Origin of the sequence: Corynebacterium marinum DSM 44953 (genome assembly GCF_000835165.1) — a bacterium.
Taxonomy (GTDB): domain Bacteria; phylum Actinomycetota; class Actinomycetes; order Mycobacteriales; family Mycobacteriaceae; genus Corynebacterium; species Corynebacterium marinum.
Map to the genome: position 1 here is coordinate 1,417,854 of NZ_CP007790.1, position 460,233 is coordinate 1,878,086.

Sequence of the window (460,233 nt, forward strand, 5' to 3'; positions counted from 1 at the left end):
GGTGCGCTCTCGGTCTTGGCGCGGTTGCCTTCGGCCATGTGCGGCAGAAGACGGGCCTTGGCTTCCGGGGAGCGGACGACGACGACGCGCAGCGGCTGGGCGTTCATCGCGGTCGGCGCCCACTTGACCAGGTCGAAGATCGCGTTGATCTGCTCGTCGGTCACCGGCTCGTCGGTGAAGGTGTTGGCGGTGCGAGCCTCGCGGAACAGGATGTCCTGCGCCTGGGTGTCGATGACCAGCGGGTTCTTGTTCTCAGTATCAGTCACATCAAGAAGAACAGGTATTGATGCCACTTTATTCCCCTCCCGGGAGTGATTCTGCTCATGAAACGTAGCCGAGCCGTTCCCGCTCTGCGGCGATGATCATTTCCGCGAGCTGTCCCTCGGTGACGTCGACAGCGTCGTGCACCGCCGCGCTTTCCGACGGCCGCGCGTACGCGTCGAAGAGCTGCGCCTTGCCCGCGAGCATCTCGAGCATGCGCTCGTCGACGGTGTCGTCGCCGATGAGGCGGTGGACCATGACGCTCGAGGTCTGCCCCATCCGATGGGCGCGGGCGATAGCCTGCGCCTCGATGGAGGGCTTGACCTGGGGCTCGACCAGAATCACCACCGACGCGGACTGGATGTTCAGGCCGGTCCCCGCGGCGGTGATCTGGGCGAGGAGGACGGACCCGCCGGGGGCGGAGCCGAGGGCGTCGATGAGCGACTGCCGGGTGGCCGGGGGCACGGCGCCGGACAGGCGCCCGACGACGCGGTGGCCCAGGTCGGCCTCGAGGACGTCCAGGACGTCGAGGAAGTAGGTGAAGATGATCACGCGGCGCCCGGCCTCCTCGGCCTCCCCGACGATCTCCCGGATGCGTTCGAGCTTGGCGGGCACAGCGTCGGGCGTGGTCATGGCGGCGCGGCGCATGGCCATGAAGCTGCCCCGACGGACGGTGTCCGCGTAGTGCGCCTCGTCAGCCGGGGTGAGGTCGATCCAGTCGAGCTGCTCGAGCTTCTCGGGGAGTTCGTCGAGCACGTCCGTCTGGTTGCGGCGCAGGTACGCCGGGGCGATCCGGACCCTGAAGTCGGCGGCGGACATGCTCGACATTCCGGCGCTGACCAGGTCGGGAGCCACGAAGCTGACCAGCGTGGCGAACTCGTCCACACGGTTCTCCAGCGGGGTGCCGGTGAGGAGGAGGGCGTGGGAGGCGGCGTCGATGAGTTCCCGGACCGCGCGGGTGCGGGCGGCGGCCGGATTCTTGACCATGTGCGCCTCGTCGACCACCACCAGGTCGGGTGCGGGGAGGCTGGTCGTGCGGGCCCCGTCGTAGGTGATGGCGCAGATGCCGCCGGTGTCGGCCCACGCCGCGACGGCCTCCTCCCGCCCGGCGCCGTGGGCCCGGTAGACGGGGAGATCGGTGAAGCGGCGGGATTCACGCACCCAGTTCGTGATCACCGAGGCGGGGCACACCACGAGGGTGCGGCGCTGACCCTGCGCGGCCAGGTGCGCGGCCACGGCGAGCGCCTGGACGGTCTTGCCCAGGCCCATGTCGTCGCCGAGGACGACCTTCTCCTGCACGAGGGTGAAGCGCGCCCCGAAGGACTGGTAGCCGCGCAACTGCAGGTCGGTGAGGTGGGTCCGGTCGAGGCGCAGCGAGCGGATGCGTTCCAGGACGTCGGCGGCGAGGTCGTCGCCGCCCTCGAACTCGAGGTCGAGCAGCGTGGCCAGCAACGCCTGGTAGTGGGCCGGGCGGGCCAGGTAGTCTGCCCAGGTCTCCTCCCCCACCCTGACGGGGTCGGCCGGCTCCAGGATCTCCCGGTGCGCGTCGGCCCAGGCGATGTCGTCGCTGAACTGCTCCCAGCCGGCCGCGTCCGGGGTGAGAGCCGCATCCCAGAGGCCGCCGCCCGCCGGCACGCGCCCGGCGTAGTCGAGGATCCGGCGGCGGCGGGCCCGCTGGGCCTCGTCCAGGTTGTTGATCTGGTCGAAGTGCGCCAGCACCCGGACGAGCCCGGCGGCCGCGGTGGTGGGGGTGTCACCGATGCCGGTGGTGTGGGTGACCACGGCCTCCCGGCGCAGCGTCTCGGCGGCGGCCTTGAGCCGGCGGGCGGTCTGCCCGCCGATCCCGTGCACCTGGGTGAGCCTGCCCAGTGGAGCCTCCAGGACGTCGGCGACGGTGTTCACCCCGACGCTCTCCAGGCCGGTGAAGCGCAGCCGCTCGTTGGTGGCGGTCCGCAGCGCGTCGACGGGCAATTGGCGCAGCAGGATCCCGGCGCGCTCGGCGGTCAGCGAAGACAGGAGGTGTTCCGCCCGGCCGCGCAGGGCGGGTTCGGAGTTCGGGTCCTGGGCCAGCGCCCGCGCCCGCGCCAGAACGCTGGCCTGGCGGGCCGCGTCATACTGCGTGAAAATCAGGGCAGGATGTCCCACGGCTCGGCCGAAGGCCTCCCGCGCCGCGGCCGTGAGGTGTCCCGGAGTGCCGTGCGAGCCGGGGTGCAGCTGCACTCCCCTTCCCTGGTGCCGGGCGGCCTCCTCCACCGCCGCCAGGTGTCCGCCGACCTCCCGGTCGAGCGCGCCGAAGGCCGGGTCCGCCAGGCGGGCCTGCAGTTCCTGGGCCGCCCGGCGGGAATCCTCGAGGCCGGCGCCGCCGAAGAGCCGGCCGAAAAAGCCCGGCGCGGCGCCTTTCGCCTTCTCGCGCAGCGATGCGAGCACCGCGGCGGCGGCGATCTGGCTGCGGAACCGTTCGCGGGTTCCGGGCAGCCGGTCCAGCTCGGCCAGGGCGTAGAGCTGTTCCGGCCAGGCGACCGCGCCGGGCGGGATGAGCCAGCCGCCGGACCCGGGAAGCTCGACGGTGGCGCGGATCCCGGGGAGGGGGACGGCGGCGTCGAGAAGCAGGGATGCGCGGCGGGCACGGTCGAGGACGCCGTCCGCCTCGCTGAGCAGTGCGGTGAGCGTCTCGCGGTTGAACTCGGCCATGCCCGTCATTGTCCCACTACCCTGGCGGTCATGAGCGAGCAGACACCCGCCAACCGCGCGATCCCCTTCCTGGCGGCCTTCAACGACATCGAGAACTATCTCCGGGAGCTGTTGGACGCGAAGAGGTCCGATAACTTCCGGTGGATGGTCGACCTCGCGGTGCGCAAGCATCTGCTGTCGGACGAGCACGCGGTGGAACTCAAGGAGTTCGCCGAGCTGCGCAACGCGATCACCCACGGTCTGTACACGGAGGACATGCGCCCCATCGCGGAGCCGCTGCCGGAGACGGTGGCGGCGATCGAGCGCATCCGGGATCTGCTGCGCCACCCGCCGACGGCCCTCGGGGTGCTCGGGCAGCACGAGGTGCACACCTTCTCGCCGGCGGACGACATCCGCGACGCGCTGCGCATCATCCGCCGCACGAAGATCTCGCAGTTCCCCATCTACGAGGGCGGCCGCTGTGTCGGACTGCTCACCACCAACACGATCGCCCGGTGGGTGGCGGCGGATCTGGACGACAACGACCATCTCGACGCCCGTTCCATCGCCGAGGTCCTCGACTGGGCGGAGGAGAACGACCGGGCGGTGTTCCTGCCGAAGGACGCGCTGGCGCAGGAGGTGCTCGACGCCCTGACCACCCCGCGGAAGGACGGGTCCCTGCCGCGTGCGGGCATTCTCACCGAGCACGGGCACAAGGATCAACGGCCTATCCGGGTGATCGGCGGTTCCGACATCGCGCAGCTTCTCGACGCCGTGGGGAACTGACTCCTTGACTCGTTGTTGACATGTCACCTACAGTGGTGGCATTAACTGACACCCACAGGAGCAACCACCATGCAGTTCGGCATCTTCACCATCGGTGACGTCACCACCGACCCGACCACCGGCACCACCCCCACCGAGGGCGAGCGCATACACGCCATGACCCGGATGGCGCTCAAGGCTGAGGAGGTGGGCCTGGACGTCTTCGCCACCGGCGAGCACCACAACCCGCCCTTCGTCCCCTCCTCCCCCACCACCCACCTGGCCTACATCGCGGCGCAGACCGAGAAGCTCCAGTTCTCCACCGCGACCACGCTCATCACCACCAACGACCCGGTCAAGATCGCCGAGGACTACGCCTTCCTCCAGCACCTCTCCGGCGGGCGCATCGACCTCATGATGGGCCGCGGCAACACCGGCCCGGTCTACCCGTGGTTCGGCAAGGACATCCGTCAGGGGATCCCGCTGGCCATCGAGAACTACCACCTCCTGCGCCGCCTGTGGCGCGAGCCGGTGGTCAACTGGCAGGGCCAGTTCCGCACCCCGCTGCAGGGCTACACCTCCACGCCTGCCCCGCTGGACGGCGTCCCGCCCTTCGTCTGGCACGGCTCCATCCGCTCCGTCCAGATCGCCGAGCAGGCCGCCTTCTACGGCGACGGCTTCTTCCACAACAACATCTTCTGGAACAAGGAGCACACCGCGAAGATGGTGGACATCTACCGCCGCCGCTTCGAGTCCTACGGCCACGGCCAGGCGGACCAGGCCATCGTCGGCCTCGGCGGCCAGGTCTTCATCGGCGAGACCGAGGAGGCCGCCAAGAAGACCTTCCGCCCCTATTTCGACAACGCCCCCGTCTACGGCCACGGACCCTCCATGGAGGAGTTCACCGACATGACCCCGCTGACGGTGGGCACCGTCGAGCAGGTCGTCGAGCGCACCATGGAGTTCGCCGACTGGGTCGGCGACTACCAGCGCCAGCTCTTCCTCATCGACCACGCCGGCCTGCCCCTGGACATGGTCCTCGAGCAGATCGAGATCCTGGGCACCCAGGTCGTGCCGGAGGTTCGCCGCCGCATGGAGGCGCGCCGCCCCGAGCACGTCCCCTCCGACCCGCCGACCCACGCCTCGCTGAAGGCCAACCCGGACTCCCCGCACTTCAAGGTCCGTCCGGTGGAGGAGAAGGTCTAGATGCGCACCCTCACCGTCATCACCGCCGGCCTGTCCAACCCCTCGACCACCCGGCAGGTCGCCGACCAGATCGCCGCGGCGGTGACAGCCGCCGTCACCGCCCGCGGGGAATCCCTCGACGTCCACGTCGTGGAGCTGCGCGAACTGGTCAACGACCTCGGCCGGTCCCTGACCACCGGTGTGTCCTCCCCCGCACTGGACGAGGTGAAGGAGAAGATCTCCGCCTCCGACGGCCTCGTCGCCGTCACCCCGGTGTTCAAGGCCAGCTATTCGGGGCTGTTCAAGACCTTCTTCGACGTGCTCGACCAGGACGCCCTCAACGGGATGCCCACCATCATCGCGGCCACCGCGGGCACCGCCCGGCATTCCCTCGTCCTCGACCACGCCCTACGCCCGCTGCTGTCCTACCTGCGGGCCGTGGTCGTCCCCACCGGGGTCTTCGCCGCGACCGGGGACTTCGGTTCCGAGGAGGGCGCCAGCATGGAGACCCGCGCCGCCCGCGCAGCCGGGGAGCTCGCCGACCTGATGGTGGCGTCCTCCGGGAGCGTCGGAGGCCTCGGCGGCGTCACCGCCGAGGGCCAGGGCACCCGGCGCCGCACCGGCGTCGACCCGGCTGAGCACCTCACCCCCTTCGCGGACCTGCTCAAGGGGCATGACGGCGAGTAGCTGACGGCGCTACGCTGGCGCCATGAGCGTCAGTGTCCTCGACATGTTCAGCATCGGCATCGGCCCCTCGTCCTCCCACACGGTGGGACCCATGCGGGCCGCGGCCGCCTTCGTCCGCGACCTGGGCAACCTCCCGGAACACGTGGACATCACCCTCCGCGGCTCGCTGGCCTCCACCGGCCGCGGGCACGGCACAGACCGCGCCGTGCTCCTCGGCCTGGTGGGCTGGGAGCCGACGACGGTGCCCGCCGACGTCGACTCCGTGCCGGAACTCGGGGTACGGATCCCCGACGAAGGGTCGGTCACCGGCCCGGCCGGCACCGTCTCCTACCGGATCACCTGGGATCCCGCCCCCGCCCCGGAACACCCAAACTGCCTCGTCTTCAGCGCCGACGGTCACACCAGTGAGTACTTCTCCGTCGGCGGCGGATTCATCCGCACCCGGGCGGACCTCGACACCCCGGCCGGAGGGGGCGGGCCGGAGGTTCCGCTGCCCTTCAGCACCGCAACCGAACTCCTGGCGCACTGCGCCCGGGAGAACCTCACCTTCGCGGAGGTCACCGCAGCCAACGAGGCCGCCCTCCATGGCGGTGCAGCGCAGGTCGACGCCGTCTGGGACGCCATGCGCGCCTGCGTCACCGCCGGAATCGCCACCACCGGGCTGCTGCCCGGCGGGCTGGGCGTCGTCCGTCGCGCGCCCGGACTCTACGCGCAACTGACGGATCCCGACTCCGGGCCCAGGAAAGGCCGCGACGGGCTGACCGCCATGGACTGGGTCAGCCTCTACGCCCTGGCGGTCAACGAGGAGAACGCCGCCGGCCGACGGGTGGTCACCGCGCCGACGAACGGCGCCGCAGGAATCGTGCCCGCCGTCATGCACTACGCCCGCGACTACCTCGCCGACTTCACCCGCCAGCAGGCCCGGGAGTTCCTCCTCACCGCCGGCGCGGTGGGCATCATCATCAAAGAGAACGCCTCCATCTCGGGTGCGGAGGTCGGCTGCCAGGGGGAGGTCGGCTCCGCGTCCGCCATGGCCGCCGCCGGGCTCTGCGCTGCGATCGGCGGCACTCCCGACCAGGTGGAGAACGCCGCGGAGATCGCCCTCGAACACAACCTCGGGCTCACCTGCGACCCGGTGGGCGGCCTGGTGCAGATCCCCTGCATCGAGCGCAACGCCATCGGCGCCGTCAAGGCCATCAACGCCGCCCGGCTCGCGCGGCTGGGCAGCGGCCTGCACCGGGTCACCCTGGACGAGGTGGTGCAGACCATGGCCGAGACCGGCCGCGACATGATGACCAAGTACAAGGAGACCTCCACCGGCGGGCTGGCGGTCAACCTCGGACTGCCGGTCAGCATCCCCGAGTGCTAGCTACCATGAGCCCATGCACCTCGAGCCGGAGTTCCTCTCCCCCACGACGCTCATCGACGCCGACCACCCGGACATCATCGCCCTCGCCGCCGCGCTGGCGGGAGACACCCCGGCCGAAACCGTGCGCGCCATCTTCGTCCACGTCCGCGACCGGATCACCCACCCGGCGGACACCGGCGGGACCCTCCTCGCCGCCTCCGCCTCCGAGACCCTGAAGGCCCGGGAAGGGGTGTGCTACGCGCAGGCGCACCTGCTGGTGGCGCTCTACCGCGCCGCCGGCATCCCGGCCGCGCTGCGCTACCAGCAGGTGGAGACCGCCACCGGCGGCCTTGTACTCCACGGCGTCGCCATCGTGTGGGCACCGGATATCTCCGAGACCGGCGGCTTCCTGCTCGTCGACCCCCGCTACCCGGAGAACCATCCCCGCCACAGCGGGGACTTCTGGCGGACGCGCGCCCTGCAGCCGCCCTTCGAGCGCAACCTGCCGATGATCCACACCGACGTCGCGCCCGGGGTGGCGAAGGCGCTGCGGCAGGCCGCAGACGCCCAGGAACTGCTGCGCACGGGCCTGCCCGGCGCGGTCAGCTGAAGCCTCCCCCGCCTTCAGGGTCTACCGGGCGCCGAGGTGCGCGACCACGTCAGCCAGCGCCACATCCTCCTGGGTGTGGGCCGCCAGGTCCTTGACCGCGACGGTGCCTGCCGCCAGCTCGTTCTCGCCGAGCACCAGGGCGAAGCGTGCGTGCGCGCGGTCGGCGCCCTTCATCGCGCCCTTGAGGCCGCGGTCTCCGTAGGACATGTCGGCCGAGATGCCGGCGGTGCGCAGGTCGTTGATCAACAGCGCCATGGCCCTCTTGGCCTCGGAGCCGAGTGCGACGCCGTAGACGTCGACGCGGCGGTCCACGCCCTCCAGCGTCACGCCCTCCGCCTCCAGGGCGAGGATGGTGCGGTCGACCCCCAGGCCGTAGCCGATACCGGAGAGGTCCTGGCCACCGAGCTGGGACATCAGGCCGTCGTAGCGGCCGCCGCCGCCGATGCCGGACTGCGCACCCAGGCCGTCGTGGACGAACTCGAAACAGGTCTTGGTGTAGTAGTCCAGGCCGCGGACCATGCGGGGGTTGATGGCGTAGGGGACGGACATGTCGTCGAGCAGCCCGGTGACGGTCTCGAAGTGCGCCCGCGCCTCCGGGGAGAGGTGGTCGAGCATGAGCGGCGCATCGGCGGTCATCTCCTTGACCTCGGGGCGCTTGTCGTCGAGGACGCGCAACGGGTTGATCTCCGCCCGGTGGCGGGTCTCCTCGTCCAAGGGAAGCTGGAACAGGAACTCCTGCAGCTTCTGGCGGTACGCGGGCCGGCAGGTGTCGTCGCCGAGGCTGGTCAGCTCGAGGCGGAAGCCCGTCAGGCCGAGCGCACGGAAGGAACGGTCGGCCAGTGCGACGATCTCGGCGTCCAGCGCCGGGTCGTCGACGCCGATGGCCTCCACGCCGACCTGCTGGAGCTGGCGGTAGCGGCCGGCCTGGGGGCGCTCGTAGCGGAAGAAGGGGCCGGCGTAGTTGAGCTTGACCGGCAGCTGCCCCCGGTCGAGGTTGTGCTCGATGACGGCGCGCATGACGCCGGCGGTGCCCTCCGGACGCAGGGTGACGGATCGGTCGCCGCGGTCGGCGAAGGTGTACATCTCCTTGCTCACCACATCGGTGGACTCACCGACGCCGCGGGCGAAGAGCGTGGTGTCCTCGAAGATGGGCAGCTCGATGTGCTGGAAGCCTGCCAGATGAGCCTGATGGATGAAGGTGTCCCGGACCTTGAGGAACACCGGGGACACCGGCGGGACGTAGTCCGGGACGCCCTTGGGCGCGGACAGGGCGGCAAACTTGGCGGGCTTCTTGTCAGTCACGGCTACCAACAGTACTCACATACCCAGCTGCAGCAGGAACGGGTTGGTCGCACGCTCCGCCCGCATGGAGGTGCCCGCCCCGTGGCCGGGGAAGAGCTGGAGGGAATCATCAAGCTCCCACACTGGACCACGGAGGGTGGCGTCCATCTGGGCGGGGTCGGAGCCGGCGAAATCCGTGCGCCCGATCGAGCCCTGGAAGATGACGTCGCCGGTGAAGGCGAACTGCTCGTGCACCAGCAGACAGCTGCCCGGGGAATGGCCCGGCGCGTGCCTGACCTTCAGTTCGACCCCGGCGAGGGTGAGGTCCTGCCCGTCGTGGAGATCCCGGAGGTCGCGGACGGGGGTCATGTGCGCGGCGTCGAAAAGCACCTGCGAGCGCTGGGAGATGCCGTCCCCGCCGGCCAGCATGAACGCATCCTCCGGGTGGATGTGCACCGGGACGTCGTACTGCGCGGCCAGGGAGCCTGCGTCCCTGGTGTGGTCGATATGGCCGTGGGTGAGCACGACGGCGACGAGGCTGGCGGACGTCTCCGCCAGCGCCTTCTCGACCTGCCGGTGCGAGTGCATGCCGGGGTCCACGACGAACGCCTCCCCCTCGTGGGCGAGGACGTAGGTGTTCGTGTTGTAGGGGCCGGCGGCGAATCCGTGGAGCTGCATGACGGGCAGTCTAGCTGCTCGCCCGGTGATACTCGTGGACGGTGTAACCGACCTCCGCGGAGGCGGGTCCGCCGGGTGCACCTGCCAGCTGGACATAGGGCAGGTGGCAGTCGTCGATGAGCATCCAGCCCTCCGCCCGGCCTGACTCGTCGCCGGAACGGGTGAGCGCGCCGGTGCTGTCGCGCAGCTGCGCGGCGAGCACGTCACCCTCCGTGCCGCGGAAGGAGATCACGTACGCGCCCTCGCCGCAGCCGGGCTGGCCGGCCGGGAACCAGTTCCCCTCCGGCCCGAGGATGATCTGCGGGCGGCTGCCCCGCCAGAGGGTCGACTCCCCCTCCCAGGTGCGGAACAGCTCGAACTGCGCGGAACCCCGGGACCACGCGTCGGGCGCCGGGGAGAGTTCCGGCCCCGAGCCGGCCTGGACACTGTTCATCGGTGCCGCCGCCAGAGCCGTGTTCACGGGGTCCGTCTTCTCCGCCACCGGGGAGGGGGTCGCCGCCGCCGCGTGGGCCGCCTGGGCCGTTCCGGCTGCCCCGCCGGGGCGCACCCCGAAAGTGTGCGGCGAGTCCGCGTCCCGCACCCCGAGGGTCGCCGCCGCGTACAGCCCGCCGGCGGAGGCCGCGATGACGGCGGCAAGTGCGAAGGGGGTGGACCGCAGGAAGCGGGGCATGAACTCTCCTGGTGGAACGTAGGGGCGGAAGACCCGTACATCATGGCAGACCGGGGGCAGACGGCGGAAAGCCCCGGCTACCGTCGAGGGGAGCCGGGGCGCTGAGGTGGAGGGGTTTAGTGCAGGGCGTTGACGGCGGCGTCGTAATCCGGCTCGGTGGTGATCTCGTCGACGAGCTGGGTGTAGATGACCTTGCCGTCCTCGTCCGCGACGATGACGGCGCGGGCCAGCAGGCCCTTGAGCGGGGAGCCCTCGAGGGTCAGGCCGTAGTCCTCGCCGAAAGTGGAGCGGAAGACCGAGCCAGCGGTGACGTTCTCGATGCCCTCTGCCGAGCAGAAGCGGTCGTGGGCGAAGGGCAGGTCGTGGGAGACACCGAGGACCACGGTGTTGTCCAGGGCGGTTGCGCGCTCGTTGAACTCGCGGACCGAGGCCGCGCAGACGCCGGTGTCCAGCGACGGGAAGATGTTGAGGACGACGCGCTTGCCCGCGAAATCCGCCGGGGTGATCTCGGCCAGGTCGGTGCCGACGATGGTGAAGTCCGGCAGCTGCTCGCCGACGGCGGGAAGATCCCCGGAGGTGGTGGTGGGTTCGTTCTTGAAGGTTACGTTTGCCATGCCCCCAGGGTAGAGATGTTCACCACACCGTGCCAGGGACAAGGGGCGCACACTAGACTGACGGACCGACATACCCGCCGACGACAGGAAGAGCCTACGGTGACCGACAACAGGAAACGTGGCGAGGAATCCCTCGCCAAGCTTGAGCGCGAACTGAAATCCCGCGACCGCGCCGAGAAGTCCCGCCCGGTGAAGATCGCGGCGGCGGCCGCCGCCGCCATCCTGCTGATTGTCGGCGGAATCTGGTTCCTCGCCTCCCGCGACAGCGGCGAGGAGATCACCGCCTCCGACGAGACCACCACCAGCGCGGAGGCTCCCACCGTCGAGCCGCTGGCCATGACGCGTGCGACCGCGCTGCCCGACACCGTCACCTGTGAATACCCGGAGGCGGGCGAGGCCTCGCGCGAGATCTCCACCCCGCCCACCGACGACGTGTCCGCCACCGGCACCGTCAACGTCACCCTCAACACCGGCCAGGGCCCCATCGGCATGGAGCTCGACCGCACCGTCGCCCCCTGCACCGTCAACGCCGTCGAGCACTTCGCCGACGAAGGCTTCTACGACGACACCGTCTGCCACCGCCTGACCACCTCCGGCATCTTCGTCCTGCAGTGCGGCGACCCGTCCGGCACTGGCGCCGGCGGCCCCGGCTTCCAGTTCGCCAACGAGTACCCCACCGACGAGCTCACCGAGCCCTCCGCCACCCCGGTGATCTACCCGCGCGGTTCCATCGCCATGGCGAACGCCGGCGCTGACACCAACGGCTCGCAGTTCTTCCTCAACTACCAGGATTCCCCGCTCGCCCCGGACTACACCTACTTCGGCCAGATCTCCGAGGAGGGCCTGGCCACCCTCGACCAGATCGCGGCGACCGGGGTCGAGGGCGGCGCCGCCGACGGCGCCCCGGCCGAGGAGGTCCGCATCGAGACCGCCACCGTCGGCTAACTGCTTGTCGACGCCTCCCCAGCGCCCCGGCCCGCCCCAGGCCGGGGCGCTGCCGTTTGTGTCACAAATCAGTTGCACGCTTGCCGCGGACGTTATATGGTGACTGCAGTTCACCGCCCCTCTCTGTCGAAGAACAGGTACCCCCATGAAGCTCTTCTCGCGCAAGGCCATCGCCGCCGTCGCCACCACCGTCGCTCTGACCACCGCAGGCCTGTCCGCCCCGGCCTTCGCTGAGGATCTCGACGCAGGCCAGGACAAGTCCAGCGTCTCCACCATCTTCGATGGCTCCTCCGACATCTCGGCGGGCGACGACAGCGATGAGGACCTTGAAGAAGGCGAGGAGAGCTCCTCCAAGGACCCGAACCAGATCAAGTCCTGGATCGGCGTCTTCACCGCCGTCGTCGGCGCCCTGTCCGCCGCCTTCGTCTTCGTGCAGCGTCTCACCGCCTAAGAACCACCGGCACGCGCCGAGGTGAACGGGCCGCCATCCCCACGACGGGGTTGGCGGCCCGTTCCGCGTTCAGGCCCGCTTCAGTCCCCGGAGAACCTCGGGGTCGAGCGGCTGGCCGGTCCGGATCACCGACATGGTCCCGGTCGGCTCCAGGATCATGGCCTGCACCTGGCTCAGCGAACCCAGCCCGGACCTGCGCAACGAGGAGTACACGTCGGTCCGGCTGATGTGAGCCGAACGCATCGCGCCGGGGAGCATCTCCCCGTCGAGCACCACCAGGACGGGTTGTCTGCTCAGCCCCCTCCCCCACCCCGTGAAGCGGCGCAGCGTGCCGAACGCCGCCTCGAGGATCATGAGCGTGGCCAGTCCGACGAGCCCCGCCGCCAGGGTCGGCGGGTGCCCCAGGATCACGCGCCCCCCGACCGCCCCGAACATGAGCACCACAACCGCATCCGATGCGGTCAACGACATGAGCACCCGGGTGCCGAATACTTTCGCCAGCACCATGAACCCGAGGTAGATTCCCGCCGCCGCCGCGATGATGACCGGGATGCGCCACGGCTCGATGAGCAGTTCCTCCAGGAAACGTTCCACGCCACCCCACCTTAGTCAGCGCAGGCGAAAGGCCGGGCACCGCTGGCTGCGGCGCCCGGCCCCGGACGGCTGGTTCAGTTGAGAGCGGTTAGAAGGAGCTGCCCACAGATTCCGGGAGAAAGGTGGAGGAGCCGAAGAGGCCGGATTCGGCCGGTTCCGTCGCCTGCTTCGCCGGGACAGCTACACGGGTGCCTGCGTCGGTGCTGATCACGAAGCCCTCGCCGGTGTAGTCCGCCGGGACGGTGATCTCGACGGTGGCGGTGCCGTGCGTGCCCAGACCGGCCGGGATGGCGGATAAGGTGTTGTCGATGTCGGCGGTGACGATCGTGTCGCCGATCGCGACGGTCACAGTCTCGGCCATCGGCTCTCCTGCGTTGGAGTAGTTCAGGGAAGCCAGCTCCAGGGTGACGGTTTCGCCCGGGGCGATGTCGCCGTTGACGGTCACCGCGACGTCCGCCTGATCTGCGCGCGGAGCGACCGACTCGTTGGTCTTCAGGTAGTCGATGAGCGACTGGACGTCCATGTAGCCGACCTTGAGAATTCCGCGCACATCGGCGGGATCGATGAGCTCGTCGCCGCCCTCGAGGAGGAAGGTGGAGGCGGCGATGCGGTAGTCCGCGGAGGGGTCGATCGGTTCACCATTGAGGTGGGCGCCGATGATGCGGTTGCCCTGCTCCGCAGAAGGATCATAGGAGTAGGTGAAACCGTCGGAGAAGCCGAGTGCCAGACGCGGGCGCTCACCCCCGCTCTTCCACTGCTTCTCCAGGGTGTCGAGGATCGCCTGGCCGCTCATGGTGGCGACGGAAACCTCGTTGCCGAAGGGCTGGACGGTGTAGACGTCCGCGTAGGAGACATTCCCGGCCGGCAGGTCCGCCCGGACACCGCCCGCGTTCATGAAACCGATGTCCACGGGCTCACCCAGCAGGTCCGTAAGGGAGGCGCGCTGCGCCTCGGCGATGAGGTGGTTGAGGGTGGACTCGACGCCGCGGTTGGAACCGGGGGCGGCACCGTCGTTGCTGCCCCGGTAGAAGGAGTGGCCGATCTCGGCGACGATCTCCTCGCCGACCGCATCCGCCTGGGCCTGAGCGGTCTCGACGATGCCGGCGACGGTGGCGTCGGGGACGACACCCATGCCGGCCGCACGGTCGTAGCCGTACTGCTCGATGGTGACGGACTCGACCTCGCCGGTCACCTTGTTGAAGGTGAAGTCCACGTCGGTGAGGAGCTTGCCGTACTCGAGGGACTGCGCGAAGGGTACGGAGGCGTCAGCGTCCGTGTATGTCACGTGGGAGTCGCCGCCGAAGAGGAAGTCGACGTAGTCGGCGTCGAAGCCGTCGGCGTAGACGGCGGCGTCCTCGTGGAAGAGGGAGATGACCACGTCGGCCGTGCCGGATTCCTTCAGTTCCCGCGCCACCTGGTTGGTCTCGGCGACCGGGTCGCGGAACTCCAGGCCCACGATGCCGGCCGGGGAGACCTTGCTGGCGGTGGAGGTGGCGACGGTGCCCACGAACGCGATCTTCACACCGTTGCGCTCCTCGATGCGGTACGGCTCGAGCAGACGGGTGCCGTCGGCCCGGTAGACGTTGGCGCCCAGGATCGGGAACTGGGAGTCCTCGACGATACGGTCCAGCAGGTCGTCCTGGCCCTGGTCGAACTCGTGGTTGCCCACGGCGGAGGCGTCGACGCCGGCGGCGTTGAGGAAGTCGGTGGTGTACATGTCATTGGTGATCGCGGAGATGAAGGCCGAGCCGCCGACGTTGTCACCGGAGGTGGTGAAGATGTTCTCCTCACCGTTGATCTCGTCGTTGAGGCCGGTCAGCAGGGCTGCGCCCATCTCCTTGTTGTAGGAGTCCGCCGCGAGGCGGCCGTGGAAGTCGGTGATGTTGGACACGGAGAACTCCACCACGTCCTGGGCGGTGGCGACCGGGGCAAGGCCCAGTGCGAGTGCGGTGGTGGCCGTGGCCGCGATGAGGCGGCCCATGCGGCGGAGGGAAGTCACGTGGAATCTCCTGGAGTAACTAATGAGGGAAACTGAACAGAAGTAGGTATAACCTCCTGCCCCCCTTATCGCAGCATGAGATTTCGCTGTGAACTGCGCTTTCACCTGAGACCCGTCAAGAGTTCACCCCGGCGCTACCTGCGCAGGTATTACTTTTCACTTTGGCCACCGCACGGCAACGGAAAACCACCCCCGCACGTGTGAGCTCTGGTGGGGGTGGTGTGAAAGGAGTGAATACCGTCAGGCGGTGACGCGGTAGACGTCGAAGACTCCCTCGGTGTTGCGCAGCGTGGTGATCAGCTGTCCCAGCTGCTTGGTGTCGGACACCGAGAACGTCATGCGGATCATCGCGATATGGTCGTCGGAGGACTGCGAACTCATCGACATCACCGACAGCTTCTGCTCGCTGAACACGCGGGTGATCTCGAACAGCAGCCCCTGGCGGTCGAGCGCCTCGACCTGGAGCGTCGCGGCGAAGGCCCCGCCGGGGACGCCGCCTTCGGTCCACGCCACATGGACCATCCGCTCCGGCTCCTGCTGCAGCTTCTCCGTGTTCGTGCAGTCCGCGCGGTGGACCGAGACTCCCCCGCCGCGGGTGACGAAACCGAAGATCTCATCCCCCGGCACCGGCTGGCAGCACTTGGCCATCTTCGCCATGACGTCGGGGCTGCCCTCGACGAGCACTCCTGTGCCCGACTCCGAATCCGCGGCGCGGGCCCGGGAGCTGATGATCTCCGAGAACGGGGTGCGCGCGGCGAGGGCGTCGACGGCATCGTCCTGGTCCCCGAAGATCGCCATGAGCTGGTTCGCCACATGCTGCGCGGAAACGTGGCCCGCACCGATCGCGGTGTAGAGGGCGTCGACGTCCGGGTAGTGCAGCTGGGTCGCCACCGCCTTCATGGACTGCGCGGTGAACAGACGGTGCATGGGCAGGCCGCCGCGCTGGACCTCGGCTGCGAGTGCGTCGCGGCCGGCATCGAGGTGTTCTTCGCGCATCTCCTTGGCGAACCACTGGCGGATCTTCGCCTTCGCCCGCGGAGAGACGACGAAATCCTGCCAGTCCCGGGAGGGGCCGGCGTTCTGGTCCTTCGAGGTGAAGATCTCGACCCGGTCGCCGGACTTCAGGGGCGACTCGAGGGCGACCAGTTTGCCGTTGACTTTGGCGCCGATGCAGCGGTGGCCGACTTCCGTGTGCACGGCGTAGGCGAAGTCCACCGGGGTGGACTCGGCCGGCAGGTTGACCACGTCGCCTTTGGGGGTGAACGCGAAGATCTGCTTGGCGGTGAGGTCGTAGCGCAGGGAGTCGAGGAACTCGTTGGGGTCCGCGGCCTCCTTCTGCCAGTCCAGCAGCTGACGCATCCACGCCATCTGGTCGACCTCGTCGCGGTCGCCCTTGTGGGAACCCTTGGTCTCCTTGTAGCGCCAGTGCGCGGCGACGCCGAACTCGGCGTTGAAGTGCATCTCGTGGGTGCGCACCTGCACCTCCAGCGGCCGGCCCTGCAACGCCATCACCGTGGTGTGCAGCGACTGGTAGACGCCGAAGCGCGGGGAGGAGATGTAGTCCTTGAATCTGCCCGGCAGCGCCGAGAACAGCGAGTGGACGACACCGATGGCCGCGTAGCAGTTGTTGATGTTGTCCACCAGGATGCGGATGCCCACGAGGTCGAAGATCTCGTCGAAGTCGCGGCCCCGCACGATCATCTTCTGGTAGATCGACCAGTAGTGCTTCGGCCGCCCCATCACCTCGGCCTCGATGTTGTTCTCCCGCAGCGCCGAGGTCACCTGCTCGATGATCTCCTTCAGGGCCCGGTCGCGGGAAGGCGCCCGGTCCGCGACGAGACGCACGATCTCGTCGTATTTCTTCGGGTACAGAATGGCGAAGGAGAGGTCCTCCAGCTCCCACTTCACGCTCGCCATGCCCAGGCGGTGCGCCAGCGGGGCGATGACCTCGAGTGTCTGCCTGGCCTTCTTCGCCTGTTTCTCCGGGGGCAGGAAACGCATCGTGCGCATGTTGTGGAGGCGGTCGGCGACCTTGATCACCAGGACCCGGGGGTCCTCCGCCATAGCGACGATCATCTTGCGGATGGTCTCCGCCTCGGCGGCCGCACCGAGGGCCACCTTGTCGAGCTTGGTCACCCCGTCGACGAGCCTCGCGACCTCGGCCCCGAACTCCTCGGTGAGCTGGTCCAGGGAGTAGTCGGTGTCCTCCACCGTATCGTGCAGGAGCGCTGCGACGAGGGTGGTGGTGTCCATGCCGATCTCCGCGGCGATGGTGGCCACCGCCAACGGGTGGGTGATGTAGGGGTCGCCGGACTTGCGGATGACCCCCTCGTGCAGACGCTCGGCGGTCTCGTAGGCGCGGGAGAGCACCTCGGCGTCGGCACGCGGGTGGAACTGGCGGTGGATGGACAGCAACGGGTCGAGCACCGGGTTCGCCTTCGCCCGGGTTCCGGTCAGGCTCCGCGCCAGTCGGGCCGACATGCTGCGCACGCCGACGTTGGAACGCGGGCGGGAACGGTCGGTCATTCGTTGATCACCACCAGCGGAAGATCACGGAGGCGGTCGCGGCCGCCGAGTTCCGGGACCTCGAGCACGACGACGTTGCCGACGACCTCGCCGCCGGCATGCTCGATGAGTCCGCGGGCGGCGATGAGGGTTCCGCCGGTCGCGAGCACGTCGTCGACGAGCACGACCTTGACGCCGTGCACGTCCTGCCCGTCCTCCGGGATCTCCAGCGCGGCGGTGCCGTACTCGAGGGCGTACTCCTCGGTGATCACCGGGGGCGGCAGCTTGCCGCGCTTGCGGATCGCCAGGATACCCAGGCCCAGGTTGTAGGCCACGGCCGAACCGAGGAGGAAACCGCGGGCGTCGAGGCCGCCGATCATCTCGGCGCCGAGGGCGCGGCAGGCGTCGGACAGCTCGTCGACGACGATCTGGAACGCATCCGCGTCGGCGAGGACGGGGGTGAGGTCCTCGAACAGGACGCCCTCCTCCGGCCAGTCCTGCACGTAACGGATCTTGTCGGCGAGCGCCTCGCGGGCGCTGTCGTACGTGCCGGTTCGCTTCGGCGTCTTGTTAAGCACCGTTGTCCTCGCTTAGCCATCGGTCCATGTTCCAGCCGATTCCGGCCAGTCCCGTATATGTCACTACGTTACCTACTGTGCGGTCGATCACGAACCAGCGGGGTTGTGCTGCGAGCGGAATGCCCGGCACCTCGCGCCAGAGCTGCTCCTCCGCCTCGCGGAGCTGGTTGACGTCGATGGCGCGCGGCGACGACGCCCCGAACTCCGCCAACGGATCCACCGCCATGAGCACAGCGTCCAGCGCCCCTTCCCGGATCACCGTCTCGCCCCACTGGCCGGTGGTGACCTTGGTCAGGTCCGCCAGGCCGGCGGATTCGCCGGCGGCGTCGACGACTGTGATGCCCGCCTGGGAGCAGGTCTCGGCGATCGCCGCCACCATGGCCGCCTTCCGCTCGTCCGGGCCGAGGTAGCCCACGCGCACCGTCGAACCTGACAGCGCCTGCGCCCGGCCCAGGTCGACGGGGATTTCCCGGTCGCTCACGTCGGCCAACTGAAGCGCCGACGGATCGTTGTGCGGCAGGGTGTGCAGCGCCACCGGGGGCACCTCCACGCCGCTGACGCGCGACGACGCCGCCGCCACCGCGTTCTGGTCCACGCATCCGGCGAAGGCCCGCCGGGCCTCGGCGGTGGCGAACACTCCCGCGTCCCCCAGCATGAGTGTCTCGGTGAGGTCGCCGACCTCGTCGTCGACAGCGAGGGTGTTGGCCGGATCCTCCCGGTCCACCCAGGTCGGCCGCCCGCTGCGGACGTCGGCGACACGGAGGGCGCCGGCCTCCACCAGCCCCTGCGGGTCGGTCCCCCTGGGCCACACGACGATCGTGTCCAGGTTCGGGGCGTCCCCGTAGTAGTGGTCGTTGGGCCGCAGCACCACCTCCCCGTCGGGGCCGACCCGGTCGATGACGAAGGGACCGGAGGTGACCTGCAGTGCGGGATCGAAACTGTCCAGGTTGAAACCGTCGCGCCAGATCGGGCCCACCTCCGTCAGCGTCGCCAGGTCGTCGGCCTGCAGCGCGGCGTGGAGCTCCTCCAGGCTCAGCCCCGCCTTCGCGGCGATGGCGTGCGCCGGCAGCGTCGAACCGGGGCCGAAGAGGTGGCGCCAGCGGCCGCCGCTGTCTTCGTCGAAGACGACGGTGAAGCGCTTCTGGCCGGGTTCGCAGTCCAGTCGCAGGACCTCATCCATCTGCGGGAGGTGGGATCCGAAGATCCCCTCGTGCACGCCGGCCTTGTAGGACAGGAGGAAATCGGTGCAGGTGACGGGTGCACCGTCGGAGTACTGGGCTTCCTCGGTGAGGGTGTAGATGACCTGCCGGTTCGCCCCGGGCAGCACCTGGGTGCGCACAAGATCGGTGTTCGGGATCATCTGCCCGGAGGGCCCGGGCACGAAGACGGCCGGGTAGAGCCTGCCCGACAGGGCCTCCGTGTTGGAGGACGCCCCCACCTCGCTGCCGGCGTTCGTGGTCAGCAGGGCGGTGTCGACGAGGTATCCGAAGTAGTCAGTGGACTCCGCCCCGTCTGCCCCGTCGCCGCCGGCTCCCCCGCCGGAGCCCGGCGAGCAGGCCGCCAGGGTGACAGCAGTGAGTGCCGCCACCACCGCGGTGGCCGCGCGCCGCCCGCCGAAACGATGTTGTGCCACGTCAAACCTGCTTTCCGGCGCCGGCAGCCCCATGGATGGTGATGGGGCCATTATAGGCTCCGCCAGTACCAGGGAGGAATTACCTCCGGTCGGGCCGCCAGCTGGCACCCGCTCCCGGCGTCTCCGGCCGGGGCTCCGCCGGCGCAGCGACCACGCGCCTGGCGGGTGCGGCCGGGGTGCGCGCGGTGTCGGCGGGCTCAGCGTCGTCGGTGCGTCCGGCCCGGTAGTCGGCGACCTCCTGGTTGTGGCGCCTGGTGTCCTTGCGGCGGTTGACCAGGCTCACCAGGATCGGGGTGGCCAGGAAGATGGAGGAGAAGATGCCCTCGATGACGCCGATGAGCTGGATCAGCGCCAGGTCCTTGAGGGTGCCCACGCCCATCAGCCAGACGGCGACGACCATGAGCGCGATGATCGGCAGCGCCGAGATGACCGACGTGGAGATGGAGCGCATGACGGTCTGGTTGACCGCCAGGTTCGCCTCCTCCGAGTACGTCGCCCGCCGCGAGCCGAGGTAGCCGGCGGTGTTCTCGCGGACCTTGTCGAAGACGATGACCGTGTCGTAGATGGAGAAGGAGAGCACCGTCAGCAGGCCGATCACGGAGGCCGGGGACACCTCCAGGCCGAATAGCGCGTAGATGCCGGCGATGATGATGCCGTCGACAAGCAGGGCGATCATCGCCGCTGCGGCCATCTCCCTCTCCAGCCGGAAGGCGATGTAGAGGAACGCCAGGGCGAGGAACACACCCATCGCGATGAGCATCCGCTGGGTGATCGTGGAGCCCCACGACTCGGAGACCGTGGAGTCGCCGACGGCATCCGGTGAGGGGGTGCCGGTGGCGTCCAGCGGCTGGTGCTCCTCGAAGATCGCGGCCCGGGCGGTGTCGATCTGCTCGGTGGTCAGCCGCTCGGAGTTGATCTCCAGGATGCGGGACTCGCCGGCGCCGACGATCTGGACGATCTCCGGGGTGACTCCGGTCGCGTCGATGAAGGTCTCCTCGACCTCTTCCACGACCAGCTCCGCGGCCGGCATGTTCATCTTGGTGCCGCCCTCGAAGTCGATGCTGAGGTCGAACCCGCGGATGCCGATGGCCCCGATGGAGATGACCAGCAGAACGGCGGTGATCCAGTACCAGAGGCGGGAGCGGCCGATGAAATCGACGCCGCCCTCACCGGTGAACAGGCGGCTGGCAGTACTCATCGAGCTCATCTACTTCTCCTCCGTGCTTGCGGTGGCTGCTTCTCGACGCTCGCCGGCTTCGGCGCCGTCGGGGGTCTCGCGAGCCTCAGTCCGGCTGGTCTTCGCGGCGCGCTTCGACTCCGCCAGCTCGAAGACCTTGCCCATGCCGTTGACGGCCGGCTTGGCGAAGAAGGGCTTGCGGGCCGCGAGCAACATGAGCGGCGCGGTGACCAGGAACGTGACCAGCAGGTCGAACACGGTGGTCAGACCCAGGGTGAAGGCGAAGCCCTTGACCTCGCCGACGGCGAGGAGGTAGATCACCACGGCGCCGATGAGAGTGACCATGTTGCCGGTGACGATCGTTCGTTTGGCGCGGTCCCAACCGTGCTGGGCCGCCGAGCGGAAGGTCCGGCCGTCCCTCACCTCGTCCTTGACACGTTCGTAGAACACGACGAACGAGTCCGCGGTGGTGCCGATACCGATGATCAGGCCGGCCACGCCGGACAGGTCCAGCGAGTAGCCGATCCAGCGGCCGAGCAGGATCAGGGTGCCGTACACCAGCAGGCCCGCGGTGAACAGCGTGATCAGCGAAATGAAGCCGAAGAGGCGGTAGTACGCGAAGACGAAGACCGCCACGAGGAGCATGCCCACGCCGCCGGCGATGAGGCCGGCCTGCAGCGATGCGGCGCCGAGGGACGCGGGGACGGACTGGGCGGTTCCGCCCGGCTCGCCGTCCTCGCCCGCGAAGGACAGGGGCAGCGCGCCGTAGCGCAGGTTGTTCGCCAGCTCCTGCGCCTCCTCCTGGGTGAACTGGCCCGTGATGGAGGTGGCGGAGCCGAAGGGCGTGGCCGACTGGATCACCGGCGCGGAGATGACCTGCGAGTCGAGCGTGATCGCGATCTGCTGCTGCAGGTACTGGGACGTCAGGTTGGCCCAGGTCTGGGACCCGGAGTTCGCCCCGTCCGTCTTGAAGGCGAAGTTGATCTCCATCTGGCCGGTCTGCGCGTTGAAGCCGCCGGTGATGGGACGTTCCGTGTCGATCTCGTTGCCCGTCAACCGCGGGCCTTCCTCGTCCGCCACGCCTGCCAGTAGCGGCGCTGGGTCAAGCAGGTAGACCTGACCGGTGCTCGGCTCACAGGCAACCAGGGGCAGCGCCGGGTCGTCGGTTCCGGAGAGCGGATCGATGGCGGCGTCGCAACGCAGCAGCGAGCTGGCGGCGGCCTGGACCGTCGGGTCGGTGGACTGGCGGTCCGCGCCCAGCATTTCGGTGATCTCCTGGCGGCGCTCGGTCGACTCGATCGAGTTGGCCGGCTCCGGCAGCGGCTCGGCGGTGATCTCCGGCGTCTCAACCGGTTCCGTGCCTTCCGGCTGGTTCTGGTTCACCGCGTCGATGACCGTGGTCACCGAGCCCTGGGCCTGCTCCGCGGTGATGACGCCGAACTCGACCCAGCGGTTCGCCATGTCACCCAGTTCCTCCGGCAGAGCGGCGAGGTCCGGGTTCGCGGGCGTGGCGACGGGCCGGAACAACAACTGGGAGGTCTGGCCGACCGCCCGAGCCTGCGAGGTGTCCTCGCCCGGCACGGTGATGACCAGCGTATTGCCGTCCGTCACCACACTCGCGCCACTGACGCCCATGCCGTTGACGCGGTTCTCCAGGATCACGCGGGCCTGGGCCAGCTGATCCGGGGTCGGTTCCTCACCCTGGGGCACCAGCGTGACGCGGGTGCCGCCCTGGAGGTCGATGCCTAGCTTGGGGCTGGTCTGACCGTCCCCGGTGAAGAAAACCAGGGCGTAGACCGTGGCGAGGATGAGGACGAATAGCGCCAGCGCGCGCTTCGGCCAGGTCCGTTGGGACCCTGACCGTTCACGTCGGGATGGGACGGACAATGAGGTGGCTCCTCCGGATACGAGAGCGTCACCGGACATCCGGCGACGACTGCCGCCGCGGCCCCGAGCGGGAGCGTCGCGGCGGCCAACGGTCTGATACCGCACCACCACCCTTGAGGGGCGGCCGGTGCACAACCGACCATGCTACGTCATCGGGGGCGGCGCTTCAGCACGGAGCGGGGAAAGCCTCATCACAGTTCGAAGCCACCCTCCCGGGCGGTGTGCCCGCCTGGTGGGTGGCTGTGGGAGGTGCGCCGGCCGCGGAGCCTAGCGGTTTTCCGGATGCCCGCCGTCGGTGGGCCGGTTCTCCGGGTGCTCCGGGAAGTCACGCGGCTCGGGCTCGGCCGGGTGCTGCGTGTTCTCCGGGCGCTGGAGACCAGGGGTCTGAGAGGAGGCGTCGTAGGTGGAGTCGTAACCGGCGGCGGAGGCCGCGCCGCCCTGCGGCCGCAGCACGGCGATGCGGTCCATGACGACGACCGTGCCCGGGGCGATCTCGATGTCGAGCTCGGTGTCGCGCGCGCCGACGATGGTGCCGTGGATGCCGGCGACGGTGACAACGCGGTCGCCGGCATTCAGGGCGGCCTGCATGCTCTGCAGCTCGGCCTGGCGCCTGCGCTGGGTGCGCATCATGAAGAAGGAGGGAAGGATGAATACGGCCGCAATGAGAAGTAGCAGAAGAAGGTCCATGGTGGGCCAGTCTGCCAGATCGTTTCCTGCCGGCACCACCCGGAAGTGCTAGAACATGCCTATGGTGCCCTCCGGGGGTTCCAGCCCGAGGTGCCGCCAGGCCGAGGCGGTGGCCACCCGGCCCCGTCCGGTCCTCGCAATCAGTCCGGCGCGCACCAGGTAGGGTTCGCACACCTCCTCGACGGTGCCGGGCTCCTCCCCCACCGCGACCGCCAGTGTGTTGACGCCCACGGGGCCGCCGCCGTGCCCGCGCACCAGCGCGGAGAGCACCGCCCGGTCGAGCCGGTCGAGGCCCAGTTCATCGACGTCGAAGACCTCCAGGGCCCCCTGCGCGGCGGCGAGGTCGATGTGCCCGTCGCCGTTGACCTCCGCAAAGTCCCGCACCCGCCGAAGGAGACGGTTGGCGATGCGGGGTGTCCCCCGCGAGCGGGAGGCGATCTCGACGGCGGCGTCCGGGTCAGTCGCCACGTCCAGGATCCGGGCGGCGCGGGTGACCACGCGGGTCAGGTCCTCGACGTCGTAGAACTCCATCTGCGCCGTGAAGCCGAAACGGTCCCGCAGCGGCCCGGTGAGCATACCGGACCGGGTGGTCGCGCCGACCAGCGTGAAGGTGGGCAACTCCAGCGGGATGGACGTCGCTCCCGGCCCCTTGCCCACGATGATGTCGATGCGGAAATCCTCCATGGCCATGTAGAGGAGTTCTTCCGCGGGGCGGGCGATGCGGTGGATCTCGTCGATGAACAGGACGTCGCCCTCCATGAGGTTCGACAGCATCGCCGCCAGATCGCCCGCGCGTTCCAGCGCCGGGCCGGAGGTCATGCGCAGGTTGGTGTTGAGCTCCTGCGCGATGATCATGGCCATGGTCGTCTTACCTAGGCCCGGGGGGCCGCTGAGCAGGACGTGGTCCGGGGTGACCCCGCGGTTCCGTGCGCCGGCGAGCACGAGGGAGAGCTGCTCCCGGACCTTGTGCTGGCCGATGAACTCGTCGAGGCTGCGGGGGCGCAGCGTGGTCTCGGCGTCCTGCTCTCCGTCCTGGAGGTGCATGTCGACGTCGCGGTCCTCCGGCAGGGCGAACTCCGTGCGCTCCATGTCGCTCACGGCCTACCTACTTCCTGCCCAGCTGGGTGAGGGCTCTGCGCAACGCCGCGGAGGTGTCCAACGCAGGTTCCTCGGCCAGCACGCCCTCGACCACCGGCTGCGCGACCCGGTCGCTGAAGCCCAGCCCGATGAGGGCGTCGACGACCTGCTCCGCGACGGCCTCGGCGACGGTGGGCAGCGTCGGCGCCGCCGTTCCCGCGGGTTCCGCAGGTACGAAGGTGGCCACCTTGTCCTTGAGTTCGAGGATGAGCCGCTCCGCCATCCGCTTCCCCACGCCCGGGATGCGCTGCAGTGCCTTCGCGTCCTCGCCCGCGATGGCCTGGGAGAGTTCGCCCGCGTTGAGCACGGACAGGGCGGCCACCGCCAGGCGGGGGCCCAGCCCCGAGACGGACTGCAGGAGGTGGAACATGGCGCGGTCCTCGTCGGAGCTGAAGCCGTGCAGGATGTGCGCGTCTTCGCGCACCGTGAGGCTGGTGAGGATCATCGCATCCTCGCCGCGCCGCAGGGTGGCCAGCGTCGTGGGGGTGGCTTCCACGCGGTAGCCCACGCCGGCGCACTCGATGACAGCGTGGTCCAGGCCGATGCCGATGACGGTACCGCGCAGGGAGGCGATCATTTCTTGGTTCCTTCGGAGTTGAGCAGGGCGGCGGTGCGGGCCAGCAGCGGTGCGCGCCAGCAGTGGCACACCGCCAACGCGAGGGCGTCCGCGGCGTCGGCCGGCTGGGGTGGTTCGGCGAGCCCCAGGATCCGGGTGATCATGGCGGTCATCTGCTTCTTGTCCGCCCGACCATTGCCCGAGACCGCCTTCTTGACCTCGGAGGGGGTGTACATGTGCACCGGGATCCCGCGCTGCGCGGCCGCCAGGACGAGCACCCCGGAGGCGTGGGCGGTGTGGATGACCGTGGAGACGTTCCCGCGTTCAAACACCCGCTCGACGGCGACGACGTCCGGGCGGTAGTCGTCCATCCACTGGTTGACCCCGGTGGACAGGCGCAGCAGCCGTTCGGGCAGCTCCGCCGTCGCCGGGGTGCGGACGATTCCGACGGAGATCGGGATCACCGCCCGGCCGTGGCCCGCCTCGACCACGGACAGGCCGCAGCGGGTCAGTCCGGGGTCAATCCCCATCACCCGCAGTCCCTTGAGATTCACTCCGCTGCCCGTGCCTTCCTGTGCGCCTTCACCCCCAACTTATAGCACACATGTCCGAAAGTGGGGATCAGGCGTCGAGCGCGGCGATGACCTCGTCGGACAGGTCCATGTTGGAATAGACGTTCTGCACGTCGTCGGAGTCCTCGAGCGCGTCGATGAGCCGGATCATCTTCTTCGCTCCCTCGACGTCGAGGGGCACCTCCACTGAGGCTCGGAAGTCCTGGTCGGAGTCGTCGACCTCGATGCCGGCCTCCTCCAGCGCCTCCTTCACCGCCGGGAGATCGGTAGGGGCGCAGACGACCTCGAATTTCTCGCCCAGGTCGTTGACCTCCTCCGCGCCGGCGTCGAGGACAGCCATGAGGACGTCGTCCTCGGTGAGCTCGCCCTTGTCGACCAGGACGATGCCGGTGCGGGTGAACATGTACGCGACGGAGCCGGACTCGCCCAGGTTGCCGCCGTTCTTCGACATCGCGGTGCGCACCTCGGAGGCTGCGCGGTTGCGGTTGTCGGTGAGGCACTCGATGAGGACGGCCACACCGTTGGGGCCGTAACCCTCGTAGGTGATGTTCTCCCAGTTCGAGCCGCCCTCCTCCTCGCCGGCGCCGCGCTTGCGGGCGCGCTCGATGTTGTCGCCGGGGACGGAGGCCTTCTTGGCCTTCTTGATCATGTCGTCGAGCGTGGGGTTGCCTGCCGGGTCGCCGCCGCCCATGCGGGCCGCGACCTCGATGTTCTTGATCGCCTTGGCCCATTCCTTGCTGCGCTTGGCGTCGTTCGCAGCCTTCTTGTGCTTGGTGGTTGCCCACTTCGAGTGGCCTGCCATCGGTTCCCTTTCGTCCTGCCCCGCCTGGTCTCCTGCGCGCTCAACCCCGTCCTCGGAAAGTCGGGGGAGCGGGCTACGCAGAGCCGGCGGGGACGTCGGCTGGATTGACCCGCCCGATTATACGCAGGTCATCCATTCATCCCGTTATTTCGCACCGTCCGTTTTCCGGGGGACGGATTGCGCCCCCTCCCGCAGGGTGCGCGTGAGCCCCTCCTGGGTGACCACAGCCACGAGATTTCCCGCCCGGTCGAAAATGCGGCCGTGGGTCAGCGCGCGCCCTCCCGAGGCCGACGGCGAGATCTGGTCGTAGAGCAGCCAGTCGTCGGCGCGGAACGGCCGCAGGAACCACATCGCGTGGTCGAGGCTGGCCATCTGCACGCGATGATCCGGATGCGGCACCAGCGACGAATGCAGAAGCGTCATGTCGGACATGTAGGCCAGGGTGCAGATGTGAAAGGTCTCGTCGTCGGGGAGCGGACGCCGGGAGCGGAACCAGACGACCTGCTGGCTGGGACTGTATTTGTTGTGCTCGTAGCTCTCGGGCGGGACGACGTGGATATCCCAGTCCCCCCACTCCTCCAGCAGGTTGCGGGAGGACCTGGGCATGGTGGAGGGGTCGTCGGTCAGGGTCTCCGGCATCGGCACGTCCCGCATGCGGTCGGAATGCTCCGGGCCGACGTCGTCGCGGCGGTGGAAGCTGGCCTGCATGGAGAAGATCGTCTCCCCGTCCTGGACGGCGCGCACCTGACGGGAGGAGAAGCTGCGCCCGTCGCGGAGCCGGTCGACGAGAAAGACCGTCGGGTCCGCGGACTTGCCCGGCGCCACAAAATAGCCGTGGAGGGAGTGGACCGTCTTGTCTCCGTCGACGGTCTCGGTCGCCGCGACGAGCGCCTGCGCCGCCACCTGGCCGCCGAACGTGCGGGTGAGCTCCGACTCCACCGCCGGGCCGCGGTAGATGTCGTTGTCGATGCGTTCGAGCCCGAGAATGTACTCGATATCTCTCATGTGTCCCCTTCTCAGCCTTTGATTGACTGTGACTTTACCCAGGGCGTCCGGGTCACCAGGTCGGTTGACCCCAGTTTCCTTTCCCGGGGGCCCGTCGACTCTTTTCTTCCCGGCCTCTCCCGGTAGCATCAGCCCACATGACCACGACGACCCGAACCACCGGCCACAGACTGTCCCCCAAGGCATTCCACCGTTTTGCCGCCCTCACGGAGATGGTGACCTGGTCCCTGCTCATCCTCGGCATGATCCTCAAGTACTCGGGCGTCACCGAGGCGCTCACCCCGATCGCCGGCGGCATACACGGCTTCGGCTTCCTCACGTTCCTGGCCATCACCGCCCTGCTGTGGATCAACAACCGCTGGTCCCCCGCCCAGGGCATCGTCGGACTGGCTGTGTCCGTCGTCCCCTTCGCGGCGTGGCCCTTCACCCTGTGGGCGGACCGTAAGGGGCTGCTCGACGGCGGCTGGCGTTTCAGCGGGGCGGAGGAGCGGCCCGACACCGTGCCGGAGAAGGTGCTGGCGCAGTTCGTGCGGCGCCCGGCCCGCTCCATCGCGGTGCTGCTCGTCGTCATCGCGGCCGTCTTCACGGTCCTGCTGCTCGTCGGCCAGCCCTACGACCCGGACGCCATCGCCGACCGCGTCAACTAGAAAAGCTCCGGGGCCGGGCCGGTAACCCGGTCTTTTCCACCCGGGCGCGATAGGATCGCCGGGTGCGAAGACTCTCCTCAGTGCCTCTGGTGTGGCTCGGCTGGATCCTGGCTCGCCTGGCGCTCACCGGCCTCATCCTGGTGCAACCGCACCCGCTGGGCGACGTGCATTACTACCACCGGGGCCTGTTCGGTGACGATCCCTCGGCTATGACCGAGTACCCGGACGCCGGCGTCTGGCCGGTCCGGCTGCTGGGACTGGTCACCGGCCCCGACGTGACGGGCTTCCTCATCGGCTTCGCCGTGATGATGGCGCTTGTCGACGCCGCCTTCCTCGCCCTCCTCCTCACCCTCGGCCGCGAACGCCGCTTCCGCGCCGCGTGGTTCTGGGTGGTGTTCGGCACGGCGGCCGGGCAGGTGTTCTGGCTTCGCCTGGACCTGTTCCCCGGCGTGCTGGTGGGCGGGTACGCCGCCCTGCTGTTCATCCGCCCGGCCTGGGCATCGGCGGTTCTCGCCCTGGCGACCGCCGTGAAACTGTGGCCGGGGGTGCTCGCCGCCGGCCTGGTCGGCGCGGTGCGGCGGTCGGACACGTGGGTGCGGCTGCTCGTCTTCTTCGGCACGCTGGCCGCCCTGGTGGGCGTCACATGGGCGACCTCGGGCCTGGACCGGCTCCTCAGCCCGTTGACGTACCAGGGCGACCGGGGCATCCAGATCGAGTCGCTGGCTGCCACACCGTTCCTCGTCAGCGAATTCCGGGAGCCGGGCCGGTACTGGACCGGTTACGCCGCCTCGAAGAGCTTCGAGATCGCCGGCCCAGGAACCGCCGCGGCATCCACGGTCGTGGACGTCGCGATGGGCGCCGTCCTGTTGCTCGCCGTCGCGTGGGCGGTGCGGAATCTGATGGCAGGCCGGTGGAGCCCCTCCCCCACGCTGGCGTTTTCGCTGCTGCTGGTGCTGCTGCTGATCGCGACCAACAAGGTGTTCTCCCCGCAGTACATCGTGTGGGTGGGCCCGATCCTGGCGGTGGCCCTCTACGCCACGCGTTCCCGTCTGGTGCCCGTGATGGCGCTGCTGACAGTGCTCGCCGCGGGCCTGGGAACCTGGATCTACCCCTTCAACTACGACCCGTTATGGCTGGGCCCGGCGGAGGCCGGCACCGAGATCACCGTTCTGGCGGTACGAAACGTGATCGTCGTGCTGCTCACGTTGCTGGCTGCGGCGTGGCTGGTGCAGGAGAGCCGGCGGACGTACGGTCCCCGCTGACCGTGCAGGATCCGTCGGCGCACCCGTCCATCTTCGAGCGCCACTTCCACACGACGGAGGCGAGCAGCAGCACGAGCGACAGGGCGGCGACGTAGGGCTGGGCGGGCGCCCACAGGCCCATCGCGCCGGAGGTGCCGAGCATCAGCAGCACCAGCTTGTTGCACACCGGGCACGCCACGGCGAACCAGGCGGCGAACACGCCCGCGCTCATCAGCCCGCTGCGTTCCGGCCTATCCTGTGCCGTGCCGCGGCCGATGCTGAACCAGGCGCCGGTGAGCAGGGCAGTCGCCCCGAGAACCGGGTATTCCCACCACCGCACGGGCACCTCGCGCCCGAATACCGGGGTCGGGATGATGTCGGTGGGGATGCCGATGAACAGCACGGTGAGTGCTGCCGCGAGGAGCCCGTAGAGGGGAAGGATGGTCCGGCCGCGCCAGATGAGCATGCGCCCCATGATGCCAATACCCCGCCCGGTATGCAAGGGTCAGGAGTAGTAGGCGAAGAACTCCGGCAACGGCGCAGTGCCGCCCAGCCGCAGCAACCGGACCATGGGCCGCAGCCGGAGGTCCCGCGTGTCGGCCACCGCGTCATTGTAGAAGCGGTGTGCCAGCTGGACGCGCACCTCGGCGTCCACGAGCTGGGCCGGCAGGTCGTCGCCCAACGGGACCAGGGCGTCGGAGAGGTCGCGCTCTCGGGCGGCGCGGTCCTCGAAACCGCCCTGCACCAGCGGCTCCGCCTCCGCAGCCGAGGCGAGGGAGTGGGTCCCGGGCAGCAGCGCCGCGATCACCGCCGCGCGCCGGTCCAGGGCCGCCTGCAGCGCCGCCAGCGCCGCGTCCGTGCGGATGTGCAGCCGGTTGAGCCGCTGGGCGGTGTAGAACCCCCACAAGGTCACGGCGGTGACGGCGACCGCCAGCAGAATCCACCAGACCATCACTCCACCCCCACCACGGTGCCGTCGGCGACGGTCTCGTAGACGGTGAGCACGTCGTGGGCGACGGTGTCCCAGTCGAAGCGCCGGGCACGCCGCTCCCCGGCGGCAACCAGCCGGGCGCGGGCGGCGGGGTCGTCGACCAGCAGGCGGAGTTTATCGGCCAGGTCGACGGCGTTGCCCATCTCGAAGAGCAGCCCGGCGTCGTCGACCACCGCGGCGAAGGCCTCGAGGTCGCTGGCGACGACCGCGCATCCCGCGGCCATCGCCTCCACGAGGACGATCCCGAAACTCTCTCCCCCGGTGTTGGGTGCGACGTAGATGTCGGCCCGCCCGAGGATCTCGATCTTCTCCGCGTCGCTGACCCGGCCGACGAAATCCACGCCCGGCACCTGGCGCGCCCGCCCACCGCCGATGACGGTCACGCGGACCTCCCGGTCGAGGAACTCGAGCGCGCGGAGCAGGATGTCCAGCCCCTTGCGCGACTCGTCCAGCCGGCCGAGGAAGACGATCTCCACCGGCCCCTCCGAAGGCCGGCGGGCGGCGGCGAAACTGGCGGTGTCCACCCCGTTGGGGATGAGCACCGGGTCCCCGCCCAGCTGTTCCACCTGCCAGCGGCGGGCCATCTCGGACACGGCGATGCCGCCCCGGATCTTCTCCAGCGCGGGACGCAGCAGCGGCCGCGCGAGCAGCAGCAGGAACGACCCCGCGGAGGAGGCGTGGTACGTGGCCACGATCGGCCCCGTGGCCATCCACAGCGCCGCCAGGGAGTAGCTGGGGGAATTGGGCTCGTGGATGTGGAGGACGTCGAACCGCCCGCCGGTGATGAACTCGCGGACCTTCGCCCGCACCACCGGGCCGAACGTCAGACGGGCGACGGAACCGTTGTAGCGGACGGGTACGCTGCGCCCGCCGCGGGTGACGTAATCGGGCAGCTCCGCCTTGTCCGAGGCCGGACCCAGCACCTCCACATGGTGGCCCTGGGAGATGAGCACCTCCGCCAGGTCGAGGATGTGCGCCTGCACCCCGCCGGGCTGGTCGAAGGAGTACGGGCAGACGATACCGACGCGCACTAGACCCCGCCCCGCTTCTTCGCGTCCGCCGGCCACAGCGGCTGCAGCATGTGCCAGTCCGCCGGGTGCTCCGCGATGTTCACTGCGAACCGGTCGGCCACGCGCTGCACCGATTTTTCGGGCGTGTCCGCCTCGATCTCCTCCGACACGGACATTCCCCACCCGTCCCCGGTGAACCAGCAGTGCGCCACATGCAGGGCGGCGCCGGTGTCCAGGGCCAGGCGGGCCGCCCCCGCGGGCATGGTGGTCCGCTCGCCGAAGAAGTCGACCTCCACTCCCCTGCGCCGGAGGTCGCGCTCACCCAGCAGGGCCACGATTCCCCCCTCCTGCAGCACCTCGCGCAGACGCGGGTACGGGGGCGTGCCGCCCGCATGGGCCAGCACCTCGAACCCCAGGGATTCCCGGTAGTCGACGAAGGCGTCGTAGAGCACCTCCGGCTTCAGCCGCTCGGCGACGGTGGTGATTGCGCCGTAGCGGCGCACCACGAACATCCCCGCCATGTCCCAGTTCCCCGAGTGCGGCAGGGTGAGGACCACTCCCCGGCCCGAGCTGTGGGAAGCGTCCAGATGCTCGAGTCCGACGAAACCACGCGTCAGCCGGGCGTCCAGGTCGAGGTCGTCCTTGATGGCGGGCAGGCGGAACGCCTCCCGCCAGTACCGGGCGTACGAACGCACCGAATCACGCACCAGTTCAGCGGTGACGTTTTCCGCCCCCACCACCCGGGTGAGGTTCCGGCGCAGCATCTCCATCCCGCGGCCGTGGCCGGAGGCGTAGTCCGCGCCGAGGTTGAACAGCGGCTCCGCGAGCTGATCCGGAAGATGGCGGACCAGTTTCCAGCCCGCCAGGTAGCCCAGGGCCGCCGGGTCGAGATCGCGTAGGTTCATCGCGCGTTGGCCCCCATCGGATCCGAATCCCGGGTGCCGGGCGGCGGGGCGATGCGGTCCTCCGCCTGCCGGTCGCGCGACGCCGTGTACAGGCGCTGGAGCACGGTGTACACCGACCCGGCAGCCAGCGCCCAGATCGCCACGTCGATGGCGTAGGGCACACCCAGGCCCTGCAGCCCGAGGCCCGTCAGGCCGAGGATCAGGCGCTCCGGCCGCTCGACCAGGCCGCCGACGATGCGGAAGCCGCTGGCCTCGCCGCGCGCCTTGACGTAGCTGATCACCTGGGAGGCCACCAGCACCACGAAGGAGGCGACGATGAGCGAGGGGTGCGGCTGGTAACTGAAGATCAGCCACCAGGTGATCGCGGCGAAGAGGGCGCCGTCCGTGATCCGGTCGCAGGTGGCGTCGAGAGTGGCGCCGAACTTGGTCCCCCCGCCGCGCAGGCGGGCCATCGTGCCGTCGACCATGTCGAAGGCGGTGAAGACTGCGGAGGCCACCGCCGCCCACACCAGGTGGCCGGCCGGGATGAGCAGCACAGCGATACCCATGGTCACCACAGTGCCGATGACCGTGACCATGTTCGGGGTCAGGCCGATACGCAGCAGGCCGCGGGCCACAGGCTCCACGACGATCGATGCCGGCCTACGGCCGCGGGTACTAAGCACGGGCGACCTCCACCCATGCGTCCGCGAGGAGTACGCGGGTGTCGCGGAGCAGCTGCGGCAGCACCTTCGTCCCGTCGAGGATGGTGAGGAAGTTGGCGTCGCCCGGCCAGCGGGGAACGACATGCATGTGCAGGTGATTGCCCACCGAGCCGCCCGACGCCTTGCCCAGGTTGAATCCGACGTTGATGCCCTCCGGCCGGGAGACCTTCTTCAGCACCTTCACGGCCGTGGTGACGAAGCTCATCAGCTCCGTCCTCTCCTCCGCCGTGAGGTCCTCCAGCTCGGCGACCTGACGGTACGGGATCACCATGAGGTGGCCCGCGTTGTAGGGGTACAGGTTGAGGATCGCGTAGACCAGCTCTCCCCGGGCGACGATCAGCGCGTCCTCATCAGACATCTTCGGCGCCTCGACGAAGGGTTCGTGCGGCTGGCCCGAACCCTGCGGCGGGCGCTTCTTGATGTAACCCATCCGGTACGGCGCCCACAGCCGGGTCAACCCGTCCGGCTCGCCGACACCGGTGTCGGTCCAGGTCTGCCCGGCGGACTCCCCGGCAGTCTCCTCAGCGGCGGGCTGCAAGAGCATCCTCGCTCGGCTGGTCGTTGATGCGGTCGCGCACCCAGGCGTCGATGAGGTCGACCGCCTCGGCCACCGGAACCCCGTTGACCTGAGTGCCGTCGAGGAAGCGGAAGCTCACGGCGCCGGCCTCCACGTCGCGGGCGCCGGCCAGCAGCATGAAGGGGACCTTGCCGGTGGTGTGGTTGCGGATCTTCTTCTGCATGCGGTCGTCGGAGGTGTCCACGTCCGCGCGGATGCCCTTCTTGCGCAGCTGCGCGGCGACGGCCTCCAGGTGCGGGGCGAAGTCGTCCGCGACCGGGATGCCCATCACCTGGTGGGGTGCCAGCCAGGCGGGGAATGCGCCGGCGTAGTGCTCGAGCAGCACCCCGAAGAAGCGCTCGATGGAGCCGAAGAGCGCGCGGTGGATCATGATCGGGCGTTGCTTCGAACCGTCCGGGGACGTGTACTCCAACTCGAAACGATCCGGCAGGTTGAAGTCCAGCTGCACGGTGGACATCTGCCAGGTGCGGCCGATGGCGTCCTTGGCCTGCACGGAGATCTTCGGGCCGTAGAAAGCCGCGCCCTCCGGGTCCGGGACCAGGTCGAGCCCGGAGTTGGTGGCCACCCGCTGCAGGATTGCGGTGGACCGCTCCCAGATGTCGTCGTCGCCGACGTACTTCTTCGGGTCCTTGGTGGACAGCTCGAGGTAGAAGTCGTCCAGGCCGTAGTCCTTGAGGAGGGAAACGATGAACTCCAGCACGCTGGTCAGCTCTTCCTCGAGCTGGTCCTCGGTGCAGTAGATGTGGGCGTCGTCCTGGGTGAAGCCGCGGGCGCGGGTCAGGCCGTGGACCACGCCGGACTTCTCGTAGCGGTAGACGGTGCCGAACTCGAACAGCCGCAGCGGCAGCTCGCGGTAGGAGCGGCCCCGGGAGTCGAAAATGAGGTTGTGCATGGGGCAGTTCATCGGCTTGAGGTAGTAGTCCTGGCCGGGCTTGGTCTCCTTGCCCTCGTCGTCGTACTCGGCGTCGAGCTGCAGAGGCGGGAACATACCCTCCTTGTAGAAGCTCAGGTGGCCGGACTTCTCGAAGAGGTCGCCCTTGGTCACGTGCGGGGACGTCACGAAAGAGTAACCGGCCTCGATGTGGCGGCGGCGCGAGTGCTCCTCCATCTCCATGCGCACGACCGCGCCGTTGGGGTGGAACACCGGCAGTCCAGAGCCGATCTCGTCCGGGAAGGAGAACAGGTCCAGCTCGTTGCCCAGGCGCCGGTGGTCGCGCTTCTCGGCCTCGGCGAGCATGGTCTGGTACTCCTCGAGCTTCTCCTTGGACTCCCAGGCGGTGCCGTAGATGCGCTGCAGGCCCGCGTTGGCCTGGTCGCCGCGCCAGTAGGCGGCGGAGGAACGGGTCAGGGTGAAGGCGGGGACGTACCGGGTCGTCGGGATGTGCGGGCCGCGGCACAGGTCGGACCACTCGACCTCGCCGGAGCGGGGGTTGACGTTGTCGTAGGCCGTCAGGTCGCCGGCGCCGACCTCGGTGGCCTCGTCGGAGTTCGGGTCGACGTTGCCCTTGTCCTGGACCAGCTCCAACTTGAAGGGCTCGTTCTTGAGCTCCTCGGCGGCCGCCTCGGCGGATTCGTAGACGCGGCGCTCGAAGCGCTGGCCGGACTTGATGATCTTCTTCATCCGCGATTCGAGCTTCTTCAGGTCCTCGGGGGTGAAGGGTTCCGCGACCTGGAAGTCGTAGTAGAAGCCGTTGTCGATCGCCGGGCCGATGCCCAGCTTCGTGCCCGGGAACTCGGCCTGGACGGCCTGTGCGAGGACGTGGGCGCAGGAGTGGCGGATGACCGCGCGGCCGGCCTCGGAACTGGCCGGAACGGGAGTGAACTCGGCGTCCGCCTCCGGGGTGTGGGACAGGTCGCGCAGGTTGCCCTCGGCGTCCTCGACCGCGACGACGGCGTCCGGGCCCTTGTTCGGCAGTTCGAGGTCCCGCATCGCGGTGCCTACGGCCGTGCCGGCCGGAACCTTGAACGAGGGGAAAGCGGGTGCGGTGATGTTCACCATGGGCGTGCTGCGCTCCTTAACTTGCGCTCACGCAGACAGCGGCATACCTGGCCGCTGCCTGCACAACATGACGGGCACGGCTGCGCATGGCGCAGTCGCTGCGCAACATACTACCCCGCGGGCGGGCGCCTTCCGGGAGTGACGTGGGGGTCAGGCGCCCGGGTTCAGGCGTCCTCGAGAAGCGACTGGGCCCAGAAGGCGTCCCGTCCGCGGCCGTCGGCGCTGGTTCCCGGCGGGACCCAGTACACCGCGGAACCGATGTGGGTGATCCACTCGTTGAGACGGTCTGCCTCGTCGAGGCGTCGCTGCACCGGGTCGTACTGCCGCACCGGGTCCTTCTGGAACGCCAGGAACACCAGGCCGGAGTTGGACAGCTGCTCCGAGCCGGGCTCCGGGGCGATGTCATAGTTGTAGGGCCGGCGGAGGAACTTCTGCTCCGGATGATCGTCGGGGGCCTTCGCGCGGAACATGTGGCTCTGCCGGTCGATGACGGGCAAGCCGTATTTGTCGGTGGCTTCGTAGTCCGGCGTGTCGAATTCCTTCTCGCCGGTCAAGGGTGCGCCGTTGTCCAGGCGGCGTCCCATGGACTCCTCACGGGATTTGCGGTCGAGCATCTCCCAGGTGTCCATGTTCATGTTGATGCGGCGCAGCACCATCGAGGTCGAGCCCTGCATCCAGGCTGGGCCGTCGTCTTTGATCCACACCTGTTCGTCGAAGGCCTCTCCTTCCCGCGGGTTGACGGTGCCGTCGACCTGGCCGAAGAGGTTGCGCGGTGTCTCGCTCTCCGCGCGGGCGCCGTCCGCGTTGAGGAAGCCCTGCTGCATCCACTGGACGCGCGCGTAGTCCGCGCCCGAACGCACCAGGTGGCGCGTCGCGTGCGAGAGCATGAGCGGGTCGTCGCTGCACACCTGGAGGACCAGGTCGGTCTGCCCCCACTTCGGGTCCAGCTGGTCGAGGTTGTACTCGGGCAACGGCTTAAGCCAGTCCGGGCGCTGCCCCTCAAGACCCGCGGCGTCGAAGACACTGGGCCCGAATCCGCAGGTGACGGTCAGGTTCGCGGGAGCCGCCACGAGCTCCGGCTCCAGGCTGCCCAACGGAACTTCGCCGGTGCACAACCGCCGGGAGTCCTCGGTCCAGGACCGCATCAGGCGGGTGACTCCGGCGCGGTCGACGCCGTCGGACAGGGTGAACCCGATGAGGTTGAGGTTCGCCTGCGCGGGAGTGGCGATACCCGCCTGGTGTTCCCCGTCGAAAGCCACGATCGCATCCTGCAGCCGCGTCTCGACGCCCGCCTGCCCGCCGTCGCTACCCTGCGCCATGCCGTTCGGCGGCGGCTCCGCCGCGCGGGCGCAACCGGCGAGGGCGGCTCCGCCGGCGGTGACGGACAACCCGGTGAGGAAACCACGACGGGACAACGGGGACATGACGGTCATCTACTTCCTGGGTGCTGGTGCGGGAGCTGGCGGGCGTCGGGGGCTAGTTCTGCTCTTCAGTCTCCATGCCGGACTGGTTCTGCTCCTGCTCCTGCATGCCGGACTGGTGGCCCATGAGGCCGCCGTCCTGGCTGTAGTCCTCGTCGCCCGGGTTCATGGTGCGGACCGGCAGATCCTCGACGTCGAAGGTGGAGCCGTCGGAAAGCTCGACGGTGATGTCGACGACGTCGCCGGCCGGGATCTCCTCCATGTAATCCATGATCATCATGTGGTCCCCGCCCGGGGCGAGCTCGTAGGTCTCACCGGCCGGGATGACGAAACCGCCCGGCTTCATCTGCATGACGCCGTCCACGACCTCGTGGAGCTCATAAGCGGCGCCCTCGAAGTCGGACTCGAAACCGACGACGTTGATCTCTTCGTCCGTGCTGTTGGTGAAGGTGCCGAAGATGCCGGTCATCTCCTTGTCGGTGCCCTTTGCGCGGACGACACCCTCGGTGAAGGTGACGCCCTCGGCGGCTGCCTGTGCGGTGGTGGTCCCGGCGCTCTCGACCGCGGTGGTGGCGGTCGTGGTGGCTTCGGTGCCGCCCTCATCGGAGGTGCAGCCGGCCAGCGCGAGCGCGGAGACGGCGAGAACGGACAGTGCGATACGGCCTCGGGTGAACATCGTTTACTCCTGTGTGGTGTTTCGGCCCCGGGCGATCATCATCGCGATGACGCCGAGGACGGCCAGTATGCCCACGCCCGCCAGGACCCAGGTGATGGGCCCCTCCGGCAGTCCCGTCGCCTCCGGCTGCTGGTCGGCGGAGACTTCGGTCTCCCCTTCCTGCTCTGCCGGAGCGGCAGCCCCACCGTTGTCGTCGGCCACCGAGAAGGTGGTCATGCCGCGGGTGGAGTGTCCGTCCGACGACGTGATCTGGAAGCCGAGGCGGTAGTCGCCGGCCCCCGGATCCACGTCCGCCGGGACGTCCAGGCTCACCAGGCGGCCGTCGACGAGAGGCTCGCCGGAGAAGAGGACCTCTTCGGAGGCGGCGTCGGAGACGGCGAAGGTGTTGAAGTCCTCCATCACATAGCCGGAGAATTCCAGCTCGATCCGGTCGGGGAACTCCTGGAGGACCTCCTTGTCGGCGGGGTTGCCGCCGATCACCAGGTCATGTGCCAGCGCCGCCGGAGCAGACAGAACCAGGCCGGCTGTCACGGCTGCGGCAGCGGTCAGGGTCTGGAGCGGACGGGAACGGAACATGAACACTGCGGAGATCCACCTTCGATGGAGAAAGAACTGCGGGACTGTGTGGGCATACGATACCCGCTCGGTGCGGGCATCATAAGAATTGTCGGAACGCGGACCCACTTAGTTCCCGGTGTATCCCCTGCTGGGACCCCTTTTATTCAGTTGACGCAACCGCAATTGACGCAATCAGGGCCGCAGCCTGGGACAATCGCGCCGTCTCCCCGGGCCTGTGAAATAGGACACCGTCGACAGCCCCGGGGTCCGGAGGTCACCGGCCCGCCGCGAACTCCTCGATCGCCTTGACGTGCCCCGCCACGATGACCAGATCCCCGGGCTGCAGGACGTCCTCCGCCTCCGCCCGCCGGAACTGCCCGTCGCGCGGGCGCACGGCGAGGACCTCGACAGCCCCGCCACGGCGGCCGTTGACCTCCCCCACCGCGTGCTGGAGCGCGCGGACCGGCGGGGCGATCTTCGCCACCGCGAAGCCCCGCTCGAACTCGAGGTAGTCCTGCAGCTGGCCGCCCATCAGGTGCGCCACCCTCCGCCCGGTGTCGGCCTCCGGCCGGATGACGTGGTGCACGCCGATCTGGCCGAGGATCTTCGCGTGGGCGAGGTTGTCGGCCTTGGCCCACACCGAAGGCACCCCCATCTCCACGACCGCCGAGGCGGTCAACAGCGAGGCCTCGATGTGCCGGCCGATGGCGATGACCACGCGGGTGGCTTCGCCCACGCCCAGTTGGCGCAGAACCTCGGGACTGGTGGTGTCGGCGGTGACGACGTGGTCGAAGGTTCCCGCCACTTCCTGGACGATCCGCGGATCGGAATCCACCCCGAGGACCTCGATGCCGCTCGCAATCAGTTCCTCGCCGAGGGCGCGGCCGAACCTGCCCAGGCCGAGGATGTAGACGGGTCCGCGGGGAGTGGCAGAACCGGAGGCGGGGCCGCGGTTGAACATGTCAGCCAATGAAGGGCCTTTCTTCGGGGTAGTCGAACAGGCGGCCGCGGGTGCGCGCCGCCAGGGCGGTGGCCAGTGCGAGCGGTCCGACACGGCCCGCGAACATGAGGACAACGAGCAGCAGCTGGGCCGCGGCGGGCAGGTCGGCGGTGATCCCGGTGGACAGGCCCACCGTGGCGAAAGCGCTGACGACCTCGAAAGCCACCTGGTCCGTGGTGAAGGCGGGCGCGATGAAGAGTATCGCCATGGTCGAGCCTGCGACCAGTGTCACGGAGGCGGAGACGATGACCAGCGCCTGCCGCACGACGCCGCCGCCGACGGTGCGCCCGTGCGCCGCGACGGAGCTGTCCCCGCGGGTCTCGGCCACCACCGCGGCAACCAGAACCGCCGCAGTGGTGATCTTCACCCCGCCGGCCGTGCCGCCGGAACCACCGCCGATGAACATCAGCAGATCGGTGCCCAGCAGGGTCGACGGGTGGAAATCTGCGTAGTCCAGCGCGTTGAAGCCCGCGGTGCGGGGACTGACGCCCGCGAAGAAGGCGTTGAGCAGGCGCACTCCCGTGCCGGGGGCGGACCCGGCCCCCGCCGCTTCGCCGGCCTGTGCCAGTGCTCCGTTCCATTCGCCCAGCCCGACCAGCGCGGTGCCCGCCAACCCCAGGACCACCGTGCCGGTGAAGGTGAAGCGCGCGGTCAGACTCCACCTGGGGCGCGGCCGGCCACTGGCCGCGGACCGGGTCCGGCGGACGGCTTCCAGCAGAACGGGGAAGCCGATCCCTCCGAAGATCAGAGCCACGGCCAGCGGCAGCAGGATCCATGCGTCGAGAGCGAAGGCCATGACGTTGTCTGTGTAGAGGGCGAAGCCGGCGTTGTTGAACCCCGACACCGCATGGAATATCCCCTCCCACGCCGCCCTGCCCCAGGAATGGCCGTAGGCGGCGCGGAACCGCAGTGCCAGCGCCAGGGCGACCACGGCCTCGACAATGAAGCTGAAGGCCACCGTCGCGCGGATCACCCAGGCCACGTCGCCGAGATGAAGGCCCCGGCCCTCGGCGGTGGCGCCGAGGCGCCTGCGCAGACCCAGCCGCCCCGCGAGCAGGAGCCCGAGGAGGGAGGCCAGCGTCATGAACCCCAGACCGCCGACCTGAATCAGCAGCAGGATGGTCACCTGCCCCGCCGTCGACCAGTGCGTGGCGGTGTCCACGGTGATCAGGCCGGTGAGGCTGACGGCGGACGTGGCGGTGAAGAGGGCGTCGAGAAGCGGGGTGGGGCGCCCGTCGACGCCGGCCCAGGAGGAGGCCAGGACGGCCGTGCCCACGGCGATGACCAGCAGAAATCCCAGCGCCACCGCAACGGTGGGCCTCATATGCGGCAGCTGCGGGTGCCGGGCGATCCTCACCCCGGGGATCCTCTACCTCCACCCGAAACGCGGACACCCCCTCACGGCCGGAATTCCGGCGGAGGGGGTGTCTTTTCTGTGGTCCTAGCTGGGGACGAACTTTAAACTCTATTTGCCCTGCTAGGGGCTTGTTTTTCCTGTTCCACTTCCGCCGCGTGCCATGGTTCGTGCCACTTGGCCTAGCGGGGGTAGTCTCCATGCCACACTCCGCACATCAACTTCCTAGGGCGTTGCCCGGTGAATCTCGGAGAACGGCTGAACCTCTTCGCCGGGGATAGTGATCGATAGCCATCGTTCCTCACTACCCTTTCTTCCCGCATGATAAATGGCAAACCCCTTATCGTGCAGACAATCGAGCTGATCCGTGTCCTCATCGCTCAATTCTTCCCCCAAAAGGATGAACTTCGTGCCACCCAGGGTCCAACGATCGGAATAGGTCCACCAGCGAGTCGGGTCGCCATCCAGCGCCTCCTCGACTCTGCGGGAGACCTCATGGTCATTTCCAGCCAGCAGCGACTCCTTAAGGGAGCCAAAAAGTGCGCGAGCTTCTTCCTCTGTGATTTGTTTTCTTGCTTCGGGAGTCATGACAAAAAGCATAATAGACCAAGCTGTCTATGTCAAGGTTTTCTAGACCCCGATATCCTCCAAACCATGACTTCACCCCACGACTACCTCCGCTTTTTAGACGGTTCCGGCCTATCCGTCCATGACCGCTTCACAGCGACCCTCAGGTCCGAACTCGACCGTCTCCCGCTCCCGCAGCAGTTCGACCGACAGGCCCTCGCGGACGAGATGGCCCACGCCGCTCTCGACGTGTTCGTGAACAGCGACGACCACGGTCTCGTGGTGGGCACCCCCTGGTAGTGCCCCCGGAAACTGTTTCAGGTGCGAAGGTGCCAGTGAATTCCTATGCTTCTTGCAGATTCACCCTCCTTCGTTGATTGGATTGCCCATGTCCACCCCCTCTCCCACCGGCGCTAACGCACGCGGCTGCGTTAAGCCTCTCGCGATCGTCGGCGGTTCCCTCTTGCTCATTTTCGGCCTCGCTTCATCCTGCGGCTCCGACGACGGGGAAGCAGGTGTCGCCTCCACCGTGACCGTCACCGAGTCGGCCTCGACGGTCACCAAGACCACTACCGCGACCGAGACTGTGACCACCACCGCCGAACCTGCGGAAACGACCACCGAAGAAGTGGCACCGGAGGCCGCGCCGGAACCTGAACCGGCACCCGATACGGTCATGCGCGGTTTCGCCGGGGCGGGCGCTGGTGCTGGAATTGGCGCTGACGTGGACGCTCCTCCGCCCGCTCCGGCTCCGGCTCCGGCTCCGGCTCCGGCGGCAACTTACTACGCAAACTGCGCCGCAGTTCGTGCTGCGGGTGCGGCACCGCTCTACGCCGGGTCTCCCGGATATAGCGGGAAGTTGGACCGCGACGGGGACGGCGTGGCCTGCGAGAACTAGTTTTTGAAAAACGGCTCTCTCAGAAGCGTTGAACAAGGGCAGGTGACACCGGAGTGCCCGTCAGGCCTGAGAGGCTGTCTCCGTGGCGCACGGCGCGTTCTCGCCCCGCGTCAAGCTTTGAAAACCTTTGCGAAGCCCAGCCGCACAGATCGTCAGAAAGGGCAGCTCCCGGCTCTTGACAACGTTAACAAGCACCCCCACCGGGGGTTATGAATCTTTTACTATGTTTTGCACAGCTTTCTCAACGTAATACCGTTGCAGACGAAAGTTATCCCGCCACTGCCCGCCCCCCGCATAGGCGGGCAACGGCCCCCGTCAGGAGATCAACATGTCTACACCCCAGCAGCCCCAGGGCGACCCGAACCAGCAGCCCCAGGAACGTATTGTCTACGTTGAGAAAAAGAAGAAGGGCGGGTGCATGAAGTGGGGCGCGATCATCCTCGGCGCGATCATCGTCATCGGCATTCTCGTCTCCGTCTTCGGCGGCGGCGACGACTCCAGCACTGACAACCAGAGCGGCGGCTCCGGTGAAACTCAGACTGGCAATGAGACCGCACAGGTTGAGGAAGGTACCGATCTCGCACTGGGTCAGGCGTACACCACTCGCGACGGTATGGACATCGTTGTCAACAACTTCAGCGTGATGTCCGGTGCGCTTGGCCAGAACTCTTGCGCTGACGTCACCTACACCAACAACGGTGACGAGCAGACCAGCTTCCAGGGCTACTGGGACTGGAAGGTTCAGAACCCGGCCGGTGTTATCACTGACCCGACCTTCACCGGGGACAACAACCTCTCCAGCGGTGACCTGGCCCCCGGTGGCACCGTCTCCGGCTCCGTGTGCTTCGACAGCGTCGAGCCGGGCGAGTACCGCCTTGTCTTCGAGCCGACCCTGAGCTTCAGCAGCGACACCGCTACCTGGGTTGCGAACATCTAGACCCTCGTAGCTAGGCGAGACCAGCCCCGGCACAACCGAGACTCACAATCTCTACCGTGCCGGGGCTTTCCCCTGCTATCACCGCAGACTTCCCGCCGTAGAGACCGGAAAACGGCCTCAACTTCTATGTTGTTACTTGCATACATAGCGTTTTCCCCAACTATCGCACGCCATAATGTGCAGCACACGGGAGGGGCGCTCTCTTCAGGCCCCCGGGGGTGTCCCCCTCCCCCCCCTCTCACGAGCCCGATACACCCACCACACGCCACCGCGCGCCACGCTGAGCGCCTCCCAGCCGAACAACAACACCGGCCTAGTTACGCTCCCTCAACGCCTCACAGGGCCACGTTTTACAGAACCGCAGCAACCGCGAGAGCCAAAACCACGAGAGTCGGGCCAGGGCCACGAGACCGCTCCCACACCGATACTGACAGGTCGACCACCACCTATAGTACGAGGTCAGACTCACGAGTTAAGATCCAAGCATGACTGAAATCAACTACAGACACGAGACCATTGCCACAGAAGCATGTGACGCAGACTTCCGCCTCAAAGGCGCAGGTGTATACGCACCTGACAAGGTCCCCACCACGTTCACGTGGACCACGGTCGGCACAGCTCCGGCTGACCAGCAAGTCACCTACGGCGTTACGCACGGCGGCAAGGACCTGCTCGTGAGGGTCACCGGATCTACCGTTGAGCAGGTTTCCTACTTCGACGGTGAACGTAACCGCTACGTCGATCCCCGTTGTGAGATCAGTGAAAATCAGATCTCCGTAGGCATCCCGGTTGAAGTTTCCTCCATCTTCGAGTCCAAATGGATCGCTGACCTCCACGTCGATGGCGAGAAGGTTAATCGCTGTGAGTACCCTCTGGCCTACAAGATTCCCGCGACCTGGCAGCAGTGAGCCACGGCCACCACAGAGGGGGTCCGGCCTCTCCTCGCGGGTATTTTATCTTTTTCTATATATAGATCTTCTATATATAGAAAAGTAGCCAAGGTAGCCAAGTAGCCACTTTGTCTAAAGTGCCAGGTCAGAGGGTGTTTTTAGACCTACTTTGGCCGGAAACAGCAAAAACGGCAGGTAGCCACTCCGATAACCGCAGGTCAGAAAGGGTTTCTGTCTCGACTCTCTCAAAAAAGAGGTAGCCACTTTTTCAGGGGTGAAAACGCTGTTACCTGCATAAACGCAAAAAAGTGGCTACCTTGGCTACATCGGCTCCCCTTTTTTCGGGGAGGTAGCCAAGTAGCCACTTCACATAACCGCAGGTCAGAGGGAAATCGTGCTCAACGGAGTGGCTACCTACTTTTCCCGCGACCTGGGGAAATGCAAAAGTGGCTACCTCGGGTCGAAAACAGGTAGCCACTTTTCTCCGGGGTGGTTTATTACTCTCCGGAGGTCTGCAACGAGACCGTAAACCCACCCGGCCCGGGACTCTTCGGAGTCCGTCCGGTGGGGTACAGACCGTAGCCGGTGGCGGACGTGGAGACAGAGTTCAGCACGCCTTGCTTCAGAAGTTCATCGACAATCTTCTGGGCGGTGCGCTTGCTTCCAATCTCGCCATTGGAGACCTCACGGAGAAGATCGCCAATACGGTTCTTGGACGGCCAGTACTTCGCTTGCTCGCGGAAGTTTGCCACGTCCTTCGGGTCGAACTCTCCGCCTCTTTGCTGGGCGATAGTTTGCGCGTGCTTGATGATGGCCGGGCGGAGACGGCTCCACCACAGCCGGGCGTTCTTCTCATCAGCGGTCTCTCTCGTTGCAGCGGAGGCGGGCTGATCCACGGAGAGCTTGAACGGGTTGACCAACTTCAACTCGACCTCTTGAGGTGCTAGGCGACCGGACACGCTCAACTTGAACTGCTGGGCGGTCCAGTTAGTGTGAATGTTCATCTTGTCCGGGTCCGTGAACTCCAGCCGCCAGATCCCGTCCACCTCGTCGATAAGGGAGGAGTCACCCTTAGGGCCTCGATCCATGCCGTCCGGCTTGTTAGAGGCGTGCATGATCGTAAAGACGTGCTTCAGACCGGCCTCAACGGAGATCTCGCGCAACCACTCGACCGTTTGCCCCATCTCCCGCCACGGGTCCAGCCCGAGAGCCTGAGCGACAGGCTGGAGACCGTCCAGGAACAGCACCTCGTAGCCCTTGGACTTCAGCCATGCCGCATAAGCCACCCTCCATCGGCGGCTGTTGAGAGCGAACTTCCGTCTCTTGCCCGCGTAGAAATTGAAATCGGCATCGTTCAGACCCTCGATCTGCTCACCGCGCTCTCTGATCTTGTCGTGGTCCAGCTCCAGGTCTGCCACATGGACCCGGTACGGGCGGGCGGTGGAGTACTCCCCGAACAAGGGGGAACCGTTGGCCAAAGCAGCGGCAACGTTATGGATGAACCGGGACTTACCCACCTTGCCGCCTGCATACAGCATCGAAACGTCACCCTCACGCATGAGTCGCTCAATCAACCACGGCTCCTCGGAGGGCTGGGAGTTGGCGATCTCCTCGCCGGTCATCAGAAGGGAATCGAAGTCAAAAATATCTTCGTCTTGCGCCTGCTCCACCTTGCGGTAGGTGTCCTCAATCCGCTTGCGTCGGGCGTAGGAAAGGAACTCGTCAAGGTCTTCCGGGAGGAGACCTTCCCTGATCGCCTCTCTCTGCTCCGCCGTGAACAACTCTTCGCGCTTGGCGCTCTCTTCGGAGTCGTCCTCTGAGGCGGGAGTCTCTGTGTTCCCAACAGCGATCTCCTCTCCGATCAACTTTTCCCGGTAGGCCGCAGCCTGCTTCGCGAGAAGATCTCCGAAATCCGGGATGGCGTAGTCATCGGGGAACGGTTCCGCGCCGAACCTCTCGCGCCAATTAATGTCCTGCTTCAAGTCAGAGGCGATCTCTGCCTTGACGATGGCGACAGCGGACGTGACCGCCCCGGCGTAGTCATCCGAGACCGCCCGGCGCTCTGAGACCTCGTAGTCCTCTCGGCAGTCGCGGATCTCCTTCAGGTCCGCCATGAGACCGGCATGGCCGTTATGGACAGCGTTCGAGATGAGAGACATGACGGTAGAGACCATGGTGTCGTATCGGTGCACGTTGTCAGGCAGCACGGTCTGACTCTCGCCTCCGAACACGCGGGACTCCAGCCAGGCCAGAGAGGCGTTAAGGCTCTCCGGATCTCCCTTGACCCGGTTACCCTGCCGTGCACTCCGGGCGAATGCGGAGGCGATCTCCGGGGCCAGGACCGGCCAGTCTTCCACTGCCGGGGCCTCGGTCTCCTCGGTACCTCGATAGAACTTGTACATCTCGTCCTCGACCACAGAGCCAGCGGCGACGGCGTAGCGGTGGTGGTGCTGCAGCAGGTCAACGTCCTCACACGCCTTACCTCCGAACTTCACGTCTTCCCAGCCCGGGGGGAGCTTGAAGAAAAAGTGACCGGCCAGGGAGTCGGGGCCACGGCGGGACTGTCGCACAAAGGCGTTGACCCACTCGTCGCGGTCAATTACGAGTCCGTCAGCCTCCAGAAGGGCCTCGAAATAGGTCCACCCCTGCTTGTTGCCGTAGTGGTCAAAGTCGATCCCCATATGACCCTTAGGAATACGAAAACCGATGTTGTCGCCTTCGGTAAGGCCCTCCAGCCCTTCTAGGACTTCTTCTCTCGATCTTTCCGGCACATCACGGCCTGTGGTGCCTGTGGGCGGCGGACCCTTCTCTCCTCGTGGGAGACGAATTACCTCGACAATTCCCTTGGAGAAAAGATCTTCGACATAATCCCTAATCCCCTTGATATCCTGCTCAGATATGGTATAATCATTCATAGTGATTGCTTCTCCTTCTCGGTTGTTTGCGGTCATGGTGCTGTTCTTTCTGCCTGTGGTGGGGCAATTAGTAGTTGAGTGAGACCTCTGGAGTAGTGACCAGGGGTCTTTTTCTCTGCCTGTGTGCCGCTCTCGCGGCCTTACAGGGCTTTAATGGGTACTAGGTCGTTCGGGGGAATTCAGGGGTTTAGAAGCGATCGAATTCCAATTCCAGCCGGAACTTCTTGAAATCGAGAAATGAGTTCCAAGCGAGAAGCGCCGCGACGATGGCCAGGGCCAGGATGGAAATCATCAGTACCTTATTCCCGTGTTCTCGTTGAGGTCGCGCAGTGCGTCCGCAATTCGTGCCGTCGCGGTGACCTCGATAATGCGCAGGGCCCCAGCATCCGCTTTGTTGGCCTCCAGGAGCTAGCGGGAGAGGCCGGACCCTTTGGAGAACTTCCCGGTCTTGTCCCGGTCTTTGTCCCTGTCGTCCTCTCGGAGGTAACGGCCCAGCCCTTCGGGTGTCCTCACTGGTCGATCTCCAAACTTCGCGGGGCGGTGAAGGTCACCCGGTGCGGGTCTGCTCCCACCTTGGCCTCGGTGGAGACGGTCCAGCCGTTCGCTCGGACTCGACCGGCGACCGCTCGCGCTTCCCTCAGAGCGCCGGTAGAACACCCGCCAGAGACATCGAACACCAGGGAACGGCCTTCCTCGCGGCCTTCTCCCGTCCAGAAGGTGTTACGGCTCCCGCTGGCCTGACCCAGGGCCTCAGCCAAGCTCCGGGGCGTGGCCTTCTCCAACGGGGCGGTAGCGGTGAACGCCTCCACCCCTCGTGGTCCGGTCACTTCACCGACATCCCAGCCCGCAGCTCGGAGGCGGGAGAGATCCTCGATCACCGGCTTATTGAAGTACGGGTTACGGCTGGCTTCAAACCGGATTGTGCGTCCGTCGTTGGTCACGGTGGCTGTATCCCAGTTCGCACGCGGGGCGACAAGAAGAAATTCCGCTCGCTCAATCACGGACGCACCCGCCTTGAGAGGCTCCCTCTTCGGTGCCGGGGGCGTGATCCGCCACGCGGGGGCCATGTACTCGGTATGCCACCCTCGATCCCGCAGACGGCGGCGGTTGTCGTTGAAGACCTCGCGGTCGGTAAAGGTCTCAGCCTTCGTCGGGTCGATGAGAATAGCACCGTCCTGCTCGGTGGCGGTCTCCCACACCTTCGCCGGTCTGATGCTCTGTGCCTTAGCCTGGATCCGCCGATGGTCTTTCGGTGATCGGTTGATTTCGGCTGCGGGCACCACCAAGATTTTCGGGCAGGAATGATCCCCAGATCACGTCGTCGTCTGGTTGTTCCACGAATTGGTAGGTCGGCTCGGGCCGGAGGGTTTCGGCTCAGGTGGTCAGGAAGAAACAACAGCCGGTGGCGAGTGACCGTGCTCGAACAGCTTCCGCCACTGCGGCTCCCATTTCCAGCCCTGCGGTAGGTGCAGGACCAACCGTCGTGCCCTACGAGCAATGCGGGCCGCCACCATGACGATCCGACGCCGGATCGTCGCAGTCGTAGCCCTGGCCAGTGCCCCGGCCGCGATGGTCCCGGCAGCCCTGGTGAGGTTGAAGGCCATGACCGCCACCACCAACCACGCCGCGTTCGCGGTGAACACACCTGAAGGCATATGCGCCAGCGCACTGTTCTTCAGATCGGCGTTGACCTGCTCGATGACCGCATGCTGCCGGTGGGTCTTGTCCGCGGCCACGGTACCCAGCAGGTCTGGGTCGGCGGTGGTGAATACCGCGTGGAAGCGGTGCAGATCAAACAGGCCCGGCTGATCGATATTCTTCTTGTTCAACTCCGGGATCCGGCGCACCACCAGCCGACCGGGAACCTGATCAGCTGCCTTCTTCGACGCAAACGCGATGAAGGGGACTTCCGCGACTTCCGCTGAGGAGATCCAGGTCTGGGTGTCCTCATCAAAGAGCGCGTCGGTGTACTCAATTGTTTCCCAGGACGTGTCCGGGATCGTGGCAATCGCGTTCTGGATGTTGGGCGTCATCCGCGCGGTGATGGACACATCCGCACCGGCGGTGAGTGCTGCGTGGATGCTGGGCCGGCCGTAGAAAGCGGAGTCCGCGCGTACGAGGATTTTCTGCTGGGCCATGGCGGGTAGGCGTCGGGTGGTGGTGATGGCATCGGCAATCAACCGGCCTGCCCCACGCGCCGAACCACAGGACCCTCGGCGCAGGCGCTGGGCTACGACCACCGGGGCAGACTCTGTCGTGGTGACCGTCGCCAGCAGAGCATTGAGCCCACGGACACCGGAGTAGCCGAAGCCGGCGCCTTGTTTCTGGTGGCCGTGGACTTCGATGATGGTGTCGTCGACATCGACGAAGACATACCCGCTGGTGGCAGCTGGGGGTGCGGGTACCAGGCCCGGTGACTGGTCAGCCAGGTTGATCAGGAAGCGGGAGGCCACGGCATCCAACTGGCGCACGTGCCCGAAGGTGAAGGCCCGGAGGAAGGATCCCAGGGTCGACGGCGCGTAGATCCGGGTAAAGAGTCGGTTCATGCCGCCGTGGCGCAACAGGTCCATGTCGTCAATCGAGTCGGCACCGGCGACCATGCCTGCGACCAGTGAGGAGATCTTCGCCCCGGCGTTGGCACCCTTGTCGCCTGCGATACTCATCCTGTGCTGTGCCAGGGTCGACAGGCCAGCAGTGTCGGCCAGGCGCATGGCTGGGACCAAGCCGGCGGCCGACACGAGGTTGGGGTCATCGAATGAAATAGAGAGTGCCGCGGGAGTGTGAGATAGTTGCACCTGAGAGATGCCCTCCTGGATGGGGAATATAGACCTTCGACAAGTCGTATTATCCCAGTTCAGAAGGGTATTTCTCTTTTTCCCACGCCGCTACCCCAAAATCACATCGGTGGATCCAGGCTTAGCGGTTTCGATAAGGTTGCTCACTGGTGTTCCTCCTCGTTGAGCCATGCTTCTACGTCCTCGATGCGGTATCTGACCAGCTTGGAGTTCAGCTTGATCCACTTCGGACCGCCTCCGTCCGGAGTTCTTCTCCACTTCGCAACCGTGGCGGGTGCCACGCCTAGCAGCGTCGCGAGTTCGCGGGTTGTGTACATATCAGTACCCCTTCATTCATTATGTGTGCCTATAACTCTTTTGATACTATCATAAGTTCTTGTGGGGCGTTTTGAGTGATTACTTGGTCGCGCTACCCATGGGATAGGTGGCCGCCTCGACTTCGGACAGCTTCAGCCGGATGGCGGCTCTCGGCCCACGGCCTAGACGGCGTGCCGGGATCTCGGCGCGGGCGACCATTCTTCGCAACGTCTTTTCACTGACAGAGAAGTGCTCAGCCGCCACGGAGAGGGACACGTACGGTTCAGGGGAAATAGAAAAAGCCTCAGACAAGATAGTCGTCTCCTAAAGACGACCGTGTCTGAGGCGGTCTAGTTCGGCATAACAATGCGACCAGATGAGTTAGTGAGGGCTATTATAGACCAAGGTGTCTAGTTCTGTCAAGACGGGGGCGCGATCGTCCGCACGTCTTCCTGCCTGAGAGTAACCCGGCCTTGAGGGCGATCATTGACCGGGAGTAAGCCCTTGAGGTGCCTACAGGCTACGTACAGAGGTTCATCGTAGGGGTCTGTGGTGGCGCTCCATTCTCCCTCGATCCGGTGCGAGAACACGACACCCCACCCTGGCACCTTGGAGACGTAACCGAGTAGGCACCCGCGCCAGCACCGGTAGGTTGTAAAGGCCGTGCCCTTGATAACGTCGAAATCTACTGAGTCCGTCACAGCCTGACTCCCCTTCCTAGTTGCTCCATGACCTCGTCGGTGCGTCCGGCACGGACCTGTGCGTAGACCTCCAGCACGGTTGTCAGATCCTTGTCTCCGATGATCTCCCCTACCACCTGAGGCTCTACGCCTTGCTCCAGAAGTGCTGTGGTGATGTAGCGCCGTCCGGCGTGAGCGTGCACCCGCTTCTCCACCCCGGCACGCTCACGCATGCCGTTGAGGACAGAGCGGTACGACGTGTCCATAACCGGCTTACCCGTCCTCGTGGTCGTCGCCAGATCCTCAGGTTTCGGTCCGGTGAAGGCCTTCAGGTGCTCGCACACGTCCGCATGGAAGGCACGGAACACAGGGACCGTCCGCACACCCGCGCCGGTCTTCGGGGACCCCATAGAGACCATCTCGCCGTCGATCCTCTGAACGTTGTCCTCAACGCGGACGGAGATCCTCAGATCCACCGGGCCCATTCCTCCACCAGCGGGTGCCACGCGCTCCACGATGACGTTCTTCCGCTTCAACGCCAGCGCCTCACCTAACCGGAGACCATGAAACAACGTCAGGGCGGTGATGAGTCGGTAGCGGTCCGGAGACTCCCGGTACAGCGCGGTCAGCTCCTCGATGTCTAGAAGGTCTCGCTGAAGAATCGGTTTCGGTTTCCGCCTCGCGGCCTTGATGACAATCGGGTTAGCCGGTATCCGCTCCTCGTCGACGAGATAAGCGAAAGCGGAACGCATGTGCTGATAGGCCTTGCTGTTCATCTCTCCACTGTCAGGCCAATGTTCCTCGACGGAGGTCCACCACAACCGGGCCTGAGTGGCCGTCACGTCCGCTACGGGGAGAGAAGCGAACTCTCGTATCGACTTGGGGAGTTCGTCGCCTGTAACGCGCCTCTCGATCCGTTCCCGGTACTTCGCCATCGTGGACGGCTTGAGGCCTTCACGTTCTTTCCTATCCAGCCAGTCCGCCAGCCAGACCTTCACCGTGAGCGAGTCTCGCTCCTCTTCGGCCTTCGCTTCCGCCAGGCGTTGAGCTGGAGAGGTCCACGCTCCGAGGTAGATCAACCGTTGCTCCCCCTCCAGCCAGCCGTAGGCCTCTCCCTTGAGGTGGAAGGTTGCCGGGGCCTTATGGGCAAGACCGTCCGGGCCTGTATATCGGGCCTGAAACTTCCCGGACGGTAGCGTTCTCACGTTTCCGAACTTCGCCATGTCGTGCCTTCCGTGCCAGCATTCGTGCCATTTTGATGGCATAAATTGGGGTCTCGTGTCCTTTTGTGTCCAACCTTGATTTTATGGAAACGGCTCTTGACATGCGAAAAGGCCGCTCATCGGGGGTGATGAACGGCCTTAATGTGGTCCTAGCTGGGTTCGAACCAGCGACCTTTCCGGTGTGAACGGAACGCTCTTCCACTGAGCCATAGGACCTTGTGTGCGCTTAAGAACTTTACACACAGGTGCGCGGATGGGCCTAATCCGCAGTTCAGCGCGCAGATCGCCCGGAAACGGCCCCCGCGGAGGGGGCAGAATGACAGCGGCGTAATTCCGGGGCGGCGCCTGCCCGCGCCCCTTCCGCCGATTCTCGCCCCCACCTGGCGATTTGTCATCCGGCGACCGTTGAGGATAATGTTTTGACACGCACCACAGCGACGGCGGCAAGCCGGTAGCCGTGTGCATGCGGATGTAGCGCAGTTGGTAGCGCATCACCTTGCCAAGGTGAGGGTCGCGAGTTCGAGTCTCGTCATCCGCTCTCATTTCACCGGGCCAATCGGTAAGAAATGAACCCGCGCGTTTAGCTCAGCGGGAGAGCGCTTCCCTGACACGGAAGAGGTCACTGGTTCAATCCCAGTATCGCGCACTGAGGGTCAATCCCTCTGTTATTGCGGATGTAGCGCAGTTGGTAGCGCATCACCTTGCCAAGGTGAGGGTCGCGAGTTCGAGTCTCGTCATCCGCTCTGGTACCTTGATGTTTAAGGTTCCTTGAGGCGGTAACGCCACGGTGGAATGGCCGAGTGGTGAGGCAACGGTCTGCAAAACCGTGCACACGGGTTCGATTCCCGTTTCCACCTCGCAGTTCAAGCGCGTTTAGCTCAGCGGGAGAGCGCTTCCCTGACACGGAAGAGGTCACTGGTTCAATCCCAGTATCGCGCACTAAGGTTCTCTGAGAACCTGTTAGCGGATGTAGCGCAGTTGGTAGCGCATCACCTTGCCAAGGTGAGGGTCGCGAGTTCGAGTCTCGTCATCCGCTCCACTTCACGGGGCCGGTCTTGTACCGGCCCCGTTTTCGTTATGGTTGGACCATGCTGACTGACATCATCGGCCCGACCCTCCCGCCGGGCGAACCGGAACTCCGGGCCGTCGCCATCTCCTCCCTCACGGGTTCCCTCACCCTCGACGGCCGGTCGGGCGGTTTGGGAAACGAACTCGACCGCAAGCTGCTCCTCGCTCTGCGGGACTGGGCTGATGTCGTCCTCGTCGGCGCCCGCACCGTGATCGCGGAGAACTACGCCGGTACCCGCGCCTCGCGCCTGGCGATCGTCTCCCGCAGCCTGCAGTTCCGCGGCCACGACCCGGGCGACGCCCTCATCCTCACACCGCGCAGTTCGCTCGCCGACGCCCCCGCGCACCTCTCCCCCGCCCAGCTCGTCCCCGCCGACAGCCCGCAGGAGATGGTCCGGGCCCTCCACGACCGCGGGCTCACCCGTATCGTCTGCGAGGGCGGGCCCGGCGTGTTCACCATGATGTTCGGCGCCGACCTCGTCGATGTCCTGCACCTGACGGTCGCGCCGCTGATCTCCGCGCCCGTCGACAAGCATCTGGTCGACGACGCCAACCGGTGGCTGACCCTGGAGCACCACTCCGCCACCGACGACGGCACGCTGTTCCTCCGCTACCGCCGGGAGGAAACAGAGCTGAGGTAGGGTGATCGGCGTGACTTCGCCGACGACCCGACTCGAGAACCTGTGGGTCGCCCGCACCCCGCTGACAGATCCGGCCACGACACCGGGGAAGCTCCGGCGGACCCCGTTCGACCGGGTCGGGCGGGCCGTGGCCTGGCCGCTGACGGTCGTGCTCGCGCTGCACCGGGTGTTCGTGCTGGCGCTCAACGGTTCCGTGACCGATGACTTCACCACCGTGCACAGCGCCGTGCGCCGCTCCCTCGACGGGGTGCCGGTCTACAACGAGATCTACCACCACGTGGACCCCCACTACCTGTACAACCCCGGCGCCACCCTGCTGCTGACTCCGCTGGGCTGGCTGACGGACATCGACGCCGCCCGCACCGCCTTCATCGTCGTCAACGCGGCGGCCGTCATCGCCGCGCTCGCGCTGCTGACCCGGATGTTCGGCTATTCCCTGCGCAGCCTGGTGTGGCCGGCGGCGATCGCCGCCGCCTTCCTCACCGAGGCAGTCCGCAACACGTTGATCTTCTCCAACATCAACGGCCTCCTGCTGCTGGCGCTGGTCGGCTTCCTCTCCCTCCTGCTCAGCGGGAAGGGTTGGTGGGCGGGACTCGTCATCGGCGTGGCGATCCTGATCAAGCCGCAGTTCGCCCCCCTGCTGTTTCTGCCGGCCGTGAAGCTGGACTGGCGCACGGTGTTCGGCGGGGTGGCCGTCCCCGTCGCCTTCAACCTGGCGGCCTGGCCCCTGGTCCCGGGGGCGTCCGACTATCTCAGCCGACTGGTCCCCTACCTCGGCGACGTGCGCGACTACGCCAACTCCTCTCTCGCCGGCGCCGCCGTCTACTTCAGCATGCCGCCGCTGCTGGAGAACGCCCTGTGGCTGATGTTCGCCGCCGTCGTGGGCGTGGGCGTCATCGTTCTCCTGCGCTGGCGTTACACCGACCCCCTCCTGTGGGCCGCCACGACCTCCGGCCTCTTGCTGGCCGGCGTGTTCTTCCTGTCCTCCCTGGGGCAGATGTACTACTCGATGATGCTCTTCCCCATGATGTTCACCGTCCTGCAGCGCACCAGCGTGTTCCACACCTGGCCCGCGTGGCTGGCGGCGTATCTCTTCCTCACGCCGGATTCCTTCCACTCCGTCGAGCAGGTCGACCTCTCCCGCTGGATGGGAATCTTCCATCCGACGATCGGCTGGGGCATGCTGCTCGTCGTCGCCGCCACGTGCGCGGTGGTCTGGTGGCGGCAGGAATCGCTAGACTCGCGTCATGACCGACTTCAAACTGATCAGCGACACCGAATGGCAGCAGCGCCTCACTCCTGAGGAGTTCCACGTCCTGCGCCGGGCCGGCACCGAGCCGCCGGGCGTCGGCGAGTACACCGACACCACCACCGAAGGCGTCTACTCCTGCCGGGCGTGCGGCGCGGAGCTGTTCCGGTCCACCGAGAAATTCGACGCCCACTGCGGCTGGCCCTCCTTCTTCTCCCCCCTGGCCGCCGACCGCGTCATCGAACGCCGCGACACCTCCCACGGCATGGTCCGCATCGAGGTGGTCTGCGCCAACTGCGAATCGCACCTGGGCCACGTCTTCGAGGGCGAGGGGTACGGCACACCCACCGACCTGCGCTACTGCATCAACTCCATCTCGATGACCTTCGAGCCGGCGGAGCCCGGTAAACAGTAGAAAACGCCCGCCTGACCCCCGGGCGGGATTCAGGCGGGCGTCGACAAGCGGACTACGGGAGAATCTTGACGATCTCCCCGATGTCCGCCACCCTGCGGCCCGAGAAGAACGGGGTCTCCTCGCGCACGTGCAGGCGGGCGTCGGTGTAGCGCATCTTGTGCATGAGATCGACGATGCGGTGCAGCTCCGGCGCCTCGAACGCCAGCATCCACTCGTAGTCGCCCAGGGCGAAAGCAGGCACCGTGTTGGCGCGCACGTCCGGGAAATCACGGGCCGCCTGGCCGTGCTCCGCGAGGATGCGGCGGCGCTCCTTCGGATCGAGCAGGTACCACTCGAAGGAGCGGACGAACGGGTACACCGTGATCCATGCCTCGGCCTCCTCGCCCATGATGAACGACGGCAGGTGCGAGCGGTTGAACTCGGCCGGACGGTGCAGGCCGGTACCGAACCACGTGGCCTCCAGCACCTGGCCGAACACCGTGGTGCGCCGGAACGCCTGGTAGGCGGCCTGCAGGTCCTCGAACTGCTCGGCGTGCCACCAGATCATCAGGTCGGCCTCGGCGTTGATGCCGGAGACGTCGTAGATACCGCGAACCACCACGGTGCCTTCCTCCGCCAGGCCGGTGAAGAAGGCCTGAGCCTCGGCGATGACCTGCTCGCGTTCGTTGCCCAGCGCCCCCGGGATGGCGCGGAAGGTGACGAACTGGGTGTAGCGCTGCATGCTGTTGAGCTCGTCAAAGTTCAGTTTGCTCACGAAAACCTCTTTCCTGGACTCGCCGTGCGAAACGGCCGTGTCATCCATCATAAGTTGGAAAGGCCCGGGGGAGGCAACCCACGGCGCGCCTCCCCCGCCGGAACGGCCCGCATGGTTTATTGGAGGCGTGTTCACCCCAGACGCCACCTCCTCCCCGACGCCGCTGAACCGCGCGAGTGACACCGGAAACGGCAACAGCACACCGCCCGCGTTCACCCGGGCCGTCGAGTCGATGCACGCGGCCCGGCTACGCCCCGAGATCACCCTCGGCACGATCCGCCCGCCCCAGCGTCTGGCACCCTTCAGCCACGCCATCGGCCTCGAGGTGGAACGCTCCATCGACGAACAGGCAGCCGAGGGCGACGCCTTCGGCCGACTGATACTCCTGCACGACCCCGGCGCCGAGGAAGCCTGGGAGGGCGCCATGCGCCTGGTCGCCTACATCCAGGCCGACATGGACCACGAGGTCGCCGCCGACCCGCTGCTCCCCGACGTCGCCTGGCAGTGGCTCACCGAGGCCCTCGGCGGCGCCGGCGCAGACCACACCAACCTCGGCGGCACGGTCACCGCCACCTCCTCCGTCCGTTTCGGGGAGATCGGCGGACCGCCGCGCGCCCACCAGCTGGAGATGCGCGCCTCCTGGACCGCGTCCGCACTCGACCTCGCCCCGCACGTCCTCGCCTTCTCCCGCGTCCTGGCCAACGTGGCGGGCCTCCCGCCGGAGGGCATCACCCGCCTGGGTTAGGCTGGACTGCTATGGCGCACGATCTCACCACCCCCCGCGACGGGATCCCCCGGGTCCTGGCCACGCCCGCCTCCTTCCGCGAGGCAGCGTCCGCGCTGTCCGCAGGTCAGGGCCCGCTGGCCATCGACACCGAACGCGCCTCCGGTTTCCGTTACGACGACCGCGCCTTCCTCGTCCAGGTCCGCCGCCGCGGCGTCGGCACCTTCCTGCTGGATCCGGAGGGCCACCGCACGGAGTTCACCGCCGCACTGGCGCCCGTCCTCAACGGCCGCGACTGGATCCTCCACGCCGCTTCCTCGGACCTGCCCTCCCTGGCCTGGCTCGGCCTCTACCCCGGTTCGCTCTTCGACACCGAACTCGCCGGCCGCCTCGCCGGCCTGGACCACGTCAACCTCGCCGCCATGACCGAACTGCTTCTCGACGTCCGCCTCGCCAAAGGCCACGGCGCCGAAGACTGGTCCCAGCGCCCCCTGCCCGAGAACTGGCTCGCCTACGCCGCCCTCGACGTCGAGCTTCTCCTGGAACTCGGCGACACGATGGCAGAAATCCTCGACCACCAGGGAAAACTCGACTGGGCATCGGAGGAGTTCGAGCACGTCCGCACCACACACGCGGACATCACCGGCCCCGCCGAAGCCACCTGGCGTTCGGTCCGCGGGGTTTCCTCGCTCACCCGGCCCGAACAGCTCGCTGTCGCCCGCGAACTGTGGATGATCCGCGAGTCCATGGCCGTCGAGGAGGACCGCGCGGTCTCCCGCATCCTGCCCAACAAGGTGCTCGTCGAAATCGCCCGCGTGCTTCCGCGCACCACCCGCGACCTGGCACGGGTGAAGGGATTCCGCCGCGGAGACGCCCGCTTCTGGGGGGAGGTCATCCAGCGGGCCCTCGACTCCGACCCCCGCACGTGGCCCGCCCGGGAACGCCCACCCCGGGGCCTGCCGTCGCGCCAGACCTGGGCCAGCGATTACCCCGAATCGTGGGAACGGTTCTCCACCGCCCGCACGCTTCTGGACGATCTATCCGCCGACCTGGCCATCCCCGCCGAGAACATCCTCAAGCCGGCGACCCTGCGGTCCGTCGCCTGGGGCGCCACCGTCGCTCGCGAGATCCGCACTCCCCTCGATCTTCCCGACGTCCTCCGCGGCCACCAGGCCCGCAACTGGCAGATCGAACTGACCGCCCCGGTACTCACGGACACGCTGTTCTAGGCGCCCTGATCGGGGCGCCCTGACCGGGGAGCCCTGACCGGGGAGCCCTGACCGGGGAGGAGTTCAAGGGGAGGAGTTGACCCCTGGTTTCGACCCCGCGACCAGTCCTTTCCTCCCCTTGAACTCCTCCCCGGCGGGGGCACGATCCCGGCCCGTCGTCAAACCCTGCTGCCCCCGGCTGTGGATGAACGCCGGTTGTCCACAGATTCGGGAAGTCCCTCCCGTCGGGGGATGCCGGACCCACCTCCGTCACGCATGCTGAAGCCATGCAGAACTGGGGGAAGAACTTAGGACTCATCGAACTACGCAGGACACTGATCACCGACACCGCCACCGCGCAGCAGCTGACGGATGGCCGCCTCATCCTACTCACGGACGAGGTCGCCATCCCGCGCGACACATACCGCACCCTCGAACCCTGGAAACGCGCGGCGGCGCGAGCTTTCGCAGTGGGCCTGACCTGCGATAAGGCCGTGTTATCGGGGCAGTCGGCCGCCCGTCTCACGGGACTGGAAACCCTCGACATCGAGGACCGAACCGAACTCCAGCTACCGGGCGCCAACAAACCCCACGGGCCGGGCACCTGGCACGCCAACGTCCGCTACCGGAGCACTCAGCTGCCGGAGGGCCAGATCGAGGAGCACCACGGGATCAGAGTGACCAGCCTCGTCAGGACGCTTTTCGACGTCCCCCGTTTCCACGGGCTCCGGGCCGGGATCGTCACGATAGATTCGGCACGCCGGCAGAACCCCTGGTTGACCCGGCCGACACTGAGCCGGAAGCTGGCCGCCTATCCCCCGTTCCCGGGTGTACGGGCGGTCCGGCAGGCCATCAGCATGTCCGTCGGGAACTCAGGCAGCGCCCAGGAGACCATCGCCCGACTGGTCCTGCTGGAGGCCGATCTTCCCCAGATCACGTCCATCGAGTACCAGGTCGAGATCATCTACGACAACGGCCGGAGATCCTTCTTCGTTGACATTCTCCTCAACGGGTGGCTGATCATCGAGATCGACGGCGCGAACAAATACACCGGCTTCTACGGGAAGAAGACCGACAAGGTGCTGTTGGAGGAACGCGCCCGGGAGAACATCCTCAAAAATGAGGGCAGGCAGGTCCTGCGTTTCAGTGCGCCGGACCTGAAGCAGGACCCGGACGGCGACTGCGTCATGCTCCGCGCGGTGGCCGACACGCTGGACAACTACGTCGACCGGCTCGTCGCTCTGGCTCAGCCGAGGTAGCCGCGCCGCGACCCGCCCACGCCGACCCGCCCACCCCTCGAAGTCGAGTCCAGGGAGAGGAGTTCAGTACTGCTCTCGACCCCGTGACCGGCCCTCTCCCCTCCCTGATCTCCTCCAGGCGGGGAATGGCAACCGGGGGACGGCAGCCGGGGGGGGAAGCTACCCCTCGGCCCCGTCGACCACGTCATCGACCATCAGGCCGTCCAGCCAGCCGGTGATCGAGGAGACGACGCCGTCGGGGTCCAGCCCGACCTCGGTAAGGAGCTCGGCGCGGGTGGCGTGCCCGGGGAAAACGGAGGGGAATCCCAGCCGGCGGAGCGGAGTGTCCACTTCCGCGGCGGAGAGCGCCTCGGCGATGAGTGAACCGACGCCGCCGCGGATCACGCCGTCCTCGAGGACGACGACGAGGTCGTGGTCGTCGGCCAACCCGATGAGGGAGGCCTGGACCGGGGTGATCCAGCGGGGGTCGACGACCGTGATGTTGAGGCCGTGCTCCTCGAGCCGAGGGGTGGCGGAGAGCGCGAGGGAGGCGAAGGATCCGACGGCGATGATGAGGACGTCGAGAAGCGAGGAGTCGGTGTCGGAGTAGTGGAGGATGTCGACACCGTCCTCCAGGCGCATGAGTTCCTGGTGCTCCTGGGGCAGCGCACCCTTGGGGTAGCGGACGACGGTGGGGCCGTCGGAGACGTCGAGGGCCTCGCGGAAGAGTTCGCTCAGCTGGGCGCCGTCGCGGGGGGCGGCTATGCGGATGCCGGGGACGATGCTGGTCAGCGCCATGTCCCAGACGCCGTTGTGGCTGGCGCCGTCGGGGCCGGTGACGCCGGAGCGGTCGAGGACGAGAGTGACGGGCAGGTTCAGGAGGGCGACGTCCATGAGCAGCTGGTCGAAGGCCCGGTTGAGGAACGTGGAGTAGATCGCCACGACGGGATGCATCCCGGCGAGCGCCAGGCCGGCGGCCGAGGTGACGGCGTGCTGCTCGGCGATGCCTACGTCGAAGAAGCGGGCCGGGTACTGGTCGGCGAAGGCCGCCAGGCCGGTGGGTCCCGCCATGGCGGCGGTGATGGCGACGATGTCGTCGCGATCCTCCGCGGCGGCGAGGACCTCAGAGGTGAACACGCTGGTCCAGTCCGGCTTGGACTTGGACAGGGCGAGGCCGGTGACCGGGTCGATGATGCCGGTGGCGTGCATCTGGTCGGCGACGTCGTTGACCGCGGGGGCGTAACCGTGGCCCTTCTCGGTGACGGCGTGGACGATGATGGGGCCGTCGTAGTTCTTCGCGTACGCCAACGCGTGGAGCAGGGACTTCACGTCGTGGCCCTTGACGGGGCCGACGTATTTCATGCCCAGCTCGGCGAACATCTCGGTGGGGATGAGCTGGGATTTCACCCCTTCCTTGACGGCCGCGAGGGCCTCGAAGGCGCGCTCGCCGACCCAGCCCATGGACTTGAGGGTCTTCTTGCCGTGCTCCATGATCTCGTCGTAGGAGCGTTCCATGCGCAGGCGGGCGAGGTTGTCGGCGAAGCCGCCGATGGTCGGCGAGTAGGAGCGGCCGTTGTCGTTGACCACGACGACGACGTTGCGGTCCTTACCGGAGGCGATGTTGTTCAGCGCTTCCCAGCACATGCCGCCGGTGAGCGCTCCGTCGCCGACCACCGCGATGACGTTGCGGTCCTTGCGCCCGGTGAGCTGGAACCCCTTGGCCAGCCCGTCGGCGTAGGAGAGGGAGGCCGAGGCGTGGGAGGATTCGGTCCAGTCGTGCTCGGATTCGCCGCGGGCGGTGTAACCGGAGATCCCGTCCTTCTGGCGCAGGGTGTCGAACTTGCCGCCCCGGCCGGTGAGGATCTTGTGGACGTAGCTCTGGTGGGAGGTGTCGAAGATGATCGGGTCCTCGGGCGAATCGAAGATCTTGTGCAGCGCGATCGTCAGCTCGACGACCCCGAGGTTCGGCCCGAGGTGGCCGCCCGTGGCGGAGACCTTCTGCACGAGGAGCTGGCGGATCTCTTCCGCGAGTTCCTCGAGCTGCTCCACGGAGAGTGCTTTCAGATCGGCCGGTGACGCGAGTCCACTGAGAGTTCCCATCGTTTTCTGCGCGTCTCCTTCAACCTTGCCCCGAACATTTTCGCTCATCCTACCTGCCTCCCGCCGAACCTCCCGCACAACCACGTTACTTCCGCGTGAGTTCCGCGACGACCTCGAAGTGGTGGGTGCCGGGGAATGCGTTGATCACGGCCAACCGCGCAATGCGGTACCCGTTTTCACCCCAGGCGGCGACGTCGCGGGAGAAGGTGGCCGGGTCGCAGCCGACGTGGATGATCCGTTCCGGCTGCTTCTTCGCGACGCCGGCGACCACGTCGTCGCCCGCACCGGTCCGCGGGGGATCCAGCACGACCACCCGCGGGGTGGGCAGGGTCTCCACGGTCTTCTCCACCATCGCGTTGTGGATTTCCAGGCCGTAGGGCTCCAGCGTGTCCTGGGTGAGTTCGGCCGCCGCCGGCGAGTAGTCGACGGAGTGGATGGTGGCGCCTTCGCCGAGGGAGTCCGCAAGCGCCGGGACGAAGAGGCCGACGCCGCCGTAGAGGTCCCAGCCGACCGTGTTGTCGGAGTCGCCCAGGTCGCTCAACCAGCGGCGGATCACCCCGGTGTAGGCGTCGGGGGCCTGGGTGTGCGCCTGCCAGAAGGCCGTCGCCGGGAAGCGGAAGGTGTGGCCGTCGGCCCGTTCGGTGACGGTGCCGGAGCCCTCGAGGACGTCGGTGACCTTCTCCACGCGGCGGCCGCGCGGTGCCTTGCGGGTCTCCACCACGTGGCGGACGCCCTCGGAATCGAGCACGGCGACGACCTCCGCGCCCGGGGTGAAGGCGCGGGCGTTCTCACCCACGAGCCCGTCGAGGAGGCCCGGCACCACCTGGGTGCAGGGGATGTGGACCACGTCGTGGGAGGCGCGGGCCCGGAAGCCTGCGCGACCCTCCTTGTCGACGCCCAGCCGCACCCGCGTGCGCCATCCGCGCGCGGGCTCGAGGTTGATCAGCTCGGGGGCGGGCAGGTCGATCGCCCGGCCCAGGCGGGTGAGCTGGCCGACGAGGATGTCCGCCTTGAGGTCGACCTCCTGCGCGGGGTCCAGGTCGCCGAAGTCGCAGCAGCCGGCCCCAGCGGCGGCCGCCGGGCAGGACTGCTCGACGCGGAGCGGCCCCGGCGTCGATACGCTGTCGAGTTCGGCGCGGGCGAAGCGTTTCTTCACCTGGGTGATGGTGGCGTCGACGACGTCACCGGGGTATGCGCCACGGACGAAGACAACGCGGCCGTCGAGCTCGGCGATCCCCTCGCCGCCGTGGGCCATCCGGGTGATGGTCAGTTCCCGGGTCTGGCCCCGTTCGAGTTCGGTCACGTTGAAAACTCCTTGATTTCGGCTGACTTGATGACACGGCTGGCGCGCTGGACCACGAAGAACGTGAAGAGAGTGACGATACCCGCCGACGACCGGCCCACAATAATCCCGGGTCGCGGCGTCCGCCCTACTTGTCGGTGGTGTCGGTCCCCGAACCGTCCGCGAGGTCGCGCAGGGCCTGGGAGGTGTCCTCGATGGACTGCTCATCCTCCGGCGACGGGGCCGGCTGCGGCTGCTGCGCCTGCTGTTCCTGGGCTCGGCGCGCGTCCTGCGCGCGCTGCTCCATGGCCTGCTGGACCTGGGCCACCAGCTGCTGCGGCAGCACGACCGGCAGCGAGTTGCCGGCGAGCACCGGGTCCTGGCCGCGGTAGACGAAGGTGCGGGCGGTGATCTCGCGGGCGAGGTCGCGCAGGTCCTCGGCCTTGTCGTGCGGGGCGGTGGTGGTCATCCGGAGCATCCAGCGGGGGCCCTCCACGCCGATCACGCGGATGATGCCGTGCTCGCCCTGCCCGACGATCTCCGCCCCCCACGGGCCCTGTTCGACGTCGGCGGTCAGGCCGTCGCCGATCATCCCCTGGGTGATCTGCTCGGTCGACTCGGCCCACTGGCCTGCCGAGCTCGGGGCCGCGAAGGCGACCGGGGTGATACGGCCGAACTTAGTGACGATGTGGACCATCTTCGGGCCTTGCTCCCCCATCTCCACCTGCACCTGGGAGGCGCGGGGCAGGGCGATCTTCATGGAGCCCAGGTCGAGCACGCCCTGGGAGAAGTCCGAGAAGTCGAAGTCGGCGATATCGACGGTGTCTCCGTCGAAGGGGCCGGTGTCGCCGTGCACGGGGTCGTGGTGGGGGGTGTCGAATTCGACGGGCACCTCCGGCGGTGCGTCACTGTAGGTTGACTCGGATTCAGCGGAGGCGGGCGACGCCTCCGCCGGCTGATCGTCGTTCTTCTTGCCGAATGGCCACAGTGCCATGCCCTGATCGTCTCCTTCAATCGCTTTTCGGCCCACTGTACCGGCGCTCAGGAGACGCCGGTGGAACCATGTCCGCCCGCACCCCGGACGGTGTCGTCGAGCTCCTCGACCTCCTCGAAGTCCACCAGCTCCACTTTCTGGATCACCAGCTGGGCGATGCGCATCCCGCGGGTGATCTCGATCGGCGCCGCGGGATCGAGGTTGATGAGGCACACCTTGATCTCCCCCCGGTAGTCCGCGTCCACGGTGCCGGGCGCGTTGACGATGCTCAGCCCCTGCTTCACGGCCAGGCCCGACCGGGGGTGGATGAGCCCGACCGTGCCCAGCGGCAGGGCCAGGGCCACGCCGGTGCCGACGAGCCTGCGCTCCCCCGGGGCCAACGTCAGATCCTCCGTGGAGTAGAGGTCGGCGCCCGCGTCGCCGCGGTGGGCGCGGGCGGGCAGCGGCAGGTCCTGGTCCAGGCGCTTGATACGCACCGGGCTGAATTCACTCAAGTAGGTCACGTCTACCCAATCTACCCATGCGATAGAGTGTTCAATCGTGAGTGACACCGGTTCCGCTGATTCCGCCTCTTCCCCCCGCACGATCTACCGCGAGCGGCAGTGGGTGCCGCTGTACTGGTGGTTCCTGGCCGCGTTCCTCGTGGCGCTGACCTCCCTGCAGCTCTACCTCAACCGCAACATCTGGTGGTTCATCATCCCGGCGGTGGTGCTCTCCGCCGTCACCGCGTGGATTCTCCTGAGCTGGTCCTCCACGGTGCTCGCCGTCGAGGAAGACCCGGACGGCACCCGCTGGCTGTCGGTGAAGTCAGCCAATCTGCCGCATGATGTGGTGTCGAGATCCCTGGCGGTGCCCTCCACCGCAAAGCGCAACGCGATGGGCAGGCAGCTGGATCCGGCGGCGTTCGTGGTGTCGCACGGCTGGATCCCGGAGATGGTGATGCTGGTGCTCGACGACCCGGAGGACCCCACCCCCTACTGGCTGGTGAGCACGCGCAATCCCGAGGCGCTGCTCGAGGCTTTCCTGCCGGAGCAGGCCGGCACGGCGTTGTCGCACTACCGGTAGGTCGCGGACCGCAGAATCGAAAGAAGCCTGGCCGGCAACGTCACTGTTGTCGTCCAGGCTTGTGTTCTTTTCTGCGCCTCAGGCGCAGTCCAGGCACACTTCCGAACCGTCGGCCTCGATGTGGGAACGGCGGTTGAGCCGCTGCACCAGGAAGCAGATGGAGCAGGTGAACTCGTCGGCCTGCTTGGGCACGACGGTGACGTTGAGCTCCTCGCCGGAGAGATCGACCGCCGGGAGTTCGAAGGGCTCGACGATCTCGCCGTCGTCGTCGATGCCGGGGTTCTGGCCCTCGGTGGCCTTGAGTCCCTCGAGGGAATCCGTCTCCAGCTCGTCCTCTACCCGGCGGCGCGGTGCGTCGTAATCGGTGGCCATTGCTCGTACGTCCTTAACAAGTCGATCGGCCCTGCGGGAAGGGACGATGTGCGTGGTGTCAGGCGCATATTAAGCCACAATTGCGTCGCTGTCATACTCCCAGGTCAGAGCGGGGTTACCTAGCGTTTCAACGGGCGCAACCCGTCGACGGACTCCATCAGCTGCGCCCATCCCGCCGCGAGGGGTCCGGCGGCGACGGAGACGGCCTCGCCCGCGGAACCGGGCGTCGACAAGCGGGGGGTGTGCACCACGGCGCCGGACTCGCGGGCGATGAGCGATCCCGCGGCGAAGTCCCAGCAGTGGAGGCCGTGCTCGTAGAAGGCGTCGACGGTGCCCTCCGCGACGCGGCAGAAATCGAGGGCGGCGGCCCCCATGCGGCGGATGTCGCGGACCCGGGGCAGCAGACGGGTGAGCAGCTCGGCCTGCTGGGCGCGCCAGTGCGAGGAGTAGGAGAACCCCGTCGCCACCAGCGCCAACGCCGGATCGTCGGCCGCCGTACACCGCAGCGTGCGCACCCGGCCGTCGACCTCGACGGTGGCGCCGTGCCCGAGCGCCGCCGAATACACCGCCCCGCGCGGCACGTTGACCACCGCGCCGGCGAGGACCTCCCCGTCGACGGCCGCGCCGATGGACACCGCGTACTCGGGTAGCCCGTAGAGGAAGTTCACCGTCCCGTCGATGGGGTCGACCACCCAGGACACTCCGCTTTCCGACGCCCGTTCGCTCCCCTCCTCCCCGATGATCCCGTCCGCGGGCCGCAGCGCGGAGAGCCGGTCGGCGATGAAATCCTCGGCGAGGGTGTCCACGATCGTCACGGGGTCCTCCGCCGAGGACTTGGTGGTGGCGAACTGGCGGAGGTCGCCGTGCCCGGAAAGCTCGGCCCGTTTGGCCAGGATGCGTTCCGCGGCGGCGGTGGCGACGTCGATCGCGATGGAACGGAGCTCGACAGGATCATGTGCAGTCATGGGCCCCATTGTGCCTGCTGTTTGTATGCTGGGCGTCATGACCAACATCGGCTTCGGCATCGACATCGGCGGCTCCGGGATCAAGGGCGCCCGCGTGAACATGGACGACGGCGAGTTCGTCGGCGACCGGATCAAGATCAAGACCCCCCAGCCTTCGACCCCGGAGGCCGTCGCCGGGACCGTGGCGGAGATCCTGCGCACGTCGGAATGGACGGGCCCGGTGGGCATCACCCTGCCCTCCGTGATCCGCGGCCAGGTGGCGCAGACCGCCGCCAACATCGACGCCGGCTGGATCGGCACCGACGTCCACGAACTCTTCGACCGCCACCTCGGGGGCAGGGAAATCAGCGTCCTCAACGACGCGGACGCCGCCGGCATCGCCGAGGTGGCCTTCGGGGACCCGCGCGCCCGCAAGGGCTCCGCGCTCTTCCTCACCTTCGGAACAGGCATCGGCTCCGCGCTGCTGATGGACGGCCGCTTGTTCCCCAACACCGAAATCGGGCACCTCAAGGTCGGCAAGCAGGAGGCGGAGGAGCAGGCATCCTCCGCGGCGAAGGACCGGGACGAACTCAGCTACAAGAAGTGGGCCAAGCGGGTGTCCAAGGTGCTCAACGAATACGAGCGCCTGCTCAACCCGGGGGTGATCATCGTGGGCGGCGGAATCTCCCGCGACCACGAACGATGGGTGCCGCTGCTCGACGTCGGCACCCCGGTGTTCCCCGCCCGTCTCCGCAACCGCGCCGGCATCGTCGGAGCGGCCATGGCAGTGGCGTCCCACCTCGCCCCGTAGAGGCTCTTACCCGGGCATGTGTGAACCGTCCAGGTTCAATTGATCTATACTGGGCGGTCGATCGTGATGACAGTGACCTTCACTGCGTCACTAGTGTGGGTCCCGGGGCAGTTCCCCCATCTCCACATGGACTAGTAGGCAAGTCGAAAGGGCGTACGTGGCAGCCACCGATTCTTCAGGCAATGCAGCGACTGACAACACCGAGACGACCGCTGCGTCGGCCGCCGACACTCCGGTGAAGAAGGCCGCCAAGAAGGTGGCCAAGAAGACCGCCCGCAAGGTAGTCAAGAAGACCGCCCGCAAGGCGGTGAAAAAGACCACCACCACGGTGGCGAAGAAGGCCGCCAAGAAGACCGCGCGTAAGGCGACGAAGGTCGCCCCCGAGTCTGAGGCCGGAGCCGATGTGCTCACGGCCCAGGTCGAGGAGGACGAGGTCGAGCCCGAGGAGGTCGACTTCGACGAGGTCGCCATCGACGAGGAGGAACTCGGCGCGGAGGCAATCGCCGTGGACGACGAGGACGAGGAGGAGGAAGAGACGGTCGCGGAGGACGAAGGCGCCTCCGTCTGGGACGAGGATGAATCCGCCGCCCTGCGCCAGGCGCGCAAGGACGCGGAGCTCACCGCCTCCGCCGACTCCGTCCGCGCCTACCTCAAGCAGATCGGCAAGGTCGCCCTGCTCAACGCGGAGCAGGAGGTCTCCCTGGCCAAGCGCATCGAGGCGGGCCTCTACGCCCAGCACCGCCTGGAGCAGATGGAGGGCGCCATCGCGGCCGGCGACAAGGACGCGAAGCTGACGCCCGCCGTCAAGCGCGACCTCCGGGCCATCGCCCGCGACGGCCGCAAGGCCAAGAACCACCTGCTGGAGGCCAACCTCCGCCTCGTGGTCTCCCTGGCCAAGCGTTACACCGGCCGCGGCATGGCCTTCCTGGACCTTATCCAGGAGGGCAACCTGGGCCTGATCCGCGCCGTGGAGAAGTTCGACTACTCCAAGGGCTACAAATTCTCCACCTACGCGACCTGGTGGATCCGTCAGGCCATCACCCGCGCCATGGCCGACCAGGCCCGCACCATCCGCATCCCGGTGCACATGGTGGAGGTCATCAACAAGCTGGGCCGCATTCAGCGCGAGCTCCTCCAGGACCTCGGGCGCGAGCCCACCCCGCTGGAGCTGGCCAAGGAGATGGACATCACCGAGGAGAAGGTCCTCGAGATTCAGCAGTACGCCCGCGAGCCGATCTCCCTCGACCAGACCATCGGCGATGAGGGCGACTCCCAGCTGGGTGACTTCATTGAGGATTCCGAGGCCGTCGTCGCCGTCGACGCCGTCTCCTTCACCCTCCTCCAGGACCAGCTGCAGGATGTCCTGCAGACCCTCTCCGAGCGTGAGGCCGGCGTCGTCCGACTGCGTTTCGGCCTGACCGACGGCATGCCGCGCACGCTCGACGAGATCGGCCAGGTCTACGGCGTGACCCGCGAACGCATCCGCCAGATCGAGTCCAAAACGATGTCCAAGCTGCGCCACCCGTCGCGCTCGCAGGTGCTGCGCGACTACCTGGACTAGTCCCCGCTTCTCGACACCCCCTCCGGCCCGGCTCCCTCCCCAGGGATCCGGGCCGTTCGGCGTCGGGAAGCGCAGCGGATACGGCTCAGGCGGGCAGCTGCTTCGGCTGGTACCGCACGGGCAACCCTTCCCGCCCGTAGGACAGTCGGCGGTGCGCCCACTCGACCGGCCCCGGCCACCCGAGCAGGTCCCACACCGACGCCCAGGCCAGCGTGAGCAGCCAGACCCCGAAGGCGACGCCCATCTGCCCCAGGATCCCGGCGTTCGGACCGAGATGCAGGGTGAAGGGTTGGGTAATCAGAATGAAGAGCACCGACTGCAGGATGTAACCGCTCATGGAACGCCGGCCCAACGCCACGAAGGGACGGACGAACGGGCTCAGCGACTCCTCGGTGCCCCGGAAGACAAGCGCGATGAAGGCCAGGATGCCGGGCCCGGTGAGCATGCCGACACCGGAGTTGAAGACGCTGAGCGGGAGTTCCCACTCAGGGGGGAGCACGCCGAGGGCCGCTAGTCCCCACGGGAGGCCGACCAGGAGGATCACGGCCCCGGCTACCGCGACCCAGGCGCGCAGGAGGGTGAGGTGGGACGCGGTGTCGACAAGCACACCCCGGCGGGCCCACACGAACCCGATGATCATCAGGGGCAGCAGCGAGAACGCCGTCACAGGCAGGTTGGCGAGGGTGATGCCGAGAAACAGGCCGTTGTCCGCGACATACCCGAGGTAGGACTCGGCGCCGCCGATGCCGATGAGGCTCCCGTCGCCGGCCGTGAACTCCGGGAAGTAGAGCGAGAGGACGGCCATCGCCGTGGCGAAGACGATGGAGAGGCCGAGCAGAATCCAGGCGATGACCATGAGGGTGCGGTCGCGCAACGAGATCATCGCGATGAGGATCAGCGCGGTCACCGCGTACTGCAGGATGATGTCGCCGAAGAAGAGCAACACCAGGTGCAGGACGCCGACCACGGCCAGCAGCAGGTAGCGGCGCCACAGCAGAAGACGCGCCTGCTTCAGCGGGAAGCCGCGCCGCCAGAGGCTCATCGTGATGAGGCCGACGCCGAAACCGAGGAGCGTGGTGAACATCGGCAAGCCCCGCACGTGGACGAACATGGCGTGGAAGAGCACCGCCAGGTTCTCCAGCCAGGAGCCGGGGCTGCGGACGCCGCCGAAGTCGACGGCGTAGTCGGCGTTCAGCGCGAAAGCCCAGGCGGTGGGGAGGTTCGCCAGGGCAATGCCCAGCAGCGCCACTCCCCTTGCGACGTCGGGAGCGATGTAGCGGGTGGTCTGGGGCCGGTAGTCGTGTCTCGGGAGTGCCACCGCCATCAATTGGTCATCTCGTTGAGGGCGTCCTCGACACAGATCCGCTGCGCATCCGGGTCGGTGATGTTCATGCATTCGCCGATGCCGCTCTCGGACACCAGCACGGAGACGACGACCCAGAAGACGATCGACAGGATGACGCCGACCGCGGCCAGGATCAGGCCTGTGACGGACATGGCCGTGCGGCGGCCAGCGGCGCCGAGCCGCCGGCCGCGGACGATGGCGACGACCGCGACGATGATGCCGATGGCGCCGGGGATGAACGCGAAACCCGAGAGGAAGATGCTCACGCCCATGATGAGGGCGAGAATGCCCAGGCCCAGGGCCCAGGGGGCGACGCGGTTGCGTTCCTCGGCCATGGCCCACGTGGAGTCGGCGCCCGCGTAGCCGGTCGTCCCGGTGTAGGCGTGGGGGGTGGCGTCGCGGGAGTCGTAGGAGCCGTAGGACGGCGTCTGACCGGCCGCCGGTTCCGGGGAACTCGCGGGGTACCGGTAGGCGCCGTAATCGGGCTCTTGCGGATCATTCGGGGTGGTCATGGCGATTCGCCTTTCAGTGCCGGGGAACTGTTTCCCCAACACTAACCGCCCTGCCCCCGGTTGCCCGGCCATTGGCGGGAATCAGGGGACCCCCCGCCCGCTCCAGCTACCAGCGGCGCAGGTAGGCGATGCGGTCGCGGAGTTCCTCCGCGCTGCACAGGGCAGTGGGCGGGCCGCCGCAGGCGTTGCGCGCCTCGGTGTGGATCGCTCCGTGGGGGCGGCCCGTCCGGCCGGCGGTGATGGAGACGATTGCGTTGAGTTCCTTGCGCAGCTGCGGGATCTCGTTGCTGGCCACCCGATCGGCCGCGGCGCGGTTGCCGGCGGTGTGGCGCGCCTTTTCGTTGGCGGCCTCAATCTCGCGGCGCCGCTCCTCTGCCGCGTCCCGGGCGTCCAGCTGCTCCGCCTGGCGCTGGCGCAGGAGGGCCTTCATCTGGTCCGCGTCGAGGAGCCCCGGCAGGCCGAGGTAGTCGGCTTCCTCGTCGGATCCCGCGAAAGTGGAAGTGCCGTAGGTGGAACCGTCGTAGATCAGCGAATCGAGTTCGGCGTCCGCGCCGAGCGATTCGTAGGCGGGTTCCTCCTCCTTCTCGTTCTCTTCGCGGTTGGCTTCCGCCAGCGCCTCGTCGTCCCAGCCCTCCTTGGGGCGGTCGGGTTTGCCCAGAACGTGGTCGCGCGAGGTTTCCAGCTTCTCTGCCAGTTCCAGCAGGACCGGTACGGAGGGCAGGAACACCGAGGCGGTCTCGCCGGGCATGCGGGAGCGCACGAAACGGCCGATCGCCTGGGCGAAGAACAGCGGTGTGGAGGCCGAGGTGGCGTACACGCCGACGGCCAGTCGCGGGACGTCCACGCCCTCGGAGACCATGCGGACGGCGACCATCCATTCGTCGGTCGAGGCCGAGAACTCCTCGATGCGCGCGGAGGAGCCGGGCTCATCGGACAGGATGACGGCGACGGGCGTGGCGGACAGCTGCTCGAGGATCCGCGCGTAGGCGCGGGCCGTCTTGGTGTCGGTGGCGATGACCAGGCCACCGGCGTCGGGCATGTTCTTGCGCAGCTGCTGCAGGCGGGTGTGAGCGGCCTGCAGGACCGCCGGGATCCAGTCGCCGCGGGGGTCGAGGGCTGTCTTCCAGGCCCGTGCCGTCTGCTCCGCGTTGAGTGGTTCGCCGAGCCGGGCCGCGTACTCCTCGCCGGCAGAGGTCCGCCAGCGGGCCTCGCCGGAATAGGCGAGGAATACGACGGGGCGCACGACGCCGTCGGCCAGCGCGTCGGAGTAGCCGTAGGTGTGGTCGGCGCGGGAGACCAGGTGCCCCTCGCCGTCCTCCTCGTAACGCACGAACGGGATCTGGGAGTCGTCCGAGCGGAAGGGCGTGCCGGTCAGCGACAGGCGGTGCTCGGCGTCGGTGTACGCCTCCCGGATGCCGTCGCCCCAGCTCTTGGCGTCGCCGCCGTGGTGGATCTCGTCGAGGACCACCAGTGAACGCTTCGCCGTGGTCACCGCGTGATGCTTGTAGGGGTGCATGGACACCTGCGCGTAGGTGACCACCACACCGTCATAGGCGGGGTTGACCACGGAAGCGTTGCTGAAGTGCGGGTCGAGCGCCAGCCCCACCTGCGCGGCCGCCTGGGACCACTGGTTCTTCAGGTGCTCGGTCGGTACGACCACGATGATGCGGTCCACCACGCGCGACGCCTTCAACTCGGTGGCCACGCGCAGCGCGAAGGTGGTCTTGCCGGCGCCCGGGGTCGCGACCGCCAGGAAATCCTTGGGTTTGTGGAGCAGGAACTTAGTCAGCGCCGACCGCTGCCAGGCGCGGAGCTGCCCCTTGCCTCCCGCGCTCACTTGCGACGCAGGCCCTTGTAGATCCGCTCGCAGTCGGGGCAGACCGGCGACCCCGGCTTGGCCTGCTTGGTCACCGGGAAGGTTTCGCCGCACAGGGCGACCACCATGTTGCCGCTCACTGCGGACTCCACGATCCGGTTCTTCTTGACGTAATGGAAGAACTTCGGGGTGCCGTCGTCGAGTTCTGTGTCTTCCCTGATGTCGGTGCGTTCAATGGTCTTGGTACTGGTTCTCACCTGACCCATCATGCCCCACCCCGACCGAAAAAGGCACACAGGGCTATCTTGATCTGTATGGATCAGGATCCTTTCGACACCGTCGACGACCCCAGCGCCGACGCCGGCGACGGTGACGCGTCACGGGCCGGCCGGAGGTTCCGGCTCCGCCGCCGCGCGGAGCTGATCACCGACGCCCGCCGCTCCCCCGCCGAGGACCTTCGCCGCCGCGAGCGCATCTACGCGTGGCTGCAGGCCGCCCGCCTGCCGGCGCTCCTCCTCAGCGCGGGCAGCTACCTGTGGCTGGGCGACTGGTTCCTGTCCGGGCTGTTGTTCATCATCTCCATCCCGCTGCCGTGGATCGCGGTGGTCATCGCCAACGGCAAGGGCGAGGTCCGGGACAAGCGGACGCGCAACGTGTACAAACCGCAGGCGGCCAGGGAGTACAACGCGCACCTCGCCGCGGAGGCGGCCCGGCGCGCGCAGCTCGGACAGGCGGAACATCCGGAACTCCCTCCCGCCGACCCCTCCCATCCGGCCGCGGACGAACACGAGATCATCGACCACACCGACGAGCCCGACCTCCCCGACGAAACCCATAAGGACGACAAGTGACCCGCTCCCCCCTGACTCTCCTCGCCCCGGAGCTGACCGCGTTCTTCGATGCCGCCGGTTTCACCGCCGGCGGTATTGCCGGGCACCTGGGTCCCGACCACACCGAGGCGATGCACCGCGGCGAACCCGCGGCGGTGCGTTACGCGACTGACGACGGTTCGACCCTCTCCCGGCTCATCCGGGTGTTCATTCTCCGCGACGCCCTCCCCGCGACCGAACTCGCCGACCTGGTGGGCGCCTCCCTGGCGACGCGGCTGCTGGATTCGGGGGCGGCCGCGGCCGACCGGAACGGGACGGTGCGGATGGTGCTCGACGTCCGCCCGCACATCATCGTGGGGGCGGACAGGTGGGTGTTCTCCGACGCCGACGCCTCGATGACCCGGCACGTCCCCGGCCCCGACCACGTCCTCGGGGTGGGTGCGGCCAGTCTGTCGCTGCTGCAGTCCACCCCGGTGACCCCGGTGGGCAGCGTGCTGGATCTGGGGACGGGGTCCGGCGTCCAGGCGCTGGGCCAGTTCGGTCTCGCCGAGTCGATCACCGCCACCGACGTCCATCCCCGGGCGCTGGATCTGGCAGAGGCCACCTTCGCCGGCGCCGGCGCACCGGTGGAGCTGCTCGAGGGTCCGTGGTTCGAGCCCGTCGCCGGCCGCACTTTCGACCGGATCGTGGCCAACCCGCCGTTCGTGGTGGGGCTGCCGGAGGTGGGCCATGTCTACCGCGACTCGGGTCTCAACCTCGACGGCGCCTCGGAGCTGGTGATTTCCCGGGCCCCCGCGCATCTCGCGCCGGGCGGCACCGCGCACCTGCTCGCCGCGTGGGTGCACACCCCGGAACAGTCCTGGGCTCAACGGGTGGCCTCCTGGCTACCGGACCGGGGCGTGGCGGCATGGGTCATCGAGCGCGACGTCGCCGATCCCGCCCATTATGTGGGCACCTGGCTGAAGGACGAGTCGATCGATCCCCGTTCCCCGGAGGGCGATGCCCGCACCGGGGCGTGGCTGGAACACTTCGCGGAGCACGGGGTCAGCGGCATCGGCTTCGGCTTCGTGGCCATCCGCAACATCGGCGACGAGCCCTCCGACGTCCTGGCCGAATCCATGCCCCAGTCCTTCACCGACCCCCTGGGCCCGGAGGTCGAGGAGTATTTCACCCGCACCGCGTGGCTGCGCGGCCGCGGGGCGCAGGAGCTTGCCGACGCCACCTTCCTCACCCGCCCCGGCCTCGCCCGGGAGACGATCGCGGTGGCGGACAAGGAGGCCGGAGTCGGGTTCGCCCCCGCCGCGCTGCGCCTGACGCGCACCGACGGGCCGCGCTGGTCCCACGACGTCGACGAGCACCTGGCCGCCATCGTCGCCGGCCTGCACCCCCAGGGGCTCTCCTTCGGGGAGACGGTCGGGCTCTACGCCCTGGCCAACGGTCTGGACGAGGAGGAACTGGTGCGGGCGGCGGTGCCGGCGCTGGTGGACCTCGTCCGGCACGGTCTGGTGCTGCCGGCGGAACTGGCGGAGGCCGCGGAATGAGGGCGGTGCTCACCCGGGTGAGTTCGGCGTCGGTCACGGTGGACGGGGAGACCGTCGGCGCCATCGACTGCCCCGGCACCGGCGGCCTGCTGGCGCTGGTCGGCGTCGGCCGGGAGGACGAGCCCGGGGCGTGGGAGACGATGGTCCGCAAGATCGCGGAGCTGAGGATCCTCGACGGGGAGCTGGGGGTGGCGGAGGCTGGCGCGCCCGTTCTGCTGGTCAGCCAGTTCACCCTCCACGGGCGCACCGCCAAAGGGCGGCGCCCCAGCTGGTCGGACGCCGCGCCGGGCGAGGTGGCGGAGCCGACGATCAGGAAGATCGCGGCGGGCCTGCGCGAGCGGGGAATACCCGTCGAGGAAGGCGTGTTCGGAGCGATGATGCAGGTCACGTCCGTGAACGAGGGCCCCTTCACGGTCATTGTGGAATGTTAGCGGCGTGGCGGGAACAAAACCGGTCGGTGAGGCGTTGAACACATAAGACTGGCGATAATAGGAGGCCTCCTAATGACCAACCCTTCCCCCCAGGAATCTGACGTTGAGACCACTGACCGTGGTAGCCGTCGTGGGCAGACCAACGACAACCCGTCCGCGGACCTGGTCCGTGTTTATCTGAACGGTATCGGCCGGACCGCACTGCTGAGCGCCGAGGAAGAGGTGGATCTCGCCCAGCGGATCGAGGTGGGGCTGTACGCCACTTACCTGCTGGACCATTCTGAAAAGCCGCTGACCCGCGCGCTAAAGCGCGACCTGAAGGTGCTGGCCAAGGACGGCAACAAGGCCCGCGCCCACCTGCTGGAGGCGAACCTGCGGTTGGTCGTCTCGCTGGCGAAGCGTTACACCGGCCGCGGTATGCCGCTGCTCGACCTCATCCAGGAGGGCAACCTCGGTCTCATCCGGGCGATGGAGAAGTTCGACTACTCCAAGGGTTTCAAGTTCTCCACCTACGCCACCTGGTGGATCCGGCAGGCCATCACCCGGGGCATGGCGGACCAGTCCCGCACCATCCGCCTGCCCGTCCACCTGGTGGAGCAGGTGAACAAGCTCTCGCGCATCAAGCGGGAGATGTACCAGCACCTGGGCCGCGAGGCGACGAACGAGGAGCTGGCGGAGGAATCCGGCATCGACGAGTCGCGGATTGAGATGCTGCTGCGCCAGTCCCGCGACCCGGTGAGCCTGGACATGCCTGTCGGCGCCGACGAGGAGGCCCCCCTGGGGGACTTCATCGAGGACGCCGAGGCGACCGACGCCGAGTCGGCGGTCGTGGCCACCATGCGCCACTCCGACATCCGCGAAGTCCTGGGCACCCTCGAGGAGCGTGAGCAGGACGTGATCCGTCTCCGCTACGGCCTGGACGACGGGGTGCCGCGCACCCTGGACCAGATCGGCCGCCGTTTCGGTCTGTCGCGCGAGCGCGTGCGTCAGATCGAGCGCGAGGTGATGAGCAAGCTACGCGACGGCCACCGGGCTGAGCGTCTGCGCGAGTACGCCATGTGATGTTCCCGCCGGCCCCGTCCGACGGTCCAGCCCTGCCGCCCTCCCCGTACTCCGGGGAGGGCGGGTTTCTTGGGGTAGGCTTCTACCCATTGCCGGGACATACTGCAGAAAGGTTCTCCTGACGTGAAGGACTTGGTCGATACCACAGAGATGTATCTGCGGACCATCTATGAACTCGAGGAAGAGGGCATCGTTCCCCTCCGGGCCCGCATCGCGGAGCGGCTCGAGCAGTCGGGTCCCACCGTCAGCCAGACCGTCGCCCGGATGGAGCGCGACAACCTCGTCGTCCTCCGCCCGGACCGGAGCCTGGAGATGACCCCGGAGGGCCGCGAGCTGGCCACTGCGGTCATGCGCAAGCACCGCCTGGCCGAGCGTCTGCTCACCGACATCCTGGGGCTCGACATCCACCAGGTGCACGACGAGGCCTGCCGCTGGGAGCATGTGATGAGCGAGGCCGTCGAGCAGCGTCTCGTGGCCGTGCTCGAGGACGCCTCCCGCTCCCCCTTCGGCAACCCCATCCCGGGTCTGGCGGACCTCGGCGTGGCCGCCTCCGCCCCTGCCCCGCACGGCGTGCGGGCGGTGGATCTGCCCGCGGACCACCCCGTGGAGGCGAGGATCCTTCAGATCAACGAGATTCTGCAGGTGGACGAGCCGCAGTTCGCCGCGCTGTACGAGGCCGGCATCACCGTCGGGGCCACCGTCACCGTCACCCACCGGCACGGCACCGTGACCATCAGCTCCGGCGGCGCCGAGGTGGAGCTCCACCCTGACCTGGCCCACGCGGTCCGCGTGGAGAAGGTGTAACTGCAGATGAAACTCCTGGTCACCGGCGGAGCCGGTTATGTGGGCAGCGTGTGTTCGCAGGTGCTCGTCGAAGCCGGCCATGAGGTCGTGATCGTCGACAACTTCTCCACCGGCAACCGGGCTGCCGTTCCCGAAGGAGCCCGCCTCGTGGAGGGGGATGTCCGCGACGTGGCGGACGGTGTCCTCGCCGAGGGCGGGTTCGACGGAGTCATCCACTTCGCCGCCCGTTCGCTCGTGGGCGAGTCCATGGTCAGGCCCGAGGACTACTGGCAGCACAACGTGGTGACCACGCTGGTGCTGCTCGACGCCATGCGCGCCCACAATGTCGCCAACCTGGTGTTCTCCTCCACCGCGGCCACCTACGGCGAGCCGGAGCAGGTCCCCATCACCGAGGACATGCCCACCGCGCCGACCAACCCTTACGGGGCGACGAAGCTGGCCATCGACCACGCGATCACCTCATACGCCCGGGCCCACGGTCTGGGTGCCACGAGCCTGCGCTACTTCAATGTCGCGGGCGCATACGGGGACATCGGCGAGAACCGTGAGGTGGAGACCCACCTCATCCCGCTGGTCCTGCAGGTGGCGCTGGGCCACCGCGAGAAGATCTCCATGTTCGGCGACGACTGGCCCACCCCGGACGGCACCCCGGTGCGCGATTACATCCACATCCGCGACCTGGCCGACGCCCACGTCCTCGCCCTGGAGAGCAACCGGCCGGGCACCCACCGGATCTACAACCTGGGCTCCGGCGACGGCTACTCGGTCAAGCAGGTGATCGAGATGTGCCGGAAGGTCACCGGCCACCCGATCCCCGCGGAGGTGACGCCGCGCCGTGACGGAGACCCGGCCGTGCTCATCGCTTCATCAGAGAAGATCGGCGCGGAGCTCGGCTGGGACCCCGCCCGGACGGACCTGGAGACCATCGTCACCGACGCCTGGGCCTTCACCAGCCGTCTGGGCGACCGGGCCTGGTCCGCCCGGCGCTGATTCAGGCGGCCTCCAGCCCCACGCCGTCAGTGACGCCGTGTGCGGCGCGCACCAGGCGTGAGCCCTCGCGGACCGCCTCCAGGAGGGTGTCGAAGGCGCCGGCCCGACAGGCGTCGAAAAGCAGGGCGGACAACGAATGCCCGGGATCCTCGAGCAGGACCGCGGACAGTGCGGGCATAGCCCGCATGGAGAGCGTGAGTTCCAGCGCGCAGAGGGCGTAGAGCGCGAGCGCGTTGGAGCGGATGAACCCGTCGAAGGTCCGCGCCGCGGCGAGCAGGAGGCCGGCAGCGGGGGCCGGCTGGCGGAGGACCTCCTCGATGAGGATGTCGCGGAGGGTCGCGTTGCCGAGCATGGCGCCGACGGTGAGCAGTGGTTCCTCGTCCGCCATGAGGTCGGCGACGCTGAGGTCCTGCTCGTCGATCTCGGTGAGCAGAAGTCCGATGTCGGCGACCGCCCCCGCGAAGCTGCCCCAGATCCGGTCCTCGCCGCGATCCAGGGCGCGCAGCAGTTCCCGGGAGTGGCGGTGGGCGAAGTCGCTGAGCTGGTCGCATTCCTCCGGCGTGAAGGAGGGGTTGAAGCGGGCGAACTGTTCGAAGGTCTCCTCCCGGTTGAGATCCGGCAGCATGCCGTTGGCCAGGAGCGCGGACATGGCCTGCGACTGTGCGACAGGGGCGACGACGTCGTCGAGCCATTCTTCCGACCAGGCTTCTTCGCCGGGCCGGGGTGCCGGGCCGAAGGCGAGCTGGACCGGTTCGCCGGTGAGGATCTCCCGGGTCACCCAGCAGGCGTGGATCGGTATGACGGAGGTCCGGACCAGTGCGAACAGTGTGTCGAGGACGTCCTCGACCTCCTCCTCGCCGCGGCGTGTGACCACGAAGGCGAAGACCAGTTCCTCGCCGGACTGTTCGAGGGCTCGGGCGACGTCGGGGAGGTGGCGCAGGTCGTCGATGTCCAGCCGGATGACGGGACCGAGCCGGAAGCGGTGGCCCGCGCCGGTAGCGTCGAAAGCGGCGAAGATGACCGAATCGTGGGGGTAGAAGCCGAGGATGCCCGGCAGGTTGGCGGCGAGTTGTCCTGGTGAGCTGAGCGCTGTCATGCCTCCGACACTCCCCCACGCCCGGCCCCGGCGCGAGGGACCGCCCGTCCGCCGCGCCCGCACCTGTGGATGGCGGGTGGTTGTCCACACCCCGGGAAGCGCGCCGTGGCGGTGCGCTGGCAGATGGGGCAGGATGGTGCGGTTAGACTGGGGGGACGTTTTTCGCCTCCGCGGCGGCCCCCGGGCTGATGCCCGGGATTAATGTCGCGGGGGTCAGCGTTGCACTGGGTAATACCCCGAATCTGTGAAGATCAGCGAAGGAGGATGATGGGTATGCAGGACAATGAGCGCCGCATGTACGACTTGGAATACCCGGCCCCGGAGGTGGGTGCGGATCCAGCCGGCGGGCCTACTCTCATCGTCGCGCTGCAGGGTTACGCGGACGCCGGCCACGCCGTCGAATCCAGCGCCGACCATCTGCTGGCCGCGTTGGACTCCCGGCCGGTGGCGTCCTTCAACAACGATGAACTGATCGACTACCGTTCCCGCCGCCCCGCGGTGACCATGGACAACCACCGCATCACCGGCATGGAGAGCCTCAACCTGGGCATCCGGGTGGTGCGCGACACCGAGGGGCGTTCCTTCCTGCTGCTCTCCGGCCCGGAGCCGGACCTGCGGTGGGAGGCGTTCACCGAGGCGGTGGCCGATCTGGCGGACAAGTTCGGCGTGGAGAACACCATCTGCCTCTACTCCGCCCCGATGGCCGTGCCGCACACCCGCCCGCTGGTGGTCTCCGCGCACAGCAACACCCCGGCACTGGTGAACTCCATGTTCACCTACGACTCCAAGGTGGTGCTGCCGGGTTCCGCGTCGATGATGATCGAGCGCGCCCTGCACAAGCGCGGCCGCAACGTGGCCGGTTTCACCGCGCACGTCCCGCACTACCTCGCCGCCTCCCCGTACCCGGCCGCCACTCACGAGCTTCTCGACGCCGTCGCGAGGGCCGCCGGACTCGCCCTCCCGCTCCGCGCGATCGAGAACGACATGTCGCGCGTCGCCGGCCAGCTGGCGGAGCAGGTCGACGATTCCTCGGAAATCCAGCAGGTGGTGCACCTCCTGGAGAACCAGTACGACGAGGAGCTGGAGCGCTACCGCTCCACGCACCCGAAGGCGATGCTGCCCGGTGAGCACGAGATGCCCACGGGAGAGGAGATCGGCGAAGAATTCGAGCGTTTCCTCGCCGCCCTGGACTCCACCGAGGCTGCCAACTCCTCTGAGGACGTCGGTGGCCCGAAGGAGCTGCCGGAGGAGGCCGATCCGGAGGACGTCTACCCCGAGGACCTCGGGCCGGACGATTCCGATCCGGAGGACGTCTACCCCGAGGACCTCGGGCCGGATGACGACGAGGACCTCGACGACGACCGGTAGGGGCAGACTAGGGTTGGTTGGGTGAACCTCGCCCAGATGCTCCCCGACCTGACCGATGTCCCCGAGTCCCTCCTGGACGAGTCGATCTTCGACTCCTTCCTCGCCTGGACCCGCACCCGCGGCATTGAGTTGTACCCGGCGCAGGAGGAGGCGGCCCTGGGCATCCTCACCGGGGACAACGTCATCCTGGCCACCCCGACGGGCTCGGGCAAGTCCATGGTGGCCAACGCGGCGCACTTCATCGCCATGGCCCGCGGGCAGCGTTCCTTCTACACCGCCCCGATCAAGGCGCTGGTGAGTGAGAAATTCTTCGCCCTGTGCGAGATCTTCGGCCCCGAGAACGTGGGCATGATGACCGGTGACGCCACCGTCAACGGCAAGGCACCCATCATCGCGGCCACCGCGGAGATCGTGGCCAACATCGCGCTGCGCGACGGTGCCTCGGCCAGGATCGACCAGGTGGTCATGGACGAGTTCCACTACTACTCCGACCCGGAGCGCGGCTGGGCCTGGCAGGTGCCGCTGCTGGAGCTGCCGAAGGCGCAGTTCCTGCTCATGTCCGCCACCCTGGGCGACACCACCTTCCTGCAGGAGGACCTGACCTCCCGCACTGGCCGCGGCACCAGCCTCGTCGCCGGCTCGGAGCGCCCGGTGCCGCTGGACTTCTCCTACGTCTACACCCCCGTCCACGAGACCATCGAGGAGCTGCTCGAGGGCGGCAAGGCCCCGATCTACGTGGTGCACTTCTCCCAGCGGGAGGCCACCGAGCGGGCCCAGGCCCTGACCAGCCTGAAGATCATCGACGACGACACCAAAGCCCGGATCGCCGCCGAGATCGGCTCGTTCCGCTTCACCACCACCTACGGCACGCAACTGTCCCGGCTGCTGCGCCGGGGCATCGGCGTCCACCACGCGGGTATGCTGCCCAAGTACCGCCGCCTGGTCGAACGGCTCTCCCAGACCGGCCTTCTCAAGGTCATCTGCGGCACCGACACCCTGGGTGTGGGCATCAACGTGCCCATCCGCACCGTTCTCATGACCGGGTTGGCGAAGTACGACGGTACCCGCCAGCGCATCCTCAAGTCCCGCGAGTTCCACCAGATCGCCGGGCGGGCGGGCCGCGCGGGCTACGACACCGAGGGCACCGTCGTGGTCGAGGCCCCCGAGCACGAGATCGAGAACTGGCGCCTGCGCGAACGCGCCGGCACCGACCCGAAGAAGCTGAAGAAGCTGCGCCTGAAGGCCGCGCGCGAGGGCGACGTCACCTGGTCGGAGAAGACCTATGAAAGGTTGACCACCGCCGACCCCGAAGCGATGAGCTCCCAGTTCCGCATGACCAACTCCATGCTGCTCAACGTCATCGCCCGCCCGGGCAACGGTTACGACCACCTCAAGCATCTGCTGCGCACCAACCACGACACCCGCGCCAAGCAGAACCGCGACATCCTGCACACCCTGGAACTGTTCAAGGGCCTGCTCAACGCCGGCATCGTGGTCAAGGCCGACGGCCCGGATGGCAGGGACGGCGAGGGCCGCCCCTACCACCTGACCGAGGACCTGCAGCGCGACTTCGCCCTCAACCAGCCGCTCTCCCCCTTCGCCCTGGCCGCGCTCACGCTGCTGGACAAGGAATCCGAGACCTACACCCTCGACGTCATCTCCACGTTCGAGGCGATTCTCGACGACCCCCGCCCCCTCCTCCAGGCCCAGCAGAAGCAGGCCCGCGGAGAGGAGATCGCGGCACTGAAGGCCGAGGGCGTGGACTACACCGAGCGCATGGCCATCGTCGAGGACATCACCTGGCCCAAGCCGCTGGAGGAAAGCCTCGAGGAGGCCTACGACACCTTCGCCGAGGGCCACCCCTGGGCCAAGGAATTCGAGCTCTCCCCGAAATCCGTCATCCGCGACATGATCGAGCACGCGATGACCTTCTCCGACCTCATCGCCACCTACGGGCTGGCCCGCTCGGAGGGTGTGGTGCTGCGCTACCTCACCGACGCGTGGCGCACCCTGCGCCAGTCAGTCCCCCTGGAGGCGCTCAACGACGAGCTCGAGGACGTCATCGAGTGGCTCGGCGAGCTCATCCGCCAGGTCGACAGCTCGCTTATCGACGAGTGGGCCCAGATGGGCGACGAGGACGCCCCCATCTCCAAGGAGGCCCTGGAGCGCGAACTCGCCTTCGGACTGGAGGACCCGACGGCGCTCACCTCGAACAGGCGCGCCTTCACCATCATGGTGCGCAACCTCATGTTCCGCTTAGTGGAGCTCTTCGCCTGGGAGAAGGAGGATCGGCTGTCCGCACTCACCGAGTATCTCGAGCGCGCCGACAAACCCGACTGGGGAGCCGAGCTGGACGCCTACTTCGACGAGTACGCCGACCTGGACACGGGGACGGACGCCCGCAGCGGCGAATATTTCACCCTCACCCAGGAGGGCCGGGAGTGGAGCGCCCGGCAGATCATCAAGGACCCCGAGGGGGACAACGCCTTCCAGCTGCTCGCGGTGGTGGATCTCGGCGCCTCCGACGAGGCCGGCGAGGTCAGGCTGAAGTCGCTGGAGATGGTCCGGCGCTAGGCTCCTCCCCGCCGGGGGAGGCCGGGCTCCCCGCTTTCCCAAACCGTTATGACAATTCCTCCCCAATTGCCCCAAAACTCACTCTTTTGACCGTAGCGTGGGAAACATAACTTCATGACATTGTTTCCTCGATCCATCCAGGAGAGTGCCACATGAACACCCGTCTGATGAAGTCCATGGCGGTCGCAGCCAGCGCCGGACTATTCCTCGCAGCCTGCACCGACACCGACGACACGGCCGCCGACGACCCGGGCACCGTGACCACCACTGCCGAGACGCCTGGTGCGTCGCCGGTGGAAACCACCATCACCACCGCGGACACCCAGGACCAGATCGAAGGAGAGGATCCGGTCTTCCGGGTCATTGACGCAGTGATGGCGGAGTACCCCGACGCCATCATCGTCGACATTGACCGTGAAGATGACGCGGACAGCTACGAAATCGACGTGGTCGAGGGCGAGGACCTCATCGAGCTGCAGGTCGACTTCGACGGCACCCTCCGCGAGGATGACCGCGAGGGCGACGGCGAGATGGTCGTCCGCGCGCAGGACGCCACCGTCACCGCCGAAGACGCCATCAACCAGGCTCTTGAGCTGCATCCGGAGGGTCTTCTGGATGAGGCCGAGCTCAGCGATGAGGACGGCACCCTGCAGTGGAGCATGTCGCTTGACGACGCCGACCGCAACGACCTCGCGGACGTGGACGTCGCCGCCACCTAAGGCTCCGGCCACCGACCGCCCTCAACCCCGCCAGGAACCGTGGCGGGGTTTCCTCATGCCGGCACTCCGGGAACAATTGATCACGTCCAGGACTTTTCTATAAGACTCATTAATTTGGGCTACTTATAGTCTTTTTGGTCATCTCATCATCAACCAAGGTAGGGAGGGGAGGCATCATGACATCCACCGCCGGACTGGTCGCAGTCCTGTTACTGGCCATCCTCCTCATCGTCTTTCTCATCGTCAGGCTCAAGTTCCACGGTTCCATCGCCCTCACCATCGCGGCCCTGGCGGTCGCCCTGGTCACCCAGGTTCCCCTGGGTGACGTCGTCGCCGTCATCGAGGGCGACGTCGGCGGCACGCTCGGCTTCCTCGTCCTGGTCATCGGCTTCGGCGCGGTGCTGGGCAAGATACTCGAAGTCTCCGGCGGCGCCGAACGCCTGGCTACCTCGATGCTGGAGGTCTTCGGCGCCAGGCGCGCGCCGGTGGCGATGTCATTCCTGGGCCTGATCGCCGGCATCCCCGTCTTCGTCGAGGTCGGCTTCGTGCTGCTCGTCCCGCTGGTGTTCGTCGTGGCCAGGGCCGCGGGTCTCTCCCGGGTCGCCGTCGGCCTGCCGTTGGCGATCTCGCTGATGACCGTCCACTGCATCCTCCCGCCCCACCCCGCCGCCACCGCCATCGCCGGGACCCTGGGGGCGGACATCGGCATGGTGATCATCATGGGCCTGATCGTCGGCCACCGGCGGGGTGTCCACCCGCACCGCCACGCGCGCCGTCGAAAAGCAGGATACGAAGGTGCTGCCGGGCTTCGGCATCACGCTGCTGACCATCCTCCTTCCACTGCTGATCATGGTGGCCAAGACCATCGCCCACCTGCTCGTCGACCCGGAGTCCACCGCGGGCGAGGTCATCGGATTCATCGGCAACCCCACCGGCGCCGGCGGCGGATTCAACGCGGTGCTCACCGCGTCCGGCGTGGCCCCCGGGCTCGCCGACGCACTCTCCGTCCTCCCCGTCAGCCCCATCATCCTGGCGTGGCGGATCGCGATCATCCTGCACTTCGCTGTCGGCTCCTCCACCGTCGCCATGATCTCGGCCGCGGGCATCGTCCTGCCGATGATGGCCGCCTCCGGCGTGTCCCCGGAGATCACGGCCCTGGCCATCGGCGCCGGCGCCATCGGCCTCACCCAGGTCACCGACTCCCTGTTCTGGATGTACCAGTCCTACATGAAGATCTCGGTCCAGCAGTCCATCAGGACGCCCTCCGTCGGCACCACCATCGCCTCCGTGGTCGCCCTCGGCATGGTGCTCCTGCTCTCCCTGTTCTTCTGACCCGCCCCCTGAAAGGATCGTGCGCATGACCGTCCACAAAGCCCCCGACACCGCCGCCCTCACCGAGCAGTTCCCCCTGATCAAGGACCTGCAGGCCCTGAAGGAACTGTCCTGGTTCAACCCGGCCGCCACCGCCACCATCGCCACCGACGGCCTGGCCAGGGTAGGGCTGACCGACGCCGCCATCCAGGACGCCGCCGACCGCCTCAAGCGCTTCGCACCGTACCTCGCCGAGGTGTTCCCGGACGCCGCCCGGACCTACGGCATCCTCGAATCCCCGCTCGTCGGCGTACCTGTCCTCCAGGCCACGCTGAACCAGCCGGGCCAGCTGTGGGCCAAGCTCGATTCCCACCTGCCGATCTCCGGGTCCATCAAGGCCCGCGGCGGCATCTACGAGGTACTCGCGCACGCCGAGAAGATCGCGATCGAGGCCGGCCTGATCACGATCGACAGCGACTACCGCGAGCTCAATTCCGACCAGGCCCGCGAGCTGTTCTCGCAGTACAAGGTGGCCGTCGGCTCCACCGGCAACCTGGGCCTGTCCATCGGCATCATGAGTGCCACCCTCGGCTTCCAGGCCAGCGTCCACATGTCCGCCGATGCCCGCCAGTGGAAGAAGGACAAGCTGCGTGAGCACGGCGTCAACGTCGTGGAGTACGACTCCGACTACTCCGTCGCCGTGGCTCAGGGACGCGCGGAAGCGGAGGGCGACCCGACGACCCACTTCGTCGACGACGAGAACTCCGTCACCCTCTTCCTCGGCTACGCAGTTGCCGGCGCCCGCTTCGCCGGCCAGCTGACCACCTACGACATCCGCCCCACCGTCGAGCGCCCCCTGTTCGTCTACCTGCCCTGCGGTGTCGGCGGCGGCCCGGGCGGCGTGGCCTTCGGGCTGAAGGCGGCGCTGGGCGACGCGGTGCGCTGCATCTTCGCCGAGCCCACCCACTCGCCCGCCATGCTCCTCGGCGTGCACACGGGACTGCACGACCGGGTCAGCGTGCAGGACTTCGGCATCGACAACCTCACCGCCGCCGACGGCCTCGCCGTGGGCCGGCCCTCCGGGTTCGTGGGTTCGCGGATGGAGCTGCTTCTCGACGGCTTCTTCACCATCGACGACGACAACCTCTACCGCCTGATCAGCCTGCTCGACGAGACAGAGGACCTGCGGATCGAGCCCTCCGCCGCAGCCGGCCTGACCGGCCCCGCGCGCGTGGCGCAGGACCCGGAGTACCTGGGGTCCCTGGACCTGGATGCGGATTCGCTTGCCGAGTGCACCCACGTCGCCTGGATCACCGGCGGCTCCATGGTGCCGGAAGCCGAGATGGCCACCTACCTGGCGAAGGGTAAGTCGCTGCGCTGATTTCCGGACTTGGGGGCAGGATCGATCGCACACCCCGTCGCACCTCGCCGCGGCTCTGGCATGCTCCCGGCAGCCGCTCCCCCTACAACCCCGCCACGATCTCCCGCATGATGTCGGCCGTCTCCGTCGGGGTGGTGCCCACTCGCACGCCGGCGGCCTCCAGGGCCTGTTTCTTGGCCTGGGCGGTGCCGACGGAACCGGTGACGATGGCGCCCGCGTGCCCCATGGTCTTTCCCTCGGGGGCGGTGAAGCCGGCGACGTAACCGACGACCGGTTTGGACACGTTCTCCCGGATGAACTCAGCGGCGCGTTCCTCGGCGTCGCCGCCGATCTCGCCGATCATGATGATCGCCTTCGTGTCGGGGTCGGCCTCGAAGGCGGTGAGTGCGTCAATGTAGGCGGTGCCGATGATGGGGTCGCCGCCGATGCCGAGTGCGGTGGAGATGCCGACGTCGGCAAGCTCGAACATCATCTGGTAAGTCAGGGTGCCGGACTTGGAGATCAGCCCGACCGGGCCGGGGCCGGTGATGTTGGCGGGGATGATGCCCGCCAGCGAGACGCCGGGCGTGATGATGCCGGGGCAGTTGGGGCCGATGATGCGCGTGCCGCCGACCTTCCTGGCGTGCGCGAGCGCCTCGGCGGAGTCCCGGACCGGGGTGCCCTCGGTGATGACCACGGCGAGGGGGATCTGTGCGTCGATGGCCTCGAACATTGCGTCCCGGACAAAGCGGGCGGGCACGAAGATCACCGAGACGTTGGCGCCGGTTTCCGCCATGCCCTCTGCCACGGTGCCGAAGACGGGCAGTTCGGTGCCGTGCAGGGTGATCGTCTGCCCGGCCTTGCGCGGGTTCGTGCCGCCGACCACGTCAGCACCCGCGGCGAGCATGCGGGCGGTGTGCTCCCGACCCTCGTTGCCGGTGATGCCCTGAACAATGATCCGGGAGTTCCCGTCGAGAAAAATCGACATGGTTTCGTCCTGCGCTTTCTAATCGACGGCCGCGGCCAGTTCGGCCGCCTTGTCGGCGGCCTCGTCCATGTTCCACACGCCGGTCACGAGCGGGTGGTCGTACTCGGCGAGGATGCGGCGCCCCTCGTCGACGTTGTTGCCGTCGAGTCGCACGACCAGGGGCTTGGTGGCGGTGTCGCCGAGCTCCTCGAGCGCCCCGATGATGCCCCGGGCGACGTCGTCGCAGGCCGTGATGCCCCCGAAGACGTTGACGAAGACGCTTTTCACCTGTTCGTCCCCTAGAACGATTTCCAGGCTGTCGGTCATGGTCTCCGCGGAGGCGCCGCCACCGATGTCGAGGAAGTTGGCCGGCTTCTGACCACCGTGGCGCCTGCCGGCGGCGGCGACCACGTCGAGGGTGGACATCACCAGGCCGGCGCCGTTGCCGATGACTCCGATGGAACCCTCGAGGGTGACGTACTTGAGGTGTTTCTCCCTGGCCTTCTGCTCCAGCGGGTCCAGGTGGCCGGCGGCCGCCGAGAGCGCCGCACGGTTGCCGTGGCGGAAGGCCGCGTTGTCGTCGAGGGTGATCTTGGCGTCGAGCGCGATGATCTCCCCTGCCTCGGTGAGCACGAGGGGGTTGACCTCCACGAGCGTGGCGTCCTCCTCGCGGTAGACCTCGTAGAGCTTCTGCAGGACGGGGATCACCTTCTCCCCCACTTCGGCGGGGAAACCGGCGGCCTCCACAATTCGGCGGGCCGTCGCCTCGTCGACGCCGGTGAGCGGATCGACTTCGACGCGGGCGAGCGCCTCCGGCCGATCCGCCGCCAGCCGCTCGATGTCCACCCCGCCCTCGGTCGAGCACATCGCCAGGTAGGAGCGGTTCGCGCGGTCGAGCAGGAGGGAGAAGTAGTACTCCTGGGCGATGTCCGCCCCCTGCGCGACCATCACCTTCTCCACGGTGTGGCCCTTGATGTCCATGCCGAGGATCTCCTCGGCGGCGGCCCGGGCCTCCTCCGGGGTCGCGGCGATCCGGATACCGCCGGCCTTGCCGCGGCCGCCGGTCTTCACCTGCGCCTTGACCACGGTCACTCCGCCGATGCGGGCGGCCGCCTCCCGGGCCCCCTCCGGGGTGTGGGCCACGATGCCCGCCAGCACCGGGACGCTGTGGGCGGCGAACATGTCGCGCGCCTGGTATTCGAAGAGGTCCACGTCGTATCCCCATCCCCGGCCCGGGTGGGCCACGTTCGGTTGTTCGGGCACTGGCTACTGCCCAACACGCTACCAGCGCCCGGGCGCCGCAAGCCCGGACCGCCCGGTGTCCGGGCAGCACAAAACGCCGCCACCCGCAAGGGGTGGCGGCGTCTGCGGCGCTGGGATCAGCGGACGTCGATAAGCGGGAAGCTTAGCGGGCGGCCTCGACCTGCACGGTCTGGGCGACGGCCTCGACGACTGCGGCGACCTTGACGGCCTCCCAGACCTGTTCCTTGGTCAGACCGGCTTCACGCACGGTGTTCGAGTGCGCGACCAGGCAGTTCTCGCAGCCGTTGATGGCGGAGACCGCGGTGGACCACAGCTCGAAGTCGACCTTCTCCACGCCCGGCTTGGAGATGATGTTCATCCGCAGGCCGAACTTGACCTGGGTGTAGTCATCGCCGAGAAAATGCTTGGCGCGGTAGGCGACGTTGTTCATCGCCATGACGGTCGCGGCACCGAGGGCTGCCTCGAAGGCTTCGTCGGAGAGGTGCTCCTTGGCCTCCTCGGCGATCTCGGAGAACACGGTGTCGTTCTTGGTGGCGGCGGCGGAGGCGAGAAGGGTGCCCCACAGCTGCTGCTCGGTGAGCTCGGTCGAACGGGTCAGGGAGCCCAGGTTGAGCTTCTGATCTTTCGCGTACTCCGGAAGGGAACTCTTCAGGTTATCGATCGACATGTTTACTTCAGCGACTCCTGGACGACGTCCATCTTGTCGATGTTCTTGGTCGGGTCGTTGGCCTGCCAGTTGCAGGCGCAGACCTCTTCGGACTGCAGGGCGTCGAGGACACGCAGGACCTCGTCGACGTTGCGGCCGACAGCGTCCGGGGTGACGGAGACGAACTGGATGATGCCGTCCGGGTCGATGATGAAGGTCGCGCGGTCGGCGACACCGTCGGCGTTCTCCACGCCGAGCTCACGGATGAGCTCGTGCTTGATGTCGGTGAACATCGGGAACGGGACGTCCTTCAGCTCCGGGTGGGTCGCACGCCAGTTGAAGTGGGAGAACTCGTTGTCGGTGCTGCCGCCGAGAACCTGGGTGTCGCGGTCCTGGAACTCCTCGTCGAGCTTGCCGAAAGCGGCGATCTCGGTCGGGCAGACGAAAGTGAAGTCCTTCGGGTAGAAGAAGACGATCTTCCACTTGCCGGGGTACTTGTCCAGGGAAACGGTCTCGAAGTAGTCCTCCGGCTGCTGGGCGTTAGCCTCGTGCAGGTCGCCGCCCTTGAGGGCAGTGAGCTGGAACTCGGGGAACTTCTCTCCGACGGTCATGATTGCCATGCGAATATCTCCTCTGAAAAAGATTGTGTGACGGCGGTCACGGAATGATCCTACGATTGGACCGTTCCGAAGCCACGTACCATTATGCACGGTTATTCCGGTGCCGTCAATAAATAATCTTATGGAGTTATTGTAGAGTCATAGGCATGAACAATAAGGAGTACCGTCCCACCCTCTCCCAGCTGCGGACCTTCGTCACCATCGCCGAGAACAAACACTTCGGCACCGCCGCCACCAAGCTGGGCATCTCCCAGCCCTCCCTCTCCCAGGCGCTCGTCGCCCTGGAGCAGGGCCTGGGCATCCAGCTCATCGAGCGGTCGACCCGCCGGGTCATCGTCACTCCGGCCGGCGAGGAACTCCTCCCCTACGCCAAGGCCACCCTCGACGCGGCCGACGCGTTCCTGGCCCACTCCCGCGGCACGCACGGCACCCTCATCGGCCCGCTGACCATCGGCATCATCCCGACAATCGCCCCCTACCTCCTCCCCTCGCTGCTCACCTCCATCAACGAGCACTACCCGCAGCTCGAACCCCACATCGTCGAAGACCAGACCCGCCACCTCGTGCAGATGCTCCGCGACGGGCAGATCGACCTGGCCGTCATGGCCCTGCCCTCCGAAGCCACAGGCGTCGCCGAGGTGCCGCTCTACTCCGAGGACTTCGCCGTGGTCGTCCCCACGGGCCACCCCCTCGCCGGCCGCACCGATCTGGGCCTGTCCGACCTCGACCAGCTGGACCTCCTGCTTCTCGACGACGGCCACTGCCTCCACGACCAGATCGTCGACCTGTGCCGGAAGGCCGACCTCAACCCCACCGAGGCGACCAACTCCGTGACCCGCGCATCTTCGCTGACAACGATCATGCAGCTGGTGGCCGGCGGCCTGGGCGCCACCCTCGTCCCCGTCTCCGCGGTGGGCACCGAGTGCAACCGCCCCGGGCTGGCGATGGCCAACTTCCGCACGGACGTCACCGCAGAGCGCAGCATCGGTCTCGTCTACCGCACCTCCAGCTCCCGCGCCGAGGAATTCAAGATCCTCGGCACACTGGTCACCGCCGCTTTCCACACCTCCGTCGCCGAGCCCGCGACGGTGTAGGCGACGTTTCTAACGCACCGGCTCCGGCAGGAGGCCGCCGGCGGCCTGGCGGTACAACATCGCCTGGGCCAGCAGGAGGACGGGACCCAGGACGATCAGCGCCAGTCCCAGGGTGAGGACCGCTGCGAAACCGACGACGACGCCGGCCACCAGGTTGAAGGCGAGCAGTCGACCGTAGTTGCGCAGACCTGCACGGAAGCCCGCGACGATGCCGCCGCTGAATGTCGCCTTACGGTCGATCACGAACCACACCATGAACGTTGTCAGCGGCGCGACGAGCACCGCGACCACCAGCAGCACGGCGAGGCCGGCGAACACGGCGCCCAGCGCCGCCAGCGCCTCGTCGGTGGAAGCCAGCTGATTCTCCGCGACCGGGTTGCCGGCCAGGAACAGCGGCATCGCGATGATGGCGAAAACCACGCTCGACACGACCTGCAGGACGACAGTCAACGCGAAAGCGGGCCCGAAGTTGACGTTGTCGGTGAAATCGCCGAACCCGATCTTCTTCCGGTCCACCTGCCGCAGGGCGCCGTGGTAGACGAACACCATCAGGGCGGATGTGAGCAGCGCCATCAGCACCTGCGCGACCTGGTAGCCGAAACCGCCCTGGACTCCGCCGCCGCTCAGGCCACCGAACGCCAGGTCCACCAACGCGGAGGTGCCCATGACCACGACACCCACCGCCACGGCGCCGAGGATCCACAGCACCCAGTTCCGGATCACCGTGCCGAAGGCCCAGCTCACGGCCTCCATCGGCTGGACCTTGCCGGTCCCCCGCGCCTGACCGTAGGCCGGCTGCTCGGCGTAGCCGTACCCGGCGTAGTAGTCCGGGTTGCCAGGGCTGCCGGGGTTGCCGGAGCCGCCGTAGCCCGGGGTGTCCTCCGGGTGCGGGGTCGAGGGGTAGGCGGGATAAGAGGGCTGAGAGGGGTCCTGCGGGCGCTCGGACGACCGGTCCTCGGAGGGGTCATGGGGGGTGGACATGTGTCTGCCTTCCTGGAAACTTACGGTCTGGTACGCGACCAACGATAGGCCACCGGCGATGAGCCGGTAGGATTCAGCGTCAGCCATGAGTACCTCTTCTGATGCCCCGGTCACCCGCGACGCCCTCTTCGAGCGCCTCGCGCACGTCTCGCTCACCGACGAACGCTCCATCCGCCGCCGCCTGCACAAGGCCCGCACCCCGCAGGCGTTGGCGGCGATCGCCGCGGACGTGGAACGGGCCGCCGAGAAGGTGTCGTTGATCGACGCCGGCGTCCCCCCGATCGATTACCCGGAATCGCTGCCGGTCTCGGCCCGGCGCGAGGACATCGCGGAGGCGATCAGGGACAACCAGGTCGTCATCATCGCCGGCGAGACGGGTTCGGGCAAGACCACTCAGATCCCCAAAATCTGCCTGGACCTGGGCCGTGGCCGCCGCGGACTGATCGGCCACACCCAGCCGCGCCGTCTGGCCGCGCGCACCGTCGCCGAGCGCATCGCCGAGGAGATCGGGCAGGAGATCGGCGAGACCGTCGGCTACGCGATCCGTTTCGACGACCGCGTCTCCTCCACCTCCGCCGTCAAGCTCATGACCGACGGCATCCTCCTCGCGGAGATGCAGCGCGACAGCTTCCTCAACAAGTACGACACGCTCATCATCGACGAGGCCCACGAGCGCTCCCTCAACATCGACTTCCTGCTGGGTTACCTGCGCCGCCTGCTGCCCAAGCGCCCGGACCTGAAGGTGATCATCACCTCCGCGACGATCGACCCGGAGCGCTTCGCGGAGCATTTCGCCGCCGCCGACGGCACACCAGCCCCCATCATCGAAGTCTCGGGGCGCACTTTTCCCGTGGAGATCCGCTACCGGCCGATGGAGTTCGAACGCGACGGCAAGGTCGTCGACCAGGATCCCCTCGACGCGCTGTGCGAGGCCTGCGAGGAACTCATGCTCGAGGGACCCGGCGACATCCTGTGCTTCTTCCCCGGCGAGCGCGACATCCGCGACGCCATGGAGGCCATCGAGGGCAGGAAGTGGAAGGGCGTGGAGGTCACGCCGCTGTTCGGCCGCCTGTCCAACCAGGAGCAGCACCGGGTGTTCCAGCCGCACTCCGGCCGGCGCATCGTCCTGTCCACCAACATCGCGGAAACCTCCCTGACGGTCCCCGGCATCCGCTACGTCGTGGACACCGGCACAGCCCGCATCTCGCGCTACTCCACGCGCAACAAGGTCCAGCGGCTGCCCATCGAGCCGGTCTCGCAGGCCAGCGCCAACCAGCGCTCCGGGCGCTGCGGCCGCGTGGCCGACGGCATCGCCATCCGCCTCTACTCTGAGGAGGACTTCGCCTCCCGGCCCGAGTTCACCGACCCGGAGATCCTGCGCACCAACCTCGCCAGCGTCATCCTGCAGATGACGATGATGCGCCTCGGCGACATCGCCGAGTTCCCTTTCGTCCAGAAACCCGAGAACCGCGCCATCCGCGACGGCCTGCTGCTCCTGCACGAACTCGGCGCGTTGACGGACGAGGAACGCAACGGCGAGCCGGTGCTCACCCAGACCGGCCGCGACATCGCGCGCCTGCCCGTCGACCCCCGTATGGCCCGCATGCTCGTGGAGGCCAACCGCCTCGGCGAACTCGACGCGGTCCTGGTCATCGTCTCCGCCATGACCATCCAGGACGTCCGTGAACGCCCCATGGAGCAGCAGGCCCAGGCCGACCAGAAGCACGCCCGTTTCAAGGACGCGAACAGCGATTTCCTCAGCTTCCTCAAGCTGTGGGACTACATCAACCAGTCCCGGGACGACCTCACCGGCAACGCCTTCCGGCGCCGAATGAAGGACGAGTACCTCCACTACATGCGTATCCGCGAGTGGTACGACCTCGTCCGCCAGCTGCGCGAGGTCACCCGCCAGCTCGGCTGGTCCGCGCGCCACGACGTCGCCGGCGACCGCAGCCCCGACGCGATCCACCAGTCCCTGCTCGCCGGCCTGCTCTCCCACATCGGCTCCCGCGACGGAAACAGCCGGGAGTTCAAGGGCGCCCGCGGCACCCGATTCATGATCTTCCCCGGCTCCTCCCTGGCCAAGAAGCCGCCGGAGTTCCTCATGGCCGGCGAGCTCGTGGAGACCTCCCGGCTGTGGGCACGCGACGTCGCGAAGATCGAACCCGCCTGGGTGGAGAAGCTCGCCGGTCCGCTACTGCGGCACCAGCACTCCGAACCCAGCTGGTCCCGCAAGCGGGCCTCCGGCATCGCCCACGAAAAGTCCACCCTCTACGGCGTCACCATCGTCGCCGACCGGGTGGTCCCCTACCACCGTGTCGATCCCGAGGCCGCCCGGGACATGTTCATCCGGCACGCCCTCATCGAGGGCGACTGGACCACCCACCACACCTTCTTCCATTCCAATGTGGAGAAGCTCGAGGCCGCCGCCGAGATCGAGGAGAAGGCCCGCCGCCGCGGCATCATCGTCGACGAGGACACCCTCTTCGACTTCTACGACTCCCGCCTCCCCGCCACCATCACGACCGGCCGGCACTTCGACACCTGGTGGAAGAAGGAGCGGCAGGCCAACCCGGAGCTCCTCGACTTCGACCCCGATTCCCTCCTGGGCGCCGACGCCGGAGAGATCACCGAGGAAGCCTTCCCCGACAAGTGGCGCAAAGGCAGCATCGACTACGACCTGGAGTACCGCTTCGAGCCCGGCCACCCGCAGGACGGCGTGACCATCCTCGTCCCCATTCCCCTGCTGGCGGGAATGGACCGCGAAGGATTCGACTGGCTGGTGCCGGGGCTCCGCGAGGAACTGCTCACCGAGCTGATCCGCACCCTGCCCAAGGAATTGCGCAAAACCGTCGTGCCCGCCCCGGATTACGCTGCGCGGGCCCTGCCCCGGCTCATCCCCTACGAGGGGCCGTTGGTCGAGCAGTTCGCCGGAGTGCTGCGTTCTCTCGGCGGGCGGCAGATCACGGCCGAGGATTTCCGGTCCGCCGCCCTGCCCGCACACCTGAAGATGACCTTCGGGGCAGTCGACCGGCGCGGCAAGGTCGTCGACGCTGACAAGGACCTCGGCGCGCTCATCCAGCGCAACGCCGGCTCGATCAGGTCATCCGTGAGCAAGGCCTCGCGCACCAGCGAGGCCAAGGCCGTACCCAAGTGGACTCCCGAGAATCTGGGCACCGTCGCCGAGGAGGTGCAGACGGTGGTCGACGGCCACGAGGTCACCGCCTACCCCGCGCTCGTAGCCGCCCCCGGCGGCGTGGAGATCCGCGTGTACCCGACCAAGGCCGCCGCGGAGGCCTCCATGATGACCGCGACGCTGACCCTGCTGCTGCGCGAGATCTCCGTCAACGCCAACCAGATGACCAAGGGGCTGCCCCTGCAGCAGCGCGTGGCGGTGGACAACTACCCCCACGGCGGTGCGGCCGGTTTGGTCGAGGACGCGCGTGTCGCCGCTATCCGCGACCTCATGATCCAGCACGGCGGACCGGTGCGCTCCCCGGAGCAGTTCGAGGAGCTGAAGAAGACGGTGGCTCCCGAGGTGGCGGGCGCCGTCCGGCGCACCGTGGTCACTATCGCGCCGGCGCTCATCGAGTACCAGTCCGTCGCCGAAGAATTGTCCCGCTGGAGCGGCGCCGCCATCGACGACATGAAGGCTCAGCTGGAATTTCTCCTGCCGAGGAACGCCATCACTCTGCACGGCGCCGCCCAGCTGCGTCACCTCCCCCGCTACCTGCAGGCCGTGCGCATCCGTCTCGACGAGATGGCGCAGGACCCAGGCAAGGACGCCGACCGGCAGGACGAGGTCGAGGAGGCGCAGTCTTACCTCGCGCTGCGGCTGGCCCGGCTGCCCAAGGGCAGGGAGAAGACGCGCGAGGCCAAGGACATCCGGTGGATGATCGAGGAGCTGCGGGTCAGTCTGTTCGCCCAGCGTCTGGGAACTGCGCGGCCCATCTCGTTACGCCGGATCCAGAAGGCCGTGGACAAACTGCGCTGATCCGGACTCAGCCTCCGAGCGGCTCGAAGGAGTCCGCCGCCGCCTCTTCCTCCCGCGCGCGGCGGCGCATGAGACGGATCTCCGACTCGAAGTCCTCGGCGGATTCGAAGGACTTGTACACGGAGGCGAAACGCAGGTAGGCGACCTCGTCGAGGGCGCGCAGAGGTTCGAGAATGGCCAGCCCTATGTCGTTGGCGTTCACCTGCGAGCTGCCCTGGGCGCGCACCCGCTCCTCCACCTCCTGTGCCAGCCGTTTGAGGGCGTCATCCGAGACGTCGCGGCCCTGGCACGCCCGGCGGACACCCAGGACGACCTTGTCCCGGCTGAACGGTTCCGTCACTCCGTTGCGTTTGATCACCAGCAGGACCGCCTTCTCGATCGTGGTGAATCGTCCCTGGCAGCTGGTGCACTCGCGTCGGCGGCGGATGGCGGCTCCGGCGTCGATGATGCGGGAGTCGATGACACGGGAGTGGTCGTGATGACAGAACGGGCAGTACACGGCGTGTCTTCAGAGCCTTTCAGGAGAAAACCGGGGGAACGGACTGTGGCACCGATCCTACTCCCCGGGAGGCGCGGTTCTAACGCGCCTGCTGCACCGTCCAGGAACCGCTGTCCGCGGGATAGCCTGGCGATCCCGGCGCCGGCTCATCCCCGGCGCCGAGCAGCGAGGCACTCACCACCGCCAGGCCCAGCAGCGCACCGAGCAGGTAGGTGAGTCCGGTTTCCTGCCAGTGGCGCCCCTGGGCCCGCGCGACATGCTCCCACTGACCCTCATTTTCCTCCCGACCCTGCGTTCTATCGACGCGCCGCAGGGTTCGAATGCCGCGGACGGAAGCGGCGGGCTCGTGAAATCCGGAAGGCTCCCACACGGCGGCCGCGCGGACCGGACCCTGAAGGGAAGTTGAGGGGCTTTCACCTGGGCGGGAGCGGTGGAGGAACGCGGTCACGGCGGGGTCCTTTCGTTGCTGAATGAGAGGATATCGGGGCCAGGCGACACTTTCGAACAGAGGCACCGTTCAAGTGTTCGAACTAGCCGATGTGTTCGATTAAAGCACCCGTTCGAAATTTTGTCCACAGATCAGCCGCAGCAGTCGAACATCCGTACCAGATCGTGGTAGACATGTAACAGGTGAACGGCACCATGCCGGTCCGCCATTCGAACAACGGCGACCGCACGGCTCCACGAAACCGGCGAACCGAACCGATGAAGCAGAACCGCCCCCTCCCCCAGCGCACCAGGAACGAGTAGGACCATGACCCGCAAGAGCACATCCGCCAACCTGACCCCTTCCGGCAAGCCGGATCCCGCCACCCTCTCCGACCGCCAGCGGCGGATCCTCGAGGTCATCCGGGATGCCGTGGTGCTGCGGGGGTATCCGCCGAGCATCCGGGAGATCGGTGACGCGGCCGGCCTCCAGTCCACCTCCTCGGTGGCCTACCAGCTCAACCAGCTGGAGAAGAAGGGCTTCCTCCGCCGGGACCCGAACAAGCCGCGCGCCGTCGACGTGCGGAATCTCGGTTCGACGGACACCGCCAAGAAGCCTGGTCGCCGCGTGGCCGTGAAGAGCGCGTCCGCCCCGGAGGATGCAGGAGCCGCGAACTTCATCCCGGTCCTGGGCCGCATCGCCGCGGGTTCGCCGATCCTCGCCGAGCAGGAGGTGGAGGACTACTACCCGCTGCCCGCGGACCTGGTTGGCGACGGGGAGCTGTTCATGCTGCAGGTCGTCGGCGAGTCGATGAAGGATGCCGGCATCCTCGACGGCGACTGGGTCGTCGTCCGCTCCCAGCCGGTCGCGGAGAAGGGCGAGTTCGTCGCCGCGCTCATCGACGGGGAGGCCACCGCGAAGGAGTTCCACAAGGATTCCACCGGTGTCTGGCTGCTGCCCCACAATGAGGATTTCGCACCGATCCCCGGCGACAAGGCCGAGATCATGGGCAAGATCGTCTCCGTGTTCCGGAAGCTCTAGCGCGGGCTTTCCCCGCCGAGGCAGACAATCGGCGGGCGGGAAATCAACATCATCCCACGGGAACGGACCTGCCCACGGCCCACCTCGCCGGGTCCCGTCCCGCCGGCGACGTAGTTTTATCCCCCGTTTGCGCAGGATAACCGCCAACCTCTCCCCCGCCGCCCATTAATTTGGAACAATGGCGGAAACAGACATTCATTTTGTCCGATTCCGTCCTGTGAGGCACCAGAGGAGAACTCATGTACGCAGAGGAGCGTCGCCGGCAGATCGCCTCCCTCACCGCGGTCGAGGGGCGGGTCAACGTCACCGAGCTTGCCAACCGTTTCAAGGTCACCGCAGAGACCATCCGCCGGGATCTCGCCGTGCTGGACAGGGAGGGAGTCGTCCACCGGGTCCACGGCGGCGCCGTTGCGAGCCAGACCTTCCAGACCACCGAGTTCTCGCTCGACGCCCGTTTCCGGTCGGCCCCCACCGCCAAGTCGGCCATCGCGCGCGCGGCGCTGCGCTACCTTCCGGAACCCCGCGGCGGCCTCTTCCTCGATTCAGGTTCCACCATCGGCACGCTGGCGGAGCTCATCGCGGAGCAACCCAACGCCTCCCAGTGGTCCATCGTGACCAACAGCCTGCCGATCGCCCTCAACCTGACCAACAAGGGGCTGAGGGAGGTGCAGCTTCTCGGCGGGTCGGTCCGCGCGATCACGCAGGCGGTCGTGGGCGACACCGCGCTGCGGACCCTGGCGCTCATGCGGGCGGACGTCGCTTTCATCGGCACCAACGCGCTCACCCTCGATCACGGCCTGTCCACGGCCGACGCCCAGGAAGCGGCCATCAAGTCGACGATGGTGACCAACGCCCACAACGTGGTCGTCCTCTGCGACTCCTCCAAGCTGGGCACCGACTACCTGGTGAGCTTCGCCAGCCTCAGCGACATCGACGTGATCATCACCGACTCCGCGGCGCCCGAGTCCTTCCTGGCGGCGCTGCGGGAGCGCGAGATCGAGGTCGTCATCGCCGACGAGTGACCCCGCGCACGCACGTCCAGCGCTCTACCCCAGGAGCATCTCCCGGGCGAGTTCGCGCGCCGTGTCCGCACCCGAGGTGTCCAGGACCGCAGCGGCGACCTCCCGGCAGGTGGCCAGGTCCACGGTGGCCAGCTGCGCGCCGACGCCGGCGACGGCGGTCGAGGCGGCCGACAGCGAGGTGACACCCAGACCGGTGAGCACACAGGCGAGCAGCGGGTCCGCGGCGGCCTCGCCGCAGACGCCGACAGGGGTGGCGGTGAGCTCCCCGACGCGGCATGTCTCCTTCACCAGGCGAAGCACCGCGGGCTGCCACGGATCGGTCAGGTAGGCCAGCTGCGGGGAGAGGCGGTCGGCGGCCATCGTGTACTGGGTGAGGTCGTTGGTGCCGATGGAGACGAAGTCGAGGTGCGGCATGAGCCGGTCGGACATGAGGGCGGCGGCCGGGACCTCGATCATGGCGCCTGCCGTCAGGCCGCGTTCGCGGCAGAGTCCGGCGAAGTACTCGGCCTCCGACTCGGTGGCGACCATTGGCGCCATGACCCAGGTCGGAGCGTCCTCGCCGCGCCCCTCGGCTGCCAGCGCGACGGCGTCGAGTTGGCGGAGGAGCAACCCCTCGTTGTCGCGCGCCATGCGCAGGCCGCGCACACCGAGGGCGGGGTTCTCCTCCTCCGCCAGGGTGGCGTAGGCGATCGGCTTGTCCGAACCCGCGTCGAGGGTGCGGATGACCACCTTGGAGTCGGGGAAGGCGTCGAAGACCTTGCGGTAGACCGCCGCCTGCTCCTCGACCGTGGGTTCCGTGGAGGTGGACAGGAAACTCATCTCGGTGCGGTACAGGCCGATACCTTCGGCCTGGGTGCCTGCCGCGACGCGGGCGGCGTTGCCGTCTGCGACGTTGGCCAGCAACTGGACGCGGTGGCCGTCGCTCGTGCGGGCCGGGCCGCGCCACTGGGCGATGACCGCCGCACGCTCCCGGAACTGGGCGACCGCGGTGCGGGACGATTCCTCGTCGGCGTTACGCGTGACGGTTCCCAGGGCCCCGTCGACGAGCACGGGTTCCCCGGCCACGATGTCGCGCAACGCGGGGCCGGCGGCGACGATGCAGGGCAGGTTGAGCTGGCGGGCGATGATCGCCGTGTGGCTCGTGGGTCCGCCGAGTTCGGTGACCATGGCGACCACGTGGGCGGGGTCGAGGGTGGCGGTGTCCGCGGGCGAGAGGTCGTCGGCGAAGAGGACGCCCTCGCCCGCGATGTCGGGCAGACCGGGCTCCGGTTCGCCGCGGAGTTCGGCGATGACGCGGTCCCGGATGTCTTTGAGGTCCGTGGTGCGTTCGGCCATGACCCCGCCGGCGGCCTCGAACATGTCGACGAACTTCTGGGTGGCGGCCACGGCGGCGTATTCAGCCGGGTGACCTTCGGCGACGTTCTTTTTCACGGTGCGGCGCCAACCCCGGTCATTGACCATGCCAACGGTGGCGGTGAGCACCTCGGCGGCGACGCCCTCGACCGTCTCCGCCCGTTGCGCCAGGCGCCCCGCGACGGTGTCCGCCGCAGCGGTGAAACGCTCGAACTGCTGGTCCCTGGCGTCTTCGGCGACCGGCGTGCCGATCTCCGGCAGTGCCGGCCGCGGCCGGACCCACACCGCGGGGGCGTAGGCGACGCCGGCGACCACCCCGGTGCCTTTGATGGATGTTGTGCCGGAGGCGTGGTGGACTTCGCCCATGGTGTGTGTCTCCCGTCTCATACGGAGAAGAATGTGTGACCTCCAGAACACCATAAAATCCACCATTTAGCAACGAACCGGACATGCCCGTCCCTTGACAATCGGACATATTCGGGCAATACTTACGTCACAACCTCACATCAGATGTGACCCACTTCATTTTCGCAGTGCGCCGGCCACGGGGGTCCAGAGCCCTCCGCCACCGGGGTACCGCGCGGCGGCAGGCACCTCCCCTGCCCCGCCTCCACAGCCAACATTTCCCGACCGGACAGGGAGCCGACAGTGATACTCACCTTGACACCGAACCCCAGCATCGACGCCACCATGCAGCTGGACTCGGAACTGCGCCGCGGGCATGTCCAACGTCCCAGCTCCGTCACCCAGGTCGCCGGCGGCAAAGGCGTCAACGTGGCGCACGCGATGCTGCTGGCCGACAAACCCGCGCTGGCGGTCTTCCCGGCGGACAGCAACGACCCCTTTGTGGCACTGACCCGGCAGACCGGGATCCCCTTCCACGCGGTCCCGGTCGCCGAGGGCATCCGGATCAATGCGACGATCGCCGAACCCGACGGCACGACCACCAAGATCAACGGCCCCGGAGCCACCGTCGACGACGCGGCCCGCCGGGCCATCGAGGAGACGGTCGTCCGGCTGGCGGCGAACTCCTCGTGGCTGGTGATGGCCGGGTCTCTGCCGCCGGGCGTGCCCGTCGACTGGTACACGCAACTCATCGCCGCGGTGCGGGACGCCCACCCGCGGCTGCCCGTCGCGGTGGACACCTCCGATGAACCGGTGCGCTCTCTCGGGCGCGGCCTGGAGACCGCCGCCCCGACCCTCATCAAACCCAACGGACTGGAGCTCGGCCAGCTGACCGGCCGCGACGGCGAGGCGTGGGAGGAGGCCGCCGCGGGCGGCGACTTCTCCGGGGTGGTCGCCGCGGCGCGGCTCATCGTCGACCGCGGCGTCCGCGAGGTCCTGGTCACCCTGGGTGCCGCCGGGGCCGCGCTGGTCACCGGGCAGGGCGTCTGGTTCGCCACGCCGCCGCCGGTCGAGGTCCTGTCCACGGTCGGGGCGGGCGACAGCTCGCTGGCCGGCTATCTCATCGCGCGGGCCGAGGGCGGCGGTCCCGCCGACTGCCTCGCCCGCGCCGTCGCCTACGGCACCGCCGCCACCGGCCTTCCCGGCACCACCATCCCTTCCCCCGCACAGCTCGATCTCGCCCGCACGCACGTGCGCGCCCTCTAAGACTCCGAGGTAAACATGCCCATCATCACCACCGAGCTGGTCCGCCTGGACGCGGACCTCGGGTCCACCACCACCGACGTGATCACCGCGCTCGCCGGCCTCGTCCACGGCGCCGGCCGCGCCAGCTCCGCCTCCCTGCTTGCCGACGCCGCCCTCGCCCGCGAGGCCCAGAACCCCACCGGGGTGCCGGGCCGCGTCGCCATCCCCCACTGCCGCTCCGAGGCCGTCACCGAGCCGACCCTGGCGTTCGCGCGCCTGTCCCGGCCGGTGAACTTCGGTGGCCCGGACGGGGATTCCGACCTGGTGTTCCTCATCGCCGCCCCCGAGGGCGGCGGCAAGACGCACCTGAAAATCCTGTCCAAGCTCGCCCGCGCGCTCGTGCGCGGCGACTTCATCGACCGGCTCCGCTCCGCCGCCACCGCCGACGACATCGTCGCCGCGGTGACGGACGTGGTGGGCGAGGCGGGCGTCGAGAAGCAGGCGGATCAGCCGGCCGCCGCGCCGGCCGCTGCCCCCGGCGAGAACGTCACGCGCATCGTCGCGGTGACCGCCTGCCCGACCGGCATCGCCCACACCTACATGGCCGCCGACGCACTGACTCTCAACGCGCAGGGGCGCGAGGACGTCGAGCTGGTCGTCGAGACGCAGGGCTCATCCTCCACCAGGGCCGTGGACCCGGATATCATCGCGGCCGCCGACGCCGTCATCTTCGCCACCGACGTCGGCGTGCGAGACCGGGAACGCTTCGCCGGGAAACCCGTCGTGGAGTCCCCCGTCAAGCGTGCCATCAACGAGCCCGCGAAGATGATCGACGAGGCCGTCGCCGCGGCCGGCAACCCCGCCGCCCGGCGCGTGGCTGCCGGGGCGGCCGCGTCCTCCGCCGAAACCGCCGCCGGGGACGGTCAGCCGGGCTGGGCGCGCCGCATCCAGCAGGCTGTGATGACCGGCGTGTCCTACATGATCCCCTTCGTCGCGGCCGGCGGCCTCCTCCTGGCCCTCGGCTTCCTCGTCGGCGGCTACGACATGGCCAACGGCTGGCAGGCCATCGCACTCCAGCACTCCCTGACCAACCTCCCCGGCAACGAGGTGCTCGTCGACGGTTCCGCCGTCACCTTCGACCGCTCCGGCCTCGCCCTCTATCTCGGCGCGGTGCTCTTCGCCACGGGTCAGATGGCGATGAGCTTCATCGTCGCGGCGCTGTCCGGGTACACCGCCTTCGCCCTGGCCGGCCGACCCGGCATCGCCCCCGGCTTCGTCGGCGGAGCGATCTCCGTCCTCATCGGCGCCGGTTTCATCGGCGGCCTGATCACCGGCATCCTCGCCGGTCTCGTCGCCCTGTGGATCGGCAACTGGAAGGTCCCGCGGATCCTTGCCTCGCTCATGCCCGTGGTCATCATTCCGCTGCTGACCTCCCTCGTCGTCGGCCTGACCATGTTCCTCCTGCTCGGCCGCCCCCTCGAGGGCATCATGACCGGGCTGACCGACTGGCTGTCCTCCCTGTCCGGCTCCTCCGCGGTCGTGCTCGGCATCATCCTCGGCCTCATGATGTGCTTCGACCTCGGCGGACCGGTGAACAAGGCGGCCTACCTCTTCGCCACCGCCGGCCTGTCCACCGGCGACGAGGCCTCCATGCAGATCATGGCCACCGTCATGGCTGCCGGCATGGTCCCGCCGATCGCGATGTCCCTGGCCACCTTCGCCCGGCAGAAGCTGTTCACCCCCGCGGAACAGGAGAACGGCAAGTCGGCCTGGCTGCTCGGCCTGTCCTTCATCTCCGAGGGTGCGATCCCGTTTGCGGCGGCCGACCCGCTCCGCGTCATCCCGTCCATGATGGCCGGAGGCGCCGTCACCGGTGCGGTCTCCATGGGCCTGGGCGTCGGCTCCCGCGCTCCCCACGGCGGCGTGTTCGTCCTCTTCGCCATCGACCCCTGGTGGGGTTTCCTCCTGGCGATCGTCGCGGGCACCGCCGTCTCCGCCCTCACCGTCGTGGCCCTCAAGCAGTTCTGGCCCAACAAGGCCACCCAAGCCATGGCAGCCGCCACAGTCAATGCCTAAGCTGGCGTTGATCACCCCCTCACGAAAGGACCACATCCCATGGCCTCCAAGACCGTCACCGTCGGCTCCGCAGTCGGCCTCCACGCCCGCCCCGCCGCCGTCGTCGCCGACGCCGCCGCAGAGTACGACGACGAGATCCTCCTCACCCTCGTCGGCGACGAGGACGGCGAGGAGGCTGACGCCGCGTCCTCCCTCATGATCATGGCCCTCGGCGCCGAGAAGGGTGACCAGGTCACCGTCACCTCGGATAACGCCGATGCCGTGGAGAAGATCGCCGCGCTCATCGAAACCGATCTCGACGCCTAGCCCCCGCGCACGAGGACGCCTCCCCGCCTGATGGCTGGGAGGCGTCGGTGATTCACGGGGCGTCCCGGTCTCAGCGGTAGGCGGTGACGATCGCGTCGCCGCGCGCGGCGGCCTCGGCGAAGAACGCCTGCACCGGCGCCAGGTCGTGGGAGTAGGTGATCTCCCCGACGGCGGCGAGCGCCTCGGCGATCATCCGGACCTGCACGGGCGCGAGAGCGTAGCGGGAGGGCCGGTACTGCCACATCTCCCCGCCCGTCAGGGCCGCTCCGGCAGGGCTGTGGGAGAGGTCCTCGTTGAGGATGTACCACTCGTCGCTCAGGCGCAGGGCGGGGAATCCGCCTTCGTCGAGGAGCCTCTCGACGATCCCCACCCTCTCCGGGGTCACCGTGAGGCGGAGGTAGTCGTCCTGGGGGACAGCGAGAAATTCTGGTGCAGGCATACTCTTCGTTTTACCACCGTCGGCCGACATCTACGCGAGCGTGACGTAGAGGTCGGTGATCATGTCGGCCGGATCCGCCTCCGGAGTGGGCATGGTGACGTACTCCTCCCAGAACACCGGACCGGTCTGGAGCCCCAGCTGCCGGACGTTTTCGGTGTGCTCCTGCCAGGTGGCGCCCAGCTGGTCGTAGGGGCCGCGGTGGCGGGCAACCGCCACCCGGGACTCGGGGATCCGGTGGACCAGGTCGGGGAACGCCGCTTCCACCGCCGCGGCGTGCTCCTCCGCCACGGGGAATCCGGCGGCGAGGTCGACGACGTCGGTGAGCGGGGAGAAGTAGTAGGCGCGCGGCGGGCCGGCGGGCTGCGCTCCGGCGGACTGGACCGCCTCGAAAGCGCGGGTGAAGGCCCGGTCGAAGTACTCCTGCAGCCGGTTGACGGGGACGGTCTCTCGGCTGGCCACGATGATGTGCGCGGGTGAGGTGGTGATCGGGTCGCGGGTCATGCCCCTCATCCTAGAACTTCGCGTGCTTTCCTTCCCCGACTGAGGTGTAGAGCTTCTTGAGGACCGGGTAGGCGATGAGGATGCCGGCTGAACCCCAGGCGATGCCCTCGAGCTGCACCCCGAAGATCGTGAGCGTGAGGTTGCCCACGCCCGCGATCAGCGCCACCGCAGCCGCGGTGAGGTTGACGGGGTTGTTGAAGTTGACGTTGTTGTCCTGCCAGATGCGCACGCCGAGCATGCCGATGAGGCCGTAGAGGACGATCGTCGCCCCGCCGAGCACGCCCGAGGGGATGGTGAAGATCAGCGCGCCGAACTTCGGGATGAACGCCAGGGACACGGCAGTCAGCGCCGCGACCCAGTAGGCGGCGGTCGAGTACACCTTGGTCGCGGCCATCACGCCGATGTTCTCCGCGTAGGTGGTGGTGCCCGAACCGCCGAAGGAACCGGCCAGGGTGGTGGCCAGGCCGTCCGCGACCAGGGCGTCGCCGGCCAGGTCGTCGAGGTCGCGGCCGGTCATCTCGCCGACCGCCTTGACGTGGCCCACGTTCTCGGCGACGAGCACGATGATCACCGGCAGGGTCACCAGGATGGCCGAGAGCTGGAACTCCGGCGCGTGGAACTCCGGCACCCCGACCCAGGCGGCCGTGGCGATGGTGTCCCCGGAGCCCTCCGCGAGGTTGCCGGTGACGGCGGCGAACACCCAGCCGACGACCACGCCGATGAGGATGCCCAGGCGGGCGACCATGCCGCGGCCCGCCACGGTGGCCAGCACGATGGCGACCAGCGTCACCGTGGCCACCAGGGGCTGGGACTGGAAGTTACTCGTGGCCACGGGGGCCAGGTTCAGGCCGATCAACGCGACGATCGCGCCGGTGACGGCGGGCGGCATGACCGCGTCCAGCACCCGCCGCCCCGCGGCCCGGACGATGAAGCCCACCGCCACGAGGACCAGGCCCGCGACCAGGACGCCGCCGAGCTGCGCGCCCATGCCGTACTGCTGGCTGGCTGTGAGCGGGGCGATGAAGGCGAAGGAGGAGCCCAGGTAGCTGGGCAGCCGGTTGCGGGTGATCAGCAGGAACAGCATCGTGCCGATGCCGGAGAACAGGAGTGTGGTGTTCACCGGGAACCCGGTGAGAGTGGGGACCAGGAGCGTGGCGCCGAACATGGCCACCACGTGCTGCATCCCGATGCCGATGGTGCGCGGCCAGCTCAGCCGCTCGTCAGGGGCGACGACGGCCCCGGGACGGATCTTTCTGCCGTCGCCGTGGACGTTCCAGCCGAACGTGCCGCGGGACTTAACGGAGGTCTTGGTTATCACGGCTCAACAGTAGCCCCGGGGCCGAGGAACTCGCTCAGGAGGCGTCGGGTACCGTCCCCGCGTCCGGATCCACCGCGAATTCCGCGAGTTCCGCCGCCAGCGACATGGGCAGGCGGACGTCGATACGCGTGCCGTGCTCGGTGTACTCCTCGGAACGGACGGTGCCGTACTCGTGGAGGCGGGAGATGACGTCGCCGCGGGTGAAGGGGACCAGCAGGACCAGGTGCGCGTCGAGGGAATTGAGGAACAGTTCGATCCGCGCCTGAAGTTCGGCGATTCCCTCCCCGGTCTTCGCGGACACGTAGACCGCGTCCTCCACGGCGTGCCGCAGCTCGGCCAGGACCAGCGGATCGGCCTGGTCGATCTTGTTCACCACGATCATCTCCGGCGGGGCCTGCTCGCCGGTCTCCTTGACGATGCTGTAGATGACCTTGTTCACCGCCTCGATCTGCTTGAGGGGGAACGGGTCGGAGCCGTCGACGACGTGCAGCACCAGATCCGCCCCGAGGACCTCCTCCAGCGTCGACTTGAAGGCCTCCACCAGCTGGGTCGGCAGATGCCGGACGAAACCGACGGTGTCCGTGAAGACCACGGCGCGGCCGTCGGCGAGCTCCGCGCGGCGGGTCGTGGGATCCAGGGTGGCGAACAGCGCGTTCTCCACCAGCACGCCCGCACCGGTCAACGCGTTGATCAGCGAGGATTTTCCGGCGTTGGTGTAACCGGCGATGGCGATCTGCGGGATCGTCGAGGACCGGCGCCGCTGGCGCTTGATCTCGCGCGCGGTCTTCATGCCGGAGAGCTCCCGGCGCAACTTGGACATGTCGGTGCGCAGGCGGCGGCGGTCGGCCTCGATGCGTGTCTCGCCCGGCCCGCGCAGACCGACGCCGCCGTTGGAGCCGGCCCGGCCGCCGGCCTGGCGCGAGAGGTTGCCGCCCCAGCCGCGCACCCGGGTGTAGAGGTACTCCATCTGCGCCAGCGAGACCTGTGCCTTGCCCTCCTTCGACTTCGCGTGCTGCGCGAAGATGTCGAGGATGAGCATGGTCCGGTCGATGACCTTGGTGTTCAGCGCCGTCTCCAGGGCGACGAGCTGCCCCGGAGAGAGCTCGCCGTCGCAGACGACGGTGTCGGCGCCGGTGGCGGCGATGATGTCCTTGAGCTCCTGGACCTTGCCGGAGCCGATGTAGGTGCCCGGGTCCGGTTTGTCCCGGCGCTGGTAGAGGGTCTCCAGGACTTCGGCGCCGGCGGTTTCCGCCAGGGCCGCGAGCTCGGCCATGTTGGCGTCGACCTCGGCGGAGGTGCCCTCCGTCCACACGCCGACGAGGATCACCTGCTCCAGGCGGAGCTTGCGGTACTCGACCTCGGTGATGTCCTCGGTGTCGGTGGACCTGATCTCGGTGTCGCTCGCTCCGCGGCGGAGCCGGTTGCGCTCGGCCAGATCCAGCTCACCGGTGGTCGGGGCGAGCAGGCCGGACAGATCCGTTCCCGGATCCTCCGGGGTTGCGGGCTGCGGCTCGTTGTCGCGGAAGGCGCGGGCCAGCAGGTCATCATTTTCATTAGTCATTAATGGTCATTGTTCCACGTCCGGCCCGGAGTTAACAGTGCCTACCGACGCCACGGGCCGCAGGAGAGTGCGGGCACGAATTCCCTGCCTCTGGAAGGCCTCCGGCGCCGGAGTTCTCACCGCACCACCGAAGGGTTAGACTGGTCAACCATGAGCACCGACCTGAAGAGCATCGGCCTGGGATTCGACCGTTGGCAGGACGCCGTGGAAGCGGCCATCGCCACCAACCAGCTGGTCGTCGCCGGCGAGATCCGGGGCGGACAACTGATCCAGTACACGGACGCCTCGGGCGCCCAGATCAACATCCTCGCCGTGGAGCCTTTCGCCACCTTCGCCGGCTTCGAGTCGATCACCCAGACTTTCGCGCACGTGAGCATGGTCAACGACGTCCTCGCCTTCTGCGAGATCGTCGACCCCAACGGCACCGTGCTGACCTCCGTGACCTGCAATCTCGCGCAGGGCCCCCTGCTGGTGGACAAGCCCACCCAGACGTGGCAGCAGGTCGGCGTGACCGCGCTCGCCCTCGACGCGCAGACCTACGAGTCCCCCGAGGCCTACGAGGCCGCCACCGGCGAGGTCCTCGGCCTGCTGGTCTCCGAGGGTGCGCAGCTGGTCGCCGCAGGCTCCGGCGCCTCCGCCCCCGACGCCTCCGCCACCTTCTCCGCCCGCGTCCTGGAGGCGGAGTACCGCAACAACCAGCTCACGGGCCAGCGTTTCATCCACGCCACCGTCGACGGCGCGTTCCCCTTCGACGTCTGCCTCGCCGACGCCCCGGAACTGCCGCAGAAGAACTCCGTCATCGCGGGCACCGCGATGCTCACCGCCTCCGTGCTCTCCCCCATGTCCGACGGCGGTTGCGGCGGTTGCGGCGGAAGCTGCGGCTGCGGCGGACACTGAGATAGCGCCATGCCGGACAGGATGATTCCCTCGGAATCCAACCGACGCCTGCTGATCATTCTCGTCCTCATCATCAGCACGCTGGTCATTCTGTCCGCCCTCCGGCTGCAGGGGCTGCTGCTCATCCTGCCGATCGCGGCCCTCGCGGTGCTGGTGGTGGGCAAACGCCCCGACACCTCGGAGACCACGGCGCTGCGTTCCTCCATCACCCTGTCCGCGGAGGACATCCAGGACGTCATCGACGAATTCGACGCTTTCTCCACGTCCCCCGCCGCGGAGCATATGGCGGACCGGACTCTCTCGCGCCCTGCCTTGCTCGACCCCGACTGCGCCGACCCCGACGTCTCGGCCTTCCGCCACGAATACGCCACGGCCCGGCGCTTCCTCGGCCGGCTCGACGCCCGGCTGGCCAAGAACAACCTCGACGTCCCGCAACTGGAGTCGCTGCTCCACGTCACCGACGCCCGCGCGCTGGCCATCCGGGAGGCCTGGCTGGCGGCCCGGCAAGCCGCCCAGCGGCTGGGGCCCGACTACTAGCGCCCTGCCGAGACCACGGCCGTGCACTGATGCCAGGATCCGCGGAAGTGTCGCCGGGAAAAACGTAGGCTCGTGATCACACCGCCCCCGCGCCGAGGAGACTGAAGATGTCTGATCTGATCACGCTTGCCCGTCAATTTGCCGGTGCCCATGAATCGGGCCGCGTTCTCGTGCTACCCACCGTGTGGGACACCTGGAGCGCAGCCGTTGCCGTAGAAGCTGGTTCTGAGGGCCTGACCGTCGGCAGCCACCCCGTCGCCGATTCCATCGGCAGCTCCGACGGCGAGAACATGCGCTTCGAGGACTACCTGGTTTCCGTCCGGCGCATCACCGGCTCGGTCGACGTGCCGGTGAGCGCGGACGTGGAATCCGGTTACGGCCTTGCCCCGGCAGAGTTGATTGAGAAACTGCTCGAGGCCGGTGCCGTCGGCGCCAACATCGAGGACGTGGTCCATTCGGAAGGAAAGCGCGTCCGGGAGAGCCAGGAGCACGCCGACTATATTGCCGCCGCCCGCGCCGCCGCGGACTCGGCGGGCGTGGACTTCGTGATCAACGGCCGCACCGACGCCATGAAGCTCGGCACCGGGGTGTTCGCGGATCCGGTGGCCGAGGCAGTGTCGCGCATCAGGCTGATGGAGGCTGCAGGCGCCCGCGCAGTGTATCCGGTCGGCTTGACCACCGCGGATCAGGTGACCCGCATGGTTGAGGCTGTGTCAGTCCCGGTGAATGTGACTGCCCATCCCGTCGACGGGCATGGCGCGGGCGACCTCGCCGCGCTCACGGAGCTCGGTGCGCGGCGGGTGACCTTCGGGCCGCTGTGGCAGAAATGGCTCGGCGAACAGTCCGCGGCGCCGCTGGCGGCCTGGCTGCGCAACTGACCGCACTCCTCTGTCAGGCAGAGCCGGACCCGGGGCCGGACAGGGCCCGGAGGTCGATCTCGCCTGTGGCGACGATCCTCGAGGGGCCGGTCAGGGTGGACCCGCCGTCCCACACCTGGACCACTACGTCGCCCCCCGGCACGTGGACTGTCACTGTGCCCTCCGCCAGGCCCGCGTCGGCCAGCGCGGCGCGGGCGGCGGCGACGGTGCCGGTGCCGCAGGAGCGCGTTTCCCCCACCCCGCGCTCGTGGACGCGCATGTGCACGCCTCCGTCGCGGAGCGGGGTGACGATCTCGACGTTCACCCCGGCCGGGAAGAAGTCCCGGTCGAACTCAGGGTCCGCGAGCTCCAGCCCGGCGAGCCCGGCGACGTCCAGCCCGGGCAGCACGCACGCCAGGTGCGGGTTGCCCAGGTCGACGCCCAGTCCGGCCACCTGCATCGCACCGAGGCGGGCGGTGGACACGCCGGTCACCTCGGCCGGGCCCATGTCGACGGTCACCCTGGCCTCAGTGGCGGTGTAGTCCCCGACGGTCACCCGACGCTCCCCCGCCCGGGTACCCACCACAAAGTCGTCGGTGTCGACGAGCCCTCGGGAGCGCAGCCAGTGGGCGAAGACCCGCACGCCGTTGCCGCACATCTCCGCGATCGAGCCGTCGGCGTTGCGGTAGTCCATGAACCAGCGTCCGTCGCGCCGGTCGACGCGCAGCACCCCGTCCGCGCCGATTCCCGCCCGCCGGTCGCACAGCGCCCGGACCTGGGCGGGGGTGGGGTCGAAGGGGCCGGGCAGGATGAGGAAGTCGTTTTCGGTGCCGTGCCCCTTGGCGAATGCGATGGTGTTCACCCGAGGTAGTCTAGCGCCTCCGCGGCCGTGCCCGCCGAGGCGTCGAGCCAGGTGATGCGGGGATCACGGTTGAACCAGGACCGCTGCCGGCGCACGTAGCGGCGGGTGCCGGTGATTGTGCGCTCCACCGCCTCATCCCAGGTCAGATCGCCCGTCCGGGCGGCCAGGACCTGGGCGTACCCGATCGCCCGTCCGGCCGTGGAGTCGGCGACGAGACCGTTCTCGGCGACGAGGCGGTCGACCTCCTCGATCAGCCCGCGGTCGAACATCTGGCGGGTGCGCAGCTCGATGCGCGGGTTGAGCCAGGCAGCGTCGGTGCGCAGCCCCAGGATGCGGGTTCCCCACCGCGGGGGTGCGTTCTTCGGCGGCTGGGAGGCCTGGAATGGTCTGCCCGTCAGTTCGATGACCTCGAGCGCTCGGACGGTGCGGCGCGGATCCTTGTCCTCGATGACCCCGGCCGCCCTCGCGTCGACGGTGGCCAGCTCCGCATGGAGCGCATCCACTCCGATCTCCGCCAGCCGCTCCTCCCACCGTGCGCGGACGGCCGGATCAGTGGGCGGGAACTGCCAGTCGTCGACCAGCGCCTGGACGTAGAGCATCGACCCGCCGACGAGGATGGGCACCAGTCCGCGGGACATGATGTCCTCCACGTCCGCGACGGCATCGGCCTGGTAGCGGGCCACCGACGCCGTCTCCGTGACGTCGAGGACGTCGAGCTGGTGGTGCGGGATGCCCTCCCGTTCCTCGACGGCCAGTTTGGCGGTGCCGATGTCCATTCCCCGGTAGAGCTGCATGGAGTCGACGTTGACCACCTCCCCGCCCAGTTCGTGCGCCAGCCGCAGCCCGAGGGCGGATTTGCCGGAGGCGGTCGGCCCCACCACCGCGACGGGACGTATCAGATCTCCCATGCCGCGACGTACCTTCCGACTCCGTGGGAGGTGTCCGCCTCGACGAGCTCCGCCCGCAGCGGCGTCAGCGCCGCGAGCTCGAACCAGAGCTCCGGTTCTAGGACGCCGCCCTCCGACAGGAAGCCGCCGTCCTCCACCGGCCGGCCGGCCAGCACCGAACGGCACCACCGGTCGGCCTCCTGGGCACGGTCCAGCAGAGTCAGGGGCGCGCGCGGGGTCAACCCGGCGCTGCCGTCGACGGCCACCAGCGTCAGCGACGCCGGGTCCGGCACCCCCAGGGACCCCCGGACGTCCGCCACCCGTGCGGCCCGCTCCCCCAGGACGTGGCGCTGCACGAGCTCCGGCAGGAACCGCCCCTCGCCGACGTCCACCTGCGGGGCGCCCCACGCCCGGAACGACCCGGGCACTCCCGTCTCCCAGCGGGGGGAACGCGAACCGACCAGGTGGATGGGGAGGGTGCCGGCGGCGTCGACAAGCGAGCGGATTCCGGCGACGAGGCTCCGGCCGGCGGCGTCGGCGGGGGCCAGCGCCTGAACCAGCGCCGGGCCGGCGGGCATCACTACTAGGTTGGGACTCACCCGGGTCATCCTACTGAGTCCTGCTGACGTTCCCGAACCGTGCGCTGTATGTTTGTTGGAGCACTATCGGCAGCCGTGTCGCGCGGCGTGAGGACCAAGTAAAGGATCCCGACATGACAAACTCCCCGACGCCTTCCCCGACGCCCGGCCCGAAACCCGGTGCACGCCCGGGACCGAAGCCGGGGCCCCTCCCCGGCGCCGGATCCCGCCCCACCCCCTCGCCGCGTCCGGCAGCCGCCGTCGTCCGCCCGGTGAAGAACGACCCCGCCAAGTGGGGCCGCGTCGACGCCGACGGCACCGCCTACGTCAAGACCGCCGACGGGGAGCGGGAGATCGGGTCCTGGCAGGCGGGCACCCCCGAGGAGGGGCTGGCCCACTACGGCACCCGCTTCGAGGACCTGGCCACCGAGGTCGAGCTCCTGGAGGCCCGGCTCACCGCGCACCCCGACAGCGCGAACACCATCAAGGAGACCGCCGCGCAGCTGCGCGCCACCCTGCCGACGGCCGCGGTCATCGGCGACCTCGACGCACTGGACAAGCGGCTGGCCACCATCATGGAGCACTCCGAGGCGGCCGGCGAGCAGGCCCGGGAGGACCGGGCGCGGCGCCGGGAGGAGTCCATCGCGCGGAAGGAGGCGTTGGCGGGTGAGGCCGAGGAGCTCGCGGAGACCTCCACCGACTGGAAGACCGCCGGCGACCGCATGCGCGACATCCTCGAGGAATGGAAGACCATCCGGGGCATCGACCGCAAGACAGACGACACCCTGTGGAAGCGCTACTCCCGCGCCCGCGACTCCTTCAACCGCCGCCGGGGCTCCCACTTCGCCGAGCTCGACCGTGGCCGTATCGCCGCCCGCCGCGCCAAGGAGGCCCTGGTGGAACGGGCGGAGGCGCTGAAGAACTCCACCGACTGGAACGAGACCGCCCGGGCCTTCCGCGACCTGATGAAGGAGTGGAAGGCGGCCGGCCGCGCCCCGCGGGAGGTCGACGACTCGCTGTGGGATGCCTTCCGCGGCGCCCAGGACCACTTCTTCAACGCCCGCAACTCGGTCACCGCCGAGCGGGACAAGGAGTTCGAGGCCAACGCCACGGCCAAGGACGAGCTGCTCGCCGAGTACGACTCCCAGATCGACCCTGCCAAGGGGATCGACACCGCCCGCGCCAAGCTGCGCGAGCTGCAGGAGAAGTGGGAGCAGATCGGCTTCGTCCCGCGCGGCCAGGTCCGCGAGTACGAGGACAAGATCGGTGCCGTGGAGAAGCGCGTCTCCGACGCCGAGGAGTCCCAGTGGCGCCGGACCGACCCGGAGGCGCAGGCCCGCGCCAACCAGTTCCTGGTCAAGGTCGAGGAGTTCACCGCCCAGGCGGAGGCCGCCGAGGCCAAGGGCAACGCCACGAAGGCGGCGAAGCTGCGCGAGCAGGCCGCGCAGTGGCAGGAATGGGCGGACACCGCGGCCAAGGCCGTCGAGGACCTGTAGTTGCGTTTCCTCCCGCTCGATCGGCCGGTTCCGGGAACGGAACCGGCCGATGCCGTTGTCAACCTGGTGTTCCTTGCCAACCTCGCCGCGCAGGAGACCACCGGCGACACCGCCTCCTCCACCTCCGTCGAACGCGTCGTGCACCGTCTGCGCGGCTCCGCCGAGTACGACACGCTCGCCTACGCGCTGGAGACGGATCCGGACGAGGACTACGCCGGTTACCTCCTGGTGAGCACTCCCCTGCTCGAGGACACCCACGTGGCGGAAGCGGAGGTCGTCCTCGACGCGGAGTTTCTCCCCCTCCCCGGCGAACCCCTCTCCCCCGAGGCCCGCGACGTGCTGGGGTTGCTCTACACGGAGGCCGAGGCCGTCGCCGCCCGCCTGGGCAGGTCGGTGGTGCAGACCTGGCTGCTGCACCCCGCGGAGGAAGTCCCCGGCAGCGGCGGCTGGGCTGAGTTGCTGCGCGGGCGCGGCTATGAACTCGGCCTCACGGAGATCCAAGGGGTCGTGCCCGCCGGGGTACCGGCGCCGGCGTGGGAGCCCCCGCTGCGCGTCGACGTGGTCCGCGACCTCGCCTTCCCCGCCCCGCTTATCGACGGCGTCCTCGCCCTCTACCGGCAGGCCTCCGTCGACGTGCCCACCGGCGGGCTGGACGCCGGCGCGGTCGACTGGACGCGGGAGCGCCTGGCGTCGGCGGCCCGCCGGGTGGCCGACACCAACCGGGAGATGGTGAGCGTGGTGGTCTCCGACGCGGAGGGCGTGGTCGGGATCAGCGAGATCACCCGCTTCCCCGGCTCGGAACCGGGGGTCGCCGAGCAGGGCATCACCCTCGTCGCGGGGCGCGCCCGCGGGCGCGGACTCGGCCTGAACCTCAAGCGGGAGGCGCTGCGCCGGGCGGCGGCGGCCCTGCCCGGAGTGAGCCGCGTCTACACCTCCAACGCCACCGGCAACCCCTGGATGATCGAGATCAACCGGCAGCTGGGGTGGCGCGTGGTCAGCGGCGGTTCCGGCTGGCAGCTCAGGCTCCGGCCCCTGAGCCCCTAGTCCTTCTTCGGCTGATGCCGCTCGGAGGCGCGGGCCCGTCGGTCGTCGACGAGCAGCGGGTTGGTTTCGGCCGAGAGGTTGACGTCCTGCTGCAGACGGCCGACCTCGTCGAGGTTGTCCGACTCCGCGCGGGCCTGGGCGATCTCCGCCTGCTCGGGACTGCGGCGCAGGACCACGAAGGCGTAGCCGAAGAAAGCCAGCGCCACCGCCAGGAGCGACAGCCAGAAACCGATGTTGATGTCGACGCCGTCGCCCGCGTTGCCGCGGGTCTGGCGCAGCCAGAGGGCGAAGACGGAGTACGCCAGGCCGACGGTGCTGAACATCCAGGCGAGGGAGGCGAGCGCGGTGCGGCGGGTGATGAGCGTCGCCGTGGTCAACACGCCCACGCCCACGAAGACGAGGGTGGCGTAGATGTACTCGGTGATTTTGATGCCGGCTTCGCGGGCCGGCTCGAGCTGGAGCAGGACCTCGTAGCCGCGGACGTCCCCTGCCTGGGGGAGAAACAGGGACACCAGGTAGATCACGAGCGCCGCGACGAAGAGCCAGAGCTGCCGGCCCAGGACCAGACGGGTGGCGGCGCGCTTCTCCCGGACGGCGAGGTCGGTGCTGGTGGGTTCACTCACTGTGGTGTTCTTCTCCTTGACGGTGCGGGGCAACGGCCCCCCACATTACCCCTGCCCCGGGCGGGGTCAGCAGCCGCAGGCGTCGGCCGGCGTCTGCGGCTGTGCTGGCGCCCCTACGGAGGGCAGCCCCAGGCCGACGCCGATGGGTTCGGTCGTGGGCACCTTACCGGCCGCCGTCATGTCGCCGGCGCGGGTGCGGCGGTGGGAGGTGACGGGGGCGTCGGCAAGCAGGAAGTACGGGGCGGAACCGGTGACGGTGGTGGTGACCACGTCGCCGGGGCGGATCTCGCCGTCGAGCGCGCCCTCCGGACGGAAGTGCACGAGGCGGCCGTCGCGGGCGCGGCCGGTCTTGCGGCCGGTCTTCTTGCGTCCCTCCGCCTGGACGAGCAGCTCGACCCCGGTGCCGACCAGCGCGGCGTTGTCCTCGGCCGAGATGCGCTCCTGCAGCGCGATGAGGCGCTCGAAGCGCTCCTGGACGACCTCCTTGGGCACCTGGTTGTCGTACTCCGCGGCGGGCGTGCCGGGGCGCGGCGAGTACTGGAAGGTGTAGGCGGAGGTGAAGCGGGCCTTCTCCACCACGTCGAGGGTGTCCTGGAAGTCCTCTTCGGTCTCCCCGGGGAAGCCGACGATGAGGTCGGTGGTGATGGACGCGTGCGGGATCTTCGTGCGGACCTCGTCGAGGATGGCGAGGAACTTCTTCGAGCGGTAGGAACGGCGCATCTCCTTGAGCACCTTGTCCGAGCCGGACTGCAGCGGCATGTGCAGCTGCGGGCAGACGGCGGGGGTCTCCGCCATGGCGTCGATCACGTCGGAGGTGAATTCGGCCGGGTGCGGGGAGGTGAAACGCAGGCGCTCGAGCCCCTCGATCCCACCGCAGGCGCGCAGCAGCTTGGAGAAGGCCGAGCGGTCGCGCTCGACCTCCGGATCCGCGAAGTTCACGCCGTAGGCGTTGACGTTCTGACCCAGCAGGGTCACCTCGGTCACGCCCTGCTCGACGAGCGCCTGCACCTCGGCGAGGACGTCGCCCGGGCGGCGGTCGATCTCCTTGCCGCGCAGGCTGGGGACGATGCAGAAGGTGCACGTGTTGTTGCAGCCCACCGACACCGACACCCAGCCGGCGTAGGCGGACTCCCGCTTGGCGGGCAGGACGGACGGGAAGGCTTCGAGGGCCTCGACGATCTCCACCTGGGCGGCCTCGTTGTGGCGGGAGCGCTCCAGCAGGGCCGGCAGGGAACCGATGTTGTGGGTGCCGAAGACCACGTCCACCCACGGGGCCCGGGACACCACGGTGTCGCGGTCCTTCTGCGCCAGGCAGCCGCCGACGGCGATCTGCATACCCGGGCGCCGGCCCTTGGTCGCCTTGAGGTTTCCGAGGGTGCCGTAGAGCTTCTCGTCGGCGTTCTCGCGCACCGCGCAGGTGTTGAAGACGACGAGGTCGGCCTCCTCCCCCTGGGGCGCGGACGCGTAGCCGGCCTCCTCGAGGAGGCCGGAGAGGCGTTCCGAATCGTGCACGTTCATCTGGCAGCCGAAGGTGCGGACCTCGTAGGTCTTCGCGGGTGCGGTCACGGGGGTCTCCACGGGGGTGTTCACGGGTCGTCATTGTAGCTTTGCCCTGCATGGTGGCCCAACTCCCGACGTCGGGCCCCGCCCCGCCACGTTCACATTCCGCGTGAAGTTTTGCCTAGCAAACTTTGCGTCGTGGCAGAAATGTGACTGAAAGACGCACCTCTCCATCAGGGCTGTGCCTAAGATCATCCTATGACCCAGACCACACCCGCGTCGGATCGCGCCTCAGGGAACGCGCCCATGATCCGGATGACGGACGTGCAGAAGTACTTCGACGACTTCCAGGCGCTCAAGGACATCAACCTTGAGGTGCCCCGGGGCCAGGTCGTCGTGGTCCTCGGCCCCTCCGGATCCGGTAAGTCGACACTGTGCCGAACCATCAACCGCCTCGAGACCATCGAACAGGGCACCATCGAGATCGACGGAGTCCTCCTCCCCGAAGAGGGCCGCGACCTCGCCAAACTCCGCGCCGACGTCGGGATGGTGTTCCAGTCCTTCAACCTCTTCCCCCACCTGACCATCCGGGACAACGTCACCCTCGGCCCTGTGAAGGTGCGGAAGTTGAAGAAGGCCGAGGCCGAGAAGCGGGCCATGGACCTGCTGGAACGGGTGGGCATCGCCAACCAGGCCGAGAAATACCCGGCCCAGCTGTCCGGCGGACAGCAGCAGCGCGTGGCCATCGCGCGCGCGTTGGCGATGAGTCCGAAGATCATGCTCTTCGACGAGCCCACGTCCGCCCTGGACCCCGAGATGGTCAACGAGGTCCTGGACGTCATGACCACCCTGGCCAAGGAAGGCATGACGATGGTCGTGGTCACCCACGAGATGGGTTTCGCCCGGAAGGCCGCCGACCGGGTCCTGTTCATGGCCGACGGCGCAATCGTCGAGGACTCCACCCCCGGAGACTTCTTCACCAACCCGAGAACGGACCGCGCCAAGGACTTCCTCGGCAAGATCCTCTCCCACTGACACCGCAACCCCGTAAGGAAACGACACATCATGAAGCGCAACATTCTCCGCCTTTCCGCCCTCGCCTCCACCACCGTCCTCGCCGGTGTGACTCTCGCCGCCTGCGGCGACTCCTCCGGCGGCGACGGCATGCTCGCCGCCATCGAGGCCGGCGAGGTGACCGTGGGCACCAAGTACGACCAGCCGGGCCTGGGCCTGCGCAACCCGGACGGCTCGATGTCCGGCCTCGACGTGGACATCGCCGAGTACGTGGTCAACCACATCGCCGAGGAGAACGGCTGGGAGCAGCCCACCATCTCCTGGCGCGAGACCCCTTCGGCCCAGCGCGAGACCCTCATCCAGAACGGCGAGGTCGACCTCATCGCCGCGACCTACTCCATCAACCAGGGCCGCTCCGAGTCGGTCAATTTCGGCGGCCCCTACCTGGTCACCCACCAGGCGCTCCTCGTTCGGGAGGATGAGACCGAGATCTCCGACCTGGAGAGCCTGGACGGCAAGATCCTCTGCTCCGTCACCGGCTCCACCCCGGCCCAGAAGGTCAAGGAGGCGCTGCCCAGCGTCCAGCTCCAGGAGTACGACACCTACTCCTCCTGCGTCGAGGCGCTGCGCCAGGGCAACATCGACGCGATGACCACCGACGCCACCATCCTCCTCGGCTACTCCGCCCAGGCCCCGGGCCAGTTCAAGGTCCTCGAGATGGAGCGGGACGGCGAGCCCTTCACCAACGAGTACTACGGCGTCGGCCTGGCCAAGGATGACGCCGAGGGCACCGACGCCATCAACGCCGCGCTGGACGAGCTGCACGATTCGGGCGAGTTCGACACCCTCGTGCAGCAGAACCTCGGCGGTGACGAGGCAGTGTCCCCGGGCACCCCGGGCGACCTGTCCTTCCTCGACAACTAACCGCCTGACAGGGAGAGACCCCCATGAGCACATTATGGGCCGACCTGGGGCCCCGGCTGTGGCCCGCCTTCTGGTTGACCATCCAGCTGACGATCTACTCCGCCATCGGCTCGATGATCCTCGGCACCATCCTCACCGCCATGAGGGTCTCCCCGGTCGGGATCCTGCGGGGCATCGCCACGTTCTACATCAACACGGTGCGCAACACACCGCTGACCCTCATCATCATCTTCTGCTCCTTCGGCCTGTACCAGAACCTGGGTCTGGAACTCGCCGACCGTTCGTCGTCGACCTTCCTGGTGGACAACAACTTCCGCCTCGCCGTGCTCGGCTTCGTGGTGTACACCTCGGCGTTCGTGTCCGAGTCCCTGCGCTCGGGCATCAACACCGTGCACTTCGGCCAGGCGGAGGCCGCCCGCTCCCTGGGCCTGACCTTCAGCCAGACCTTCGGCAGCATCATCTTCCCGCAGGCCGTGCGCGCCGCCATCGTCCCGCTCGGCAACACCCTCATCGCCCTGACGAAGAACACCACCATCGCCTCCGCGATCGGTGTCGCCGAAGCTTCCCTGCTCATGAAGTCCACCATCGAGATCCACGCCAACATGCTGTTCGTCGTGTTCGGCATCTTCGCCCTCGGCTTCATGATCCTGACCCTGCCCACCGGCCTGGCCCTCGGCCGGCTGTCCAACCAGATGGCGGTGAGGAAATAATGGCCGTACGCGCGACAGTGCTCTACGACGCCCCCGGTCCCCGCGGGCGACGCATCAACTCCCTCCTCACCATCCTCGCCGCGGCGGTCACCCTGCTGGCCGTCGGCTGGATCGGGTGGACCCTGAACAACAACGGCCAGCTCACCGCCGCGAAGTGGACCCCGTTCCTCGATTCGCAGACCTGGCAGACCTACATTCTGCCTGGCCTGTGGGGCACCCTGCGCTCGGCCTTCGTGTCCATCATCCTGGCGATGGTCCTCGGTGTCCTGCTGGGGTTGGGCCGCCTGTCCGAGCTGGCGTGGCTGCGCTGGATCTGCGCCGTCATCGTCGAGTTCTTCCGCGCCATCCCGGTGCTGCTGCTGATGATCTTCGCCTACCAGCTCTTCGCGGTGTACAACATGGTCCCCCCGCGGCAGCTCGCCTTCGCGGCGGTGGTCTTCGGCCTCACCATGTACAACGGTTCAGTCGTCGCGGAGATCCTGCGCTCGGGCATCAAGTCGCTGCCGAAGGGACAGACCGAGGCGGCCCGCGCGCTCGGGCTCTCCCACCAGCAGACCATGCGGACGATCCTCCTGCCCCAGGCGATCGCCGCGATGCTCCCGGCACTCATCGCCCAGATGGTCATCGCGCTGAAGGATTCTGCACTCGGCTACCAGATCGGTTACGTCGAGGTCGTCCGCTCCGGCATCCAGTCCGCGTCCGTCAACCAGAACTTCCTGGCGTCGCTGACCGTGGTCGCGATGATCATGATCCTCATCAACTGGGCGCTGACGTCCCTGGCGCAGCGCGTCGAACGCCAGCTGCGTGCCGGACGGGCCCGCCGCAACATCCTGGCCAAGGTCCCCGAGATGCCGGACCAGGGCCTGGAGACCAAGGACAACGTCAACGTCGACTGGCACGACCCGGATTACGTCGAGATCAAGAACCCCGGGCAGTAGGGCCCCGGACAGCACTGGACCGCCGCACCCCTCGGGTGCGGCGGTCCTCCCCTGCCGCGGGTTGCTCCGGGGTTTTATCCGTCCAGCTCCGCCAGGCGGCCGTCGAGGGCCTCGCGGGCGATCCGCAGACTCATGCCCTGCTGGAAACCGCGGCGCGCCAGCACCCCGACAATGCGGCGCAGCGCTTTGTCGGTTTCCGCCCGGTCGGCCGGCACCTCCCGGATTCCCCTTGCCTTCTTCTCCGCCAGGGCCCGGGCGGTGGCCTCCTCGTCGGCGGCGCCGATCTGCCCGAGCGCGCCGGCCCTCGTGGCGTCGTCGACACCCTTGTCGCGAAGTTCCCGGTCCAGCACCCGGGCGGATTTGCCGCGGCGCGCGTGACGCTGCCGGACCCATTCGTGGGCGAAGTCGGCGTCGTTGACGAGGTTGACGGCAGCCAGATCGTCGAGCACGTCGTCGACAACCACCGGTTCGAATTCCGCGTCGATGAGGCGGCCACGGAGTTCGTGCCGCGAACGTGCCCGGGCGTCGAGCAGCCCGAGCGCGCGCTTGCGGACGGCAGCCTTAGCTTCCTCCGCCTCCCGGTCCAGCTGCCCCGGGGTGAACTCGGCGATCGCCTGCTTCAGCTGGGCGATCTTCTGGTCCTGGCTACGCATGCTGTCCTCCTACTCGGCGGCGCCTGCCACGAGCCCGGTCTCCGCCCCGGCCTTTTCTCCGTCTGCGTCCTCGTCGTCGTCGAAGTCGACGTCGACGTTGGGGAGCATGTCGACCGGATCATCGCTGAGGGTGTCGTCCACGGCCGCGGCCTCCGGGCCGATGCCGAGCTTGAGGAAGATCTTCCGCTCGATCTCGTCCGCCAGCTCCGGCGTCTCCTTGAGCAGCAGGCGGGCCTTCTCCTTGCCCTGACCGAGCTGGTCCCCCTCGTAGGTGAACCAGGAGCCCGACTTCTTCACGATGCCGTTCTCCACACCCATGTCGATGATGGAGGACTCGCGCGAAATGCCCTCGCCGTACATGATGTCGAACTCGGCGATCTTGAACGGCGGGGACACCTTGTTCTTGACCACCTTGACGCGGGTGCGGTTACCGATGGCGTCCTGGCCGTCCTTCAAGGTCTGGATGCGGCGCACGTCCAGGCGGATGGAGGCGTAGAACTTGAGGGCCTTGCCGCCGGTCGTGGTCTCCGGGGAGCCGAACATGACGCCGATCTTCTCGCGCAGCTGGTTGATGAAGATCGCGGTGGTGCCGGAGGTGTGCAGCGCGCCGGTCATCTTGCGCAGGGCCTGGCTCATGAGGCGGGCCTGCAGGCCGACGTGGCTGTCACCCATCTCGCCCTCGATCTCCGCCTTCGGGGTCAGCGCCGCGACGGAGTCGATGACGAGGATGTCGATGGCGCCGGAACGCACCAGCATGTCGGCGATCTCCAGCGCCTGCTCGCCGGTGTCCGGCTGGGAGACCAGCAGGTTGTCGGTGTCCACGCCGAGCTTCTTGGCGTAGTCGGGGTCCAGCGCGTGCTCTGCGTCAATGAACGCGGCGATACCGCCGGCCTTCTGCGCCTGGGCGATGGCGTGCAGCGCGACGGTGGTCTTGCCGGAGGATTCCGGGCCGTAGATTTCGACCACCCGGCCGCGCGGGAAACCGCCGATGCCCAGGGCTACGTCAATCGCCGTGTTACCGGAGGAGATGACCTGGATCGGCGGCCGGTTCTCGTCGCCGAGGCGCATGACTGCGCCCTTGCCGTAGTCCTTCTCGATCATCGCCAGCGCGGCGTCGAGCGCCTTCTGCCGGTCGTCGCCCTTAGCGGAGGTGGCCTTCTTCTTGGTTGCCATGGTGGTGTTTCCTTCTGTCGGGTGGTCGTCGGTGACGTCGGTGGGTTGCTCGTGTGTGAAAGTGTCCACACCCTCTTGGACTCCGGCAGCCCGCGTCAGGTTCCCGGAACCGGGAGGGTCAACCTCCCGCGCAATTTCTGGCCCCACAGTATCCACAGGCCGGGACACAATGTTCGTCGAGTTCGAACATACACGCACATCTGTTCGAAGGCAACGTCAGTGCTCGCCCATGTCGCGCCCGAGTCGGCGCCCCTCCGGAACATCGAAGTCGTCGCACAGTTCCAACCAGACCTGGCGCAGGTCAGCCCCATCGTCGAGAAGCTCCCCGGGCGTGCGCCCACTGGAGGCCAGGACGTGGGAATGGACGAGAAACCGAGCCTGGGGCCGCCCGAACTCGTCCTCGAGGAGCTGATGGAATTCCGTCAGTCGCATGCCAGCATGATACCGGCAGAGTTGTCCACAGCACTCCCCCACCCCTGACTGAACGCCGTTCAATGATAACGTGATCCACTATGACAACCACCGCGTCCCGCACCTCGCGGTCCTCGATCCAGGACCTGGCCTACATCGCCGTATTCGCCGCGCTGATCATCGTGCTGGCCTTCGTCTCCATCCCGGTCGGCGCGGCCGGCGTGCCCGTCGTCCTCCAGAACGCGGCCATCGTCCTCGCCGGCCTCGTTCTCGGCGGCCGCCGCGGTTTCCTCGCCGCCGCGCTCTTCCTGTTCCTCGGCCTCATCGGACTGCCCGTGCTGGCCGGCGGCCGCACCACCCTCGCGGCCCTGGCCGGACCCACCGTCGGCTACCTCGTCGGCTACCTCGTCTCCGCCGGCGCCGCCGGGCTGATCGCCTACCGCGCGCCGGCCCGCAACAGGCGGGTGCAGGCAGTGTGGTTCAGCGCCGCCGCCGCCGTCGGCCTGGCGCTCCAGTACCTCTGCGGCGCCCTCGGCCTCGTCTGGCGCGCCGGCCTGAGTCTCGCCGAGGCGGTCGTCGCACAGGGCGCCTTCCTCATCCCGGACGCCGCCAAGTTCGCCGTCATGGTCGTCATCGCCCTCGGCATCCACGCCGCGTTCCCGGACCTGCTCTCCCGGCGGAAATAATGCCCGCCGTCACCTTCGACGACGTCTCCGTCCTCTTCGACGGGGACAGCTCGCCCACCCTGGACCGGATCAACCTCGAACTGACGGAGCACCGCATCGGCATCATCGGTTCCAACGGTTCCGGCAAATCCACCCTCGCCCGCCTCATCAACGGCCTGGGTTCCGCCACCTCCGGGCGGGTGCGCGTGGACGGGCGCGACGTGGACAAGCACGGCCGCGAGATCCGCAGACGTGTCGGCTTCGTCTTCTCCGACGCCGAGAACCAGATCGTCATGCCCCAGGTGCGCGACGACGTCGCCTTCTCGCTGCGCCGCCTGAAACTTCCCCGCCTCGAACGGGACGCGCGTATCGACGCCGCCCTCGACCGCTTCGGTCTCACCGGCCTCGCCGACGCCTCCCCCCACACCCTGTCCGGCGGCCAGAAGCAGCTGCTGGCGCTCGCCGCGGTCCTGGTCATGGAACCCGCGCTGATCATCGCCGACGAGCCGACCACACTGCTTGACCTGCGCAACCGCGCCCGCATCGCCCGCGAATTCGCCCGCCTGGAGCAGCAGCTCATCGTGGTCACCCACGACCTGGAGATCCTCGAGGGTTTCGACCGGGTGATCTGCCTCGACAACGGCCGCGTTGTCGCCGACGGGGCGCCCCGCGAGGTGTGCGAGCGCTACCGCGCCCTGATGCTGGCATGAGGAACATCCCGCTCGGCGTCTATCTTCCCGGCCGCACCCTCATCCACCGCGCCCCCGCGGGCGGTAAGTTCCTGGCGCTCCTCGCCTTCATCCTGGCGTCCACCGTCCTCGTGGACACCCCCCTCGCCGCCGCCGGATGGCTGGGCGCGGTGGCGGCGGGTTACGCGGCCGCGCGCGTGCCGCTGCGGACCGCCGTCGGACAGACCGCCCCGGTACTGCCCGTCCTCCTGGTGCTCGGCGCCTTCCAGTGGTGGCAGCGCGGCCTCGACTTCGCGTTGACCACGGTCATCGTGCTGCTGGCTTCGGTGGCCGCCGCGGCGCTGCTCACTCTGACCACCACGATCTCCGAACTCATGGGGGCCATCGAGAAGGGGTTGTCCCCCTTCGGACGTTTCGGGTTGCCCGTGGAGACCATCTCCCTGGCGGTCTCGCTGACCATCCGACTCATCCCCCTCCAGCTGGCGACGGTCACCGAGGTGCTGGCGGCCCGGAAGGCCAGGGGCGCGGGATTCTCCGTCACGGCCTTCGGCACACCCGTCCTCATCCGCTCCATCCGCCGCGCCCGACTCCTGGCCGAGGCCCTCATCGCCCGTGGCGTGGCGGACTGACCCTGGTTCCACGGGCCGCGGCGGTTCATCCGAGCGGAACGGCCGGAAGGTCGGCCGCAACCGAGGCCACCACCGCCTGGCCGGACGTGAAACGCGGGGATCCCAGCTCCCGGGCGAACAGGAGCCCGGCACGGGTGTCCTCCGTGGCTGCGCCGAGCCGGTCCTGCGGCGCCAGCCGCAACCCGCGCGCGGGCCGGAGCTGGTAGAGCGTGGAATGGCCGAAGAACTCCACGTGGACCACCTCCGCGTCGAAGGAGAGCCGGGCAGCTGGTCCGACCGCGGGCGCGGCGGGCGTGAGGGTGATCTGCTCGGGGCGCAGCACCCGGCCGTCCTCGAGGATTGCGCAGGTCCCCAGGAAATTCGCCACCCAGGCATGGGTCGGATGCGCGTACAACTCCGCGGGGCTGCCCGACTGCGCCACCTCCCCCGCGCGGAGGACGGCGACGAGGTCCGCCATCGACAGCGCCTCGTCCTGGTCATGGGTCACGATCACCGCCGCGGTGCCTGCCTCCCGCAGGATCGCGGCCACATCCCGGCGCAGGCGTGTGCGCAGCGCCGCGTCGAGGGCGGCGAAGGGTTCGTCGAGGAGCACGAGGTCCGGGGCGGGCGCCAACGCGCGGGCCAGGGCCACACGCTGGGCCTGGCCGCCGGAGACCTGGGAGGACCTGCGGTCCGCCAGCGCCGTGACGTCGACCAGCTCCATCAACTCCGCCACCCGTGCGCGGCGCCGGGCGGCGGGGACGTGCCTGATGCCGAACGCGATGTTGTCCGCGATGGTCAGATGCGGGAACAGCGCCGCCTCCTGCGGGACCAGCCCCACCCGGCGCTTCTCCGGCGCGAGGGCGGTGACCTCCCGCCCGGCCAGACTGACGGTCCCGGACGTCGCCGGCAGGAGTCCCGCGATCACCCGCAGCAACGTTGTCTTCCCGCAGCCGCTCGGACCGAGCACCGCCAGGAGTTCTCCGTCGGGCAGGTCGAGGGAGATCTCGCGGAGCACCGGCGTCGACCGGCGGCCGTACGTCGCGCTGAGGCCGCGGACGGAGAGGTCGGGGGTCATCGGGGTTGTCCTTCCGGGGAACGCGCCAGGGCGAGGGCGGGAATGGTCGCCGCGGCGATGAGCAGTAGGGCGTACGGGGCCGCCGCGCCGTATGCCTGGATGTCGGTGAGCTGCCACAGGCGGGTGGCCAGGGTGTCGGTGCCGATGGGACGCATCATCAGGGTGGCGGGAAGCTCCTTCATGATGGTCACCGCCACGATGAGGGCGCCGGCGGTGATGCCCGGCCAGGCGATCTTCGCGGTCACCTCGGCCCACACCTGGCGGGGGCTGCGCCCGAGCGTGCGCGCGACGTCCTCGTAGGAGGTGGGAACCTGGGCGATGGCCGAGCGGGCCGATCCCATTGCCTTGGGCACGAACATGATTCCGTAGGCGATGACCAGCAGAGTCGTGGTCTGGTACAGGCCCGGGGCGAAGGCCAGGGCAAAGTAGACCATGGACAGGCCGATGACGATGCCCGGCAGCCCGTGGCCCAGGAACGTGACGGTCTCCAGGCTGCCGACGACGCGGCCGCGGTGCCGGGCGGCGAGGATGCTGATGGGCAGCGCCATCACGGTGGCGATGAACGCCCCGCCGAAACCCAGGGCGAGGGTGGCCCCCGCGGCACGGAACATCCGCGCCCATTCGACCTCGTTCTCCGCGACGCTGAGTCCGAGGCGCAGGAGGAAGGCCGTCAGCGGCACCATCACCGCGGCGATGAAGACGGCGGCCAGGGCGGCGCTGACGGCGGCGCGTGCCCAGCCGGGCAGCACGATCGGCGCATTGGCGTCGTCCCCGGTCCGCGTGGTGACGACGGGCCGGCGCACGATCCGCTCGCCGACCACGGCGACGAGCGCCATGGCCACCAGAATCACCGAGAGCACCACTGCCAGCGAGCGGTTGAAGCTCCCCGAGAAGGCCTGCTGCACCGCGGTGGTGAGCGTGGAGTAGCGCATGATCGCCACCACGCCGAATTCCGCGATGGAGTAGAGGGCGACCAGCAGGGCCCCCGCCCCGGCGGCCGGGGCGATCTGCGGCAGCGTCATCGTGGCGAAACTACGGACCGGCCCGTATCCGAGCGTGCGTGCCACGTGCTCGTAGGAGCGGTCTGCCCGGCGGAACGCCGCCGCGGCGGGGAGGGTGACGTAGGGGGTGGTGGCCAGCACCAGAACGAGCCACGACCCGGTGAATCCGCGCAGCGGCGTGAGGTCCACCCAGGCGATTCCCGCGACGTAGGAGGGCACGGCCAGGGGCAGGGTGGCCGCCAGCCACCACAGCTTCTCTCCCCCGAGGCGCAGCCGCGTGATGGCGAAGGCGGTGGACACCCCGAGGACCAGCGCGCTGGCGGTCACCGCCAGGGTGAGTTTGAGGGTGTTGAGCACCTGGATCCAGGTGCCGGGCCGTGAGAAGGCCCGCGCGACGGCCTCCGGCGGGGCGTCGACAAGCTCCCTGAGCAGGAAGGCGAGCGGAGTGGCCACCGCAGCGGCGGCGAGCAGCGCCGGAAACACCACTGCGGGTGAGGGCTGTCGCACGGGCGGGTCCTTCTGGTTTCGGAGCGAAGAGCGGGGCCGGGCCGCAGACGTGGAGGCCCCGCGTCGGGTCTAGTTGACCGTCAGACCGACCTCGTCGATGAGCGCGGCCGTCTCATCGACGCTCGACAGGTCCGACAGGTCGAAGTCCGGGTTGGCGTCGGCGTCGAACGCCGGCACGCCCTCCGGACCTTCTGCGCCCTTGAGGAGAGGATACTCGTACGTCTCCCCGGCGAAGTACGCCTGCCCCTCCTCGGAGAGCAGGAACCGGATGAACTCGAGCGCCTGCGGGTCCTGGGCGTCCTGCTTCAGCATGCCGGCCCCGGTGACGTTGACCAGTGCCGCGAGGTCCCCCGGCTGGCCGAACTTGAGCTGTGCGCGCATGTTCTCCGGACCCACCTCAGCGGCGGACTGGTACCAGTAGTAGTGGTTGATCAGGCCCAGGTCGACTTCGCCGGAGTTGACCGCCTGGAGGATGTCGCCGTTCTTCTGGTAGGTCTTGACGCCGTTGTCCTTGAGCTTCTGCAGGAAATCGCGGGCGGCGTCCTCCCCCTCGGACACCCGGATCGCGGTGACGAAGGACAGGAAGGAGGCGTTGCCCGGGGCGATCGCGATCTCGCCGGCCCACTTCGGGTCGACCATCTCCGCCAGAGTGTCGGGGGCTTCCTCCCCGGTGACCTCTTCCCCGTCGTAGGCGACGACGCGCGCACGGCCGGTGAGGCCGACCCAGTGGCCGTCGTCGGAGTTGAACGCGGACGGCACCTGGTCGAGGACGTCGCCGGGCAGCTCGACGAGCATGCCTTCCTCCGCCACCAGGCCCAGAGCGCCCGCCTCCTGGGAGAGGAAGACCTCCGCCGGGGTGTTGTCCCCCTCGGTGAGCAGCAGCTGGGCCTGTTCGGAGGTGCTGCCGTAGCGCACCTCGGTCGTGATGCCGGTGGTGTCCTCGAACTTCTCGATCAGCGGCGCGATGAGGCTTTCGTCGCGGCCGGAGTAGATCACCAGGGTGTCGTCGGACGCGGCGCCGTTCGTGGTCGAGGCCTCCTCCGAGGTGTCGTCCGTGCAGGCGGTGAGACCGGCGACGACGCCCGCCGAGGCGACAGCGGCCAGGGCCATCCGGGTGAAAGAGCGCATGTGTTGATCCTCCGTGGGGGTGCGGGTCCGCCGCGGGAGGCGGCGGCGTGGAGGCCGGGTGGCCCCCTTAACAAAACAAGGCAAGGTTAGCCTTATCTGACTATTAAGGTCAATGCTTTCCATCATCGTCCCCCAACGAAAAATTCCCGGACCGTAGCGGGCTACGGTCCGGGACAACCCGGGCGGGAACATCCGCCCGCGGTGGAGGGTGAGGCTACTCGCCGCGCAGCTCCCGCATGCGCTGCGCCACCGCGTCATCGGTGACGTTGCCGGCGCCGCCCGCGCCGCCTTCAAGGGCCTTGTCGGCCGCCGGGGAAGCCAGCTCGTGGCTGCCCTGCATCTCGGCGCGGATCTGCTCCAGGCGGGAGTGGCCGGCCATCTGGATGCCGGCGTGCTGCACCTCCGCCATGCGGCCTTCGACGGAGTTCTGCGCCAGCTCGGCCTGGCCGAGGGCGTTGGAGTAACGGCGCTCGATCTTCTCGCGCACCTGATCCAGGTTCGGGGTGGATCCCGCGGTGATCGAGTTCATCGACTGCAGGGACTCGGAGACCTTCTCCTGCATCTTGGCCTGCTCCAGCTGGGAGAGCAGCTTGGTGCGCTCGGCGACCTTCTGCTGCAGTGCCATGGAGTTGCGCTCGACCGCCTGCTTGGCCTGGGCGGCCTGCTGCAGAGCCTGATCGTGCAACTGCTTCGTGTCCTCCACGGACTGCTCCGCGGTGACCAGCTGGGCGGCGAAGGCCTCGGCGGCGTTCTCGTACTCGAGGGCCTTCTTCTCGTCGCCCTCCGAGCGCGCCTTGTCGGCGAGCTGGAGTGCCTGGCGGGTGTTGGCCTGGAGCTTCTCGATCTCACCGAGACGGCGGTTCAGCTGCATCTCCAGCTGACGCTGGTTGCCGATGACCGCGGCCGCCTGCTGGGACAGCTCCTGGTGCTGACGCTGCGCATCCTCGATGGCCTGCTGAATCTGCACCTTCGGATCGGCGTTCTCCTCGATCTTCGAGTCGAACAGCGCCATGAGGTACTTCCATGCCTTTACGAAGGGGTTAGCCATGTCGGATCGGGCCTTCCTAGTTTTTGTTCAACGTTAACGTCACCATGGTAGCCGACAGGGCCGGGTCCCGTCGGCCGCCGTTAAGCGTGGAGGGATTCCGTCGCGAGTTCCTCCGCCACGGACTGCAGCGCCATGGAACCGGCGGCTTCGATGAGGACATCCGCCACGGAGGTGCCCAGCGCATGGCATACCGAGGCCAGCAGTTCGGAGGAGACCTCCTTGCGGCCTCGTTCCAGCTCGGAGAGGTAGCCCGGGGAGACCCGGGCGGATTCTGCCAGTTCGCGCAGAGTGATGCCCTGGTCCGCCCGGAACGAGCGGAGGGCAGCACCGAGTGCCTCCCGGAGCAGAAGTTCAGGTGCACGGCGGGTGGAAAGGATCGGGGTATCTATGACAGCGGTAGTAACCATTACTCCTTCTAACGACCCGGCAGCGCGGTTTGTTCCACCCTGGTTAACAACCCGTTCAACGCCTCTTCGACCGCGGCCTCGCGAATGTCTCGCCGGGTTCCCCTGAGATTCAGCTTCCGCGTCTCGACGCCGCCCTCCCCCGCGTAACCGATCCAGACCTCGCCGACCGGGTGCCCGTCCTGTTGTTCCGGTCCGGCCACGCCGGTCAGGGACACACCCCAGTCGGCGAGGCACACCTCCCGGGCGCCTTCCGCCATTTCGGCCGCCACCTCCGCGGACACCGGGCCGTGGGTCCGCAGCGCGTGGGCGGAGACACCTGCCAGCAGCCCCTTGAGGTCCGTGGCGTAGGTGATCAGGCCGCCACGCAGCACGTGGGAGGCGCCGGGAGTGTCGGCGAGGGTGGCGGCGGCGAGGCCCGCGGTCAGCGACTCGCAGAAGGCGACGGTGAGGCCGCGGCGCCGCAGCGCCTCGACCAGGTTCACGCCTGCCTCCGGGAATCAATGAGGTACTGCACACCCGTCCACACGGTCACCGCCACGGCGGTGAGCATCACCAGGTAATTGGGCAGATCCATCCACGCCGGCAGCGGTATAAGGTACAGGCCCACGGCCACGGCCTGCAGCGTCGTCTTGACCTTGCCGCCCTTGGAGGCCGGCACCACCAGGCCGCGGCGCAGCATGTACATCCGCCAGATGGTGATCCCGAACTCGCGCACCAGGATCACCACGGTGATCCACACCGGCAGCTCGCCGATGAGGTTCAGTCCAACCAGCGCGGCGGTCATGAGCGCCTTGTCCGCGATGGGGTCGGCGATCTTGCCGAAGTCGGTCACCAGGTTGCGCGCCCGGGCGATGTCGCCGTCGAGCTTGTCGGTGATCATCAGGGCGACGAACACCCCGAACGCCCACCACATGTGTCCGCCGAGCAGCAGCCAGAGGAACAGGGGTATGACCAGGATGCGCAGACTCGTCAACACGTTGGGGAGGTTGAAGTTGCTGGGCTTCGCGGGCGTCGGTGCAGTCACGCCCCACACCCTACCCCTCCGGGACGGGAGTAGAATTTCTCAGTATGAAATACTTTGCCGTCCACTACCAGTACGCCGACGAGTCACCCGAGATCGTCGCCCTGCGCCCCGTGCACCGTGAGTGGCTGGCCGCCCTCGGCGCAGCGGACCAGCTCGTCGGCTCGGGCCCCTACACCGACGGGCAGGGAGGTGCGCTGATCATCATCCGCCTCCCGGAGACCGCCACCGTCAGCGACGCGGAGGAGCTCATGGACGAGGACCCTTTCTCCCGGGAGAAGGCCCTCGAAGGCCGCAGCATCCGGGAATGGAACCCCGTCCTGAACGTGTTCCGCTCCCCGGATGAGGACTTGAACTAGCTAGTCCCGTTTCCTGTCGGGCCCGCTCCACTTCGTGGAGCCCCCGCGTGCCTCCGCCGGACCGTCGGGCAGCTCCGCATTGTCGGCGGCGAACTTCTCCTCCTCCGACAGCTCGTGGTACTCCTGCCCGGTGCTGACCCGGGTGTCGACGGCGCCCTGCGCCTTGTCGTAGTAGTTGCGCCAGATCGACGCCAGGACCGTGACCACGAGGATTCCCACGATCACCACCAGCGAACCTTCTGTCGGGATCTCCGGCACCGTCACGTTCTCGCCGGCGTTGATGAAGGGCAGGTTGTTCTCGTGCAGGGCGTGGAGCAGCAGCTTCACGCCGATGAACGCCAGGATGAGGCCCAGGCCGTAAGGCAGGTACACCAGACGGTCGAGCAGGCCGTCCAGGAGGAAGTACATCTGGCGCAGTCCCATGAGGGAGAACGCGTTGGTGGTGAACACCAGGTAGGACTCCGTGGTGATGCCGTAGATGGCCGGGATGGAGTCGAACGCGAACATCACGTCCACCAGGCCGATCGCCACCAGCGCCACGAACAGCGGGGTCAGCGCGAACTTGCCGTGGAAGCGGGTGGTCAGCTTGTCGCCGTCATACCCCGGGGTGACGTGCACGACCTTGCGCAGCCACTTGATCACCTTCATCTCGTTCGGGTCCGTCTCCGGGGCGTCGGTGATCTCGTCCCACAGCAGCTTGACCGCCGTCCACAGGAGGAAGATCGCGAAGAGGTAGAAGACGTCCGACCAGGCGGAGATGATGGCCGCGCCCAGGAGGATGAAGATCAGTCGGAAGACCAGCGCCAGCACGATGCCGATGAGCAGCACCTTCTGCTGGTATTTGCGCGGGATCTTGAAGGCGCCCATGATGAGCGCGAAGACGAAGAGGTTGTCCACGCTCAGCGCCTTCTCCGTCACGTAGCCGGTGAAGTACTCGACGCCGTGCTGGTGGTCCCACATGACGTACACGAAGACGCCGAACAGGAGCGCGAGGCCGACGTAGAACGTCGTCCACAGCGCGGATTCCCTGATGGTGGGTTCGTGCGGGGTGCGCACGTGGCTGTAGAAATCAAAGATGAAGAATCCGAGGATCATCACGATGGTGGCGATCCAGATCCACAAAGGAACGGTCAAGGTCCCTGCCTCCGGTCTGTTCTGGGTAAATGAATGACCGGAGGTCTCCCCCGCCCGCAGTGTGTGCGGGCCGGCACATCCGGGCCCGAAGGCCGTGCTGACGGTGTGTGCCGATTATGGGGTACTCCCCTCCATGACAGGTGAGACTATACACGCCCCGCCCGGCCGGCAGAACCACTCGACGCCTGCCCCGGATTCAGCCGGTCAGAACGCCCCCGAGGACGGGTTGTAGGTCGCCTGGACGACCCGGGTGTCGTTCTCCCCGGCCTCCTCAGGGACGTCCTGCTCTTCCCAGCCAGCCTCCTTGGGGGCGTCGGCAGGGTCGGCGCCCTTGATCATCCAGAGGATGGTGTCGAGCTCGTCCGGCTTGACCAGGACGTCGCGGGCCTTGGACCCCTCGGAGGGGCCCACGACCCCGCGGGTCTCCATGAGGTCCATGAGACGGCCGGCCTTGGCGAAGCCGATGCGCAGCTTGCGCTGCAGCATCGAGGTCGAACCGAGCTGGGAGGTGACCACGAGCTCGACGGCCTCGAGGAGGTCGTCCATGTCCTTGCCGATGTCGTCGTCGATCTCCTTCTTCGCGTCGGAGACCTTGTCGTCGGTCACGCCCTCGGTGTAGTTCGGCTGGGCCTGGAGCTTGGCGGCCTCCACGACGGCGGAGACCTCTTCATCGGTGACGAAGGCGCCCTGCAGGCGCTGGGGTTTGCCGGCGCCCTGGGGGATGAACAGGGCGTCGCCCATGCCGATGAGCTTCTCCGCGCCCGACTGGTCGAGGATCACCCGGGAGTCGGTGAGTGAGGAGGTGGCGAAGGCCAGCCGGGACGGGACGTTGGTCTTGATCAGGCCGGTGACCACGTCGACCGAGGGGCGCTGGGTGGCCAGGACGAGGTGGATGCCGGCGGCGCGCGCCTTCTGGGTGATCCGGACGATGGACTCCTCGATCTCCTTCGGCGCGGTCATCATGAGGTCGGCGAGCTCGTCGACGACGCAGATGATGAACGGGTACGGGCGGTACTCCCGCTGCGAGCCCGCCGGAGCGGTGACCTCGCCGGACCTGACCTTGCGGTTGTAGTCCTTGATGTGGCGCACGCGCGCGGACTTCATGTCCATGTAGCGCTGCTCCATCTCCTCCACGAGCCACTGCAACGCGGCCGCGGCCTTCTTCGGCTGGGTGATGATGGGGGTGATCAGGTGCGGGATGCCCTCATAGGGGGTCAGCTCGACCATCTTCGGGTCGACCAGGATGAGGCGGACCTCTTCCGGGGTGGCGCGCGTGAGCAGAGAGACGAGCAGGGAGTTGATGAACGCGGACTTGCCGGAGCCGGTGGAGCCGGCGACGAGCAGGTGCGGCATCTTCTGCACGGAGTGGGAGACGAAGTCGCCCTCGATGTCCTTGCCCAGGCCGATGAGCATGGAGTCGTGGTTTCCGCGGGTGGCGGGCGCGTTGAGGACGTCGGCCAGCCGGACCATCTCGCGGTCGAGGTTGGGCACCTCGATGCCGACCAGGGACTTGCCCGGGATCGGGGTGAGCAGGCGGATGTTGTCCGTCGCCACGGCGTACGCCAGGTTGGACTGGAGGTTGGTGATCTTCGAGACCTTCACTCCCGGCCCCAGCTCCACCTCGTAGCGGGTGACGGTCGGGCCGCGGGAGAAGCCGGTGACGGTGGCGTCCACGTTGAACTCGCCGAAGACGTCGGTGATCGCCTCGATCATCCGGTCGTTGGCCTCGGTGCGGGTCTTGGGCCGGTCACCGTCGATGAGCAGGTCAGTGCTCGGCAGCCGGTAGTCCGTGCTGGTCTCCGGCTGGCGCGGCGCCGGGGCCGGATCGTCGGCCAGCTCGGATTTCGGGGTGGCCGCGGGGACGGCGGCGGCGTCGATGCCCGAACGCGCGACGATGGCCTGCCGGATGGCCTCGCGCGACTGCGCGACAGCGTCCCCTGCGTCTTCCCCGGCAGCCGCCGCGTCGGGCTGAACGGCCGGGAATTCGTCGGTGTCCGGGGCGCCGCGCTTGACGGGGGTGTCGAAGAGCGTGTGCTGGGTGTCGTGCTCGAACTCGTCGGCGTGGTCGGGTTCCGCCGGGTAATTGTCCAGCGGCGTGCTTCTCGACGCCCGCGGGAGCTCCCGCTTCCTCGGCGCCGGCCGCACCGCCGGGCGGGGCGCCCGCTGGCGGCCCTCCGCGAGATCCTCGATGTCGTCGTGGACGTGGCCGTAGAGGTCGTCGCCGTCGTCGTCCACGGTGTGGTCGCCGGGCCGGCGGATGTCCCCGATCAGTTCACGGGCGTAATCGAAGGCCTGCCGGGTGGTGATGCCGGTGACCTTGAGCGCGCCGTAGACGATGATGAGGATGAGCAGCGGAATTGCTACGTAGGAGCTGAATCCTGCGGCGAGCGTGCCGCCGGTCCACGCCCCCAGGGCGCCGCCGGCCGTTCCGCGGCCCGCCCAGTCGGCCGGGTTGCCGGCGAGAACGTGGACGAGGCCGAGCATCGACACGACGATGAGCGCAGTGCCTGCGGCGATGCGCGGCCGGTCGCCCGGGGCGTTGCTCACGCCCAGCATGAGGGCGATGGCCAGGCCCACGAGAGCCACGGGGAGGATGAGCGCTCCGGCGCCGATGACCAGGTGCGCGGCGTGGGAGATCGCGGCGCCCACCGGACCCGCGATGTCCAGCCACACTGATGCGCCGAGCACGGCGGCCAGGCCGATGAGCGCCAGTGCGACTCCGTCCATGTCCGCGCCGGGGCGGGCTTCGTCGTCGGTGCGTGCGTCCTTGTCGATGATGACGGTCTTCTCCGGCTCCTTGTTCTTGGTGTCGTGGTCGGGGTTGCTTCTGCCCGCTCCCCGGGTGAGGTTGCCCATCCCTCGGGCGGTGGCTCCGAAGATGGAACTGATCCCGTCGCTGACGGCGCGGAAAGCGCTGCCGGTCCTCTCCTCGGAGGTTTCGGCGGCGCGGAACGCGGACGTCGGCGCGGCCGAAGCCTTCGGGCTCCGGGACCGGGACGTGCCCGCGGGCCGGGTGCGGTCAGCCTTCCGCCCCCCGTGAGGGGAGCGCTTGGTGGAGCGTGGCGCCGAGCTTCGTACAGACATGGCTCCCACTGTAGTAGTTCAGGCCACACTATTCACATCAGCCACACCGGACACGGGCAGGATACCTGCCTCAGTAAGCTCAAGGTTACAGACTTGACCTTACGGCGTCATCGGGATTTCCCTCCATGGTCAGCTCGACGACGTCCCGGCCGAACACCCACAGGAGCAGCTCCCCCACGTCGCCGGTGACGCTGAGTACGCCCTCCCCGTCGAGGCTGACCCCCCGCTTGTCGGCGGCGACGATCCGTGGGAAACCCGTGGGGTGGAGGATCACGGGAACCGTGCTGTTTTTGAGGAACCTGGGGGCGGAAGACGAGAGCGCCCGGTAGAGCTGCTCCTCCACCGCCCGGCTGAGATCACGGGGGCGGGCGACCCCGTCGCCGCGCCGGACGTCCTCGTGGTGGATGAAGTGTTCCGCCGTGTTCATGAGCGGATCGATGTACCTCACCGGGTTGAACCTGCCCGGGCCCGCCGCCCAGTCGCGGACCAGCTCCGGGTAATCCCGCTCCCCCGCCTTCGCGCTGGCCTTCGCCAGCTGGCCGGCCAACGGCGGCGCGAACATTCCGGCGGCCGCCAACGGGTTGTGCTCCCGGAGGTAGAGATGCACCGCCATGTCGCGGGTGTCCCACCCCTCGCAGAGGGTGGGCGCATCGGGGCCGAGCTGGATGAGCAGATCGGCGAGGCGGGCGCGTTCAGCTGAGGAAAAAGACATGCACCCCAGCATAATGAATGCCGGGGTGCACGGTAGATCAGGAACTACAGCGACGGACGCGCGGAGACCTTGACCTGGTCGTCGTCGATGGCCTGGTCCATGTCGGAGCTCATCGGCACGACGGTCGGCAGGATCACCGGCTCGCGGCGCCACTTCTGCTCGACGAAGCGGGCGACGCGGCGGCGCAGCTGCTGCACCATCCGGTAGGGGTTGTTCTCCCCCTCGGCCGCGAGGTCGTTCATCACGTTCTCTGCCAGCTCGCGGACCTCCGGCATCATCGCCTTGGCGTCATCGGAGAAGCCGCGGGTCTCCACCGTCGGGGACTCCATGAGACGCCCGGTGCGGTTGTCGATGACGGCGGTGATGGAGATCAGGCCGCCGGAGGCCAGGCTGGTGCGGTCGGCGAGGATGTCCGCGTCGACGTCGCCCATGGTGGTGCCGTCGACGTAGAGGTTGCCCACCGGGATCTGCCCGACGACCTTGGCACGGCCGTCGACCAGGTCGACCACGACGCCGTTCTGCGCCAGCACAACGTTGTTCCGGTCGACGCCGGTGGAGATGGCCAGTTCCTTGTTGGCGCGCAGGTGGCGCCACTCGCCGTGCACCGGCATGGCGTTCTTCGGACGGGCCGCGTTGTAGAGGAACAGCAGCTCCCCGGCGTAACCATGGCCGGAGGTGTGCACCTTGGCGTCGGCGCCGGTGACGACGGTCGCGCCGATCTGGGAGAGCATGTTGATGACGCCGTAGATCGCTTCCTCGTTGCCCGGGATGAGGGAGGAGGAGAGGATGATCATGTCGCCCTCGCGGACGGTGATCTGGCGGTGCTCGCGGCGGGCCATGCGGGACAGGGCCGCCATCGGCTCGCCCTGGGTGCCCGTGGTGATGAGCAGGACCTTGTGCGGTGCCAGCTTCGAGGCGTCGTCCATCGACACGATGGTGCCGCGGGGGGCCTTGAGGTAGCCCATCTTCTCGGCGATCTCCATGTTGCGGATCATCGATCGGCCGTTGAACGCGACCTTGCGGCCGTTGGCCACCGCCGCGTCGATGGCGGCCTGCACCCGGTAGACGTTGGAGGCGAAGGAAGCGAAGATCACGCGCTGGTTGGCCTCGCCGATCAGGCGCTTGAGGGTCGGGATGATCTCCGACTCGGACGCCGAGACACCGGGGGTGGTGGCGTTGGTGGAGTCGCAGAGCATCAGGTCGACGCCCTCGTCGCCGAAGCGGGACAGGGCCGGCAGGTCGGTGGGGCGGCCGCTCGGCGGACGCTGGTCGAGCTTGATGTCGCCGGTGTGGATGACCAGGCCGGCGCCGGTCTTGATGGCCAGGCCGAGGCAGTCCGGGATGGAGTGGTCGACGTTCCAGAAGCGGATGTTGAACGGGCCGCGGTTCTCGTCGGACTTGTCGTTGACCTCGATCATCTTGGGGCGCAGGCGGTGTTCCTTGCACTTGGCCGCGATGAGCGCGAGGGTGAAGCGGGAAGCCAGGATCGGGATGTCCGCGCGCAGCTTGAGCAGCCACGGGATGGCGCCGATGTGGTCCTCGTGCGCGTGGGTGACCACGAGAGCGTCGATGCGGTCGAGGTGGTCCTCGATCGGGCCGAAGTCCGGCAGGATCAGGTCGACGCCCGGCTCGCCCGAGGAGGGGAAGAGCACGCCGCAGTCGACGATGAGCAGACGGTTGTTGTACTCGAAGACCGTCATGTTGCGGCCGATCTCGGAGATGCCGCCGAGAGCGTAGATGCGCAGGCCGTTGTTGGGCGCCTTCGGCGGGGCCGGCAGGCGCTTGGTCAGGTCGGCGCCCTGCATGGACTTGACCACGTTACGACGGCCGCGGCCGCCTTCCTGGCCGCCCTGACCCTGGCCGCCCTGGTTCTGACGGCCCTGGCCGCCACGGCCCCGGCCGTTTCCGCCCCGGGAGCGGCCGGAGCTGCGGTTGGTGGTGGGGGCGTCTTCTGCGGCCTTCTCGGCGGCAGGTGCCTGGGACCCCTTCGTCTCCGGTGTCGGAGCCTGGAAGACCGGCGATTCAGTCGAGCTGTCGGTCTCCGGCGGACCCGCCTTGCGGGTGACCTTGCGGGGACGATTTCGGGATTCAGTCATATTTAAAGGACTCCAGCCTTTTCCATGTCACGGCGGAGGCCCTCGATCTCCTGCTCGTCGGGAGCGACGACAGGCAGACGCGGGTCCCCCACCTCAATGCCCTGCAGTCGCAGAGCAGCTTTGGCCATGCTGGCACCACCCAGGCGGGCCTGGGCGGCGATCAGCGGTGAAAGAACGGTGGCGTTGATTTCCCGCGCACGGGCGAGGTCGCCTTCCTCGAAACTTGTGTACAGCTCACGCAAGGCGCGCGGTGCGGCGTGGCCGACCACGGAGATGAACCCCGAGGCGCCGATCGACAACCACGGGATGTTCAGCGGATCATCGCCCGAGTAGTAGGCGAGACCGGTCTCGTGCATGAGCAGTGCAGACTCCGCCATGTTACCCTTCGCGTCCTTAACCGCAAGAATATTCGGGATCTCCGCGAGTCGGCGGAGGGTTTCCGGTGCGATAGGGATGGAGGAACGCGGCGGAATGTCGTAGAGACAGATCGGGAGGTCGGTGGCTTCCGCGACAACCGAGAAGTGCTGGAAAAGCCCTTCCTGGCTGGGCTTAGAGTAGTACGGGGTGACCACGAGGAGCGCGTCTGCGCCGGCCTCGGCGGATGCCCGCGCAAGCTCGACAGAGGCCGCGGTGTTGTTGGTGCCGGCACCCGCGATGATCTTCGCGCGGTCGCCCACCTCCTCCTTCACGGCCCTGATCAGGGCTATCTTCTCTTCCGTGGTCGTCGTCGGGGACTCACCGGTGGTGCCCGCGAGCACCAGGGAGTCGAGTCCGTTGTCGACGAGGTGCGCGGCGAGACGACGGCCGGTCTCCGTATCGAGGGCGCCGTCGCGGTCGAAGGGGGTGACCATGGCGACACAGACGGTTCCGAAGTGCTCGGCCCCGTTCTTCACTGCCAAACCTGTACTCATGGTGGTCAAGGTTACCTGCTTACCTTTCCTCTGGGGGAATCTCTAGAATTCTGTGGCGTAGGGGCTGACGGCCATTTCGGTGCCGTCGGAGAGCCGGGAGATCTGGAAGTCCGCGAACAGCACCGGGGACTGCTCCACCAGCAGCCGCAGGCAGGCGACCGCGAGGGCGCGGATCTCCACGTCGGCGTGCTCGGTGGCGCGTGCCCCGATGAAGTGCCGCCAGGCGCGGTAGTTGCCGGTGACGACGATGCGGGATTCGGTGGCGTTGGGCAGCACGCTGCGCGCGGCCTGGCGGGCCTGTTTCTTGCGCAGCAGCGCGTTGGGCTCGTCGGAGAGCCTTTCCTCGAGGGCGTCGAGAAGCTCCTGGTAGACGAAGCGTGATTCGTCGACCGCCCGCAACATCAGCTCGGACAGCTGCGGGTCGTCGGCGATGAGCTTGGGCAGCACCACCTCGGCCTCGTTGGTGTGGACGAAACGCTGGGAGAGCTGGGAGAAGCTGAAGTGCCGATGGCGGACCAGCTCATGGGTGGCGGAGCGGGAGATGCCGCGGATGTAGAGCGTCGCGGTGGCGTGCTCGAGAAGCGCGGTGTGCCCGACCTCCATGATGTGGCGGAGGTAGGCGTCGTTCGCCGCGGTGCGCGGGTTGGGCTTGCCGAAGGATTCGTAGCAGGCGCGGCCCGCGAACTCGACGAGCGCCTCCGCGTCGGTGGCGGTGGCGTCGGCGGCCCAGTCCACCCCGGGGGGCGGGGTGAAGCGGGTGGCCGCGATCAGCTGGACCTGGAGCTCGACAGGTTTCGCCACGGTACTCAGACCCCGAGGTAGCCGTCGAGTCCCACGGTCAGGCCGTCGTGGCCGGCCACCTCGCGCACGCCGAGGAGCACGCCGGGCACGAAGGAGGTGCGGTCGTAGGAGTCCTGGCGGATGGTCAGGGTCTGCCCCTGGGAGCCGAAGATGATGTCCTCGTGCGCGACCATGCCGGTCATGCGGATGCCGTGGACGCGGACGCCGTCGACGTCAGCGCCGCGGGCGCCCTCGAGGGTCTGATCGGTGGCGTCCGGGATGGGGCCCAGGCCTGCCTCCCGGCGTGCCTGGGCGATGCCCTGCGCGGTGTGGATGGCGGTGCCGGACGGCGCGTCCAGCTTGTGGGGGTGGTGGTACTCGACGACCTCGGCGGAGTCGAAGAACTTCGCCGCCTGCTTGGCGAAGGCCATGGCCAGAACGGCGGACACGGCGAAGTTGGGGGCGATGAGCACATTGCCCGCACCTTCCGCGGCGCACCACTGGCGGACCTGCGCGAGGCGCTCCTCGTCGAAGCCGGTGGTGCCCACCACGGCGTTGATGCCGTTGGCGACACAGAACTCCAGGTTGCCCATCACCACGCCCGGGGTGGTGAAGTCAACGACGACCTCCGCTCCGGCGTCGACGAGCGTCTGCAGGTCGTCGCCCTGATCGACCTGGGCCACCAGCTCGAGGTCGTCCGCGGCGTTGACGCCGTCGCACACCGCCGATCCGACACGCCCCTGAGCGCCGAGCACTCCCACCTTGATGGCCATGGTTCCTCCTGTGTTGTCCGCTGCCGTTGTCCGGTGTACCAGTCTAGGCCCACGCCCCCGGAGAAACCCCACGGCACTCCCGCCGGGCCGCCGCAAATCTCGACGAGGCAACGTTTCGGCCATAACCGGTGACAGGTTCCGGTTATGACACCTACCCTGAAGGCATGACCGCTTATCGACGCCCCCTCGTCCCCGCCGTCCTGACCGCCGCGGCACTGCTGCTCGTCGCCTGCGGCGACGGCGCCGGCTCCGGCGGCTCGGGCGGTTCCGGCACGACGGGAGGCGACCCCGCACCCGGGCGGACCACCGTGACGTCCACCGCGGTTTCCACTGCCTCCCCCTCCCCCGCCTCGGCCACGGACCGCCCGCTGGGCAGCCCGGACCTGGCGCCGAAGATTCAGGAGCGGTGGTCCGAGAACCCCGTCCTGGTCTCCGGGATCCGGACGGGACGCCACGAGGGTTTCGACCGCGTGGTCTTCGACCTGACCGAGGGGGACGATCCGGGCTGGCGCATCGACTACGTCGACGAACCCATGCAGCAGGCCTCCGGCCTCCCCGTCGAGGTGGCGGGCGATGCCTACCTGCACGTGATGATCACCAACACCACCTACCCCTTCGAACTCGGGATCGAGGATCCCCTTCCGCCCGGCAACTTCCCCGGTGCAGGCGTGGTCGAGGAAATCGCGTACACCAGCGTCTTCGAGGGTTACTCCGAGGTCTATCTCGGCGTGACGGAGGAACTGCCCTATTCGGTGTCCGTGCTGCAGGACCCGAAACGGCTGGTCATCGACGTCAAGCACAACTGATTCCCCCCCCTCACCTGCCGGCGGGCGGGCAACGGCGGACGCCCCGGCCGCCACGTGGAAGAACGTGGCGGCCGGGGCGTCGTGAAGCGGGTGTCTAGCCCTCGACCGGGGTGAGGGAGATCTTGCCGCGGTTGTCGATGTCGGCGATCTCGACCTGGATCTTGTCGCCGACGTTGATCACGTCCTCGACCTTCTCGACGCGCTGGTCGCCGCCGAGGTTGGAGATGTGGATCAGGCCGTCACGGCCCGGGGTCAGGGAGACGAACGCGCCGAACGCGACGGTCTTGACCACGGTGCCCAGGAACCGCTCGCCGACCTTGGGCAGCTGCGGGTTCGCCAGGGAGTTGATCTTCTCCAGGGCGGCGTCTACGGACTCGCCGGAGGTGGCGGAGACGTGGACGGTGCCGTCGTCCTCGATGGAGACCTGTGCGCCGGTCTCCTCCGTGATGGCGTTGATCGTCTTGCCCTTCGGGCCGATGAGCTCGCCGATCTTGGAGACGGGGATCTTCACGCTGGTGATCTTCGGCGCGAGCGCGGACATCTCGTCCGGGCTGTCGATGACCTCGGCCATCGTCTTGAGGATCTCGGTGCGGGCCTCCTTGGCCTGCTCGAGGGCGTCGGTGAGCACCTGCGACGGGATGCCGTCGAGCTTGGTGTCCAGCTGCAGGGCGGTGATGAACTGGGAGGTGCCGGCGACCTTGAAGTCCATGTCGCCGAAAGCGTCCTCCGCGCCCAGGATGTCGGTGAGGGCGACGTACTTGGTCTCGCCGTCGACCTCGTCGGAGACCAGGCCCATGGCGATGCCCGCGACCGGGGCGCGCAGCGGCACGCCCGCGTTGTACATCGACAGGGTTGCCGCACACACGGAGCCCATGGAGGTGGAGCCGTTGGAGCCCAGCGCCTCCGACACCTGGCGGATCGCGTACGGGAAATCCTCGCGGGAGGGGATCACCGGCAGGAGCGCACGCTCTGCGAGCGCGCCGTGTCCGATCTCGCGGCGCTTCGGGGAACCGACGCGGCCCGTCTCGCCGGTGGAGTACGGCGGGAAGTTGTAGTGGTGGATGTAGCGCTTGGAGGTCTCCGGGGACAGCGAGTCGATCTGCTGCTCCATCTTGAGCATGTCCAGGGTGGTCACGCCGAGGATCTGGGTCTCACCGCGCTCGAAGAGGGAGGAACCGTGCGCGCGCGGGATCAGCTCGACCTCGACGCCGAGGTCGCGGATGTCGGCGACGCCGCGGCCGTCGATACGGAAGCCCTCGGTGAGGATCTTGGTGCGCACGATCTGCTTCATCAGCGCGTTGAAGGCGGCACGGATCTGCTTGGAGGCGTCGTCGGTGTTGAACGTGCCGAGCAGGGACTGCTCGATCTCGACCATGTAGTCGTTGGTCGCGTCCTCGCGCTCCTGCTTGCCCTTGACGGACATCAGGTCGGCGAGCTTGCGGCCCGCCTTCTTCTCCACGGCCGAGTAGACCTCGTCGGAGTAGGCCGGGAACAGCGGGAACTCGCGGCGCTCCTTGGCTGCGCGCTCGGCCAGGCCGGCCTGCGCCTTGCACAGCAGGGCGATGAACGGCTTGGCCGCCTCGAGTCCCTCGGACACGGTGGACTCGGTCGGGGCCGGGGAGCCGTCCTTGATGCGCTCGAGAGTGTTCTCACCGGCGGCCGCCTCGACCATCATGATCGCGACGTCTTCGCCCTTGTTGCGGCCCTTCTTGCGGTCCACGATGCGGCCGGCGACGACCATCTCGAAGACGCTCTTGTCGCGCTGCTCGTGCGTCGGGAAAGCGACCCACTGGCCCTTCGGGTGCTTGTCGTCGGCGACCAGCGCCATGCGGACGCCGCCGACGGCGCCGGACACCGGCAGGCCGGAGAGCTGGGTGGCGGCGGAGGCGCCGTTGATGGCGACGACGTCGTAGTAGTCCTCGGGATTCTGGGAGAGGACGGTGATGACGACCTGGACCTCGTTGCGCAGCCCCTTGACGAAGGTCGGGCGCAGCGGGCGGTCGATCAGGCGGCAGGCGAGGATCGCGTCGGTCGACGGGCGGCCCTCGCGGCGGAAGAAGGAACCGGGGATGCGGCCGGCGGCGTACATCCGCTCCTCGACGTCCACCGTCAGCGGGAAGAAGTCGAGGCCTTCACGCGGCTGGTTGGACGCAGTGACCGTCGCCAGCAGCATGTTGTCGTCATCCAGGAAAGTGGTGACGGATCCGCCGGCCTGGCGTGCCAGCTGGCCGGTCTCGAATCGGATGGTGCGGGTACCGAAGTCCCCGTTGTCGATGGTGACGGCTGCCTCGGTGGTGCCGAAATCCTCGTCCACGTGAAATGCCACGGGATTGTTCATGTATCTCCTCGAAAAAAATGTTTGGCGATCGTCGATGCCGCCAGAAAGCGCTGTCTTTGATACAACGAAGGTCTATTCTACCAGGCATGGTCATGCTGGTCATATGGTGCTTGATCACACTGGTGCTCCGCACCCTCCGCCGGGGCGGGGCCGCAGCTCCGCGACTCAGGGACCCAGCTCCGCGCTGACCTCGGGGGAGAAATCGGCCGGATCCGGCCGGGAGGTCCACTCGATGCCGGATCCCTGAACTCGGCCAGGAAGGCGCAGACGACAAAACCCGCCCTGCCGTAACGGCGGGGCGGGTGATGGAGACGTCTGGAAGAACCAGTTAGCGGCGCAGGCCCAGGCGGGCGATCAGGTCGCGGTAACGGGTGATGTTCTCGGCGGCCAGGTACTTCAGCAGCGCGCGACGGCGACCGACCATCAGCAGCAGGCCACGACGGGAGTGGTGGTCGTGCTTGTGGAACTTCAGGTGCTCGGTCAGGGTGTTGATGCGGTTGGTCAGCATTGCGACCTGGGCCTCCGGGGAGCCGGTGTCGGTCTCGTGGAGACCGTACTCGCCGAGGATGGCCTTCTTCTGCTCAGTGGTCAGAGCCATGATGATTCTCAATTCCTTGTTTCAGTCCACATGAAATGTCACCGCGCGAGCGGTGGGCGCAACTGCTGTGGACCGCAGATGCTTCAAAGCCTTGTGGGATCTTACCGGTCTGGCGGACAGTCGACCAAATCCCGCAGCGCTGCCGGAGTCCCCTGCGCCAGGAAGCGTTCGACATCTACGGCCGCGGCGACGCGTGCGGTCTGAAGATCGCAGGCTGGCGGCAGTGTCGTCATTATCCACTTCCCGAACGAATCGAGAAAGCACGGCTGCATTTTCGCTGAGGGCTCATCTACGGCCTCCAGGAAATGTGCTTTCACTCAAACAGCTCACACACTTTCGCCATGAATCTGCTCGATGATTTGTCCCCTTCCTGAATTTCTTTCCCCATCCCCACCCGGCATGTCACCTTGCCGTATCCCCGTTCGAATTAGAGCTCCGCAACCAGGCGCCGTGTCCGACTTCCATGCTTCAATGCCGCTACAAGCAAGTATTTGAATCTGGGAGTTGTTTAGCGCCGTGCCAATCACGATCACCAAAGAGTTTGAGTCCGCCCTCGAGTCGATCCGCTCGGGGAAACACATATTGATCACGGGTAAGGCAGGTACCGGAAAATCAACTCTGCTGCGGACCTACCTCGAATCGCTCAACGATGAGAATGTGCTTGTCACCGCACCGACCGGCGTTGCTGCCCTCAACATCGACGGGTTCACCATCCATCGGTCGTTCGGGTTCCGCCCCGGCATGTACCCCGATGACCTCAAACCAGGTGGTTCGTGGCGACCGGGCAGTCGAGTCACCAGCGTGCTCAAAGCTGTGGATGTGCTCGTGATCGATGAAATCTCCATGGTCCGTGCCGACCTCTTCGACATGATCGACATCGCTCTCCGTCGGATTCGACAGAGCGATGAGCTCTTCGGCGGCGTTCAGCTGGTTCTGGTCGGCGACCTGCTGCAGCTGCCGCCGGTGGTCACGAACCACGAGGCGGAACTATTCAGTTCCCTGTGGGACACACCGTACTTCTTCTCTGCTCACTGTTTCGGAAATCTCGCACTGACCAACATCAACCTGACCACGGTATGGAGGCAAACCGATGAAGAGTTCATCGAAGTGCTGAACCAGGTCCGCGAAGGAAGCGTCGGAGATTCCGCCCTTGCTGTTCTGAACGACCGGGTGGATCCCCATTTCCGCGTGCCGAGTGACTGGGTGACGCTCGCCTCCCACCGTCGCACCGTGGAGAAGATCAATCATGAACGATTGAATGAATTGGAGTCTCCTCGATTCGTCTCCGTCGCTGAGCACGAAGGCCAGACCGACAACAACTCGTTCAGCGGTTCAGAAGAACTGCACTACGCAGTCGGCGCCCGGGTGATGACCATCATCAATGACCAGGGCGGACTCTTCGTCAACGGCAGCTTCGGAACTCTGGTAGCGGCATCCGCTGACACCCTCAGCGTTCGATTGGATCACAACGGCAAGACCGTTGAGCTGGGCAGATACACGTGGGAAATCAAAAGGCCTTCGATGGAATCAGGGGTCCTCTCCAGCGATGTCGTCGGCACCATCACGCAGTTTCCCGTGATCCTCGCGTGGGCGATCACCATCCACAAGTCCCAGGGCAAGACGATCCCGAAGCTCTTCATCAATCTCGTCGGCGGCACCGCCACCGACGGACAGTTTTACGTCGCTCTGTCTCGAGGGGTCGACCTGGCCCACCTGAGGTTCAGTGCGCCGGTGGAGCACCGGCACATCCGCGCCAACAACAGTCTCGTGCGCATGATCCGCCGTGAGGTCAGCCCGCTTACCTCCGCCTCCCGGCTGGTCTTCCTCTCCTTCGACGGAGTCAACTTCGGCATCAGCGACCACGTCGCCCGGGTGCACGCGATCATCCTGGAGGACGGTCAGGAAGTCGCGAGCTTCGGGTCCTGGATCAACCCGATGTCGGACCTCGGTGAATTCGGACGGGTCAACGATGTTCCCTCCGGCGGTCTCGCCATGGCGCCGTCGCTGGGGGATTTCTGGCCGCTCCTTCGCCGGCAGGCAGCGGGAGGAATCATCATCGGCGATCAATTGCCAATGGTTGAGCGTGCCGTTCGCCACCAGGAGAAAGGAATGGACCTGGCGCTCGGCACCGGATACGACATCGCCGAGTTCGGCGTCGCACCCGTCGGCGACGACGTCGTCTCACGCTGCCGCAGCATGGTCGACGCTTATGTGCGCGATCCCTTCGCCGTAACCCACGGGCAAGTCGTTCCGAGTGCTCCGCTGGATACGGAGGGGGCGGTTTTCATCCCGGGATGGGCTGCGGGCAGCCCAATGCACCTGGACCCCGCACGCGCCACAGACTCAGACAACGCCTGGGCGGCATTCTCCGGCGGCATCACGGGATCATTGGTTCCAGCTGAGTTGGAGGAGACAGCAGAGTTATTGTCCGCTTGGGCGATCTCCCGCGGATTCTGGAACGACGAGCAGTATGAGGAGGTCCAGGAGCGGGCTCGCCGTGCAGGGATCGATGGCGTGGATATCAACCAACCCGCCGAAGACACACAAAACACCTCCGATCTGCTCACCCCGGGAACAAGGGTGGTGTTCACCGGCCGGAACGAACTTTTGGGAGGACCCGCTGACGACGAGCGGCTGACCCAAATCTGCCGCGACCGGCAGCTCGAGTACAAGTCTTCGGTGTCTAAGACACGGTGCGATGTCCTCGTGGCCGGAGACCCGGCGTCCATGTCACGCAAGGCGCAGAATGCCCGGGAGTTCGGGAAGCCGATCATCTCTCAGGCTGACTTCGAGCATTGGTACGAGAACGGCCCGTTCACTACCTCTGTGACGGAAACACAGGCCACCCCGGTCGCGGAGAGTGCCCAACCGATCGAGGTTGCCGCCGTTTCCTCGGCGGCGACATCCCTCAACAAACCGGAACGGGAGGACACCCAACCCGCCCATGAATGGGTCAGTCCGTGGGAGTTCTTCCGGGAAGGGTCCCGTGTGGCCTTCCGTGGTTCCACGATCATCGAAGGGAAACTGTATCCCCACGGTTCCGCGCTTCAGTCGCTCTGCGACTCTCTCGGGCTGGACTACAAACAGGCGGTGACCAAGACCCGCTCGGATGTTCTGGTCACCGACGATCCGAATGCGAGCGACGGCAAGATGAGTCTGGCCCTCCGGTATGGAAAGCCCCTCATGACCCAGACTGACTTCAGCGCCTGGGTTACCGAGCAGTTGGCGAACAGCTCCGAGAACGATCTTTCCGGCCCCGCAATTCACGGCGAGTCGGTGGATGATGCAGAGATCGCAGACGACGAGAGCTTTCCGGTCGCGACTCTTGCGGAACCCGTCGTCGAACACGCGACCCCGGATGAGCCTGTGGCCTCCCCGCCGACATCGACGTCCGTCACGCACGGGGACGTCCCCGAGGCAGATCCCACTCCCCATGAGCTCATGGCCCGTGCCCTCGAGCAACAGCTGCAGGCCACGCAGCATTACGCGAACACCTCCCCCGCTGGCCCACTTATCCCGACGCCCAGCACCCCGGCTGCGTCAGTACCAGAGAACAAAGCGGCTGTCCGGTTCAAGAAATGGGGCATCGCCACCTTCATCGTCTTCGCGGTGAGCAACGTCCTCGGGATCGCCGGTCTGGCCTCGGTCGGGATCGCGGGCGTCATGGCGTCCTTCTTCATGGCGATCGCCGTGGTCGTGTTCGGTGTCCAGGCCCTGGTTCAGAAGTCGAAGAACTCGAAGCTGGATAATTCCGGTGAGTGAGACGAGTTCTCGACGGCCCGCTGATCTGCCGCCCCGGACTGGACCGTTTCATCGCAGACATGCTCCAGCGTGAACGCGCGCTGCTCTACGTGGCCGCCTCCCCCGCCCGCGACGCCCTGATGATCACCCTCAGCGGCGAGCCCTCGGAGCTGCTGCCGGCTCAGTGAGCCGGCGTCTGCTCCGCCAGCGTGGTCAGTCGCCCCATGAACTCCCCCAGGAAGCGCTCGACATCGACGGCCGCGGCGACCCTGGTGGTCTTCACCGGATCGTTCAGGCGGGTCTCGTCGGCGATGGTGCGGCCGCGGGTCTCGCCGCCCACGTCGACCTTCATGTTGATGTCCAGGCAGGTGATCAGGCCGGGGTCGGCGGCGACGGCGACCGCGAGCGGGTCGTGCAGGCCGCAGCCGCCCAGGTGCGGCGAGGTGGTCTCGTAGGCCCGGATGTAATACTCGGCGGCGTCGGCCAGGAAGGTTCCGCCCCGGGTGCCCAGCTTGCGCCAGACGGCGGTCTCCCGGGTGGTCAGCAGGGTCTGCAGAGTGACGTCGAGGCCGACCATGGTGACATCCCGGGCGCGGCGGAAGAGCACGTCGGTGGCCTCGGGGTCCTGGTGGACGTTGGCTTCAGCCCAGGGCCGGACGTTGCCGGGCACCGTCAGGGCGCCGCCCATCATGACGATGCTCGCCCGCTCGGCGAAGGTGTCGTCGGCCTCGACCGCCGCGGCGATGGTCGTGGACGGCCCGGTGGGGACGATGACGAGGTCCTCGCCGTGGGTGCGCACGGCGTCGATGAGAAAGTCCACCGCGCCGCCCTCGGCGGGGGCCGCCGTGGGTGCGGGCAGCTGCGCCCCGCCGACGCCGTCGGCGCCGTGGATGAACTCGGAGACCTCGAGTACCTCGAAGGAGTCGCGCCCGCGGGCGTGCGGCAGGCCGGCGACGACGGGGACGTCCGGGCGGCCGAAGAGCTCCAGAATGGCCAGGGCGTTGCGCACCCCGGTGTCCACGGTCACGTTGCCGTAGGTGCCGGTGACGCCGATGAGCTCGAGTTCCGGGGAGCCGAGGGCGTAGGCCAGGGCGAGGGCGTCGTCGATGCCCGTGTCCAGGTCGAGGATGATCTTCCGTGCCACCGCGCTACTCCGGCTGTTCCGCTCCGGTGATGCCGAGGATCTCGCGCGTCTTCTCCACGTCCGCGGTGATGGCTGCGGTGAGTTCCTCGACCGAGTTGTACTTGACCATGTCGCGGATGTGCCCGACGAAGGAGACGTCCGCGGTGTGGCCGTAAAGGTCCGCCTCGCGGTCCAGCAGGAAAGATTCGACGCTGCGCGGCTCGTCCCCGAAGGTCGGGTTGGTGCCCACGGAGATCGCCGCCGGGTAGGCCACGTCGCGTTCCATGTTCCCGTCGATGGGGCGGTCGTCGCGGATGGTGAACCAGCCGGCGTAGACCCCGTCGGCGGGCAGGGCCACCGATTCCGGGAAGTACTGGTTGGCGGTGGGGAAACCCAGCTCGCGGCCGCCGCGGCCGGCGCCGTGGACGATCTCGCCGGTGACGAGGAAGTCCCGGCCCAGGGCCCAGGCCGCGCTGCGCACGTCGCCCTGCCCGAGGTACTCCCGGATCTGGGAGGAGCAGATCCGGGTGTCCTCGTCGTAGAGCAGGTCGACGATGTTGATGTCCACGCCGTACTTGGCGCCCAGCTCGCGCATGGTGTCGGCGGTGCCGGCGGCGTGGGCGCCGAAGGTGAAGTTCTCCCCCACCACCACGGTCCGGGCCTTGAGCCCGTCGCGCAGCAGCACGGTGAAGTAATCCTCCGGCGACAGGCCCGCCAGCTCGTGCCGGAAATCCAGGACCAGCACGCCGTTGACGCCGAGTTCCATGGCGTGGCGCATCCGCTGCTCGACCGGGATGAGCAGCACCGGGGTGCGCTCGGGGGCGAACACCGAGAGCGGGTGCGGGTCGAAGGTGACCATCACGCATGGCAGCCCCTGCGCCCGCGCGGACCGGACCGCCTCCTCGATGAGCGCGCGGTGCCCGCGGTGAACGCCGTCAAAGACCCCGATGGTGACCACCGATGCCTCGAGGTCTGCGGGGATGTCCTCAACTCCGTGCCAAACAATCACCGCTACAGACTACGGCATAGACTTCCGGTATGACTGATCCCCTGGCCGGTTCCGGACTCGTCGTCGTCGACAAGCCCGCGGGCATGACCTCGCATGATGTGGTCTCCCGCCTGCGGCGATACTTCTCCACCCGGCGGGTCGGCCACGCCGGCACCCTCGACCCCATGGCCACCGGCGTTCTCGTCGTCGGCATCGAACGCGGCACGAAGTTCCTCGCGCACATGGTCGCGGCCACGAAGTCCTACGACGGCACCATCCGGCTCGGCGCGTCCACCACCACCGACGACGCCGAGGGGGAGGTGACGGGCGGGGCGGACGCGGCGTCGATAAGCGAGGAGCAGGTGCTGGCCGGCATCGCCGCGCTGACCGGGGAGATCATGCAGCGCCCCGCCTCGGTCAGCGCCATCAAGATCGGCGGCAAGCGCGCCCACGAGCGGGTGCGTGACGGCGAGGACATCGAGATCCCCGCCCGGCCGGTGACCGTGACGCGTTTCGACGCCCTCGCCTTCCGCCGCGAGGGCGCGTTCCTCGACATCGACGTGAGCGTCGACTGCTCCTCGGGCACCTACATCCGCTCCCTGGCCCGCGACCTCGGCGAGGCCCTCGGCGTCGGCGGCCACCTCACAGCGCTGCGCCGCACCGCGGTCGGGTCCTTCCTGCTCTCCGACGCGCAGACCCTCGCGCAGCTGGAGGAGCAGCCGCAGCTCTCGCTCTCCCTGGATGAGGCGCTCACCCGGAACTTCCCGGTCCTCGCCGTCACCGACGAGGAAGCCGCCGCCCTGGCCATGGGCAAGTGGCTCGAACCCCGCGGCCTGGCCGGCGTGCACGCGGCCGTGGCTCCCGACGGGCGCGCCATCGCCCTGATCAAGGAGAAGGGCCAGCGGCTGGCCACCGTCTTCGTGGCGCGGCCCTCGACGCTCTAGCTGCGCGACCGGGGGCCCGCCGGGTAGGGGCTATTCGCAGTTGATGCCGTCGTTGTCCCCGTCGCCGTACCAGTGGTACTCGGGGTCGATCCCCGCGACGTAGGGTCCGTACCCCGCGGCCTTCGCCTTCCGGCAGCTGCTGAACTGCGGATCCGTCCCCTCCGGCTGCGCCGCCGGGGCGGGAGCCGGGGCGGGAGCGGGAGCCGGGGCCGGGGCCGGGGCGACGGCCGCCGGCTCGACCGCCGGGTCAGCGAGCGGTTCCGGTGCCGGAGCCGTCGCTGTGGGCTCGACGGCGGGGCTGGTCCGGCCTTCGGGGAGAACCTGCCCGGGGCAGGCGTCCAGCACACGTGCCATGGCGTCGCGTTCCGCTGCGGTGACCCACAGGTCGTAGTTGGCCTTGACCGCGATCTGCCGGGCGACGTAGTCGCAGCGGAAGGAACGGTTGGCGGGTAGCCAGGTGGCGGCGTCGCCGGCGCCCTTCTGCATGTTGGCGGGACCGTCGACGGCCAGCAGGTTCAGCGGGTCGTTGGCAAATTGACGGCGCACCTCCGCGTCGAGCTGCTGGGCGCCCTTCTGCCACGCGTCCGCCAGCGCGACGACGTGGTCGATATGGACTGCCTCGGAGGTGCCCTGCCCGCGGAGGAAGGCGATGTCGGTGGCGGTGTAGGGGTCGTTGAGCACCCCGGTGAGCACCACGCAGTCGTTGGTGCCGGGCCGGAAGGTGACGGAGGTCAGGTCGCGGGCGAGCATGTCGTTGCGGGTGTCGCAGCCGTTGTGGTCGGTGTCGGCCCACGCAGGGCCGAACTGCTCGCGGTCGTAGCCCGTCATGGGGGCGCGCCCCTTGACCTCCAGGGACGCCAGCGCGGCCGCCGCGGTCCCGGCCGCCGCACCCGGCTCCCCGATCTCCTCCGGCGCCTTCGCAGACGTCGTCTCCGACTCCGCCGGGGTGCTCTCCCCCGGGGCAGCGGAGTCCGATGTCGCGGCGGCGGTCGAAACCGTCGCTTCCGGCGACCCGGACCCGGCCGTCCCGCCGTCCGGCGCCGAACATCCGGCGGCCGCCAGCCCGAGTACCAGGGCCGCCCCGGTCAGTGTGAGCCAACGCCGCAACGCCATGATGATTCCCTCCGGACGGTGATGAATGAACGTCCGGAGAGTATGCCACGGGCGTGCCGCACCTCCGGGCAGCGGGGGTCACCGCCACCCCGGTTCCGGCTAGGTCACCGCGGTCGCGGCGATGACATAACCGTCGCGCACCATCCACCGGCCGGAGATGAACGGCACCGGGGTGGGCCGGGTCAGGAGGTAGGAGATGAAGGAGCCGTCGGAACGGATGTCTATCTCCGCCTCCTCGAAACCGAGCCAGCGGTGCGTCATCGGGAACCACGCCTTATAGGTGGCCTCCTTGGCGCAGAAGAGCAGGCGGTCGGCGCACTCGATGCCCTCGGAACGTAGGCGTTCGAGCTGGGGCATCTCCCCCGGGCGGGCGATGGAGCTGATGACCTCCCGGGGCAGCGCCTCCGCCGGTTCGGCGTCCAGCCCCATGGAGCGGACGTGCTTCTTCGGGGCGACGACGGCGGCGCGGAATCCCTCGGTGTGGGTCATGGAACCGGTGACGGAGTCCGGCCACAGGGGCATGCCCCGTTCGCCGCGGAGGATCGGTTCGTAGTCGCAGTGGCCGAGGTCTCGCAGCGCCTGGTGCGCGCACCAGCGGGCGTCGCCGAACTCGGCCTTGCGCACGTCGACCGAGTGCGACACCAGCGCCTGCTCGAGGGGATGCAGGCCGTGGTAGTTCTGCAGGTCGGGGTGGTTACGGTCGGTGATGACGTAGCAGAAGCGGGCGGCGTCGGGGAAGAGGAACTGCTCAAGCATCGTGACCACCCCGCACCGTGCGGACCCGGTAGGGCCAGGGGTTGAGGTGGCCGTGGCGTTCCCATTCGCGGGGGTAGCCCAGGGACACCTCCACGTGCGGGACGCCCGCGACGACGGTCTCCCCGGGCATGTGCAGGTGCCCGTAGATGACCACCTCCGCGTTGTAGCGCTCTGCCCAGGTCCGGGTGTGCCGGGTGCCGCACCACAGGGCGATCTCCGGGTGGCGCAGGGTCAGCGTCGGCTCCTGCACGAGCGGCCAGTGGTTGACCAGGATGGTGGGGCCCTCGATGAGGGAGAGCCGTTTGATGGAGTAGGCCAGCCGGTCCCAGCACCAGGCGCGGACGTCGACGAAGGGGGCGATGGCGAACTCGTCGGTCATCATGATCTGCCGGTCGTGGGCGGCCTGGACCGCCTCCTCGACGGTCATGCCCGGTGCGCGGAAGGAGTAGTCGTAGAGGGTGAACAGCGGCACGATGGTGAGGCCGTCGAACACCGGGTACGGGTCCTCGGGGGTGAGGACGTCGATCTCCCGGCACCCGTCGACGAGTTCGGTGTACTTGTCTCTGCCCTGGTAGCGGTCCGTGGATCGCGAGAACAGCTCGTGGTTGCCGGGCACCCAGATGACCTTGGCGAAGCGTCCCCGCAGCTGCCGGAGGATGCGCAGCACCAGGTCGGTGCGTTCCGCCACGTCACCGGCGACGATGAGCCAGTCCGAGGGGTCCGCGGGCTGGATCTCTTCGATCCGGATGACGTTGGCCTTGACGGCGCCGTGCAGGTCGCTGACGGCCCACAACGTTGTGTTCATCGACGCACCTCCTTATCTCCCCGTGTCTACCACAGCCCACGCCATGGACCGGAAGCGCCAGACCACCGCGATGAGCCGGATGACGATGAACGCCAGCAGTCCCAGCCAGATGCCGGTCAGGCCGCCGCCGACGGCGTAGGCGATCCACACGCCCGGCAGGAAACCGAGGACGACGGACGCGATGGTGATCGTGCGGAGGAAGGCCGCGTCACCGGCCCCCAGCAGCACCCCGTCGAGCGCGAAGACGACGCCGCCGAGGACGATCATGACGATCATCAGCCACCACGGCCCCGCGATGGTTTCGAGGACGGTGGCGTCGCCGGTGAACAACCGCGGGATCACTCCGGCGCCGGCCGCGAACACCGCGCCGAGCGCCCCGGCGAAGAGCAGGGAGTACACGGTCACCCGCTGCCCCACCTGCTTCGCGACGTCCACCGTCCCACGCCCCAGCGCCGCCCCCGTCAGCGCCTGCGCCGCGATGGCGAGGGAATCGAGCACGAGCGTGATGAAGTTCCACAGCTGCAGCATGATCTGGTGGGCCGCCAGCGAGGACGTGCCGAACCTGGCGGCCACCGCCGCCGCCGACACGAAGGCCACCTGGAAGGACAGGGACCGCAGGATCAGGTCCCGGCCCATGACCAGCTGCCGCCGTATGACCGACCAGTCCGGCCGCCACCTGCCCCGGTGTTCCCGGGCCAGGGCGACGAGGAAGCACAGGGCGGTGACGGCCACGCCCGCCACGTTGGCCATCGCGGAGCCCGGGAGCCCGAACTCGCCGACCAGGACGGGGATGAGGATTGCCCCGGGGATGACCCCGGCGAGGGTGAACCAGAGCGGGCGCCGGGTGTCCTGCACACCGCGCAGCCAGCCGTTGCCGGCCATGACCACCAGCGTCAGCGGGATGGCGAAGGCCGCGATGTGCAGCCACTCCTCCGCCGCCGCGGCCGTGGCCGCGTCACCGGAGAGCCACAGCCCGATGCGCCCGGCGAAGAGCCAGATCAACGAGGCGATGACCAGCCCCACCCCGAGCCCCACCCAGGTGGCCTGCACGCCTTCTGCGACGGCGTCCCCGCGCCGCCCCGAACCGTAGAGCCGGGAGGCGCGGGCGGTGGTGCCGTAGGACAGGAAGGTCAGCTGCGTGGTCACCGTGGACTGCACCGTGGTGCCGATGGCCAGCGCCGCGAGTTCGAAGGCGCCGAGGCGGCCGATGACGGCGGTGTCGAGAAGCAGATACAGCGGGGTCGCGGCGAGGACGCCGAGGGCGGGCAGCGCCAGTGCGAAGATCTGCCTGGCGGAGACCGTCACGACGCCCGCAGCTCCCCCAGCAATTCCTCGAGGACCTCGTCGATGGTGCCGTGGGCGGTGTAGCCGGCGGCCGGGATGTGCCCGCCGCCGCCCAGGGCGACGGCCAGCAGGGAGACGTTCATCTGGTTGGAACGCAACGAGACGTGCCAGATCCCGGGCATCGACTCCTTGAACACCGCGCCCAGGTTCGTGCCCTCCAGGGAACGCACGAAGTCCACCAGGCCCTCGACCGCGGGCAGCGAACCCGTCCGGACGAGATCGTGGTCGGCGACGATCACCGCCAGGCGGTGTTCACCGGCCTCGTGCACCCGCACGCTCGACAGGGCGCGGCCCATCATCCGCAGATCCACCACGGTGCCGGAATCGAGCAGGTCGACGGCGATGGACCGGACGTCCAGGCCCGTCTCCATGAGGCGGGCGGCGAAGGTGTGCATCTGCGGGGTGCCCCACCGGAAACTGCCGGTGTCGGTGAGCAGGCCCGCATACAGGGCATGCGCGATCGGCTTATCCAGCGTGACGTCCAGCAGCTCGAAGAGCCGTCCGAGGACCGTGGTCGTGGATTCGGCCCCGGCGTCGATCAGGTCCACGTGTCCGTAACCGGGGTTGGAGGAATGATGGTCGATGACCACGGTGTCACCGGGGCGCTCCGCGATCGCCGCGGCGAGCGTACCCGTGCGGTCGAGTGAACCGCAGTCGACGGTGATGATGAGGTCGACGTCGGGCAGCGAATCGCTGAGCAGGATCTCCTCCGCACCGGGGATGGTGCGCAGGTTGTCCGCGAAGGGGAAGGACTGCCCGATGAGCCCCACCGCCTGCTTGCCCAGCTGGCGCAGTGCGCCGACAGTGGCGCACACGGAGCCGATGGCGTCCGCGTCAGCGCGCACGTGGCCGACGACGGCCACGCTCCGCGCAGCCTCGACGGCGGCGGCCGCTTCGGCGTAGGGGGGCACTACTGATCGCCCTCCGTCTTGTACGGGTTGGGGTCGCCGGCCGGTTTCGCGTTCTCCTTCAGCTTCGCCAGCTCGGCGTCGCGCGCCCGGGCGCGGGCGAGCAGCCCCTCCATGTGCGCGGAGGCCTCCGGGACGGTGTCCACCTCGAAGGAGAGGGTCGGAGTGAAACGGACGCCCAGCTGGTCGCCCACGATCTTGCGCAGCTGGCCCCGGGCGCGGTGGAGCGCCTCCGCGGCGGCGTCGTAGTCGGGGGCCTCGTCGAGGGAGCGGCCGCGGACGGTGTAGAACACCTTCGCGTCGTGGAGGTCGCCGGTGACCCGGGTGTCGGTGACGGTGACCAGCTCCAGGCGGCGATCTTTGACCTCGCGCTCAATCGCAGAGGCCACGATGGTCTGGATGCGCTTGGCCATGCGGGCGGCGCGGGCGTTGTCTGCCATGTCTGGCGTCTCCTTGATAGTCGAACTCAGAACTTCCACAGATTCTACCCCGTGCGCCCGCCGGCCCTCGCCCCTCCCCGGCTCCGGGGTCCGTCACCGGATTTTCAGGGCCGGCAGCGGCCAGGCGCGCCGCGGCATGCGTTCCTGCTCGAAAGGGTAACCGAGGGACACGTCGAAGTGCGGGACGCCGTCCACCCTGATCTCCTCCGGCATGTGCAGGTGCCCGTGGATCACCCCGACGGCGTCGTGTTCCACGGGCAGGTCGCGGGTGGCGGCCGTCCCGCACCACAGGGCCATCTCCTGCTTCGCCAGGCGCAGCGTCGGTTCGACGACCAGCGGCCAGTGGTTGACCAGCAGCGTCGGCCCCTCGATCGACGACAACCGTTCCCGGGAGTAGGCCACCCGCTCGGCGCACCAGGCCGGGATGTCCACGTAGGGGGCAATGAACAGCTCGTCGTCGAGCATGGCGCGCGCGTTCCTGGCCCCCTCCAGCGCCTCGGGCACGCTCAGGCCCGGCGGGCGGAAGGAGTAGTCGTACAAAGTGAACAGCGGTGCGACCGTGACGTCCCCAAACACCGGGTAATCATCCTCGGGCGTATCGACGCCCACCTCACGCAGCAGCTCCACCAGGCGCAGGTAGCGTTCACGCCCCTTGAAGCGGTCGGCGCCGCGGGAAAAAAGTTCATGGTTGCCCGGCGTCCAGATGACGCGGGCAAAACGCCGCCGGAGACGGGCGAGGGTGTCGACGACTACGTCGATACGCTCGGCCACGTCTCCGGCGACGATGAGCCAGTCCCCCGGATCCGCCGGCCGCAGGCGCTCAGTGCGCTCGCGGTTGGCGGGCCAGGTGACGTGCAGGTCCGAAACGGACCACAGTGTGCGCGGCATGCTAGTCGCGCGGGACCTCGACCTGCTCGAAGACCTGGATCTTGTCGCCGACCGCGATGTCCGGGTAGGACAGCACGAGACCGCACTCGTAGCCTGCGGTGACCTCGGTGACGTCGTCCTTCTCGCGTCGCAGGGACTCGATCTTGACGTTGTTCGCGATGACGTTGCCGTCCCGGACCAGGCGGGCGGATGCGTTGCGGCGCACCTTGCCGCTCTCGACCATGCAACCTGCGATGAGGCCGATGGCCGAGGCCTTGAACAGCGCGCGGATCTCCGCGACACCGACCTCGCGCTCCTCGTAGACCGGCTTGAGCATGCCCTTGAGGGCAGCCTCCACCTCTTCGATGGCCCTGTAGATGACGGTGTAGTAGCGGATGTCCACACCTTCGGTGTTGGCCTCTTCGGTGGCCTTGCCCTCAGCGCGGACGTTGAAGGCGATGATCACCGCGTTGGAGGCGTTGGCCAGCGAGACGTTCGTCTGCGTGACCGCACCGACGCCGCGGTCGATGATGTTGAGCTCGACCTCGTCGTTCATCTCGATCTTGAGCAGGGACTCTTCCAGCGCCTCCACGGAGCCGGCGTTGTCGCCCTTGAGGATGAGGTTGAGGACCGAAGTCTCCTTGAGCACCGCATCCAGATCCTCGAGGGAGACGCGCTTGCGGCCGCGTGCCTGGGCAGCGGAACGCTTGCGGGCGTCACGCTGCGCCGCGATCTGGCGTGCGACACGGTCGTCCTCGACGACGAGCAGGTTGTCGCCGGCGCCGGGGACGCCGTTGAGGCCCTGCATCTGGACCGGACGGGACGGACCCGCCTCTTCCACGTCGTGGCCGTGCTCGTCGATCATGCGACGGACGCGGCCGTAGGTGCCGCCCACGACGATGGAGTCGCCGACGCGCAGCGTACCGCGCTGGACCAGGACGGTGGCCACGGGACCGCGGCCGCGGTCCAGGTTCGCCTCGATGGCGACACCCTGGGCGTACATGTCCGGGTTGGCGCGCAGATCCAGGGAGGCGTCCGCGGTGAGGACGACAGCCTCGAGCAGCTCGTCGATGTTCGTGCCCTGCTTGGCGGAGATGTCGACGAACATGGTGTCGCCGCCGTACTCCTCCGGAACCAGGCCGTACTCGGTGAGCTGGCCGCGGATCTTCTCCGGGGAGGCGTCCGGCTTATCGATCTTGTTCACCGCCACGACGACCGGCACACCGGCCGCCTTCGCGTGGTTGATGGCCTCCACCGTCTGCGGCATGACGCCGTCGTCGGCGGCGACCACGAGGATCGCGATATCCGTGGACTTCGCACCACGGGCACGCATGGCGGTGAACGCCTCGTGGCCCGGGGTATCCAGGAACGTGATGGGACGCTCGCGGCCGTCGACGACGCGACGGATCTGGTAGGCACCGATGCCCTGGGTGATGCCGCCGGCCTCGCCGGCACCGACATCAGCCTTACGGATGGTGTCCAGCAGTCGCGTCTTACCGTGGTCGACGTGACCCATGACGGTCACGACCGGCGGACGCTTCGCGAGGTCTTCCTCGCCGCCTTCGTCCTCGCCGAACTGCAGGTCGAAGGACTCGAGCAGCTCACGGTCCTCATCCTCCGGAGAGACGACCTGGACGACGTAGTTGATCTCCGCACCCAGCAGCTGCAGGGTCTCCTCAGACACCGAAGCGGTCGCGGTGACCATCTCGCCGAGGTTGAACAGAGCCTGCACCAGTGCGGCCGGATCAGCGTTGATCTTGTCGGCGAAGTCCGACAGGGAAGCTCCGCGGCGCAGACGGATGGACTGGCCGCGGCCGTCGGGCAGGCGGATGCCGCCGACGACGTTCGGGGCCTGCATCGCCTCATACTCGGAACGCTTCTGCCGCTTCGACTTGCGCCCACGGCGCGGTGCGCCGCCCGGACGTCCGAAAGCACCGGCAGTGCTGCCGCGACGGGGTCCGCCGCCACGGAAACCGCCGCCGCCACCGCCACCGGGGCCGCCCGTACGGCCGCCGGGGCCGCCCTGGCCGCCACGGCCACGACCTGCGCCGGCCGCCTTCTGCGGCATCTGACCCGGGGTCGGAGCCTGCGAGGTCGGCATCATTCCCGGCGACGGACGGCGTCCGCCGCCCTGTGCCGGACGATCGCTGCCCGGACGCGGTGCGCCCTGGCCACCCTGGCCGCCGGGGCGCGGTGCGCCCTGACCGCCACGGCCACCGGGAGCTCCGGCGCCGCCGGGACGCGGTGCGCCCTGGCCGCGGCCGCCGCCCGGACGCGGTGCCGGACGGTCACCGCCGCCCGAAGAGAACGGGTTGTTGGCGACACGCGGGCGGCCGCCCGGACGCGGCATCGGCCGCGGCATGGCGGAACCCGGCTTGGGTGCGCCGCCCGGCTTGGGTGCGGGCTTGGCTGCGGGGCCCGGCTTCGGGCCGGGCTTGCCTGCCGCTGCGGCCGGCGTGGGTGCGTCAGCCTCGGGCTTCGGGGCTGCCGCCGGCGTCGGGGCAGGCTTAGCGGCTGCCGCCGGCGTCGGGGCAGGGGTCGGCTTCGCCGCTGCGGCCGGGGTCGGGGCAGGGGCGGGCTTAGCGGCTGCGGCCGGCGTCGGCTTCGCTGCTGCGGCCGGAGCCGGGGTCGGCTTCGCGGCCGGCGCCGGCTTGGGGCCGGGCTTGGTTGCGGCACCGGGCTTCGGTGCGCCACCGGGCTTGGGGCCGGGTTTGCCTGCGGCACCCGGCTTGGCGGACGCCGCTCCCGGCTTCGGGGCGGTGTCCTTCTCGTAGACGTCGAGCATCTTCCGGACCACCGGGGGTTCGACGGTGGAAGATGCGGTCTTGACGAACTCGCCCTGCTCCTTGAGCGTGGCGAGCAGTTCCTTGCTGGTTACGCCGAGCTGCTTTGCAAGCTCGTGAACGCGTAGCTTTCCGGGCACTTTACTCCTCTTGTTGTTGCCAGAGATCGAGTATCAAGCCCCGGAAAGGGAACTCGACCTCTAGGCGATGTATGTGACGTTCATCGCTGATGCTTCATCGTGGTGTGCTCATCAGTGTTCGGTCTTCCTTACAGTGTCGGTTCCGGCAGCTTGCGCCGTGAGGTACGTGCGTACGTGACCTGTGTCCAGGTTTTTCCCGGACTTCCGGAACGCCCGCCCAAAGGCGTGACGTTGTTCCGCCAGCTCGAGTGCCGCGAGATCAGGAGTGATCCAGGCTCCCCTTCCGGGAAGTCTGCGGGACGGGTCCGCCAGTAGGCGGGACTCGTCCCTGCTATCGACGACCACCCGGAGCAGGTCCGTGTCGGACTTGCGCTCGCGGGTGGCGATGCAGGTCCGAATGCGCATTTCACGGGTCCGCGTCATTCGTCTCCTACATAAATCCTGTTCATCAACGGCACATGGGCCATCCAACAGTTTACGCTATTTTCACCTGAAATTGAACTTCAGCGGGAAACCGCCCTAGTTGACGTCCGAATGGATGTCGATCTTCCAGCCCGTGAGCCGCGCTGCGAGGCGGGCGTTCTGCCCCTCCCGGCCGATGGCGAGGGAGAGCTGGTAGTCCGGCACGGTGACACGCGCGGTCTGCGCCTCAGGATCCGTGATCTCCACGCGGATGACCTTGGACGGGGCCAGGGCGTTGCCCACGTAGGTGGCCGGGTCCTCGGAGTAGTCGATGATGTCGATCTTCTCCCCGCCGAGCTCGTTCATGATGTTGGTCACCCGCTGGCCGCGGGGGCCGATGCAGGCGCCCTTGGCGTTGAGCCCCTTGATCCTGCCGGCGACGGCCACCTTGGAACGGTGGCCGGCCTCCCGGGCGATGCCGAGGATCTCGACGGAACCGTCCGCGACCTCGGGGATCTCCAGCTCGAAGAGCCCGCGGACGAGCTCCGGGTGGGTGCGCGAGAGATTGATCTGCACGCTGCGCGGACCCTTGTTCACGCCGACGATGAAGGCCTTGACCCGATCGCCGTGCTTGAGCTCCTCGCCCGGGATCTGCTCGGCGGGCAGCAGGATGCCGTCCTGGGGGTCGGTCTCGGTGCCCAGCTGGACGATGACCATGCCCCGCGAGTTGGCGGCTTCGTCCTTCTGCACCACGCCGGAGACGACGCGGCCCTCGAACGCCTGGTACTCGTCGAAGAGCCGGACGTTCTCCGCCTCACGGAGGCGTTTGACGATGGCCTCGCGGACGGCCTGGGCGCTCAACCGGACGAAGTTGTCGGGGGTGTCGTCGTACTCGGAGGAGACTGCCCCGTCCTCGTCGAGCTCGGAGACGATGATGGCGACAGAGCCGTTCACCCGGTCGATGTCCACCCGGGCGCGGGAGTCGCCCTCCTCGCCGCGGTAGTCGCGGTAGGCGTGGAGGAGCGCGCCGCCGATCGTCTGGAGCATGTCATCCACCGGGATGGACTTCTCCTTCTCGATGTTGTGCAGCGCAGCCATGTCGATATTCACTTGTTTTCCTCCTGCCAGGCGACGGCCTGGTCATAGTCGAGTCCCGTCAGCTCGGTTTCCGCCGCCGGGGGGTTTGAGAACTCAATTTCTACCACCGCCGGAGTATTTTCCGAAAATTCCAGGACCCGCACCTCACAGTCCTTCTTCACGGTGCGCACCAGGACCACGGAGGTCTCCTCCGGGGAGACAGGTCCGACCCGCCACACCGACTTCTGCCCGTCCTCCGTGAGTTCCACGAGGTGGTTGCGGTTGCGGCGCCAGTGACGCGGCAGCGTCAACGGGGCGTCGACGCCCGGGGTGGACACCTCGAGGGTGTAGCCGGCGCCGAGGTTGACCTCGCCGCGTTCCTCGGCGGCGTCGAGAAGCGCGGAGACTTCCTGGGAGACCTTCTCCAGCAGGTCCAGATCCGGGCGGGAATCCGAGTCCACCCGGATGCCCACCACCGACTTGCGTCCGGCGCGCGTCACCTTGACGCCCTCGATGTCGAGGCCGAACCCTTCGGTGACGGGAGTGATCAGGGTGACTAGTTCTTCTTCGCCGGGGAATGCCATGGCCACCAGCCTATCGCGGGTAGGGTGTCGGCTGTGAACCGTCGACTCGCCCTGCTCCTGACCGTGCCGCTGCTGACCTCCTGCACTGTCGAGGACGTGGCCGCCACCTTCGGGCCCCGGCCCGACGCGCAGGTCGCCGCCCTGGCGGACCGGGCGGCCAGCGACGCCGCCGCGCTCAGCGGCGAGGAGGCCGAACTGCGTGCGCGCCACGCCGGGGAACTCGGCGACGAGATTGCCCGGCTCTGCGGCACCCACGCCGACGGCACCGTGCCCGAGTCCTGCGCCTTCGAACCCGAGGTGACCGCCCTGCCGCAGGTGAGCATCGACGACTCCCTCGCGCTCACGCTCGGAGCCGACCTCCCCGCCGAATCCCACGCGCTGGCGGTCCGCCAGGCGGTGGACATGGCGGCCGTCTCCCCCGCGGACCTGCCGGCGCGCCTCGACCCCTCCCCCGACTCCGGTGCCGCCGACGCCGCGCGCGAGCTGCTCGCCCGCGAGTACGCGACGGCCTGGGGCCTCGGGGTGGCGCGGGCCCGGCTGGACCCAGCGCGGCAAGAGGCCGTCGACGAACTCCTCGACGCCCACGAGTCCCGCATCCGCATCCTCCGCGAGGTCCTCGAGCCCTTCGGCGAGGTTCCCGTCGCCGAGCCCGGATACGAGCTCGAGGGACTCGACGAGCCCGTCGACGCGGCCACCGCGGAGGATTTCGTCACCCGCGTGGAGGAGAGCCTCGCCGGGGCCTGGCTGGCCGCCGCCGCCGAGGCCGCCCCGGGCGCGTGGCAGGAGTTCGCGGTGCGCGGCACCGCCGAGGTCGAAACCGCTCTGGGCTCGTACTCGGCAGGGTGATCTTTCAGTAACGTTTGAGGGGTGAAAACCTCCACTGCGCGGGCCTTCCGCTGGCTCGCCCTCCTCCTGCTGATCCTGGGGATCGGCGCCATGTCCTTCGGGGCCGCGACGGCCCCGGCCTCCCCCACCGCGACCGCCCCCGAGAACGTCGACTCCACCCGCGTGGCGGAGATCCTCGAGCAGCGCCCCGACGACGACGACGGCGGTGCCGCGATCGTCCTGTTCACCGGCGACGGCCCGCTCGACCCGGGTGCGCTCGGGGCCAAGGCCGCCGAGTTGGGCGGGCCGTTGATCCCCAACGAGGATCTGTCGGCGGCGCTCGTCCCGGTGACGGTGGAGTCCGAGGGCCTCAGCGACAACGCCGACCGGGTGGCCCAGCTGCGTTCCGACGCCGCCGCGGGCCTCCCCGCCGGAGTCACCGCCCAGGTCACCGGCCCCGCCGCCATCCAGGCGGACCTGGCCGGCGTGTTCGAGGGTGCCAACTTCCTGCTGCTGGCGGTCACCGGTGCGATTGTCGCGGTGCTGCTCATCATCACCTACCGCTCCCCCGTCCTGTGGCTAATCCCGCTCCTGGTCATCGGCGTCGCCGACCGGCTCGCCGCGATCTCTTTCACCTGGGTCCTCGACGCCCTCGGCGCCTCCTGGAACGAATCCACCTCCGGCATCCTCTCCGTGCTCGTCTTCGGCGCAGGCACCAACTACGCCCTGCTGCTGATTTCCCGCTACCGGGACGAACTGCACAGGTACGAGGACCGCTTCGAGGCCATGTCGGCCGCCTGGGGGCCGACGGTGCGCACCGTGTTCGCCTCTGCGTTCACCGTGATCCTGGGTGTGGCCTGCCTCCTGCTCTCCGCCGTGCCCACCACCCGCGGCCTCGGCCTGGCCTCCATGGTCGGCATCGCCGTGGCCTTCATCTTCGCCGTCTTCGTCCTGCCCGGCATCCTGCTCCTGTTCGGCCGGTGGATCTTCTGGCCGAAGATCCCGCGCCTGGACGAGGAACCCGACCACCGGTTCTGGGACCGCATCGGCGGGCTGGTGCGCTCCCGCCCGGCCCCCGTCGCCGCAGTGTCTCTGGTCCTGCTGGGCGCCGCGAGCCTCGGTGCCCTGCAGATCAGCACCGGCCTGAGCCAGGCGGAACAGTTCATCGAGACCCCCGAGTCCATCTCCGCGGCCGCGGTTCTGGAGGAGAAGTTCCCCGACCAGCAGGCCACCCCCGCGATCGTGGCCACCCGGCAGGCGCAGGACGTCACCGCCGCGCTGGAATCCGCCGGGGCGACGGTCCGGCCGCAGGATCCGGCCGGGGACTGGGAGATCCTCCAGGTCGCCGGACCCGACACCGAAGAGCTGCGGAGCACCCTCGAGGGCACCGACGCACTGGTGGGCGGCCAGGACGCGCAGCTCTACGACGCGGAAGCCTCCGCCGCCGCGGACCGCACGCTGATCTTCCCCGTGATCCTGCTGGTGCTGCTCATCGCCCTGATGGTGCTGCTGCGCTCCGTCGTCGCGCCGGTGCTCATGACCGCCACGGTGCTGCTGACCAACGTCGCCGCGCTGGGCCTGGGCTGGTGGGTGTCCACCGGCCTGCTCGGCTTCGAGCGTTTCGACGCCTCGACGCCCCTCTACGCCTACGTCTTCCTGGTGGCTCTGGGCATCGACTACTCCATTTTCCTGATCACCCGCGCCAAGGAGGAGGCGAAGACCCACGGCACGAAGGAGGGCGTACTGCGCTCGCTGTCTGCCACGGGCGGCGTGATCACCTCCGCGGGCATCCTGCTGGCGGCGGTCTTCGCCGCCCTGGGCGTCCTGCCGCTGGTGGTGCTGGCGCAGGTGGGCATAGTCATCTTCATCGGCGTGCTGCTGGACACTCTCGTCGTGCGCACGCTGCTCATCCCGGCGCTGGTGCAGCTGCTGGGCGAGAAGTTCTGGTGGCCGGGCGGGGTGAAGCGGGAGGCGGTCGACGTCAGATAAGGCGACGCATCGTCATATCTGACACTGCGCGTCCCTCCGGGCAGGTCATATAAGAAGACGTCGACACGTTTTCGTCAGATTGGACGGCGCACCGTCTTTTCTGGCGCGCCCACCGCGGAAAAAAGAACCCTCGGACACCCTGCACACGGCGGGGAATCGAGGGTTCTCGTCGTGGCGGCCGGGGTCTAACCGCGCACGAGCTCCACGACCTCGGCCACGGCCTCGTCGGCGGCGACCTCGAGGGTGTCGCCGCCGCGGATGCGCAGTTCCACCTTGCCGTCGGCAAAGGAACGGCCGAGGACCACGGCGAACGGCATGCCCAGGAGTTCCGCGTCCTTGAACTTGACGCCGGGGCTGACTTTCGGACGGTCGTCGAAAAGCACCTCGACGCCGGCGGCGTCCAGCGCGGCGGCGAGCTGCTCGCCCGCCTCGAGGGCGGCCTGGTCCTTGTTCGCGACGACCACGTGGACCTGGTACGGAGAGACCTCGACGGGCCAGTTGAGCCCCTTGTCGTCATGGCGCTGCTCGGCGATCACCGCCATGAGGCGGGAGACGCCGATGCCGTAGGAACCCATGGTCGGGATGGCGCGCTTGCCGTTGACGTCGAGGATCTGGACGTCGAAGGCGGTGGTGTACTTGCGGCCGAGCTGGAAGATGTGCCCGATCTCGATGCCGCGCTCCAGGGTGAGGGTGCCCTGCCCCTCCGGTGCCGGGTCGCCCTCGCGGATCTCGGCGGCCTCGATGAAGCCGTCCACCTCGAAGTCGCGGCCGGCGACGAGGCCGACGACATGGCGGTTTTTCGCATCGGCGCCCGTGATCCAGGCGGTGCCGGTGGCCACGCGCGGGTCGGCGAGGACGCGGACACCGTTGGCGGCCAGGCCGCGCGGCCCGACATAACCCTTGACCAGGAAAGGGTTCTTCTTGAAGTCCGCCTCCTCCGCCATGGTGACCTCCGCGGGCTCGAGGGATGCCTCGAGGCGCTTCATGTCCACCTCGCGGTCACCCGGGACGAGCACGCCGAGCAGCTCGGGATCCTCTGCGCCGGGCTCGGTGACCTTGACCACCACGCACTTGAGGGTGTCGGCGGCGGTGACCTCGCGGTCGTCGACACGCACGCCGGCCGAGTTGGCCCAGTCGACGAGGGTGGTGATGGTCTCGGCGTCCGGGGTGTCGTGCTCGACGGCCTCGGGCTGGCCCTCGATCGGGCGGGGCTCGACCGGCTGGGTGACCACGGCCTCGACGTTCGCGGCGTAGTCGCCTCCGGTGGCGCGCACGAAGGTGTCCTCGCCGTTCCGGCTGACGGCGAGGAACTCCTCGGAGGCGGAGCCGCCCATGGCACCGGAGGTGGCCTTGCAGATGGCGTAGGAGACGCCCAAGCGGTCGAAGATGCGCTGGTAGGCGCCGCGGTGCGCCTGGTAGGAGGCCTCGAGGCCCTCATCGTCCATGTCGAAGGAGTAGGAGTCCTTCATCACGAACTCACGGCCGCGCAGGATGCCGGCGCGGGGGCGCTCCTCGTCGCGGTACTTGGTCTGGATCTGGTACAGCGTGACCGGGAAATCCTTGTACGAGGAATACAGGTCCTTCACCGTCGAGGTGAACATCTCCTCGTGCGTGGGGCCCAGGAGCATGTCGTTGTCCTTGCGGTCCTTCAGCCGGAACAGGTGCTCGCCGTACTCGGTCCACCGGCCTGTGGTCTCGTAGGGCTCGCGCGGCAGCAGCGCCGGGAAGAGGAGCTCCTGGCCGCCGATCGCGTTGATCTCCTCGCGCACGACGTCCTCGATCTTGCGCAGGGTCCGCAGTCCCAGCGGCAGCCACGAGTAGACGCCCGGGGCGGCGCGGCGGATGTAGCCGGCGCGGACGAGAAGCTTGTGGCTGGGGACCTCCGCGTCAGCGGGGTCTTCGCGCAGCGTGCGCAGGAAAAGCGTGGACAGGCGTGTGATCATGAGCAGTCACATTACCCGGTACTCTCCAAAGCATGATGATCGTGCTCCCGCCTTCCGAAACCAAGGCCCCCGGCGGCGACGGCCCCGCGCTTGACCTGGGGGAACTCTCCTTTCCCGGACTCACTTCCGTGCGGGAGAAATTGGCGGCCGACCTGGCGGCGCTGCCGGCGGACGAGGCGCTCGGCGTGCTGGGGATCTCGGAGAAGCTGCGCGCCGAGGCAGAAGCCAACCGCGAGCTGTTCGCGGCGCCGACGATGCCCGCCATCCGCCGCTACACCGGCGTGCTTTTCGACGCCCTCGACGCCCCCTCCCTCCCCGACTCCGCGTTGTCCCGCCTCGCCGTCGGTTCCGCCCTGTTCGGTGTCGTCCGGGCGCTGGACCCGATCCCCCGCTACCGGCTCTCGGGCGGCACGAAGCTGCCCGCCGCCGACGGCTCGGCACCGACGATGAAGGCCCGGTGGGGAACATCGGTGACGGAGGCGTTGTCGTCTGTGGACGGACTGATCGTGGACCTGCGTTCCGGCGCCTACCAGCAGCTGGGCAGGGTCGCCTCGGCGGTGACCGTGCGGGTGGAGTCCGTGCGGCCCGACGGTTCCCGGAAGGTGGTCAGCCACTTCAACAAGCAGTACAAGGGGCACCTGGCCCGGGTGCTGGCGCTCTCGCCGGTGGCCGCGGAGGATGCGGCGGGGGTGGCGGCGATCGCCACGGACGCCGGGCTGACCGTGGAGCAGGATTCGGGGACCGCGCTGACGCTGGTGGTGTGAGCGACAGAAATTATCAATTTATCAACGTCCGCGGCGAGGTAGGCCGTCGGGCATGAGCAGACGTGACCCGTTCCGCCCCACCTTCGGCGCCTCGCCGTACTTCTGGGCCGGTCGGACGCTGATCCTCGACCGCTTCACAGACGCCGTCGAGGACAACCCCGGCAACCCGAACCGCAGTCTCATCACCGACGGGGCCCGCGGCATCGGCAAAACGGTCCTGCTTACCGAGCTCGAGAACATCGCCACCCTGGTGGACTCGACGATCCCGACCCGCATCCGTGAGCTCTCCCCGCCGGCCACCCGCACCATCACGGCCGTCACCGTCGGCGGCCTGGGTCGCGTGGACACCGAACTTCTCGACGTCCCCTCCCCCACCCCCACCCTCAACTCCCGGCTCCGCGAGCTGCTGGGCCTCCTGCGCGGCACGGGTGTGCTCATCACCGTCGACGAGGTCCAGGACGCCGACCCGGAGGCGCTGAGCCAGCTGGCCACCACCTACCAGGACCTCATCCGCGACGACCGGCAGGTCGCCCTGGTCATGGCCGGGCTCACCCACGGCATCAACCGCCTGCTGGACCTGCCCGGCACCACGTTCCTGCGCCGGGCACGCCGTTTCGAGCTCGGCCCCCTCACGGACGCCGACGCCCTGGCCACCCTCACCACCACCGCAGCGGACTCCGGCCGACCTTTCGACGACTCCTCCGCCCGTTCGGCAGTGCAGCTCGCCCGGGGCTACCCCTACCTGGTGCAGCTGGTGGGCTACCTGGCGTGGGACCACACCGAGGACGCGATCACGCAGGATGACGTCGCCGCCATCGCCGAAGAGGCGATCGAGACCATGGGCGCCCAGGTCCACGCCCCCTCACTCAAGGGAGTTCCCTCCGCCCAGCTCGCCTACCTGCGCGCCATGGCCGATCTGACGGAACCCGGCCGGAACACCGTCTCCTCGACCGAGGTCGCCGAGGCGGTAGGCAAGAAACCGAACCAGGCGACCGACACCCGCGGAAAACTGATGGACCGTGGCCTCATCGAGGCGCCCGCCTGGGGTCGGGTCTCCTTCACTCTCCCCTACATCGCCGAGCACGTGCGCTCACAGGGGCGTCGGACGCGGATCAGTTAGACGGAGCGCCGTCATTCCCGCCCCAGCACCCGGGCCCCACCCCATACGCCGGCCGCCGCGATGACGGCGGTGACGAGCATGACCACGGTCATGGCCACCGGCTGGGACATGCCCGCCGCGGCCGCCAGCCCCACCAGCGGGGAGAGCAGTCCGGCCATGATGAACTGGCCCGAGCCCATGAATGCCGAGGCGGAGCCGGTGACCTTGCCTGCCCGGGAGATCGCGAGCGCGGAGTTGTTGGCGAAGTTCACGCCCATCGACGCGACGACGACGAAGAGTCCGGCGAGGATGAACCACCGGGAGGCGTCGAGAAGCGCCGCGACGACCAGGTAGACCACTGCCGCCAGCAGCACCGCGTTGCCGATCTTGGCCAGCGGCAGAGGGCCGACCCGGCGGACCAGCCGCGCGTTGGTCAGTGCCACGAGGAACATGCCGGTGGTGTTCACGGCGAAGATGACGGAGAACTGCACCGGGGTGAAGCCGTAGTACTCCTGGAGGATGAAGGGCGAGGCGGAGACGTAGGCGAACATCGTGGAGAAGCTGAAGATGAAGCCGAGGGTGAAGCCGACGTAGGCGCGGTCGCGCAGGAGGCCGCCCATCGCCGCGAGCAGGGGGCGCAGGCCGCCGGTGGAGCGGTTCCCAGCGGGCAGGGTCTCCGGGATGAAGCGCCACACGGCCGCCGCCATGAGGAGGTTGAGGCCGGCCAGGACCCAGAACACGCCGCGCCAGCCGACGCCGTCGACGATGAGGCCGCCGAGGACGGGACCGATGACCGGGGCCAGTCCGCCGAGCAGCATGAGCAGGGAGAAGACGCGGGCCAGCTCGGGCCCCTTGGCCAGGTCGCCGGCGACGGCGCGGGCGAGCACGACGGCGGTGCCGCCGGCCAGTCCCATGACGAAGCGGGAGGCGAACAGTATCCAGGCGTGGGTGGCCAGAGCGCTGGCGGCGGTGGCGAGGACGAGCAGCACGACACCGGCGAGGAAGAGGCCGCGGCGGCCGCGGGCGTCGGAGAGCGGGCCGGTGACCAGCTGGCCGATGGCCATACCGGCGAGGAAGAAGGTGAGGGTGAGCTGCGCGCCGGCCTGGCTGAGGTCGAGATCGCGGCCGAGTGCGGGCAGGCCCGAGAGGTACATGTTGATCGAGAGCGGCTCGACGGCCGAGACCAGTGCGAGGACCCCGAGAATGATGGGCGGGATCACCGCTTTCGGGCCGGACGCCACAGCCGGCCGGGTGGTGTTGGTCATGGACTTCTCCGCTTCTTGAAAACGATTATTGATTATGCGTCAACAACCATAGCAACATATACCCCAGGGGGTACATCCGAGCGGCTCAGAGGCCGGCGACCTGTCCGATGACGTAGACCGCGGGAGCGCCGATGCCGTGCTCCACCATGATCGCGCCCAACGTCCCCAGGGTGCAGCGCACCGCGCGCTGGGCGTCGGTCGTGCCCTCCTGGATGACCGCCGCCGGCGTATCGGCGGGCAGGACCTCCAGCAGCTCGGCCGCGATGACGGGCGCGTTCTTCACGCCCATGATCACACAGATCGTGCCCCCGGACTCGGCGACCGCCCGCCAGTTGACCAGGGAATTGCGGTGCCCCGGCGGGAGATGCCCAGACACGACGGTGAAGGAGTGGACCATCCCCCGCTGGGTGACCGGAATCCCCGCGGCCGCCGGCACGGACACCGCCGACGTCACGCCCGGCACGACCTCGCACGGGATGCCGTGCTCGCGGCAGACGGTCAGCTCCTCGAAACCGCGGCCGAAGACATAGGGGTCGCCGCCCTTGAGCCGCACCACGTTCCGCCCGGCCGACGCGTGGGAGACGATGAGCTCGTTGGTCTTCTCCTGCGCGACCTGCCGGCCGTAGGGCAACTTGGACACGTCGATGATCTCCTTCGACGCGGTGTCGCAGAGCTGGCCCAGCTCATGCGCCGGACCGAGGTGGTCGGTGAGGATCACGTCGGCGCGCTCGAGGGCGCGCTGCCCCCGGATGGTCATGAGGTCCCAGGCGCCCGGACCTCCGCCGACGAGGGTGACGGAACCGGTGGCGGGAGATGCTGCAGTCATGGCAGATAAGTGTAGGGGGCTGACTCCCAGGGTCCACGTCACTAACCTGGAGGCATGAGCGCACCGCACCTGGACCACCGCTTCGCCGACGCATTTCCCGAGCTTGTCCACGCCGCCCGCGGAGAACCCCAGCCCGATCCGCGTCTGATCCTGCTGAATGAAACCCTCGCCCGGGAGCTCGGACTCGACCCGGGGTGGCTGCGCAGCCCCGAGGGCGTGACCTTCCTCCTGGGCCGGGGAGGCGGCCGGACCGTGGCCATGGGCTACGCCGGGCACCAGTTCGGGCAGCTCTCGCCCCGCCTCGGCGACGGCCGTGCGCTGCTGCTCGGCGAGCTCACCGACACGGCGGGCCGGGTCCGCGATCTCCACACGAAGGGCACCGGCCCCACCGCCTTCTCCCGGGGCGGCGACGGCCGCGGCGCACTGGGACCCATGCTCCGCGAGTACCTCGTCTCCGAGGCGATGCACGCGCTGGGCGTGCCCACCACCCGCGCCCTCGCCGTGGTGTCCACCGGCCGGAAGATTCAGCGCGGCGGCGTGGTCCCCGGCGCGGCGCTCGTGCGCACGGCCGCCAGCCACCTGCGTATCGGCACCGTCCAGTACGCGCGCCTCATCGGCGACGAGGACCTCGTCGACCGGCTGTGCACCTATGCCCGGGAACGCCACCACCCCGCCCTGGACACCCACGAGGCGTTCTTCCGCGCGGTGATGCACGCGCAGGCGGAGACCATCGCGAAGTGGATGCGGCTCGGATTCATCCACGGGGTGATGAACACCGACAACACCACCCTGTCCGGCGAGACCATCGACTACGGCCCCTGCGCCTTCCTCGACCGCTTCGACCCTGCGACGTTCTTCAGCTCCATCGACACCCACGGCCGCTACGCCTTCCGCAACCAGCCCGCCATCCTCGGCTGGAACCTCGCCCGCCTCGCCGAGGCGATGGTCCCGCTTTTCGACGCCGACGAGAACGCGGCCGTCGAGAAGGCGCAGGCCGCCATGGACGACTTCCCCGGGGTGTGGGAGAAGGCGCAGGAACGCGAGCTGGCCCGCGCGTTGGGGACTTCCGACGCCGACCTCGGCCGCCGCTGGCTGGAACTCCTCGAGGAACGCGCCCCGGACCTGACTTCCACCCACCGCCTGCTCGCCGACTCCCCCACCGCGCTGGCCGAGGTCGTCGGCCGGGAATGGGTCGCAGACTGGCAGGCCCTGTCCCCGGACACCGCCGCCCTGGACCGCCTCCATCCGCGGTACATCCCGCGCAACCACCTGCTCCAGGCCGCGCTCACCGACGCCGAGGCCGGCGACCTGGTGCCCTACCTGCAGTTGCTGGCCGCGGTCACCGATCCATACACGGACCACGGCCCCGAGCTGCGGAGACCTGCCCCGGAGGGTTTCGACGAGATGTTCCGCACCTTCTGCGGCACCTAGCAGGTCACAGTTCGTCGACGACGATCTTCTTCATCCCCATGAACCTGCCGTAGGCGCCGGGCCGTTCCAGGAGTTCGCCGAGGTTGTCGGGGACGATCTGCCAGCTGACCCCGTAGCGGTCGACCAGCCAGCCGCACTGCTCGGCCTCCGGCACCGCCGACAGCGCCTCCCAGACCCGGTCGATCTCCGCCTGGCCGCGGGCCCGGAACATGAGGGAGATCCCGGGCGAGAACGTGAAGGACTGCGCCACGGCCGAATCCATGGCGGAGAGCCACTCACCACGGATCTGGAAGTCCGAGAAGATCACCGACTCCGCGGTCACCGGCCCCTGAGCCTCGTCGTAGTGGACCCGGCTGCCCAGCTCCGCGTCCGGGAACACCGACAGGTAGAAGTCGACCGCCTCCCGCGCCATGTTCTGCGCGGGGCCGCAGAACATGAGGTCCGGGATGACGAACGGCCGGGGTTCACCCTCCGGGTTGGTGAGCATGAGCTGCCAGCTCACTCCGTAGCGGTCCATCAACCAGCCGTAGTGCGGGCTGAAGGGGTAGCCCCCCAACTCCATGAGCACGGTCCCGCCGTCGACGAGCCGCTCCCAGCAGCGGGTGAGATCCCCCCGGGCGTCAGCGCGTTCGGAGGGGTCGAAGTTGAGGAAGAAGCTGATGGCGGGGGTGGGCGCGAATTCGTCGCCCGCGTTGATCAGCGCCATGCGGTAGCCGGAGACATCGAGTTCCACCGCCAGCGTGCGTCCGGCGAACTCCCGCTGGAAATCCAGGAGCCCCTCGGCCGGGTAGGTCTGCCGGTCCACGACCGCGGTGTCGGGCAGCGCGGAAACGTAGAAATCCGCGGCGTCGTCGGCGACGCGGTCGATCCAGATGTGCGGGATGATCGTGGGCATGCGTTCCTCTTTCCGTGACGCAGCGTCAGTGACAGACCTCACATTACGCCCCGCCCGGCGCAAGATCCACGGATTTTCCACGGTCCGCACCGCTCCCGGCAATACACTGGTGGACACGGCTACCGTGCGTCAACCGCCAGCTGCAGGAGACACAATGAGTGACACCGCCATCACCATGGTCAACCTGTCCAAGACCTTCGGATCGACCCGGGCCCTGGACGACTTCAACATCTCGGTGCCGGCCGGAGAGGTCCGCGGATTCCTCGGCCCCAACGGTTCCGGCAAATCCACCGCCATCCGGGTGCTGCTCGGCGTCCTCCGCGCCACCGCGGGCTCGGCGCAGGTTCTGGGAATGGACCCGTGGCGGGATTCGGTGGAACTGCATCACCGCCTCGCCTACGTCGGCGGTGACACCAGCCTGTGGCCGAACCTCACCGGCGGAGAGGCCATCGACCTGCTCACCCGCCACCAGAGCTCCGACGCCCTGCGCCGGCGCCGGGACGACCTCATCGAACGCTTCGAACTCGACCCGCGGAAGAAGTCCCGGACCTACTCCAAGGGAAACCGGCAGAAGGTCGCGCTCATCGCCGCGCTCTCCCTCGACGTCGATCTCTACCTGCTCGACGAACCGACCGCCGGCCTCGACCCGTTGATGGAGTCGCTGTTCACCGAGGAGATCAGGGCGCGCCGGGACGAGGGCCGGACCGTGCTGCTGTCGAGCCACATCCTCGGCGAGGTGGAGAAGTTGTGCGATTCCGTCACGATCATCCGGGCCGGCCGGGACGTCGAGCACGGGACGATGTCCGAGCTGCGCCACCTCACCCGTTCGGCGGTCGCCGGCACCGTCGCCGCCGACGCCCAGGGTCTGGCGTCCGTCCCGGGGGTCCACGATCTCGCGGTGGACGGGGGAAAGTTCCGCTTCCAGGTGGAGGACCACAACCTCGACGACGTCCTGCGCGTGCTGCCCGACATGGGGGTGCAGAACCTGACGATCACTCCCCCGTCCCTGGAGGATCTCTTCCTCCGCCACTACGGCACCGGTGAGGGGGCGCGGCGATGACCACGCAGTTCACCGGAACAGGCCGCCTCCTGCGCCTGTACCTGCGCCTGGACCGGTTCCGGCTGCCCGTCTGGGTCCTGTCGATGTTCGTCGTGGTGTGGGCCAGTGTGGACGCGCTGCAGACGAGCTTCTCCGACCCCCTGAGCCTGCAGGCCCGGGGGGTCCTCGGCGCCAACCCGGCGGCGGTGATGATGTCCGGGCCCGTGTTCGGGCTCGACAATTACACGATGGGGCTGATGGTCGCCAGCGAGCTCTCCCTATGGACGCTCATCGTCGCCGCGGTCATGGGTGTGCTCTTCATGGTCCGGCACACCCGAACCGACGAGGAGACCGGCCGGCTCGAGATGCTCCGCGCCCTGCCGGTCGGGCGCATGGCGGCACCGACGGCGTCGATGATCCTCGTCGCGCTGGCCACCCTCGCGATGGGTGCCGCCGTCTCTGCCGGGCTACTGATAACGGGCATGCGGGTCGCCGATTCGCTGGCCTTCGGGCTCGCCACGGCGCTGACCGGCATGGTCTTCGGCGCCGCCGCGGCTGTGGCGGCGCAGTTGAGCGACAACGCACGCGCGGCCTCCGGGCTGGGGATCGCCGCCATCGTCGTGGCCTTCCTCATACGAGCCGCCGGTGACGTCATCGACTACCAGGGGTCCTGGCTCTCCTGGTTCTCCCCGCTGGCCTGGGCCCAGCAGACCCGCCTCTACGCCGACCTGCGCTGGTGGCCGCTGGCGCTGTCCGCCGTCACCGTCATTGTGCTGGTCACCCTGGCCTTCTGGCTGGTGGGGCGCCGGGACCTCGGGGCGGGTCTGGGGCACGGCCGCCCGGGCCCCGGACGGGCGTCGTCACGCCTGCTCTCCCCCGCTGGACTGGCCTGGCGGCTGGAGAACCCGACGTTCCTCATCTGGGCGGTGGGCCTGTTCGCCTTCGCCGTGGTCTTCGGCACCCTGGCCGACGAACTGGAGGGCGTGGTGGACGTCATGCCGGCGATCGACGACTGGGTCAGTCTCGACCTGACGGATCTGACCAGTTCCTTCGGCGCCATGCTCCTGTCCTACCTCAGTCTCGGCCCCGCGCTTCTCCTGGTCTCCGCGTTCCTCCACCTGCGCGCGGAGGAACGCGGGGGTCGACTGACATCCATGCTCATCGGCGGCAGCTCCCGGTCGAGTTTCCTGGCGGTCTGGTTCGCCGTCGTGGCGGCGCAGGCGATTGCCGTGCTGATCCTCCTCGGCTTCGGGCTCGGAATCGGGATCGCCGTCGGCTCAGGGGACACCAGGTGGATCGGCGACATGACGGCGGCGTCGTTCGCCTACCTGCCCGCGGTCCTGCTCTACGGCACGCTGGCGGTGCTGGTGTTCGGACTGTTTCCCAGGCTCACCGCACTCACCTGGTTCTATCTGGCGTGGAGCATTCTCGTCCTCTTCCTGGGCGAGCTGCTCCGACTCCCCGACTGGGCGCGCAGCACCACGCCGGTCTGGCACACACCCGCCGTGCCCGGGACGGAGGTGGATCCCCTCCCCCTGATTCTCATGACGATCCTCGCCGTGAGCTTCCTGGTGATCGGCCTGGTCGGTTTCCGCAGCCGCGACATCGCCGAGGGCTGAGAGCAGAAAACGCCCCCTCCGCCGGAAAGCGGAAGGGGCGCACCCCGGAAATGATGCTAGCGGGCCAGCTTCAGGGTCTTCTGGGAGTAATCCCACAGCTCGTCGAACATCTTCTTGTCGTCGCCCAGCTTGACGCCGTAGGACGGGATCATCTCGTAGATCTTCGGACCCCACTCGATCATCCGCTCACCGAAGCAACGCTCCAGCAGCTCCAGCATGGCGGCCGGGGCGATGGAGGCTCCCGGGGAGGCGCCGAGCAGACCGGCGATGGAACCGTCGCTGCCGTTGATCAGGGTGGTGCCGAACTCCAGGGAGCCGAAGCGCGGGGCGGCGGTCGGCTTGATCACCTGGACGCGCTGACCGGCGACGACAGTCTCCCAGTCCTCGGCCTTGGCGGAGGGGACGTAGTCGCGCAGGTCGACGAGACGCTTCTCGAAGTCCTTCGCCACCTCGGAGATCAGGTACTTGGTCAGTGCGAACTCCTGCACCGCGACACCCAGGTAGGAGGGGATGTTGTCCGGGCGGATCGACTTGAACAGGTCGAGGTAGGAACCCTCCTTGAGGAACTTGGGGGTCCAACCGCCGTAGGGGCCGAACAGCAGGCCCTTCTCGCCGTCGATGACCCGGGTGTCCAGGTGCGGAACGGACATCGGCGGGGCGCCGACCTTCGCCTTGCCGTAGACCTTGGCGGAGTGCTTCTCGATGAGCTCCGGGTTGGTGGAGCGCAGCCACATGCCGGAGACCGGGAAGCCGGCGTAGCCGTTGACCTCGGGGACGCCCGCCTTGCGCAGCAGGTCGAGGGCGTAGCCGCCGGCACCGACGAAGACGAACTTGGCCCGGATCACGGAGGTGTCGCCGGTGTGGACGTTCTTGACGGTGACCTTCCAGTGCTTGCCGTCCTTCTTGAGGTTCTTGACCTCGTGGCCGTAGCGGATCTCCGTGCCGGAGGCCTCCGCCGCGGTCAGGAACTGCCTTGTCAGCGCACCGAAGTTGACGTCGGTGCCCAGGTCTGTGCCCGCGTAGGCGACCTTCTCCGCGTCGAAGTCGCGGCCCTCGGCCATGACGGGCAGACGCTCGGCGAACTTGGCGTCGTCGTCGACGAACTCCATGCCCGGGAAGAGGATGTTGTCCTTCAGCGCCTCGTGGCGGCGGCGCAGGTAGTCGACCTGGTCGTGGCCCTGGGCGAAGGCGAGGTGCGGGACCGGCTGGACCCAGTCGCCCGGGTCGGCGAGCACGCCGTTGTCGACCTGGTGGGACCAGAACTGGCGTGAGACCTGGAACTTCTCGTTGATGTCGATCGCCTTGGAGACGTCGATGCGGCCGTTCTTCTCCGGGGTGTAGTTCAGCTCGCAGAGAGCGGAGTGTCCGGTTCCGGCGTTGTTCCACGGGGAAGTGGACTCCTGGGCGGGTCCGTCGAGGCGCTCGAAGATCATCTGGGACCAGCTCGGCTCCAGCTCGCGGATCATGGCGCCCAGCGTGGCGCTCATGACACCCGCGCCGACGAGGGCGACATCGACCTCGTCAGCGATCACGGCAGCGTTCTTCTTGTCAGTGGACACCTTGAATTACCTCATTCATCGTCGAAGGTTGTGGCCCTCGCCGGGTGGCGGCACTCTTCCCGGCGGGCAGGACAATCGGGGGTACGGCCTATCCGGCCTCGGCTCCGTCCTCGGCAGGATTCCGCTCCCCATGTCCGGTACCCAGATACCTTACGCCCTAGGTTTGTGGCGGGTGGGTAGAAGGTGGGCATTTAGTGAACTTCCCAACACCTCAACGTCCCCCCGGCCGGTGCCCCCGAACCCGACCTAGAGTGGTGGGCATGACAGTTGCTGACATCTCCGGCTGGCACGAGGACGTTCTCGGCCCCGACTTCCAGGCCTGCGACATCAATCTGGGCCCCGACCCCGAGGGGGAGGGTGACGTCGTCGCCACCCTGGTGCGGTTCGGGGATCCGGCGGCGTCGACACGCGCCGTCCTGTGGGTGCACGGGATGACGGACTACTTCTTCCACGAGCACGTGGCCCGCGCGATGGACGAGGCGGGTTACGCGTTCTACGCCCTTGACCTGCGCAAGTGCGGCCGGTCCTGCCGGGAGGGGCAGCGCTGGCACTACAGCGGGGACTTCCGGCACTACTTCCCCGAGTTGACGGCCGCGCTGGACATCATCACGGCCGGGCACCCCGACGTCACCCCGATCGCCCACTCCACGGCCGGGATGATCGTGCCGTTGTGGGCCGCGCATCTGGCGCGCAACGACTCAGCCCGGCATGCGAAACTGGGCGGCATCATCCTCAACTCGCCGTGGCTGGACATGATGTACCCGCGGGCGGCGGTCGCGCTGGGCCGGCCGGTGGTCGGGGTGCTCGGCCGGCTGATGCCCGGCCTGGAGGTGCCCGGCGGCAACCTGGGCTCCTACGGGATGTCGATCCACCGGGACCACCACGGCGAGTGGGACTTCGACGTGAACTTCAAGCCGGTGCGGGGCCACCGGAAGTACCTGGGCTGGCTGCGGGAGGTGCTGCGCGCCCAGGCCCGGATTCAACGGGGCAAGGTCGACGTGGGCGTCCCGGTGCTCACGGTGTGCTCGGCGGAGTCCCGGCTGGGCAAGCCGTACTCGGCGGAGTCCGCCGGAGTGGACACCGTGCTGGATGTCGCGCAGATCCAGCGGTGGGCCCCGCTGCTCGGCAGGGACGTGACGGTGCACCCCGTCGAGGGGGCGATGCACGACGTGTTCCTGTCGCAGACCGGGCCGCGGGAGGAGGCGCTGGCTACGGCGCTGCGGTGGTTGGGGCGCAGGTAGACTCGGGCGTCCGACCATCCCCCGTTGATTCAAGGAGCTCCTCCCCCATGACTGCTGACCTGAAGGTCGACAAGCACTATGACCTCATCATCATCGGCACCGGTTCGGGCAACTCGATTCCCGGGCCGGAGTTCGACGACCTCTCGATCGCCATCGTGGAGAAGGGCACCTTCGGCGGCACCTGCCTGAACGTGGGCTGCATCCCGACGAAGATGTTCGTCCACGCCGCCGACACCGCGCTGGCCGCCCGGGAGTCCGGCAAGCTGGGGCTGAGCTCGCAGGTGTACCACATCGACTGGCCCGGAATCGTCTCCCGCGTGTTCGACGAGCGCATCGACCTCATCGCGGAGGGCGGCGAGGCCTACCGCCGCGGCCCGGAGACCCCGAACATCGACGTCTACGACCGGCACGCCCGCTTCGTCGGCGAGCGCACGCTGCGCACCGGCCAGGGCGAGGAGGAGATGACCATCTCCGGCGACCGTGTCATCATCGCCGCCGGTTCCCGCCCCATGGTCCCCGAGTCCATCGCCGAATCCGGCGTGCACTTCCACACCAACGACGACATCATGCGCCTGCCGCAGCAGCCCCAGTCGATCATCATCGTCGGCGGCGGTTTCATCGCCATGGAGTTCGCGCACGTCTTCGACGCGCTCGGCACCAAGGTCCACATCGTCAGCCGTTCCGGCCTCCTGCGGCGTCTCGACGCCGACCTCGGCTCCCGCATCAACGAACTCGCCGCGAAACGTTACGACGTCCGCGTCGGCCGCACCGTCGCCGACGCCGTCCAGGACAGCCGCGGCATCACCGTCACCCTCGACGACGGCGGCACCGTCACCGCTGACGTCATGCTCGTCGCCACCGGCCGCACCCGGAACGGCGACCAGTTGGACCTGGACCTCGGCGGAGTGGAGATGACCGACGACGGCCGCGTCAGCGTCGACGAGTACGGCCGTTCCACCTCCGCCGAGGGCGTGTGGGCGCTGGGCGACGTGTCCTCGCCCTACATGCTCAAGCACGTGGCCAACGCCGAGATGCGGGCCGTCCGCCACAACCTGCTCCACCCGGACGACCTGCAGAAGATGCCGCACGAGAACGTGCCCTCCGCTGTGTTCACCAACCCGCAGATCGCCACCGTCGGCTTCACCGAGCGGGAGGCCCGCCGGGCCGGGCACAACATCTCGGTGAAGATCCAGAAGTACGGCGACGTCGCCTACGGCTGGGCGCTGGAGGACACCACCGGCATCGCCAAGCTCATCGCCGACAAGGACACGGGCAAACTGCTCGGCGCCCACTTCCTCGGCCCTCAGGCCTCCACCCTCGTCCAGCAGATGATCACGGTCATGGCCTTCGACCTCGACGTCCGCGAGGTGGCCACCAAGCAGTACTGGATCCACCCGGCGCTGCCCGAGGTGACGGAGAACGCGCTGCTGGGCCTGGAGTTCTAGCCCCTCCGCCTCTCCCCCGCCCGGCGCCGGCGGAGCTTAGTCCTCGTCGGGCAGGGTGAGGATCTCGTTGCCGTCCTCGGTGATCACGATGGTGTGCTCGAACTGGGCGGTGAATCTGCCGTCGGTGTTCTGCACGGTCCAGTCGTCGTCCCAGATGGTGTAGTCGAGGCTGCCGAGGTTGATCATCGGTTCGATGGTCAGCGTCATACCCGGCTCCAGGATGTCGCGGTAGGTGGTGGAGTCGTAGTGGAGCACCACCAGGCCGTTGTGGAAGGTGGGGCCCACGCCGTGGCCGGTGAAGTCGCGGACGACGTTGTAACCGAAGCGGTTGGCGTAGGACTCGATGACCCGGCCGATGACGTTGATCTCGCGGCCCGGCTTCGCCGCCCTGATGCCGCGCATCAGAGCCTCGTGGGTGCGCTCGACGAGCAGGCGGTGCTCCTCGGAGACGTCGCCGACCAGGAAGGTCGCGTTGGTGTCGCCGTGCACGCCGTTCTTGAAGGCGGTGACGTCGACGTTGACGATGTCGCCGTCCTGCATGACGGTGGTGTCGGGGATGCCGTGGCACACGATCTCGTTGAGCGAGGTGCAGGAGGACTTGGTGTAGCCCCGGTAGCCCAGGGTGGAGGGGTAGGCGCCGTGGTCAACCATGTACTCGTGGGCGATGCGGTCGAGTTCGTCGGTGGTCACGCCCGGGGCGACGGCCTTGCCCACCTCCTTGAGCGCGTTGGCGGCGATCTTCGACGCCTCGCGCATCGCCTCGATCACCTCGGGGGGCTGGATGAACGCCTCGCCGATGTTCTCCCGGACCTCGTCCTTCCACACGTACTCGGGGCGCTCGATGTGGTCCGGGACGGTGCGGATGGGAGTGGGTTTACCGGGGACAAGAAGGGAACGATTCGACATGCCTGACATGGTAGTCCTTCAGGCGGCGGGCTCCGGAACCGCACCGGGCACGCGGGAGGCGCGCATCTGGTCCAGCGTGACGAACATGTGGTCGGTGATGGCGGTCGCGGCCTCGGAACCCCCGCCGAGGACCACCAGGGTGGCGAACGCGATGTCGTCGTCGCGGAAACCCGCGAACCACGCGTGGGAACCCTCGTTGATCTCCGCTTCGCCGGTCTTGCCGTAGAGCTCGCCGGAGGCCTGCATGCCCCGGGCGGTGCCGGAGGTGACCACGGAGCGCATCATCTGCCGGATCTGATCCACGGTCGCGGGGTCCGGGGCGGGGACCTCTTCGCTGACGGTGGTGGCGTGGCCCTCGATGAGCACGGGGACGGGAGTTTCGCCGCGGGCGGCGGTAGCGGCGACGAGCGCCAGCCCAAACGGGCTGGCCAGGTCGAGGCCCTGGCCGTAGCCGGCCTCGGTGCGGTCGAGCGGGGTCTCGCCCTCGGGGACGGTGCCGGTGACGGTGTGCAGCCCCGGGATCTGGAAGTCGACGCCCAGGCCGAACTGCTTGGCGGTGTCGGCGAGCTCCCCCGGCGCCAGGTTGGTGGAGATGTCCGCGAAGGTGGTGTTGCACGAGGAGGCGAAGGCGCGTTCCAGGGGGACGTTGCCCAGGGAGAACTGGTTGTAGTTGTTGACGATGCGGCCGTAGATGTTCATCGACCCCGGGCAGGGCACGATCGAGCCGGTGTCCAGGCCCTGCTCCTCCAGTCCGGCGGCGGCGGTGATGATCTTGAACACCGAACCGGGCGGATAGAGGCCGGACAGCGCGACGTCGCCTTTCTCGTCGGCGGCCTTCGTCTGCGCGACGGCGAGCACCTGGCCGGTGGAGGGGCGGACCGCCACGATCATCGCCTGTGACTCCGGCCGGAGGTCCACCGCCTGCTGGGCGGCCTGCTGGATGTCGTGGTCCAGCCCGATGCGGATGGCCGGGGCGGGCTGAGCCGGATGGTACTCCACGTCGTCGATGGGGGCGCCGTGCTCGTTGACCGCCGTGACCCGCCAGCCGTTGGCGCCGTCGATGTCCTCGGCGACGATGGTGGACACGCGCGCCATGATGTCCGGCGCAAAGGAGGGGTCCATGTTCACCATGGCGGCCTCGTCGTTGACGATGACCCCGGGCACGTCGGCGAGCTCCCCGGCCACGACGGGACCCTCGAGATGGTTGATCATGGCGACGGAGTAGACGCCGGAGGCGCGGTCGAGCTGCTCGGCGAGGGCGGCGGCGTCGATACGCGCGACTGTCTCATCCCGGCCGTGGGCGGCGTTGACTGCCGCGGCGATGTCGGCGGCCACGGGGCGCACGTCCCCGACCTCGTCGGTGTCGACGAGGATGCGCCACATGGTGCCGGGCTGGAGGATCTCCACCCCGTCCGAGCTGACCACGCTCGCCCGGTCCGCGGTCACCGGGTGCAGTTCCAGGTGCTGGTTGGAACCCAGGCGCGGGTGGAGCAGCGTGGGCTGCCAGCGGACGGTCCAGTCCTCGTCCGTCTTGGTCAGCGTGAGGGCGGTCTCGTAGGAGAGGGTGCGCTCGCGCGGCAGCCGCCAGTCGAGCGTGTAGTGCGCGGTGGCGACGTTGCCGTTCTCCCGCACGTCGACCTCCCCGAGCCTGGCGTCGAGGGACTCCGCCTGCAGGCCGTCCCAGGTGGCGTCTATGACGGGCTGGGCGGCGGCGGGGACGTCGATGAGCGACGCGATCGTCGACGCGTCGCGCGTCGCCAGGGCCTCGAGGAAGTCCTCGGCCGCGGGCGAGGCGTCCACCGGCTTCGGGGTGCAGGAGGCGAGCGTGAAAACGGCGGCCAGCGCCGTCAACGCGCCCGCCAGAGCTCTTGCGGTCCCGGTCATGCAGGCAGGTTAACAGGGCGTCCGCTTATCGACGCCCAGGCGCGCCCGCCGCCCTCCGCCGGGGACCGGGGGTCTAGTGGGTGACCTTGATTTCCGCCTTCGTGCCCTCAATCTCCTCGAGTCCCTGCTCCTCGGCGAGGCGCAGGGCCTCCTCGATGAGGGTCTCGACGATCTTGGACTCGGGCACGGTCTTGATCACCTCGCCCTTGACGAAGATCTGGCCCTTACCGTTGCCGGAGGCGACGCCGATGTCAGCGTCGCGGGCCTCGCCCGGACCGTTGACGACGCAGCCCATGACGGCCACGCGCAGCGGGAACTCCATCCCCTCCAGGCCGGCGGTGACCTCCTCGGCGAGTTTGTACACGTCGACCTGCGCGCGGCCGCAGGACGGGCAGGACACGATCTCGAGCTTGCGGGGACGCAGGTTGAGCGACTGCAGGATCTGATCGCCGACCTTGATCTCCTCGACCGGGTCGGCCGACAGGGACACGCGGATGGTGTCGCCGATGCCCTGGGACAGGAGCGCGCCGAAGGCGACGGAGGACTTGATGGTGCCCTGGAACATGGGGCCCGCCTCGGTCACGCCGAGGTGCAGGGGGTAGTCGCTCTGCTCGGCGAGCTGGCGGTAGGCCTCGACCATGATGACCGGGTCGGAGTGCTTGACGGAGATCTTGATGTCGCCGAAGCCGTACTCCTCGAAGAGCCCGGCCTCCCACAGCGCGGACTCGACGAGGGCCTCGGGGGTGGCCTTGCCGTACTTGTCCATGATGCGCTTGTCCAGGGAACCGCCGTTGACGCCGATGCGGATCGGGATGCCCGCGTCCCCGGCCGCCTTGGCGACTTCCTTGACGCGGCCGTCGAACTCCTTGATGTTGCCGGGGTTGACGCGCACGGCGGCGCAACCGGCGTCGATGGCGGCGAAGATGTACTTCGGCTGGAAGTGGATGTCCGCGATGACGGGGATCGGGGACTTCTTGGCGATGATCGGCAGCGCCTCCGCGTCGATCGTCTTCGGGCAGGCGACGCGCACGATGTCGCAGCCCGACGCGGTCAGCTGCGCGATCTGCTGGAGGGTGGCGTTGATGTCGTGGGTCCTGGTGGTGGTCATCGACTGTACCGAGATCGGGTGGTCCGATCCGACGCCGACGTTGCCGACCATCAGCTGGCGGGTTTTCCGGCGCGGCGCCAGGATGGGCGGCGGGGTGGCCGGTATTCCAAGTCCGATGGAGGTCGACACGTCAGTAATTCTCCTCAGGCGATCGTGTAAAAGGGATGACACTACTCTAGCCGAACAATCTGACGGGATTCACCACGTCAGCGACGATGACCACGAGCCCGATCGTCAGCAGGGTGGCCGCCATGGCGTAGGTCAGCGGCAGGAGCTTCTCGTAGTTCGCGGGCCCCGCGGGGGCGAGGCCGCGCAGGCGGCGGAAGAAGTCGCGGACCTTTTCCCAGAGCACCACCGCGATGTGGCCGCCGTCCAGCGGCGGGAGGGGGACGAGGTTGAACAGGGCGAGGAAGAAGTTCAGCGACGCCAGCATCATCCAGAACACGTTCCACAGCGAACGTTCCACCAGTTCGCCGCCCACCCGGGAGGCGCCGACGACGCTCATCGGCCCCTCGACGTCGCGTTCCGCGCCGAAGATGGCGGCCACGACCCCCGGGATCTTGGTGGGGAAGGCCGCCAGGCCCTCCACCGTGCCCTGGAGGAGCTGCCCGGTGAAGGCGAAGGTGGCGGGCACCGCCTGCAGGGGGCCGTAGGTCTTCACCGCGTCGGGGATCGGCGCGCTGCTCAGGCCCACGGCGCCGGCCTCGTAGGGCGCGCCCTGCGGGTCCAGGCGGGTCACCGACTCGACCTGCACGGCGAGATCCAGGATGCGGCCGCCACGGTCGACGGTGAGCACGACGTCCTCGCCCGGGCGGGTGAGCACAGTGTCGCGGACCTGGCGGAAGTCCGCCATCTCATCCCCGTCGATCGCGAGGATGCGGTCCCCGACCAGGACGCCGGCCTCACCGGCCGGACCGGTGCCGGTGCACTCCGCCAGGGTCTGCGCATCGATCTGGTCGGAGACGCAGACGACCTCGCCGACCGTCGGGGTAACGTCCGGATTCGGGTTGGGCAGGCCGCTGCTCACCGCCACGCAGTAGAGGATGATGACGCCCACCAGGACGTTGGTGATCACGCCGCTGGAGAGGACGATGACCCGCTGCCACCACGGCTTGTTCACCATGGCGTGCGGAGCCTCCTCCGCGGTCACCGGATCCTGCGCGGTCATGCCCGCGATGTCGCAGAACCCGCCGAAGGGCAGGGCGGCCAGGCCGTAGGTGGTGTGCCCCCGCCGGACCGACCACACGGTCGGCCCGAAGCCGATGAAATAGCGGCGGACCCGCATGCCGAAGGCGCGGGCGGTGAACATGTGGCCCGCCTCGTGCAGCGCGATGGTCACCGCGATGCCGAGGGCGAACAGGGCCACGCCGAGCAGGTAGGCGCCCACTGATCTCCTCTAGAGCTTGTCGACGATCGCGTTCGCCCGCATCCGGGCCTCCCTCTCGACCGTCAGGATGTCGTCGACGCTAGACGGTACACCAGCGAACTGGCCCGCCCCCGAGACAACCTCGGCGACGACGTCGACGATCTGCGGGAACCTGATCCTCCCCTGCAGGAAGGCCGCCGCGGCTTCCTCGTTGGCGGCGTTGTACACCGCCGGGAAGGTGCCGCGCCGCGTGGCGACGTCCCGGGCGAGCTGGACCGCGGGGAAGGCGGCGTCGTCGAGCGGTTCGAAACGCCAGTCGTGGGCGCGGGTGAAATCGAGGGCGGGCTGCGCCGCCGGGACCCGGTGCGGCCAGTGCATGGCCAGGGCGATCGGCAGCTTCATCGACGGCGGCGAGGCCTGCGCGATGGTCGCCCCGTCGGTGAAGGTGACCATGGAGTGGATGATGGACTGGGGATGGACGGTGACGTCGATGCGTTCGGCCGGGATGCCGAACAGCAGGGTCGCCTCGATGAGCTCCAGCCCCTTGTTGATCAGCGTCGCCGAGTTGAGGGTGTTCATCTGCCCCATCGACCAGGTCGGGTGCGCGGCGGCCTGTTCCGGCGTGGCGTCCCACATCTGCCCGCGGTTGCGCCCGCGGAAGGGGCCGCCGCTGGCGGTCAGGACCAGCCGGTCCACCTCGCGTTCCGTGCCGGACCGCAGGCACTGGGCCATCGCGGAATGCTCGGAGTCCACCGGGACGATCTGCCCCGGGGCGGCGGCCGCCATGACCAGGTCGCCGCCCGCGACCAGGGACTCCTTGTTCGCGAGCGCCAGGATTGCTCCGAGTTCGATCGTGGCCAGCGTGGCGGCCAGCCCGAGGGAACCCACCAGCGCGTTGAGCACGGTGTCGGCCTCGACCTCGCGGACCAGCCGCTCCGCGGCGTCCGGGCCGGCGATGACCGCGCCGCCCAGCTCCCGGCCCACGGTGTACGCGGCCTGCTCATCGGCCACGGCCACCCTGCCCGGGGCCAGGCCCAGCTGCCGCGCCTGGGCGACGACGAGGTCCGGGGACGAGCCGCCGGCCGCGATTCCGACCACCTCGAAGAGGTCGGGGTTGTCCAGCACCACCTCGATGGCCTGAGTACCGATCGATCCTGTCGAACCGAGAAGGAGAATACGCCGGGGGGAAACGGAGGAGTCAGTCACGGACCCATTCTGTCACCCGGCGTTTCGCGGGGGTATTCGGTCGCGACGGGGGCGGGGATGTGCAAAGATGTGAGCAAGTAAAAGACGCTGCAACGTGCTCTGCGCCCGACCACGGGTGTGGCGCGTTCATGAGAAGGAGAAGAACGTGGCTGCTTCCCACGAGATCGTGCCTGAGGTTCACAACGGAACCTCCACCCTTGACGTGCCGTCCGCCGCACACGGCTGGAGCGAGCTGTCCCGCACGACCGTCCAGGTCTCGGGCTGGGTGTCTGTGCTGATCCTGCTGGGTCTGAACTTCGGCAACCACGAGGGTCAGGTCGAGACCATCTGGCTGCTCGTCCTCGCCGCGCTGGTCGCTATCGGCCTGGTCATCCACCTGTTCGAGCCGAAGCTCAACCAGGTCCGCACCCTGTCCGCCCGCAACCAGCCGGTCGGCCACAAGGAGCCGGAGTGGGCCTACGACCAGAAGACCCTGTCCGGCGCGTACTCCGGCCTCAGCGACTCGCAGCTGCGCTCCATGAACATTGACCCGGCCCGCGTGCAGCACCTGCGCGAGCTGGACGCCAAGCACGCGAAGCACTCCAAGCACTAGCGGCTACCGGCCGAGAAACCGCCCTCCCCCCTCGGGGAGGGCGGTTTTTGCGTCCCCCGCGGCCTCAGTTCACCCAGTGGTGGACGCGGGCGTAGATCTCCGGCATCCGCTCTTCCGCCCGCCGGGCACTCAGGCGCAGGCCGAGCCAGTAGAGGGCACCGGGGATGGCCAGGGACACCGCCAACCCGAGCAGCATCAGCCCGGTGCGGTCGGTGGCGTAGCCGAAGGCGAGGAGCGCGCCACCCGGGGCGGAGGGGATCCAGCCCAGCAGGAGGGACGCGAAGGCCGCCACGAAGGCCGCGCCGGAGAAGCCCGCCTTGTCGGACCAGGGGCTGGTCCCCGGCCGGGAGGTGGGGAAAGGGTTGTACGCGGTCAGAACCAGCGCCAGCGCCGCGACGGAGACGACCACGCCGACGGATCCGGCGGCGACGAGCAGCGCGGCGCCGCGGTTGTCGGCGAGGAGGACGGCGGCGGCGTCGAAAAGCACCAGCAGCACGATCATGGGGGTCAGCGAGGCGAGGTGCCGGGCGACGAGAACCGTGCGGGCGGGCACCCCGGAGACGATGTGCAACCAGAGCGGCGGCCCGTCGTAGCCGAAGTCGTTGACGGCCAGTGAGCCGGAGATCAGCGCGAGGACGACCATGCCCACCAGCAGCACGGAATCATCGACCAGGATTCCCTGGGCCAGCAGGACCACCGCGATCACCGGGTACGTGACCAGGCTGCCCAGCATCCGCGGGTCGCGGCGGAAATACCGGACCGCCCGGGAGTAGATCACAGCGGCCGGGGTGTACGGGAGGCCGCGCAGCAGCACGGCGGCTTCCGCGGCTTCCGCACCGCTCCCCTTCTCCCCCGCCGGGTCCCGCCGGACGGCGTCCAACGGGGCGGCCAGACGCCGGGCCACGGTGCCCAGCCACCACCGGGCGCCCAGGACGAGCGTCGCCGCGGCGATACCCGCGTGGGCGAGGGCGCGGAGGTAGTCGGCGTCGATGAACGCGGCCACCATCGCGGGGGCCGCGCCGACAGGAGTCCAGCCGAGGATCCGGCCGATTCGGTCCAGCGGGATATTCTCCACACCGTAGGACATGAGCAGGTTGAAGCCGAAGATCATCACCATCACCAGCACGCCGCTGATCACCGCGCTGCGTTCGGAGGACACCCGGCCAGAGCCGGAACTCACGCCGAGCGCCACCTCCCCCAGCAACAGGGTCAGCGCCAACGCCGCCGCCATGACGGGCACGGTCAGCGCGGCGGCCGCGGGCTGGCCGGCGTCGACGAGGAGGACGACCGTGAACACCGTGGTCAACGCAGTAGCCGTCACGGCCGTGACCCCGCGGCTGGTGAGCAGCGTCGACCAGGCCATCGCCGGCAGCAGCTGCCGGGCGGTCAGCGGCAGGGAGGCGAAGTCGCCGGCGCGCAGCAACGCCTCGCCGGAGGGGATGACCACGGACACCGCCAGGTAGGACAGGGTGCCGATCCCCACCACCGCGACGATCCCCCACCACCGGTCGGCCGGCTCGAGCAGCCACACCGTCGCCGCGAGGCTGACCATGCCGAGGATGGTGTACAGCCCGATGAGGGCGATCATGGTCCAGGCGGCGGAGTTGCCCTTCATCGTCCGGACCCAGAGCGTGCGCTGCAGCCGGAGAAGCAGCCGGGTGGTCTCACTCATGGCCGGCCTCCCTGCGCAACCAGCCGAACGCGCCCTCCGCGAGTTCTCCCCCGCCGACGAAACCGACGAACGTGTCCACCAGCGACTCCCCCTGGCGCACCTCGTCGACGTGGCCCGCGGTGAGCACGCGCCCCTGGTCGATGATGGCGACGTGGTCGCACAGCCCCTCCACCAGCTCCATGACGTGCGAGGAGAGCACCACTGTGCCGCCGCGGGCGGCGAAGTCCCGCAGGATGTGCTGGATGAGCCGGCCGGACACCGGATCGACCGCCTCGAGCGGCTCATCCAGGATGAGGATCTCGGGGTTGTGCAGCAACGCGCCCGCCAGCAGGATCTTCTTGGTCATGCCCGCCGAATAGTCGACGATGTACTTGGCTCCGGCGTCGGCGAGGCCGAGGGCGTCGAGAAGCTCCGTCGACCGGGCAGCCACGTCGGCGGGCTCGAGGCCGCGCAAACCGCCGAGATAGGAGAGGTACTCCCGCCCCGAGAGGCGGTCGAAGACGGGTACCCCGTCGACGAGGAGGCCCATCGCGCGTTTGGCGGCCAGCGGATCGGCCCACACGTCGTGGCCCGCGATCCAGGCGCGCCCCTCGGTGGGCCGGGCCAGACCGGCCGCCACCGTGATCATGGTGGTTTTTCCCGCGCCGTTCGGGCCGACCACGCCGTAGATCGATCCGCGCGGGATGTCGAGGGACAGCTTGTCGATGGCCCGTTGCTCCCCGAAGACCTTCGTCAGGTCGCGGACGGCGAGGGCCTGGGTCTCCGGATCGGGAACCAGCGGCGGCAGATGGGGAACATTCATGTTCCCCAAGCTACCGGGGATGCGCCGTGCTACCTCTCCTCGGCGGCGAGCTGGCCGCAGGCGGCGGCGATCTCCTGGCCGCGGGTGTCGCGCACCGTGCAGGGCACGCCCTGGGCGATGACGCGGCGGACGAAGGACTCCTGGCGGTCCTTCGGGGAGGCGTCCCACTTCGAACCCGGGGTGGGGTTGAGCGGGATGAGGTTGACGTGCACCTTGGGGCCGAGCGCCTTGTGCAGCTTCTTGCCCAGCAGGTCGGCGCGCCAGTCCTGGTCGTTGATGTCCCGGATCAGCGCGTACTCGATGGAGACGCGTCGGCCGGACTTCTCCGCGTAGTAGCTCGCCGCGTCGAGCACCTCCTGCACCGAGAACCGGTTGTTGATGGGCACCAGGGTGTCGCGCAGCTCATCATCCGGGGTGTGCAGGGAGACGGCCAGGCGAACGCTCATGTTCTCGTCCGCCAGCTTCCGGATCGCCGGGGCGAGGCCGACCGTGGACACGGTGACGTTGCGCTGCGAGATGCCGAAGCCCTGCGGGGAGGGCTGGGTGATCTGCCGGACGGCGGAGACGACCCGCTTGTAGTTGGCCAACGGCTCGCCCATGCCCATGAACACGATGTTGCTCAGGCGGGAGCCCTCAGACTCCATCTCCGCGGCAGCGGCGCGCACCTGGTCGACGATCTCCGAGGCGGAGAGGTTGCGGTCCAGCCCGGCCTGGCCGGTGGCGCAGAACGGGCAGGCCATGCCGCAGCCGGCCTGGGAGGAGATGCACAGGGTCGCCCGGTCCGGGTAACGCATGAGCACGGACTCGAGCAGGGTGCCGTCGTTGAGGCGCCACAGCGACTTGGTGGTGTCTCCGTTGTCGGTCCGGATGCTGCGCACCGGGGACAGCAGCGTGGGGAAGAGTTCCTTCGCCACCGTCTCTCGGGCGTCCGCAGGCAGGTCGGTCATGGTGGAGGGGTCGGCTTCGAAGCGCCCGTAGTAGTGGCGGGCGATCTGGTCGGCGCGGAATTTCGGCAGGCCGAGCGCGGTGATGCGCTCGACGCGTTCCTCGGGGGTGAGGTCCGCGAAGTGGGTGGGCGGCATGCCCTTCTTCGGGGCGGAGAACTGGAGGGTCACAGGTTCGGCCATAATGATCACCATCCTTGCATGTCGGGGGTGGTATCACCCAATCGATCACCCATGCGCCCGCCCGGCACGTGGCGGACCTCGCACCTACAGCGTTGAATAGTGGTATGACACGTTCTAATGCCCCGCACGGGGAAGACCCCGTCTACGACACCGACCCCTCGGTCCGCAACGAACCGCCGACCGCCCACCTCGATGAGAACCGCGACATCTACGCCGAAGAAGGCGGGACCGCCAACCTCCCGGCGACCGTGGCAGAACCGGAGCACGATGCCGGACAGCGGACTAAAGCGGAGAAACCGAAGGTCCGCGGTTCCGTGGCCGGCGGCACCTGGGCCGCGCTGATCATCGGCGCGCTGCTGCTCATCGGCCTGCTCGTGTTCATCCTGCAGAACCAGCAGCAGGTGCAGCTCAACCTGTTCGCCTGGACCTTCCAGTTCCCGATCGGCGTCGGCTTCCTCTTCGCCGCCATCACCGGCGCGCTGATCATGGCGCTGGTCGGCGCCGTCCGGATGCTGGAGCTGCGCCGGCAGGTGAAGAAGACCCGGAAGCGCTAGCCCCCCAGGAGGCTCAGGACCAGCCAGGTCACCATCGCGGACGGCAGCATGCCGTCCAGCCGGTCCATGAGACCGCCGTGCGCCGGCAGAATGGTCGACATGTCCTTGATGCCCAGCTCCCGTTTGAACTGGGACTCCACCAGGTCCCCGAGGGTCGCGCAGATGACCAGGCCGACCCCCATGACCGCACCCACCCACCACTCGTGCTGCAACAGCATCGACACCGTCAGCGCGCCGGTGACGGAACCGCCGACGACGGAACCCGCGAAGCCCTCCCAGGACTTCTTCGGGCTCACCGCCGGGGCCATGGGGTGGGACCCGAACATCACCCCGGCGATGAAGCCGCCGGTGTCGGACGCGACCACGCACAACATGAACGTGATGATGTAGAGACCGCCGGGCACACCGTCGGAGGAGATGAGGGAGAGCATCGCCGCGAATGAAGCGAACATCGGGATCCACGTGAGGACGAAGATCGCCATCGACGTGTCGCGCAGGTAGTTCTGGGGCGGCGTCGTGCGGCCGTGGTAGAAGAGCCGGCCGAACATCACCACCAGCACCGCCGTGACGTACGCGGCCACCAGCCCTCTCGTGTCGAAGGGCCAGGACATCCACACCATGAGCTGTCCGAGCACAATCATCGGGACCAGCGGGATCTGGTAGGTGTGCTCCCGCAGCCGGGAGACGACTTCCCAGGTGGCCACCCCCACCGCCGCAGCCACCAGCGGGTACCAGCCCGCCGGGCCTATCCACACCGCCAGCAGCACCAGTGCCCCGAGGAAGGCGCCGACGGCGATGGCCACCGGGAGGTTCCGGCCGGGGTTGTTCTTCGGTTTCGGCAGATGGCCCGCCGGAGCTAGGCGTCGTGCTTCGCTCACCTGGAGCCTCCTGGGATGGGGTGGAAAAGGGGGACGTCGAGAAGCGCGGGTGGTCTAGACCTCCAGCAGCTCCGCTTCCTTGCGGGTGACCAGCTCGTCGACCTGGGAGACGTAGCCCTGGGTGATCTTATCCAGCTCCTTCTCCGCGGTCTGGACCTCGTCCTCGCCGGCGTCGCCGTCCTTCTGCAGCTTCTTCAGCTGTTCCATGCCCTTACGGCGGATGTTGCGGATGGCGATCTTGCCGTCCTCGCCCTTGCCCTTGGCCACCTTGACCATGTCGCGGCGACGCTCCTCGGTCAGCTGCGGGATGGTCACGCGCAGCACGTGGCCGTCGTTGGTCGGGTTGACGCCCAGGTCCGAGTTGCGGATGGCGTTCTCGATGTCGTTCATCACGTTCATCTCGTAGGGCCTGATGATGAGCATCCGCGGCTCCGGCACCGAAATGGTCGCCATCTGGGTGATCGGGGTGGGCACGCCGTAGTAGTCGGCGACGACACCGTTGAACATGGCCGGGTTGGCGCGTCCCGTGCGGATCGTGGTCAGGTCCTCGCGGGTGTGCTCAACCGAGTTGGACATGCGCTCCTCGGACTCGAGGAGGATCTCGTCGATCATGGGGCGTTTCCTTTTCTGTCGTGTGTGCTCTGTGACGCGTGCGGGGATTGTGCGCAGGGCTGATCCTGGATCAATCTACCAGGGCGGGGACGGTCTCCCCGGGATCTGACCGGGGAGTTGGCCCGCGCCGTGGCCCTAGGACTTGACCAACGTGCCGATCTGCTCGCCGGCGACCGCACGCGCGATGTTGCCTTCGGTGAGCAGGTTGAACACCAGGATCGGCATGTCGTTGTCCATGCAGAGGGAGAAGGCGGTCGCGTCGGCGACCTTCAGGCCCTTCTCGATGACCTCGCGCGGGGTGATCTCCCCGTACAGCTCGGCCTCGGGGTTGGTGCGGGGGTCGTCGGAGTACACGCCGTCGACTCCCTTGGCCAGGAACAGCACGTCGCAGCCGATCTCCAGGGCACGCTGGGCGGCGGTGGTGTCGGTGGAGAAGTAGGGCATGCCCATGCCGGCGCCGAAGATGACCACGCGGCCCTTCTCCAGGTGGCGGACGGCGCGCAGCGGAAGGTACGGCTCCGCGACCTGCGCCATGTTGATGGCGGTCTGGACGCGGCAGTCGATGCCCTCCTGCTGGAGGAAGTCCTGGAGCGCCAGGCAGTTCATCACCGTGCCGAGCATGCCCATGTAGTCGGAGCGCGCCCGGTCCATGCCGCGCTGCTGAAGCTCGGCGCCGCGGAAGAAGTTGCCGCCGCCGATGACCACGGCGATCTCTGCGCCCGTGCGGGCGACCTCCGCGATCTGGCGGGCCACGTTCTCGACCACATCCGGGTCGATGCCGACGTTGCCTCCGCCGAACATCTCACCCCCCAGCTTCAACATGACCCGCTTGTAGCTGGCTCTCTTCGGGGTGGCGCTCTCAGCAGTGGTCACCGTGGGTTCTCCTTATGAATGGGCGAGGGGCGGTGGAATCGGGTCCATCCTATCCCGTAGTCGCGCCCGCCCGGTATTCACCGGCAATCACCGCTAACCACCGGTGCAGCGCAGAATGCGGAAACCGCCGTGCTCCCCCTGAGCGGGGAAACACGGCGGCGCCGGGTGAAGCGGGAGGCAGTGTCAGGCCGCTTAGGCCTGGCCGACCTCGAAGCGGCGGAAGCCGGTCAGGGTGACGCCTGCGTCATCCATGATCTGCTTGACGTTCTTCTTGGAGTCGGCGACAGAAGCCTGCTCCAGGAGGACGACGTCCTTGTAGAAGCCGTTGAGGCGGCCCTCGACGATCTTCGGGATGGCCTGCTCCGGCTTGCCCTCCTCGCGGGTGATCTGCTCGGCGATGGAGCGCTCCTTCTCCACGACCTCGGCCGGAACGTCCTCGCGGGTGAGGTAGCCGGCCTTGAGGGCGGCAACCTGCATCGCGGCGTTCTTGGCGGCGGCCTCGGCCTCTGCACCTTCGCCGGTGTAGGCGACGAGCACACCGACTGCCGGGGGCAGGTCGGCGGAACGCTGGTGCAGGTAGACAGCGACCTTGTCGCCGTCGATGGTGGCGACGCGGCGCAGCTCGAGCTTCTCGCCGATCTTGGCGGACAGCTCCTGGATCACGTCGCCGGCCGGCTTGCCGTCGACGTCTGCGGCGGCGAGCTCCTCCGGGGTGTTGGCCTTGGCTGCGGCTGCGGCCTCGGCGATCTTCGCGGCGATCTCCTTGAACTCGGCGTTCTTGGCCACGAAGTCGGTCTCGGAGTTGATCTCCACCATGGTGTTGCCGGAGACGGCGATCAGGCCCTCAGAGGCGCTGCGCTCGGCGCGCTTGCCGACGTCCTTGGCGCCCTGGACGCGCAGGATCTCGATGGCCTTGTCGAAGTCGCCGGTGGATTCCTCCAGCGCCTTCTTGCAGTCCATCATGCCGGAGCCGGTGATCTCGCGGAGCTTCTTGACGTCTGCAGCAGTGTAGTTCGCCATAGTCTGGGCGATCCTCCTCATATCGGAACGGTATTCGTTCACAGAGCGTAGTCGATGGGAAAGGCCCCCGCCGCGTGCACGACCGGCGGGGGCCTCAGTTTCAAGGCCTTGGCCTCGGGTTAGTTCTCGGTGCCCTCGGCGGCCGGAGCCTCGGTGGCCTCAGCGGTCTCGGCGGCCGGAGCCTCGGTAGCCTCGGGGACCTCAGCGGTCTCGGCGGCCGGAGCCTCGACAGCTTCAGCGGAGGTGGCCTCGGCGGCCTTCTCTGCGTCGGCGACTGCCTTCTCCTCGGTGTCGCCGGCGGCTTCCTTGGAAGCGGCCAGAGCGCGCTCCTCGCGGGCCTTCTTGCCCTCTTCCACAGCGGTGGAGATGACGCGGGACAGGAGGGCGGTGGAGCGGATGGCGTCGTCGTTGCCCGGCACCGGCCAGTCGACGACGTCCGGGTCACAGTTGGTGTCCAGGATGGCGACGACGGGGATGTTGAGCTTGTGAGCCTCGCTGACCGCGATGTGCTCCTTGTTGGTGTCGATGATCCAGAGAGCGGACGGGACACGGGTCATCTCGGCGATGCCGCCCAGGACGCGCTCCAGCTTGACCCGCTCGCGGGTCAGCATGAGGATTTCCTTCTTGTTGCGACCCTCGTAGCCGTCCTCGGCGGCGTCCATGGCCTGGAGCTCCTTGAGGCGGTGCAGACGCTTGGAGACAGTCTGGAAGTTGGTGAGCATGCCGCCGAGCCAACGGTGGTTGACGTAGGGCATACCGACGCGGTCGGCTTCAGTCTGCACGGCCTCCTGGGCCTGCTTCTTGGTGCCGACGAACATGATGGTGCCGCCGTGGGCGACGGTCTGCTTGACGAACTCGAACGCTGCGTCGATGTAGGTCAGGGTCTGCTGCAGGTCGATGATGTAGATACCGTTGCGGTCGGTGAAGATGAAACGACGCATCTTCGGGTTCCAACGACGGGTCTGGTGGCCGAAGTGGACACCGGCATCGAGAAGCTCGCGCATGGTTACAACTGCCATGTCACGCTCACTTTCATATAGTTTCGGTTTTTCATGTGCTGACGTGCAGGTTTTGATCCTGCACCCTAGCGACGTGGCCACGCCGACACCCGGATACCCGGGACCAGGTCGACGTCGGTTTTCCCCGCCGCGCGTAGTCAGTGGACCCATGCGGGCACACTGCTGTCGCCAATATTAGCCCCCTTCGGCTCCCCCGCCAAAACGAAACCCCGTCGTTGTCCACAGCCGGGCCTCACCCGCCACACCATCCACAGGCCCGTGCTGCCCGACGCCCGCGGCTCCCCCTGCCCCGCCTAGCATCTGCAGGCATGCGGCGGCTTCTCCTCGTCCTGACCTCCCTGCTCCTGACGGTGACACCGGCCGCCGGGGCCTACGTCTCACCGTCCACCGGAACCCCGGCGGCGACCGGGGTGCTGCGCGCCTTCGACAAACCCCGGCACAACTGGCTGCCCGGGCACCGCGGGGTGGACCTGGAACTGGGGATCGGTTCCCCGGTGCTCGCCGCCGAAGACGGCACAGTCGCCTTCGCCGGCGTCGTCGCGGGCACCCCCACCGTCTCCATCGACCACGCGGATGGCGTCCGGACCACCTATCAACCGGTCCACGCGCGGGTCTCGCGCGGCGACGAGGTGTCGGGGGGCGACGTCGTCGGCATCCTCGGCCACCCGGTCGACGGCTGGCCGGGACTGCACTGGGGAGCCCGGGCAGGCCCCGACGACTACCTCAATCCGCTCTCGCTCCTCGACTCCCCGACCATCCGCCTCAAACCCAATCCCTGACCCCGTTCAGGCCCGGGGATGCGCCCGCCCGTAGACCTCTTTGAGCCGCTCTGCGGAGACGTGCGTGTAGATCTGCGTCGTCTGCAGCGAGGAGTGGCCGAGCATCTCCTGGACCACACGCAGATCCGCCCCGCCCTCGAGGAGATGAGTCGCCGCGGTGTGCCGCAGCCCGTGCGGGCTGACCCGCTGCCCGGTTACCTGGCCGGCCTTCTCCACGACCCGGCGCACCTGCCGGGGGTCGATCCGCCCGCCGCGCACGCCGACGAACAGTGCCGGGGTGTCCCCCGCGAGCTCCGGCCGGCCGTTCCGGAGCCACTGCTCCACGGCGTCGGCCGCCGCCCGGCCGAAGGGGACGACGCGCTCCTTGTCGCCCTTGCCGAGGACGCGGACGGTACGGCGAGTCATGTCCAGGTCCTTGACATCCATGCCGGAGAGCTCAGCGACGCGCACCCCGGTCGCATAGAGCAGCTCCAGCATCGCTGAGTCCCGGAGGAACTCGGTCTCATCCCGGGAGGAGGCGTTGCCGACGAACTCCCCCGCCTGCCCGGCGGTGAGGACATCCGGGAGCGGCCGGTTCACTTTCGGCGACACCAACCTGGCCGCCACGTCCGTGTCGATGTGCCCCTGCTTCAGCGCCCAGCCGGAGAAGGCCCGCACGGAGGCGGTACGGCGGGCCAGCGTCGCCCGGGACTTCCCCTCCGATACGGCCAGCGCGAGCCAGGCGCGCAGGGCCGTCAGGGTGAACTGCCGGAAGGTGGGCACGTGCACGGCCAGGTCGAGCAGGTCGGAGCGGTAGCCGCGGACGGTGGCCGCGGAGCGCCCCAGCACGAGACGGGAATGCTCGGCGAAGTCCTCCACCGCCTCCCCCAGCTGGGACTGTTGTGCACTCATGGTGCCCGAGTCTAACCCTGTCTATCCCTGCGCCACCTCCACCCGCGACCAGGCGGCGCCTTCCCGGCTGATGATGCCGCGGCGCGTCAGGTCCATGAGCAGGTGGACGGTGAGCGGAACCGGCAGGCCGGCGGACGCGGAGATCTCCTGCGCGCTGGATCCGCCCGGCGGGCACGCGTCGAAGACGCGGAGCTCGTTGCGGGTCAGGGACTGGACCGGGGTCGCGGCGTAGGCCAGCTCGTACTGTTCGGCGACGTCCAGGGCGCCGACGGCCCCCAGCAGCGCGCGGATGTCGTCGGCGCCGGTGACCAGTTGGGCGCGGCCGTCCTTGATGCGTTCGTGGCAGCCCAGCGAACCTGCCGAGGTGACCGGCCCCGGCACCGCCATGGTCACCCTCCCGAGCCCTTCCGCCCAGCTCAGGGTGTTCAGCGCCCCGGAGCGCCAGGCGGCCTCGACGATGACTGTCCCCGCTGTCAGGGCCGCGACGAGCCGGTTGCGGGTGAGGAAGCGGTGGCGCTGCGGGGGCATTCCGGGCGGGTATTCGCTGACCACGCAGCCCCGCGCGGCGATCCGGTCCAGAAGGGCGGCGTTCCTGGCCGGGTAGGTCCGGTCGATGCCGCAGGCCGCCACCGCGACGGTGAGTCCCCCGGCGGCGAGCGCCGCTTCGTGGGCGACCGTGTCGATGCCGAGCGCGCCCCCGGACACGATCGCCCACCGGTGGGTGGCCAGCCCCGTGGCGATCTGGCGGGTGGCCTCGTGCCCGTAGCGGGTGGCGGCCCGGGTGCCCACCACGGCGACCGACTGCGCCACCGCTTCGTTCAGGGGTGTGCCCCGCACCCACAGGGCGTGGGGAGGAACGGCGTCCGCCTGGTAGCTGCGGACGTGCTCGCTGCGGCCTGCGGCGGCGAACCCGAAGGCCACGTCGAATTCCGCCCGGGGCCACTCGCGGGATTCGGGGGTGATCAGGCGGGCGCCGGCGTCGGCGGCCTCCGCCAGGTCCTGCCCGGCCCGGTCCCAGCTGCGGCGGGCCTCGGTCTGGGGGCCGAGGTCGCCGAGCCAGCTGGCGCGGACGCGGACGCCGCGGGCGATCTCATCGGCGTCACGGCCGGCGTCGAGAAGCAGCTGGAGCGGCCTGCTGGGGCCTTCGACGACGCGGTTGAGATAAGCCCAGGATTCCTGGCTCATACGCCCTCCCGCAGTTCCAGTGCGCGTGCGACGTGCCCGAGGTCGGGGCTGGCGTCGCCGTCGAGGTCGGCGAGCGTCCAGGCGAGTTTGAGGCAACGGTCGACACCTCGTTGGGTGAGGTCGCCGTCGGAGAGCAGTGCGCCGAGCATCGCCATGCCGGATTCATCGGCGGGGTGGTGACGGCGCAGCCGGTGCGGATCCATCATCGCGTTGGTCATCCCCCACCGCGCCTGCGCGCGTCCGCGGGCGTCGGCCACGCGTCCGGCGATCCGGCTCGTCGGCTCGGCGTCCCCGGCGCTGAGGACCGCGCCCGTGGCAGAGGTGGCGGCGACGATGTCGATGCGGTCGCGCAACGGACCGGAGAGGTTGCCCAGATAGGTGGAACGCTCCCTGGACCGGCACCGGCAGCGGGCGGGGTCCTCCGCCGCGCACCGGCAGGGGTTCGCGGCGAGGATGAGCTGGAACCGGGCGGGGAAGATGACCTCCCGGCGCGACCGGATCAACCGGACGTGGCCGTCCTCGAGGGGCGTGCGCAGACCGTCGAGGACGGCGGCGGGTATTTCGGAGACTTCGTCGAGGAAGAGCACCCCGTGGTGGGCGAGGCTCACCGCCCCCGGCCGGGGCACACCGGAACCGCCGCCGAGGAGGGCCGCCCGGGTGATGGAGTGGTGTGGGTCGATGAACGGTGCCTGCGCAATGACCTCCCCGCGGCCGGCGACGGAATGCACGGCGGTGGCCTCCAGTGATTCGGCAGGGGTCAACGGGGGAAGGATGCCGGGGAGGCGGGCGGCGATCATGGATTTTCCGGATCCGGGCGGCCCGAGCAGGAGCATGTGGTGTCCCCCGGCGGCGGCGACTTCCGCGGCGAGCCTGGCCGCCGGTTGGCCGGCGAGGTCGGCGAAATCCGGGACGGCGCGACGTGGGACGGGCGGGGACCCAGCCGCCGTGGGCAGGTCCTCGTTGCCGGTGGCCCAGTTCCAGGTCTGCGCCAACGTGGCCGCGGTGTGGACGGCCAGCCCTTCGACGAGCGTGGCCTCGTCCGCGTTGCCGGGCGGGATGACCGCGCGGGCGAATCCGTTCCGGCGGGCCGCCAGCAGCGCGGGCAGCACCCCCGCCACCGGGCGGACGGTGCCGTCGAGGCCGAGCTCGCCGACCAGCACGGTCCCGGCGAGGCGTTCCCGCGCCTCCGGGACGCCGGCGGCGAGCACGGCGAGGGCGGTGGGGAGATCGAAGTGCGAACCCGACTTGCGGAGCGAGGCCGGCGACATGGACACGACGATCTTCGTCTTCGGCCAGCTCAGGCGGGAATTCGCCGCGGCCGTGCGGATGCGGTCGCGGGACTCGCTGACGGCGGCGTCGCCCAGGCCCACCATATGGATCCCGGGCAGGCCCGGCCCCACGTTCGCCTCGACAGTGACGATCCGGCCGGCGACCCCCTCCAGGGCGACGGTCTGGGTCCTACCTAGCGCCATGCTCGACCCCCTCGTAGACGTCCATGTCGAATCCGCGCCCGGCGGCGGTGAACACGACGACGTCGAAACGCACGGGCGCCGCGGGCCTCCCCTCCAGCCAGCGGGCGGCGGCCCGGCGCAGACGGGCGGCGGCCCGGCGCAGACGGGCGAGCTTGCGGCCGGTCACCGCCTCCGCTCCCCCGTAACCGGGGCCGGAGCGGGTCTTCACCTCGACGAAGACGATCGTGCCGTCCTCCTCGCGGGCGATGAGGTCGAGCTCGCCGACGGGATAGGAGACGTTGCGGCCGAGAATCTCCGCCCCGCGCCGGCGGTAGAATCCGGCGGCGCGCTCCTCCCCCAGCTGCGCCAGCCGGGTGCGTCGACGGTGCATGGATGTGGTCATGTGGTTCCCCCTGATCGGATGACGGTGTCTTCCCCCTCACCATCACCGCCGGGCCACGTCCGCGCCAGCACCGGGAACTCCGGACGGCCGCGGACTGTGGACAACCAGGGTTATCCACAGACGCGGCCGCGTCTCACTTGACAGGGCCGGAGAACTACTCCGGCAGAATGAGGTCCGGCTTGTCCAGCTCCTCGATGTTGACGTCCTTGTACGTGATCACCCGGACGTAGCGCACGAAACGGGCGGAGCGGTACATGTCCCACACCCAGGCGTCCGACATCCGGACCTCGTAGTAGACGTCCCGGCCCTCGGTGTGCGGAATCAGCTCCACGGCGTTGGCCAGGTAGAAGCGTCGTTCGGTCTCCACCACGTAGGAGAACTGGCTGACCACGTCCCGGTACTCGCGGTAGAGGGAGAGTTCGACCTCCGCCTCGTAGTTGTCGAGTTCCTCAGCGCTCACAATCTGCCTCCTGCATGTTCAGCCATTCGCCGTGGGCCTTCACGACGTTGGCGTAAGTGTATCGGTGCTCCGGCGTGGCGCCGTGCTGGCGCACCGCAGCCATATGCACCTTCGTGGAGTACCCCTTGTGCGAGGCCAGTCCGTAACCGGGGAAGCGCCCGTCCATCTCCACCATGAACCGGTCCCGGGTGACCTTCGCCAGGACGCTGGCGGCTGCGATGCACCGCATGGCGGCGTCCCCGCCGACGACCGGCAGATGCGGGACGACCAGGCCGGGGATGCGCCAGGCGTCGGTGAGGACGTAGCCGGGGCGCACGTCGAGCGCGGCCACGGCCCTGCGCATCCCGGAGATGTTCGCGGGCTGGATACCGCGGGCGTCGATGTAGGCGGCGGAGACGGTGACCACGGACCAGGAAACGGCGGCGGCGATGATCAGCGGATAGAGCCGCTCGCGGAGGGCGGGGCTCAGCTTCTTGGAGTCGGTCAGCCGTTCCAGGCCCGGGATCTCCCCGTCGGGCAGGACGCACGCCGCCACCGTCATCGGGCCGCAGCAGGCTCCCCGCCCGGCCTCGTCGACGCCCGCCACCGGTCCCAGACCGTGGACGGCGAGCAGTTCCTCGGGTCGCACTACTGCTGGATCGCCGGGTCCTCGACGCCGCCGACACGGTTGAACGGGAAGATGATGAACTGGACCTTGCCGCGGATGTTCTCCCCGGGGATAGTGCCCTGGAACTCGTCGCCGATGTGCGCGCGGGAGTCGGCGGAGTTGGTGCGGTTGTCGCCCATCATGAAGTAGTTGCCCTCGGGCACGGTGAGCGGGCCGAAGTAGGGTCCGCCGCACTCCTCCGAACCGGTTTCCGGGTCGACCGGGTAGGCCACCGGCTGCAGGGTGTAGGACTGGTCGATCGGGGCGCCGTCCACCATCACCGCCGGATCCTCGGCCTGGCAGGAAACCGTCTGCCCGCCGGTGGCGACGACACGCTTGACCAGGTCGTTCTCGTCCGGGGCGACCAGGCCGACGTAGGAGCCCAGGTTCTGCAGGGTGCGGACGACGTCGTTCTCCGAACGCTGCGACACAAACCCCTGGTTCCACGAATCAGTGCCCTTGAACACCACCACGTCCCCGGCCTCGGGTTCCCCGAAACGGTAGCCGATCTTGTCCACGAAGATCCGGTCGCCGGTGCATCCGGCGCAGCCGTGCAGGGTGGGCTCCATCGACTGCGAGGGGATCATGTAGACGCGGCCGACGAAGGTCTGGAGAAGGAAGATCGCCAGCAGCGTCAGCGCGATGACCACCGGAATCTCGATGTACCAGGGCGCCGTCTTCTTCTCCGTGTCACTCACGGTTCCAGAGCATAGCAGCCGCAGGAGGTCCTAGACTTGGACACCATGATCCCCTCAACCACGCCGCCTTTCCGGACGTTGCTCGCCATGCTCGCCAACCACAAGGGAATCCTCACGGTAGCGGTGATCATGTCCCTCGTGGGTTCCGGCCTGGGGCTGGCGCAGCCGATGGTGATCAACCAGATCATCTCCACCATCGGCGAAGGGCCCGTCTCCCCCCTCGTCTGGCTGCTCGTGGGGCTTCTGCTCGTCTCCTCCGTCCTGTCCGCGTCACGCTCCTACCTGCTGACCCGCACCGCGGAAACCGCCGTCCTGTCCACCCGCCACAGGCTCATCTCCCGGCTTCTGCGCCTGCCCGTCCCGGAGTACGACCGGCACCGCACCGGCGATCTGGTCACCCGGCTCGGCTCCGACACCACGCTCGTCCGCGCCGCCTTCACCGGCGGGCTCGTCGACGCCATCGGCGGCGTCGCCACCATGGCCGGCGCGATTGTCCTCATGGCCTTGATCGATGTCTTCATGCTCGGCATCGTCCTCGGAGTCGTCGCTGTCACCCTGTTCGCCGTGGTGAGCACCTCCGCTCTCATCCAGCGCTACACGAAGAAGGCGCAGGAGGCGGTCGGCGACCTGGGCGCAGGAATGGACCGCGCGCTGGTCGCCGTCCGCACCATCCGCGCGGCCGGCGCTCAGGACCAGGTCGAGCTCTCCCTGCGCGCCGACGCTGACGCCGCCTGGTTCCAGGGGGTCCGGATCGCGCGCGTCGCCGCCCTCATCTTCCCGGCCGCCGGGCTGGCGATGCAGGGCAGCTTCCTGGCGGTGCTCGGCATCGGCGGTGCCCGAGTCGCCGCAGGAACCATCTCGGTGGCCGACCTGGTCACGTTCGTCCTGTACCTGTTCATGGTCTCCATGCCGCTGGGATCGATCTTCGGCGCGGTGACCACGATCCGGCAGGCCATGGGCGCCATCGAACGCATCGGGCAGATCTTCGACATCGAACCCGAGTCGACCGGGGGCAGCCCGGCCGCCCCCTCGCACTCCATCACCTTCGACAACGTCTCCTTCGTCTATGCCGGCAGGGACGGCGAGGAATCCGAGGAGAACGAGCCGCATCCGGTGCTCATTGACGTCTCCGTGGACATCCGCCCCGGAGAAAAAACCGCGATCGTCGGGCCCTCCGGCGCCGGCAAATCCACCATGCTGGCGTTGATCGAACGCTTCTACGACCCCACCGCGGGGCGCGTCCTCCTCGGCGACCAGGACACGGCGGAGCTGACGCGTTCCTCCGTCCGCGAGATCGTGGGCTACGTCGAGCAGGAGGCTGCCGTCCTGGCCGGCACCGTCCGCGAGAACCTGACCCTGGGCGCCCCCGGCACCACGGACGACCGCTGCTGGTGGGCCCTCGACCAGGTCAACCTGCGGGAGAGGATGGAGGAGGCCGGAGGGCTGGACACCGTCCTGGGCGACCGCGGCATGACTTTGTCCGGTGGCCAGCGGCAGCGGCTCGCCCTCGCCCGCATGCTGCTCATGGAGACCCCCATCCTGCTGCTCGACGAACCCACCTCCGCCGTCGACTCCCAGAACGAGCAGCTCATCCTCGACGCCATCGACGCCTCGGCGGAGGGCCGGACTCTGGTCGTCGTCGCCCACCGCCTCTCGACGGTCACCGACGCCGACCAGATCATCGTGCTGGACAACGGCCGTATCGAGGCAACCGGCACCCATTCGGAGCTCCTGCAGCTCAGCCCCCTCTACCGGAATCTGGCGTCCCGGCAGCTGCTGGCTTAGGTGCCCGCCTCGCGACGCCGTGGTCTGCCGGTCGTGCTGCTTCTGGGCGGAACAGCTCGGCCCAGTCCTGTGGGCCGGAGATCCCGGAGACACGGACATTATCCCGCACGTGCACTGGCCGTGCACGGCCGATGCTTGCCCGGCCCCAGGTCAGTCACAGGCCTCAGCGAACTCCACCCCGGAACCTTCTCCCCCGGGGTCCGGCCAGCAGGGCGTCGGCAAGCATCATGCGGGACGACCCCGCACATGGGAGAACCCCGCCACCCCGGCACAGAGCCGGGACGACGGGGTCACAGAAGCGCAGGGTGTTAGCGCTTCTCCTTGATGCGGGCAGCCTTGCCCCGCAGCTCGCGCAGGTAGTAGAGCTTGGCGCGACGGACGTCACCGCGACGGAGAACCTCGAGCTTGTCGATGTTCGGGGAGTGGACCGGGAAGGTGCGCTCCACGCCGATGCCGAAGGAAACCTTACGGACGGTGAAGGTCTCGCGGATGCCGGAGCCCTGGCGACGGATGACGACGCCCTTGAAGATCTGGATACGCTCGTTGGAACCCTCGATGACCTTGACGTGGACATCGACGGTGTCGCCCGGGCGGAAGGCCGGGACATCTTCGCGCAGCTGCGCGGCATCAACCTTGTCGAGAATGTTCATGCAACATTTTCCTTTTCTTGTTCTGGACAGAGGACCCTGGCGGCTTCTCCCCTGTTGAGGCGCTCGACCGGTTCGTATCCGATACAGACAACCTGGACATTCTCCCACACCCGCCAGGCCGCCGCAAAATCCGCGCCCCGCGCATCCGGCCGCCCACCCGGATCACCTAGACTGGCCCCGACCCCACGGGCGCCCGAGGCATCGGGCTGAGATCGCGCTGGAGCCTGCGCGAGGACCGGATGAACCTGTCTGGTTAGCACCAGCGTAGGAAGAGAGGCCGAACATGCGTCCCACCCCTGATCTCCGCTGTTACCTGGTCACCGGCGCCGGCTCCCGAGAGCACGTCGTCGACGTCGCCCGCCGCGCCGTCGCCGGCGGCTCCCGCATCGTGCAGGTGCGCAGCAAGCCGATCTCCGCGCGGGACCTCTACGCGCTGACCGAGGAGATCGCCCTGGCAGTGGGAGACACCGCCCACGTGCTCGTCGACGACCGCGTCGACGTCGCCCTCGCCCTGCGCCGCCGCAGCCTGCCCGTCCACGGCGTGCACGTCGGCCAGGACGACCTGGACGTCCGCGACGTGCGCGTCCTGCTCGGCGAGGACGCGATCATCGGCCTGACCACCGGCACCCGCGCCCTGGTCGAGGCCGCCAACGAGTTCGCCGGCGTCATCGACTACGTCGGCGCCGGGCCCTTCCGCCCCACCCCGACTAAGAACTCCGGGCGCGAACCGCTCGGAGTCGAGGGTTCCCGGGAGCTGGTGGAGCTCTCGGAGGTGCCGGTCGTGGCCATCGGCGACGTCACCGCCGACGACGCGCAGGTCCTGGCCGGCACCGGCGTGGCCGGGTTGGCCGTCGTCCGCGGGCTGATGGACGCGGCCGATCCGGGCGCCTACGCCCGGCGGTTGCTCGACGGTTTCGAGGCAGGCCGCCGATGAGCGGCGTCACCGTCGTCGGCGGCGGGCTCATCGGCCTGGCCACGGCCCTGCGCCTGGCCGACCGGGGCCACGCGGTCACCCTCATGGACCCCTCCCCCGCTTCCGGGGCCACCCACCACGCCGGCGGCATGCTCGCGCCGGTGGCCGAGGTCGTCTACCGGCAGGAGGCCCTGTTCCCGCTCATGCTCCGCTCGGCGGAGCTGTACCCGGGGTTGATCGCGGTCGTCGAGAAGCACACCGGCCTGCCCACCGGCTACCGCACCGACGGCACCCTCGTGGTGGCCGCGGACCGGGCGGACTCGGCGCACCTGGGCGAACTCTCGGACTACCAGTCGACCCACGGCATGGAGGTCGAGCGCCTGCCCCTCCGGCAGGCCCGGAAGCTCGAGCCGGCGCTGAGCCCGCAGCTGGCGGGCGCGGTGCACATCCCCGGCGACCACCAGGTCAACCCGCGGATGTTCGCCGCCGCGATGCTCGACGCGCTGAACAACCTCGGCGTCGCCGTCGTCCGGGAGAAGGCCGCGCAGCTGCCGCGGGACGGGCAGGTGGTCCTGGCCAACGGTCTGGGCGCCGCCGCGCTCCACGACGGTCTGCGGCTGCGCCCCGTCTACGGCGACATCCTGCGACTGGGGGTCCCCGACCACCTCGCGCCGCTGCTGACCCGGGTGGTGCGCGGCTTCGTGGCGGACCGCCCCGTCTACCTCATCCCGCGCACCGACGGCACCCTGGCCGTCGGCGCCACCTCCCGGGAGGACGACCGCCCCGTGCCGCGCACCGGCGCCGTCCACGACCTGCTGCGCGACGCGATCCGCCTCGTCCCCGGCGTCGAGGAATGCGACTTCCTCGAGGCCACCACCGGCGCCCGCCCCGGAACCCCGGACGATCTTCCGTACCTTGGGAGGGTGAGCGGGAACCTCATCATCTCGACCGGGTATTTCCGCCACGGGATCCTGCTCACCGCGCTGGCCGCGGACGTGACGCTCGCTCTCGTGGAGGGCGACGATCCCGGCATCGACCTCTCAGCCTGCGCCCCCCACCGACACCAGGAGTTCTGATGAACCTCACCGTGAACGACCAGCCCGTCAGCACCGACACCACCACGCTCGCCGGACTGCTGGAGGAGACCCTCGGCAGCCTTCCGGACGCCGGAGTCGCGGTCGCCGTCGACGGCGACGTCGTGCCGCGCTCCCACTGGGAGCGCGAACTCACCGAAGGCCTCACCATCGACATTCTCACCGCAGTCCAGGGGGGCTGAGACATGCTCACCATCGCCGACCGCTCCTTCGATTCCCGCCTCATCATGGGCACCGGCGGCGCCACCTCGATGGCCATGCTGGAGGAGTCGCTGCTGGCCTCCGGCACCGAACTGACGACCGTGGCCATGCGCCGCCACGCCGCCCGCACCGACGGCGGCGAGTCCGTCTTCGACATGCTGCAGCGCCTGGGCATCGAGCCGCTGCCCAACACCGCCGGCTGCCGCACCGCCCGCGACGCCGTCCTCACCGCCGAACTCGCACGCGAGGCGCTGGGCACCAACTGGGTGAAGGTCGAGGTCATCGCCGACGAGCACACCCTGCTCCCCGATGTCGTCGAGCTCATCGACGCCTGCGAGCTCCTCGTCGCCGAAGGCTTCGTGGTGCTGGCCTACACCTCGGACGACCCGGTGGTGGCCAAGCGCCTCGAGGACGTCGGTTGCGCGGCCGTCATGCCGCTGGGTTCGCCCATCGGCACCGGGCTGGGCATCCTCAACCCGCACAACATCGAGCTGATCTGCTCCCGCGCCACCGTGCCCGTGCTTCTCGACGCCGGCGTGGGCACCGCCTCCGACGCCGCCCTGGCCATGGAGCTGGGCTGCGACGGTGTCCTGTTGGCCTCGGCCGTCAACCGCTGCCAGGACCCGGTGGCGATGGCCCGCGCGATGCGCTCCGCCGTGGACGCCGGCCACCTCGCCCGCTCCGCCGGGAGGATACCGAAGCGCGAGCACGCCGTCGCGTCCTCCACCTTCGACGGGCTGGCCTCCTGGTCGGACCAGGTGCTGTAGATGTCCCTGCCCGAGAGCGAACTCCGCCGCACCGCCCGTCAGCTGGCCCTCCCCGGTTGGGGCGTGGAGCAGCAGGAACGCCTGTACGACGCCCACGTCCTGGTCATCGGCGCCGGTGGCCTGGGCTGCCCCGCAATGCAGTCCCTGGCCTCCGCCGGCGTCGGCCGCATCACCGTCATCGACGACGACACCGTCGACATCACCAACATCCACCGCCAGATCCTCTTCGGCGCCTCCGACGTCGGCCGCCCCAAGGTGGAGGTAGCCGCGCAGCGCCTGCGCGAGCTGCAGCCCGACATCACCGTCACCGCGCTGCAGGAGCGCCTGACCAAGGCGAACGCGGTGGCGCTGGTCGGTTCGGCGGACCTGGTCCTCGACGGTTCGGACTCCTTCACCACCAAGTACCTCGTGGCCGACGCCGCCGAGATCGCCGGCACCCCCCTGGTCTGGGGCACCGTGCTGCGCTTCCGTGGCGACGTCTGCCTCTTCGCCGGCGGGGTCGGCCTGCGCGACCTTTTCCCGGTTCAGCCCACCGGCGACTCAATCCCCGACTGCGCCACCGCCGGCGTCCTCGGCGCCACCACCGCCACCATCGGCGCGCTCATGGCCACCGAGGCCATCAAGCACCTCGCAGGCCTGCCCACCCGGCCCGGCCGGATGCTCAGCTACGACGCGCTGAGCGCCGGCACCCGCAGCTTCACCGTCGCCGAGGATCCGGCGCGCCCCCGGGTGACGCAGCTGCAGGAGTCCTACGGCGACGAGGCCTGCTCCGCCGGCGCCTCCCCGCAGTTGCTTCTCGACGACGTCCGCGCCGGCCGCGCCGTCCTCCTGGACATCCGCGAGCCCCACGAGAAGCTGCTCAACGATGCGCTGGCGGACCTCAACCCCGTGCGGCTGCCGCTCTCGGACATCTTCGGCCCCGGCAACATCACCCGGGCGCTGGGCGACGCGCGGCGGGTGGTCGTCCACTGTGCTTCAGGTGTGCGCAGCGCCGAATTCTGCCGGAAGTACGCCGGCCTGGGTTATGAATTCATCGACCTGCCCGGCGGGATCAACGGCCTGCGCTGAATCTTCCTAGCGGCCCATCCCGGCGCGCTTGAGTGCGTCGGCCATCGAGCCCCCGGCCGGGCGCTGCTCCTGACGCGGCTGGCGGGGCTTGCGCTGCCCGCCCCCACCGCCTCCCCGCTGCGGCTTCTTCGCGGGCTGGCCGGGTTCGTCGTCGAGGCGCAGCGATAGGCCGATGCGCTGGCGTTCGACGTCGACCTCCATGACCTTCACCGTGACCACCTGGCCGGAGCGGACGACCTCGCGCGGGTCCGAGACGAATTTCTCGCTCATCGCGGAGACGTGGACCAGGCCGTCCTGGTGGACGCCGACGTCGACGAAGGCGCCGAACGCCGCGACGTTGGTGACGGTGCCCTCGAGGATCATGCCGGGCGTCAGGTGGGAGATCTTCTCCACGCCCTCCTTGAAGGTCGCGGTCCGGAATTCGGGGCGGGGGTCGCGGCCGGGCTTGTCCAGCTCGGCGATGATGTCGGTGACGGTGGGGACGCCAAAAGTCTCGTCGGCGAAATCGGCGGGCCGCAGTCCCGAGAGCACCCGGGTGTTGCCGATCAGTTCGGACACCTGCAACCCGGTGGTCTCGGCAATGCGTGCGACGACAGGGTAGGCCTCGGGGTGCACGGCGGAGGAGTCGAGCGGGTCGGTGCCGCCCCGGATGCGCAGGAAGCCGGCGCACTGTTCATAGGCCTTCGGGCCCAGGCGCGGCACCTTGAGCAGGGCCCGGCGACTGGGGAAGGCGCCGTGCTCGTCGCGGTGGGCGACGATGTTCTTCGCCAGGGTGCCGGTGACGCCGGCGACGCGCTTGAGCAGCGGGACGGAGGCGGTGTTGAGGTCCACGCCGACGGCGTTCACTGCGGATTCGACGACGCCGTCGAGGGTGCGGGCCAGGGCGGTCTGGTTGACATCGTGCTGGTACTGGCCGACGCCGATGGCCTTGGGGTCGATCTTGACCAACTCGGCCAGCGGGTCCTGGAGGCGGCGGGCGATGGAGACCGCGCCGCGCAGGGAGACGTCCATGCCGGGGAACTCGGCGGCGGCGAGTTCGCTGGCGGAGTAGACGGAGGCACCCGATTCGGAGACGACGACCGGGGTGGGCCGCTTTCCGCCGGCGTTTGTGATCAGGTCGGCGATCTCGCCTGCGAGCTTCTCGGTCTCCCGTGAGGCGGTGCCGTTGCCGACGGCCAGCAGGTCCACCCCGTGGGTGGCGCACAGGCCGGCGAGTTCCTGGCGGGCGGCCTCCCAGCGGTTCTGCGGCTGGTGCGGGTGGACGACGGTGGTGGCCAGCACCTTGCCGGTGGAGTCGACGACCGCGCACTTCACGCCGTTGCGGAAGCCCGGGTCCAGGCCCAGGGTGGCGCGCTGGCCGGCGGGTGCGGCGAGCAGGACGTCGCGGAGGTTGGTGGCGAAGACGTCGAGGGCTCCTTCCTCGGCGGTCTCCTTCAGGCGCATGCGCACGTCCAGGCCGGAGGAGACGGCGAGTTTGGTGCGCCAGCCGAAGCGGACGGCGTCGGCCAGCCAGCGGGAGTCCGACACGGGCAGCTGGAAACGCTCGGCGATCATTCCCTCGTAGACGGCGTCGTCCCCGGGGTCGAGGGTGAGGTGGAGGATGCCCTCGGATTCGCCGCGCAGGAGCGCGAGGATGCGGTGGGAGGGAAGCCGGGTGAAGGGTTCGGAGAAGTCGAAGTAGTCCTTGAACTTCGCGCCCTCGGACTCCTTGCCCTCGATGACGCCGGCGGCCACCCGGCCGGTGCGGTACATCTGCTCGCGGACCTGGCCGACCAGGTCTGCGTCGAGGGCGAAGCGGTCGATGAGGATGGCGCGGGCGCCCTCGAGCGCCTTCTTCCCGTCCTCGAAACCCTCGGTGAGGTACGCGGCGGCGAGTTCCTCGGGCGAGGCCGAGGGGGCGTCGACAAGCGCGTCGGTGAGGGGCTCCAGGCCGGCCTCGCGGGCGATGTCCGCCTTCGTGCGGCGGCGCTTCTTGAAGGGCAGGTAGAGGTCCTCGAGGCGGGCCTTGGTCTCCGTGCCGAGGATCAGCGCGCGCAGGTCCCCGGTGAGCTTGCCCTGTTCCTCGATGGAGGCGAGCACCGCATCCTTGCGCTCCTCAAGTTCGCGCAGGTAGGTGGCGCGTTCCTCGATGGTGCGCAACTGGGTGTCGTCGAGCCCGCCGGTGGCTTCCTTGCGGTAGCGGGCGATGAACGGGACGGTGTTGCCTTCGGCGAGCAGGGTGAGGACGGCGCGGATCTGGTCCTCGCGCACCCCGAGTTCACGGGCGATGGTGGAGACGATCATTCGGGAGAGTCTACGTCTTCGCCTTCGACTGCCGCCACGCGCGGAAGAACATCAGGGCGATCAGTCCGAGGGTGATCCACAGGATGTAGCGGTTGACCACGTCCACCACGTCGAGGACCTGGTCGCCGAACCGGTACCCCAGCCACATCATGAGGCCGTTGACCGCCAGGATGCTCGCCACGTTGACCGCCAGCATCACCGGGAACCGGATCTTCAGCAGGCCGGCGACCGCGTTGACCACCGTGTTGGGTACCGGGCCGGGCAGGTAGCCGGCCGGCACGAGCGCCAGGGTCCAGCCCAGGAGCCGCGGCGACTCCGATTCCACCGCGCGGGTGAAGATCCGGTGCGCCCGCGGCATGAACTTCAGGGACATGTCGATGAACTCCGTGCCCCACTTGCGGCCCATGGCCCAGTAGACGGGCATGAACTTCACCGCGCCGATCACCGAGCACAGCAGGTACACGAGCCAGTGCCCGTTGCCCACGGAGGCGTTGGCCCCCGAGACGACCGCGCTGGTGTAACCGCCGACCATCAGCGTGTAGGCCAGCGGATGCAGCATCAGCCAGGCGCGCAGCGGGATGAGCACGAGGGACCACAGGCCCATCGCGATGAGTGCGCCGAAGAGTATCTTGTCGGTCCGGTCGGGTTCCGCGAGGAACTTCGGCAGCTCCGGTTCTTCCTTCTTGTTCTCCTGCGGGGTCACGGGTGCTGCCACGCGCAGGATGCGCTGATTCCCGGCTCGGTCGGGCCCTCCATGCTGGTGCCGTACCAGTAGGTGTTCGCGGGGAGCTTGCCGACGACCGCCTGCGTCGCCGCCCGCAGATCCAGCTCGCTGCTGCCGTTGATGACGATCCTGTGCAGCGCCTCCACCACCGGCTGATGCCCCTCCTGCCGGGAGAACTGGGTGACCAGCATGTTGTCGGGTTCGCAGGTCAGGTCCACGATCTCGCCGTGGACGGAGTCTGCGTGGTAGCCGGCCTCCGCCAGTGCGGCGGGCAGCCCGGCGGCCACCCGGTCCCAGTCGGCGGGCCGGATGAGCAGGTTGAGGTCGGTGGAGATGACACGTGGCATGGCACCACGGTACTACTCCCGACCGAGGACCTTCCGGTCGGCGGCGTCGAGGACGGCCGTGTCGAGCAGCTCGGGTCGCACAGCCTGCGTGCGCAGCAGCGCCTGGTCGCGCCGCCACCGGTCCACCTTCGCGTGGTTGCCGGAGAACAGCACCTCGGGGACGTCGAGTCCGCGCCAGGAGCGCGGCTTGGTGTAGCTCGGGCCCTCCAGCAGCCCGTCGGAGAAGCTGTCCTCCTCGTGGCTGCGGCGGTTGCCCAGCACCCCGGGGATGAGGCGGACGATGGCCTCGGCGATCACCAGCACGGCGACCTCCCCGCCGATGAGGACGTAGTCGCCGATGGAGACCTCGCGCACCCGGTAGCGGTTGGCGGCGTCTGCCACCACCCGCTGGTCGATGCCCTCGTAGCGTCCGCACGCGAAGACGATGTGCTCCTCCTTCGCCCACTCCTGCGCGTCGGCCTGGGTGAAGGGTGTTCCGGCCGGGGTGGGCACGAGAAGCAGCGGGAGATCCGGATCCTCGCCGGACTCCGCCGCCCCGCCGTCGACGCCCGCCAGATCGTCGTGGCGAGGCTTGTCCACGTGCGGCAGCGAGGTGGTCAGTTCCTGGCCCGGGGCGGTGCCGGCGGCGACGTCGTCGAGCGCGGGCCCCCAGACCTCCGGCTTCATCACCATGCCGGGGCCGCCGCCGTAGGGGGTGTCGTCGACGGACTTGTGCACGTCCGTGGCCCAGCCGCGCAGGTCGTGGACACCGACGGACAGGATGCCCTGCTCGATGGCCTTGCCCAGCAGCGCGTGGCGCAGGGGTTCGAGGTACTCGGGGAAGATGGTGACCACATCCAGGCGCAGGTGTCTCACAGCTCGAGCAGCCCTTCCGGCGGGGTGATGACGATGGCCCCGTTGTCCAGGTCCACGATGGGGACGAGGGCGTGGACGAAGGGGACGGCGGTCTCCCCGCCGGCGTCGAGAGTGATCTCCAGGAGGCGGTGGACCGGGCCGCGGATGACCGAGGAGACCTCGCCGATGTCCTCCGGTTCCGGCAGCGCGCCCTCGTAGGCGCGGGCGGTGGCCTCCTCCTCGGAGACCGCCCCGACGTTGAGGACGCGCAGCCCGATGAGCTCGTGGTCGTAGTAGGCGTCGTCCTCCTCGTCGACGACGGGCTCGGCGAAGAAACGCACGCCGCGCAGGGAATCCGCCTCGGTGCGGCCCGGGATCTCCTCGAAGGTGATCAGCAGCCGCCCCTGGTGGGGGCGCATCGTCTTCACCGTCAGGCTCAGCTTCTTGCCGGTCTGCCTGCCCTCCAGGACGGTGCCGGCCGCGAAGCGCCCCTCGGGGTCGTCGGTGGTGGCGTCGACGACGACTTCGCCGCGCACGCCGTGGGGCTTGATCACGCGCCCGATCTGAACTCGGTCCTGGGTGTTCTCATTCACGCCCATCATGCTAGTCGGTACGCTCGGGGCCATGAACGACCGCTCCGGGGCCATGACCGTCCTACCTCTCACCGACGCCGCCCCTGTCCCCGACCCTTCCCGCCCGCGGCCGGCGGTCGCCCGTCTGCTGCAGGGCGACGGGGCCAACGTGATCACCTTCACCTTCGCCCCGGGCCAGGACCTGCCCGACCACCGTTCCGCGCACCCCATCACGGTGCAGTGCGTCGAGGGGGCGCTCGACTTCACCTGCGGGGACGAGACGGTGCGGCTGACCCCCGGCGTGGTGGTGCACCTGCGGGAGAAGGTCACCCACCGCGTCGACTGCCCGGCGGACGCCCCGGAAAAGAATGTTCTGCTGCTGACCATGCTGACGGGAGAAAGACATGCCTGATACCCCGCACATCAACCCTGCGGGCGCGCCGATCGCCACGACGGTGCTCATGCCCGGCGACCCGCTGCGGGCGAAATTCATCGCGGAGACTTACCTCGACGACGTCGTCCAGTTCAACGCGGTGCGCAACATGCTCGGCTTCACCGGGACCTGGCAGGGCCACGAGGTCTCGGTGATGGGTTCCGGCATGGGCATCCCGTCGATCTCCCTGTACGCCCACGAGCTGATCCACGTCTTCGGGGCGGAGAAGCTGGTGCGGGTGGGGTCCTGCGGCGCGCTGCAGCCGGAGCTGGACCTCTACGAGATCATCGTCGCCCAGGGCGCGTGCACCGATTCGCGTTTCCTCTCCCAGTACAACCTGCCGGGGACCTTTGCGCCGATCGCCTCGTGGAAGCTGCTCAAGGCCTTCACCGACGAGGCCGCCGCGCGGGACGTGGCCGTCCACGTGGGCAACATCCTCTCCTCGGACGTCTTCTACAACGCCGACGATACCGCGGGCGCGCGCTGGGCCGGCATGGGCGTGCTCGGCGTGGAGATGGAGTCCGCGGGCCTCTACGCCGTGGCCGCCGACGCGGGGGTCGACGCCCTGGGGGTGTTCACCGTCTCCGACAACATCGTCACCGGCCGGGCCACCTCCGCCGCGGAACGCGAGACCGCTTTCACGCAGATGATGGAGCTGGCCCTGCCGTTGGCACGTATCTGAGCAGGCGACCGAGCCGCTCCTCGGCCTCCTTCCGGGTCGGGGCTACCGCCTCCAGGTAGCACTTGAGCTTCGGCTCGGTGCCGGACGGCCGCACAATGACGCGGTCCCCCTCCGGCGTGCGGAGGATGCGCCCGGGTGTGCCCGGCAGCTCCGTGAAACCCTCCAGCTGCGCCAACGCCGCGGCCGGATCCGCCGTGCGGAAGGAGACCTGCCGGGTCAGGTAGTGGCCGAAGCGTTCACCGAGTTGCCCGAGGAGATCGAGCAGGTCGACCCGGGACGCCAGCTCCGCCACCCGCAGGCAGGCGGTGATCCCGTCCTTGTCGCCGACGAATTCGGGGTCGGTGCAGTAGCCGAGGGCCTCCTCGTAGCCGTAGATCAGGCCCGGGACCCGGGCAATCCACTTGAAACCCGTCAGGGTCGTCTCAAAGCCCAGTCCGTGGTGCGCGGCGATCCTGCCCAGCAGGCGGGAGGAGACGATCGAGCAGGCCAGCACGCCGCCCTCCGCCCGCGAGGCGATGTCCCAGCCCAGCAGCGCGCCCACCTCGTCGCCGGTCAGCTGCCGCCACCCACCGGCGTCGGGGACGGCCACCGCGCAGCGGTCGGCGTCCGGGTCCAGCGCCAGGATGAGCCCGGCACCGACCCTGTCCGCCGTGGCGCAGGCCAGGTCGAGTGTTCCGGGTTCCTCCGGGTTGGGAAAGTCCACGGTGGGGAAATCCGGGTCCGGGTCATGCTGCTCGGCCACCGGGGTGACCCGGTCGAAGCCGGCCCGCCGCAAGGCCTCGAGCAGGACTCCGCCGCCCACCCCGTGCAAGGCGGTGACGACGACGTGCGGCGGGGAGGAGGGGGCGTCGACAAGCGGGACCGCCCGGGCGAGATAGTCCTCGAGCACGTCGACCTCCCGGATGCGCCCGGTGGAGCGCGGCACCTCGTCGGCCCAGCCGGCGGCGTCGATCGCGGCGGCTATCTCCGCGTCCGCCGGCGGGATGATCTGGGTACCGGTGCGGTCGTAGACCTTGTATCCGTTGTCGGCCGCCGGGTTGTGGGAGGCGGTGACCATGACGCCGGCGTCGGCCTGCAGGTGCCGCACCGCGAAGGCGGTGACCGGGGTGGGCAGCTGCGGCGGGAGCAGGAGAACCTCCACGCCGGCGGCGGAGAGCACCTCGGCGGTGACCTGGCGGAACATCGCTGAACCGTGGCGCGCGTCGCAGCCGACCACGACGCGGGTGCCGGGCCCCAGCCAGGCGGCCAGACCGGCGGTGGTGCGGGTGACGGTGGCGGCGTTCATCGCCGTCTGCCCTCCCCCAACCGGCCCGCGCAGCCCGGCGGTGCCGAAGGACAGGGGCCCGGCGAAGCGTTCGGCCAGTTTCGGCGAACGTTCAGCGATCCAGCGCAGCACCTCCGCGCGGGTCACCGGGTCCGGGTCGTGCGCGGCCCACTCCGCGGGGTTCATTCCAACCCGGCGAGCACCGCCGCCGAGGCGGAGCAGCCCAGGCGGGTCGCGCCGGCCCCGATCATCGCCAGCGCGGTCGCGGTGTCGCGGATGCCGCCGGAGGCCTTGATGCCCAGGCGGCCGCCGACGGCTGCGTGCATGACCTCCACGGCGTGCACCGTGGCGCCGCCGGCCGGGTGGAAACCGGTGGAGGTCTTGACGAAGTCCGCCCCCGCCCGTTCGGCGGCCCGGCAGCAGCGGGTGATCTGCTCGTCGGAGAGCACCGCCGTCTCCAGGATGACTTTGAGCACAGCGTGCGGGACGGCGTCGCGCACCGCGCGGATGTCGGATTCCACCGCCTCGAACTCGTGCTCCAGGGCGAAGGAGAGGTTGATCACCATGTCCACCTCGTCCGCCCCGGTGCTCACGGCCAGCGCGGCCTCGGCCGCCTTGATGTGGCTGTGGTGGGCACCGGAGGGGAAACCGCACACGGTGGCCACCTTCAGGCCCGCCGGGGCTGCGACCGGCAGCCTGGACGGGGAAACGCACACCGAGTACACCCCGAGCCCGGCGGCCTCCCCGATGAGCTCCGCCACGTCGGCGGGCGTGGCCTCCGGTGTGAGCAGGGTGTGGTCGATGTACTGGGCGAGCCGTGCGCGCGTGAGAGTCATACCCTCCAGTTCTAGCCGATTCTGTCTAGAGTCGGAGACCCCGCCCCAAGGAGACCCGATGCTTCTCGACGCCGCCCGCACCGCCGCCGCCCACGCCTACGCCCCCTACAGCGGTTTTCAGGTCGGCGCGGCACTGCGCACCACCACCGGCGAGGTGTTCACCGGCTGCAACGTGGAGAACGCCTCCTTCGGGGAGACCATCTGCGCCGAGCGCAATGCCGTGACCACCATGGTCGCCGCCGGCCACCGGGAGATCGACACCATCGCGGTGACCGGGTCGACGGACCCGTGCTGGCCGTGCGGCGCCTGCCGCCAGGTGCTCGCCGAGTTCGGGTGCCGGCGCGTCGTCGTGGCGGGGCCGGACGGCGCCGTCGAGGTGGATTTCGCCGACCTGCTCCCCCACTCTTTCGCCCTGAAAACGGCGAAAACCCCGCCCGATGGGCGGGGTTGAGCACTCGAGTGAATTACTCGGCAGCTTCCTCGGAAGCCTCCTCAGCGGGAGCCTCCTCGGCGGCCTTGGCCTCGGCGGCAGCCTTGTCAGCGGCCTCCTTCTCGGCGGCGGCCTTCTCAGCAGCAGCCTTGGCCTCGGCCTCTTCCTTGGCCTTGCGCTTCTTCTCGGTGACGGCCTCGACGGACGGGCCCTCGTTGGCCTCGGCCAGAGCCTGGTTGAACAGGTCGATCTTGGACGGCTTCTCCTCGGCCACGCGCAGGGTGCCCTCGGCGCCCTCGATGCCCTTGTACTTCTGCCAGTCGCCGGTCACCTTGAGCAGTGCCAGGACGGACTCGGTCGGCTGGGCGCCGACTCCCAGCCAGTACTGTGCGCGCTCGGAGTTGATCTTGATGATGGACGGGTCCTGCTTCGGCTCGTAGATGCCGATGTTCTCGATGACCTTGCCGTCGCGGCGGGTGCGTGCGTCAGCGATGACGACGCGGTAGTGCGGGGTACGGATCTTGCCGAGACGCTGCAGCTTGATCTTGACAGCCATGGTGGCTCCTTTAAGTCACTGGGTAGTACAGACATCCGTCAGGGATTCGACGGACCGGTTCAACCCTTGGGTTTCACCTGCGTGTGACATTGCCGGCCGACCGTGGTCGGTGACGGTGCTACGCAGGAACGCCCAAAACTATACGGGCTGGCCGGCTCTTTCCGGAAATCGCCGAGCATCGGGAACGTAGGAGCAGGTCGGATCGGAGGCCAGCGGGTCGCCCGTGACGGCGTACGCCGTGGACCGGGAACCGCCACAGACCGCGGCGAACTCGCAGACCGAGCACTTCCCCTTCCACGTCGACGGGTCCCGCAGGGAGCGGAACACCGGGGAGTCCGAATAGATCTCCGGCAGGGGCGAGTCCTTGACGTTGCCGCAGCGCAACGGCAGGAAACCGTTCGGGTAGACGTCCCCCAGGTGGTCGATGAACACGAAACCGCTGCCCGCGTTGACCGCCATCGGCGGGCGGGGCTGGCGGGGGTTGGCCGGACGGTCCCCGAGCAGCAGGGCGGTTTCTGAGGTGAGGTAGCGGTACAGCTCCCCGCCCTCGTAGGCCTGCCCCTGCGCCCGCTGCAGCACCACGCGGCGGTACTGGGGTGCCTCGGTGGTCTTGACGGCCACCCGGTCGGACACGTCGTGGAGCCAGTGGAGGACGTCCTCGCGTTCGTCCGCGCTCAACGCGCCCAGCCCGGCGCCGCGGCCGGTGGGCACGAGGAAGAAGACGCTCCACAGCCTCGCCCCCAGGTCGATGACGCGGGCCAGCATGGCCGGGGCCTCACGGACGTTGCCGGCGGTCAGCGTCGAGTTGATCTGCAGGCGGAAACCGACGTCCGTGACCACCTGCGCCATCCTGACCGTCTGGTCGAAGGTGCCGGCGAAGCCGCGGAAGTGGTCGTGGGTGGCGGCTTCCGCACCGTCCAGGGAGAGCGACAGCGCCGAACCGCCCGCGGCGCGCATGTCCTCGAGCTTTTCGCGGGTCAGGCGCGGCGTCACCGAGGGGGACAGGGAGATGTTGAGCCCGAGATCCGTGCCGTAGCGGGTGAGTTCCGCCAGGTCGCCGCGCTCGAAGGGGTCTCCCCCGGTGAGCACCACCAGGGGCCGCGGGTGCTCGTAGCTGGCCAGCGAGTCCAGGAGCGCGAAGCCCTCCCCGGTGCTCAACTGGCCGGGCGCCGGCTCATGCTGGGCGTCGGCCCGGCAGTGCCGGCAGATCAGCTGGCAGGCGCGGGTGACCTCCCAGATGGCGATGAACGGCTTGACGTTGAGGTCGTGGCGGACCTGGCGGACCATGGGGCTGCGAGTCATACCCCCCAGATTAAACCCGGAAGGTCCCGTAACAAAGAACGGGCTATTTCTTGCCGCCCTTACCGAAGTCCAGATTGTCCAGGTCGATGTTCTCCATGCCCTTGGGCAGATTCGGCATCCCCGGGAGGTTGGGCATGCCCCCGGCGGCGCCCAGCTGCTGCTGCAGCTGCGCCATGTCCGGCATCCCCGGCGGCATTCCCGGCATTCCGCCCGGCATCTGACGCATCGGCTTACGCTTGCCGCCCTTGCCCTTGCGCCCCTTGGGCTTCTTCTTGGTGGCCGAGCGCTGCAGACCGCCGCCCGGCATTCCCATCTGGCCGGCCATCTTGCCCATCATCTTCTTGGCCTCGAAGAAACGCTCGACGAGCTGGTTGACGTCGGTGACGGTGACGCCGGAACCGGCCGCGATGCGCTTGCGGCGCGACGCGTTGAGGATCTTGGGGTCGTTGCGCTCGGACGGGGTCATGCCGCGGATGATGGCCTGGACGCGGTCGAGCTGCTTCTCGTCGACCATGTCCGCCATGTCGTTCATCTGCTTGCCGCCGGGCAGCATCTTGAGGATGTTGCCGAGCGGGCCCATCCGGCGGATCATGAGCATCTGGTCGAGGAAGTCCTCGAGCGTGAGCTCGCCGGAGGTCATCTTGGCGGCGGTCTCCTCCGCCTTCTGGTGGTCGAGGACCTGTTCGGCCTGCTCGATGAGGCTGAGTACGTCGCCCATGCCGAGGATGCGGCTGGCCATGCGCTCAGGGTGGAAGACGTCGAAGTCCTCGAGCTTCTCGCCGGTGGAGGCGAACATGATGGGCTTGCCGGTGACCTCGCGGATCGACAGCGCGGCGCCGCCGCGGGCATCGCCGTCGAGCTTGGTCAGGACGACACCCGTGAAGTCGACGCCGTCGCGGAAGGCCTCCGCGGTGTTGACCGCATCCTGGCCGATCATGGCGTCGATGACGAAGAGGACCTCGTCGGGGTTGACGGCGTCGCGGATGTTGCGCGCCTGCGTCATCAGCGTCTCGTCGATGCCGAGGCGGCCGGCGGTGTCGACGATGACCACGTCGTGCTGGGTGCGCCTGGCCTCCTCGATGCCGGCCTGCGCCACGGCGACCGGATCGCCGTGGGAGGTGCCCATCTCGTGGGAGTGGGAGTCGAGGGAGGTTCCCGGGTCGGGGGCGAAGGTGGGGACGCCGGCGCGCTCGCCGACGATCTGCAGCTGCTGGACCGCGCCCGGGCGCTGCAGGTCGCAGGCGACCAGCATCGGCGTGTGGCCCTGCTTGGTCAGGTGCTTGGCCAGCTTGCCCGCCAGGGTGGTTTTGCCAGCGCCCTGGAGACCGGCGAGCATGATGACGGTCGGCGGGGTCTTCGCCAGCTGGAGGCGGCGGGTCTCGCCGCCGAGGATCTGGACGAGCTCCTCGTTGACGATCTTGACCACCTGCTGGGCAGGGTTCAGCGCCTCCGAGACCTCGGCGCCGGCGGCGCGTTCCTTGATCCGTTTGATGAACCCCCGGACGACCGGCAGGGAGACATCGGCCTCGAGGAGGGCGAGCCGGATTTCCCTGGCCGTGGCGCTGATGTCGGCCTCGGTCAGCTTGCCTTTCCCGCGCAGCCCGGTGAGGGCACCGGTGAGACGGTCTGAAAGAGACTCAAACACTAGGACACTCTCCCTGCTATCGACGTTTTAACTCCCCCATGCTAGCCCGTCCCGAGGACACGGGTCACATCCCCGCCCACCTTCCGCCGGTCGACCGGCCCGGTGAAGGCCGCCTGGGCGATCATCGTGGCGCCCGGGGTGGTCACCGACAACCAGCTGACGGGCGGCAGGACCGCGATGAGCGCGCCCAATGCCCCGATACGGTCGACGGTCCGCACCTCGAGCACCTGTCCCCGCCAGGTGGTCAAGGTCGGCGCGGGCGGGATAAGGGGAAGCTCCGTGTGGACACCGGATTTGAAAGCCTGGACGAAGGCCGGCTCATCGGCCGCCTCGGCGAGGGTCTGGACGGTGGGCCGGGCGTCGAACTCCGCGTGGAGTTCTTCCGCCACCGCGATCCGGGCGGCCGTGATCTTCCAGGCCTTCGCGGCGATGAGGGCGAGCACCGGTTGCGGGTCGGTGCCCCGCCAGGACACAGTCACGGTGTCCTCCTCCGGGTTGGCGCGCAGACCGATCCCGGCGGGCGCGTGCACGAGGGGGCGGAGCGGAGCCGCCAGGACCAGGGCCCGGCGCGCCCGACCGACCAGGGTGCGCAGCCCCGCCTCGAGCCGGGCGTTCCACACACCGGGGCCGGTGGCCCGGGCATCCGCCTCGGTGAGGACCTCGAGCAGGTCGAGGGTGTCGCGGTCGTAGTGGACGGCGTCGAGGAGCAGGTCGAGGGTGTCGTCGGCGACGGGGTCGAAACGCGAGGCCAGCCGCGCGATGGTGGTGTGCTCGGCCACGAGCGTCTGCACCCGTGAGCGGTCCGGCAGGTTGAGGTCCAGGCGGCGGGCCATGCGGGCGACATACTCGGCGCCGACCTGCTCGTGTGGGCGCCCCTTCCCCTTGCCGATGTCGTGGAACAGTGCGCCCAGCAGCAGGAGGTCCGGGCGGGCGACGGACACTCCCACGGCCGCGCAGTTGGCGACGGTGACCAGGCTGTGCTGGTCGATGGTGTGGATGTGGGTGCGCTCCCTCGGCATGCGGCCGCGGATGCGCTCCCACTCGGGGACCAGCCGGACCCAGAGGCCGTGCCGGTCGAGTTCGTTGACCACCTCCGCGGTGTGCAGCGGCGAGGAGAGCAGCGCGAAAAAGTCCTCGGCGGCCGCCGCGGTGAGGATCTCCGGGAGCTCGGGCAGCTCTCCGAGCCGCTGCCAGGTGTGCGGGGAGACGGGGAGACCCGTGCGGGCGGCGGCCGCGGCCACGCGCAGCAGCAGCGCCGGGTCGCTGAGGTCCGGGCGGCGGGAGAGGGTGATCTCCCCGTCGTGGTCCACCACGTCGACGTCGAGGGGGCGGCGCTGGCCGCGGGTACGGGGGACGAGCGCGGCGCGGGCGGTGGCGAGGGCGGCGGTGACGGCGGCGTCGATACGCCGGGCGGCGTCGGCCAGGCGGGCGGAGAGCTCGTGGCGGTCGGTCAGGCCCAGTTCCGTGGCGATGTCCTCGGCGAATTCGGGGTCCAGCACGTCGCGGCGCCGTCGGGCGTGGGTGTGCAGCAGGGTGCGGACGTCGAGCAGCAGGGCACGTTCCTCGGTGAGCGGGGGCTCGTCGCAGAGGTTGGCCAGCGCGAGGGCGCGGATGAGGTCCAGATCGCGGAGGCCGCCGCGGCCGTTCTTCAGGTCCGGGTGCGTCATCGCGACCACCGAGCCGAAACGCCGCCACCGGGCGATCGCGGTGTCGGCGAGGGCGTTGAAGTTGCGGTGGATCTCGGTGCGCCACCGGGTGAGCACGGCGGCGCGGGTGCGGGCCGTGAGTTCGGCGTCGCCTGCCAGGTGCGACATCTCGAGCAGCGCGAGCGCGGCGGTCGAGTCTGCGCTGATCATGTCGACGCACTCGGTCAGGGTCCGCACTGCGTGGTCCACCCGGAAGGCGGAGTCCCAGACGGGGTACCAGAAGTCCGTGAGCTCGGGCTCCACCCCCTCCGGGTGGAGCAGGAGGAGGTCGAGGTCGGAGTGCGGGGTCATGTCGCCCCGCGCGAGTGAGCCGGTGGCCGCCAGCGCGCACCCTTCCGGCACCGTCAGACCGGCCAGCAGCTCGCGGGTCCGGGCGACGGCGCCGGAACGCAGGGTGGAGGGGTCAGAGGGCGGCGTCGTCACGGTCGCCGGTGCGGACTCGGACGACGTGCTCGACCGGGGTGACCCAGACTTTCCCGTCGCCCATCTTGCCGGTGTAGGCGGAGCGGGTGACGGCGTCGATGACGTCGGAGAGCTGCTCGTCCGCGACGAGGATCTCGATCTTGACCTTGGGCACGAAGTCGGTGGCGTACTCCGCGCCGCGGTAGACCTCGCTGTGGCCGCGCTGCTGGCCGTAACCCTGCGCCTCGGTGACGGTCATGCCGCCGACGTCCATGGATTCGAGCGCTTCGCGGATGTCGTTGAGGGTGAAGGGTTTGACAACTGCGGTCACGAGTTTCATCGGTTACTCCTCATTTCTGCGGGCTGCTCGGCCTGGACAGGCCTCGTCTGATTCTGGACCGATCCTACCCGGGCGGTCACGGCGCGCTGCTCACCGCCGGCCTCGTCGTAGGCGGTCTCGCGGTGCTCATGGATGTCGATTCCCTCGAACTCGGATTCCGGCTCGATGCGCCAGCCCAGGGTGAACTTGAGCGCCAGTCCCAGGACGGCGGTGATGAGGCCCGCGTACACCATCGCGAACAGGGCGATGACGACCTGGACGACCAGCAGCCGGAGGGTCTGCCCGCCGCCGGCGAAGAAAGCGAGCCCGATGGTGCCCCACAGGCCGGCGACGAGGTGGACGCCCACGACGTCGAGGGAGTCGTCGTAGCCGAAGCGGTACTTCAGCCCCACGCCGAGGCAGGCGAGGACACCGCCGACGGCGCCGAGCGCCAACGAGGTGACGGGGGTCAGTGCGCCGGCCGCCGGGGTGATGGAGACCAGCCCGGCCACCACGCCGGAGGCGGCGCCGAGGGAGGTCGGCCGGCCGTCGCGGAGCTTCTCGACGCCCACCCAGCCCAGCATCGCAGCCGCCGTCGCGGCGGTCGTGTTCAACCAGGCCAGACCCGCCAGACCGTCGGCAGCGAAGGCGGAGCCGCCGTTGAAGCCGAACCAGCCGAACCACAGCAGCGCCGCGCCGAGCATGACGAAGGGCAGGTTGTGCGGCCGCTGCGGGGTGGTGAGGAAGTCGAAGCGCTTGCCCACCATCATTGCGAGCACCAGGGCCGCCGTGCCCGCGGAGATGTGGACGACGGTGCCGCCCGCGAAGTCGATGGGTGCCACGGCGGCTTCCCCGTCGGTGGTGCCGAACATCCACGCGGCGAGGCCGTTCTCCGCGTGGGAGAGCAGTCCCCCGCCCCACACCATGTGGGCGAGCGGGAAGTAGACGAAGGTGGACCACAGCCCGGCGAACAGCAGCCAGGTGCCGAATTTCACGCGGCCGGCCAGCGCGCCGGAGATGATGGCGGTGGAGATGACCGCGAAGGTGAGTTGGAACGAGACGTCGATGACGTTGGCGTAGCCGCCCGCCCCCGCGAGGTAGTCGCCCGCGGAGTCGACCACCGAGTTGCGCAGGCCGAAGAACTCGGTGGGGTCGGCGAAGATCCCGCCGATGGACCTGCTCCCGTAGGACATCGACCAGCCCCAGAGGATGTAGACCACCGTCACAACTCCGAGCGTGCCGAAGGACATCATCATCATGTTGAGCGCGCTCCGGCGGCCCGACATTCCGCCGTAGAAGAGCGCGAGCGCCGGCGTCATGAGCAGGACCAGCGAAGCCGAGATGAGCATCCACCCCGCGTTGCCCGAGGCCGCCGCGGTTTCGTATGCGTTCATGGATTCCCGCCTTTCATTACCTGTTGCCCGACAGGTTATCGGGCACGTGAGTAACTATAGACTGACCGAAACCGTTTCGATAGTACGACAGGTAACTTTTTCGGGCGGTTGCCCCCGACGATTCACCCCGGAAAAACGACATCACCCAACCCCGCCTGCATGAGCAGACCTGGTTGGGTGATGCCCCGATTCACGGGTTCGGAATCCCTAGCCGAGCAGCGCGTCCACGAAGCCCTCCACCTCGAAAGGGGCGAGATCGTCCGCGCCCTCGCCCAGTCCCACGAGCTTGACCGGCACACCCAGCTCCTCCTGCACCTGGAAGACGATGCCGCCCTTGGCGGTGCCGTCCAGCTTGGTCAGAGCGATGCCGGTGATGTCCACGACCTCGCGGAACACCCGCGCCTGGGTCAGACCGTTCTGCCCGACGGTGGCGTCGAGAACCAGGATGACCTCATCCACCGCGGTCTTCTTCTCCACGACCCGCTTCACCTTGCCCAGCTGATCCATGAGGCCGGTGGCGGTGTGCAGACGGCCGGCGGTGTCGATGAGCACGACGTCCGCCTGCTCCTCCACGCCCCGCGCGACGGCGTCGAAAGCCACCGAGGCCGGATCCGCCCCCTCCGCTCCGCGCACGGTCGCGGCACCCACTCGACGACCCCAGGTCTCCAGCTGGTCGGCAGCCGCCGCACGGAACGTGTCGGCCGCGCCCAGCAGCACCTTGTGCCCCATGGAGACGAGCACGCGCGCCAGCTTGCCCGTCGTCGTGGTCTTGCCGGTGCCGTTGACACCGACGACCAGGATCACGGCGGGCTTGCCTTCGAAGGGCATCGCCCGGATGGAGCGGTCCATCTCCGGGTGGCAGGACTCGATGAGGGCCTCCCGCAGCAGTACGCGCGCCTCGTCCTCGCTGGCCACACCCCGTGCGGCGATCTTCTCCCGCAGCGAATCGACCACGTTCATCGTCACCTTGGTGCCGAGGTCGGCCATGAGGAGGGTGTCCTCGATCTCCTCCCAGGCGTCCTCATCCAGGTCGCCCGCCGAGAGAATTCCCAGCACGCCCTGGCCGATCGCGTTCTGGGAGCGCGAGAGTCGACCGCGCAGACGACCGATACGGCCGGCGGCCGGATCGATGTCGTCCGTCGGCGCCGGGGCGGGAGCCGGCGTGGTGTCCGGGACCGGCGTGGTCTCCAGCGCCTCGACGGCCGAGTCGACGGTGACCTGCGCGACCTCCGCAGCCTCTTCCGCCTCCTCGACGACCTCGACCTCTTCGACAGTCTCCGGCTCAACCGGGGTCACAGTCTCCGGGGTTTCAGGTTCATCGCTGTCACCGGAGGCCGCAGCTGCACCGGCAATGACCGCTCCCCCGGCACCGCCGGTGACCGCAGCGCCCGCACCCGCGAGCCGGTCCGTCTCGTGCACGGGGTCCTGCTCGTCCTCATGGTGGGACTCGTAGGTGACGTAAGCCTCTTCTCCCGCAGGCTCCCCGGTCACCACCTGCTGCGAAGTCTCCGGGTGGACAGCGTCATAGGTGATGTAGGCGCCCGGGTCCTTCTCCTCCACCGGGGAGTCAACGGGGGCTTCCGCCTTGGGCTCTTCTACCTTCGGGGCCTCTACCTTCGTGGGCTCTTCCACCTTCGGCGTCTGAACCTTCGGGGCTTCTACCTTCGGAGTCTCCGCCTTGGGCTCTTCCACCTTCGGCGTCTCTGCCTTCGGCGTCTCTGCCTTAAAGGTCTCCACCTTCGGAGTCTCCACCTTCGGTGCCTGAGCCTCCGGGGCCTCTACCTTCGGAGCCTCGGGCGGGGTCGACGCTGCCGCCGCTTCCGCACCGAGCACCTGGCCCGGCCGGAGGACCGGTTCCTTCTTCTCGGCAGGGGCCGCCGGAGCGAAGTTGAAACCACCCTTGGCCTGGTAATCGCCGGATTTCTCCTGCTGGGTCAGCTCCTTCTGTTCCTTCTTCTCGAAGCTGACGGTTTTCGCCTTCTTGCGCTGGTTTCCGACGACGACGACAACGATCAACGTCAGAACCAGAATGACGACGATTGCGAGAATGATCCACATGGTCATGTTCATATTGTCCATAGTGGCAGGAAACGCGCCGTTTCTCACTCTGAGTCGCCGTGAAAGTGCAGGAAAGATCAGGAAATGGCTCAGGCCCCCCGCTGCGTCGCCAGGACCATCGCCTCGGCGGAGACGAGATCGCCGCTCACGAGGTCGGGGACGATGTCGGCCATCCGGCTCCATCCGCGTGAGGCGGCCTCCAGGGTCTTCGACTTACCCATCAGCCCGTGCGCGTGCATTCTCGCGGCCAGGGCGAAGACCAGGGACACCACCGGCGCCAACGCCCAGGCGTTCGCCCGCTCGTCGGTGTTGACTCCGTCGAGCTTGTCGAAGCGGACGCGGGCGTTGGAGTACAGCGCCCGGTTGGCGCTGCGAAGACCACGCAGCAGACTGACGGCGGGCTTGATCAGGTCCTCGGAAGTGAGGAGATCGATGAGTTCCTCGCGACGGCGGAAGGTCTCGAAGACGGCGAGGAGCCGGGCATTATCGTCGGACAGTGCACCGGGGACGAGCTCGGCGCTGGAGAAGAAGTGCGCCAGCAGCGCCTCCTGCTGGGCTGCGTCCATCTTGGCGATGAGCACCGTCGACTGGTCGATGCAGGCCGAGTCCAGGGAGGAGTCGTGGCCGGTGTCGAGGGTGTTGAGGATTCCGCGGCCCGCGACGTCGGCGAGCCTGTTGCGCAGCTCCCGCTGTGCCACGCGGTCGGACTCTTCGGTGGCCGCGATCTCGGCGAGCAGTTCGAGGGCGCCGAGCCAGGCGGCCCGGTGGCCGGTGTCCCGGCCCGGCTCACCCGGACCGGAGGCGACGGTGGCCAGCCCGGAGGCGATGACCCGCCCCGGCTGGAGGCCCGCCGGGACGAGGGAGTCCGCGAGCGCTGCGATGGCGGCGCTCGGCGCGGACGCGAAGGTGGCGCTGACGGCCGACCGGCTGCGGGGGTCGTCGGTCTCGGCGAGCAGCTCCCACAGGATCGGCATGATCTCCGGGTCGGTGGGCGCCTCTTCCCGCTCCCCGGCCAGGAACGCCGACAACGACTCCAGTCCGTTGTTCTGGGCGGTGTAGTAACCGGGCTGCTCGGCAGTCAGCGCGCGCTCACCCGGGTACTGCGGGGCACGCAGGGTGGTGAAGGGGTCGACGGAATGGAGGATGACGGCGAGGGGGCCGGCGTCGATGAGAGACTCCGGCAACGGCGTCGACTTCTCGACCTCCGGCAGGGTCACCGCCGGTGCCCAGGGAGCGGTCAGCGGCCAGACCCAGGCGCCGAGGCTCCGCTGCGCCAGGTCCTCGAAGACCAGCGCGCCGTCCTGGACGGTCACACCCGCACAGTGCGGGGTGGACAGCTCGGCGAGGGTGACGGAGGTGCGCTCGTCGGCACGCGAGTCGACCCACTCGAGCTCGACGCGGCCGGAGGGCAGCGTCGCGGCGGAGGTGGCCAGCGCGCGGAAGGGCGCGGAATAGGTCAACGGGTCCGTCTGCTTCAACGGAACGGTGCGCACCGGGGTGCCGTGGTTGTTGAGGACGCGGACCTGCGGCCGGCCCATCTCGCCGCCGACGCGGACACGCAGCTCGCCGGCGGGGTCCAGATCGCGCGGCGTGCAGATCAGGCGGGTGGTGCGCCACATCGTGCCCTCGCGGACGGGCAGTTCGAAGGCCATGCGCGGCGGGACGAAACGCAGCGGCAGACGGTCCCCCTCGTCCGTCTCGACGGCGAAATCAGCCCCCGCGGAATGAGCGTCGACGGTGACGCGGCGCGGGTCGACCGCGAAGGGCTTGTCTCCGTGGTTGATGTAGAGCTGCGCGTCGCTGAGGCCGGAGACGGCGGGGATGCGCACGGAACGGTCGTTGTCGATGATCGTACGGGCGACCATGCCCTCGACGATGGTGTAGCGGTGGCGGAAGGACTCGCCGCGCGGGCCGCGCACGCGCACGAGATACTCGCCCACCCAGGGGGAGTCGTAGTCCTCGGGGTCGAAGATGGCGAACTGGCCGCCCCCAGCCTGGATCTCGAGCGGCTCCGGCGGGGCGATCTCGTCGCCGGCGGCGCCGGGGCGGGCGTAGGCGGAGATGGAAAGCTGCCAGGTTTCGTCGCGGCCCGAGGGGGTTGGCGGGAAGTCGGCGATGAGCTCACCCGGATAGACCGGCAGCCCCGACAGCGACCGCACGTCCTCCAGCGGCTCGGAGGGGTGCAGGAAAGTGACCCGCTGACGCGGGTCCACGCTGCGCAGGCGTGAGGTCTGGGAGTCCCGGGTCACCTGGAGGCTGGCGGCCTCGGTGAGGTCGAGGCGGCGGGCGATCCACGAGGTCCAGCCCTCCACCTCCAGTTCCTCGAGAACGGGGAGTTCCTGGCCGGCGGCGGTGTCGGTGATGGTCGCGTCGGCGGGGACGAGCACCCACACCTCGCGGTGGTGCAGGGTGGAGACCGCGGTGAGGTTCTGGCCGTTGGCGGCGAAGATGAGGACCGGGTCTGCGGTCTCGACGACCGGGGTCGTCCAGGTGATTCCGTTGGAGACGTCCTGGACGGTGGCCTCCCTGATCTGCCGCTCGACGGTGATGTCGAGCGCCTCCGACCAGGTCGGTTCACCCCACGGGCGGCCGGTGCGGAAGATCCGGGTGGTTCCCTCGACGTTGACCCGCCAGGAGACCTCGCCCAGTTCGTCGCGCACGCGCTGCTGGGGCAGGCGCAGGCAGACCTTGGCGCGGCGGGCGTCGAAAATCAGGCGCGGGCGCAGCTCGCGGGTGGCCACACCGACGGCGGAGGCGCGGTCCAGCATCCCCACGGGCCGTTCCCGAAGCTCGGCTATGACGGGCTCGGCGACCAGGGCCGGCAGGGAGTCCGGCAGCACGCGGTCGGGCCAGGAGGTGGGGTGCTCGAGCGCGAAGGCGCGCAGTTCGTTGATGCCGTCGAGGAGGGCGGCGAACCGGCCGGGGGCGAGCTCGGCGACGGCCGCGGTGATGTCGAGCGTCTCGTCCTCCATGTCGGGCCAGGCCCAGGAGCCGTCGAGAAGCAGCGCGGCGACGTCCCCGCCCCCGGTGCGGTCGAGGAGCTCCAGCAGCGTGCCCACCTCCGCCCAGGGCAGGCCGGCATGGACTGCCAGCAGATCGACCGCGGGCGCGTCGAGGACGGTCAGTCCCACCCGCCCGAGGAGAACCGGGACCTGCCCCTCGAGGAGCTCGGCCCACTCCGCCCGGGCCTCCAGGCCGAGGCCGACGAGGTGATCGGTGAAGAAGCGGGCGGGGTCGGTGTTCACAGAGGCGTGCGAGACCAGCGTGGCCGTGGCCAACGCCGGCGTGATCTCCAGCAGGTCGGGCAGTTCGGCGCCGGCGGAAATCTGCCGGGCCAGGAAGGTGCCGTAGAAACGGTCGATCGATTCAAGTTCATCGGCGGTGAGAGCGGTGTCGGTGAACCACTCCGCACCGGACAGGCGGCCGGCTATGTCGAGCTCGGTCTGGGAGGCCCAGAGCAGCAGAGAATCCTGGAGATCGGCGAATGGCGTGCTCATCTGGTGGTGGTGTCCCCTGTACAAGTGGTGGCTGGTGAAGGGATCATCCTACCCGGCGGGCTGCATGCGCTGGGAGATGACTCGGGTGACCCCGTCGCCACGCATGGTCACGCCGTAGAGGACGTTGGCCACATCCATCGTCGGCTTCTGGTGCGTGATGACGATGAGCTGCGAGTCCTTCCGGAGTTCCTGGAACAACGCGATGAGGCGGCGCAGGTTGACGTCGTCGAGGGCCGCCTCGACCTCGTCCATGACATAGAAGGGGCTGGGCCGCGCCTTGAAGATGGCCACGAGCATCGCCAGCGCCGTCAGGGACTTCTCGCCGCCCGAGAGCAGCGACAGCCGCTTGACCCGTTTCCCGGGCGGACGCGCCTCGACCTCGATGCCGGTCAGCAGCATGTCGTCGGGTTCGGTGAGCACCAGTCTGCCCTCGCCGCCCGGAAACAGGGTGGCGAACACCGCCGGGAACTGCTCCTCGACATCGAGCCAGGCGTCGGTGAACAGCTGGAGGATCCGGGCGTCGACCTCCTCGATGACACCGGTGAGGTCCTTGCGCGCCTGGACGACGTCGTCGAGCTGGGTGGACAGGAACTCGTAACGCTCCTCCAACGCCCGGAACTCCTCCAGTGCCAGCGGGTTGACCTTGCCCAGGGCGCGGAGGTCCTTCTCCGCCCGGGCTAGCCGCTGCTCCTCCGCCGCGCGGTCGAAATCCCCGCCGGGGGTGTACTCCGCCAGGAGGTCGGAGACGGCCAGGCCGAGCTGCTCGACGATCTTGGCCTCGGCCTCGTCGATACGCACCCGCGCCTGGGTTCGCGCTATGTCGCCGGCATGGGCGTTGTCGGTGAGCCGATTCAGCTGGACGCGGGTGGCGTTGACCCGGTCCTTCGCGCGCGCCAGGCGCGAGCCGACCTCGGCGCGGCGCCGGACCAGCCCGTCGCGCTCGAGTGCCGCCCGCTCCGTGGCGCCGGCCACGCGGGCCGCCACGTCCAGCGCCCCCTTCTCCACCGCCGCGGCCACCTCGGCCGAGTGCCGGCGCCTCCTCATCGCCTCATCGTGGCTGGCCTTCGCCCGGCGTTCGTGGGCAGCCTGGCGGCGCAGCGCCACACTCCGCCCGGAGGCCTGCTCCGCACGCTCCTCGGCGGTGCGCAACGCGAGGATCGCCTCCAGCTCCATCGCCTTGACCTGGGCGAGCGCGGTGGACGCCTCGTCGCGGGCGAGGGTGGAGGGTTCCTCGGTCGCCTGGTCGTCCTCGACGCGGGCGAGCCGGTCACGGGCCTCGTTGAGCTGCCCTCGGAGGCCGGCCAGGCGGGCGTCGGCGACGGTGGCCCGCTCCGCGGCGCGCTGGTGCTCACTCTTGTTCGCCTCGTACTGCCTGTTCAGCCGCGCGAGGTCGCGTTCCCAGGCGGCGAGGGACTGGTCGTGGTCGCGCAGGGCGGCCTTCTTCGCGGCGGCGTCGACACGCGCCTCGTCTGCGGCGATCCGGGCGCCCTCGAGGGTGCCGGAGAGTTCGTCGAGGACGACGCGGGCCTCAGCCAGCTCCGTCTCCGCCGCGGCGATCTGCGTGCCGACCTCCACCGGCGACACCACCCCGGAACCTGCCTGAACCCACCGCTCGCCGTAGAGCACGCCCTCCGGGGTGACCGCGCGCAGGCGGGGATCGGCCTCCACCGTGGCACGGGCGACGGCCGGATCGGCGGCCAGCACGACGTCGGCCAGCAGCCGGTTGAGCGGCACCCGGACGCGTTCGTCGGCGTCGATGTGGTCGAGCAGCCAGCCCGCCCCGGATGGCAGATCAGCGTTGAGCCGCCACGGCTCACCACCCTCGGATTCGTCGAAGACGACGGTGCGGGAGGCCCGGCAGAGCTTCTCGACGACCCCCTCGTCCACCGCCCCCACCAGCGCATCAGCGTGCGCCCCGAGCGCCGCCGACACCGCCCGGCCCTGCTCTGTGCGCAGGAGCCCCGCGAGGGTCGGCCAACCCAGATCCACGTCGGCGACCGGCACGTTCTGGCGCAGGGTGTCGATCCTCGACTGCAGCGAATACACCGCCCGCTCCCGTTCCCGCTGCCGGTCCCGCAACTGGTCGAGCCGCTTTTCCGCCGCGCCGGCTTCGCTGGCCGCCCGGACGTGGGCGTCGTCGAGCGGGCCGCGCTCCCCCGCCAGCGCCCGGATCTTCTCCGCAGCGGCCTCCGCGTCCCGCCGCGCCGAGGTCGTGCGTGCCAGAGTCTCGGCGAGGGTCTCCGTCTGCCTGGCGATCTCTTCCTCCGCGGCCGTGACCTGACCCGCCAGGGACTCCTCCGCGGCGATCAACCGCACCACCCCTTCCCGACGGTCCGCGAGGGCACGCACCTGCGCCATGTGCTCGGCCTCAGCTTCCCGGCGCGCCTCCTCCCGCTCGAAGACCTCGTCGCGGATCGACTCCAGGCGTTCCCGGGCGATCTCCACGGTCTCGTTGAGTCCGGCGTACTCGGCCTCCGCCTCCTCCGCACGCCGTTCCAGCGCATCCGGATCCTGCCCCGTGTAGGCCACGACGTGGGCGTTGGCGGCGCGCTCCGCCGCAATCCGGGAGGTCGCGGAGACCCGTTCCGCCAGAGTCGAGAGCGTGAACCACAGCTGCTGCGCCGCCTCCGCCTGCGGGGCGAGCTCCTCGACCTGGGACTCCAGGGCGAGCTGTTCAGCAGCCGCCTCCTCCAGTGCCCCGGTGACCTCGTCTACCTGTTCCGCCAACAGCCGGGCGCGCCGGTCTGCGTCGTCGAACTCCAGGCGGAGCCGGTGCACCCGGTCGCCGGCGAGGCGGAGCCGGGCGTCCCGGAGCGTCGCCTGGACGGTGGCGGCCCGCTGTGCCGCCTCCGCCTGCCTGGCCAGCGGTTTCAGCTGCCTGCCCAGTTCCTGTGTCAGGTCGTTCAGGCGGTCGAGGTTGGCCTGCATCCCGACGAGTTTGCGCTGGGCCTTTTCTTTCCGGCGCCGGTGCTTGAGCACACCCGCCGCCTCCTCGATGAAGGCGCGGCGCTCCTCCGGGCGTGCCTCCAGAATCTGCGCGAGCCGCCCCTGCCCGACGATGACGTGCATCTCCCGCCCGATGCCGGAGTCCGACAGCAGCTCCTGGATGTCCATGAGCCGGGCCTTCGCTCCGTTGATCTCGTATTCGCTGGCGCCGTCGCGGAACATCCGGCGGGTGATGGAGACCTCGCTGTAGTCGATGGGCAGGGCGCCGTCGGAGTTGTCGATCGTGAGGGTCACCTCGGCGCGGCCGAGCGGCTTGCGGTCGCCCGCGCCGGCGAAGATGACGTCCTGCATCTTCCCGCCGCGCAGGGTCTTGGCGCCCTGTTCGCCCATCACCCAGGCGAGAGCGTCCACGACGTTGGATTTTCCCGAACCGTTCGGGCCGACGACGGCGCAGATACCCGGTTCAAATTTGAGGGTCGTCGCAGAAGCGAAGGACTTGAATCCCTTGAGCGTCAGCGATTTCAGGTGCACGGAAAAAAGGGTAGCACCGGGGGAAACATGTTCCTGGTAGGGCTTGCGGGGGTCGAAGGAGTGTTCTAGAGTGGGGTTCGAACATACAAACGATGTGGGGGATGCATCTTGTCGACAATGATGTCGGTCGTGGAGAGGGAACTGGAGGAACTCCTCCGGCCCACCGCCTTCTATGCGGTGTGTTCGCCGGAGGATCCGGTCGCCATCCGCGGCGCCCGCATCCGCCGCGCCGACCATGAGATGTGGCAGGCCATCCTTCCCGGCGAGGACGACGATCTGGCCATCACCGTCGCCAGTCTGCGCAAGTCGACCGGGCACAACGACAACTACATCGAGGGCGCCATCCACGCCCACCGGCGGCTGCACGAACTGCCCCTCCTCCGGCGGCTCCAGGAGCGGTTGTTCCACCTTGATCTTCCCCGTATGAAGGCGATCGACCGGGCGCTGTGCAAGCTCGAGGCAGCCAACCACGAGCACATGCGCGTCGTCGACGAGGAGATCACGGCGTACCTCACCCCGCGCAGGGCGAACCAGAACCTCCCCTCCCCGTCCGCCATCCGCTCCAGACTCAACGCCATCATCCTGACCCTCGACACTTCGGTCTCCGGCGACGACTCCCCGGCGGCCGGAACCACCGACCATTACCGGCTGAGCATTGACGGCGACCGGGGTTACCTGGAGTTGGAGACCGATGCGGTCACGGCCCAGGAGATAGACCTGCACGTCCGGGCCCACGCCTCCGCCGCGGGCATGTCTCTGGCGGAGGCTCTGGCCGACCTCGTCCGCGGCAACGGCCGCACCAAGGTCACCCTCAACGTCTACCGGGCAGCCGATGTACCGGACGCTCCCGGCTACATCCCCGGCGTGGGCTGGACAAGCAGCCGGGTGGCCGGGGAAATGGCCGCCCGGGCCACCTCCATCCAGGACATGGACGAGATCTACGGGAAGGTCTCCAGCGCCTACCGGACCCCGGACGACATCCGGGCTGTCGTCATCGGACTCGACGGAGTGTGCGGGTTCCCCAGCTGCCGGCGCCCCGGCCACCACTGCCAGATGGACCACCGGATCAACCATGAGGACGGCGGCCCCACCACGGCCTCAAACCTGGTGGCCCTGTGCCAGTACCACCACAACCTGAAGACCGACGGCCGGGTGTGGTACATCGTGGACTCCGACACGCGGGACATCGTCTGGCTTTTCGACGACGGCCGCTACGTGATCGAAGAACCTTCCGGCCCCCTCTCCCCGCGGGCGCGCAACTGGGTGCAGACCGTCGGACAGCGGCAGGACAAGCGGCGGGCCCGGATCCGGAAGCAGTCCCAGGAGCGGAAAGCAACGTCGGACCCACCCCAGCGGGACGAGGATCCACCGCCTTTCTAGAAGGTGCGGAAGCCGTGTTCCCCCAGAGGCGCCGCCCACGCCTGGGTAACCTCATCGACCCCGCCCGGCCCGGACCACAATCGACGCAGCAACTCGCCGACCGCCTCATCTGCCCCTTCCGCAATGACCTTGACGCGCCCGTCGGGAAGATTTGCGGCGGAACCCACCAACCCCAGTTCCACCGCCTGCTGACGGGTCCACCACCGGAAGCCCACGCCCTGGACGTTACCGTCGACGTGTGCGGTTAACCTGATCACTTCACGTGGTCCTTCAGGCTGCGGCGGGTGACCGGGTCCGAACCGTCCCAGACCTCCACGTTCTTGATCTCCGGCAGCATGTCGCGGTGGAAGACCGGGTCGTGGCCCGCAGTGCGCTGCTCGCCGTAGTTGCGCAGCAGCTTGATGGCCACACCTGCCAGCGGCACGATGGCGATGAGGTTGATGATGACCATGGTGGCCGCGAAGGTGTCGCCCATCGCCCAGACCAGGGGCAGGGAGCCGACGGCACCGAAGAAGACGAAGCCGATGACGGTTACCCGGAAGACGTTGAGCCACATCCTGGACTTCGTCAGGTACTGGATGTTGGCCTGTGCCAGGTAGTAGTTGCCCAGGATGGAGGAGAACGCCAGGAAGAAGAGGATGAAGGTGACGAAGTGGGTGCCCCAGGATCCGACCACGTTGGCGAGCGCCTCCTGCGTCAGCGACGCACCCTGGACTGTCTCCCCGTAGGCGGGGTCGCTGCCCAGCAGGATGATGAAGGCGGTGATCGAGCAGATCACGAGGGTGTCGAAGTAGACGCCCAGGGTCTGGACCAGGCCCTGCTTGACGGGGTGGGAAACCGTTGCGGTGGCGGCGGCGTTGGGGGCGGAACCCTGGCCTGCCTCGTTGGAGAACAGGCCTCGGCGCATACCGTTCATGAAAGCCGCACCCACCGCGGCGCCCGCGATCTCACGCAGGCCGAGCGCGTGCCCGACAATGTCCGCGATGATTCCCGGAACCTCTCCGATGCGCATGACGATGACGATGAGCGCCACGACGATGTAGGCGACGGCCATGAACGGCACGATGATCTGGGTGACATTGGCGATGCGGTAGACGCCACCGAAGATGACCACTGCGGTCAATGCGGCCAGGACGCCGCCGACGACCATCTTGAAGCTCATGTCTTCACGCCCCAGCGAACCGCCGATCACCTCGACGATGGAGTTGGTCTGGATCGAGTTGTAGACGAAGCCGTAGGTAATGGAGATCGCCACGGCAAAAATGAGCGCGAGCCATTTCGCGTTCATTCCGCGGGTCATGTAGTAGGCCGGGCCGCCGTGGTAATGGCCGGTGGAGTCCCGGCTCTTCCACAGCTGCGCCAGGGTGGACTCGATGAAGGCGGTTGCGCCGCCGATGATGGCGATCATCCACATCCAGAACACCGCGCCGGGGCCGCCGAGGGTGATGGCCACCGCCACGCCGGCGATGTTGCCGGTGCCCACGCGGGAGGCGGCGGAGATGGTGAAGGCCTTGAAGGCGGAGATGCCGCCGTATTCCTTGTCTTCGTCGTGGCCGATGCCGCGGGGCTTCTCGACGACCGCGCGGAACATGTCGGGGATCATCCGGAGCTGCACCACGACGGTGCGGAAGCCGAAGTAGAAGCCCGCGGCGATGAGCAGCCAGGGGACGACGGTCCAGAGGTTGTCGTTGATCGTCCCGGTGACGAATGTCTCGATGGATTCCATAGGACTGAACCTACTATGTGCCCCGGGTCACAATCTACTTAGAGTTTCTGACACGCCGGGCAGTAGTGGGTGGAGCGGTTCTGGAAGGACACCCGCCTGATCGGGGTCCCGCACCGGCGGCAGGGCCTGCCCTCCTGGCCGTAGGCGTTGAGGGAGCGGGAGAAGTATCCGGAGGCGCCGTTGACGTTGACGTAGAGGGCGTCGAAACTGGTGCCGCCGGCGTCGAGGGCGCGGCGCATGACGTCGGCGGCGGCGTCGAGAAGCGAGACGACGTCGCGCTGCCGCAGGCTCGAGGCCCGCCTGGTGGGGAGGATGCCCGCCTGCCACAGCGCTTCATCGGCGTAGATGTTGCCGATGCCGCTGACCACCGTCTGGTCCAGCAGGACGGTCTTGACGGCCGACTTCTTCGCCCGGATCCGCCGGGCCGTCGCAGCGACGTCGAAATCCGCTTCCAGGGGATCAAGTGCCACGTGCGCGACAGGTGCCGGGATGCCGCCGACGAGCGGGGTGTGCAGCCACCGGCCGAAGGTTCGCTGGTCGACGAAGGCCACTTCCCTCCCGCTGACCTCGGCGCGGATGCGCAGGTGGGGGGACGTGCAGGTGCCGGGCTCGCCGATGAGCACCTGGCCGCTCATGCCCAGGTGGATGAACAGGGCCGAATCGCCCAGGTCGCACCACAGGTACTTGCCTCGGCGGCGGATATCCAGGATCGTGGCGCCGACGAGCAACGCGTCCAGAGGCGCGTCCTGCCCGCGGTTGGCCCGGGGGTGCAGCACCTCAACCTGTTCGAAGACTCCGCCGATGAGATGGTCCGCCATCCCCCGGCGGACGACCTCAACTTCGGGGAGTTCCGGCACGGGGGTTCTCCCGGAGGGCCAGGAACGCCACCCGGGCGGAGGCCTGTTCGGCGAACTTCTTGCTGGGGCCGGCGCCGGTGCCGAGCACGATGCCGTTGACCGTGACGGTGGCGGAGAAGGTCAGGTCGTGCTCGGGGCCGGTGGACGTCGCGTCGTACACCGGCATGGGGTACTTGAGCTCGGCGGCGCGTTCCTGCAGGTTGGTCTTCCAGTCCCGGTGGATGTTGCTTGCCGACGCCGCGTCGATCTTCTCCTCGAACAACCGGAGGACGACGTCGCGGGCGGTTTCGAAACCGAGCTGCAGGTAGATCGCGCCGAGGAGCGCCTCGGTGGTGTCGGCGAGGATGGAGTCCTTGTCCCGCCCGCCGGTGACGAGCTCACCTTTCCCCAGCAGGATGTGGGGGCCGAGGTTGATCTCCCGCGCGATGTCGGCGAGCCCGTAGCGGGAGACGATGGAGGCGCGCATCTTCGAGATGTCCGACTCCGGGCGGGAAGGGTACTGGGAGTAGAGCCTGGTAGCGACGGAGAGACCGAGGACGGCGTCGCCGAGGAACTCCAGGCGCTCGTTGTTCGGCAGGGTGCCGTTCTCGTTGGCGAAGCTGCGGTGCGTCAGCGCGAGGCGGAGGTAGTCGTCCTCAATGCGGACGCCAAGGGCGTCGAAAAGCGGGGTGTGGTCGACCGCCCGGAAGGCGGTCTCGAGAGACTCCTCCCCGCTCGGCCGCGGGCGCTTGCGGGTCACAGGAACTTCTCCAGGTCGCCCCACCTCGGGTCGACCGCCTTGAACTCGCCGGACACGCCGTCCGGGGCGGGGGTTTCAGAGTCGTCGCACCCGTTCTCGCAGGTCGGGTTGAAAGGCAGCGCGAGGACGGCTTCGTCGATGACCGCCTGGAGGATGTCGACCTGGTCGCCGACGATCTCCGGCAGGTCGTCGGCCTCATCGCCTTCTTCGCCGGTGACGAAGTCCGGGGAGCCGGAGAACACCTGGGTGACGTGCAGCTCCAGGTCCGGGTGGAGTTCCCGGAGGCAGCGGACGCACTGCCCGGTGAGGCGGCCGCGGATGTCGGCGTCGACGAGCACTCCCCCGCCCAACTGGCTGAGGGTGGCGTCGACGGTGATCTCCTCGCCTTCCGCGAGGCCGATCATCTCGGGACCGATCCGGATGGGGCTGGGACCGGTCTGGGTGCGCTGGGCGAACTGGTTGAGTCCGGCGATGTTGAACACGAAGGGAGAAGTCATAGCCTCTGAAGCTTACTCACTCCGGCGCCGGGACACACCAGCGCCTCGGCGCAGGGCCTGGCGGTCGCGGGTGACGGTGCGGAGGACGCCCGTGAGGGTCTCCTCGAAATCGGCGAGCTTGCCCTCGACGAACTCGTCGCACTCGGTGCGCAGGCGGGCGGAATCGGCGGTGGCGGAATCGACGATGCGGTGTGCCTCTTCGTTGGCGCGGCGCACGATCTCCGCGTCGGAGACGAGGCGCTCCTGTTCGGCGATGCCCTCGTCGACGCTGCGGCGGTAGGAGGTGTTGCCGTCCTCGATGAGGCGGTCGGCCTCCGCCTGGGCGCGGGTGACGGTGTCCTCCGCCTCGCGACGCGCCGAGGACACCATGTGGTCGGCGTCGTCCTCGGCCTTGGCGACCAGGTCCGTGGCGTGGCGGCGGGCGTCGGCGACGATGTTGTCGGCGTCCTCCTGCGCGCGGCCGACGATGTCGCCGGCCTGGGCCTCTGCATCGGCGACCATGCCGCGCGCGCGCTCCTCGGCGCCCCGCAGGATCTCCGCCTCCTTGTCCAGCACATCCTGCGCGTCGTCGATCTCCACGGGCAGGGCGTTGCGGAGATCGTCGAGGAGCGCGAGCATGTCGTTGCGCGGGACCATGCAGTTGGAGGTCATGGGCACGCCGTACGCCTGCTCCACGGTCTGGTTGAGTTCGTCGAGGGCCTCAAATACGCGGTACATGCCGCCAATCGTAGACGACCTAGATGACGCCTTGGGCGAGCATCGCGTCAGCGGTCTTCTTGAATCCGGCGATGTTGGACCCGACCACGTAATCTCCCTCGCGGCCGTACTCCTTCGCCGTGTTGGACATGGTGCGGAAGATCTTGGACATGATCTTGTGCAGCCGCTGGTCGGTGTACTCGAAGGACCAGGAGTCGCGGGACGCGTTCTGCTGCATCTCCAGGGCGGAGGTGGCGACGCCGCCGGCGTTGGCGGCCTTGCCCGGGGCGAAGTGGATGCCGTTCTCGCGGAAGACCTCGATGGCCTCCGGGGTGGAGGGCATGTTGGCGCCCTCGGCGACGAAGCGGACGCCGTTGGCCGCCAGAGCGCGGGCGTGATCGCCGTTGAGCTCGTTCTGGGTGGCGCACGGGAGGGCGACGTCGGCCGCGAGGTCCCAGATGGAACCGTCCTCGTGGAAGGTAGCTCCGGTGCTCTCCTCCACGTAGGCGGTGACGCGCTCACGGCGCTTGTCCTTGACGTCCTTGAGCAGTTCGACATCGACGCCGTCCGGGGTGGAGACCCAGCCGGAGGAGTCGGAGAAACCGACGACGGTCGCGCCGAGCTCCTGCGCCTTCTCGATGGCGTAGATGGCGACGTTGCCGGAACCGGAGACGATGACCTTCGCGCCTGACATGGAGGCACCGTGGGCCTTCATCATCTCCTCGGTGAGGTAGACGCAGCCGTAGCCGGTGGCCTCGGTGCGTACCAGGGAACCGCCCCAGGTCAGGCCCTTGCCGGTGAGGACACCGGACTCGTGCTGGCCGGCGAGGCGCCGGTACTGGCCGAAGAGGAAGCCGATCTCCCGGGCGCCGACGCCGATGTCGCCGGCGGGGACGTCCTTGTACTCGCCGATGTGCTTGTGCAGCTCGGTCATGAAGGACTGGCAGAAGCGCATGATCTCGAGCTCGGACTTGCCCTTGGGGTCGAAGTCGGAGCCGCCCTTGCCGCCGCCGATGGGCAGGCCGGTCAGGGAGTTCTTGAAGATCTGCTCGAAGCCGAGGAACTTGATGATGCCCAGGTTGACCGAGGGGTGGAAACGCAGGCCGCCCTTGTACGGGCCGAGAGCGGAGTTGAACTGGACCCGGAAACCGCGGTTGACCTGTACCACCCCGTTGTCGTCGATCCACGGCACGCGGAAGATGAGCTGGCGCTCGGGCTCGCACAGGCGCTGGATGAGACCGTAGTCAGCGTAATGAGGGTCCTTCTCCAGGACGATCTTCAGCGAGGCGAGAACTTCTGCAACTGCCTGGTGGAACTCAGGCTCTCCTGCGTTACGCTTGAGAAGCATGTTGTAGTAGGAGGAGACCTGCTCGTCGATTGACATACGAGTCCTTTCCGGCCCGCAGTAGCGGGCAGCCCGGGGGTGGGTTTTCTAACGGTTAACAGTTTTCACGTGCGACGTCTCCCACGCAAGTTTCCGGCACGTTGAATGCGTCACTCACCCTACCCCTAGACTGGTGTGCCATGGTCCACATCATCATCGCCCCCGACTCCTTCAAGGGCACCGCAACCGCAGAACAGGCCGCGCGTTCTCTCGGGGAGGGCGTCCGCTCCGTCATCCGGGACGCCGACATCACCCTCGCCCCCATGGCTGACGGGGGTGAGGGCACGGCCGCCACCTTCGCCGGCGAGACGGTCACCCTGCCCACCACCGACGCCGCGGGCCGCCTGACGGAGGCGTCCTACGTCCTCGACGGCGCCACCGCCTACATCGATCTCGCCGCGGCTTCCGGGCTTCCGGCCGTGGCGGACGCGCCGGTGCCCTTGACCGGCGACACCTACGGCACCGGTGTGCTCATCGCCGACGCCCAGACCCGCGGCGCCACCCGGATCGTCCTCTGCCTCGGCGGTTCGGCGACCTCCGACGCCGGCACGGGCATCCTCGTCGCGCTCGGCGCCACCCCCGTGGACGCTGCCGGCTACTCCCTGCCCAAGGGCGGCGGTTCCCTCGGCAAGCTGGCGGACATCGACACCGCCCAGCTCAACATCCCCGCGGCGGCCGTCGAATGGGTGCTGCTCACCGACGTTCGGGCCACCGTCCCCGAGGCGGCGACTGTCTTCGCCCCGCAGAAGGGTGCCTCCGCCGAGGACGTCGCACTCCTCGAGGCCGCCCTCACCCACGCCGCCGACACCCTCGGCGTCGATCCCCTGACCCCCGGTTTCGGCGCGGCCGGGGCGGTCCCGGTGGGCATCCACTGGCTGTCGACCATGCTGCACGGCACCGACTCGCACGTCCACGTCCTGCCCGGCGCGCCGCTGGTCGCGGACGCGCTGGGGTTGACGGAGGCGGTCCCGGGGGCGAATCTGGTCATCACCGGCGAGGGCGCCTTCGACGCGCAGTCGTTGACCGGCAAGGTCGTCGGCACCGTCGCCGACCTGGTCGGGGGCACGGACGCCACGCTCGCGATCGCGGCGGGGCGTTTCGACGTCGATCCGGGCGAGGACGTCATCGCGGTCGAGCTGGGGGCGCCGGGGGACGTCGAGAAGCAGCTTTTCGACGCCGGCGCGGCAATCGCGGCCGACTACCTGCGGATCTCCACGGCCCAGGGGTAGATCGCGTCCACCTCGTGGTCCTGCTCCATCTCCAGCGCGACGGCGTTGGTGGGCAGGTGCGCCTGGGGGGTGAGGAAGCGGGAGAGCACCATCGCCAGCTGGTTGACGGAACCGGTGGCCCCCTCCACGGCGATGAGGTAGCGGTGGACCTGGGCGTGGTGGAGGTCGTCGCGGTCCTCGCGCAGCCCGTCCTCGATGCCCTCGTGGAGCTTCGGGGCGTGGTCGTGGGTGACGGAACCGCCGGCGAGCTTCCCGGCGTCGACGAGCTTCCCGATGGCTCCCTCGAACACCCCCTGCAGCTGGAGTGCGGGAGCGTCGGGGACGAGGACATCAAACTGGATCGCAGGCATGGGGAAAGCCTAGCCAATAACCTGGTGGGTATGAGTCTTCCCCCCAACGCCCACCGCGACCCGATCACCGTCATGGCCGACGGGACCATCAAGCAGGTGAACCCTTTCTCGGGGACGGAGGTGTGGACCGTCCCGGGCCGGGGGAACCGCCCCCTGGCCTCCCCCGCCGTCGACCCCGCACCGCTGGGCCCCCACGACCGGGAGCACCGTTGCGCCTTCTGCGCCGGCAGCCCGCTGGCCACCCCGCCGGAGAAGGCCCGCATGGTCCGCCAGGACGGGGAATGGCGGATCCTCGACGGCCTCCTCCCCAACCAGCTGACGGAGACCTCCGCCGAGTTCCGCCGCGTGCCCAACCTCTTCGAGATCATCTCCTACGACTACTGGGCGAAGAACTACGGCTTCCAGATGGACCCGCCGACCGCGGCGCGGATGGCCGGCTATCTGGCGGACCCGGCAGGGCGCGGGCACGTCCTGGACATCGTCCGCACCCGGCTGAGCGCCGGCGGCCGGGACGCCGACCTGCCGGAAGAGGAGCTGCTGGAGTACGCCCCCGCCTATTTCGCCGGGGGCCACGACGTGATCGTCGCCCGCCGCCACTTCACCGACGAGGCCACCCACACCAACCAGCTGGCCTCCTCCGGCATGCTCACCCCCGAGGAGCATTTCGCCTTCACGCTGTTCACCATCGACGGCATCGACGACCTCTACCAGCGCAACCGCTACGCCCCCTACGTCGTCGCCTTCCAGAACTGGCTCGCGCCGGCCGGCGCCTCCTTCGAGCACCTGCACAAGCAGCTGGTGGCCATCGATTCCCGTTCCGTCCAGGCCGAGCTGGAGATCTCCCGGCTGCGGCTGAACCCGAACATGTACAACGAGTGGGGTGTGGACTACGCCGGGTACCGCAACCTCATCATCGCGGAGAACGAGCACGCCGTGGTGCACGCCGGGTTCGGGCACCGCTACCCCACCCTGACCATCTACTCCCGCTCCCCCACCCCGGAGCCGTGGCTGCAGTCCAACGCCGAGATCCGCGGCATGAGCGACCTCATCCACGCCTGCCACGCCGCCACCGGGGCGGAGGTGGCGGTCAACGAGGAATGGCACCACCGGCCGGTCGACCTGGACATGCCCATGCCGTGGCGGGTGAACATCAAGTGGCGCGTGTCCACCCTCGCGGGTTTCGAGGGGGGCACGAAGATCTTCGTCAACACCCTGTCCCCCGACAACATCCGCGACCGCGTCGTCTCCGCCATGTACCGCCTCCGCGACGAGGGCCGCATCGCCCCGGACATCCGCATCGCCACCGAGTGCGACGCCCGCCGCAACACGCTCCTCTACAACCCGCTGCTGCAGTAACGTGGCAGGCGACATGACACACATCGCCCGCCTCCTCTCCCGCCACTCCGCCGACCTGACCTGGCAGCGCGCCTTCTACGAGGACCTGCACGAACATCCCGAACTGTCCGGCCACGAGCACGAGACGGCGGAGAAGATCGCGCGGAAGCTGGCGGACTTCGACTGCGAGGTCATCCCCGGCATCGGCGGCTACGGCATCGTCGCCGTCTTCCGCAACGGCGACGGCCCGGCAGCCCTGTTCCGCGCGGATTTCGACGCCCTGCCAGTACGGGAGGAGACGGGGGTGCCCTTCGCCTCCCCGACCGGCGTCATGCACGCCTGCGGCCACGACATGCACACCACGGCCCTGCTCGGCGCGTGCGCGCTTCTCGACGCCCACCGCGACGCCTGGTCCGGCACCTTCCTGGCGCTGTTCCAGCCGGCCGAGGAAACCGGCGCCGGCGCCGGCGCCATGGTCGCCGACGGCCTGGTCGCCCGCGTGCCCCGCCCGGACGTCTGCCTGGGCCAGCATGTCATGCCCGGCCGGGCGGGCGAGGTGCAGACCATGCCCGGGCCGCAGTTCGCGGCCTGCGACTCCATCCGCATCACCATCCCGGGGCGCAGCGCCCACGGCTCGATGCCCCACAAGGCCATCGACCCGACGTACGCCGCCGCCATGGTCGTCGTCCGCCTCCAGGGCATCGTGGGCCGGGAGGTCAACCCCGACGATTTCGCCGTGGTGTCGGTGGGAACCCTGCGCTCCGGTTCGACGAACAACATCATCCCGGGTTCCGCCGAGCTGGTCCTCAACTGCCGTTTCTATGACGCGGACGTCCAGCGCCGCGTCTACGCCGCCATCCGCCGCGTGGTCGAGGCCGAGTGCGCGGCCTCCGGAATCCTGGAGCCGCCGACCTTCGAGTTCTTCGGCCGCGGGGAGCTCATCGACAACGACCCCGGAGTGTTCCGGGCCGTCCGCCCCGTCTTCGACTCCGTCTTCGGCGGGGCGTCGGTCGACGCGGCGCGCACCACCGTCTCGGAGGACTTCGCCACGATCCCGCGGGCCTTCGGCGTTCCCTACCTGTACTGGGTCGTCGGCTGCACCCCGCGGGAGCTGTGGGACCGGGCCGTCGCCGAGAACCGGGTGGACGAGGACGTGCCCGTCAACCACATGGGCACCTTCCTCCCCGAATACGGCCCCACCGTCGACGCCGCCACCCGTGCGGCCGCGGCGTCGGTGCTCACCTACCTTCACCGTTGAGGGGCGGATGGGCAGGCATGCCTATATGCTGAACAAATGGGTCCGCCGTTACGTGGACCCGCTTTGCCGCGAGTGAAGACACCACCACCCCAGGAGCAATCCCCATGAGTGACACCCTGCCCGCACTGAACACCACCGTCGCAGGCCACGTTCGCGCCGCCTCCGGTGCCACCCCGGAGAGCGCCACGGACTACAAGTTCTGGTTCGGGCTCTCCCGCAGTGTGATGGAGCAGATCGCCGACAAGTGGGAGGAAACCACCGAAACCTACGCGGGCGTGCGTCAGCAGCACTACTTCTCCGCCGAGTTCCTGATGGGCCGGGCGCTGCTCAACAACCTCACCAACCTCGGGCTGGTCGAGGAGGCGGAGACCGCCGTGCAGGCGCTGGGCCACGAACTCGGCGACGTCCTCGACTCGGAGAATGACGCCGCCCTGGGCAACGGAGGACTGGGCCGCCTGGCCGCCTGTTTCCTCGATTCCTCGGCCACGCAGGACCTGCCGGTCACCGGCTACGGCATCCTCTACCGCTACGGCCTGTTCAAGCAGATCTTCGACAACGGTTTCCAGACCGAGCAGCCGGACGCCTGGAAGGAGAACGGCTACCCGTTCTACATCCGCCGGGAGGAGCAGCCGCGCATCGTCCAGTTCGACGACATGACTGTGCGCGCGGTGCCCTACGACATGCCGATCACCGGTTACGGCACCGACAACGTCGGCACCCTGCGCCTGTGGAAGGCCGAGCCGATGGAGGAGTTCGACTACGACGCCTTCAACTCGCAGCGCTTCACCGACGCCATCGTCGAGCGCGAGCGCGTCATGGACCTGTGCCGCGTGCTGTACCCGAACGACACCACCTACGGCGGCAAAGTGCTGCGCGTGCGTCAGCAGTACTTCTTCGTCTCCGCGTCGCTGCAGGCGATGATCCAGTCCCACCTCGAGCACCACGGCGACCTGTCGACCTTCGCCCAGTTCAACTCCATCCAGCTCAACGACACCCACCCGGTGCTGGCCATCCCGGAGCTCATGCGCCTGCTGCTCGACGAGCACGACATGACCTGGGAGCAGGCCTGGGGCATCGTCACCCGCACCTTCGCCTACACGAACCACACCGTCCTGGTCGAGGCCCTCGAGCAGTGGAACGTCTCCATCTTCCAGCAGCTCTTCGGCCGCGTGTGGGAGCTCGTCCTCGAGATCGACCGGCGCTTCCGTGTGGAACTGCGCGAGCTGGGCCTCGAAGAGGACCACATCGCCCGCATGGCCCCGGTCCAGGACGGCAACGTCCACATGGCGTGGATCGCCTGCTACGCCGCCTACTCCATCAACGGCGTCGCGGCGCTGCACACCGAGATCATCAAGCGCGACACCCTCAGCGACTGGCACGGCATCTGGCCGGAGAAGTTCAACAACAAGACCAACGGCGTCACGCCGCGCCGCTGGCTGAAGATGTGCAACCCGCGCCTGTCGGACCTGCTCACCCGCCTCGTCGGCTCCGACGCCTGGGTCACCGACATGGACCTGCTGAAGGATATCGCGCACTACGCCGACGACAAGAAGGTGATGAAGGAGCTGCTGGCGATCAAGGACGCCAACAAGGCCGACTTCGCCGAGTGGATCATGGACCGCCAGGGCATCGAGATCGACCCGACCTCGATCTTCGACACCCAGATCAAGCGCCTGCACGAGTACAAGCGCCAGCTGCTCAACGCGCTGTACATCCTGGACCTGTACCTGCGCATCAAGGAGGACGGCCTGAAGGACGTCCCGAAGCGGACCTTCATCTTCGGCGCGAAGGCCGCCCCCGGTTACGTCCGGGCGAAGGCCATCATCAAGCTGATCAACGAGATCGCCGAGAAGGTCAACAACGACCCGGACGTCAACGACCGCCTCCGCGTCGTGTTCGTGGAGAACTACAACGTCTCCCCCGCCGAGCACATCATCCCGGCGACCGACGTCTCCGAGCAGATCTCCACCGCCGGCAAGGAGGCCTCCGGCACCGGCAACATGAAGTTCATGATGAACGGCGCCCTGACCCTGGGCACCATGGACGGCGCAAACGTCGAGATCCACGAGGCCGTGGGCGACGAGAACGCCTACATCTTCGGCGCCCGGGAAGAGGAGCTGCCGGACCTGCGCGCCACCTACAACCCGTGGCACGTCTACGAATCCGTCCCGGGTCTCAAGCGCACGCTGGACGCCCTCGTCGACGGCCACCTCGACGACCACGGGACCGGCCTGTTCCACGACCTGCGTTCCTCGCTTCTCGACGGCGGCGGCTGGGAGACCCCGGACATCTACTACGTCCTGGGCGACTTCGCCGACTACCGCGAGACCCGCGACCGGATGGCCGAGGACTTCTACGCCGACCGTCAGCACTGGGCGCGCATGTGCTGGGCCAACATCTGCGCATCGGGGCGTTTCTCCTCCGACCGCACCATCAACGACTACGCGCGTGAGGTGTGGAAGCTGGAGCCGACCCCGGTGACCCGCTAGGAAATACCCGCCGGGAAATAAGCGAAGCGGCGGAGAGGATGTTCCTCTCCGCCGCTTCCGGCTTTTCCGGCGCGCCTACTTCGGCGGCCGGTTGGTGTCCTCACCCAGCAGGTGGACGTGGATCATGTTGGTGTTGCCGGAGACCCCGGGCGGGGAACCGGCGACGACGACCATCATGTCGTCGCGGTGGTACTCGTCCATGGCCAGCAGGGCCTTGTCCAGCACCGCGAGCATGTCGTCCGTGGAGCTGACCTTCGGGCTGAGGAAGGTCTCCGCGCCCCAGGTCAGCGCGAGCTGGGAGCGGACCTCCTGCTTCGGAGTGAACACGAGCAGCGGCAGGTGCGAGTGCAGCCGGGCCACGCGGCGGGCGGTGTCGCCGGAGGTGGTGAAGCAGACCAGGGCGCGGGCGTTGAGGCGCTCGGCGATGTCGCGGGCGGAGTAGGAGATGACGCCGCGCTTGGTGCGCGGGACGTGGCTGAGCGGGGGCACGCGGCCGTCGGTCTCCGCCTGGATGACGATGCGCGCCATGGTGCGCACGACGTTGTGCGGGTCCACGCCGATGGAGGTCTCGCCGGAGAGCATGACGGCGTCGGCGCCGTCGAGGACGGCGTTGGCGACGTCGGAGGCCTCCGCGCGGGTGGGACGGGAGTTCTCGATCATGGAGTCGAGCATCTGGGTCGCCACGATCACCGGCTTGGCGTTCTCGCGGGCGATCTGGATGGCGCGCTTCTGCACCAGTGGGACCTGCTCCAGCGGCACCTCGACGCCGAGGTCGCCGCGGGCGACCATGATGGCGTCGAAGGCCAGCACGATGGGCTCCAGGGCGTCGACGGCCTCGGGCTTCTCCAGCTTGGCGATCACCGGCACCCGGTGGCCGACACGGTCCATGATCTCGTGGACAAGGTCGATGTCGGCGGGCGAACGGACGAAGGACAAGGCGATGAGGTCGACGCCGAGGCGGAGCGCGAACTCCAGGTCCCGGATGTCCTTCTCCGACAGCGCGGGCACGGAGATGTCCATGCCCGGCAGGGAGACACCCTTGTTGTTGGATACGGGACCACCCTCGGTGACCTCACACACCACGTCGTTGTCCTCGACCCGGAGGACCACGAGGCCGACCTTGCCGTCGTCGACGAGCAGACGGTCGCCCGGCTTGGCGTCCTGCGCCAGGTTCTTGTAGGTGGTGGACACCCGGTCGTGGGTGCCCTCCACGTCGTCGACGGTGATGCGGATGACCTCGCCGTTCTCCCAGACGGTGGCGCCGTCGAGGAATCGGCCCAGGCGGATCTTGGGGCCCTGGAGGTCGGCCAGGATGCCGACCGCGCGGCCGGTCTCATCGGTGGCCTCCCGGACCCACCGGTAATTCTGCTCGTGATCGGCGTGGTCGCCGTGGGAGAAATTCAGGCGGGCGACGTCCATGCCATCCTCCACCAGGCGCTGGATCGCGTCCTTGCTGGCGACGGCGGGACCGAGGGTGCAAACAATCTTGGTTCGTCTAGTCACGGCTACCAACCTACTCTGTTTCAGCAGGATCAACCCGCCGGCGCTTCTGCAGCCAGAAGAACACCGCCACAGCGGCGAGGAAGACGACCGCGGAAACCCAGGTGTTCACCCGCTGGCCGAGGATCATGGTGGCGGCGTCGTCGCGCATGAGCTCGATCCAGAAGCGGCCCAGGGTGTAACCGGCGACGTACAGGGCGAAGATCGAGCCCCGGGCCAGCCGGAACCGGCGGTCGACGAGCAGCAGCAGCGCGAGGATCAGCAGGTTCCACAGCAGTTCGTAGAGGAACGTAGGGTGCACCGAGGTGATGACCTCGCCGGTGGAACGGCCGGTGAGCGGGGCGAACTCGCCGTTTTCGTCGACCCGGTAGAAGATGTCCAGGGCCCACGGGAGGTCGGTGGGGCGGCCGTAGATCTCCTGGTTGAACCAGTTGCCCAGCCGGCCGATCGCCTGGCCGAGGATGATGCCGGGGGCGACGGCGTCGGCGAAGGGCGCCAACGGGACCTTCCGGTAGCGGAACAGCGCCCACACGGCGAGGGCGCCCAGCGCGACGGCGCCCCAGATGCCGAGCCCGCCGTTGGTGATCTTCAGGGCGTCGACGGGGTTGCAGGTGTCGCAGAAGTACTTGTCGGCGTCGGTGATGACGTGATAGATACGGCCGCCGATGATGCCCGCGGGGATCGCCACGATCGCCGCGTCCCACACCATGTCCGCGTTGCCGCCCCGGGCGACGTAGCGGCGGTGGGTCAGCCACAGGGCGAGGACGATGCCGACCATGATGGAGACGGCGTACGCGCGGATCGGGAGGGGGCCGAGGTACCAGACGCCCTGTGGCGGGGACGGAATATTGGCGAGGATGGTGGTCTGCACCCTGACAGTCTGCCAGACGGGTCAGCGCGACGGGCAGGACGGGTGCTGGCCCGTGGCGACCAGCGTGCGGGTCAACCGGCCGGGGTCCTCCGCGCTCATGAGTTCCTCGCCGACCACGACGGCGTCGGCGCCCGCCGCGGCGTAGGAGAGCAGGTCCCGGGGGGAATGGACCCCCGACATCGCGATACGCACGGTCGACTCGGGCAGGCCCGGGGAGATCTCGGCGAAGCGCCCCTTGTCGACGCCGCCGCCCACCATCGGCCGCGCGTTCACCGCCACCACGCGCGCACCGGCGGCCATGGCGCGGTCGGCTTCCGCGGGGGTGCGCACCTCGAGCACGGCGGTCATGTGGAGGGATTCGATGCGGTCGAGCAGGGAGACGAGGCGGTTCTGGTCGAGCAGCTCCACCTGCAGGGGGACGAGGTCGGCGCCGTAGCAGCGGGCCTCGTGGATCTGGTACGGGTCGATGATGATGTCCCGGCAGAACATCGGCAGGTCGACCGCGTCGCGCGCGATCTTCATGTCGGTGAGCGATCCGTGGTAGCGCAGCTGCTCGGTCTGGCAGGCGATGAGGTGCGCGCCGCCCTGCTCGAACTCGCGGGCCAGGCGGGCGATGGGCATGAAGTCGCCGTCCTCGATGAAGGTCCGGCCCGGCATCGCGCGCTTGATTTCGGCGATGACCCCGCAACCGCTGCGCAGCAGCGCGCCGAAGCCGTCACGGGCGGGTGCGGTGTCGCGGGAGCGCGCCTTGATCTCCTGGAAGGGCACCACTGCCTCGCGGGCCGAGACTCCCGCCAGAACCTCGGAGACCAACCGGTCCAGAGCGCTCATCGGCCCCTCCCATCGAGATTCTTGGTAGCAGAGACAATCTGTGTCAACAGGCTATCCCGTGAATCTGCTCACCACGAAATCAGGGTCGCCGGGTGTCCGTCGGGTCGATGTCCGCGTCCAGCGCGTCCCACATGACGCGGCCGGAATCCGGCTCCGCCTCGAGGTCGCGTGAGATCTTCGCTGCGCGGTCCTGTTTCCGCTCGTAGCGGTTCAGTTTGGCCGAGTCGGTGCCGGGTTTCATCGCCAGCAGGACACCGCCGAACAGGGCGACGGCCGCACCGAACATAGCCAGGGCGGGGCCGGCGGAAGTGACGTCCAGGTTCGCGATCTCCGCCCACGCGGCGATCTTCGCCTCCTCGCCGGTGGACAGGAGCTGATGCGCGCGCTGCGGATCCGGTTCGCCCGCGAGGAGGCCGAGCGGAGCCCAGCTGACCCCGATGCCCGCCAGCGCCGAGATGACGCCGACCATGCGGCGGCCGACCCGCCGCAGGGCGAAACCGGCGATCGAACCCGCCAGCAGCAGCATCGCCACGGCGGTCTGCTCCGTGGACCACAGCCCGCCGATGATGACGTTGGTGGCGTCGCCGGACTTGTCGTCGAAGGTGTCCACCGTGATCCAGGCCATCCGGGAGGCGGCCCACAGCACGGCGGCGCTGACGGCGAGGAGGAGCGCCGCGATCCGGGAGGTCCTCATGACAGCAGGTCGTCCGCGAAGAAGCACGTCCGGTTGCCGGTGTGGCAGGCCGCGCCGGTCTGCTTCACCGTCACCAGGAGGGTGTCGCCGTCGCAGTCGAGCCGCACGCCGGTCACCTCCTGGGTGTGCCCGGAGGTCAGGCCCTTGATCCAGTACTCGTCGCGCGAGCGGGAGTAGTAGGTGCCCTGCCGGGTGGCCAGCGTGTGTGCCAGGGCGTGGGTGTCCATCCACGCCATCATGAGGACCTCGCCCGTTTCGTCCGCCTGGACGATCGCGGGGATCAGCCCCCGGTCGTTGAACTTGAGGCGGGCGGCGATGCCCGCGTCGAGCTCGTGGTCGGCCGGGTTGCCGCTCATCGGCGCACCTCGTGGCCCGCCGCCTCCAGCGCGTCCTTGACCTCGGAGATGGTCACCTCGCGGAAGTGGAAGATGGTGGCGGCCAGCACGGCGTCGGCGCCCGCGTCGACGGCGGGCGGGAAGTGCTCGGCCCTGCCCGCGCCGCCGGAGGCGATGATGGGCACGTTGACGGCCTCGCGGACCAGGCGGAGCAGCTCGAGGTCGAAGCCGTCCCGCGTGCCGTCGCCGTCCATGGAGTTGAGCAGGATCTCGCCCACGCCCAGCTCCTCACCGCGGCGGGCCCACTCGACGGCGTCCAGGCCGGCGGACTTCGTGCCGCCGTGGGTGGTCACCTCGAAGCCGGAGGGCTGGTCGGCGGCGCGGCGGGCGTCGACGGACAGGACGATGCACTGGGAGCCGAACTGGTCGGCCAGCTCGCGCAGCAGCTCGGGGCGGGCGATGGCGGAGGTGTTCACCGAGACCTTGTCCGCACCGGCGCGCAGCAGCTGGTCGACGTCCTCGACGCTGCGGATGCCGCCGCCGACGGTGAGGGGGATGAACACCTGCTCGGCGGTCCGGCGGACCACCTCCAGCATCGTGCCGCGGCCGTCCTTCGAGGCGGAGACGTCGAGGAAGGTGAGCTCGTCGGCGCCCTCCTCGTTGTAGCGCGCGGCGAGTTCGACGGGGTCGCCGGCGTCGCGGAGGTTCTCGAAGTTGACGCCCTTGACCACGCGACCGTTGTCGACGTCGAGGCAGGGGATGACGCGGACGGCCAGAGCCATGGATCCGCCTTTCCAGTTAGTGGGAATTGAGAATGTTGTCCATCGTACTCATGATGGCCCCGTGGGCCCGTGCGGTCCCCGCCACCACTCCGAGGGAGCCGGGGGCCCAGTCGTTGCCCTCGATGTCGGTGACCACTCCCCCGGCCGCGCGCACCAGCATGACGCCCGCGGCGTTGTCCCACACGTGGGGCGAGAAGCTCACCGCCCCGCCGAATATCCCCTGCGCGGTGAAGGCCAGGTCCACGCCGACGGAACCGGTGATCCGGGGGCGCAGGTACGTCTCGCTCAGTTCCGCGAGCAGCCCCTGGCGCAGGAGCGAGGGAAACTTGGAGCGCACCTGGGAGGCCACGGAGGAGAACCCGACCTGCGCGACCAGCTGGTCCGCCTCGGTGAGCGGGGTGACCGGCCGGCCGTTGCACATGACGGGCGAGCCTTCGAAGGCGGTGAGCCGGCGGTGCAGCAGCGGCATGCTCGTGACGGCGGCGACCGGCTGGTCGTCGACGACCAGGCTGATGAGGATCGCGCACATGGGGTTGCCCGCGGCGTAGTTGGCGGTCCCGTCGATGGGGTCGACGACCCACACCGCGTCATGGTTGTAGACGCCGCCGGCCTCCTCCCCCAGCACCGGGATGCCGGTGAACTGGGTGAGCATCTGGCGCAGGTGTGCCTCGATGGCCAGGTCCACCTCGGTGGCGAAGTCGCCGGGCTGCTTCAGCTGGGCAGGGTCGGAGCCGACCCCGGCCATGAACATCGTCTCGGCGTCGTCGCAGACGGCCTCGGCGACGGCCAGCAGCTCGCGGGCGTCCACGGCTACTGCTTCTCGACGGCCGCGAGCGCCTCGCGCAGCGTGAAACGGCCCTCGTACAGGGCCTTGCCGATGATGGCGGAGTCGATGCCCTCGTCCGCGTGGCGCGAGAGCTCGACGACGTCGTCGAGGACGGAGATGCCGCCGGAGGCGACGATCTTCGCGTCGGTGGCGGCGGCGACATCGCGCAGCAGCGCGACGTTCGGGCCGGCGAGGGTGCCGTCCTTGGAGACGTCGGTGACCACGAAGCGGGAGCAGCCCGCGGCGTCGAGACGCTCGAGGACCTCCCACAGGTCACCGCCGTCGGACACCCAGCCGTTGCCGCGGGTGCGCCACTCGCCGTCGATCTCGCGGACCGCGATGTCGACGGCGACCTTGTCCCCGTACTCCTTGAGCACCCCGGCGATCCACTCGGGCTTCTCCAGCGCGGCGGTGCCGATGTTGACGCGGGTGGCGCCGGTGGCCAGGGCGCGCTCGAGGGAGGCGTCGTCCCGGATGCCGCCGGTCAACTCCACCTTGATGTCCAGCTGGCGGGTGATCTCCGCCATGAGCTCGTGGTTGGAGCCGCGGTTGAAGGCGGCGTCGAGGTCGACGAAGTGCAGCCACTCCGCCCCCTGGGCCTGCCATTCGAGGGCCGCCTCCAGCGGGGAGCCGTAGGACTTCTCGGTGCCGGCCTCGCCCTGGTCGAGTCGGACTGCCTGGCCGTCGACGACGTCGACGGCGGGAAGGAGGGTGAAATCGCTCATGTGTCGAATCCTATCCGGAGTCAGAGGGTGGACAGCCAGTTGGTCAGCAGCTGGGCCCCGGCGTCGGCCGACTTCTCCGGGTGGAACTGCGTGGCCCACAGGGGTCCGTTCTCCACGGCGGCGACGAACCGGTCGCTCTCGTGCTCCGCCCACGCCACCGACGGCGGGGTGGTCAGGTCGTCGGTCTCCAGGGTCCAGTCGCGGACGCCGTAGGTGTGGACGAAGTAGAAACGCGTGTCGGCGTCGAGCCCGGCGAACATCTGCGAGTCGGCGGCGCGTTCCACGGTGTTCCATCCCATGTGCGGCAGGATCCTCGCGTGGAGGCGCTCAACCGTGCCCGGCCACTCCCCCGCTCCGCGGGTGTGCACGCCGTGCTCGTTGCCCTCCTCGAAGAGGATCTGCATGCCCACGCAGATACCCAGGACGGGGCGTCCGCCCGCGAGGCGCTGGCCGATGATCCGGGGCCCGTGGACGGCGTTGAGTCCGGCCATGCAGGCGGCGAAGGCGCCGACGCCGGGGACGAGCAGGCCGTCGGCGTCGACGGCGATCTTCGGGTCACTGGTGACGGTGACATCGGCCCCGACACGTTCGAGGGCCCGCTGGGCCGATCGGAGGTTGCCGGAGCCGTAGTCGAGGAGGGCGACGCTTTTAGACATGGTTGGAAGTGTAATCCAACCGCGTGCGCTCACCCATTGCGGCGCCGTTTCCGGCCCAGCGGGAGCTGGCGCAGACGGGCGCGGGTGTTGTCGAGCTCGGTGATGCGGTGCGCGCCGACGACCCGGTCGGCGATGGTCGCCAGGATGCCGAGGGACACGACGACGGCGCCGACCGCGTAGGCCCCGGAGTACGCGGCCTGCGCCGCCACCGCCCCCAGGAGGAAGGAACCCAGCCCCGTGCCGGCGTCGTAGGAGATGTTCCACACCGCCGAGGCCTCGGATACCCGGGACCGGGGCAGGCGGAAGAACATACTCAGCAGGGCCTCGTTCTGCACGATGCCGAAGCCGCCGCCGAAGAGCACGCCCGCCAGCACCAGCCACCACACCGGCCAGCCGTTGGCGATCACCAGCGCCATGAGCGCCACGCCGGCGAAGCCCATCACCTGGCCGGGGATCATCGTCGCGCCGGGGCGCCCGTTGCGGTCGGCGATGACGCCCGAGCCGTAGCGCATGACCATCGCGGCGCCGCCTGTGATCGAGAGCATGAAACCGCCGATGACGGCGCCGGTGACCGGGTCCAGTTCCTGCACGGCCGCCGGCAGGAAGGAGGACACCGCGCCGAAGCTCATGGACAGGCTGGTGACGGCCAGGGCGGGGACGAGGACCAGTTTCCAGGCGGGTGCGCTGGTCGCCTTCTCCTCCGGGGAGGGCCTGGTGGGGGGCTGCGCCTTGATCCGGGGGATGCGCAGGCACATCACGGCCGCGACCAGCGCGACGGCGGCGGCCGCGGCGTAGACCGCCGGGTAGCCCGCCCGGTCCGCCAGGAACAGGCCCAGCGGCAGGCAGATCATCTGGGAGACCCCGATGAACACGCCCAGCATGCCCGAGGCCTTGCCCAGGAAACGGGAGGGCACCAGCTCCGCGATCAACGCGGATTCCGCGACGGTCAAAGCGCCGAAACCGATGCCGCGCAGGGCGGAGAAGAGCAGCAGGTTCCAGACCTCCAGCCCCAGGAGGTGCCCCAGTGCGGGCACTCCGAGCATGAAGGCCGACGCCACCATCACGGGGTTGTAGCCGAGGCGCCGGAGGGCCGTCGGGGTGAAGATCTGGGTGGCGACGGTGGCGGCCATGAAGATGCCGGTGGAGGCGCCCGCGAGGGCGGGGCCGTGCCCAGCGTCGAGCGCCGCGAGCGGGATGACGGGCAGGAGCAGGGACCAGGACCCGAACGCGGCGAAGACCGCCACGAGGGTCGGCACGAACCCCGGGGCCTTCCACATGCTGTCGAGTTGCTCGATCTCCGCCCGCGAAAGACCCGTCTGCACCACTTAGTTCATCGCTCCTATCAACCAGAAGACGGCGCCCGCGACCGCGACGGCGGCGCAGAGTGCCAGGAAAATTGCCAGGGGCCTGCTGCCCGCCTGGTACGCGGACCAGGTGCCGCCCACGAGGAGGCCGGCGACGATGAACAACAGGTAGACCAGCCAGGGGCTGGAGCCCTGGCCTGCCTGGGCCACTGTATCAATGTCGGGCATGGGTTACAGGGCCCCCTTGGTCGACGGCACGCCGCGCACCCGGGGATCGAGCTCGACGGCCTCGCGCAGGGCGCGGGCGACGGCCTTGTACTCGGCCTCGGTGATGTGGTGCGGGTCGCGGCCGTAGTGGCAGATCACGTGCAGGGTGATGCGGGCGTTGAGCGCGAGGGTCTCGAAGAAGTGCTCGTTGATCACCGTGGCGTAGTGGCCGCCGATGACGGCGCTGATCATCTGGTCCGGCTCGCCGCGCATGACGAAATAGGGGCGGCCGGAGATGTCGACGACCGACTCCACGAGGGTTTCGTCCATCGGCAGCTGGCGGGAACCGAAGCGGCGGATGCCCTTCTTGTCGCCGACGGCGTCGAGCAGTGCCTGCCCCATGACGATAGCGGTGTCTTCGACGGTGTGGTGGGCGTCGATCTCGATGTCACCCTTGGCGTGCACGGTCAGGTCGAAGGAGCCGTGGACGCCGAAGGCGGTGAGCATGTGGTCGAAGAACGGCAGCCCGGTGGAAACGTCCACCCGGCCGGTGCCGTCGAGGTTGATCTCGACGGTGATGTCGGACTCGGAGGTGGTGCGGGTGGCGCGGCCGATGCGGTCGGTCATTTACTTCTCCTTGATGACGGCGGCTGCGGCGGCGAGGAACGCGTCGTTCTCCGCGGGCAGTCCGATGGTGGTGCGCAGGTGGCCGGCGACGCCGACGTCCCGGATGAGGATGCCGCGGTCGAGGAAGGCCTGCCACGCGGCGTGCTGGTCGGCGAAGGGGCCGAAGAAGACGAAGTTGGATTCGCTCGGCACGACCTCGTACCCCAGTTTCCCGAGGCGCGCGACGACGCGCACGCGCTCCTGCGAGAGCTTCTCGACGGTCGCGAGGGTGTCCCCGCGGTGCCGCAGTGCGACGGTGGCCGCAGCCTGGCTGAGGACGGACAGGTGGTAAGGAAGTCGGACGAGCATGACCGCCTCGACGAAGGCCGGGTCGGCGACGAAGTAGCCCAGACGGCCGCCTGCGAAGTCGAAGGCCTTGGACATCGTGCGGGAGACCACCAGCTTCGCCGGGTACTCGGCGAGCAGTGTCGTCGCGGACGGGGACGGTGAGAACTCCCCGTAGGCCTCGTCGACGATGACGATGCCGGGGGCGGCGTCGATGATCAGGCGCAGCGCTTCAATGGAGGTGACGTCGCCGGTCGGGTTGTTCGGGGTGGTGACGAAAACGATGTCCGGGCGGTGCTCGGCGATCGCGGCCAGCGCGGCGTCGATGTCGATGCGGAAGTCCGCGCTGCGCGGGCAGTCGATGAACTCGGTCTGCGTGCCGGCCGCCAGGATGGGGTGCATCGAGTAGGAGGGCTGGAATCCCAGGACCTTCCGCCCCGGGCCGCCGAAGGCCTGGAGCAGCTGCTGGAGAGTCTCGTTGGATCCGTTCGCGGCCCACAGGTTGTCCACGGTGACGGCCACACCGGTCTGCTCGCTGACGTAGTCGGCCAGGGCCCCGCGCAGCTCGACGGCGTCCCGGTCGGGGTAGCGGTTGAGCCCGGAGGCCACTTCGGCCACGGTCTCCACGAGGTCGTCGATGAGCGCCTGCGACGGCGGGTAGGGGTTCTCGTTGGTGTTCAGGCACACCGGCACGGTGAGTTGCGGCGCGCCGTAGGGGGACTGGCCGCGCAGCTCCTCCCGGAGGGGAAGCTGGTCGAGGGTGATGCGGGACACGGCTACTTCTCCTCCCCCATGACCTCGAAGCGGGCGCGGATGGATTCGCCGTGCGCCGGCAGGTCCTCCGCGTCGGCCAGCGCGATGATGTGCGGGCCGATCTCCTTGAGTGCGGTCCGGTCGTACTCGATGAGGTTGACCTCGCGCAGGAAAGTGTGGGTGGACAGGCCGGAGGAGAACCGGGCGGTGCCCGACGTCGGCAGCACGTGGTTGGAGCCGGCGGCGTAGTCGCCCAGCGGGACCGGCGAGTACGCCCCGACGAAGATGGCGCCGGCGTTGCGGATCTGTTCGGCCACCGCGCGGGCGTTGTCCGTGTGGATCTCCAGGTGCTCGGCGGCGTAGGCATCCGCGACGGCGATGCCCTGCGCCAGGTCGTCGACCAGCACGATGCCGGACTGCTGGCCCTTCAGGGCGCCGGCGACGCGGTCGGCGTTGCGGGTGACGGTGTAGCGGGCCTCGATCTCGGCGTCGACCTGCTCCGCCAGTTCGGCGGAGGCGGTGATGAGCACGGAGGCCGCGAGGTCGTCGTGCTCGGCCTGGGAGATGAGGTCGTAGGCCAGGTAGACCGGATCAGCGGAATCGTCAGCGAGGATCGCGATCTCCGAAGGTCCGGCCTCCGCATCGATGCCCACGACGCCCTGCACCAGCCGCTTGGCGGCCGTGACGAAGATGTTGCCCGGGCCGGTGACGATGTCCACCGGGGCCAGGTCCGCGTCGTCGTCGCCGTAGGCGAGCAGCGCCACGGCCTGGGCGCCGCCCACCGCCCAGATCTCGTCGACGCCCAGCAGCCGGCAGGCGGCCAGAATCGTGGGGTGCGGCCAGCCGCCGTGGTCGGCCTGCGGCGGGGAGGCCACGACCAGCGAGGAGCAGCCCGCCTCCTGCGCCGGCACCACGTTCATGATCACGCTGGAGGGATAGACGGCCTTGCCGCCCGGCACGTACAGGCCGACGCGCTCGATCGGCAGGTGCACCTCGGTGACCGTCGCACCCTCGGCGAGGGTGGTGGTGTGGGAGTCCGGCTTCTGCTCGGCATGGACCCTGCGCACCCGGGAGATGGCCTCCTCCAGCGCGGTGACGACCTCCGCGTCGAGATTGGCCAGGGCCGCCTCCACGACCTCCGCCGGCACCTTCACCGATGCGGGGACGACGCCGTCGAACTTCTCGCCGTACTCGAGCGCGGCCCGGGCGCCGCGCCCGCGCACCGCCTCCACGATCGGGGCGACGGTGGGCAGGACCGCGTTGACGTCGGTGCCGCCGCGCGGCAGGGCGCGGCGCAGTTCACTGGTGGAAGGGGTACGACCGCGCAGGTCAATGACATTGAGCATCGGGAAAGTTCTCCTCGAACAGCCTGGAAGAGGTCGGCAGGGACAGGACGGTATTGCCTTATTGTAGGTCGCCCGGCCCGCTACACTGGGCACGCCCCTGTTTCCAGGCTCATCCCATGGAGGTGTCAGACCGATGGTCTCCCTGACCGAGGTGTACGTCGCCGCCGAAAAGTTCGACTTCCACTGCTACGTGGGGGCCGACCGGCTGATTTTCCCGTGGCACGACCACCTGGTCACCGCCTACCTGGATGAACGCAACCCCCCTGCCCTGGTGTTCGACACGGACCTGCGCAGCACCCTCGGGATGGAGCATACGGCGGCGCTCGCCCGCACCATCACCTCCTGGAACCGCGAAAGGCTCGGACCCACCGTCTCGCTGCGGGTGGGCGACGACGGAGAGGTGGGGCTGCACGCCCGGTCCAGCATGCTCACCGGCGCCGGGGTGACCTCCGGGCAGCTCGAGGATTTCGTGCGCCTGTCCATGGAGACCACCCGCCTCGCGGTGGACCACCTCATCGGGGACTTCCCGGAGCTCGCGTTGCCCGGCACGGACGAGAACGCGGCGCGCCGCCGCAAGCAGGATGCGGCCGCCCTCGACGGACCCCTCCCCCGCGACCGCCACGTGAGCGTGAACGAGCTCGACGACGACGTCATGCGGCTGCGCGAGGTCGATCACCGGCGCACCCGGGACGAGATCGACGACTCCGGTTTCGACTTCGACCCCGACGAGGAGCACTCCGCAAGCATGAGCACGGAAGAGCACGACTGGGACGGCCACACCGGCGACCGGGAGGACCCCGTCCCCGAGGAGGTCACCCTGCCCAGGGTCCGAGAGACCCTGGCGGGCATGGGCATCGAGAAGACGCACGGCGACGACGACGTGATCATCGCGTGGATCAACGACATCCTGTTCGGCTTCTTCCTGGACAACGGACCCAGCTACCTCATCAAGGGGCACTGGGACCCGAACCTGGACCCGGCCGCCGACTACCTCCGCATGTTCCTGCTGTGCAACGACTGGAACGAGTCCTCCGTCACCACGAAGGCGTTCTGCCACGAGGACGACGACGGCCTGCAGATCCGGGTGGAGTTCACCACCCCGGTGGGCGAAGGCCTCAGCGACCTGCAACTCGAGCACAACACGGCGGTGGCGATCAACCACGTACTTCACGCTATCGAAGCGATCAGCACCGATTCCACGGGGGAATCGGCCGTCGCCTGGCCTTAATCGAAGTCGAGCCCCAGGTCGAGCGCAGGCGCGGAGTGAGTGAGCGAACCCACGGCCAGGTAGTCCACCCCGGTGGAGGCGTAGTCTGCCGCCACGTCGAGGCTCAGCCCGCCGGAGGCCTCGAGCAGTACCCCGGGGGCGGTGGCGTTGCGGCGCTGCACCGCCACCTGCACGGCCCACGGCTCGAAGTTGTCCAGCATGATCTCGTCCGGCTGCTCGGGAAGCAGCTCGTTGAGCTGGTCGAGGGTGTCCACTTCGACCTCGCACCACTTGTCCGGGTACGCCGCGCGCACGGCGCGGAAAGCCGCGCGCACCCCGCCTGCGGCGACGACGTGGTTGTCCTTGATCAGCGCGCGGTCGCCCAGGCCCAGGCGGTGGTTGACTCCCCCTCCGACGGTGACCGCGTACTTCTGCAGCAGGCGCATGCCCGGCAGGGTCTTCCGGGAATCCCGGATGGCCGCACCCGTGCCCTCGACGGCGTCGACCCAGGCGGCGGTGGCCGTGGCGATGCCGGACAGGTGGGTGAGCAGGTTGAGCAGCGTGCGTTCCGCGGTGAGCAGGTCGCGGGTGCCCGCCTCGATACGGGCGACCACGTCGCCCGGGCCGACCCGCGTGCCGTCGGGGGCGACCTCCTCGACCTTGAACTCCGAGGTGGCAACCTGGCGGAGCACCCGGTCGACGACGAACAATCCGGCGATGGTGCCCGGTCGGCGGGCGACGATGCGGGCGGAGGAACGGTGGTCGGCGGATACCGTGGCCCGGCTGGTGATGTCGGGGCCGTAGGTGAGGTCCTCGTCGAGTGCTGCGGCGATGAGTCGGTCCACGTCCTCGGGATGGAACTCCGCGGACGGGAATGCGGGGGTGTGAGGCGGCGTCATGTTTCTCACTGTATCGGGAGCGGCGCAGGTTCCGGGTCAGGGGTCACCAGGGCGGAACACCAGTAACTCAACGCCGCCATGAAGGGGGCGGCGAACCAGCCGACCCCCGGAGCCAGTCCGGGCACGATGCTCACCCGGTCGCCCTGCGCCAGTTTCTCCACGTCGCCGACGGAGTGCATCAGCCCGGAGACCACCGTCCCCACCTCGAGGAAGGCGAAGGCCGAGAGCGCCGCGACGGCGGTCAGCCACCACAGCATCCCCGGGCCCCGGGTGGACGGCGACGTCACGTACATGCTCAGGGAGATGATGACCGCCAGCAGCCCCGTGGCCACGACGAAGCTGCCGAAGGAGACGAACGCGACGCTGCCGGTGGTGGCGGCGATGCTCACCTGCCCGCCGTCAACGAGGGTGCCGGTGTAGGCGGGCCGGAGGAGGCCCCAGATTGCGCCGACCGCACTGTAGACGAGCAGCGACACGGCGAGGATCCCCGCCGCGGAGCCGATCCTGGGTGGAATTCTCATGCGGTTCAGTTACAGAACTTCCAGCGCCCGTCCTCGCGCAGGTAGCGCTGGGTCCGTGTCTCCGCCTGGCCGGCGGAGACAGCGGTGACCACGGCGGACGCCCGGTCGCCCTCGACCCGCACGTCCTCCACCGAGGTGATGTGCGGCTCGGCGGCCACGTAGTAGTCCCACTGGTTCAGCGGCTGGTCCGGTACGCCGGCCAGGTCCATCGCGGCTGCCCCGCCCTGGGCGGCGACGAGCTCGTTGCAGGTGTTCTCCGGGATGTACCGCAGGAACTGGTGGAAGGTGTCCACCTGATACATGCCGCGGACCAGGCCGTCGATCTCGGCTCGGTCGGCGTCGCTGGCGTTGGCCCCGCCCTGGACCGGGTCGGGCTCCTGGTACAGCTCCCCGAGCAGCGGATCCTCGGCCTGGGGTGCCGGGGCGGCGGCAGCCGCGGGCTCCTCCGCCGCGGGGGCCGGCTCCGGAGTCTCCGCCGCCGACTCGGCGGGTTCCGTGGTCTCAGCGATCTCCGTGGTTTCGGTGGTTTCGCTGGTCTCCGTCGCCGAGGTGGCCGAGGTGGCCGAGGTTGCGGAGGTGGTGGAGGTCACCGTGCTCGGCGAGGCGGAGGCGCTCTCGGCGTCGCCGTCGCCCGAACCGCACGCCGCCACGAATGCCAGTGGAGCGATGAGTGCGAGGGCCGCGGCAGTCTTTTTCACATTCATGCTGCTCTCTTCCTGCGGGTGTGTCTGTGGTTGCGTCGGTGGTGCGTCGAAGGGTCACCATAGCAAGCGCCGCCCGAGGGATGGCTGACATATTCCTGGGAGTTTTCCCGGCGGGTAGGCTCGGCGGTGTGCAGTTGACCCGGGATTCCATCGTCGCCGCCGCCGTGGACATCCTCGACTCCTACGGCCTGGCGGACATGACCATGCGCCGGGTGGCCACCTCACTGGGAGTGGCCCCCGGCGCCCTGTACTGGCACATCGCCAATAAACAGCAGCTCATCGCGGCCATCGCGGAGAAGATCCTGGCGCCGGCGCTCAACGACGCAGCGGGCTGCACCCCCGCTGAGCTCGCCGCCCGGCTGCGCGGGGCGATGCTGTCCCGGCGGGACGGTGCGGAACTCGTCGCGGCGGCGCTCTCGCAGCCTGATTCGGCGACGCGGGCGGTCGTCGAGAAGCAGCTGGCGCAGACTCTGCGGGGGGACGAGGATCTCGTCCGGGCCGGGGCGGCGGCGCTCCTCCACCTCGTGCTCGGCGCCACCTCCCTCGAGCAGGCGCAGAAACAGTACTCGGCGGACACCGGAGCGGAGCCGCCCGCCGAGACCTCCGCCGACTTCCACCGCGGGGTGGAACTGCTGTTGGCGGGACTCACTGCGGCGTTGCAGTCGGGTGCATCGCCGGGCGAACAACTATGATCTGTCCTCATGACAACTGAGTCCCCCCACAACTACACGGTCTGGCCGGGTGACCCATATCCGCTGGGATCCACCTACGACGGCGCGGGCACCAACTTCGCCCTGTTCTCGTACGTCGCGGAGAAGGTCGAGCTGTGCCTCATCGACCGGGAGGACAACGAGGTCCGCATCAACCTCGAAGAGGTCGACGCGAATGTCTGGCACTGCTACCTCCCCGGCGTCCAGCCCGGCCAACGCTACGGCTACCGGGTCCACGGCCCCTACGATCCGCACCACGGCAAGCGCTGCGACCCGAACAAGTTGCTCGTCGACCCGTACGCGCGGGCCTTCGACGGCGACTTCGACGGCGACCCCTCGTTGTTCTCCTACGACATCTTCGCCGACCCGCCCGGCTCCGGCCGCAACACCGACGACAGCCTCGGCCACACGATGAAGTCCGTGGTGGTCAACCCGTTCTTCGACTGGGGTTCCGACCGCGCGCCGCGCATCCCGTACAACGAGACAGTCATCTACGAGGCCCATGTCAAGGGCATGACGATGACCCACCCCGATGTGCCGGCCAACCTGCGCGGCACCTACGCGGGCCTGGCGCATCCGTCGATCATCGAGTACCTCAAGGATCTGGGGGTCACCGCCATCGAGCTGATGCCGGTGCACCAGTTCCTCCAGGACGACCGCCTGCGCGACCTGGGTCTGCGCAACTACTGGGGGTACAACACCTTCGGGTTCTTCGCCCCGCACCAGGATTACGCCGCGGCCGGCAAGCCCGGCGGCGCCGTCTCCGAGTTCAAGGGCATGGTGCGCGCCTACCACGAGGCGGGCATGGAGGTCATCCTCGACGTGGTGTACAACCACACCGCCGAGGGCAACCACCTGGGCCCGACCATTGCCTTCCGCGGCATCGACAACGAAGCGTACTACCGCCTCGTCGACGGCGACAAGTACCACTACATGGATTACACGGGCACCGGCAACTCGCTGAACGTGCGCGACCCGCACTCCCTGCAGCTGCTCATGGACTCGCTGCGCTACTGGATCACGGAAATGCACGTGGACGGTTTCCGCTTCGACCTGGCCTCCACCCTGGCCCGCGAACTCCATGACGTGGACCGTCTGGCGACCTTCTTCGACCTGGTCCAGCAGGACCCGGTGGTGTCGCAGACCAAGCTCATCGCCGAGCCCTGGGACATCGGCCACGACGGCTACCAGGTGGGCAACTTCCCGCCGCTGTGGACCGAGTGGAACGGCAAGTACCGCGACACCGTCCGCGATTTCTGGCGCGGTGAGCCCGCGACCCTCGGCGAGTTCGCCTCCCGCCTGACCGGCTCCTCGGACCTCTACGCCAACAACGGCCGCCGCCCCACGGCGTCGATCAACTTCATCACCGCCCACGACGGCTTCACGCTCAACGACCTGGTCAGCTACAACGAGAAGCACAACATGGACAACGGGGAGGACAACCGCGACGGGGAGTCCCACAACCGGTCCTGGAACCACGGCGTGGAGGGGCCGACCGAGGACCCCGACATCCTCTCCCTGCGGGCCCGTCAGCGCCGCAACTTCCTCACCACCCTCATCCTCAGCCTGGGCACCCCGATGATCTCCCACGGCGACGAGATGGCGCGCACGCAGGAGGGCAACAATAACGTCTACTGCCAGGACAACGAGCTGGGGTGGATGGACTGGGAGCAGCTGGAGGAGAACTCCTCGCTGCACGAGTTCAGCAAGCGTCTGCTGCGGATCCGCCGCCGACACCCGGTGTTCCGCCGCCGCCGCTTCCTCGCCGGCGGCCCCCTCGGCACCGACGTCCGCGACCGCGACATCGCCTGGCTGGTCCCCTCCGGCAAGCTGATGACGCAGGACGACTGGGACTTCGCCTTCGGCAAGGCCCTCATGGTCTACCTCAACGGCAACGCGATCAGCGAGCCGGACAGCCGCGGCGAGAAGATCACCGACGACTCCTTCATCCTCATGTTCAACGCCCACTACGAGGAGATCGACTTCACCCTGCCCCCGCGCGCCTTCGGCGTCCGGTGGCAGCTGCTGGTGGACACCACCGAGGACATCGGGTACCCGGTCGAGGCGTCCGTCATCGAGGCCAAGGGCAAGATCACGGTCCCGGCGCGCGCCACCATGGTGCTCAAGCAGATCGAGCCCCCGGTGTACGACGAGGTCGACGAGCAGGACGTGATCGAGGTCGTCGACGAAGCGGAGCGCAAGAAGGACCTGGGCCAGCCCGGCGGGAAGAAGACCGCCGACGCAGCCGCCACCGCCGATTCAGTCAGCACCGCCCCGACCGCCGCGGAGTTCGAGGCGGAGGCTGCAGCAGAGACTGCCGAGGAGATCGAGGAAGAGGCAACCGAGGCCCCCGAGGCCGAGGAAGACGACCGGGAGAGCGCCGACATCACGGCAAAGCGCCGGGCTGCGCAGCGCGACGAGTACACCGACACCGAGCAGTAGCTCACCTGCGGTGGTGCCGCTCCACCGTCTCGTAATTGTCGGCGACCCAGTCGACCAGCGCCTGCGCCACAGGCAGCAGGCTGCGCCCCAGGTCGGTGAGCTCGTAGTCGACGCGCGGGGGGATCTCCTCGAACGCCCACCGGGCGAGGAGCCCGTCCCCGGTCATGGTGCGCAGGCGCTGGGAGAGCATCTTCTCCGAGATCCCGTCCACCGCCTGCACGATCTGCCCGTAGCGCAGGGGCCGGTCCGCGAGGGCGAGAACGATGAGGATCGTCCACTTGTCCCCCACCGCATTGAGCAGGCCACGGCTGGGGCAGGTGCGGTCGAAGGGGTCGTACCTGCCCGCCCAGTCCTGCGGACGGCCGTTCATACCGCCCATGGTAGCTGCCGGAGGGCCCGAGTAGACTGGCGTCCCACTGCCCCGCCCCTCCAGACGAAAGCGAGTCGACGACGTGATCCCGGCCCACGGCGCCCAACTCAGTGTCACCGCCACGAGCATCCGTATCGAACGTTCGGCGCTGACCGCCGCTCTGACCGGCCGACAGTCTCTCGAGGTCCCCCTCTCGTCCGTCACCGGGGTCAGCCTCACGCCTCCCTCGCTTGTCGACGTCGGCCGGGTCCTCCTCGAGGGCCCGGACCTCGTAGTGGAGTTCGCCCCCAACCAGACGGCCGACGCCGAGGACTTCCTCGCCGATGTGGAGGCCGCTCTGCGCGGTGAGGCGCCCGTGGCCTCCACCGGCGGGGTGCCCGGCCTGAATTTCGTCGGATTCGACGTGGAGACCGCAAACGGGGACGTCGGCTCCATCTGCCAGATCGGGGCCGTCCGCGTCGTGGACGGCGTCGAGGTCGCCGCGGCATCGTGGCTGTGCGCCCCGCCGTCGGGGCTCACGGAGTTCAGTCCGGAGAACATCGCGGTCCACGGCATCACCCCCGCCGACGTCGCCGGTCAGCCTGATTTCGCGGCCCGCCTGCCGGGCCTGCTCGAGTTCATCGGGGATCTGCCCGTGGTGGCGCACAACGCGCAGTTCGACATGATGGCGCTGCAGCGTGCGTGCGCGGCCAGCGACCTCGAGGTGCCCGCCCTCGCCTTCGGTTGCTCGCTGATCCTCGCGCGGGGGGCCGGGCTGGGCCTGCGCAGCCACCGTCTCCCGGTGGTCGCCGAGGCGCTGGCCGTTCCGCTGGGCAGGCACCACGACGCCGCCGAGGATGCCCGGGCCGCCGCCCTCATCACCGTGGAGCTGGCCCGGCGGGTCGGGCACCGCGGCGGCTTCACCGACTTCCAGCACGCCGCCGGCTTCACCATGGGCGCGCTCAGCCCGGAGCGCACCTGGCCGGTCCTGCGGGACCGTTCGGGGGCCCGGACCGCTCTCGCCCAGGCTGAGGCCCAGCAGGTACAGGAGAAGCCGGAGAAGAAGGCCCCGCGCCGGGCGCCCTGGCAGTCTGTGGCCACCCCGGACGCCGTCCCGGAACCGAACCCGGACGCGGATCCTGCGGGACCCCTCTTCGGCCAGAATGTCACCCTGACGGGCGATTTCGAGCCTTTCGACAAGGGGCGGCTGTGGTCGGGCATCGCGGCGCTGGGCGCGAGCGTCGGCAAGAACGTGACCAGGAAGACCACCATCCTGGTCGCCGGAACCTGGGCCACGAAGACGAGCAAGGAGAAGCGGGCAGAGGAGCTGATCGCGAAGGGGCAGGACATCCAGATCTGGACGTCCGCCCAGCTCTTCGCCGTCCTCGGCCTCGAAGAAGACGAAGAACAGCCCCCGTTCTAGGGGCAGTCCGGTCCCACCGGGAACCGCGGGCCGATTTCTCCGGTCCAACAGTGGTGAGAACAACTCCCCACGACAGAACAGGACCCCCGGCAATCATGACCCTGTCCCGCGCGACCCTGCTCCCTGCCCTCCGCCCCGCCGACTGGGAAACCCGCCACGGGTTGAGCGACGACGGTTTCTGCGACACCGTCGCCACCATCTCCCTGTCCCGCGAGCTCTGCGCCACCTTCGTCTGCGGCGGCGCCGACGTCAGCTACCGGGGTCTGGGCGAGTTGGACCTGTCGGCGCACCGGGCGTGGGAGCTGGCCGCCGGGAATCTCGTCGCCCGGGCGCAGACGCCCGAGGGGATCAGGGTCCTCACCCGGCCGTGCTCCGGGGGTCTGCAGGTCGCCATGCCCGGCGCACCCGCCACCAGCTGGCTGGCGCACCCCCACACCCTGACCATCCTCGACGAACACCTGGCCCACCTCCTCGGCGGGCCGGTGGTCTGGTGGACCCCCTCCGCGGAGAGGCTGGTGGCCCTGCCCCGGGAGGCCGGTTTCCCGGACACCGGGACGCTGGTCGAGTGCCGACACGGTTTCCCCGCCCCCGTGTCCGAGCGCACACCGGTGACTTCTCCCGCCTAGGCTGGCAGGTGCACTTTTTGACGATGTTCATTCTTGACCCGAGGAGATCCATGCGACGTCCGATCACCGCCACCTACCGCCTCCAGCTGCGCGGGCCGCAGGCCGATCCGATGGGACGATCCTTCGGCTTCGCCGAGGCCGCAGCCCAGGTGCCCTATCTGCGGGACCTGGGGGTCAGCCACCTCTACCTCTCCCCCATCTTCACCGCCGACCCCACTTCGACGCACAACTACGACGTCACCGACCCCACGGAGGTCAACCCGGAACTCGGCGGCGTCGAGGGGCTGCGGGAGCTGGCGGCCGCGGCGCACGGGGCGGGGATCGGCCTGATCATCGACATCGTCCCCAACCACCTGGGTGTGGAGAACCCGCGCCTGAACAAGTGGTGGTGGGACGTGCTCAAGAACGGGCAGGACTCGGAGTACGAGCACTACTTCGACATCGACTGGCACGAGGACAACGGCGCCGGCGGCAAACTCGGCATGCCCATCCTGGGGGCACCCGGCGACGAGGACAAGCTCGAGCTGCGCGAGGATGAGGGGGAACTCCTCCTGGCCTACTACGACCACGTCTTCCCGGTGGCCGAGGGAACCTGCTCCGGGGTCGACGACGACATGCAGGCCGTCTACGACCGCCAGTCCTACCGGCTGATGTACTGGCGTGACGGCGTGATCTCCTACCGCCGTTTCTTCTCCGTCAACGGGCTGGCGGGCATCAGGCAGGAGGATCCGCTGGTCTTCGAGCACACCCACCGCATCATCCGGCAGCTCATCGCCGAGGACCTCATCGACGGCGTGCGCGTCGACCACCCGGACGGGTTGAGCGACCCCTTCGGCTACCTCAACCGCCTGCGCGAGGTCGTCGGCCCGGACCGGTGGCTTCTGGTGGAGAAGATCCTCGAGGTGGACGAGGTCCTCGACCCGCGTCTCGCCGTCGACGGCACCACCGGTTACGATGCGCTGCGCGAACTCGACGGCGTCTTCGTCGCCCGCGCCGCGGAAGAGTCCCTGTCGATGCTCGCGCTCCAGCACACCGGCTCCACCTGGGACGAAGCGGCGATGACCGTGTCCCAACAGCAGCTCAAGCGGGAGGTCGCCGGCGAGGAGCTGTCCGCCGAGATCCGGCGTCTGGCCCGCGCCATCCGCCGCGACAACTTCTCCACCGCCGGTTCGGCGGTTTCCGAGGACCAGCTCCTCACCACCATCACCGAGCTCGTGGCCGCGATGCCGGTGTACCGCGCCGACTACCTCTCCCTCTCGCGGGTCCCCGCGACCATCGTGGCGGAGATGTCGCGCCGTTTCCCGTCGCGCCGCCCCGCCCTCGACCTCATCGTCGCAGCGCTCAACGCCGACGGCGAGGCGAAGGTGCGCTTCGCGCAGGTGTGTGGTGCCGTGATGGCCAAGGGAGTGGAGGACACCACCTTCTACCGCGCCTGCCGTCTCGTCGCTCTCCAGGAGGTCGGCGGCGCGCCGGGCCGTTTCGGCGTCTCGTCCGCCGAGTTCCATCTCCTGCAGCAGGAGCGCGCCCTCCTGTGGCCGAAGGCGATGACCACACTGTCCACCCACGACACCAAACGCGGCGAGGATGTCCGCGCCCGGATCATCGAGCTGACGGAACGGCCCCGGGAGTTCTTCGAGTTCATCCACCGCATCGTCGCCATGGTGCCCGCCCCGGACGCCGCCACCGGCCATTTCCTCCTGCAGAACCTGCTGGGCGTGTGGCCTGCGGACGGGCAGATCACCGAGCAGCTCAAGGAGCGCTTCCGCACTTACACCATCAAGGCGGTGCGCGAGGCGAGCGTGCACACCACGTGGACCGACCCGGTCGAGCCCTTCGAGAAGGCCGTGCTGGACTGGGTGGAGGCGCTTTTCGACGGCCCCGTCACCTCCCTGATCACCGAATTCGTCGGCCCGCTGGCGCGGGGCGCCAGCATCATCTCGCTGGGCCGGAAGCTGCTGCAGATCACCGGCCCGGGCATCCCGGACATCTACCAGGGCACCGAGTTCTTCGACGACTCCCTCGTCGACCCCGACAACCGCCGCTTCGTGGACTACACCGCCCGGCAGCAGACGTTGGAGATCCTCGGGGAGGGCGTGGACTGGGACGACCTCGCCGCCGAAGCCGAATGCCAGGAGGAGACCACGGGCGCCTACCCGCACCTGGACCTCTACGGCGACCGGGTGAAGCTGCACATCGTCCACGAGGGGCTGAAGGTGCGCCAGGACCATCCCGAGTACTTCGTCGGCGGCGACACGGAGGCGGTGTTCGCGGAGGGTTCGGCGGATTCCCACCTCATCGGCCTGGCCCGCGGCCACGTGGACATCCCCGGCGGGGAGGGCATCGGCGTGATCACCCTGGCCACCCGCCGCCCGCTGCGGCTGGCGGAACGCGGCGGCTGGGAGGCCACGACGGTCACCCTGCCGGAGGGGCAGTGGCTGGACCGGCTGACCGGCCGCGTCCACGAGGCGACGGTGCCGCTGGCGGAGGTTTTCGCGCTGTTCCCCACCGCCCTCCTGGTGAGAAATGTCTGACCGCATGGCTGGCCTGGGCAACCAGTACCACCGGTGGATCCGGTCCCATCCGAAGGCTGAGGAGGATTTCGGCGCCGCGGTGGAGGATCTGCTGGCCGACGCCGGCGTCACCTTCGACCGGGTCGTCGCCCGGGTGAAGGACTGGTCTTCGCTGAAGAAGAAGGCCTACAAGAAGGGGCCGGACGGGGAATGGATCTATCCGGAGCCGTGGGCGGACATCCATGATCTCGTCGGTGTGCGGGTGACCGTGTTCCACTCCACCGAGATCCCGGTGGCGATCGGGGCGCTCCAGCAGTCCTTCCGGGTGGAACGCTCGGTGGACAAGACCGCAGAGACACGGATCTCCGGGGGCTTCGGTTACGGTTCCCACCATCTCATTCTCACGGTGGACGAGAATTCCTCCGATATCGAGGAGCTCTCCGACTACCAGGGGACGAGCTTCGAGGTGCAGGTGCGTACGGTGCTGCAGCACGCGTGGGCCGAGTTCGAGCACGACGTCCGTTATAAGCGCGGCATCGACGTGGTGGACCCGCGGGTGGACCGCGCGTTCACCCTGGCGGCCGGGCTCATCGAGCTGGCGGACCAGCAGTTCGACCAGATCGCGGCGCTGCAGTTCACGGACCGCTCGCCCGCCGATGACGTGGAACTCACCGCCGAAACCCTCCCGGGTGTGCTGGCGATGCTGCTGGGCAACCGGTTCCCGCGCTCGCGGTCGGAGAACTACCGCTTCCTCATGGAGATCCTGGCCGCCGACGGTGTCACCACCGTCGCGGAGCTGGATTCCCTGCTCGACGACGTCGACATCGAAGCCGTCCGCGGCGCCCTCCGGTACCGCTTCCACCCCGGCCAGATCAGGCTCATCGACGACCTGCTGCTGCGCCGCTACGGCCAGGACCACATCAACCGGACGGGCGAGATCGGCCAGCGGCCCACGTCCCGCCCCGGCCATCTGGCCCGTCGGCTGAAGTTGATGCGCACCGCCCGCATCCTCCGCGATGAACGGCCGGACAGGCAGTAGCATGAGGGAGGTAAACGTTTTTCGTCCGATGAGGAGCATCGTCCCATGAGCCTGGTTTCGTCCATCCGCGAAGATTTCCCCCAGCTGGCAGACGCCATCCACGTGTGGGCGCTGTCCATCGCGGATTTCTTCCGCCCGATGGGCATCGATTTCCCGCCGGCTGACTGGGGTCTGTTCTAGCCCTCCCCACTTTGTTGACGTATCATCGTAAGCATGAACAGACACATCTCTTTCGGCCTCGACACCTTCGGCGACGTCACAGCGGTCCCCCACGACCAGGTGCTGCGTGACGTGGTTGCGGAAGCTGTCGAGGCCGACCGCGTCGGCGTCGACGTCTTCGGCGTCGGCGAACACCACCGCGACGACTACGCCGTCTCCGCCCCCGACATTGTCCTCGCCGCCATCGCGGGCCAGACGGAGAAGATCCGCCTGACCACCTCGGTCATCGTCTTGTCCTCGGACGATCCGGTGCGCATCTTCGAGCGCTTCTCCACCCTCCAGGCGATCTCCTCCGGCCGCGCCGAAATGACCCTCGGCCGCGGCTCCTTCACCGAGTCCTTCCCGTTGTTCAGCCTGGACCTCCGCGACTACGAGCGCCTCTTCGAGGAGAAGCTCGAGCTGATGCGCGTGCTTCTCGACGCCGACGCCTCCCGCTCCCCCATCGCCTGGGACCGCGGCCCGCAGCACCTCTACCCGCCGACCGCCACGCCCCTGCAGGCCTGGGTCGCCGTCGGCGGTTCCCCGGAGTCGGTCATCCGCGCCGCCCGGCACCGCATGCCCCTCATGCTGGCCGTCATCGGCGGATCCTCCCGCCGCTTCCGCCCCTTCGTCGACCTCTACCGGAGGGCCAACGAGGAGCTCGGCCAGCCGCAGGCCCCCGTCGGCGTGCACTCCCCGGGCCTGATCGCCCGCACCGACGCGGAAGCCCAGGAGCGCCTCTACGAGCACTGGGCCGCGGGCCACCGCCGGATCGGCGCCGAGCGCGGCTGGTCCGCCCCCACCCCGGAGCAGTTCACGCAGGAAGTCAACCACGGCGCGCTGTACGTGGGTTCCCCCGAGACCGTGGCGGCGAAGATCGCGGACACCGTCAGGGCGCTCGACCTGGACCGGTTCACGCTGAAATATGCCAACGGCCCGCTCCCCCACGAATTCAACCTGGAGACCATCCGCCTCTACGGCGAAGAGGTCATCCCGCGGGTGCGGGAGCTGCTTCAGTAGTCCGTCCGGCCCCGCAGGCGGTCGATGTCGCGCCTCTCGCGCTTCGTCGGCCGCCCGGCGCCCCGGTCCCGGCGCGGCAGCGACGCGAGGATCTCCTTCGGCGGGGGCGGGGGTGAGTGGTCGACGTAGCAGTTCCTGGCCACCGGCGCGCCGACGCGCTTGCGCACCGTGTCGGTGACCTCCAGGTCTAGTTCGCGGTGGTTGACCCACACGCGCACCCGGTCGCCGGGCACGACCTGCTGGGCGGGTTTGACCGCGTGGCCGTTGAGTTTGACGTGCCCGGCGCGGACCGCGGCGGCGGCGTCGGACCGCGTCTTGAAGATGCGCACGGCCCACACCCACACGTCGATGCGCACTGCCTCACTCATGCGCAGGCTACTGGTTGTCCCGGTGGTTGACGATCTTCTGCACCTTGTTCCAGTTGTAGAAGCCGCCCGCCACGGCGACGACGAGACCGAGGATGAGCCAGGTCCAGCTGGTGAACAGAAGTCCGAGGGCGAGGCCGCCGACGACACCTCCGCCGACGCTGAGGGCGGCGTTGCGGGTGTACTTGCGGACGGCCTGTTTCCGCTGTTCGATCGGGTTGTTCGGGCGTCGTTGCATGGTCATGCGCACCATCCTAGTACTCGACCCACGACGTGCCCGCCTCGCTCGGCTCCACAGCCCCGGAGGTCAGGGCCGCGAGCGTGGACTCCAGCTCCCCGCCCCCGCCCGGTTCCACCGCCAGCGTGTAGGTGACCGCCGAACCGTAGTCGGTGCCGGCGACGGAAACGCCCCGTGCCCGCAGCTCGGCCTCGAGTCGGCCGGCGTCGGCGTGCGGGACCTCGATCCGGTAGAGCTCACGGATCGCCCGGGTGACCCGGCCGACCTGGGGGAGGAGGTCTCCCACGGACCGGGAGTAGGCGTGCACCAGACCGCCCGCCCCGAGCTTGACGCCGCCGAACCAGCGGACGACGACCACGGTGACGTCGAGAAGCTGGGAGCCCTTGAGCATGTCGAGCATCGGCTTGCCCGCGGTCCCGGAGGGCTCCCCGTCGTCGGAGGAGCGCTCCACGGGGTTCGAGCCCTCCACGTGGATCAGGTAGGCGCTGCAGTGGTGGCGTGCGTCCGGGTAGCGGGCGCGGATCTCGTGGATGAACTCCCTCGCCGCCTCCTCGGTCGGGGTGCGTCGGGCGAAGGAGAGAAACCGGGAACGTTTGACCTCCCACTCGTGCGTCCACGTCCGTTCGGCGGCGGGCAACTGGTAGGTCGTGAGCATGGACACTGATAGTAGCTGGCCCTTTGAGTAGCCTGGGGCGCATGACTGCGTACGAACCGTTCTCCGTGTGGGCGCCCCACGCCCGAAATGTCCGACTCCGACTGTCCGATGAGACCTTCCCCATGCGGGCCGCCCGCGGCGACTGGTGGGTGGCGGAGCAAGTGGCGGAACCCGGCCAGCGCTACGGTTTCGAACTCTTCGACGGAAAAGAATGGTCGAAGACGTTGCCCGACCCGCGCAGCACGGCCCAGCCGGACGGCGTGCACGGGCTCAGCGAGGTCACTGATCCCGCGTTCCCGTGGACCTCGGAGGGTTGGACCGGCCGGCCCCTCGCCGGCCAGGTCATCTACGAGCTCCACGTGGGCACCTTCACGCCGGCGGGGACGTTCGAGGGGGTCGTCGACAAGCTCGGTTACCTGCGCGACCTGGGGGTCACCGCCATCGAGCTCATGCCCGTGCAGCCTTTCGGCGGCGAGCGCAACTGGGGCTACGACGGCGTCGAGTGGCACGCCGTCCACCAGGGCTACGGCGGCCCTGAGGGCCTGAAGAAGCTTGTCGACGCCGCCCACAACGCCGGCATCGGCGTCATCCTCGACGTGGTGTTCAACCACTTCGGCCCCGACGGCAACTACAACGGCATGTTCGGGCCCTACACCTCCGGCGGCAACACGGGATGGGGCGAGGTGGTCAACATCTCCGGCCCGGATTCCGACGAAGTGCGGGCCTACATCCTCGACGCCGTGCGCCTGTGGTTCGAGGAGTACCGCATCGACGGGCTGCGTCTCGACGCCGTGCACTCCCTCGACGACCGCGGCGCCCACTCCATCCTGGAGCAGATGCAGGCGATCGCCGATGACGTCGCCGCGCGGACCTCGGTGCCGCGATACCTCATCGCCGAGTCCGACCTCAACGATCCCCGCCTGATCACCGGAACCGACGGCGGCGGCTACGGGCTCGCCGGCCAGTGGGTCGACGACATCCACCACGCGCTGCACACCCTCGTCTCCGGCGAGAGCCACGCCTACTACGAGGACTACGGTTCCCTCGATGCCCTGGCGAAGACACTGCGCGGGGGCTACTTCTTCACCGGCACCTGGTCCTCCTACCGGGGGCGCACCCACGGCCGGGCCATCGACACCGCCGCCGTTCCCGCCCACCGCCTGGTCACCTACACCACCACCCACGACCAGACCGGCAACCGCGCCGGCGGCGACCGGCCCTCCATGACGCTGACCCCCGCCCAGCAGGTGCTCAAGGCGGCGGTCATCTACGCCTCCCCCTTCACCCCGATGCTGTTCATGGGCGAGGAGTTCGGCGCGCAGACCCCCTTCGCCTTCTTCTGCTCCCACACCGACGAGGAACTCAACCGGCTCACCTCCGAAGGCCGCAAGCGCGAGTTCGCCCGCTCCGGCTGGGACGACAACGAGGTTCCCGACCCAGCGGACCCGGCAACCTTCGAGTCCTCCAAGCTGGACTGGGAATTCAGCCAGGAGCAGCAGGAGATCCACGCCGCCTACCGTCAGCTGCTGCAGCTGCGCCGCGAGCTGGGTCTGGCCCGTCCCGACCTGTCGAAACTGGCCGTCGAGACAGGCACCGAGAAGAACAAGTGGCTGGCCATGGGCCACGACGACGTCATGCTGGTGGCCAACCTCTCCGACCGGCCCGTCACCGCCCCCTACGGCGGCGAGCTGATCTGGTCCTTCACGCAGCCGTCGGTGGAACTGGACCGGACCTCGCTGGGGCCGTGGGAGTTCGCGCTGATCCGGCGTTAGGTGTTGACCAGGTACTCGTACTCCGGGGTACCCGGCATGAGGTGGCGGCAATCAATGCGGGAGGCGTTCATCCGCTCCACCAGCGGGTCGAAATCACTCGCGCGGCCCAGCTCCAGGCCCACGAGCGCGGCACCGGTCTCCCGGTTGTTGCGCTTGAGGTACTCGAAGAGGGTGATGTCGTCGTCGGGGCCGAGGATGTCGTTGAGGAAGTGGCGCAGCTGGCCCGGCTCCTGCGGGAAGTTCACCAGGAAGTAGTGCTTCAGCCCGCGGTGGACCAGGGAGCGCTCCATGATCTCCGCGTAGCGCAGGACGTCGTTGTTGCCGCCCGAGATGATGCACACCACCACCGAGTCCGGCTGCAGGTTCATCTCCTTGAGCCCCGTCACCGACAGCGCCCCGGCGGGTTCCGCGATGATGCCCTCGTTCTGGTACAGGTCGAGCATCTCGGTGCAGACCGCCCCCTCGGAAACGTCCATGACGTGGATGCGTCCCAGGTTGCGCTCGACGATCCGGTAGGGCAGCTCGCCGATGCGCTTGACGGCGGCTCCGTCGACGAAGGCGTCGACGGCCTCGAGGGTCACGGGGCCGTCGGCGTGCAGCGCGGCCTGCAGCGAGGCCGCACCCGCCGGCTCGACGCCGACGATGGCGGTGCGCGGCGCCATGTCCGCGAGGTAGCTGGCCACGCCGGCGAGCAGACCGCCGCCGCCGACGGGCACGAAGACGGTGTCCAGGGACTTGCCGATGGAGGTCAGCTGGGTGAGGATCTCCGCGGCGACGGTGCCCTGCCCGATGACGGTGTCGCGGGCGTCGAAAGGTTCGATCATGGTGGCGCCGCGCTCGGCGGAGTCGGCGCGCGCGGCCTCGGCGGCCTCGTCGAAGTTGTTGCCGGTGACCACGAGCTCCACCATGTCCCCGCCGTGGACGACGATGCGGTCGCGTTTCTGCTTCGGTGTCTGGACCGGCACGTAGATGCGCCCGGGGATACCCATGGTGCGGCACGCGTAGGCCACTCCCTGGGCGTGGTTGCCCGCCGACGCTGCCACGATACCCGCCGCACGCTGCTCATCGCTGAGATTCGCGATGGCGTAGTAGGCGCCGCGGATCTTGTAGGAGCGGACGTCCTGGAGGTCCTCGCGCTTGAGGTAGACCTCGACCCCCGTCTCCTCCGACAGGCGGGGGCAGTACTGCAACGGGGTCGGCTCGATGACAGACGAAATCCGGGCCTGCGCCAGCTGAATATCCGAGGCGCGGACCGGCTCGAAGGTGGTGGAGGCTGTCAGGGTGGCGGACGGGTTGTCACTCATGTGGAGACAGTGTAGTCCCCCGGCCCGGCGTTCTTTTGCCCGCGGCCCGGTTCACCGAAGGTTCACCCGACAGCTACTCACCGTTGGGCGCGGGGCAATGTGGACACGTCATCCTTACGTTCGTCCAACTCTCATTGTTCTCACAGGAGTTTCCTAGTGTCTTTCCGTCGTTCCGCCGTCGCCCTGTGCGCGGCTGTCGCCACCGGCCTCAACATCGCCCCGGCCCACGCCGCCCTGGCCGCCGAACCGATCACTCACTCCGCACCGGATGCCGCTCTCTCGGTCAACCCGATCGGCTCCCACGAGTCCGGCATCTTCGACGCCTCGGCCGCCGAGATCGTCACCTACCATCCGGCATCGCAGCGGGTCCTCACCGTCAACGCCCTCTCCGGCAGCGTCGACATTCTGGATATCTCCGATCCGACGGCTCCGCAGCTGATCGGCTCCGTCCATGCAGGAGAGGACACGACCATCAACTCGGTGGCCGTCCGCGCCGACGGCCTGGCCGTCGCCACCGTCGAACCGGGCGTCAAGACCGATCCGGGCTCCGTCATCTTCTTCGATGCCGCCGGCGACGGCACCGTCCTCGACTCCTTGCCGGTCGGATCCCTTCCGGACATGGTGACCGTCACCGAGGACGGCGCCTACGCGGTCGTGGCCAACGAAGGCGAGCCCGCCGAGGACTACTCCGTCGACCCGGAGGGCTCTGTCTCCGTGATCACCCTGCCGGCGGACGTCGCCGCCGCCACCGAGGTCCGCTCCGCCGGCTTCGAGGCCTACAACGCTCCCGGTGCCCTGCCCGAGGGCATCCGCATCTTCGGCCAGTTCGGCGACTCCACCACTGTGGCGCAGAACCTGGAGCCCGAGTACGTCACCACCTCCGGAGGCAAGGCCTACGTCTCCCTGCAGGAGAACAACGCCATCGCCGTCGTCGACATCGCGACCGCGACCGTGGAAGACATCTTCCCGCTGGGCACCGTCGACCTGAGGGAGGTCCCGATGGACATCTCCGACAAGGACGACACCGTCAACATCGCCAACTGGCCCATCAACTCCTTCCGCATGCCCGACGCGATCGAGTCCTACGTGGTCGGCGGCACCACCTACATCGTCACCACCAACGAAGGCGACGCCCGCGACTGGGACGCCTACTCCGAGGAGGCCCGTGTCAAGGATCTGGGCAAGGAGGGCCTGGCCCCGATCTGCGAGGACGCCGTCGACGACATGGCCGAGTTCCAGGCGGACGAGAACGCCGGACGCCTGAAAATCACCACCGCTGACGGCCTGAACGCCGACGGGACCTGCTACGAGGAGATCTACTCCTACGGCGGCCGCGGCTTCTCCATCTTCGACCAGTTCGGCGACCTCGTGTTCAACTCCGACGACGTCTTCGAGCAGATCCTCGCCGAGGCTGTCCCGGAATACTTCAACTCCAACCACAGCGAGTCCACCTTCGAGGGCCGCTCCGACGACAAGGGCCCGGAGCCGGAGGGCGTGGCCCTCGGCGAGATCGGTGACCGTACCTACGCTTTCATCGGCCTCGAGCGCATCGGCGGCGTCATGGTCTACGACGTGACCGACCCGTCCGCCGCCGAGTTCGTCACCTACGTCAACAACCGCGACTTCTCCGTCTCCATGGAGGACGAGGCGGATCAGGCGGCCGCGCTGCCCGCCGCGGGCGACCTGGGCCCGGAGGGCCTGACCTTCATCCCGGCCGCCGACTCCCCCAACGAGAAGAACCTGCTCGTCGTGGGCAACGAGGTCTCCGGCACCACCACGATCTTCCAGATCGACGAGGTCCTCGCGCAGCCGGGCCTGTCGTCTCTGTCCTCCCGGTAATTATTCCGCGCAGTGCTGACCGCCACCTGCTAGATTGATGATCGGTCAATCTCACACCCAATCAAGGAGTTCCCCTGTGATCCGTCGTCGTCTCTCTGTCGCCCTGGTTGCCGCAGCCGGCACCACCCTGGCCCTGGTGACCCCGGTCCACGCCGAGACCACCCAGAAGCAGGAGCAGAGCATCTCCTCCCTGTCCTCGGGCTCCTCCCAGGCAGAGGGGACCGTCGATGACGACGACTCGGAGCTCCCCGGTTGGGCACAGTCCGCGGAGCTCGACGATGACTCCCTGCTGACGATCGAGATCATCAAGGCGGTCCTCGCCGCCGGCCTCGCGCTGACCCAGGCCGCGGTCATCGTTCTGCCCTTCGTCCCGGGCGGCACCGACCAGCTCCGCGGTTTCCTGGGGTCGCTGGGCATCCAGCCCTGACCTCCGCGCAACCGAAAGGGCCTGCAGTTCAGATGTCTGAACTGCAGGCCCTTTTTCCGTCTCAGGTCAGAAGAGTTCCTCGCTGGCGATGCGGGCGCCCTCGACCAGAGAATCCAGCTTCGCCCAGGCGATCTGGTGGTGCAGGCGGCCACCGAGTCCGCAGTCGGTGGAGGCGACGACGTTCTCCGGACCGACCACCTCGGCGAACTGGATGATGCGGTCGGCGACCAGGCGCGGGTGCTCGACGGCGTTGGTGCTGTGGGAGATGACGCCCGGGTAGATCAGGGAGCCCTCCGGCAGCTTGTGCTCCTGCCAGATGCGCCACTCGTGGGCGTGGCGCGGGGAGGCGCCCTCGAAGGAGAAGCCGCCGACCTCGGCGCGCAGGATCTCCTCGATGATGTCGCCGAAGGGGACGTCGGTGACGTGCGGGCCGTGCCAGGAACCCCAGCAGATGTGCAGACGGGTCAGTTCCTTCGGGATGCCCCGGACGGAATGGTTGATGGCGTCGATGCGGGTGCGCAGCCAGTCGCGGTAGTCCGCGAGGCTCGGCTCCGGGTTGATCTGGTCCCAGGACTCGGCGAGGTCCGGCGCGTCGAGCTGGACGGTGAAGCCGGCGTCGGTGATGGCCTTGTACTCCTGCGCCATGGCGTCGGCGCAGGCCCAGACGACCTCGTCGTCGGTGGCGTAGAACTCGTTCTTCAGGCGGGCGGCGGAGCCGGGCGAGAGCGCGGCGACGAAACCGTCGGCGGCGCCGGCGGCGTCCATCGCGTTGCGCATCAGCTTGGCGTCGGTCTCGACCTCCTCCTGGCCGATGTAGGTGATCGGGCCGGTGAACTTGGGGTTGCCCACCTTGGCGCGGCCGGTGAAGATGCCGGATTCCGGGTCCTCGTAGGCCTCGTTGAACATCTGGCGGTCGCGGCGGTCGGCGAAGGAGGTCAGCTTGATGTTGCCGGGGGTGGAACGCTCGACGGCCTGGCTGGCCCAGCGGTCCTCGTCGGTCATGGTCAGGCCGCCGAGGCGGGAGAAGGAGTAGTTCCACCAGGCGCCGTAGTCGATGGCGCCGGAGGTGATGTGCCCGTACTCGCCCTCGTTGACGATGTCGATGCCCATGTCGACCTGGCGTTTGACCACCTCATCGACGGAAGCGCGGAGGATCTCGGAGAACTGCTCGTCGCCGAGTTCGCCGTTGGCGCGCTTGATGTTCGCCTCGAGCAGTTCCGGCGTACGCGGGAGGGACCCCACGTGGGTGGTACGAATCTTGTTCACTGACATTCAGACTCCAATACAAAAATAGACTGTGCGGTCTATGGTAACCGATGCCCCGGAGTCTTCCCGATCCGGCTCACGCTTTTCATTCAGCCGTGTCACGGCGCCGGAAGAAAGGCCCACGTCGACTCGCCGTCCAGCTCACCGGACACCTGGAAAGTCAGGGGATGATCCGCGCTGATGGGGTGCCAGAGGAAAGGCTCCCCCGTCGAGCAGTAGCGGACCCGGCTACGGGGCCAGGCGTCGTAGGTGATGTCCCCCTCCGCGGAGCGGAGAATGATCGCCTCACCCGCATAGGCAGTCGACAGGTCAGGAACGTCATCTGCATCGACCCCGAGCATGTCGGCAGTGTAGGTATCGGAAGAATAACCGCAGGTGAAGGCATATTCGGACCATTCTTGCCCATAGAGGCCCGCGAGGTCGACCATGGCCGTCTCCCCTGGGTGCTGTTCAAGATGTTCGCCCAGGCCCGGCCCTGCACAGGCGGAGAGGATCGGGATGAGCCCCAGAACCGACCACCTTCTCCAGCGGGAAAACCTCATGGATCGCTACCCCAGGATCCCCGGCCCCATCGTCGCCTTGAGGTCGCCCATGAGGGAGCCGGTGCGGTTGACCCGCAGGTGGTCGCCGAGCACCATCATGGTGGACTCCTCGCCGTTGATGAGTTTGAGGTAGACGTCGGAATCCCCCTCGTTGGCCACCAGCACATCCTTGAGCCGCTTGATGTTGTCCATGGTGCACTGGTCGGTCCGCATGATCAGCCGGAGCGGCAGCCCGGCGCCGTTGCCGGGGCCGAGTTCGGGGACCTTGAGGTCGTCGCAGAACAGGGACATGCGGTCGTCGCGGATGGAGATGTGCGCCTTGGCCAGGATGATGTTGTCCTCGACGATCTGGGAGGCCACCAGCGCGTAGATCTTGTTGAACACCAGCAGTTCGACCTGCGCGCCGTTGTGGTCCTCCACGGTGACGATCGCCCACGGTGAGCCGTCCTTCTTGGAGAAGCGCCTGTCGACGCCCGAGATGATGCCGCCGATGGTGACCTCCGCGCCGTGGCGCATCTCCCCGCCCAGGATGGTGGTCAGCGGGGTGTCGGTCTGGGCCTCGAGGGCCTCCTCGAAACCGTCGAGCGGGTGCCCGGAGACGTAGAGGCCGAGCATCTCGCGCTCCAGGGCCAGCTCGTGTTTGCGCTCCCACGCGTCCTCGGGGACCTCGATGGCGAAGACGCTGGGGCCGGCGTCGGCGCCGTCGTCGCCGCCGAATGCGGCGAAGAGGTCGAACTGCCCCTTGTCGGCGGCCTTCTTGGTCGCGAGCACCGAATCGACGGCGTCCTCGTGGATGAGCATGAGGCCCTTGCGTGAGTGGTCGAGCGAGTCGAAGGCGCCGCCCTTGATGAGGGATTCGGTGATGCGTTTGTTGCAGGGCAGGAGGTCGATCTTCTCCAGGTAGTCGGAGAAGCTGGAGAAGCGGCCCTTCGCCTTCCGCGTCTCGACGATCGAATCGACCACTTCATGGCCGACGTTCCGGATGGCTCCGAGCCCGAAACGGATGTCCTCGCCGACGGCGAGGAAGTCGTTCTCGGATTCGTTGATGTCCGGGGAGAGCACCTTGAGGCCGAGGTGACGGCAGTCGGAGAGGTAGATCGCCGACTTGTCCTTCTTGTCGGACACGGACGTCAGCAGTGCCGCCATGTACTCGGGTGCGTAGTGGGCCTTGAGGTAGGCCGTCCAGAAGGACACCAGCCCGTAGCCTGCGGCGTGCGACTTGTTGAACGCGTAGGAGGCGAAGGGCAGGATCGTGTCCCACAGGGCCTTGATCGCCTCGACGCCGAAACCGTTGGACTGCATGCCGGCCTCGAACTTGGCGTACTCCTTCTCCAGCACCTCCGGCTTCTTCTTGCCCATCGCCTTACGGAAACCGTCGGCCTCGCCGGCGGTGTAGTTGGCCACCTTCTGCGAGATCCTCATGATCTGCTCCTGGTAGACGATCAGGCCGTAGGTCTCGCTGAGGATCTCCGCCAACGGTTCCTCCAGCTCCGGGTGGATCGGCTCGATGGGCTTGCGCCCGTTCTTGCGGTCCGCGTAGTCCCAGTGGGCGTTCACGCCCATCGGGCCCGGCCGGTAGAGCGCCAGCGAGGCGACGATGTCGTTGAAGCCGGTCGGCTGCATGCGCTTGAGCAGCTCCTGCATGCCGCCGCCGTCGAGCTGGAACACGCCGAGGGTGTCTCCCCTGCCCAGCAGTTCGTAGGTGGCCTTGTCCTCCACCGCGAGGGACTCCAGGTCGAGTTCCTCGCCCCGGTTCTTCCGGATGTTCTCCAGTGCGTCGCCGATGACGGTGAGGTTGCGCAGGCCCAGGAAGTCCATCTTCAGCAGGCCGATGTTCTCGCAGGCCGGGTAGTCCCAGCCGGTGATGAGCGCGCCGTCGGCCGGCCGCTTCCACATGGGGATGTGGTTGAGCAGCGGAACGCTCGCCATGATCACCGCGCAGGCGTGGACGCCCGCCTGCCTGACGACGCCCTCAAGGCCCCGGGCGGTCTCGTAGATCTTGCGGATGTCCGCGTCGGTCTCGATGAGGTTGCGGACCTCGCCGGCCTCGTTGAAACGCTCGTGGGCGGGGTCGGTGATGCCGGACAGCGGGATGTCCTTGGCCATGATCGCCGGCGGCAGGACCTTGGTGATGCGGTCCGCCATCTGGTAGCCGGCCTGGCCGAACTGCACGCGGGCGGAATCCTTGAGCGCCTGCTTCGTCTTCACTGTGCCGAAGGTGATCACCTGGGCGATCTTGTCCTCGCCCCAGCGCTCGGCGGCGTAGCGGATCATCTCGCCGCGCCGGCGGTCGTCGAAGTCGATGTCGATATCGGGTGCCGACGGCCGCTCGGGGTTGAGGAAGCGCTCGAACAGCAGGCCGTGCTCGATCGGGTCGATGTTGGTGATCGTCAGCGCGTAGGCGACCAGCGCGCCGGCCGCCGAACCACGGCCCGGGCCGACCCAGATCCCGATGGAGCGGGCGTGCTTGATGATCTCCGCGACGATGAGGAAGTACGACGGGTACCCCTTCATGTCGATGACCTCGATCTCGTAGTTCGCGCGGTCGATGTACTCCTGGGGGACCTCGCGGCCGTCGAAACGCTCCTTCAGCCCCTCTATGACCTCGTGGTGGAGCCACGTGGTCGGGGTATAACCCTCGGGCACGTCGGCGACGGGCATGCGGTCGTGCGGGTGGGACTCCCAGATCTCGCCGTAGTCCTGCACGCGCTCGGCAATCCACAGGGTGTTGTCGCAGCCGTCGGGCACGACGTCGTCGAAAATGGAGCGCATCTCGGCGGCGGACTTGATGTAGTAGCCGGAGCCGTCGAACTTGAAGCGGTCGGGGTCGCTGAGCGTCTTGCCGGTCTGCACGCACAGCATCGCCTCGTGCGCCTGCGCCTGGGACTCGAGGACATAGTGGCAGTCGTTGGTGACCAGCGGCGGCAGATCGAGCTTCTTGCCGATCTCCAGCAGCTCGCGGCGCACCCGCTGTTCGATGTGCAGGCCGTGGTCCATGAGCTCGAGGAAGTAGTTGTCGCGGCCGTAGATGTCCTGCCACATGGCGGCGGCCTCGAGCGCCTGGTCGAACTGGCCCAGGCGCAGACGGGTCTGCACGTCGCCTGAGGGGCAGCCGGTGGTGGCGATGATGCCGTCGGCGTGCTCGGCGATGAGTTCCGCGTCCATGCGCGGCCACTTTCCCAGCTGCCCCTCGTACGAGGCCATCGACGAGAGGTAGAAGAGGTTCCTCAGCCCGGTGGCGTTCTCCGCGACCATCGTCTGGTGCAGGTAGGCGCCCGAGGCGGACACGTCGTCCGACTTCTGGTGCGGCTCGCCCCAGCGCACCCGGTTCTTGTTGAAGCGGCTCTCCGGCGCGAGGTACGCCTCGATGCCGATGATCGGCTTCACTTTCGCGTCCGTCATCGCCCGGTAGAACGCGTCCGAGCCGAACATGTTGCCGTGGTCGGTGATGCCGACCGCCGGCATCCCCTGCCGGTTGACCTCCTCCGCGAGCATGTCGATCTTCGCCATGCCGTCGAGCATCGAGAACTCGGTGTGGTTGTGCAGATGTACAAAGGAGGAGTTCTTGGCCATGGGAGTGAGTCTAGCCAGTCAGCCTGCAGAGAGAAATTGCCCCGGAAATTGCCCCGCGACCAGCGGCTCAGCCTTTTCTGTGGGTCTGCCCCATCTACGCGACGGCGAAGTAATTTATTCCTCCGCCGCCCGAGGAGTGCTCAGCGCCCGCGCCTCGGCGGGGCGAGCCGCCTCCTGCTCAGAACCAGGCGTCGGCCAGCAGCCGCAGGGAACGCTCCCGCACAGCCGGGTCGTACGCGTAGGTGACGGTGATCAACTCGTCGACGCCGGTGCGCTCCACGAACTCCTCCATCTTCCTCTTCGCCGTCTGCGGCGAGCCTACGGCCTTGATCCGCAGCATGGACCTGTCGCGGGCGTCCTGCCCCATGAGCGTCTGCGGATCGACGGGGGGCTGGAGCTTCCGGGACTGGCCCTGCTGGATGTCCAGGAACATCTGCTCGATGACCGTGAACTCCCGCTCGGCCTCCTCGTCGGTGTCGGCGACCATGACATTGATGCCGGCCATCACGTAAGGTTCGTCGATCTGGGCGGTGGGAGCCTCGGTGGTGAACGTCTCCCGGTACACCTCGAGGGCCTGATCGATCTGGTCCGGGGCGAAATGCGAGGCCAGGGAGAACGGCAGCCCCAGCTGCCCGGCAATGGAGGCGCCGTTGACGGTCGAACCGAGCACCCAGACGGGCACCTGCGTCCCCGCCGACGCTGCGGAGACGATCGGCGTGCTGTGCGCGGAGCCGGTGTCGCTGAACCAGCCCTGCAGGTCATAGATGCTCTGGGCGAAGGCCTGCGGCTCGGCCGAGGACCGGCTCAGGGCCTGCGCGGTCATTCTGTCCGTGCCCGGAGCCCGCCCCAGGCCGAGATCGATCCGGTTCCCGTGCATGTTGGCCAGGGTGCCGTACTGCTCCGCCACCATCAGCGGAGCGTGGTTGGGCAGCATCACCCCGCCGGAACCCACGCGGATGCGCCCGGTCACGGAAGCCGCCTGGGAGATCAGCAACGCGGTGGCACTGGAAGCCAGATTCGGGGTGTTGTGGTGCTCGGCGAACCAGAGCCGGCGGTAGCCCAGCTCATCGGCGAGACGGGCGGATTCCATCGAGGCGGCGATGGCCTCCCGGGCGGTGGCGCCCTCGGAGATGGAGACCAGATCAAGAATGTTCAGGGGAATAGACAAATCAGATTTTCCTTACTTTTCGTTGCCCTCGAACGGAATCCGTTCGAGGGGTTGTGTTCCGGACCACGGGACATACAGGTAGGTTTCTATGCCCGGTATCCGTGACGGAGGATGCCGCGCACTCCCTCGGGGCCGCGATCCTGGTGCGGCAGCTGGGAACCCAACCAGGCGACCATGAGGGCGGTCTCGAACAGTGCCTGGCCGGTTACCTCGGACCGGACGCTGCCGCGGCGTTGCGCGTCGGCGAGGAATTCATCGGTGATGGCAATGATCTCCTGGCAGGTGATGGCCAGCGGGCTTTTGCCCCCGCGCTCCAGGGCCTGCGCGATCGAATCCGGCAGGCCCTGGTAGGAACTGAGGTACTTCTCCACCTCAGCTAGCCACCGGTCCAACCGGGCGACTTCGGGCATGGATTCACGAATGCCGGCGGAGACAGCCCGCAGCGCCTCGCCCTGGGCATTGAGGGCGGCGAGGATGAGGTGGTCGCGGTCGGGGAAATGCCGGTAGAGGGTGCCCACGCCGACGCCAGCCTCGCGGGCGATGGCCTCCAGGGAAGTGGTGACCCCCTGGCTCGTCAGGTGGTGGCGTGCCACCTCGACCAGCGCTTGGTAGTTCTTGCGGGCATCCGCCCTCATGGGCCGGGGTTCTGGCATCTGTCCTCCACATCCTCTAAGCGGAGTCTACCTCCGATTAGCTCTGAGCCCAATCCCACCACAGGGAACGAGGATAAGCGTCCAGGCAGATGCACCTACGCCTGTGTTGAGCACCGATGCGGCATCCGGACCTACCGTAGGGCAGCACCCTGGAATCCCCCGCCAGAACGGACACACCTGATGAGACAGGGACTTCCGGCATCCCGATGTCGGTGCTCGACTGCACCAGGTGTCGGAGCCGCAAATCCCCGTGTCTTCAGCCCAGGGGCCCGGCGCTCCTGACCAGCCGCCAACGCCCCACCTCCTCGTCGTAGTCCAGCAGCAGGGAATCATCGACCGGGCGGAAGTCGAACCCGGGCTGGTCGTCGGCGCAGAACTCCACCACCTCCCGGCGCAGCCACTGCTCCTCCACACGCCCGTCCGGGGTCCGCAGGAGAAGCAGATTGCGCGAGCTGGGGACGAGGCGGTCCTCGTGGGTTTCACCGGGGCAGACGACGGCGAATTCCGAGTACTGGTCGCCGTAGGCCTCAGCCATGGTCATCCGCAAGCTCGGTTCGACCGGCTCCCGCTCCCGGAGAAGCGGGCTGTCGGGGGAGCTGAAGAAGGTGCCGAACTGGATCACCGCGAGGGTGACGGCGGCAGCTTCCCAGGGGCGGGGATCTTCCTGCGTCACAGCGCGGTCCTTCCTGCTGGTGTCTTCCCGTCATCCTAGCGGGGGCTAGGCTGGCTCCCCATGGTCTACGGATTGCTCGCCTACCTGCTGTGGGGTCTCTTCCCGGCGTTCTTCCCGCTGCTGCTGCCCGCCGGCCCAGTGGAGATTCTCGCGCACCGCGTGTTGTGGACCGCGGTGATCATGGCGGCGGCCCTTACGGCGCTGCGGGGATGGGGCGAGCTCCGCCGCGCCTCGGGGCGGACCTGGCTCCAGCTCATCGCGGCCGGGGTGCTCATCTCCACGAACTGGGGAATCTACGTCCTGGCGGTCAACAGCAACCACGTCGCCGACGCAGCGCTGGGTTATTTCATCAACCCGCTGCTTTCCGTGCTGCTCGCCGTCCTCTTCCTGCGCGAGCGGCTCAACCGCTTCCAGCTCACCGCGGTGGCCGTCGCGGCGGCGGGTGTCATCCAGCTGACCTTCCTGTCCGGACAGGCCCCGGTGATGGCCATCGGCATGGCTCTCTCCTTCGGCTTCTACGGCCTGGTGAAGAAGCAGGTCAAGGTCTCCGCGGCCGCTTCCCTCACCGCCGAAACCCTCGTCGTGGCGCCCCTGGCGCTGGGGTTCCTCCTCTGGCTCGAGTTCACGGGCCGGGGGACGTTCTTCACGGAGGGCCCGGGACACGCCGCCCTGCTGGTGGTCGCCGGCCTGATCACCACCCTCCCCCTGCTGCTGTTCGGCAAGGCCGCGAAGCAGCTGCCGTTGTCGACCATCGGCATGATCCAGTACCTCACCCCGACGATGCAGATGCTCTGGGCGCTGTTCGTCACCCAGGAGTACCTCTCCCCCGCGCGCTGGGCGGGTTTCATCATCATCTGGATCGCGGTGGCGATCTACCTCTTCGATCTCACCCGGCGGGCGTCTCGACGGGTCTGACCCCGAAGCGTCCCCAGGCGGCGTCGGGGGGAAGAACTTCAACGGCGGCGACCTCCGGCTGGGAGGCGACGGCACGCAGGACGTCGCCTTCGTCGCGGACGACGACGGCGTCAATACGCTCGGGGGAGGGCACTCCCACCAGTGAATCGGCGATGCGGCCGAGTTCGCGCTCGAAGACGTCCCTGCGGGTCTCGCCGGCGACAGGTTCGGGTAGCGGGAAGGGGGCTGCCAGCGCGACGATCATGGCGTTGACCCGGTCCACCGGCTCGAGGACAGCGGCCGCCTCAGCGGGGTCCAGCGGCCCGGCGAAGGTGACGAGCGCGTAGGCGGTCTCGTCCGCCTCGGCGAGCGACGCTCCGGCACGCTGCACGTATGAGGAGAAGCTCTCCCCCGACTCCGTCCCCAGCATGTCGCCCTGGGGCGCGACGGGCCGGTGGGTGGCGTCGTCGACGTAGGCGAACACGAGGGCCCCGGCGAGGGCCACGGCGGCCAGGACACCGAGAACGCGTCCGATCACCGGATCACCTCGAGCGCATGGGCGAGGTCGGCCGGGTACGGCGCCTCGATCTCCATGTACTCGCCGGTGCGCGGATGCTGGAATCCGATGCGGACGGCGTGGAGCCACTGGCGGATCAGCCCGAGCCGCTCCGCCAGGTTGGGGTCGGAGCCGTACATGGGGTCGCCGACGCAGGGGTGCCCGATGGCTGACATGTGCACGCGGATCTGGTGGGTGCGGCCGGTCTCCAGGTTGACCTCGAGGAGGGTGGCCTCGCGGAAGGCCTCGATCGTCTTGTAGTGGGTGACGGCGGCCTTGCCGCCGGTGGTCACCGCGAAGCGCCAGCCGGCGGAGGGGTGCCGCCCGATGGGGGCGTCGATGGTGCCCGTGAACGGGTCGGGATGGCCCTGGACCAGGGCGTGGTAGACCTTTGTCACCGTGCGGTCGCGGAAGGCGTTCTTGAGCACGGTGTACCCGCGCTCGGAGGCGGCGACGACCATGACGCCGGACGTGCCGACGTCGAGGCGTTGCACGATGCCCTTGCGCTCCGGCGGGCCGGAGGTGGAGATGCGGAAACCCGCGGCCGCCAGACCGCCGATGACGCTGGGCCCGTCCCAGCCGACGGTCGGGTGCGCGGCGACACCCACCGGCTTGTTCACGGCGATGATGTCGTCGTCGGAATAGAGGATGTCCATGCCCTCGATGTGCTCCGCCCGGGGCAGCACCGGGGAGGTGGGTGCGGGGAGGGTCACCTCCAACCACGTGCCTTCGATGAGGCGGTCGGACTTGCCGACCTCACGGCCGTCGACAAGTACGTCGCCGTCGGCTGCGAGATCGGCGGCGACGGTGCGGGAGAGGCCGAGGAGGCGGGAGAGGGCGGCGTCGACACGCATGCCGGCCAGGCCCTCCGGGACGGGGAGGTTACGGGTCTCGCGGCTCATGCCTCCACCTTCCGGCGTTCGTCGGCGAACATGGCGATGACGAAGACCACCACGCCGACAGTGATGGCGGAGTCCGCCAGGTTGAACACCGCGAAACCGCCCACGGAGATGAAGTCCACCACGTGGCCGAACCAGAAACCGGGTTCCCGGAAGAGTCGGTCGATGAGGTTGCCCAGGGCGCCGCCGGCGATCAACGCCAGCCCGACAGCCGATCCCCGGTCGCGGATCTTCGGCGCCGCGACCGCGATGACGACCACGAACGTCAGCTGGATGGTGGTGAACAGCCAGGTGGAGTTCTCCCCCATGGAGAAGGCCGCGCCGGGGTTGAAGAGGAGGAAGAAACGGAACCAGTCCCCGATGACGGGCACCGGCACGCCGGGCTCCAACCAGGACAACATGACCGCCTTGGTGGCCTGGTCGACGGCCGCCACCCCAAGAACGATCAACGCCATTAAGGTGACGTACCTGTCGGATGGTCTCGGGGTTCTCGTGCTCACGGCCCCCATCATTCCCCAACCGGCCCGTCGAGGTCCACCTCAGGTAACCTTGATGAGGTGCAGTTCTCCCGAATTCTGGTCGCCGCGGCGGCCGCTCTGACCCTCACCGCCTGCTCGGCCGAGCAGTCCGACCCGTCCATCGAGCCGGCCGTCGGCCTGCCCGTCGACGCCTCGCGGGTCACCGTGCAGACCACCGGCACCGGCGAGCGCGTGCTCACCTACCGGGATGTCGACGCCGCGGAGCAGTCCCTCGAGGTCGAGGTGGCCGAAGGGTTGAACCAGACACTCATGCAGGCCGACGCGGTGGACGTCCAGGCCCCCGCGGGCGGCGACGTCGAACGGCTCACCGTCCCCCTCACGGGTGCCGCCACCGCCGCCGGGGAGCCCGCCGAAGACGAGCGCGACGCCTCGCGCGATGTGGAATTCCGGGTCGGCCAGCCGTCGAGCAGCAACCTGGAGCTGACCGACGACATCCGTTCGGCCGAAGGCTTCCTGCTGGGGTGGCGCGGCGAGGACGACGGCCAGGTGTCGACCGTGCGCCTGGCCGCCCCGAAGGACGCGACCGACGAGGGCCGTTCCGAGGTTGAGCAGGCCCTGATGAAGCTGCTGTCCATGCCCGTCGTGTTCCCGGCTGAGGCGGTCGGCCCCGGTGCGACCTGGTCGGTGGATTCCCGGGTGACGGGTGAAGCGACCCTCCTGCAGACCACCACGTACTCGATCACCGCTGTCGACGGCGACCGCGTCGAACTCGACGTCGATGTCCAGCAGCGCCCCGCCATCGGCGCCCTGACGATGGAGGACGGCCAGTCCCTCAACGTGCTCAACTCCAACACCACCAGCGAAGGTGCCCTCACCGTCGACCTGGGGCACCCGCTCCCGGTCGACGGCCGCGTGTCGTACACCACCCGCGTCGTCTACGGCGGAGCGGAGTCCGACGTCCGCGTGGTCCAGGACACCACCACCTCCCTGGCCTTCACCGACAGTTAAGGAACCATCATGGCTTCCCCCCACCACCTGAAATTCGACGGTGTGAGCTTCACCTACCCGGGGTCCGTGCGGCGGGTGCTCACCGACATCACCTTCGCCGTGCCTTCGGAACACGTGACCGGCCTGATCGGTGAGAACGGCTCGGGGAAGTCGACGCTCCTGCAGCTGGTCGCGGGCGTCCTGGAACCGGACGTCGGAGTCATCACCACCCCACCCGTCACGGGCTTCATCGAGCAGGAGACGCAGCTGCCGTTCTCCTCCCCCGCTTCCGAGGTGATCGATGCGGCGGTGTCGGAGCTGCGGGACGTCGAGAAGCAGATCGGCGACCTCTCCTCCCGCCTGGGGGACGAGCCGGAGCTCGCCGACGCATTCGACGCGGCGCTGGCCACGGCGGAGCAGTCGGGCGTGTGGGAGCTGGATTCGCGCATCGCGACGGTGCTGGCCGGCCTCGGCCTGGCGAAGGTCCCGCTGGAGACGCGGCTCGGCGAGATGTCCGGCGGCCAGAGGCGCCGATTCGCGCTGGCCGCGCTCCTGCTGCGCCCCGTGGACGCCATGGTGCTCGATGAACCGACCAACCACCTCGACGACGAGGGCGTGGACTTCCTCATCTCCGAGCTCAAGGAGTTCCGCGGCCCCGTGCTGGTCGCCAGCCACGACCGCTTCTTCCTGGACCGGGCCGCCGACTCGCTCGTCGACCTCGACGCGGGACTCGGCCCGGAGGGCGGCGCCGGCGAAGCCACCCGGCAGGGCACCGTGTTCACCGGTTCCTTCACCGACTACTTGTTGGCGCGCGAGGACATCCGCCGCCGGTGGGCGGAACTCTACGTGGCCCAGGAGCACGAGCGCGCACGCCTGGAGAAGGCCACGGACCAGGGCGAATCGGACATCTTCCACCGGGACGTGTCCAAGTCGGAGGTGCGGACCTCGGCGAAGTTCTACGCCGACCGTGCGGCGAAGACGCTCGGTAACCGGCTGCGCTCCGCCCGCGGCCGGCTCGAGGCGCTGGAACGCGACGAGCTGCCCCCGCCGCCCGCCCGCCTGAAGTTCCACGGCATCCCGGAACACACCACCCTGGCCTCCCTCGGCGAACCCGCGGTGGTGGCGCGGGACCTGTGGGTGGACGACCGGCTGGGTCCGTTGACCGTGACCATCCAGCCCGGCGACCACTGGCTCATCGAGGGGCCGAACGGTTCGGGGAAATCGACGTTCCTCAAAGCGATCGACGGAAAGCTGCAGGTCACCGAGGGCCTCTTGCGCATCCCGGAGGAGGTCCGCATCACCCGGCTCAGTCAGGACGACGAATGGACCGACCTGGACACCCCCGCCGGGGAGATCTTCGCGGCGCTGGTTCCGCCGAACTCCCCCACCCTCGTCGACATGGGCCTGATGAACGAGGAAACCGCCGCCCGCCCCCTGGGCGAGCTGTCGCTGGGTCAACGCAGGAGGGTCTCGCTGGGAGTCATCCTGGCCTCCCCGCCGGACATCCTGCTTCTCGACGAGCCCACCAACCACCTCTCCCTCGCCCTCGCGGAGGAACTGGAGGAGGCGCTGGAGGAATTCCCCGGCACGGTGCTCCTGGCCACCCACGACCGGTGGATCCGCCGCCGGTGGGCCGTGCGCACCAACGGCCGCGGCAAGGTTCTCACGCTGCCGGGCCGGTGGGACGACTAGGCTAAGCTGCCGGCTCGGACTCCGGGGTCTGCGAGAAGTCCAGGCACATCTGCGGCACCTGTTCCGGGGCGACCGTGTTGGTGATCAGGGTGCAGGCCCAGGACTGGGACAACTTCCAGGTCTCGTCCTGGTAGATGAACTCGACGTTCTCTGCCGGCTGGGCCTCATTCTCCGGGAGGATGAAGTTGACCGAGGCCAGCACGGAATCCGGGGTGTAGCCCGGGAGCACCGGGTTGACCACCTGGAACTGCGCGCCGGACTCTGCCTGGGAAGCCGACATGACCTCGAAGAGTTCGGGGGCTTCCTCGCCGCCCTGGACGGTGTTGACCTTCTCCTCCAGCGGGACGTTGGGGTCGGTGGCCCGGGCCAGAATTGCGTTGAGCTCGTCTGCGGTGGGCAGCGCGGGCGCCGCGACGGTGCTGGACTCGGCGCTCGCCCCGGTGGTCGCGGTGGTGGCGGCGGTGCCGGTGCCCTCGTCGGAGCTGCAGGCCGTCAGCGCCAGGGCGGCACCGAACGCGGCGGTGATCGCGGTGATCTTGGTCAGCTTCACGGAAAAACTCTCCTCAGTTCGGGGCACCTGCGGTCTGGGGATTCCGGTGCCCTCATCCGATCCGATCGTACACGTTATGTATTTGTGACAGCATTTCCCCGCGGCCCTTCCTGTGGCATCGTGGTTCCATGACCCGCATAGCGTTGCTGACCACCGGCGGCACCATCGCCTGCACCACGGACGACTCCGGGACCCTGCGTCCGACGGTCACCGGCCAGGAGCTTCTCGACGCCGTCCCCGACCCCCACGACGTCACCGTCCGGGAGCTGACCAGGCTCGATTCCTCCGCCATCACCCTGGCGGACATCGACGCGCTCATCGCCGCCGTCGACGAGGCCCTCTCCTCCCCGGACGTCGACGGGGTGGTGGTCACCCACGGCACCGACTCCATGGAGGACACCGCCTTCGCGCTCGACTGCTTCCACGCCGACGACCGCCCCGTCGTGCTCACCGGGTCGCAGCGCGCCTTCGACCACCCCGCCTCCGACGGCCCCGGCAACCTCCTCGACGCCATCCGTCTCGCCTCCGACCCGCTCTCCCGCCGCCAGGGGGTCCTCATTTCTTTCGGCGGCTGGACCATCCCCGCCCGGGGCGCCGTCAAGCGGCACACCTCCGATCTCGACGGCTTCATCTCCACCGTCCCGCGGGAAGCACCCCGCCCCGCACCGGTCCCGGCCGCTCCGCTCGCCGGCATCCACGTCCCTGTCCTGGCGGCCTGGCCGGGCGCCGACCGCTCGCTTGTCGACGCCGCCCTCGCCGCCGGCGCCCACGGCCTCGTCGTCGAGGCCCTGGGGTCCGGCAACATCGGTCCGGACATGGGCGCGGGCGTGATCGACGCGCTTGAGGCGGGCGTCCCCGTAGTTGTCACGACCCGCGTCCCCGCCGGTGCAGTCACCCTCGCCTACGGGGGCGGCGGGGGCGGCGCGACCCTGGGTTCCCACGGCGCGGTCGGTGCGGGCCACCTGCGGGCGGGGCAGGCCCGGATGGCACTCATCGCGGCGTTGGCTACCGGAAGAAACGTCAGTGACCTGCTGATATAGGCCACCCTCCCCCGCCGACCACCCCCATGTCGGGTCCGTGTTCTAGGTTGATTATCGAACACAAGAACGAGACCCGCCTCGTGAGGAGGTGCCTGTCCCTTGACCGCCGTTCCCGCTTCCTGGGCCATCCACAACCCCGCCGACCCCGTCGCAGCCGCCCGCCTGAGAGCTGTCGCCGCCGACCTGGATTTCTGGCGTTCCTGTCTTCCCGTCACCTACGACCACGACACCCCGCAGGACTGGACCAGCCTCGCCGCCCGGCTCTCCCGTTCCACCGGGATGAGCAAACGCCACCTCACCGCCAACCTCGACGCCATGCAGACCCTCGACCGGCTGCCCTCCCTCAAAGCGATGCTCGAAGCGCGCCCCCTGCTGGACATGTACCGGCTGGCGGTCATCGACAAGGCGGCCGCCGGGGCGAACTCCGACCTCTACCACGATCCCCGCTACTGGCGGCTGCTGGACGAGGAGCTGGTCTGCCGCTTCACCCCCAGCCGGCCCCAGCAGCTGCTGCCCTCCGCCGCCGACATCAGGCGGGTCATCCTGGGGGTCATCCGCATGCTCCAGATCCCCGAGGACCCGGAGGAGTCATCCGACGCTGCGGACCCGGACTCTGGACCGGAGGAGTACTTCCTGGACACCCTGGCCAACGGCGACCTGCGATTCGAACTCACCCTCGACCAGGCCACGGGCAGCCTCATCCACGATGCTGTGACCCAGGCGGCCCGGAGCAACGACACCTCCCGGGCCCGTGCCATGGCCGACCTCCTGCTCGGCAACACCTCCACCACAGTGACGCTCAACCTCTACCGGGCCCGGGACGTCGACGGCGCCCCCGTCTACCACCCGGCCGCGGGAATGCTCACCCCGGAAGCCGCCGGCGTCCTGTCCGGTCTGGCCACCACCACGCAGGACATCGACCCGGCCAGGGACACGGAGGTCGCCGGGTACCGGCCCACCACCTACATGCGGGCCTACCTGATCGGCCGGGACTGGATCTGCCGCTGGCCGGACTGCAACAACTCCGCCCGCTGGTCCCAGCCGGACCACCGTGTCAACTGGCCCGAAGGCCCGACCTCACCCTGCAACCTCGTGTCGCTGTGTCCCCACCACCACAACCGCAAAACAGACGTGCAGGCCGTCTACCTGCTGGACCACATCACCGGTGACGTCTATTGGCACTTCAGTGACGGCACCTACGCCGTCGACCGGGCCACCGGCCCGTTGGCGCCGGCCGAGAAACACTGGGTCCAGACCTTCAGCCAGCGCCGGGCACGCCGCCAGGAGTCCGCCGCCGCCCGGCAGGCCGAAGCGGCCCCACCGGAACCGAAACCGAAGCAGGAATCGACACCGACGGCCTTCCACTGGCCGCCGAAGTGAGTCAGTCCTCCCAGGCGAGGCTGGCCAGCGGATCTGCCGGCCGAAGATCCGGATCATCGACCGGGAAGGTGCGGGTGAAGCCGGGGCCGGTGGCACGCGTCTCGAAGCGCACCGACACAATGCCGTGCCCCGCCCCCTGCACCCAGCCGTGCCCGAACTCCGGATGGTGGACATCCTGGGTCGCCCGCCACCCCGGTTCGCTGGTTTCCGGGACGGCCGGTTCTTCCACGTGGTCGCTCACACCGCTCTCGAAATCGTCGTCGGCGGCGGAGGCGATCTGCCGGTCGAGCTCCGGGAAGAGCACGTCCTGGCGCGCGGATTCCAGGCCGGAGTAGCTGACCCCCACCAACCGGATGGGCCCCACTTCCTCCGGGTAACGGACCAGCCGCAGAGCGGTGGCCCGGAGCGTCTCGGGATCGTCGGTGGCGTAGGGCAGGGTCGCGGAACGGGACTCGATCCGGAAGTCCGCCATCTTGAGTTTGACGGTGACGGTGCGGGAGCCGCGGCCGTCGAGAAGCAGGCGACGGTGGGCGGCCTCTGCGGCGCGGGTGACGGCGGCGTCGACATCCGCGTGCGTGGTGAGGTCCCGGAGGTACGTGTGCTCGGCGGAGATCTGCTTCGCCTCGGCCCGGGGGGCGACGGGCCGGTCGTCGATCCCGCGGGCGAGGTTCCACAGCTGGGTTCCGGTGGCGCCGCCGAGAGAGATCGCGACCTCGCGTTCGCTCAGATTCGCCAGGTCGCCGATGGTCTGCACGCCGATCTGGGCGAGTTTGGCCCCGGTGACGGGGCCGACCCCCCAGAGCTCGGACACCGGCATCGGATGAAGGATCTCCAGTTGACGGTCCCCCGGGATGACGAACGTGCCGGCCGGTTTGGCGTGGCCGGACGCGATCTTGGCGTACTGTTTCCCGGAGCCCGCCCCGATCGACGAGGGCAGGCCCGTCTCCTCCCGGATGAGGGCCCGCAGGTCATCAGCCCAGCGGGTGACCTCCGCCTCGGTGGCGCCGGCGAGCTCAGCGGGTTCCATGAAGGCCTCGTCAATGGACAGCTGCTCCACGATGTCGACCCTGGAGGCGATCAACTGGAAGACGCGTCTCGACGCCGCCTCGTACACCGCCCTGCGGGGCGTCACCAGGACGGCAGAGTAACCGACCAGGCGGGCGGCCTGCTGGGTGGGCATGGCGGAGCGGGCGCCGAACTTGCGGGCCTCGTAACTGGCGCCCGCGACCACTCCCCTGCCGGACACGCCGGCGACCAGCACCGGCCGGCCCCGCAGGGTGGGCCGGGTCAGCTGTTCGACGGACGCGTAGAAGGCGTCCATGTCGATGTGGAGGACCCAGCGCTGCATGGCACTCATCCTGCCGGACGCCGCAGGACGATGGCGGCGATGACGAGGACGATGCCGAGCACCTCCGCGATGCTGAGGAGCTGGCCGAGCATGATCGCACCGAGGACCGCCGCGCTCGCGGGCAGCAGAGCCTGCAGCAGCGCGAAGCCCGCCGGGCCCGCCATCCGCATGACCACCTGGTCGAGGGAATACGGGATCACCGCGGACAGCACCCCCAGGCCGAGGGCGAGGCCGAGCAGCTGCGTGCCGGGCATGGTGACGTTCTCCGGCCACATCAGCCAGACGAGAGGCAGGGAAAGGACGGAGGCAGACGTGAAACCGACGGTCATCGCGGCGCGCGGGTCGTCCGTCCCGCCGACGATGCGGGAACCGACCACGATGTAGATCGCCCACATGGCGCCGGCGGCCAGCGCGAACAGAAGGCCGGTGGCGGCAGTCGACCACACCGCCCCGGAGATGGTCACCACGCCGACGGCGGCGAGCGCGAGGGCCAGCCAGTCGCGCACCGAACGGGACCCCACCGCGGCGACGAGCACCGGGCCGAGGAACTCGACGGCCACGGCGGTTCCCAGGGGGAGCCGCGCGATGGCCTCGTAGAAGGTCATGTTCATCCCGAGCGTGGCGACGCCGTACCCGACCGCCTGCCGGGTGAAGGACCGGGGGCCGGGACGATGGAGCACCAGGAGAATGAGCGCCGCGGCAGCGATGCGCAACCACGCGACGACGACCGGCGGGAACTGGTCGAACAATCCGACCGCCACCGCCGCGCCCGCATAGAGGCTGAGCGAGGAGGCGATCATCACCGCCGGGGCGGCACGCATCAGGCGGCTGCCTTTGTCACCGTCGCCTTCGTTCCCTTGACGACGTCGTGGGCTTCGCCGTCCAGCTCCCCGGTGGTGACGTCGAGTTCCAGGGCGAGCACCTCGCCGGCGATGAGTCCGCGGTGGCGTTCGGCCCACTCCTGCTTGTCTGCGGGGACGGACAGGACGACGGTGATCCGGTCGGAGACCTCCAGGCCGGCTGCCTTGCGGGCGTCCTGGAGGCCGCGGATGACGTCGGCTGCCCAGCCCTCGGCCTCAAGTTCCTCGGTGAGTTCCATGTCCAGGACGACGAGGCCGTCGAGGCCGTCGATACGAGCGGTGGAATCCGGGTTGGCGGCGACGAGGCGCTCGGTGTACTCCCCCGGGTTGAGCTCGATGCCGTCGGCAACGACGTTCTCGCCGACCCGCTCGTAGTTTCCTGCCTTGACCGCCTTGATCACGCGCTGGACGTCGCGGCCGAGGCGGGGGCCGGCGACCTTGGCGTTGACGACGACCTCGAACGTTCCGACGGAGTCGACGTCGCTGGTCAGATCGACGTTCTTCACGTTGACCTCGTCCCGGATGATGGGGGCGAAATCGGCGAGCTGGGCGGAGTCGGGAAGCGCGACCGTCAGCGTCGGCAGCGGCAGGCGGTTGCGCAACTTGTGCGACTTGCGGACCGATGAGGCCGCGGAGCAGACCCCGCGGGTGGCGTCCATGGCGGCGACCAGGGCTGCGTCGGCCGGGATCTGGTCTGCGGAGGGGAAGTCCGCCAGGTGGACGGAGCGCTCCCCGGTCAGGCCCCGCCATATGACCTCGGAGAGCATGGGCAGCAGCGGAGCGGAGACGCGGGTGAGGACCTCGAGCACGGTGTAGAGGGTGTTGAAGGCCTCCGGGTACTCGGTGTCGCCGGCCCAGAACCGGTCGCGGGAGCGGCGCACGTACCAGTTGGTCAGGGCGTCGGCGAACTGGCGGACCGCGTCGGTGGCGTCGGCGATCTCGGCGGCCGCCAGCGACTTGTCGACGTCCGCGACCAGGTCGTGCAGCTTGGCCAGGATGTACCGGTCGAGCACGTCAGTGGAGTCGACTGACCATTCGGCCGGCTTCGAGGAGTAGAGCTGCAGGAAGGTGTAGGCGTTCCACATCGGCAGCATCGCCTGGCGCACGCCCTCGCGGATGCCCTGCTCGGTGACGATGAGGTTTCCGCCGCGCAGGATGGGCGAGGACATGAGGAACCAGCGCATGGCGTCGGAGCCGTCACGGTCGAAGACTTCGTTGACGTTGGGGTAGTTGCCCTTGGACTTGGACATCTTCAGGCCGTCGTCGCCGAGGACGATGCCGTGGGCGACGACCTTGTTGAAGGCCGGCCGGTCGAAGAGGCCGACGGACAGGACGTGCAACAGGTAGAACCAGCCGCGGGTCTGGCCGATGTACTCGACGATGAAGTCCGCCGGCGCGTGGGACTCGAACCACTCCTTGTTCTCGAAAGGGTAGTGGAACTGGGCGAAGGGCATGGAGCCGGAGTCGAACCAGACGTCGAGGACGTCCGGGACGCGGCGCATCGTCGACTTTCCGGTCGGGTCATCCGGGTTGGGGCGGGTCAGCTCGTCGATGTAGGGGCGGTGCAGCGAGGCGGGACGGACGCCGAAATCAGCCTCGAGCTCGTCGAGGGAGCCGTAGACGTCGATACGCGGGTAGGCGTCGTCGTCGGAGACCCACACCGGGATCGGCGAGCCCCAGTAGCGGGATCGGGAGATGTTCCAGTCGCGGGCGCCCTCGAGCCACTTGCCGAACTGGCCGTCGCGGATGTGCTCCGGCATCCACTCGATCTCTTCGTGGTTGAGCTCGACCATGCGGTCACGGATCTCGGTGACGTTGACGAACCAGGACGGCAGCGCCATGTAGATCAGCGGCTGCCCCGAACGCCACGAGTGCGGGTAGGAGTGCTCGATGGTCTCGTGGCGGAACACCCGGCCGGCGGCCTTGAGGTCGCGGATGATGTCCTTGTTCGCGTCGAAGACGAGCTGGCCGGCGTAGGGGGCAGCCTGCTCGGTGAACTTGCCGTCCATGTCGACCGGGATGACCAGCTCGATGCCCAGGGCCTTGCAGGCGTTCATGTCGTCCTCGCCGAAGGCGGGGGCCTGGTGGACGATGCCGGTGCCGTCCTCGGTGGTGACGTAGTCGGCGGCGAGGACCTGGAAACCGTTGGTCAGGTCCGGGAAGAAGCCGAAGATCGGCTCGTAGCTCAGGCCGACGAGCTGGGCGCCGGTGAACGTGGCGGCGACCTCGTGGTCCCCGCCGAACTCCTTGGCGTAGTTGCCCACGAGGTTCTCGGCGATCAGCAGGGTCCGGCCGGCGAACTCAGACTCTCCCCCGGTCTTGACCAGCGAGTAGTTGACCTCGGGGTGGACGGCCAGGGCTGAGTTGGAGGGCAGGGTCCAGGGCGTGGTGGTCCAGGCGAGGGCGGCGGCGTCGGCGAGCTCGGGGTGGTCGGCGAGGGTCCGCTCGGCCGCGGTGCCCGGGCGGGCGCCGTTGACGGGGAAGGTCACCGTCAGGGCCGGGTCCTGCCGCATCTTGTAGGAGTCGTCGAGGCGGGTCTCCTGGTTGGACAGCGGGGTGTGCTCTGCCCAGGAGTACGGCAGAACGCGGAAGCCCTGGTAGATCAGACCCTTGTCGTAGAGCTCCTTGAAGGCCCAGATCACAGACTCCATGTAGGTCAGGTCCATGGTCTTGTAGCCGTTGTCGAAGTCCACCCAGCGGGCCTGGCGGGTGACGTACTCCTTCCACTCCTCCGTGTACTGCAGGACGGAGGTGGCGCAGTACTCGTTGAACTTGGCCAGACCCATGTCCTCGATCTGACCCTTGTCCGTGATGCCGAGCTGCTTCTCCGCCTCGAGCTCCGCGGGCAGGCCGTGGGTGTCCCAGCCGAACACGCGCGGCACGTGGTAGCCGGCCATGGTGCGGTAGCGCGGGATGATGTCCTTGACATAGCCGGTGAGCAGGTGCCCGTAGTGCGGCAGGCCGTTCGCGAAAGGCGGGCCGTCGTAGAAGACGTATTCGTCGCTGCCCTCGCGCTGGTCGAGGGAGGCCTGGAAGGTGCCGTCCTCCCGCCAGTAGTCCAGGACGTTGCGTTCCATGTCGGGGAAGCGGGTGGAACCGCTGGTCAGGTCAACTTTGGGGTAGACACCGCCGACGGCGGTTCTCTTCTGCTCGGACACTGGACTTCCTTCACTCACGACTGACGGATGGCCTGCAGGGACGCATCTGCTGCGCGGTACCACCCTGCTTGGGCACGCGTCCGCGCGCCCCACTTCGTTCGTGATGAAGGTATCTCACGGTCCCACCCGTCCGGTTCTACTGGGCGCTCGACGCTGTTCTTCCGGATGCTCCCCGGTGATGGCCGGATCGTCGCTTCTGAGTGGACACTATACCTCAACGCAAGAACTCCCCGCCGGATGGCGGGGAGTTCCGGGAAACGGGGCGGCTAGTTCTGCTTGCCGGCGTCCGCGTTCGGTGCGGCGGAGCCGCGGGACTCCAGCTCGTCCAGCTGGGACTGGAGCAGGGTCTTGAGGCGGGTGCGGTACTCGCGCTCGTAGACGCGCAGCTCGCTGATGCGGGTCTCCAGGGCCGTCTGCTGCTGCTTGACAGTGGCCATGATCTCCGTGTGCTTGCGCTCGGCGTCGGCCTGCAGGGCGTTGGCCTTCTCCTCGGCCTGGCGGATCTGGGCCTCAGCGCGGGAGTTCGCCTGGTTGGTGGTCTCCTCGGCGCGCTTCTCCGCGTCGGCGAGGAGCGCCTTGGCCTTGTTGTCGGCCTCCGCGATCTGCTGGTCGGCGCGCTTCGCGGCCTCCGCGAGCTGGGCCTTCGCCTTGGTGTCGGCGTCGGAGAGCTGGGCCTTCGCCTTGGTGTCGGCGTCGGAGAGCTGACCCTCGGCGGCGGAGCGTGCCTCGTCGAGCATCGACTTGGACTCGGCCTGCGCCTCGGAGGTGAGGCGGTCGGCCATCTCCTGGGCGAGGCCCAGGACCTTGGCGGCCTGCATGTGGGTGTCGGCGGAGGCCGCACCCGAAGCCTGGGAAGAGGCCGGGACCGCAGCCACAGCCGTGGCGGGCTGCTGCTTCTTCGCTGCCTCCGCCTCGGAACGTGCCTTGTCCGCGTCAGCCTTGGCCTTCTGCAGCTCAGCCTTGGCGGCCTTGGCCTCGGCCTCGGCCTTCTCCGTGGCCTTGCGGGCCTCGCTCAGCTTGGTTTCGTACTCTCCGCGCAGCTTGGCCTCGATCTCCTTGCGGAGGGCGGCCTTGTCGACGCCGCCGGCGGCGGGGGCGCCGCCGTCCTCGACGCGTGCGCGAAGGTCATCGTTGTCGTCCTGGAGCTGGGCGAGGGTGTCCTCGACGAGGTCGAGAAACTGGTCGACCTCATCCTCGTTGTAACCCCGCTTGCCGATCGGCGGCTTACTGAAAGCGACGTTGTGCACATCAGCTGGTGTCAGCGGCATTGGCGTTCCCTTCGAGTTTGTGGTGGCCCGTAAGGCCGGTGCGGTGCGAACCACACGAAGTTGTTATCTATTAATCGTACGTTGGATGCTCGGTCAAGTGTAACCCCGGGAGGGGCCCTCCGGACGCCGGACACTCTAAATGTTTAGCGGAGGTTCAGCTTCGCTGCCACTCAGGCCAAGAACACTTGGACGACAATGGCCCGCAGGACCGAAAGAATGATGAACAGCACGATAACGGACATGTCGAGCGAAACATTGCCCAGCCGCAGCGGCGGAATCACCCGGCGCAGGGCCTTGACCGGCGGGTCGGTGATCATGAACAGCGGCTCCGCGATGTAGATGAACCAGCGCGGGGGCTGGAAATTCCGCGAGAACGACTGGATCATCTCGATCACGATCCGCGCGATGAGGATGAGAACGAAGATCTGGAGAACGACATAGAGGACTGAACCGAGGAGACTCACGAGATCCGAGCCTACTGGTTCAGTCCCCTGAAAGGCAGGCGCCCCGCCGGGAAAGAGGATCAGCGCAGGCCCGCGGCGCGCTCCAGCTCAATCTGGCTGAAGTTCGAGCCTTCGGGGGTGATGGCGAAAACCCTGCGGTCGGTCTCGACGTGCTTGGACACGTTGACCATCCGGCCGCGCAGAGCGAAGCAGAGTCCGGCGGCGAAATCGACGATGCGCTTGTTGTCACCGGGCTCCATGCGGGAGAGGTCGAAAACCACGGCGTCGCCGTCGCGGAAGGGCTCGCCGATGTCGGCGGCCTGGTTGTAGGTGGTCACCTCGACGGCGACCAGCTTGGGCTCGGTGTAGCGGGGGCGCTCCTGGTAATCCCAGTCGCGGGTCGGCGCGGCGGCGGGTGCAGGCGCGTAGGCGGCGGAGCCGCTGGAGCGGTACTGGCGGTCGTCCTCGTAGTAGGCGTCCTCGTGCTCCATGTCGACCGGAGTGAGGCCGAAGAACTCCTTGGCGTTCCTTATGATGGACATATGGTTTATCCTCCCGGGACATATCCCGTTTGCGCAGCTGACACGGGCGTTTCGACGTCTGTTGTTCCCTAGGGTAACGGTCGGGCGCCGAGCACACCAGTACCGACACGCACGATGTCCGAGCCCTGCGCCACGGCGTCCTCCAGATCGCCGGACATGCCGGCCGACAACTCCATTGCGCGGCCGAGCCGCCCGGCCAGTTCATCGCACAGCAGCTTGGCCCGGGCGAAGACGTCGGCGGGGTCCGCACCCAGCGGCGGGACCACCATGAGGCCGTCGAGCCGGAGGTGCCCGGCAGCTTCGACGGTGTCCACGAGTTCGTCGAGGTCACCTTCGGCAACGCCCCCTCGGGCGGGATCCCCGTCGGCGGAAAGCTGCAGGTAGACCGGCAGCGGAGAGTCGGACCGCTCCCCCCGCTCCAGGGCCAGGGCCATGCCCCGGTCGAGCGCCTGCGCCAGGCGGACGGAATCCACGGAGTGGACGCTGGCCGCCCACCGGGCGACGGAGTTCGCCTTCTTCGTCTGGATCTGCCCGATCATGTGGATGCGGGCGGCGGGTACCTCGGCCGCCTTCCCGCGGGCCTCCTGTTCCCGGTTTTCCGCGACGTCGGGGGCACCCAGCTCCACGAGAATCTCCACGTCGGAGGCCGGGTGGAACTTGGTCACGGGCAGGAGCCGGACGCCGGCGGGATCGCGGCCGGCGGCGGTGGCGGCGGCGTCGATGCGCGCGCGGACGTCGGCCAGGTTGGCGCGCAGTTCATCGGTCCTGGTCACGGCAGCCACACCAGCCCCGCCTGACGCCCCGTCTTCCCCTCACGGCGGTAGGAGAAGAAGTCGGTGTCCTCGATGGTGCAGCGCGGGTCGGCCTCGATGTGGGTGACCCCCAGCCCCATCAGCTGCCGCACCAGGCCGGCGCGCACGTCGATGCCGGTCGTGCCCTGCTCCGTGCGCGTGCGCGAGCCGGGAAGATGCTTCTCGACGTCCGCGGCCATCTCCGCGGGCACCTCATAGCGCCGCCCGGAGGCTGCCGGGCCGAGCAGCACCTGGATAGTAACGGGGGTGGCACCCAGTTCGACCATTGCGGCCACGGTGCGCGGGATGATGCCGTTGCGGGCCCCCATCCGTCCGGCGTGCGCGGCCGCGACGACGCCGTTGACGTGGTCGGCGAGCAGCACCGGCACGCAGTCGGCGGTGAGCACCGCCAGGGCCAGGCCCCGCCGGGTGGTCACCACGGCGTCCGTCGCCTCGACGGGGCCGGGCACGACCGCCACGTTGTTGGAGTGGACCTGTTCCATCCAGACGATGTCGTCCGGGGCCAGGCCGAGCACCCCGGCGAGCCGGGCCCGGTTGGCGGCGACGGCTGCGGGGTCGTCGCCGACGTGGTCGCCCAGGTTGAAGGATTCGTAGGGGGACGACGACGCCCCGCCCGCACGGGTGGTGAACACCATGCGGACGGGGCGGGAAGCCTCGTTCTCGTTGCGCAGGGACATGCCCTAGAGGTTAGCGCAGGAAGTCGGGCACATCGAGATCGTCGTCGTGGCGGTCGTTGCGCTCCCTGCGTTCCGGGCGGGGGGTGGTGAACAGCCCGGAGCTGCGCTGCTGGTGGCGGGCGGGCTCCTCCGGGGCCTTCTCACGGTCCTCGAAGAGACGGCCGCGGGCGGTCTCCTCCGGGGCCGGGACGGGGTTCTCCGCCGGGGCGGCGGGGGCGGCGGCCGGCGGGTTGTTCTTCGCGGCGTCGAAACCGGTGGCGATGATGGTCACGCGGACCTCGTCGCCGAGGTTGTCGTCGATGATCGTGCCGAAGATGATGTTGGCGTCCTCGTCGCCCTTCTCCTGCACGATGCTCATGGCTTCGTTGACCTCCATGAGGCCGAGGTCGGAGGCGCCTGCGACGGACAGCAGCAGGCCCTTCGCGCCCTCCATGGTGGATTCGAGCAGCGGGGAATTGATGGCCTGCATGGTCGCGTCCATCACACGGTTGTCGCCGCGCGCCGAACCCACGCCCATGAGGGCGGAACCCGCGTCGGACATCACGGAGCGGACGTCCGCGAAGTCGACGTTGATCACGCCGGGGGTGACGATGAGATTGGTGATGCCCTGGACGCCGTTGTGGAGCACCTCGTCGGCCGCGCGGAAGGCCTCCATCATGGAGAGGGAGGAGTCGCCGAGCTGCAGCAGACGGTCGTTCGGGATGACGATGAGGGTGTCGCAGACCTGGCGCAGTTCCTCGATGCCGGACTCCGCCTGGCGGGTGCGGCGCGGGCCCTCGAACTTGAAGGGCTTGGTCACGACGCCGACGGTCAGGGCGCCGAGCTTCTTCGCGATGCCCGCGACGACCGGCGCGGCGCCGGTTCCGGTACCGCCTCCCTCACCGGCGGTGACGAACACCATGTCGGCGCCCTTGAGGGTCTCCTCGATCTCCGACTTGTGGTCCTCGGCGGACGTGCGGCCGACCTCCGGGTTGGCGCCGGCGCCCAGGCCGCGGGTGGCCTCGCGGCCGATGTCGAGCTTGGTGTCCGCGTCGGAGAAGAGCAGCGCCTGGGAGTCCGTGTTGATGGCGACGAACTCGACACCCTTCAGACCCTCTTCGATCATGCGGTTGACGGCGTTGACTCCGCCGCCGCCGACGCCGACGACCTTGATGACGGCGAGGTAGTTGTTCGGTGAGGTCATGGGTTCTGGCCGCGCCTTTCGGGGAGTGGGTTGATTCGTGAACGAGGTTGTATCCATCATGGGCCACGGGCCGCTGAATTCGGGGGACATTCGGGCGGCGTGTCCATAGTCTCAACCTCAACTTTAAGGTTGTTGACGTGCGGTTTTAACGCACGGTGACCATCGCGGGGTTCGACACGTTCCAGTGCTGCCCCTCGCGCTGGAGGACGGTCTGCACCGCGAGCGCCTTGTCGTGGTTGCTTTCCGACGCCCCCCAGTAGACCGTCCGCCCATCCGTCAGCCGGAGGGTCAGTTCCCGGGGTCCCGGCACGTCCACCGACGACACCAGGACGCGGATGTCCTCCGGCAGGGCGGTGATCACGTCGGCGACGGGGCCGTAGGACTCCACTTCGCCGGTCACCTCCACGGCGTCCTCGGGCGGGACGTCGATGACGAAGGGGACGCCTTCCCCGTCGATGAGGTGCTCGCCGTCGGCCTCCCGCGTGAACAGGACCGCACGGCGCTCGGTGACCTCCACCTTGAGGGTGCCCGGCCAGCCGCGGGACACGGTGGCGCTGCGCGCCCAGGGCAGTTGCGCCACCCCGGCCGCCGCCCGGCCGGCGTCGACGCGGACGAGGTTGTCGCCCTCCGCCACGCCGGTCGCCTCGACGACCAGCTCCTCCGGGGTACGGGCGTTGCCCGTTACCTCGAAGGCGGAGACCCGCAGGACGGGGAACACCCAGAGCAGGCCGACCACCAGCACGAGCACGACGAGAAGCGCCGCCCCCGCCCGGAGGACCCTCTTGCGCGACATCACTCCGCCAGGGCGGCCAGGATCTCGCCGGCCAGCAGGGTGACGTCGCCGGCGCCCATGGTGAGCACCAGGTCCCCCTCCTTGACCAGGGCCCGGACGGTTTCCGGCGCGCGGGAGAAATCAGGCTCGTAGGCGACCGTCTCCGCGGTCATCGAGTCGGTGATGATCCGGGAGCTCACGCCCTCGACGGGCTTTTCCCGGGCGCCGTAGATGTCGAGGACCACGGCGGCGTCGGCAAGCGACAGCGCCGCCGCGAACTCCTCGGCGAACTCGATGGTGCGCGAGTACAGGTGGGGCTGGAACACGACGGCGACGCGCGCGCCCTCCCCCTCCGCCTCGACCTTCTGGCGGGCGGCCTGCAGCACGGCGGTCACCTCCGTCGGGTGGTGCGCGTAGTCGTCGTAGACCCGAACGCCGCCGGCGGTGCCGCGGTACTCGAAACGGCGCCGCACGCCGTTGAAGTCGCTCAGCCCCTCCGCGAGCAGTGTGAGATCGCCGCCCGCGAGATGGCCGGCCAGCAGCGCTCCCGCCCCGTTGAGCACCATGTGGTGACCCGGGATCTGCAGGGTGACGGAGAGGTCGGTGGAACCCAGGCGCACCTGCGCGAGCGAACCCCCGTCGGTGACCTCGGAGCTGAGTATCTCCGCGCCCACGGGAATCTGCGGGTGCAGCTCTGCGGCGGCGGTGGTGCCGTACCCGAGGACCCGGACGCCCCGGGCGAGGCAGCGCTCGCCGAGGGCCGCGGCGTGGACGTCGTCGAGGCAGACCACCAGGTGGCCGTCCGCGGAGATGCGGTCGGCGAAGTCGTCGAAGACCTGGTGGTAGGCCTGCGCGGTGCCGAAGTAGTCCAGGTGGTCCGGCTCGATGTTGGTCACCACCGCGATGTCCGGGGAGTACCGCAGCAGGGAGGCGTCGGACTCGTCCGCCTCGGCGACGAAGCTCTCGCCGGTGCCGTGGTGGGCGTTGGTGCCCGAACGGTTGAGCTGCCCGCCGATGGCGAAGCTGGGATCCATGCCGGCGGCCTGCATGGCCGCCACCGCCATCGAGGTGGAGGAGGTCTTGCCGTGCGTGCCGGCGAAGAGCACCTGGCGGTGCCCGGCCATGAGCTCGCCGAGGAGGTCCGAGCGGCGGATCACCGGGATGCCCAGTTCCGCAGCGGCGACCAGCTCCGGGTTGTCCTCCGGGATGGCGGCGAAGGAGACGACGACCACCGTCGGCGGCTCGCCGGCCAGGGTCAGGTTCTCGGCCTGGTGGCCCACGGCGACGTGCGCCCCGGCGGAACGCAGCGCCCGGACGGGGCGCGAGTCCTTGACGTCGGAACCGGTGACCACCGCACCCCGGTCGAGGAGGATCCGGGCGACGCCGGACATGCCGGAGCCGCCGATGCCGATGAGGTGGACACGGGAGAGGTCAACAGAGTCGGTCACGGACTTCAGGCTCCTGGGTGTGTGTGGTGGATGATGGCGTCGGCGATCTGCGCCGCGGCGTCGCCGGCGGAGTGTCCGCGGGCGGCGGCGCGCATGGCGGCCAGCAGCTCGTCGTCGCCGAGGATCTCGCTGACCTCGGCGACCAGGCGCTCGGGGTTCAGTTCCGCGTCGTCGACGAGTCTGGCTGCGCCCGCCGCCACGACGCCGGTGGCGTTGAGCGCCTGTTCGCCGTTGCCGTGGGGCAGGGGGACGTACACGGCCGGCAGGCCGGAGGCGGTGACCTCGGCGACGGTCATCGCACCGGAACGGCACACGATGAGGTCGGCGAGTGCATAAGCCGCGGCCATGTCCTCGATGTAGGGCAGGGCGACGTAGTGCTCGTGCGGGGCGGGGGCGGTGTTGCGCTTGCCGTAGGCGTGCAGCACCTGGAATCCTTCCCCGGCGAGCGTGCCGACGGCTTCCGCCACCGCCTCGTTCAGGTTGACCGCGCCCTGGGATCCGCCGGTGACCAGCAGGGTCTTCCGGTCGGGGGCGAGCCCCCACTGCTCACGGCCGCGTTCGGCCGCGGCGTGGGTGTCGCCGCCGCGCAGGGCGGACCGGACCGGGATGCCCACGACCCGGCCGGGCATGCCGGAACCGGACACCGCGTTGAAGGCGGTGCCGCCGAGCCGCGCGCCCAGCTTGTTGGCCATGCCCGCGCGGGCGTTGGCCTCGTGGACGAAGAAGGGGATGCCCAGCGAGCGGGCCGCCAGGTAGGCGGGCGCTGCCACGTAGCCGCCGAAGCCGATCAGGGCGTCAGCCTTGACCTCCCGGAGGATGCCCCGCGCCTGGCGAACCGCCGCGACCACCCGGAAAGGCAGCTTGAGCAGGTCGACGCTGGGGCGGCGCGGCACGGGCACCGGATCGATGAAGCGGAGGTCGAATCCGCGGGCGGGGACGAGGTCGCGTTCCAGGCCGCGTGGGGTTCCCAGCGCGGTCACCGCGGCGCCGTGCCGTTCCACCAGCGCCTCGGCGACGGCCAGTGCCGGCTCGATGTGGCCGGCGGTGCCTCCCCCGGCGACGACCACGCTCAGAGTCCCATTCGATTCGGGCATGGATCACCGTCTCCTGTCGTGGGTGGGCCGATTACGTTCCCTGACGCTACCAGTGACCGGTTCACCGAACCTGGGCCGAGTCCCGCGGACGGGGGGTACGGTGCGCACCGCCGGCTCGGGCAGGAAGAAGATCCGGTCGAAGAGGGGGCGCCCGTAGGACTGGACCGCGGACACCGTCTCCGGCTCGTGGCGCGCGACGGAGGCCAGCAGCCCCATGGAGCCCAGGGTGATGATGGCGGAGGTGCCGCCGGCGGAGATCATCGGCAGCTGGATACCGGTCACCGGCAGCAGGCCGACGACGTAGCCGATGTTGATGAACGCCTGGGACACCACGCTCGCGGTGAGCGCCGCCGCCATGAGCGACTGGAACTGGTTCTGCGCCCGCTGGGCGGTGCGGAAACCGAAGTATCCGAGGGCGGAGAACAGGACGATCACCATGGCCCCGCCCCACAGCCCGAGTTCCTCGCCGATGATGGCGAAGATGAAGTCGTTCTTGGCTTCGGGCAGGTAGAACCACTTCGCCCGGGACTGGCCGAGCCCGACGCCGAAGAGGGAACCGTCCGCCAGCGAGAGAAACCCCTGGTAGGACTGGAAAGCGGTGCCCTGGGTGTCCTCGAAACGGCCGAACAGCGCGTCGAAGTAGACGTGGAAACGGTTGGAGCGGAAACCGCCGGAGAAGAAGATCAGCAGCAGGCCCGCCAGGGCGGCGACACCCCCCGCGGCGATGATCCGGAGGTCGACGCCCGCGAAGAGCAGGGTGAACATGGCCACCAGCGCGAAGCTCATGGTCATGCCGAGGTCGCCCTGCACGGCGATGAGCAGGATCATCAGGACCGAGACGGCGAGGTAGACGGCGAAGGGGCTGCGCGCGCTGATCTTCTTCGGGTCGCGCCGGTCGGCCAGATAGGCCGCACCCCACACCGCGACGGCGACCTTCGCCAGCTCGGAGGGCTGCAGGCCGATGGAACCGAAGCGGATCCAGGACTGGGAGCCCACCTCCTCGGAACCGCTGCCGATCCCCGGGATGAGAACCATCACGAGCAGCACGAGCGAGAGCAGCAACAGCCAGGGCGCGAGCCGCCGGATCACCGCGGGTCGGACCCGCAGCGCCAGCCAGAAGGCGAACAGGCCGAGGACCACCATGACCCCCTGCCGCAGGGATTGCGCCCACACGGTGGACCCCTCGAGCACCGACCAGGTCATCGAGGAGGACATGACCATGACCACGCCGATCCCCGAGAGGAGAAAGACCACCGAGCGGATCATGAGGTAGTCGAAGCCCGGCCAGGAATCCATCCTCCGGTGCCAGGCGGCGTGCCACCTGGTGAACGTTCCGGCGCTGGCGCTCATGACGTCCTCGCCCGGGCCGCGGCGGCGAAGAGGTCGCCGCGCTGAGACATTCCGGTGAACATGTCGAGGGAGGCGGCGGCCGGCGCCAGCAGCACGGTGTCGCCCGCCTCGGCGATCCCACCCGCCCAGTCGACGAGGTCGTCGATCGCCGCGGCCGGGTCGGTGAGCGCGGTGACGTGGACGGGGACGTCCGGGGCGTGTGCGCGCAGGGCGTCGGCGATCAGCGCGGCGTCGGCGCCGAGCAGCCCGACGCCCTTGAGCCGGTGCGCGTGGTCCCGGATGAGGGGGCCCACGTCCGCGCCCTTGAGCTGTCCGCCGGCCAGCCAGACGACGTCGTGGAGTCCGGCCAGCGCGGCGTCCGCCGCATGGGGGTTGGTGGCCTTGGAGTTGTCCACCCAGGCCACTCCCCCGTTCTCGGCGACAGTCTGGCCGCGGTGCCCGTCGACCTGGAAGCCGGCGAGGGCCGCGGCGATGTGGGCGGGTGCGGCGCCCTGGCTGCGCGCGACGGCGGCGGCCGCGAGCGCGTCGAGCACGCCGGCGGGACCCGCGGGCTGGATTCCGGCGACCGGCGCCAGCACCACAGGAGCGTCTCCGGTGTTGTCCACCAGCTGCCCGCCGATGACGCCGAACTGCCCGACGGCGGGCTCGGCGAGGGTGAAACCGATGTGCCCCTCCGGTGCCAGGGCGCGCACCGCCGGGTCGTCCGCGCCGGCTACGGCGACCGGCCCGGTCAGCGCACGGGCCTTGGCTTCGGTGTAGGCGGCGAAGGAGCCGTGCCAGTCGAGGTGATCCTCGGCGAGGTTGAGCAGCACCCCGGCATCGGGGGTCAGCTCGCTGGACCAGTGGAGCTGGAAGCTGGAGAGTTCGGCGACGAGAACGTCCACGCGCCGAGGGTCGGCCAGGGCGTCGGCGACGGAGACGCCGATGTTGCCGACGGCCTCGGCACGCAGCCCGGTGTCGCGGCCGAGCTCCCGCATCATGGCGGCGAGCATTGCGGTGGTGGTTGTCTTGCCGTTGGTGCCGGTGACCACGAGCCAGGTGCGCGGAGCGCCGAATGCGCCGGCGCGGTCGAGCCGGTAGGCCAGCTCCACGTCGCCGAGGACCTCGAGGCCGGCGGCTGCGGCGTCGAGAAGCAGCGGGTGGTCGGGGCGCCACCCGGGAGAAGTAATGACTACCTCGAACTCGCCGAGACGGCCGCGGGCCTCGTCGACGCCCATGCCGCGCACGCCCTCGATCCGGGCGTTGTCGTCGGCGACGACGACGTCCACGCCGAGATCGACGAGCAGGCGGGCGAGTCCGCGGCCCGAGACCCCGGCGCCGGCGATGAGGGCGGTTCCGGTGATCATCGCAGGCTCACTCCCGTGGCGGTGAGCCACTCGGCGTAGAAGATGGACACACCCAGCATGACCCCCATGACAGCGATGAGCCAGAACCGGACGACCACGGTGGTCTCCGGCCAGCCGCCGTTCTCGAAGTGGTGGTGGAAGGGCGCCATCCGGAAGACGCGTTTGCCGGTCGTGCGGAAGGAGATGACCTGGATGACCACGGAGGCCGCCTCGATGACGAAGAGGGCGCCGATGATGACCATGAGCAGCTCGGTGCGCGACGCGACCGAGAGGCCGGCGACCAGGCCGCCGAGGGCGAGGGAACCGGTGTCTCCCATGAAGATCTTCGCGGGGGCGGCGTTCCACCACAGGAAACCGAGGGAGGCGCCCAGGCCGGCGGCGGCGAGGACGGCGAGATCCAGCGGATCGCGGACCGAGTAGCAGCCCGGCTCCACCGCGACGGTGCAGGAGTTGCGGAACTGCCAGAACGTGATCAGCGAGTAGCCGCCCATCACGAAGGCGATGCTTCCGGCGGCCAGGCCGTCGAGTCCGTCCGTGAGGTTCACGGCGTTCGACCAGGCGGCGGTGAGGATGTAGATGAACAGCAGGAAGACGATGATCCCGATGATGCTGCCGCCGAAGGCGATGTCGACGGTGTCGATGTCGCGGATGAACGACAGGTGCGTCGACCCCGGGGTCAGCCCCTCGTCGTCGGGGAACATGAGGATGAGCAGTCCGAACGCCACGGCGATCACCAGCTGGCCGACGAGCTTCGCGGTCTTGTTCAGGCCGAGGTTGCGCTCCCGGAAGATCTTGATGAAGTCGTCGGCGAAACCCAGGGCGCCGAGGCCGAGGGTCAAGCCGAGGACCAGCACGCCCGAGACGGTGAAGCCGCCGGTGCCGATGATCAGGCCGTAGATGCCGACGGTGAGGTAGGCGACGACGATGCCCGCCAGGATGGCGATGCCGCCCATCGTCGGGGTGCCGCGCTTGCGCAGGTGCGACTTCGGCCCGTCCTCGCGGATCTCCTGCCCGAGCCCCTCGGCGGAGAACCGCCGGATGAGGATGGGAGTGGTGAAGATCGAGACAAGGAAGCTGACGATTCCTGCGATGATGATCTGTGTCACGTCGTGTCGCCCCTATGAACCCTTCTGGATGTTCTTCTGGTGGATGAGGTTCTCCGCCACCCGCCACAGCTCCAGGGAATTGGAGGCCTTGACCAGCACCACGTCCCCCGGGTTGCCGGGGCCGGTGTGTTCGATCGGGCGGGTGCGCAGCACGGCCTCGACGAGGCTGGTGGCCTCGTCGACGTCGCGCGCGATCTCCGTAGTTATACCCCGGTTCGCGGCTTCGGTGGCCATGGCACGGCTGTGGGGCCCCTCCCCGACCGCAATGAGGTGGTCGACGCGGTAGCGGTCCAGCTGCTCCCCGATGAGACGGTGGGACTCCTCTGCGTCCGCCCCGAGTTCGCTCATCTCGCCGAGGACGGCGATCGACCGGGCGTCGCGGCGCGCGGAGGCGGTGTACGCCAGCGCCGCTATGCCCGCGCGCATGGAGTCCGGGTTCGCGTTGTAGGAGTCGTTGATGACGGTGACGCCGTCCGCCCGGGTCTGCACGTCCATGCGGTGCGCCGAGGCGCTGGTGTGGCCCGAGAGGCCCTGCGCGACCTGCGCCGGCGTCAGCCCCGCCTCGAGGCCGACTGCGGCGGCGGCCAGTGCGTTGGAGACCTGGTGCTCGCCGAAGACCTGCAGCGTGACCGGGGCGGAGGTGTGGCCGGCGTGGAGCGTGAAGCTGGCGCGGGCGACGTCGTCGAGACGGATGTCGTCGGCCCACAGGTCCGCCCGCCCATGGGCGGAGTAGCTGACCACCCGCGCGCGGGTGCGCGACGCCATCGCCGCGACGAAGGGGTCGTCGGCGTTGAGCACCGCCACCCCGTCCGCCGGCAGGGCCTCGACGAGTTCGCCCTTCGCGCGGGCGATGTTCTCCCGCGAGCCGAACTCCCCGAGGTGGGCGCTGCCGACGTTGAGCACCGCGCCGATCTTCGGCGGCACCGATTCCGCCAGGTGGGCGATGTGGCCGATGCCGCGGGCGGACATCTCGGCGACGAGGAAGCGGGTGCCGTCATCGCAGCGCAACGCCGTGTAGGGGTGGCCGATCTCGTTGTTGAAGGAACCGGGCGGGGCGACTGTCTCCCCCGCCATGCGCAGCACGGAGGCGACGAGGTCCTTGGTGGAGGTCTTGCCGGCTGAACCGGTGATGCCCACCACCGTCAGCTCGGGCAGCCTGGCGACCACGGCGTGCGCGAGGGCCGCGAGCGCGTCGACGACGGCCTTCGCGGAACCGTCGGCGTCGTGGGCGTAGATGTCGGCGTTGGAGTCGGTGCGGCCCGCGGGCGCTACGACGACCGCGGGCACCCCCACCGGGCGGGCGGCCAGCACCGCGGCCGCCCCGGCCGCGACGGCGCGGGCGGCGTAGTCGTGGCCGTCGACCTGCGCCCCGGGCAGGGCGAGGAACAGCCCGCCCGGGGTGATTTTCCGGGAGTCGAATTCGACGGAGCCGGTCACCTGCGTGTACGGGTCGGCGACGTCGTGGAGCTCGCCGCCGGTGATCTCCGCAATCTCTGCGAGGGTGAGGGGAATCATTGCTTCTTCTCCTTGAGTGAGCGGCGGACTTCTTCCCGGTCGTCGAAGTGGTGGTCCACTCCGGCGATGAGCTGGCCGACCTCGTGGCCCTTGCCGGCGACGACCACGCCGTCACCGGGCCGGGCCCAGTCGATGAGTGCGTCGATGGCTGCGGCGCGGTCGCCGATCTCCCGGATCTCTGCGTCCGTGCCGGCGGAGCGGGCGCCCTCCAGCACCGCCGCGCGGATGACGGCGGGAACCTCGCTGCGCGGGTTGTCGTCGGTGATGATCACGAGGTCGGCGCGGCGCGCGGCCTCCTCGCCCATGATCGGGCGCTTGGAGGCGTCCCGGTCGCCGCCCGCCCCGACCACCACGCCGAGCCGGCCGGTGACCTGGCCGCGCAGGGTGTCCAGGACGGCCGCGACGGCGGCCGGCTTATGTGCGTAGTCGACGACGGCGAGGAAGTCCTGCCCCTCGTCGATGCGCTCCATTCGGCCTGGGACGGCGACATGGGCGAAGCCGGCGGTGAACGCCGCCGGATCCACGCCCGCCGCCAGCGCCATCGCCGTGGCCACTGCCGCGTTGGCGACGTTGAAGTCGCCCGGCAGCGGCAGCCGGGCGGTCACCTCCACGCCCGGCAGGTGCAGGACGATCGTCTGCTCGCCGGAGGGCGCCACGGTGGCCGGGGCGGCCGTGACGTCGGCCGGTACGCCGCGGGTGGAGACGGTGAGGGGGTGGTCCGCGCGTTCCGCCATGGCGCGGCCCCACTCGTCGTCGACGCAGATGACCGACTTCCCCGCCGCCAGCGGGGAGGCCGGGTCGAAGAACCGGGCCTTGGCCTCGAAGTACTCCTGCATCGTCGGGTGGAAGTCGAGGTGGTCCTGGGAGAGGTTGGTGAAGCCGGCGACGGCAAAATGCGTCCCCGCCGTCCGGCCCAGTTCCAGCGCGTGGGAGGAGACCTCCATGACCACGTGCGTCACTCCCTCCTCGACCATCTGCGAGAACAACGCCTGCAGGGTCGTCGCCTCCGGGGTGGTCAGGGAAGTCGGCACCGCGCGGCCGTCGATGCGGGTTCCGGTGGTGCCGATGAGACCCACCTTGTGTCCCGCGGCCATGAGTCCGGCCTCGAGGAGGTAGCTGGTGGTGGTCTTGCCGGAGGTGCCGGTGACGCCGAGGACGGTCAGGCGTTCCGAGGGGTGCCCCTCGATCTCGGCGGCCACGGTTCCCAGCACCGCCCGGACGTTCTCGACCACGATCACCGGGCGCCGCTCCCCCGCTTCCGCGAGGATGCGCCGGCCCTCCTCGTCGGTGAGGACGGCGGCGGCGGGGCTTCCCGCCGCGAAACGGGCGCCGTGGCGACGTGTGCCGGGGACTGCGGCGAACAGGGCGCCGGAGTCCGCGAGAGTGCCCGAATCCAGTCCGACGGAGGTGATGACGGGATCAGCCCCGGATTCCCGGACGAGTTCGCCCCCGGCAAGCTCAGCCAGGTGGGTCAGGGTGGTTTCCATGGATGTTCTCCTCCTCGAAGGACTATTGGGCGTGGAGGATCAGGAGATCCTCCACGGGCGGCGACGTCGGAATGTTATCCCGGTTGAGCAGCCAGGACGCGATCTCCCGGAACAGCGGGGCCGAGGACTGGCCGCCGCCGCCGCCCTCCTCGACGCCGCGCTGGGGCTCGTCGACCATCACGGCCACGACGAACCGCGGGTCGTCGGCCGGGGCGACACCGGCGAAGGTGATCCAGTAGTCGCTGTTGGAGTACGCGCCGGTGTTCGGGTCGACCTTCTGCGCCGTGCCCGTCTTGCCCGAGGTCTGGTATCCGGGGACAGCGCCGTTGGCGCCGGTGCCCGACTGCAGCCCGCCCGGGTCGTCCTGCATCACCGAGCGGAACATGTCCACCACCATGCCGGCGGTTTCGGGGCTGACGACCTGGGTGCGGGCTGGCTCGACGACCTCCTGCGGGGTGCCGTCGGGGGCGGTCACCGACTCGATGACGCGGGGCTCGATCCGTTCCCCGTCGTTGGCCAGCGCCTGGTAGACGCTGGCCATCTGCAGGGTGGTCAGCGACATGCCCTGGCCGATGGGCAGGTTTGCGAAGGTGCCCCCCGACCACTGCTCCAGCGGGGGCAGCAGGCCGGAGGACTCGTTCGGCAGTTCCACGCCGGTGGGCCGGCCGATACCGAACCGGTCGAGGTAGTCCGCGAAACGCTCCTCCCCCAGGCGCTCGGCGAGCATGAGCGTGCCGACGTTGGAGGACTTACCGAAGATGCCGGTCGTGGTGTACGGCAACACACCGTGGGCCCAGGCGTCCGCGACCGTGACACCGGACATGTGGATCGAGCCGGGCACCTGGTGGACCTCGTCGGGAGTGGTCAGGCCCTCTTCGATGGTGGCGGCCGCGGTGACGATCTTGGCCACCGACCCCGGCTCGTACGGGTGCGAGATGGTCTGGTTCTCGAAGTCCTTGCCCGCGGCCAGCTGCCGTTCGATGTTGCCGTTCGGGTCGATGGTGTCGGTGTTGGCCATGGCCAGGACCTCGCCGGTGGCCACGTCCAGGACGACCGCCTCCGCGGACTTGGCCTGCGAGTTCACCTTCGCCTGCTCGAGCAGCTGCTGGACATAGGTCTGCAGGTCCAGGTCGAGGGTCAGCTCGACGGAGGATCCGTCGACGGCGGGCACCACGTCGCGCAGGGTGCCGGGGATGGCCTGCCCGTCGGTGGAGACGTCCTCGGTGGAGCGCCCGTCGATGCCGGAGAGCGTCGCGTCGCCCGAGGCCTCCAGACCGAACTGGCCCTGCCCGTCCATCGACACCTTGCCGATGACGTTCTCCGCGATGGCGCCGTTCGGGTACTGGCGGATGTCCTGGTGGTCGGCGGCCACACCGTGGTACGTGGCGGCGATCTCGGCCGCGACGTCCGGGTCGACGTTGCGGACCAGCACCTCGTAGGTGGAATCCGCCTTCAGCTTGTCCAGGATGTCATCCGACTTGACCTCGCCGGTGATGGCGCCGGTTTCCTCGATCATGACGGGGATCTCCCTGGCCATCGTCTCCAGGATGTCCTCGACGCGGCCGTCGAGCTCGGCGTCGATCTGCTCGCGCGGCACACCGTCGACCCGCATCTGCAGATCCTCCCGCTGGCGCAGCTCGCTGCGCAGCAGGCGGGGGGACACGGTCAGGCTGCGTGCCTGCATCGTGTACGCCAGCTGGTTGCCGTGCCGGTCGGTCACCTCGCCGCGCCGGGCGGGATCGACGTACACGCGGGCGCGCTGCTCCTGGGCCTTCGCCGCCAGATCAGGGCCCCACACCACCTGCACCCAGGCGAGCCTGCCCACCAGCGCCACGGTGATCACCGTGAAAATGGTGAGGATGACCCGCAACCTGCGGGTCATCACCGACTTCTGGTCCTGCGGTTTCTTCACCGGCGGTCTCGGCGCCCGGCTCTGTGCGGAGCGTGCGTCAGAATAGGGACGGGAGGACGAACGTCGGACGCCTCCGGCGCCTGGTCGTGTCACTGGGCGTCCTCACCTGCTCGTTCTGCTCGGGTATTCGGGTTGGTCACTGATCCTCGGTGGGCACATTCGGAGCGTACGGGAGCACACCCCGCTCGACCGGCGCCGGGGCCTGGAGCCGCTCGGCCTGCGGGATCGCCTCCAGGTTGTCGCCCAGCTCATCGATCGCGTCCGGATCGCTGGACGCCTGGCCCGGACGGACCGGTGCGCCGTTCACGTCAATGATAGGGCTCGTGGCGGGATCCGCCGGACGCTGTTCCACGATGTCGCCGTTCTCCTGCACCGCCAGGATTCCCGGCTGCGAGGGGACCGCCATGCCGAGCTCACCTGCGCGGCGGGCGATCTCCGCGGAGGACCGGACGTTCTCCAGGTCCCGGTTGAGGGTCTCCAGCTGGTTCGACAGCTGCCGGTCCTGCGACTGCAGCACCTGCATCTGGAAGGTCTGCTGGGTGGACACGCCGGACAGCCACATCGCCACCGCGACGCCGGCGATCGCCAGCATGATGGAGAGGCTGACCAGCTTGGCCAGCAGGGTGGTTCGTTTGACCTCCGCCACGCGCCGTCCGCGGACGGACACCACCTGCCTGGAGCCGAGGCGGTTCGGGGGCGGAATCGGCCTGCTGCGCCGGGGCAGCGGTGTCTGCGGGGGGACGGTCCTGGTCCGCTGCCCGCGTTCGAGGACAGCAGTGCTGGTGAAGTCGCGGCTGGCGCCCATGCGTCGCTCTTTCCTGGTCGTCTGCTGTGTCACTGTTGTTCTCCCGTCGGGCCAGGGAGCTTCTCGACGGCCCGCACCCGCACGGGTGCCGCCCGAGGATTCTCCTCGATCTCGGCTTCGGTCGCCTTTTCCGCCCCGCGCGTCACGCTGCGGAAACGGGGCGCGGTGCCCGGAAGGTCCATCGGGAGGCCGGGCGGGGTCTTTGACGCGGTCAGGTCGGCGAACGCGAGTTTGACGATGCGGTCCTCCAGGGACTGGTAGCTCATGAACACCGCGCGTCCGCCGACGGCGAGCAGGCCGGTGATGACGGGGATGACGTTCTCCAGTGCCTCGAGTTCGGCGTTGACCTCGACCCGCAGCGCCTGGAAGGTGCGCTTGGCGGGGTGGCCCCCGGTGCGCCGGGTGGCGGCCGGGATGGCGTCGTAGAGCAGCTCGACCAGGCGGCCCGAGGAGGTGAAGGGCTCCCGTTCCCGCTCCCGCAGGACGGCGGAGGCGATCTTCCCGGCGAAGCGCTCGTCGCCGTAGGTCTTGAGGATGCGCGCCAGGTCGCCGTGGCTGTAGGTGTTGAGCACGTCCGCCGCGGTGCGCCCGTGGGTGGGATCCATCCGCATGTCCAGCGGGGCGTCGGTGCGGTAGGCGAAACCTCGCTCCACCTGGTCCAGCTGCATCGACGAAACGCCCAGATCGAACAGGGCCCCGGCGATGCCGTACCCGCGGGCGAGATCGAAGATCTTCCCCTCGCCTTCCGCGATGGCCTCGCCGACACCGTCGAAACGGGTCTGCACGCCGACGAAACGGTCCCCGAAGGGCGCCAGGCGGGCGCGGGCGTCGGCCAGGGCACGCGGATCGCGGTCCACGCCGATGACGTGCGCCTCCGGGAAGGTCCGCAGGAAATGCTCGGTGTGGCCGCCGGCGCCGAGGGTGCCGTCCACGATGACCGCGTGCTCACCCAGAGCCAGGATGCCGGGCGCCAGAAGATCCGCCATGCGGTCGCGCAGGACGGGGACGTGCCCGAAGTTCTCGCCGATGTCGAAGCTCATGTCGGCCTTGTGGTCGGTCACGGCGTCCCCGCCCCCCTTCCTAATCGAGTGTGTCGGTCTGCCCACGATGCGGGGCGCGTACAGGGCCCTGCCCGATGTGTCCATCTGATGTCGGGGAAGTACACCAGAGCATCACCTCGGGCAGAGTCCTTACACGCACTCCGCCCCGCTCCTCCACTCCCTGCCGGGAATGATCAGAGCAGTCCGCCGAGGACGTCTTCTGCGTCGGCCGCCGAGAAAGCGGCCTCCGTTTCCTTCTGATACGCGGCCCAGGACTCTGCGTCCCAGATCTCGAGAAAATCCACCGATCCGATGACCACGCACTCCTTGGTCAGACCCGCATACTCGCGGTGCCCGGCCGAGATGTTGATGCGCCCGTTGCCGTCAGGACGTTGTTCATCCGCACTGGCAGCCAGATTGCGGATGAAGGCACGTGCCTGCGGGTTGGTGCGGGACACCGCCGCGGCCTTCCGGACGCGGGCGGCGAACTCCTCCCGGGGATAGACCGCAAGACTGTGGTCCTGCCCCTTCGTGATCATCAACCCGCCGGCGAGCTCCTCGCGGAACTTCGCCGGCAGTGTGAGACGACCCTTGTCGTCGAGTTTGGGAGTGTAGGTACCGAGAAACATCCCGGGGCCACCTTCCTTCAGTCTCGACTCCTCGGATCGCTTCAGACCAGATTCAGTTCTCGCCATGGATCCGAAAGGCCACGTGACCCCTCTTCTCCACCGCTGTGCCCCACAATACCCCACTTCCCCCCACCAACAACCCTCATTGGCCCCGCCTGCCACAGAATCAGCAGAGGATTCCCAGGTAAGCGGCCTGAAAGTTGTGGGGCCCCTGCCCGCGGCCTCCCCGAGGCCGAGCGCGACCCCCGCCACGTCGACACGCACCCCTGCCAGGGACCCGGGTTTCAGGTCTAGCTCGGGGCATGGTGGGGCAAGGTGGAGGATCTCCGTGGGGCGAAGTGGTGAATCAACTCAGGCCCGCCGCACATACATGTGCGGCGGGCCTGAGGAAAAGGTGGAGGGTTAGCGCTCCTCGAAGCGCCGGCGGAAGTTGTCTTCCATCCTGCTGGTCGGGGATCCGGAGCCGCCGCCGCCACGCTTCGGTCCGCGCTTGCGCCCGATCCCACCGGGGTTTCCGCCGCCGCCACGGAGCATCCAGACACCTGCGCCGAACATGACGAGGAATCCCACCACGCTCAGCGCGATGAACCAGAGGCTCTGCTGAGCCAGCGCAACGCCGCCGATGAGCATGACGAGACCGACGACCGCGATCGCCACACCTCGAAGGGTGATGCCGGGCGTTCCGGATGCACCGAAAACGTGGTCACCAGCCACGGATGACCCGAACTTGGGGTCATCAGCAAGGAGAGATTGTTCAATCTCCCGGAGCGCTCGTTGCTCCTGCTCTGAAAGCGACACTGTTCCTCCCGGATATCGCTGGGCGCTTTTTCTTCTTACTGGTTCAACGCCCAGACTAACGGGATTGTTCCCGTGAACGCCAAACCAGTTACGCCGCCGCTGGCGCCCACCCGGCCTCGGCCTCCACTTCGGCGAGAAACTCTCCGGCGAGATCCATGATCCGGCTGACCAGCCGGGGGTCAAGGTCCCGCTCCAGACCCGAGGCGACCCGCGATCGCAGGCGCGAGTACTGCTCGAAAGAACCTGCCCAGCGCTCGCCGTCAGCGTCGACGAGCCGGAGCTGATCCCACGCGCCAGTCGGGCGGCGGCGCTTCCCTGCCACCGCCGAGGCAGAGATCCTCGCCCCGGCCGACCTCAGGGCGGCCTGGTAGGCGGCCTCCAGCGCCAGGTCCCACTCCCCCGCCACCGCATGATCGGCGGCCTGGGCGAGCAGCCCGCGGGCCTTGAAGATGAAGTCGGCCCGGCGGGTGCCCGCACCCGAGAACCTCGTAGTAGCGGAAATAATCTGTGCCATGGGGACCAACTCCTTTCCTCGTACTTTCGACCACCTGCCAGCGTGTTGCCCCCACCCTAGAAGTGGCACGGAACATCACACTTCAATCGTAGAACAGCCTTTCGAACCCGTCAATGGTTGTGCTGCACTTTCCTCCCCTCCGCCGTCCCGCGTGTTCGAGAGCCGGGAATGCCCCGGCGCGGCGATCGCCACCGCCCGATCCGGGGTTCATGGTTCAGTGGAGGGGTGACCATCGAGATCCGCCGGTTGTCCGGCGCCGAATTTGCCGTGCTGGCTCCCCAGTTCGTCGACCTCTACATCGACGCGATGGGCTACGACCCGGCCATCCGCGCAGGCCGGATCGAGGTCTGGCGCCACGAGATAGTCCAGCCCGGGTTCACCGCACTCGCCGCCTTCGAACACGGCACCCTCCTCGGGCTGGCCTACGGCTACCTCGGTGCCCCCGATCTGTGGTGGGACCGCCAGGTACGCCGCGGCTTCCGCGAGGCCGGCGGGCCGGACACCCGTCAGGCGGTGCTCATGCGCGACTACTTCGAGGTCGCCGAGATCCACGTCGACCCGGCGCATCAGGGCAAGGGCATCGGCCGCCGCCTGCTCTCCCAGCTGCTGTGGCTCGTTCCCGCAGGCCACGCCCTCCTGTCCACCCCGGAGGTCGACAACGAGGCCAACAATGCCTTCTCCCTGTACCGCTCCATGGGCTTCCGCGACGAACTACGCAACTTCCAGTTCGACGGGGACTCCCGCCTGTTCGCGGTGCTCTCCGTCCCCCTCCCCCTGGCGGACCCGGCGAAATAGACCGCCGTCACTGACTCCCGCCGGCGGACGGCTGGGTATCGTGGACTCGACAATCCACCGCCCCGATGAAGGATCGCCACATTGAGCAGCCAGGACCTCCGCACGCTGACCCTCGACCAGATCCCGGACGCCGCCCGCGATGAACTCTCCCGGTTCTTCGCCGACCGCCGGCCGCAGGTCGCCGCGATCGGCGGTCCGGTCACGGACGCCGTCGCCCATCTGGAGAAGTTCGTCCTCGGCGGAGGTAAACGGATCCGCCCGCTGTACGTGTGGGCCGGTTTCGCCGGCGGAGGAGGCTTCGACGCGACTTCCGAGGATCCGGCGGCCGTGCTGCGCGCAGCGGCCTCGCTGGAGTTCATCCAGGCCTGCGCGCTGATCCACGACGACATCATCGACGCCTCCGACACCCGGCGCGGCAACCCCACCGTCCACCGGGCGGTGGAGGAGGCGCACCGGACCAGCGGGTGGTCCGGCGACCCCGCCCACTTCGGCGAATCCGTGGCCATCCTCGTCGGCGACCTGGCGCTGGTGTGGGCCGAGGACATGTTCCAGGACTCCGGGCTGTCGGTGGAGGCTCTGCAGCGGGCCCGCGAGGCCTGGCGGGCGATGCGGACCGAGGTGATCGGCGGGCAGCTGCTCGACATCTCCCTCGAAGCCACAGCGGACGAGGACGTTGAGCTGGCGGATTCGGTCAACCGCTTCAAGACGGCCGCCTACACCATCGAGCGGCCCCTCCACCTCGGCGCGTCGATCGCCGGCGCCGACGATAAGACCATCGAGGCCTTCCGCGGCTACGGCCGCGACATCGGCATCGCCTTCCAGCTGCGCGACGACCAGCTGGGGGTCTACGGCGACCCCGCGGTCACCGGCAAGCCCGCCGGTGACGACCTGCGGGAGGGAAAGCGCACGGTCCTGCTGGCCACCGCGCTGAAGCGTGCCGACGACCGCGACCCCGCCGCCGCCGCCGAGCTGCGGGCCGGGGTCGGGGCGGTGGCCGACCCGGGAGAGGTCTCCCGGCTGGCCGACATCATCGCCGGGACAGGGGCCGTCGAGGAGATCGAGGAGCGCATCACCGCGCTGACCGCCTCCGGCCTCGCACATCTGTCGGCCGCCCACACCTCCCCGGAGGTCACCGCCACCCTCACCGACCTGGCGCACCGCGCGACCGCGCGCCGGCACTGATGACCGTCCGGCTCCCCGGCCCCCTCTGGCTGGGGCTCATCGGCTCCCTGCTGCTCCTGCTGGGTTCCTTCGGGGGCGGCGCCACCCGCAACCGCGGGGGCCTGCTCGAGGCCGCCGGCCTGGATTTCCTCGCCTACGGCCGGGGGGCGGGCATCTCGAACACCGTGTTCTGGGCGGGCGTGATCCTCCTCCTGCTCGGCTGGGCGGTCCTCGGCCGGAGGCATGTGCTCAGGGAAGGGACAGACGGCGGGAAGATTGTGCGCACGTCGATGTGGGCGTGGGTGCTCCCCCTCATTCCGGCGGCGCCCATGCTCTCGAGGGACGTGTATTCCTACCTCATGCAGGGCGCGATGCTGCGCGACGGTTTCGACCCCTACACCCAGGGCGCGGCCGTCAATCCCGGGCCCTTCCTCCTGGAGGTCTCCCACGACTGGCGCAACACGACCACCCCCTATGGGCCTCTCCACCTCTGGATCGGCGAGGGCGTCACCCGGCTGGTCGGCGACAACGTCACCGCCGGGGTCGTCGTGTACAAGCTGATCTCCGTCGCGGGTTTCGCCGCCATCGCCTGGGCGGTGCCCCGGATCGCTCGTGCGCTGGGCGGGGATCCGGTGCTCGCCCTGTGGCTGGGTGTGGCCAACCCGGTGATGATCCTGCACATGGTGGGCGGAATGCACAACGAATCCGTCATGGTCGGCCTGGTGAGCATTGGTCTCCTGGCCTGCCTGAACCGTCGTTTCGTGCTGGGGGTGGCGTTGATCGCCGTGGCGGTCTCGCTCAAGGCGACGGCCGCGATCGCCCTGCCGTTCGTGGTGTGGATGGCCACCCGCCGCTTCGCGGAACGGATCAACCGGGTGGCCGCCTTCCTGCTGGCCGGTGTCCTCGTCGTCGTGGAGACCTTCGTGGTGGTCGCGGCCGTGACGTTGATGTCCGGATCCTCGTGGGGCTGGCTCTCGGAGATCTCCGGCAACTCCAAGGTGATCAACCCCCTGGCGTGGCCGTCGCTGGCCGCGGGCGGTGTCACCACGTTCATGCAGCTGTTCCGGGACGATTTCGACTACAACGTGGCGCTGAGCATCCTGCGGCCGATCTCGATGGCCGTCATGCTCCTCGGCCTGGTCCTCGTCTGGTGGGTGTTCCGGCAGGACGACCGCCGCGCCATCGCCGGCACCGCGGCCGCCTACCAGGTGGCCTTCGTGTTCAACTCGGTGACGCTGCCCTGGTACTACGCGTCGGTGATCAGTCTCGTCGGCACGGTCGACCCGCCCCGGTGGGTGCTCCGCCTGGCGGTGGGGGCGTCCGCGGTGGTCACCCTCTCCTTCACCGGCAGCGGCAACCACCAGCTCTACAACACCTGGTGGATGGCGGGCGTGCTCGCGCTCGCCTGGGTGCTCAGCGACTGGGTCTTCGGGAGGGACCTCAGATGGCCATGGCCTGAGCCCGGCGCAGCACCTCGCGCGCCAGCTGGCCGTGCAGCGCGTCCACCGGCCGGCCCGGCAGGGTCTCGTCCTCGGTGAACAGGAACCGCAGGATCTCCGCGTCGGAGTAGCCACCGTCCGTGAGGAGGGTGATCACGCCGGGCACGAACTTTCCGGTCGTGGGTTCGTCCTTCTCGAAGAGCGCCACCGGAATGTGTCGCTTGCCGTCGACGATGTGGGCGATGAGTTTGTTAGCGGTCAGGAGGTCGTCGACTCGGGTGACCACCACGCCGAGCCGCTCCGCCGCCTCGGGCAGGGTGAGCATGGGTTCATCAGCCAGCAGGGCCTCGAGGGAGATGTCGTTCGAATTCACCTCTCCTACTCTAGTGGCGACCAGCGTTGGCATCAGCAGCGACCTGTGGACCATACTGTTCGCATGGCTCAACTGGCAGTGGGAGATCTCCTCGAGGACCGTTACCGCATCGATCACCCGATCGCACGCGGCGGCATGTCCATGGTCTACCGCTGCGTCGACCTCCGGCTCGGGCGCGCCGTGGCCGCCAAAGTCCTGGACGAGAAGTACCTCGCCGACCCCGTGTTCCGGCAGCGTTTCCGCCGGGAGGCCCGCGCCATGGCGCAGCTGACCCACCCGAACCTGGTCAACGTCTACGACTTCGGCTCCGACGGCGACCACCTCTACCTCATCATGGAACTGATCACCGGGGGCACCCTGCGCGAACTCCTCGCCGAGCGTGGCCCCATGCCCCCGCACGCCGTCGCCACGGTGATGCGGTCGGTTCTCACCGGCCTGTCCACCGCCCACAAGGCGGGACTGGTGCACCGGGACATCAAGCCGGACAACATCCTCATCAGCGGCGACCACCGGGTGAAGCTCGCTGACTTCGGCCTCGTGCGAGCCGCCAGCGCTTCGACGGTGTCGTCCAGCCAGATCGTCGGCACCGCCGCCTACCTCTCCCCCGAACAGGTCGACGGCTCGGACATCACGCCCGCCTCGGATGTGTATTCCGCGGGCGTCGTCCTCTTCGAACTGCTCACCGGCACGGTCCCCTTCTCCGGCGACAACCCGCTCGACCACGCCTACCGCCGGCTCGCCGACGACGTGCCGGCGCCCAGCTCCCGGATCGGGGGCGTGCCCTCCCTCATGGACGCGCTCGTCGCCACGGCGACGGCGCGGGATCCGCGGGACCGCTTCGCCGACGCCGCGGAATTCCTCGCCGCGCTGGACGACGTCGCCGCCGAACTCGCCCTGCCCGACTTCACCGTCCCCGTGCCGAAGAACTCCGCGGCGCACCGGGCTGCGGCGGTGCCCACCGACATCACCGATCTCGTCGGCCCGCCGACCATGGTCACGGAGATCACCCGCCCCCCGGTCGAGCAGACGCGGGTCCAGGAGGTGGCGGTGCCTGCCCGGATCCCCGAGGCGGCCGTAGAGGAGCCGCCCGCCGAGCAGCCCGTGAGCAACCGCTCCCGGGTGGGGCTGATCGCGTGGCTCGTGGTCGTCGCGGTGCTCACCGCCGCTGTGGCGGTGGGCGGCTGGTGGTTCGGGTCCGGGCGCTACGGCGAGATCCCCCAGGTTCTCGGGATGGACCGGGCCGGGGCGGTCACCCTGGTCGAGGAGGCCGGGTTCACGCCCGTCACCCGCATCGTCTACAGCGACGACGTGCCCGTGGACCAGAGCGCGGGCACCGACCCCGCGGACGGGGAGAAACTGGTCCGTGGCGGTGAGGTCACCGTCCTCGTCTCCCAGGGCATGCCCACCGTGCCGGCGGCCGAGGGCATGGACGTCCTCGCTTACCAGGCGGCCGCCTCCGAGCGGACCCTCGCGGTCACCACCGGGGAACCCGTCTACTCCGCCGACGTCGAGGAGGGCATGGTCGCCGTCACGGAGCCGGCGGGCGGGGAGGCAGTGCCCATCGGGACGACCGTCACGGTGCGGGTCTCCCGCGGGCCGGAGCCCGTCCAGGTCCCGGCGGTCGTCGGCGGGACGCTCGCCGACGCCGAGGCCCGCCTCGCCGAGCTCGGCCTCACCGTCGCGTCCGTGGACCAGCGTTACGACGGGGACTCCCCCGCCGGCCGCGTGCTCGCAGTCTCCCCCGACCAGGGGACGACCCTGACCCGCGGCAGCGAGGTGTCCCTGGTGGTCTCCAGCACACTGACCGTGCCGGATGTATCCGGGATGGACGAAGCGGCGGCGAAGGCCGCGCTCGAGGCCGCCGGTTTCACCGTCTCCGACTCCCGCCGGGACAGCGGAGCCACCGGCACGAACGCCGGCACCGTGGTGGGCACCAGCCCGGAAGCCGGAGAGCTCGTCGACCCCGCCGACGCAGAGGTCACCCTCACGCTGGCGGGACGAGTGACGGTCCCGGACGTCGTCGGCATGACGGCCGGCCAGGCCCGCACGGTGCTGGAGGGCGTGGGACTCGAGAGCGGCGCCCGCGAGCGCGACGACGACCGGGTGGTCACCCGCCAGCGCCCCTCCGCCGGCGACGACGCCAGGGTCGACTCCTCCGTGCGTCTGACGCTGGAACGCTAGAAACGCAGGAACGCCGCGTCCCCCCGGGGGGAGGGGCGCGGCGTCGATAAGCGGGCGGGCTAGTTGCGGAGCATCTCCGCGACCAGGAAGGCCAGCTCCAGGGACTGCTGGGTGTTCAGGCGCGGGTCGCAGGCGGACTCGTAGCGGCCCGGAAGATCCACGTCGGTGATGTCCATGGCCCCGCCGAGGCACTCGGTGACGTCCTCACCGGTGAGCTCGATGTGGATGCCTCCCGGGTGGGTGCCCAGGGAACGGTGGACCTCGAAGAAGCCCTGGACCTCGTCGATGACCTTGTCGAAGTGGCGGGTCTTGTAGCCGTTGGAGGCGGTGAAGGTGTTGCCGTGCATCGGGTCGGACTGCCAGATGACCTTGTGGCCGGCGGCCTCCACCGCCTCGATGACCGGCGGGAGTGCGGTGCGGACCTTGTCGTGGCCCATGCGGGCGACCATGGTCAGGCGGCCCGGCTCCTTCTCCGGATCGAGCTTGCGGGCGTAGGCGACGGCCTCCTCCGGGGTGATCGACGGCCCGATCTTCAGTCCCACCGGGTTGGAGATCAGGGCGGCGAAGTTGACGTGGAAGTCGTCGAGGCCGCGGGTGCGCTCGCCGATCCACAGCTGGTGCGCCGAGAGGTCGTAGAGGCGGGTGTTGCCGTCCTCGTCCTCGTGGAGGCGCAGCATCGCGCGCTCGTAGTCGACGAGCAGTGCCTCGTGGGAGGCGTAGATGTTGGAGGTGCGCAGGGAATCGTCGTGGACGCCGCAGGCCTCCATGAAGCGCAGGCCGGCCTCGATCTCGTTGGCCAGGGCCTCGTAGCGGGCGCCGGCCGGGGACTGGGCGACGAACTCCTGGTTCCACTCGTGGACGCGCTTGAGGTCGGCGGTGCCCGAGGAGACCAGAGCACGCACCAGGTTCATCGCGGCCGAGGAGTTGGCGTAGGCGCGGACCATCCGCGCCGGATCGTGGCGGCGTGCCTCCGGGGTCGGCTCGACCCCGTTGACGATGTCGCCGCGGTAGTTCGGCAGACCGTTGCCGTCCAGGTCCTGGGAGCGGGGCTTGGCGTACTGGCCGGCGATGCGGGCCAGCTTGACCACCGGGGTGGAGGCGCCGTAGGTCAGGACGACGGCCATCTGCAGCAGCGTCTTGACGTTGGCGCGGATGTGCGGCTCGGTGTTCGACTCGAAGGTCTCGGCGCAGTCGCCGCCCTGCAGGAGGAACGCCTTGCCGTTGGCCACGTCGGCGAGCTGGCGCTTCAGCTCGACGACCTCGGGGGCCACCACGATCGGCGGCACCGACTCGAGGATCTTGCGGACGTTCTCCGCCTGTGCCCGGTCCCAGGTCGGCTGCTGTTTGGCCTCCCGGGAAATCACGTCCTCGAATCGCTCGTGCAGCCCTGCGGGAAGCGGCGGCAGATCGGGGAGAACTTCTTTGGGGATGTCAACAGTCCAACTCACACCCATATTCATAGCACGGATGTCCAGACCGGCAACCCCACCGAGTCACCTGAGGACGCGGTTGCCGCTGCCCAGGGGGAGGACTGCCGCGCAGATCCGGAACTTCTCCAGGTTGTGACGGGCGTCGATGAGCGCGTCGTGCGAGTCGTCCGGGCTCTTCGGCAGGGGCGGTTTGCCCGCGAACTCCCAGTACTGCTTGAGCTCGCGCGTGTAGCGCGGGATCGGCCGCGGCAACCCCGTCATGTCGCCCCAGAGCTGGGCGAGCAGCACATGGTCGTAGGCCCCGACCCACGCCCACAGCTCCGGGTCGCCGTACTTGTGGGAGGTGAGGAAGGCGAGCACCTCCCGGCGGATGGTGTCCCGGGACTTCCACACCCGGTCGCCCGGGTTGGGCAGCTGGTTGAGCACGTTGTCCCGGACCCAGGCGTTCGCCTTCGAGGAATCGAAATCGGTGGACACGGCGTAATACTCCCGGCCGTCCTCCGCGACGATGCCGATGGAGACCAGCTCGATGGTCCGGCCGTCCTCGATGAACTCGGTGTCGTAGAAGTAGCGCACTGCGCGCACGTCCCTTCCGGAGGTGTGTCTGGTCAGAGGCAAGCCTAATGCGTGGCAACCCCGCGTCCGGCGAGGGGGTCCGTCGGAGACCCCGTTATAGTCATGGCGTGCAGTCGATCAGCGTCTCCCCCGCCGCCCCCCGGTTCATCCTCCCGCGCCACCGGATCGGGGTTGTCCTGGCGCTGCTCGCGTCGGCGGCGGCGCTGTTCCCCTGGCTGATCGACTCCGGCCCCTCCCTGCGCTACGCCATCGACATCGACGTCTACCGGGAGGGCGCTAAGGCGTTCCTGGCCGGCGACAACCTCTACACCCGCAGCTACTCGGTCGGCGGCATCGAGCTGCCGTTCACCTATCCCCCGCTGGCCGCCATCCTGTTCATCCCCCTGGCGCTGGTGCCCTACGGCGTGGCGCTGGTCGGGTGGACCCTGCTGACCGCCGTGCTGATGTGGTGGTGCCTGGCCGTCGTGCTGCGTCACGTGCTGCCCGCGCTGGCGGACGCCGACCACCGGGTGATCGCCGTGTGGCTGCTGCCGCTGGCACTGGTGGCCGAACCTGTCCGGGAGACGCTGGCCTTCGGGCAGATCAACGTCATCCTCATGGCGCTGGTGCTCGCCGACACCCTCACCCGCCGGCCGCTCCTGCCCCGCGGCGTGCTCATCGGCCTGGCCGCAGCCATCAAGCTGACCCCCGCGGTGTTCATCCTGGTGTTCCTGGTGCAGCGCCGGTGGCGGTCCGCGGCGGTCACCTTTCTCTCTGGGGTCGGCTTCACCCTGGCGGCCGCCGCGGTGAGCCCGGGTACTTCGCTGACCTACTGGCTGAACACGCTGAGCGACACCAGCCGGATCGGCAACGAGGCGTACTCCTCCAACCAGTCGATCAGGGGCTTCCTCGCCCGGCTCACGGAGCCCGGCGAGCAGGCCTCCACCGTGGTGTGGTCCGTTCTGGTCGTCCTCGCGCTCGGGCTGATCACCGCGGCGATGCTGCGGGTCCACCACGTCACGCGTTCCGCGGAACCGGCGCTGGGGGTGGTCCTCCTGGCGTCGACGGTGGCGCTGGTGTGCTCCCCGGTCTCCTGGTCGCACCACTGGGTGTGGCTGATCCCTGTCGCCGTGGCCCTGGCCGGGATGGCCTGGCAGCGGCGCAGTGCCCCGGAGGCGGTCCTGGCGGCGCTGACGCTCGCGGCGGTCCTCGCTTCCCCGCACTGGCTGCTGCCCAACGACTACGGCCTCGAGTACACGTGGCCGTGGTGGGCGCACGTGGCCGGCAACTCTTATGTGGTGGTGGCGCTCGCGGTCGTGGCGACGGCCGTGGCCGCCCCGCGGGTGCTGGTGCCGGCGGCGGGCTTCCGGGCGGCCGGCAGCAGCGGAGGCATCACGGACCACCGCAGGTAGGGGACGCGGGTGACCAGCCACAGCGCGAAGGCACCGATCGCGGAGATCACCAGTCCGGCGATGACCCACAGGGCCGTCTCGTGCAGCGGGTGGTCGCTGCCGCGGGCGATCGGCAGCTCCACGCCGCGCATGTTGTAGTGGTAGAGCACCGTCAGTGCGATGGGGTGGCCCAGGTAGATGACCAGAGTGTGGCGGCCGAGGAAGCACAGGATGTCGGAAACCACCGGGATCCGCGCCAGCAGCACCGCCACAATCACCGCCATGGGCAGCATGAGCAGCTGCACCGCCGCGTTGACGACGAGGCGCAGGTCGGCGTAGCCCACCGTCTCCGCGCCGGGCAGAGGCCACGGCAGCGACACGTCCGCCACCGAGTTCCCCCACGCCCAGACGGCGGCCAGCGTGAATCCGGCCGCGTAGAGCAGGGATCCGCGGGTGAGGTTGCGCAGGCCAGTCGCCGCACCGGAGAAGTCCCGGATGTGGTGGCGCAGGTGCGCGCCGAGCAGGAACGCCGGCAGGTACAGCACCGCCTTGCCGACCATGTGCTGGTCCGCATGCAACGGCAGGATGAGGATCGGCGCGAAACCCACGAGGATGCCGGCCCACCAGGGGAGCTTCCGGCTGGCCCACAGCACGATGTTGAAGATCACCAGAGCGTAGAGGAACCAGTACATGTTCCGGCCCTCGACGATGTGCTCGAGGTACTTCCCCGCCCCGGGCATGGGACGGTCGTTGAACATCTGCCATTCGCGGAACTTGAACCACAGCTCGATGGGCACCCATACCAGGTAGGGCACGAGGAAGAACCACAGCCTGCGCAGGAGGAGGTCGCGGAAGGTGTATCCGAAGACCTTCGCGGAGAAGAATCCGCTGACCATGAAGAACAGCGGCATGCGCAGCGGATCGAGGATGCGGTTGACCTGCGCCGCGATCGTGTCCATCCCCTCGGGCACCGCCAGGCTCACGTGCAGGAGCACAACGCCGAGGATGGACAGGCCCTTAGCCACGTCGGGCCAGCGCATGCGGGCGGCGGGTGCGGGGGACGCAGTCGGCTGAATGTTCGCGGACACGTGGTTCCCCCCAATCCCTCACCGGTGCATGCCGGCGGGCCCCGGCAGAGTACAGCATATGACTCTACAGGGTGCCCGGCGGGGCGACCAAGACCGCTACTTCGGCTCCGTGCCGTGCGGGTAGCCCTTGCCGGCGGCCAGGGAGGCCTTGACCTCCGAGGCGTACATGTCCACGTAGGGCTGTCCGGAGAGCTCGGCCAGGACGGCCATCACGTGGTCGGTCAGCGGGCGCGCCGCCTCACGCGAATCGGGGTCGATGCCGAGCGACTCAACGTAGGCGCGGCCGTCGATCGGCTCACCCACCTTCATGCGGACCTTCTTGGGGCGGGGAATCCAGGTGCCGATGGGGTTGGCCTCGCGGGAACCGATCATGGCCAGGGGGATGATCGGGGCGTCGGTGGCCAGCGCGATGCGCGCCATGCCGGTGCGCCCCTTGTAGAGGCGGCCGTCCGGGGAGCGGGTGCCCTCGGGGTAGATGCCCAGCACTCCGCCCTTCTCCAGCAGCGGGCGGGTGGCGGCGAGGGTGGCGGCCCCCGCGTCGGGGGCGCCACGGTCCACCGGGATCTGGCCGATGGACTTGAAGAACCACCGCTGCACCGCGCCCACGACTCCGGGGGCGGTGAAGTACTCGGACTTGGCGGGATAGGTGATGCGGCGCGGGATCATCAGCGCGAGGAAGAAGGAGTCCATCACCGACTGGTGGGTGGACGCGACGATCGCGGCGCCCTCCGCCGGGATGTTCTCGACGCCGTCCATCACCGGACGGTTCCACACGTGGAGGAAAGGCCCGATGAGAACGTTCTTGAACATCCAGTACAACTTCTTTTCCATCTGATTCTTCCCGTCTCGTCGCTCACATCTGCCCGCGGGCCAGATCTGCCACGCCGATCATACCCGCGTGGGCGCCCAGTTCCGCGGTTCCCACGACCGGCAGGGGCCGGTGTCCCGCGCCGACGATCTCCTCCGCCATCCGCCCGCAGGCGGCGTCGAGGAACAGGTCCGCGTCGAGGGGCACTCCCCCGCCGAGGACGATGAGCTCAGGGTCGAGCACGTCTGTGACCATCGCCAGTCCCCGGCCCAGCCAGCCCGCGAAATCCGCCAGCACCGCCATCCCCGTGGGGTCGCCGGCGCGCGCCGCGGCCATGATCTCCGCGCCCGTCACCGCGTCCCGCTTCTCGACGACCCTCCGCGCCAGCCCGCCCGCCCCCGGCACGGCGAGCTCCGCGGCGGTGTCCACCAGCGCTGTTCCCGAAGCGTAGCGCTCCAGGCAACCACGCTTGCCGCAGGCGCACTGCCGGCCACCGGGGACAACGGTGAGGTGACCGAACTCCGGGGCGGTGCCGTGCGCGCCGCGGAAGATCTCCCCGTCGATCATGAGGGTCGCGCCGATTCCGGTGCCGACGGCGAAGAACACCCAGGTGCCGGCACCCTGCGCCGCGCCAAAGCGGTATTCCCCCCACGCCGCCGAGTTGGCGTCGTGCTCCAGCGTGACGGGCAGTCCGATCCGCCCGGCCAACCTGGCCCGCACGGGGGCGTTGCGCCACGGCAGGTGCGGGGCGAAACGCACGGTCTCCCGCGCCGGGTCGAGGAACCCCGCGACAGCCAGGCCCACGGCGGCGGGGTCGTGGGTGGCCCGCAGTTGATCCAGGAGGCGGACGATGGTGTCCTCGAGCGCTTCCACGGTGGTGGGCGTGGCGGTGCTCAGGGTCTCGAGGATCTCGCCGCCGGCCGTCACCACAGCGGCCCGGCAGTGGGTGCCGCCGATGTCGAAACCCACCGTCGGACGGGGATCGGTGAAGTCCATGGCACCACCTTGGGGTCGGGTCGAACTCAACTCCGGAAGTATATCCGCTTAACCGGACGTAACCAGTTCCCGCAGGCGTGCGCCCATGATGTCCCAGGTCCAGTGCCCGGTCGCGTGCCGACGACCCGCCCGGCCCATCTTCTCCCGCAGCTGCGGGTCGCCGAGCAGGCCGCCGAGTACTTCCGCCAGTTCCTGCAGGTCCCGCCCGTCGACGACGACTCCCGTCTCCGGGGTCACCGTCTCCGGGGCGCCGCCGGAATCGCCGGCCACGACCGGGACGCCGCAGGCCTGCGCCTCGAGGTAGACGATGCCGAGCCCCTCGACGTCGAGCCCCCGGCCGCGGGTGCGGGCGGGCATGGCGAAGACGTCCGCGGCCGCGAGCAGGGACCGGAGATCGGCGGCGGGGAGGGGGCCGGTGAACACGACGGCGTCGGCGAGCGGGGCGGCGAGCTTGCGCAGGGCGCGTCCGTGGGAACCGGCGCCCACGATGACCAGCCGCGCGGCCGGGTGGGAGCGCTGGACGGCGGGCCAGGCCCGGATGAGCTGGTCCTGGCCCTTGCGCGGCACCAGCCGGGAGATGCAGACCACGAGGGGGCCGTCGCCCAGGCTGAACCTGCGGCGCGTGGCGGCGCGCTCGGCGGAGGTGTCGGGGCTGAACCACTCGACGTCCACGCCCGAGGGCAGGTGCACGAAGGTGGGGCCGGAGCCGAAAGCGCTGCGGAAGCGGCGCAGCGTGTAGTCGGAGATGTAGGTGACCACGTCGGCGGAGCCGCCGATGCGGCGCAGGACCTGCCGGGCGCCGGGCAGCATCGACCAGCCCACCTCATGTCCGTGGGTGCTCGCGATGACGCGGGTCGCTCCCGCGCGGCGGGCGGCGGCGCCCATGAGCGCCAGCGGCGCGGCGGCGCCGAACCACACGGTGTCGATGTCCTGCTCGCGGATAATCCGCTCCATTTCCCGGGCGGTGCCCGGCGTGGGCAGCATGACGCGACGCGGCCAGCGGATCACCGGGTACGGAAGCTCTGCGTCATAGGCGGTGGCCGCCCCGGCATCCTGCGTGGACGCGAAGACCACGACCTGCGAGGGGTCGAGCGTGGCCAGAAAGTCCCGGAGATAGGACTGGATCCCGCCGACGGTGGGCGGGAAGTCGTTGGTTACCAGCAGAGTCCGGGACATGGGTCAGTAGCGTACCGCCCCGGCCCAGGGCATCGAGTCGACGGACACGACCTGCACGGGGATGCCGTAGTCGGAGGCGTGCACCAGCTGGCCGTTGCCGATGTACATGCCCACGTGCGTGACGCCCGGGAAGTAACCGACGATGTCGCCCGGCTGGAGTTCGGCGCGCGAGACCGGGGTGCCGCCGGCCAGCTGCGCCTGGGAGGTCCGCGGGATGGTCTTGCCCTGCTGCTGGTACGCCCAGAGCATCAGGCCGGAGCAGTCGAACTGGCCGGGACCGGCCGCACCCCACCCGTAGGGGGAGCCCAGCTTGCCCAGGGCGGCCGCCACCGCGCCGGATCCGGCGGCGGGGATGACCGGCTCGAGCGGGTTGTTCTTGTTCTCCCACGCGGCGCGCGTCTCCGCGTCGAGCGAGGACACCTTCTCCTCTATCTCCCGGACGCGCACGTCGAGACGCTCCTGCTCCTCCGCGAGCTCGCGGTGGCGGTTCTCCAGCTGCGACTGCTCGAAACCGGCCTCCGCCAGCATCCGGGAGGCGTCGGTGTGGGAGCGGCCCGCTTCTGCGGTGGCGTCCGCGAGCTTGTCGACGGCGCGTTCCGTGTTCCGCGTCAGCGTCGCCAGATAGGCCGCCCGGTCGATGGCGTTCTGCGGCGTGGCCGCCGCGATGGCGTTGGTCACCGGGTCGATCATCAGCCCGCGGTACTTCGCCCCCGCCAGACCGTCGACTTCCTGCTGGTGGTCCTGCTGGGCGGCCAGGGCGGCTTCGGCCCGCCGCTGAGCCTCGTCCGCGCGGTTACGCAGCCCGTCGATACGGTCCTGGCCTCCCTCGATCTCGGATGCCAGCTGCTTGACCTGTTCGCTCGTGGCCGAGGCCTCGTGCGAGACCTCCTCCATCGTGGCGATGAGCGAGTCGATGTCGTCGGCGTGCGCGGGGACGGCGACGCCCGAGGTGAGTATGACAGCGCCCAGGGCGGCGGCGGTCGTGCTGCGGAGGCGGTGGGAGAAGACCGTGTGGAGACGCAAGTGGGAATCTTTCAGAAGACAGGTGGCCGGCGGGAAGACAGGCACAACTATAGCCATCCGGACCCGGAACGCACGCTGCCCGCGCCCCCGGGTACGGACCGGGGACACGGGCAGGGTCAACGCTGGACTAGAAGCGGACGGCGGAGTGGATCGGCTGGAAGTGCAGCGGACGCTCGCCGACCGGGGTGCCGGAGTTGAGGGCGTCGATGATCATGCCGTTGCCGGCGTAGATGCCCACGTGGGTGGCGCCGCCGTAGTAGGCGATGATGTCGCCCGGCTGGAGCTGGTCCAGCGGGATCTGCTGGCCCTGGGCGGCCTGCGCCTGGGAGGTGCGCGGGATGGACTTGCCGACCTGCTGGTAGGCCCAGGTGGTCAGACCGGAGCAGTCGAAGGCGCTCGGGCCGGTCGCGCCCCAGGCGTAGGGTGCGCCGACCTTGGAGCGGACGGCGTCGACGATGGCCTGGCCGCTGGAGGACGCTGCCGGGGCGGCTGCGGGAGCCTGTGCCGGGGCCGGGGCGGCGACGTTGGCCACGTAGGTGTTGGCGGACTGCTGGAGCGAGGGGACGAACTGCTCGACGTTCGGCACGGCCTGCAGGCCCTGGACGTTCTCCAGACCCGGGACCTCGACGCGGACGTCGGTGTTCGGGATGACGACCTCGACGGCGCCGGCGACTCCCGGGGCCAGGACGGTGGCGCCCATGACAACCGCGGAGGCGGTTGCGATACGACGGGTGAAGGTCTTGTTGATGCGACGGTGCTCGACCACGAATGTTTCTCCAAATCTTCCAGTGTGCCTACCGGGTTAGCTGTCGGGTTGGGATGTACGGAAGCTTCCCTCGCCCGCTCCACGTCGTGCACCTGTGTGCGTGACGCTCTCGCGGAGGATGTACCCCAGAAAAAGCTGGTTGGTTCCCCGGCTCCCCGTGGCGGGGATTCGGCGTAATTTTCAGTTCTGTCATTCGGCGTCTTCTGCCGAAGTACCTCAATGTCTCGATCAGGTTACGAAATTGCAACGAAGGTTGTCCAATGGAGCGCCCCGATCGACCACTGTTACCTCGCCGTTATTCTTCAGCGGCACCGCGCACCGCCGACAGGCACAACCGGACAGCCGCCAGATCCGCACCCCCCTCCCCTCCCCTTGACCTCGGGTTTCGCAGACTTCCGGGATGTCCCGCAGGAGCATGGCAAGGCCGCCGGTACCGGGCGACCACGGACCCGAAATTCACCGGGTGATTTGGGTCACTCACCCTCTTTCCGGCCCGGAAAGACCCGGGAACGACGGAACCCCGCCTCCCCCAGGTACCGGGGAGACGGGGTTCCGCCTGTGAGCGCAGCGACTGCGGGGGCCTAGTCGAGCAGGCCGGCCTCGCGGTCCTTGGCACGGTTGGCCTCCTGGAGGTTCTCCAGCATGGCCTTCTCTTCACGCTCGTTGGCGTGCGCGGTTTCGACGGCGGCGTCGGTGTAACGCGCCTCGTCCGCCTTGATGAGGGAACCGCGGGAAATGCGGTCGGCGTAACCCAGCTCGTTCATCTGCTTCGGCACGCGGGCGCCGGCGTAGGCGAGCGGGACCGGGTGGCCGTGCTCGTCGACCGGGCCCAGGGGCTGGTGGATCTCGACGAACGCGCCGTTCGGCATCTGCTTGATGACACCGGTTTCGATGCCGTGCTCGAGAACCGCACGGTCGGAACGCTGGAGCCCGACGCAGATGCGGTGGGTGATCCAGTAGGCCAGCGGCGGCAGCAGGATGATGCCGACTCGGCCGAACCAGGTCATCGCGTTGAGCGAGATCTGGAAGAAGTGCGCGACATGGTCGTTGCCGCCGGAGATGGTCACCAGCATGAAGAAGGTGATCGCCATGACACCGATGGCGGTGCGCACCGGGACGTCGCGGGGGCGCTGAGCCAGGTTGTGGTGGTTGTCGTCGCCGGTGGCGCGCTTCTCGATCCACGGGTAGGCGAAGAGCACGACAACCATGAGGCCGGCGAGCAGGGCCACCCAGACGGCGTTCGGGATGGTGTAGTTGCCGAGGTAGAGCTCCCACGCCGGCATGACACGGGCCAGGCCGTCCGTCCACAGCATGTAAACGTCGGGCTGCGAACCTGCGGAGACCTGCGACGGGTTGTACGGGCCGAGGTTCCAGATCGCGTTGATCGTCAGCAGGCCGGACATCAGGGCCAGAACGCCGGCGGTCAGCAGGCCGAAGCCGATGGCCTTGGTGGCGAACAGCGGCATGATGCGGATACCGACGACGTTGTTCTCGGTGCGCCCGGCGCCCGGGAACTGGGTGTGCTTCTGGTACCAGACCAGGGCGAGGTGCGCCGCGATCAGGCCGAGGATGATGCCCGGCAGGATGAGGACGTGTGCGATGTAGAAACGGTCCAGCATCAGGTCGGACGGGAAGTCCCCGCCGAAGATCAGCCAGTGCAGCCAGGTGCCGATGATCGGGAGGCCGATGATGATCGCGGACATGATGCGCAGGCCGACGCCGGAGAGCAGGTCGTCGGGCAGGGAGTATCCCATGAAGCCCTCGGCCATGCCCAGGATGATCAGGGTGCTGCCGATGATCCAGTTCGCCTCACGCGGGCGTCGGAACGCACCCGTGAAGAAGACGCGGAGCATGTGGGCCACCATCGACATCATGAACATGAGGGCGGCCCAGTGGTGCATCTGGCGGACGAAGAGTCCGCCGCGGACCTCGAAGGAGATGTCCAGCGCAGTTGCGTACGCGCGGGACATTTCGACGCCGTTGAGCGGCAGGTAAGCGCCGTCGTAGATCACCTTGGTGATCGAGGGGTCGAAGAACAGCGCCAGATAAACACCGGTCAGCAGGAGGATGATGAAGCTGTACAGCGCCATCTCGCCGAGCATGAAGGACCAGTGGGTCGGGAAGACCTTGTTGAGCTGCGGACGCAGCATTCCCGCGACGGTGTAGCGGGAATCAATGTTGTCGGCCATCTTGGCCATTTTGTTGCTCATTAGGACCTACGCTCCCAGAATGCCGGGCCAACGGGCTCAATAAAGTTGCCCTTGGCGATGAGGTAACCCTCTTCATCAACTTCGATCGGCAGCTGCGGCAGTGCACGTGCGGCCGGGCCGAAGATCGGCTTGCCGTACTGGAGTGCATCGAACTGCGACTGGTGGCACGGGCACAGGATTCGGTTGGTCTGCGCCTCGTAGAGCGAGGTCGGGCAGCCGATGTGCGTGCAGATCTTGGAGTACGCGTAGTAGTCGCCGTAGTGGAAATCCTCCTGGCCCTGACGCTCGATGGCCTTCTCGGCATCGGCGGAGCGCAGGCGGATGAGCATCACGGCGTTACGCGGACCGTGCAGCGAGTGCATCTGGCTCTCGTACACGTTGGTCTCGGGGTTGTAGACGTCGCCGTCGTTGACGTACGGAGCCGGGAGCGGGAAGACCGTCTCCATGGCGCCGGCGTCGAGATCCTCCGGGCGGACACGGACGAGACGGGACACGCCGGTGGTCTCCCAGTGGGTGCCGGTTTCGCCGGTGTGCTCCTCGGCGATGGCGCCGGTGTCGCGACCCAGGTAGATCTTGACGCCCTCCTCGTGGAGGGTCCAGCCGGAGGTCCACAGGGTGCCGTCGCCCATGACGTTGAGCTCACCGCGCTTCCACGGGTTCTTGATCATGCCGCCCAGCGGGGCGACGACGACCAGGCCGGCGAGGATGCCGGCGCCGCCGAGCAGACCCTGCAGAGCCTTGCGGCGTCCGAGGGTGGAGGTGTTCCACGAGTCGTTGAGCAGAGCCGTCAGCGTGCGGCGGTCCACCTCCGAGGAGGGGCCGTCGTGGCGGCGCTGGACGGAGATCTCCTCGGGGACGATGTTCTTCACGTAGAGAACGACCGCCATGCCGAGAGACAGGATGGAGAGACCGGAGGTCAGGCCCAGGAGCGGGGTGTAGATGGTGTGGAGGAAGTGCCCCTCCTCGCCGAGGTTCTTGAACTCCCAGGGCCAGAAGATGTACACCCCCAGGAAGGCGATCGCGGCAATGATGCCTACTGCCAGCCAGATCATCACGCCGCGCTCGGCGCGCTTCTCGGCCGGGTCGTTCGGGACCGGGAAGCGCTCCTTGCGGTACGCGACGGTGACGTCATCAAGCTCGGTGCCCAGACGCGCGAGCTCGTCGTTGCTCATCGCGTTGATTTCCTGCTTGGTGTAGTTCCTCTTAGCTTCGTTGCTCATGAACGCGATCCAATCCACATAGCGGCGGCACCGAGAACGGTGATGCCGATGAACCACATGGCCATGCCCTCAGACACCGGGCCGAGGCCGCCGAGGCCCCAGCCGCCCGGAGACGGAGTCTCCTTGGTGGCCTTGATGAAGGCGATGATGTCCTTCTTCTCGTCGGCGGAGAGCTGACGGTCGGAGAACTTCGGCATGTTCTGCGGGCCGGTGAGCATGGCCTGGTAGATCTCCTGCTCGTTCGCCGGGTCCAGCGGCGGCGCGTACTTGCCGGAGGACAGTGCGCCGCCGCGGCCGGTGAAGCTGTGGCAGGAGGCGCAGTTCAGACGGAACAGCTCACCGCCGCGGGCGATGTCCTGCGCATCCATGATGCCGTCGTAGTTGGAGCCACGGAGTTCCTCCATGGCGATGGTGCCGTCCTCGTTGTACACGAGTTCGGGGCCGCCGCCGTTCGCCGAGATGTACGCGGCCATGGCCAGCGTCTGAGCCTCGGTGTAGCGCGGAGCCTTGCGCTCGGCCTGGGCGTCGTTGGACATCATCGGCATACGGCCGGAGTGCACCTGGAAGTACACCGCGCCTTCACCGACGCCGACGAGGGAAGGACCGCGGTCCTGGACACCCTGCAGGTTGGCACCGTGGCAGGTGATGCAGGCCACGTCGTAGAGGTCCTTGCCCTCCTGGATCAGTGCCTGATCGTCACGCTGTGCGGTGGCGATCTGCGCATCCGGGGTCAGGGCGGTGGCGAGGACGCCGGCGCCGGTGAGCCCGATGGTGAGAGCGAAGGCGCCTGCTACGGTGCGGCGCATCTTGCGGCGCCCGCGGGCCTTCTTGGCCGGGGTCGACGACGCGGAGTCGTCGCCTGCGGCGATGTTCGGATTGGTATCCATCATTTTCCTCTTGAAAATTCGGTTACGGAAAGTGAATGGCTGCAGGCCGATTGCTCGGCAGGCTACGGCCTACTGGACTAGATAGATGGTGATGAAGACGCCGATCCAGATGACGTCGACGAAGTGCCAGTAGTAGGACACTGCCATTGCGGCGGTGGCCTGGGCCGGCGTGAACTTGGATACGGTCACTCGACGGAGCACGACGATGAAGGCGATAACACCTGCCGTCACGTGTGCGGCGTGGAAGCCCGTGATGATGTAGAAGACCGAGCCGAAAACGCTCGACTGGATGGTCACTCCGTGATGGATCAGCTCGTACCACTCGTAGGCCAGGAAGGCGAGGAATGCCAGAGCCAGAGCCACGGTGATGAGGTACCAACGACGAAGACCGAAAACGTCACCCCTTTCTGCTGCGAAGACGCCGAACTGCGAAGTAAACGAGGAGGCGACCAGAATGGCCGTGATGATGAAGCCGTACAGGACATTGAGATTGCCTGTCTGCTCATTCCAGTCGCCTGCCAGGCCGTTCGCACGCGACGTGAAATACATCGCGAAGAGTCCGGCGAAGAACATCAATTCCTGAGACAGGAACACAATCGTGCCGACACTGACCATATTGGGGCGGTTCAGTGCGGGAACACGCTGTGGTGCTGCCATACCTGAGTTTGAAACTGCGCTCGTCACGCTGATCAGTATGGCCGGTCCTACGACGGAAGTCACGTCATATCCCCCCGCCCTTGGGTGGCAAATAGGAATATCACCTGCGGTTTTAGTCGGGGTTCCGTCTCCGGAAAAATTTCCCCTGATCCCGGGAACTAATAGCTGCCCCCGTCCGACGCAACATTTCTGCAGGTCATCTCCCCCGGCCCCGCCGCACACCCCTGAGCGACATTCTTCTGGGGTCACCTTACCTGATTCCGCGGGCAGAGAGGGAAGAACCGCCAACAGTCCCGGGAGACGTAAATCACAGGGGAAAGTCACCGAAAACTGCGGTTTCAAACTTTCGGATGACCCCCTCTGACCTGGCTATTTCCACCCCCTTTCGACCGGGGCCGCGCCGGCGAGGAAACGACTGAGGCACCCGCCCCAGTGGGGGCGGGTGCCTCAGTCGAGATTCGTGTGGCTGTTGAAGGCCGCGGGAAAGCTAGTGGCTTTCCTTCGGGGCACCGTACTGCATGTTGAGGAGGTAGGCGCCCCAGATGAGCAGGACCGCACCCAGGGCAATCAGCCAGAAGTGCCAGAAGGCGATACCGAGACCCATGACACCGACGGCGCCGGCCATCCACGCCGGGTAGATGGAGCCCGGGGAGAAGAAGCCGAGGATACCGGACTTGTCCTCGACCTCCGCCTCTTCCCAGTCCTCGGGCAGGATGTCTGCGCGGGAGTCGGTGAAGTGGAGGTAGACGCCGAGCATGATCGCCAGGGCGGTAGCCAGGACGAGCGCGGTGACGCCGGCCCATTCGGTGCCGCCGCGGTTGGCGTCGTCAGCGACGAAACCGGTGCCGACGATGTAGATGACGGCCATCAATCCAAGGAAGGCGGCGATGCCGTACAGAAGTTTAGAGCTTGACTTCATTGCGAAACTCCTCGCTTAGATGTTGGCGTTGTTGTCGACGTAGTTCTCGCCGTCCCAGGTCTGGCGGGACGAGTTGAACGGGTGGGTGGAGGTGGCGTAGGGAGCCTCACCGATCGACGCGAGAGCCTCGGAGTTCGGGGCGTCCGGGTTATCGATGCGGAACTGCATGTAGTCCTGGAAAGCCTCCGGGGAGACGGCACGCAGCTCGAAGTTCATCATGGCGTGGTAGGTGCCGCACATCTCGGCACAGCGTCCGACGAAGGCACCCTCCTCCTCGATGGCCTCGATCTGGAACGCGCGCTGCTGCTGGTTGGCCTCGGGGTGGGCGAAAGCGTCACGCTTGAACAGGAACTCCGGGATCCAGAAGGAGTGGGCGACGTCGCCGGAGGCGAGCTGGAACTCGATCGGGGTGTTGGTCGGCAGGACCAGGACCGGAACCTCATCGGTGGAGCCGAGGGTCTCGATCTGGTTGAAGTGGAGGTAGGACTGGTCGCCCTTGGACATACCGTGGATCGGGTTCGGGTTGTCCACCAGTTCCGGATCATCGATGCTGGAGGCCTCCGCCAGCTCCTGGCGCTCCGTGTCCAGGCCGACGTACTCGGAACCGGTGGGGCTCAGGTCGGCGGAGACGTTCTGGTAACCGAACTTCCAGTTCCACTGGAAGGCCGTGACGTCGACGACGACGTCCGGGTCCTTGTCCAGCGCGGTGACCTTCTGCTGGGTCTGGATGGTGAAGAAGAACAGCCCCATGACGATGATGATCGGTGCGATGGTCAGGACCAGTTCAAGGGGGACGTTGTACTGCAGCTGCTTCGGGAACTCTCCCTCGCCCCGCTTTTCAGCCTTCTTCGCGTTCCAGCTGAAGACCGCGGTGAGCATGAGTGCCCACATGATGATGCCGATGATCCAGGCCACGACCCAGACCCAGACCCAGAAGTTGTACATGGAGGTCGCCTCCGGGGTGATACCCGTCGGCCAACCCATACCGAGAATCTTGCCGACGCTCTCCGGGGGAGCTACGTCGCAACCGGCGAGTGCGAGGCCGCCGAGCGCCATCACACCGCCGAGTCCCGCCTTACGGGCGAAGCTGCGCTTCTTACGCTTTTCCACGTGTGTCTGCCTTCCTGTCCACACTAAATCTTTGAACACTGGTTTAAGCATTCCTAACAACGCAGGATAGTTCATCGATGAGGGTCGTCCACACTGTTTCCGTCCTCCTCAGATTCGCCGGTCTGCACCGGTATCCCTCGAAGTACCCCGGATGTTACAGCCCATGTGGGTTAACCGGCGAATGTCGCCCCCGCCCCCTCCGGCCGGTGTGTAACCCAATTCACAATGGCCTTCACGCTGCATCATCCGAAAGTTTCCACCCGTTGGGGGACACTTTCCACCCCCTCCCCCGCGGCCCGCGATTTTGCTTTCCATTCGGGGCCGAACCCGTGCCGGTGTGGCCTGTCGACGCCCGCTGCCCGTATCGTAGGACCGGTTACTGCAACGCGTCCCTTTCCGTTATATAGAGGAGAACATTTCCAGATGTGCGGCTTTCTTGGCATGCTCACCGCCGGCGGAGACGCTGACACCTACGTCGACGCCGTCACCCGGGCCCTGCCGTGCATGCGGCACCGCGGCCCGGACGAAGCCGGCACCTGGCACGACACGGACGTCATCTTCGGCTTCAACCGCCTGTCGATCGTCGACCTCGAGCACTCGCACCAGCCGCTGGTGTGGGGCCCCGCGGAGCAGCCGGAGCGCTACGCCCTGATCTTCAACGGCGAGATCTACAACTACGTCGAACTGCGCGAGGAGCTTTCCGCCGCCGGACACACCTTCCGCACGCAGGGCGACTCGGAGACCATCGTCGTCGGCTACCACCACTGGGGTGAGGCCGTCGTCGAGCACCTGCGCGGCATGTTCGCCTTCGCCATCTGGGATACCGAGGAGAAGCTCCTCTTCGTCGGCCGCGACCAGTTCGGCATCAAGCCCCTGTTCTACGCCACCACCTCCGCGGGCACCGTCTTCTCCTCCGAGAAGAAGTCCATCCTGGAGATGGCGCCCGAGCTGGGTCTAGGCCTCGAGCTTGATCGGCGCGCCATCGAGCATTACGTCGACCTCCAGTACGTTCCCGAGCCGGAGTCCCTGCACGCGGGGATCCGCCGCCTGGAGTCCGGCTGCACCGCCACCCTCCGCGCCGGCGGGGAGGTCGTGGCCGAGCGCTACTTCAAGCCCGGCTTCGAGGTGGCACCCGTCCCCAAGGGGGCCGAGCAGGACCTCTTCGACCGCATCGCCCGGGCGCTGGAGGACTCCGTCGAGAAGCACATGCGCGCCGACGTCACCGTCGGATCCTTCCTCTCCGGCGGCATCGACTCCACCGCCATCGCCACCCTGGCCAAGCGTCACAACCCGAACCTGCTGACCTTCACCACCGGCTTCGAGCGGGAGGGCTACTCCGAGGTCGACGTCGCCGCCGAGTCGGCCGCGGCGATCGGCGTCGAGCACATCGTCAAGGTGGTCTCCCCCGAGGAGTACGCGGGCGCGATCCCGAAGATCATGTGGTACCTGGACGATCCGGTCGCCGACCCGTCCCTGGTGCCCCTGTACTTCGTGGCGCAGGAGGCCCGCAAGCACGTCAAGGTGGTGTTGTCCGGTGAAGGCGCCGACGAGCTGTTCGGCGGCTACACCATCTATAAGGAACCGCTGTCGCTGGCGCCCTTCGAGAGGTTCCCCACCCCGCTGCGCCGCGGACTGGGCCGCCTGTCCCGCGTCCTGCCCGACGGCATGAAGGGCAAGTCGCTGCTCGAGCGCGGCTCGATGACCATGGAGGAGCGCTACTACGGCAACGCCCGCTCCTTCAACTTCGAGCAGCTCCAGCGGGTCCTGCCCTGGGCGAAGGAGGAGTGGGACCACAAGGAGGTCACCGCCCCGATCTACGCGCAGTCGACACATATGGACCCGGTCGCCCGTATGCAGCATCTGGACCTGTTCACCTGGATGCGCGGCGACATCCTGGTCAAGGCCGACAAGATCAACATGGCCAACTCCCTGGAACTGCGCGTGCCCTTCCTGGACAAGGAGGTCTTCGCCGTCGCCCAGACCATCCCGCACGACCTGAAGATCGCCGGCGGCACCACAAAGTACGCCCTGCGCAAGGCGATGGAGCAGATCGTCCCGCCGCACGTCCTGCACCGTAAGAAGCTCGGCTTCCCCGTGCCGATGCGCCACTGGCTCGCCGGCGACGAGCTCTTCGGCTGGGCGCAGGACACCATCAACGATTCGCAGACCGACGATATCTTCCACCGCCCGGCTGTCCTGGAGATGCTCAAGGAGCACCGCGACGGCGTCTCGGACCACTCGCGCCGCCTGTGGACGGTGCTGGCGTTCATGGTCTGGCACGGCATCTTCGTGGAGAACCGGATCGACCCGCAGATCGAGGAGAAGGACTACCCGGTCAATCTCTGATCCGCCCCCTGAACGGCAGACAGCCCGCCCCCTCCCGGACAGGGAGGGGGCGGGCTGTCTTCTGGTGCGGGGTGCCGGACCCCTAGTTGAAGGAGTCGCCGCAGGCGCAGGAGCCGCCGGCGTTCGGGTTGTCGATGGTGAATCCCTGGGACTCGATGGTGTCGGAGAAGTCGATCTTCGCGCCGCTGAGGTACGGGACGCTCATCTTGTCGACGACGAGGCGGACGCCGTCGACCTCGTCGGTCTTGTCCCCGTCGAGCGAGCGGTCATCGAAGTAGAGCTGGTAGCGCAGGCCGGCGCAGCCGCCCGGCTGGACGGCGATGCGCAGGGACAGATCGTCGCGGCCCTCCTGGTCGAGCAGAGCCTTGGCCTTCGCGGCCGCCGCGTCAGTGAGAACGACTCCGGTGCTGGAGGTGGGAGCGGTCATGGTGGGGGTCTCCTTGCGTGTCAAAACTAATTGTCGTGCGCCGGGGCCTCCCTCTTCGGGTGGCCCGTGTAGGCGCCCACCATACTCCTGCGGGATCAGCTGGGGCCGAAACCGCGTGGTGGCCTAGGCGCTCACATAGTATCAACGCCTATCGCCGAGCCGTATTCCCGATTTCTTTCCCCGGCCTTGTAGCCTGGGATTCGTGAAATTCCCCTGGCAGAAATCTGAAGACCCCTCCCCCGCCGAACCGGCCTCCCAGGCCGCCGACGCCGTGGCGCAGGAGGAGACCGACCGTTCCGTCCCGAAGGGCTACACCCCGCCCAAGGGCCGGCCGACTCCGAGGCGGCGCGAAGTGGAGATCGAACGCGGAGTGATCCGCGACCCGAAAACCGCGGGCTCCGCCGCGCAGGCGAGCGCACGCCGGCGGGACCTGAAGAAGTCCATGTCCAAGGCCGAGTGGAAGGAACACAAGGCAAAGGAGCGCGCGGAGAGCCGGAAGCGGCAGCAGGAGGTCCAGAAGGCCATGGACGCCGGCGACGAGCGTTACCTGCTCGCCCGCGACCAAGGCGCGGAGCGCCGCCACGTGCGCGACTGGGTGGATTCGCGCCGCTTCATCAACAACGCCGTGCTGCCGGTGGCCCTGGGCCTGCTGGTGATCATGTTCATCGGTACGTGGGCGCCGGAGTTCGCCAACATCATGTCGCTCATCGCCATGGGCCTCATGGTCGTCTTCTTCATCGAGGGCGTGTGGGCCGGCCGGAGCGCCAACCAGGCGGTGCGCGCGAAGTTCCCGGGCACCACGGCCACGGGGCTTGGGCTGGGCTTCTACGCCTACTCGCGTATGACGCAGCCGCGTAAGTGGCGTTCGCCGAAGCCGCGGGTCTCTGTCGGCGAGCAGGTCTAGCCGCCACTTCACTAGAGTCTTAGAGGGTACCCACCCGTCGCCGTCAACCAGGAGGCCCGACATGCCCTTCGACTCAGCAGAACCGATCGCCGCCCCCGATGCGCAGGCCCGCGCCGGGGCGCTCGCCGCAGCCGCGGGATCGGGGCTGGGTCGGCTGCGGGACCTCGGGGCCTGGGTCGCCGCCTGTCAGGGGACCTTCCCGCCGGTCCCGCTCGAACGCTGCCGGGTGGTGGTCTTCGCTGGCGACCACGGCGTCGCGAAGCGGGGGATGTCCACCCTGCCGCCGGAGCATTCCGCGGCGCGGGCCGCGGACATCGGGCGCGGGGCCGGCGCGGTGAACGTGCTTGCGCGGGCCGCGGGGGCGTCGGTGCGCGTGGTGGACGTCTCCCTCGACCATGAGGCATGGGGCGACGAGCGCGTCTCGCGCGCAAGCGGCGCCATCGACGTCGAGGACGCGATGACTCCCGAGCAGTTCGAACGCGCCGTGGAGGTCGGCCGGCGCGTGGCCGACCAGGAGATCGATTCGGGGGCCGACCTGCTCATCCCGGGCGACCTCGGGGTGGGCAACACGACCGTCGCGGCGGCCGTGCTCGGCGCCTTCACCCGCACCGAACCTGTCGCCGTGGTGGGCCCCGGTTCGGGGCTCACGGATGAGCTGTGGAAGATCAAGGTCGAGGTGATCCGCGACGCGATGTTCCGCGTCCGCACGCTCGGGGCCGAGCCGGAGGAGGTCATGCGGAAGATCGGCTCCCCCGACCTGGTGGCGCTGACAGCGTTCATCGCGCAGTCCGCCTCGCGCCGCACGCCGGTGCTTCTCGACGGCGCCCCCGTCACCGTCGCCGCCTTCCTCGCCGAGCGCCTGTCCCCCGGGACGAAGCACTGGTGCCAGGCCGGTCAGCTCACCCCGGAACCCGCGCACCTCATCGCGCTGCAGGCCCTCGAGCTGACGCCGCTGATCGCCCTGGACATGAACGCCGGCCAGGGCGCCGGCGCGCTCGCGGCGCTGCCCCTGGTGAAGGCGGCCGCCGAACTGTTGGCCGACTAGGCCTCGACCAGGGTGTGCACCCAGCCGTGGGTGTCCTCGTACTCGCCGCGCTGGATGGCGGTGAGCCGCTCGCGCATGGCCATGGTGATCTCGCCCGGCTGGTTGCCGTTGACCACGAACTCCCCCTGGTTGGACAGCACGCGTCCGACCGGGGTGATCACGGCGGCGGTGCCGCAGGCCAGGGCCTCGGTCATCGCGCCGGATTCGGCGTCCGCGCGCCACTCGTCCTTGGAGATGCGCCGCTCCTTAGTCTCGTAGCCGAGGTCGCGGGCGACCTGGAGCAGCGAATCGCGGGTGACGCCCGCCAGCAGCGAACCGGACAGCTCGGGAGTGACCACCTTCGCGTCCGCGCCGGAGCCGTACACGAAGAAGAGGTTCATGCCGCCCATCTCCTCGATGTAGGTGTGCTCGATGGCGTCGAGCCACACCACCTGGTCGCAGCCCTTCTCCTCCGCCTGGGCCTGCGCGAGCAGGGAGGCGGCGTAGTTGCCGGCGAACTTCGCCGCGCCGGTACCGCCCGGGGCGGCCCGGACGTAGTCCTCGCTCAGCCAGACGGAGACGGGTTTGACGCCGCCGGTGAAGTAGGCGCCGACAGGCGAGGCGATGACGAAGAAGGTGTACTTGTTCGCCGGGCTCACGCCCAGGGAGACCTCGGTGGAGATCATGAAGGGGCGCAGGTAGAGGCTGGCCTCGCCGCCGGCGGCAGGCACCCAGTCCCGGTCGACGTCGACCAGCAGCCGGACGGCCTCGAGGAAGTCTTCCGTCGGCAGCGGCGGCATGGCCATGCGCTCGGCGGAGCGCTGCATGCGCTCGGCGTTGCGCGTGGGGCGGAAGGTGGCGATGGATCCGTCGGGCTGACGGTACGCCTTGATGCCCTCGAAAATCGCCTGGCCGTAGTGGAACACGGTGGTCGCCGGGTCCATGGGGATGGATTCGTAGGGGCGGACCTGTGCGTCGTGCCACCCCTTCTCCTCGGTCCACTCGATGGTGATCATATGGTCGGTGAAATTCTTGCCGAACCGCGGATTCCGGAGAATCTCCTCGCGCGCCGCATCGGACGTCGGGGTGCTCGTACGGTTCACGGAGAAATTGAGAGACGTCATGCGGACAACGGTACACCGGCGCCATTCTGGTGCCATCTATAAGCTGGGGGCATCTGAAACACAATCTCAGGAGGTATTTCTCATGGCGAACCCCACGTTCACCCTTCCCGCACGCGGTGCCACCCCGGAGCTGAAACTGTCGAAGAAGGCACCGAAGTCCACCGACGCGATCCTGGTTCCGGTGCTGCTCGGCGAGGAGGGCCCGGAGCTCCCGGCCTCCCCGCTGCTTGACGACGCCGCGCTGCGCGCCGTCCTCACCTCCCTCACCGCCGTCGGCGCCACCGGCAAGGCCGGCGAGGTCACCCGCGTGCCCGCCCCGGAAGGCGCGGCCGGCACCTCGGTGATTGCGGTCGGGCTGGGCGACCCGGAGGAGCTGACCGACGAAACCGTCCGCCGCGCCGCCGGCTGCGCCGCCCGCTCGCTCACCGGCCTGAAAACCGTCTCCACCTCCCTGGGGGTGTTCGGGTTGGCGGCCGCCGTCGAGGGCATCGCGCTCGGCGCCTACAACTACCGCGGGATCCGCGGCGGGGCCGAGGACAACGGCACCCCGGTGGGCAAGGTCGTCTTCGTGGGCGACACGAAGGTCGACGCCGACGCCTTCGAGACCGCCCGCGTCACCGCAGAGGCCGTCATCCTCGCCCGTGACCTGGTGAACACCCCCTCCTCCCACCTCTACCCCGAGTCCTACGCCGGCATCATCGCCGCCGAGGCGGAGGCCTCCGGCCTGGAGGTCGAGGTGCTCGCCGAGAAGGCCCTGGCCAAGCAGGGCTACGGCGGCATCCTCGCTGTCGGGCAGGGTTCCTCCCGCGGACCGCGCCTGGTCCGCCTGACCTGGACCCCGAAGAAGTCGAAGAAGACCGTCGCGCTGGTGGGCAAGGGCATCACCTTCGACACCGGCGGCATCTCCATCAAGCCGGCCGCCAATATGGAGAACATGATCTCCGACATGGGCGGTTCCGCAGCCGTGGCGGCCACGATCATCGCCGCCGCGAAACTCGACCTTCCGGTGAAGATCACCGCCACCCTGCCGCTGGCGGAGAACATGCCCGACGGCCTCGCCCTGCGCCCCGGCGACGTGATCACCCACTACGGCGGCGTCACCTCCGAGATCATCAACACCGACGCCGAGGGCCGGCTCGTGCTCGCCGACGCCCTGGTCCGCGCCTCCGAGGACAAGCCCGACTACCTCATCGACACCGCCACCCTCACCGGCGCCCAGATGGTCGCCCTCGGCGTGCGCACCGCCGGCGTCCTGGGTTCCGAGGAACTGCGCGACCGCATCGCCGCCACCGGCCGCGACGTCGGCGAGCCCGCCTGGGCCATGCCGATGCTGGAGGAGCAGGAGGAAGAGCTGAAATCCCCCGTCGCCGACATCCGCAACGCCCACCCCAACCGCTGGGGCGGCATGGAGTTCGCGGCGCTGTACCTCTCGCGTTTCGTCGGCGAGGGCATCGAGTGGGCCCACGTCGACATCGCCGGCCCCTCCTACAACACCTCCGGGGTCCACGGTTACACCCCGAAGCGCGCCACCGGCGTGCCGGTCCGGACCTTCCTGGCGCTGCTCGCCGAGGTTGCCCAGGAGGACTAGCGGACCGGGCGAGGGCCCCGGCCTCTTCTAGTCCGGGAGCTCGCCCCGCTCGAAAGCCGCGCGGCGCCGACGCTGCTCCTCGCGCTTGCGCAGGAGACGGTCCCGTTCGATGCGTTCGCGCATCCGTTGGGGGTAACCGGTCTCCTCGACGTCGTAGACGGGGACGCGGAGCAGTTTCGCCACGTCGTCGATACCCTTCGGCCCACCGATGCGCCGCCTGGTGAACCCGCCGTTCTCGTCGACCAGCACCACCGACATCTCGTTGACCACCGTCTCCGGCTCGATAAACGCCTCCACGAAGGCGCGGCCCCGGACCCACTCACGGAGGTGGTCGGCGTCCTCCGGGCGGATAGTGCCGCCGGGTGCGCGGGGAGGGCGTAGACCCGACTTGGGCTTCTTGCGGCCGAATAGGTTGAACACGCTTTACTATTGTAGGAGCAGTGCGACTCCGTACGGGATACTCGGTGTCAACGCACCGGACAAACCCGGTACGCTTGGGTCTATTAGCTATCGACATACTTACGACTTTCGAGGAGTCAGAATAAACATGGCGTTCTCCGTAGAGATGCCCGAACTGGGCGAATCCGTCACCGAAGGCACCATCACCCAGTGGCTGAAGCAGGTCGGCGACCGCGTCGAGGTCGACGAGCCGCTGCTCGAGGTCTCCACCGACAAGGTCGACACCGAGATCCCCTCCCCCGTCGCCGGCGTGCTGCTGGAGATCCGTGCGGAGGAGGACGACACCGTCGACGTCGGCGCTGTGATCGCAGTCGTCGGCGAGGAGGGTGACGCCCCGGCCGAGGACTCCGGCGAGGCTGAAGCTGAGGCCGCCGAGGAGGCTGAAGCACCGGCTGAAGAGCCGGAGGAGGAACCTGAAGCTGCTCCGAAGGCCGCTCCGAAGGCTGCTTCGGGCAAGGCTACCGACGTGGAGATGCCGGAGCTGGGCGAGTCCGTCACCGAGGGCACCATCACCCAGTGGCTGAAGTCCGTCGGCGACACCGTCGAGGTCGACGAGCCGCTGCTCGAGGTCTCCACCGACAAGGTCGACACCGAGATCCCCTCCCCCGTGTCCGGCACCCTGCTGGAGATCCTCGCCGAAGAAGACGACACCGTCGACGTCGGCGCCGTGATCGCACGCGTCGGTGACGCCGACGCCGCGGCAGACGAGGCCGGGGAAGACGAAGCCGAGGACGTCCCCTCGGAGGAGGCCATCGAAGAGGCCGAGTCCAAGGACGAGAACGAGACCGTCGAAGAGGCCGCACCGGCCGCCGGGTCCGACGACTCCGGCGCCGAGGGCGAGTCCACCGACGTGGAGATGCCGGAGCTGGGCGAGTCCGTCACCGAGGGCACCATCACCCAGTGGCTGAAGTCCGTCGGCGACACCGTCGAGGTCGACGAGCCGCTGCTCGAGGTCTCCACCGACAAGGTCGACACCGAGATCCCCTCCCCCGTGTCCGGCACCCTGCTGGAGATCCTCGCCGAAGAAGACGACACCGTCGACGTCGGCGCCGTGATCGCACGCGTCGGTTCCGGCGCCGCCAAGAAGGCTGAGCCGAAGAAGGAAGCTCCGAAGGCCGAGGAGAAAAAGCCCGAGCCGAAGAAGGAAGCTCCCAAGGCCGAGGAGAAAAAGCCCGAGCCGAAGAAGCCCGAGCCGAAGAAGGAAGCTCCCAAGGCTGAGGAGAAGAAGCCCGAGCCGAAGAAGGTCAACAACGACAACGTCCCCTACGTCACCCCGCTGGTGCGCAAGCTCGCCGACAAGCACGGCATCGACCTGAGCACCGTCGAGGGCACCGGCGTCGGCGGCCGCATCCGCAAGCAGGATGTCCTGGCCGCGGCCGAGGGTGGCGCTGCCGCTGCACCGGCCGCCGCAGAGAAGGGCGAGCGGGCGAACTGGTCCACCAAGTCCGTGGATCCGGAGAAGGCCGAGCTGATCGGTACCACCCAGAAGGTCAACCGCATCCGCGAGATCACCGCCGCCAAGATGGTCGAGTCGCTGCAGACCACCGCACAGCTGACCCATGTCCAGGAAGTTGACATGACCCGCATCGCGGAGCTGCGCAAGGAGGTCAAGCAGGCGTTCGTGGAGAAGCACGGCTCCAACCCGACCTACCTGGTCTTCATCGTCAAGGCGGTCGCCGAGGCGCTGGTCTCCCACCCGAACGTCAACGCTTCCTACAACGCGGAGACCAAGGAGATGACCTTCCACGCGGACGTCAACATCGGCATCGCCGTGGACACCCCGCAGGGCCTGCTGGTCCCGGTCATCAAGAAGGCCCAGGAGAAGACCCTGCCGGAGATCGCCGCCGCGATCGTCGACCTGGCGGAGCGCGCGCGCAACCGTAAGCTGCGCCCGGACGACCTCTCCGGCGGCACCTTCACGGTGACCAACATCGGTTCCGAGGGCGCCCTGCTGGACACCCCGGTGCTCACCCCGCCGCAGGCCGGCATCCTGGGCACCGCGGCCATCGAGAAGCGTCCGGTCGTCGTCACCGACGACGGCGTCGACTCGATCGCCATCCGCCAGATGTGCTACCTGCCGTTCACCTACGACCACCAGGTCGTCGACGGCGCCGACGCGGGTCGTTTCATCACCACCGTCAAGGATCGCCTGGAGACCGCGGACTTCCAGTCCGACCTGGGTCTCTAGCCCTCCCCGCGGTGAGCTGACCGCCGTCCGACCATCCTGGTCGGGCGGCGGTTCTGCGTTCCCCGCCCCCGGTGGCTTCTTCCGGCCATATAATCGGGGGACCTGCCCCCGCACCGAGGAGTCGCTTCCGCATGGCACTGACTGACATCACCGATCCCGCGTCCTACCTGGCACGGCACACCGGCCCTGATTCTGCGGAGGAGCAGGTGATGCTGAAGACCGTCGGTTACTCCTCGCTCGACGAGCTCGTCGACGCGGTGCTGCCCGCCGACATCCGCGTCACCGCCCCGCCGCAGACCGGCGCACCCCTGTCGGAGACCGCCGCGCAGGCGCGCCTGCGCGAGTACGCCGAACAGAACGTGGTGCTCAAGGCGTTCTACGGCCAGGGTTTCTCCGACACGATCACCCCGCCCGTCATCCGGCGCGGCGTGGTGGAGGACGCCGGCTGGTACACGGCCTACACCCCGTACCAGCCGGAGATCTCCCAGGGCCGGCTCGAGGCACTGCTGACGTTCCAGACGATGGTCGAGGAACTGACGGGGCTGCCCATCGCGAACGCCTCGCTGCTGGACGAGGCCTCGGCCGTGGCGGAGGCCGTCGGCCTGATGGCCCGCGCGAAGAAGAAGGGGCGCCGGGTGCTGCTGGACGCCCGCCTGCACCCGCAGGTCCTGGGTGTGGCCGCCGAGCGTGCCCGCGCCATCGACCTGGAGGTGGAGATCACCGACCTGTCCACGGAACTGGTCGGCGAGGACCTGTGCGGCGTCGTCATCGCGTACCCGGGCACGGACGGCGGGCTGAGCAACCCGGCGCGGATCATCGCGGCGATCCATGACCGGGGTGGTCTGGCCACGGTGGTCACCGACCCCCTGTCGCTGCTGCTGCTGGAGTCCCCCGGTGAGCTGGGCGCCGACATCGCGGTGGGCAACTCCCAGCGCTTCGGCGTGCCGATGTTCTACGGCGGCCCGCACGCCGCGTACATGGCCGTCACCGACGCCCTGAAGCGTCAGCTGCCCGGCCGCCTGGTCGGGGTGTCGGTCGACGCGGAGGGGGCGCCCGCGTACCGGCTGGCGCTGCAGACCCGCGAGCAGCACATCCGTCGTGAGCGTGCGACCTCGAACATCTGCACCGCGCAGGCGCTGCTGGCGGTGACTGCGGCGATGTACGCGGTCTACCACGGGCCCGCGGGGCTCAAGGCCATCGCGGAGCGCGTGCACGGCCTGGCCGCCTCCTTCGCCGCCACGGTGCGGGCGGGCGGGGCAGAGGTGCTCCACGACGCCTTCTTCGACACCGTCGCCGTGAAGGTGCCGGGCGGGGCGCAGGGGGTCGTCGACAAGCTCGCGGAGGCGGGATACCTGGTGCGCGCCATCAACGGCGACACGGTGGGCGTCTCCTTCGGCGAGTCGGCGACGGAGGGGGACGTCGAGAAGCTCGCGTCCGCTTTCGGCGACGGGCAGGTGCAGGAGGGGGCGACGGCGATCCCCGGGGACCTGGCGCGCACGACCCCGACGCTGACGCACGAGATCTTCCACACCATGCACTCCGAGACCCAGATGATGCGCTACCTGCGCACCCTGGGCGACAAGGATCTGGCGCTGGACCGCACGATGATTCCGCTGGGTTCGTGCACGATGAAGCTCAACCCGACGGCGGGCATGGAGACGATCACGTGGCCGGAGTTCGCGAACATCCACCCCTACGCGCCCGATGAGCAGGCCCGGGGTTGGATCGCGCTCATCGAGGAACTCGAGGGGTGGCTCGCCGAGCTGACCGGCTACGCGAAGGTGTCCGTGCAGCCGAACGCCGGCTCCCAGGGCGAGCTCGCGGGCCTGCTGGCCATCCGCCGCTACCACGTGGCCAACGGCGACATGGAACGCGACATCTGCCTGGTCCCGGCCTCGGCGCACGGCACGAACGCTGCGTCGGCGACGCTGGCGAACCTCCGCGTGGTGGTGGTCGCCACCGCCGGGGACGGTTCCATCGACCTCGCCGACCTGGACGCGAAGCTGGCGCAGCACGGGCGCAACGTCGCGGCGATCATGATCACCTACCCCTCCACCCACGGCGTGTTCGAGGAGACGGTGCGCGAGGTGTGCGGCAAGGTCCACGACGTCGGCGGGCAGGTCTACATCGACGGCGCAAACATGAACGCGTTGACCGGCCTCGCCCAGCCGGGCCGGTTCGGCGGCGACGTCTCGCACCTCAACCTGCACAAGACCTTCACCATCCCGCACGGCGGCGGCGGGCCGGGCGTCGGCCCCGTGGCGGTGGCGGAACACCTCATTCCCTTCCTGCCGACCGACCCTGCTCTCGCGGACGCCACCCGGCCGGTCGACGAAGGCGCGGGCGTGCCCATCTCCTCCACGAAGTACGGCTCCGCCGGCGTGCTGCCGATCTCCTGGTCCTACATCGCGATGATGGGGTCGGAGGGTCTCGCGCGCGCCACGGCGAGCGCCGTCCTCGGGGCGAACTACCTCGCCCGCGAGCTGCAGGAGTCCTTCCCGGTGCTCTACACCGGCAAGAACGGCCTGGTCGCCCACGAGTGCATCTTCGACCTGCGGGACCTGACGGAGCAGTCCGGGGTCACCGCCGCGGACGTGGCCAAGCGCCTCATCGACTACGGCTTCCACGCCCCCACCCTGTCCTTCCCCGTCTCGGGCACCCTCATGGTCGAGCCCACCGAGTCGGAGGATCTGGCCGAACTGGACCGCTTCATCGAGGCGATGCGGGCCATCCGGGCCGAGATCCAGGAGATCATCGACGGCCGCGTCGCCTACGGGGATTCCGTCCTGCGCCACGCCCCCTACACCGCGTGGAGCGTTTCCCGCGGGGAGTGGGACCACGCCTTCACCCGGGAACAGGCCGCGTGGCCGGTCCCGGGCCTGCGGCGGGTGAAGTACTTCCCGCCGGTGCGTCGCCTCGACGAGGCCTACGGCGACCGCAACCTGGTGTGCTCCTGCCCGCCGCCGGAGGCCTTCGACCTCGCCCACCGCTCCGATTCCGACGCCACCGAGGAGAACTGACCGTGTCCGACTTTCGACGAAGCCCCCTGCACGACCGCCACGAGGCGCTGGGCGCCGCGTTCACCCCCTTCGGGCCCTGGGAGATGCCGCTCAAGTACGGCAACGAGCTCGACGAGCACCGCGCCGTGCGCACCGCGGCGGGTCTTTTCGACCTGTCCCACATGGGCGAGATCCGGGTGACCGGGCCGGACGCTGCCGCGTACCTGGACCACACATTCATCTCCACCCTGTCGACCATGCCGCAGCACAAGGCGAAGTACACCATGCTCGTGGACGAGGACGGCGGCATCCTCGACGACCTCATCATCTACCGCCTGGGCGAGGCCGAATTCCTGGTCGTCCCGAACGCCGGGAACACGGACGTGGTGTGGGGTGCCATGCAGGCCCGCGCGGAAGGCCGCGACGTGACCCTGGCCAACGAATCCCTGGACTCCGCCCTCGTCGCCGTCCAGGGCCCGCGGGCGGAGGAGATCCTCCTGTCCGTGGTGTCCGATCAGGACCGCGCGACGGTCGCCGACATGAAGTACTACACCTGCGCCCCCGTCGACGTCCTCGGCGAGGAGGTCCTCTGCGCCCGCACCGGATACACCGGCGAGGACGGCTTCGAGCTGATCACCTCCAACGCCCACGCCCCCGCAGTCTGGGACGCCCTCCTGGAAGCCGGGCGGGGGCACGGGATCCAGCCGGCCGGCCTGGCCGCCCGCGACTCCCTGCGCCTGGAGGCCGGGATGCCCCTGTACGGCAACGAGCTCACCCGCGACATCACACCCGTCGAGGCGGGCATGTCCGCGGTGATCCAGAAGAAGGCGGTCCCCTTCGTGGGCGGCGCGGCCCTCGTCGACCGCGAGCCGTCGGAGTACATCATCGGCATGCGCGGGCTGGGCCGCCGGGCCGCGCGCTCCGGCGCGGAGGTCTACCTGGACGACGAGCTCATCGGGCACGTCACCTCCGGGCAGCCCTCCCCCACCCTCGGTTACCCGATCGCCCTGGCTCTGCTGCGCACCGACGTCACCGGGGAGGGTGTGGAACTCCAGGTGGACATCCGCGGCAAGCGGCATCCCTTCGAGATCGTCGCAACCCCCTTCTACAAGCGCCCCCAGCGCTAGAATCACCCACTGACACACCCTCTACCGGAAGGCCCGATCATCATGTCTGCCCTGCCCGAGAACTACTCCTACTCCGAGGACCACGAGTGGATCGACTCCGCCCCCGAGGCCGCCGCCGGCACCACCGTGAAGGTGGGCATCACCTCCGTGGCCACCGAGCGCCTCGGTGAGGTCGTCTTCGCCGAGCTGCCCGAGGTCGGCGACACCGTCACCGCCGGAGAGCCCTGCGGCGAGGTGGAGTCCACGAAGTCGGTCTCAGACCTCTACGCCCCGGTCACCGGCACCGTCACCGAGGTCAACGACGCGATCCACGACGACTACGCCGTGGTCAACTCCGACCCCTTCGGCGCGGGCTGGCTCTTCGCCGTGGAGGTCGACGAGGTGGGCCCCCTCATGACGGCCGCGGAGTACGCCGCCGCCAACGGCATCTGACGTGCCGGCCGGGGTACCCTGTACCCCATTATGAGTGCACCGCGTGAGCCCTTCTTCCCCGCCGACCGTTCGATCCGCGCCGATGAGGCCCCCCTGGAGATCCGTCACCTGGGTCTGGTGGACTACCAGCAGGCCTGGGATCTGCAGGCGGAACTAGCCGCGCGGCGCGCAGCGGACGAGATCGGCGATCAGGTGCTCGTCCTGGAGCACCCGAGCGTCTACACCGCGGGCAAACGCACCCAGCCGGAGGACCGCCCCACCAACGGCCAGCCCGTCGTGGACGTGGACCGCGGCGGGCGCATCACCTGGCACGGGGAGGGCCAGCTGGTGGCCTACCCCATCATCAAACTGGCCGACCCCGTCGACGTGGTCGACTACGTCCGCCGCCTCGAGGAGGCGTTGATCGAGACGGTGCGCAACGTCGGGGTCGATGAGGCGGGGCGTATTAACGGCCGCTCCGGCGTCTGGGTCCCCGCCTCCGGCACCCGCCGCGACCGCAAGCTGGCAGCCCTGGGCATCCGCATCACGCGCGGCGTGACCATGCACGGCCTGGCACTGAACTGCAGCAACACCCTCGAGTTCTACGAACACATCGTGGCCTGCGGCATCGACGACGCCGACGTGTCCACCCTCAGCCTCGAGCTGGACCGCGAGGTCACCGTCGAGGAGATGACGACGCCGCTTATCGACGCCCTCGACGCCGCCCTCGCCGGCCGGCTCAAGGTCGCCGACCACACTTTCGCGGAGGCGCCGGACCCGACGAAGGGTCTGCCGCGGGTGCCACGCCAGGGCTGACCTGGACTTTCCCGCCTATCAACAAAAAGAGTAGGGTGAGGGCGTGACTATCGCACCTGAAGGACGCAAGCTGCTGCGGGTGGAGAAACGCAACGCGCAGACCCCCATCGAGACCAAGCCGCGGTGGATCCGCAACGCGGTGAAGACAGGCCCCGAGTACGAGGACATGAAGAAGAAGGTGGCCGGCGCTTCGCTGCACACCGTCTGCCAGGAGGCCGGCTGCCCCAACATCCACGAATGCTGGGAATCCCGTGAGGCCACGTTCCTCATCGGCGGAGCGAACTGCTCCCGCCGATGCGACTTCTGCCAGATCAACTCCGCGAAGCCCGACCCCCTCGACCGGGACGAGCCGCGCCGCGTGGCCGAGTCCGTCCGGGAGATGAATCTGAACTACTCCACCATCACCGGCGTGACCCGTGACGACCTCGAGGACGAGGGCGCCTGGCTCTACGCCGAGGTCGTCCGCCAGATCCACGAGCTCAACCCGAACACCGGCGTGGAGAACCTGGTCCCCGACTTCTCCGGCCGGCCGGAGCTTCTGGCCGAGGTCTTCGAGTCCCGCCCGGAGGTCTTCGCCCACAACGTGGAGACCGTGCCGCGCATCTTCAAGCGCATCCGCCCGGCCTTCCGTTACGAGCGTTCCCTCGACGTGATCCGCCAGGCCCGCGACTTCGGGCTGATCACCAAGTCGAACCTCATCCTGGGCATGGGCGAGACCCCGGAGGAGATCCGTGAGTCGCTCACCGACCTGCACTCCGCGGGCTGCGACATCATCACCATCACCCAGTACCTGCGCCCCGGCCCGATGTACCACCCGATCGACCGGTGGGTGAAACCGGAGGAGTTCGTCGAGCACAAGGAGTTCGCCGAGGAGCTCGGTTTCGGCGCAGTCATGTCCGGCCCGCTGGTGCGCTCCTCTTACCGTGCCGGCCGCCTCTACTCGGAGGCCATGGCCGCCCGCGGCCTGACCGTCCCGGAGAACCTCAAGCACCTGGCCGAGACGTCCCAGGGCAGCACCGACCAGGAGGCCACGACCCTGCTGGCCAAGTACGGCCCCTCCCAGGACACACCGGTCACCTCACGTTAGGCGCATGTCACCGGCTGGCCTAAAGTAGAGGCCATGGCAGACGACAAGCAGAAGGCGGCCGCCAAGGCCGCGAAGTCCGAGGAGAGGGCCGCAAAGCGGGCCAAGCGCAAGCAGACGTGGAGCCAGTTCTGGCAGGCCTTCAACTTGCAGCGCAAGCAGGACAAGAAGCTCCTGCCGCTGATGATCCTGTCGATCGTCGGCGTGGCCGCGCTCTTCTTCCTCATCGGTCTGATCTGGGGCGGGCAGTGGTACATGCTCCCCCTGGGCATCGGCCTGGGCATCGTCCTGGCGATGTACATCTTCTCCCGCCGGCTCGAGACCTCGATGTACGACCGCGTCGGTGACCAGCCCGGAGCCGCCGGCTGGGCGCTCGACAACCTGCGTAACACCGTCGGCATCGTGTGGCACTCCAAGCAGGGCGTGGCCATGAACCGCTCGCTGAGCGCCATCGTCCACCGCGTGGTGGGCAACCCGGGTGTGGTCCTCGTCGCCGAGGGCAGCCCGACGGCAGCCAAGGAGCTGGTGAACCAGCAGAAGCGCCGCCTCGACCGCCTGGCGGGCGACGTGCCGGTCTACGAGGTCTACGTCGGCGACGGCGAGGGCCAGGTTCCCCTGAAGAACCTGCAGCGCGAGCTGCTCAAGCTGCCCCGCAACTACAAGAAGAACGAGGTCTACGCGGTCAACGCCCGGATCGAGTCGGTGGACTCCATCGGTTCCTCCGCCCCGGGCGCCGGCCTTCCGAAGGGCCCCATGCCGAAGGGCGGGAACCTTTCGGGCATGAACCGCCGGATGCGCCGCGCCAGCGAGCGCCGCTCGAAGTAGCGGCCTCCCCGCCTGCCAGTCCCCGCGATCCCGCGCACCTTCCCCGAGGTGCGCGGGATTTCGTGCTTCTACGGCTGCCCGGGGGGCGCGTCTGGCACGATGATCAGGTGACCATCTTCGTGGAGAATCCCCTACTCGCCCTGCTGCTCATCATGGCGGTGGGTCTGTTCATCGGCCGGATCAGGGTGTTCGGCTTCCAGCTCGGGGTCGCCGCGGTCCTCTTCGTCGGCCTGGTGATGGCCGCCGTCGAGCCGGCGATCCAGATCCCCCCGCTCATCTACGTCGTGGGCCTGTCCCTGTTCGTCTACACGATCGGCCTGGAGTCCGGGCACGACTTCTTCGCCACCTTCCGGAGCAAGGGCCTGCGCAACAACGCCCTGGCGGTCGGCATCTTCCTCGCCGTCACCGCCGCCGCCTTCGGGCTGGTCAAGCTCTTCGACATCGGCGCCGTCACCGGCGCGGGGCTGTTCACCGGAGCGTTGACCAACACCCCGGCGATGGCCGCGGTCGTGGATGCGCTGCCCTCGCTGATCACGGACGCCGGGGAACTGCGCACGGCGGAGTCCCTGCCGCTGGTCGCCTACTCCCTGACGTACCCGTTGGGCGTGATCATCGTCATCCTGGCGATCGCCGTGACGGCCAAGGCCTTCAAGGTCGACCACCGGCAGGAGGCCATCGACCACGGGGTGGCCGTGCATGAGCTCTACACCCGGCGCATCCTGGTCCGACGGGAGGACCTGGGCGCGATCGTCGAGCTGCCGGAGGACCTGGGCCTGGAGGTCATCGTGTCCCGCCTGGAGCGCGAAGGCACGCAGCGCCTGCCGGGCCGCAGCGCGTGGGCGAAGAAGGGCGACGTCCTGTCGGTGGTGGGCACCGCCGAGGAGCTCGACCGGGCGGCTGAGCTCATCGGCGAGGCGCTGCCCGGCGAACCCGCCCACGGCCACGACCTGGACTACCGGCGCATCTTCGTCTCCAACGAGGACCTCGTGGGCATCCCCCTGTCGCGGCTGCGCCCCCAGCTCTCCGGGCTGCTGATCACCCGGGTCCGCCGCGGCGACCACGACATGGTGGCCACCCCGGAGACGATCCTGCAGCTGGGCGACCGGGTGCGCGTCGTCGCCGCGCACGACCGCATGGGCAAGGTGACCCGCCTGTTCGGCGATTCTTATCGACGCCTCTCCGACGTCAACCTCCTGCCGCTCGTCGCGGGCCTGACGATCGGCGTGGCCGTCGGCCTGATCGCCCTTCCCCTGCCCGGTGGCGCGACCCTCAAGCTGGGCAGCGCCGGCGGCCCGCTCGTGGTGGCCTTGATCCTCGGCGCGTTGGGGCGCACCGGCCGGATCGTCTGGCAGGTGCCCTACGGCGCGAACCTGGCGCTGCGCCAGATCGGCATCACCCTGTTCCTCGCGGCAATCGGCACAACCGCCGGCGCCGGGTTCCGGGCGGCGCTGTCCGACCCGACGTCCTTGACGATCATCGGCGTCGGAGCGCTGGTCACCCTCCTGATCTCGGTGCTGGTGCTGGTGGTCGGCCACAAGGTGATGCACCTGTCCTTCGGCGAGACCGCCGGCATCCTCGCCGGTATGCAGACCCACCCCGCGGTCCTGTCCTACGTCAACGACGTCACCCGCAACGATCTGCCCGGCCAGGGGTACACGTCCGTGTACCCGGTGTCCATGGTGGCGAAGATCCTCCTCGCCCAGGTCCTGCTCTTCCTGTTGATCTAGCCGCGGATGACGGCGGTGCCGGTGGCGCGGTCGTGGAGTCCGCGGCCGTCGGAATCCACCATCGCGGCCGGAAGGATCAGCGAGGTCAGGACGGTGCGCAGGGCGGCGCGCCAGAGGCCCACCTTGGCCCCGCCGGCGTCGATGCGCGCGATGCCCATCCCGAGGACCATGTGGCCCGGGGTGCGGGCGAAGAGCCAGCCGGTGACGATGCCGAGGGCCATCCAGAAGAGGAGCGTGACCGTGGGGGTGGAACCGAGGAAGTCGGTGAAGCGGACGAAGACTCCGGCCAGCAGCCAGCAGAGGAGCCAGTCGATGGTCACCGCCCCGGCGCGCCGGCCCACCGACGCCAGGGCGCCCGGTCCGGACTCCGGGAGCCCGAGTTTCTCGCCGGGCCAGCGGCCGGGGGCGTAGGGGTCGTCGTGTTCACCGGGAATCTGGGGGCCGTCGAGCCAGCTGCGCTTGGGGTTCGCCATACACTAGAGACTAGCCGGGGGTTCTGGGGCGGAGAAAACGTGATTCACATTTCACCTTTTGATAGCTCGACAGGTAATGGTCTAACATGGTCGCCAGGTACCCAGGATGTCCTGAACCCACCTGTAGGCTTAAGCGAGATACCGCCCGACTGAGCGTCAACCCCACTAGGAGTCATCGTGGCATTCCAGACCACCGAAGATGTCGTCAAGTTCATCAAGGACGAAAAGGTCGAGTTCGTCGACGTCCGGTTCACGGACGTCCCCGGCACCGAACACCACTTCACCATCCCGGCCTCGATGTTCGACGAGGAGGCGGCGGAAGAGGGCCTCGCATTCGACGGCTCCTCCATCCGCGGCTTCACCACCATCGACGAATCCGACATGAACCTGCTCCCGGACATCGCCACCGCGAAGATCGACCCCTTCCGTGAGGCCAAGACGCTGAACATCAAGTTCTTCGTCCACGACCCCTTCACCCGCGAGCCCTTCTCCCGCGACCCGCGCAACGTGGCCCGCAAGGCGGAGGAGTACCTGGCCTCCACCGGCATCGCCGACGCCTGCTTCTTCGGCGCCGAGGCGGAGTTCTACCTCTTCGACTCCGTCCGCTTCCAGACCGACATCAACTCCGGTTTCTACGAGGTCGACTCCGACGAGGGCTGGTGGAACCGCGGCGCCGAAGGGCGTCTCGACGGCCGCCCCAACCTCGGCTACACCAACCGCGTCAAGGGCGGCTACTTCCCGGTCCCGCCGTACGACCAGTCCGTGGACATCCGCGACGAGATGGTCCGCCACCTGAGCAACGCCGGCTACCAGATCGAGCGCTTCCACCACGAGGTGGGCACCGGCGGCCAGCAGGAGATCAACTACCGCTTCAACACCCTGCTCCACGCGGCGGACGACCTGCAGTCCTTCAAGTACATCGTGAAGAACACCGCCTTCGCCAACGGCAAGACCGCCACCTTCATGCCCAAGCCGCTCGCCGGCGACAACGGCTCCGGCATGCACGCCCACCAGTCCCTGTGGAAGGACGGCAAGCCGCTGTTCCACGACGAGTCCGGCTACGCCGGCCTGTCCGACATGGCCCGCTACTACATCGGCGGCATCCTGCACCACGCCGGCGCGGTCCTCGCGTTCACCAATGCGACGCTGAACTCCTACCACCGGCTGGTCCCGGGCTTCGAGGCACCGATCAACCTGGTGTACTCCCAGCGCAACCGCTCCGCCGCGATCCGCATCCCGATCACCGGCTCCAACCCCAAGGCCAAGCGCATCGAGTTCCGCGCACCGGACCCGTCCGGCAACCCCTACTTCGGCTTCGCCGCGATGATGCTCGCCGGCCTGGACGGCATCAAGAACCGCATCGAGCCGATGGCCCCGGTGGACAAGGACCTCTACGAGCTCCCGCCGGAGGAAGCCGCCGCCATCCCGCAGGCGCCCACCTCCCTCGAGGCCTCCCTGGCGGCCCTGCAGGCCGACAGCGACTTCCTCACCGAGGGCGACGTCTTCACCGAGGACCTCATCGAGGCCTACGTCAAGCTCAAGTACGACAACGAGATCTCCCCGGCCCGGCTGCGCCCGACGCCGCTGGAGTTCGAGATGTACTACGACTGCTAACAGACCTGCGTAGAGCCCTCTCCGTCCATGACGGAGGGGGCTCTACAGCTTCTCCAGCACCGCGTCCGCCATGACCGCCTGGCCGGCTGGGGTGGGATGCATCGGGAACGCGCCCGTCTCCGAACCGAGGAAATCCACCCAACGATCCCCCGGTGCCGCGCACCCGGTGTGGTTCTCCGCAGCTTCCGGTAGGACGATCTCGGCGCCGTGGCGTTCAGCGGCCTCGGCGGCGATGCGATTGACTTCATCGGTGAGCGAAACCACCCACGCACGGTCGGCATCGCCGAGCAGCTCCACCTCGGTGCAGCGATCTCCCGGTGCGAGAAGCGGCAGATAACCGGTGGCGATCACGCGGGCGCCGCCGGAGCGCTCCTCGATGGCCCGGTACACCTCATCCAGCTGCGCCGGGAGCCCGGTCATGCGCGCGGCAACGGACTCCTTCCACGCCGCGGCGCAATCCGACTCCCGGCCGGCGAGCATGGCCGTGAGGAAACAGCCGGCGATGTCGCCGAAACCGATGTCGTTTCCGCCGATGGAGAGCGTCACCAGTTCCGTGGAATCCGTGAGCGCGTCGAGCTGCGCGGGAATGGTTCCGGAGCCGGTGTGCCGGGGCCGCAGGAGATCGGCGGTGACAGCCCCCTGGCAGGTGGCGTCGCGGCCGGTGACGCGGGCGTCGGCAAGCACGCCGGCCGGATAGTTGTCGCTGGAGCGCAGGCAGTGATCGGGTCCGGTGGTGTCGGCGGATGTGCCGCCCAGGGCGGCGTAGGAGTCGCCCAGGGCGACGTAGTCCCGGGCGACCTGGACGGGCGCCGACACGTCGACGGGGGCGGGAACGGCGGAGCCGCAAGCGGCCAATCCGAGAGAGGCGAGGACGACGGGGGCGGATGCCAGGGCGCTTCTCATCACACTCCACACACTAACGCCGCCGCTGGTTCAGCGGTATCCGGGCAACGGCTCCAGCGTCGTGCCCGGGTCGCGGAGCACGGCCGCCACGCGGGCGATGACCTCCCCGTACCAGTCCGCGGGGTCGGGGATGCCCACCCACATGCCGACGATCTCCGGCCCCCCCGCAGACAACGCGCAGCCCCGCACCGGAGCAGTTCCGGTGCGGGGCTGTTGCGTGTGCGGCAGGGCTTAGGCGTTGACGGAAACCTTCTCGTCGACCTTGACCAGCTCCTCGGCGACGGCCGCGAGCAGCTCGGCGGTGGTGTCGTTCGGGGCGAACTGGAAGTCGACGAAGTGCTCGTCGAAGACGAGGCTGGCCTGGGCCTCCAGCGGCTGCATGCCGACGTTGGCGACCACGTCGCGCCAGTGGTTGACCGCGCGGACTCCGCCGCCGCCGCCGTAGGAAAGGAAGCCGACCGGCTTACCCTCCCACTCCACCTTGAGGAGGTCGAAGGCGTTCTTCATGGTGCCCGGCATGGAGGCGTTGTACTCCGGGGTGACGAAGATGTAGCCGTCGAAAGCCTTGATGGTCTCGGACCAGGCGATGGTCTTCGGCTCTTCGTAGACGCCGGCCGCCATGATGGGCGGGGTGGCTGCGGTGAGCTGGTCGAGGTCCTGCTCAGCCAGGTCGATGAGCTCGTAGGTGTGGCCGTCGCCGCGGGACTGGAGCTGGCCGAGGGCCCACTCGCCGATGGTGCGGCCGTGGCGGCCGTTGCGGATGGAACCGACGAACACTGCGATCTTCATGTTTTCTTTGTCTCCTCTGATTTTTGATGTCATGGCCACACTAGCCATATATTGTAGATGCGTCAACATGTAAGTGTCCACATGTGTCACGATCCTTCATTACGGTGGTCCGGTGACCGGGCACACGGTTGAATGGGGGGCATGGACACGGGAAGTGCGCGCAGCGCAACACAGAAGGCCCACAACACCGCCGACCGGGCCGGGGACCATCCCGCGCTGACCACCCTCGCCCGGGGAGGGTTCATCGTCCTGGGCATCCTGCACATCATCATCGGCTGGATCGCCGTCCAGATCGCCCGCGGTTCGAGCAGCGAGGAGGCGTCGAACTCGGGGGCGCTGGAGACGATCGCCCAGGCCCCGGGCGGGCAGATCGCCCTGTGGGCCGCGGTGCTCGCCCTGGCGGCCCTCGCGTTGTGGCGCCTGACCCAGCTTTTCACGGGAGAGGACGCCAAGGCCAAGGCCAAGGGCGGCGTGATGACCGTGGTCTACCTGTCGCTGGCCGTCACGACAGCCACCTTCGCGGCCGGCGGCACCACCTCGGACGGAGAGACCGCCACTGACGTGACGGCCCGCGTCCTGGCCCAACCCTGGGGCGCGGTGCTGGTGATCATCGGCGGCCTGGTCGTGCTCGGCGTCGGCCTGTACAGTGTCGCGCGCGGCGTGACCAGAAGCTTCAAGAAGGACCTGGAAGCTGGCGCCGGATCAGGCGAGGTGGGTTCCGCCATCATCGCCGCCGGGACGGTCGGCTACATCGCCCGCGGCATCGCGTTCGCGGTGCTCGGCGTGCTCATCGTGTGGGCCGGCTGGGCGAACGACCCGGAGGAGGCGGGGGGCCTCGACGCCGCGCTGCGCGCCCTCGGGGAGCAGCCCGCCGGAAGCGTGCTGCTGCTCGTCGTGGGCGCGGGGGTGGCCCTCTACGGGGTGTACTCGCTGGCCCGGGCCCGCTACGTGAAGATGTAGCTAGCACTCCTCGCGCGGGCTGTCGATGAAGATGCCGCCCGGTTCGTGCAGTTCACCGAGGTTGTAGGCCTCGCGCAGATTCGCCTCCGTGAGCACCTGCGCCGGGGGCCCGTAGGCCACCACCCGCCCGGCCATGAGGACGACGTGGTCCGCCGCCCGCGCCTCGTCCAGGTCGTGGGTGGTGTGGACGACGGTGCGTCCCGCATGGGTCTCGTCGTGGATGATCTCGTCGATGATCCGCGCGGAGACGATGTCCAGGCCGGTGAGCGGCTCGTCGAGAAGCAGGACGTCGTGGTCCTGGGCCATTCCCTGCGCGACGTAGACGCGCTGGCGCTGGCCGCCGGACAGCTCGTCCAGGTGGCGCCGGGCCAGGGCGGTGACGTTCAGCCGCTCCATGACCTCTTCCACCCTGTGCCTGTCCCCCGCCCGGAAACGGCCGAACCAGCCCGTCGAGGGGTAGCGGCCCATGTGCACGACCTCACGGACGGACAGGGGCACGCCCTCCGGGTAGGTGACGGACTGCATGACGTAGCTGACGCGGCGTCGTGAGGCGAGCGCCGTGCCACCCAGGACGCTGAGCTCGCCGGACTGTGGTTCGATGAGCCCGCCGAGCGCGTGCAGCAGCGTCGACTTGCCCGAGCCGTTGGGCCCGATGATGGCCGTGAGCTTCCCCTGCGGGATGCTCACGTCAGAGGGGCGCACCGCGACGACCCGCTCGTAACCGAGCTGCAGCTGCTTTCCGACGGCGAAGTTCCCGCTCATGCCACCACCTCCTGGCGCACCACGGTGCCCCGGAAGCGGCGGCGCAGGTGCTGGACCTCCATGATGACCAGGAACGCGGCGATGGGCACGAGCGCCATGGTGGCGGCGGCGGCCGTCCCCAGGTGGAAGGACAGGATCAGCCCGATGAACACGGCGGATGCGCCGATGGCGGCGGAGACCACGATCATGGTGGGGATCGACCGGGTCAGCAGGGCCGCGGTGGCCGGCGGGGCCACCAGGAGGCTGAACACCAGCATGGTGCCCACGGCCTGGAAGCTGCCGATCACGCTGGTGGCGATGAGCACGAGGAGCAGGGCGTGCGTCAGCTTCGGACGCATGCCCAGCGACTCCGCCTTGACCGGGGAGAAGGACAGCGCCAGCAGCGGACGGTAGAGCAGGAGCGAACCGGCGATGACGACGACCGCGAGGATCGCCTGCTGCCCGATGGCCTCCCACGACACACCCAGGGCGTCGCCGAAGAGGATGCTGGTCAGCGAGCCGCTGTAGGAGTCGGAGCGGGAGATGATGACCACGCCCAGCGCCATCATGCCCACGAATAGCAGGCCGATGGCGGTGTCCTCCTTGAGGTGCGTGTGCCGGTGGATCACCTCCACCGCACCGACCATGAAGGCCGCCGCGACGGCCGCGCCCAGGAGGGGGTTGAAGTCGAAGACGACGGCCGCGGCGATGCCGGGCAGGACGCCGTGGACGAAGGCGTCGCCGAAAAAGCTCATGCCGCGAAGCACCAGCCACACGCCGACGGTGGCGCTCATCACCGCGGCGATGAGCCCGCCAATGAGGGCCCGCTGCTGGAAGCCCAGCAGGAACGGGTCAAGTATCCAGTCGATCACGAATTAACTGTAGTCCCCTTCTGGGATCAGGCCAGGGCGTCGACGATGAGACGCGCGTTCTCGCGCATCATGCCCTGGTAGTCGGCCGCCGGGGAACCCTCCGGGCCGACGGAGCCGACGTGGAGGGGGACGACCTTCACCTCCTCGCCGACCTCGGCGGCGAGCGCGTCGACGAGCCCCGGGTTGACCGCCGAGTTGGAGAAGATCGCGGGCACGCCTTCTCCCTCGATCACCCCGGCCAGGCGGGCCAGGTCCTGGGAGGAGGGCTGGGCCTCCGTGGATCCGCCCGGCACGACGACCCCCACGGAGCGGAAGCCGTAGGCGTCGTTGAAGTAGCCGAAGGAGTCGTGGTCGGTGATCAGCGCGCGGCGGTCCCCGGGGACGACAGCCAGGGCCTCGCGGAGTTCCGCGTCCAGCGCGGTCAGCTCCCCGGCGACCTCGGCGCCGCACTCGGACCATGAGGCGTCACCGGTCTGCTCGGCGACCTTGTCGCCGATCTGCCCGGCCGCGTCGGCCATGCGGGCGGCGTCGAGCCAGAAGTGCGGGTCGAGGTCGCCGTGCCCGTGCTCGTCCTCCTCCGCGTGGGCGGCGTGCTCCTCCGCGGTCTCCCCTTCGTGGCCGGGCTCCTCCTCCCCGAAGGGCAGCGGGTCGATCTTTTCCGCGACGTGGAAGACCTCGGTGCCGTCCTCCTCGACCTGGTCGAGGGAGGCGTCGAGACCGCCCTCGAGCCCCAGGCCGTTGGCGATGACGAGGTCCGCCTTGACCATGTCGGCGACCTGGGACGAGGAAGCGGAGAAGTCGTGCGGGTCCGCCCCGGCCGGCATGAGAGTGGTGGAGGCGCCCCCGGCGCAGGCGGCGATCTGGGAGGTGACGCTGCCCAGCGGGGTGGTGGTGACGACGAGGGAAATATCCCCGGGCCCGGCATTGTTGCCGCTGTTGTCTGCCCCGTCCGTACCATCGGCCGAGCAGGCGGACAGGGTCAGGGCGGCGGTGGCCGAGAGGGCGATGGCGATACTGGCCCGCATGGCGGAACCTCCTGGAATGTTGTTGAAAACCTAATGAAAACCATTATCAACAGTACTCCGATCCCGCGGGCCGGACAACTCTTCCGCAGACCCCGGCCGGCCGCAGCGGGCGGCCGGAGGGCCGGTCCCGCGCGAGATGCCGGGCCCCGACCACTTCGCGCACGCGACAGGCCCGGGCACCGTCGCGAAGCGGGCCGCCGAAGCTCTCGGCCAGCCCCGTTCAGGGGTGACGGCCAGCCACGGGCCGGACATCCCCATACTTCGGCTTCTCACCTTGCCGTATTCCGTCCCGCGTCCCCGATTAATCGGCCGGGATCCACCTCGCACACGAAATCCGCAGGTTTTACTTATGTAGCGTGGAAGGCGAAGGCATCACCGCATAAGATGCGCCATGGGTTTTAGGGCGGTCCCGGTCTTCATGGCCCGGCCACGTCGGCGGGCCCGGGAGCGTCATTGGAACCCCTTGAGAAAGGTATATGTGAGCTCCCCGTACGCAGACGCACCCCGTATTGACACCCTCTGGCTCTCCGAGGACGACATGATCCAGGCCGGCGTGACCGACTCCGCCGCCTGCGTGGAGACGATGGAGGAGACCCTCATCCTGCTCGCCGACGGCGACTACCGGATGGCGGGAGCCTCCGCGAACTCCCACGGCGCGCAGATCAACTTCCCCGCGGAACCCGCCCACGAGGGGATGCCCGCTGACGGCCCCGACCGCCGTTTCATGGCGATGCCCGCCTACCTCGGCGGACGCTTCCAGTCGGCCGGCGTGAAGTGGTACGGCTCGAACACGGAGAACCGCAACCACGAGCTGCCGCGTTCCATCCACGTGTTCGTGCTCAACGACGCCGTCACCGGAGCCCCGAAGGCCATCATGTCGGCGAACCTGCTGTCGGCGTACCGCACCGGCGCCGTGCCGGGCGTGGGCGTCAAGCACCTCGCCGTGGAAAACGCCGAGACCGTGGGCATCATCGGCCCCGGCGTGATGAGCCGCACCATCTTCGCCTCCGCCCTCTCCCAGCGGCCGGGCATCCGGCGCGTGAAGATCAAGGGCCGTTCCGAAGGTTCCACCCGACGCGTGGCCGAGGAGCTGCGGGCGAAGTACCCGGAGATCGAGGTCGAGGTCGTCGATTCCGAGAAGGCCGCGATCGAGGGCTCCGACATCCTCATCGCCGGCACCTCCACCTCCCCGGACGGGCCTTCCGGCTTCCCGTACTTCAAGCGGGAGTGGATCAAGCCGGGCGCGCTCATCCTGTGCCCCGCCGCCGCGCGTTTCGACGACGACTTCATCGCCTCCGACGACGCCAACCTCGTCGTCGACTACACGGGCCTGTACGGCGAGTGGTTCAACGAGAACGGCCCCGACATCACCTACGAGCAGCTGCTGGGCATCCCCGGCAACCGCTGGTGGGACATGACCGCCGAAGGAACCCTGGCCAAAGACCACCTGGTCAACATCGGCGACATCGCCGCCGGGCGCGCCCTGGGCCGGGTCGACGACGAGCAGATCTTCATCTACTCCATCGGCGGCATGCCCGTCGAGGACGTCGCCTGGGCCTACGACGTGTACCACAACGCCCTCGAACAGGGCATCGGCACCAGCCTCAACCTCTGGCACACCCCCGCACTGACCTAACATCCCCTACCCAGGAGCCCTGACACCCGTCGTGTCTTTCACAACCACCACTGACCTGATCACGTACCTGCGCGATGAGGAGGTGGAATACCTGGACATCCGGTTCACGGACGTCCCTGGCATTGAGCACGCACTGACTGTCCCCGCCTCCGCCCTCACCGAGGAATCGGCGGCGGAGGGCTTCGCCTTCGACGGTTCGTCGATCGCGGGTTTCACCTCCGTCGACGAGTCGGATATGACACTCATGCCGGACGTCTCGACCGCCTACCTCGACCCTTTCCGGCGCCGGAAGACGGTGAACATGCAGTTCTTCGTCCACGACCCGTTCACCCGGGAGCCCTTCTCCCGCGACCCGCGCAACATCGCCCGCAAGGCCGAGGAGTACATGCGGGCCAGCGGCATCGCCGACGAGTGCTTCATCGGCGCGGAGGCCGAGTTCTTCGTCTTCGACTCCGTGCGCTACTCCACCGACGTCAACCGTGCCTTCCACGAGGTCGACTCCGACGAGGGCTGGTGGAACTCGGACGCCAAGACGATGATCGACGGATCCCCCAACCTGGGCAACAAGATCCGCGTCAACGACGGATACTTCCCCACCGCCCCCTACGACAAGACCATCCCGGTGCGCGACGAGATCGCCCACAACCTCTCCCAGGTCGGCTTCGAGATCGAGCGTTTCCACCACGAGGTCTCCACCGGCGGCATCCAGGAGGTCAACTACAAGTTCAACACCCTCCTGCACGCGGCGGACGACCTGCAGAAGTTCAAGTACATCGTGAAGAACACCGCCGACGAGCACGGCAAGGTGGCGACCTTCATGCCGAAACCGCTTCTCGACGACGGCGGTTGCGGCATGCACGCCCACCAGTCCCTGTGGAAGGACGGCAAGCCGCTGTTCTACGACGAGGAGGGCTACGCCGGACTGTCGGACATGGCCCGCCACTACATCGGCGGCCTGCTCGCGCACGCCCCGGCGGTGCTCGCCTTCACCAACCCGACCGTGAACTCCTACCGCCGCCTCTACTCCGGTTTCGAGGCCCCGGTGAACCTGGTGTATTCCCAGCGCAACCGCTCGGCCGCCATCCGCATCCCGGTCACCGGACCCTCGCCGAAGGCCAAGCGCATCGAGTTCCGCGCACCGGACCCCTCCGGCAACCCGTACCTGGGTTTCGCCGCGCAGCTGCTCGCGGGCCTCGACGGCATCAAGAACCGCATCGAGCCGGGCGAACCGGTGGACAAGGACCTCTACGAGCTGGAGCCCGAGGAGGCCGCGAAGGTCCCCCGCGTCCCGCATTCCCTGGAGAACGCCCTCTATGCGCTGGAGAACGACCACGACTTCCTCACCGAGGGCGACGTGTTCACCGAGGACCTCATCGAGTCCTACATCGCGCTGAAGTACGACAACGAGATCAACCCGCTTCGCCAGGGCCCCACCCCGAAGGAGTTCGAGCTCTACTTCAACTGCTGACCCTGCCCTACCCCGCGGCGCCGAACAGCGCGCCCGCGAAGTAGGTCAGGGCCAGGCCCGCGGCGCCGCCGACCACCAGGCGCAGACTGGCCCGGAGCCGGGAGGTTCCGGCCAGCGCCGCGGAGATGAACCCTGTGAGCAGCAGGGCGATGAGGGTCACCACGGTGACGGTCACCGGGGCCCATTCCGCCGGCACGAGGAGCACCGCGATCAGCGGCAGCGCCGCGCCGAGGGTGAAGGCGACAGCCGAGGAGACCGCGGCCGCGACCGGGCTGGTCAGCTCCTCCGCCTCGATCCCCAGCTCGAGCTGCAGGTGGGCGGGCAGGGCGTCCTTCTGGTGGATCTCTGTGGCCGCCTGCGCGGCGGTCGCGTCGCTGATGCCGTAACCGGCGAGAATGCCCGCGAGTTCGGCGAGCTCCGCCGCCGGGTCCTCCGCCAGCTCGGTGCGCTCCTTCGCGACGAGCATCCGCTCCGAATCGCGCTGGGCCGAGACCGAGACGTACTCGCCCAGCGCCATGGAGACGGCACCCGCGATCAGGGATGCCACACCCGCCGCGAGGACCGCCCCCTCCCCCGCGCCCGCGGCGATGACGCCGAGCAGAAGCGCCGCGACGGACACGATGCCGTCGTTCGCGCCGAGGACGCCCGCGCGCAGCCAGTTGAGCTTCGATCCGTGGCCTGCGCCGTGGGGTTCGTTCGCGTGCCCTGCCAGGGCGGCTGAGAAGGTCATGGCCTTATTATCCCCGTTATCATCCCGGCTCCGCCGCGGCCTGCAGTTCCCGGAGGGTCCGCGCCTGTCCGCGGGAGTCGAAAACGTCCTCCACCAGGCGGCGGGCGTTGCGGACCAGCGGCGAGGCATCGGTGCGCAGCGCCTCCTCGACGGCGTCGGTGAGCGCGTCGACGTCGCCCGTGGGCACCAGCCAGCCCGTCCTCCCGGGGATGACCACCTCCCCCACTGCGGTGACGTCGGCCGCGACGCACGGGATGCCCCGGGCCATGGCCTCCAGGAGCACCGTGGGCAGCCCGTCGGCGTTGCCGTCCCTGCCGACGATGAAGGGGGCGACGAAGAGCCGGCGTGTGCCCAGCAGCCCGCTGACCTCGTCCTGGGTGAGCGGCCCGAGCAGGGTGACCGCGCCGCCGAGGCCCGCCCGGACGATCTGCCCCTGCAGCGCCGCGCGCAGCGGACCGTCGCCGGCGATCTCCGCGGTGACCGGCAGGCCGCGTTCCCGCAGACGCCGGACTGCCTCGATGAACAGCGGAAAGCCCTTCTTCTCCACGAGCCGACCGACGGCGAGCAGGCTGAGGTCCCTGCCCCGTTCCGGGCGGAAGGGGAACCTCCCGAGTTCCAGGCCGTTGTACACCAGGCGCATGCGGGCGGCTGATTCCGGAAAGCGGGCGCGCAGATGGTCGAGGTTGTGGCGGCTGATGGTGACCGCGTGGTGGGCGTCGGCGAACTTGGCCCGGAGATCCTCCTCCGCCACGGACTCGTGGAAGATGTCGGTGGCGTGGGCGGTGAAGGAGTAGGGCAGTCCCGCGATCCGCGCGGCCAGGCGGGCGACGGTGGTGGGCAAGTTGGCGAAGTGCGCATGCAGGTGCGTGACCCCGTTTTCCTGCGCCTCCGCCGCCACCTGGACCGCCTGCGCGGCGTCGTCCGGCCGGTGCCGCAGGAGTTCACCCAGGTGGGGCCCCGCCGAGGGGTCGAGCATGTCCCAGAGTGCAGCCGCGGAGTGCGGGTGCGGGATATGGACGGCCGCGGCCCGGACACGCGCCAGCTCGGGGTGGAAACGCGGATCCGTGCAGGGCCGCAGCGAAAAGATCACCACCTTCTCCCCCGCCGCCTCCCGGGCCAGGATCTCCGAGACGATGAAGGTCTCGGAGAACCGCGGGTACGCCTCGACCACGTAGCCGGTGACGGGGCGATTCCGCCCGGCGGCGTCCTGGGCGGGTGGGTGGTCCGTGGGTGTCATGGGTACCGTCCTCAGGGTCGGTTCGGCCGGGTTCACCCGCAGTCTAGGAACTGCGGGTGAACGCGCCGTGACGCGCACGTGAAGAGCTGCTGCGGTTCAGAGCGCCGTCCGAGCCCGGTACCCTGGCCCCCGTGGAGACTCCGGCTCAACTTTTCTGGCTCGTCCTCGCGACCCCCGAGGGGCCGGACCCGGCGGGCGTCGAGAAGCTGCGTCATCTGCTGGAACGCCACGGGCTCGCGGCCGGCGGCGGCGACGCCCTCCTGCGGACCCGGGACGGCCGGCTGCCCGTCTTCGGCGGCGAGGTCACCCCGGTTGAATCCGCGTGGCTCGGCCCCGGCGCGCACACCCCCTACCTCCAGGTCCACGGCATCAGCGCCAACCCGGCGCAGTGCGGCCTGCTTTTCGACGCCGCCGTCGCCGCCCGCCTGCTCATCGGCGTGGAGCCGGGGCCGCCGCACGCGGTCGTTTGCGGCGGTGCGCTGGATCCGGAGGATTACCTCGACCCCTCCCGACCGCCCGAGCTGGAGGTGTTCTGCCGCGTCGGGTCACCCGAGGAACTCCGTGACTGCCTCCGCGGTAACGCGGATGCCTACCGCTATGACCGGCCTGACTGACATAATAAGCGGCATGAGCGAAACGAACCTCCCACCCTGCCCCGAGTGCGGCAGCGAATACACCTACGAGATGGATCCCCTCCTGGTCTGCCCCGAGTGCGGCCATGAATGGGACCCCGCCGCCGTCGCGGCCCCCGCCGAGGCCGAGGGGCCGGTGATCAAGGATTCGGTGGGCAACGTGCTGGCCGACGGCGATTCCGTCACCGTCGTGAAGACCCTCAAGGTCAAGGGTGCCAGCCAGCCGATCAAGGCCGGCACCACCGTGCGCAACATCCGGCTGGTCGACGCCACCGACGGCCACGACATCGACGCCCGCGTGGAGGGCTTCGGCCAGATGAAGCTGAAGTCGAGCATCGTCAAGAAGATCTAGGCTCCGTTTTTCGGGGCTAGAGCTCCATCGTCTCTGAGCCGCCGCCGGCGCGTTCGCCGGTGACCCGCGACTTCACGATGCGCGCCAGGGCGGACATCTTCCCGCCCGGCAGGCCCCAATACTGGGCGGACTCGGAGTCTGCCCGGATCAGCCCCAGGGCGGGATCGTCCTTGCCCTCGAACCAGCCCTCGACGTCCTTGTTCCACAGCTCGTCGACCTTCGCCCGGTCCTCGACGAAATCGACCTCGGCCGCCACCGACAGCCAGGTGCCGGCCTCGGACACCGCAAGGTTGACCTGCGGGTTAGCCTTCAGCGCCTGCGCCTGCCCGCCCCGCAGCGAGATGAAGAACCACACGTCCGCGTCGTCGGTGACCTGCTGGGGAACCATGGGGTGGGACAGCAACTTTCCGTCCGTGTCCGTGGTGGTCATCATGACCCAGCTCGCGTCGCGGAGCTTGGCCACGACGTCTTCCTTCGTGATCTCATCGGCCATGGCGATTACCTCCTGTGTGAGAGAGTCCGCGGTGGGGTGCCGCGTCGTACGCCGCCCAGCATAGGTACGCCGCCGACTGTGCGCCAGGTCACTCGCAAGGCTGTCGGCCGGCCTCCCAGGTTCCTGCGGTTCTGCTACATCTGCCCCCGCTTGGTGTAGCCCATCCGCGGGCGGAAACCGGCCGGGTGCTTCATCTGGGCCACCGCGTCGGAGATGACCATGCGGAAACGCGGGCCGATCGGCGGCAGCTTCGAGATCTCGAACCAGCCGACGTCCATGGACTCCTCGTCGCCGACCGCCGGGGTGTCGTCGCCGACGACGCTCAGGCGCATGGCGGTGTCCATGTAGCGGGTGACGTCGCCGTTACCGTAGGTGACGGGCCCGGTGGCGCCGACGCCGAGGAGGGCCTCGACGCGGGCGTCGAGAAGCGTCTCCTCCTTGACCTCCCGCACGGCGGTGACGTGCGGCTCCTCGCCGGGGTCGCTGATGCCGCACACGGGGGTCCACTCGCCGTTGTCGGCGCGCTTGACCAGCAGCACCTCCGGGACAGCCCAGATCGGGGCGCCCGGCGGGACGTCGCGGACGACCACGGCGGTGACGGCGGGCAGCCAAAGTTCCTGGTTTCCCACCTTCTCGCGTAGGCGGAGGATGAAATCGGGAGTGGGCACTGGAAGGTTCCTTTCGTTTCTACAGCTCAGCAATGAGATCGGCGATAGCGTCCTGGCGGCGGTACCGGAAGCGCGACACCAGCCGGCGCCGGGGAGCGGCGGGATCGAGCCCGACGGCCTGGCTGGTGCGGCCCAGCGCCCCGGGGTCGGCCGGGTTGACCCAGGTGTCCAGCCCGGTGGCGTTGAGGACCTCCGCGATACCGCCCAGCCCCTCCCGGCGCGGGGTGGCGTGCTGGACGTCGAACCCTCCCCCGCCGGTGAAGGTGAGCCAGATGCGTTCGCCCTGGCCGATGCCGGCGGCTTCGAGGAAGCGACGGATGGTGCTGACGGTCGCGCCGGTGCGCGACATGGCCACGGTCTGCTCGCCGAGCGGGCTGGGCAGCGTGCGCTTGTCCAGCATGGGCACCTCCAGCGCCACGGCCACTCCCCGGGGGACGCCGGAGCCGGAGCCGCGGAGGTGGTCGGAGGTGACGGTGGTGAGCCACACCAGGTCCCCGCCGATGCGGTAGAGGCCGGGGGTCTCCTGGGGGTCTGCCTCGACCTCCTGGATCTCCTCCGCCCGGCTGACCTGGCCCTCGACGGTCTGGAACTCGGCAGAGGAGGCGTAGGCTCGCACGGAAGACTCCGCCACTCCGAGGGTGCCCACGGCCTCGTCCAGCAGGCGGTCGAGAGGGACCGGGCCGGCCTCGACGCGCCTGCCGATCCAGTCGGCCAGGTTGGAGTACTCCTCCAGCCCCCAGCCGCTCAACGCCCAGCGGTCGCGTCCGGTGCGGGTGATCCGCCCGTCGGCGGACATCGCGTTGGTCAGCGTCCGCGGGTTGATCTCGCCGAGCCGCCGCGCGATGTCCAGGCTGCTCAGCGGCTCGCCCTCGATGGCCAGCAGGGCGGCGGCGCGGTCCTGCGTGGAGCGGTCGCGGGTGAGGATGTGGTCGCCGTACAGGGTCTTGTCCTCCGCCAGGCGGTCCTTGAGCACCTGCGTGTCGACGCCCAGGTTGTCCGCCAGCGCCGGCAGGGACACCACGCCGAAGTCGTCGGCGAAATCGGCCAGCGCGGCGTCGAGGTCGTCGGCGAATCCGGCGCGCTGGAACCAGTCGCCGGAGATCTCCCACTCGTCGGCCAGCCACGCCAGGGTGTCCAGCACGGGGTTGCCCGGGACGGGGCCCTCGTCCATGAGCGCGGGCAGCTCACTGCGCAGGTCGGCCAGCGGGGCGAGCACACCGAAACGCCGGCCCAGCGCGTCGAGCACGAGGTGGATCGAGTCGGCGGGTTCCACCAGGCGGCGCTTGAGCCCGGTCTCCAACTGGCGGATACGTTCCCGGGTGACCTGGTGGCGGGAGCCGATCTCCTCGAGGGTCCGCTTCCCCAGGATCCGGCCGGTGAAGATGTCGAGGTCGCGGGCGTCGTACCCGATGCGTTCCGCCACCTCGGCGCGGGCGCGGTGGATTGCCGCGGTGGCAGGGTCGGACCAGTAGGTGTCCCCGGCCAGGGCGTCCAGTGCGTGAGCGACGGCCGGCGGGGCGGAATCCTGCGGGATGACCGGCAGGTGCCCGAGCAGGGCCAGCCACTCGACGACGGTTGCCACGCCGGTCTGCGGGGCCGGGCCCGGCTGGCCGTCGAGGTAGATGTCCTCGGACTCCACCGACAGGTAGTCCTGGACGTCCGGGGCGTCGAGCGCGGAGTGCACCACCGCGACGAGTGTCCGGTGGACGCGCAGGCGCCCGAAACCGGGGACGTCCGCGAGCTGGGTGACCGAGGCGTCGAGCGGCCGCGGGTAGAGGTTGAGCCAGCGCGCGACCACCGCGCCTGTGCGCGGCAGCGAGTCCGGCACCTCCGCCGGGTCGAGCAGCGGGGAGAGCTCGCGCAGGGGGACGTGCCGGTGGCGCTGCAGCCAGGCGCGGGCGATGTCGTCCGGGCCGGACGGTTCCGCCCCGAGGTTCTCCAGCCACGGGAAGACGCCGGTGTAGCGCGCCGGGGCGGGTTGCGGCGTGTCAGGGGTGCCCGGGGCTTCCGGGGCTCCCGGTGTCCCGTCGAGGGGAATCAGGTCGCGCAGCATGCGGGCGAAGGTCGTCTCGTCGACGATGGGGATGCCGTGATCACGGGCCTTGCGGGCCTTCCCGCTCATCGAGTCGGGGTTGGCCGCCACCAGCAGGGTGGTCGAACGGGTGACGGCGCCGGCCTCCAGCCCGGCGGCGCGTGCCCGCAGCTCCCAGGTGTCGCGTCCGAGGGCCAGGGCACCGGTGAAGGCCACGCGGCCGCCGGGGCGCAGGCCGGCGTCCTCCGCCTCGCCGTGGACGGGCTCGGCCAGCAGCGCGTCGACCGATTCGGGGTCGACGCCCAACTGGACGGCGATGTCGTGCAGCTGGGTGCGCTCCGCGACGGTGACCACACCGTCGGTCCAGGCCTCCACCGCGAGCTGCCGCAGGTAGTCCAGGTGGATGTCGGCGGCCTCCTCCCGGCTGAGCCCGGCCTGCTCCGCGGCGGCCACGAGCTGCCCGATCTCGGAGCGGGACAGGGAGGCGTCGAGCAGCGCGCCGCGCAGGAGCCGACGGTAGCCGTCGACCTCGGCGACACCGGTGGCGGGCACGTTGGCGGACAGTCGCTCGAGCCAGTGGTCGGACTCCGTCTCTTCCCGGCCGCAGAGCGCCTGACGGGGAAGGTCGACCGGAGACAGCCACCGCAGCGGCCCCGCCGCGCCCTGGGTGGCGCCGTGGCGGGTCGACAATGCCCGGTAGAGGTCCGCGGCGGCGGCCGCGTCGGCGAGGGCGGCGTGCGGGCGGTCGTTGCCCAGCCCGGCCGTGTCCAGGCAGTCGGCCAGCCGCTGCGGGGCGCCGGGCAGCAGCCTCCGGGACAGGACCCGCGTGCACTGGAACCACCCCGTGCCCGCGGGCAGTTCCACCCCCAGGCGGGCGTACTCGGCGGCGAGGAAGCGGATGTCGAAGGGAGCGTTGTGGGCGACGATCACGCGGCCGTCGAGAAGCTCCGCAAGCTCCGCGGCCACACCCGCGAACGTCGGCGCGTGCACCAGATCGGTGGCGGTGACGCCGTGGATGTGGGAGTTGTCGATGTCCCGCTCGGGCTGCACCAGCGTCTGCCAGGTAGCCTCCTGCCGGAGCTCGCGGTCGAGGAGGACCACGCCGATCTCGAGGATCCGGTCGGACGGCCCCAACCCGGTGGTCTCCAGGTCGAGGACGGCGACGGCGTGCGGCACAGAGGGCATGGGATCTCCCAGTTCAGAGGGTGGAAAAATCGAACAGGTCCAGACCTTAACCGGTGACCCCGACACGGGGTTCGAACCGGGCCCCCGGAACGACCCGGTCGAGCACGGTCTGGATCGCGGGCATGGAGGTGTAGGACATCGTCATCGGCCCGGCCCCCGGTTCGGTGCAGGCCAGCTCGCCGCCCGCGTCACGGGTGCCGGAGACGAGCCCGACGATGACGCGGCGGCCGTCGAAATCGGCGTACACCGGGCCGCCGGAATCGCCCGCCCGCGCGCACACCCGGGCGGTGGCGGCCACGGCGCGCAGCTCCACCCCGTCGTGGTCGGCGAGGATCTCCACGCCGGTCGAGTTGATCGGCTCGCCGCAGGTCTCGCCCGTGGTCACCCCGAACTTGCAGATGACCTCCGGCAGCTCCCCGACGCTCTCCGCGACGACGGTATCCGCCAGCGGGTCGGGCGAGGCCATCACGTACCGGGGGTTGGTGATCTCGATGACGCCGACGTCCAGGCGGCTGGACGCGGCGTCGTAGAGGTCGGAGTAGATGAACGTCCCCACCGGGGCGCTGAAGTCGGCGTTGACGCCGTCGACGGTCGCCCAGACGTGGTCGCCGGGCATCCCGCAGTGGGAGGCCGTCACCGCGTAACCGCGGTCGTCGGCGGTGAAGCTGTAGGCCACGGTGCACTGTCCGACCTGGATGGTCTCCCCGGGAACGGGCACGGTTTTCGTGATGGTCACCCCCGTGCCAGGCGCCCACGGGCTGGCTGCCGGGGCGCGCAGCTGCGTCGGCGTCTGCCGGGGCGCGGCGGCGGCCACCTCCGCTGCGGGGGTGGGGTTGCGCTCCTGTTCCTCCACGGACCAGGAGATGAGCGAGCCCACGCCCACGGCGGTCACCGCGGCCAGGCCCGCCCAGAGGCGGGTGTTCACTGCTTGTCGACGCCGTCTTCCTCGCCCGGCTTGTCCTCCTCGGCCGCCTGTTCCGCGGCCCGTGCCTTGATCTCGGCGGCGAACTTCTCGGGATCGAAATCCTCGAAGTACTCCTGGCTCATCTTGAATTCCTGGCCCATGGCGGGTGCTACACCTCCGTCGTGCGGATGGAGTCGACGATGAACTTCTTGACGGTCTCCGCGTCGTTCGGCAGGTCGGTGACGTGGCGCTCGGCGTCGAGGACGTCAGCGAAACGCTCCGGGGTCTCCGGCTGCCGCCCGGTGGCTTCCTCGATGGTCCCGGCGAACTTCACCGGCAGCGCGGTCTCCAGGCAGACGATCGGGGTGTCGATCCGGTCGCGCCAGTCGCGGGCGACCTTCACGCCGTCGGCGGTGTGCGGGTCGAGCATGACGCCGAGCCGCTCGAAGGTGTCGCGGATCGTGGCCACGCGGTCGGCGTGGGTGGAACGGCCCGAGGCGAAGCCGAAACCGGCGGGGTCGGTGGCGGCGGGGAAGGCCTGGTCGTCGGCGAGCGAGAATCCGCCGTTGCGGACCTGCACGCCGAAGTAGTCGGCGATCCGGCCGGCGTCGCGCCCCACCAGGTCGAAGACGAAACGCTCGAAGTTCGAGGCGCGGGAGATGTCCATCGACGGAGAGGAGGTTGCCAGGGTCTCGTCGGCCGGGCGCGGGCGGTAGTCACCGGTGCGGAAGAACTCGTCGAGGACGTCGTTTTCGTTGGTCGCCACGATGAGGCGGTCGATGGGCAGACCCATCTGGCGGGCGATGTGGCCGGCGCAGACGTCGCCGAAGTTGCCCGTGGGGACGGAGAAGGAGACCTTCTGGCCGTTGGATTCGGTGATCCGCAGCCAGGAGGAGATGTAGTAGACGACCTGCGCCATCAGGCGGGCCCAGTTGATGGAGTTGACCGCGCCGATGCGGTTGTCGCGCTTGAAGTCGGCGTCCGCGGAGACGGCCTTGACCACGTCCTGGCAATCGTCGAAGACGCCGTCGAGGGCGATGTTGAAGATGTTCGGGTCATCCAGGCCGAACATCTGGGCCTGCTGGAAGGGTGTCATGCGGCCCGCCGGGGTGAGCATGAACACGCGGATGCCCTTGCGCCCGCGCATGGCGTACTCGGCCGAGGAGCCGGTGTCACCCGAGGTCGCGCCGAGGATGTTGAGCGTCTCGCCGCGGCGGGCCAGCTCGTACTCGAAGAGTTCACCGAGCAGCTGCATCGCCATGTCCTTGAACGCGGCGGTCGGCCCCTCGGAGAGATGCCCGATCCACACGCCGTTCTCCAGCTCGGTCACGGGGACGATGTCCTCATGGGCGAACTTCGGGGTGGTGTAGGCCCGCGCGGCGATCGCCTCCAGATCCTCTGCCGGGATGTCGTCGATGAACAGCTTGAGCACCTCGGCCGCCAGGGCCGCGTAGCCCTTGTCGGCCAGCAGCGTCCGCCACCGGGTCAGCTGGTCATCGCTGATCTGCGGGTACTCGGCGGGCAGATAGAGGCCGCCGTCTGGAGCCAGGCCACCGAGCAGGATGTCGGTGAACTTGGCGGGCGTACGGGAGGAGTCGCGCGTCGAAATATAATCCACGGAGTCAACCATACGTTGCCGGATCGGACGAGCGCCCATTGTCCCCGCCCGGGCAGGCGAATTGCGCCGGGAAGCGGCGCAGGTGCCCGCCGCACGGTCTAAGGTGCTCTCTATGACCACACCGTTGCTCATCCCCCACCCCCGTGAACAGGTGACCCGCAAGGCGCTCATCGTCTGGGTAACCGCAGTGCTGGTCTACGTGGTCGCCATCACCGGGCGCACCTCCTTCGGCGTCGCCTCGGTCGACGCGATCGACAGATTCGACGTCGACGCCTCCCGCATCGCCGTGTTCACTGCGGTCCAACTCGGCGTGTACGCGTCGGCCCAGATTCCCATGGGCATGCTCATCGACCGCTTCGGGCCCAGGAAACTGCTGTTCTTCGGCGCGCTGATCATGGCGGCCGGGCAGGTTCTCCTCGGCTTCACCACCTCCTACTGGGTGGCCATCGGCGCGCGCGTGCTCATCGGCGCCGGTGACGCCACGGCCTTCCTCTCGGTGATGCGGATCCTCCCCTACTGGTTCCCGCTGAAGAAGACTCCGCTGTTCACCCAGATGACCGCGGCGCTGGGCCAGGTCGGCCAGTTCCTCTCCGCAGTGCCTTTCCTGGCGCTGCTGCACGGCCCCGGCTGGAGCACCGCCTTCCTCAGCCTCGGCGCCGTGGGCGTGCTCGTCGCCATCGCCGCCGGCGTCGCGGTCGCCGACTCCCCCGAGACCTGGGCCGCGGCCAAGGCGGCCAAGGACCCCGACCACGTCCCGGAGAAGAAGGACCCGGCTGAACGGATCCCGCTGGGGCGGCTGCTCCTCATGGTGCTGAGGGAACCGCTGTGCTGGCAGGGCTTCTTCAACCACTACTCGGCGATGCTGCTGCAGATCGTGTTCACCCTGCTGTGGAGCGCGCCGCTGATCACCCTGGGGATGGGGCTGCCCACCTCCGCCATCGGCATGGTGCTGACCGTCAACGTCCTCGCCTCCATCGCCGCCGGCCCGATCCTGGGCCCCGTCTCCGCCCGCCTGGGGCGCAATCGTGTCCTGGCGTCGATCACCTTCTCCGGTTTCATCGGCCTGGCGTGGATCATCTTCTTCCTGCCCGCCGAGCCCCGCGGCATCACGGCGCTCATCATCGTCAACATCGTCATGGCCTTTTTCACCCCGTCCTCGAACTTCGGCTTCGACGACATCCGCGAGGACCTGGACCGCCGCATCGTCGCCACCGCCACGGGCATGGCGAACATGGGCGGATTCCTCGCCGGAATGTTCGCGGCGCAGGCCGTCGGACTCCTCCTCGACCACTCCTCCAACGGGCAGGCCTACACCTGGGTGGACTTCCGCTACGCGTGGTGGGCCGTCATCGTGACGTGGGGTATCGGCATGACCGGCCTGATCACCTTCCGCATCGTCGTCTCCCGGCGCCGCGCCGCCCGCTCCCGATCCGGCCGCGGCGGCGTCCGCGTGGTGGACAGCTCCGAGGATTAGCCGCTCACCCCAGGATGTAGCGGATCGTCCCCTGCGGATCCTCGAGGAACTCCCGCATGGCCAGGACGGCCTCGGCCTCCTCGAAGACGGTCTCCGAGATGCCCTGCTCGGTGATCTCGATGATCGAGGCGTCGGGGATGGCCATCATGATCGGCGAATGCGTGGCGATGATGAACTGCCCGCCCCGTTTCACCGCCTGGTCGATCTCCGCGACCAGCGCCATCTGACGCACGATGGACAGGCCGGATTCGGGCTCGTCGAAAATGTACAGCCCCGCACCCTCCATCTGCTCCGCCAGGACGGACATCACGGACTCTCCGTGGGACATCTCGCGGCGGGGCGACTCCGCATCCTGGAGGGTGTCCAGGATGGTGACGGTGTCGTAGTGGGTCTCTGCCCGCAGAAAATAACCCCGCATCGGGATCGACCGGCCGCGGAGGCTGAGCCATTTCGCCAGCGACGACTCTATGCTGCTGACCTGCCCCCGGAATTCCTGGTCCCGCAGAGGCCCGCCGGCGGAGTCGAAGCCCGCAGCGACGGCGACGGCCTCGACGAGGGTCGACTTGCCCGCGCCGTTGTCGCCCACGAAGAGGGTGACGGGCGCGGTCAACCGCAGCGCGCCGAAGGCCGCCAGGTGGCGGACCACCGGGAGCCGGCGGATGTAGGTGTCGTCCTGGATGGCCTCCAGCCGCACCGAGGTGATGAACATGACTACATGTTAATCCCGTTGCCACCTGCCAGTTGAGCCCCGAGCGCCATCCCCGGGGGTTCGACCTCGGCGGGCGCCAGGCCCCGGACCTCGTCGATGGACCGGTCCAGGGACTGGGCCACGGCCACCCCGCCAGCCAGCGGCAGCGTGGCCAGGAGGGCGGCGGCGACGGCATGACGGATCTTCATGGTGTTCATGAACGCCGAGACTAAGGGGCGGAGCTTTCATGGCCATGGCAACGCCCTGGGAATCCGATTCACTCGTTGCGACGCGGCGGCTCCTGGCGGCCGGTGAGGATGTCGATGACGCTGCGGATCGCGGCGTCCCCGATCGGCCCCGCCTGGCTGCCCCAGTTCCCGGAGCTGAAGGGCCCGCGGTTGGCGCGCGCGTCATCCCGCGGCCCGTGCTCCGCGGCGGGGGCATCCACCACCTCGACGCGCTCGGCGGTGTCGTCGGCGGTGACGATGAGAGTGGTGTCCTCGAGCACGAGGGTGACGTTGTCGGAGACGCCGGCGGTGCGGGCCGCATCGACCAGCGCGCGGAGGTCGGCGAAGGTGGCGTCGGTCAGGTCGATGGACAGGGAAACGGCCATGGTGTCGGCCTCCTTGGAGTGGGTGCGGATGGTCTGGCCCCAGCCTAAGCGTGGCCGAGGGGGCCTGTCACCACCCTTAGGGGACGTGCCTGACCCCGGCTCAGGGCTCCATCGACTGTTCCCCCCAGAACACCTCGTCGACGACCTGCCGCGCTTTCCTGGTCAGCCGGAGATACTGCTCCAGGTAGCCCTGGTAGTCCTCGGGATCCCAGCCGGCGGCGCCCGCCACCTGCGCCAACGCCGGGCCCGGACCCGGCAGCTGATCCATACGCCGCCCCTTGACCAGCACCAGCGAGTTGCGGGCGTTGGTGGCGAACAGCCACGCCTCCCGCAGGATCCGCACCTGTTCCGGCGGGATGATCCTCTTCTCCGCGAGGACGTCGAGGACCTCCAGGGTGGAGGTGTTGTGCAGTTCCTCGTGGTCGTGGGCGTGCATCATGGTCAGCAGCTGAACGGTCCATTCGATGTCGGTGAGCGCGCCTCTGCCGAGTTTGGTGTGCGTGTTGCGGTCGGCGCCGTGCGGCAGCCGCTCGTCGTCGATGCGCGCCTTCATGCGCCGGATCTCGCGGATGTCGCTTGTCGACGCCCCGTTCTCCGGGTAGCGGAACTCGTCGATCATCCGCAGGAATCGGGTGCCCAGCTCCTCGTCGCCGGCGACGACCGTGGCCCGCAGGAGGGCCTGGATCTCCCAGACCTCGCCCCACTGGCGGTAGTAGCGCGCGTAGGAGTCGAGGGTGCGCACCACCGCGCCGGACCTTCCCTCGGGCCGAAGCCCCAGGTCGACATCGAGGGGTGGGTCGCCGGAGGGTTTGGCCAGGCGCGTGCGCATCCCGTCGCAGATGCCGATGGCCCATTTCACGGCCTCGGTGTCGTCCACCCCCTCGGCGGGTTCGCAGACGAACATGACGTCGGCGTCCGAGCCGTAACCCAGTTCAGCGCCGCCGAGCCTGCCCATGCCCACGATGGCGATCCGGGCCGGGGGCTCCTCCAGACCGTTCTGCTCCAGGCTCCACCGCACCTCGGCCAGAAGGCTGGCCTGCAACACCGCGTCCCACACCAGGGAGAGCTCCAGGCAGACCTGGTCGACGGGCATGAAGCCGAGGAGGTCGGCCGACGCGATCCGGGCGAGTTCCACCCGCCGGAGCGACCGTGCGACGGCGACGGCCCGGTTGGGGTCCGCGTGACGTTTCGACGACGCCACCAGCGCCTTATTCACCTGGTCGGGGGCGGGATCCATGACCTTGGGCCCGGCGGTGCCGTCGCCGAGCTGCTTGACGAAGTCCGGCGCAGAGATGATCAGGTCCGACGTGAACGGCGATGTCCCCAGGATCCGCATCAGCCGCTGCCCCACCACTCCCTCGTCGCGCAGCATCCGCAGGAACCACACCCGGTCGTAGGCCGCGTCCGAGAGTTTGCGGTAGTTGAGCAGCCCGGCGTCCGGGTCCGCTGTCTCCGACAGCCAGGTCATCAGGGTCGGCAGGAGCATCGCCTGCAGCTTCGCCTTGCGCGTGCCGCCGGCGGCCAACGCCGTGAGGTGCTCGAAGGCGCGGGCCGGGTGGCGGTAGCCCAGAGCGGCGAGCTGCAGCTTCGCCGCCTCCGGGGACAGCGTGAGCTCACCGACGGAGAGGTTGACCACGGTGTGCAGCAGCGGGCGGTAGAACAGCCGCGAATGCAGATCCGAGATCAACAGACGGATGTGCCGCAGCTCCCGCTGCAGCGCCTCCACCGCGGTCTTCTTTCCGGAGGCCTGGAACCCGGCGGTGCGGGCCAGCCAAGACAGGTTCCGGTGGTCGTCGTCCGCAGGCATCGTGTGGGTGCGGCGCAGCCGGTGCAACTGCAGGCGGTGTTCCAGCAGGCGGAGAAACTCGTAGGCCTCGATGAGCTGGTGACCGTCCTCGCGGCCGATATAACCGCCGACGACCAGCGCGGACAGGGCGTCCACCGTCGACAGGACCCGCAGGGAATCATCCGACCGGCCGTGCACGAGCTGGAGCAGCTGGACCGCGAACTCCACGTCCCGCAGACCGCCGACCCCGAGTTTCAGCTCGCGCTCCCGCATCGCCTCCGGCACGTTCTCAAGGACGCGACGCCGCATCGCCTGCACGTCGTCGACGAAGGAGTCTCGCTGTGAAGCGGTCCACACCATCGGCGCCAACGCCTCCAGGTAGGCGCGCCCGAGCTCCATCGCGCCGGTCATCGGCCGGGCCTTGAGAAGTGCCTGGAACTCCCACGTCTCCGCCCACCGGCGGTAGTACGCGACGTGGCTGTCCAGGGTCCGCACCAGGGCCCCGGACTTGCCCTCCGGCCGGAGGTTCGCGTCGACGTCGAAGAACGCCTTCGAACCGGTCCGCATGAACTCCCCCGCCAGGCGGGTCGCCTTCTGGGTGGGCGGCTCGGCGACAAAGATGACGTCGACGTCGGAGATGTAGTTCAGCTCGCCCGCGCCGCACTTGCCCATCGCCATGACCGCCAGCCGCGTGTCTACGCCCCCCTCCTCCCCGTAGACCCCGGCCACCGCGACGGCGAGGGCGGCGGTGAGCGCGGCGTCGGCGAGCGCGGTGAGCAGGCCGGTGACGGTGGTGAACGTCAGCTCGGGCTGCTCGACGCCCTCCCCGCGCCGGGCGACGAACGTGCCCGCGAGATCGTGCGCGGTGATGCGCATGATGAGGGTGCGGTAGGTCAGTTTGAGCGTGGTTGCAGCCTCCGCGCCGGTGAGGCGCGCGCGGTAGGTTCCCGGCGTCCGCAGGTCCGGGGTGGCTGTGTCGCCCACCTCCTCCTGCTCGTCCTCGACCTGGAACTCCGCAGGCGCCGCACCCACGCAGCCGAGCAACTCCTGCATGAGCTCCTCGGGCGTGGGCAGTCCGCGGGCAAGTTCCCGCCACAGGTGCGGATTGGCGGCCAGGTGGTCACCCAGCGCGGTGGAGCCGCCCAGCAGCGCGAACAACCTCACCCGCAGGGCCGCGTCGCCGCGCAGCGCGCGGTCGAATTCGGCGCGGTCCTCGCCCAGCGCCGTCATCACCCGGACGAGCGTGTTCAGCGCCAGGTCCGCGTCGCCTGCCCCGCTGAGCGCCCACAACAGGTCGGAGGACTCAGGGTTGTCCCATCCCAGCCAGGCGAGGTCATCGGCGGCGCGGTGGCCGGTGAGGCTGAGTACGGCCGGGGACGGGACGGTCGTGCGGGCGCGCGGGGTGGTCATGCGGGTGGGCTCCTCGTGGGTCAGTAGTCCAGGTTGGAACGCAGCTCCCAGGGCGTGATCTGCTCCTGGTAGTTGTGCCACTCATTCCATTTGGAGCGCAGAAAGTACTCGTAGACGTGCTCGCCCAGAATATCGGCGACGAAATCAGATTTCTCCAGGATCCGCAGCGACTGGTCCAGCGACGCCGGGAGGTCCTTGTAGCCCATCGCCATCCGCTCGCGGCGGGTGAGGCGCGAGATGTCGTCCTCCGCCGGGTCCCGGAGCTCGTGCTCCTCGCGGATGCCCTCCAACCCGGCGGCGAGAAGGACGGAGAACGCTAGGTAGGGGTTGGTTGCCGAGTCCGGCGACCGGACCTCCACCCGCCGCGAATCCGCCTTGGTCAACCGGTAGGTGGGGACCCGCACAAGCGCCGAACGGTTGGACACGCCCCAGGTGGCGGCCGTCGGTGCCTCGTTGCCGAACACGATGCGCTTGTAGGAGTTCGGCCACTGGTTGGTCACCGCTGAGATCTCCGGCGCCCGGTGCAGGATGCCGGCGATGAAGTGCTTCGCCGTCTTCGATAGCGAGATCTCGTCGTCCGGGTCGTGGAAGGCGTTGGTGTCCCCCTCGAACAGCGAGATGTGCGAGTGCATCGCCGAACCGGCGTGTTCGGTGAAGGGCTTGGGCATGAACGTGGCGCGCACGCCGTTGGCCGCGGCCACCTGTTTGATTAGGTAGCGGAAGGTCATGATGTTGTCCGCCATGGTCAGCGCGTCCGCGTGCCGCAGGTCGATCTCCTGCTGGCCGGGGGCGGTCTCGTGGTGGGAGAACTCGGTGACGATGCCCATCGCGTCCAGCGCGGTCATCGCTTCGCGACGGAAGCGGGGCGCAATGTTGTGCGACGCCTGGTCGAAGTAGCCGCCGTTGTCGGTGGGTTCGATGCTGCCCGGATCCGCGCCCGGCTGGAAGAGGTAGAACTCGATCTCCGGCGAGATCATGCACGTGAATCCCTCGTCGGCGGCGAGCTTCACCTGCCGGCGCAGGATCTGCCGAGGATCAGACCAGGAGGGTTGCCCGTCGGGCATGGTGATGTCGCAGAACATCCGCGCGGTCTGCAGCTCCGGGTGATCCGTGTCGAAGGGCAGGATCTGGAAGGTCGAGGGGTCGGGCAGGGCGATCGTGTCGGATTCCGAGATCCGCGACAGCCCCTCGATCGAGGAGCCGTCGAACCCGACCCCCTCCTCGAACGCGCCCTCCAGCTCGGACGGGCTCATCATGACGGATTTCAGATATCCGAGGATGTCGGTGAACCACAGCCGGATGAAACGGATCTCCCGTTCCTCGACGGCACGCAGCACGAATTCCTGTTGGCGATTCATGCCCCCAACTCTAATTGCGCACCCGACACGGCCGGTCCAAACCAGGTGTCCCGGCACCGTAAACGGGTGCGGGCGGGGGTGGTGAGCCCGGCCCCTCCCCGCAGTTCGCCAGGGCTCGCGCCGCCGGGCGGGGGTGCCTATGTCGGGCCCCCGTGATCCACTGATCCCGAACGAACACATCGAACACCTTTTCCCACGAACGGAGCCAGACCATGACCCCCTCCATCCTCCCCGCTTTCACCGACGCCTTCGCCTCCTACGACGCCGCCATGGCCGAGAGCCTCGCTGACCCCGAGCACGTCCGCCGGGAGGAACTCCAGTGGACCATCGTCGACCGGCTCGTTCTCGCCGCCTGCCGGGGATGGACGCCCGACGATGTCCGCCACCTCCTCGATTCCTCGGTCGACCCGTTCCTGGCTGCCGCCCATCACCGGGTCGCGGCCGTCGCCCCCGACACCGTCCGCGCCGCGTGGCAGCGCCAGTGCCGGCAGCCGGGCAACAGGCGCACCACCGAATGCGCGACCGGAAGGATGGAGGAAATCGCCGACCGCCTCCGCATCCTGCCCGACTTCAACGACACGGAACTGCTCACCGACCTCCCCCTCCTGCAGGAACGCGACACCGGCCCGGCCGGGCTGAGCGTCGAACAGCGCCGCGCCCTCCAGCGGATCACGGGCCTGCTGAAGAAGGCCGAATCCACCACCTTCGCCGCCGAGGCGGACAGCCTCGTGGCCAAGGCCCAGCAGCTGCGTCAGCGTTACCGGATCGACAACGCCTGCCCCGGCGGCCTCTCCCCCGCGCCGGGCGACCTCGTCAGCGTGCGGATCAGGCTGGCGGCCCCCTGGGTCAGACAGCAGTTTCTGCTGTTGAGCAGGGTCTCGTTCGCCAACTCGTGCCGTGCCGTCCTGTTCCGGGGCATCGGGATCGCCAGCCTGATCGGGCACCCGGACGACGTCCGCCATGTAGCCGAGCTGTTCAGCAGCCTCAACCATCAACGCGTCTACTTCATGCGCACCTCCCCCGGCGCGCGCGAGGCTGCGCGGGCGGGGCAGACCTCGGCCTACCGGCGCGCTTTTCTCTTCAGCTACGCAATCCGCGTCGGCGACCTGCTCACCTCGGCCGCCGACGAGGTTTCCCTGACTCCGCACGAGGCGGAGAACGCTCTGCCGGTCCTGGCCCGCCGCGACGAGGTCGCGGGGGTGGCCGCCGACCGTCTCTTCCCGCGGACGACCGGCATGGCCTTCGGTCACGGACATCACGCGTCCGGATCTGCCGACGGTGTCAGAGCCGCCGAGCGCTCCCGCCTTGAACCCGGAGGCAGGTCCGTGGAAAGTGCCTGACCCGCCGCTCGAACCGCTTCCTGTGGCGGTAGGTTGTAGGCATCAGGTGTCATTCCCTGAGCATTGTTCTCGCAGCGCAGATTCCGGAGGAACCCACCATGTCCACCCGCACTTTCCTAGAGGTAGAAGCAAAGTTCGCCGTGGTCGACACCGCCGTGGTGCCAGACCTGACACGGCTGGCGGGGGTGGAGGCCATCGCCTCGACCAAGACCCACCGGATGTCCGCCATCTACTACGACACCACCGACCTGCGCCTCACCCGCTCGCGGATCACCCTGCGCCGCCGCGAAGGCGGGGACGACGACGGGTGGCACCTCAAGCTGCCGGCCGTCGCCGGCCGCCTGGAGGTTCACGCCGACCTGGGGGAGCCCGTGGACGGTCTGTACCAGGTGCCGGAGGAGATCCTCTCCCAGGTCCGTGCCCTCGTCCGGCGGGAGGAGTTGCAGCCCATCGCGCAGGTGGACAATGAGCGGGTGGAGTCGGTGCTCGCTGACGCGGAAGGCCGTCCGCTGGCCGAGTTCTGCGACGACCACGTCTCGGCCTGGTCCCTGCTGCCCGGCGGTTCGCCCTCCTCCTGGCGGGAATGGGAGATCGAGCTCGCCGGGGAGACCCCCGGCACCGAGCAGGGGGAGAACATCCTGCATTCCGCCACCCAGCTGTTCATCAGCGCCGGCGCCCGGGTCTCCTCCTCCCCCGCCAAGCTGGTCATGGCTCTCGGCGACTCCGTCCACCAGGCTCCGCTGCCGCCCTTCCTCGTGGACGCCGACGTCGATCCCGATTCCCCGGCCGCCGCGGTCGTCGCGGCGCTCAAGCTCAACCGGGACAAACTGCATGAGTACGACCCGAAGGTGCGCCGCGACGAGTGGGACTCGGTCCACCAGATGCGCGTGGCCACCCGGGAACTGCGCAGCCACATGGAGACCTTCAACGGGATCCTCGGCGGCGAGGAACTCGAGTACATCGAGTCCGAACTGAAGCTCCTGGCCAGCATGCTGGGTTACGCCCGCGACGCGGAGGTCGTGGAGGAACGTTTCCTCCGCCTGCTGGACTCGGAGGATTCCGACATCCTCGACGAGACCACCCGGGGGCACCTCCGGGAGGACATGGGTACGGAGTACCGCCGCGCCCACCGCCGGGTCATCGCCACCCTGAACTCCGACCGCTACCTCGATCTGCTGGACGCCATCGACAGCCTCCTCGCCGATCCGCCGGTCGTCGGCGCCCACGCCGCCGGCCCGGGCACTCCCGAGAAGGTGGATGAGGCTGACGATACGGAGCAGCCAGCCGCCGACCTGCCCGCCGGGGATGAGGCGGAGACCGGGGAGCCCGTCGCCGAGGTCGCCCCCGAAGAAGAAGTTGCCGAGACCGTTGCACCGCAGCCGCAGACCGCGGAGGAGGTCGAGGCGATCCTCTCCGAGCATCTGGAGGAGGCCTACCAGCGGCTGATAAAGCGGCACCGCAAGGCGGTGGAGAACTGGGAGAACCCCGAGCTCACGCTGCACCAGCGCGAGGACTACTTCCACGACATGCGCAAGTCCGCGAAGAAGCTGCGCTACGCCGCGGAGGCCGTCGGGGCGGCAACCTCGCTGAAGACCAAGCGCCTGTACAACGCCTGCAAGCAGATGCAGTCCAGTCTGGGCGATTTCCAGGACGCGGTGACCTCCCGCGACAGGCTCGTGCAGATGGCGGACGCCGCCCGCCGGCGCGGGGAGGACACCTTCGGTTACGGGCTGCTCTACCAGCGCGAACGCGCCATCGGCCTGAAGTCGCTCGAGGAGTACTCGGAAGAGGTCAAGGCCATCAGGTCCGCGTACGAGCGGCTGACGAAGAATGCCAAGGAGCAGGCCAAGAAGAAGAACCGGAAAGACCGCAAAGAGGAGAAGAAGCAGAAGTAGCGCAGGTGGCCCCGCCAGCCGGATTCCCGGACGGCGGGGCCACCTGCTCGGGGGCCTGCGACGGAGCTACTTCGTGGTGGGATCCCAGGCGGCGGGCTTGCCCCAGTCGTCCTCGGCGGCGTCTTCCGCGTCGGCTGCTGCCCGGCGCGCGGCGGCCGTCTCCAGGGCGTGGGCGGCTTCCTCACGGGTGTCGTAGGGTCCCATGCGGTCGTCCCAGGCGCCTTCCTTGCCCTGGGTCACTCGACCGGTCTTGGGGTCGAAATACCATTTCTCGTCTTCGGGGGTCATGCTTTCCTCCTTCGGTGAGACTGTCCGATTGATGCATCCCAGGCTACCCGCCCTCAGTCCAGCAGGGCGGGGACTAAAGTGAGGGATGACACGAGTGTAAGGAGCACAACCACCATGCCGATGTGGCCCACAGCCGAGACTTCCGCCGCCGACCGTGCGCGCGCCGCCCACCGGGAAGAGGTGGGAGCGGATCCCGACCGGGTGGCCCACGCCCCGGCGACGTGGCTCCTCATCGGCGAGCACGTGGACCACTCCGGTGGCGTGGTGCTCGCCGCGCTGGCGGAGCCGGAGGTTGCCGTGGCGTTATCCCCGCGCAACGACGATCTGCTGAAGGTGACGGTGAACCGGACCACGCCCGGCGGGGTGCGGCACAGCGATGACCAGGTGAGCATGGGAGTCGTCGCGGAGCTGGCCGCCGCGCGTCAATCGGGCGTCGACGACCGCGGGCGCCCGGACGCGCCGCCCGCCCCGGAGACGGGGCCCGCGGTCCGGTTGGGGGGCATCGTGTGGACTCTGATCCACCGCCAGCTGCTCTCCCGGGACACCGGCGGCCTGGACGTCACCGTGGTCACCGACATCCCGGACGGCATGGGGCTCGGCGATGAAGCCGCCCTGGACGCGGCCTTCGTGCTGGCTCTGCTCGGCGACGCGCCCGACCTCGACGACGCCCCCGTGCGCACCCGCCTGGCCGAGGTGTGCAGCCAGGCGGCGGAGATGTTCTCCCCCGCCCCGCCGCTGCGGGCCCGGCACACCGTGGCGCTGCGCGGGTCGCGGGATGCGGTGTCCGTCATCGACTACGCCGACGGTTCCGTCACCCAGGCCCCCCACCCGCAGTCCGCGGCCCTCGAGTTCTTCGCCATCTCGGTGGACGGCGCGCGGACGAGGCGTTCGGGTGAGATCGCCCGACGGCGGAGTTTCATGGAGGACGCCTGCCACGCCTTCGGCACGGAGTCGTTGCGGCTGCTTCCCGACGCCCCGCAGCGCGTCGTCGAGTGGCTGACCGCGGTCCACCGGGTGCACGGCACGGAGGGCACCCCGTCGGTCGGCGAGGCCGCGGCGTGGCTGGCGTTTGAGGAGCACGAGACGGCCCGGGCGCAGCAGCTGGCGCGCGCGCTGCGTTCGCGCCGGATGGCCGACGTCTGGCCGCTGCTCGCCCAGTCCCAGTCCGGTCTGACCGGCCCGTACGGGTTGCCGGGTTCAGAAGCGATGGTGCAGCTGTGCCTGATGCGCGGTGCGCTGGGCGCCCGGGCCGCGTCGGCGGGCAACGTCGAGGGCGTCATCGCCGGTGTCCAGGGCCGGCACGCGGAGAACTTCGCGCGCGACCTCTCCGAGGACGGACTCGTCCTGGTGCGGTTGGGGCGGGGCCGGGTCGCGGGCGTCGAGAAGCAGGAGCCTTAGGGCTCAGTCCGCCGGCCAGGCGAAGGCCACGTCGCGGGTCCCGACGTCCGCGCGGACGAGGGAGACGCTCGTGGTGGTGCCCTGCTCCGGGTGGCCGAGGGCGTTGGCCAGGACAGGGGGACGGGGGACGAAGATCCGGGCCTGGTCGCGCTCGGCGTCGGAGGTGAGGATCACCGCATCGAAGTTGTGCCCGACCCAGGGCGCCAGGACGGTGGCTTCGGTCAGGTCGAGGCACGCCCGGTCGACGGTGCCGGCCAGCTGGGAGGTCCGCTGCATGGACTCGATGACGTCGCCGGCGCGCTCGGTCACCCAGGCCGGGATGTCCTGACCTGCGCAGATGGCCAGGCAGTATTCGGTGGCGAAGCGGTCGACGAGGCGGCGCAGCGGTGCGGTGACGTGGGCGTAGTGGCCGCCGATCCCGGCGTGGACCTCAGCTTCCCCGTCGGCGAGACTGACGTAGCCGGAGCCGCGGAGCAGTTTCTGGGCCTCGCGCATGACGGCCATGCCGCGGGCGTCGGTGGCGTCGGCGAGCTGGAGGAATTCACCGATCTCAAGGTCGTCGGAAAGCTCGTAGCCCAGGGCGCGGGCCTCGGCGCGGAAGGTGTCCTCGGATTCGGGGGTGGCGGGCCGCAGGGTCCGCAGGAGCCCGGCGCCGTGCTCGACCATGAGGGAGCCGGCGCACATGCCGGTGAGCAGGGAGATCTCGGAGTTCCAGTCCATGACCTCGTGCCGGGGTTCGACGGTGAGTTCGTAGGTGCCGTCCCCGAGGTCCCGGACGCGCTGGGCGGGCAGGCGCAGGTTGATGGCGTGGCGGCGGAGCGCGGAGACCTCCCGGAGCTGGCCGACCTCCGGGAGCAGTGCTAGGGAGGGGTGCATGCCGCCGGCGAGGTAGTCGGCGTGGACGTCTTCGTAGTTGAGCCGGGCGTGCGAGCGGACCAGGGCCCGTTCGACGTGGAATTTCTCGACCTCGCCGGCATCGTCGAGGTCGAAGGTCCACAGGACGGCGGGGCGGTCGACGTCCGGGAGCAGGGAGGCGGAATCCTCGGACAGCTCCGCCGGATGCAGCCGGGCCGGCTCGTCGGGGAGGTAGATGGTCTGCCCGCGGCGCAGCGATTCAGCTTCCAGGCGGCTGCCGGGTTCGATGAAGGCGGCGACGTCGGCGATGGCGTAGAGGACCCGGTAGCCCCTGGCGCGGCGCTCCAGGTACAGCGCCTGATCCAGGTCCATCGAGCCGACCGGGTCGAGGGTGACCAGGGGGACGTCGCGCGCGTCCCGGCGCACGGCCCCGAACCGGTCCCCCGCGGCCCCGGCGTCGGCGCGGAGCTCCGGCGGGAATTCGGTGGGCACGTCGAATTCCTCGGCGATGCCACGGAAGTTCAGGGGCGCTGCATATAGCTTCATGACGCCCCATTCTTACACAGCCCCGCTTTTCTCAGGATGCGAACAGTTCCGCCAGGTTCCGGTTGACCTGCTCCATGTAGGAGGGGACAAAACCGAAGAGGCCGAAATGTCCGGCGACGTCGTCGATGACGCGCAGCTCTCCGTCGGGGATCAGCTCCGACTCGGCGGCGCAGTCGCGGACGGGGAAGAACATGTCCTCGCTGATCGGCATGGTGAACACCTTCGCCTGCACCCGGCCGAGCGCCTGGGCGAGGTCTCCCCCGGCATGCTGGGACACGTCGCCGTGCTGCCATTTCTGACCCATGACCAGCAGGGAGTTCGGGTCGAGGGCGGCGAAGATCGGCTCGAGGAACTCCTCGACGGTCTGCTGCGGGGTCTCGAAGCCGAGGGCACGCCACTCCTCCTGCTTCCACCACTCGGTGGACAGCCCCATGACCGCCCACACGCGGGCGTGGTGTTTGAGGCCCGCGACGACCTCTTTGTTGCTGGCGTACTCCCCGCCGTTGAATCCGGGGTCGGAGGTGACGGCGTCGATGAGCACCTGGGTGAACAGGAAGTCGTGCGGGGTGTTCTTCGCGGTGCCGGCGATCGGCGCGGCGCGGCGGACGCGGTCGGGGAAACGCACCGCCCACTCGTAGGCCTGCTGGGCTCCCATGGACGCACCGACCACGGCGAAGAGTTCGGTGACGCCGAAGTGCTCGCGCAGCAGCCGCTCCTGGGCGACGACGTCGTCGCCGATGGTGACGAAGGGGAAGCGGGACATGGCGATCATCTCGTCGCCCGTGTTGTGCGGCGAGGTGGACAGGCCGTTGCCGATCTGGTTGACGATGACGATGAAGTACTTCGACGGATCCAGCGCGTGCTCGGGGCCGATGTAGGTGTCCAGCCACGCCTGGTGCGTGCCGGTGAACCAGGTGGGGATGAGGATGGTGTTGTCGCGCGCCTCGTTGAGCGTGCCCCGGGTGGCCACGGCCAGCTGGCAGTCCTCGATGGAGCCGCCGTGCTCGAGATCGAGCCGGCCGATGCTGATCAGCTCGTGCTGGCCCTGGACTTCGGGGGTGTAGAAGGGGTTGTGGTACACGGTCGGGTTCTCCTTCGGCGCGCGCTGACACGGTCTCCAGTCACGGAATGTGACATGACACACACCTTACGGGTCTGCGCCCGGGCCGGGTACGGTATTGCCCCATGAGTTCCGATCAGCCCGCCGACACCTTCCCCCTCCGCCTCTCCGACACGCATCTGGCCCAGCTGGAGATGCTGGCCGACGAATCCGGCCGCTCCCCCGACCAGGTCGTCGCCGAACTGATCCGCCGGGAGTGGGAGCGCTACTCGGCGCGGCAGGGCGTGTGCACCGCGTCAGACAACATCGAAGCGGCGCGCGGGGCCGTGGAACGGCAGTTGCGGGCCGCCGCGGCGGGGAAACACACTGAACAGGGCGAATGAGTCGGCCTGTAAGCCGGATTCTGTACCCCTTGACGGGGCGGTGATCATCCATCTGGGCGGGCCATCGCTGACCGCCTCAAGCAGCTACCTTCGGACTCGGGCGAGCAGCCCTCGAACGTCCGATCCGGCCTGCGGCGTGGCAGGCCATGATGCCTTGCTCCCGGTGGGGTTTACCTGGCCGGGACAGTCACCTGCCCCGCCGGTGCGCTCTTACCGCACCCTTTCACCCTTACCCGGCCGCCGGAGCGGCCTGGCGGTCTACTTTCTGTTGCACTTGCCCGCGGGTCACCCCGGGTTGCCGTTAGCAACCACCGTGCTCGGTGGAGTCCGGACTTTCCTCGACCCCCTCCTGCCCCGGTCCCGGGGTGGTGAGGGGGCCGCGATCACCCGGCCGACTCATTCGCGAGGCCCAACCTTACTCCGCCCGCCCGCGTTCCGGAAGAGCCCAGGTCAGACCGCCCTTCAGCGCAGGTGCGCGGTGTCGTTGAAGATGCGCAGCGTCGACCCGACGCGGGCCTCCTCGCCGAAGAACTCGACCACGCTGAGTGAGGCCAGGTCCAGGAACATCCGCGACACCACGTGCGGCCCCGCGTCGAGTGCCTGCCGGATGAAGGACTTGATCGGCGTGACGTGGCTGACCACGAGCACGGTCCGGCACTCGTAACGCTGCTGCAGTTCCCGGCGCACGCCGCTCACGCGGTTGTGGAGGATCTGCAGGGACTCGCCCCCCGGCGGGGTGACGGTGGGGTTGGACAGCCACTCCTCGTGCAGGTGGGGGGACATGGCGTGGGCCTCGTCGAAGGTCCGCCCCTCCCACTCGCCGAAGTCCTGCTCGATGAGCTCGTCGATGATCTCCACCTCGAGGCCGAGCAGGTCCGCGGCGGCCCGGGCGGTCTGCACGCAGCGGGTCAGCGGGGAGGTGACGATCGCGTCGATGCCCCCGCGCCCCTGCAGCATCCGGGCCGCGGCGGCGGCCTGCTGCAGGCCCACCTCGGTGAGCGAGGGGTCGGAGTGGCCGGAGTACTGCTTCGCCGCGGACATCTCCGTCTGGCCGTGGCGCAGCAGGACGAAGCGGGTCGGCGGGGAGGTCGCGCCGGTCCAGTGGGAGGGGGTGCCGGAGGTCGACTGGGCGGTGGCGACGATCTCGCAGTCGTCGGCGCCGCGCTCCCCCGACTCAGGGCCAACCGGCTCGGCGTCAACGGGTTCGGAAGCAACCTCGGCGCCGCCCACGATGCCCGGCTCGTGGCCGGCGGCCGCGGCGTCCATGGCGGTGTTGGACAGGGCGTCGGCGGCGGAGTTCTTCGCCCGCGGCACCCAGGTGAAGGTGACCCGGTCGAAGCCGTCCACGAGGCGGCGGGCCTCGAGTGCGAGCGCCTGCATGTCGGGGTGCTTGATCTTCCACCGGCCACTCATCTGCTCGACGACGAGCTTGGAGTCCATGTGCACGTCGACCGTGCGGGCGCCGAGGTCGCGCGCGGCCTCCAGCCCGCGGAGCATGCCGTGGTACTCGGCGACATTGTTGGTGGCGCGCCTACCCACGACGTAGACGATCTCGCGCAGAACGGTGCGCCCGTCGGCGGCGTAGACGACGGTGCCGGAACCGGCGGTGCCCGGGTTGCCGCGGGAGCCGCCGTCGGCGTAGACGATCACATGGTTATGGTCCGCCACTAGTCCTGCTTCCGGATGAGGTAGGTGCCGCACTCGGGGCAGTGGGGCAGCTCGTCGGCGGGGGCGCGGTTGACGCGCTGCTGGTCCATGCCGGAGAGCACGATGTAGCAGCCCCCGCAGGTGCGTCCGTTGAAGTCGGCGGCGCCGACGTCGGAGTCGTTCTTCTGGGCGTCGTACTCGGCGAGGGCGTCCTGGGGCAGCTGGGCGCGCAGTTCCTCGATGTGGGTCTGCGGGTCCTTGATGGCGGCGGCAGCCTCGTTGGCGGAGTCCGCGGAGCGCTTGGCAGCCTCGACCTGGCGGGTGAGTTCATCGGACTGGGCGCCGTGGACCTCGCGGTTGTTGCGCAGGGCGTGGACCTGGTTGTGGCACTCCGCCAGCTCGCTCATGAGGTCCGCGATCCGTGACTTCGCGGAGTAGCGGTCGTGCTCGAGCTCGCGGCGGCGTTCGGGGTCGGTCTCGGCCGCCAGCTGGGCCTTGTCGTCGCGTTCGCGCTTGCGCAGCTTGCGCTCGTCCTCCTGGATCCGCAGGATCTCCGCCTCCATGTCGTCGACGGCCATCTGGGCGGCCGCCGAGGCGTTGAGCATGCGCTGCTGCTCCTGGACGAGGCGCTCGTACTCCTTCTGCTCCCGGGTCACGAAGGCCCCGTCACCCACCACGTCCATGGATCGTTCGGTGTTGGCCAGCTCGAGCAGGACGGCCTGCTGTTGGGGGTCGAGTTTCATGTTGTTCCTTCTACTTGCTGGGGTGGGCGTTGCTTGCGTGGGCGGACAGGGTCCAGGGGTCAGTGCGCAGGTCGATGACGTGCGTCTCGACGCCCGCCTCCCCGCCGACGATCCCCGCCGCCTGCGCGGCCCACGGGAATTCGCTCGCCCAGTGGGCGGTGTCGATGACGGGCGGGCCGCCGGCCCGGAGGTACTCGTCGACGGGGTGGTGCCGCAGGTCGGAGGTGACGTAGGCGTCGACGCCCAGGCCGCGGACCGCGTCGAGGAAACTGTCGCCGGACCCGGAGCTGACCGCCACGGTGCGGATGACCGCGTCGGGGTCGCCCGCGGCGCGGACCCCCCACTCGGTCTGCGGCAGGGCGTCGGCCACCTGCTGGGTGAAGTCCCGCAGGGTCATCGGTTCAGGCAGCTCACCGATTCTACCCAGACCCGGGGCCAGGGCGGTATCCGAGGTGTCGGCCATCTCGAGGATGTCGAAGGCCGGCTCCTCGTAGGGGTGGGCGGCTCGCAGGGCGTCGATGAGGGCGCGGCGTCGCGAAGCGGGGGCGACGAACTCGACCCGCAGCTCAGCCGCCCGGTGCGGCACCCCGACCTCGCCGTCGGTGGGGTCGGCGCCCTCGACGGGCGTGAACTGGCCGGTGCCCTCAATGTCGAAGGCGCAGCCGCGGTAGTTGCCGATCCCGCCGGCGCCGGCGTCGAAGAGCGCCGCCTTCAGCGCCTCCGCGTCGGCCGGGGGAACGTGCACGCCCCACTTATCCACGGCGGCGCCGGACTTCGGCAGGATCGGCCGGCCCGGAGTGATGCCGACCAGCTCGGCGAGGCGGTCGTTGACGCCGGGGCGGGCCGAATCCGCGTTGGTGTGCGCGCTGAACAGCGCCACCCCGCCCTTGATGAGGGTGTGGATGACCTTCCCCTTCGGGGTGTCGGCCGCCACGGACGTCACGCCGCGCATGAGCAGCGGATGGTGGACCACCAGCATCTGCGCGCCGATGCGCACCGCCTCCTCGGCGACGGCCTGGGTGCAGTCCAGGGCGAAGGCGACCCGCCGGACCTCGTCGGCCGGGTCGCCGCAGACCAGGCCCACGGTGTCCCAGCTCTCCGCGAGCGAGGGCGGGTAGGCGGCCTCGAGGATCGTCCGGATCTGTGCGACTGTGCTCATGGCTCCTCAGTGTAGACGGGCAGTTTCCCGCCCTGTCTGGCACATTGGGGGCGGTGAGCATTCTTCTTCTCGACGTCGACGGCACCCTCATCGATTCCCTCCCCGGCATCCAGCGTGGATTCCGGCACACCCTCGACCTGCTCGGCTGGCCCCACCCGGACCAGGAGTTCACCGACCGCATCGCCGGCCCGCCGATGGAGACCACCCTGCGCTCCCTGGGCATGAGTGAGGAGCTGGCGCAGGAGGGCCTGCAGATCTACCTCGAGTACACCCGCCGCGGCGGCTGGGCCGACGCCGCCACCTTCCCCGGCACGCTCGAGCTGGTGCGCCGGTGGAAGTCCGCGGGCCTGACGCTGGCGACCGCCACCTCCAAGGGGGAGTCCTTCGCCCGGCAGATCCTGGAGCGCGAGGGCTTCCTCGAGCACATCGACTTCCTCGGCGCCGCCCAGGAGGACGGGCCCCGGCGCCGCAAGTCGGCCGTGATCGAGCACGTGCTCGCCACGAACGGTTGGCGTGTTGACACGTCAGATATCCTCATGATCGGTGACCGTTCCCACGACATCGAGGGTGCCGCCGAACACGGCATCGACACCGTCGCCGTCGCCTGGGGATACGGAACCCCCGCGGAGTGGGCGACCGCCGCACACACCGCGCACACGCCCGAAGATCTGGAAGGGATCGTCCATGACTGGCTCGCCTAACGAGGATGAGCGTTACCACGTCAACTTCGTCTGCACCGGAAACATCTGCCGCTCGCCCATGGCCGAGGTGATCTTCCACGACGCGGTGGAACGCTTCGGCCTCGCCGCGCACATCCGGGTGTCGTCCTGCGGCATCGGCGGCTGGCACGTGGGCAACGGCGCCGACAAGCGCGCCGTCGCCGAACTGCGCGCCGCGGGCCACGACGGCTCCGAGCACGTCGCCTCCCAGCTGGGCCCCGAGGACATCGCCGCCGATCTGATCGTCGCCCTGGACACCGGGCACGTCGCCGAGCTCCTCGCCCGGGAGGTGCCGGAGGGCAAGATCCGCCTGCTGCGCAGCTTCGACCCCACCGCCCCCGAACAGGCCTCCGTGGCCGACCCCTACTACGGCGGGCCGGAAGGCTTCCGGCAGACCCGCCGGGAGATCGAGGCCTCCGTCGAGGGCCTGCTCAACTTCGCCCGCGGGGCGATCCAGGTGAGCAACCGGGCAGTGTAGACACGGCGGGTACACTGTCCTTCTGATGAACACGACACGGCAGCGTTACGGAAGCGTCCACGGGCGGGGTAGGAAGGGTTGGAGGACCTTCCTCAAACCGGGCTGGGTGTTCATGTTCCTGGCCATCATCGCGTTCTCCTACGCCGCCTTCTCCTTCCTCGCCCCCTGGCAGTTGGGCAAGGACGACCAGATCGTCGAGCGCAACGAGCAGATCGAGGCCGCCTTCGAGGTCGACCCCGTGCCCGCCGAAGAGGTCTTCGGCCCGGGCGGCTCAATCGCCCCGGAGGACGAGTGGCGCCGCGTCATCCTCGAGGGCCGCTACCTCACCGACGCCGAGGTCCTCCTGCGCCTGCGGCCGGTCGACTCCTCCCCCGCCTTCCACGCCCTGACCCCCTTCCAGCTCGACTCCGGGGCGACGATCCTGGTCAACCGCGGTTTCACCGTTCCGCTGGACGGCAACGTCCCCGACATGACCGACGCCCCCGCCGGGCCGGCCAGCATCGTCGGCCACGCCCGTTTCAACGAGGCCGTCCCGCTCTCCGAGCCCATGACCGACCAAGGCTACCGACAGGTCTACGGCATCAACACGCCGCAGATCTCCGAGGTCGTGGGAGTGGACCTCGCCGAGGGCTACGTGCAGCTCTCCGCCGACCAGCCCGGCGTGCTCAACGCCATCCCGGTGCCCAAGCTCGACCGCGGTTCGCACCTGTCCTACGGCTTCCAGTGGATCGCCTTCGGCATCATGGCCCCGCTCGGCCTGGGCTACTTCATCTGGGCCGAGATCCGTGAGCGCCGCCGCGTGCGCGACGAGGAGCAGGAGCTTGTCGGCGCCCCCGGTGCCCCCGTGGAAGCGGAGACGGCGGCGGTGCCAGAGGTTCCGGCGGCGTCGAGAAGAACGCGCGAGCGCTACGGCGACGGCCGCTGACAATCCTCAGGCGAAGCCCAGGAAAAATTGTCTGTGGAGGGATAGGCTGGGAATGTCACCCCGACTAGTTTCCGCAGGATAGGAATCATGGGCTTCTGGAACCGACTGATCGGAACTTCCGGCGCGGAGCGGATCGTGGACGCTCGCGCGGCAGGATCCCGCACACCCCGCCACTGGCGGGCGGATGAAAAGCATGCGGACCTGTGCTGCGACCCCCGGGTGGCGGCGCAGACCCTGCTCATGGCGATGGACAACGCCGCCGAGCTCGGGTTCGTGCCGCGGCGGGAGATCACGGTCGACGACATCGACTTCGACTTCTACAACGGCGCCGAGGGTTTCCGCCTCGAGCACCTCAGCGCTCTGCTGCGGCTGCGGGAGGACGACGGCACGCCGGTGTTCCCCCGGACCGTCCACTTCGACCCGGAGTGTGTGGAGTCCAACGACGCTTACGTGAACCTCCTGTGGCGCGTGGCCGAGGCCGCCGGAAGCACCGACCGCTTCACGCAGGTCCACAGCGACCTGCACTTCGGGCCTTTCTTCAGCAAGCAGCCGGTCGGCGAGCTCCATTACCACCTCGACGGCGAGCCGGTGCGTCTCGACGTCGCGGTGGAGGGCGAATGGGCCGATCCCGAGGTCGTCCGCCAGATCTGCAAGGACGCCACCCCCGAGGGGCACCGCTGGGTGGCCACCGGCGACTTCGCGGTGCACGTGTGGGTACCAGAGGAGCGTGCGGACGAGATCGCGCGTATCTTCGCCTCCGAGGACACCGCCGCCGAGGCGCGCCTCGCGGGCCTCCTCTACGAGGAGCGCCACCACGGACCCCACCGACACCACGAACACGCAGGAGCAGCCCATGAAGAGCCGGAAGAAGCAGCGCAGCAGGACCCGGAAGGTCGTCGAGACGACTCCGGCCCCCGTCCAGACTGACCTGGACCTCCTCGAGCGTAGCCTGTCGACCCTCGCGGCCTACGACTTCCGGCCCTCCGCCGCGATCTCGCCCGGCGACCTCGACGCCGACGCTTTCCACCGCCGCCCCCTCTCCACCCTGCTCACCCACGTCGACGAGGACGGCAACCCCCTCTTCGGGCGCGTGCACATCGACGAGGACGAACTGACCCGCACGTCCGTCACCGACCTGACCTGTTTCGCCGCCACCGTGGCCGAGCACGCCGGCACGGCGATCAGCGAACCCGTCGTCATGACCGACCCCGGCTCCCCCACCACCGGCAGCCTGCGCTACACCGTGGACCAGACGGTCCACGACCACACCTTCCACATCGACCCCGACTTCGGCGACGACCTGGTCGAGGCCGACATCCTCGAGGGCGTGGCCCCCGAGGGCTACGACGCGTTCACCTTCTACGCCGTCCCGGCCATGAAGCCGGTCACCCTCTGGCTTCCCGCCGACAGCGACGACAAACTCATCGAGGCGCTCGCCGCCGAGAACCCCGAGCCGGCGGCTACCGAATAGAAGAAGCCGCCCGCCGGGACTCCGGCGGGCGGCTTGCTGTGCGCTCTGACGGGCTCGAACCGCCGACCTACTGGGTGTAAACCAGTTGCTCTTCCAACTGAGCTAAGAGCGCTGGAAAGTGACCGGCAGGAAGTGCCTGCCGGTCACGCTTCCGGAAACTTTAGCACGCTGATCCGGAACGACTTACTTCTGGGGTCCGCTGGCCACGAGGCAGGAGCCCTGCCAGTTGCCCAGACGGGCGGCCTTGGTCTGCACCAGGCCTGCGAGCTGCGCGGATTCGGAGATCTCGCCGGGGGCGATGGTCCCCGCTTTGCCGGCGCCGGGGGTCAGGAGCCAGATGCGGCCGTTGTCGGCCAGGGGCCGGATCGCGTCGACGAGTCCGTCCACCAGGTCGCCGTCGTCTTCGCGCCACCAGAGGAGGACGAGATCGCAGAGCTCATCAGTGTCCTCGTCGAGCAGCTCCCCGCCGACGGCGTCTTCCACTGCCTCGGAGATGTTCGAATCACAGTCGTCGTCCCAGCCGACTTCCTGGACGGTCATCCCTTCACGGACACCGAGAACCTGTGCGTATTCCTGGGCGTCTTTGTGCACCACGCCCGGAGCGTCCACCACTGCGTTTTCCTCCTTGTTGTAGGCCGATTCCCCTGTGGAATCGACCTGAATCGGTTACTGCTAGGCAGAATACAAGGTAACCGCTGGCTTTTCATCATTTCGTAAAGGTCACACCAGGTTATTCCGGCGGGGGTGGACCGCCCGATTCGCAAACCCAGGCTATCTTTCCGGGCTACGGAGTCCGCGTGCGACAAGTGAGCACGAGATACGGGCACGAGGGGGGCGTCGATAAGCACGGCGGTGACGGCACCGTTTTCTTCACAAGGTTGGCAGGTACCCTGCCGGGCCTTGGCCGATGAATGCACGTATCCTTGATGAGACACTCGAGCCCTTCCGGAACACCTGACCGGCAGGACCGATGCTCCACCTCACCACCACAAACCTGGAGGCTAGACATGGCAGAAGACCTGAACGCTAACGGCGCCAAGGACGACTCCAATTTCCCTTTGATCCGCGACGGCGTCGCCTCGTACCTGAACGACAACGACCCGGAGGAGACCCGCGAGTGGATGGATTCCCTCGACGGCCTGCTCTCCGAGTCCTCGCCGGAGCGCGCCCGTTACCTCATGCTGCGTCTTCTGGAGCGTGCCTCGGCCAAGCGTGTCCCGCTGCCGAACCTGACCTCCACCGACTTCGTCAACACCATCCCCACCACCATGGAAGTCGACTTCCCGGGCGATGAGGACATGGAGAAGCGCTTCCGCCGGTGGATCCGCTGGAACGCCGCCATCATGGTGCACCGCGCCCAGCGCCCCGAGATCGGCGTCGGCGGCCACATCTCCACCTACGCCTCCGCGGCCCCGCTCTACGAGGTCGGCTTCAACCACTTCTGGCGCGGCAAGGACCACCCGGGTGGCGGCGACCAGATCTTCTTCCAGGGCCACGCCTCCCCCGGCATGTACGCCCGCGCCTTCCTCGAGGGCCGCCTCAGCGAGGACGACCTCGACGGCTTCCGCCAGGAGGTCTCCCGCGGCGAGGGCAACGGCATCCCCTCCTACCCGCACCCGCACGGCATGCCCGACTTCTGGGAGTTCCCGACCGTCTCCATGGGCCTGGGCCCGATGGACGCGATCTACCAGGCACGATTCAACCGCTACCTGCACAACCGCGGCATCAAGGACACCTCCGAGCAGCATGTCTGGGCCTTCCTCGGCGACGGCGAGATGGACGAGCCGGAGTCCCGCGGCCTCATCCAGCACGCCGCGCTGAACAACCTGGACAACCTCACCTTCGTGGTCAACTGCAACCTGCAGCGCCTCGACGGCCCCGTCCGCGGCAACACCCAGATCATCCAGGAGCTGGAGTCCTTCTTCACGGGCGCCGGCTGGAACGTCATCAAGGTCATCTGGGGCCGCGAGTGGGACGAACTGCTGGCCAAGGACAAGGACGGCGCCCTGGTCACCGTCATGAACACCACCCCGGACGGCGACTACCAGACCTTCAAGGCCAACGACGGCGCCTACGTCCGCGAGCACTTCTTCGGCCGCGACGAGCGCACCCTCAAGCTCGTCGAGGACATGACCGACGAGGAGATCTGGGCCCTGCCCCGCGGCGGCCACGACTACCGCAAGGTCCACGCCGCCTACAAGCGCGCCCTGGAGACCAAGGACAAGCCGACCGTCATCCTCGCCTTCACCATCAAGGGCTACGGCCTGGGCCACAACTTCGAGGGCCGCAACGCGACCCACCAGATGAAGAAGCTGACCGCCGACGACCTCAAGGCCTTCCGCGACAAGCAGTCCATCCCGATCCCCGACGAGGTTCTCGACGCCGACCCGTACCTCCCGCCGTACTACCACCCCGGCGAGGACGCCCCGGAGGTCCAGTACATGAAGAAGCGCCGCGAAGAGCTCGGCGGCTTCATCCCGGAGCGCCGCAGCACCTACACCCCGCTGCAGGTCCCCGACCTGGACAAGCTGCGCTCCGTGCGCAAGGGCTCCGGCAAGCAGGAGGTCGCCACCACCATGGCGCTCGTGCGTTCCTTCAAGGAGCTCATGCGCGACAAGGAGCTGGGCAAGCGCGTCGTGCCGATCATCCCGGACGAGGCCCGCACCTTCGGCCTGGACTCCTGGTTCCCCACCCTGAAAATCTACAACCCGCACGGCCAGAACTACGTGCCCGTCGACCACGACCTCATGCTGTCCTACCGCGAGGCCACCGACGGCCAGATCCTCCACGAGGGCATCAACGAGGCCGGTTCCATGGCCTCCTTCATCGCCGTCGGCTCCTCCTACGCCACCCACGGCGAGCCGATGGTCCCGCTGTACATCTTCTACTCGATGTTCGGCTTCCAGCGCACCGGCGACAGCATCTGGGCCGCCGCCGACCAGATGGCCCGGGGCTTCCTCATCGGCGCCACCGCCGGCCGCACCACCCTGACCGGTGAAGGCCTGCAGCACATGGACGGCCACTCCCAGATCCTGGCCTCCACCAACCCGGGAGTCGTCTCCTACGACCCGGCCTTCTCCTACGAGATCGCCCACCTGCTCCACGAGGGCATCGACCGCATGTACGGCCCCGGCCGCGGCGAGAACGTCATCTACTACCTCACCGTGTACAACGAGCCGGTCTCCCAGCCGGCCGAGCCGGAGAACCTCGACGTGGAGGGCCTGCACAAGGGCATCTACCTCTACTCCCCGGCCTCCGAGGCCGGCGTCGAGGGCCACGAGGCGTCCATCCTCGCCTCCGGCATCGGGATGAGCGCCGCCCTGAAGGCACGCGACATCCTGGCCGCGGACTACAACATCCAGGCCAACATCTTCTCCGTCACCTCCTGGGTCGAACTGGCCCGCGACGGCGCCGCGAAGAACAAGGAGCAGCTGCGCAACCCGGGTGCCGAGATCGAGACCCCGTTCGCCACCAAGCAGCTCAACCAGGTCGACGGCGAGACCTACGTGGCGGTCTCCGACTTCGCCACCGACCTGCAGGAGCAGATCCGCGCCTTCGTCCCGGGCGAGTACATCGTCCTCGGCGCCGACGGCTTCGGCTTCTCCGACACCCGCCCGGCCGCCCGCCGGTACTTCAACATCGACGCCGAGTCCATCGTCGTCGCCGTCCTCATGGGTCTGGCCCGCGAGGGCAAGATCGACATCTCCGTGGCCGCCCAGGCCGCCGAGAAGTACCAGCTCGACGACCCGACCGTGGTCTAGCCTTTCCGGTTGGTCGCAGCCGCCCACCACGCCTCCCCCTCGAGGGGTGGCGTGGTGGGCGGTTTCTCGTGGTCGGGCTGGCCTTGCGCAGCCTGGCCCGGGCCGCGGGGCGGGCCCCGCCCATCCACTTCATGCCCCCTTAAGAAGTCCTCGCGGTGTTTGCCCGGGTCTTAAGGGGGCGCGGAGTGTCCCCGTCTCCCGCGGTGGCGGGCCCGGGCCGCGGGGCGGGCACCGGCCATCCACTTCATGCCCCCCTTAAGAAGTCCCTGCGGTGTTTGCCCGGGCTTTAAGGGGGGCGCGGAGTGTCCCCGTCTCCCGCGCAGCCTGCAAAGCCCCGGGTCCGGCCCCCGTGGGGTTATCCTGAGGGGAGTTCTACTGAAGGAGACCTCCCCCGATGAACCCCAGCATGAACCGTCCCCGGCAGCCCCGCGACGAGGACCGCGAGCAGCTCCAGGCCGACCTCACCCGGCTGGTGGGCGCGGGGCGTCTGCAGTTCGAGGAGTTCGACCGGCTCTGCAATGTGGTGTGGTCGACGCAGGACAAGGGGGTGCTGGACCGGATCCGGGCGCAGTACCTGACCCACTACGCACCCCAGCAGCCCCAGCCCCCGCAGCACCAGCAACCTCCCCAGCAGCCGGTGCCCATGGCCCAGCCCGGCGCGCAGCACGTGATGCCGGTGGAGGGGCAGCCGGCGGCCTCCACGATGGGCAACATCCGGCGTACCGGGGAGTGGACGGTACCCGAGTATTCGATGTTCAAGTTGACGGGGTCGACGCTGCACCTGGACCTGCGGCGGGCGAACGCGGCGGCGCCGGTGTGCACGTTCGAGATTCAGGCGGCGATGTCGTCGATAGAGATCGTCGTGCCGCCGGGGGTGTACGTGGAGAACCGGATCAAGGATCTGTTCTCGTCGGTGAATATCCAGACCACCCAGCCCCTGCCGGGGGCGCCGCGGGTGGTGCTCACGGGGTCGATCAAGGGGTCGGGGCTGAACGTGACGACGAAGCAGGCGCCTCCGCAGAACAGCCTGTGGAGCCGACTGATGGGCAGCTAGCCGGCCAACTCTTCCCAGATCGCGGCGTTGGTGTCGGACCACAGGGGTTTGGCCCAGTCGCCGAAGGGGCGGTCGGTAAGCGCGACCATGGCGCGGCCGGTGTCGGGGGCGACCCAGATGTAGGTGCCGGACTGGCCGAAGTGCCCGAAGGTGTCGGCGGGCATGTTGGGGCCGGTCCAGTGGGGGTCCTTGGCGCCCTTGATCTCGAAGCCGAGGCCCCAGGGGCAGGGTTTCATCATGCCGTAGCCGGGGACGATGCCGGCGAGGTCGGGGAACTGGATGGTGGTGGCCTCGGCAAGCGTGGAGGGGTGCAGGAGGGTGGGGTGCATCAGTTCCAGGAGGAAGGTGATCAGGTCGTGGGCGGTGCCCTCGGCCTCCCAGCCGGCTGCGCCGCGCAGGCGGGTCCACTCCATGCCGAGGGGTTCCATGACGCCCTGGCGGAGGTATTCGGCGAAGTCCATGCCGGCGGCTTCGGAGACGGCGTCGGCAAGGATCTGGAAGCCGTGGTTGGAGTAGATGCGGCGCTCCCCCACCCCGCGCACGCGATCGCCCTCGTTGAAGCCGACGCCGGAGGCGTGTGCCAGGAGGTGGCGGACAGTTGACCCCGAAGGGCCCAACGGGGTGTCCAGCTCGAAGATGCCCTCCTCCACGGCCATGAGGAAACCGAAGGCGCTTAAGGGTTTGGTCACGCTCATCAGCTCGAAGACCTTGCCCAGGTCGCCGATGCGGTGGATGTCATCGCCGTCGATCACCGCCGCGGCATAGTTGTCGACGGGCCATTGCTTCACCAGATCCAGAGCCTTCACAACACCTCACTCTAGCCGGAGCAGGAGCCGGTCGATCGCGGCGTTGAGGATCTCGGGTGCCTCGAGGGGGATCATGTGGCCGGCGTCCGGGGCGGTCTGCAGCCAGGCTTCGGGCCAGATCTCGATGAGCCTTTCGGCCTGGCCGAGCGGGGTGACGTTGTCCTTTTCACCGGCGATGACGTAGCCGGGGATGCCCTGCAGGTAGGGGCCGGCGGCGAGTTCGTCGTGGACCTGGAGGTCCTCGAAGAATCCGACGAAGGTCTCCAGGGGAGTCTCGTGGATCATGGCGGCGTGGAACTGGATGATGTCGTAGTCGATGCGCCGGTGGAAAATGGCGACCGCGAGCGTCGGCGCCAGGATCGCGGCGGCCTGCTGGCGGAATTTCTTCGCCTCGTCGGGCTGGGTCTCCACGGCGTTGTAGACCTGGTCGGCGACCGGGGAGGCGAGGAGCTGAGGCAGGCCCTGATCGGCCAGCGCCTCGATGGAGGTGGACACCAGGACGATGCCGGCGATCCGGCCCCAGAGCTCCGGTGGGCAACGGCGCACCAGGTTCAGCGCCACCAGCCCGCCGAGGGAGTGGCCCACCAGGATGACGGGTCCGCAGACGTCGCGGGCGCGCAGGACCGCCAGGGCGTCGTCGGCGGCACCCTCGACGGTGCACCGGGCGGGGTCGACGCGACCGGTCTGGCCGTGTCCGCGGGTGTCCAGCAGCAGGAGCCGCGCGGAGGGCCAGCGTGCACGCAGATGGTCGACCTGGCGGTAGAAGGATTCCGCGGGGATGGAGAAGCCGTGGAGGAAGAGCACGGTGGGGGCGTCGGGGCGCACGGGGCCGTACTCGTACCAGTGGATGCGGATGCCGTCGCTGTCGACGGTGCCGGTGCGGTCGATGCCCGTCAGGCCCGGCTCGCGGCTGCCCGAGTGCAGCGCGCCGATCTCCAGCGCCAGGCGGCGGCGGCCGTTCGGCGTCAGCTGCAGCGCCCAGCTGCGCAGGCGCGACAGGGGGCGCGCCAGGGGAAAAGTCATGGGCATAAACGCTACCTGTTCGATACTTCCTGAGTGTCCGCTGCCCCAGTCAGGTGAAGTCACCTTTCCGGGGTTCGTCGGATTCTTCCGTCGTTCTGCTGTGGAGTTCCTTCTGCTCTCCATGTTTTCCCAGCGACGCAGCTGTGGAGAATAACCACCGATCGTCCGCGCCACGCTCGACGCTAACTCCTTCAGGGGAAACTATGACCCTGATGGGTTCGTCGAGCTTCTCGGTAGCGATGACCGTTACGGCGAGCCATGCGTCATGCAGAGCGCGGATCCGGCGAAACTCTGCGGCCAAGAGAACTAGTTCCCGGAAGTCATGCGCCCTCTCACCGAGATCTCCCTTTGCGTCCGCGACACGCGGCCAGAGGAGCGGACCCACCAGTTTATCGGCAACTTTTTTCATCAACTTGGCCGGTGAACCTGGCCCTTCATCCAGGTCCTCGACTGGCGTGGAGACCTCAAGCTCAGTGCTGGGGAACAAGGTCCTCTGAAAATCTTTCTCAGATCTGATCGATTCCAGCAGACTCTTTTCAGATGAAGTGGTTGGCTTGGATCTGGTAGTCGCCAGTGACTCAATTGTCGGCTCTTCAATCAACTGCTCAATGAATTCAACATTCAGTGAATGCCCTGGCAAAGCTTTTTGGACCAATCGCTTAATGTGAATCTCATCGTTGTAGAAGAGGGCACGGAACTGGTCTGCAAGCAACAATCGCATAGACCGGAAGGAGTCCCTGACAAGGTCAAGGTCATAGAGAAGCGTGTGCGGCAGTGTCACTTTCTTGTTGGACACCAGCACATCTATCAAAGCATCGACTTCCCGAACCAGGTACTCCGAGCTACGAAGGTCAAGACCGTTTCCTTCGCGATGGACCCTCCCCCATCGTCCCATCATTTCTGTGAGCCACTCGATTCTCTGTGCCTGTTCGTGAGAAGTCTCAACAAACTTGCGCTGCTGGCGGAGCTCCCAGGTCTGCCAGAGTGCAGCTCCCGAATCTGCGATCTGCAGCGTACAGCTGAGTGGCCCAGGGATGGGCATATGCGGTGGACGAGGCGCCGGCGTGGGATCCCCTCCCCCAGGTCTGAATCCATCGGATCTGCCTGAGAGCGCGTTCCATGCGATGGTGCCCCCCTGGTAGACGACCTCCCAGAAGCTTCCGTCGTCTTTCTGAACGATATGAACAGCCATTATTCTCTAGCCTCTCGGTCTCGGAGAAATTTCCAGACTACCGGTATCTCTTCCCTGCTACGAAGAGAAACTAAGGAGGACGACAAAGCAGCAGTCTGGTGGACCAAATGTCATCCGGATTTTTTCCGGCTAATTCATTCTGGTCTGATGGTTCTACTCCTCTCCTGTTTTCCTCCCGACTGGGGCGAGTTAAAAAGATCCTAAAAGCCCCATCATCTAGGATCGTGGTCATGATCTCTCCCGAACTGGCCAGCATCATTGAGGAGGCCTCCGGACTGGAGGCCGAGGCACTCACCCCGGACGCGAAGCTGCGCGAGCTGGGCATCACGTCGCTGTCGATGATCGAGATCGCCGTGCGCGCGGAGGACGCCTTCGGCGTCCGGCTTTATGACGACGTCGTGTACAACCTCCAGACCGTCGGCGACCTCGCCGCACACATTGAGGCTGAGACAGACTCACCGGACGGGGCTTAGACACCATCCCGGTCGGCGGCCATCGGGATCACTGGATCGGGAACGTCTGGGTGCCAAGGTCGTCGTCTGCGATGAGCTCGACGGGCGTCGTCTCATCGGTGAGCTCATAAGCGACGGCGTTGGAAATAGTGCCACCCGGCTTGATTTCCGCCGACTGGGTGTCCTGGGTCGCCGGGTCTGGATGCCCTGCCACATCTAGTTTGTTCACGATGTTCGGATCGTTGTCCTGAACAGCATCGAATGCGAAGATCCATTTCGAGTTGGCGGTCACTCCCTCATCCGATTTGTTGGTGATGTCGTAGAAGAACGCGATGACGGGCGTATCTCCGTGTTCATTTCCCGGCTCGCCTACCGCGATCTTCCGCACGTCGGTGATCCGGATCGTCACGTCGTCCCTTTCGAGGACGCCATCGACGAAATACTCTGTCGCATCCGTGTTGGCGGCCGGAACCTCAGCAGATGTTTCTGCGCTCGCTGTCGGAGTTGTGGAAGGCGAGATTTCAGTTGTCGTGCTCTGCTCCTCAGCCGTCGCCGGCCCGGCCGATTCAGCGCCGTCATCCCCACACGCACTCAACGTCAGGGCAAGTCCCGCACTCGTAGCCAAGACGAATATCCGTCGCGAAAATTTCATAGTGATCTCCAAGTAACGTGTTCAGAATTGAAAGGACAAATAGTTTCCGGCTCAAGCTTATGACATGCAGTCTGGCCCCATGCGCCCTCCTCCACTTTGACGCGCACGATCCGGCGTAACGGAGGACAATGGCGGACATGACCGCCAGCATCAGCTACCTGACCGACATGGACGGCGTCCTCATCCGCGAAGGCGAGATGATCCCGGGCGCCGACCGCTTCCTGCAGGCCCTGCGGGACAACGGCATCGAGTTCATGGTGCTCACCAACAACTCGATCCACACCCCGCGGGACCTTTCGGCACGTCTGGCCGCCACAGGGCTACGGATCCCGGCCGACCGGATCTGGACCTCGGCCACCGCCACCGCCCATTTCCTGGCCAATCAGCGTGAGGAGGGCACGGCCTACGTGGTCGGCGAATCCGGACTGACCACCGCCCTGCACGCCAAGGGGTGGATCCTCACGGACTCGAAACCGGAATTCGTGGTCCTGGGCGAGACCCGCACCTACTCCTTCGAGGCGATCACCACCGCCATCAACCTCATCCTGGGCGGGGCGCGCTTCATCTGCACCAACCCGGACGTCACCGGCCCGGCCCCCCAGGGCGTGCTGCCGGCGACGGGTGCCGTGGCTGCGCTGATCACGGCGGCGACGGGGATGCGCCCGTACTACATCGGCAAGCCGAACCCGGTGATGATGCGCTCGGCCCTGAACACCATCGGCGCCCACTCGGAGAACGCGGTGATGATCGGCGACCGCATGGACACCGACGTCAAGTCCGGCCTGGAGGCCGGCATGCGCACCATCCTGGTCCGCTCCGGCATCTCCGACGACGCGGAGATAGACAGGTACCCCTACCGCCCCACCCGCGTCATCGATGACATCGGGCAGCTCGCGGACCACGTGCTGGACCCCTTCGGGGACGGGCACTACAGCACTGAGGTGTAACCGGCTCGTGTCAGGATCAAGCTGATCCTTCCCTCCCCCGCCCCCTGACGGACCCGCCCGGGCGAGTTTCAGCCCGTCCCCGACACGGCGTGCGGCCGATCCCCTCCTCTGCCAGACTGAGCCCCATGAACCAGGTCGGGGGGCCGCTCATCTGCACCACTGGTGCGTCCGTCTCAGCGCAACGCAGGCTCTACCGCGGGTGGGCGGCTGGCGACTACCACAAGCTGGCGCCCGGCCACTTCATCGACGCCCGGACCCACCGCGAGCTGTCCGCCACCGCCCAGGTATGGGCCAGGATCACCGCGTACGCCTGCACGGCACCGAAGACCTACGTCATCGGAAGCTCGGCGTCACTTCTCTGGGGATTCCCCGAGCAACGCAGCCACGGCCAGTGCCTGGGCGCTCCCGTGGAATTGGGCAGGTCGGCGGGACGCACGGTCCACAAGGGGAGCGTCCACTACCGGGCGTTACGGCGGGAGCACTCCTCCCGGACCCGCCTGATGGACACGGGTTTCGGCATCGTCCAAGTGACCGACCGCCTGACCACGTGCCTCGACCTGGCCCGCTGGAACAGCCTCGACGATGCCGTTCACGCTCTCGATCACTGCCTGCAGAAGAAATGGTTCACTCTGGGGAAGGTGGATAGCCGGGTGCAGGAAATGGGCGGTGCCAAGAGAATCGACGACATCCGGCAGGCGGCACTGCTGGCCTCCGCGGGATCGGAGAGTCCCCGGGAGACAAAGCTCAAGTTGCTGATGTGGCGTCTCGGGCTGCCCGTCCCGCTCCAGCAGGTGAACATCACATCGCGCCGGGGCACGTGGCTGGGCCGGGTCGACTTCTTCTACCCCGGCCTCGGGCTCATCATCGAGTACGACGGCCAGGGCAAATACGACCTTCCCGCGACAGACGGCAGGTCTGTGAAGGAGAAGGAATACGACCAGACCGTGGAGTACCTGGCCAACGGGCTGAGCATCGTCCGGGTGCGCAAGGAGCACCTGTCCAATGGGTTGGCGGCGGAGATCATCGTCGAGCAGGTCCGGACGCTCTCCGGTAAGGGCCTGTCCTACCCGGATCACCTGTGGTCCGGCGGCGTGCCCGCCTGGCGGACCGGGTGAGGGCGGCAGGGCGGCAGGGCGGCAGGACGGGAGTGTCAGGATCAGGCTGATTCTCCCCGCCACCACTCCCCCACAGCCCCTCCCTGGGCAAACGTCAGCGCGACCCCGACACCCATGCCACCCACACCAACCCGACCCACCACCCACACCAGTCACCCGAACCAGCGAGTCTGGGATTCCGCCCACCGACTGGCTAACATGGACCGCACAGGGCTGCCCCCGCCCTCCGATCACTTCAGAGCCCTTTCAAGCTCTGCAATCCCCGGGGGCATTTCCCGTGGTGCAACAGGCAGCACAACCGACCAGCAGGTGGATCCAGGTTCGAACCCTGGCGGGAGAGCGTGACCACTTCAACCCAGACCGTCAGCACCCCTGTCCACTACCAGCCGGGCGACATCCTCGACTCCGTCGACTGGAACCACATCCCGGACCAGATCGACATGGACATCTGGAACCGCCTCACCACCAACTTCTGGCTGCCGGAGAAGGTCCCGGTGTCCAACGACGTCAGCTCCTGGCGCCACATGACCGCGGCTGAGCAGACCGCGACGATGCGCGTGTTCACGGGCCTGACGTTCCTGGACACCATGCAGGGCACCGTCGGTGCCGTGAGCATCCTGCCCGACGCGGTGACCCCGCACGAGGAGGCGGTGTACACGAATATCGCCTTCATGGAGTCGGTGCACGCGAAGTCCTACTCCAACATCTTCATGACTCTGGCCACCACCCCGGAGATCGACGAGTCCTTCCGCTGGTCGCGTGAGAACGACAACCTGCAGTACAAGGGCCGCACCATCATGGAGCAGTACCGCAACGGCACCCCGCAGCGCAAGAAGATCGCCTCGGTGATGCTGGAGTCCTTCCTCTTCTACTCGGGCTTCTACCTGCCGCTGCGTTTTTCGTCGATGGGCAAGATCACCAACGCGGCGGACATCATCCGCCTCATCATCCGCGACGAGGCCGTCCACGGTTACTACATCGGCTACAAGTTCCAGCAGGCCGCCAAGCTGCAGACCGCGGAGGAGCAGGAGGCGGACAAGGACTTCGCCCTGGAGATGCTCATGGATCTCTACGACAACGAGGCCCACTACACCCAGGACATCTACGACTCCCTCGGCTGGACCGAGGACGTCAAGGCTTTCCTGCGCTACAACGCCAACAAGGCGATGATGAACCTGGGCTTCGAGGGCATCTTCCCCGCAGATTCCTGCCGTTTCAACGCCGGCGTCATGACCTCCCTGGACCCCTCCGCCAACGAGAACCACGATTTCTTCTCCGGCTCGGGTTCCTCCTACGTCATCGGCACCGCTGAGGAGACCACGGACGACGACTGGGACTTCTAGTCCGCTTATCGACGCCCGACTGCACCCCGCCACCGCTCAAGCGGTCCGGCGGGGTGTTTTTTGTGTTGTTGCGCGCCCCCGGCTACTCCCCCGGTTCCCCCGGAAGGTTTCTAGTCCCCCAGGGTGAGCTCGGCGGTGAAGCCGTGGTTGCGGGCGAGGTTCTCCACGACGGTGCGCAGGCGGCACAGTTCCTCGTCGGTGCCCGTGATGAGCTGGTTGCAGGCGATGCGCGGGCCGTCGCCGGCGTCGTCGCAGCGCCGCCAGGCGGTGAACCACTCGGCGGTGAGCGGATCGGCGTCGGCGTAACTGATCTCGGAATCGCTGGGGATGCAGACAACCATGGCGGTCTCGACGCGCGAGCGCACGGCACACGGCATACCCGTGATGTTGAGCACGGCGGTGCGTGCGACATCGGACGCGAACGCCGGGTAGGCGGGTGCGTCGGGGGTCTCCCACGGATGGTCCGGTACCGAGGAATCGGCGGCGCCCAACCAACGTGCGAGCGTAGGTGCAAGGGTGGTCATGTCGAAAATCCTTCGGCAGTAAAACGACCACCGCCCTGGATCAATTCAGAAAATCCGGAACGGCGTAAGACGAGGTTCGTCTTCCCCAACGGCCTCGTTTGCACTTCCCTCAGTGTCAGCCCCTGGAATCACACCTGCAACTCTAAACCCCCACTTCAACCCCCGTTTCTTCAAGTTGAAGTTGAGAGTTATGGGTCAAGACAGGTGGCCACAATGAAACCGCTCCCGGCCGGAGGATCGGCTGGGAGCGGCTCGGGAAGTAGAGGCGGGGGACTTCGAGCCCCCCCCACAGCAGGAAAGGCCTTAAAGGCTGACGTTGAACACCAGGGGAACCAGGGTGTGCAGGACGATCATGATCAGCACCAGGGAGATCATGTTCAGCCACACGCCGGCCTTCACCATCTGCTTGATGGTGATTTCCCCGGACCCGAAGGCCACGGCGTTGGAGGGGGTCGCGACCGGGAGCATGAAGGCAGAACAGACGGCCAGGGTGACGGCGATCGTCATGATCAGGGGGTCCATGCCCACGCCCACGGCCACGGCGCCGAAGATCGGGAAGAAGGCGGCCGCGGTCGCGGTATTGGACGTCAGCTCGGTCAGCGCCAGGCCGACGAGGATGACCACCAGGACGATGACCCAGTTGGGCAGATCTGCCAGGCCGGACACCTGGGATCCCACCCACTCCGAGAGCCCCGTGTTGGTGAACATCGCCGAAAGTGACAGACCTCCACCGAAGAGGAGCAGCAGCCCCCAGGGGACCTCGCGGGAAGTGGACCAGCTGAGCAGAGCAGGGCTTTTGGGGTTGATGCTGCGTTTTTCGGCGGGCACGATGAAACACGCCACAGCGGCGGCGATGGCGACCTGGGTATCAGAGATGGACGCGAGGAACGGCAGATACTCCTCCACCACGGCGATGTCTGCAATGAAGGGCACCGCCACCCAGAAGAAGATGGCCGCCAGGAAGATCAGGCCGACCCGCTTTTCCGACGTCCTCATCGCCCCGAGGTTCCGGTATTCCTCCCGGATCATCTCCTTGCCACCCGGAATCTCATTGACCTCCGGACGGAAAACAAACTTGGTCAGCACCAACCAGGCCACCGCCACCATGACCACAGCCCACGGCACACCGATGAGCATCCACTGCGCGAAGCCCATGTCGAAGTCCTGCGATTCCAGCAGGTAAGCCTTCATCAGTGCCATCGGCGGCTGGCCGATGACCGTAGCCGTGGAACCGATGGTCACGCCGTAGGCGACGCCCAGGAGCATGGCGGCGGAGAATTTCTTACCGGCTGCCCGGCTGTCCACCTTCCGCACCAGCTGGATGATGGACGACGCAATGGGCACCATGATCACCGCGGTCGCGGTGTTGGACACCCACGCGGAAATAAACGCCGAGGCGATCATCAGCCCGAGCACGATCTGGGCAGGCTTCGTGCCCACCGCCCTGATGGTCAGCAACGCCACCCGCAGGTGCAGGTTGGACTTCTCGGTGGCCAGCCCGAGGATTACGCCGCCCATGACCAGGAAGACCACGGAGTTGGCGTAGGGGCCGGCAACCTCAGCCATGGTCCCCGCACCGACGAGGGGGAAGAGGACCAGAGGAAGCAGTGAGGTCACGGGAATGGGCACTGCCTCTGTCATCCACCACAGCGCCATCCAGATCGCGATACCGGCGACGGCCCGCCCCCCGAAGGAAAGACTCTCCGGCAGCAGCAGCGTAATGATCACGGCAACCACAGGGCCGGCGAGGATCAGCCACCAATTTCGGTCGTTGCTGGAATCCATGGGGTCCTGGGCCCGCGGGGATGCGGTGGACTTTTCAGTGGCAGGGGAATTATTCGACTGGTCACTCATTGGTCACCTCTTATGATGCGGATCATGAGGGAGCACCTTACATGTCGCATCACACAAGAAAGCATTAAGACGACCGCCTCCCCCCGTGCCGCCGAGACGAGAAATCCCCGCCGGCCCGAAAACGGGCGGGCAGGGATTTGTGTGGGGCCAGCGGGACTTGAACCCGCGACCTACGGATTATGAGTCCGCGGCTCTAACCAACTGAGCTATAGCCCCCTGCATGTAACCCGGTCAGTATATCGGCACCCGGTAGCCGCCACGGCAATGACCTGCCCGCAAGCCTCACCGCGTCAAACACGGCCAGACTCCCCCACACTCGAAATGCTTTTCTAGCTGGCGATTTGGCACCCCAGGCAAGCTGCCTTATAGTTGTAAATCGTTGCAGGGAAGCGCGTGAGCGCCGAACAGCACGCCAAGTTAATCCTCCATAGCTCAGTTGGCAGAGCATTCGACTGTTAATCGAAGGGTCACTGGTTCGAGCCCAGTTGGAGGAGCAAAAGCGAAGGCCACCGGAGAAATCCGGTGGCCTTCTTTGCGTTCCCGGGGTCAACGCCCACTGCTAGCGTGGCGGCAGTAGCCCCCAACGGAAAATGGTGATCCCCATGGCCGAGAACAGGGTTAAGGGAAGAAATGTGTGCTTTTGCGGCGTGTCGGGTTAAGGGAAATTTCGTGTGCTCGCCGTCCCCGGCCACTGACCCCGGATAGTGGGTGTGAGCAGCCGGGACAGCTTATCTACCTAGCCAACCGCGGCGGATGCCCATAGAGTTCGTCGGTGTGGCATCGATACCGGTGTCATAGGTAGCCGGTCGACCGTCTTCACGGCCGACGTCAGGCTGCTGCTGGTTGATCAGGTCGGTGACTTTGGCGAGTCCGACCTTGCCCCACTGCTGCTGCCTGGCGATGCTGATCGGGTCGTCAGGCAGCTGCGTATGGGTGTACAGCCACCAGTCCACCGCGATGCGTTGATGTTCATCGAACATGCCGCGGTGGTGACGCGCCAACGCCTTGATCTGCGCGTTGACCCCGCCTTCCAGGCAGTTGGTCGTCGCCTTGACCGGGGTGGTGACCCCTTCCGGTGGGGTGAGGAAGGTGAACAGGTGACCGCTGGTGGCTAGTTTCTCCAGCAGTTTGTAGGCGCGGCGGTGTCGGTGGTGGGTGAACCACCAGGCCTTGTTGGTGCGTGCGAACGCCGGGACCTGGTCGGCAGGGACATCTGCCTTGTAGGTCTTCTCGTTCAACCAGGGGCCGTAGACGCCGTGGAACTGCTGCAGCAGCACCAGCCAGGTGGCGGCCTGTTCGGGCGTGGTCACCCGTAGAAGTTTCAGCGACAGCTGTCGTAGTGCCTTGCCGGCCGGTAGCTGGGGGCGGAGGGTGACGTGGGTCTGGATGTTGCGTTTGACGTGCACGATGCAGCGCTGGATGGTGGCCTGTGGCCAGGTGTCCCTGATGGCTTTGAGCGCTCCTTGTTGGCCGTCGGTGGTCACAATCAACGGGGCTGGGATCTGGTCGAACAGGCGGGTGTAGCTGTCGGAGTCCTCCCGGGTGCACCAGTGCCAGGCCACGACGTGTTCGGCGGTGCACACCACCAGCAGGCACGTGGTGTTGAAGTAGGTGCCGTCGATGAACAGCTGGTCGTGGACGCGGCGGGTATCGGTGTTACGCGGGACCTGGATGAACCAGTAGTCGTGAAACCAGTTGGTCAGTGTCCGGCGGCTGATCCCAAGCTGGTGGGCGAGGCTGGTGCGTGACTGGGAGTTCAGGATCCAGGTGATGAACAGGCCGAAGCGGTGGGCGTGCTGATCATCGGGGCGGGTGTTGGTGATGGAGGCGCCGCAGGTGGTGCACCGCCAGCGTGGGGAGCTTTTTGAGGTACGGCCGTTTCTTCTCATGGGCCCGGTGCAGACCGGGCAGGTGGGTCGTGTTCTGTTCACTCACCTGGTGTAGTCCGGTGGTGGGCACACGCGGTGTTCGGGGCCGGGATTTCCGTGCGTGGGGCTGCTTGTGTGGATGCGGAGACACAGAATGTTGGTGTTTGTGCTGGCTAGGTCAGGGATTTAAGACCCTAAGAGCACACATTTCTTCCCTTAACCCCGAGAACACCCCCGCATTGACCGCCGAGCGCACCGCGCCCTGGACCCTCACCGTGGACAACGGCCGCGGCGCGACGCTGCAGATTGGACTCTCCGGAGCCCCCGATTCCTTCTCCCCTGTCGAGCTGCTCCAGGCCGCGCTGGCCGGGTGCGCGGCGTTGTCCGGCGAGGCCCAGCTGGCCCACCGGCTCGGGGAGGATTTCGAACTCAGTTCCACCGTGGAGGCAGTCCACAACCCGGAGACGAACCTCATCGAGGTGCTGAGCAACCGCATCGTCGCAGACCTCTCCGAGCTGGACCCCGAGAAGAGGGAGAAGCTGATCGCGAGCACGCAGCGTTCCATCGGCAAGCTGTGCACGGTGAAGCGCTCCCTCGCCGAGGGGATCACCACGACGACCGAAGTCGGCCAGCAGGAAGCCTAGAACAACGTCGCCAGCACACCGGCGCAGGCGACCAGCAGCACCGGCACCTCGGCCATGCCCAGCCGGCGGGCGTTCCAGTCGGCACCCTCGTGGGCGGCCACCGGGACGTAGACGGCGCGCACCAGTGCGAGCAGCGCCGTGGTCACCATGAGCACGGCAGCGGCCCAGCCGACGGGCGCGAGCAACACCAGTCCGAGCACCGCGAAGACGGCCAGGACGTGGTAACAGATGGAGCCGGTGAGGTAGCGGGGATTGTTGCGCTCGCGGATCATGGATTTGACGAAGGGGATCGTCCCGGAGAAGTACGCCGCCAGGAAGATCATGCCGGCCCAGGCCGCAGCCCCCACAGAACCCGAACCGACGCCCACCAGCGCGGGATAGAGCAGAGCGGAGGCGACGGTGGTGGAGACTCCCGAGAGCGTCGAGCGAGACCGCCCGGCAACCGTCTCCCCCACGGCGATCACCACCAGCGGGGCAAAGGGCAGCGCCCACCACAGCAGCTGCGGCTGGAGCAGGAGCGCCACCGCGATGCCCACCAGGGACACCGCACCGTACACGTAGACCGGCCGAAGATACCTGGCACGCCGCCGCGGATTGCGGGCCTTGACGGCCAGGCCGAAGGCGAAGAAGGCGAAGTAGCCGAAGAACCACGCGACCAGCACCGCGAGAAACACCGGCAGGGCAAGCGGGGAACCATCGGCACGCACCCACGCGACCAGGCCGGCGATCAGGCCGAGGGCGGCGGGGCTGATGAGCATGGCCCAGGCGCCGTGCTGGTTGGGCACCCACGGGGAGATGCCCTTCCTGCGCCGCACCTTCTCCGCCGGGGCCTTCTGTTTGGTTATGGGCGTCATAGGTATCACCCTACATCAACCGAAAGTTGGATACGGCACCTCAACTTTCCACTGACACCGACCCGTCGGGCGCCACCGAAACCGACGCCGTCCAGGCCGCGGCCAGGTTGAGGCGCTGCCAGGAACCGGCGGGGCCGGGATCGTCCAGCGGCCCGCCGGAGGGCAGAGCGGTCTGGCGCAGGACCTCGGCACGCTGCCCGTAGGAGAGCTCGGGGTGGTGCGCGAGCAGGAGGTCGGGGGCGGCCGGCGGGACGATCATCGGAGCACCCACCTCCCCTACCGGAGGGAGCCCGAAGGTGAGGTGGCCGGAGTAGCGCTCCACGGCGGCGTCGGCAGGCACGGGGGCGAGGGGGCGGCCGGTGCGCCACTCCAGCTCGGCGCGCAGTTCCGCGGCGGCCTGCTGCAGGGCGTCGCGCATCTTGGGGTCGTTCCAGCGGTCGGCGGCCGCGGCGGTGCCGGTCATGCGGCCGCCGACGACGTCGAGCGGGAAATGCACGCCCATGACCACGCGGTGGTAGCCGGAGTCGGCGCCGCGGGCGAGGATCTGGGGGCCGAGCTCGGGAAGCATGAGGCCCAGCAGGGTGGACACCCACACCGCCTGGTTGGCGTGCCCGGAGGGGAAGGAGCGGCTCTCCCCTGCTGAGTCGTAGAACTGGTAACCCGGAAGGTCATGACGCACCACCGTCTCCGGCGCGAGCTCGAAGGGGCGCGGGTAGCCGTGGAGGATCTTGTCGAAGACCAGGGAGCTGGCCAGTCCCCCGGCGCGGGCGGAGTAGCCGTTGCCCAGGAGGAACTCGGTCTTGGGCAGGCGCTTTTCGGCGAGGGCGTCGCGCATGGCGGCGCCGAGCTCGGGACCGAGGGCATCGGAAAGCGCGAAGAGCAGGCCCTCGGAATCTGCCGCCGAGTCCAGCTGCGCCCGGGCGATCAGCTCCGGGGTGGCGGAATTGTTGGCGGCGAGGGTGAGCTCGAGGTTGCGGGCCATCAGCTCCTCGTTGGCGCGCAGCGCGGTGAACCCGGCGGTGACGTCGTGGTAGGTCAGCAACCCGTGGGAGGAGACGTCCGAGACGTAGCCGACCAGATAGTCGGGGGTGAAGGGCACGGGGACGGGGGCGCCGGGATGGAACACGGGGGCACTACCAAGCGAGGAGCCGGCCACCTGCACCTGCGGCACCCCGAAGGGCGAGGCGGCGGCGGTGGGGGCGGAAACAAGCAGTGCGATGAGAAGGGCGGGCACCCCGAGGCGGGAGGTTGTCACGTGCCCAAGGTACCGCTCAGGGGGTGTCCGCACCGGACTGCCCCGCCGCCGCGCCGTGCCAGCGGGCGGCTTCCCCGGCGACGTCGATGTCCCCCAGGTTGGCGTAGATCAGCGCGGTGAGCGCGAGGGTGGCTGAGGCGTGTCCGGACAGTTGTCCCGGGAACTCGCCGTTCATCGCCACCTCCCTGCCCGCAATGTTGGTATTACGAACCTAGCGCATCTCATGGCCGCTGTCCCGTGAATAGGGTGGGCACCATGAGCAAGCCGACCCACACCCCGCTGGAGAAGTACGCCCTGCTGTCCGACATGCGCACCGCGGCGCTGGTCTCGGAGGAGGGCAGCATCGACTGGTTGTGCATGCCGCGCTTCGATTCCCAGGCGGTGTTCACCGCGCTGCTGGGAAATGAGGAACACGGGCACTGGCTCATCGACGCCCCCGGCGGCCACGTCTCCGCCCGCCGCTACGTCAGCGACTCCTTCGTCCTGGAGACCACGTGGACCACACCGACGGGGGTTGCCACCGTCACCGACTTCATGCCCATCGATGGCGAACTCGAGGGGGAGGAGAAGCGGGCTTTCGCCTGTACCGACCTTCTGCGCGTGGTCCGCTGCGTGGAGGGTGAGGTGGATATTCGCAATATCCTGCGGCTGCGTTTCGACTACGGCCGTGCCACCCCCTACTACCGTTACCGGGTGACGGCCGCAGAGGACAACGTCGGTGAAATTCTCTGCGTGGCCGGCCCCAACTCTGTCCATGTGCGTGGCCCCTACCTCACCCTGAATGAGGACACGAACTCCCACCGGGGCTTCTTCCACATGCGTGAAGGTGATCAGCTGGAGTGGGTGCTCACCTGGTTTCCCTCTCACCGGCAGATCCCGGCCCCGCCGGATTATTCGAAGGCCAAGGAGATCACGCGGCGCGCGTGGCACGACTGGGCGGAGTCCTGCAACTACAACGGTGAGTATCGCCAGGAGGTGAACCGTTCGCTCCTGGTCCTCAGGGCGCTTACCGACGCCCAGACAGGCGGCATCGTCGCCGCCCCCACCACTTCCCTACCGGAGGAGTTCGGTGGGCAACGCAACTGGGACTACCGCTACGTGTGGCTGCGCGACTCGGCCTGGACCATCGAGGTGCTCGTGGAGTCCGGATACACCGAACGGGCACACGCCTGGCGCAACTGGCTGCTACGCGCCATCGCCGGCGACTCCAAGCAGCTGCGCATCATGTACGGCCTGAGCGGTGAGCGGCATCTGCCCGAGTTCGAACTCGATCACCTGCCCGGCTATGAGAATGCTCGCCCGGTGCGCATCGGCAACGGCGCTGCCGAGCAGTATCAGGCGGATGTGGTCGGCGAGGTCATGATCGCCCTGGAGACCCTGCGTATCGCCGGCATCGACGATGACGAGTTCTCCTGGGACCTGCAGAAGTCCATCCTCTCCTTCCAGGAAGCAGTGTTCGACGCCAAGGACCACGGCATCTGGGAGATGCGCAGCGCACCCGCCTACTTCACCCATGGTCGGGCGATGATGTGGGCAGCCTTCGACCGCGGCATCAAGGCCGTGGAAAACCACGGCCTCAGCGGCCCCGTCGAGCGCTGGCGGGAGCTGCGCGAGGCGCTTCGCGACGAAATCCTCACCCACGGCTGGAACGACCAGCTCCAGTCCTTCACCCAGACCTACGGCAGCACCGCCGTCGATGCCTCCCTCCTCCAGCTCGCCCAGGTCGGTTTCCTCCCCTACACCGACCCCCGCATGCTCGCAACGGTGGACCGGATTGAAAAAGAGCTTCTCGACGATCACGGTTTCCTCCACCGTTATCCCACCGGCACCGGTGTCGACGGTATCGCCGGCGAGGAATATCCTTTCCTTCTGTGCTCCTTCTGGCTCATCGAGCAGTACGCCCACTCCGGGCGCCTCCACGAGGCCTGCGAAATGATGGAACGTATCCTCGCCGTCTCCTCCGATCTCGGCCTGCTCGCCGAGGAATACTCCCCCACCCACGGGCGTCTCGCCGGTAACTACCCCCAGGCCTTCTCCCACCTCGGGCTCATCCGCGCTGCCGCCGCCATCAGTCACCCGGAGACACCCGTCGACCCGGAAGCATCACGGTAGGCTGGTAAAAGTATTTTCTACACGTTCTTTTACCATTGAGGAGCAGTACCCCACATGATCCAGTTGGTCATCGGAGCAGCCGCCGGCTACGTCCTGGGCACCAGAGCCGGACGTCGCAGATTTGAACAGATCAAAAAAGGCTACGAAACGGCAGTCAACTCGCCGGCGACCAAAACCGCGATTAAAGCGACCCGCAAGGCTATCGCCGACCGGCTTGACCCGCAGCCGCGAATGAAAAAAGTCAAAAACCTCAAGCAGGAGGACGGTACCGAAATCTTGGAACCTGACCAAGACTGAGACTCGGATCCGGCCTCAGGGCAGGTCACGACAAGGATTGGTGATCCAGAATTTAGCGAAGCCTGCAATTTCACGGCTAGTTTGGTATAGAATTCGTGTCCAGATGATTCTCTCGAGGGGTACGACCACAACTTCTAAGTTGGTACATTTATTAAATATTGCTTGCACTCGCCGAGTATGAGGACGGTGAGTTAAGACTGTGATGTTCGACCAATCCTCTTTTTCAGCAAGTTCCCCCACAGCCATCGCTTCACCCGTAGTGGTGACAGGATCAGGTTCGAGACACCAAACCCCCGTCGCGGTCTCAGGCCGGCTCACCCCGCGGCAATGTGCCGTGCCAACTTTATCTAGTTCTTTGCGTGGGTTGGACACGACGAAGTTCTCAGCGTCCCCTTGGTCCACCATCTGAGCCCCCAACTGATGCCGGCCATCTGCACTGCCAGCTAGCACCACTACCGCATCACTAGAAACAGGGGTTCCCTCCGGAGGGAAGAACAACCAGGTAAACACTCCCAGCGACAGAAACAGGCATACGAGGCCTACACCTCCTAAGCACTGCTTCCGCTTCTTGCGGCGTAACCGTGAAGCGGGCCCCTGTTTGAAATGCATAAACACAGTGTAGCTAGCGCTCAATAGCCGAGCAGGGGGCCAAGACTCCTAGTGTCCTGCGCCGTTAATTCGTTGTAGGTATCGGGCGATGGATTCGAGAATTTCCTCAGCCGTTTTAGTCCAGATGAACGGCTTGGGGTCCTCGTTCCAGGCCTTTACCCAGTCGCGGAGGTCTTTCTCCAGTGCCTGCACGCTTCGGTGGTCGCTGCGCTGAAGGAGCTCTCGGGTCACCTCGGCAAACACCCGCTCCACCTGGTTGAGCCAGGAGGAGTAGGTGGGCGTGAAGTGCATGTGGAACCTGAGATGCTTTCCCAACCAGGACTGAATCGTTGGGTGTTTATGTGTGCGGTAGTTGTCGCAGATGACGTGCACGTCCAGGCCCTCTGGGATGGTTTTGTCGATCTTGACCAGGAATTTCTTGAACTCCACTGCCCGGTGCCGGCGGTGGATCGAGGAGATCACCGTCCCATCGGCGACGTTGAGTGCGGCGAACAGGCTGGTGGTGCCGTGGCGGACATAGTCATGGGCACGCCGCTCAGGTGTCCCCGGCAGCATCGGAAAGGCCGGCTGGGACCGCTGTAGGGCTTGTACCTGGCTTTCTCGTCAACGCACAGCACGACCGCTGACTCCGGTGGGTTCAGATACAACCCGACGATGTCATAAATTTTCTCGGTGAAGAAGGAATCGGTGGAAAGCTTGAACCCCTCCTCCAGGTGGGGCTTGAGGCCGAAAGCCTTCCAGATCCGGCCGACCGTGGACTTCGACAGTCCGGATTTCTCGGCCATGCTCGCTCGTGACCAGTGCGTCGCATTCGCTGGTGTGGATTCCAGGGTGTCGACGATGACCTGCTCGACCCGGTCGATACCGATGGTCGCGGGCCGGCCTGGCCGGGGTTCGTCGACCAGTCCGTCGAGGCGCTTGTCGATGAAGCGGGCCCGCCACTTGCCCACCGTCGGCAATGAGGTACCCAGCCGACGGGCAACCTCCGAATTCGATGCCCCGGTTGCGCATTCCAGTACGATCCGGGACCGGAGCGCGAGGTCCTGCGCGGGCTTTCGTGGTGACGTCCGTTAGCGTGGTGTATCTGTAACTGCCGGTGAGGACCCCATGAACGATGTGGGCGACCACCGCAGTACCTTTCGAATCAACTCCTACATCTCCTCGAAAGGGACACCACGATGGCCGCTGGCCCCCATTCTATCGACCCCACCACCTACCTCGACGACCTGCTGTCTCAAGCCTCTCCGGACCTGATGAGACAGATGCTGCAGAATTTCATCAACCAGATCCTGTCCACCCAGGCCGACCAGATCTGCGGCGCCGATTACGCCACCACATCCGAGTCCCGCACCAACGTCCGCAACGGCTACCGCCACCGAGACCTCGACACCAGAGTCGGCACCATCGACGTCGCCGTGCCGAAACTACGCACCGGTTCCTTCTTCCCGGACTGGCTGCTGGAACGACGCACCCGGGCCGAACGGGCCCTGACCACCGTGATCGCCACCTGCTACCTCAAAGGCGTGTCGACCCGCAGGATGAACGACCTGGTCGCCAGCTTGGGGATCAACAACCTGTCGAAATCACAGGTCTCAGAGATGGCCAAAGATCTTGATCAGATGGTGGAGGATTTCCGGACCCGCCCGTTGGATTCTGGCCCGTATCTGTATGTTTCCTGCGACGCGTTGACCATGAAGGTCCGCGAAGGCGGGCGGGTGGTCAAGACCTCCGTCCTGCTGGCCACCGGCGTCAATGCCGAAGGCTATCGGGAACTACTCGGTATGCAGGTCGCCACCTCGGAGTCGGTGGCCTCCTGGACCGGTTTCTTCCGCGATCTCAAGGCCCGGGGCCTGGACCAGGTGTACCTGGTCACCAGCGACGCGCACCTGGGGATCCAGCACGCCATCGGCGAGGTGCTGCCCAACGCCTCCTGGCAGCGGTGCCGCACGCACTTCGCTAAGAACCTCTCCGGGCTGGTGCCCAAGACGCAGTGGCCGACGCTGTCGGCGATGTTTCAGACGATCTTCCAGCAACCCGATGCCCAGGCTGTGTGGGATCAGGCACGGGAGGTGGTGGGCTTCTGTGAGCAGAAGTTCCCGCATGTCGCGGACTACCTCGAGGAGTCCCTCGACGAGCTGCTGGCTTTCACCCACGCCCCGAAGGCGGTGTGGACGAAGGTGTGGTCGAACAACCCGACCGAAAGGCTCAACCGGGAGATCCGCCGGCGCACCGACGTCGTCGGGATCTTCCCCAACCGCGACGCCGTGGTCCGCCTCGTCGGTGCCGTGTTGGCGGAGCAGCACGATGATTGGATCCAGCAGAAGCGCTACATGTCGCTGACGAGCCTGGAGCAGACGAAGGCGATGATGGCTGCCGCCGTCATCGATGCCGGCGAAGCCACTCAGGAGGTCGCATGAGCCAGTCTCACCATCGGGCTCGTGCCGGTCCCTGACACCGTCATGCTGCTTGTTTTATCGAAAGGCAGATACACCACTCCCGCGGACTTGACCGCTTTCGTCGCCGGACCCAGCGTTCCAGTTGCTCGCGTTCACCATCGGTCAAGGTCAGTTCGGCTGTACTGACCGGGGACGTTGGTCGAATCTGTGTGAACCGCTGACATGACGAAGACCTCCCGTGTGAAATGGAACGTGCTACCGACTCCACCACCACACACAAGAGGTCTTCCATGTCCCATGCTAACGCAGCCCTGACCCCACGTCACCGCCTCAAGGTCGCGAAACTCGTCGTCGACGACGGCTGGCCGATTGCGGAGGTCGCCGCCCGGTTCCAGTGCTCCTGGCCCACCGTCAAACGCTGGGTAGATCGCTACCGGGCGAACGAATCCATGCAGGACCGCTCCTCCCGACCGCACACCAGCCCTCACAAGACACCGAAGAAGGTCGTCCAACGGATTGTGTCCCTGCGCCTGCGCAAACGCCTCGGGCCACTCCAGTTGGGTGTGCTGTGCGGGGTCGCCCCGTCGACCGCGCACCAGGTGCTACGCCGGTGCCGGATCAACCGGTTGTCGTACACCGACCGGGCCACCGGTGAGGTCGTCCGCCGCTATGAGCACGACGGGCCCGGTGATCTCCTCCATGTCGATGTCACCAAATTCGGCCAGATCCCTGACGGTGGTGGGTGGCGCTTTGTCGGACGCCAACAGGGTGACCGCCACCGGGCCGCCACCGCCGGCAAATCGAAAAATCCTTATCGCAACCCGAAGATGGGGCACTGTTTCGTCCACACCGTCATCGATGACCATTCCAGGGTGGCCTACGCCGAGATCCACGACGACGAAAAAGCCGTCACCGCAGCAGCGGTGCTCCGTCGGGCTACGGCCTGGTTCGCCGGCCGGGGGATCACCGTCGAGCGGGTGATCAGTGACAACGGCTCCGCCTACCGGTCGCGGTTGTGGGCTCAGACCTGCGGGGAGTTGGGCGTCACGCCGAAGTGGACCAGGCCGTACCGGCCGCAGACCAACGGCAAGGTTGAGCGGTTCCACCGGACGATGGCTGATGGGTGGGCCTACGCCCGGCATTACCTGTCGGAGTCCGAGCGCAGGGAGGCGTTGGGCCGGTGGGTCCATGACTACAATCACCACCGGCCCCATTCCGCGTGCGGAGGTCAGCCACCGGTGAGCCGGTTAACCAACCTCCCCGGTCAGTACATCTAGAGTTCGATTTCCCTGCCCAGAAATGCACCTCACAGGTGCAAGTATCTCACACTCCCAAAGCACTGCCCGTTTCATTTGATGACCCTAACCTCGTGTCGACCGCCGGCCTGGTCCCGGTCATGCGCCTGGCCGATGCCGCAGGGCTGTCGGCTCTGGCGCAGCAACGAATGACCGTCGCAGGCGACAAGGGTGCGCATGCCGGGGCGAAGATCACCACACTGATCGCCGGCATGGTCGCCGGCGCCGACTCCATCGACGACATGGACCAGCTGCGCCACAGCGGCATGAACCGGCTCTTCGATCGGATCTACGCCCCCTCGACGCTGGGTTCCTTTCTCCGGGCCTTCACCTTCGGCCATGTCCGCCAACTCGATGCCGTTGCCTCCCGCTTCCTGACCAACCTGGCGACGCAGTCACCGAACCTGGTGCCCGCTGACACCGGCGGATATGTCTTCATTGACGTCGACGACACCATCATCGAAGTCCACGGACACACCAAACAAGGCGCCGGCTTCGGTTACTCCGGTATCCGCGGACTCAACGCTCTGCTGGCGACGGTCACCACGAAGGATTCCACCCCGGTGATCGTGGCGCAGCGTCTGCGCAAAGGCTCGTGCGGCTCCCCGCGTGGGGCAGGCCGGTTGATCGCCGATGCCATCACCACCACCAGGAGCCTTCCCTCCATGACAGGGAAGAAAATGCTGATGCGGGCAGATTCTGCCTTCTACGGCCGCCCCAGCATCAATGCTGCACTCACCGCCGGGGCAGATGTGTCGGTCACCATGCGGATGGACCCCAACGTGAAACGAGCCATCGCCACCATCGCTGATAATGCGTGGACAGCAATCCGGTACACCGACGCACTCTTTGACGAGGACACCCAGCGCTGGATCTCCTCGGCGGAGGTCGCGGAAGTACCGTTCGTTGCTTTTGCCTCGAAGAAGAAGGCCGACCAGGTGCCCGGCCGTTTGGTGGTGCGCCGGATTTCGGAGTTGAACAACAAGGACGTGGATCAACCTGGCCTGTTTGATCTTCATCGTTTCCACGCGGTGTTCACCACCGCCGACCCCACACTGATGGATACCGTGGCTGCGGATAAGACCCACCGCCGGCACGCGATCATTGAGCAGGTCAACGCGGATCTGAAGAACAGCGCCCTGGCACATATGCCGTCAGGGAAGTTCACCGCGAACGCCGCGTGGCTGGTATTGGCGGTCATGGCGTTCAACCTCACCCGCACAGCCGGGGTCATTGCTGCGGGGGCGATGGGCAGGGCCACCACTGCGACGATCCGCCGTCAGGTCATCGCCGTTCCCGCCCGGATTGCGCGTCGGTCCCGGAGAGTGATCCTGCACCTGCCGAAGGGCTGGAAATGGGAAACCCAGTGGACCCGACTGTTCACCCACGCCCATTCCCCGCCGGTGGTTGTCCCTGCCTGACCACCTGAGCTGAAGCCTCGGCCCGAGATACTTTCAATTCGTGGAACACCCAGACGAAGACGTGATCTGGGGATCACTCCTGCCCGAAAGCCCCGACGGTGCCCGCAGCCGAGATCAATCGCCTACCGAGGGCACATCAGTGGATCGAGGTTTAAGGATATAGAATAATTTTCACACTCTCCGCCGATAAAGGGCTTCGCGATACCCTATAATCACAGCTCAAAGGAGCTTTCGACCCCGGTAAGGTAGCATCATTTTCCCTACCGGGGATCCCCCACATTAGGGCCTTTACCTCCCACCATTCAGAAAACAACGCTCATAACGAGCGAAAATCTTACCCAGCGGTATGCTGGGAAAGCAGTTTACGACAGCCCCATCGGTACAGCACACCCGTCTCGACGATGTGTACCCTAAAGCCGCGCTGGAGAGGCACGCGTCATGAACTGCAAACATCGCCTCGCTTCCTCCAGGAAGTCGATCTGCTTTACATGAGTTTCGTCGCGCGTGGACTCACTTTAAAGATCTAGGAGACTAATGAGCACCCATAGAATTTCCGACACGCATATCGCGGTGATCGGACTCGGTTACGTCGGATTACCCCTCGCAGCAGCCTTCGGCCAGCATCTTCCAGTTGTGGGCTACGACATCGATGAATCTAGGATCGCCGAGCTGAAACAAGGCCATGATCGAACCCTAGAGGTCAACGACGAGGAACTCTTCCAGGCGATCAACCTCGAATTCACCGCAGATGCTGAGGATCTCCGGAAAGCCAACGTCTACATCGTGACTACTCCTACACCAATCGACGAGCATAAATCGCCCGATCTCGGGGCAATTCGGGCTGCTACCCGAACCCTCGCGGCCACCCTTACACCCGGGGACGTGGTAATTTACGAATCCACTGTGTACCCGGGCGTTACTGAGGAAGTATGCGTGCCACTACTAGAAGAGGTCAGTGGACTTAAATACAACGACGAGTTTTTTGCGGGCTATAGTCCCGAACGAATCAATCCCGGAGACAAGGTGCATCGTGTCACTAATATTGTGAAAGTGACCTCCGGTTCTACTCCAGAAATTGCTGATTATATCGATGATCTATATCGTTTAATCGTATCCGCGGGCACCCACTCGGCCCCGAGCATTAAAGTGGCAGAAGCCGCAAAAGTGATTGAGAACACCCAGCGCGACGTCAATATCGCATTGATGAATGAGCTTGCGGTTATTTTCAATAAAATGGATATCGATACTCAAGATGTCCTTGAGGCCGCCGGAACTAAGTGGAATTTCCTACCCTTCCGCCCTGGACTAGTCGGCGGACACTGTATCGGAGTTGACCCCTACTACTTAACCCACAAAGCCCAGGCAGTGGGCCACCATCCAGAGATTATTTTGGCAGGACGTCGGCTCAATGACTCAATGGGACAATACGTGGCCAGCCGACTCGTTAAAACCATGCTGCACCATATCCCAAAGCTGAGCGATGCTCGAATCTTGGTTATGGGACTCACTTTCAAGGAAAACACTCCGGACATTCGGAACACGCGTGTGGTAGATGTGGTCCGAGAGCTGCAAGAATACGGAATAACCGTCGACGTGCATGACCCCTGGGCCAGCTCTGAAGAAGTCGAACGCGAGTATGACATCACGTTAGTAGATACGCCTTGCCCGCAAAACTACGATGCGATCATTATTGCGGTCGCGCATCATCAGTTTGCCGAGCTCGGCGCGGAAGGTATCCGATCCTACGGAAAATCTGACTGCACCATTTACGATCTTAAGGGTGTGCTTCCGAAATCCGCAGCACACCTGCGCCTCTAGCAACATACGTTCTACAACAGGAGTACAGAAATGAAAGTCCTTATCACCGGCGGTGCAGGCTTCATCGGGTCCAACCTCATAAAGCAGCTTCAAAAAGACGGAGTTTCGCATATTGCTGTCATTGACGATTTTTCAACCGGTTTTCGCGAGAACCTGCAGGGCCTAGACGTAGAACTTTTCGAGGGATCTATCCTAGATCAAGACCTGCTATCACAAGCAGCACATAAAGCCGACGCAATCGTGCACCTAGCGGCTCGACCTTCAGTTCCTCGCTCCATTCAGGATCCACTCGCGTCGCATCATGCGAACGCGACTGGCACCATGCATGTTTTGGAAGCCGCGCGGAAATGGGGAGCCCATGTCACACTGGCATCTTCCTCTTCTATATACGGCTCGAATCAAACTCTGCCTAAATCGGAGCAGCTTCGCCCCATGCCCATAAGCCCCTACGCAGTTAGCAAACTGGCGACTGAAACTTATGCTCTCGCTTATAACGCAGTTTACGGATTAGAAGTTATGCCGTTCCGTTTTTTCAACGTTTACGGCCCAGGGCAGGCTGCTGGCCATGCATATGCCGCCGTCGTGCCCGCGTTTGTCGATGCCGCACTCGCAGGACGTCCCCTACCAATCCATGGAGACGGAGAGCAAACCAGAGATTTCACTTTTGTGGAGACAGTGACAGAGACGCTCTCCCTTGCTGCACGAGAGAGGATCAACCCAGGAGATGCGGTAAACTTAGCATTCGGCACCCGCAGCTCCCTCTTGGACGTAGTTACGGTAATGGAAGAAATCCTTGGCTTCCCGTTGGAACGAGATCATCAAGAGCCCCGCGCTGGGGACGTAAGGGATTCTCAAGCAGCGAACGACGTACTCATTGACCTGTTTCCTGCCGTCCAGCCCGTTGCTCTGGGTGAAGGCCTCGAGAAAACAATTGAATGGTTTAAGAGCCGGAGTTAGGGAAAGCAAGCTCAAACACGACGGATCCATTCACTGAACCCTCGCTTTGACCCGGTACGCTTGGCTGCAAGCCCTACCGTCCGCCTTCGACTCTAACATCCATAATCAAGGCTCACGAGTCGAGGATTTTAGAACTTTTTAGAGCATATCGCTACTGAACTATTCTCTGCATCTACACCGGAACGCACGGTCGCTTCTGTAAGGTCATGCTTAAGCAAGGCGGGAGCAAAGGGCCTCGCGAGATTGACCCGGCACCGACCCACGCAGCTTTGGCGAGAGAGAACTGGCTCTCTAGGAGTAAACCAATCAGCGAGAATCTACTTATCCTCTGAGCTTACAACGCCTATTGTGTTCATGTTCCCCCGAAATGAGAAACGATATGTCTAAACTTAAAGTTTTCTACGACCACTCGCCGCTTTTCTTTCAAAATTTCATGGTTCAAGTTTCCGGTTCGATCAAGGCAAAACAACGTTACGGCGCAATCTATGCTCAGCATAGAGCTTGGCTAAAAGAATATGACACGTGGAGCATAGAACGTCAACAAGACTATCAAGCAGTGCTACTCCGTCAGTTTTTAAGATTTGCGTCCCGAGAGAGCCCATTTTACCGTGACTTCTACTCAGAGCTTGACATAACGAAAATTAGAGAAGTTGATGATCTCCCTCAGCTCCCTTTACTAGAAAAGGACACCCTGCGCCGTGAGATCGAGAAAGTATACACTGTTTCCTCCCGAAAATCTACCCAAGCACACACTGGGGGAACGACAGGTAAATCGCTAGTCGTTCGCTATACTCGTGAAGACGAAATGCGACGAATGGCCATGCTTGATCATTTTAAAAGCCGTCACGGTTTTGAAAATAGAAAGATGAAGCGAGCCACGTTCAGTGGAAAACATATCGTTCCACCTTCTAGCACAAGTCGCGCCTTTTGGAGGCATAATCGGGCAGCAAACCAAGTTCTTTATTCCACTTTCCATCTGAGCGAAGAGAACTTGGCCCGGTATGTTGATCATCTCAATGAATTTAGGCCGCATGCGCTTGATGGCTACTTCACCCCTCTGTGTGATATCGCAAGTTTCATTGAACGGAATGCAATCAAGTTAAAATTCAAACCCGTTGCAATCTTCCCAACTGCAGAGACCCTAACGGAACGGGGCCGGGACCTCCTAGAACGCGTATTTGAGACCAAGGTATATGATCAATATGCGTCGAGTGAGGGGGCACCATTTGTCACTCAATGTTTTGAAGGCTCGATGCATCTGGAACTCTCTACGGGTGTCTTCGAGACTCTCCCTGGAACCAACGAGATATTGGTAACTAGCTTTCAAACTCATGGCACTCCGCTCATCCGATATCGGATCGGTGACTCGATGGACTTGGAGGATTCTACCCATCCTTGTGCCTGTGGATTAGCCACCCCAAGGGTTAGTAAGATCTACGGAAGGTCAGACGACTACTTGTTGAGATCCGATGGCGCGAAAGTTAATAGCGTTCATGTTGCGAGCTTGCTTAAGTACATGCCCAGCTCAATGATTCAGGCTCAGGTTCGACAAGAGAATCTAGGAGAGATCACTATTCTACTCGTGGTGGACTCAAAAGAGTATGCGACCACAAACGATCAGATGTTGGTAGAGAAGTTCAAGCAGTCTTTCGACCCTTCCACCCACATTGCCATTCGACACGTCGAGGAGATCCCTAGAGAGAAAAGCGGAAAACAACGTTTGATAAAAAACACTATCTCCTTCTAGTCTGATCTCGCTGGCCCGCCGCTGGTATCGAACAACCGTGGATCGAAGTAGTGTTTTCACGTACTTTTGACGAACTTAAGATACCAGGATTTACTTTAAGTTGATGGCCTATAGAAGTTTAGAAATGTCTCGCTTCGAGCCTTTCCCTAACCAGATTAGGTGTTCTGGTTTGAGCACCCTATTTTTCAACGAGATTGAAAATATATTGCCTATTGAAGGGTTCACATGAAAGTCGGCTTTTTCCATGATGCACCGTTGATTAACCATGAGGGGGTCTATTATTCTCGTGGTTTCGGTAGCGAAATCTGGCGGCGGTATTTATCCGTATTTGACGAGATAGTAGTTTCCACCCGTGTTACCAGCGCCAGCCCAAGCGGGATGTCTGTTTCCAGTTGTGATGGAGCTTCATTCAACCCTATATTTTCATACAAAGATCCACGCAGTTTGCTCACCAATTTCACCGGAATCTATCGTGAAATCTGTGACAGACTCCGAGATGTGGATTGTGCGATCGTGCGCTTACCCAGTGTGGTGGGATGGATTACTTGTGCGGCCGCCGCTAAGTTGGGCAAGCCCGTCCTTATTGAAATGGTAGGTTGCCCTTGGGACTCCTACCGTTTTCATGGCTGGAAGGGAAGTTTAATCGCTCCATTTGCATTCTTGGCCACCCGGGCGGCGGTTTCACGTTCTCGCTTTACGATTTATGTTACTCAACATTTTCTACAGGAGAGGTACCCTACCAAGGGTAGAAGTGCAGGAATTTCCAACGTTAATATCGAGTCTGACTCCAGTCGATTAAAACGCCGACTTTCGAGCATCCCAGTTAACAAAGACAAGCTCACACTCGGCAGTATTGGCAAGGTAGATCTTCGGTATAAGGGTTACGAATCCGCTGTTGACGCCGTTTCCTTCTTGGCCGATAAGGGTTACGATATAGATTATGAATTGGTCGGCCCGGGTGATCAAAGACATTTGCAACAGCAGATTGATCGCTTGAATCTGAGCGATCGAGTAAGATTAAAAGGCCCTTTGCCATCGTCTGAATTGGGCAAGTGGTTCGATTCTATAGATATTTATATTCAGCCCAGTTTAAGTGAAGGACTTCCTCGGTCTGTGGTTGAAGCAATGTCTCATGGTTTGCCCGTTATCCTTTCTGATGTAGGCGGGCATTCTGAGCTAGTGGGTGAGGATTTTTTGTACCCGTCAGGCGATTCCAGATCTCTTGCTAACCGTATCATTCGTTTCATGGACGAAGACTGGGAAGCAGTTTCCTCTAATAACTTTGAGAAAAGCACTGAGTACGAACAGTCACAGCTACAGCAGAGTAGAAATAGTATTTTGCAGGATTTCAAAAACGAAGTGTCGAAATCGTCGCTGGGATCGATTTAAACGCAATATATATCCTGGCTTCCCATTCGAAACCTCAAGAGGGGGCCTCGAGCTCTTGTGGCATGGTCTGAGTCGAGTTTTTCTTTATTATATTAGCCCGGATTTTTCACGGGTCTTGTCTCCAGTCCTCAGCACGGGGGTGACCGACTGCAGGGTCGGCGGAGTCCCGGCGGGTACTGGGCCGGGAAACCAGGGTCCGGTATGAGATCGTAGGGGAACTTCAGGACTGCAGTGACGAAAGCGTGCGGCTGGATGTGGCCAGGATCAGACGATCCGTCTGATCCTGGCCAGGCCGTGTTCCAGGAGCTGCCGATGCGGCGCAGCCTGATCGAAGCGCAGGCTGACCCGCCGGGCGTGACGCACCACGATCGCGGCGATCGACAACATCCTCGCCCGCAGCGTCTTCGGTTCCCATACCCACCACCGCGACCGCCGTTGCTGTGCCGCGGTACTGCCGGCAGCGGTGACCAACCCCGCCCAGGTGATGAGGCTCATTGCCAGGACCGCCACATGACACCACGCCTGATTCATCCGGAAACCCTCGTGCGGGAGTTTCCCCAACCCGCAGTCTTTCAGGTCCCGGATCCGTTGCTCGCACCTGCCCCTGCCGCGGTGCAGGACGTCGAGCCGGTTGGCATGGCCGGGGCGGTTGGTGACAAAGGCCTGAACCCGGCGGCCATCGACATCGGTGATGCGCAGCTGCGCCCCGGACGCGGGGTGTTCCACCCGGATGATGATCCGCATATCGTCGGGGTATTTGTCCAGGTCGGTGCCCAGGGGTTCCCCGGCCCAGGACCGCATCCGGGAGGTGATATCGGCAACGTAGCCGTCACCCGGGTCGGTGACGGTGCCGTCGGGGCGGATGATGCCCTGCTTGACGGGGTCCCCCAGGGTCGAGGCGATCTCCCCGATCTGCCAGGTCACCGGGAACCCGATGGAATAGGCCAGGCCCTGGTCGTTGAGGTGGTTGAGAAAGGATTGGGAACCACGGCGGCGTCGGTACGCACCAGCAGGCGTGTGTCCCACTCGTGTCCGTCGGCGTGCTCGGGAAGAGCACTCACCGCCTGGTCCAGCACGGTGATGTGGTCGGCGGCGGTGTTGGATCCGGCGTTGCCGGGGCGCAGGAGCACGGCTGCGGGTTCCCCGGTCAGCCCGTCGCCGTGGTCGATGATCGCTGCTAGGGGGTGGAATCCGAAGTGTTTCTTCCACGTCGGGGTGGCATGCTCTTTGTCGGAGTGGGAGAGGATTTCGGTGGCGTCCAGGTCGATGACCAGTGGATTGTTGGTGGTGGCCCGGGCTGCGGGGTTGCGGGTGCCGCAGGCGGCCCAGGCGGCTCGACGGGCCGATTTCATCCCCGCCAGGATCGCCGTGGTGCCGTCAGAACCCAGGCCGGCGAGTTCTGCGTGGCGGCGATGCACCGTGGAGTCTGAGGGCACCTGGTCGATCAGGCCGGTGGCCACCAGCGGATCCAGGAGGTCCACGTCATTTGCGTCGTCCCCACCGAGGGCAAGTGCCAGGGCGAGAGTGGTCATGGTGTGGCCGGTGGTGTGGACCAGGTTCGGGTTCTGCCGGTCCCCGAGTTCGGTGTCGATCGCAGCGGCCACCCCGACCTGATCAGCGGTGGTGGCCAGTAGCATGAGTCCGGCGTTCGAACACAGTTGGGAAGGTGCGGGGGTGCCGATATGGAAGCTGGTAGTATTCACCCTGAAGGTGATCCTTTCGACTTGGGTGTCTGGAGTCTAAGCAACTACCAATTTACCTGGTCAAGGGTCACTTTCTTCATTTCTTCAGCCGGTGTCCGGCTACTTCCCGTGAAAAACCCGGGTTAGGGGCTCTTCACGATTTAGAGTGCGTCTTGGGTTCTAGTGGTCGTTGCAACGCCCTGTCACCTGCAGGGAGCAACCCCATGACCACCCACGGTCCCTTCCACTCACTTTCCGATACGGATAAACAGGTCCTGACCGACCAGCTACGCAGCGGTGCCAGTGTGCTCCATGCGGCCAGTGAGCTGGGGCTCAACTACGGTCACGCACTCAACTACGCCCACACCCTCGGCTTCGGACACCAACGCCGGACCGATCAGCAGGCACTGGCCCGAGCCGTGACCATGGTTACCACAGGTAGTTCCCTCAGCCACGCCGCCGACCGGTGCGGTGTCAGCACCAGCGTTGTCTTCCATGCGGCGACCGATGCCGGTGTCCACCACCCGAGGAAAGTACCGCGTGGGGATGCCACCACCACCCGCCGGGTGAGGTACCTGCTCCTGCGTCAATCCGCCCTCAGCTGCACAGACGCCGCCGTCGCCTGCAACATCAACATCAGCACCGCACAGGACTACAACAAGGGCCTGGTCAAACCGAAAACTGGGCCCAGAGTGCGATTCATCCCCCAGGGCCCGGACGCGGTGACCTATAACAAACTCATGACCGCGCTGCTGACCACCTGAATATTCGTAGGTGTGAAGGCCACTCGATCGTGTGGTTGGGGGCCAGCGATAGTGCCTGCGGGGGCCGGCAGCCGTAGGGATGGGGGCCACCGGCCGGCGCTGGGGGTTCGTTCCTATTGGTTCATCGTGACGTGCTCCCGCATGTTGTGGGTGCCGGTGTCGACCCAGATGGGGTTGTGCACGATCCGGTCCATGATCGCATCGGCGTGCACCCCGGATCCGAGCCTCTGATGCCAATCCTTTTTCGCATACTGGGTGCAAAACACCGTCGACGCGGAGTCGTAACGACGCTCGAGCAGTTCCAGCAGCATGCTGCGCATGGCCTCATCCGGATGATCCAGCAGCCACTCGTCGATCACCAGGACCGTGAACGCGGCGTACTTCTTGTTAGGAACGGATAGTTTGAAGCGCCGTGGTAACCATCGTGAAGCACGATGGTGAGCTTCGTGAAGCGCTCAGGGCCGGTAGCCCCCAGACTTTCAGATGCCACACGACAACCCGGTCGTGTGGGAACCTGAAAGGACCTTCAACCGTGACCAACTACCGGTTGATCATGCAACTGCTCCTCGCGGGCAGTTCCTACCGAACAATTCAGGCTCGCTGCGGTGCCGCGCACGCTACCATCGCCAAAGCCGGAAAAGCCCTCGATCACCACCACATCACCACCCACGCCCAACTCGAGGGATTGCCTGACGACGACCTTGCCGCCCTGGTCGGCGACGGGCGGATGACCGTGGCCGGGGAATTCGTCCCCATCGACATGGACACGGTGATCGCTGCCCGGACCGGACGCAAGAAGACACCCCTGAATGTCCTGTGGGCCGACTACCTCACCCTGCCCGCGCCAGAGGGCCTTCGTCACTACAGCTATGAACGCTTCCGTCAGCTGGTGGGCCAGGAAGTCCAGGCCCGCGGGCTCACCGCTCGGATCCAGCACATCCCGGGCCATACGATGCAGGTCGACTGGGCCGTCACCAAGATACGCATCATCGACTCCGTCACCCGCCGGGCCACCAGCATCAGCGTGTTCGTCGCGACCTTGCCGTACTCCGGCATGGTCTTTGCCTACGGGTGTGTTGATGAACGCCAGCCGAACTGGCTGGCCGCCCACCGCCACGCCTTCGAGTACTTCCGGGGCGTGGCTGAGGTCATCGTGCCGGATAATGCCTCCACCGCGTCGAATGCCATCCGCACCGGGGACAAGGCACGCAGGGTCAACACCGCTTATGAGGAGTTCCTTACCCACTACAACACCGCCGCGCTTCCCACCCGGCCGGTGCGCCCCAAGGACAAGGGCAATGTGGAATCCGGGGTCAAGGTCGTCACCAACTGGGCGATCCGCCGACTCGCGGACCGGGAGTTCAGCAACCTTGATGACCTCAACACGGCCCTGCGGGCAGCTGTCGAGGCGATCAACGACCGCACTCCGTTTAGGGAGCAGCCTGTCTCCCGCCGCCAGATCTTCCAGGAAGCCGAAGCCGATCTGTTGGCGGCACTGCCTGATGAGCCTTTCCTGCCGACGGTGTGGAAGAAATCCAAGGTGAGCCCGGACTGGCACATCACGATCGCCACCGTGCACTACTCCGTTCCCTACCAGCATGTCGGCGACACCGTGGACGTGCGTATCCGCGGCGATCAGCTGGAGGTCTTCGCCGCTGGCGCCACCATCGCCACGCACACGGTGGGCACGCAACGCGGGGCGTATGTCACCGATGTGGTCCACTGCCCACCGGGGATGGAGAATCCGAACAATCTGTGGTCCTCGCAGTATTTCCTCACCCAGGCTTCCCGGGTGGGTCCGAACACGAGGACGGCGATCGCTGATCTCCTGGCGTCGCGACCGATTGTCGCTCAGGCGTATCTGCCGGCCCGCAACATCCTCGCCATGGGCAAAGGCGACAACAAGCCCATCCTCGAGGCGGCCTGCCTCCGACTGGTCGGCGATGCCACCCGTCGTCGGGCGATCTCGTACACCGCGGTGAAGAACATGATGGCCGCGGTCCGTAGCGACCAGGCGACACGACCGGCGACCACCCCTACGCCGCGGGCTCATGCACGTTCTACGTCGCCACCGCACTGGCACGGTGACCGCGGTGGGCTACTCGGCGGGGCCGGCCAGTTCAGCCTGGAAGCCCTCACCGGAACAGACACCAGCGACCACAAGGAGGAATCGAAGTGATGGACCCCAACCTCCACCTGGATGACACGTGGCTGGACACCTTCACCAAACTCCGGATGACCGCCTTCGGTCAGACGGTCATCGATATCGCCAACAACGCCGACTATGACGAGTGGACCTTCTCCCAGAAGATCGCGTTCGCGTTGGACAAAGAGGTCACGGCCCGGGCGGAGCGTCGTGTTGAGAAACTACTCAAGGCATCCAGATCACCACACCCCGATGCCTGCGTAGAAGACATCGACTACCGACCAGATCGCAACCTCAGCCGTGAGTTAACGACACGGCTGGGCAGCTGTCAATGGGTGGCCAAGGCCAGCAACGTCATCATCCTGGGCAAGTCCTCCGTAGGCAAGACCTACCTCGCCCTGGCGCTGCTCAATGCGGCGTGCCGGCGTGACTACACCGCCCGGTTCTTCCGTACCGATGACCTGGCCGCGCAGCTGGCGGTGATGGATTATCACGATCCGAAGCGTCTGCAGTTCGTCACTCAGATCACCACCACGGATCTGCTGGTCCTGGATGATTTCCTCACCACCCCGATCAGCCCGGACACCGCGAACATGCTGTTCAATATCCTGTCCGCGCGGGAAGGCCGGGGATCGACGTTGGTGACCTCCCAGTTCAACCCGGAGGAGTGGTACACCTCCATGGCGGACAAGGTCGTCGCTGAGTCCCTGCTCAACCGTCTTGTCGGTGGGGCGGAGATCATCAGCCTGGACGGGCCGAACATGAGACTCTCACCGACCATGGTCAGGTAACCCGCCGGACACCGAAGTGAGGATCGAGCACCGGGGTGAGCACCGCTTCACGATGCTCACCCCGGCGCTTCACTATCGTCACCACGCTGCTTCAAAATGCACGTTCGGAACATACTTCTTGAGGAACTTCGTCGTCCCCTGGGGTTTGTCCCGTGCTGTGGCCCAGGCTTCCTCCAGATCCGGCATCCGGATGTAGTGCGCCCGATACCGGTGCTGGCAGGCCTGTTTGGCCAGCGCGCACCCCAGATAGGATTTCCCTGACCCGGTGAATCCCTGGAACACGACGTTCTGGTGCCGTTCGATGAACCCACAGGTCGCAAGCGCGGCGATGACGCCTGCGTCCAAGCCGCGTTGCTCGACCAGGTCCAGTCGGCGCAGATCAGCCGCGGGGTAGCGCAGGCCGGCCCGGCGGATCAACCCGTCGACCTTGCCGTGGGTGAAGGTGGCATACGCCTCATCGACGATCAGACGGAGCCGTTCCTCGAACCCCATCCCCAGGAGCTCGTCTTCGGCATCGATGGCCTCCAGCAGGGCGGTCGCGCCCATGTCACGCAGCTTGCGTGTGGTTTCCATGTCGATCCCGCTCACTGGTTTCCTCCTGCGTAGTAGTCGGCACCGCGGACAAAGCCGCCTTCCTCGACCGGTTCCTCCCGCGGTGGGCGCTGCCGGGTGGCCTGATCCTGCCCGGTGACCAGGATCGGGTGCAGGTGCACATAGCGCGGGGACCGGACATGCCCGGCCAGGGCAATCCGGCAGGCGTCCTCGACCCGCTCGGCGGAATACCGCCGCGTCAACCGCAGCACCGCATGTGCGGCGTTCAGGCCCTGCTCGTCGACGGCCGCGGACTCGAAGATCCGGTTGACCACTCATGGTTTCGGCCGCCCCCGGGGCGGGTGGTCGACGGAGATCCATGTGGGTATCGACGCGGATTGCGGGGTGATGTCGTTTCTCATCACCCCAGGTCAAGCCGGTGATGGTCCGCAGATGGTGCCGGTGATCGAGAAGATCCGGGTTCCTTCCGCCCGGCGTGGCCGGCCGCGGCGTCGACCCGACCGGGTGCTGGCGGACAAGGCGTATTCCTCACGCGCCAACCGAAATTATCTGAGGTCAAGGGGCATCAAGGCGACGATTTCCCAGCCGAAGGACCAGCTCGCCCACCGCCGACACCGGGGGTCAGCCCGTCGCCGACCCCCTGCCTTCGACACCGTGGCCTACCGGCGGCGTAATGCGGTGGAGCGGGGCATCAACCGGATCAAACAGCACCGCGAGTGTGCCACGCGGTTCGACAAACTAGCGGTGCACTTCGAGGCCACGGTTCAGCTGGCGGTGATCCGGTACTGACTGAAACGACTTTCGTAACACCGCCTAACGCCGGGTAGGCCTAACCTCGTCACCGACAATGTCTTCATAATAATAAGTCTTGTGAACATCCCGGCTAAAGAGTTTCACTCAGGTTTTGTCCACGAAAAGCAATCAAAGCACCTACAGCAGTAAACACAAACATCCCTCCAAAACCCATAATCGTGCTAATCGCTGCACCATAGGCTCCGTACAAAGGTACTAAATATACCAGCGATGGAATCATTACTCCCAAGCCTACAAACCCCGAGGCGCTCGACCATCTGGGTTGGTTTAAGCCTGCCAGAACCCGAACCAATACAAGGTACGGACCTAAAAACAGTTCTGAAATAAGAAGAATACGAACGATGTTCGCCGATTCAGCATAGTCCGGGCCAAAAACAAAGGGCACTACCCACGGAGCTAAAATCCATAAAACACTTACGTAGAAAAACGTTACAAGGCTACTCGCACCGAGGAACCTTGCAAGGCCTCGTACAGTCAGTTTCCCGACTGCAGCTTGACGAAAAGCAACTTGACCGATGGAGTTAGAAACGACTTGCATCAACGAAGCCGGCGTGGAGGCTACAGCATAGAGCCCGACCTGAGAAGGAGTGGAAAGCAAACCAAGGAGCAGCTGATCGGCACGAAAAGTTAGAGTTTGTCCCAGCCCGACCCCCCAAAAACCAACTCCCTTCTTTAGCAAAGATCTCCGGCCATAAGACGAGCCCCGGCCTGGGGAAATGGCGGCTTTACGGATCAGGGTCAGAATGACCACGATCCGAGCCATAAAACCGAAAATATAAGCAAACGCCACGTTAGCCAACCCCGCGTCCGCAGTACCGATAAAAAAGAACACCAGAACCGACATAGTGGAAAAATGGCCGGAAATATTAGCGAAAGCAGAATAGCTAACCATTCCCACTGCGTTCAATACATCTAACAACTGGCTACTAATAAAGGTAAAGAAAGCTAATAGAGAAATAATCCACCAATATTGCCCGAGGTTAGAGGCGCTAACCAAAGAAAAGATAAAAACAATAGAGATGCTAATGAGAACATTGACCGCCAGTAGTACCGCACTTAACTGGAAGTAACTACAGAAACTAGCCCACGATTCCCTCGGCTGAAAAGTTCTAATTGCAGTATTGGTTCCAACCGCAGCTAGCAAATATGACAATGAAGAGATTATTAAAAAAAGAGCCAGCAAGCCCCGGTCATCGGGAGCTAAAATTCTCGCGGTGATAACGCCAGTGAAAAGGCTGAAAGCCATACCTACAAAATTCCAGGATATGGCCCCCAAAGACTCTCGAGCAGCAAAAGACTTAGAGAATTTCAGCACGCTTCATTTGCCTTTCAGATAACAACTTCGCGATTCCCACAAAAAGAATTCCCACTCCGAACCAAAAAGGAATAGGAGCAAAAGAATTTCTCACGTGCATTAGGAATAGAACGGTAATGACACCTAGCAACGCCAGCACAAGCGCAGTTCTCGCCTTCAAGGTTAGAAATCCAATTAACACTCCGACAGCCAACAACACACACATAATTCCCAAGAATCCAAAATTATGGTGCGCCTCTCCAATTATCGAACCACCAATCTGGCCCACGCGCTCGCCAATTTCAATATTCATCAAACGATAGTCCGGTTGTCCCTCAAGACGATTAAAACCCAGAATCCCCTCGACAAAACGCAAAAAAGGCGCCATATAGGTGACGCCACCGTAAAACGGCTCATTTCTAATTTCGTGCCACGAAATAGTAGTATGTAAAACGCGCAGTGAGAAACCCATCTCTTCAACCGCAGAAATGGGAGAGAGTATGGCGCCAGTGAAATCGAATTCCCCCAGGCCGGTTTTCCTCAACTGGCGAACCAAACTTACGATCGACAAAACTCCTATTAGCCCGAAAACGAATATCCAACTATTTCGCACGCCTCTGAACTTAGCCCACATCGCAGCGGCCGCCACGGCGGGAATCAGGACATTATCTCTCATGCCTAGAAGTAGAGAGCAGACGCCAAAAACGGCGAAAATCCCGATTGAGAAGGCAAAAACCCTATGGTTCCGAGTAAACATACTAAGCAGCAACCCGTAGGAAATACCAATATAGGTATAGTTCAGGAGAGCACTATCATTAGTGAATGCGAGGTAGCTGCCGTAACTCCGAAGGAAGAAAAATGGGCCACCGCTGTATACTGATATAACCAGCCATGTCAACGTTGAGACGGTAAGAACAACAAATCCAACAAGGGCAAGATTGTTTCGGTAAACGGAATCCTGAGAACCAGAAACGTTATCTTCACCTGACACCGTGGCTGTCACGCCAAGGGAGAAGACTAAAGTTAAACCAGCGGAATAGGCGACTAAGCCTAGCAACACGTACCGGACAGCAATAATTGTAGCGTCACTGTAAAACCAAGTTCCGCTTCCTCCCACGTCAACTACGAAAGTGGGAAGTTGCCCGTTTATCGCCGGAGTTACGAAAAGCCCTAAATGGAACAGTGCCAGAATCAGGAAGGTCAGCGAAGGAACCGACCAAAATCTTTCTCGATATAAAAAGCTGATGGCAAGGTACAAGAGAGTGGCGGTGAGGATCGCGACGCGCGACACGTCTTGGAGATCTGCACCTTCGAACAAGGAGCCAGAGCTAAAAACTATGAGTAAGACAATATGAAGGAGAAATAGAGCAAACGCGAACTGTCTCCTTATACCTTCGCCTTCTACACCTTTTTGGGTGTAAGGTTTTTTCGTATGTTTGTCGACTATCACGACTTTCACTTTCTCCAGAGATCAAGATATCGTTCGACGGCCTTGGACAGTTCAAAAGGACTCTCCCGGAACTTTTGTACTGCCTCTAGACGATCCCGTTTCTCCAGCTTTCGGTCGAATTTCTGGAGGATTTTACACCATTCATCATCCGGACGAGTCGAATCAATCAATCGAATCTCGGGAAAATACTCTTTAAGGAACTTCACGCCAGGAAGATCGGTCGACAAGATTGGCAGACCAGAGGCCAAGGCTTCGAGAACTACGCCGGGGAGCCCCTCGAGCGTAGATGTAAAAAGGAAAACGTCCGAAGCTAACAGAAGATTCCGAACATCCGATCTCTCTCCCAAAAAGAGTACATTCTTCGAAATGCCCAATTCCTCTATCTGAAGGTCGAGCTTCGAGCGATTTGCACGCGCCTGCGATGCATCTTTTCCATCACGACCTACGAATACGAGTATGCTATTGTCGTTATAATTTCTAAAATATGTAGAGAAAACGGAAATCGCTTTAGCACGATTTTTAGTGGGAAGATCACCCCTTCCGACGTGAATGATAACGGTAGTATCTTTGTACCGGCCAAAGGGGGTGGGACTGGTGATTTCTATATTTTCACTATCCACGCCGTTGGGAACTACCTCGCATCGGGGGTCACTTTTCCACTTGGAAGTCCACGCAACGATTAGGTTCTCTGGCGTTAACCCAACAATCTTCGTTGACGAGAACCCAATAAGTTCCTTCAACAGGAGCCTTTTTGCTTTTTGGATAATGCTCAATCGATGATCGGGTACGCCGTCCGACTGAAATTGTGAAATTCGAACCGGTATGCGAGCCAATTTAGCTATCAGCAGCACCAATCCCGAGACATACATTAAGTTGGAATGCACCACGTCGAGAGAGTTATTTTTCAGGAAAACGTAAAATTTAAATGGAAAAAGTATACTTTTCAGCTTGAGATACTCCACCGAGGCTCCGGCATTTAAGTACCTGTCATCCAAAGTGCCTTTTCGACCGGAACTAACGCATATGTAATGCTGAACGTTTTTATCCGTACTTTGTTCGATCAGCTCAAGAGTACGCATCTCTACGCCTCCGGGGACAAGACGTCCAATCACATGTAGCACTTTTGTGGGTGCCGGTGTCGCTTCAATCGCTACCATCTACTCGCCCGACCTTTCTCGATTGTTCTCTCGTCCGGGTAACGTCACTATTTCTTTCTAAGGAGGCGCAGCACTCTGAAAAACTCCGGTTGCTAGAGGCCAGCCTGGGGCATCGCAGTTAGAACGTGTAGAGTTGCGGAGAAATATAATCAAGCCCGTCGCTTCTGATGATGACTCGACACACTCTAATTCTTTTTCACACAGCTTCTTACTGAGCTACCTATAGTTTTAAAGACCCTGGTGAAGAAACTTCATAGGGCGTCTTATTAGGCTCTAGAGGCATACCCTGTCGGCCCTACTGGGGTTTTCTTTTCCAGCGATGATTTCAGCGAACCCCTCCCAGATTCTTTCAGGATGAAACTCTTCGACTGTACGCTTTCTCGCTGCGTTACCCATTTGCTGCAATCTACTTCTATCCGCATTCAGGGCGTTTAAACGCCGCACTAACTCTTCAGAATCTCCAATGTCGATCAAATATCCGGTTTTTTCTGGGACCACTGAATCCACGGCCCCGGTTGCACGTGTAGTAATCACAGGCACTCCTGCTGCGCTAGCTTCGAGAACCACATTAGGAAACCCTTCTCGCAAAGTAGGAAGACAGAGGATATCCATAGCCGGTAAATAACCCCATACGTCGTCTGTCCAGGGAATGCGTTTACATCTGGAACCGAGTCCATCTGCTTCTTTGGCGAGAGATTCGTCCTCAACTGCGCCGATCAGTAACCCATGGATATTCTCTTCTAGTTTCGAATCTTGCAGTGCATCGAGAAGGGTTTTTACTCCTTTATCGGAACTAATGCGACCAACGAATCCGACCACTAAGTCGGTGGATTTGAACCCAAGTTCTGATCGGAGTTCATTCCGATCGATGGAAGCGAGTCGGGACTCGATTGCTTCTGAATCGACTCCGTTGCTACTGCCAGCCCCGACCGTCCATGACTTTTTTCGAGCGAGGAGTTTTCTTTTGGCGGCCTCTGCCGCCAACGACTTGCTCACGAACACAACGTCGGTAGCGCAATACATTGTAATGCGCTCCATCGTTGACAATGTCCACCGAAGGACCCCGCTGGTGCCTTCTACTCGAAGACCTCTTACGAGATAAACTCGCTTAGGTATTCTGAGCAACCAAGCTGCTATAGTCCCCAAAAGTGCTGCCTTAGGAGTCCCCACATTTACCGCATCAGGTCGGTACTTCTGCAATATCTTGATCCACTGAATTAGAGCCCTTATGTCTTTTATTGGCGCTATGCTGCGATCCATCGGCACACCAGCCAAGGTGACATTTTCCCTTTTAGCGGCTTGCAGTGCTTGTAAATCCGGAGTTGAAACTAGAATAACGTTCCAGCCATTCTGTTCAAACCACTTAAGCTGGCCGCGCAAGAGGGAGAGCGCGCTCACACCCACCGTTACCCCTACTACGAGGCTAGGTTTAGACGAGTTCTTTTCTTTAGGCATTCCAAACCCCTGGGACTCCCTTTACAATAACGTCAGGCGGTACGTTCTTCGTTACTAGGGCAGCGGCTCCCACGACTACGCCTCGTTCTACGGTGAGCTGCTGTAGAATAATTGCCCCCGCACCGACTAGCACCTCGTCGTGGATTCTTACTTCTCCCGAGATCACAGCTGCAGGATTAACAGAGACAAAATCCTCCAACGTAGCATCATGACCGATGGTTGCATGTGGGTTAATGTGTACATATTTACCGAATCGGACGTTTGTAGAAACTACTGCGCCTGCGCATACGACAGCGCCTGGTCCTAGGCTAGGGTTGCTGCCGATTTCTGCACTAGGGTGTATAGCAGTATAGGGCGTGAAACCTTCCTTTTCGAGTTTTCGAGCGATTTTCCGCTTTACTGATGGGCTGCCGATTCCTAATACAAATTTTGTATTGGTCGAGGGCCCTGCTAACCAGTGGTCCAAGGTTCCTAAATAGGGAACGTTTAGGTCCTTAAGCCTTCCCAGGTTGGACGCTGACGGGGCATCGTCGATTACCCCTGAGATTTCAATAGCCGCTCCGTCTTCTTTCATTGCCCGGAGTACGTCTAAACTCTCTCTCCCGAACCCCGATGCGCCGATCACTACTATATGCTCATCTTGTAGCATTAACTTCTTCATTCGTTATGAACCATTGAACGGAGTCATGGTGGCGTGGCCATCCTGACTGATGCCTTCTCGCTGCGCAACCGCTCGTACGGTTTGAAACAGAATTCTTAAATCGAGGAGAAAACTTCGTTGATCGACATATTCAATGTCGTAGCGGAAACGCTCCTCCCATGAGATTTTGTTACGGCCACGAACTTGAGCTAACCCTGTCACACCGGGACGCACTTCGTGTCGACGAGCTTGCTTTGATGAATAGTGCTCCAGGTAATCCACTAACAATGGCCGTGGGCCAACCAGGCTCATATCTCCTTTGAACACATTCCAGAGGGTGGGTAACTCATCGAGACTAGTCGATCGCAGAAACCGCCCTACCGGTGTCAATCTTTCTTCGTCGGTTATTTTTTTATCGTCGGACGCGTGCATCGTCCGGAATTTGATGAGCTCGAAAATTTTCCCGTCTTTACCGGGACGCTTTTGGCGAAAAAGAACAGGTCTTCCATGAGTCGCCAATACTACCGCTGCTACCCCAATCTGCAGTGGTGCAGTCATGATAAGACTTCCTCCGCTTGCGGCAACATCAAACACCCGCTTAGCGATATCAAATCGACTGTGGTCAGCGGACATGGGAAGCCTCCAAGAACTGCGAAACATTAGTAGACAGATAATCGATCTGTTCCTTGGTGAGAACTGATCCGCTCGGAAGTGATAAACCCGTATGAAACAATGCCTCACCGACCCCATCGGTAAATACGCGATTTTTTGCATATATAGGCTGTAAATGCATTGGCTTCCACAAGGGTCGGGATTCGATGTCGGCACTGGTCAAAGCAGCCCTTAACTCTGCAGCGGTAAAAGGAGCTATGGATGGATCGATTACAATCGATGTTAACCAGAAATTGTCTCGCGTCATCCCTCCATCGACACCGGAGGGTTCTCCGAATATGCGTACACCGGAGATATTGCTGAATAGTTCACGGTAACGCACCCGGTGACATCGACGTCGTTCAATCATGTCGTCGAGACGGGAGAGCTGGGCACGGCCTAGCGCGGCTAGGATATTCGACATACGGTAGTTGTAGCCGATTTCTGTGTGTTCATAATGGACTACCGGTTGGCGAGCCTGAGTCGCGAGATAACGAACATGATCTGCTAAGTTGTCGTCGTCGGTCAGCAGCGCACCGCCGCCCGAAGTCGTCATGATTTTGTTTCCATTGAAGGAAACTGCAGTAGCGATGCCGAATGCGCCTGCAGACTTGCCGTTCCGTATTGCGCCTAGAGATTCTGCTGCGTCGGAAAGCACGACTGCGCCGTAACGAGAGGCTATCTCATTTATACGTTCGTGATCCGCGACTTTGCCCAGCAAGTCAACCGGCACCACTGCTTTTACGGCCCGGCCTTCGCTCTGCAGAGTCCTGAAGGCTTTCTCCAGCAGGTCTGGGTTCATGTTGCCGCTCTCGTCGGCGTCTACGAAAACCGGCTCCGCGCCCGTGTAGACAATAGCATTGGCTGTGGCAGCGAAGGTGAGGGACGAGGTGAGCACCAGGTCCCCCGGCCCAACCCCTAGAGTCAACAGACCGAGGTGGAGAGCCGCAGTTCCTGAGGACAATGCTACTGCTCGGGAACGTCCACAATACTCAGCCAATTCGGCTTCAAATGCATCTACCTCAGGGCCAAGGGGTGCGATCCATCCAGAACGAATAGCGCGTACCAGTGCTTCTTCCTCCAGATTTGTCACATCCGGGGAAGAAAGATAGATCTTGTCATTAGTCATCGCATGGCTTCCTTTTCTGCGTGTTCCAGTTTGCCGAGCCGACTCATGAAACCTTCTTTATCCAGGTTTTCTGGAGCGAGAATATTCGCGGCAGCGTGTGAGATCTTGGGGTGGAAGGGGCGGTCTTCCTTTTCCCCTACCCCCACAAGTTCCTCGTGCAGTTTCTCACCTTCCCGGAGTCCCGTGAATACGACCTCAATGTTCTTACCTGACATCGCGATCATCCGCTGGGCAACCTCAAGGATGCTGACCGGTTCCCCCATGTCCAGGATGAGCACCTCTCCAGCTCGACCAATGCCGCCGGCTTGCAGAACCAATTGGCAGGCCTCCGGAATAGTCATGAAGTAGCGGGTGGCATCCGGGTGGGTCACGGTGAGGGGTTTGTCCTCTTCAATGAGACGAATAAATGTGGGAAGCATCGATCCCCGGCTACCGATGACGTTACCGAAGCGAACGGAAAGATAGTTCTTACAGGTTGTCTTACCGAACCACCCTGTGAGCTTCTCTGCTACTCGTTTCGAATGGCCGAGAACACTGGTGGGGTTTGCTGCCTTATCGGTGGAGATATTGATGAAGGTCTCTACGCTGGCGGCTTGTGCCGCCTTTAAGACATTGAGCGTACCGAGAACATTGGTCTTCCACGCCTCATTCGGGTATTGCTCGAGCATCGGCAGGTGCTTCAGGGCGGCCGCGTGGAAAACCACCTCCGGTCGACGGTCCAGGAAAATCTGCTTCAGGTTCTCAGGTTCACGGATGTCCGCAAGGACGACTGCGTCCGTGTCGAGAAGTCCGTTGCCATGAACGTTGATGAGCGCCTGCTGCAGTCCTGTCTCGTCCCTATCCAGCATGATGAGCTCAGCGGGACCATACTTCGCGATCTCGGTGCATAGCTGTGCTCCGATGGACCCACCGGCCCCCGTCACCAGGACTCGCTTACCTGTTAAGTACTGGGCGATCTCGGAGACATTGGTCTCCACCGGCTGTCTGCCCAGCAGATCCTCGATTGAGAGGTCCCGGAGGTCTCCTACGTGGACGCCGTTGGCGACCACATGTCCGATCGGAGGCATGACCTTGACAGAGAGTCCACTTCTGTCAGCGACATCCTGCACCCGACGCAGGAGAACAGAGTCGGCTGCGCTGATGGCAACGATGAGGACCTCTGCACCAGTACGCTCCGCTGCGCACTCGATGTCGGCGAACGTTCCAACAACTGGGACGTCGTGGATTCGTCTCTTGTGCAGGTTCGGATCATCATCAATCATCCCAACCGGGCGGAAAGGCGAGGACGGGTCAGACATCATCCACCGGATGAGGTTGGTCCCCACGTAGCCTCCGCCGAGGATCAATGCAGGCGAAGAACCGGGACCGGGCTTGCGGGAGTTTCTGACAATGAGGCGCGCAGCGAAGCGGACTCCCAGCATCAGGATTAGTGCGCCCGGAGTCGCAATGAGCATGACCCCACGGGAGATCTCCCACGCGCCACCGAAGACTAGGGAGACGATCCAGAGGATACTGCCCACTACTCCTGCGGCAAGGGACACAGCAAGAGTGTCCTCGAAACCTCCGGCGCGGAAACGCATTCCCTTGCGGTACAGGTGAAAGATCAGCCCGAATACCAGCTGGAGCCCAGCAGCCCCAGCAACGAAGCCCACGTATGCGTTCCAGCTGATCTCGTTGAAGTCGAACTCATACCTCAGGACTGCCGCCACGAGCATGGCCAGCATCCAGATGAGGACGTCGATGACGTAGAGGAGCCGCCCCACCGGGAGTTTCATGGACAATCCTTCACTTAACTGGAGTCTGGGAATCAGAGCCACATTCTTCCCCCGTCTGTTGAGATGACCACGTCATCCTCCACCCAGAGCAGGGTGGACGTACCTGATTGAGCGATTGCGGTATTTTCTGGGTTACTTGCATCAGCGGTGAGAGTGGTCTCGAAACATCCGTCCAGCACCGGCGAAGTGGCACCGCCGAGAGTCGTGAGACGCACGCCCTCACATGCTTGACCCCCCTTCTGTGCCACTACGTAGGAATCAGGAGAGTAGTTGATCGCCAAAGCATCAGTTACTCCCGCGGCCTCGGACCAGGTGATACCACGATCGATGGTGGTGACCACGGAGCCGCCGGCACACCGCACTGCCGCGCGATCTCCCGCTGCCGCAAGCTCGGCACCTTCACACGGCAGGGATCGAGGCCCGTCAGGAGCTCCCACCTGTGTGGGAGTGGATGGATCGAAGTACCAGGTGCCCACGACTGACAACGGGCCTTCCCAGGTAGTGCCGAGATCGGTAGAGCGGTAGACCTGCGGATCGCAGTTGGCGTCCAAAGCCACCACCTGAACCAGGGAAGGATCTGTGGGCAGTACACGCAGGATCTGGGTCGCCCCAGCTCCCGCGAGTGAAGCTGACTCGCTCCAGTTCTGTCCTGCGTCAACGGAAATCTCCGCGGTTCCCGGCGTCTCACATGTTCCGCTGGCTGCCCGCATGGCCGTGCTGCCTACCATCGCCAGCATGCGCTGTGAAGTGGAACTTGCAGTCTGATCCTCAGCAACTTCCGGCTCCGCTTGGGTAGGCGGCGCTGCCGCCTCTTCTGCGGTTGGGATCTCGGATCTGACCGGGAGTCCGGGGTGGTCGTTTGAACCAACACCCGTCAAAGCCACGTAGGAGAGGGCGAGCGCTGCCGCGCTAAGTATCGCGATAACAGCCACCGCACCCCAGAGGGGGAACCTCCTGGCTCGTCGAGCCTTTTTTGGAGATCTAGACATTAGAGAGCACCTTCCACAGACCGCCTCAGCAGGGACACCACTGCGTCAACCGCGGGCACAAGTTGTTGCGCAGAAGCTTCATGGACTTCCACTTCACGTTGAAAAGGATCAATCACGTCATCCGCGGCCGGATCGGTCAATGGCGGGAGGATACTGCGGCTGGCGGTTACCGCTCTAACGGCGGCACGCAGCCTGCCCACGGGAGATTTCTCAGCCGGGTCGATTTCCGAGGCAAGTACTTCGTCGGTGGTAACCTCCGCAAGCCGGGCGAATTCACGGATGGTGAACACACGACGCGTGACGCGGGGGCTCAGTTCCACAACGACACGACGCTGATCGCGAGTCATCGCAAGAATTAGATCCGCGGATTCCAGAAGTTCCTCAGTCACCTGCCGTGCACGATGAGTTTCGGTGTTCTCGACCCCATAAGAAAAGGCGATTTCCCGGGTAGCCGCGAGCATCGACTCACCTACCAAGGCTTCGATGCCGGCTGAACTGACGTTGACCTCCGGCAACTCCCGCAGCATGCCCTCCAGGAGCCGCTCGGCCAGAGGTGATCGACAGACGTTCCCGGTGCAGACGGTCAGTATGGAAAAACTATTTCGCACCTGCGCCCCTCGCCTGCTCGGCGGAGACCGCCTGCGGATGAACGGGTGCCGGCGTCGCATCGACCGGGGTAGCAGGAGCGCCGCCACCGTAGCCGTACCCGCCATAGCTGTAGGAGTCGGACCCCTTGGAAGGCACCATGGTTGCGACCAGCCCGAGCACATCGGTCCCGGTAGTTTCCAGGGACCCTAGTGCGTCCTCCAGCTCCTGCTTCGTGGTGGCATCGGCTGCAACGACCACCAGAAGACCAGCAGTCATCTTTCCCAGCACCGTCGCATCCGTCACCGCAAGAACAGGGGGTGCATCCACGATCACGTAGTCGAACTGCTCGCGAAGAGCCTCCAGGGTCTTCCCCATCTCTGCGGAACCCAGGAGCTCACTAGGGTTCGGGGGGATCCGGCCGGCCGGAAGGACGAAGAACTGGTCCTGCCCCCAGCGCTGGAGAACATCCTCGAGATCAGCTCGGCCGATGAGGACATCGGTCAGACCCGCACCGCCTTCGATACCCAGGTAATCCGAGAATTTCGGGAGCCGAAGGTCGCCCTCCACGACCGCCACCCGTGATCCCGCCTGCGCAAGTGCATACGCCAGGTTCAGGGACGTGGTGGTTTTACCCTCGCTGGGGCTGGGAGAGGTGACAACGAAGACCCGCCCCTTCGAACCGACGTTGAGGAACTGGAGGTTAGTGCGAAGCGCACGGAAGGACTCAGCCCGGGGGCTATGCGGCTGTGAATTGACAATGATCCGATTCTTTTCCACATTCGGATCATCAATGATGCGCCCCAGAAGCGGCTTATCCGTGATCTGTTCAATGTCCTGCGCGGAGTGGATCCGTCGATCCAGCACGGTCCGGAGAATAGCGATCCCGTAGCCCACGGCGAGACCAACCAGGAGACCCAGCGCCAGGTTGATGAGGACGTTCGGACTCACCGGTGAGCCGGGCACAAGGGCATTTTGTGTGGTCGTCAGGCTGACCGGACTCGCGCCATTCTCCGTCTCCGGCTCAAGCTGGGTGCGGACGACCTCCTGGAAGCTCTCCCCCACCGCGTCGGCGATCTGGGCCGCCTGCTCTGCTGAGGGGCTGGTGGCAGTGATGTTAATGAGTGCGGAATCCGCAGGAGAGGCAGCACTCACGTACGAGGCCAGCTCGGCTCCCGTCATATCCAGCTGCAGCTGCTCGACCACCGGATCCAGCACCACGCCGGTCTTGACCACGGCCACATAGCTGTTGACGATCTGGCGGGAGTAGTTTGCTCCCTGCACCAGCTCGCTGCTCGTGCCGCCGTCAGATCGCACGGAGACATAGAGCTGCGTACGGGACTGGTACTCGGGGGTCGCCAGGAGAGACGCACCCGCTCCCGCCCCGAGCCCAAGAATGGCAAATACTACGACGAGTACCCAACTCTTGCGGAGGATTGAGAGATACTCGCGTAGTTCCATGCTATTTAAGTCTTTCTTGTTATGGGATCGTAGCCTTAGGGAGACTAACAATAAAGCCTCAACCCTGCGACATTTAAAGGGTTTCCATTCGGGGACATGCCCCCTTTGAACTGCCCTTTCGCGGCGAGCACCGCCGCCACTTGCGATTAGATCATTCCTTTAGAGGCGGGGCTCCGAGTTCTTTCGGGGCACACGCCCATCGAAAAGCAGTCGCGCGGATGCTCCACCGCTGGTGAACACATCAAAACCGTTGTGATAGCGGTGCCAAGCTGGTTGAAAAGAAGAATGTTTACCGTATTAATCATTCCGGCAGTATGCCGCTTCACCCCTCCCCCCGTTTCGGGGGAAGAGTCCTGCGCGGCACAGGCTCTTATTCCGCCGGGATCCCCCGGAAAGCGCGGTCGTTGAGCTCCCTGCGGGCCTGCTCAAGCGCCACCAGGTCCGCGAACAGGGTGTTGTAGGCCTGCTCGTCATCCGAGGGGCGCATGCGCTGCAGCTGGCTCTTCAGCTGGGCGATCTGGTTGCCCACCTCGGCCTCCTGCAGGCGGGAGAGCACCGAATCGGCATAGGCGGGCAGGTGGGTCATCTCCACGGGGATCTCCTCCACCGCCAGCTCGGAGACGAGGTTGCGGCCCAGCAGGTCGGTCATCTCCCCCGCCACAGTGGCGATCCAGTCCACGCCGCTGTGCGCGACCGCCAGGCCACCGACGCCGCGGATGGCCTCGCGCACGGCCCGATATCCAGCGTGGGTGAAGGCGTCCGGTCCCAGGCCGTCGAAGTAGCTGCCGGCCAGCTCCGGGTACTGCAGGGCGAGCTTGAGGGATTCGCGCTGCGGCCACAGGTAGGGGTCGCGCGGGTTGGGCATGTCGAAGGACGGGGCCTGCACGGGGGCGGAATCGGTCTTGTCGAAACGGACGGCGCGGCGTTTCGGCTCCTGCTTGGGGCGCCGGGCCTCTGCACGCACCTGCTGGAGGACCTCCTCGGTGTTCGCCCAGCCCACCCAGCCGGCGAGCTGGCGGGCGTACTCGCCCTGCAGGACCGGGTCTTTGATGCCGGCGACGACGGGGACGGTGCGTCGCAAAGCCTGCAGGCGCCCCTCGACGGTGTCGAGGTTGTGCTCGGCGAGCATGGACTCGATGACGAACTGGAACATGGGGATGCGGTCGGCGATGAGGTCGCGCACGGCGGCGTCGCCACGCTGCAGGCGCAGATCGCAGGGGTCCATGCCCTCGGGGGCCACGGCGACGAAGGACTGGCCGGTGAACTTCTGGTCACCCTCGAAAGCACGCATAGCGGCCTTCTGGCCGGCCTCGTCGCCGTCGAAGGTGTAGATGAGCTCGCCGCGGAAGTAGTTGTCATCCAGCATGAGGCGGCGCAGGATCTGCAGGTGCTCCTCGCCGAAGGCCGTGCCGCAGGACGCGACCGCGGTGGTCACCCCGGCGGCGTGCATGGCCATGACGTCGGTGTAGCCCTCCACCACCACCGCCTGATGCCCGGCGGCGACGTGCTTCTTGGCCACATCCAGGCCGAAGAGCACCTTGGACTTGTGGTACAGCATGGTATCGGGGGTGTTCATGTATTTGCCGAGCTTGTCGTCGTCGAAAAGCTTGCGCGCGCCGAAGCCGATGACGTTGCCCGAGAGGTCC

The 460,233-nt window shown here is 67.7% G+C and carries 425 protein-coding genes, 10 tRNA genes, 1 other RNA gene, 5 pseudogenes and 1 riboswitch (2 of these 442 running past the window's edge); of the genes and pseudogenes, 161 read left to right on the top strand and 280 right to left on the bottom strand.

Features of this window, described 5'->3' with window-relative positions:
* Together B840_RS06790 and B840_RS06795 are read right to left on the bottom strand one after the other, a co-directional pair.
* On the bottom strand, positions 1–266 hold the start of the coding sequence (locus B840_RS06790; protein WP_042621521.1) for a malonic semialdehyde reductase. It extends 349 nt beyond the left edge of the window; only the first 266 of its 615 coding nucleotides appear in the window; the start codon lies at positions 264–266; its stop codon lies beyond the left edge, outside the window.
* A gap of 55 nt (positions 267–321) precedes the next feature.
* Positions 322–2,952: a DEAD/DEAH box helicase gene (locus B840_RS06795; protein ID WP_042621522.1), complete on the bottom strand. Its 2,631-nt coding sequence runs from the start codon at positions 2,950–2,952 to the stop codon at positions 322–324.
* Positions 2,953–2,982: 30 nt separating this feature from the next.
* On the opposite strand from B840_RS06795, the gene B840_RS06800 reads away from it, so the two are divergent.
* The 5 genes from B840_RS06800 to B840_RS12870 all read left to right on the top strand — a co-directional run bounded on the left by B840_RS06800 (position 2,983) and on the right by B840_RS12870 (position 7,526).
* On the top strand, positions 2,983–3,717 hold the full coding sequence (locus tag B840_RS06800; RefSeq protein WP_042621523.1) for a CBS domain-containing protein: 735 nt from the start codon (positions 2,983–2,985) through the stop codon (positions 3,715–3,717).
* Between the two features lie 69 nt (positions 3,718–3,786).
* Complete coding sequence (locus B840_RS06805; protein ID WP_042621524.1) at positions 3,787–4,902, top strand: LLM class flavin-dependent oxidoreductase; 1,116 nt, start codon at positions 3,787–3,789, stop codon at positions 4,900–4,902.
* Complete coding sequence (locus B840_RS06810) at positions 4,903–5,568, top strand: FMN reductase (RefSeq protein WP_042621525.1); 666 nt, start codon at positions 4,903–4,905, stop codon at positions 5,566–5,568.
* A 22-nt stretch (positions 5,569–5,590) separates the two neighbouring features.
* On the top strand, positions 5,591–6,937 hold the full coding sequence (locus B840_RS06815; protein ID WP_042621526.1) for an L-serine ammonia-lyase: 1,347 nt from the start codon (positions 5,591–5,593) through the stop codon (positions 6,935–6,937).
* Between the two features lie 13 nt (positions 6,938–6,950).
* On the top strand, positions 6,951–7,526 hold the full coding sequence (locus B840_RS12870; protein ID WP_052491116.1) for a transglutaminase-like domain-containing protein: 576 nt from the start codon (positions 6,951–6,953) through the stop codon (positions 7,524–7,526).
* Between the two features lie 21 nt (positions 7,527–7,547).
* Here B840_RS12870 and hisS read toward each other — a convergent pair whose 3' ends face one another.
* The 4 genes from hisS to tpx all read right to left on the bottom strand — a co-directional run bounded on the left by hisS (position 7,548) and on the right by tpx (position 10,769).
* Positions 7,548–8,828 (bottom strand): histidine--tRNA ligase, encoded by a 1,281-nt coding sequence (hisS, locus tag B840_RS06825; RefSeq protein ID WP_042621527.1) that lies wholly within the window; start codon positions 8,826–8,828, stop codon positions 7,548–7,550.
* A 15-nt stretch (positions 8,829–8,843) separates the two neighbouring features.
* Entirely contained in the window at positions 8,844–9,485 is a 642-nt protein-coding gene (locus B840_RS06830; RefSeq protein ID WP_042621528.1) for an MBL fold metallo-hydrolase, read from the bottom strand.
* 10 nt (positions 9,486–9,495) lie between these two features.
* Positions 9,496–10,155 (bottom strand): hypothetical protein, encoded by a 660-nt coding sequence (locus B840_RS06835; RefSeq protein ID WP_042621529.1) that lies wholly within the window; start codon positions 10,153–10,155, stop codon positions 9,496–9,498.
* 116 nt (positions 10,156–10,271) lie between these two features.
* The gene (gene tpx / locus B840_RS06840) at positions 10,272–10,769 is read right to left on the bottom strand and encodes a thiol peroxidase (protein ID WP_042621530.1); all 498 of its coding nucleotides are present in this window, start codon (positions 10,767–10,769) and stop codon (positions 10,272–10,274) included.
* A 99-nt stretch (positions 10,770–10,868) separates the two neighbouring features.
* Here tpx and B840_RS06845 point away from each other — a divergent pair, with 99 nt between their 5' ends.
* Positions 10,869–11,714 (top strand): peptidylprolyl isomerase, encoded by an 846-nt coding sequence (locus B840_RS06845; protein WP_042621531.1) that lies wholly within the window; start codon positions 10,869–10,871, stop codon positions 11,712–11,714.
* 145 nt (positions 11,715–11,859) lie between these two features.
* On the top strand, positions 11,860–12,165 hold the full coding sequence (locus B840_RS06850; RefSeq protein ID WP_042621532.1) for a hypothetical protein: 306 nt from the start codon (positions 11,860–11,862) through the stop codon (positions 12,163–12,165).
* Positions 12,166–12,234: 69 nt separating this feature from the next.
* On the opposite strand, the gene B840_RS06855 is transcribed toward B840_RS06850, so the two are convergent.
* The 13 genes from B840_RS06855 to B840_RS06915 form a co-directional block, all read right to left on the bottom strand.
* Complete coding sequence (locus B840_RS06855; RefSeq protein WP_042621533.1) at positions 12,235–12,759, bottom strand: DUF421 domain-containing protein; 525 nt, start codon at positions 12,757–12,759, stop codon at positions 12,235–12,237.
* An 88-nt stretch (positions 12,760–12,847) separates the two neighbouring features.
* Positions 12,848–14,758 carry a bifunctional metallophosphatase/5'-nucleotidase gene (locus B840_RS06860; protein ID WP_052491117.1) on the bottom strand — a complete coding sequence of 637 codons (1,911 nt, stop codon included), beginning with the start codon at positions 14,756–14,758 and terminating at the stop codon, positions 12,848–12,850.
* A 240-nt stretch (positions 14,759–14,998) separates the two neighbouring features.
* A complete protein-coding gene (locus B840_RS06865) occupies positions 14,999–17,284 on the bottom strand; it encodes a RelA/SpoT family protein (protein WP_042621534.1) in 2,286 nt (761 codons plus the stop codon).
* Complete coding sequence (locus B840_RS06870) at positions 17,281–17,841, bottom strand: adenine phosphoribosyltransferase (protein ID WP_042621535.1); 561 nt, start codon at positions 17,839–17,841, stop codon at positions 17,281–17,283. Before B840_RS06870 ends, B840_RS06865 begins: the two co-directional genes overlap by 4 nt.
* Complete coding sequence (locus B840_RS06875; RefSeq protein WP_229676633.1) at positions 17,834–19,474, bottom strand: ABC transporter substrate-binding protein; 1,641 nt, start codon at positions 19,472–19,474, stop codon at positions 17,834–17,836. Before B840_RS06875 ends, B840_RS06870 begins: the two co-directional genes overlap by 8 nt.
* Positions 19,475–19,553: 79 nt before the next feature.
* The gene (secF, locus tag B840_RS06880; protein WP_042621537.1) at positions 19,554–20,681 is read right to left on the bottom strand and encodes a protein translocase subunit SecF; all 1,128 of its coding nucleotides are present in this window, start codon (positions 20,679–20,681) and stop codon (positions 19,554–19,556) included.
* Positions 20,682–22,577, bottom strand: a complete 1,896-nt coding sequence (secD, locus tag B840_RS06885; protein WP_042621538.1) for a protein translocase subunit SecD — start codon at positions 22,575–22,577, stop codon at positions 20,682–20,684.
* Positions 22,578–22,805: 228 nt separating this feature from the next.
* The gene (gene yajC, locus B840_RS06890; RefSeq protein WP_042621539.1) at positions 22,806–23,225 is read right to left on the bottom strand and encodes a preprotein translocase subunit YajC; all 420 of its coding nucleotides are present in this window, start codon (positions 23,223–23,225) and stop codon (positions 22,806–22,808) included.
* A gap of 48 nt (positions 23,226–23,273) precedes the next feature.
* Positions 23,274–24,323: a Holliday junction branch migration DNA helicase RuvB gene (ruvB, locus tag B840_RS06895; RefSeq protein WP_042621540.1), complete on the bottom strand. Its 1,050-nt coding sequence runs from the start codon at positions 24,321–24,323 to the stop codon at positions 23,274–23,276.
* A gap of 7 nt (positions 24,324–24,330) precedes the next feature.
* Positions 24,331–24,939 (bottom strand): Holliday junction branch migration protein RuvA, encoded by a 609-nt coding sequence (gene ruvA / locus B840_RS06900; RefSeq protein WP_042621541.1) that lies wholly within the window; start codon positions 24,937–24,939, stop codon positions 24,331–24,333.
* A complete protein-coding gene (gene ruvC / locus B840_RS06905) occupies positions 24,936–25,472 on the bottom strand; it encodes a crossover junction endodeoxyribonuclease RuvC (RefSeq protein ID WP_042621542.1) in 537 nt (178 codons plus the stop codon). The genes ruvA and ruvC overlap by 4 nt, the downstream gene beginning before the upstream one ends.
* Positions 25,473–25,539: 67 nt before the next feature.
* Complete coding sequence (locus B840_RS06910) at positions 25,540–26,292, bottom strand: YebC/PmpR family DNA-binding transcriptional regulator (protein WP_042621543.1); 753 nt, start codon at positions 26,290–26,292, stop codon at positions 25,540–25,542.
* Positions 26,293–26,436: 144 nt separating this feature from the next.
* Positions 26,437–27,297, bottom strand: coding sequence for an acyl-CoA thioesterase (locus tag B840_RS06915; RefSeq protein WP_042621544.1), 861 nt, complete (start codon positions 27,295–27,297; stop codon positions 26,437–26,439).
* Positions 27,298–27,467: 170 nt separating this feature from the next.
* On the opposite strand from B840_RS06915, the gene B840_RS06920 reads away from it, so the two are divergent.
* A complete protein-coding gene (locus B840_RS06920; RefSeq protein ID WP_042622591.1) occupies positions 27,468–27,944 on the top strand; it encodes a DUF3817 domain-containing protein in 477 nt (158 codons plus the stop codon).
* An 80-nt stretch (positions 27,945–28,024) separates the two neighbouring features.
* Positions 28,025–29,206, top strand: coding sequence for a DUF2029 domain-containing protein (locus tag B840_RS06925; protein WP_156971861.1), 1,182 nt, complete (start codon positions 28,025–28,027; stop codon positions 29,204–29,206).
* Here B840_RS06925 and B840_RS06930 read toward each other — a convergent pair.
* From B840_RS06930 to B840_RS13480, 13 genes are all read right to left on the bottom strand, one after another.
* Positions 29,145–29,651 (bottom strand): hypothetical protein, encoded by a 507-nt coding sequence (locus B840_RS06930; RefSeq protein WP_042621545.1) that lies wholly within the window; start codon positions 29,649–29,651, stop codon positions 29,145–29,147. The genes B840_RS06925 and B840_RS06930 overlap by 62 nt on opposite strands.
* Positions 29,652–29,690: 39 nt before the next feature.
* A complete protein-coding gene (locus B840_RS06935; RefSeq protein WP_156971862.1) occupies positions 29,691–30,140 on the bottom strand; it encodes a LemA family protein in 450 nt (149 codons plus the stop codon).
* The gene (locus B840_RS06940) at positions 30,137–31,207 is read right to left on the bottom strand and encodes a glycosyltransferase family 4 protein (RefSeq protein WP_042621547.1); all 1,071 of its coding nucleotides are present in this window, start codon (positions 31,205–31,207) and stop codon (positions 30,137–30,139) included. The genes B840_RS06935 and B840_RS06940 overlap by 4 nt, the downstream gene beginning before the upstream one ends.
* The gene (locus B840_RS06945; protein ID WP_042621548.1) at positions 31,207–32,091 is read right to left on the bottom strand and encodes a phosphatidylinositol mannoside acyltransferase; all 885 of its coding nucleotides are present in this window, start codon (positions 32,089–32,091) and stop codon (positions 31,207–31,209) included. Before B840_RS06945 ends, B840_RS06940 begins: the two co-directional genes overlap by 1 nt.
* Entirely contained in the window at positions 32,088–32,756 is a 669-nt protein-coding gene (gene pgsA, locus B840_RS06950) for a phosphatidylinositol phosphate synthase (protein ID WP_042621549.1), read from the bottom strand. The genes B840_RS06945 and pgsA (B840_RS06950) overlap by 4 nt, the downstream gene beginning before the upstream one ends.
* Positions 32,749–33,339: an ATP adenylyltransferase gene (locus tag B840_RS06955; RefSeq protein WP_042621550.1), complete on the bottom strand. Its 591-nt coding sequence runs from the start codon at positions 33,337–33,339 to the stop codon at positions 32,749–32,751. Before B840_RS06955 ends, pgsA (B840_RS06950) begins: the two co-directional genes overlap by 8 nt.
* Positions 33,317–35,371, bottom strand: coding sequence for a threonine--tRNA ligase (gene thrS, locus B840_RS06960; protein ID WP_042621551.1), 2,055 nt, complete (start codon positions 35,369–35,371; stop codon positions 33,317–33,319). The genes B840_RS06955 and thrS overlap by 23 nt, the downstream gene beginning before the upstream one ends.
* Positions 35,372–35,535: 164 nt before the next feature.
* Positions 35,536–36,795 carry a Dyp-type peroxidase gene (locus B840_RS06965; protein WP_042622593.1) on the bottom strand — a complete coding sequence of 420 codons (1,260 nt, stop codon included), beginning with the start codon at positions 36,793–36,795 and terminating at the stop codon, positions 35,536–35,538.
* 52 nt (positions 36,796–36,847) lie between these two features.
* The gene (locus B840_RS06970; RefSeq protein WP_042621552.1) at positions 36,848–37,468 is read right to left on the bottom strand and encodes a copper chaperone PCu(A)C; all 621 of its coding nucleotides are present in this window, start codon (positions 37,466–37,468) and stop codon (positions 36,848–36,850) included.
* A gap of 3 nt (positions 37,469–37,471) precedes the next feature.
* A complete protein-coding gene (locus tag B840_RS06975; RefSeq protein WP_042622594.1) occupies positions 37,472–38,044 on the bottom strand; it encodes a copper resistance CopC family protein in 573 nt (190 codons plus the stop codon).
* Between the two features lie 256 nt (positions 38,045–38,300).
* On the bottom strand, positions 38,301–38,987 hold the full coding sequence (locus B840_RS06980; protein ID WP_042621553.1) for a potassium channel family protein: 687 nt from the start codon (positions 38,985–38,987) through the stop codon (positions 38,301–38,303).
* 1 nt (position 38,988) lies between these two features.
* Positions 38,989–40,350 carry a TrkH family potassium uptake protein gene (locus tag B840_RS06985; protein ID WP_042621554.1) on the bottom strand — a complete coding sequence of 454 codons (1,362 nt, stop codon included), beginning with the start codon at positions 40,348–40,350 and terminating at the stop codon, positions 38,989–38,991.
* 255 nt (positions 40,351–40,605) lie between these two features.
* Positions 40,606–40,968 (bottom strand): hypothetical protein, encoded by a 363-nt coding sequence (locus tag B840_RS13480; protein WP_156971863.1) that lies wholly within the window; start codon positions 40,966–40,968, stop codon positions 40,606–40,608.
* Between the two features lie 66 nt (positions 40,969–41,034).
* On the opposite strand from B840_RS13480, the gene B840_RS06990 reads away from it, so the two are divergent.
* The 4 genes from B840_RS06990 to B840_RS07005 all read left to right on the top strand — a co-directional run bounded on the left by B840_RS06990 (position 41,035) and on the right by B840_RS07005 (position 43,690).
* Complete coding sequence (locus B840_RS06990) at positions 41,035–41,247, top strand: hypothetical protein (RefSeq protein WP_042621555.1); 213 nt, start codon at positions 41,035–41,037, stop codon at positions 41,245–41,247.
* A 376-nt stretch (positions 41,248–41,623) separates the two neighbouring features.
* Positions 41,624–41,845: an excalibur calcium-binding domain-containing protein gene (locus tag B840_RS13805; RefSeq protein WP_229676634.1), complete on the top strand. Its 222-nt coding sequence runs from the start codon at positions 41,624–41,626 to the stop codon at positions 41,843–41,845.
* A 328-nt stretch (positions 41,846–42,173) separates the two neighbouring features.
* Positions 42,174–42,782 (top strand): DUF4352 domain-containing protein, encoded by a 609-nt coding sequence (locus tag B840_RS12875; RefSeq protein ID WP_052491119.1) that lies wholly within the window; start codon positions 42,174–42,176, stop codon positions 42,780–42,782.
* A gap of 485 nt (positions 42,783–43,267) precedes the next feature.
* Entirely contained in the window at positions 43,268–43,690 is a 423-nt protein-coding gene (locus B840_RS07005; RefSeq protein ID WP_042621557.1) for a hypothetical protein, read from the top strand.
* 479 nt (positions 43,691–44,169) lie between these two features.
* Here the strand turns inward: B840_RS07005 and B840_RS07010 are convergent, their stop codons facing one another.
* The 7 genes from B840_RS07010 to B840_RS07030 form a co-directional block, all read right to left on the bottom strand.
* Complete coding sequence (locus tag B840_RS07010; RefSeq protein WP_084602843.1) at positions 44,170–46,623, bottom strand: AAA family ATPase; 2,454 nt, start codon at positions 46,621–46,623, stop codon at positions 44,170–44,172.
* Between the two features lie 473 nt (positions 46,624–47,096).
* Positions 47,097–47,786 carry a hypothetical protein gene (locus tag B840_RS07015; RefSeq protein ID WP_042621559.1) on the bottom strand — a complete coding sequence of 230 codons (690 nt, stop codon included), beginning with the start codon at positions 47,784–47,786 and terminating at the stop codon, positions 47,097–47,099.
* Between the two features lie 183 nt (positions 47,787–47,969).
* Positions 47,970–49,382, bottom strand: a complete 1,413-nt coding sequence (locus B840_RS07020; RefSeq protein WP_018297647.1) for an IS1380-like element ISCli1 family transposase — start codon at positions 49,380–49,382, stop codon at positions 47,970–47,972.
* Positions 49,383–49,525: 143 nt separating this feature from the next.
* Positions 49,526–49,699, bottom strand: a complete 174-nt coding sequence (locus tag B840_RS13085; RefSeq protein WP_084602845.1) for a helix-turn-helix transcriptional regulator — start codon at positions 49,697–49,699, stop codon at positions 49,526–49,528.
* A gap of 79 nt (positions 49,700–49,778) precedes the next feature.
* On the bottom strand, positions 49,779–49,955 hold the full coding sequence (locus B840_RS14055) for a helix-turn-helix domain-containing protein (protein ID WP_425304734.1): 177 nt from the start codon (positions 49,953–49,955) through the stop codon (positions 49,779–49,781).
* 421 nt (positions 49,956–50,376) lie between these two features.
* Positions 50,377–51,582 carry a tyrosine-type recombinase/integrase gene (locus B840_RS07025; RefSeq protein ID WP_042621560.1) on the bottom strand — a complete coding sequence of 402 codons (1,206 nt, stop codon included), beginning with the start codon at positions 51,580–51,582 and terminating at the stop codon, positions 50,377–50,379.
* A 144-nt stretch (positions 51,583–51,726) separates the two neighbouring features.
* Positions 51,727–51,798 (bottom strand) — tRNA-Val (locus tag B840_RS07030).
* A gap of 249 nt (positions 51,799–52,047) precedes the next feature.
* Here B840_RS07030 and B840_RS07035 point away from each other — a divergent pair.
* The 9 genes from B840_RS07035 to msrB all read left to right on the top strand — a co-directional run bounded on the left by B840_RS07035 (position 52,048) and on the right by msrB (position 54,955).
* A tRNA-Gly gene (locus B840_RS07035) sits at positions 52,048–52,120 on the top strand.
* A 36-nt stretch (positions 52,121–52,156) separates the two neighbouring features.
* Positions 52,157–52,228, top strand: a tRNA-Val gene (locus B840_RS07040).
* A gap of 24 nt (positions 52,229–52,252) precedes the next feature.
* A tRNA-Gly gene (locus B840_RS07045) sits at positions 52,253–52,325 on the top strand.
* A gap of 43 nt (positions 52,326–52,368) precedes the next feature.
* A tRNA-Cys gene (locus tag B840_RS07050) sits at positions 52,369–52,439 on the top strand.
* A gap of 10 nt (positions 52,440–52,449) precedes the next feature.
* Positions 52,450–52,521, top strand: a tRNA-Val gene (locus B840_RS07055).
* A 24-nt stretch (positions 52,522–52,545) separates the two neighbouring features.
* Positions 52,546–52,621: transfer RNA gene (locus tag B840_RS07060), tRNA-Gly, on the top strand.
* A gap of 49 nt (positions 52,622–52,670) precedes the next feature.
* On the top strand, positions 52,671–53,291 hold the full coding sequence (locus tag B840_RS07065) for a dihydrofolate reductase family protein (RefSeq protein WP_042621561.1): 621 nt from the start codon (positions 52,671–52,673) through the stop codon (positions 53,289–53,291).
* Between the two features lie 10 nt (positions 53,292–53,301).
* Complete coding sequence (locus tag B840_RS07070) at positions 53,302–54,594, top strand: glycosyltransferase family 87 protein (protein ID WP_052491219.1); 1,293 nt, start codon at positions 53,302–53,304, stop codon at positions 54,592–54,594.
* Positions 54,539–54,955 carry a peptide-methionine (R)-S-oxide reductase MsrB gene (gene msrB, locus B840_RS07075; RefSeq protein WP_042621562.1) on the top strand — a complete coding sequence of 139 codons (417 nt, stop codon included), beginning with the start codon at positions 54,539–54,541 and terminating at the stop codon, positions 54,953–54,955. The genes B840_RS07070 and msrB overlap by 56 nt, the downstream gene beginning before the upstream one ends.
* A gap of 52 nt (positions 54,956–55,007) precedes the next feature.
* Here the strand turns inward: msrB and hemQ are convergent, their stop codons facing one another.
* Entirely contained in the window at positions 55,008–55,676 is a 669-nt protein-coding gene (gene hemQ, locus B840_RS07080) for a hydrogen peroxide-dependent heme synthase (protein WP_342341964.1), read from the bottom strand.
* A gap of 196 nt (positions 55,677–55,872) precedes the next feature.
* Between hemQ and B840_RS07085 the strand changes: the two genes are divergently transcribed.
* The 3 genes from B840_RS07085 to B840_RS07095 all read left to right on the top strand — a co-directional run bounded on the left by B840_RS07085 (position 55,873) and on the right by B840_RS07095 (position 58,900).
* Positions 55,873–56,454 carry a DUF3000 domain-containing protein gene (locus B840_RS07085; protein WP_042622599.1) on the top strand — a complete coding sequence of 194 codons (582 nt, stop codon included), beginning with the start codon at positions 55,873–55,875 and terminating at the stop codon, positions 56,452–56,454.
* A gap of 11 nt (positions 56,455–56,465) precedes the next feature.
* Positions 56,466–57,662, top strand: a complete 1,197-nt coding sequence (locus tag B840_RS07090; protein ID WP_042621563.1) for an HRDC domain-containing protein — start codon at positions 56,466–56,468, stop codon at positions 57,660–57,662.
* A gap of 266 nt (positions 57,663–57,928) precedes the next feature.
* Positions 57,929–58,900, top strand: coding sequence for a PDDEXK family nuclease (locus B840_RS07095; protein WP_042621564.1), 972 nt, complete (start codon positions 57,929–57,931; stop codon positions 58,898–58,900).
* Positions 58,901–59,059: 159 nt separating this feature from the next.
* Here the strand turns inward: B840_RS07095 and dxs are convergent, their stop codons facing one another.
* The 4 genes from dxs to dut form a co-directional block, all read right to left on the bottom strand.
* Positions 59,060–60,979, bottom strand: coding sequence for a 1-deoxy-D-xylulose-5-phosphate synthase (gene dxs / locus B840_RS07100; RefSeq protein WP_042621565.1), 1,920 nt, complete (start codon positions 60,977–60,979; stop codon positions 59,060–59,062).
* 85 nt (positions 60,980–61,064) lie between these two features.
* Entirely contained in the window at positions 61,065–62,282 is a 1,218-nt protein-coding gene (locus B840_RS07105) for a class I SAM-dependent RNA methyltransferase (RefSeq protein ID WP_042621566.1), read from the bottom strand.
* A gap of 127 nt (positions 62,283–62,409) precedes the next feature.
* A complete protein-coding gene (locus tag B840_RS07110; RefSeq protein WP_042621567.1) occupies positions 62,410–63,255 on the bottom strand; it encodes a DUF3710 domain-containing protein in 846 nt (281 codons plus the stop codon).
* A gap of 47 nt (positions 63,256–63,302) precedes the next feature.
* Positions 63,303–63,749, bottom strand: coding sequence for a dUTP diphosphatase (dut, locus tag B840_RS07115; protein ID WP_042622600.1), 447 nt, complete (start codon positions 63,747–63,749; stop codon positions 63,303–63,305).
* A 46-nt stretch (positions 63,750–63,795) separates the two neighbouring features.
* Here dut and B840_RS07120 point away from each other — a divergent pair, with 46 nt between their 5' ends.
* Positions 63,796–64,320: a DUF3093 domain-containing protein gene (locus B840_RS07120; RefSeq protein WP_084602849.1), complete on the top strand. Its 525-nt coding sequence runs from the start codon at positions 63,796–63,798 to the stop codon at positions 64,318–64,320.
* A 78-nt stretch (positions 64,321–64,398) separates the two neighbouring features.
* Here B840_RS07120 and B840_RS07125 read toward each other — a convergent pair whose 3' ends face one another.
* Together B840_RS07125 and B840_RS07130 are read right to left on the bottom strand one after the other, a co-directional pair.
* A complete protein-coding gene (locus B840_RS07125) occupies positions 64,399–64,692 on the bottom strand; it encodes a DUF4193 domain-containing protein (RefSeq protein WP_042621569.1) in 294 nt (97 codons plus the stop codon).
* Positions 64,693–64,811: 119 nt separating this feature from the next.
* Positions 64,812–65,657, bottom strand: a complete 846-nt coding sequence (locus tag B840_RS07130) for an inositol monophosphatase family protein (protein WP_042621570.1) — start codon at positions 65,655–65,657, stop codon at positions 64,812–64,814.
* A gap of 37 nt (positions 65,658–65,694) precedes the next feature.
* Between B840_RS07130 and ppgK the strand changes: the two genes are divergently transcribed.
* The gene (gene ppgK, locus B840_RS07135; protein ID WP_042622601.1) at positions 65,695–66,447 is read left to right on the top strand and encodes a polyphosphate--glucose phosphotransferase; all 753 of its coding nucleotides are present in this window, start codon (positions 65,695–65,697) and stop codon (positions 66,445–66,447) included.
* A gap of 118 nt (positions 66,448–66,565) precedes the next feature.
* Positions 66,566–68,008: an RNA polymerase sigma factor gene (locus tag B840_RS07140; protein WP_308422551.1), complete on the top strand. Its 1,443-nt coding sequence runs from the start codon at positions 66,566–66,568 to the stop codon at positions 68,006–68,008.
* A gap of 85 nt (positions 68,009–68,093) precedes the next feature.
* Here the strand turns inward: B840_RS07140 and B840_RS07145 are convergent, their stop codons facing one another.
* The 4 genes from B840_RS07145 to B840_RS07160 form a co-directional block, all read right to left on the bottom strand.
* Positions 68,094–69,326, bottom strand: a complete 1,233-nt coding sequence (locus tag B840_RS07145) for a DUF418 domain-containing protein (protein ID WP_169745266.1) — start codon at positions 69,324–69,326, stop codon at positions 68,094–68,096.
* Positions 69,327–69,331: 5 nt separating this feature from the next.
* Complete coding sequence (locus B840_RS07150) at positions 69,332–69,865, bottom strand: CD20-like domain-containing protein (protein WP_042621573.1); 534 nt, start codon at positions 69,863–69,865, stop codon at positions 69,332–69,334.
* Between the two features lie 106 nt (positions 69,866–69,971).
* A complete protein-coding gene (locus B840_RS07155) occupies positions 69,972–71,702 on the bottom strand; it encodes a DEAD/DEAH box helicase (protein ID WP_042621574.1) in 1,731 nt (576 codons plus the stop codon).
* Entirely contained in the window at positions 71,699–71,950 is a 252-nt protein-coding gene (locus tag B840_RS07160; protein ID WP_042621575.1) for a DUF3039 domain-containing protein, read from the bottom strand. Before B840_RS07160 ends, B840_RS07155 begins: the two co-directional genes overlap by 4 nt.
* A 45-nt stretch (positions 71,951–71,995) precedes the next feature.
* Between B840_RS07160 and B840_RS07165 the strand changes: the two genes are divergently transcribed.
* From B840_RS07165 to galE, 6 genes are all read left to right on the top strand, one after another.
* Complete coding sequence (locus tag B840_RS07165) at positions 71,996–72,532, top strand: DUF3099 domain-containing protein (RefSeq protein ID WP_042621576.1); 537 nt, start codon at positions 71,996–71,998, stop codon at positions 72,530–72,532.
* Complete coding sequence (locus tag B840_RS07170) at positions 72,529–74,052, top strand: DUF7782 domain-containing protein (RefSeq protein WP_042621577.1); 1,524 nt, start codon at positions 72,529–72,531, stop codon at positions 74,050–74,052. Before B840_RS07165 ends, B840_RS07170 begins: the two co-directional genes overlap by 4 nt.
* On the top strand, positions 74,049–74,483 hold the full coding sequence (dtd, locus tag B840_RS07175) for a D-aminoacyl-tRNA deacylase (protein WP_042621578.1): 435 nt from the start codon (positions 74,049–74,051) through the stop codon (positions 74,481–74,483). The genes B840_RS07170 and dtd overlap by 4 nt, the downstream gene beginning before the upstream one ends.
* Positions 74,484–74,555: 72 nt before the next feature.
* Positions 74,556–75,545, top strand: a complete 990-nt coding sequence (locus B840_RS07180) for a sigma-70 family RNA polymerase sigma factor (protein WP_042621579.1) — start codon at positions 74,556–74,558, stop codon at positions 75,543–75,545.
* Positions 75,546–75,668: 123 nt separating this feature from the next.
* Complete coding sequence (locus tag B840_RS07185) at positions 75,669–76,349, top strand: metal-dependent transcriptional regulator (protein WP_042621580.1); 681 nt, start codon at positions 75,669–75,671, stop codon at positions 76,347–76,349.
* 6 nt (positions 76,350–76,355) lie between these two features.
* Positions 76,356–77,339 (top strand): UDP-glucose 4-epimerase GalE, encoded by a 984-nt coding sequence (galE, locus tag B840_RS07190; RefSeq protein WP_042621581.1) that lies wholly within the window; start codon positions 76,356–76,358, stop codon positions 77,337–77,339.
* Between the two features lies 1 nt (position 77,340).
* Here the strand turns inward: galE and B840_RS07195 are convergent, their stop codons facing one another.
* Positions 77,341–78,435 carry a DUF4192 domain-containing protein gene (locus B840_RS07195; protein ID WP_042621582.1) on the bottom strand — a complete coding sequence of 365 codons (1,095 nt, stop codon included), beginning with the start codon at positions 78,433–78,435 and terminating at the stop codon, positions 77,341–77,343.
* A 273-nt stretch (positions 78,436–78,708) separates the two neighbouring features.
* On the opposite strand from B840_RS07195, the gene B840_RS07200 reads away from it, so the two are divergent.
* The 6 genes and pseudogenes from B840_RS07200 (at position 78,709) to B840_RS07220 (ending at position 85,788) form a co-directional block, all read left to right on the top strand.
* The gene (locus B840_RS07200) at positions 78,709–79,803 is read left to right on the top strand and encodes a PAC2 family protein (RefSeq protein ID WP_084602853.1); all 1,095 of its coding nucleotides are present in this window, start codon (positions 78,709–78,711) and stop codon (positions 79,801–79,803) included.
* A gap of 36 nt (positions 79,804–79,839) precedes the next feature.
* The gene (locus B840_RS07205) at positions 79,840–82,377 is read left to right on the top strand and encodes a DEAD/DEAH box helicase (RefSeq protein ID WP_042622603.1); all 2,538 of its coding nucleotides are present in this window, start codon (positions 79,840–79,842) and stop codon (positions 82,375–82,377) included.
* Positions 82,378–82,529: 152 nt separating this feature from the next.
* Positions 82,530–83,096, top strand: a complete 567-nt coding sequence (locus B840_RS07210) for a PepSY domain-containing protein (RefSeq protein WP_052491122.1) — start codon at positions 82,530–82,532, stop codon at positions 83,094–83,096.
* A 176-nt stretch (positions 83,097–83,272) separates the two neighbouring features.
* Positions 83,273–83,773, top strand: a pseudogene (locus B840_RS13950) (GntT/GntP/DsdX family permease); the annotation flags it as partial.
* A 70-nt stretch (positions 83,774–83,843) separates the two neighbouring features.
* On the top strand, positions 83,844–84,428 hold the full coding sequence (locus B840_RS13955; protein ID WP_084602857.1) for a GntT/GntP/DsdX family permease: 585 nt from the start codon (positions 83,844–83,846) through the stop codon (positions 84,426–84,428).
* A gap of 25 nt (positions 84,429–84,453) precedes the next feature.
* Entirely contained in the window at positions 84,454–85,788 is a 1,335-nt protein-coding gene (locus tag B840_RS07220) for a D-serine ammonia-lyase (RefSeq protein ID WP_042621583.1), read from the top strand.
* 82 nt (positions 85,789–85,870) lie between these two features.
* On the opposite strand, the gene sucD is transcribed toward B840_RS07220, so the two are convergent.
* From sucD to B840_RS07240, 4 genes are all read right to left on the bottom strand, one after another.
* Positions 85,871–86,755, bottom strand: coding sequence for a succinate--CoA ligase subunit alpha (gene sucD, locus B840_RS07225; protein WP_042621584.1), 885 nt, complete (start codon positions 86,753–86,755; stop codon positions 85,871–85,873).
* An 18-nt stretch (positions 86,756–86,773) separates the two neighbouring features.
* Entirely contained in the window at positions 86,774–87,946 is a 1,173-nt protein-coding gene (gene sucC, locus B840_RS07230; RefSeq protein ID WP_084602859.1) for an ADP-forming succinate--CoA ligase subunit beta, read from the bottom strand.
* Positions 87,947–88,139: 193 nt separating this feature from the next.
* Entirely contained in the window at positions 88,140–88,664 is a 525-nt protein-coding gene (gene ahpD / locus B840_RS07235; RefSeq protein ID WP_042621585.1) for an alkylhydroperoxidase, AhpD family, read from the bottom strand.
* Between the two features lie 2 nt (positions 88,665–88,666).
* Positions 88,667–89,263 (bottom strand): peroxiredoxin, encoded by a 597-nt coding sequence (locus B840_RS07240; protein WP_042621586.1) that lies wholly within the window; start codon positions 89,261–89,263, stop codon positions 88,667–88,669.
* A 146-nt stretch (positions 89,264–89,409) separates the two neighbouring features.
* On the opposite strand from B840_RS07240, the gene B840_RS07245 reads away from it, so the two are divergent.
* On the top strand, positions 89,410–90,357 hold the full coding sequence (locus B840_RS07245) for a hydrogen peroxide-inducible genes activator (RefSeq protein WP_042621587.1): 948 nt from the start codon (positions 89,410–89,412) through the stop codon (positions 90,355–90,357).
* Positions 90,358–90,366: 9 nt separating this feature from the next.
* Here the strand turns inward: B840_RS07245 and B840_RS07250 are convergent, their stop codons facing one another.
* Positions 90,367–91,425, bottom strand: coding sequence for a hypothetical protein (locus tag B840_RS07250; RefSeq protein ID WP_156971866.1), 1,059 nt, complete (start codon positions 91,423–91,425; stop codon positions 90,367–90,369).
* Here B840_RS07250 and hrpA point away from each other — a divergent pair.
* Positions 91,424–95,332 carry an ATP-dependent RNA helicase HrpA gene (gene hrpA / locus B840_RS07255; protein ID WP_042621589.1) on the top strand — a complete coding sequence of 1,303 codons (3,909 nt, stop codon included), beginning with the start codon at positions 91,424–91,426 and terminating at the stop codon, positions 95,330–95,332. The genes B840_RS07250 and hrpA overlap by 2 nt on opposite strands.
* Before the next feature lie 7 nt (positions 95,333–95,339).
* On the opposite strand, the gene nrdR is transcribed toward hrpA, so the two are convergent.
* A complete protein-coding gene (gene nrdR / locus B840_RS07260) occupies positions 95,340–95,831 on the bottom strand; it encodes a transcriptional regulator NrdR (protein WP_042621590.1) in 492 nt (163 codons plus the stop codon).
* Between the two features lie 79 nt (positions 95,832–95,910).
* Complete coding sequence (locus B840_RS07265) at positions 95,911–96,279, bottom strand: hypothetical protein (RefSeq protein WP_042621591.1); 369 nt, start codon at positions 96,277–96,279, stop codon at positions 95,911–95,913.
* Between the two features lie 306 nt (positions 96,280–96,585).
* Between B840_RS07265 and lexA the strand changes: the two genes are divergently transcribed.
* Both lexA and B840_RS07275 read left to right on the top strand, forming a co-directional pair.
* On the top strand, positions 96,586–97,299 hold the full coding sequence (lexA, locus tag B840_RS07270; RefSeq protein ID WP_042621592.1) for a transcriptional repressor LexA: 714 nt from the start codon (positions 96,586–96,588) through the stop codon (positions 97,297–97,299).
* 239 nt (positions 97,300–97,538) lie between these two features.
* The gene (locus B840_RS07275) at positions 97,539–98,321 is read left to right on the top strand and encodes a DeoR/GlpR family DNA-binding transcription regulator (protein WP_042621593.1); all 783 of its coding nucleotides are present in this window, start codon (positions 97,539–97,541) and stop codon (positions 98,319–98,321) included.
* A gap of 24 nt (positions 98,322–98,345) precedes the next feature.
* Here B840_RS07275 and ptsP read toward each other — a convergent pair whose 3' ends face one another.
* Positions 98,346–100,061 (bottom strand): phosphoenolpyruvate--protein phosphotransferase, encoded by a 1,716-nt coding sequence (gene ptsP / locus B840_RS07280; RefSeq protein ID WP_229676606.1) that lies wholly within the window; start codon positions 100,059–100,061, stop codon positions 98,346–98,348.
* A 261-nt stretch (positions 100,062–100,322) separates the two neighbouring features.
* Between ptsP and B840_RS07285 the strand changes: the two genes are divergently transcribed.
* The 3 genes from B840_RS07285 to B840_RS07295 are packed head-to-tail and all read left to right on the top strand — an operon-like array spanning position 100,323 to position 103,646.
* Positions 100,323–101,285: a 1-phosphofructokinase family hexose kinase gene (locus B840_RS07285; protein WP_042621595.1), complete on the top strand. Its 963-nt coding sequence runs from the start codon at positions 100,323–100,325 to the stop codon at positions 101,283–101,285.
* Between the two features lie 15 nt (positions 101,286–101,300).
* Positions 101,301–103,340 (top strand): PTS fructose transporter subunit IIABC, encoded by a 2,040-nt coding sequence (locus tag B840_RS07290; protein WP_042621596.1) that lies wholly within the window; start codon positions 101,301–101,303, stop codon positions 103,338–103,340.
* 39 nt (positions 103,341–103,379) lie between these two features.
* Positions 103,380–103,646, top strand: a complete 267-nt coding sequence (locus tag B840_RS07295) for an HPr family phosphocarrier protein (RefSeq protein ID WP_042621597.1) — start codon at positions 103,380–103,382, stop codon at positions 103,644–103,646.
* 70 nt (positions 103,647–103,716) lie between these two features.
* On the opposite strand, the gene B840_RS07300 is transcribed toward B840_RS07295, so the two are convergent.
* The 4 genes from B840_RS07300 to hflX are packed head-to-tail and all read right to left on the bottom strand — an operon-like array spanning position 103,717 to position 107,465.
* Positions 103,717–104,085 (bottom strand): hypothetical protein, encoded by a 369-nt coding sequence (locus B840_RS07300; protein ID WP_042621598.1) that lies wholly within the window; start codon positions 104,083–104,085, stop codon positions 103,717–103,719.
* 30 nt (positions 104,086–104,115) lie between these two features.
* Entirely contained in the window at positions 104,116–104,586 is a 471-nt protein-coding gene (locus tag B840_RS07305; protein WP_042622606.1) for a GyrI-like domain-containing protein, read from the bottom strand.
* A gap of 10 nt (positions 104,587–104,596) precedes the next feature.
* A complete protein-coding gene (locus tag B840_RS07310; RefSeq protein WP_042622607.1) occupies positions 104,597–105,901 on the bottom strand; it encodes a uracil-xanthine permease family protein in 1,305 nt (434 codons plus the stop codon).
* Positions 105,902–105,938: 37 nt separating this feature from the next.
* On the bottom strand, positions 105,939–107,465 hold the full coding sequence (gene hflX, locus B840_RS07315) for a GTPase HflX (RefSeq protein ID WP_042621599.1): 1,527 nt from the start codon (positions 107,463–107,465) through the stop codon (positions 105,939–105,941).
* A 150-nt stretch (positions 107,466–107,615) separates the two neighbouring features.
* On the opposite strand from hflX, the gene B840_RS07320 reads away from it, so the two are divergent.
* The 3 genes from B840_RS07320 (at position 107,616) to B840_RS07330 (ending at position 109,777) form a co-directional block, all read left to right on the top strand.
* Positions 107,616–108,362 (top strand): hypothetical protein, encoded by a 747-nt coding sequence (locus B840_RS07320; protein ID WP_042621600.1) that lies wholly within the window; start codon positions 107,616–107,618, stop codon positions 108,360–108,362.
* A 9-nt stretch (positions 108,363–108,371) separates the two neighbouring features.
* Positions 108,372–108,899 carry a hypothetical protein gene (locus B840_RS07325; RefSeq protein ID WP_084602861.1) on the top strand — a complete coding sequence of 176 codons (528 nt, stop codon included), beginning with the start codon at positions 108,372–108,374 and terminating at the stop codon, positions 108,897–108,899.
* 107 nt (positions 108,900–109,006) lie between these two features.
* Complete coding sequence (locus tag B840_RS07330) at positions 109,007–109,777, top strand: isocitrate lyase/PEP mutase family protein (RefSeq protein ID WP_042621601.1); 771 nt, start codon at positions 109,007–109,009, stop codon at positions 109,775–109,777.
* A 13-nt stretch (positions 109,778–109,790) separates the two neighbouring features.
* Here B840_RS07330 and dapF read toward each other — a convergent pair whose 3' ends face one another.
* From dapF to B840_RS07345, 3 genes are read right to left on the bottom strand one after another with little or no spacing between them, the layout of a single operon-like run.
* The gene (dapF, locus tag B840_RS07335; protein ID WP_042622609.1) at positions 109,791–110,609 is read right to left on the bottom strand and encodes a diaminopimelate epimerase; all 819 of its coding nucleotides are present in this window, start codon (positions 110,607–110,609) and stop codon (positions 109,791–109,793) included.
* 5 nt (positions 110,610–110,614) lie between these two features.
* Positions 110,615–111,517 carry a tRNA (adenosine(37)-N6)-dimethylallyltransferase MiaA gene (gene miaA, locus B840_RS07340; RefSeq protein WP_188656920.1) on the bottom strand — a complete coding sequence of 301 codons (903 nt, stop codon included), beginning with the start codon at positions 111,515–111,517 and terminating at the stop codon, positions 110,615–110,617.
* A complete protein-coding gene (locus B840_RS07345; RefSeq protein ID WP_042621603.1) occupies positions 111,514–112,113 on the bottom strand; it encodes a hypothetical protein in 600 nt (199 codons plus the stop codon). The genes miaA and B840_RS07345 overlap by 4 nt, the downstream gene beginning before the upstream one ends.
* Before the next feature lie 104 nt (positions 112,114–112,217).
* On the opposite strand from B840_RS07345, the gene B840_RS07350 reads away from it, so the two are divergent.
* Both B840_RS07350 and B840_RS07355 read left to right on the top strand, forming a co-directional pair.
* The gene (locus B840_RS07350) at positions 112,218–113,579 is read left to right on the top strand and encodes a DUF349 domain-containing protein (protein WP_042621604.1); all 1,362 of its coding nucleotides are present in this window, start codon (positions 112,218–112,220) and stop codon (positions 113,577–113,579) included.
* On the top strand, positions 113,580–114,623 hold the full coding sequence (locus tag B840_RS07355; protein ID WP_042621605.1) for a hypothetical protein: 1,044 nt from the start codon (positions 113,580–113,582) through the stop codon (positions 114,621–114,623).
* Here the strand turns inward: B840_RS07355 and B840_RS07360 are convergent.
* A complete protein-coding gene (locus B840_RS07360; RefSeq protein WP_042622610.1) occupies positions 114,620–115,246 on the bottom strand; it encodes an Rv2732c family membrane protein in 627 nt (208 codons plus the stop codon). The two genes, B840_RS07355 and B840_RS07360, sit on opposite strands and share 4 nt — an antisense overlap.
* Positions 115,247–115,312: 66 nt before the next feature.
* Positions 115,313–116,836 carry a tRNA (N6-isopentenyl adenosine(37)-C2)-methylthiotransferase MiaB gene (miaB, locus tag B840_RS07365; protein WP_042621606.1) on the bottom strand — a complete coding sequence of 508 codons (1,524 nt, stop codon included), beginning with the start codon at positions 116,834–116,836 and terminating at the stop codon, positions 115,313–115,315.
* A gap of 216 nt (positions 116,837–117,052) precedes the next feature.
* On the opposite strand from miaB, the gene gluA reads away from it, so the two are divergent.
* From gluA to B840_RS07385, 4 genes are read left to right on the top strand one after another with little or no spacing between them, the layout of a single operon-like run.
* Positions 117,053–117,781: a glutamate ABC transporter ATP-binding protein GluA gene (gene gluA, locus B840_RS07370; protein ID WP_156971867.1), complete on the top strand. Its 729-nt coding sequence runs from the start codon at positions 117,053–117,055 to the stop codon at positions 117,779–117,781.
* 30 nt (positions 117,782–117,811) lie between these two features.
* Positions 117,812–118,684 (top strand): glutamate ABC transporter substrate-binding protein, encoded by an 873-nt coding sequence (locus tag B840_RS07375; protein ID WP_042621608.1) that lies wholly within the window; start codon positions 117,812–117,814, stop codon positions 118,682–118,684.
* Positions 118,685–118,707: 23 nt separating this feature from the next.
* Positions 118,708–119,394, top strand: coding sequence for a glutamate ABC transporter permease GluC (gene gluC / locus B840_RS07380; protein ID WP_042621609.1), 687 nt, complete (start codon positions 118,708–118,710; stop codon positions 119,392–119,394).
* A complete protein-coding gene (locus B840_RS07385; protein WP_042621610.1) occupies positions 119,394–120,332 on the top strand; it encodes an amino acid ABC transporter permease in 939 nt (312 codons plus the stop codon). The genes gluC and B840_RS07385 overlap by 1 nt, the downstream gene beginning before the upstream one ends.
* A 74-nt stretch (positions 120,333–120,406) precedes the next feature.
* Here B840_RS07385 and recX read toward each other — a convergent pair whose 3' ends face one another.
* The 3 genes from recX to B840_RS07400 form a co-directional block, all read right to left on the bottom strand.
* Complete coding sequence (gene recX, locus B840_RS07390; RefSeq protein WP_042621611.1) at positions 120,407–120,985, bottom strand: recombination regulator RecX; 579 nt, start codon at positions 120,983–120,985, stop codon at positions 120,407–120,409.
* A gap of 9 nt (positions 120,986–120,994) precedes the next feature.
* Positions 120,995–122,158 (bottom strand): recombinase RecA, encoded by a 1,164-nt coding sequence (gene recA / locus B840_RS07395; protein ID WP_042622611.1) that lies wholly within the window; start codon positions 122,156–122,158, stop codon positions 120,995–120,997.
* Between the two features lie 216 nt (positions 122,159–122,374).
* On the bottom strand, positions 122,375–122,590 hold the full coding sequence (locus B840_RS07400) for a DUF3046 domain-containing protein (protein ID WP_042621612.1): 216 nt from the start codon (positions 122,588–122,590) through the stop codon (positions 122,375–122,377).
* An 80-nt stretch (positions 122,591–122,670) separates the two neighbouring features.
* Between B840_RS07400 and B840_RS07405 the strand changes: the two genes are divergently transcribed.
* From B840_RS07405 to B840_RS07415, 3 genes are read left to right on the top strand one after another with little or no spacing between them, the layout of a single operon-like run.
* Positions 122,671–123,255 (top strand): biotin transporter BioY, encoded by a 585-nt coding sequence (locus B840_RS07405; RefSeq protein WP_042621613.1) that lies wholly within the window; start codon positions 122,671–122,673, stop codon positions 123,253–123,255.
* Complete coding sequence (locus B840_RS07410) at positions 123,255–123,944, top strand: energy-coupling factor ABC transporter ATP-binding protein (protein WP_042621614.1); 690 nt, start codon at positions 123,255–123,257, stop codon at positions 123,942–123,944. Before B840_RS07405 ends, B840_RS07410 begins: the two co-directional genes overlap by 1 nt.
* Positions 123,941–124,552 carry an energy-coupling factor transporter transmembrane component T family protein gene (locus tag B840_RS07415; RefSeq protein WP_042621615.1) on the top strand — a complete coding sequence of 204 codons (612 nt, stop codon included), beginning with the start codon at positions 123,941–123,943 and terminating at the stop codon, positions 124,550–124,552. Before B840_RS07410 ends, B840_RS07415 begins: the two co-directional genes overlap by 4 nt.
* 25 nt (positions 124,553–124,577) lie before the next feature.
* On the opposite strand, the gene B840_RS07420 is transcribed toward B840_RS07415, so the two are convergent.
* The 7 genes from B840_RS07420 to pgsA (B840_RS07450) all read right to left on the bottom strand — a co-directional run bounded on the left by B840_RS07420 (position 124,578) and on the right by pgsA (B840_RS07450) (position 130,724).
* Positions 124,578–125,609 carry an ABC transporter ATP-binding protein gene (locus tag B840_RS07420; RefSeq protein WP_052491124.1) on the bottom strand — a complete coding sequence of 344 codons (1,032 nt, stop codon included), beginning with the start codon at positions 125,607–125,609 and terminating at the stop codon, positions 124,578–124,580.
* The gene (locus B840_RS07425) at positions 125,606–127,117 is read right to left on the bottom strand and encodes an ABC transporter permease (protein WP_042621616.1); all 1,512 of its coding nucleotides are present in this window, start codon (positions 127,115–127,117) and stop codon (positions 125,606–125,608) included. Before B840_RS07425 ends, B840_RS07420 begins: the two co-directional genes overlap by 4 nt.
* Positions 127,118–127,186: 69 nt before the next feature.
* The gene (locus B840_RS07430) at positions 127,187–128,245 is read right to left on the bottom strand and encodes an iron ABC transporter substrate-binding protein (RefSeq protein ID WP_042621617.1); all 1,059 of its coding nucleotides are present in this window, start codon (positions 128,243–128,245) and stop codon (positions 127,187–127,189) included.
* Positions 128,246–128,459: 214 nt separating this feature from the next.
* Entirely contained in the window at positions 128,460–129,293 is an 834-nt protein-coding gene (locus B840_RS07435; protein ID WP_042621618.1) for a PspA/IM30 family protein, read from the bottom strand.
* Positions 129,294–129,373: 80 nt separating this feature from the next.
* On the bottom strand, positions 129,374–129,700 hold the full coding sequence (locus tag B840_RS07440; protein WP_042621619.1) for a helix-turn-helix domain-containing protein: 327 nt from the start codon (positions 129,698–129,700) through the stop codon (positions 129,374–129,376).
* Between the two features lie 8 nt (positions 129,701–129,708).
* Entirely contained in the window at positions 129,709–130,182 is a 474-nt protein-coding gene (locus B840_RS07445; RefSeq protein ID WP_042621620.1) for a CinA family protein, read from the bottom strand.
* Positions 130,179–130,724 carry a CDP-diacylglycerol--glycerol-3-phosphate 3-phosphatidyltransferase gene (gene pgsA / locus B840_RS07450; RefSeq protein ID WP_229676605.1) on the bottom strand — a complete coding sequence of 182 codons (546 nt, stop codon included), beginning with the start codon at positions 130,722–130,724 and terminating at the stop codon, positions 130,179–130,181. Before pgsA (B840_RS07450) ends, B840_RS07445 begins: the two co-directional genes overlap by 4 nt.
* Before the next feature lie 44 nt (positions 130,725–130,768).
* On the opposite strand from pgsA (B840_RS07450), the gene B840_RS07455 reads away from it, so the two are divergent.
* On the top strand, positions 130,769–131,080 hold the full coding sequence (locus B840_RS07455; RefSeq protein ID WP_042621622.1) for a YciI family protein: 312 nt from the start codon (positions 130,769–130,771) through the stop codon (positions 131,078–131,080).
* Here the strand turns inward: B840_RS07455 and B840_RS07460 are convergent, their stop codons facing one another.
* From B840_RS07460 to dapB, 7 genes are all read right to left on the bottom strand, one after another.
* The gene (locus B840_RS07460; RefSeq protein ID WP_229676611.1) at positions 131,081–132,175 is read right to left on the bottom strand and encodes a TerC family protein; all 1,095 of its coding nucleotides are present in this window, start codon (positions 132,173–132,175) and stop codon (positions 131,081–131,083) included. It lies immediately after the preceding gene.
* Positions 132,176–132,418: 243 nt separating this feature from the next.
* Positions 132,419–135,298 carry an FtsK/SpoIIIE family DNA translocase gene (locus B840_RS07465; protein ID WP_042621624.1) on the bottom strand — a complete coding sequence of 960 codons (2,880 nt, stop codon included), beginning with the start codon at positions 135,296–135,298 and terminating at the stop codon, positions 132,419–132,421.
* Between the two features lie 85 nt (positions 135,299–135,383).
* Complete coding sequence (locus B840_RS07470) at positions 135,384–136,010, bottom strand: TIGR03085 family metal-binding protein (RefSeq protein ID WP_229676604.1); 627 nt, start codon at positions 136,008–136,010, stop codon at positions 135,384–135,386.
* Between the two features lie 44 nt (positions 136,011–136,054).
* Positions 136,055–138,106 (bottom strand): ribonuclease J, encoded by a 2,052-nt coding sequence (locus B840_RS07475; RefSeq protein WP_042621626.1) that lies wholly within the window; start codon positions 138,104–138,106, stop codon positions 136,055–136,057.
* A 2-nt stretch (positions 138,107–138,108) separates the two neighbouring features.
* A complete protein-coding gene (dapA, locus tag B840_RS07480) occupies positions 138,109–139,017 on the bottom strand; it encodes a 4-hydroxy-tetrahydrodipicolinate synthase (RefSeq protein WP_042621627.1) in 909 nt (302 codons plus the stop codon).
* Positions 139,018–139,059: 42 nt separating this feature from the next.
* Positions 139,060–139,818 (bottom strand): FAD-dependent thymidylate synthase, encoded by a 759-nt coding sequence (gene thyX, locus B840_RS07485; protein ID WP_042621628.1) that lies wholly within the window; start codon positions 139,816–139,818, stop codon positions 139,060–139,062.
* A 5-nt stretch (positions 139,819–139,823) separates the two neighbouring features.
* Positions 139,824–140,570: a 4-hydroxy-tetrahydrodipicolinate reductase gene (gene dapB / locus B840_RS07490; RefSeq protein WP_042621629.1), complete on the bottom strand. Its 747-nt coding sequence runs from the start codon at positions 140,568–140,570 to the stop codon at positions 139,824–139,826.
* Between the two features lie 164 nt (positions 140,571–140,734).
* Between dapB and B840_RS07495 the strand changes: the two genes are divergently transcribed.
* On the top strand, positions 140,735–141,376 hold the full coding sequence (locus B840_RS07495) for an AMIN-like domain-containing (lipo)protein (protein ID WP_042621630.1): 642 nt from the start codon (positions 140,735–140,737) through the stop codon (positions 141,374–141,376).
* A gap of 94 nt (positions 141,377–141,470) precedes the next feature.
* On the opposite strand, the gene B840_RS07500 is transcribed toward B840_RS07495, so the two are convergent.
* Positions 141,471–143,714 carry a polyribonucleotide nucleotidyltransferase gene (locus tag B840_RS07500; RefSeq protein WP_042621631.1) on the bottom strand — a complete coding sequence of 748 codons (2,244 nt, stop codon included), beginning with the start codon at positions 143,712–143,714 and terminating at the stop codon, positions 141,471–141,473.
* Positions 143,715–144,042: 328 nt separating this feature from the next.
* Positions 144,043–144,312: a 30S ribosomal protein S15 gene (rpsO, locus tag B840_RS07505; RefSeq protein WP_042621632.1), complete on the bottom strand. Its 270-nt coding sequence runs from the start codon at positions 144,310–144,312 to the stop codon at positions 144,043–144,045.
* Positions 144,313–144,828: 516 nt separating this feature from the next.
* On the opposite strand from rpsO, the gene B840_RS07510 reads away from it, so the two are divergent.
* Positions 144,829–148,074, top strand: a complete 3,246-nt coding sequence (locus B840_RS07510; protein ID WP_042622613.1) for an ATP-dependent DNA helicase — start codon at positions 144,829–144,831, stop codon at positions 148,072–148,074.
* Complete coding sequence (locus B840_RS13495) at positions 148,071–148,241, top strand: hypothetical protein (protein ID WP_156971868.1); 171 nt, start codon at positions 148,071–148,073, stop codon at positions 148,239–148,241. The genes B840_RS07510 and B840_RS13495 overlap by 4 nt, the downstream gene beginning before the upstream one ends.
* Here B840_RS13495 and B840_RS07515 read toward each other — a convergent pair.
* Together B840_RS07515 and B840_RS07520 are read right to left on the bottom strand one after the other, a co-directional pair.
* Complete coding sequence (locus tag B840_RS07515) at positions 148,235–149,197, bottom strand: nucleoside hydrolase (protein WP_042621633.1); 963 nt, start codon at positions 149,195–149,197, stop codon at positions 148,235–148,237. The two genes, B840_RS13495 and B840_RS07515, sit on opposite strands and share 7 nt — an antisense overlap.
* A gap of 4 nt (positions 149,198–149,201) precedes the next feature.
* Positions 149,202–150,185, bottom strand: a complete 984-nt coding sequence (locus B840_RS07520) for a bifunctional riboflavin kinase/FAD synthetase (protein ID WP_042621634.1) — start codon at positions 150,183–150,185, stop codon at positions 149,202–149,204.
* A gap of 29 nt (positions 150,186–150,214) precedes the next feature.
* On the opposite strand from B840_RS07520, the gene truB reads away from it, so the two are divergent.
* Positions 150,215–151,108, top strand: a complete 894-nt coding sequence (gene truB / locus B840_RS07525; protein ID WP_042621635.1) for a tRNA pseudouridine(55) synthase TruB — start codon at positions 150,215–150,217, stop codon at positions 151,106–151,108.
* 30 nt (positions 151,109–151,138) lie between these two features.
* Here the strand turns inward: truB and B840_RS07530 are convergent, their stop codons facing one another.
* The 11 genes from B840_RS07530 to rimP all read right to left on the bottom strand — a co-directional run bounded on the left by B840_RS07530 (position 151,139) and on the right by rimP (position 162,327).
* Positions 151,139–152,221, bottom strand: coding sequence for a GmrSD restriction endonuclease domain-containing protein (locus B840_RS07530; protein WP_042621636.1), 1,083 nt, complete (start codon positions 152,219–152,221; stop codon positions 151,139–151,141).
* A 99-nt stretch (positions 152,222–152,320) separates the two neighbouring features.
* Positions 152,321–152,977, bottom strand: coding sequence for a 4'-phosphopantetheinyl transferase family protein (locus B840_RS07535; protein ID WP_042622614.1), 657 nt, complete (start codon positions 152,975–152,977; stop codon positions 152,321–152,323).
* Complete coding sequence (locus tag B840_RS07540; protein ID WP_042621637.1) at positions 152,970–153,782, bottom strand: metallophosphoesterase family protein; 813 nt, start codon at positions 153,780–153,782, stop codon at positions 152,970–152,972. The genes B840_RS07535 and B840_RS07540 overlap by 8 nt, the downstream gene beginning before the upstream one ends.
* A 12-nt stretch (positions 153,783–153,794) precedes the next feature.
* A complete protein-coding gene (locus B840_RS07545) occupies positions 153,795–155,087 on the bottom strand; it encodes an MATE family efflux transporter (protein ID WP_280513138.1) in 1,293 nt (430 codons plus the stop codon).
* Entirely contained in the window at positions 155,084–156,037 is a 954-nt protein-coding gene (locus B840_RS07550; protein WP_042621639.1) for a DHH family phosphoesterase, read from the bottom strand. Before B840_RS07550 ends, B840_RS07545 begins: the two co-directional genes overlap by 4 nt.
* Positions 156,037–156,474 (bottom strand): 30S ribosome-binding factor RbfA, encoded by a 438-nt coding sequence (rbfA, locus tag B840_RS07555; protein ID WP_042621640.1) that lies wholly within the window; start codon positions 156,472–156,474, stop codon positions 156,037–156,039. Before rbfA ends, B840_RS07550 begins: the two co-directional genes overlap by 1 nt.
* A 93-nt stretch (positions 156,475–156,567) precedes the next feature.
* Positions 156,568–157,362, bottom strand: coding sequence for a metallophosphoesterase family protein (locus B840_RS07560; protein ID WP_042621641.1), 795 nt, complete (start codon positions 157,360–157,362; stop codon positions 156,568–156,570).
* A gap of 1 nt (position 157,363) precedes the next feature.
* Complete coding sequence (infB, locus tag B840_RS13100) at positions 157,364–160,264, bottom strand: translation initiation factor IF-2 (protein WP_042621642.1); 2,901 nt, start codon at positions 160,262–160,264, stop codon at positions 157,364–157,366.
* A 111-nt stretch (positions 160,265–160,375) separates the two neighbouring features.
* On the bottom strand, positions 160,376–160,669 hold the full coding sequence (locus tag B840_RS07570; protein WP_342341961.1) for a YlxR family protein: 294 nt from the start codon (positions 160,667–160,669) through the stop codon (positions 160,376–160,378).
* 114 nt (positions 160,670–160,783) lie between these two features.
* Positions 160,784–161,776, bottom strand: coding sequence for a transcription termination factor NusA (gene nusA, locus B840_RS07575; RefSeq protein ID WP_042621644.1), 993 nt, complete (start codon positions 161,774–161,776; stop codon positions 160,784–160,786).
* Entirely contained in the window at positions 161,773–162,327 is a 555-nt protein-coding gene (gene rimP / locus B840_RS07580) for a ribosome maturation factor RimP (protein WP_042621645.1), read from the bottom strand. The genes nusA and rimP overlap by 4 nt, the downstream gene beginning before the upstream one ends.
* Before the next feature lie 33 nt (positions 162,328–162,360).
* Between rimP and B840_RS07585 the strand changes: the two genes are divergently transcribed.
* Positions 162,361–163,173, top strand: a complete 813-nt coding sequence (locus tag B840_RS07585; RefSeq protein ID WP_042621646.1) for a DUF4439 domain-containing protein — start codon at positions 162,361–162,363, stop codon at positions 163,171–163,173.
* A gap of 21 nt (positions 163,174–163,194) precedes the next feature.
* Positions 163,195–165,141 (top strand): MMPL family transporter, encoded by a 1,947-nt coding sequence (locus tag B840_RS07590; RefSeq protein WP_042621647.1) that lies wholly within the window; start codon positions 163,195–163,197, stop codon positions 165,139–165,141.
* 185 nt (positions 165,142–165,326) lie between these two features.
* Here B840_RS07590 and B840_RS07595 read toward each other — a convergent pair whose 3' ends face one another.
* Positions 165,327–167,084, bottom strand: coding sequence for a proline--tRNA ligase (locus B840_RS07595; protein WP_042621648.1), 1,758 nt, complete (start codon positions 167,082–167,084; stop codon positions 165,327–165,329).
* 32 nt (positions 167,085–167,116) lie between these two features.
* Between B840_RS07595 and yaaA the strand changes: the two genes are divergently transcribed.
* Complete coding sequence (yaaA, locus tag B840_RS07600; protein ID WP_042621649.1) at positions 167,117–167,848, top strand: peroxide stress protein YaaA; 732 nt, start codon at positions 167,117–167,119, stop codon at positions 167,846–167,848.
* Between the two features lie 52 nt (positions 167,849–167,900).
* A complete protein-coding gene (locus B840_RS07605; protein WP_042621650.1) occupies positions 167,901–168,968 on the top strand; it encodes an AAA family ATPase in 1,068 nt (355 codons plus the stop codon).
* Between the two features lie 11 nt (positions 168,969–168,979).
* On the opposite strand, the gene B840_RS07610 is transcribed toward B840_RS07605, so the two are convergent.
* Together B840_RS07610 and cobA are read right to left on the bottom strand one after the other, a co-directional pair.
* Positions 168,980–170,212 (bottom strand): multidrug effflux MFS transporter, encoded by a 1,233-nt coding sequence (locus B840_RS07610; protein WP_042621651.1) that lies wholly within the window; start codon positions 170,210–170,212, stop codon positions 168,980–168,982.
* Between the two features lie 85 nt (positions 170,213–170,297).
* Complete coding sequence (gene cobA, locus B840_RS07615; protein WP_052491128.1) at positions 170,298–171,038, bottom strand: uroporphyrinogen-III C-methyltransferase; 741 nt, start codon at positions 171,036–171,038, stop codon at positions 170,298–170,300.
* 54 nt (positions 171,039–171,092) lie between these two features.
* On the opposite strand from cobA, the gene B840_RS07620 reads away from it, so the two are divergent.
* Positions 171,093–172,469, top strand: coding sequence for a protein adenylyltransferase SelO (locus B840_RS07620; RefSeq protein ID WP_042621652.1), 1,377 nt, complete (start codon positions 171,093–171,095; stop codon positions 172,467–172,469).
* A 4-nt stretch (positions 172,470–172,473) separates the two neighbouring features.
* Here B840_RS07620 and B840_RS07625 read toward each other — a convergent pair whose 3' ends face one another.
* Positions 172,474–173,364, bottom strand: a complete 891-nt coding sequence (locus B840_RS07625; protein ID WP_042621653.1) for a VOC family protein — start codon at positions 173,362–173,364, stop codon at positions 172,474–172,476.
* A 154-nt stretch (positions 173,365–173,518) separates the two neighbouring features.
* Here B840_RS07625 and B840_RS07630 point away from each other — a divergent pair, with 154 nt between their 5' ends.
* Together B840_RS07630 and B840_RS07635 are read left to right on the top strand one after the other, a co-directional pair.
* Entirely contained in the window at positions 173,519–174,424 is a 906-nt protein-coding gene (locus B840_RS07630; protein WP_042621654.1) for an ABC transporter ATP-binding protein, read from the top strand.
* Positions 174,421–176,022, top strand: coding sequence for an ABC transporter permease (locus B840_RS07635; protein WP_042621655.1), 1,602 nt, complete (start codon positions 174,421–174,423; stop codon positions 176,020–176,022). The genes B840_RS07630 and B840_RS07635 overlap by 4 nt, the downstream gene beginning before the upstream one ends.
* A 56-nt stretch (positions 176,023–176,078) precedes the next feature.
* Here B840_RS07635 and mqo read toward each other — a convergent pair whose 3' ends face one another.
* Positions 176,079–177,581: a malate dehydrogenase (quinone) gene (gene mqo, locus B840_RS07640; protein WP_042621656.1), complete on the bottom strand. Its 1,503-nt coding sequence runs from the start codon at positions 177,579–177,581 to the stop codon at positions 176,079–176,081.
* A 260-nt stretch (positions 177,582–177,841) separates the two neighbouring features.
* Between mqo and B840_RS07645 the strand changes: the two genes are divergently transcribed.
* Entirely contained in the window at positions 177,842–178,822 is a 981-nt protein-coding gene (locus B840_RS07645; RefSeq protein WP_042621657.1) for an alpha/beta hydrolase, read from the top strand.
* Between the two features lie 47 nt (positions 178,823–178,869).
* Positions 178,870–180,267, top strand: a complete 1,398-nt coding sequence (gene mtr, locus B840_RS07650; RefSeq protein WP_042621658.1) for a mycothione reductase — start codon at positions 178,870–178,872, stop codon at positions 180,265–180,267.
* Between the two features lie 36 nt (positions 180,268–180,303).
* Here mtr and map read toward each other — a convergent pair whose 3' ends face one another.
* The 5 genes from map to dxr form a co-directional block, all read right to left on the bottom strand.
* On the bottom strand, positions 180,304–181,173 hold the full coding sequence (gene map / locus B840_RS07655; RefSeq protein WP_042621659.1) for a type I methionyl aminopeptidase: 870 nt from the start codon (positions 181,171–181,173) through the stop codon (positions 180,304–180,306).
* 18 nt (positions 181,174–181,191) lie between these two features.
* The gene (locus tag B840_RS07660) at positions 181,192–183,057 is read right to left on the bottom strand and encodes a penicillin-binding transpeptidase domain-containing protein (protein WP_042621660.1); all 1,866 of its coding nucleotides are present in this window, start codon (positions 183,055–183,057) and stop codon (positions 181,192–181,194) included.
* 73 nt (positions 183,058–183,130) lie between these two features.
* On the bottom strand, positions 183,131–184,294 hold the full coding sequence (ispG, locus tag B840_RS07665) for a flavodoxin-dependent (E)-4-hydroxy-3-methylbut-2-enyl-diphosphate synthase (protein ID WP_042621661.1): 1,164 nt from the start codon (positions 184,292–184,294) through the stop codon (positions 183,131–183,133).
* A 46-nt stretch (positions 184,295–184,340) separates the two neighbouring features.
* Positions 184,341–185,552, bottom strand: coding sequence for a M50 family metallopeptidase (locus B840_RS07670; protein WP_042621662.1), 1,212 nt, complete (start codon positions 185,550–185,552; stop codon positions 184,341–184,343).
* Between the two features lie 9 nt (positions 185,553–185,561).
* Entirely contained in the window at positions 185,562–186,737 is a 1,176-nt protein-coding gene (dxr, locus tag B840_RS07675) for a 1-deoxy-D-xylulose-5-phosphate reductoisomerase (RefSeq protein WP_042621663.1), read from the bottom strand.
* A 145-nt stretch (positions 186,738–186,882) separates the two neighbouring features.
* Between dxr and B840_RS07680 the strand changes: the two genes are divergently transcribed.
* The gene (locus tag B840_RS07680) at positions 186,883–187,329 is read left to right on the top strand and encodes a DUF2631 domain-containing protein (protein WP_042621664.1); all 447 of its coding nucleotides are present in this window, start codon (positions 186,883–186,885) and stop codon (positions 187,327–187,329) included.
* Between the two features lie 64 nt (positions 187,330–187,393).
* Here the strand turns inward: B840_RS07680 and B840_RS07685 are convergent, their stop codons facing one another.
* The 3 genes from B840_RS07685 to rlmN are packed head-to-tail and all read right to left on the bottom strand — an operon-like array spanning position 187,394 to position 190,930.
* On the bottom strand, positions 187,394–189,001 hold the full coding sequence (locus tag B840_RS07685; protein WP_042621665.1) for a hypothetical protein: 1,608 nt from the start codon (positions 188,999–189,001) through the stop codon (positions 187,394–187,396).
* The gene (locus tag B840_RS07690; protein WP_042621666.1) at positions 188,994–189,803 is read right to left on the bottom strand and encodes an ABC transporter ATP-binding protein; all 810 of its coding nucleotides are present in this window, start codon (positions 189,801–189,803) and stop codon (positions 188,994–188,996) included. Before B840_RS07690 ends, B840_RS07685 begins: the two co-directional genes overlap by 8 nt.
* A gap of 29 nt (positions 189,804–189,832) precedes the next feature.
* On the bottom strand, positions 189,833–190,930 hold the full coding sequence (gene rlmN / locus B840_RS07695; protein ID WP_042621667.1) for a dual-specificity RNA methyltransferase RlmN: 1,098 nt from the start codon (positions 190,928–190,930) through the stop codon (positions 189,833–189,835).
* 104 nt (positions 190,931–191,034) lie between these two features.
* On the opposite strand from rlmN, the gene B840_RS07700 reads away from it, so the two are divergent.
* Positions 191,035–191,484 (top strand): LapA family protein, encoded by a 450-nt coding sequence (locus B840_RS07700; RefSeq protein ID WP_084602865.1) that lies wholly within the window; start codon positions 191,035–191,037, stop codon positions 191,482–191,484.
* Here the strand turns inward: B840_RS07700 and B840_RS07705 are convergent.
* The 5 genes from B840_RS07705 to rpsB all read right to left on the bottom strand — a co-directional run bounded on the left by B840_RS07705 (position 191,481) and on the right by rpsB (position 195,886).
* A complete protein-coding gene (locus B840_RS07705; protein WP_084602867.1) occupies positions 191,481–192,362 on the bottom strand; it encodes a phosphatidate cytidylyltransferase in 882 nt (293 codons plus the stop codon). The two genes, B840_RS07700 and B840_RS07705, sit on opposite strands and share 4 nt — an antisense overlap.
* Before the next feature lie 54 nt (positions 192,363–192,416).
* A complete protein-coding gene (frr, locus tag B840_RS07710; RefSeq protein ID WP_042621668.1) occupies positions 192,417–192,974 on the bottom strand; it encodes a ribosome recycling factor in 558 nt (185 codons plus the stop codon).
* 135 nt (positions 192,975–193,109) lie between these two features.
* Complete coding sequence (pyrH, locus tag B840_RS07715; protein WP_042622618.1) at positions 193,110–193,796, bottom strand: UMP kinase; 687 nt, start codon at positions 193,794–193,796, stop codon at positions 193,110–193,112.
* Positions 193,797–194,039: 243 nt separating this feature from the next.
* Positions 194,040–194,867 carry a translation elongation factor Ts gene (gene tsf, locus B840_RS07720; RefSeq protein WP_042621669.1) on the bottom strand — a complete coding sequence of 276 codons (828 nt, stop codon included), beginning with the start codon at positions 194,865–194,867 and terminating at the stop codon, positions 194,040–194,042.
* Positions 194,868–194,986: 119 nt separating this feature from the next.
* Positions 194,987–195,886: a 30S ribosomal protein S2 gene (rpsB, locus tag B840_RS07725; RefSeq protein WP_042621670.1), complete on the bottom strand. Its 900-nt coding sequence runs from the start codon at positions 195,884–195,886 to the stop codon at positions 194,987–194,989.
* Positions 195,887–196,194: 308 nt separating this feature from the next.
* Here rpsB and B840_RS07730 point away from each other — a divergent pair, with 308 nt between their 5' ends.
* Positions 196,195–196,665, top strand: a complete 471-nt coding sequence (locus tag B840_RS07730) for a M23 family metallopeptidase (RefSeq protein WP_042621671.1) — start codon at positions 196,195–196,197, stop codon at positions 196,663–196,665.
* A gap of 6 nt (positions 196,666–196,671) precedes the next feature.
* Here the strand turns inward: B840_RS07730 and B840_RS07735 are convergent, their stop codons facing one another.
* The 7 genes from B840_RS07735 to lepB form a co-directional block, all read right to left on the bottom strand.
* Positions 196,672–197,556 (bottom strand): tyrosine recombinase XerC, encoded by an 885-nt coding sequence (locus B840_RS07735; RefSeq protein ID WP_042621672.1) that lies wholly within the window; start codon positions 197,554–197,556, stop codon positions 196,672–196,674.
* A 21-nt stretch (positions 197,557–197,577) separates the two neighbouring features.
* Positions 197,578–198,741: a DNA-processing protein DprA gene (dprA, locus tag B840_RS07740; protein WP_042621673.1), complete on the bottom strand. Its 1,164-nt coding sequence runs from the start codon at positions 198,739–198,741 to the stop codon at positions 197,578–197,580.
* A complete protein-coding gene (locus B840_RS07745; RefSeq protein WP_042621674.1) occupies positions 198,738–200,213 on the bottom strand; it encodes a YifB family Mg chelatase-like AAA ATPase in 1,476 nt (491 codons plus the stop codon). The genes dprA and B840_RS07745 overlap by 4 nt, the downstream gene beginning before the upstream one ends.
* Positions 200,200–200,595, bottom strand: coding sequence for a YraN family protein (locus B840_RS07750; protein ID WP_042621675.1), 396 nt, complete (start codon positions 200,593–200,595; stop codon positions 200,200–200,202). The genes B840_RS07745 and B840_RS07750 overlap by 14 nt, the downstream gene beginning before the upstream one ends.
* A 154-nt stretch (positions 200,596–200,749) precedes the next feature.
* A complete protein-coding gene (locus B840_RS07755) occupies positions 200,750–201,055 on the bottom strand; it encodes a DUF2469 domain-containing protein (RefSeq protein ID WP_042621676.1) in 306 nt (101 codons plus the stop codon).
* On the bottom strand, positions 201,045–201,683 hold the full coding sequence (locus tag B840_RS07760; RefSeq protein WP_042621677.1) for a ribonuclease HII: 639 nt from the start codon (positions 201,681–201,683) through the stop codon (positions 201,045–201,047). The genes B840_RS07755 and B840_RS07760 overlap by 11 nt, the downstream gene beginning before the upstream one ends.
* On the bottom strand, positions 201,683–202,399 hold the full coding sequence (lepB, locus tag B840_RS07765) for a signal peptidase I (RefSeq protein ID WP_229676603.1): 717 nt from the start codon (positions 202,397–202,399) through the stop codon (positions 201,683–201,685). Before lepB ends, B840_RS07760 begins: the two co-directional genes overlap by 1 nt.
* A 45-nt stretch (positions 202,400–202,444) precedes the next feature.
* Between lepB and B840_RS07770 the strand changes: the two genes are divergently transcribed.
* Positions 202,445–204,184: an ABC transporter ATP-binding protein gene (locus B840_RS07770; protein ID WP_042622619.1), complete on the top strand. Its 1,740-nt coding sequence runs from the start codon at positions 202,445–202,447 to the stop codon at positions 204,182–204,184.
* 308 nt (positions 204,185–204,492) lie between these two features.
* Here the strand turns inward: B840_RS07770 and rplS are convergent, their stop codons facing one another.
* Positions 204,493–204,834, bottom strand: a complete 342-nt coding sequence (gene rplS, locus B840_RS07775; protein WP_042621679.1) for a 50S ribosomal protein L19 — start codon at positions 204,832–204,834, stop codon at positions 204,493–204,495.
* A 283-nt stretch (positions 204,835–205,117) separates the two neighbouring features.
* Between rplS and B840_RS07780 the strand changes: the two genes are divergently transcribed.
* From B840_RS07780 to B840_RS07800, 5 genes are read left to right on the top strand one after another with little or no spacing between them, the layout of a single operon-like run.
* Positions 205,118–205,768 (top strand): thiamine phosphate synthase, encoded by a 651-nt coding sequence (locus B840_RS07780; protein ID WP_042621680.1) that lies wholly within the window; start codon positions 205,118–205,120, stop codon positions 205,766–205,768.
* Positions 205,765–206,823 carry a glycine oxidase ThiO gene (thiO, locus tag B840_RS07785; protein WP_042621681.1) on the top strand — a complete coding sequence of 353 codons (1,059 nt, stop codon included), beginning with the start codon at positions 205,765–205,767 and terminating at the stop codon, positions 206,821–206,823. The genes B840_RS07780 and thiO overlap by 4 nt, the downstream gene beginning before the upstream one ends.
* Entirely contained in the window at positions 206,823–207,023 is a 201-nt protein-coding gene (gene thiS, locus B840_RS07790; protein ID WP_042621682.1) for a sulfur carrier protein ThiS, read from the top strand. Before thiO ends, thiS begins: the two co-directional genes overlap by 1 nt.
* A 3-nt stretch (positions 207,024–207,026) precedes the next feature.
* Positions 207,027–207,809: a thiazole synthase gene (locus B840_RS07795; RefSeq protein ID WP_042621683.1), complete on the top strand. Its 783-nt coding sequence runs from the start codon at positions 207,027–207,029 to the stop codon at positions 207,807–207,809.
* Positions 207,810–208,877, top strand: a complete 1,068-nt coding sequence (locus tag B840_RS07800) for a ThiF family adenylyltransferase (RefSeq protein ID WP_042621684.1) — start codon at positions 207,810–207,812, stop codon at positions 208,875–208,877.
* A 6-nt stretch (positions 208,878–208,883) separates the two neighbouring features.
* Here B840_RS07800 and B840_RS07805 read toward each other — a convergent pair whose 3' ends face one another.
* From B840_RS07805 to rimM, 5 genes are read right to left on the bottom strand one after another with little or no spacing between them, the layout of a single operon-like run.
* Positions 208,884–211,160 carry a Tex family protein gene (locus B840_RS07805; RefSeq protein WP_042621685.1) on the bottom strand — a complete coding sequence of 759 codons (2,277 nt, stop codon included), beginning with the start codon at positions 211,158–211,160 and terminating at the stop codon, positions 208,884–208,886.
* 10 nt (positions 211,161–211,170) lie between these two features.
* Positions 211,171–211,875, bottom strand: coding sequence for a DedA family protein (locus B840_RS07810; RefSeq protein WP_229676602.1), 705 nt, complete (start codon positions 211,873–211,875; stop codon positions 211,171–211,173).
* Entirely contained in the window at positions 211,860–212,231 is a 372-nt protein-coding gene (locus B840_RS07815; protein ID WP_042621686.1) for a hypothetical protein, read from the bottom strand. Before B840_RS07815 ends, B840_RS07810 begins: the two co-directional genes overlap by 16 nt.
* A 12-nt stretch (positions 212,232–212,243) precedes the next feature.
* The gene (trmD, locus tag B840_RS07820; protein ID WP_042622621.1) at positions 212,244–213,077 is read right to left on the bottom strand and encodes a tRNA (guanosine(37)-N1)-methyltransferase TrmD; all 834 of its coding nucleotides are present in this window, start codon (positions 213,075–213,077) and stop codon (positions 212,244–212,246) included.
* Positions 213,078–213,082: 5 nt separating this feature from the next.
* Complete coding sequence (gene rimM, locus B840_RS07825) at positions 213,083–213,664, bottom strand: ribosome maturation factor RimM (protein ID WP_042622622.1); 582 nt, start codon at positions 213,662–213,664, stop codon at positions 213,083–213,085.
* Positions 213,665–213,710: 46 nt separating this feature from the next.
* Between rimM and B840_RS07830 the strand changes: the two genes are divergently transcribed.
* On the top strand, positions 213,711–214,049 hold the full coding sequence (locus tag B840_RS07830; protein WP_042622623.1) for a cupin domain-containing protein: 339 nt from the start codon (positions 213,711–213,713) through the stop codon (positions 214,047–214,049).
* On the top strand, positions 214,042–214,752 hold the full coding sequence (deoD, locus tag B840_RS07835; protein WP_042621687.1) for a purine-nucleoside phosphorylase: 711 nt from the start codon (positions 214,042–214,044) through the stop codon (positions 214,750–214,752). The genes B840_RS07830 and deoD overlap by 8 nt, the downstream gene beginning before the upstream one ends.
* On the opposite strand, the gene B840_RS07840 is transcribed toward deoD, so the two are convergent.
* Positions 214,709–216,202: a phospho-sugar mutase gene (locus B840_RS07840; protein ID WP_042621688.1), complete on the bottom strand. Its 1,494-nt coding sequence runs from the start codon at positions 216,200–216,202 to the stop codon at positions 214,709–214,711. The two genes, deoD and B840_RS07840, sit on opposite strands and share 44 nt — an antisense overlap.
* Positions 216,199–216,852 (bottom strand): deoxyribose-phosphate aldolase, encoded by a 654-nt coding sequence (deoC, locus tag B840_RS07845; protein WP_042621689.1) that lies wholly within the window; start codon positions 216,850–216,852, stop codon positions 216,199–216,201. The genes B840_RS07840 and deoC overlap by 4 nt, the downstream gene beginning before the upstream one ends.
* Before the next feature lie 58 nt (positions 216,853–216,910).
* Between deoC and B840_RS07850 the strand changes: the two genes are divergently transcribed.
* Positions 216,911–217,303, top strand: a complete 393-nt coding sequence (locus B840_RS07850) for a cytidine deaminase (RefSeq protein WP_042621690.1) — start codon at positions 216,911–216,913, stop codon at positions 217,301–217,303.
* A gap of 13 nt (positions 217,304–217,316) precedes the next feature.
* On the opposite strand, the gene rpsP is transcribed toward B840_RS07850, so the two are convergent.
* The 9 genes from rpsP to smc form a co-directional block, all read right to left on the bottom strand.
* Entirely contained in the window at positions 217,317–217,838 is a 522-nt protein-coding gene (rpsP, locus tag B840_RS07855; RefSeq protein ID WP_042621691.1) for a 30S ribosomal protein S16, read from the bottom strand.
* Between the two features lie 138 nt (positions 217,839–217,976).
* Complete coding sequence (locus tag B840_RS07860; RefSeq protein WP_042621692.1) at positions 217,977–219,140, bottom strand: TIGR04053 family radical SAM/SPASM domain-containing protein; 1,164 nt, start codon at positions 219,138–219,140, stop codon at positions 217,977–217,979.
* 43 nt (positions 219,141–219,183) lie between these two features.
* Positions 219,184–220,785 (bottom strand): signal recognition particle protein, encoded by a 1,602-nt coding sequence (gene ffh, locus B840_RS07865; RefSeq protein WP_042621693.1) that lies wholly within the window; start codon positions 220,783–220,785, stop codon positions 219,184–219,186.
* 41 nt (positions 220,786–220,826) lie between these two features.
* A complete protein-coding gene (locus B840_RS07870; RefSeq protein ID WP_052491129.1) occupies positions 220,827–222,914 on the bottom strand; it encodes a [protein-PII] uridylyltransferase in 2,088 nt (695 codons plus the stop codon).
* On the bottom strand, positions 222,895–223,233 hold the full coding sequence (locus B840_RS07875) for a P-II family nitrogen regulator (RefSeq protein WP_042621694.1): 339 nt from the start codon (positions 223,231–223,233) through the stop codon (positions 222,895–222,897). The genes B840_RS07870 and B840_RS07875 overlap by 20 nt, the downstream gene beginning before the upstream one ends.
* On the bottom strand, positions 223,230–224,606 hold the full coding sequence (locus tag B840_RS07880; protein WP_084602871.1) for an ammonium transporter: 1,377 nt from the start codon (positions 224,604–224,606) through the stop codon (positions 223,230–223,232). The genes B840_RS07875 and B840_RS07880 overlap by 4 nt, the downstream gene beginning before the upstream one ends.
* Positions 224,607–224,813: 207 nt before the next feature.
* Complete coding sequence (gene ftsY, locus B840_RS07885) at positions 224,814–226,676, bottom strand: signal recognition particle-docking protein FtsY (protein ID WP_042621695.1); 1,863 nt, start codon at positions 226,674–226,676, stop codon at positions 224,814–224,816.
* A 77-nt stretch (positions 226,677–226,753) separates the two neighbouring features.
* Positions 226,754–230,161: a hypothetical protein gene (locus tag B840_RS07890; RefSeq protein ID WP_042621696.1), complete on the bottom strand. Its 3,408-nt coding sequence runs from the start codon at positions 230,159–230,161 to the stop codon at positions 226,754–226,756.
* 48 nt (positions 230,162–230,209) lie between these two features.
* Entirely contained in the window at positions 230,210–233,638 is a 3,429-nt protein-coding gene (gene smc, locus B840_RS07895) for a chromosome segregation protein SMC (RefSeq protein WP_042621697.1), read from the bottom strand.
* 117 nt (positions 233,639–233,755) lie between these two features.
* Between smc and B840_RS07900 the strand changes: the two genes are divergently transcribed.
* Positions 233,756–235,018: an HNH endonuclease signature motif containing protein gene (locus B840_RS07900; RefSeq protein WP_229676610.1), complete on the top strand. Its 1,263-nt coding sequence runs from the start codon at positions 233,756–233,758 to the stop codon at positions 235,016–235,018.
* On the opposite strand, the gene B840_RS07905 is transcribed toward B840_RS07900, so the two are convergent.
* From B840_RS07905 to gdhA, 7 genes are read right to left on the bottom strand one after another with little or no spacing between them, the layout of a single operon-like run.
* A complete protein-coding gene (locus B840_RS07905) occupies positions 235,015–235,326 on the bottom strand; it encodes an acylphosphatase (RefSeq protein WP_042622627.1) in 312 nt (103 codons plus the stop codon). The two genes, B840_RS07900 and B840_RS07905, sit on opposite strands and share 4 nt — an antisense overlap.
* Positions 235,272–236,744: an alanine/glycine:cation symporter family protein gene (locus B840_RS07910; protein ID WP_042621698.1), complete on the bottom strand. Its 1,473-nt coding sequence runs from the start codon at positions 236,742–236,744 to the stop codon at positions 235,272–235,274. The genes B840_RS07905 and B840_RS07910 overlap by 55 nt, the downstream gene beginning before the upstream one ends.
* 38 nt (positions 236,745–236,782) lie before the next feature.
* A complete protein-coding gene (mutM, locus tag B840_RS07915) occupies positions 236,783–237,601 on the bottom strand; it encodes a bifunctional DNA-formamidopyrimidine glycosylase/DNA-(apurinic or apyrimidinic site) lyase (protein WP_042621699.1) in 819 nt (272 codons plus the stop codon).
* Positions 237,579–238,340 (bottom strand): ribonuclease III, encoded by a 762-nt coding sequence (gene rnc, locus B840_RS07920; RefSeq protein ID WP_042621700.1) that lies wholly within the window; start codon positions 238,338–238,340, stop codon positions 237,579–237,581. Before rnc ends, mutM begins: the two co-directional genes overlap by 23 nt.
* Positions 238,337–238,837, bottom strand: coding sequence for a YceD family protein (locus tag B840_RS07925; RefSeq protein ID WP_042621701.1), 501 nt, complete (start codon positions 238,835–238,837; stop codon positions 238,337–238,339). The genes rnc and B840_RS07925 overlap by 4 nt, the downstream gene beginning before the upstream one ends.
* Positions 238,838–238,849: 12 nt before the next feature.
* A complete protein-coding gene (locus B840_RS07930) occupies positions 238,850–239,554 on the bottom strand; it encodes a DivIVA domain-containing protein (protein WP_042621702.1) in 705 nt (234 codons plus the stop codon).
* 19 nt (positions 239,555–239,573) lie between these two features.
* Positions 239,574–240,917: an NADP-specific glutamate dehydrogenase gene (gene gdhA, locus B840_RS07935; RefSeq protein ID WP_042621703.1), complete on the bottom strand. Its 1,344-nt coding sequence runs from the start codon at positions 240,915–240,917 to the stop codon at positions 239,574–239,576.
* 140 nt (positions 240,918–241,057) lie between these two features.
* On the opposite strand from gdhA, the gene B840_RS07940 reads away from it, so the two are divergent.
* A complete protein-coding gene (locus B840_RS07940; RefSeq protein ID WP_042621704.1) occupies positions 241,058–242,146 on the top strand; it encodes a glycerate kinase in 1,089 nt (362 codons plus the stop codon).
* Here the strand turns inward: B840_RS07940 and B840_RS07945 are convergent.
* A complete protein-coding gene (locus tag B840_RS07945) occupies positions 242,116–242,496 on the bottom strand; it encodes a hypothetical protein (RefSeq protein ID WP_042621705.1) in 381 nt (126 codons plus the stop codon). The two genes, B840_RS07940 and B840_RS07945, sit on opposite strands and share 31 nt — an antisense overlap.
* Positions 242,497–242,526: 30 nt before the next feature.
* On the opposite strand from B840_RS07945, the gene B840_RS07950 reads away from it, so the two are divergent.
* The 3 genes from B840_RS07950 (at position 242,527) to B840_RS07960 (ending at position 247,578) form a co-directional block, all read left to right on the top strand.
* Positions 242,527–243,852 (top strand): DUF4921 family protein, encoded by a 1,326-nt coding sequence (locus B840_RS07950; protein WP_042621706.1) that lies wholly within the window; start codon positions 242,527–242,529, stop codon positions 243,850–243,852.
* A gap of 13 nt (positions 243,853–243,865) precedes the next feature.
* Positions 243,866–245,089, top strand: a complete 1,224-nt coding sequence (locus B840_RS07955) for an amidohydrolase (RefSeq protein WP_042622628.1) — start codon at positions 243,866–243,868, stop codon at positions 245,087–245,089.
* Positions 245,090–245,193: 104 nt separating this feature from the next.
* Positions 245,194–247,578: a glycogen/starch/alpha-glucan phosphorylase gene (locus tag B840_RS07960; RefSeq protein ID WP_042621707.1), complete on the top strand. Its 2,385-nt coding sequence runs from the start codon at positions 245,194–245,196 to the stop codon at positions 247,576–247,578.
* A gap of 75 nt (positions 247,579–247,653) precedes the next feature.
* Here the strand turns inward: B840_RS07960 and pyk are convergent, their stop codons facing one another.
* From pyk to hisD, 14 genes are all read right to left on the bottom strand, one after another.
* Complete coding sequence (pyk, locus tag B840_RS07965; protein ID WP_042621708.1) at positions 247,654–249,081, bottom strand: pyruvate kinase; 1,428 nt, start codon at positions 249,079–249,081, stop codon at positions 247,654–247,656.
* A 10-nt stretch (positions 249,082–249,091) separates the two neighbouring features.
* Positions 249,092–249,949, bottom strand: coding sequence for a prolipoprotein diacylglyceryl transferase (lgt, locus tag B840_RS07970; protein WP_042621709.1), 858 nt, complete (start codon positions 249,947–249,949; stop codon positions 249,092–249,094).
* Positions 249,950–249,970: 21 nt separating this feature from the next.
* Positions 249,971–250,780: an indole-3-glycerol phosphate synthase TrpC gene (locus tag B840_RS07975; protein WP_042621710.1), complete on the bottom strand. Its 810-nt coding sequence runs from the start codon at positions 250,778–250,780 to the stop codon at positions 249,971–249,973.
* Between the two features lie 79 nt (positions 250,781–250,859).
* Positions 250,860–251,474 (bottom strand): TIGR02234 family membrane protein, encoded by a 615-nt coding sequence (locus B840_RS07980; protein ID WP_042621711.1) that lies wholly within the window; start codon positions 251,472–251,474, stop codon positions 250,860–250,862.
* A complete protein-coding gene (hisI, locus tag B840_RS07985) occupies positions 251,471–251,830 on the bottom strand; it encodes a phosphoribosyl-AMP cyclohydrolase (protein ID WP_042621712.1) in 360 nt (119 codons plus the stop codon). Before hisI ends, B840_RS07980 begins: the two co-directional genes overlap by 4 nt.
* Positions 251,827–252,591, bottom strand: a complete 765-nt coding sequence (gene hisF, locus B840_RS07990; RefSeq protein WP_042621713.1) for an imidazole glycerol phosphate synthase subunit HisF — start codon at positions 252,589–252,591, stop codon at positions 251,827–251,829. The genes hisI and hisF overlap by 4 nt, the downstream gene beginning before the upstream one ends.
* 16 nt (positions 252,592–252,607) lie before the next feature.
* Positions 252,608–253,399 carry an inositol monophosphatase family protein gene (locus B840_RS07995; protein ID WP_042621714.1) on the bottom strand — a complete coding sequence of 264 codons (792 nt, stop codon included), beginning with the start codon at positions 253,397–253,399 and terminating at the stop codon, positions 252,608–252,610.
* Between the two features lie 2 nt (positions 253,400–253,401).
* Positions 253,402–254,142 carry a bifunctional 1-(5-phosphoribosyl)-5-((5-phosphoribosylamino)methylideneamino)imidazole-4-carboxamide isomerase/phosphoribosylanthranilate isomerase PriA gene (gene priA, locus B840_RS08000; protein WP_042621715.1) on the bottom strand — a complete coding sequence of 247 codons (741 nt, stop codon included), beginning with the start codon at positions 254,140–254,142 and terminating at the stop codon, positions 253,402–253,404.
* A gap of 20 nt (positions 254,143–254,162) precedes the next feature.
* Positions 254,163–254,798 carry an imidazole glycerol phosphate synthase subunit HisH gene (hisH, locus tag B840_RS08005; RefSeq protein WP_042621716.1) on the bottom strand — a complete coding sequence of 212 codons (636 nt, stop codon included), beginning with the start codon at positions 254,796–254,798 and terminating at the stop codon, positions 254,163–254,165.
* Positions 254,799–254,827: 29 nt separating this feature from the next.
* Positions 254,828–256,075 carry an MFS transporter gene (locus B840_RS08010; protein ID WP_042622629.1) on the bottom strand — a complete coding sequence of 416 codons (1,248 nt, stop codon included), beginning with the start codon at positions 256,073–256,075 and terminating at the stop codon, positions 254,828–254,830.
* 48 nt (positions 256,076–256,123) lie between these two features.
* Complete coding sequence (locus tag B840_RS08015; RefSeq protein WP_042621717.1) at positions 256,124–256,330, bottom strand: hypothetical protein; 207 nt, start codon at positions 256,328–256,330, stop codon at positions 256,124–256,126.
* 3 nt (positions 256,331–256,333) lie between these two features.
* A complete protein-coding gene (hisB, locus tag B840_RS08020; protein WP_042621718.1) occupies positions 256,334–256,936 on the bottom strand; it encodes an imidazoleglycerol-phosphate dehydratase HisB in 603 nt (200 codons plus the stop codon).
* A complete protein-coding gene (locus tag B840_RS08025) occupies positions 256,937–258,034 on the bottom strand; it encodes a histidinol-phosphate transaminase (RefSeq protein WP_042621719.1) in 1,098 nt (365 codons plus the stop codon).
* 2 nt (positions 258,035–258,036) lie between these two features.
* Positions 258,037–259,359: a histidinol dehydrogenase gene (gene hisD / locus B840_RS08030; protein ID WP_042621720.1), complete on the bottom strand. Its 1,323-nt coding sequence runs from the start codon at positions 259,357–259,359 to the stop codon at positions 258,037–258,039.
* Positions 259,360–259,492: 133 nt separating this feature from the next.
* Between hisD and B840_RS12890 the strand changes: the two genes are divergently transcribed.
* Positions 259,493–260,587, top strand: coding sequence for a YbjN domain-containing protein (locus B840_RS12890; RefSeq protein ID WP_052491132.1), 1,095 nt, complete (start codon positions 259,493–259,495; stop codon positions 260,585–260,587).
* Here B840_RS12890 and nadC read toward each other — a convergent pair.
* The 3 genes from nadC to B840_RS13500 are packed head-to-tail and all read right to left on the bottom strand — an operon-like array spanning position 260,584 to position 262,690.
* Positions 260,584–261,465, bottom strand: a complete 882-nt coding sequence (gene nadC / locus B840_RS08040) for a carboxylating nicotinate-nucleotide diphosphorylase (protein ID WP_042621721.1) — start codon at positions 261,463–261,465, stop codon at positions 260,584–260,586. The two genes, B840_RS12890 and nadC, sit on opposite strands and share 4 nt — an antisense overlap.
* A gap of 5 nt (positions 261,466–261,470) precedes the next feature.
* Entirely contained in the window at positions 261,471–261,986 is a 516-nt protein-coding gene (locus B840_RS08045) for a hypothetical protein (RefSeq protein ID WP_042621722.1), read from the bottom strand.
* A gap of 5 nt (positions 261,987–261,991) precedes the next feature.
* Positions 261,992–262,690: a hypothetical protein gene (locus B840_RS13500; RefSeq protein ID WP_042621723.1), complete on the bottom strand. Its 699-nt coding sequence runs from the start codon at positions 262,688–262,690 to the stop codon at positions 261,992–261,994.
* 128 nt (positions 262,691–262,818) lie between these two features.
* On the opposite strand from B840_RS13500, the gene B840_RS08055 reads away from it, so the two are divergent.
* Together B840_RS08055 and glgX are read left to right on the top strand one after the other, a co-directional pair.
* Positions 262,819–263,382, top strand: a complete 564-nt coding sequence (locus B840_RS08055) for a TetR family transcriptional regulator (RefSeq protein ID WP_042621724.1) — start codon at positions 262,819–262,821, stop codon at positions 263,380–263,382.
* A gap of 9 nt (positions 263,383–263,391) precedes the next feature.
* On the top strand, positions 263,392–265,842 hold the full coding sequence (gene glgX, locus B840_RS08060) for a glycogen debranching protein GlgX (protein ID WP_042621725.1): 2,451 nt from the start codon (positions 263,392–263,394) through the stop codon (positions 265,840–265,842).
* Between the two features lies 1 nt (position 265,843).
* Here the strand turns inward: glgX and B840_RS08065 are convergent, their stop codons facing one another.
* On the bottom strand, positions 265,844–266,212 hold the full coding sequence (locus B840_RS08065; RefSeq protein ID WP_042621726.1) for a winged helix-turn-helix transcriptional regulator: 369 nt from the start codon (positions 266,210–266,212) through the stop codon (positions 265,844–265,846).
* An 82-nt stretch (positions 266,213–266,294) separates the two neighbouring features.
* On the opposite strand from B840_RS08065, the gene B840_RS08070 reads away from it, so the two are divergent.
* The 6 genes from B840_RS08070 (at position 266,295) to B840_RS08090 (ending at position 273,007) form a co-directional block, all read left to right on the top strand.
* On the top strand, positions 266,295–267,614 hold the full coding sequence (locus B840_RS08070) for an exonuclease domain-containing protein (protein WP_042621727.1): 1,320 nt from the start codon (positions 266,295–266,297) through the stop codon (positions 267,612–267,614).
* Between the two features lie 95 nt (positions 267,615–267,709).
* Positions 267,710–268,240 carry a hypothetical protein gene (locus B840_RS08075; RefSeq protein WP_084602878.1) on the top strand — a complete coding sequence of 177 codons (531 nt, stop codon included), beginning with the start codon at positions 267,710–267,712 and terminating at the stop codon, positions 268,238–268,240.
* A gap of 50 nt (positions 268,241–268,290) precedes the next feature.
* Positions 268,291–270,771 (top strand): malto-oligosyltrehalose synthase, encoded by a 2,481-nt coding sequence (gene treY / locus B840_RS08080; protein ID WP_042621728.1) that lies wholly within the window; start codon positions 268,291–268,293, stop codon positions 270,769–270,771.
* Positions 270,764–271,789, top strand: coding sequence for a GTP pyrophosphokinase (locus tag B840_RS08085; RefSeq protein WP_042621729.1), 1,026 nt, complete (start codon positions 270,764–270,766; stop codon positions 271,787–271,789). Before treY ends, B840_RS08085 begins: the two co-directional genes overlap by 8 nt.
* Positions 271,790–271,834: 45 nt before the next feature.
* Positions 271,835–271,969 (top strand): hypothetical protein, encoded by a 135-nt coding sequence (locus tag B840_RS13960; protein WP_268236885.1) that lies wholly within the window; start codon positions 271,835–271,837, stop codon positions 271,967–271,969.
* 33 nt (positions 271,970–272,002) lie between these two features.
* Positions 272,003–273,007, top strand: coding sequence for an LLM class flavin-dependent oxidoreductase (locus B840_RS08090; RefSeq protein ID WP_042621730.1), 1,005 nt, complete (start codon positions 272,003–272,005; stop codon positions 273,005–273,007).
* Here B840_RS08090 and B840_RS08095 read toward each other — a convergent pair.
* Genes B840_RS08095 through B840_RS08105 form a run of 3 tightly spaced genes read right to left on the bottom strand, consistent with a single transcriptional unit; the run spans position 273,001 to position 274,265 of the window.
* The gene (locus B840_RS08095; protein ID WP_042621731.1) at positions 273,001–273,375 is read right to left on the bottom strand and encodes an RNA-binding S4 domain-containing protein; all 375 of its coding nucleotides are present in this window, start codon (positions 273,373–273,375) and stop codon (positions 273,001–273,003) included. The genes B840_RS08090 and B840_RS08095 overlap by 7 nt on opposite strands.
* 7 nt (positions 273,376–273,382) lie before the next feature.
* The gene (locus B840_RS08100) at positions 273,383–273,616 is read right to left on the bottom strand and encodes a hypothetical protein (RefSeq protein ID WP_042621732.1); all 234 of its coding nucleotides are present in this window, start codon (positions 273,614–273,616) and stop codon (positions 273,383–273,385) included.
* A 10-nt stretch (positions 273,617–273,626) separates the two neighbouring features.
* Positions 273,627–274,265, bottom strand: a complete 639-nt coding sequence (locus B840_RS08105; protein ID WP_042622632.1) for an IMPACT family protein — start codon at positions 274,263–274,265, stop codon at positions 273,627–273,629.
* 41 nt (positions 274,266–274,306) lie between these two features.
* On the opposite strand from B840_RS08105, the gene treZ reads away from it, so the two are divergent.
* Entirely contained in the window at positions 274,307–276,037 is a 1,731-nt protein-coding gene (gene treZ / locus B840_RS08110) for a malto-oligosyltrehalose trehalohydrolase (protein WP_042621733.1), read from the top strand.
* Here treZ and ilvA read toward each other — a convergent pair.
* Positions 276,034–277,341 carry a threonine ammonia-lyase IlvA gene (gene ilvA / locus B840_RS08115; RefSeq protein ID WP_042621734.1) on the bottom strand — a complete coding sequence of 436 codons (1,308 nt, stop codon included), beginning with the start codon at positions 277,339–277,341 and terminating at the stop codon, positions 276,034–276,036. The two genes, treZ and ilvA, sit on opposite strands and share 4 nt — an antisense overlap.
* Before the next feature lie 156 nt (positions 277,342–277,497).
* On the opposite strand from ilvA, the gene B840_RS08120 reads away from it, so the two are divergent.
* Together B840_RS08120 and B840_RS08125 are read left to right on the top strand one after the other, a co-directional pair.
* Positions 277,498–279,180 carry a choice-of-anchor I family protein gene (locus tag B840_RS08120; protein WP_156971871.1) on the top strand — a complete coding sequence of 561 codons (1,683 nt, stop codon included), beginning with the start codon at positions 277,498–277,500 and terminating at the stop codon, positions 279,178–279,180.
* Positions 279,181–279,256: 76 nt separating this feature from the next.
* Positions 279,257–279,607 carry a hypothetical protein gene (locus B840_RS08125; protein WP_042621735.1) on the top strand — a complete coding sequence of 117 codons (351 nt, stop codon included), beginning with the start codon at positions 279,257–279,259 and terminating at the stop codon, positions 279,605–279,607.
* 66 nt (positions 279,608–279,673) lie between these two features.
* Here the strand turns inward: B840_RS08125 and B840_RS08130 are convergent, their stop codons facing one another.
* The 6 genes from B840_RS08130 to B840_RS08155 form a co-directional block, all read right to left on the bottom strand.
* A complete protein-coding gene (locus tag B840_RS08130; protein ID WP_042621736.1) occupies positions 279,674–280,879 on the bottom strand; it encodes a cobalamin-independent methionine synthase II family protein in 1,206 nt (401 codons plus the stop codon).
* A gap of 92 nt (positions 280,880–280,971) precedes the next feature.
* A complete protein-coding gene (locus B840_RS08135) occupies positions 280,972–281,214 on the bottom strand; it encodes a hypothetical protein (protein ID WP_156971872.1) in 243 nt (80 codons plus the stop codon).
* Positions 281,215–281,421: 207 nt separating this feature from the next.
* Positions 281,422–284,988, bottom strand: coding sequence for a DNA polymerase III subunit alpha (dnaE, locus tag B840_RS08140; protein WP_042621738.1), 3,567 nt, complete (start codon positions 284,986–284,988; stop codon positions 281,422–281,424).
* A 178-nt stretch (positions 284,989–285,166) separates the two neighbouring features.
* Positions 285,167–286,156, bottom strand: a complete 990-nt coding sequence (locus tag B840_RS08145) for an LLM class flavin-dependent oxidoreductase (protein ID WP_042621739.1) — start codon at positions 286,154–286,156, stop codon at positions 285,167–285,169.
* An 86-nt stretch (positions 286,157–286,242) separates the two neighbouring features.
* Positions 286,243–286,791, bottom strand: a complete 549-nt coding sequence (locus B840_RS08150) for a TetR/AcrR family transcriptional regulator (RefSeq protein ID WP_169745267.1) — start codon at positions 286,789–286,791, stop codon at positions 286,243–286,245.
* A 274-nt stretch (positions 286,792–287,065) separates the two neighbouring features.
* The gene (locus tag B840_RS08155; protein WP_042621741.1) at positions 287,066–287,482 is read right to left on the bottom strand and encodes a hypothetical protein; all 417 of its coding nucleotides are present in this window, start codon (positions 287,480–287,482) and stop codon (positions 287,066–287,068) included.
* 60 nt (positions 287,483–287,542) lie between these two features.
* Here B840_RS08155 and rarD point away from each other — a divergent pair, with 60 nt between their 5' ends.
* Complete coding sequence (rarD, locus tag B840_RS08160) at positions 287,543–288,397, top strand: EamA family transporter RarD (protein ID WP_042621742.1); 855 nt, start codon at positions 287,543–287,545, stop codon at positions 288,395–288,397.
* On the opposite strand, the gene B840_RS08165 is transcribed toward rarD, so the two are convergent.
* From B840_RS08165 to lspA, 3 genes are read right to left on the bottom strand one after another with little or no spacing between them, the layout of a single operon-like run.
* Positions 288,369–288,914, bottom strand: coding sequence for a hypothetical protein (locus B840_RS08165; protein WP_042621743.1), 546 nt, complete (start codon positions 288,912–288,914; stop codon positions 288,369–288,371). The genes rarD and B840_RS08165 overlap by 29 nt on opposite strands.
* A complete protein-coding gene (locus B840_RS08170) occupies positions 288,911–289,834 on the bottom strand; it encodes an RluA family pseudouridine synthase (protein WP_042621744.1) in 924 nt (307 codons plus the stop codon). Before B840_RS08170 ends, B840_RS08165 begins: the two co-directional genes overlap by 4 nt.
* Positions 289,831–290,286 carry a signal peptidase II gene (gene lspA, locus B840_RS08175; protein ID WP_042621745.1) on the bottom strand — a complete coding sequence of 152 codons (456 nt, stop codon included), beginning with the start codon at positions 290,284–290,286 and terminating at the stop codon, positions 289,831–289,833. The genes B840_RS08170 and lspA overlap by 4 nt, the downstream gene beginning before the upstream one ends.
* Before the next feature lie 102 nt (positions 290,287–290,388).
* Between lspA and B840_RS08180 the strand changes: the two genes are divergently transcribed.
* Together B840_RS08180 and B840_RS08185 are read left to right on the top strand one after the other, a co-directional pair.
* Positions 290,389–291,318 (top strand): hypothetical protein, encoded by a 930-nt coding sequence (locus tag B840_RS08180; RefSeq protein WP_042621746.1) that lies wholly within the window; start codon positions 290,389–290,391, stop codon positions 291,316–291,318.
* Positions 291,319–291,327: 9 nt separating this feature from the next.
* Entirely contained in the window at positions 291,328–292,989 is a 1,662-nt protein-coding gene (locus B840_RS08185) for an ABC-F family ATP-binding cassette domain-containing protein (RefSeq protein WP_042621747.1), read from the top strand.
* A gap of 1 nt (position 292,990) precedes the next feature.
* Here B840_RS08185 and B840_RS08190 read toward each other — a convergent pair whose 3' ends face one another.
* Complete coding sequence (locus B840_RS08190) at positions 292,991–293,539, bottom strand: WKL family lipoprotein (protein ID WP_042621748.1); 549 nt, start codon at positions 293,537–293,539, stop codon at positions 292,991–292,993.
* Positions 293,540–293,667: 128 nt separating this feature from the next.
* On the opposite strand from B840_RS08190, the gene B840_RS08195 reads away from it, so the two are divergent.
* Together B840_RS08195 and B840_RS08200 are read left to right on the top strand one after the other, a co-directional pair.
* The gene (locus B840_RS08195; RefSeq protein WP_042621749.1) at positions 293,668–294,579 is read left to right on the top strand and encodes an asparaginase; all 912 of its coding nucleotides are present in this window, start codon (positions 293,668–293,670) and stop codon (positions 294,577–294,579) included.
* Between the two features lie 99 nt (positions 294,580–294,678).
* Complete coding sequence (locus tag B840_RS08200; RefSeq protein ID WP_042621750.1) at positions 294,679–295,959, top strand: HNH endonuclease signature motif containing protein; 1,281 nt, start codon at positions 294,679–294,681, stop codon at positions 295,957–295,959.
* A 1-nt stretch (position 295,960) separates the two neighbouring features.
* Here the strand turns inward: B840_RS08200 and B840_RS08205 are convergent, their stop codons facing one another.
* The 23 genes from B840_RS08205 to B840_RS08315 form a co-directional block, all read right to left on the bottom strand.
* Positions 295,961–297,307, bottom strand: a complete 1,347-nt coding sequence (locus tag B840_RS08205; RefSeq protein ID WP_042621751.1) for a DNA polymerase IV — start codon at positions 297,305–297,307, stop codon at positions 295,961–295,963.
* A 5-nt stretch (positions 297,308–297,312) separates the two neighbouring features.
* A complete protein-coding gene (locus tag B840_RS08210) occupies positions 297,313–298,128 on the bottom strand; it encodes an EamA family transporter (protein ID WP_042621752.1) in 816 nt (271 codons plus the stop codon).
* The gene (gene ileS, locus B840_RS08215) at positions 298,128–301,325 is read right to left on the bottom strand and encodes an isoleucine--tRNA ligase (RefSeq protein ID WP_042621753.1); all 3,198 of its coding nucleotides are present in this window, start codon (positions 301,323–301,325) and stop codon (positions 298,128–298,130) included. The genes B840_RS08210 and ileS overlap by 1 nt, the downstream gene beginning before the upstream one ends.
* Positions 301,326–301,591: 266 nt before the next feature.
* Complete coding sequence (locus tag B840_RS08220) at positions 301,592–302,593, bottom strand: DivIVA domain-containing protein (RefSeq protein ID WP_042621754.1); 1,002 nt, start codon at positions 302,591–302,593, stop codon at positions 301,592–301,594.
* A 170-nt stretch (positions 302,594–302,763) separates the two neighbouring features.
* Positions 302,764–303,057, bottom strand: coding sequence for a YggT family protein (locus B840_RS08225; protein ID WP_042621755.1), 294 nt, complete (start codon positions 303,055–303,057; stop codon positions 302,764–302,766).
* Between the two features lie 59 nt (positions 303,058–303,116).
* Positions 303,117–303,578: a cell division protein SepF gene (locus tag B840_RS08230; RefSeq protein ID WP_042621756.1), complete on the bottom strand. Its 462-nt coding sequence runs from the start codon at positions 303,576–303,578 to the stop codon at positions 303,117–303,119.
* Positions 303,579–303,646: 68 nt separating this feature from the next.
* The gene (locus tag B840_RS08235; RefSeq protein WP_042621757.1) at positions 303,647–304,351 is read right to left on the bottom strand and encodes a YggS family pyridoxal phosphate-dependent enzyme; all 705 of its coding nucleotides are present in this window, start codon (positions 304,349–304,351) and stop codon (positions 303,647–303,649) included.
* Entirely contained in the window at positions 304,348–305,067 is a 720-nt protein-coding gene (gene pgeF, locus B840_RS08240) for a peptidoglycan editing factor PgeF (RefSeq protein ID WP_042621758.1), read from the bottom strand. The genes B840_RS08235 and pgeF overlap by 4 nt, the downstream gene beginning before the upstream one ends.
* A gap of 10 nt (positions 305,068–305,077) precedes the next feature.
* A complete protein-coding gene (ftsZ, locus tag B840_RS08245) occupies positions 305,078–306,250 on the bottom strand; it encodes a cell division protein FtsZ (RefSeq protein ID WP_042621759.1) in 1,173 nt (390 codons plus the stop codon).
* A gap of 145 nt (positions 306,251–306,395) precedes the next feature.
* The gene (locus B840_RS08250; RefSeq protein WP_042621760.1) at positions 306,396–307,043 is read right to left on the bottom strand and encodes a cell division protein FtsQ/DivIB; all 648 of its coding nucleotides are present in this window, start codon (positions 307,041–307,043) and stop codon (positions 306,396–306,398) included.
* Positions 307,043–308,470, bottom strand: a complete 1,428-nt coding sequence (gene murC / locus B840_RS08255) for a UDP-N-acetylmuramate--L-alanine ligase (protein WP_042621761.1) — start codon at positions 308,468–308,470, stop codon at positions 307,043–307,045. Before murC ends, B840_RS08250 begins: the two co-directional genes overlap by 1 nt.
* A gap of 5 nt (positions 308,471–308,475) precedes the next feature.
* Positions 308,476–309,564 carry an undecaprenyldiphospho-muramoylpentapeptide beta-N-acetylglucosaminyltransferase gene (murG, locus tag B840_RS08260; protein WP_042621762.1) on the bottom strand — a complete coding sequence of 363 codons (1,089 nt, stop codon included), beginning with the start codon at positions 309,562–309,564 and terminating at the stop codon, positions 308,476–308,478.
* Positions 309,565–309,567: 3 nt separating this feature from the next.
* Entirely contained in the window at positions 309,568–310,914 is a 1,347-nt protein-coding gene (locus B840_RS08265) for an FtsW/RodA/SpoVE family cell cycle protein (protein ID WP_084602880.1), read from the bottom strand.
* On the bottom strand, positions 310,911–312,260 hold the full coding sequence (gene murD / locus B840_RS08270; RefSeq protein WP_042621763.1) for a UDP-N-acetylmuramoyl-L-alanine--D-glutamate ligase: 1,350 nt from the start codon (positions 312,258–312,260) through the stop codon (positions 310,911–310,913). The genes B840_RS08265 and murD overlap by 4 nt, the downstream gene beginning before the upstream one ends.
* The gene (gene mraY, locus B840_RS08275; protein ID WP_042621764.1) at positions 312,257–313,366 is read right to left on the bottom strand and encodes a phospho-N-acetylmuramoyl-pentapeptide-transferase; all 1,110 of its coding nucleotides are present in this window, start codon (positions 313,364–313,366) and stop codon (positions 312,257–312,259) included. The genes murD and mraY overlap by 4 nt, the downstream gene beginning before the upstream one ends.
* Before the next feature lie 12 nt (positions 313,367–313,378).
* Complete coding sequence (locus B840_RS08280) at positions 313,379–314,881, bottom strand: UDP-N-acetylmuramoyl-tripeptide--D-alanyl-D-alanine ligase (protein ID WP_042621765.1); 1,503 nt, start codon at positions 314,879–314,881, stop codon at positions 313,379–313,381.
* Complete coding sequence (locus B840_RS08285) at positions 314,878–316,368, bottom strand: UDP-N-acetylmuramoyl-L-alanyl-D-glutamate--2,6-diaminopimelate ligase (RefSeq protein WP_042621766.1); 1,491 nt, start codon at positions 316,366–316,368, stop codon at positions 314,878–314,880. The genes B840_RS08280 and B840_RS08285 overlap by 4 nt, the downstream gene beginning before the upstream one ends.
* Before the next feature lie 22 nt (positions 316,369–316,390).
* Positions 316,391–318,250 (bottom strand): peptidoglycan D,D-transpeptidase FtsI family protein, encoded by a 1,860-nt coding sequence (locus tag B840_RS08290; RefSeq protein WP_042621767.1) that lies wholly within the window; start codon positions 318,248–318,250, stop codon positions 316,391–316,393.
* A 166-nt stretch (positions 318,251–318,416) separates the two neighbouring features.
* Positions 318,417–319,085 (bottom strand): cell division protein FtsL, encoded by a 669-nt coding sequence (gene ftsL, locus B840_RS08295; protein WP_052491134.1) that lies wholly within the window; start codon positions 319,083–319,085, stop codon positions 318,417–318,419.
* A 29-nt stretch (positions 319,086–319,114) separates the two neighbouring features.
* The gene (rsmH, locus tag B840_RS08300) at positions 319,115–320,125 is read right to left on the bottom strand and encodes a 16S rRNA (cytosine(1402)-N(4))-methyltransferase RsmH (protein WP_042622636.1); all 1,011 of its coding nucleotides are present in this window, start codon (positions 320,123–320,125) and stop codon (positions 319,115–319,117) included.
* A gap of 194 nt (positions 320,126–320,319) precedes the next feature.
* The gene (gene mraZ / locus B840_RS08305) at positions 320,320–320,754 is read right to left on the bottom strand and encodes a division/cell wall cluster transcriptional repressor MraZ (protein WP_042621768.1); all 435 of its coding nucleotides are present in this window, start codon (positions 320,752–320,754) and stop codon (positions 320,320–320,322) included.
* Between the two features lie 402 nt (positions 320,755–321,156).
* Positions 321,157–321,552: a DUF3040 domain-containing protein gene (locus tag B840_RS08310; RefSeq protein WP_042621769.1), complete on the bottom strand. Its 396-nt coding sequence runs from the start codon at positions 321,550–321,552 to the stop codon at positions 321,157–321,159.
* 88 nt (positions 321,553–321,640) lie between these two features.
* The gene (locus B840_RS08315; RefSeq protein ID WP_042621770.1) at positions 321,641–322,066 is read right to left on the bottom strand and encodes an SAV_6107 family HEPN domain-containing protein; all 426 of its coding nucleotides are present in this window, start codon (positions 322,064–322,066) and stop codon (positions 321,641–321,643) included.
* A gap of 225 nt (positions 322,067–322,291) precedes the next feature.
* Between B840_RS08315 and B840_RS08320 the strand changes: the two genes are divergently transcribed.
* From B840_RS08320 to B840_RS08330, 3 genes are all read left to right on the top strand, one after another.
* Positions 322,292–322,861 (top strand): GNAT family N-acetyltransferase, encoded by a 570-nt coding sequence (locus B840_RS08320; protein ID WP_042621771.1) that lies wholly within the window; start codon positions 322,292–322,294, stop codon positions 322,859–322,861.
* A gap of 81 nt (positions 322,862–322,942) precedes the next feature.
* Positions 322,943–324,043, top strand: a complete 1,101-nt coding sequence (locus B840_RS08325; RefSeq protein ID WP_042621772.1) for a polyprenyl synthetase family protein — start codon at positions 322,943–322,945, stop codon at positions 324,041–324,043.
* Positions 324,043–325,560, top strand: coding sequence for an alpha-(1->6)-mannopyranosyltransferase A (locus B840_RS08330; RefSeq protein WP_084602884.1), 1,518 nt, complete (start codon positions 324,043–324,045; stop codon positions 325,558–325,560). The genes B840_RS08325 and B840_RS08330 overlap by 1 nt, the downstream gene beginning before the upstream one ends.
* Here the strand turns inward: B840_RS08330 and B840_RS08335 are convergent.
* Complete coding sequence (locus tag B840_RS08335; protein WP_042621773.1) at positions 325,463–325,834, bottom strand: Rv2175c family DNA-binding protein; 372 nt, start codon at positions 325,832–325,834, stop codon at positions 325,463–325,465. The two genes, B840_RS08330 and B840_RS08335, sit on opposite strands and share 98 nt — an antisense overlap.
* A 63-nt stretch (positions 325,835–325,897) precedes the next feature.
* Between B840_RS08335 and pknB the strand changes: the two genes are divergently transcribed.
* The gene (gene pknB, locus B840_RS08340; protein ID WP_042621774.1) at positions 325,898–328,015 is read left to right on the top strand and encodes a Stk1 family PASTA domain-containing Ser/Thr kinase; all 2,118 of its coding nucleotides are present in this window, start codon (positions 325,898–325,900) and stop codon (positions 328,013–328,015) included.
* A gap of 59 nt (positions 328,016–328,074) precedes the next feature.
* On the opposite strand, the gene B840_RS08345 is transcribed toward pknB, so the two are convergent.
* Positions 328,075–329,463: a class II 3-deoxy-7-phosphoheptulonate synthase gene (locus B840_RS08345; RefSeq protein ID WP_042622638.1), complete on the bottom strand. Its 1,389-nt coding sequence runs from the start codon at positions 329,461–329,463 to the stop codon at positions 328,075–328,077.
* A 45-nt stretch (positions 329,464–329,508) separates the two neighbouring features.
* Positions 329,509–330,021, bottom strand: a complete 513-nt coding sequence (locus B840_RS08350; RefSeq protein ID WP_042622639.1) for a polyadenylate-specific 3'-exoribonuclease AS — start codon at positions 330,019–330,021, stop codon at positions 329,509–329,511.
* Between the two features lie 47 nt (positions 330,022–330,068).
* On the opposite strand from B840_RS08350, the pseudogene B840_RS13115 reads away from it, so the two are divergent.
* A pseudogene (locus tag B840_RS13115) lies at positions 330,069–331,076 on the top strand (glycosyltransferase family 87 protein); the annotation flags it as partial.
* 215 nt (positions 331,077–331,291) lie between these two features.
* Here B840_RS13115 and B840_RS13810 read toward each other — a convergent pair.
* From B840_RS13810 to ctaC, 12 genes are all read right to left on the bottom strand, one after another.
* Complete coding sequence (locus B840_RS13810) at positions 331,292–332,479, bottom strand: acyltransferase family protein (protein WP_052491137.1); 1,188 nt, start codon at positions 332,477–332,479, stop codon at positions 331,292–331,294.
* 96 nt (positions 332,480–332,575) lie between these two features.
* Entirely contained in the window at positions 332,576–333,310 is a 735-nt protein-coding gene (locus B840_RS08360) for a lysophospholipid acyltransferase family protein (RefSeq protein ID WP_042621775.1), read from the bottom strand.
* 22 nt (positions 333,311–333,332) lie between these two features.
* On the bottom strand, positions 333,333–334,283 hold the full coding sequence (locus tag B840_RS08365) for an ROK family protein (RefSeq protein WP_042621776.1): 951 nt from the start codon (positions 334,281–334,283) through the stop codon (positions 333,333–333,335).
* A 48-nt stretch (positions 334,284–334,331) separates the two neighbouring features.
* Positions 334,332–335,459 (bottom strand): glycosyltransferase family 4 protein, encoded by a 1,128-nt coding sequence (locus B840_RS08370; protein WP_042621777.1) that lies wholly within the window; start codon positions 335,457–335,459, stop codon positions 334,332–334,334.
* Between the two features lie 3 nt (positions 335,460–335,462).
* Positions 335,463–336,482: a C40 family peptidase gene (locus B840_RS08375; protein WP_229676601.1), complete on the bottom strand. Its 1,020-nt coding sequence runs from the start codon at positions 336,480–336,482 to the stop codon at positions 335,463–335,465.
* A gap of 127 nt (positions 336,483–336,609) precedes the next feature.
* A complete protein-coding gene (locus tag B840_RS08380; RefSeq protein WP_042621778.1) occupies positions 336,610–337,248 on the bottom strand; it encodes a C40 family peptidase in 639 nt (212 codons plus the stop codon).
* Between the two features lie 11 nt (positions 337,249–337,259).
* Positions 337,260–337,432: riboswitch (cyclic di-AMP (ydaO/yuaA leader) on the bottom strand.
* A gap of 397 nt (positions 337,433–337,829) precedes the next feature.
* The gene (gene qcrB / locus B840_RS08385; protein ID WP_042621779.1) at positions 337,830–339,458 is read right to left on the bottom strand and encodes a cytochrome bc1 complex cytochrome b subunit; all 1,629 of its coding nucleotides are present in this window, start codon (positions 339,456–339,458) and stop codon (positions 337,830–337,832) included.
* Positions 339,458–340,678 (bottom strand): cytochrome bc1 complex Rieske iron-sulfur subunit, encoded by a 1,221-nt coding sequence (gene qcrA, locus B840_RS08390; RefSeq protein WP_042621780.1) that lies wholly within the window; start codon positions 340,676–340,678, stop codon positions 339,458–339,460. The genes qcrB and qcrA overlap by 1 nt, the downstream gene beginning before the upstream one ends.
* Entirely contained in the window at positions 340,675–341,568 is an 894-nt protein-coding gene (gene qcrC / locus B840_RS08395; RefSeq protein ID WP_156971874.1) for a cytochrome bc1 complex diheme cytochrome c subunit, read from the bottom strand. Before qcrC ends, qcrA begins: the two co-directional genes overlap by 4 nt.
* 66 nt (positions 341,569–341,634) lie before the next feature.
* The gene (ctaE, locus tag B840_RS08400; protein ID WP_188656910.1) at positions 341,635–342,249 is read right to left on the bottom strand and encodes an aa3-type cytochrome oxidase subunit III; all 615 of its coding nucleotides are present in this window, start codon (positions 342,247–342,249) and stop codon (positions 341,635–341,637) included.
* Between the two features lie 460 nt (positions 342,250–342,709).
* Positions 342,710–343,141 (bottom strand): aa3-type cytochrome oxidase subunit IV, encoded by a 432-nt coding sequence (gene ctaF / locus B840_RS08405; protein ID WP_042621782.1) that lies wholly within the window; start codon positions 343,139–343,141, stop codon positions 342,710–342,712.
* A gap of 15 nt (positions 343,142–343,156) precedes the next feature.
* Positions 343,157–344,251 (bottom strand): aa3-type cytochrome oxidase subunit II, encoded by a 1,095-nt coding sequence (ctaC, locus tag B840_RS08410; RefSeq protein ID WP_042621783.1) that lies wholly within the window; start codon positions 344,249–344,251, stop codon positions 343,157–343,159.
* A gap of 423 nt (positions 344,252–344,674) precedes the next feature.
* Here ctaC and asnB point away from each other — a divergent pair, with 423 nt between their 5' ends.
* Entirely contained in the window at positions 344,675–346,597 is a 1,923-nt protein-coding gene (asnB, locus tag B840_RS08415; protein WP_042621784.1) for an asparagine synthase (glutamine-hydrolyzing), read from the top strand.
* 82 nt (positions 346,598–346,679) lie between these two features.
* Here asnB and B840_RS08420 read toward each other — a convergent pair whose 3' ends face one another.
* On the bottom strand, positions 346,680–347,024 hold the full coding sequence (locus B840_RS08420; RefSeq protein ID WP_042621785.1) for a HesB/IscA family protein: 345 nt from the start codon (positions 347,022–347,024) through the stop codon (positions 346,680–346,682).
* 202 nt (positions 347,025–347,226) lie between these two features.
* Here B840_RS08420 and B840_RS08425 point away from each other — a divergent pair, with 202 nt between their 5' ends.
* Complete coding sequence (locus tag B840_RS08425; protein WP_042621786.1) at positions 347,227–347,928, top strand: DUF3043 domain-containing protein; 702 nt, start codon at positions 347,227–347,229, stop codon at positions 347,926–347,928.
* Between the two features lie 61 nt (positions 347,929–347,989).
* On the top strand, positions 347,990–348,973 hold the full coding sequence (locus B840_RS08430; RefSeq protein ID WP_052491138.1) for a nicotinate-nucleotide--dimethylbenzimidazole phosphoribosyltransferase: 984 nt from the start codon (positions 347,990–347,992) through the stop codon (positions 348,971–348,973).
* Here the strand turns inward: B840_RS08430 and B840_RS08435 are convergent.
* Positions 348,970–350,076, bottom strand: a complete 1,107-nt coding sequence (locus tag B840_RS08435) for a branched-chain amino acid aminotransferase (protein WP_042621787.1) — start codon at positions 350,074–350,076, stop codon at positions 348,970–348,972. The two genes, B840_RS08430 and B840_RS08435, sit on opposite strands and share 4 nt — an antisense overlap.
* Before the next feature lie 82 nt (positions 350,077–350,158).
* Between B840_RS08435 and B840_RS08440 the strand changes: the two genes are divergently transcribed.
* Positions 350,159–351,664 (top strand): leucyl aminopeptidase, encoded by a 1,506-nt coding sequence (locus B840_RS08440; RefSeq protein WP_042621788.1) that lies wholly within the window; start codon positions 350,159–350,161, stop codon positions 351,662–351,664.
* 27 nt (positions 351,665–351,691) lie between these two features.
* Here the strand turns inward: B840_RS08440 and B840_RS08445 are convergent, their stop codons facing one another.
* The gene (locus B840_RS08445; RefSeq protein WP_042621789.1) at positions 351,692–352,084 is read right to left on the bottom strand and encodes a hypothetical protein; all 393 of its coding nucleotides are present in this window, start codon (positions 352,082–352,084) and stop codon (positions 351,692–351,694) included.
* A 127-nt stretch (positions 352,085–352,211) separates the two neighbouring features.
* Between B840_RS08445 and sucB the strand changes: the two genes are divergently transcribed.
* From sucB to B840_RS08485, 8 genes are all read left to right on the top strand, one after another.
* A complete protein-coding gene (gene sucB / locus B840_RS08450; RefSeq protein WP_042621790.1) occupies positions 352,212–354,311 on the top strand; it encodes a 2-oxoglutarate dehydrogenase, E2 component, dihydrolipoamide succinyltransferase in 2,100 nt (699 codons plus the stop codon).
* Between the two features lie 131 nt (positions 354,312–354,442).
* Entirely contained in the window at positions 354,443–357,331 is a 2,889-nt protein-coding gene (gene gcvP, locus B840_RS08455; protein WP_042621791.1) for an aminomethyl-transferring glycine dehydrogenase, read from the top strand.
* A 2-nt stretch (positions 357,332–357,333) separates the two neighbouring features.
* Positions 357,334–358,437, top strand: coding sequence for a glycine cleavage system aminomethyltransferase GcvT (gcvT, locus tag B840_RS08460; RefSeq protein ID WP_042621792.1), 1,104 nt, complete (start codon positions 357,334–357,336; stop codon positions 358,435–358,437).
* Positions 358,438–358,479: 42 nt separating this feature from the next.
* Positions 358,480–358,869, top strand: a complete 390-nt coding sequence (gene gcvH, locus B840_RS08465) for a glycine cleavage system protein GcvH (protein ID WP_042621793.1) — start codon at positions 358,480–358,482, stop codon at positions 358,867–358,869.
* 30 nt (positions 358,870–358,899) lie between these two features.
* Positions 358,900–359,664 (top strand): lipoyl(octanoyl) transferase LipB, encoded by a 765-nt coding sequence (gene lipB / locus B840_RS08470; protein ID WP_042621794.1) that lies wholly within the window; start codon positions 358,900–358,902, stop codon positions 359,662–359,664.
* 43 nt (positions 359,665–359,707) lie between these two features.
* Positions 359,708–360,751, top strand: coding sequence for a lipoyl synthase (gene lipA, locus B840_RS08475; RefSeq protein WP_042621795.1), 1,044 nt, complete (start codon positions 359,708–359,710; stop codon positions 360,749–360,751).
* Between the two features lie 33 nt (positions 360,752–360,784).
* Positions 360,785–361,573, top strand: coding sequence for a DUF4191 domain-containing protein (locus tag B840_RS08480; protein ID WP_042621796.1), 789 nt, complete (start codon positions 360,785–360,787; stop codon positions 361,571–361,573).
* A 107-nt stretch (positions 361,574–361,680) separates the two neighbouring features.
* Positions 361,681–363,300 carry an aspartate:alanine exchanger family transporter gene (locus tag B840_RS08485; RefSeq protein ID WP_042621797.1) on the top strand — a complete coding sequence of 540 codons (1,620 nt, stop codon included), beginning with the start codon at positions 361,681–361,683 and terminating at the stop codon, positions 363,298–363,300.
* Here B840_RS08485 and B840_RS08490 read toward each other — a convergent pair.
* Positions 363,297–363,773 carry an RDD family protein gene (locus B840_RS08490; RefSeq protein ID WP_042621798.1) on the bottom strand — a complete coding sequence of 159 codons (477 nt, stop codon included), beginning with the start codon at positions 363,771–363,773 and terminating at the stop codon, positions 363,297–363,299. The genes B840_RS08485 and B840_RS08490 overlap by 4 nt on opposite strands.
* Before the next feature lie 177 nt (positions 363,774–363,950).
* Between B840_RS08490 and glnA (B840_RS08495) the strand changes: the two genes are divergently transcribed.
* Complete coding sequence (gene glnA / locus B840_RS08495) at positions 363,951–365,387, top strand: type I glutamate--ammonia ligase (protein WP_042621799.1); 1,437 nt, start codon at positions 363,951–363,953, stop codon at positions 365,385–365,387.
* Between the two features lie 42 nt (positions 365,388–365,429).
* Here glnA (B840_RS08495) and B840_RS08500 read toward each other — a convergent pair whose 3' ends face one another.
* From B840_RS08500 to B840_RS08505, 3 genes are read right to left on the bottom strand one after another with little or no spacing between them, the layout of a single operon-like run.
* The gene (locus B840_RS08500) at positions 365,430–366,290 is read right to left on the bottom strand and encodes an SGNH/GDSL hydrolase family protein (RefSeq protein WP_042621800.1); all 861 of its coding nucleotides are present in this window, start codon (positions 366,288–366,290) and stop codon (positions 365,430–365,432) included.
* Between the two features lie 30 nt (positions 366,291–366,320).
* Entirely contained in the window at positions 366,321–366,464 is a 144-nt protein-coding gene (locus B840_RS13505; protein ID WP_156971875.1) for a hypothetical protein, read from the bottom strand.
* A 57-nt stretch (positions 366,465–366,521) separates the two neighbouring features.
* Entirely contained in the window at positions 366,522–367,079 is a 558-nt protein-coding gene (locus B840_RS08505) for an NADPH-dependent FMN reductase (RefSeq protein ID WP_042621801.1), read from the bottom strand.
* A gap of 141 nt (positions 367,080–367,220) precedes the next feature.
* Between B840_RS08505 and B840_RS08510 the strand changes: the two genes are divergently transcribed.
* Entirely contained in the window at positions 367,221–368,039 is an 819-nt protein-coding gene (locus tag B840_RS08510) for a DUF1206 domain-containing protein (protein WP_042621802.1), read from the top strand.
* On the opposite strand, the gene B840_RS08515 is transcribed toward B840_RS08510, so the two are convergent.
* Genes B840_RS08515 through B840_RS08525 form a run of 3 tightly spaced genes read right to left on the bottom strand, consistent with a single transcriptional unit; the run spans position 368,040 to position 370,677 of the window.
* Positions 368,040–368,801, bottom strand: coding sequence for a metal ABC transporter ATP-binding protein (locus B840_RS08515; protein ID WP_042621803.1), 762 nt, complete (start codon positions 368,799–368,801; stop codon positions 368,040–368,042).
* The gene (locus tag B840_RS08520; protein ID WP_211255104.1) at positions 368,798–369,652 is read right to left on the bottom strand and encodes a metal ABC transporter permease; all 855 of its coding nucleotides are present in this window, start codon (positions 369,650–369,652) and stop codon (positions 368,798–368,800) included. Before B840_RS08520 ends, B840_RS08515 begins: the two co-directional genes overlap by 4 nt.
* A 26-nt stretch (positions 369,653–369,678) precedes the next feature.
* Positions 369,679–370,677: a metal ABC transporter substrate-binding protein gene (locus B840_RS08525; RefSeq protein WP_042621804.1), complete on the bottom strand. Its 999-nt coding sequence runs from the start codon at positions 370,675–370,677 to the stop codon at positions 369,679–369,681.
* A 538-nt stretch (positions 370,678–371,215) separates the two neighbouring features.
* Here B840_RS08525 and B840_RS08530 point away from each other — a divergent pair.
* Positions 371,216–372,313: an ornithine cyclodeaminase family protein gene (locus tag B840_RS08530; RefSeq protein ID WP_229676608.1), complete on the top strand. Its 1,098-nt coding sequence runs from the start codon at positions 371,216–371,218 to the stop codon at positions 372,311–372,313.
* A gap of 31 nt (positions 372,314–372,344) precedes the next feature.
* Positions 372,345–373,781, top strand: coding sequence for a type I glutamate--ammonia ligase (glnA, locus tag B840_RS08535; protein WP_042621806.1), 1,437 nt, complete (start codon positions 372,345–372,347; stop codon positions 373,779–373,781).
* Positions 373,782–373,788: 7 nt separating this feature from the next.
* On the opposite strand, the gene B840_RS08540 is transcribed toward glnA (B840_RS08535), so the two are convergent.
* Both B840_RS08540 and B840_RS08545 read right to left on the bottom strand, forming a co-directional pair.
* On the bottom strand, positions 373,789–374,511 hold the full coding sequence (locus B840_RS08540) for a VIT1/CCC1 transporter family protein (protein WP_042621807.1): 723 nt from the start codon (positions 374,509–374,511) through the stop codon (positions 373,789–373,791).
* Between the two features lie 19 nt (positions 374,512–374,530).
* Positions 374,531–375,748 (bottom strand): glycosyltransferase family 4 protein, encoded by a 1,218-nt coding sequence (locus tag B840_RS08545; RefSeq protein WP_042621808.1) that lies wholly within the window; start codon positions 375,746–375,748, stop codon positions 374,531–374,533.
* A gap of 131 nt (positions 375,749–375,879) precedes the next feature.
* Here B840_RS08545 and B840_RS08550 point away from each other — a divergent pair, with 131 nt between their 5' ends.
* Both B840_RS08550 and B840_RS08555 read left to right on the top strand, forming a co-directional pair.
* On the top strand, positions 375,880–376,362 hold the full coding sequence (locus tag B840_RS08550; RefSeq protein ID WP_042621809.1) for a hypothetical protein: 483 nt from the start codon (positions 375,880–375,882) through the stop codon (positions 376,360–376,362).
* Positions 376,363–376,375: 13 nt separating this feature from the next.
* Positions 376,376–376,732 (top strand): zinc ribbon domain-containing protein YjdM, encoded by a 357-nt coding sequence (locus B840_RS08555; protein ID WP_042621810.1) that lies wholly within the window; start codon positions 376,376–376,378, stop codon positions 376,730–376,732.
* Positions 376,733–376,748: 16 nt separating this feature from the next.
* Here B840_RS08555 and B840_RS08560 read toward each other — a convergent pair whose 3' ends face one another.
* The 6 genes from B840_RS08560 to thrC form a co-directional block, all read right to left on the bottom strand.
* Positions 376,749–377,225 (bottom strand): pyridoxamine 5'-phosphate oxidase family protein, encoded by a 477-nt coding sequence (locus B840_RS08560; RefSeq protein ID WP_188656908.1) that lies wholly within the window; start codon positions 377,223–377,225, stop codon positions 376,749–376,751.
* Between the two features lie 134 nt (positions 377,226–377,359).
* A complete protein-coding gene (locus B840_RS08565) occupies positions 377,360–377,893 on the bottom strand; it encodes an NUDIX hydrolase (protein WP_042621812.1) in 534 nt (177 codons plus the stop codon).
* A 19-nt stretch (positions 377,894–377,912) separates the two neighbouring features.
* A complete protein-coding gene (locus tag B840_RS12905; RefSeq protein WP_052491139.1) occupies positions 377,913–381,110 on the bottom strand; it encodes an exonuclease domain-containing protein in 3,198 nt (1,065 codons plus the stop codon).
* 46 nt (positions 381,111–381,156) lie between these two features.
* The gene (locus B840_RS08575) at positions 381,157–382,035 is read right to left on the bottom strand and encodes a trypsin-like serine protease (RefSeq protein ID WP_052491140.1); all 879 of its coding nucleotides are present in this window, start codon (positions 382,033–382,035) and stop codon (positions 381,157–381,159) included.
* Entirely contained in the window at positions 382,032–382,175 is a 144-nt protein-coding gene (locus tag B840_RS13700) for a hypothetical protein (protein ID WP_169745270.1), read from the bottom strand. The genes B840_RS08575 and B840_RS13700 overlap by 4 nt, the downstream gene beginning before the upstream one ends.
* An 8-nt stretch (positions 382,176–382,183) precedes the next feature.
* The gene (thrC, locus tag B840_RS08580; RefSeq protein WP_042622647.1) at positions 382,184–383,632 is read right to left on the bottom strand and encodes a threonine synthase; all 1,449 of its coding nucleotides are present in this window, start codon (positions 383,630–383,632) and stop codon (positions 382,184–382,186) included.
* Between the two features lie 112 nt (positions 383,633–383,744).
* Between thrC and B840_RS08585 the strand changes: the two genes are divergently transcribed.
* Positions 383,745–385,106, top strand: a complete 1,362-nt coding sequence (locus B840_RS08585) for an MFS transporter (RefSeq protein ID WP_042621813.1) — start codon at positions 383,745–383,747, stop codon at positions 385,104–385,106.
* A 4-nt stretch (positions 385,107–385,110) separates the two neighbouring features.
* Here the strand turns inward: B840_RS08585 and B840_RS08590 are convergent, their stop codons facing one another.
* The 5 genes from B840_RS08590 to B840_RS08610 all read right to left on the bottom strand — a co-directional run bounded on the left by B840_RS08590 (position 385,111) and on the right by B840_RS08610 (position 390,961).
* A complete protein-coding gene (locus tag B840_RS08590) occupies positions 385,111–385,815 on the bottom strand; it encodes an AAA family ATPase (RefSeq protein WP_042621814.1) in 705 nt (234 codons plus the stop codon).
* Between the two features lie 2 nt (positions 385,816–385,817).
* On the bottom strand, positions 385,818–386,012 hold the full coding sequence (locus tag B840_RS08595) for a hypothetical protein (protein WP_042621815.1): 195 nt from the start codon (positions 386,010–386,012) through the stop codon (positions 385,818–385,820).
* A gap of 59 nt (positions 386,013–386,071) precedes the next feature.
* Positions 386,072–386,407, bottom strand: a complete 336-nt coding sequence (locus B840_RS08600; protein WP_042621816.1) for a hypothetical protein — start codon at positions 386,405–386,407, stop codon at positions 386,072–386,074.
* Between the two features lie 100 nt (positions 386,408–386,507).
* Positions 386,508–389,603 carry a bifunctional [glutamine synthetase] adenylyltransferase/[glutamine synthetase]-adenylyl-L-tyrosine phosphorylase gene (locus B840_RS08605; protein WP_042621817.1) on the bottom strand — a complete coding sequence of 1,032 codons (3,096 nt, stop codon included), beginning with the start codon at positions 389,601–389,603 and terminating at the stop codon, positions 386,508–386,510.
* 20 nt (positions 389,604–389,623) lie between these two features.
* Positions 389,624–390,961: a glutamine synthetase family protein gene (locus B840_RS08610; RefSeq protein WP_042621818.1), complete on the bottom strand. Its 1,338-nt coding sequence runs from the start codon at positions 390,959–390,961 to the stop codon at positions 389,624–389,626.
* Positions 390,962–391,173: 212 nt separating this feature from the next.
* Between B840_RS08610 and B840_RS08615 the strand changes: the two genes are divergently transcribed.
* Positions 391,174–392,301, top strand: coding sequence for a DUF2786 domain-containing protein (locus B840_RS08615; RefSeq protein WP_052491141.1), 1,128 nt, complete (start codon positions 391,174–391,176; stop codon positions 392,299–392,301).
* A 98-nt stretch (positions 392,302–392,399) separates the two neighbouring features.
* Positions 392,400–394,196, top strand: a complete 1,797-nt coding sequence (locus B840_RS08620) for a CYTH and CHAD domain-containing protein (RefSeq protein WP_042621819.1) — start codon at positions 392,400–392,402, stop codon at positions 394,194–394,196.
* 66 nt (positions 394,197–394,262) lie between these two features.
* Here B840_RS08620 and B840_RS08625 read toward each other — a convergent pair whose 3' ends face one another.
* The gene (locus B840_RS08625) at positions 394,263–394,484 is read right to left on the bottom strand and encodes a hypothetical protein (RefSeq protein ID WP_042621820.1); all 222 of its coding nucleotides are present in this window, start codon (positions 394,482–394,484) and stop codon (positions 394,263–394,265) included.
* Between the two features lie 114 nt (positions 394,485–394,598).
* Here B840_RS08625 and B840_RS08630 point away from each other — a divergent pair, with 114 nt between their 5' ends.
* The gene (locus B840_RS08630; protein ID WP_042621821.1) at positions 394,599–395,882 is read left to right on the top strand and encodes a galactokinase family protein; all 1,284 of its coding nucleotides are present in this window, start codon (positions 394,599–394,601) and stop codon (positions 395,880–395,882) included.
* A gap of 3 nt (positions 395,883–395,885) precedes the next feature.
* Here the strand turns inward: B840_RS08630 and B840_RS08635 are convergent, their stop codons facing one another.
* A complete protein-coding gene (locus B840_RS08635) occupies positions 395,886–397,283 on the bottom strand; it encodes an RNB domain-containing ribonuclease (protein ID WP_042621822.1) in 1,398 nt (465 codons plus the stop codon).
* A 31-nt stretch (positions 397,284–397,314) separates the two neighbouring features.
* Positions 397,315–398,364, bottom strand: a complete 1,050-nt coding sequence (locus B840_RS08640; RefSeq protein WP_042621823.1) for an alpha/beta fold hydrolase — start codon at positions 398,362–398,364, stop codon at positions 397,315–397,317.
* A gap of 104 nt (positions 398,365–398,468) precedes the next feature.
* Here B840_RS08640 and B840_RS08645 point away from each other — a divergent pair, with 104 nt between their 5' ends.
* Positions 398,469–398,726 (top strand): hypothetical protein, encoded by a 258-nt coding sequence (locus B840_RS08645; protein WP_042621824.1) that lies wholly within the window; start codon positions 398,469–398,471, stop codon positions 398,724–398,726.
* On the opposite strand, the gene rnpB is transcribed toward B840_RS08645, so the two are convergent.
* The 4 genes from rnpB to B840_RS08660 form a co-directional block, all read right to left on the bottom strand.
* Positions 398,720–399,125: RNase P RNA component class A (gene rnpB / locus B840_RS12985), an RNA gene on the bottom strand. The two genes, B840_RS08645 and rnpB, sit on opposite strands and share 7 nt — an antisense overlap.
* Positions 399,126–399,188: 63 nt before the next feature.
* A complete protein-coding gene (locus B840_RS08650; RefSeq protein WP_229676600.1) occupies positions 399,189–400,394 on the bottom strand; it encodes a bifunctional RNase H/acid phosphatase in 1,206 nt (401 codons plus the stop codon).
* Positions 400,394–401,116 (bottom strand): zinc ribbon domain-containing protein, encoded by a 723-nt coding sequence (locus B840_RS08655; protein ID WP_042621825.1) that lies wholly within the window; start codon positions 401,114–401,116, stop codon positions 400,394–400,396. Before B840_RS08655 ends, B840_RS08650 begins: the two co-directional genes overlap by 1 nt.
* A 10-nt stretch (positions 401,117–401,126) precedes the next feature.
* Positions 401,127–402,275 (bottom strand): Nif3-like dinuclear metal center hexameric protein, encoded by a 1,149-nt coding sequence (locus B840_RS08660; protein ID WP_042621826.1) that lies wholly within the window; start codon positions 402,273–402,275, stop codon positions 401,127–401,129.
* Positions 402,276–402,328: 53 nt separating this feature from the next.
* On the opposite strand from B840_RS08660, the gene B840_RS08665 reads away from it, so the two are divergent.
* From B840_RS08665 to B840_RS08685, 5 genes are all read left to right on the top strand, one after another.
* Positions 402,329–402,976, top strand: coding sequence for an HAD hydrolase-like protein (locus tag B840_RS08665; protein ID WP_084602894.1), 648 nt, complete (start codon positions 402,329–402,331; stop codon positions 402,974–402,976).
* Entirely contained in the window at positions 402,960–403,472 is a 513-nt protein-coding gene (locus B840_RS08670) for a low molecular weight protein-tyrosine-phosphatase (protein WP_042621828.1), read from the top strand. The genes B840_RS08665 and B840_RS08670 overlap by 17 nt, the downstream gene beginning before the upstream one ends.
* 25 nt (positions 403,473–403,497) lie before the next feature.
* Positions 403,498–404,397 carry an SURF1 family cytochrome oxidase biogenesis protein gene (locus B840_RS08675; protein ID WP_042621829.1) on the top strand — a complete coding sequence of 300 codons (900 nt, stop codon included), beginning with the start codon at positions 403,498–403,500 and terminating at the stop codon, positions 404,395–404,397.
* Positions 404,398–404,484: 87 nt separating this feature from the next.
* Positions 404,485–405,324 carry a hypothetical protein gene (locus B840_RS08680; RefSeq protein ID WP_042621830.1) on the top strand — a complete coding sequence of 280 codons (840 nt, stop codon included), beginning with the start codon at positions 404,485–404,487 and terminating at the stop codon, positions 405,322–405,324.
* Positions 405,251–405,868: a hypothetical protein gene (locus B840_RS08685; RefSeq protein WP_042621831.1), complete on the top strand. Its 618-nt coding sequence runs from the start codon at positions 405,251–405,253 to the stop codon at positions 405,866–405,868. Before B840_RS08680 ends, B840_RS08685 begins: the two co-directional genes overlap by 74 nt.
* 39 nt (positions 405,869–405,907) lie before the next feature.
* Here B840_RS08685 and B840_RS08690 read toward each other — a convergent pair.
* Together B840_RS08690 and B840_RS08695 are read right to left on the bottom strand one after the other, a co-directional pair.
* A tRNA-Val gene (locus tag B840_RS08690) sits at positions 405,908–405,980 on the bottom strand.
* 71 nt (positions 405,981–406,051) lie between these two features.
* Positions 406,052–406,480, bottom strand: coding sequence for a DUF3052 domain-containing protein (locus tag B840_RS08695; RefSeq protein WP_042621832.1), 429 nt, complete (start codon positions 406,478–406,480; stop codon positions 406,052–406,054).
* 395 nt (positions 406,481–406,875) lie between these two features.
* Between B840_RS08695 and aceE the strand changes: the two genes are divergently transcribed.
* Positions 406,876–409,629 carry a pyruvate dehydrogenase (acetyl-transferring), homodimeric type gene (gene aceE / locus B840_RS08700; protein ID WP_042621833.1) on the top strand — a complete coding sequence of 918 codons (2,754 nt, stop codon included), beginning with the start codon at positions 406,876–406,878 and terminating at the stop codon, positions 409,627–409,629.
* Between the two features lie 394 nt (positions 409,630–410,023).
* Complete coding sequence (locus B840_RS13815) at positions 410,024–410,683, top strand: DUF1707 domain-containing protein (protein WP_229676599.1); 660 nt, start codon at positions 410,024–410,026, stop codon at positions 410,681–410,683.
* Here B840_RS13815 and B840_RS08710 read toward each other — a convergent pair.
* The 3 genes from B840_RS08710 to B840_RS08720 are packed head-to-tail and all read right to left on the bottom strand — an operon-like array spanning position 410,680 to position 413,704.
* Positions 410,680–411,489, bottom strand: a complete 810-nt coding sequence (locus B840_RS08710; protein ID WP_042621834.1) for a serine hydrolase domain-containing protein — start codon at positions 411,487–411,489, stop codon at positions 410,680–410,682. The genes B840_RS13815 and B840_RS08710 overlap by 4 nt on opposite strands.
* Positions 411,490–411,495: 6 nt before the next feature.
* Complete coding sequence (locus tag B840_RS08715) at positions 411,496–412,512, bottom strand: alpha/beta fold hydrolase (protein WP_156971877.1); 1,017 nt, start codon at positions 412,510–412,512, stop codon at positions 411,496–411,498.
* Positions 412,513–412,561: 49 nt separating this feature from the next.
* On the bottom strand, positions 412,562–413,704 hold the full coding sequence (locus tag B840_RS08720) for a hypothetical protein (RefSeq protein WP_156971878.1): 1,143 nt from the start codon (positions 413,702–413,704) through the stop codon (positions 412,562–412,564).
* A gap of 230 nt (positions 413,705–413,934) precedes the next feature.
* Here B840_RS08720 and B840_RS08725 point away from each other — a divergent pair, with 230 nt between their 5' ends.
* Complete coding sequence (locus B840_RS08725; RefSeq protein ID WP_042621836.1) at positions 413,935–414,177, top strand: acyl carrier protein; 243 nt, start codon at positions 413,935–413,937, stop codon at positions 414,175–414,177.
* Between the two features lie 28 nt (positions 414,178–414,205).
* Here B840_RS08725 and B840_RS13120 read toward each other — a convergent pair whose 3' ends face one another.
* Positions 414,206–414,808: a DUF5067 domain-containing protein gene (locus B840_RS13120; protein ID WP_042622652.1), complete on the bottom strand. Its 603-nt coding sequence runs from the start codon at positions 414,806–414,808 to the stop codon at positions 414,206–414,208.
* A gap of 137 nt (positions 414,809–414,945) precedes the next feature.
* Between B840_RS13120 and B840_RS08735 the strand changes: the two genes are divergently transcribed.
* The 3 genes from B840_RS08735 (at position 414,946) to nrdF (ending at position 418,213) form a co-directional block, all read left to right on the top strand.
* Positions 414,946–415,755, top strand: coding sequence for an HAD-IIA family hydrolase (locus B840_RS08735; RefSeq protein ID WP_042622653.1), 810 nt, complete (start codon positions 414,946–414,948; stop codon positions 415,753–415,755).
* A 125-nt stretch (positions 415,756–415,880) separates the two neighbouring features.
* Positions 415,881–416,870 (top strand): hypothetical protein, encoded by a 990-nt coding sequence (locus B840_RS08740; RefSeq protein WP_042621837.1) that lies wholly within the window; start codon positions 415,881–415,883, stop codon positions 416,868–416,870.
* Positions 416,871–417,211: 341 nt separating this feature from the next.
* On the top strand, positions 417,212–418,213 hold the full coding sequence (gene nrdF, locus B840_RS08745) for a class 1b ribonucleoside-diphosphate reductase subunit beta (RefSeq protein ID WP_042621838.1): 1,002 nt from the start codon (positions 417,212–417,214) through the stop codon (positions 418,211–418,213).
* A gap of 110 nt (positions 418,214–418,323) precedes the next feature.
* Here the strand turns inward: nrdF and B840_RS08750 are convergent, their stop codons facing one another.
* The 3 genes from B840_RS08750 to B840_RS08760 all read right to left on the bottom strand — a co-directional run bounded on the left by B840_RS08750 (position 418,324) and on the right by B840_RS08760 (position 420,807).
* Positions 418,324–418,737, bottom strand: a complete 414-nt coding sequence (locus tag B840_RS08750) for a hypothetical protein (protein ID WP_052491143.1) — start codon at positions 418,735–418,737, stop codon at positions 418,324–418,326.
* A 303-nt stretch (positions 418,738–419,040) separates the two neighbouring features.
* A complete protein-coding gene (locus B840_RS08755) occupies positions 419,041–420,522 on the bottom strand; it encodes an SLC13 family permease (RefSeq protein WP_084602896.1) in 1,482 nt (493 codons plus the stop codon).
* Between the two features lie 211 nt (positions 420,523–420,733).
* Positions 420,734–420,807 (bottom strand) — tRNA-Ile (locus tag B840_RS08760).
* Positions 420,808–421,012: 205 nt separating this feature from the next.
* Here B840_RS08760 and B840_RS08765 point away from each other — a divergent pair.
* Positions 421,013–421,085, top strand: a tRNA-Asn gene (locus B840_RS08765).
* 234 nt (positions 421,086–421,319) lie between these two features.
* Here B840_RS08765 and B840_RS08770 read toward each other — a convergent pair.
* Positions 421,320–422,522: an IS1249 family transposase gene (locus B840_RS08770; protein WP_042621839.1), complete on the bottom strand. Its 1,203-nt coding sequence runs from the start codon at positions 422,520–422,522 to the stop codon at positions 421,320–421,322.
* A 176-nt stretch (positions 422,523–422,698) separates the two neighbouring features.
* Between B840_RS08770 and B840_RS08775 the strand changes: the two genes are divergently transcribed.
* A complete protein-coding gene (locus B840_RS08775; RefSeq protein ID WP_229676661.1) occupies positions 422,699–423,103 on the top strand; it encodes an OsmC family protein in 405 nt (134 codons plus the stop codon).
* On the opposite strand, the gene B840_RS08780 is transcribed toward B840_RS08775, so the two are convergent.
* The 3 genes from B840_RS08780 to B840_RS13510 are packed head-to-tail and all read right to left on the bottom strand — an operon-like array spanning position 423,100 to position 425,387.
* A complete protein-coding gene (locus B840_RS08780) occupies positions 423,100–423,957 on the bottom strand; it encodes a YwiC-like family protein (protein WP_052491145.1) in 858 nt (285 codons plus the stop codon). The two genes, B840_RS08775 and B840_RS08780, sit on opposite strands and share 4 nt — an antisense overlap.
* A gap of 40 nt (positions 423,958–423,997) precedes the next feature.
* Entirely contained in the window at positions 423,998–425,212 is a 1,215-nt protein-coding gene (locus B840_RS08785) for a phosphatase PAP2 family protein (protein WP_042621840.1), read from the bottom strand.
* A 16-nt stretch (positions 425,213–425,228) separates the two neighbouring features.
* On the bottom strand, positions 425,229–425,387 hold the full coding sequence (locus B840_RS13510) for a hypothetical protein (RefSeq protein ID WP_156971879.1): 159 nt from the start codon (positions 425,385–425,387) through the stop codon (positions 425,229–425,231).
* Positions 425,388–425,467: 80 nt separating this feature from the next.
* On the opposite strand from B840_RS13510, the gene B840_RS08790 reads away from it, so the two are divergent.
* Positions 425,468–427,324, top strand: a complete 1,857-nt coding sequence (locus B840_RS08790) for a glycoside hydrolase family 15 protein (protein WP_042622658.1) — start codon at positions 425,468–425,470, stop codon at positions 427,322–427,324.
* Positions 427,325–427,378: 54 nt separating this feature from the next.
* On the top strand, positions 427,379–427,621 hold the full coding sequence (locus B840_RS08795; protein WP_042621841.1) for a hypothetical protein: 243 nt from the start codon (positions 427,379–427,381) through the stop codon (positions 427,619–427,621).
* A gap of 657 nt (positions 427,622–428,278) precedes the next feature.
* On the opposite strand, the pseudogene B840_RS08800 reads toward B840_RS08795, so the two are convergent.
* Positions 428,279–429,252, bottom strand: a pseudogene (locus tag B840_RS08800) (IS630 family transposase).
* A 156-nt stretch (positions 429,253–429,408) separates the two neighbouring features.
* On the opposite strand from B840_RS08800, the gene B840_RS08805 reads away from it, so the two are divergent.
* From B840_RS08805 to B840_RS13140, 7 genes are all read left to right on the top strand, one after another.
* Positions 429,409–430,647 (top strand): IS256 family transposase, encoded by a 1,239-nt coding sequence (locus B840_RS08805; protein WP_042621842.1) that lies wholly within the window; start codon positions 429,409–429,411, stop codon positions 430,645–430,647.
* A gap of 269 nt (positions 430,648–430,916) precedes the next feature.
* Positions 430,917–431,903 (top strand): IS481 family transposase, encoded by a 987-nt coding sequence (locus B840_RS08810; RefSeq protein ID WP_042621843.1) that lies wholly within the window; start codon positions 430,917–430,919, stop codon positions 431,901–431,903.
* A 35-nt stretch (positions 431,904–431,938) separates the two neighbouring features.
* Entirely contained in the window at positions 431,939–433,342 is a 1,404-nt protein-coding gene (locus tag B840_RS08815) for an IS1380 family transposase (protein WP_084602900.1), read from the top strand.
* A gap of 534 nt (positions 433,343–433,876) precedes the next feature.
* On the top strand, positions 433,877–435,160 hold the full coding sequence (locus B840_RS13130; RefSeq protein ID WP_084602902.1) for a nucleotide sugar dehydrogenase: 1,284 nt from the start codon (positions 433,877–433,879) through the stop codon (positions 435,158–435,160).
* Positions 435,161–435,190: 30 nt separating this feature from the next.
* The gene (locus B840_RS13135; RefSeq protein WP_084602904.1) at positions 435,191–436,117 is read left to right on the top strand and encodes an NAD-dependent epimerase/dehydratase family protein; all 927 of its coding nucleotides are present in this window, start codon (positions 435,191–435,193) and stop codon (positions 436,115–436,117) included.
* Between the two features lie 379 nt (positions 436,118–436,496).
* Positions 436,497–437,864: a phenylacetate--CoA ligase family protein gene (locus tag B840_RS13515; RefSeq protein WP_156971881.1), complete on the top strand. Its 1,368-nt coding sequence runs from the start codon at positions 436,497–436,499 to the stop codon at positions 437,862–437,864.
* A gap of 225 nt (positions 437,865–438,089) precedes the next feature.
* The gene (locus B840_RS13140) at positions 438,090–439,253 is read left to right on the top strand and encodes a glycosyltransferase (RefSeq protein ID WP_084602906.1); all 1,164 of its coding nucleotides are present in this window, start codon (positions 438,090–438,092) and stop codon (positions 439,251–439,253) included.
* Positions 439,254–439,517: 264 nt separating this feature from the next.
* Here B840_RS13140 and B840_RS13965 read toward each other — a convergent pair whose 3' ends face one another.
* Together B840_RS13965 and B840_RS13970 are read right to left on the bottom strand one after the other, a co-directional pair.
* On the bottom strand, positions 439,518–440,177 hold the full coding sequence (locus B840_RS13965) for an IS1380 family transposase (RefSeq protein WP_052491146.1): 660 nt from the start codon (positions 440,175–440,177) through the stop codon (positions 439,518–439,520).
* Positions 440,174–440,956, bottom strand: a complete 783-nt coding sequence (locus B840_RS13970; RefSeq protein ID WP_169745253.1) for a transposase — start codon at positions 440,954–440,956, stop codon at positions 440,174–440,176. Before B840_RS13970 ends, B840_RS13965 begins: the two co-directional genes overlap by 4 nt.
* Positions 440,957–441,159: 203 nt before the next feature.
* Between B840_RS13970 and B840_RS08830 the strand changes: the two genes are divergently transcribed.
* A complete protein-coding gene (locus tag B840_RS08830; RefSeq protein WP_052491148.1) occupies positions 441,160–441,699 on the top strand; it encodes a hypothetical protein in 540 nt (179 codons plus the stop codon).
* A gap of 113 nt (positions 441,700–441,812) precedes the next feature.
* Here B840_RS08830 and B840_RS08835 read toward each other — a convergent pair.
* Positions 441,813–442,085 (bottom strand): annotated as a pseudogene (locus B840_RS08835) (ATP-binding protein); the annotation flags it as partial.
* Positions 442,086–442,231: 146 nt separating this feature from the next.
* Between B840_RS08835 and istA the strand changes: the two are divergent.
* Complete coding sequence (gene istA, locus B840_RS08840) at positions 442,232–443,878, top strand: IS21 family transposase (protein WP_042621845.1); 1,647 nt, start codon at positions 442,232–442,234, stop codon at positions 443,876–443,878.
* A complete protein-coding gene (locus B840_RS08845; RefSeq protein WP_084602913.1) occupies positions 443,878–444,636 on the top strand; it encodes an ATP-binding protein in 759 nt (252 codons plus the stop codon). Before istA ends, B840_RS08845 begins: the two co-directional genes overlap by 1 nt.
* A 111-nt stretch (positions 444,637–444,747) precedes the next feature.
* On the opposite strand, the pseudogene B840_RS08850 reads toward B840_RS08845, so the two are convergent.
* Both B840_RS08850 and B840_RS08855 read right to left on the bottom strand, forming a co-directional pair.
* Positions 444,748–445,224 (bottom strand): annotated as a pseudogene (locus B840_RS08850) (ATP-binding protein); the annotation flags it as partial.
* A complete protein-coding gene (locus B840_RS08855; RefSeq protein WP_042621847.1) occupies positions 445,221–445,502 on the bottom strand; it encodes a hypothetical protein in 282 nt (93 codons plus the stop codon). The gene B840_RS08855 and the pseudogene B840_RS08850, both read right to left, overlap by 4 nt.
* Here B840_RS08855 and B840_RS08860 point away from each other — a divergent pair.
* Complete coding sequence (locus B840_RS08860; protein WP_229676659.1) at positions 445,495–445,977, top strand: IS5 family transposase; 483 nt, start codon at positions 445,495–445,497, stop codon at positions 445,975–445,977. The genes B840_RS08855 and B840_RS08860 overlap by 8 nt on opposite strands.
* Before the next feature lie 94 nt (positions 445,978–446,071).
* Here B840_RS08860 and B840_RS13150 read toward each other — a convergent pair whose 3' ends face one another.
* The 11 genes from B840_RS13150 to dnaG all read right to left on the bottom strand — a co-directional run.
* Positions 446,072–447,316, bottom strand: a complete 1,245-nt coding sequence (locus B840_RS13150) for an oligosaccharide flippase family protein (protein ID WP_156971883.1) — start codon at positions 447,314–447,316, stop codon at positions 446,072–446,074.
* Positions 447,300–448,745, bottom strand: coding sequence for an O-antigen polysaccharide polymerase Wzy (gene wzy, locus B840_RS13155; protein ID WP_169745273.1), 1,446 nt, complete (start codon positions 448,743–448,745; stop codon positions 447,300–447,302). The genes B840_RS13150 and wzy overlap by 17 nt, the downstream gene beginning before the upstream one ends.
* 5 nt (positions 448,746–448,750) lie before the next feature.
* Complete coding sequence (locus tag B840_RS13160; RefSeq protein ID WP_084602921.1) at positions 448,751–449,902, bottom strand: glycosyltransferase; 1,152 nt, start codon at positions 449,900–449,902, stop codon at positions 448,751–448,753.
* A gap of 273 nt (positions 449,903–450,175) precedes the next feature.
* Positions 450,176–451,300 (bottom strand): glycosyltransferase family 4 protein, encoded by a 1,125-nt coding sequence (locus B840_RS08865; protein WP_229676658.1) that lies wholly within the window; start codon positions 451,298–451,300, stop codon positions 450,176–450,178.
* Positions 451,301–451,349: 49 nt separating this feature from the next.
* Entirely contained in the window at positions 451,350–452,018 is a 669-nt protein-coding gene (locus B840_RS08870; RefSeq protein ID WP_188656960.1) for an acetyltransferase, read from the bottom strand.
* Between the two features lie 3 nt (positions 452,019–452,021).
* Positions 452,022–452,630: a sugar transferase gene (locus tag B840_RS08875; protein ID WP_042621850.1), complete on the bottom strand. Its 609-nt coding sequence runs from the start codon at positions 452,628–452,630 to the stop codon at positions 452,022–452,024.
* Positions 452,620–453,777 (bottom strand): DegT/DnrJ/EryC1/StrS family aminotransferase, encoded by a 1,158-nt coding sequence (locus B840_RS08880; RefSeq protein WP_042621851.1) that lies wholly within the window; start codon positions 453,775–453,777, stop codon positions 452,620–452,622. The genes B840_RS08875 and B840_RS08880 overlap by 11 nt, the downstream gene beginning before the upstream one ends.
* Positions 453,774–455,552: a polysaccharide biosynthesis protein gene (locus tag B840_RS08885; protein ID WP_042621852.1), complete on the bottom strand. Its 1,779-nt coding sequence runs from the start codon at positions 455,550–455,552 to the stop codon at positions 453,774–453,776. The genes B840_RS08880 and B840_RS08885 overlap by 4 nt, the downstream gene beginning before the upstream one ends.
* A gap of 988 nt (positions 455,553–456,540) precedes the next feature.
* On the bottom strand, positions 456,541–457,209 hold the full coding sequence (locus B840_RS08890) for an arsenate reductase/protein-tyrosine-phosphatase family protein (protein ID WP_229676657.1): 669 nt from the start codon (positions 457,207–457,209) through the stop codon (positions 456,541–456,543).
* Positions 457,139–458,587: a tyrosine-protein kinase domain-containing protein gene (locus tag B840_RS08895; protein WP_042621854.1), complete on the bottom strand. Its 1,449-nt coding sequence runs from the start codon at positions 458,585–458,587 to the stop codon at positions 457,139–457,141. Before B840_RS08895 ends, B840_RS08890 begins: the two co-directional genes overlap by 71 nt.
* Before the next feature lie 370 nt (positions 458,588–458,957).
* Positions 458,958–460,233: the 3' portion of a DNA primase gene (dnaG, locus tag B840_RS08900; RefSeq protein WP_042621855.1), read on the bottom strand. It continues 632 nt past the right edge of the window; only the last 1,276 of its 1,908 coding nucleotides appear in the window; its start codon lies off the right edge, out of view — the gene reads right to left on this strand; it ends in the stop codon at positions 458,958–458,960.

Bases quoted from the DNA above. Each gene is read 5' to 3' on its own strand.
- B840_RS06795 (WP_042621522.1), bottom strand. From the start codon at position 2,952: ATGGCCGAGTTCAACCGCGAGACGCTCACCGCACTGCTCAGCGAGGCG.
- B840_RS06800 (WP_042621523.1), top strand. From the start codon at position 2,983: ATGAGCGAGCAGACACCCGCCAACCGCGCGATCCCCTTCCTGGCGGCC.
- B840_RS06805 (WP_042621524.1), top strand. From the start codon at position 3,787: ATGCAGTTCGGCATCTTCACCATCGGTGACGTCACCACCGACCCGACC.
- B840_RS06810 (WP_042621525.1), top strand. From the start codon at position 4,903: ATGCGCACCCTCACCGTCATCACCGCCGGCCTGTCCAACCCCTCGACC.
- B840_RS06815 (WP_042621526.1), top strand. From the start codon at position 5,591: ATGAGCGTCAGTGTCCTCGACATGTTCAGCATCGGCATCGGCCCCTCG.
- B840_RS12870 (WP_052491116.1), top strand. From the start codon at position 6,951: ATGCACCTCGAGCCGGAGTTCCTCTCCCCCACGACGCTCATCGACGCC.
- B840_RS06830 (WP_042621528.1), bottom strand. From the start codon at position 9,485: ATGCAGCTCCACGGATTCGCCGCCGGCCCCTACAACACGAACACCTAC.
- B840_RS06835 (WP_042621529.1), bottom strand. From the start codon at position 10,155: ATGCCCCGCTTCCTGCGGTCCACCCCCTTCGCACTTGCCGCCGTCATC.
- tpx (WP_042621530.1), bottom strand. From the start codon at position 10,769: ATGGCAAACGTAACCTTCAAGAACGAACCCACCACCACCTCCGGGGAT.
- B840_RS06850 (WP_042621532.1), top strand. From the start codon at position 11,860: ATGAAGCTCTTCTCGCGCAAGGCCATCGCCGCCGTCGCCACCACCGTC.
- B840_RS06865 (WP_042621534.1), bottom strand. From the start codon at position 17,284: ATGACCGACCGTTCCCGCCCGCGTTCCAACGTCGGCGTGCGCAGCATG.
- secF (WP_042621537.1), bottom strand. From the start codon at position 20,681: ATGAGCTCGATGAGTACTGCCAGCCGCCTGTTCACCGGTGAGGGCGGC.
- secD (WP_042621538.1), bottom strand. From the start codon at position 22,577: ATGTCCGGTGACGCTCTCGTATCCGGAGGAGCCACCTCATTGTCCGTC.
- yajC (WP_042621539.1), bottom strand. From the start codon at position 23,225: ATGGACCTTCTTCTGCTACTTCTCATTGCGGCCGTATTCATCCTTCCC.
- ruvA (WP_042621541.1), bottom strand. From the start codon at position 24,939: ATGATCGCCTCCCTGCGCGGTACCGTCATCGGCATCGGCCTGGACCAC.
- B840_RS06910 (WP_042621543.1), bottom strand. From the start codon at position 26,292: ATGGCAGGCCACTCGAAGTGGGCAACCACCAAGCACAAGAAGGCTGCG.
- B840_RS06915 (WP_042621544.1), bottom strand. From the start codon at position 27,297: ATGAGAGATATCGAGTACATTCTCGGGCTCGAACGCATCGACAACGAC.
- B840_RS06930 (WP_042621545.1), bottom strand. From the start codon at position 29,651: ATGCTCATCTGGCGCGGCCGGACCATCCTTCCCCTCTACGGGCTCCTC.
- B840_RS06945 (WP_042621548.1), bottom strand. From the start codon at position 32,091: ATGAACCTACGCGATCTCGACCCGGCGGCCCTGGGCTACCTGGCGGGC.
- B840_RS06955 (WP_042621550.1), bottom strand. From the start codon at position 33,339: ATGCTCTTGCAGCCCGCCGCTGAGGAGACTGCCGGGGAGTCCGCCGGG.
- thrS (WP_042621551.1), bottom strand. From the start codon at position 35,371: ATGGTGAACATCACCGCACCCGCTTTCCCCTCGTTCAAGGTTCCGGCC.
- B840_RS06965 (WP_042622593.1), bottom strand. From the start codon at position 36,795: ATGTCCCCGTTGTCCCGTCGTGGTTTCCTCACCGGGTTGTCCGTCACC.
- B840_RS06970 (WP_042621552.1), bottom strand. From the start codon at position 37,468: ATGTTCACCCGAGGCCGTATCGCACTGTCCGTTCTCGCCGTCTCCGCG.
- B840_RS06975 (WP_042622594.1), bottom strand. From the start codon at position 38,044: ATGTTCCGTTCCCGTCCGCTCCAGACCCTGACCGCTGCCGCAGCCGTG.
- B840_RS06980 (WP_042621553.1), bottom strand. From the start codon at position 38,987: ATGTTCAACCGCGGCCCCGCCTCCGGTTCTGCCACTCCCCGCGGACCC.
- B840_RS06985 (WP_042621554.1), bottom strand. From the start codon at position 40,350: ATGAGGCCCACCGTTGCGGTGGCGCTGGGATTTCTGCTGGTCATCGCC.
- B840_RS13480 (WP_156971863.1), bottom strand. From the start codon at position 40,968: ATGACTCCCGAAGCAAGAAAACAAATCACAGAGGAAGAAGCTCGCGCA.
- B840_RS06990 (WP_042621555.1), top strand. From the start codon at position 41,035: ATGACTTCACCCCACGACTACCTCCGCTTTTTAGACGGTTCCGGCCTA.
- B840_RS13805 (WP_229676634.1), top strand. From the start codon at position 41,624: ATGCGCGGTTTCGCCGGGGCGGGCGCTGGTGCTGGAATTGGCGCTGAC.
- B840_RS12875 (WP_052491119.1), top strand. From the start codon at position 42,174: ATGTCTACACCCCAGCAGCCCCAGGGCGACCCGAACCAGCAGCCCCAG.
- B840_RS07005 (WP_042621557.1), top strand. From the start codon at position 43,268: ATGACTGAAATCAACTACAGACACGAGACCATTGCCACAGAAGCATGT.
- B840_RS07010 (WP_084602843.1), bottom strand. From the start codon at position 46,623: ATGACCGCAAACAACCGAGAAGGAGAAGCAATCACTATGAATGATTAT.
- B840_RS13085 (WP_084602845.1), bottom strand. From the start codon at position 49,699: ATGTACACAACCCGCGAACTCGCGACGCTGCTAGGCGTGGCACCCGCC.
- B840_RS07025 (WP_042621560.1), bottom strand. From the start codon at position 51,582: ATGGCGAAGTTCGGAAACGTGAGAACGCTACCGTCCGGGAAGTTTCAG.
- B840_RS07065 (WP_042621561.1), top strand. From the start codon at position 52,671: ATGCTGACTGACATCATCGGCCCGACCCTCCCGCCGGGCGAACCGGAA.
- msrB (WP_042621562.1), top strand. From the start codon at position 54,539: ATGACCGACTTCAAACTGATCAGCGACACCGAATGGCAGCAGCGCCTC.
- hemQ (WP_342341964.1), bottom strand. From the start codon at position 55,676: ATGCAGCGCTACACCCAGTTCGTCACCTTCCGCGCCATCCCGGGGGCG.
- B840_RS07090 (WP_042621563.1), top strand. From the start codon at position 56,466: ATGGCGCACGATCTCACCACCCCCCGCGACGGGATCCCCCGGGTCCTG.
- B840_RS07095 (WP_042621564.1), top strand. From the start codon at position 57,929: ATGCAGAACTGGGGGAAGAACTTAGGACTCATCGAACTACGCAGGACA.
- dxs (WP_042621565.1), bottom strand. From the start codon at position 60,979: ATGGGAACTCTCAGTGGACTCGCGTCACCGGCCGATCTGAAAGCACTC.
- B840_RS07110 (WP_042621567.1), bottom strand. From the start codon at position 63,255: ATGGCACTGTGGCCATTCGGCAAGAAGAACGACGATCAGCCGGCGGAG.
- B840_RS07125 (WP_042621569.1), bottom strand. From the start codon at position 64,692: ATGGCCACCGATTACGACGCACCGCGCCGCCGGGTAGAGGACGAGCTG.
- B840_RS07130 (WP_042621570.1), bottom strand. From the start codon at position 65,657: ATGACTGCACATGATCCTGTCGAGCTCCGTTCCATCGCGATCGACGTC.
- ppgK (WP_042622601.1), top strand. From the start codon at position 65,695: ATGACCAACATCGGCTTCGGCATCGACATCGGCGGCTCCGGGATCAAG.
- B840_RS07150 (WP_042621573.1), bottom strand. From the start codon at position 69,865: ATGACCACCCCGAATGATCCGCAAGAGCCCGATTACGGCGCCTACCGG.
- B840_RS07160 (WP_042621575.1), bottom strand. From the start codon at position 71,950: ATGATGGGTCAGGTGAGAACCAGTACCAAGACCATTGAACGCACCGAC.
- B840_RS07165 (WP_042621576.1), top strand. From the start codon at position 71,996: ATGGATCAGGATCCTTTCGACACCGTCGACGACCCCAGCGCCGACGCC.
- dtd (WP_042621578.1), top strand. From the start codon at position 74,049: ATGAGGGCGGTGCTCACCCGGGTGAGTTCGGCGTCGGTCACGGTGGAC.
- B840_RS07180 (WP_042621579.1), top strand. From the start codon at position 74,556: ATGACCAACCCTTCCCCCCAGGAATCTGACGTTGAGACCACTGACCGT.
- galE (WP_042621581.1), top strand. From the start codon at position 76,356: ATGAAACTCCTGGTCACCGGCGGAGCCGGTTATGTGGGCAGCGTGTGT.
- B840_RS07195 (WP_042621582.1), bottom strand. From the start codon at position 78,435: ATGACAGCGCTCAGCTCACCAGGACAACTCGCCGCCAACCTGCCGGGC.
- B840_RS07200 (WP_084602853.1), top strand. From the start codon at position 78,709: ATGCAGGACAATGAGCGCCGCATGTACGACTTGGAATACCCGGCCCCG.
- B840_RS07205 (WP_042622603.1), top strand. From the start codon at position 79,840: ATGCTCCCCGACCTGACCGATGTCCCCGAGTCCCTCCTGGACGAGTCG.
- B840_RS07210 (WP_052491122.1), top strand. From the start codon at position 82,530: ATGAACACCCGTCTGATGAAGTCCATGGCGGTCGCAGCCAGCGCCGGA.
- B840_RS07220 (WP_042621583.1), top strand. From the start codon at position 84,454: ATGACCGTCCACAAAGCCCCCGACACCGCCGCCCTCACCGAGCAGTTC.
- sucD (WP_042621584.1), bottom strand. From the start codon at position 86,755: ATGTCGATTTTTCTCGACGGGAACTCCCGGATCATTGTTCAGGGCATC.
- ahpD (WP_042621585.1), bottom strand. From the start codon at position 88,664: ATGTCGATCGATAACCTGAAGAGTTCCCTTCCGGAGTACGCGAAAGAT.
- B840_RS07240 (WP_042621586.1), bottom strand. From the start codon at position 89,263: ATGGCAATCATGACCGTCGGAGAGAAGTTCCCCGAGTTCCAGCTCACT.
- B840_RS07245 (WP_042621587.1), top strand. From the start codon at position 89,410: ATGAACAATAAGGAGTACCGTCCCACCCTCTCCCAGCTGCGGACCTTC.
- hrpA (WP_042621589.1), top strand. From the start codon at position 91,424: ATGAGTACCTCTTCTGATGCCCCGGTCACCCGCGACGCCCTCTTCGAG.
- B840_RS07250 (WP_156971866.1), bottom strand. From the start codon at position 91,425: ATGGCTGACGCTGAATCCTACCGGCTCATCGCCGGTGGCCTATCGTTG.
- lexA (WP_042621592.1), top strand. From the start codon at position 96,586: ATGACCCGCAAGAGCACATCCGCCAACCTGACCCCTTCCGGCAAGCCG.
- B840_RS07275 (WP_042621593.1), top strand. From the start codon at position 97,539: ATGTACGCAGAGGAGCGTCGCCGGCAGATCGCCTCCCTCACCGCGGTC.
- ptsP (WP_229676606.1), bottom strand. From the start codon at position 100,061: ATGAGACGGGAGACACACACCATGGGCGAAGTCCACCACGCCTCCGGC.
- B840_RS07290 (WP_042621596.1), top strand. From the start codon at position 101,301: ATGCCCATCATCACCACCGAGCTGGTCCGCCTGGACGCGGACCTCGGG.
- B840_RS07295 (WP_042621597.1), top strand. From the start codon at position 103,380: ATGGCCTCCAAGACCGTCACCGTCGGCTCCGCAGTCGGCCTCCACGCC.
- B840_RS07300 (WP_042621598.1), bottom strand. From the start codon at position 104,085: ATGCCTGCACCAGAATTTCTCGCTGTCCCCCAGGACGACTACCTCCGC.
- B840_RS07305 (WP_042622606.1), bottom strand. From the start codon at position 104,586: ATGACCCGCGACCCGATCACCACCTCACCCGCGCACATCATCGTGGCC.
- hflX (WP_042621599.1), bottom strand. From the start codon at position 107,465: ATGACTAATGAAAATGATGACCTGCTGGCCCGCGCCTTCCGCGACAAC.
- B840_RS07320 (WP_042621600.1), top strand. From the start codon at position 107,616: ATGAGCACCGACCTGAAGAGCATCGGCCTGGGATTCGACCGTTGGCAG.
- B840_RS07325 (WP_084602861.1), top strand. From the start codon at position 108,372: ATGCCGGACAGGATGATTCCCTCGGAATCCAACCGACGCCTGCTGATC.
- B840_RS07330 (WP_042621601.1), top strand. From the start codon at position 109,007: ATGTCTGATCTGATCACGCTTGCCCGTCAATTTGCCGGTGCCCATGAA.
- B840_RS07345 (WP_042621603.1), bottom strand. From the start codon at position 112,113: ATGACCCGGGTGAGTCCCAACCTAGTAGTGATGCCCGCCGGCCCGGCG.
- B840_RS07350 (WP_042621604.1), top strand. From the start codon at position 112,218: ATGACAAACTCCCCGACGCCTTCCCCGACGCCCGGCCCGAAACCCGGT.
- gluA (WP_156971867.1), top strand. From the start codon at position 117,053: ATGATCCGGATGACGGACGTGCAGAAGTACTTCGACGACTTCCAGGCG.
- B840_RS07375 (WP_042621608.1), top strand. From the start codon at position 117,812: ATGAAGCGCAACATTCTCCGCCTTTCCGCCCTCGCCTCCACCACCGTC.
- gluC (WP_042621609.1), top strand. From the start codon at position 118,708: ATGAGCACATTATGGGCCGACCTGGGGCCCCGGCTGTGGCCCGCCTTC.
- B840_RS07385 (WP_042621610.1), top strand. From the start codon at position 119,394: ATGGCCGTACGCGCGACAGTGCTCTACGACGCCCCCGGTCCCCGCGGG.
- recX (WP_042621611.1), bottom strand. From the start codon at position 120,985: ATGCGTAGCCAGGACCAGAAGATCGCCCAGCTGAAGCAGGCGATCGCC.
- recA (WP_042622611.1), bottom strand. From the start codon at position 122,158: ATGGCAACCAAGAAGAAGGCCACCTCCGCTAAGGGCGACGACCGGCAG.
- B840_RS07400 (WP_042621612.1), bottom strand. From the start codon at position 122,590: ATGCGACTGACGGAATTCCATCAGCTCCTCGAGGACGAGTTCGGGCGG.
- B840_RS07405 (WP_042621613.1), top strand. From the start codon at position 122,671: ATGACAACCACCGCGTCCCGCACCTCGCGGTCCTCGATCCAGGACCTG.
- B840_RS07410 (WP_042621614.1), top strand. From the start codon at position 123,255: ATGCCCGCCGTCACCTTCGACGACGTCTCCGTCCTCTTCGACGGGGAC.
- B840_RS07415 (WP_042621615.1), top strand. From the start codon at position 123,941: ATGAGGAACATCCCGCTCGGCGTCTATCTTCCCGGCCGCACCCTCATC.
- B840_RS07420 (WP_052491124.1), bottom strand. From the start codon at position 125,609: ATGACCCCCGACCTCTCCGTCCGCGGCCTCAGCGCGACGTACGGCCGC.
- B840_RS07430 (WP_042621617.1), bottom strand. From the start codon at position 128,245: ATGCGCTCTTTCACCCGGATGGCCCTGGCCGCTGTCGCCTCGGCGGGC.
- B840_RS07435 (WP_042621618.1), bottom strand. From the start codon at position 129,293: ATGGCTAACCCCTTCGTAAAGGCATGGAAGTACCTCATGGCGCTGTTC.
- B840_RS07440 (WP_042621619.1), bottom strand. From the start codon at position 129,700: ATGGTTACTACCGCTGTCATAGATACCCCGATCCTTTCCACCCGCCGT.
- B840_RS07455 (WP_042621622.1), top strand. From the start codon at position 130,769: ATGAAATACTTTGCCGTCCACTACCAGTACGCCGACGAGTCACCCGAG.
- B840_RS07460 (WP_229676611.1), bottom strand. From the start codon at position 132,175: ATGATCCTCGGATTCTTCATCTTTGATTTCTACAGCCACGTGCGCACC.
- B840_RS07465 (WP_042621624.1), bottom strand. From the start codon at position 135,298: ATGTCTGTACGAAGCTCGGCGCCACGCTCCACCAAGCGCTCCCCTCAC.
- B840_RS07470 (WP_229676604.1), bottom strand. From the start codon at position 136,010: ATGTCTTTTTCCTCAGCTGAACGCGCCCGCCTCGCCGATCTGCTCATC.
- B840_RS07475 (WP_042621626.1), bottom strand. From the start codon at position 138,106: ATGACTGAATCCCGAAATCGTCCCCGCAAGGTCACCCGCAAGGCGGGT.
- dapA (WP_042621627.1), bottom strand. From the start codon at position 139,017: ATGAGTACAGGTTTGGCAGTGAAGAACGGGGCCGAGCACTTCGGAACC.
- dapB (WP_042621629.1), bottom strand. From the start codon at position 140,570: ATGGCCATCAAGGTGGGAGTGCTCGGCGCTCAGGGGCGTGTCGGATCG.
- B840_RS07495 (WP_042621630.1), top strand. From the start codon at position 140,735: ATGACCGCTTATCGACGCCCCCTCGTCCCCGCCGTCCTGACCGCCGCG.
- B840_RS07500 (WP_042621631.1), bottom strand. From the start codon at position 143,714: ATGAACAATCCCGTGGCATTTCACGTGGACGAGGATTTCGGCACCACC.
- rpsO (WP_042621632.1), bottom strand. From the start codon at position 144,312: ATGGCTCTGACCACTGAGCAGAAGAAGGCCATCCTCGGCGAGTACGGT.
- truB (WP_042621635.1), top strand. From the start codon at position 150,215: ATGACTGATCCCCTGGCCGGTTCCGGACTCGTCGTCGTCGACAAGCCC.
- B840_RS07530 (WP_042621636.1), bottom strand. From the start codon at position 152,221: ATGGCGTTGCGGCGTTGGCTCACACTGACCGGGGCGGCCCTGGTACTC.
- B840_RS07535 (WP_042622614.1), bottom strand. From the start codon at position 152,977: ATGCTTGAGCAGTTCCTCTTCCCCGACGCCGCCCGCTTCTGCTACGTC.
- B840_RS07540 (WP_042621637.1), bottom strand. From the start codon at position 153,782: ATGAACACAACGTTGTGGGCCGTCAGCGACCTGCACGGCGCCGTCAAG.
- rbfA (WP_042621640.1), bottom strand. From the start codon at position 156,474: ATGGCAGACAACGCCCGCGCCGCCCGCATGGCCAAGCGCATCCAGACC.
- B840_RS07560 (WP_042621641.1), bottom strand. From the start codon at position 157,362: ATGCCGCGCACACTGTGGTCCGTTTCGGACCTGCACGTCACCTGGCCC.
- B840_RS07570 (WP_342341961.1), bottom strand. From the start codon at position 160,669: ATGCGCATTCGGACCTGCATCGCCACCCGCGAGCGCAAGTCCGACACG.
- rimP (WP_042621645.1), bottom strand. From the start codon at position 162,327: ATGGCATTCCCCGGCGAAGAAGAACTAGTCACCCTGATCACTCCCGTC.
- B840_RS07595 (WP_042621648.1), bottom strand. From the start codon at position 167,084: ATGATCACACGCCTGTCCACGCTTTTCCTGCGCACGCTGCGCGAAGAC.
- yaaA (WP_042621649.1), top strand. From the start codon at position 167,117: ATGATGATCGTGCTCCCGCCTTCCGAAACCAAGGCCCCCGGCGGCGAC.
- B840_RS07605 (WP_042621650.1), top strand. From the start codon at position 167,901: ATGAGCAGACGTGACCCGTTCCGCCCCACCTTCGGCGCCTCGCCGTAC.
- B840_RS07610 (WP_042621651.1), bottom strand. From the start codon at position 170,212: ATGACCAACACCACCCGGCCGGCTGTGGCGTCCGGCCCGAAAGCGGTG.
- cobA (WP_052491128.1), bottom strand. From the start codon at position 171,038: ATGACTGCAGCATCTCCCGCCACCGGTTCCGTCACCCTCGTCGGCGGA.
- B840_RS07620 (WP_042621652.1), top strand. From the start codon at position 171,093: ATGAGCGCACCGCACCTGGACCACCGCTTCGCCGACGCATTTCCCGAG.
- B840_RS07625 (WP_042621653.1), bottom strand. From the start codon at position 173,364: ATGCCCACGATCATCCCGCACATCTGGATCGACCGCGTCGCCGACGAC.
- B840_RS07630 (WP_042621654.1), top strand. From the start codon at position 173,519: ATGAGTGACACCGCCATCACCATGGTCAACCTGTCCAAGACCTTCGGA.
- B840_RS07635 (WP_042621655.1), top strand. From the start codon at position 174,421: ATGACCACGCAGTTCACCGGAACAGGCCGCCTCCTGCGCCTGTACCTG.
- B840_RS07645 (WP_042621657.1), top strand. From the start codon at position 177,842: ATGACAGTTGCTGACATCTCCGGCTGGCACGAGGACGTTCTCGGCCCC.
- mtr (WP_042621658.1), top strand. From the start codon at position 178,870: ATGACTGCTGACCTGAAGGTCGACAAGCACTATGACCTCATCATCATC.
- map (WP_042621659.1), bottom strand. From the start codon at position 181,173: ATGTCGAATCGTTCCCTTCTTGTCCCCGGTAAACCCACTCCCATCCGC.
- B840_RS07660 (WP_042621660.1), bottom strand. From the start codon at position 183,057: ATGACCGGGACCGCAAGAGCTCTGGCGGGCGCGTTGACGGCGCTGGCC.
- B840_RS07685 (WP_042621665.1), bottom strand. From the start codon at position 189,001: ATGAGTGAGACCACCCGGCTGCTTCTCCGGCTGCAGCGCACGCTCTGG.
- B840_RS07690 (WP_042621666.1), bottom strand. From the start codon at position 189,803: ATGAATGTTCCCCATCTGCCGCCGCTGGTTCCCGATCCGGAGACCCAG.
- rlmN (WP_042621667.1), bottom strand. From the start codon at position 190,930: ATGGCCGAACCTGTGACCCTCCAGTTCTCCGCCCCGAAGAAGGGCATG.
- B840_RS07700 (WP_084602865.1), top strand. From the start codon at position 191,035: ATGACACGTTCTAATGCCCCGCACGGGGAAGACCCCGTCTACGACACC.
- frr (WP_042621668.1), bottom strand. From the start codon at position 192,974: ATGATCGACGAGATCCTCCTCGAGTCCGAGGAGCGCATGTCCAACTCG.
- pyrH (WP_042622618.1), bottom strand. From the start codon at position 193,796: ATGTTGAAGCTGGGGGGTGAGATGTTCGGCGGAGGCAACGTCGGCATC.
- tsf (WP_042621669.1), bottom strand. From the start codon at position 194,867: ATGGCGAACTACACTGCTGCAGACGTCAAGAAGCTCCGCGAGATCACC.
- rpsB (WP_042621670.1), bottom strand. From the start codon at position 195,886: ATGGCAGTTGTAACCATGCGCGAGCTTCTCGATGCCGGTGTCCACTTC.
- B840_RS07730 (WP_042621671.1), top strand. From the start codon at position 196,195: ATGCGGCGGCTTCTCCTCGTCCTGACCTCCCTGCTCCTGACGGTGACA.
- B840_RS07735 (WP_042621672.1), bottom strand. From the start codon at position 197,556: ATGAGTGCACAACAGTCCCAGCTGGGGGAGGCGGTGGAGGACTTCGCC.
- dprA (WP_042621673.1), bottom strand. From the start codon at position 198,741: ATGAGCCAGGAATCCTGGGCTTATCTCAACCGCGTCGTCGAAGGCCCC.
- B840_RS07745 (WP_042621674.1), bottom strand. From the start codon at position 200,213: ATGGCGCTAGGTAGGACCCAGACCGTCGCCCTGGAGGGGGTCGCCGGC.
- B840_RS07750 (WP_042621675.1), bottom strand. From the start codon at position 200,595: ATGACCACATCCATGCACCGTCGACGCACCCGGCTGGCGCAGCTGGGG.
- B840_RS07770 (WP_042622619.1), top strand. From the start codon at position 202,445: ATGATCCCCTCAACCACGCCGCCTTTCCGGACGTTGCTCGCCATGCTC.
- rplS (WP_042621679.1), bottom strand. From the start codon at position 204,834: ATGAACATTCTCGACAAGGTTGATGCCGCGCAGCTGCGCGAAGATGTC.
- B840_RS07780 (WP_042621680.1), top strand. From the start codon at position 205,118: ATGCGTCCCACCCCTGATCTCCGCTGTTACCTGGTCACCGGCGCCGGC.
- thiO (WP_042621681.1), top strand. From the start codon at position 205,765: ATGAGCGGCGTCACCGTCGTCGGCGGCGGGCTCATCGGCCTGGCCACG.
- thiS (WP_042621682.1), top strand. From the start codon at position 206,823: ATGAACCTCACCGTGAACGACCAGCCCGTCAGCACCGACACCACCACG.
- B840_RS07795 (WP_042621683.1), top strand. From the start codon at position 207,027: ATGCTCACCATCGCCGACCGCTCCTTCGATTCCCGCCTCATCATGGGC.
- B840_RS07800 (WP_042621684.1), top strand. From the start codon at position 207,810: ATGTCCCTGCCCGAGAGCGAACTCCGCCGCACCGCCCGTCAGCTGGCC.
- B840_RS07805 (WP_042621685.1), bottom strand. From the start codon at position 211,160: ATGATCGTCTCCACCATCGCCCGTGAACTCGGGGTGCGCGAGGACCAG.
- B840_RS07815 (WP_042621686.1), bottom strand. From the start codon at position 212,231: ATGCCACGTGTCATCTCCACCGACCTCAACCTGCTCATCCGGCCCGCC.
- rimM (WP_042622622.1), bottom strand. From the start codon at position 213,664: ATGGGCGTGAATGAGAACACCCAGGACCGAGTTCAGATCGGGCGCGTG.
- B840_RS07830 (WP_042622623.1), top strand. From the start codon at position 213,711: ATGACCGTCCTACCTCTCACCGACGCCGCCCCTGTCCCCGACCCTTCC.
- deoD (WP_042621687.1), top strand. From the start codon at position 214,042: ATGCCTGATACCCCGCACATCAACCCTGCGGGCGCGCCGATCGCCACG.
- B840_RS07840 (WP_042621688.1), bottom strand. From the start codon at position 216,202: ATGAACCCCGCGGAGTGGGCCGCGCACGACCCGGACCCGGTGACCCGC.
- deoC (WP_042621689.1), bottom strand. From the start codon at position 216,852: ATGACTCTCACGCGCGCACGGCTCGCCCAGTACATCGACCACACCCTG.
- B840_RS07850 (WP_042621690.1), top strand. From the start codon at position 216,911: ATGCTTCTCGACGCCGCCCGCACCGCCGCCGCCCACGCCTACGCCCCC.
- rpsP (WP_042621691.1), bottom strand. From the start codon at position 217,838: ATGGCTGTCAAGATCAAGCTGCAGCGTCTCGGCAAGATCCGTACCCCG.
- B840_RS07860 (WP_042621692.1), bottom strand. From the start codon at position 219,140: ATGACTCGCAGCCCCATGGTCCGCCAGGTCCGCCACGACCTCAACGTC.
- B840_RS07875 (WP_042621694.1), bottom strand. From the start codon at position 223,233: ATGAAACTCGTGACCGCAGTTGTCAAACCCTTCACCCTCAACGACATC.
- B840_RS07880 (WP_084602871.1), bottom strand. From the start codon at position 224,606: ATGAACGCATACGAAACCGCGGCGGCCTCGGGCAACGCGGGGTGGATG.
- ftsY (WP_042621695.1), bottom strand. From the start codon at position 226,676: ATGAACATGACCATGTGGATCATTCTCGCAATCGTCGTCATTCTGGTT.
- B840_RS07890 (WP_042621696.1), bottom strand. From the start codon at position 230,161: ATGAGCACGCCATTCGCCGATCTCCAGGATTCTCTGCTGCTCTGGGCC.
- B840_RS07900 (WP_229676610.1), top strand. From the start codon at position 233,756: ATGATGTCGGTCGTGGAGAGGGAACTGGAGGAACTCCTCCGGCCCACC.
- B840_RS07910 (WP_042621698.1), bottom strand. From the start codon at position 236,744: ATGGAATCCATCGAGACATTCGTCACCGGGACGATCAACGACAACCTC.
- B840_RS07925 (WP_042621701.1), bottom strand. From the start codon at position 238,837: ATGACTTCTCCCTTCGTGTTCAACATCGCCGGACTCAACCAGTTCGCC.
- B840_RS07930 (WP_042621702.1), bottom strand. From the start codon at position 239,554: ATGTACCGCGTATTTGAGGCCCTCGACGAACTCAACCAGACCGTGGAG.
- gdhA (WP_042621703.1), bottom strand. From the start codon at position 240,917: ATGTCAATCGACGAGCAGGTCTCCTCCTACTACAACATGCTTCTCAAG.
- B840_RS07940 (WP_042621704.1), top strand. From the start codon at position 241,058: ATGGTCCACATCATCATCGCCCCCGACTCCTTCAAGGGCACCGCAACC.
- B840_RS07945 (WP_042621705.1), bottom strand. From the start codon at position 242,496: ATGCCTGCGATCCAGTTTGATGTCCTCGTCCCCGACGCTCCCGCACTC.
- B840_RS07950 (WP_042621706.1), top strand. From the start codon at position 242,527: ATGAGTCTTCCCCCCAACGCCCACCGCGACCCGATCACCGTCATGGCC.
- B840_RS07955 (WP_042622628.1), top strand. From the start codon at position 243,866: ATGACACACATCGCCCGCCTCCTCTCCCGCCACTCCGCCGACCTGACC.
- B840_RS07960 (WP_042621707.1), top strand. From the start codon at position 245,194: ATGAGTGACACCCTGCCCGCACTGAACACCACCGTCGCAGGCCACGTT.
- B840_RS07975 (WP_042621710.1), bottom strand. From the start codon at position 250,780: ATGAGCGCTCTGGACCGGTTGGTCTCCGAGGTTCTGGCGGGAGTCTCG.
- B840_RS07980 (WP_042621711.1), bottom strand. From the start codon at position 251,474: ATGAGGACCTCCCGGATCGCGGCGCTCCTCCTCGCCGTCAGCGCCGCC.
- hisI (WP_042621712.1), bottom strand. From the start codon at position 251,830: ATGAGCGGCAACCCGGCCGACCACGAGCTCGACGCGGGCATCGCCGCC.
- hisF (WP_042621713.1), bottom strand. From the start codon at position 252,591: ATGGCTCTGGCCGTCCGCGTCATCCCCTGCCTCGACGTCGACAACGGT.
- priA (WP_042621715.1), bottom strand. From the start codon at position 254,142: ATGAGCGATTTCACCCTCCTTCCCGCCGTCGACGTCGTCGACGGCCAG.
- hisH (WP_042621716.1), bottom strand. From the start codon at position 254,798: ATGTCTAAAAGCGTCGCCCTCCTCGACTACGGCTCCGGCAACCTCCGA.
- B840_RS08010 (WP_042622629.1), bottom strand. From the start codon at position 256,075: ATGTGGAAGGCCCCGGGGTTCGTGCCGACCCTCGTGGCGGTCTTCGCC.
- B840_RS08015 (WP_042621717.1), bottom strand. From the start codon at position 256,330: ATGCCCGACATTGATACAGTGGCCCAGGCAGGCCAGGGCTCCAGCCCC.
- hisB (WP_042621718.1), bottom strand. From the start codon at position 256,936: ATGACCGACCGCATCGGCCGCGCCACCCGCACCACCTCCGAGTCCGAC.
- hisD (WP_042621720.1), bottom strand. From the start codon at position 259,359: ATGCTCAATGTCATTGACCTGCGCGGTCGTACCCCTTCCACCAGTGAA.
- B840_RS12890 (WP_052491132.1), top strand. From the start codon at position 259,493: ATGGTCTCCCTGACCGAGGTGTACGTCGCCGCCGAAAAGTTCGACTTC.
- nadC (WP_042621721.1), bottom strand. From the start codon at position 261,465: ATGACGCCGCCTCACACCCCCGCATTCCCGTCCGCGGAGTTCCATCCC.
- B840_RS08045 (WP_042621722.1), bottom strand. From the start codon at position 261,986: ATGAGAATTCCACCCAGGATCGGCTCCGCGGCGGGGATCCTCGCCGTG.
- B840_RS13500 (WP_042621723.1), bottom strand. From the start codon at position 262,690: ATGAATGTGAAAAAGACTGCCGCGGCCCTCGCACTCATCGCTCCACTG.
- glgX (WP_042621725.1), top strand. From the start codon at position 263,392: ATGACAACTGAGTCCCCCCACAACTACACGGTCTGGCCGGGTGACCCA.
- B840_RS08065 (WP_042621726.1), bottom strand. From the start codon at position 266,212: ATGAACGGCCGTCCGCAGGACTGGGCGGGCAGGTACGACCCCTTCGAC.
- B840_RS08075 (WP_084602878.1), top strand. From the start codon at position 267,710: ATGACCCTGTCCCGCGCGACCCTGCTCCCTGCCCTCCGCCCCGCCGAC.
- treY (WP_042621728.1), top strand. From the start codon at position 268,291: ATGCGACGTCCGATCACCGCCACCTACCGCCTCCAGCTGCGCGGGCCG.
- B840_RS08085 (WP_042621729.1), top strand. From the start codon at position 270,764: ATGTCTGACCGCATGGCTGGCCTGGGCAACCAGTACCACCGGTGGATC.
- B840_RS13960 (WP_268236885.1), top strand. From the start codon at position 271,835: ATGAGCCTGGTTTCGTCCATCCGCGAAGATTTCCCCCAGCTGGCAGAC.
- B840_RS08090 (WP_042621730.1), top strand. From the start codon at position 272,003: ATGAACAGACACATCTCTTTCGGCCTCGACACCTTCGGCGACGTCACA.
- B840_RS08095 (WP_042621731.1), bottom strand. From the start codon at position 273,375: ATGAGTGAGGCAGTGCGCATCGACGTGTGGGTGTGGGCCGTGCGCATC.
- B840_RS08100 (WP_042621732.1), bottom strand. From the start codon at position 273,616: ATGACCATGCAACGACGCCCGAACAACCCGATCGAACAGCGGAAACAG.
- B840_RS08105 (WP_042622632.1), bottom strand. From the start codon at position 274,265: ATGCTCACGACCTACCAGTTGCCCGCCGCCGAACGGACGTGGACGCAC.
- treZ (WP_042621733.1), top strand. From the start codon at position 274,307: ATGACTGCGTACGAACCGTTCTCCGTGTGGGCGCCCCACGCCCGAAAT.
- ilvA (WP_042621734.1), bottom strand. From the start codon at position 277,341: ATGAGTGACAACCCGTCCGCCACCCTGACAGCCTCCACCACCTTCGAG.
- B840_RS08130 (WP_042621736.1), bottom strand. From the start codon at position 280,879: ATGTCAGTGAACAAGATTCGTACCACCCACGTGGGGTCCCTCCCGCGT.
- B840_RS08135 (WP_156971872.1), bottom strand. From the start codon at position 281,214: ATGCTCGGGGTCGATGCAGATGACGTTCCTGACCTGTCGACTGCCTAT.
- dnaE (WP_042621738.1), bottom strand. From the start codon at position 284,988: ATGGCCAAGAACTCCTCCTTTGTACATCTGCACAACCACACCGAGTTC.
- B840_RS08150 (WP_169745267.1), bottom strand. From the start codon at position 286,791: ATGAGGGCGGATGCCCGCAAGAACTACCAAGCGCTGGTCGAGGTGGCA.
- rarD (WP_042621742.1), top strand. From the start codon at position 287,543: ATGGTCTACGGATTGCTCGCCTACCTGCTGTGGGGTCTCTTCCCGGCG.
- B840_RS08170 (WP_042621744.1), bottom strand. From the start codon at position 289,834: ATGAGCCGCGAGACCCGTAACCTCCCCGTCCCGGAGGGCCTGGCCGGC.
- lspA (WP_042621745.1), bottom strand. From the start codon at position 290,286: ATGGCGTTGATCGTTCTTGGGGTGGCGGCCGTCGACCAGGCCACCAAG.
- B840_RS08185 (WP_042621747.1), top strand. From the start codon at position 291,328: ATGGCTTCCCCCCACCACCTGAAATTCGACGGTGTGAGCTTCACCTAC.
- B840_RS08195 (WP_042621749.1), top strand. From the start codon at position 293,668: ATGACCCGCATAGCGTTGCTGACCACCGGCGGCACCATCGCCTGCACC.
- B840_RS08205 (WP_042621751.1), bottom strand. From the start codon at position 297,307: ATGCAGCGCTGGGTCCTCCACATCGACATGGACGCCTTCTACGCGTCC.
- B840_RS08210 (WP_042621752.1), bottom strand. From the start codon at position 298,128: ATGCGTGCCGCCCCGGCGGTGATGATCGCCTCCTCGCTCAGCCTCTAT.
- B840_RS08220 (WP_042621754.1), bottom strand. From the start codon at position 302,593: ATGCCGCTGACACCAGCTGATGTGCACAACGTCGCTTTCAGTAAGCCG.
- B840_RS08230 (WP_042621756.1), bottom strand. From the start codon at position 303,578: ATGTCCATCATAAGGAACGCCAAGGAGTTCTTCGGCCTCACTCCGGTC.
- pgeF (WP_042621758.1), bottom strand. From the start codon at position 305,067: ATGTCCCTGCGCAACGAGAACGAGGCTTCCCGCCCCGTCCGCATGGTG.
- ftsZ (WP_042621759.1), bottom strand. From the start codon at position 306,250: ATGACCTCACCGAACAACTACCTCGCCGTCATCAAGGTCGTCGGCGTC.
- B840_RS08250 (WP_042621760.1), bottom strand. From the start codon at position 307,043: ATGTCGCGCAAGAGGGTCCTCCGGGCGGGGGCGGCGCTTCTCGTCGTG.
- murG (WP_042621762.1), bottom strand. From the start codon at position 309,564: ATGCCCGAATCGAATGGGACTCTGAGCGTGGTCGTCGCCGGGGGAGGC.
- B840_RS08265 (WP_084602880.1), bottom strand. From the start codon at position 310,914: ATGAGCGCCAGCGCCGGAACGTTCACCAGGTGGCACGCCGCCTGGCAC.
- murD (WP_042621763.1), bottom strand. From the start codon at position 312,260: ATGATCACCGGAACCGCCCTCATCGCCGGCGCCGGGGTCTCGGGCCGC.
- B840_RS08280 (WP_042621765.1), bottom strand. From the start codon at position 314,881: ATGATTCCCCTCACCCTCGCAGAGATTGCGGAGATCACCGGCGGCGAG.
- B840_RS08285 (WP_042621766.1), bottom strand. From the start codon at position 316,368: ATGGAAACCACCCTGACCCACCTGGCTGAGCTTGCCGGGGGCGAACTC.
- B840_RS08290 (WP_042621767.1), bottom strand. From the start codon at position 318,250: ATGACCCGCAGGTTGCGGGTCATCCTCACCATTTTCACGGTGATCACC.
- ftsL (WP_052491134.1), bottom strand. From the start codon at position 319,085: ATGGGCGCCAGCCGCGACTTCACCAGCACTGCTGTCCTCGAACGCGGG.
- rsmH (WP_042622636.1), bottom strand. From the start codon at position 320,125: ATGAGCTTCGACATCGGCGAGAACTTCGGGCACGTCCCCGTCCTGCGC.
- mraZ (WP_042621768.1), bottom strand. From the start codon at position 320,754: ATGTTTCTCGGTACCTACACTCCCAAACTCGACGACAAGGGTCGTCTC.
- B840_RS08315 (WP_042621770.1), bottom strand. From the start codon at position 322,066: ATGGCACAGATTATTTCCGCTACTACGAGGTTCTCGGGTGCGGGCACC.
- B840_RS08330 (WP_084602884.1), top strand. From the start codon at position 324,043: ATGACCGTCCGGCTCCCCGGCCCCCTCTGGCTGGGGCTCATCGGCTCC.
- pknB (WP_042621774.1), top strand. From the start codon at position 325,898: ATGGCTCAACTGGCAGTGGGAGATCTCCTCGAGGACCGTTACCGCATC.
- B840_RS08360 (WP_042621775.1), bottom strand. From the start codon at position 333,310: ATGGAAAAGAAGTTGTACTGGATGTTCAAGAACGTTCTCATCGGGCCT.
- B840_RS08365 (WP_042621776.1), bottom strand. From the start codon at position 334,283: ATGGACTTCACCGATCCCCGTCCGACGGTGGGTTTCGACATCGGCGGC.
- B840_RS08370 (WP_042621777.1), bottom strand. From the start codon at position 335,459: ATGTCCCGGACTCTGCTGGTAACCAACGACTTCCCGCCCACCGTCGGC.
- qcrB (WP_042621779.1), bottom strand. From the start codon at position 339,458: ATGAGCAACAAAATGGCCAAGATGGCCGACAACATTGATTCCCGCTAC.
- qcrA (WP_042621780.1), bottom strand. From the start codon at position 340,678: ATGAGCAACGAAGCTAAGAGGAACTACACCAAGCAGGAAATCAACGCG.
- qcrC (WP_156971874.1), bottom strand. From the start codon at position 341,568: ATGATGGATACCAATCCGAACATCGCCGCAGGCGACGACTCCGCGTCG.
- ctaF (WP_042621782.1), bottom strand. From the start codon at position 343,141: ATGAAGTCAAGCTCTAAACTTCTGTACGGCATCGCCGCCTTCCTTGGA.
- asnB (WP_042621784.1), top strand. From the start codon at position 344,675: ATGTGCGGCTTTCTTGGCATGCTCACCGCCGGCGGAGACGCTGACACC.
- B840_RS08420 (WP_042621785.1), bottom strand. From the start codon at position 347,024: ATGACCGCTCCCACCTCCAGCACCGGAGTCGTTCTCACTGACGCGGCG.
- B840_RS08430 (WP_052491138.1), top strand. From the start codon at position 347,990: ATGCCCTTCGACTCAGCAGAACCGATCGCCGCCCCCGATGCGCAGGCC.
- B840_RS08435 (WP_042621787.1), bottom strand. From the start codon at position 350,076: ATGACGTCTCTCAATTTCTCCGTGAACCGTACGAGCACCCCGACGTCC.
- B840_RS08440 (WP_042621788.1), top strand. From the start codon at position 350,159: ATGGCGAACCCCACGTTCACCCTTCCCGCACGCGGTGCCACCCCGGAG.
- sucB (WP_042621790.1), top strand. From the start codon at position 352,212: ATGGCGTTCTCCGTAGAGATGCCCGAACTGGGCGAATCCGTCACCGAA.
- gcvP (WP_042621791.1), top strand. From the start codon at position 354,443: ATGGCACTGACTGACATCACCGATCCCGCGTCCTACCTGGCACGGCAC.
- gcvH (WP_042621793.1), top strand. From the start codon at position 358,480: ATGTCTGCCCTGCCCGAGAACTACTCCTACTCCGAGGACCACGAGTGG.
- lipB (WP_042621794.1), top strand. From the start codon at position 358,900: ATGAGTGCACCGCGTGAGCCCTTCTTCCCCGCCGACCGTTCGATCCGC.
- B840_RS08480 (WP_042621796.1), top strand. From the start codon at position 360,785: ATGGCAGACGACAAGCAGAAGGCGGCCGCCAAGGCCGCGAAGTCCGAG.
- B840_RS08490 (WP_042621798.1), bottom strand. From the start codon at position 363,773: ATGGCGAACCCCAAGCGCAGCTGGCTCGACGGCCCCCAGATTCCCGGT.
- B840_RS08500 (WP_042621800.1), bottom strand. From the start codon at position 366,290: ATGAGAAGCGCCCTGGCATCCGCCCCCGTCGTCCTCGCCTCTCTCGGA.
- B840_RS08505 (WP_042621801.1), bottom strand. From the start codon at position 367,079: ATGAAGATCGCAGTGTTCGTCGGTTCCATCCGCAACGGCCGCCACGGC.
- B840_RS08510 (WP_042621802.1), top strand. From the start codon at position 367,221: ATGGACACGGGAAGTGCGCGCAGCGCAACACAGAAGGCCCACAACACC.
- B840_RS08515 (WP_042621803.1), bottom strand. From the start codon at position 368,801: ATGAGCGGGAACTTCGCCGTCGGAAAGCAGCTGCAGCTCGGTTACGAG.
- B840_RS08525 (WP_042621804.1), bottom strand. From the start codon at position 370,677: ATGCGGGCCAGTATCGCCATCGCCCTCTCGGCCACCGCCGCCCTGACC.
- B840_RS08530 (WP_229676608.1), top strand. From the start codon at position 371,216: ATGATCCAGGCCGGCGTGACCGACTCCGCCGCCTGCGTGGAGACGATG.
- B840_RS08540 (WP_042621807.1), bottom strand. From the start codon at position 374,511: ATGACCTTCTCAGCCGCCCTGGCAGGGCACGCGAACGAACCCCACGGC.
- B840_RS08545 (WP_042621808.1), bottom strand. From the start codon at position 375,748: ATGACACCCACGGACCACCCACCCGCCCAGGACGCCGCCGGGCGGAAT.
- B840_RS08555 (WP_042621810.1), top strand. From the start codon at position 376,376: ATGAGCGAAACGAACCTCCCACCCTGCCCCGAGTGCGGCAGCGAATAC.
- B840_RS08560 (WP_188656908.1), bottom strand. From the start codon at position 377,225: ATGGCCGATGAGATCACGAAGGAAGACGTCGTGGCCAAGCTCCGCGAC.
- B840_RS12905 (WP_052491139.1), bottom strand. From the start codon at position 381,110: ATGCCCTCTGTGCCGCACGCCGTCGCCGTCCTCGACCTGGAGACCACC.
- B840_RS13700 (WP_169745270.1), bottom strand. From the start codon at position 382,175: ATGGGCCAGGAATTCAAGATGAGCCAGGAGTACTTCGAGGATTTCGAT.
- B840_RS08585 (WP_042621813.1), top strand. From the start codon at position 383,745: ATGACCACACCGTTGCTCATCCCCCACCCCCGTGAACAGGTGACCCGC.
- B840_RS08590 (WP_042621814.1), bottom strand. From the start codon at position 385,815: ATGTTCATCACCTCGGTGCGGCTGGAGGCCATCCAGGACGACACCTAC.
- B840_RS08595 (WP_042621815.1), bottom strand. From the start codon at position 386,012: ATGAACACCATGAAGATCCGTCATGCCGTCGCCGCCGCCCTCCTGGCC.
- B840_RS08600 (WP_042621816.1), bottom strand. From the start codon at position 386,407: ATGGCCGTTTCCCTGTCCATCGACCTGACCGACGCCACCTTCGCCGAC.
- B840_RS08605 (WP_042621817.1), bottom strand. From the start codon at position 389,603: ATGACCACCCCGCGCGCCCGCACGACCGTCCCGTCCCCGGCCGTACTC.
- B840_RS08610 (WP_042621818.1), bottom strand. From the start codon at position 390,961: ATGAATCGCCAACAGGAATTCGTGCTGCGTGCCGTCGAGGAACGGGAG.
- B840_RS08615 (WP_052491141.1), top strand. From the start codon at position 391,174: ATGACCCCCTCCATCCTCCCCGCTTTCACCGACGCCTTCGCCTCCTAC.
- B840_RS08620 (WP_042621819.1), top strand. From the start codon at position 392,400: ATGTCCACCCGCACTTTCCTAGAGGTAGAAGCAAAGTTCGCCGTGGTC.
- B840_RS08625 (WP_042621820.1), bottom strand. From the start codon at position 394,484: ATGACCCCCGAAGACGAGAAATGGTATTTCGACCCCAAGACCGGTCGA.
- B840_RS08630 (WP_042621821.1), top strand. From the start codon at position 394,599: ATGCCGATGTGGCCCACAGCCGAGACTTCCGCCGCCGACCGTGCGCGC.
- B840_RS08635 (WP_042621822.1), bottom strand. From the start codon at position 397,283: ATGAAGCTATATGCAGCGCCCCTGAACTTCCGTGGCATCGCCGAGGAA.
- B840_RS08645 (WP_042621824.1), top strand. From the start codon at position 398,469: ATGAGTTCCGATCAGCCCGCCGACACCTTCCCCCTCCGCCTCTCCGAC.
- B840_RS08655 (WP_042621825.1), bottom strand. From the start codon at position 401,116: ATGAAACTCGACCCCCAACAGCAGGCCGTCCTGCTCGAGCTGGCCAAC.
- B840_RS08660 (WP_042621826.1), bottom strand. From the start codon at position 402,275: ATGAGCACAGTCGCACAGATCCGGACGATCCTCGAGGCCGCCTACCCG.
- B840_RS08670 (WP_042621828.1), top strand. From the start codon at position 402,960: ATGACTGGCTCGCCTAACGAGGATGAGCGTTACCACGTCAACTTCGTC.
- B840_RS08675 (WP_042621829.1), top strand. From the start codon at position 403,498: ATGAACACGACACGGCAGCGTTACGGAAGCGTCCACGGGCGGGGTAGG.
- B840_RS08680 (WP_042621830.1), top strand. From the start codon at position 404,485: ATGGGCTTCTGGAACCGACTGATCGGAACTTCCGGCGCGGAGCGGATC.
- B840_RS08685 (WP_042621831.1), top strand. From the start codon at position 405,251: ATGAAGAGCCGGAAGAAGCAGCGCAGCAGGACCCGGAAGGTCGTCGAG.
- aceE (WP_042621833.1), top strand. From the start codon at position 406,876: ATGGCAGAAGACCTGAACGCTAACGGCGCCAAGGACGACTCCAATTTC.
- B840_RS13815 (WP_229676599.1), top strand. From the start codon at position 410,024: ATGAACCCCAGCATGAACCGTCCCCGGCAGCCCCGCGACGAGGACCGC.
- B840_RS08715 (WP_156971877.1), bottom strand. From the start codon at position 412,512: ATGACTTTTCCCCTGGCGCGCCCCCTGTCGCGCCTGCGCAGCTGGGCG.
- B840_RS08720 (WP_156971878.1), bottom strand. From the start codon at position 413,704: ATGGCTGTTCATATCGTTCAGAAAGACGACGGAAGCTTCTGGGAGGTC.
- B840_RS08725 (WP_042621836.1), top strand. From the start codon at position 413,935: ATGATCTCTCCCGAACTGGCCAGCATCATTGAGGAGGCCTCCGGACTG.
- B840_RS13120 (WP_042622652.1), bottom strand. From the start codon at position 414,808: ATGAAATTTTCGCGACGGATATTCGTCTTGGCTACGAGTGCGGGACTT.
- B840_RS08735 (WP_042622653.1), top strand. From the start codon at position 414,946: ATGACCGCCAGCATCAGCTACCTGACCGACATGGACGGCGTCCTCATC.
- B840_RS08740 (WP_042621837.1), top strand. From the start codon at position 415,881: ATGAACCAGGTCGGGGGGCCGCTCATCTGCACCACTGGTGCGTCCGTC.
- B840_RS08750 (WP_052491143.1), bottom strand. From the start codon at position 418,737: ATGACCACCCTTGCACCTACGCTCGCACGTTGGTTGGGCGCCGCCGAT.
- B840_RS08755 (WP_084602896.1), bottom strand. From the start codon at position 420,522: ATGGATTCCAGCAACGACCGAAATTGGTGGCTGATCCTCGCCGGCCCT.
- B840_RS08780 (WP_052491145.1), bottom strand. From the start codon at position 423,957: ATGACGCCCATAACCAAACAGAAGGCCCCGGCGGAGAAGGTGCGGCGC.
- B840_RS13510 (WP_156971879.1), bottom strand. From the start codon at position 425,387: ATGAACGGCGAGTTCCCGGGACAACTGTCCGGACACGCCTCAGCCACC.
- B840_RS08790 (WP_042622658.1), top strand. From the start codon at position 425,468: ATGAGCAAGCCGACCCACACCCCGCTGGAGAAGTACGCCCTGCTGTCC.
- B840_RS08795 (WP_042621841.1), top strand. From the start codon at position 427,379: ATGATCCAGTTGGTCATCGGAGCAGCCGCCGGCTACGTCCTGGGCACC.
- B840_RS08805 (WP_042621842.1), top strand. From the start codon at position 429,409: ATGGCCGCTGGCCCCCATTCTATCGACCCCACCACCTACCTCGACGAC.
- B840_RS08810 (WP_042621843.1), top strand. From the start codon at position 430,917: ATGTCCCATGCTAACGCAGCCCTGACCCCACGTCACCGCCTCAAGGTC.
- B840_RS13130 (WP_084602902.1), top strand. From the start codon at position 433,877: ATGAGCACCCATAGAATTTCCGACACGCATATCGCGGTGATCGGACTC.
- B840_RS13135 (WP_084602904.1), top strand. From the start codon at position 435,191: ATGAAAGTCCTTATCACCGGCGGTGCAGGCTTCATCGGGTCCAACCTC.
- B840_RS13515 (WP_156971881.1), top strand. From the start codon at position 436,497: ATGTCTAAACTTAAAGTTTTCTACGACCACTCGCCGCTTTTCTTTCAA.
- B840_RS13140 (WP_084602906.1), top strand. From the start codon at position 438,090: ATGAAAGTCGGCTTTTTCCATGATGCACCGTTGATTAACCATGAGGGG.
- B840_RS08830 (WP_052491148.1), top strand. From the start codon at position 441,160: ATGACCACCCACGGTCCCTTCCACTCACTTTCCGATACGGATAAACAG.
- B840_RS08845 (WP_084602913.1), top strand. From the start codon at position 443,878: ATGGACCCCAACCTCCACCTGGATGACACGTGGCTGGACACCTTCACC.
- B840_RS13160 (WP_084602921.1), bottom strand. From the start codon at position 449,902: ATGGTAGCGATTGAAGCGACACCGGCACCCACAAAAGTGCTACATGTG.
- B840_RS08870 (WP_188656960.1), bottom strand. From the start codon at position 452,018: ATGAAGAAGTTAATGCTACAAGATGAGCATATAGTAGTGATCGGCGCA.
- B840_RS08875 (WP_042621850.1), bottom strand. From the start codon at position 452,630: ATGTCCGCTGACCACAGTCGATTTGATATCGCTAAGCGGGTGTTTGAT.
- B840_RS08880 (WP_042621851.1), bottom strand. From the start codon at position 453,777: ATGACTAATGACAAGATCTATCTTTCTTCCCCGGATGTGACAAATCTG.
- B840_RS08885 (WP_042621852.1), bottom strand. From the start codon at position 455,552: ATGAAACTCCCGGTGGGGCGGCTCCTCTACGTCATCGACGTCCTCATC.
- B840_RS08890 (WP_229676657.1), bottom strand. From the start codon at position 457,209: ATGCGACGCCGGCACCCGTTCATCCGCAGGCGGTCTCCGCCGAGCAGG.
- B840_RS08895 (WP_042621854.1), bottom strand. From the start codon at position 458,587: ATGGAACTACGCGAGTATCTCTCAATCCTCCGCAAGAGTTGGGTACTC.